This is a genomic window from Kribbella sp. ALI-6-A (assembly GCF_001984195.1).
GTDB lineage: Bacteria > Actinomycetota > Actinomycetes > Propionibacteriales > Kribbellaceae > Kribbella.
The window spans coordinates 960,773-1,409,155 of sequence record NZ_MTQN01000012.1 but is presented as its reverse complement, the minus strand read 5'-3'; the positions used below and the strand labels follow the sequence as shown (position 1 = coordinate 1,409,155).

Below are 448,383 nucleotides of genomic sequence, written 5' to 3'. Positions count from 1 at the left end.
GAGCTGGAACAGCCCGACCACCACGAGTGCCGCGACCGCGCCCAGACCGGCGATCCTCACCTTGCGCATCAGCTGGACTCCTCACCGCGCCCGGGGTGAGCGCGTCCTCACCTGTTCTTGCCTCTTCGGGCACGCGCCCTTCTCGGCGCCGTCCACCGCGGGGTGGAGATCGGAAATCCACCTGCCGGTTTTGATACGGGCGTGTTAGCTTCGCAGTGAAACAGCACGGATGTGTCAAATACGTGGGGAGTGGACATGAAGCGCTGGACGACAGCTCTGACGACGGCCGCGGTGCTGGTGGGGACGACGCCCGCGACGGTGGCTTGGGGAGCGGGTGCGCCGAGCCACGCGGGCCTGCGGGCCGACTTGCGCCCGGACGGGCGGGCCGGCGCGCACGCGGGCCTGCGGGCCGACTTGCGCCCGGACGGGCGGGCCGGCGCGCACGCGGGCCTGCGGGCCGACTTGCGAGCGGATGTGAACCGCGACGGGCTGGTGACGTGGGCGGACACCACCGGCGAGGACTCCTGGTCCACGCGGCGCGGGGCGATCTTTCTCGCGAATGTCGACGACGACGAGCGGCGGTGCACGGTCGACCCCGGTGAGCTCGAGCAGCCCGGCTCCGCCGTCGACGAAAAGCTTGCCGCATGCAACGACGCGGCGGACGAGCGGATCAACGGCCTCCGCGACCGAGTCGACCTGGCGCCGCTCGACGTCCCCGGCCACCGAGACCTGAGCCGATCGTCCACCGGCCGCCTGGACCTCGCCCCCGCGGACAAAGCCCGGATCTTCGACCTTTCCACCGGCCGCGCGGTCACCCAACTGACCGCCAACCAACTGAGTCGCGGAGTGCGACTGGGCCTGGAGGGCCGAGACGTGCTGCGCGACCGCTCCCGGTGGAACGGCACCGTCGCCGTCACGCTGACCGTCACCGATCGCGGCCGGACGGCGACCGACGTCGTGAAGCTCCGCGTCGCCCCGCTGATGCTGCAGAACGACCTGCAGCGCGCCGAGACCGTGCTCGCCGGGAAGCCCAACGAAGGCGTCGGCTGGCCGGGCGAGGCGCCGTACCCGCCGGGCGTGCCGGGTGAGTGGGAACCGTTCGGGAAGACGCTCGGCCAGGCGACCCGGTCGAGCGGCGCGAAGCTGCAGTTCGTGCAGGGTACGCCGGGCGGCTGGAAGGACATGTGGCTGCAGGACACCTTCGAGCCGGCCACCGCGAGCATGCCGGCGCCAGGCGGCAGCCACACGATGCGCGTGCTGATCCGCTCGGGCAACGTCTGGGACTTCGGCACCGCCGGGGATCCGCTGCCGACACCGCGCCCGGCCGGACGACTGCTCTACCGCGACCTGCGCGGCCCGGACGTCGGCATGGTCCAGGAACTCAGCCCGACGGCCTCGCCGGTGATCGACGACCTGCTCAACATGGGCGGCAACATCGAGACCCTCCCGCCGTATGCCGGCTACCCGAACGGGCGTGTCCTCTACGGCGCCGGCGAGCGCAAGCCCGATCCCGGCTTCCTCGAACTCGTCACCGGGCAGGGCTTCCAGGCCCCGCTGCGGATCGACACCTCCTGGCTCGCGATCGGGCACGCGGACGAGACCACGCACGTCGTCCGGGCGAACAACGCTCGCGGGTGGACCCTGGCTGTCGCCGATCCGCTCCTGGCCGAGCAGTTGCTGCGCGACGTCCAGCGCAAGGGTGCCGGTGCGCAGCGGTTGTTCGCCGGTACCAACTCGCCGCGCAAGCCGACTGTCGACCAGGTCCTTGCCGACAGCAAGCAGTTGGCGGCCAACCGGCAGGCGGCCGAACACATCGACGAGCAGCTCGCGGTCCTGCTGAGGGAAACCGGACTGCGCCGCGACGAGCTCGTTCGGCTGCCGGTGCTCTTCGAGTCGCACCCCGTGCTGCCCGGGCTGCGCGCGATGACGCCGGGGCTGGTGAACGGGCTCTCGCTGACCGATCGTCAGTTCGCGGCGCCGGATCCGCAGGGTCCGAAGGTGCACGGCGTTGATGTCTTCAAGGCGTCCGCGGAGCGCGCGTTACGGCGTACCGGCGTGCGGGTGCACTGGGTGGACAACTTCTTCTGGTCCCACCTCGGCGGCGGCGAGGTGCACTGCGCGACCAACGCGCTGCGCGACACCCGCAGCACCGACCGGTGGTGGTTGGATCAGGTGTGACCGCGACGATCAGTACGCCGGACGGGCGAACCGTGGCCTACAGCCTGTACGGCGAACCCGGCGGCGTACCGGTCGTCTTCCACGGCGGCTCCCCGAGCACGCGGTGGAAGCGGCCGGACGTCGTCCGGGCGACAGAGCAGTGCGGAATCCGGTTGCTGACGTTCGACCGCCCAGGGTACGGCGAATCGACTCGGCAGGTCGGCCGGAGCGTTGCCGACGTGGTCGCTGACGTGCGGCTGCTCGCTGAGGCGCAGGGGTGGGACCGGTTCGCTGTCGCCGGTGGCTCGGGCGGCGGACCGCATGCGTTGGCGTGTGCGGCGTTGCTGCCCGAGAGCGTGACGCGATGTGCCGTGGTGAGCGGCATCGCTCCCCCGCTGGTCGACGGGCCGGAGCCGAGCGAGGACGAGGAAGATCCGCGGCGCAACCGCACGTCCTGGCTCGCCGCTCATGGAGGTGAGGCGGCGCTGCGGCCGGAGGTCGAGGAGACGGCGCGGGAGATCATGGCCCTGATCGCCGCGGGTGGGCCGGAGTTTCCGCCGGACCCGCACTCCCCCGAGGGTGGTACGGCCGGGCCGCCGGCGCGCGACGACGCCGACGCGATGGCGCGGTTGCGGGCGACGTTCGTCGACAGCCATGACGGGTGGATCGACGACAATCTGGCGTTCGCCCGGGACTGGGGATTCGCACTCGGCGGGATCGAGGTGCCGGTGAGTCTCTGGTGCGGCTCGGCGGACGAACGAGGTGGTCGGCAGGCAGCACACCTGGCGTCCGCTATCCCTCATGCGAGCAGCTACCAATACGCCGGTGGGCACATGCTGAACGACGCCGCGTACCGGCGGGTGCTGACGTGGGTCAGCGAGTGATCAGCAGGCGCTGGGACGGGTAGTGGCTGTCGACGAAGCCGAGGGAGCGGTAGAGCTGGTCACCGTCCTGGGTGGCGTGCAGCTCGATCTGTCCGGCGTCGGTCTCGTCGCGGAACCAGTCGAGCAGCGCGACCACACAGGCGCGGGCCAGGCCGCGGCGGCGGAAGCCGTGCTCGGTACTGACGTTGTAGAGCGTGCCCCGGAGGGCCGACAGGTCCGTCGGGCTCGGCGGGTGCGGGTTCACGTGGCCGACGGCGTTGGCGACCACGCCGACCGCCGGGTCGTCGACGACGAACGCCGCGAATCGCTCCGGCGCCGCGAGCTGCTCGGTGAAGAAGCGCAGCGCCACCTCGCGCCAGGGTGCGTCCTCGCCGCCGACGTCCATTCCCATCGCCTCGAGCATCAGCCCGCGCAGGTGCACCAGCGCTGCGGCGTCGTCCGGCTTGGCCCGGCGTACCTCGATCTCGGTCACCCGGGAGATTGTGCCGAACTTTCCGGTGCCGGGCGGATTCGAACCAGCGGGAGCTGATCAGGGGCAGCGCCCACCGCCCTGCCGCCGAGCACCGAGTGGAGCCATGTCCCCGAGCGCATCGAGAGCCCGTCGAGCCAGACCCCGGACGAGTCGCCGGCGCCGTGCGGGAGCGGCGCTGGTGATCGCGGTTCTCGGTGTCCTCGTCCCCGGTACGGCGTACCTGGCGGCCGGGCGGAAGCGGCTCGGCGCGGTGATCACCACGCTGAGCGTCCTGCTGGCCGGCGGTGCGGCGTACGTCGTGCTGGTGCGTCGCGACGACGTGATCCAGTGGGCGCTCGACCCCGACGTGCTGCTCGGCATGATCGTCGGGCTCGCCGTCGTCGCGCTGTCGCTGGTCGTCGTGCTGGTGACGTCGTACAAGATGCTGCGGCCGTTGCAGACCGGCGTGCTCACTCGGCTCGGTGGAGCGCTGGTGATCGGGGTGGTGTGCTTCTCGATCGCGTCCGGATCGGCGCTGGGGGCGCAGAATCTGGTCGCCCAGCGCAGCCTGGTGACCAAGGTGTTCGCCGGCGAGAAGTCGAAGAGCGGGACCCGGCCGGCGATCGACCAGAAGGACCCGTGGGCGAACCTGCCCCGGCTCAACCTGCTGCTGCTCGGCGCGGACGACGGCGAGGGGCGCGACGGCACGCGGACCGACACGGTGATGGTCGCCAGCATCGACACCCACACCGGTGAGACCGCGCTGATCTCGATGACCCGGAACTTCATGCGGATGCCGTTCCCGAAGGACCATCCGCTGCACGACGAGTTCCCGACCGGCTACTGGGACCCGTCCAGGCCCGGCCAGGAGCAGCCGGACTACTACCTGGACGCGATGTACCGCAACATTCCACCGAAGTACCGCGAACTGCTCGGCGAGACGGACAATCCCGGCGCCGACGTGCTCAAGCTGTCGGTCGGCGAGGCGCTCGGGCTGAAGCTGCACTACTACGTGCAGATCAACCTGGCCGGGTTCGAGCAGATGGTGACCGCGCTCGGCGGGATCACGGTGAACATCAACTACCCGGTCCCGGTCGGGGGTGACGACGACAAGAACATCCCGCCGGGCCGCTGGCTGCAACCCGGCCCGAACCGGCAGCTCAACGGCTTCGACGCGCTCTGGTTCGCCCGCGGCCGGTACCGCGTGCCCGGCGCCGACCTGGCGCGGCAGGCCCGGCAGCGCTGCACGATCAAGGCGATCGTCGAGCGCGCGACCCCGCAGAACGTGCTGACCCACTACAAGGAGATCGCGGCGGCCGGCGAGCAGTTGATCCGCACCGACATCCCGCAGACCCTGCTCGGCGACCTGGCCGGTCTCGGCGCCAAGGTGAAAACCGCGAAGATCCGCAACATCGACCTGGACAAGAAGAAGAACTTCCCCAACGGCCGCGACCCGAACTACGCCGGCATGCGCACGATCGTCGCCAAGGCCCTGGCGGGTACGCCGTCCAAGCCGTCCAAGCCGGCCAAGCCGGCCGCGACGCCGCGACCGTCGAGCCCGGTCACCCCGACCACCAAGCCGAGCGCCGACCCGGCTGACCTGGCCGACTCGTGCGCCTACCACCCGAGCTAGGTCAGCCGAACTCGGTGGTCGGCCGAGTCGGGCGCCACGAACTTCAGCAGCTCGAGACCTTCTGACTCCACAGCCTGTGGATCCGGCACGGGCTCGAAGAGTTCGACGTCGAGAACGGCGCTGCCGCCGGTGTGCTCGACCTTCCAGATCCCGTGCACGAAGCCGTCGACGAGCAGAGTCGAGGCGATGTACGCACCGACGCAGACGCGGGCCTGCTGCTCCTTCGTCATCACGCGGGACCGGTCGTGGAAGCCGACCATCAGGTTGTCGTACTCCGGCAGGAACCGCACCGGCACCGGCGTCTCCGGGTCAGGTCGCGGCGCGTCCGGCAGGTCGAACAGCTCGACGCCCGACTCGGTCCGGAAGCTGACCAGGCGTGGCCGCAATGAGTCGACGACGTCCCCGAGCCGGCTCAGGCCGGACCAGGCGTGAATGTCGCGCAACGACGCCGGGCCGAAGGCCGCGAGGTAGATCAGGATCAGCCCGGCGGGATCGGGAGCTTGTGGCGGTACGCCGAGCCAGTCCTCCGCGAGGGCGAACGGAGTCGCGCCACCCTTGCGGCCCCACAACCCGTCCGGCGGCGGGTGCACGACCGGGGCGAGGTACTGGAAGGTCCAGCCGAGCGCCGTGGCCTCGTGGTCGGGCCAGCGCTCCTGGAGCTTCTTGCCGAGTTCCGGGCGGGTGAGCGTAGTGCCGCGGAGGGCCGCCGTACCGAGGTCGACCAGTTCGTCGAGGTCGACGCCTTCGGTGCGTTTGCCCCAGCCGCTGCGCTGGACCCGGGCGAGGATCGGGCCGAGGACCGGGCGGAAGACCTGGAAGTCGCCTGCGGTGACGAGGTGCTGGGTGTAGCGCATCAGGCAGGAGCGGACGACCTGCTTGCTGTGCAGGAGATCGGCCAGCTCGTCGGGGTGGAAGTCGGTGAGTCGGGCCCAGAGGCCGATGTACGGGTCCTTGGCACTCTGGGCGTTCAGGCCGGCCAGGGCGTGCACGGCCTCGACGGCCGGGATCCGGTGGCGGTCGAGCAGGAGTTGGCGGGCGAGAGTGGCCCGGTTGAGGGCACGCCGGTCCAGGACCTGTCCGTTCATGGGGACAGCATCGCCGGACCGGCGGGTCAGCGGTGGGTGATCGGCCGCTGGTCGGCGGCCGAGCCCGGTGGCCGATCCCGGCGGCCGAGCCCGGTGGCCGATCGCGGCGGCTGGTCAGGCGTAGCGGACGCCGAGGCCGCCGTCGACGGTCCAGTTCGCGCCGGTGACGAAGGCGGCCGCGGTGGAGGCGAGGAAGCAGACCACCTCGGCGACGTTCTCCGGCGTACCGATCCGGCCGAGCGGGTGCACCGCCAGGGCGGTGTCGCGGGCGCCGGGGATGGTGTCGAAGAACTCCTCGAGCAGGTCGGTGGCGATGAAGCCCGGGCTGACCGCGTTCACCCGGACGTCGTGCGGGGCGACGTCGAGGGCGAGGCTTCGGGTCATGCCGACCAGGCCGGACTTCGCCGCGGCGTACGGGAACATGCCGGCGGTGGTCAGGTTGCTGTGGATCGAGGCGATGTTGACGATCGCGCCGTGCCGGTGCGCGATCATCGCGGGCAGCACCTGGCGGGCCATCAGCCAGGCACCCTTGAGGTCGACGTCGAAGACGCTGTCCCACTCCTCGACGGTCATCGCGGTGGCGTCGGCGTACGCGTTCTTGCCGGCGTTGTTGACCAGGACGGTGATCGCGCCGAGCGTGCCGACGAGGTCGTCGACCGACGAGCGGACCGAGGCCTCGTTGGTGATGTCGCCGACCACGGCGGCGACCTTCGCGCCGGTGCCGGCGATCTCCTCGGCGGTCGCGGTGAGCTCGTCGGGCAGGATGTCGAGCAACCCGACCGCGGCGCCCTCCTCGGCGGCCTTGACGGCGATCGCTCGCCCGATCCCGCGCGCCGCTCCGGTCACCAGCACGACCTCGCCGCTCAGACGTCCAGCCACTCCAGCCTCCTTCATCGGTGTAGAGGCAGCCTAAGCCGATCCGGCGGGTGGCTGCAGGGCTGGAGTCAGGGAGGCGGTCGACGCCGGCCGCGGAGGGGTGGAGTCAGGTCCGGCGGTAGAGGCCGGCGGTAGCGGCTGCCGCGGTGGCGCGGGCCCAGTGATCGGCCTCGGCGAGGGTCATCGGCGCCCGGCGGAGGATGAACTGGTGGTAAAGAGGTGAGGTCGCGGCCATCAGGACGCGGTCGGCGTCGGTGTCGGCGGGAAGTTCGCCGCGGTCGATCGCGCGGGTGATGATCGTGCCGCTGCGGCGGTAGCGGTCTTCCCAGAAGCGGCTGAGTGCCTCGGCGGCGGCCGGCGAGCGGAACGAGGCGGCGATCACGGCGGTGGTCACCGTGGTCCCAGCCGGCGCGTCGGCCGAGTCAGCCCGCCCTTCCGCGGGCGACGCCGAACCGGTCAGTGCGGACCGGACTTCGCGGTTGAGCGCGACCAGATCGGTGAGCAGGCTGCCGGTGTCGGCCGGCGCCCAGGTGTCGTCGCGGCCGGCTTCGAGCAGGTCGACGAGCAGACCGTCGACGGTTTTCCAGCGGCGGTAGATCGTCGTCCGGTGGACGCCGGACCGCGCGGCGACGCCGTCGATCGTCAACGCGTCGTAGCCGTGCTCGGCCAACTCCTCCTCGACCGCGCTCAGCACCTCCGCTCGCACCCGCGCGGTCCGTCCGCCCGGGCGGCGAACGGCCGTCCCCGAGCCGTCGCCGGAGAAGGGGGTTGCGTCCGCGAGGCCGGTCATGGTTTCATCTTAATGCAACAGCCGTCGCATTTAGGAGTAGCCAGTGATCCTCTGACCCGCCGATGTTCCGGTGGCCGCATCCGGTCCACCGTGCGAACCCGCGCGTCAGGAGGACACGTATGTCTACCCAGCTGTCGGTGCACCACCTTTCCAAGTCCTACGACCACCGGCTCGTGCTCGACCAGGTCGACTGCGCGTTCCCGCCGGGGCGGATCAGTGGGCTCATCGGCGAGAACGGCTCCGGCAAGTCCACGCTGCTCCGGCTGCTCGCCGGCGTCGAACGTCCCGACGACGGGTCGGTCACGCTGGTCGCCGACGGCGGCTTCGGCTTTCTCGCGCAGGAGAATCCGCTGCCGCTCGACCTCGACGTCGCCGCGGTCGCGGACCATGCCCTCGCCGACCTCCGGGCGCTCGAGGCACGGCTGCGTGAGCTCGAGCATTCACTTGCCGAGGGCAACCTTTCCGTGCTGACCGAGTACGGCGAGGTGCAGCACGCCTTCGAGGCACGCGAGGGATACGACGCGGACGCCCGGCTCGCGAAGGCGATGCACGGCCTCGGACTGTCCGACCTGCCAGGCGATCGACGGCTGGCCGAGCTGTCCGGGGGCGAGCTCGCGCGGTTGCATCTGGCCGCCGTACTGGCTGCCTCACCGGAGGTGCTCCTGCTCGACGAGCCGACGAACCACCTGGATCTGTCGGCGACCGTGTGGCTGGAGGACCATCTACGGTCGCGCTCCGGTACGACGGTCGTGGTGTCGCACGACCGGGCGTTCCTGGAGCGGGTCGCGTCGACGTTGTTCGAGGTGGACGGCGACACGCACCGGATCACGCGGTACGGCAACGGCTATGCCGGATACCTGGCCGAGAAGGCGGCCGAGCGGGCACGCGCCGAGCAGACCCGGCAACTGTGGGAGGACGAGGTCGCCACGATGAAGGCGACCGTGCGGACGACCGCGGACCGGGTCGCGTACGGGCGGCCGATGAAGGACAACAACAAGGTCGCCTACGACCGGGCGACCGGTCGGGTGAACGAGGCCGAGCGCAGCAAGATCCGCAACGCCAAGGAGCGGCTGCGGCGGCTGGAGGCGGATCCGCCGCCGGTGCCGGCCAAGCCGCTGCACTTCACGGCGTCGCTGCGCACGGCGGGCGCTGCGGCCGGCGTACTGGTGGAGGCGGTGGAGGTCGCCGTCGAGGGCCGGCTGCGGCCGATGTCGCTGGAGGTTCCGGCGGGTGGACGGTTGCTGATCACCGGCGCGAACGGCGCGGGCAAGTCGACGCTGCTCGACGTACTGGCCGGGCGGTTGGCGCCGGACCGAGGTCAGGTCGAGCGGCGGGGGCGGCTCGGCTATCTGGCGCAGGAGGTGACCGAGGCCCGGCCGGACGAGACCTTGCGGACGGCGCTCGCGCGGCATCGCGGTGCGGCAGGGCTCGGCCTGTTTCGGCAGGACCAGTTGCAGACCAGGGTCGGCGCGCTGTCGACCGGGCAACGCCGCCGGCTCGCGCTCGCCCGCCTGCTGACGTCGCAGTACGACGGCATGCTGCTCGACGAGCCGACCAACCACCTGTCGCTGGTGCTGGTCGAGGAACTGGAGGCGGCGCTCGACGACTACCCGGGCGCGCTGGTGGTGGTCACCCACGACCGCCGCTTCATCTCCCGCTGGCGCGGCGAGATCCACACGATCGAGGAGGGCTCTCTTGTCAGTCACTGAATTCCAGGTCGGCGATCCCGGCGAAGGCCCGTACGGCGTGACGCTGCGCGGCGCGGAGGTGTGGACGACGCTGGTCCACGCCGGCGCCGTCGCGCGGCTCGCCGACGGGACGGTCGACCGCGTGGACCTCGGCGCGCCCGGCAGCCGCCCGAGCGTGATCGCCGCCGGGCCGGACGGCACGCTGTGGTTCACCCGCTCCGGTGACAACACGATCGGCCGGTACGACGGGGAAACCGGGTCGGCGATCGAGGTGCCGAGCGGTTCGCCGTACGGGGTGTGTGCCGGGCCGGACGGGGCGGTGTGGTTCACCGTGATGGATGCGGACGTGATCGGACGGATCGGCGCGGACGGGACCGTGAGTGAGTTCCCGATCGGGACGAGCGGCGGATTCCCGGCGATGATCACCAGCTACCGCGGCGAGTTGTGGTTCACGCTCAACGCCGCGAACGCGATCGGGCGGATGACGGTCGACGGTGTCGTGACGACCTACCCGTTGCCCACCGAAGGAGCCGGGCCGGTGGGCATCGGCGCCGGGCCGGACGGCGTGTGGTTCGTGGAGATCCTCGCGGGCCAGGTCGGGCGGATCGACTCGGACGGCGTGATCACCGAGATGCCGTTGCCCGATCGGGGCGCCAAGCCGCACGCGGTGGCCGCGACGGCGGACGGCGGATGCTGGGTGACGCTGTGGGGCGCGGGGTCGCTGGTGCGGCTCGACGCGTCGGGTGCGGTGCGGGAGACCGTTGCCCTCGGCGACGGTTCCGAGCCGCACGGGCTGGCGGTCGCGCCGGACGGATCGGTCTGGGTGGCGCTCGAGCGGGGTGTCGTTGCGCACGTTCACCCTGACGAGTGAGGTGATTCACCCGCTGGAGGGAGGTGCGAACTGGTGCCGAGGAGCAGTGTGGAGCTGTGACCACACTGGCGCCGGTTCGCCCTCGTCCCCGGCTGCGGGACGTGCTTCTGGTCGGCCGCCCGGCGTTCTGGATCGTGTCGGTCGTGCCGTACTACGTGGGAATCCTGCTGGCCACGCACCGGCTGGTACCACCGTTCGAGCTGTGGCCGCGGCTGGCGCTCGGCGCGGTGGTGATGGGCCCACTGCTCTGGCTCGCGGTGCTCGCGATCAACGACGCGCACGACCTGCCGGGTGACCTGCTCAACCCACGCAAGTCGAAGTCGCCGTTGCTCGACGGTCGGGTCACGGTCGCCGAGGCGAAGAAGCTGGCGGCGTACGCCGGAGTCGCGTCGCTGCTGGTCGGCGCGTTCGTCGGGTGGGTGTTCACCGCGGGAGTGTTGTTCGCGCTCCTGCTCGGCTGGGCGTACAGCGCGCCGCCGCTGCGGCTCAAGACCCGCGCGGGCTTCGACGTCGCGTCGAACTCCCTGGCCCTCGGCGCCTTCGGCCCGCTCGCGGGATGGGCTGCGGTGACCCCGGACCTCGGCGACTTCCCGTGGGTGATGGCGTTGCAGGGCACGCTCGCGGCGATCGGCCTCTACCTGCCGACGACGCTGGCCGACCTGCCCGCCGATCGCGCGGCAGGCTACCGGACGATCGCCGTCCGCCTCGGCGCCGGCACGACGTACCGGATCGGGTACGCGGCCTGGATCGCCGCCGCCACCCTGTCGGTCCTGCTCGCCGCCCTCGACCACGTCATCCCCCGCAGCATGCTGATCCTCGAGGTGGTGATGGTCCCGGTCCTCGTTGTCGCCTACCACCGGCTGATCGGCCCCGGCCAGACCTTCCGCCAGGTCATCGTGCTCGCCAGTCTGTTCTTGATCCCCTGCGCCACGTTCGCCCTCACCTACACCGGCGTCCTCACACTCTGACCGGCCGAACCGTTCTACCGGCATGGACTGGGACCAGCTGACCGAAGACCTCGACGACGTCGGCTGCGCGCTGACCCCGCCGCTGCTCACCGCGGAGCAGTGCCGGGAAATCAGCGGCTGGTACGACGAGTCCGAGCGCTTCCGCGCGACGATCGACATGGCGCGCTACCGCTTCGGCTCCGGGCAGTACCGGTACTTCGCGTATCCCCTGCCCGAGGTGATCGCCGAGCTGCGCGCGTCGTTCTTTCCCCACCTGCTGCCGATCGCACGCGCTTGGGCGGAGAAACTCGGGCAGCCCGCGCCTTGGCCCGACTCGTTCGAGCAGTGGCTGGACGACTGCCATCGCGCCGGGCAGGAGCGGCCGACGCCGATCCTGCTCAGATACCAGGCCGGCGACTGGAACGCCCTGCACCGCGACCTGTACGGCGACCTCGTGTTTCCACTGCAGGTCGTGATCGGGCTGGATCGGCCCGGAATCGACTACGACGGCGGGGAGTTCCTGCTGGTGGAGCAGCGCCCGCGGGCTCAGTCGCGCGGGACGGTGACGTCGCTGCCGCAAGGGCACGGGTTGATCTTAACGACCCGCGACCGGCCGGTGCGCTCGACCCGCGGGTGGTCGACGGCGCCGGTGCGGCACGGGGTGAGCACCGTGCGGTCAGGGCTTCGCCACACCCTCGGCCTGGTCTTTCACGACGCCGCCTGACAGGTCGCCCGCGTGCTCGGTGATGCGGGCGTGGAACGAGCGTCGCGTGAGGGCTGTCTGAAGTTCGGTCAGGAAGGTTTCGAGAGGGACGGGAAGTTCCTTGTCGAGCGTGGTGATGGCGGCGGTGGTGGCGGCCCACTCGGCTTCGATCAGGGGCAGCAGGGAGCGGGTGCGGTCGGTGAGGTGGACGACGCGTTGGCGGGCGTCGGCCGGACCGGGTTCCTGGGTGGCGAAGCCGGCCTTGGTGAGTTGGGCGACGGTCTGGCTGGCGGCGGAGTGGGTGACGCCGACCGCGTCGGCCAGTGCGCGCACCGAGAGCGGGCCCTGGGCAACCAGCGTGCGGACGATCGGCGAGAAGCGCGGCCGGTAGTCGGCCAGGTCGAGGTCGCGGTAGAGCTTCGCGACGTCGCCGTCGAGCTGGTCGAGCAGGTGCCGTAACCGGATGCCGATCGCGCCGTCCACGACTAGACTCTAACAGCACTGTTACATCTAGGAGGGACGGCCGCATGCTCGCGCACGGAAGGCTGGAGGTCGGAGACGGCCATCGGGTCCATTGGGAGGTCCACGGCAACCCGGACGGCAAGCCGGCGGTGGTCGTGCACGGCGGGCCGGGTTCCGGAGCCGGCGCGTCCTGGCTGAACTACTTCGACCTCGCCGAGTACAAGGTCGTCCTGTTCGACCAGCGCAACTGCGGCCGCAGTACGCCGGACGCGGGTGACGACGAGGTCGACCTGAGCGCGAACACGACCTGGCACCTGATCGCCGACATGGAGCTGCTGCGCCAGCACCTCGGCATCGACCGGTGGCTGCTGCTCGGTGCGTCGTGGGGAGCGACCCTGGGACTCGCGTACGCCGAGCAGCACCCGTCGGCGGTCTCGGAGATCGTGCTGTTCAGCGTCACCAACACGACCCGGCGGGAGGTTGAGTGGCTGACCCGGGAGATGGGACGGGTGTTCCCGGCGGAGTGGCGGCGCTTCCGCGACGGCGTACCGGAGGCGGAGCGGGACGGGAATCTGGCGCTGGCCTACAGCCAACTGCTGCACGACCCGGATCCGGCGGTGCGCGATCGCGCGGCGCGGAACTGGTGCGACTGGGAGGACACGCACGTCGCCACCCACGGCGCCGGCATCCAGCCGAGCCTGCGCTACCAGGATCCCCGGTTCCGGTTGCGGTTCGCCCGGCTGGTGACGCACTACTGGGGTCACGCCGCCTGGCTGGAGGAAGGGGCGCTGGTCCGCGACGCGGGCAAGCTCACGGGCATCCCCGGCGTGCTGATCGTCGGCCGGCTCGACTTCAGCAGCCCGGTCGAGACCGCCTGGCTGATGGCGCAGGCCTGGCCCGACGCCGAACTGAAGATCGTCGAGGACGCCGGCCACGGCGCGGGCAGCACGAACGTCGCCGACCTGGTCAAGCAGGCCCTCGCCGGGTACGCCGGCACGCCCTAGTCCAGCGTGCGCTTCTGCGGGTAGATCGTTTCGCCGCGGCTGAGCTGTTCGACGTACCGGGTGATCCACTTCGTGCGGGTCTCCGGGCGTTTGGCCGAGTACAGCCGGTACAGGATCGCGAACCTGTTCTGCTGGGTGAGGATCGCGAACATCGCCTCCGCTCGCGGCGACGCGGCCAGCGCCGCGGCCAGATCCGCGGGGGACCTCGCGCATCGTCGCCTCGCCGTACGCCGAGTCCCAGCGGCCGTCGGCCTGCGCGCGCTCGACCTCGGCGAGCCCGGCCGGTCGCATCCGGCCCTCGTCCCGCAGCCGCTGGATGATCCCGACATTGCGCAGCGACCAGTTGCTGCGCGGCCGCCGCGGCGTGAACCGCTGCTTGAAGGTGCGCTCGTCGCGGCCGACGCGCTGACCGTCGATCCAGCCGTGACACAACGCCTCCTCCAGCGCCTGGTCGTAGCTCAGGCTCGTCGGCTCGGTCGTGCCCTTTTTCGCCAGCACCAGCCAGACGCCGTCCGAGGTCTGGTGATGGTCGGTCAGCCAGTCGTGCCAGGCGGCGACATCGGCAACGGTGTGCTCTTCCATCGAGGAACTCCTCACGAGGCCGCGGCGGTGTAGCGGGCCGCCAGTTGGGTGGCGGCCGTCTTGAGTTCCTCCGGACCGACGAACTCCAGGTCGCACTCGAACATGCCGAAGTTCGCGGCCAGCCCGGTCCACGACCAGCCGGGCAGGATCAGCCGGCAGCTCGTCGGCGTGATCTCCTCGACGACGGCGTCGCGGCCGGCCCAGCGGGCGATGTCGGCCGCCTTCGCCTGCAGGATCGCCTCACCCCGGCACGGCCAGTCGCCTCGCCCGGAGAAGCGGGACGAGATGTACGTCGCGACGTCGGGCGCCGGGAGTTCGCGCGGCGTGAAGCGCGGACCGGTCGGCGTCTTCGGCTGCATCCGGTCCACGCGAAAGGTGCGCCAGTCGTTGCGGTCCAGATCCCAGCCGACCAGGTACCAGCGGCCTCCCCATGTCACCAGGTGATGCGGCTCGACCTTGCGCGGCGGCACCCACTCCTCGTCGGAGGCCCCCGGCGAGGCGTAGTCGAAGCGCAGGACCTCGCGCGCCCGGACCGCCGTACCGATCGCGATCAGCTGCTCCGAGTCGACCTTCGTTCGCTTCGAGTCGGCCCAGCGGTCGACGGTCGTCACATGCAATGCGTCGACGCGCTGCCGCAGCCGGGCCGGCATCACCTGGCGGACCGTGGCCAGCGCACGCAGCGCGCCCTCCTCGATGCCGGTCACCGTGGTGGTCGCCGTCTGCAGCGCGACCGCGACGGCGATCGCTTGGTCGTCGTCGAACAGCAACGGCGGCAGGTCGGCGCCGGCGTCGAGGCGGTAGCCGCCGTCCGGACCCTTGCTCGCACGGACCGGGTAGCCGAGGTCGCGCAGCCGGTCGACGTCTCGGCGCACGGTGCGCGGGCTCACCTCGAGTCGTTCGGCGAGCAGCGCACCCGGCCAGTCGCGGCGGGCCTGCAGGAGGGACAGCAGCGCGAGGAGTCGTGCGGAGGTCTCGGACATGACGTCAGATTGCCAGAAGTAACGGCCAGAACCTGTCCTCTTCTGCTGGAAATGTCGTGCTCAGCCACCCCGACGAAGGAGACAACCGTGATCAGCACCCGAGAGCTCACCAAGGACTTCGTGGTGAGCCGCACCGAGACCGTGCACGCGGTCCGCGGCATCAGCCTGGACGTCGAACCCGGCGAGCTCGTCGCGGTCCTCGGCCCGAACGGCGCCGGCAAGACCACCACGCTACGGATGCTCACCACCCTGATCGCCCCGACCTCCGGCACCGCGACGGTCGCCGGGTACGACGTGACCGCCGAGCCGGCGCGGGTTCGCCGGCAGATCGGGTACGTCGGCCAGGGCAACGGCGCCGGCCACTCGCACCGCGTCGGCGACGAACTCCACGGCCAGGGCGTCATCTACGGCATGGACCGGCGCGCCGCGAAGCGCCGGGCCTCGGAGCTGCTGGAAGGTCTGGAGCTGAAGGACCTCGCCGAACGCAAGGTGTCCGAGCTGTCCGGTGGTCAGCGCCGCCGGCTGGACGTCGCGATGGGCCTGGTGCACGCGCCCGGTCTGCTCTTCCTGGACGAGCCGTCGACCGGCCTCGACCCGCAGAACCGGGCCAACCTGTGGGACCACATCCTGCGGATGCGCGAGCAGTACGCGATGACGATCGTGCTCACCACGCACTACCTGGACGAGGCGGACTCGATGGCCGAGCGGGTGGTGGTCGTCGACCACGGCGAGGTGATCGCCGACGACACCGCCGAGGCGCTGAAGACCCGGCTCGCCGGTGACCGACTCGCGCTGGTAGTTGCTCCTGACAACCAAATCCGGATTCGTGAGCTGGCCGAGAAGTTGCCGGGGGCCAAGGAGTTCGAGACGTCCGGAGATCAAGTCAGCCTGCGGGTGACCGACGGGCCGGCCGCGCTGCCGATCCTGCTCGGCGCCGCGCAGCAGTACGGCGTACCGGTGGCTGCCGCGCAGGTCCACCGCCCGACGCTCGACGACGTGTTCCTCAATCTCACCGGTCGCAGCCTGCGCGACTCCAACGGAAAGGCCGCCGCATGACCACCCTCACTGCCTCCACCGTGAACTTGCCCACCGCCACGTCCCCGGACCGCAGCCTCTTTCGCGACATCCGGATCGTGATGGCTCGCGAGCTCAAACCGGTGCTGCGGGATCCGTTCTCGTTGCTGTTCGGGATGATCCAGCCGCTGATCTTCCTCGGCCTGTTCGGGCCATTGCTGGCGGGCTCGATGGGTGGGTCGCTGGACGGCGGGGTCTGGCAGTGGTTCGTGCCGGCGATCCTGGTGATGACCACCCTGTTCGGCACATCGGCGACCGGGTCGAACCTGCTCTTCGAGTTCCAGACCGGCGCGCACGAGCGGATGCTGGTGACGCCGCTGAGCCGCTCGTCGCTGCTGATCGGACGGGCGCTGAAGGAGATGGTGCCGCTGTTCGGGCAGGCGGTGATCGTGATCGCGGTGATGGTGCCGTTCGGGTTCGAGTTGCACCTGGACGGCGCGGTGGTCGGGCTGGCGCTGCTCGCGGCGTTCGGGATCGGGCTGGGCTCGTTCAGCTACGCGCTGGCGATCGCCGTCCGCAAGCAGGACTGGATGTTCTGGGTGGTGCAGCAGACGTTCCTGTTCCCGCTGATGATCCTGTCCGGCATGCTGCTGCCGCTGGAGACCGGGCCGGAGTGGATGCGGGTGGCGTCGAAGTTCAACCCGCTGTCCTACCTGGTCGATGCCGAGCGCACCTTGTTCGCCGGGGACGTGTGGGCGGCACCGGTGCTCTGGGGCTTCGTGGCCGCGATCGTCACCGCCGCCCTCGGCCTGACCGTCGGCATCCGCACAATGCTGCGGTCGGCCGACTGAACCTCTCGCACGTCCGAAGAACCGTGCGCTATAGCGCACGGTTCTTCGGACGTTCGGGCTTGCGGTCAGCGGAGGTGGGCGGCGGTGACCTGGTTGAGGTGGATCAGCACGTCGTACGACGCGGCGAGCGCGACCGGCGAGTCCGGGAACGGGTAGGCGGTGCCGATGTCCCTGGTCGGCCGCTTGGTCTGCAGCCAGGTCTTCGTCCCGCGCGGCAGTGTCCGCAGGTCGACGAAGTAGTCGCGGTAAACCACCTTGTCCAGCGTGTTCTCGTTGTTGCCGGCCGGGGCGGCGCCGATCGTGAACGCGCGGATCGCGCCGTTCGGGTCGTTGGTGTCGCGGGCGTTGAACGAGCCGTGGTCGAAGCTCAGGCCGATCGGCACGTACTTGCGGCCGAGCGCCTCACGCAGGAACTCGCCCTGGATCTTCGGGTACTGCGCCGGCATCGACGAGGTCAGCGCGATGTGACCGTTGTGGGCGCCCAGCACCGTCTTGGCGCCGGTCTGCTGGGTCCACCACAGCGTGTTCTCGGCCATCACCTGGTCGCGGAACCGCATCGCCGAGGGCAGCACCTTCGGGTCCTGGATGTCGTACGAGACGAACTTCGCCACCTGCCAGATCGCGCGGGCGTGCTGCACGGCCCACGTCTGCTCACTGCTCTTCGGCAGCGACTCGACCAGGGCCAGCGCCTCGCGGGTCGCCGCTTCGAGCTTCAGCCGCTCGGCGACCGGCTTCGCGACCAGACCGGTGAGGAAGTCGGCCGCGTTCGCGTCGGACCGGATTCCGGCGTACCGGGTGGTGAGCTGCGGGACCAGCGCCGGGCGGACCTTGCCGACGTACGACGTGACCAGGTCGAGCGTCGCGGGCGAGACGTAGCCGAGGTCGTCGCCGACGAAGTGCAGTTTGCGGGTGTGCGTCTGGTTGTACGAGCGCATCCACTCGATCAGGTCGAGGTACTCCTCGGCGTTCCAGAACTCGTACGACCCCTGGAACTCGTGCTGCATGATCGCCCGCGGATCGCCGATGCCGTCTACGACGTACCGGTCGAGCGCGACGCCGGTGCTCCAGCTCGCCTCCAGCGCGAAGGCGGTGAAGCCGCGCTGCTCGACGAGCGCGCGGAAGATCCGGTGCTTGAGCGTGAAGAACTCGCTGGAGTTGTGCGTCGCCTCACCGATCCCGACGACCTGGGCGTCACCGACCATGCGGACCAGCGGACGCAGGTCGTACAGCTGGCCGGTCGCCTTGGTGGACAGCAGCGGGTACGCCGCGCGGTTGAGCGCCGGGACCGGGTTCTGGGTGACGTGGTGCTGGGTCGCGGCGACCGCGCTGTGCGCCGGGGCACCCACTGCGGTTGCCGCGGGCAACGCGGCGGTGCCGAGCAGAGCGGCAGCCGTCAGGGCGGCGGCGACACGGCTGTTTCGCTTCATCGGAAGTCCTCCGGAGAGTCGGGTTCTGGTAGTCCCAACCCTTCCGGTTCGCGCCGTCCGGCCCCATCCCGTCCGTGCCCGGATCGAAGGTGGAGCCAGCTCTACCCCCGCAGTCAGCGCAGGTCAGCTCGCGGTGATCGCGAGGATGGCCGGCACGGCGATGTCCCAGACCGGGCGGGGCAGCTCGTGGCCGGCGCCGGGCAGCAGGACGAGGCGGGCGTCGGGGATCTCCCGGGCCAGGGCCTCGCCATGAGCCGGCGGAAAGAGCGGGTCCTCGGTGCCGTGCAGGACCAGGACCGGCATCGTCAGTTCGCCGAGGCGCGGACGCAGGGGTGGGGAGTCGTCGTCGGGCAGAACCCAGTGGTTGGTGACGGCCGACTCGAGGTTGGTGGTGCGGGCGATCATCGCGCGGAGCAGCTCGCGGCGGGCGGGTTCGTCGTACGGGAGGGTGCCGGCGTACAGCTTCTCGTCGGCGATCAGGGTGTCGATCGCGGCCTCGGCGTCGGACCAGTCGGTGGGCGGCTTCGCGCTGGTGAAGCTCGCCCGGATGCGGTCGGTCGGTGGCGGCAGGTCGTCGCCGAGCGGACTGGTCGCGATCAGCGTCAGGCTGCGGACCCGGTCGGCGTGGTCGAGACCGAGCTGCTGGGCGATGCCGCCGCCCATCGAGAGTCCGACCACGTGCGCCCGGTCGATGCCGAGCGCGTCCAGGATGCCGACCGGGTCACGGACGAGATCGATCCCGTCGTACGCCGGTTTGCCGGGCGGGTAGCTGACCGAGCGGCCGGTGTCGCGGTGGTCGTAGCGGATCACGTACCGCGGCCCGGCCGCGAGCAGCTCGCAGAACGGGGTCTCCCAGTAGTCCATCGACGCCGACCCGCCGTGGATCAGCAGCACCGGCGGAGCGGCCGGGTCGCCGAAGGTCTCGACGCAGAGCTCGACCCCGTTCACCTGCAGGAGTTGCTCGGTCATCACCGCTCCTCTACTCCACGCCGATCAGCGCGACGGCGAACGCGACGACGCTGAGCGCACCGGCGACCGCTCGCACGTTGTTCGCAGGGTTCCACCTGGCCAGGTACGTCGTCCAGTCCGTGGTGCCGGCGGCGAGTCCGTCGTTCAGCGGGATGTTGACCGCGAAGCTGAGCACGATCACGCCGGCCAGGTAGAGCACGGAGCCGGCCACGATCCACCACTTGCCGGGGGTGTCCTGGACCAACGCCAAGACGGGCAGGGCCAGGCAGATCAGCGCGGTGCCGCAGAAGACCAGCAGGAACAGCGGGTTCTGGATCCGGACGTTGATCAGGTTCATCGCGGCGGCACCCTGGCCGGACGGCATCCGCTGCAGCGAACTCATCACCGCCGTACCGAAGGCGAAGAACAGGCCGGCCATCAGGGCGCTGCCGAGCAGCGCCCCGACAGTCAGGATCTTGGTCATGCCGACCACACTCCCGTCCGCGCGGTCTCGCGCGCCCAGTCGGTGAAGTCCCGCGGGGCACGGCCGAGCAGCTCGCGGACGGCGTCGTCGGACAGGTACTCCGACCGGTGGTGCCGGATCACCGCGAACAGGTCGCGCACCGACTCGGCGTCCTCGCGATCCAGGCCGATGCCGACCAGTTCCTCGACGTGCTGCTCCGGCGGCAGGTCGACGTACCGGATGTCGCGCCCGGTCGCGGCGGACAGCTCGGTTGCGACCTCGTCCATCGTCAACGTACGGGGGCCGGACACCGAGTACGTCTGCCCGGTGTGCGCCTCGTCCAGCAGCACGGTCGCCATCACGTCACCGACGTCGTTGGTGTCGATCCACGCCTCGGCGCCGGTCCCGGCCGACACGCGCAGCTCCCCCGCCAGCACGTGCTCGCACAGGAAGTCCTCGCTGAACCCCTGCATGAACCACGCGGGCCGGACGATCGTCCAACCGGCGCCGCTGTCCCGTACGGCGTTCTCCAGCTCGACGCTGCTCTCGTACACCGCGAACTCGCGCTCGGGGCTGCCGACGCCGCGGCCCGAGAGCAGCACCACCCGGCGCAGCCCTTCGGTCGCCGCCTGCTTCACGAAGCGTCCGGCCTGGGCCAGCCCGGTCGGCCCGACCGGAGGCGCCAGGTACGCCGTGTCGATGCCGGCCACGGTCCCGGACCACGTGCTTTCGTCGTACCAGTCGAAGCGCTGCTCGCTGGACCGCGAGGCCAGCCGGACCGGTACGTCGCGCTGCGCGAGTCGCTCCACCACGCGCCGGCCGGTCTTGCCCAAACCACTCAGAATCAGAATCGGTGTGTTTGTCATGGGTGTAGTTCATCGTTGTCGAGTGAGACAAACCATGGTTGCCCGGCGCATTTCGATGTCTGAGAGTCTCAGCTAAGGTAGCCGCATGGATGTTCTGGACGATCTGCTGGCCGGCACCCGGGCGCGCGGAGGGGTGTTCAACCTGACCGTGCTCGACCCGCCGTGGGGCCTGCACATCGTCGACGAGGCACCGCTCGCGCTCGCCACGCTGGTGCGCGGCTCGGCCTGGATCCTGCGCGACGGGTCGGAGCCGGTCCGCTTGAACGAGCGGGACGTCGCGGTGCTGCGCGGCCCCGAGCCGTACGTCGTCGCGGACACCCCGCAGACCGAGCCGCAGCTGCGGATCCACCCGGGCGGGGTCTGCGAGCCGTTGCCTGGAGCACCGATCGACTACAGCGCGCGGCTCGGCGTCCGGACCCACGGCGGCCGGCCCGACGGTGAGGCGATGGTTGTCAGCGGCACCTATCAGCTGGAGGGCGATGTCAGCAGGCGGCTGCTCACCGCGCTGCCGCCGGTGCTGGTCGTGCCGGCCGAGGACGTCACCGGCCCGGTGATGGAGATGGTGCTCGGCGAGATCCAGCGCGACGAGCCCGGTCAGCAGAGCGTGCTGGACCGCTGGCTCGATCTTGCGCTGATCACCACGCTACGGGCGTGGTTCGCCCGGCCGGAGTCCCACGCGCCGGGCTGGTACCAGGCACAGGCCGATCCGGTGGTGGGTCTCGCGCTGCGACTGATGCACGAGGATCCCGCCCACGCGTGGTCGGTCGTCGAGCTCGCCAACCGCACCGGCGTCTCCCGCGCGAGCCTGGCCCGCCGCTTCACCGCGCTGGTCGGCGAAGCGCCGATGGCCTACCTGACCGGCTGGCGCATCACGCTCGCCGCCGACCTGCTGCGCGAGACCAACCACACCGTCGAGTCGATCGCCCGCCGCGTCGGATACGCGAACGCGTTCGCTCTCTCGGTGGCCTTCAAGCGTCTTCGCGGCACCAACCCGACGGCCCACCGCCGGGCCACGACCGCCGCCTGATCAGCCTGTCGCTGACGCCGTTGTGGTGTCGATGAACGTGAGCGCCTGAGGCCAGGCGAGCTGGAACGCCGCCGCGTTGGCGGGCTTGTCGTGGCGGTCGCGGTTGGTGAAGCCGTGGTCGGCGCCGGGGTGGAAGAGCGAGAAGGTGGCGCCGGACGGGCGCGAGTGCAGCGCGGTTTGCAGGGCCTCGAAGTCGGCGGCGGTGACCATGTGGTCGGCGCTGGGATAGCTGACCAGGACCGGAGCAGCGATCCCCGCAGCGTCGGCGATCGCGTCGTGGGTCTGGTTGGGGCGGAGCTGGGACGGGACGGTGGGGTGGAACGCGGTGACGCCGGCCAGACGGTGGTCGCGAGCGCCGAGCAGGAGGGCGAAGCGGCCGCCCATGCACCAGCCCATCACGCCGGCCTTCGAGCAGCCGAGGTCGCCGAGCAGGTGGTCCAGGAGCTGGGTTTGCTCGGCGAGGGCCGCGTCGTCGTCCAACTTGGCGAGCAGCTCGGACAGCTCGTCGACGGTGGAGTTGTCGGTACTGCGGCCGTGAAACGCGTCCCAGGTCAGCGCGGTCACCCCGCGGCCGGCGAGCTCGTCGGCCCCGTCGCGGACCTGCTCGCCGATGCCGGTGATCATCGGGAGCAGGAGCATGCCGGGGCCGTTGCTGCGGCCGGTTGCGAGGTAGGCGGTCAGGCTTCCGACGGAGACGTATTCACCCATGTGCGCAAGCTACCGTGCCTGCCTCGCCCTGACGCGAGGCAGGCACGGGGTTCAGCGGCGGTCGGCGGCCAGCATGCGGAGCCCGGCGGCGTTGACCATGACCAGGATGATCCCGGCGAACAGGACGAGAGCGAGCTCTGCGGGCAGCAGCGCGATGCCCAGACCGATCGCGAGGACCGGGAGCGCGAGGCCGGCGTACGCGACGAGGAAGAGGGCCGCGAGAACCTCACCGCGCGAGTCCGCGTCGGCGAGACCGGCCGCGGTGGCGACCGCGGCGCGGAAGACCAGGCCGACGCCCGCGCCGGCGATCACCCCGCCGACGACGAAGAGCGCCAGGCTCGGCGTGAGTCCGCCGACCGCGATCCCGGCCAGTCCGGCCGACATGAACGCCAGGCCGAGCTGCAGTTGCCGGGCCCGGGAGAGTCGGACGAAAACGACCTGGCTGGCCGCGCCGGCGCTGAAGACCGCGAAGGTCACCACCCCGGCCAGCAGCCGGGACGTGTGGTGCAGGGTGCCCGCCAGGAACGTCGGCGCCAGCGACGTGAACAGCCCGAAGATCGCGAACGCCGCGAAGGCACCGACCGCCGCCGCGAAGAACTGCGGCTTCGCGGCCGCCGGCAACGCCACCCGCTGCGGCCGGTACGCCGGCCGGGTCTCCCGCCGCTCGACCGTTTCCGGCACGAGCGCGACACCGAGCGCGCTGATCACGAGCAGCACCAGGAACACCTCGTACGGACGGTCGAGCGGCTGACCGACGTACTGGGCCAGCAGGCCGCCGACCAAGGGCCCGATCGCGAGACCGCCGAGGTTCACCACGGTGGAGATCAGCGCGGACCGGCTCGGGTCCTCGTCCGGCCGGGCGATCCTGCGCAGCTCGGACAAGTGAGCCGTCGCGGTCGCGGTGAGAATGCCGACCCCGACGCCGGTCACGAAGCGCGCGAGCAGCAGCCCGGGAACGTCGCGCCAGAACAGGAAGATCAGCGCCGCCACCACCTCGGCCAGTACGGCGACCAGCGCGACGCGACGCCGGCCGAGCCAGTCGCTGACGTGCCCGGCGAGGTAGAGGCTCGCCATCACGCCGACCGCGTACGCGGCGAAGATCACCGTGATCAGGAAGGTCGGGAAGCCGTCGCGCTGCTGGTAGAGCGCGTAGAGCGGCGTCGGCACGGTGGAGAACGCCATCGTGGTGAGGAAGGCGGCGGCGATCGCCCAGAACCCCGGGCCGTGGGCGAAACGGACCCGCGTCCCGACGGTGTCGATCGCCCGCGGTCCGGTCAGAGTTGTCATGTCTTCAGGTTCACCCCGCAGATCCATCGAAGCAAACGAATCTTCTTGCGCAGTCTTATCGACTGCCTCGATAATTACTGCCGTGGACTCACGCCAGCTGGAGTACTTCGTCGCGGTGGCCGAGGAGCTGAGCTTCACGCGCGCGGCGCAGCGGCTGTTCACCGTCCAGTCGACGGTGTCCGCGGCGGTGCGAAGCCTGGAGAGCGATCTGAAGACGACGCTGTTCGATCGGTCGACCCGGCGGGTGAGCCTGTCGGCCGCCGGGCAGGCGCTGCTGCCCGAAGCGAAGGTCGCACTGGAGGCGCTCGACCGTGCGCGGGCTGCCGTCGAGGAGGCGTCGACCGGGCTGCGCGGGTCGGTGCGGATCGGCACGATGACTCGGCTCGGGTTGGTCGATCTGGCCGACCTGCTCGGCGCGTTCTACCAGCGCTATCCGCTGGTCGATGTGCAGGTGACGACGTCACCGAGTGGATCGTCGGGGTTGGCGGACGACGTACGCCATGGCCGGCTGGACGTCGCGCTGGTCGGGCTGAAGCGGGCCGACCTCGCGGGGCTCGAGGCGCGTGAGCTGGCCACCGTGCCGTTCGTCGTCCTGGTGCCGTTGACGCACCGGTTGGCCGAGCGGTCCGTGGTGTCGCTGGAGGACCTGGCCGGGGAACGGTTCGTCGACATGTTGCCCGGCTTCGGCAACCGGACGAACGTCGACCGGGCCTTCGACGCCGCAGGGCTGCCGCGGCGGGTGCGGGTCGAGGTGCCGGACCTGACGACGGTGCCGGAGTACGTCCGGGCGGGGCTGGGCGTGGCCGTCGTACCGGATCTGGATCCGGGGCAGTTGCCCGGCATCGCGCGGCTGCGCCTGACCGGCGTCGAGCTGACCTGGACGCTGTCGGCGATCACGTTGCGTGGCCGTCCGCCGAGCCGCGCGGTGGCCGCGCTGCTGGATCTGATGGCGGACAGTGTCCGCCCCGGCGGCACCCGGTTCTAGGAATGCCGAACCGCCCGCCGGCGTTATCAGAATCACCTTGGTGATACATCATCAACAAGGCGCGGACACCCAGACCTGGGGGCCTTTGCGAAGGATCGTCCGGCACGTTCCTGCCGGCGAAGGAAGGAAGTGCGTGATGGCTACTGTCTCGTTCAAGGGCGCGACCCGGATCTACCCGGGCACCGATGCTCCCGCCGTGAACCAGCTCGACCTGGACATCCAGGACGGCGAGTTCATGGTCCTGGTCGGCCCGTCCGGCTCCGGTAAGTCGACCGCGCTGCGGATGCTGGCCGGCCTGGAAGAGGTGAACGAGGGGTCGATCTACATCGGCGACCGGGACGTCACCAACAGCCCGCCGAAGGAGCGCGACATCGCGATGGTCTTCCAGAACTACGCGCTCTACCCGCACATGAGCGTGGCCGACAACATGGGCTTCGCGCTGAAGATGCAGGGCATCCACAAGGAGGACCGCGCCAAGCGCGTCCTCGAAGCCGCCAAGCTGCTCGGCCTCGAGGAGTACCTCGACCGCAAGCCGAAGGCATTGTCCGGTGGTCAGCGCCAGCGCGTCGCGATGGGCCGCGCGATCGTCCGGAACCCGCAGGTCTTCCTGATGGACGAGCCGCTGTCGAACCTCGACGCCAAGCTCCGCGTCCAGACCCGCACCCAGATCGCCGAACTCCAGCACCGGCTGGGCGTCACGACGGTCTACGTCACCCACGACCAGATCGAGGCCATGACGATGGGCGATCGGGTCGCGGTCCTGAAGGACGGGCTGCTGCAGCAGGTCGACACCCCGCTGAACCTGTACGACGCCCCGAAGAACAAGTTCGTCGCGGGCTTCATGGGATCCCCGGCGATGAACCTGATCGACGCCGAGATCGTCGAGGGCGGCGCGAAGATCGGCGACTACGTCGTACCGATCGAGCGCGCGCTGCTGGCCAAGGCCGGTGACGACAAGACGCTGACCCTGGGCATCCGCCCGGAGGCCTTCCACGTCGCCGACGAGGGCCTGCCGGTCCGCGTCTCGGTGATCGAGGAACTCGGCTCGGACGCCTACCTGTACGGCAACGCGGAGCACACCGACGAGCGCCAGCACATCATCGCCCGGATCGGCACGCGGACCCGCGCGGAGCAGGGCGCGCTCATCCACCTCGCCCCGGAGCCCGGCAAGCTGCACCTGTTCTCCACGTCCACCGAGGAGCGGCTGACCGCCTGACCTCCTCCCACCAACCCGTAGTACGGCCTAGTGGCTCGACACGTACTACGCACTCGGCCCCGAAGCGGTTCACCGCTTCGGGGCCGCGGTGATTTCAGGGCCGGCGCTTGGCAGGGTGGAGCGAGCCAAGCAGTGCCAGCGAGTCCGCGTCCCTCGAGCCCGGTGCGGCCGTGCCGACCAGGAGGAACTGGCCGGGAGCATGCTGGACGTCGAACGTCTGGTAGGTCAGCGTGATCCGGCCGAGTTCCGGGTGGTCGAAGGTCTTGGTCTTGCTGCCCAGGCTGCTGACGCCGTGCTCGTTCCAGAGCGTGGCGAACTCATTGCTTGAGGCAAGCAGTTCGTCGACGACCGCGCGGACACCCGGGTCCTGGCCGTCGGCCAGCCGGAGCGCCTCGACCGAATCGCGGGCGACCTGCGGCCAGTCGGCGAACAGCTCACGGGCAGCCGGGTCGTGGAACAGGGTGTGCAGCATGTTGCGCCGGTCGACCAGGGAGGCCAGCAGCGCCTTGGCCGGCTCGCTCGAGGCGAGCACTTCGAGGCGGCGGTTGATGACGTAGGCAACGGCCGACGGGAACGCGTCCATCAGCTGCAGCAGTGCGGGATCGACCGCGTCACCTGGACCGTCCGAGGGCTTCGGCAACAATCCGGCGAGCCGGTACGCGTGCAGGCGCGCCTCGTCGGAGAGCCCGAGCGCCCGGGCGATCGCATCGACGACCTGGCCGGAGGGCTTGCGCTCGCGGCCTTGTTCCAGCCGCGTGTAGTAGTCGGCACTGACACCGGCGAGGACCGCAACCTCCTCGCGCCGAAGCCCGGGCACCCGGCGTACGCCGTACGTGGGCAGGCCGACGTCGGCCGGCTCCACCTGCGACCGGCGGACGCGGAGGAACTCGCCCAGTTCGGTGCTCACTTCTCGATCCTAGGTGCCGCGCACCCAGGGGATCGCGTCCTGGTTGCCGCGGCGCCGGGCGACGAGGGTGAACGGCATGCAGAAGAAGGTTGTTGTGATCACTGGCGCGAGCAGCGGCATCGGGGCGGCGACAGCTCGCCGGTTGGCACGGGCTGGGCACGAGGTGTGGCTCGGCGCACGCCGGGCGGATCGGATCGCGGAGCTCGGCGCGGAGATCGGGGCGGGGCACCACGTGCTCGACGTGACCTCGTTGGACAGCATGCGCGAGTTCGTGTCGGCGGCGCGGGCGGCGTACGGGCGGGTGGACGTGCTGGTGAACAACGCGGGCGTGATGCCGTTGTCGCCGCTGGCCGACCTGAAGGTGGACGAGTGGAACCAGATGATCGATGTGAACCTGCGCGGGGTGCTGCACGGGCTCGCGGTGGTGCTACCGGTGATGCGCGAGCAGGGCGGCGGGCACGTGGTGAATCTGTCGTCGGTGTCCGGGCTGCGGGTCGATCCGACGGCGGCCCGTGTACAGCGCGACGAAGTTCGCCGTCCGGGCGCTGTCGGAGGGGTTGCGGCAGGAGAGCCGGGACATCCGCGTCACGGTGGTGAGTCCGGGGCTGACGGCGAGCGAGCTGGGTGACGGGATCAGCGATCCGGCGGTGCGCGAAGGGGTGCGCGCCATGATGGCGGTCGCGATGCCGGCCGACGCGATCGCCGCCGCCATCGAGTACGCCATCAGCCAGCCCGCTGAGGTCGACGTCAACGAACTGGTCGTCCGGCCGACAGCGCAGGGCTGACTCCGCCGGATCTCCGGGCAACGCGGTGAAATCCGATTGACCCGGGTCCGGCGGTGCACTTGGCTGGGCTGGTGAGCATCGAGCGCAGCAATCCTCCGGCGCTGCATCCGACGCCGGGGTACCACCACGTGACGACTGTCGAGGCCGCGCGGCTGGTGTTTCTGGCCGGCCAGTGTCCGTTGGACCCGGCCGGTGAGCTGGCCGCGGGTGGGCTCGAAGGGCAGACGGCGCAGGTGATCAGCAACATTCTCACCGCGCTGGAGTCCGCGAACGCCCGGGCCGAGGACGTCGTTCGGACGGTGATCTACGTGGCCAGCGCGGACCGGGACGAGCTGGCGGCGGTGTGGACATGGCTCAACGAGTCGGCGTTGGCCCCGGCCTTCACCACCGCGAGCACGCTGCTCGGGGTGGCCCAGCTGGGCTTCCCCGGTCAGCGCGTCGAGATCGATGTCACCGCCGCGTTGGCGTGACTTTCAGATCGCGTGGTTCGGCTGGAGCAGGCCGGTGGGGTCGAGCTGCTGCCGGAGCTTCCTGAGTCGTTCGAAGTCGGTGGGTTCGTAGGCCTCGGCGATCTCGTCCGGGGTGAGCGGGCCGAAGCTGAAGTTGAGCTGCCGGCCGATCGACGTCCACGGCTCGAGAACGCTGCTGTGCAGAGCGGAGAAGTCCTCGTCACCAGGTGACAGCACGGTCAGCGCGTACTGCGCCTCGCGGCGGCCGACGGCGTTCGGGATCGCGGGCGGGCGGGACAGCGCGCCGCCGAGGTGGCGGATGCCGACGACACACATCGCGGGCGCCTTCGGTCCGGCCAGCTCCGGGACGGTCGAGAGCGCGACCGGGTCGAGCTCGGCGAGCAGGAGGTTGCGCCCGCGGTAGCCGTGCGGCTGCTCGGGTTCGGCGAAGATCCGGCTGGACTCGGCGTACGGGAGTTCTCCGAAGGTGTCCATCACCGGCTCGCCGAGAGCGCGAAGCGGCGCGATCAGTTGCTCCGCGGTGGCCAGGTCGGCGAGCACGCAGAGCTGCAGCTGCGCGATGTGCTTGCCACGCAACGGCTCCGGGACCATCGGCAGGTCGGGGATCACCAAGGCGGAGACCGCCGAGGTGATCTCCTCGGGCACGGTCGCGGTCCACTCGCGCCAGACCTGAAGTGCGTCGGGCGTGATCGCGAGGTCGTAGTACAGGCTGCCGCCGGCGATCGTGCTGACCTCGAACAGGCCGATCTCCAGCTCGGTGACGACGCCGAAGTTGCCGCCACCACCGCGCACGGCCCAGAACAGCTCCTCGTCGTCAGGCGTCACCGACCGCAGCTCGCCGTCGGGCGTGACCAGCTCGATCCGCCGGACGTGATCGGCGGCGAAGCCGTACTTGCGGGCCATCAGGCCGATGCCGCCGCCGAGCGTGTACGAGATCGCGCCGACGCCGGGGAAGCTGCCGGACAGCGGCGCCAGCCCGTACGGCGTGGTGGCGGCGACCACCTGTTGCCAAGTCGCACCTGCCTGGATGGTCGCGGTCTGCTGCGCCGGGTCGACCGTGACGCCGGCAAAGCCGCTGGTCGTCAGCAGCACACCTTCGGTCGGCGTGGTGTGGCCGTGCCCGCTCGCCTGGACCGCGAGGCGCAGGTTGTGGTCGCGGGCGTAGCGCACCGCTTTCTGGATGTCGTGCGCGTTGGTCGCGCCGAAAATCCGCGCGGGCCGGTGCGGATCGCGGCGCTGGAAGCCGGTGCGCTGGTCGTCGTAGCCGTCGGTTTCGGGGGTCCATGTCCTCATGGCGCCGACCGTAGAACGCCTTCCGGACAGAAGTTGTCCTCAAGCTGTGGATATCTTTGTGGATATGAACGACCTGCCGGGACGACTGCTGCGGCTGCTGTCGCTGTTGCAGAGCCGGCGGGAGTGGTCGGGCGCCGAACTGGCCGAGCGGCTGGGAGTGACCGACCGGACCATCCGCCGCGACGTCGACCGGTTGCGCTCGCTCGACTACCCGGTGGTCGGGACGACGGGGACCGCCGGTGGCTACCGCCTGGCGTCCGGGCGGGCGATGCCGCCGCTGGCGCTGTCGGACGACGAGGCGGTGGCCGTCGCGGTCGGCCTGGCCGGCGCGGGCAGTGGTGGGATCAGCGGGTTGCACGACAGTTCGATGAGCGCGCTGGCGAAGCTGTCCCAGGTGCTGCCGCCGCGGCTTCGTCCACAGGTGGCGGCGGTGGGCGCCGCGTCGGTGGTCGCGCGGGCCGATCTTCCACAGCTCGATCCCGGTCGGCTGGCCGTGCTCGCCGCCTGCTGCCGGGATCGCGAGATCGTTGCCTTCAGCTACGAATCACGCCAGGGTGAGACCACGGACCGGCGGGTCGAACCCCATCAGCTGGTGGCGTTGGTGGGGACCTGGTACCTGCTGGCCTTCGACCCGGACCGCGACGACTGGCGCAGCTTCCGGGTCGACCGGATCAGCGACGTACGGCCGAGCCGGCACCGGTTCACTCCGCGGGACATCCCCGCGGCCGATGCGGCGACGTACCTGGCGGAGTCGTTCGCGGCCGCGACGTACCGGCACTCGGCGGTTCTGCACGTTCGGCTGTCGGAAGAGGAGGTTCGCGAAGGTTTCTACGGCCGGTGGCTGCCGGGCACCGTCGTACCGACCGGGCCGGACTCGTGCACTGTCACACTGAGCGCCGACTCGCCCCAGCTGCTGATCCAGTACGTCGCCGGAGTGGTTGCCCTGGGCGCCGATTTCACGCTCGAGGCGCCGCCGGAGACCGCAGCGATCATCCACTCGGTGGGGAGCCGGCTGGCGTCGAGCTAGGCGGTGATCAGGCCGATTCCCAACGTCAGAACACCGACGGCGAGGGCGGCGGCGCCGAGCCAGAGCACCCAGAGGAACTGGTTCGGCTGGGTGCGGCCTGCGCCTGCCGACGACGCGAAGAACCCGCCGGACATCAGGATCGCCGCCACCGGCAGGGCGAGCCGGCCGATCCACAACCACGCGCCGCTCAGTCCGGTCGCGTCGACGTACAGCAGGCCTACCAGGCTGAGGATGACCAGGACGCCGGCGTGGGCGTGGCCGGCCCGGGCGAACGCCTTCTGGAAGTCGGTCATCGGCACCTGACCGCGCACGATCTTGGTCAGGAACCAGCCGCCGAACTCGATCGTGACGATGGTCAGCAGGACGACGCCGGCGATGATCCGGGACGGATCGGACATCAGGTGTGCTCCTTCACTGGTGGACGAGCTCGCGATCGGGGGTGGACGGCGTACGGGTGGAGCGGGCGGCCCAGACGGCGACCGCGAGGTAGACGACCTGCTCGGGGATGCGCTGCCACAGCGGCGACGCCTCGCCGCCGGCGAACGGGACCTGCTCGACGGCTGCGTAGATGTTGGCCGGGAGCAGCGCCACGAACAACGCCGCGAGCGACCAGCCCGCGGCTCGTCTAGTCGCTTTCAGCAACAATCCGAGAGCGCCGAGCAGTTCGAGGACGCCGGTCAGGTAGACCATCGCGCCGGCGTACGGGACGAACGGCGGGACCATCCGGACCAGGTCGGTGTGGTTGGGCATCACGGTCACCTCGGCGGGCACGAAGTGTGCGCTCGCCGTCAGCACCAGCATCACGGCCAGTCCATGCGCGGCGGCCACGGGCCAGCGGGCGAACCGGCGGACGCCGAGCGCTCCCAGCCCGCGGAACCCCAGCGTGGCGAGAACGAGAACAGCAACGGTCATCGAAGTCCCTCCTTGGTAGATAGTGCGACTATCCATTAATGGATACTGCTACTATCCATCACGACTCAAGGGAAGGCAAGGCGGTTATGCGGATCGCGGAGTTGAGCCGGCAGTCGGGTGTCCCGGTGCCGACGATCAAGTACTACCTACGGGAGGCGTTGCTCCCGCCGGGCGAACTGACCAGCCCGAACCAGGCGAGCTACGGCGAGGTGCACCTGCGCCGGCTGCGACTGATCCGCGCGCTCGTCGACCTCGGTCAGGTCCCGATCGCCAGGGTGAAGGAGATCCTCGAAGGCCTGGACTCGGACTCGATGACCCTGCACGAACAGATCGGCCGCGCACATCGCGCGATCACGCCGACCCGTACGCCGACCGCCACGACCGACGCGCGAACCGCCGCGACCCAGCAGGTCAACGACCTCATCGCCCGCCGCGACTGGACGGTCGAGCCCGACGCGCCCGCGCTCACGACCTTGATCGAAACCGTCGCCGCGCTGCGCAGCCTCGACCAGGACCACCTGGTCGCATTCCTCGACTCCTACGCCGACGCGATCGAGAAGTTCACCGCCCTGGAAGTGGCCGCGGTCACCGAACGCACCTCACCGGACCAGATCGCCGAATCGGTTGTCATCGGCACCATTCTCGGCGAGACGCTGATCTCGTCGCTTCGCTTGCTGGCCCAGGAATCCATCTCTGCCGCTCGCTGGCGGGGCTAGACAGCGCCTCGCGGCACGGCGCCAGCCTGGCTCACCGCGCGTCGGTCGGCCGCAGCCCTTTGAGTAGAACGTCGAGCAGCCGCGGGACGCGGTCGTCCCACTCCTCCGGCTTCACGTGCGCGAGGAACCACGACAGCAGGATCACGTCGCGCGGCTCGATGTCCGCCCGCAGCACGTCGGCCTCAGCGCCGGCGGTCAGCAGCGCGCCCAACGCCTGCCCGAGCTTGGTGTGGGTCTGAGCCGAGATCTCGGCCCACACCGAAGAGTCGACCGCCTCGATCACCCCGCGCTTGACCTGCGCGTACGCCGCCAACCGACCGAGCCAAACTTCCAGGGCCGGCAAGGGCTCGTGGTGCTCGAGCAGCCGGTTGGCCTCCACGACGAGCTCGTCGATCTCGCCGGTGTAGAGGGCGGCAACCAGTTCGTCGCGGGTGGTGAAGTGGCGGTACAGCGTGCCTTGCCCGACGCCGGCCTTCTTCGCCACCGCACTGAGCTTGAGCTCACCGGGCTCGGCGATCAGCACACGGGCCGCCTCGAGAATGGCGGTCCGGCTGCGGGACGCGTCGCTTCGCACGGTCGAGTGCCTCCTGGGTTGTAAACGGACAAAATGTCCGCTTCAATGAAATGGACACTTTGTCCGATTCACTGAAGGAGACTAGTCATGGCAACGCTCGACGACAAGGTCATCGCGATCACCGGCGCCAGCAGCGGAATCGGCGCCGCGACCGCGCGCCGGCTGGGCCGCGCCGGGGCGGCCGTCGTACTCGGCGCCCGGCGGAAAGACCGGCTCGAGGCCCTGGCCGAGGAGATCCGCGCCGCCGGCGGACGGGCCGCGACGGTGGCGATCGACGTCACCGACCCCGACGACGTACGCCGTCTCGTGCAGACCGCCGTCACGGACTTCGGCCGGCTCGACGTCCTGGTCAGCAGCGCGGGCATCGGCCCGATCTCACCGATGGCCGCGCGGCGCGCCGCCGACTGGGACGCGATGATCGACGTGAACCTGCGCGGCGTACTGCACGGCATCGACGCGGCCCTACCCATCTTCGAGGCCCAGGGCCGCGGCCACTTCGTCACGATCGTGTCGACCGCCGGCCTGAAGATCACGCCGACGATGGCCGTGTACGGCGCGACGAAAAACGCGGTCCGCACCGTGCTGGAGGACTGCGCCAGGAGTCGACCGACGGAACGATCAAGACCACCGCGATCTCCCCTGGCTACGTCCACACCGAGTTCGCCAACTCGGTCACCGACCCAACCATCCGCGCCGAAATCGGCCAAGGCATGGCGACCTTCGCCCTGAACCCCGACGCGGTCGCTCGCGCCGTCGAGTACACCATCGACCAGCCCTGGGAAGTAGAAATCGGCGAACTCACCATCCGCCCGACCGTCCAAGGCTGACCGCGGCGACGGTCGACAGCTCAGGTATCGGTAGAAGGCCAAGACGAGCAGCAACTCTTCCTGCTCTCACCGACCTGCAGCCAGGTGGCCGAGAGCCGAGTGGCCCCAGGGCGAGGCACCCGGGGGGCGGACCCGTGTCACCCCACGAATTCGACGTAGCGCTCCGACGTGGTGCATTCGGACGACCCGAACCTGATCGGCGCATTGTCGAAGTCGCAGTCCATCGTGCGAAGGCGAGCGTTGTTCTCCGGCCATTGGAAGTCACATCGCGCCCACGTCCCGGAGCCGTGCGCGTTCCTGCAGACGTAGATGTTGGCGACGGTGAAGCCGACCTGCCCGAGTGCTGATCTGCCGTCGCTGTCAGTGTCCCGCACGAAGACCACGTCCGCGTCCCGCTTGATGCACACCGCAGCGTTCGGATGACTGCCGCCGTTGTTGTCCCACAGACAAAAGTCAGTGCGTGCGCGAACCTGGTCAGAAGTGAGGTCGACCTGTACGGCGGTTCCACAGTGAAGCCAGTCGTATGAGCAGTCCTCGAAGTAGCTCCCATCAGCGTGAGCACGGGGAAGCTGCGCTGCCCCAGGAGCGACGATCAGCCCGAACCCCAACAAAACACTCGCCACCGCGATGGCAGCAACGCGACCTATGCCCTTGCGCAACATTCTCGAACCTCCTCGTCGAGGCGTGATGGTGCGACAGTGAAGCACACAGGGCCGGGTGGTGTGAACGGCCCGAGCCCGGTTGGACACCTGCGTCCGGCGTGTCCGGCCAGTCGGCGATCAGCTGACGTCGACGGTCACCGCGACGTCGACGGCTATCACGATGACCATGAACTCGTCGAGGGCAAGGCGCAACTGCCGGGCTCCAGGACCTCCAACGCTCCGCGGCTCCTCGGCGGCGTACCGAACGACGTCAGCCGTCGTGGGCCATGTCGACGAAGCGGGAGTAGTGGCCCTGGAAGGCGACGACCACGTCGGCGGTGGGGCCGTTGCGGTGTTTGGCGACGATGAAGTCGGCTTCGCCGGGGCGGGTGGACTCGCGCTCGTAGGCGTCCTCGCGGTGCAGCAGGATGACGACGTCGGCGTCCTGCTCCAGCGAGTTGTGCGTCGCGATGCCTTCGGCAACGAAGTTGTGGGTGCCGAGCACTGTTGCGTCGTACACCTCCTGCTCGCCGAGGCTCTCGATCGAGGTAACGGTGTCCCAGAAGATGTCGTTGGTGGCGAGCACTTCGAGGTCGGCGTCGCCGAGTACGTCAGCGACCTTGGCGAGGCGTTGCCGGCTCGGCGCGTGCTTCCACAGCGTCGAACCCGAGAACTGGGTGCCCATGGCCGCAGCGAACTCGCGGTGGGAAACCTGCTGTTCGGTCAGCACCGCGCGGACCCGCGTCCAGACCTCCTTCGGCACCGTGTCCAGGTTTGTGTTGCCGCGGATGTCGCGGAGCATCGTCGCGACCTCGAGCGCCTTCAGGCCACGTGCGCCGTGCACACCGATCTCGTCGCAGAAGCGGAGCTGGTTCTCGGCTCCGTAGATGTACAGGTGGTAGCCGTCGCGGTAGCCGTCCTTGCGGACCACCTTGATCCGGCTGAAGATGTTGAACCGGAGCAGCAGGCGGGCCAGGTCGTCGACCAGACGACGGCTCGTCGACGCGTAGTAGATCCGCGCCTGACCGGCCTTGCTGTCCCAGTGGACCGACCCGTCGGTCGCCCACAGGTGCCGAACGAAGTCTCCGACCTGCTCCTTCGGCAAGGCGAACACTCCGGCCGGAACGAACTTCTCGTGACTCCGCAGCCCGAACAGGCCCAGCTCGTCCAGCCAGGCGGCGATCGGGTTCCGCTTGCCGCGGGCCAGGCGGTACGGCGCCGGCAGGCGGAGGGTGGTCACTCGCGCCGCGGGGTACTCGTCCCGCACCGCGGTGATGCCGAACCGCCGCTTCGCCGCCGACGCCACGGCGTCGAGGTTGTGCTCGTCGATGCTGGCGTAACGGATCGGCTGCCGCCGGACGAACGACCCGTCACCGAGAAGGTGCGCGAGCAGCGTGACCTCGTCCTCGTCCCACGGCCGAACCTCGAGCGGAGGGGGCACGTGGCGCAGTGACCCGAGCCGCGCGCCGGGCGTGAGCTCACCCAGCGGCTTCCAGCCGTCATAGGTCAGGAACGGGTGATTGGCAGTCGCATTGATCTCCCGGCCGGAAGCGAGCCTGAGCCGGAAGACCTCTTTGACCCCGCTGGGGAACGCGTGGGTCAGCGTGCGAGGAACCAGCTTCAGCCGGTCGTCCAGCGACCACACCGGGATGTCCCGAGCGTCCGCGGCCAGCAATTCGCCGAGCGACACCTCGGCACCGTTGTCCGCCCGCATCAACCGGGTGTCGGCGGTCAGGCAACCCGATTCGCGCAGGTCGGAGGCCATTGGGCGTTTGTCGGAGCGTTGCTCGGAGCCTCGGTTGAGCTGGCAGATCGCGACGACGGGGAGCTCGAGCTCCTTGGCGAGCAGCTTGATCGAGCGGGAGAACTCGGAGACCTCGAGCTGGCGGGACTCGACCTTCTTGCCCGACGTCATCAGCTGGAGGTAGTCGATCACGATCAGGCGCAGGTCGTGGCGCTGCTTGAGGCGGCGGGCCTTGGCGCGGATCTCCATCATCGTCAGGTTCGGCGAGTCGTCGATGAACAGCGGGGCCTCGGAGACCTCGCCCATCTTGCGGGCCAGCCGGGCCCAGTCCTCGTCGGTCATCTTGCCGTTGCGCATGTGGTGCAGCGGGACCTTCGCCTCGGCCGAGAGCAGACGCATGGTGATCTCGTTGCGGCTCATCTCCAGCGAGAAGATGCACGAGGTCAGGCCGTGCTTGATCGAGGCGGAGCGGGCGAAGTCCAGGCCCAGGGTGGAGTTGTGGGTCGGGACCATCGTCTTGCCGGCCAGGTACAGGTGGTCGGGGTTGTCGACCTCGACACAACGCACCGGGACCGAGGCGACCGGCTCGACCCGCTCGATCCGGCGGTCGGGCTCGCCGAGCACGCCGGTGGTGACGCCGTGGCCGGCGATCTCGCGCGGCGCGGACTTGGGGATCGCCGGGGTGAAGCTCGGGTACGCCGACAGGGCGCTGTGCAGGTCGAGCGTCGTACAGACCACGGGCTGGCCGCCGTCCTCGACGACCCACTGGTGCTCGGCGTCGGCGACCAGGGTGGTGCCGTCGCTGAAGGTCAGCTGGTAGCACGGCCGGTCGTACATCACGTCGGTCGCGGCGACCACCCGGGTCGGGCGGCCGTCGGCGTCCAGCAGCACGTCGCCGGTGACGACCTCGCCCATCGTCGTCCAGCCGGACGGCGTCGGCAGCGGGGTGTCCAGCCCGAGCGCCTTGCCCATCGCGGGACGCGCGGCGACGATGATCATCTGGCCCGGGTGCAGACCGTTGGTCAGCTCGTCGAGGTCGGTGAACCCGGTCGGTACGCCGACCATCGCGTCACCGCGGGAGTCGATCGCCTCGATCTCGTCGAGGGCGCCCTCCATGATGTCCTTCAGCGGCGCGTAGTCCTCGGTGGTCCGCTTCTCGGTGACCTGGTAGATCTCGGCCTGCGCCTCGTCGACGACGTCGTCGACCTCGCCCTCGCCGGCGTAGCCGAGCTGGACGATCTTGGTGCCGGCCTCGACCAGGCGGCGCAGGATCGCCTTCTCCCGGACGATGTGCGCGTAGTAGCTGGCGTTGGCGGCCAGCGGGACCGACGCGACCAGGGTGTGCACGTACGGCGCACCGCCGATCCGGGCCATCTCGCCGCGCTTGGTCAGCTCGGCGGCGACGGTGATCGCGTCGGCCGGCTCGCCCCGGGCGTACAGGTCGGTGATCGCGTCGTAGACCGACTCGTGCGCCGGGCGGTAGAAGTCCGTGCCGCGCAGGGTCTCGATGCAGTCGGCGATCGCGTCCTTGCTCAGCATCATCGCGCCGAGCACGCACTGCTCGGCGGCGAGGTCCTGCGGCGGCGTACGGTCGAAGCCCATCGCCGGGTTGCGTTCCTCGTTCCCGCCGTCCGGCCCCCCGCGGAACTCCGCAACGCTCACTTCGCCCGTCCTCCTCGTCGCCCAACGACCCGCGCGGCCACGGATCGAACACGTGATCGAACCGTATCCGTCGTCGCCGACAGTTTTCCCGGCCGCACCAGGACCCCCGAGTCGGGCGGGCGTGGCCAGTCACGCGACGGTACGCCCGAACCGCCGCTGCCTGGTAGCCGAGTGTCCACAGGGGGTGTGGATCACCTGTGGGAAACCCCGCGACGGCCTGTGCACAGGTTGGGAACAACCCTGTGGATATCTGGGGGAAAACATCCACAACATCGCGCTGACCTGCGGTTTTGCCAACCCACAGGTGTGGAGGAGAAAAAGATTCGAGACAGTTCGGTCCGGTGCGTTGTGCACAGCCGCCGCCAGGCACAATGAGGCCCATGCGCCTTACCAGCAGCCAGGACCGGGAGATCCTCCGGCTGGCGGTGCCGGCCTTCTTCGCACTGGTCAGCGAACCGCTGATGCTGCTGGCCGACTCGGCCATCGTCGGCCACCTCGGCACTCCCCAACTGGCCGCGCTCGGCATCGCCGGCACGATCCTGCAGACGCTGGTCGGCATCTGCGTGTTCCTCGCCTACGGCACCACCTCGGCGGTGGCCCGGCGGATCGGCGCCGGCGACCACAAGGGCGCGCTTGCCCAGGGCATCGACGGACTGTGGCTCGCCCTGCTGCTCGGCCTCGCCCTGGCCGTCGCCGGCGTCCTGCTGGCTCCGGCCGCGATCGGCGCGTTCAACCCCTCGCCGGACGTCGCCGACCACGCCGTGGTCTACCTGCGGATCTCCTGCCTGGGCATCCCGTCGATGCTGCTGCTGCTCGCGGCCACCGGCGTACTGCGGGGTCTGCAGGACACGAAGACCCCGATGGTCGTCGCGATCGCCGCCAACCTGGTCAACATCGTGCTCAACCTGGTGCTGGTCTACGGCTTCGACCTGGACATCGCCGGCTCCGCACTCGGTACGGCGCTCGCCCAGACCGCCGCCGGGATCGCCCTGGTCGTCGTCGTGGTCCGCGGCGCCCGGCGCGACGGCGCCAAGCTGCGCCCGGACCGCCCGGGCATCCTCGCCTCGGCCCAGGCCGGCGTACCCCTGGTGGTCCGGACGCTCACGCTGCGCGTCGCGATCATCCTGGCCACCTTCGTCGCCACCTCACTCGGTACGACGTCCGTCGCCGCCCACCAGGTCGCCTTCACGCTCTGGTCGTTCCTGGCCCTCGCGCTCGACGCGATCGCGATCGCCGCGCAGGCGCTGACCGGCCGGTCGCTGGGCGCGGGTGACGTCGAGGGGACGCGGGCGATCACCCGGCGGATGATGTGGTGGGGACTTTGGTCCGGTGTGGTCGGCGGCCTCGCCCTGTGGGGGCTGCACACGATCTACGTGCCCTGGTTCACCGAGGACCCTGCCGTCCGGCACTCGCTCTCGGCGGTGCTGCTGGTCGCCGCGCTCTGGCAGCCGGTCAACGGGGTGGTGTTCGTGCTCGACGGCGTACTGATCGGCGCGGGCGACGGACCGTACCTGGCGGTCGCGGGCGTGATCGCGTTGGTGCTCTACGTCCCGCTCGCGCTGAGCGTCATCTGGTTCGACGGCGGAGTGGTGGCGCTGTGGTGGGCGTTCGGCGGGTTCATGCTGCTCCGCCTGCTGACGCTGGTCACTCGCGAACGCCGGGACGCGTGGCTGGTCACCGGTGCGGTCCGCTGACCGCACCGGCTACAGCAGAGATCAGACGATGCCGACGGCGTCGCGGACCCGGTCCAGCACGACCTTGGCCCGCGCACGAGCCCGCACCGCACCGGCAGCGAGCAGGTCGTCCAGCTCGCTGCCCGGCGCCATCAGCTCGTCGTACCGGGCGCGCAGCGGGCCGATCTGGGCGTTGATCACCTCGAACAGCTCGTTCTTCAGGTCGCCCCAGCCCATCCCGCCGGCCTCCAGCCGCTTGCGGGTGTCGGCCAGCTGCTCCGGCGTGGCGAACTGCTCGTAGATCAGGAACGCCGACGAGCTGTCCGGGTCCTTCGGCTCCTCCACCGGCGTGCTGTCGGTGGCGATCCGGCGGACCAGCTTCTTCAGCTGGTTCTCCGGCGCGAACAGCGGGATGGTGTTGCCGTAGCTCTTGCTCATCTTGCGGCCGTCGATGCCCGGCAGCGTCTTGGCCGCGTCGTCCTCGGGCAGCACCAGCCGCGGCACCTTCAGCTTGTGCTCGCCGAACAGGTGGTTGAACGTGCCGGCGATGTCCGCGGCGTACTCGACGTGCTGGGACTGGTCCTTGCCGACCGGGACGACGTCGGAGTCCATCAGCAGGATGTCGGCCGCCATCAGCACCGGGTAGTTGTACAGGCCCATGTTGACGCCCGCGTCCAGGTCGGACTTGCCGGCCTCCGCGTTCTTGTCGCGGGCCGCCTTGTACGCGTGCGCCCGGTTCATCAGGCCCTTCGCGGCCACGGTCGACAGCACCCAGTGCAGCTCGAACGTCTCCGGTACGTCGGACTGCCGGTACATCGTGATCCGGTCGGTGTCGAGACCCGCCGCGATCCACGTCGCCGCCACCGAGCGCGTGTAGTGCCGCAGCTGCTCGGCGTCCCGCAGAACGGTCAGCGCGTGGTAGTCGGCGATGAAGTACATCGCGTCGTAGGAGTCGGCGAGCTGCAGGGCCGGCCGGATCGCGCCGATCAGGTTGCCGAGGTGCGGGTCGCCGGTCGGCTTGATCCCGGTCAGCGACACCGGACGTGCGGATTCCATAGCCATGAGCCCATTCTCCCAGAGCCACGCACCCGGTCGTGCACCGAGGCTCCGGGGACGGGCGGTGCGACTAGATGCTGCGCAGGTGAGGCTCCCGCTGGTCGTAGAACAAGCCCTCCGGGGGCTTCACCGTCGCCAGCGGGCGGGCGGTGTACTCGCTGTGGGCTCCGCGGCAGCCCGCGAACGGACCGTCGGGGCTGAGCAGCACCGCCATGTGCGGATCGGCGTGGTCTCGCCACCAGATCGACATCCCGGTGGCCGGGTCCAGCCGCAGATGCTCCCAGGCGCGCCAGATCGAGTCGAGCCGGCTCAGCGCCTCGGCGTGCCGGAACCACTCCGGGCACCAGACGAACGTCTGCCCGAGCCGGCGGGCGTACAGGTACACCAGCCGGTCCTCGACGAACGCCGCGACGTGCGGGTAGTACAGCTCCATCGCGTCGTCGTCCATGACTCCACTCCTTGCCCAGGGCTACCAAACCGGCCGGACGGTGCGGCCACCGCGGTCGCACCGCCTTGTTCCGACCACATTGTCACCCGCGGCGGTCGTTCGGGTTGGGCGGGCTCCACTGCGCCTGACCCCACTGCTGCTGCGGCGGTTGCTGGGATTCCTGGGCGGCCGGCCAGGTCGCCTGGGCCGGACCGAGCGGGTTGTGCTTGGCCTTCTGCCCGGCGGCGATCCACGGGTTCGACGCGGCGCCGGCCGGGCCCGCGGTCGACGCGGCGCCCGGGTCGTACTGCGCCAGCGACGCGCGGACCGCGGCGGCGTCGGGACGGGCCATCCAGGGAATCGTCTTGATCATCGTGGCCGGCGTACCGGAGGCGAAGACGACCGCGCGGCCCGGCGGCATCGAGGTCAGGTCGGAGACCTCCATGATCGCGTGCCGCTGCACCTGACTGCTGTGCGAGCGCTTGCCGCCCTCGTACGAGACCGTGTTGGAGGCGATGTCGTACTCGCCGATCAGCTTGCTGAGCCGCTCCAGGAAGTTCGAGTCGGACACACCACCGCCGTACACGCGGATGTTGGCCGAGGACCAGAGCTTCTCGATGCCCTGCTCGCCCCAGCACTCCACGCCCTGCGCCCACGACTGCAGGATCGTCATCAGCACGATGCCGCGGGAGCCGAAGTGGCTGTAGAGGTCGGGCAGGTCCTTCCAGCGGCAGACGTTGGCGGCCTCGTCGAGTACGCCGACCATCGGGGTGGGCAGGCGACCCATCGGGCAGGTCTTGGCGTACTCCTCGGCGGCCTCGACGATCGCGACGGTGAGCGCGGCGACCAGCGGGCCCGCCGTACCGGTGCCCTCCTTGGAGAGGCTGTAGAGGGTGCCACCGCCGCGGATGAACTCGTGGGGGTTGAACTGCGGCCGGTTGTCGACCGGGCCGTTCGGGTTCACCCAGCGGGCGACCTGGCGGTTCAGCAGGAACTGCACGTTCGGCTGGGCGGTGCCGAAGACACCGGCGCGCTGTTTGTCCGGCAGGCTGTAGAGGCTGGCCATCTGCTGCGCGGCCAGCTCGTAGCCCGGAGTGTTGTCGAGGATGCGGGCGGGCTCGTCGTTCAGCTGGTCGCTGAGCCACAGGTAGACCTGGCTGATCGGCCGCTTGGCCAACGCGGCCGCGAGCAACAGGCCGGACAGCAGGTCGGTCGCCACGGTGTCGAAGTACGCGTCGGACCGGGCGCCCTCCCGGCGCTGGCTGTTGACGATGTGGTCGGCGAACTGCCGGGCCTTCACCTCGTCGGTGACGTAGCTGAGCGGGTTCCACCACCAGGTCGGTTCCTCGTCGGCGACGCCCTGCGGGTCGAACACCCAGACCGGGCCCTTCGCGCTGCGCGGCCCGCGGCTGGCGTCGACGATGTCGCGCTTGTTCGAGGTTGCGATCACCGCGCCAGGCGCGTCCAGGATGGCCGGCACCGCGCGGGTCGTGGTCTTACCGGTCCGCGGGCCCCAGATGTCGATGTGCATGTCCTCCCACGAGCCGAACAGCTCGAGGTCGTCGCGCACCGTCCGGCCGATGAAAACACCCGGACCGGCGTGCCCGGCGCCGAGCCGGTTCGCGGTCTCCTGGGCGCCCTCGCGCGAGATCTTGCGCAGGTCCTTGCGGCCGGACATCAGCAGCGCGTGCCGGTCGACCCGGGACTTGCTGCCGCCGCGCCGGCGCAGCAGCACGAACACCCCGGCGACGATCGCGGCCAGGACGACGACCTCCGCGATCAGTACGCCGGTCGCCGCGCCCGGCCACTCGTACTCGCCGGTGATCAGCTCGACCAGCACCGAGAACGGGTTGCCGCCCGGCTTCTTGCCGCCGCTGATCGCCGCGCCGACCGAGGCCGCGATCCAGGTCCCGAAGGAGGCCAGCGCGATCAGCCCGATGACGGCGAACAGCGCGACCGCCTCGGGGGAGATCGCCGCGCCGCCGGTGCTCTTGCGTCCCTGTGCCATCAGTCGTCAACTCCGCTTCGGGCGACCACCCGGGTGGTCGGGTCGGGCGGGGGCAGCTGGGCCGGGTCGTCGAAGGTGTACTCGGCCACCACCTCCTCGGTCCCGTCGTCGGCGATCTCCACCTTGAGCGGGCGGCCGTCGGCGCCGGTCTTCCAGAGCTTGTTGGTGTCGTTGATCTCGCGCTCGACGGAGGTCAGCCCGACGTGCACCGGGATGCCCGGCCGGCCACCGACCTTGACCAGGAAGTTGCCTCGGCCGGGCGGTGCGGCTTCCTCACCGGTGGCCGGGTCCCACGCGGGCGGGTCCTGCCAGCCGATCAGCATGTTCTGCTCTTCACCCGACAGCGGAACAACGGCGGTCAGGTTCTCCATCTCCGCCCGCGGCAGGCCACCGCAGATCACCATGCCGGATCGCTCGACGAAGCCCTTGGCCTTCATCCGGTCCTCGGGGTGCTCCAGGGCCAGCAGGTCGGACATGGTGTGCGAGATCATCGCCATCCCGACGCCACGCTGCCGGTTCAGCCGGGTCAGCGCGTCGACGCGGTCGACCAGGCCACGGCCGGCCCGCAGGACCCGCCACAGCTCGTCGAGAATGACGAAGTAGTGCCGCCGGGGCTCCAGGCCCGCGTCGGCCAGGGCCTGCGAGACCGCGACCGCGCCGAACCCGTACGACCAGCAGGCCAGCAGGGCGGCGGCCTGCAGGTTGGTCTCGGAGTCGTCGATGTTGGACACGTCGAAAACCACCGGCCGGTCCAGCTTCATCGGTTGGTCGGTCTGCTCGGAGAAGATCTCACCCAGCCGGCCACCACCGACCAGACCGATCAGCGACGCCTCCAGGCCTTCGGTGATCTGCCGGTAGCGGTCGAGGCTGCCGCGGTCGAGAGCGACGTTGCGGACCCGGTCCGGCGCGTCCTGCACGACCTTGAGCAGGTCGCGCAGCACCGGCGTCCCGTCGTGGCGCTCGTCCAGCACCTTGAGGGCCTCGTCGAGAATGGTCTCCTCGCGGTCGGTCGGCGGGGCCGAGCGCATGATCGAGATCAGCGCCGAGACCATCGTCTGCCGACGGCCGTGGGCGTCGGCCTCGATCGCCTGCCGGGCCGACCCGGTCAGCCGCAGCGCGGCCTTGCGGGACTCGCCCGGGTCGAGCACGTTCAGGTGGCCACGGCCGCGGCCGAGCTGGATCACCTGGCCGCCGAGGGCCTCGATCAGGTCCTTGTAGTCCGGCTTCAGGTCGCCCAGGACCAGCGGCATCACGCCGTACCCGGCCAAGCCGAGCGCCATCCGCCGGGTGATCGTCGACTTGCCCAGACCGGGCTTGCCGAGCACGAACATCGACGGGTTCGAGATCAGCTTGGCCCGCATGAACCAGCTGATCGGGTCGCAGCACATGGTCGCGCCGGACAGGATGTTGCGGCCGATCGGCACCCCGACCATCGGGCTGCCGGTGCCGGCCGAGAACGGCCACATGCCGCACACCTGGACCGTCGTACCGCGCCACTCGGCCGGGGCCTGCAAGTACGTCGAGTAGCCACCGCCCATGCCCGGCCAGCCGCGCGGCATCGGGCGGCGGCCGCCGCGGGTCGGGTCGACCGGCTTCTTCTTCTTGCTCACGAGCTCTCCCGTTGACTCACAGCGCTTCCCGCAGGCCGGCCGGAACCGACAGGTGGCTCTGCAGCACGATGCCGAGCGGCAGCCCGGCGACGAACGCCGAGTCCTGCGACCCGTACGCCGGCCGGAGCAGCACCCGCGCGGTGGCGCCCAGGTTGTCGATCGCTGCGACCATGTCCGGCAGCTGCTCGGCGGTCATCACCGTGCCGGTGACGACCATCCCGAAGTTGACCAGGCCGGCGCCGCGGGCTTCTTCCTGCGCGGTGCGGTCGGCCGCCCTCGCCTCGGCGATCGACCGGGCCGACGGACGGGCCGAGGCGGTGGCGCGGAACGACGCGTTGCGCTTGTCGGCCTCGACCATCCGGGCCGCGGTGGCGGCGTCCAGCGGGCGGTACAGCAGCGTGACGCGCTTGCGGTCGATGTCCGGGTGCGGTCCGACCAGCTGGGACAGCACCGACGAGAACACCTCGCCGCGCGGCGCCTGGGTCATCTGCCAGGTGATCGACCAGGCGCTGTCGTGCCGGTACTTGTCCCAGAACGCCTGCGCGGCGGCCGGGCCGACGTCGGTCCACTGCAGCTCCGGCGCGATGCCCTGGCTGCGGGCCTCGTCGATCAGCACCGCGGCGGCCGGGTCGTAGGCGATCCGGATCGTCTCGCACAACTCCTGCGCGGTCACCGGGCGGGCGGCCCCGGCACCGGTGGAGTTCAGGCTCTGGGTGAGCGCGGGCAACCGGGACGCCAGCTCGCGGCCCATGTCGTCTTCCTTGCGGCGTTTGCCGCTGCGGTCGGTGCCCTTGAAGGTCAGCGCGACTCGGGCCGACACCAAAGCAGAACCCTCCGGGTAGGTCTGGATCACCTCGGCGAGCATCGCGCGGGCGATCGCCGGCGTCCCGTCCTGCATGTTCTGCGAGACCTCGCGGCGCAGCCGGATCCCGGTGTCCGGCGCGGTCTCCACCGTCACCGAGGCGGCGACGATGCCCGGCTCGTGACCCAGCGACGCCAGCCACTGGCCCCAGTGCGCCACCCAGGCGTCGACCTGGTCCTCGTCGACCAGCGAGGCGCCGTCGGGCTCGGCGTTGATCATCACGGTGAAGTGCCGGGTGCTCGGGTAGAACAGCAACGCGAACGGCCGGCCGTAGGAGTCCTGGTACTCGCTCAGCTGGGACGCCGCGGCGAGGCCGGGCAGCTGGAACTTGCCCCACGGCGTACGGCCGAGAGGTCCGGATCGGTAGACGTTGTGCCTGGCCATCTTCGCTCGCTGCCATCCAATTCGGGTCGAGAGCCGCTGCAGGGCGGAGTGCCCGTGCTTGTCCTTGGTCATCAGCAACAGCAGGACGGAGCCGACGATCACCAGCGACACCAGCGCGCCGGTGATCCCGCCGGACAGGGTGGCGATCATCGTGATCACCAGCCCGAACATCATGATCGCGGTGCCGAGCGTGCCCATCCCGGCGATGCCCGCCGAGGCGGGCGCCCGCCAGTTGCCGTACGTCCTGGGAGCCGATCGAACGTTGTCAGCCGCTGCCACTTGGTCCCTCATCCATTGCGCTGTCGTCCCCGATCGCCTCGTTGCTCACGTCCTTGGCGGTGTCGATGCCCTTCTTCACCGCCGCCGCGGTGGCGACCACCGCGATACCGACCGGGCCGGCCGCGGCACCCGCACCGGCGGCCGCACCTCCGGCCGCGGCACCACCACCGGCGGCCGCACCACCGGCCGCCGCACCACCTGCCGCCGCACCGCCACCGGCCGCAGCGCCTCCTGCTGCCGCGCCACCACCGGCTGCCGCGCCGCCACCGGCCGCACCGCCTGATCCAGCCCCGGCCCCGGCACCTCCGCCGGCGCCTCCCCCGGCACCGCCGCCTGAGCCACCACCTGCACCGCCGCCACCGCGACCTCCACCGCCTGTGCGGCCACCTCCGGCGCCGCCGCTACCGCCGGCCGACCCGGAGTTCTGCGCGCCGCGCGGGCCGGAGCTCGGCGGGGGCGGCGGTGGGTTGCTGCTGGAGCGGCCCACGGTCCGGGCACCGCTCGGCCCGTCGCTCTCGCTGGAAGTGGTCGAGTTCGCCCGGCTGGTGATCTTGTCCGCGCCGATCAGCTTCGCCGCAATCCCGCCGGCCCCGGCCGAGCCCGCGGTCGCGGACACCATCGGTACGACGAACCGCATCAGCGCCGGCATCGCGAACAGCGCGAGCACCAGCATGGTGACGCCGGTGACCATGTTCATGATCTGCGTCCCGGGGTCCTGCTCCTTGAAGGCCAGCGGGCCCTGTTCGTGGCCCACTTCGAACGCCGCGCCGGTGAGCTTGATCGCGGTGGCGTAGATCAGCGCCGCCACCGGTTTGTAGAGCACGAAGGCCGCCAGCCAGCCGAGGATCCGCTTGAACCAGGCCTGGCCCATCTCGGTGTTGGTGGCCGACGCCGCGAGCGGCAGCACGCCCAGCAGCAGGATGAGCATCGCGTACCGGATCACCATCAGCACGACCTGGATCACCGACGCGAGCAGGGTGATGACCGCGATCGTGATCATCAGCCCGACGCCGCCGGTCAACGTCGAGAGCCCGAGCAGCGCGGTCATCGCCGTGCCGAAACTCGCCGGATTGACGTCTTCGGTGGGGTCGCAGGTCCAGCCGCTCCCTCCGGTGTTCAGCGAGGTCAAGATGATGCACTCGGAGAACCTGTCGCCGACGAAGATCAGCAGTTGCACGATGCCGACCGCCAACGTCGAGGCGACCGCCAGCGTGAGCAGGGATCTGAGCAGGTCACGGGCCGCGTCGCCGCGGTGTGACCAGGCCATCCGGGCCCCGCCGACGATCACGCCGATGGTCGCCGCGAAGATCGCCAGCCAACTCGTGTGCTCCCACAACCAGCCCACCGACGCGACCGCCGGCCGGCCCTGCGCGTCGCCCACCGGCGGGGTGGGAACGAACACCCAGAAGGTGCCGATCGTCGCCATCACCTTGCCGATGGCCGTGCTCAGCTCAGTGAAGATCGGATCGAAGATCAACTTAATCAACGCCTCGACTGCGGGGGTGAGGGCATCCAGCAGGAAGTCGCGGATGCAGGCGTCCCAACCGTCGTCGCACAGGAGCGCCAGCATGTCAGCCCCCGGTCTTCGGTGAGACGAAACGCAGGATGGCAGGCAGCGCGACGACGGCGAGCATCATCATCGCGATGCCGGTGATCACGGTCAGCGTCTGGTCGGCCGCGCCTGCCGGCGTACCCATCAGGGTGAACGCGGCCGCGTAGATGATCGCCGCGATCGGTTTGTAGAGGATGAACCCGGCCAGCCAGGCCACCGACCGTTTGAACCACATCATCCCGGCCTCGGTGTTGGTGGCCGCCGCGGTCAGCGGCAGCACCCCGACCAGCAGGATCAGCATGGCGTACCGGATCACCATCAACGCCAGCTGGATCAGCGAGGTGATCACCATCAGGATGCCGATCACGATCACCAGCATCAGTCCGACGCCGCCGTCCTTCAGCGGGTCGACCAGGATGTCGTTGATCCGGGTCTCGAAGGTCGCCGGCGGTGGCGGTGGCTCGCCGGGCACCAGCTCCGGCTGAGGGCCGGCCTTGATCGCCTGGTCGATGATCCACTTCGCGAACCAGTCGGCGATCTCGATCAGCGCTCCGGCGAAGGCGACCGCGCCGGCCGAGACCACCACCATCGTGAGCAGGCTCTTGATGATGTCGCGGACCGCCTCGCCGCGCTGAGAGATCGCCATCCGGACACCACCGACGATCATCGCGATGGTGCCGACGAAGACCAGGATCCACAGCGTGCGCTCCTGGAGGAACGCGATCGCGCTGTTCTCGCCCAGCTCCGGGGTCTTGACGTCGATCCAGAGGGTGCCGAGCGAGTCCATCACCAGCTCGACCGCCTTGACGATCACGAACTTGATCGCGTCGAAGATCAGCTCGAACAGGCTGCCGATCGCCCACTCGAGAGCGTCCCCGAGCTTCTCGGCGATACAGTCGCCCCAGTCCCACGGCGCCCAGGAACACCCCAGCGGGATCATCAGGCACCCCCGAACCGGACGTAGCCGTGCAGCGACTGCAGCACGTCCGGCGCGACCGCGCCGTTGAAGCTGCCGTCGGGCTGCAGGACCAGCTTCCAGTCGTTGTCGACCCACAGCAGGGTGACCGGCAGACCGGCCACCTTCTGGCTGTCGAGGCGGACCGCGATCGAGATGATCGCGCGGTTCGGCAGGTAGTCGATCACCTTGAAGCCGGTGAACTGCGAGGTCTGGCCGGTGTTGCGCGGGGTCGGCGAGGTGCGGACCGCCTTGAGCGCGAGGTTGCGCCCGGCGCCCGGCGCGATCCGCTTGCGCAGCACCGACTCGGTCAGCTCGGGGTTACGGATCTGGCCGAGCGTGACCATCGCGGCCAGCACGGCCCCGGTCGGCGAGTGGGCGAAACAGTGCCGCAAGCCGTTGGCGTCCTCGATCGCCGGTCCGCCCTGCGCCTGCAGGGGGATCAGCATGTTCGTTTCGAACTGCCAGCTGACGGCGGCCGGCGCCTCGCGCGGGACGCGCTGCGGCGGGTTCTTGGCCCGGCAGCCGCCGGTGCCGCTCGGCGTCACCGGCACGGTCGGGGCCGTGGTGGTCGTGGGGTCCGGGGTGGCCGGTGGTTCGGTGGCGTCGTCGGTCGGCTCGTCGGTGCCGCCGGTCGCGGTCGGCGTGGCCGACGGGGTCGGCTGGGTGGACGGGGAGCCGTTGCCGCCCCCGGCCACCAGCCAGACCACGAGGCACACGACGACCGCCCCGACGACGATCGCCGAAGCGACGAATCCGCGGCTCTCCCAGATCGAAGCCGCCGGGGCGTCGTCGTCGGAACCGGAGGAGTCGCCTCCACTGAACCAGGCCATCGTGGTTCAGCCCTTGGATGAACCGTGCGGGGCGGTGCGCGGCGTGGTGGTCATCCGACGATGGTGTTGACCAGCGCCGACGCCGTACCGATCACGATGCAGCCCGCGAGGACCCAGCCGAGGCGGGCCGCGTGCTCGCCGCCCTCACCACGCCGCTGGCCGATGGCCATCATGGCGCCGGCGACGATCACACCGAGGACACAGATCGCGATCGCGATCGTGGTGACCCAGCTGACCACCGTGTCGACCTTGCCGGTCACCTCGTCGGGCAGGTCTTCGACGAGCGGGACGAGGAGGTGGAGGTGCTTGACCAACATGAACAGAGCCTCTCAGTACGGGGCGGGGTAGTCCGCTGGATTTGACGCGCGCAGAGCGTAAATGGATTCGAGAACTTCGAAAACCTCGTCAGGGGTGTTGTCGGGCGTGGGATCCTCCCCCCTTCGCCACTCCTCGATCCAGGGGATGTCCCATACGCGGGGAACACCGCCGCCGACGATGTCGGCGAAGTCGTCCAGCACCCGGGGCAGCCGGCCGGGGGCGTCGGCGATCAGCACCAGGCCGAGCACCGCGACGCCCTGGACCACCCCGGAGGCCCACTCGATCGCCGCCCGCTGCGCCGCGCGCAGGCCCGATCCGTGCGTCCGCGCGACCAGCACGACCGGAGTCGGCACCGGCGGCGGCGGAATCGGCCAGCGGTGACCGGACGCGCGCGTGCCCGGCAGCAGCTGGGACATCGTCGACTCGCCGGATCCACCGTGCACGCCGACCCACCACAGGGTGTCGGCGGCGGGGATGGCGAACTTCGGCAGGCGCTGGTCCTCGGCCGGGGCGGGCACGCCGTGCTGAGGCGCCGACGGCCCGCGCGCGGACAGGTCGGGCAGCGGCGACGGGGGACCCGGCACCGGCTGCGGTCCCCCCGGTGGCAGTGGCTGCTGCGTCGTCCACGGGTTCTGCTGCGGTTGCGTCATGGCCCCTCCTCTCGCGGCGTGTCACGGGCTGTCGCCCACAGTATTGTCGCGCTATCCGGGTACGCGCGTTTGACCCATCCACAGGCGAGGATGTTTCTACCCCCTTGTCGGGGTCAGTCGAGCCGGACGGCTCGGGGCTTGGTATGCCTGGGCGGCAGCATCTGGTCCGGGCGGTCGCCATGCTAGAACGAGATCCCGTGAAGCCGACGATCGAGGGAGTTCCGTGGCGTGGATGAGTGGTGACCGTGGCTGACAAGGGCATCCCGTCCTGGCCGAAGGTCACGATTCGGCTGTACGACGACCACAACGCCGAGGTGAAGATCGCCGGGCGCAGCCACCCGGTGAACCACCACGACCCCCGGCAGGCCGCGATCGCGCTGGTCGCCGAACGGGCCAGTCAGCTCGGGCGCGCCGTGAAGGCGACGGCGGTCGACTCCGACGGCTCGTCGTGGCCGCTGGTGATCCACCCGGACGGCCAGGTCGAGGCGATCGAGGTGGCGCCGAAGCGCAAGCCGATCTGGCCGATCATCGCGGCCGCCGGGCTGGCGATCGTGCTGGTCGGCGGCACCGCGACGTACCTGCTGGTGGGGCGTGAGCCCAAGGCCCCCAAGCCCCCGGCGGCGAACAAACTGCCGGAACTGCCGGCGCCGAAGATCGTGCCGGACCAGTTCATCGCCCGGCCGGCCCCGCCGGGCTGGACCACGAACGCGAGCTGGACCATCGACATCGCCGAGAACTCCGCGCCGGTGGTGTCCCCCGACGGCAGCGAGGTCGCGGTGCTGACCGAGGACCAGAAGCTGGTCGTCCTGGACAGCAGCGGCAAGGTGCTCTGGCAGGACGAGGTGCCGAAAAACGCGAGCGATCCGGTCTACACCACGATCGACTCCAAGCCGGTGCTGGCGATCGCCACGCCGAAAAGCCTGCGGTACTACCCGGGCGACGGGATCGAGCCGACCGAGATCGAGCTGCCGGACGGGGCGGACGTGCAGTTCTTCGGCACCTCCCCGCTGATCACGTTCGGCAACACGGACGCGAGTGTGGTCAGCAACGGCGACCTGCACACGGTGGAGAAGCAGCCGCGGTTCTCCACCGTGTTGCTTGCCGAGGGCGACAAGGCCCTGATCGCCCGGTACGCCGGACCGCTGTACTGGAGCCAGCCCGGCAAGGACCTGCAGCAGCTGACCTTGAAGCCGCCGTCCGGCGCGACCGGGATCAACCACATCGCGATGGCCAGCCCGGGCCGCGCGATGGTCATCTGGAACACCAAGAAGGCCGACGAGGTGATCCCGACGGTCAGCTCCACCGCCGACGGCTCGGTCGCGGCGGCCTGCCCGGCGGTGAACCCGCGCCGGGTGGAGAGCTGGAAGTGGGTGCCCGACGCCGGCGGCAAGGTCGCGGCGTACGGCGAGTGCGTGATCGACTTCATCGGCCGCAAGACCACCCTGCTCGAGGACTTCGACCCGCTCTCGGTCACCGGGACGACGATCTACGCCAACAGCGGCGGCAACCTGTCCTCGATCGTGCCCGGCGGCGGCAAGGTCACGGCACTGCCCAAGAACGCCGCCCGTCCGTGGGGCATCGCCGGCAACCGCGCGATCGTTGTCCACGGCACCGTTCTCTACGCGCTGGACAAGAAGTGAGGCCGGCTGGGCGGTGGCTGCTGGCCGGGGCCGTTTCGATCACGATGGCGTGCCTGCCGGCGTTCGCGGGAGCAGCCGGCCGGGTCGACGAGCCGAAGCCGACGAACTGGCCGACGGTGGACAAGCCGACCGGCTCCCTCAGCCAGTCGGACCCCAAGCCGGTCAGCCTGCCGACGGTTGCCCCACCCGAGGCCGGGCAGGGCAGTGACCCGCGCCCGCTCAGCTGGCCGACTCCGAACAAGGAGTAACCGAACGCAGAACAGCACGGCCCGGGCTCTGGGAGCCCGGGCCGTGCTGGTGGTGCGAGTACTACGGGGTGGTGCGTCAGCTCGCGACGACCTCGAGGCGGACCGTGGCGGCCACCTCGGGGTGCAGCTGGATCGAGACCTGGTGCTTGCCCGTGGTCTTGATCGGCGAGCCGATCGTGATCGCGCGCTTCTCCACCAGCGGGCCACCGGCCGACTTGATCGCACCGGCGACGTCCGCCGGGGTGACCGAGCCGAACAGGCGGCCGGTCTCGCCGGCCTTCACGTTCAGCGTGACGCCGAGCTGCTCGAGCTGGTTCTTGACCTCGCTCGCGTGCTCCTTGCCCTGGATCGCCCGGGCGTCGCGCGCCCGCTTGATCGTCTGGATCTGCTTCTCGGCGCCCCGGGTCCAGCCGATGGCCAGACCACGCGGAACCAGGTAGTTGCGGCCGTAGCCGTCCTTCACCTCGACGATGTCGCCGGGGTTACCGAGGCCTTCGACCTCCTGCGCCAGGATGAGCTTCATGTCTCAGACCTCCCTCAGCGAGCCGTGCTCGTGTACGGCAGCAGGGCCACCTCACGAGCGTTCTTGATAGCGGTGGCCACGTCGCGCTGGTGCTGCACGCAGTTCCCGGTCACCCGGCGGGCGCGGATCTTGCCGCGGTCCGAGATGAACTTGCGCAGCAGCGCGGTGTCCTTGTAGTCGACGTAAGTCGCCTTGTCCTTGCAGAAGCCGCAGACCTTCTTCTTCGGCTTCCGGATAATTTTGGCCATTGTGGTGCTCTCCTCCTAGCAGAGCCCGGCACGAGTGCCGGAATGGTCGTCGGGTCAGTGCTGTGATCCTGGACGGATCAGAACGGGGGCTCTTCCATCGAGCCGCCGCCCTGGCTGGCCCAGGGGTCGTTCTGCGGAGCGGCGGCCGGGCCGCCACCTCCACCCTGCGGGGACGCCCAGGGGTCGTTCTGCGGGGCCTGATTGCCGCCACCGCCGAACCCACCGCCGGAGTTGCCACCACCGAAGTTGCCGCCGCCGCCTTCGCCGCCGGGCCCCGAGCGCGAGGCCCGGGTCACCTTGGCGGTGGCGCTGCGCAGGCTCGGACCGACCTCGTCGACGTCGATCTCGAAGACCGTGCGCTTCTGGCCCTCACGGTCGTCGTACGTGCGCGACTTGAGCCGGCCCTGCACGATCACGCGCATACCGCGCTGCAGCGACTCGGCCACGTTCTCGGCGGCCTGCCGCCAGACGGAGCAGCTCAGGAACAGCGACTCGCCGTCCTTCCACTCACCGGACTGCCGGTCGTACGTCCGCGGCGTCGACGCGACCCGGAAGTTCGCGACGGCGGCACCGGACGGGGTGAACCGCAGTTCAGGGTCGTCGACAAGATTGCCGACCAGTGTGACGACGGTTTCGCCTGCCATTACCGTTCCTCCTGCATTCGGGTGTGACTGTGTCCACAGCTATCAGTAGCGGCTTGCGCCGACAGTACCGATGCTGCTGACGACCCCAGGGGTCAGTGCTGGTCCGGCCGGATGACCTTGGTGCGCAGGATCGACTCGTTCAGCGTGAGCTGACGGTCGAGCTCCTTCACCACAGCCGGCTCGGCGGTCAGGTCGATGACGGCGTAGATGCCCTCGGCCTTCTTCTTCACGTCGTAAGCGAGCTTGCGACGGCCCCAGATGTCGAGCTTCTCGACCGTTCCACCTTCCTTGCGGACGATGTTCAGGTACTGGTCGAGGGACGGCTCAACGGTGCGCTCTTCGAGCTCAGGGTCGAGAATCACCATGACTTCGTAACGACGCATGCGCGAACTCCACCTCCTTCGGACTTGGCGGCCACGGTCTCTCCGTGGCAGGAGGGCGATGCGAAACACCCGGGATCGGCAATTGCCGCCGAACCCAAGCAAGCAGCCCGGTCGATGGACCGGGCCACGGCAGAAGAATACCAGCGTGCGGACCCTGCCCTGACCATCATCCACAGGCCTTCAGCCGCGCGCGCACTGGGCAGTCGCTGCGGCCGCAACCACCTTGGGTGTGCGCACCGTGACGAAGAGCAACGGCAGTGCGAGGACCGCGGACACCGCCGAGAGCAGCAGGAACCCGCCCTCGGCGAACAGCGCGGTCGAGCCCGCGGTCGCGACGGCGGACACCGCCCAGACCCACGCTTCCACCCGGCTCTCGAGCCTCGCCCGCGCCGCCTCGGAAGCCCGGGCGGCCTGAAGGAGGTACGCGCTGCCACCCAGGTAGCAGAGGTTCCAGCCGAAGCCGAGGAAGAACAGCGCCGGGGTGAACGACGCCCCGCTGGGCACCGCGACCACCAGCGCCGACACCACCAGGACCACCAGTCCGGCCAGCATCGCCGGCCGAGGACCCGATCGGTCGATCCACCAGCCGGTGACCGGCGACAGGGCGAACATGCCGAGCGTGTGGAACGACAGCATCAGTCCGAGTGCCCCCAGGCTCTGCCCGTGGTGGTGGGCGTGCACCGGCACCGAGGTCATCATCGCCACCATCACCAACTGCCCGACGAGCATCACCCCGGCCGCGACGACCGGCGTACGGCGTGACGTTGCCTGAGACTCCGAGTCGTTCGGTTGCTCCGGCCCCTCGACGGGTTGTGGGCGGATGCGGCTGGCGGCGACCAGAGCCGCGAACGCCGCGGCGACCGCGAGCAGAAACGGGCCGGCCAGCGCCGGCAGGCCGGTCGACGCGGCGAGGGCCTCGGACGGCTCGAAGAGGAACGGCCCTCCGACGGCGCCCGCCGTACTGGCCCAGACGACTGTTCCCATGGCTGCTGCTCTACGAGCTGGGGTGACGGCGTCGGCTGCGGCGTAGCGGGACAGGAGGCTGGCCGCGTTGCCCGCACCGAGCAGGAACATGCCCACGAACAGCAGGGCGACCGGTGCTCCAACAGCGGCCAGGACTGTCAGAGCACCGCCCGCTACCGCGACGCCGTAGCCGGACCTCAGTGCCTGAGCCCGGCCGAAGCGAGCACTCCAGCGCCCGACCGCGACAGCGCCCGCGGCCGTCCCCAGGACGCCCGCGGTGTTCGGCAGTCCGGCCAGCCCGGGCGACAGTTCCTCGGCGACCAGGATCGTGCTCACCGCGCTCGCGGCGACCATCGCGGCGTTCATCAGGGCCGCGGCGACGACGACAGGAATCAGCATGCCGTCAACGCTAGGAAGGCCGGCGCTCGCGAAGAATGGCCGATGAAAGGTGTTCGGCCTTGCCGGGCAGCGATCTCGAAGGTGTTCTGGGGAGATGACCTTTCAGGAGCGCACGCTGGACGCCACCGACTGGCAGATCCTGTCCGAGCTGCAGGCCGACGGGCGGCTGTCGTACAACCAGCTCGGCAAGCGGGTGAACCTCTCCCCGCCGGCGGTCGCCGACCGGGTCCGGCGGCTGGAGGAGTCCGGCGTCATCGTCGGCTATCGGGCCCAGGTCGACGCCGCCCGGGCGGGGCAGCCGCTGTCGGCGTTCGTGCAGATGCGCTGCACCACTGGGCGCTGTCTGCTGAAGACGACCCGGTCGGAGGATTATCCGGAGGTGCTCGAGGTGCACAAGCTCAGCGGCAACTCGTGCGCGATGCTGCGGGTCCGGGTGACCTCGATGCGCCACCTGGAAGGACTGTTCGAGCGGCTCGGCGAGCACGGTGAGATGAACACCCACGTGGTGCTGTCGACCGAGTTCGAGGGGCGGCCGGTGCAGCCGCCGCTCCCGGGGGCGCGGCCGGTGACCCGCTCGCAGGGCTGGTCCTGACGCCCGATCTGTCGGTGGCCGGTCTTAGGGTGAGGACATGAGCTTGAAGCTGGGTGCGCACGTCGATCAGGAAGACCCGCTGGCCGAGGCGGCCGACCGGGGCGCCGACCTGGTGCAGTTCTTCCTGGGCGATCCGCAGGACTACAAGGCGCCGAAGCTCGCGTACGCCGACGGCGAGGAGGCGTTGCGCGAGCGCGCCGCCGCCGCGGGCGTCGACCTGTACGTGCACGCGCCGTACCGGCTGAACGTGGCGAACACGAACAACCGGATCCGGATCCCGAGCCGCAAGCTGCTGCAGCAGACGCTCGACAAGTCCGCCGAGATCGGCGTCAAGGGCGTGATCGTGCACGGCGGCCACGTCGGTGACGACGACGATCCCGAGGCCGGCTTCGACAACTGGCGCAAGTGCATCGAGCGGGCCGAGCTGCCGGTGCCGCTGCTGATCGAGAACACGGCCGGCGGAGAGAACGCGATGGCCCGCCAGCTGGAGCGGATCGAGCGGCTGTGGGAAGCCGTGCAGGCGTCCGGCAACGACCGGCTGGACAACGTCGGGTTCTGCCTCGACACCTGCCACTTCCACGCGGCGGGCGAGGAGTTGCCGACGATCGTCGAGAAGGTGCTGGCGATCACCGGGCGGATCGACCTGGTGCACGCCAACGGCTCGCGGGACGAGTTCGGCTCGGGCGCCGACCGGCACAGCAACTTCGAGCAGGGGCACATCGACCCGGCCGACATCGTCGCGGTGGTCAAGGCCGCCGGAGCGCCGGTCGTCGTCGAGACTCCGAACGCGGACAACGGGCAGAAGGCCGACCTCGACTACCTGCGGGCGAATCTCAGCTGAGCCGGGAGACTACGGCTTGGGCTCGGCGGGCTTGAGGTTGTGCAGCCAGTAGGTGATGCCCCACGGCAGCAGCAGCGCCAGCGAGCCGGTGTCCCGCGCGGGGATCAGGATGTCGGCACCGACCGCGGCGACGACCGCGATGGTCGAGGCCTGGAAGAGCGTGAACCTGCCGATCACGACCTGCTCCATCGAGAGCTGCCCGCGGGCGCACCCGGCGTACACGACCGCCAGAGCCAGGATCAGCACCGCGGCCAGCACGACGCCGGTCCACGCGGTGGCGTTGTACCGGCTGTTCGAGTCGGCGATGTCCGCGGCGAGGAAGAGCCCGACCACCAGGGTCAGCGCAGAGCACACCCAGTAGAACGTCGCGGTGCGGTCGGTGCGCGGTTCGGCCATGCGCGGGACGGTACCGCAATCGATCAGACCGTTTCCGGCAGCGGCTCCGATCGGGCAGCGCTGCGCCAGGGCAGCACGACCGCGCTGAGCAGGCAGCAGCATCCCGCGATCAGGAACGATGTCCGCAGCCCGACCAGTCCGGCCAGCACCCCGCCGAGCGCCATGAACGCCGGCTGCACGGCGCGCGAGGTGATCGACCAGGCGGTGAAGACCCGCGCCATGTAGGCGTCCTCGGTCACCTCCATCCGGTACGTGGCGAACGACGGGTTGAACGCCCCGGCCGCAACGATCAGTCCGGTGTCTGCCGCGATCAGCAGGAGCAACCCATCGATGCCCGGTGTCGCCAGCGGGAACAACAGCAGCCAAGGCGCCCGCAGTACGCCGAAGATCAGCAGCATCCGGTGCAGCCCGAGCCGACGGGTCAGCCGCGGCGCGAACCACGCGCCCAGTACGCCGCCGGCACACGGCAGGCCGAGCACCAGCCCGTACTGCCAGGCCGGCATCCCGAGGTCGCGCAGCATGAAGACCGTGAGCAGCGGTGACGTCATCATCACCGGGCCGCCGAACAGCTGCGAGTTCAGGAAGAGCATCCGCAGCCCGCGCTGCCGCCAGATGTAGCGCCAGCCGGCGGTGATGTCGCGCTTGTCGGTCCGCTGCGCGGGCGCCGGCTCGGGACGGCGGATCCGGCTGATGCCGAACGCCGAGAGCAGGAAGGAGATCGCGTCGATCGCCAGCGTGAAGGTCGCACCGATCAGGCCGATCAGCGCGCCACCGATCGGCGGCCCGACGCTGAGCGTGATCCAGGTGGTCTGCTCGAACCGGCCGTTCGCCTCGGTCCGCTGCTCGGCCGGCACCAGCGCCTTCAGGTGCGCGCCGCTCGCCGCGGTGAAGGCGATCAGCGCGGCGGCGTGCAGGATGCCGACGAAACAGAGCTGGGCGTAGGTCAGAACGTCGAGCGCGGCGGTGACCGGGATGCTGATCAGCGCGGCGAACCGGACCAGGTCGGCGGCGATCATCACCGGCCGCTTGTGCCGCTGCTCGATGAAGTCGCCCATCGGCAGCGCGAGCGCCGCACCCGCGATCGCCGACAACGCGGCCAGCATCGCGACCTGGAAGGTGCTGACGTCGAGCACGAGCACCGCGATCAACGGCAGCGCGCCGAAGCCCACCGCGCTGCCCGCGGCACTCACCGTGTAGGCGAGCCAGAGACGACGGAAATCCGGACCCAGCGACGACCCCAGCAACGGCATCCCGCGATCGTAGAAGTGCCCACCGACACAACGTCAGCGCAGGTTGAGACCGCCGTCGAGCAGGATGACCTCGCCGGTCAGATAGCTGTTCGCGACGACCGCGGCGATCAGGTCGGCGACGTCCTCGGGCCGCGCGGCGCGTCCCATTGGGCTCCGGGTTTTCCACAGAGTGTGGGCATCGGTCCAGGTCGCCGTCAGCGGGGTGTCGACGAGCCCGGGAGCGACCGCGTTCACGCGGACGTCCGGTCCGAGCGCGGCGGCGAGCAGCTTGGTGACGTGGTTGAGCGCCGCCTTGCTCGCGGCGTACGCGATGGAGCTGCCTTTCGGCCGGACGCCGGCGTGGCTGGTCACGTTGACCACACAGCCACCGGTCTCCCGCAGCGCCGGGACTGCCGCCGTACACAGCAACCAGGGCGCGATCAGGTTCACGTCGAGCAGCTTGCGCCAGTCGGCCGCACTCAGCCCGTCGAGCTCGGCGTGCGGCACCGGCCAGCTGATCCCCGCGTTGTTCACCAGTACGTCGAGCCGCCCGTACTCCGCCAGTACGGCGGGGACGAGCCCAGCCGCTTGCTCGTCGTCACCCAGATCGGCCTGCAGGTAACTCCCACCGAGCTCGGCCGCGAGCGCCTCCCCGGCGTCCCGGCTGGTTCGCGAGTGCACGACCACCGTCATCCCGTCCGCCGCGAACCGCCGCGCGGTCGCGGCCCCGATCCCCGACGCGGACCCGGTCACCAAAGCCACTCTCATGCCCGCCACCCTAAGGAGAACCGACAGGCGGGTATTTATTGCCAGAGTTAAGTAATGATCGTAGGTTCGATCTCTCACGCATCTCGACGGAGGGAACGCCGCCCATGATCTCCCGACGTGCACTCAGCCTCGCGCTGCTCGCTCCGCTACTGGCGGTGCTGCCGCCCGCGGGCCCGGCGCCGGCCGAGGCGAAGTCACCGCACCCGCAGCCCTTCATGGGCTGGAGCAGCTGGAGCATCGGCTCCGCCAAGGCGCCCGGCTACGGCACCGACTGGCTGACCGAGGCCAACATCAAGAAGACCGCCGACACGATGGCCGCCAAGCTCAAACCGGCCGGTTACCGCTACATCAACCTCGACGCGGGCTGGAGCGCGACGATGGACTGGCAGTTCCACAGCGACGAGTACGGCATCCCCAGCGCCGATCCGGGCCGTTTTCCCAGCGGCATCAAGGGTGTCGCGGACTACGTCCACCGCAAGGGACTCAAGCTCGGCATCTACGGTGCGATCGGGCTGGAGAAGAAGATCTACGACCGCAACGTGCCGGTCAAGGGCACCAGTTGCACCGTCCAGGACATCACCGTCCAGCCGCTGACCCACGCGAACAAGTGGGACGACAACTGGATGATCGACTACACCAAGCCGTGCGCGCAGGCCTACATCGACTCGATCGTGGCCAAGTACGTCTCGTGGGACATCGACTTCCTCAAGATCGACGGCATCCTCGCCTCGAGCGTGCCGGAGATCCGGGCCTACTCGAAGGCGATCGACAAGACCGGCCGGAAGATCTGGCTGAGCGGCAGCGCCTGGCCGGTCGACATCGCGGCCGCCGACGGGCTGCGGCCGTGGCTGAACGGCGTCCGGATCGACACCGACGTCGAGTGCTACTGCGAGACGACGGCGACCTGGGAGAGCTCGGTCGACAACCGCTGGGAGGACCTGCCGAACTGGCTGCAGCACCTCCGCCCCGACTACCTGGCCGATCTGGATTCGATGCCGATCAACAACAACTCGGGCGCCGGGCTGCAGGACGGCATCAACGACGTCGAGCGGCAGTCGGTGATGACGTTCTGGTCGATGGCGTCCGCTCCCCTGTACGTCGGCGGTGACCTGCAGCACATCGACCAGCAGGCCGTCGACATCCTGACCAACCCTGAGCTGATCGCCCTCGACCAGTCGGCCGTCCTGCCGACCCGCGTCACCGGTGGCGACCTGCAGGTCTGGAAGAAGGTCGTGCACGGCAAGACGTACGCCGCGGTCTACAACCTCGGCTCCACGCCGGCCGACATCACGGTCGACTTCAAGGCGCTGGGGACCGGCCGTTTCCAGCGCGTGCGTGACCTGGTGGCGCGCAAGGACCTCGGCCGTTCCTGGAGCAGCTGGACCGCCGAGGACGTGCCCGCGCACGGCTCCCGGCTGATCCGTATCGGCTGAGGCGCCAGGCGCGAAGTTCACCCGGCGTACCGGGTGGGAGCGCTGCCGTAGTCGCGGACTCTCCGCTCGGCTACGGTCTGGCGCTCCCGCCCGGTAACCTGACCGACCGTGAGTGACTTCAGCATCCGGACCATCTCGGCCGACGAGCACGCCACCTACCTGGCGGCGCAGCCCTCGGCCAGCTTCCTGCAGACCCCGGGCTGGGCGGCGGTGAAGAGCGAGTGGAAGGCGGAGTCGCTCGGCTGGTTCGACCCGGCGAACCCGAGCGAGCTGGTCGGCGTGGCGCTGGTGCTCTACCGGCAGATGCCGAAGGTGAAGCGCTACCTGGCCTACCTGCCCGAGGGCCCGGTGATCGACTGGGACGCGATCGACCTCGGCCGCTACCTGCGGCCGCTCGCCGCGCACACGCACGAGCAGGGCGCGTTCGGGCTGCGGATGGGCCCGCCGGTCGCGACCCGGCGGTGGACCGCGAAGACGATCAAGGACGCCATCGCCGGTGGCCAGCAGCCGAAGCTCGGCGACGTCCGCCCGGACGTGATCGAGCCGTCCGGCGCCACCGTCGCGGCTCAGCTGCGCGCGCTCGGCTGGAAGGCTCCACGGGTCGGCGAGGGCTTCGCCGCCGGCCAGCCGCAGTACGTCTTCCAGGTGCCGCTGGCCGGCCGCACCCAGGACGACCTGCTCAAGGGCATGAACCAGCTCTGGCGGCGCAACATCAAGAAGGCCGACAAGCTCGGCGTCGAGGTGACCCTCGGTACGCCGGAGGACCTGAAGGCCTTCCACCAGCTGTACGTCGAGACGGCCGAGCGGGACCACTTCACCCCGCGGCCGCTGCCGTACTTCGTCAAGATGCAGGCGGCGATGGCCCACCAGCCGGCCGACGTCTGCGACTTCCGGCTCTACAACGCCTATCACGAGGGGGACCTGGTCGCGTCGACGATCTGGGTCCGGGTGGGCGGTCACTCCTGGTACTCCTACGGAGCCAGCTCGACCGCCAAGCGGGACGTCCGTGGATCGAACGCGATCCAGTGGCGGATGATGTCGGACGCGCTCGCCGCGGGCGCGTCCGTGTACGACCTACGGGGCATCACCGACACCTTGGACCCGAACGACCCGCACGTCGGGTTGATCCAGTTCAAGGTCGGCACCGGCGGCGAAGCCGTCGAGTACGTCGGTGAGTGGGATCTGCCGTTGAACAAGGCGCTCTACACCGCATTCGACCTCTACATGAGACGGCGTTGACACCATGCCCCTGATCCTGCACATCGACTCCGATCGATGGCGCGACCACCTGCGGTCGACCTGGAACCCCGACATCATTCCCGTGGCCAAGGGCAACGGGTACGGCGTGGGCAACCCGCGGCTGCTGGCCGAGTCGCGCGCGCTGGGCGCGAAGACGGTCGCGGTCGGCACCTACAACGAGGTCCCGCCGGACTACAAGGACGACGTCGTCGTGCTCTCGCCGTGGCGCTCGTTCCTGGAGGTCCCGCAGGGCAAGAACGTGATCCACACGGTCAGCCGGCTGGCCGACCTGGTCTCGATCCCGGCCGGCAGCCGGGTGCTGATCGAGGTGCAGACCTCGATGCGCCGGCACGGCATCGGTGCCCGCGAGTTGCGGCACACGATGCTGCTGAACGCGCTCGACCGGATCAAGTTCGAGGGCTGGTCCCTGCACTTCCCGATGGGCGCCGGCGGTACGTCGGCCAACATCCGCGAGGCCCAGGATCTCGGCAAGGCGGCCCGCGCGGTCCGGCAGGGACCGCTGTGGGTGTCGCACGTGCCGGCCCAGAAGCTGGCCGACATCGGCGAGAACGTGAAGCTGCGGATGGGCACCGGCCTGTGGCTGGGCGACCGGGGTGCGTTCAGCGTGCGGGCGACCGTGCTGGACGTGCACTCGGTCCGCCGGGGCGAGCGGGTCGGATACCGGCAGCGCCGGGTCAGCGGCGACGGCCACATCCTGGTGGTCTCGGGCGGCACCGCGCACGGCGTCGGGCTGGAGGCGCCGACGGCTGCCGCCAGCGTTCGGCAGCGTGCGATCGCGGTGGCCAAGGGCAGCCTCGACGCGGCCGGGATGGCGCTGTCGCCGTTCACCATCGAGGGCAAGCAGCGCTGGTTCGCCGAGCCGCCGCACATGCAGGCCAGCATGCTGTTCCTGCCGTCGTCGGTGGCCCCGCCGGCGGTCGGCGACGAGGTCGGTGTCGACGTCCGCTACACCACCACCGTGTTCGACAAGGTGTCGATGGACTGAGCCGCCCTTGACTTCAGGTGCACCTGAAGTTGGACCGTGAGGGAATGGCAGAGACAACGTTCCTGGATCGGATCGAACAGACCGAAGGGGCGGCCGAGCTGCGGGCCGCGTCGTACCGGCTGCTCAGGCTCGCGCCCGGCGATACCGTGGTCGACGTCGGCTGCGGTGCCGGGCACGCGGCCGCGGAGCTCGTCGAACAGCAACTGAAGACGATCGGGGTCGACGCCGACCCGGCCGCCGTCGCCGTCGCCGAAGCCCGTACGCCGGGCGCGGTCTTCCACACCGCGCCCTCGGACCGGCTGCCGCTCGAGGACGCTTCCGTCGACGGCTACCGCGCGGTCCGGCTGTTCCACCTGCTCGAGGACCCGCTGCCGACGCTGGCCGAGGCCTACCGGGTGCTCCGGCCCGGCGGCCGCGCGGTGCTTGCCGGCCAGGACTACGGGTTCCTGCTGATCGACAGCAGTGACCAGGACCTGACCGACGTGATCCTGCTCGGACTGGAGTCCCGATCCGTCGCGCCGCGGGCGGCCCGGAGCTTCCGCGACTGGCTGCTCGACACCGGCTTCCACGACCCGGAGGTGGTGGTCCACAACCGCGTCGTGACCGGCCACGACGTGATGGTCAAACAGCTGGAGCTGGCCGCCGACGCGGCGGTCGACAAGGCGCTGATCACTCGGGACGACGCCGACGGCTGGCTGGCCGAGCAGACCGACCGGGCCCGGCGCGACCGGTTCCTCGCCGTACTGCCGACGCTGCTGGTGGCCGCGACCCGCTGACCGGACCGGCAACTTCCGAACTGACTGCGACGAAGTCTTGACCGGGCGTGACGCGGTAGGGAGGATCACTGCGGAACGCGGGCTGACAACCTTGTCATCGGGGCCGCGTGACCATCAGGGTGCTCGCGTTCGGCGGGCACCTTCTGCCGTGCTAGGAGCCGAGATGAAACTCCGCCGCCCACTGGGGCTCGTCACGTCTCTGGGGCTTGTTGTGACAATGTCTGCCATGACGTCAGCGAGCGCCTCCGTTCCCACCTCCGCCCAGGCGAGCCCGCAGCCTGTGGTGAGTGGGGCTTCCTACTTCACCTCCTTCGAGCCGGGCCAGCCGCAGCCCGGCTACACCGACGCGGTCGAGACCGGGCCGGACGGGAAACCGCGCACCGACGGTGTCCGGGGACCGACGCCGACCGGGATCGGCGGCAGCGAGATGGACAAGGTCACCCAGGTGACCGCCAGCGGTGAGAACACCGGTGGTGGCGAGATCGCCACCAACGCCGCCGACGGGGACAAGTTCACCAAGTGGCTGGTCTTCGCGAAGACCGGCTGGCTGGTCTACCGGACGTCGGCACCGGTCACCTTGCGCAAGTACGCGCTGACCTCGGCCAACGACGCCGACGGCCGCGACCCGCAGAACTGGACCGTGTCCGGCTCCACCGACGGCACCACCTGGACCACGCTGGACACCCGCACCGGCGAGTCGTTCGAGAACCGCTTCCAGACCAAGGAGTACACCGTCGCGAACGAGACGGCGTACACCTACTTCAAGCTCGACGTCACGCTCAACCACGGCGAGAACATCGTCCAGCTCGCCGACTGGTACCTGTCCAACGGCGCTCCGCTGCCGCCTCCGGGCGAGGTCGCCGAGTCGCGGCTCGACTCCGGCCCGACCAGCGCCTACAACGCCCGGGCCCGGACCGGCTTCACCGGCGTCAAGTCCTTCCGGTACGCCGGCCACCAGACCGCCGAGGGCCGCGGCTACACCTGGAACAAGATCGCCGACGTCGACCTCAAGGTCGGCAAGAACACCCGGCTGTCGTACAAGATCTTCCCCGAGCACGTCGAGGGCGATCTCAGCTACCCGAGCACGTACGCCGCGCTCGACCTGGCGTTCTCCGACGGCACCTACCTGAGCGACCTGAAGGCCAAGGACCACCACGGCTTCGAGCTCAGTCCGCGGGGCCAGGGCGACGCGAAGGGCCTGTCCACCAACCAGTGGAACAACATCGAGGCGGACCTCGGCAAGTACGCCGCCGGCAAGACGATCCAGCGGATCCTGGTCGGCTACGACAAGCCCGAGGGCCCGGCCGACTTCCGTGGCTGGATCGACGACGTCCGGATCGCGAAGGCCGAGAACCCGGACGAGGCGGCGCGCAAGACCGCGGCCAAGCACCCGTCGGATCTGGCGCTGACCACCCGTGGCACCAACGCGACCGGTGGCTTCTCGCGGGGCAACAACATCCCGGCGACCGCCGTACCGCACGGCTTCAACTTCTGGACCCCGGTCACGAACGCCGGCTCGACGTCCTGGCTGTACGACTACGCCAAGGGCAACAACGAGCAGAACAAGCCGGAGATCCAGGCGCTGTCGATCAGCCACGAGCCGAGCCCGTGGATGGGTGACCGGCAGACCTTCCAGGTGATGCCGTCGACCGCCGCGACGCCGACCGCCGATCGCAAGAAGCGCGCCTGGGCGTTCAGCCACGACAACGAGATCGCCCGGCCGTACTACTACGGCGTCACCTTCGACAACGGCAACGCGCTCGAGGTGGCTCCGACCGACCACGCGGCGATGCTGCGGTTCAGCTTCCCTGACGGCAACGCCTCGCTGGTCTTCGACAACGCCAACAACAACGGCGGGCTGACGCTCGACCCGGAGACCGGAGTGGTGACCGGCTTCAGCGACGTGAAGAGCGGCCTGTCCACCGGCGCCGGCCGGCTGTTCGTGTACGGCGTGGTCGACCAGAAGGTGGATGCCTCCGGCAAGCTCGCGGACGGCGGCGGCGCGAACGTCGGCGGCTACTTCAGCTTCGGCAAGAACGTGCAGCAGGTCCAGTTGCGGATCGCCACTTCACTGATAGGCACCGCGCAGGCGAAGAAGAACCTGGAGCTCGAGCTCGGCGCCGACAGCAAGTTCGACAAGGTGAAGTCGGCGGCGCAGAAGCTCTGGGACGCCAAGCTGCGCACGATCGAGGTCGAGGGCGCCAGCGCGGACCAGCTGACCACGCTCTACTCGAACCTGTACCGTCTGTTCCTCTACCCGAACAACGGCTCGGAGAACACCGGTACGGCGAAGAAGCCGGTGATCACCTACGCCTCGCCGGTCTCGCCGAAGGTCGGCGCGGACACCCCGACCACGACCGGCTCGAAGCTGGTCGCCGGGCAGACCTACGTGAACAACGGGTTCTGGGACACCTACCGGACCGTCTGGCCGGCGTACAGCCTGTTCTCGCAGGACACCGCCGACGACCTGGTGAACGGTTTCGTCCAGCAGTACAAGGACGGCGGCTGGATCTCGCGCTGGTCCTCGCCGGGCTACGCGAACCTGATGGTCGGCACCAGCTCGGACGTCGCCTTCGCCGACGCCTACCTCAAGGGCATCAAGGGCATCGACGTGCAGGCGACGTACGACGCGGCGCTGAAGAACGCGGCCGTCCGCCCGCCGACCGAGAACGTCGGCCGCAAGGGCCTGGACCGGTCGACCTTCAACGGCTACACCGCGAACAGCACGGCCGAGGGCTTCAGCTGGTCGATGGACGGTTACATCAACGACTACGGCATCGCGAACATGTCGAAGGCGCTGTACGACGCGGCGAAGAAGAGCGACCCGCGCAAGCAGGAGTACCTGGACAACTACCACTACTACCTGAACCGGGCGCGCAACTACGTCACGCTGTTCGACCCGGCGATCGGCTTCTTCCAGGGCAAGGACGCCGACGGCGTCTGGGGCCACTCGCCGAGCACGTTCGACCCGCGCGACTGGGGTCACGACTACACCGAGACCAACGCCTGGAACATGGCCTTCTCCACCCCGCAGGACGGCGCCGGCCTGGCCGCCCTGTACGGCGGCCGCGACGGTCTGGCGAAGAAGCTCGACGAGTTCTTCTCCACCCCCGAGGACGCCACCCACGTCGGCGGGTACGGCGGCACGATCCACGAGATGCTCGAGGCGCGTGACGTCCGGATGGGCCAGTACGGCCACAGCAACCAGCCGTCGCACCACATCGCGTACATGTACAACTTCGCCGGTCAGCCGGCGAAGACGCAAGCGAAGGTGCGCGAGGTGCTGAGCCGGTTGTACCTCGGCTCGGAGATCGGGCAGGGCTACCCGGGCGACGAGGACAACGGCGAGATGTCGGCCTGGTACCTGTTCAGCATGCTCGGCTTCTACCCGCTGCAGGTGGGCTCGCCGTCGTACGCGATCGGGTCGCCGTTGTTCACCAAGGCGACGGTGAACCTGCCGGGCGGCAAGAAGCTGGTGGTCAGCGCGCCGAAGAACAGCGCGAAGAACGTCTACGTCAAGGGCGTCAAGGTCAACGGCAAGAAGTGGACCTCGACCGCGCTGCCGCACGACCTGATCGCGCACGGCGGCAAGATCGAGTTCGACATGACCGACCAGCCGGCGACCTGGGGCTCGGGCCGCAACGACGCGCCGCCGTCGATCACCACGCCTGGTGAGGACCCGAAGACCTGGCGGGACTCGACCGAGGACGAGGGTGCGGTCACCGCGGCCGGCGGGGTCGACGTGTCGGCCCTGACCGACAACGACTCCAAGCAGCAGGTCACGCTCACCGGCGCCGCGCCGACGGTGACCGTCACGCTGCAGCAGGGGCGTCCGGTGACGATGTACACGCTGACCAGTGGAGCCACCGGCGCCGCGCCCTCGGGCTGGACGCTGGAGGGATCGAACGACGGGACCAAGTGGACGACCGTCGACAAGCGGTCGGGCCAGACCTGGGCCTTCCCGTCGTACACACGGTCGTTCAGCGTGGCCCAGCCCAAGTCGTACACGCAGTACCGGCTGGTGCTGACGCCTGCGGCCGGGGCGACCGGGTTGACGCTGTCCGAGCTGGAGCTGCTCGGCACGCTGAAGGGCATCGAGGCGGGCAAGCACCCGAGCGAGCAGCGGGTCGCACAGTCCAAGCCGACCCCGACGCCGTCGGCCTCGATCGAGCGCAACTACGGCTGATCGGATCCGGCGGAGCCGCTGACCTGCGGCTCCGCCGGACACCGGCACGAGGCGGTGCGCCTCGCGACCAGCCGCGGCTCGGCCAGCAGTCCGGCGAGCGCAACGGCTGCGAGCGCACCGCCCACCAGCGCGACACTCGCGGTGCCCTGGTGGGTGATGAGCAGCCCGCCGAGCAGTGACCCCGCCGCGATGCCGACGTTGAAGGCCGAGCTGGTCCCTGCTGACGCCAGGTCGGTACTGCCCGGCGCGATCAGCAAGGTCCTGTGCCCCACCGCGGCCGCGAAGGCGCTGAACGCCAGGCCCATCATCGCGAGAAGAACGACAGCCGCCGGCTGGACCGAGCCCAGCAACGCCAGCCCGGCCAGTGCCGTGGTCATCAGTCCGACCGCGGCAACGAGCGCTGCGCGCGGAGAGCGGTCGAGGAATCTGCCGACCGCCAGCGTGCCGACGACGCCGGCCACCCCGATCACCGCCAGCAGCGGGCCGAGTGACTGCGGCCGGAAGCCGCTCACGTCGAGCAGGAACGGCGTCACGTAGGTGTAGGTGGTCATCGCTCCTGACACCGCCACCGCCGTGACCACGACGAGCAGCGCGTACCGCCGGCCGTCGGGCATCGAGCCGCGCGTGACCGCGTCGTCCTTGCGGGCGGTCGACGGCAGCAACGCCCCGAGCACGACCGCGGTGGCCAGGGTCAGGCCGGCCATCACCAGCATCGCCGTCCGCCAGCCGGCCTGCTGGCCGAGCCAGGTCCCCACCGGTACGCCGAGCACCGGGGCCAGCGCGTTGCCGATCCCCATGCGGGCGATGGCGCGGCCGCGAACCTCGGGTGGGAACAGTCCGGTCGCCGTCGAGGTGACCACCGACCAGAACAGCGACTGGGACAGCGCGGAGGTCAGGCGGGAGAGCAGCAGGACTTCGAAGTTCGGCGCCAGCGCGGCAGCGACCAGACCCAGGCCGAGCAGACCGAGGCTCGTGGTGATCAGGAACCGGCGCGGGACGCGCTGGGTGGCCCGGGTCATCGGCACCGACATCAGGACGACGACCGCGGCGTATCCGGTCACCAGCAGACCGATCTCCGACCGGGATCGGCCGAGGTCGTCGGCGATCACGGTGAGCAGGCCGATCGGCAGCACTTCGCTGGTGACGTAGACGAAGGCTCCGACCGCCAGCGCGGCCAGTGCCGAGTTCGCCCGCCGGGTGTCGTACTGCGTCGGCATGGCCGCCTCCTGGTCTCTGATTCCAGTATCGGTCTTTACACTGGTAGCATCGCAGGTATGACATCCCGGGACAATCCCCAGTTGCGGATCGTCGGAGGTCATCTGGCTCTCGACCTGGTCAACACCGTCGCCCCTCGGCGCCCGGCCGGCCCCGAGCAGCACGAGTACCTGGGCGAACCGGTGGAGCTGCTCGAGTGGGCCCAGCGGGTCGAGCTGGTCGATGCTGCCGAGGCGGCCGCCGTCGCGGCGGCTTGGCACGCTGCACCGGGCGCCGACCAGCAGGCGCTTCGGGTGGTGCGCGAGGTCCGGGAGGCGGCGTACGCGCTTCTTGCGGACCGAGTGCCGGCGGCGCAGAGCACGCTGGATTCGAGCGTGGCGATCGGGACGCTCAACCTGCATTGGGCGGCCGCTTCGGCTCGGTCGGTGCTGGTGCGGGACGGCGCCTCGGTCCGGCTCCAGGTGGGGACCACTCCGGCGCAGCTGATCGCGGACCGACTGACGCGGATCGTCGTGGATTTCCTGACCGCCGACTCCAGCCGGCTCAAGGAGTGCCCGGTCGAGCAGGGCGGCTGCGGATTCCTGTTCCTCGACCACAGCCGGAACGGGTCGCGGCGCTGGTGCGCCATGGCAGACTGCGGGACGAGCGTGAAGGTGCGACGCCTCACCGCCAACCGGCGGGCGCGGGCTACCGGTAAAGCTGAATAGAGTGGTAGCCGCTCTTGGCGCCGTGCCCACACAAAATTCCGGCGGAACCTGCCCCTGAGAGGTTCCGCCGGACGGCTGTGAAGGTGAAGGGAGGGGTGGCGTCCCCGCCCGGACTGCCACCCCTACCACTCGTACTGACGATCGAGCTGCCCGATAGGTTGCCCGGTCGGTGAAGAGTCCACATCGCGAGATGGAGGCGGGATGCCCCACGTGCCCCGGGAGCTGGCCGAGCTGCGGCTCCAGGCGGAGCAGTGCTTACGGGACGACCGCCACCAGGAGTTGCTGGAGCTGTTGCCGTCGCTCCGGAGTGACGTCGAGTGGTGGACCCACTTGTGGGCGCCCGGTGCCGCACTGGCCGCTCGCCACCTCGGCTCCTCGGAGGCGTGGCAGCTGCTCGAGGAGGCAGTGGCGGGTGGGTTCAGCCAGCCTGAGCTGTTCGACGGCGAGCTGGAGAAGGTGTTCGGAGCTGAGGCCGGCTGGCCGTCGCTGGAGCGCCGGATGCTCGGCAACGTCCCGCTGCCGCGGCTGGAGCTGACCGACTGGCCCGAGGCCGAGCCGATGCTCCCGCTGGAGCTCTACACGATCGCACCGGACCGGCTGGACGGACTGCTGGAGCGTCTGCCCGTGCCGGCCGGCTCCGCCTGGACTGCTGCCGTCCAGCTGCTCGAGTGGGTACACAGCTCCTGGCGGCATGCCAACGGCCATGTGGACGACCCGGACGCGCTGACGGTGCTCGAACGGGTCGACGCCGGCGAACGGTTCGCCTGCGTCGAGTACTCGATCGTGCTCAGCCAGGCGCTCAACGCCGTCCGGATCCCGGCGCGACGCGTCGACCTGCGGCAGAGCTCGCACCACGCGGGAGTCGGGCGCGGCCACGTCGTCAGCGAGGCCTGGATCGACGACCTCGACCGGTGGGTCGTGCTGGACGGCCAGAACGGCTCGTACTGGGTCGACGACTCCGGTACGCCGCTCGGCGTGCGAGAGCTCCAGGCGCTCGACAACCCTCCGCGCTTCGTCGGTCCCGGGGCGGTCAGTCCGGGACAGGCCGCCGCCTGGTTCACGTACTTCGCGTCGGCGACCACAACCGGCGTGACCTGGACGGGCGAGGCCTTCGCACCGGTGTTCCAGGGCTCACGGGTGATCGAGACGCCACGACTCGTCCGCGACGGCGAACCGGCGTACCCACGGCTGTCCGCGCTGGCGACCGGTCTCGGCGGGACGGTCGAGCGACCGGTGGTCCGGTTCCAGCACTTCCACCCGTACGGCGTGGGGATCCGGCTGCACGTCGACTCCGGCGCCGTCGACGCGGCCGAGTGGGCGCTGGACCTGACGCCGGGAGCGCACGAACTCGCCGTCGCCGTCGTCACGCCGTACGGGGAGACGGCGCCGCAGCGGTTCGCCTACTTGGTCAGGTAGGCCCGCGCGGTGGCGCTCCACTCGTCGGCCCGGCAGGTCTCCGAGCCGGGCGGGCACAGTGGGGCCTCGAGTACGACCAGGGCAGCCAGGGCGGTCAGACCCGCCAGACCGGCGGCCAGGACCTGGACGGCTCTGGAAATCGTCGGCTTCGCCATGGCCTCACGCTAAGCCGGGCCGGCACCGCAGTCCTGAGCAGAACTACTCAGCCCGACCAACGGCCGGTGAAGAAGGCCGCGGCCCAGATGGCGGCCAGTGGTATCGCGACCCCGAGGTAGACCCGGCCCAGCCACGGTCTCCGGTGCAGCAGCACTGCCAGCCCGATCCACAACGGCCACCAGAGCAGAGTCGCCCGGGTCAGCGAGTACACCCAGTACGACGTGACGAACGCGGCCACTGTCGCCCCGACCCAGGCCGCTTCGCCCCACGACCGGCGCCAGAGCAGCCAGACGAGCAGCAGCAGTCCGATCGCCAGCGCGACCAGCTCGGCGCGGAACATCCAGGTCCAGTCGGTCCGGTCGCCTGGGAAGTGGCCCTTGGTGGCGGCCTCGAAGGTGTGCACGATCGACGTCCACGGCCAGGTGAACTCGCGGGCCCAGCCCTTCTCCTGCGCGTCCTGCCAGGCGAACCAGGAGCCGTGGATCTGCTTCAGGTACGCCATGAAGCCGAGCACCGGCACGGCCGGCAGAGCCAGCCACGGTAGCGACCGCCAGTCGCGCTTCTTCGAGGTGATGAACTCGACTGCCAGCGCGAAGATCAAGAACAGGCCCGAGACCCGGACCGTCGACGCCAGCGCGACCAGCACCGCAGCCCGGGCCCACCGCCCCTGCCGGGCCGCCAGCCAGGCCGGGAAGGCGAACGCGCAGAACAACGCCTCGGTGTACGGCGCGGCCAGAAACACGCCGACCGGCGCGGCGAACCAGACCAGCGCGGCCGTCGGACCGAAGTCCCGCAGCTCGGGGAACTCGTACTGCGCGAGCTTGGCCAGCCAGACCCCCGCGACCGCGCTCGCGATCGCCGAGACGAGGATGCCGCCCCCGACGTACCCGATGCCGAGCCAGCTGGCGGCGCGCATCAGGACCGGAAGGCCGGGAAAGAACGCCGCGAGCGGCGCGCCCGACGGCTCGCCGTTCGCGTAGCCGAACTCCGCGATCGCCTTGAAGTGCCAGACGTCCCACTGCCACCAGGCCCGCCACACGTTCGGGTAGGTGTCGCCGCGGTTGAACAGCAGCGGCGCGGACAGCGCGAGCAGGAAGATGCCCGCCCGCGTCACCAACCACCAGCCGAGCGCCTCGCGACTCAGCTGGTCAGGCAACCACTGGCGGATCCCAGCCAGACCGGTCTCCCGAGCCCGCCGCCCCCGCTTCGGCCGCTCCCCAGCCGTTCGCTCGAACACACCCCCATCGTGCCCCATCCCGCCGAACCGGCTCCGCTCCGGTCGGCGGGCGCGTTGCCCGGGCTACTGCTCCTCGTTCCCGTTCCCGCCACCGTTGCCGCCGCCTTGCCCGCCACCAGGTGGGTCGTTCGGGTCGGTGGGGAAGGTGATCGGCGGCCGCGTCGGTTTGGTCGGATCGGTCGTCGGCGGGTCGCTCGGGGGATCCGACGGCGACTCGGTCGGCTTGGTCCTGGTCGGCTTCGTCGAGGTGGGCGAGGTCGGCGGGTCCGACGGGCTCTGGGTCGGCTTGGTCGTCGGCGGCGGGTCGCTGGGCGTGAACGTCGGCGACGGGGTGTACGTCGGGGTCGGGCTGTCCATCGAGTCGGGGTCCGGCTCCTCGAACGTCTTCTTTTCCGAGCTGCCCAGCGCCGGCTCCATGTAGGCCAGCCAGGTACGCAGCGGCCAGTTGCCGCCGAAGAAGGCCTGGTCGTCGCTGAACGGGTCGAGGTCGCCTTCACCGGTCTTGCCCGCGCGGTAGAGCACGGAGGTCGACAGTTGCGGGGTGTACCCGGTCCACCAGGACGTCAGTGTGTCGTCCCCGTCCAGGCAGCCGTCACACGCGGCGTTCTTGGCCCGGTGCTCCACGGCGACACCACCCGCCGTACCGGTCTTGCCGGCCACCTCACGGTCGAGCTTCTGGGCGCGCTCGCCGCTGCCGCCGTCCTCGGTCACGCTCATCAGCGCGAAGTTGACCTTGGCAGCGACCTCCTCGTCGAACTTCCGGACCGACTTGTACTTGTCCTCCTGCTTGAAGTTCTTGCCGTTGCCCGGCGAGGTGACCGACTTGATCGTGTGCACCGGCGTGTACATGCCGCCGGCGGCGAAGGTCGCATAGGCGTTGGCCATGTCGATCGGAGAGGCGTAGGCGTTCGGGCCCAGCACGGTCGAGGGGTTGTCCCGGTCGTTCTCCAGCGCCTGGGTCTTCGGGATTCCGGCGTCCTCGGCCGCGTCGACCACCTTGGCCGGGCCGTCCTCCATCTGCTTGTCGACCAGGTCGTAGAACGCGGTGTTGATCGACAGCTTGGTGGCCTTCAGCAACGTGACGTCGCCGTAGTCGTTGTCGAACTCGTTGTTCAGCTCTTTGCCCTGGACCTCGATCGGGCTGTTGCCCTGGAAGATGTCGTACAGGCTTCGATCGTCCCGCAGTGCGGCCGCGACGGCGAACGGCTTGAACGACGAGCCAGGACGAGCCCGCAGCCGGGCCCAGTTCAGCTCGCTCTTCACGAAGTCGACACCGCCGTACATGGCCACCAGCTCGCCGGTGCCGGGACGCACCGACGCGATGCCGACGTGCAGGTTGCCCCGGTTCTTCTTGGGCAACTCGGTGGTGCCCGCGCGAACGGCTTCGGTCTGCTTGCCGACCTCGAAGGTGGTGACCACCCGGAGGCCGCCGCCACTGATCTCCTCGGGCGTGTACCCCAGGGTCTCCAGCTCGTCCCGCGCCATCGCGAGCAGGTAGCCCTTCGTTCCCTTGAACCGCGGGCTCTTGACCTTCTTCTTGAGCGGGGGCACCTTCTTGCTCATCGTCGCGTACTGCGCGTCGGTGATCGTGCCACCCTGGCGCATTCCGTCCAGCACGTACCGGTAGCGGTCGAGGATCCGCTGCTGGGCCTCCGGCTTGTCCGGGTCGAAGTAGCTCGGGTTGTTCAGCACGGTGGCCAGGAAGGCGGCCTTCTCCGCCGACAGCTTCCTCGGATCCGGCTCACTGAAGTAGGCGTCGCCGGCGGCACTGATGCCGTAGGCACCTTCACCGAAGTAGATGGTGTTCAGGTAGCCCTCGAGGATTTCCTTCTTGTCCGTCTGGCGACTCAGCTTCGTGGCGATGAACAGCTCGGCGAACTTCCGGGAGAAGGTCCGCTCCTGGGTCAGATACATGATCTTCACGTACTGCTGAGTGATCGTCGAACCACCCTGGAGCTGCTTGCCCCGCGCGATGTTGAACGCCGCCCGCGCCATGCCGGACGGTGAGACCCCGGGGTTGGTCCAGAAGGTCCGGTCCTCGGCCGCGATCACCGCGTCCTGCACCGTCTTCGGGATCTGGCTCAGCGGCACCGACTTCCGGTTCTGGTCGTAGAACGCGCCCAGCACCGTGGTGTTGTCGGAGTAGTAGACCGTCGTCGTGTTGGTCTGGAACTCCTTGTTCGGGTCCGGGATGTCGGTCGTCTGGTACCCGATGAAGAAGGTCGCCGCCGCCCCGATCACCCCGAGGAAGAACAGTCCCAGCAACCATCCCGCCACCCGCAACGCCCAGTGCTTCTTCCGGTGCGCACGGGACGGGGCGGCCTTGCGACGAGCTTCACTCACTGTCCAGTCCTCGACGATCTCGCTGAAGTCATTGGCACCCAGACTAGAGGTGATGTGGTAACGGCCCCTAAATGGCCACTCCGAGTGATCATCCGGTGACGCGAGGCGCCAGCAGCGTCACAGCGAGCAACGCCGCGGGGAAACAGGCCAGGAACAGCGTGAACGTGTAGCCCATGATGTCGCGGGCCTTGAGGCCCAGGATGGCCAGCGTCGGGAGCATCCAGAACGGCTGCAGCAGGTTCGCGCTGGCCTCGCCGAGGTCGTAGACGACGACCATCCAGCCGGCGTCCACCTTCAGCTCGTTCGCTGCGGCCAGCACGTACGGCGCCTCGATCACCCACTTGCTGCCGCCGCTGGGCACGAAGACGCCGAGGATGCAGGAGTAGATCGCGACCAGCGGCGGGAAGAAGAACTGGGTGCTCGCCTGCACGAGCCAGCCGGCCAGGCGGGCCGAGATGCCGGTGTAGGCGATCATGCCGAAGATGCCGCCGTACAGCGGGAACTGCAGCAGTACGCCGGCCGCCGCCGGTGCGCCGTCCCGGACCGCCCGGGCCATCCGCCACGGCCGCCAGTGCAGCAGCAGCGCGAGCAGGAACAGGATCAGGTTGACCGTGTTCAGGTCGAGCGCGTTGAAGAAGCTCTTGCCGTCGAAGTACCGGACCAGGTAGACCGCGCCGAGCAGCACGATCAGCAGGGTGAACAGCGGCGAGTGCTCCAGCCAGTCCCCCGGCCTCCGCGTCTCGCCGTTCACCCGCTGCCCGTTGTACTGCGAACCGCGCCCGATCAGCGGCTTCAACTCGATCCCGAGGTGCTCCGCGGTCTTCGCGTTGTTCTCGCCGGGCGCGATGAACCAGGCCATCGCGACGCCCACGACGTACACGAACAACGTCGCGACGATCGCCTGCCAGGTGAAGATGGTGTCGCTGAGCGGGATCACCCCACTGGCGTGGCCGCCCGCCCGGATCACCTCCTGCACCGGCTCCGGGCTGCTGCTCGGGCTGGCGACCTGCAGCGCGGCCGAGCCGGACAGTCCCTGCGCCCAGACCGTGCCGAGCCCGAGGAACGCCATCGCGCCGAGCGCGCGGTAGTCCGCCTTCGGCACGTTCCGGGCGACCTCGCGGGCCAGGATCGCGGCGAAGATCAGGCTGAAGGCCCAGTTCAGGTACGACGCGAACATCGCGACGGCCGCGACGAAGGCCACCGCGCCGCGCGGCGTCTTCGGGATCCGGGCCAGCCGGGCGATCAGGCGGGCCACCGGGCCGCTGGTCGCCACGGCGTACCCGCCGATGATGATCATCGCCATCTGCAGCGTGAAGGTGATCAGGCTCCAGAAACCCAGGCCCCACGCGTCGACCAGGCCGTAGCCGTGCGTCGCGGCAGGATCGTCGGGGCGCTTCAGCAGCGGTTCACCGGTGACGAGCCCGAACAGCAGCACCACGAAGGTGCCGACCAGCACGAACCCGAACGCGTCCGGCAGCCACTTCTCGGTGAACGCGGTGAACCGCAGGGCGGTCCGGGCCAGCGGCCCCTCACCCTCGGTGCCGTGCCGGGCGTGCTTGCCCTGAGTCTCGGTCATGACCCTCCGCTCTTGACCCACGACGCTGTGTGTCACGTGATTAACGCAGATCAGCGCCTGACGTAACAGCTTTCCCGGCGCGCGTCGCCCGCGATGCTGACAAAGATCGACTTTGTCATGAGTTGTCGCGCCGTCAGCGAGCTGCTTACAGTGGCGGCACGATGTATCGAGTCGATACATCAGGTCATGACAAACTGGGTTGAGGGAGGTGGGTCATGGGAAACCGCAGTGGGGTCCTGGAGCTCGCCGTACTCGGCCTGCTGCACGAAGCGCCGATGCACGGCTACGAGCTCCGCAAGCGCGTCAACGCCCAGTTCGGGTGGGGACGGGTGCTGTCGTTCGGGTCGCTCTACCCGTGCCTGAAGGCGATGCTCCGCACCGGCCTGATCGCGACCGAAGCCGGTACGCCGGACGGCCGCCGGCCCAAGATCGTCTACTCGATCACCGCCGACGGGAAGGACCACTTCGCGCACGCCATGCACGACGCGGGTCCGTCGGCCTGGGACGACGACACCTTCGGGGTCCGGTTCTCGTTCTTCGGCCGGACCGATCCGGCCACCCGGTTGCGCATCCTCGAGGGCCGCCGGGCCCGGATGGAGGAGCGGCTGGCCAACTTCCGGGCGGCGATGAGCCGGACCGCGGAGCGGGTCGACGCCTACACCCTCGAGCTGCAACGGCACGGCCTGGAGTCGGCCGAGCGCGAGGTCCGCTGGCTGAACGAGTTGATCGACGGCGAGCGGCGCCAGCAGCGGCCCCCAGACCACACACCGCCTGTTCCACCCCCCAACTAAGGAGTTCCAGATGACTTCGATCCGCGTAGCGATCGTCGGTGTCGGCAACTGCGCCAGCTCGCTCGTGCAGGGCGTGCACTACTACCGTGACGCCAAGCCCGACGAGCGCGTCCCCGGTCTGATGCACGTCCAGTTCGGCGACTACCACGTCCGCGACGTCGAGTTCGTCGCCGCGTTCGACGTGGACGGCAAGAAGGTCGGCCTCGACCTCGCCGACGCGATCGGTGCCAGCGAGAACAACACGATCAAGATCTGCGACGTGCCGCCGACCGGCGTCACGGTGCAGCGGGGTCACACGCTGGACGGGCTGGGCAAGTACTACCGCGAGACCATCACCGAGTCCGACGCCGCGCCGGTCGACGTCGTCGCCGCGCTGCGTGAGGCGCAGGTCGACGTCCTGGTCTGCTACCTGCCGGTCGGTTCGGAGCAGGCGGCGAAGTTCTACGCCCAGTGCGCGATCGACGCGAAGGTCGCCTTCGTCAACGCGCTGCCGGTGTTCATCGCGGGCACCAAGGAGTGGGCCGACAAGTTCAAAGCGGCCGGCGTGCCGATCGTCGGCGACGACATCAAGTCGCAGATCGGCGCCACCATCACCCACCGCGTGCTGGCCAAGCTGTTCGAGGACCGCGGCGTCACCGTCGACCGGACCTACCAGCTGAACGTCGGCGGCAACATGGACTTCAAGAACATGCTGGAGCGCGACCGGCTGGAGTCCAAGAAGATCAGCAAGACCCAGTCGGTCACCTCGCAGCTGGTCGACGACATCGACCCGCGCAACGTGCACATCGGCCCGTCGGACTACGTGGCCTGGCTGGACGACCGCAAGTGGGCCTTCATCCGGCTCGAGGGCCGCAACTTCGGCGACGTGCCGCTGTCGCTGGAGTACAAGCTCGAGGTCTGGGACTCACCGAACTCGGCCGGCATCATCATCGACGCGATCCGCGCGGTGAAGATCGCCAAGGACCGCGGCATCGGCGGCCCGATCCTGTCCGCCTCGTCGTACTTCATGAAGTCGCCGCCGGAGCAGTACGCCGACGACGTCTGCCGCGACCTGGTGGAGAAGTTCATCAAGGGCGAGGTCGAGCGCTGATCGCGTCGTCCTGACCTGGCCGGGCCCTCACGATTTGTCGTGGGGGCCCGCGGGGGGTGTCTGATGATTCCGCGCCGTAGCGAGCAGGTGCTCGGTGCGGTGGCTCGGCGTGCTGGAGCGGAGGGTGCGATGCGGAGCATCGTGCCCTTCGCGCCAGTGCGGCGAGGTGCCGTGCCGAGTGCCGCGCAGTAGGCGGGGAATCATCAGACACCCCCTAAGGTTTTGTCCGTGCGACTTCATGTCGGCTGCGCGATGTGGACGCATGCGGCCTGGGACCTCGGATCCAAGGACCGCCTGCGCACGTACGCGACCTGGTGCACCGCGGTCGAGGGCAACACCACCTTCTACGCAACGCCGTCCCGCGGCTCGGTCGAGAACTGGGCCGCGCAGACCGCGCCGGACTTCCGCTTCGTGGTGAAGCTGCCGAAGACAATCACGCACGAACGCCGCCTGCGCAGCGCCGACGCCGAGCTGGCCGGTTTCCTCTCCGCCCTGGAACCGCTCGGCCCGCGGGCCCACGCCTTCTGGATCCAGCTCCCGGCGTCCTTCGGCCCGGGCGATCTCGGCGCGCTCGCGACATTCATGCACAAGCTCCCGCGCGATCACCGGTACGCCGTGGAGGTGCGGCACCGCGAGTTCTTCGACGACGAGCGGGCGGCGGGCAAGCTCGAGCAGGTGCTCGCGAGGACGGGATCGGAGTGGGTTCCGTTCGACACGACGACGCTGTTCGGCCGGCCGGCGACGAGCCTGGTGGAGCGCGAGGCGTGGATGAACAAGCCGCGCGTTCGCCGGCGTACGCGTGCTCTCACCGACCGCCCGATCGTGCGGTACATCGGGCGGGACGACCCGGAGGAGACCGCGGCGGGATGGCAGGGCTGGGCCGACCTGACCGCCGGGTGGCTGCGCGAGGGGCGTTCGCCGACGATCTTCATCCACACCCCGGACAACGCGCTGGCGCTCGGGCTGGCGCGGCGGTTCCACGACGACGTCCGGGCCCGGGTTCCGGAGCTCGAGCCGCTGCCCGAACCGGTGGAGACCACCCCGCCGACGCTGTTCTGATCCGTTTTCTTCGCCAGAGGTTCAACCAGGGCGACATTCGTGTCTCGCCGCGGACGCCCGTTGTGCCCTAGGTTTGTTCACTGTGAGGTACGACGAGTTCCGCTCTGCGTATGACGCCGTCCAGCAGGCGTGCCTCGACGCGCGGCTGGACGTGGACGGCCTGGCCGCCGAAGTGAGCCGTTTGGCGGTGCTGGCCGACCAGGTGGAGCTCCGCTCCGAGCGCGAGGACGCCGCTGCCGACCTGGCGTCGCTGACCGACTTGCTGGAGATCGTCCGCCGGAGCGCGCCGCCGCCGGCCTCACCGGCGTACGAGAAGGCGTTCCAGGAGGCGTCCGCGCTGACCGCGGAGGCGAAGGCCGCGCAGGGACCGGTCACCGAGCGGATCAAGCTGGCGCAGCGGGCGATCAAGAAGATCCGGACGCTGGCCGACCGGGTCGAGGATCCGGGCGAACGCTTCACGCTGCTGAAGATGACCGAACCGCTGGCCATGCTGGCCGACGGTCTCGAGCACTCGCGCTGAGCTTCCGGGGTTTTCCACAGCCTGCTGATCGACCTCTGATCCCGGGCCCTTTCTCCATACCTTCCCTGGCGAGACATCACTTCGCCTGGAAGGACCCCCATGGAGACCACCGAGCCGTACGGCGACCGCCTGGCCCGCACCGAGTGGCTGATCGCCGAGCTTCGCCAGCGCGCGGACAGCTGTGAGGATCCGCACGAGCGCACCAACCTGCACCGCTCCGCCGACGCCCTGGTCCGCCTCGCCACGTCCCTGCGCCCATGACGGTCGACCAGATCCAGTCGGCCCTGCAGCACCACAACGCCGGCCGCGTCATCCCCGCCGCTGCTCCGCACACCCTGCCCGAGCTGCTGACCCAGCACGCCCGAGCCGCTTTGTCGCTGTCGGGCGCCGACCAGTCCGCCTGGAACGGCCAGATCGTCGAGGCCGGCGACGGCATCCTCGGCCTGGCCCACTGGGACGGCACGCTCCATCTCGACCGCGAGTTCATCCTCGCCCCACTGCACGACCTGTACGCCCGCGCCGGCGAATCCCGCCCGACCACCACCCTCGCGCGCTACCGCGACGCCCTACTCACTCTGCTCCACGAGCAATCCCACTTCCTGGGCCCTCACGGCGCCACCCAGGAGGCGGCCCGCCAGGCCTTCCACACCCTGGGCGCTCAGGCCTTGGAGGAGGGCGTGGCCGAAGCCTGGTCCCACACCCACCTGGACGCCTATCTGCACCACCTCGCCATCCCCCACCACGCCCCAGGCATCGAACACGTCGCCACCCGCCCGTCGTACCAGTCGTACGTCCCGGCCACCCTCGCCCTCACCAACTACCTGGACCACCGCCGCTCCCAACCCCCAGGCAACACCCTGCATCTGCTCAATCGCCAAACCACAGAAGGCCAATGGCCGCTGGTCGTCGACCTCCTCTACCGCTCCACCACGCTCCCCCGCCGAGTCCCTCCCCTCCAGGAGCCCGAAGTCCGCCACCACCTCGAATCCCACCTGCGCACGGCGTTCCAGTCCCTCGAGGTCCTCCAGTTCCTTCCCCAAGACCTCGCCGCCCACCGCTCCCGGTCCACCCTCCACGCCGCCCTCACCACCCTCGACCAGGACCTGGCGCGCCTGACCAACGCCTTCCCGCGCGCACAGGAGCGCGCCCGCCATTCCCCCGACGACGAACTGGAGCTGACCCGATGACGCCCCCGGCTGATCGAGTGCTTGGTTGCGGTGTGGCGACAGGTCACAGCGGAGCGGCTACGACGCACTGTCCGGGTCAGCGATCTGCGGCTCGACCCGCCCCTTTCCACCGAGCCGGGGGAGGGCGTCCGCCGTCAGCCCGAGTCGGCGGGCACCGCTCCCCCGGGGTTCGGGCCGGCAGATCCGCTGCCGACCCGTCGACGGTTCACGCGAGTCGCGCGCACGAACCGCGCACGTACGAGCCACGTCCGGCGGCGACGTGGTCGGCACTCGCAGGACCCGAAGAAGGAAGCCTTGTGGCTGGCGGACTTACCGCCCGGCAGGAGTTCAGCGCTGGACCAGTTCCCGGGTCGGCCCGAGAGCTGGTGGTGGTGACGGTCAGGACGGCGTGCCGCACGTGTGTCACCTCAGGTGGCTCGATGTGCCGGCTTGTGCGGCTCGGCTGCTGGATGCTTCCTCGCCGTGGGCGTCGGTTGGTACCTCGTGCAGCCCGAGCTTGAGCGTCTCCGCTGAGGTCTTGCGCCGCCACCAGTACCTCTCCCGCGGCGGCTCGGCGAGCACCGCTGCCTCGGCCCGGCGCGACCGAGATGCACAGGTCGAAGGCCGCGGCGAGCAGTGCGATCCGCAGTGTGTTGTCCACCCAGGCAAAGAACCGTCCCCCGAGCACGGGCTCGGGGGACGGCGCCTGCGGGTGGCCGGCCCGCCAGAGGGCGGCCTGCCGCAGGGTTCAGGGGTGGGTGCTTCAGACGCCTGGCCGCGCCGCGGCCGCAGTCCCGATCAGGGAGGTTCAGCTGGGGGTCGTGGGTGGCGCCCAGGGAAGCGGGGCCGCCGCCTTCACCAGAGGAGGCGGCGGCCCGGGAGGTCAGCCGGCGGTGACGCGGACCGAGTACGCGCCGCGGCTGCCGTACGTCGAGTAGCCGGTGTTCAGCGGGCTGCCGTAGCCGACGTTGTCCACCCGCAGGTAATAGGTGCCTGCGGCAACCTCCTGGGTGATGCTCGCGCTCAGGCCGGTCGGCGTGCTCGCGCTGGTCTGGCCGGCGGCCGGGTCGGCGGTGGCGACGACGGTGCCGGCCGAGTTGAGCAGCTGGAGCTTGATGTCCAGGTCGGCGCCGCTGGCGGCGGCGTTCGCGGTGAACGTGTAGCGGCCGGCGGCCAGGTTGGCGACGCGGAACACGTCAACGTCGCTGTCGTTGGCGTAGACGCCGTTGGCGGTGGCGCCGAGGGCCAGCGTCGTCGCGTCGGTGGTCGAGTTGCCGTGGTCGTCGGCGCGCAGCGCGAGGCCGTTCTGGCCGGCGACGGCGAAGTCGTCTTCCTTGTTGTTCGCGCCGGTGTACTCGCCCTTGCTCCACTGGCTGATCGCCTTGGAGTAGCCGACGCCCATGATCGGGGCCCAGGCGCCGTGGCCCTGGTAGTACCCGACCGATGCCGTGCCGTCGTGGCTCAGGCCGATGTTGTGGCCGGCCTCGTGCGACGCCGCCTCGGCGATGTTCTTCGCGCCGGTACCGACGCCCTTGGTGAAGACCAGCGCCGGCTGGTAGTACGCGTGCCGGCTCGCCTCGTCGTACACACCGACGTACGCCACACCGCCACAGCCGCAGCCCGACTGGTACCAGGTGCCGGGATCGATCAGCACGCGCGTGCCGTACTGCTGGTCGGACGATCCGGACCGCGTGATCGCCGACTCCGCCGGCGCCTGCGTCGTCACGTCGACGTCGAACGGCGCGTAGTCCTCGGCGATCCGGGCCCACACGTCCCGTACGACGTCCTGCTCGGCCGTGCTCCAGTTGGCGGTGTTGCCGTCGGTGTCGTACGCCGCGACGTTGACCGTGCTCGGCCTGCCGCCGGAGTTCCAGGCGGTGCCGGTGATCGTGTGACCGTCGAAGTCCAGGTAGATCACCCGGTTCGCGCCGGGCTTGCTGTGCAGCTCGAACGCCGGTCCGGCCGCGACGGCGGAGCGGACGGGAGCAGCGGCCCAGCGCGGGGACGCGGCCGTCGCGGTCCGCTCGGCCTTGGTCGCCATCGGCTCGCGGAAGAAGAGCTTGCCGGTCTTGTCCAGCCAGCTGGTCTTGTCGGTGGCCAGGATCTGCTGGAGCTTCTGCTCGGCGATCCCGTTGCGCTCGGCCAGCTCGGCCAGGCGCGGCTGGAGCTTGCCCAGCGCGGCCTTGCCCTGGAGCTGTTCTCCGATCACCTGGTCCAGCGGGGTGGGGGCGGACTGCTGCGCGTCGGCCTGGTTGCCGGCCACGACGGCCAGCGCGCCGAAGACGACGGCACCGGCTCCGACGAGCGCGCCGGTACGACGGATCCTGCTCTGCATGGGGGGTCCTCCTCAGGGACTCCTCGGGAACCGTGCGTGCGCGGGCGGCGCTCGAACGGTCCCTGCCTCACGTGCGGTGGGCGTATCCGCACGGTGCGTAGCCTGCCCCAGAGGTTGCCGCGTTGTATACGGTCCTGACGCGGAATTTACCTTTCCCGACACGTTGGCAGGCGAGAGCAACTTCGGTCAGAGCACGAGGACCTGGCGGATCGAAGTACCGGCGGCCAGTTCGTCGAAGGCTTCGTTCAGCTGACCGAGCGCGACGGTGGAACTGAGCAGCCGATCGACCGGCAGGCGGCCGGCCTGGTACAGCGCGATGTAGCGGGGTATGTCCCGGCTGGGAACGGCTGATCCGAGGTAGGAGCCCTTGAGTGTGCGCTCCTCGGCGACCAGCGAGACCGCCGAAATGCTCAACGTTTGCGAGGGATGCGGCAGCCCGACCGTGACGGTCGTCCCGCCCCGGCGGGTCGCCGCGTACGCCTGCTCCAGGACCGCGGCGCTGCCGACCGTCTCGAACGCGTAGTACGCGCCGCCGGCGGTCGCCTCCCGTACGGCCTCGACCGGAGAGTTGCCGCGGGCATCGATTGCCACGGTGGCACCGAGCGACTCGGCCAGGCGCAACTTCTCCGGGACGACGTCCACGGCAACGATCGGGTGCGCGCCCACCAGCACCGCGCCGAGCAACGCCGACAACCCGACGCCGCCGAGACCGAAGACGACCGCGCTCTGCCCGGCCTGGACCCGGGCCGTGTTCACGACGGCGCCGACGCCGGTCATCACCGCGCACCCGAACAGCGCCGCGATCTCCGGCGGCAGCGACGGATCGATCTTCACCGCCGACCGGGCCGACACCACCGCGTGGTCGGCGAATCCGGAGACGCCGAGGTGATGGTGGACGCCGTCCAGCCGCCGCGGGCCGCCGAGCAACGTGCCGGCGGTGTTCGCGGCCGCGCCCGGTTCGCACAGGGCCGCGCGTCCTTCCGCACACGGCCCGCAGACGCCGCAGGCGGGGACGAACGCGAAGCCGACCGTGTCCCCCGGCGCGAACGCCGGCGACTCCGACCGGACCACCTCGCCGGTCGCCTCGTGCCCGAGCAGCATCGGCATCACCCGCGGCCGGGATCCGTCGATCACCGACAGGTCGGAGTGGCACAACCCGGCGGCGCGCACCCTGACCAGCAGCTCCCCCGGTCCGGGAGCGGCCAGTTCAACCTCCTCGATCCGCAGCGGCCGCGACTCGGCGTACGGCTGAGGCAGTCCCATCTCCCGCAGTACGGCACCCTGCACGATCATCCGGCGATTCCCTCCAGCGCGCTGCGCAACTCGTCGGGCAGCGGGACCGGCCGGCGGTTCTCCCGGTCCACGAACACGTGCACGAACCGCCCGAGCGCGGCCGGCGCGTCGCTGCCCGCGCGGAACAGCCCGATCTCGTAGGTCACGCTCGAGTTCCCCAGCTTGGTCACCCGCAACCCCGCGTCGACCGTGTCCGGGAACGCCAGCGACGCCTTGAACGTGCACTGCGACTCCACGCACAGCCCGATCACCGGCCCGCGGTGGATGTCGAGCCCGCCGGACCGGATCAGGAACTCGTTGATCACGGTGTCGAAGAAGCTGTAGTACTCGACGTTGTTGACGTGCCCGTACACGTCGTTGTCCTTCCACCGCGTCGTGATCGCGTGGAAGTGCGGAAAGACGGACCGGTCCACCGGCCCACCATAAGGTGCATCGCATGACGTACGTGCTGATTCCCGGCGCGGGCTGTACGCCGTACCACTGGCACCCGCTGACCGACGAACTGCGCCGGCGCGGGCACTCGGTGATCGCGGTCGACCTCCCGTGCGACCACCCGACCGCCGGCTTCGCCGAGTACGCCGAGGTGGTGATCGAGGCGATCGGCGACGCCGGCGACGTGACGCTGGTCGCGCACTCGCTCGGCGGAATGACCGCGCCGCTGGTCTGCGAGCGGATCGACGTGGACCTGCTGGTCCTGGTGGCCGGCATGGTGCCGCGGCCGGGCGAGTCGGCGGAGCAGTGGTGGGTGAACACGGACTATCCGTGGAGCGAGGACGAGACCATCGACGCCTTCTTCCACGATCTGCCGCCGGAGCTGGCGCAGGAGGCGCTGCGGGAACTGCGGCCGCAGTCGGGCGCGCCGATGGTCGAGCCGAGCCCGCTCCGCGCCTGGCCGAAGGTGCCGACGCGGGCAGTGATCGCACGCGACGACCGACTGTTCCCGCCGGACTTCCTCCGCCGAGTGACCGAGGAGCGGCTGGGGATCACACCTGACGAGGTGAGCGGCGGCCACTTCCCCATGCTCGGACACCCGGTCGAACTCGCCGACCTGCTGGAACGCTACAAAAAAGATAATCCAGCACAACCTACGGTCCCGTAACTTACGGTGCCGTAAGGTAGGGGGACGCCGACGAGAGGAACCCCTGGTGTCCGACAAGCTGGTCACGAACCTGCTGCACGAGCTCGAGCCTGTCGTCGAGGAGAACCTCGAGCGGCACCTGAGCATCACCAAGGACTGGAACCCGCACGACTACGTGCCGTGGAGCGAGGGCCGGGACTTCGCGTTCCTCGGGGGCGAGGACTGGGCGCCGGAGCAGTCGCGGCTGGACCCGGTGGCCAAGGTCGCGATGATCACGAACCTGCTGACCGAGGACAACCTGCCGTCGTACCACCGGGAGATCGCCACCCAGTTCGGGCTGGACGGCGCCTGGGGGACGTGGGTCGGCCGGTGGACCGCCGAGGAGGGCCGGCACGGGATCGCGCTGCGCGACTACCTGGTGGTGACCCGCGGCGTGGACCCGGTCGAGCTCGAGGTGGCCCGGATGGCGCACATGACCGCCGGGCACCAGGTCGACAAGAACATGCTGGAGGCCGTCGCGTACGTCAGCTTCCAGGAGCTGGCCACCCGCGTCTCGCACCGCAACACCGGCAAGGCGACCGGCTGCCCGATCGCGGACCAGCTGCTGGCCCGGATCGCCACCGACGAGAACCTGCACATGATCTTCTACCGCAACCTGGTCTCGGCCGCGTTCGAGATCGCGCCGAACGAGACCATGCGCGCGGTCACCAACGAGGTCGCGGACTTCTCGATGCCGGGCGCGACGATGGAGGGGTTCGCCCGCAACTCGGTGACGATCGCGAAGGCCGGCATCTACGATCTGCGGCTGCACCACGACGAGGTGGTCGCGCCGATCCTGCGGATGTGGAAGGTGTTCGAGCGCGACGACCTGAGCGGCGACGGCGCCAAGGCGCGCGACGAGCTGGCCGAGTTCATGACCGACCTGGACGCGCAGGCGTCGCGGTTCGTCGAGCAGCGCGACCGGCTGCGAGCCCGGCAGGCGGCCCGCGCGCAAGCGTGAGTACGGCGGACCACGGCGGGCCGGACACGGCGTACCGCGGCGGCCCGAGTACGGCGTACTAGGGTCGCGGCATGACCGATCGGCTGCCCGACCCCGTGATCCTCGACAAGCTGGCCGCGAAACTGGCGGCGGCTTCGGGGCGTGAGTGGCGCGTCGACGGCGACGTGGTGCGCGGCCCCGGCACGGTCGGCGTCACGCTCGGCGAGGACCACAGCGGCGACGCCGGCCATCTCGACCTGAACTTCGTGCTCAACCTGGACCGGCCCGAGACGACCACCTTGTCCGACTGCGTGGCCGGGTACGGCGACTCCGTCGAGGACTCGGTCGACCGCGCGATCGACCTCTGGCTCGGTACGACGGGCAGCGCGGTGTTCGAGCTGCTCATCCAGGACGGGTCCTTCGCCGGGCACTTCGGCGCCGACGACCCGGGCGGCTTCCCCGGCTGGCATCTGATCCACGGCGGCATCGTCGGATGGGGCACCGGCGCCGAGCACCAGGCAGCGCAACTGTGGGCGCGCGACCATCTGCTCGCCCCGGTCCTCGCACCGGTGCTGACCAAGGATCTCCAGCTCACCGGCGGGCAACTGGTCGGCATCAAGGTCTTCTTCGGCGGTCGCGAGGGCTCTGAGACGGCCGAGGTCCGGGTCAACGGCGAGATGCACGAGACGGCCAGTGCGGCGATCGCCGAGCTCGACTGGCCTCGTCCGGTGGACGACCTGACCTACGCGCGGACCTTCCTTCTCTTGGTGCAGACCTCAGCCGGGTAGGTGCGAGCTGCCGTAGCGCTTGGCGGAGGCGCTCTGCTGGGCCAGCCGCCGCAGGGCGAGCAGCACGGGTCCACCGAGGGCGGTGACCAGCACGGTGGCCTCCACCATGCTCTGCCGATCCCCTGACGGCAGATGCGCGACCTCCGCGTCGGCGATCTCGGCCGCAGCCTTGGCGTAGACCTGCAGCAGGTCGTCGTCCAGGTGGTAGCCGACCTTCTCCAGCGCGTCGAGCGCTCCGGCGAGCAGGATGCGGTCGGTCGACTCGGCGAAGACCAGCCAGCCGTGTTCCGCGATCAGTTCGTCGACGCGCAGCCGTGACTCGACCGTCGCGGTGAGGTCGTCCGGGATCAGCGCGCCGTGTGCCGCGCCGAGCACCTCGTGCACGTCACGGGACTCCTCGTCCACCTCGGCAAGCACGCTACGGACGCGCGCCAGCGACAGCCCGCCCGACTCGACCAGCGCCCGGATCAGCCGCAACCGACGCACATGCGACTCGTCGTACCGGCTGCGGGTGGCGCCGACGGCCTCACCCGGCGCGAGCAGGCCCTCGCGCAGGTAGTACTTGATCGTCGGCACCGGTACGTCGGTCCGCCGGGACAGTTCCGCGATCCACATTCGTCCTCCTGTTGACTTTTGGAGAGTACCACTCTCCAATATTGGGTATCGGAACTATCCAAGGGGTGCGATGATGATCGAAGGACGGCAAACGGCGGCGTACGACGGAGACCTGGTGGTCTTCCTGATCGGGATGCGGGTGAACAAACTGCGTGCCCTGCGCCGCTGGCTCCCGGTCGCCCGCGCGATGGGGCCGATGCTGCGCGAACTGAGCGCCGACCCGGACAGTGGTCTGCTCGGCTTCCGCACGTTCCCTGGGCTGCGCAGCGTGACGATGGTGCAGTACTGGGAATCGGCCGAGAAGCTGCAGGCGTTCGCCAACGACGCACAGCGCACGCATCGCCCGGCGTGGGTCGAGTTCTACAAGCAGTCCTACCAGGGCAGCGCCGTCGGCATCTGGCACGAGACGTTCGTGGTGCCGGCCGGTCACACCGAGACGATCTACGGCAACATGCCGCTGCTCGGCCTCGGCACGGTGGCCGGCGTCGTCCCGGTGAGCCGCCGCGGCGCCACTGCGGCCGAACGGCTCGCGCGCTGACCCGGTACGACGCTCAGAACGACTGCTCGAGCGCGGCCACCAGCCGGGGAACCTGAGTGGCGGCGTCGGCAGGCTTCCCGCTGATCCGGACCAGCGGCAGCACGTGGTGCGAGAGGCCGACCACCGGGTGGCCGAGATCCACCAGGGCCGCCTCCAGCGCCTTCACCAGACGATCGGGCTGCCGCCAGGTGGCGAACCACCAGACGATAGCGGTGCTCGGCCGCGCACCGTGACCGCTGAAGGTCCCGGCCGCGTCGACGTACTTGCGCCGTGCGACCGGACCGAACACCGCGACGAAGGCCACCCCGTTGAACGCCCAGATCGTGTTCCGGCCCGTGAAGAGCGAGGTCCGCGGCGTCAGCATGGCAGCCAGCTTCCACGCCGGTCGCACCGCCGTGATCGAGCCGACGGCGAACTGGGCGAACGGCACCACGTGAGGCCGCAGGAACGGCGCGAACGACCCGATCAGCAGCCCGCGGTCGAAGACGACGACCTTCTCCCCGCCGTAGTACCAGAGGATTCCCCCGCAGATCGCCAACCAGATCGGGAGCATGCCGAGCGCACCGGCCACCGTGGCGTTGCCGATGGCGGCCCCGATCACGCAGAAGGCGACGAAGCCGAGCGTGACCGCCCACGCCTTCGGCGACGGCGGATTGGCCTCGACGTGCCGCACTCGCCCGAGCTCCGGGAACTCCGCGGCGAGCCGCCGGACCTTCCGGGTCACCCGGTCACCGGTCACCGCTGGGGTGGCGTTCGTCTGCTGGCTCAACCGATCGGCCTTCCTGTGAGGTCAGTGGCTCGAGTGTCCCAAGAGCAGAGGTCCACCGGCGGCGAAAATCATTGTGGCTACAGTGCAGGCGTGCAGTTCATCCGGGATCTGGGCAGGCTGCTGCGGCGGGGTGACTTCCGGCGGCTGTTCGCCGTCCGGCTCAGCTCGCAGTTCGGCGACGGCGTGTTCCAGGTCGCGCTCGCGGCGTACGTGCTGTTCTCGCCCGAGCGGGCGCCGGACGCGGCCGCGATCGCGGGGCTGTTCGCCGTCGCCCTGCTGCCGTACTCGGTGCTCGGGCCGTTCACCGGCGTGCTGCTCGACCGGTGGTCGCGGCGGCAGATCCTCTTCGGTGCCAACGTCACCCGCGCCGTCCTGGTGCTGGTCGTCGCGGCGATCGTTGCTATCGGCAACGCTGGTCTCCCGTTCTACCTGGCTGTGCTGCTCACCCTCGGGGTGAACCGGTTCCTGCTCTCCGGCCTGTCTGCGGGGTTGCCGCACGTCGTCGACGCCGACGAACTGGTGATGGCCAACGCGGTCACGCCGACGTCGGGCACCGCCGCCTTCCTCGTCGGCGGCGGCGCCGGCGCGGGTGTGAAACTGCTGTCCGACTCCGATCTCGCCGTTCTCGGTACGACGTCCGCCGTCTACCTGGTCGCGGCCCTGCTCGCACTGCGTCTCGGCCGGCGGCAGCTCGGGCCCGACCTCACCGGCGACGAACCCGGTGTGGCCGAGGCGATCCGCGGGATCGCGAAGGGTCTCGTGGACGGCGGCCGGCATCTGCGCGCACGCCGTCAGGCCGCGCTCGGCCTGGCCGCGATCGGGTCGCTGCGGTTCTTCTTCGGCCTGATCACGGTCGCGATGATCCTGCTCTACCGCAACGAGTTCTACGGCCCGGACCAGCTCGACCAGGCGTTCGGCGCGCTCGCGCTGGCCACCGGCGCGGTCGGAGCGGGTCTTTTCCTCGCCGCGCTGGTCACTCCCTGGGCGACCCGGGCGCTGACGCTGCGGCGCTGGATCACGGTCCTGTTCGTGGCCGCCGCCGTCATCACCGCGTTCCCCGGCGGCCTCTACACCCAGCCGGCGGTGGTCGTCGCCGGGTTCCTCACCGGCTTCTGCGCCCAGGGCGTGAAGATCAGTGTCGACACCCTGGTCCAGACGCAGGTCGACGACGTCTACCGCGGCCGGGTGTTCTCGCTGTACGACATGATCTTCAACGTCGGGCAGGTCTCGGCGGCCGCGCTCGGCGCGCTGATCCTGCCCGACGACGGGAAGTCGTACCCGGTGCTCGCGTTCATCGTGCTCGGGTTCGCGGTGAGTGCCGTGGTCTACGCGCGGCTAAGTGCCCCGCAGCGCGGTGATCGGCTGGATGGCCGAGGCTTTCCAGGCCGGGTAGGTGCCGGCGAGCAGCCCGATCAGGGCGCCCAGTAGGGGCGAGCCGACCGCGAGACCGGTGTCGAGGATCGGCGTCCAGTCCCGGAACCACGACACCCCGATCGTGAGCAGCACGCCGACCGCCGTACCGAGCAGGCCGCCGAGGAACCCGACGATCACGCTCTCGACCAGGAACTGCACGGCGACGTGTCGTCGCGCGGCGCCGAGCGCCCGGCGCAGGCCGATCTCGGAGACGCGTTCGAGCACCGAGAGCAGCGTGACGTTCGCGATGCCGAGGCCGCCGACCAGCAGGGCGACCGCGCCGAGCAGCAGGAACAGGGCGTTCAGGTCGGACTCGACGCCCTTGCGGACACCGCCCTGGACCGGCGGGGCGTCGACCTTGAGCGCGCTCGGGTTGTTCGGGTCGATCGCGACCGGCGCCTGACCAGCGATCAGCTGAGCCGCTCCGACCTGGGTCCTGATCTCCAGCGCGTCCGGCGCCTCCAGCTCGTACGCCGTCTTGGCCGCGCCGTTCGGCATGATCACGCCGTCCAGCAGCTCGGCCCGGCCGGAGACGCCGTCCAGGATGCCGATCACCGTGTAGGCCTGGTCGCCGATGAACACGGCCGGCTGCGAGTCGACCCGGTTGATGCCGAGCTTCTCGGCGGCATGCTTGCCCAGGACAACAACTCGGTCGGTCCGGGTGTCGTGGCCGGCGTCGAAGAACCGCCCGGTCCGCAGTTGCGCACGCACCGCGTCGAACAGCCCGGCGGACCCGGCCATCACCTGCAGCGCGTAGCCGTCCTTCTGTCCACCGATCCCCGCGACACTCCGCACGCGGTCGTCGCCGACGTCCAGCAGACTGAAGGTCCCGGCAGCATCGACGCCGTTCAGCCGCTTGATCCGCTCCGGCGCGTCCCAGGGCAACTGCGTCGCCGCCTCGCCTTCGGCCTTGTCGTCCGGCTGGACGACGACCCGCGTGGCCGCGGCGAGGTCGAACCGCTGCGTGATCTGCCCGGCCGCGGTCTGCCCGAGCCCGACCGTCCCGACCAGCGCGGCGATCCCGAGCACGGTCCCGAGCGTGGTCAGCACCAACCGGGTCGGCCGGGCCGAAACCCCGGCCAACGCCTCGTCGAGCAGATCCCGCACAGCGGGTCCGCGGTTCACCCGCCTCCGGCGTGGACCGCGACGCGGGCCGGAGCTGCCCGGCGGATCATCGGCGGCGCGCCGGCGCGGACGCCAGGCGGCGAGGCGGCCGATCAGCCCGCCCGTCAGGAGCCGGCTGCGGGCCGACCAGGTCGGCCGGGCCGAGACCGGCGGAGTGCCGCCGGACGTGGACGGCTCGCCGGCGGGATCCGGGGAGCCGGTTCTGGGGGTCACCACTGGAGGGTCCCGTCGACGATGCGGACCTGGCGCTGGGCCCGGCGGCTGACGTGGTCGTCGTGGGTGATGACGGCCAGCGTCATGCCCTCGGCGTGCAGCTCGTCGAAGACCTCGAGGATCGCTTCCGCGTTGGCGCTGTCGAGATTGCCCGTCGGCTCGTCGGCCAGCAGCAGGCTCGGCTCGGCGACCAGCGCGCGGGCGATCGCGACGCGTTGCCGCTCACCACCCGACAGGGTCCGCGGTCCGAACTCCATCCGGTGCGCCAGCCCGACCCGCTCCAGCGCGACCCGGGCACGCGCCATCCGCTCGCGCCGCGGCACCCCGACGTACACCATCGAGAGCGCGACGTTCTCCAGCACCGTCCGGTGGTCGAGCAGGTGGAACGACTGGAAGACGAACCCGATCCGCTCCCCCCGCAGTACGGCGCGCCGCCGCTCGCGCAGGCTGGACGTGTCCACCCCGTCGAGCCGGTAGACGCCGTCGCTGGGGTTGTCGAGCAGCCCGAGCAGGTGCAGCAGCGTCGACTTGCCGGACCCGGACGGGCCGACGATCGACAGGTACTCCCCCTCCCGAATGGTCAGGTCGATGCCCTTGATCGCGCGCACCTCCGGCGGCCCGGGAAAAAACCGGCGGACGCCGATCATCTCCACCACCGGAGCCGGCAGCGCGACAGCCGTTGCCACACCGCCCAGACGCGCTGCGTCCGTCGTCATGTGCCCACCACCACTTGGTCGCCTTCGGTCAACTTGGCGTCGCCGGTCGCGGTGACCTCGGCGAACCCGTCCGCCGACAGCCCGACCTTGACCGGCACCAGCTCGACCTTGCCGTCGCGCAGCACCTCGACCCGCGACGAGCCGTCCGACCCCGCGGACAGCGCGGCGACCGGGACGGCGAGCACCTTGCCCTTGGTGCTCTTCACCGGGATCGTGACCCGGACGTTCGCCTCGCGCAGCCGTTCCAGCTGGGCGGCGGTCAGCGACTTCGGCGCGACCACGACGTCGTACTGGTCGGCGTTGCGGGTGATCCGCCGGACGGTCGCCGCGATGATCGTGCCGTCGCCGAGGTCGAAGCTCGCGGCCATGCCGGTCTTCAGCTGCTCCTTGGTCTGCGCGTCCACCTTGACGGTGACCACGAGCGAGGCGCCGCTGACCGACATCACCACGCCGTTGACGACACCGCCGCGCTCGACCTTGACGTCGTCGACGCGGCGGGGCAGCGACTTCACGAACACCACCTCGGAGACCGGCAACGGCGTACCGGCCTTGAACTCGGCCTCGTCGAGCTCGTCCTGCGCGTCGTTCAGGTTCTCGGTGGCGTCGTCCACCTGGCCCTGCTCGACGGTGAAGTCCTTCTTGCCCGGGGTCGCCTTGGCCTGCTTGAGCGCGGCCTTCGCCTGCCGCAGCGCGTTTTTCGCCTGGTCGACCGCCTTGTCGGCACCGTCGACCGCCTGAATCAGCTGCTCGTCGGCCTCCGGCGGCTCGTAGCCGGCCGCCTCGTAGAGCTGCTCGACCGCGGACGCCGTCCCGCCGTCGTACTTCGAGTCGACCGTGCCCGGGTCGAAGCCGAGCCGGTTCAGCGTCTGCTCCAGCTGGAGCACGTCCGGCCCGCGGCTGCCCGGGCTGAGCGACCGGTACATCGGCAGGACTCCGGCCAAGCCGATCACCGGTCGCCCGGCGATCTCCAGCAGCACCTTGCCCTCCTTGATCGACGACCCGACGGCCGGCACCTTGCCGGTCACCACCGCGGGCGTCTTGAGCCCGCTCGTCTCGACCCGGACGTTCACCGCGCCGTCGAACGACGTGTCACCACGGCTGACCACCTTGCTCGACAACGCCTTCTTCTCCACCGGCACGGTGATCTGGGACGCCTTCGGCGGCGCGGTCTTCGCGGCCGCGTCCTCCGGCGACTGGATCCGGCTGCCGGCCGCCACGCCGACCCCGAGCGACATCGCCGCCACCGTGGACACGCCGATCAGGACCCGCCGCCGCGACTTGGGTGACGCGTTCACCGCTCGGCCATCGTGTCGCGATACTGCTCGAGCTCGGCCTTGTGCTGCTCGACGAACTCCTTCTCGTGCTCGGTGCTCGCCTGCTTGTACGGCGCGTCGTAGGTCTTGGCCTTGCAGCCCTGGTCGGCCTTGGCCAGCTCGATCTCGGTCTTGCGCAGGTCGGCCAGCTTGGCCGCGTCGACCTTGTCCAGCGACGGAGCGGCGATCACGACCGACGGGCCGTCCTTCGTCGGCTTCTTCGTGCCGGTCAGCTCGTCCAGCTTGCTCGAGATCTGGTTGCGCGGGTCGTCGACCTTCGTGAACCCGGCGTGCCCGGCGTCGGCCATGCAGTCCGACCAGGCGCTGGTGGCCTCGACCACCCGCTGGTCGCTGTCGATCCGCTTGCGCAGCGCCTCCAGGTCCTTGAACAACGACTCGAACTTGCTGAAGTCGGCCAGCTTGTCCTCGGACTTGCCGTAGACCTCCTCGCCGGCCTTGCCACGGCAGCCCAGATCCTTGAGCGCCGGCCGCTTGCCGTCGGCCGGAGCGGCCTGGATCGCGCCGCCATTGGTTGCCAGCTCGCCGTTCAGGGCCTTGTCGTAGGCCTTCTGCGCGGTCGGCGAGAGCGCGCTGCGGATCTTGGCGTTCGGATCGGTGTCCTCGTCCGGCTTCGACCAGTCGATCGTGCTGATGCCGTAGCCGTACTGCTCGGCGAACTTGTCCGGCGGCAGGTCGAAGGCGTCGTTGAACTTGGACTTCGGGTTGGCCTCCGGCGGCACCGCGACGTACTCGAAACCGGCGGCCTTCATGCAGGCCGCGGTGGCGTCCTCCATCTTGCGCTGCTTGGCGAGCTGCTCCTCGCTCGACTCCGGGCCGCCGACGGCTCGGGTCGCCCGCATCATCCCGCCGTTGCCGCTGCTGAAGCCCTCGCCCATGTACTCCGCGAGCGGGCTCTTGTCGTCGTTCTCGACCGGCTTCTCGTCCGCACCCGGGGAGTTGACCGCTCCACAACCGGCCAGGGCCAGGACCGCGATCAGCGACAGTGCTTTGCGTGAGTTCTTCATGGCAGTGAGCGTGGCGGGGCGGCGGTGAAGAACCTGTGAAGGACCGATCAGCACCTGATGCTCTCAGCCGATCTTCATCGGATTCTCATGAAGATCAGTCATCGTCAGTGACATGCCAGCCCGGATTCTTGTCGCCGAGGACGACCGGAAGCAGGCGGAGCTGATCCGGCGCTACCTCGAGCGCGAGGGTCACCTGACGGTCGTGGTGCACGACGGGCGGGCGGCCATCGACGAGGCGCGCCGGCGCAGCCCCGACCTGCTGGTGCTCGACGTGATGATGCCGAAGGTCGACGGCCTGGACGTCTGCCGGGTGTTGCGCGCCGGCCAGGGCGAGGGCGCCGACGTGCCGATCATCATGCTGACCGCACGCTCGACCGAGGACGACCTGCTGCTCGGCCTCGATCTCGGCGCCGACGACTACCTGACCAAGCCGTACAACCCGCGCGAGCTGGTCGCCCGGGTGCGGACCGTGCTACGGCGGACGCGGATCCGGTCCGAGGGCGAGGTGTACCGGGTCGGTGATCTGGAGATCGACCCGGCCCGCCACGAGGTCCGGCTGGCCGGCGAGCTGATCGAGGCGACGCCGGCGGAGTTCAAGATCCTGGCCTGCCTGGCGGCGTCGCCGGGCCGGGCGTTCTCCCGGCAGCAGTTGCTGGAGCACGCCTTCGGCTTCGACCACTACGTGTTCGACCGGACGATCGACGTGCATGTGATGAACCTGCGCAAGAAGATCGAGGCCGCGCCGGGCAACCCGAAGTACCTGCGCACCGTGTACGGCGTGGGCTACAAGCTGGCCGACAAGGTGGTCTCCGATGCGTCGTAGTGTGCTGATCCGGTTCCTCGGCCTGTCGCTGGCGGTCGCGCTCGGCGCGGTGATCGCGACCGCGGTGATCGCCACCTACAGCACGTCCGAGCAGCTGCAGGGCGAGATCGACACGAACATCTCCCAGCTGGAGGTGGACACCCGCATCTTCGCCGACCTCAGCGACTACGCGAGCGACCACGCGTCCTGGAGCGGCGTCGACCCGCTGGTCAACCAGCTGGCCGACCAGACCGGGCGACGGGTCGCGCTGACCGCGCCCGACGGCTCGGTGATCGCGGACTCGGCCGAGCTGCTCGGTGCCGCGCCGGACCTACCATCGGTGCCGGCGGCAACGATCAACGCCCGGGAGCAGGGCGGCGCCGCGTTGCTCCGGACCCAGGCGGTGGCCGGCGTCTCGGTCCGGTCCACTACGGTCAGCAAACCGGTGGACCCCCTGCCCGTCGGCCTCGGCCGGTACAAGGCCTGGGGCCTGACCGACGAGGAGATCCACGAGCGCGAGCAGCTCGCCGAGCAGGCGGCCGAGTGCTACCGCGCCCAGGGCAAGAACGTGACCGTGACCGGCGGTGGCGGCCTGGCGCCGCAGCTGATGGTCGAGAAGAGCCGGACGCCGGACGGCGTGGCCGTGCTGGCGTTCGCACCGGGCGAGGCCGCCACGACCGACCCGTGCCTGCCACCAGGACTGTACGCGCCGAGCGCCAAAGCCCTTCAGGTCAACGCGGACGAGGTCCGGCGGGCCGAGAGCTGCCTGCGGGCGGCCGGCGAGCCGTACAAGCTGACCAAGCAGGACGGGCTGGGAACGGTCCTACCGCCGGGCGACGTACCGCTGACAAAACAATTCGCCGAGTGTGCGACGAACGCGCGGGCCGAGGCGCTCGCGCCGTACGTCGCTCCGGAGGCGCGGCTCTACCTCGGGTCGAAGAGCACGTTCAACGTGTTCTCCACCGAAGGACTCCTGCGTACGGCGGCGACGGCGCTCGGCGTACTACTGATCGCGGCGCTGGTGATGGTGTTCGCCGGACGCCGCCTGGTGCGGCCGATCCTCGCGCTCACCGGGGCCGCGCAGCGAATGACGAACGGCGATCACGCGGCCCGCGTCCCGGTCTCGGGCAAGGACGAGGTGGCCCGGCTCGGGCACGCGTTCAACGCGATGGCCGAGTCGATCCAGCAGCACGACCACCAGCGCAAGGCGATGGTCAGCGACGTCGCGCACGAGCTGCGCACTCCGCTGGCCAACATCAAGGGCTACCTGGTCGCCTCCGAGGACGGTGTCGTACCGCTCGATCGTGAGCTGGTCACCTCACTGCTGGAGGAGACCGGTCTGCTCGAGCGCCTGGTCGCCGACCTGCAGGACCTCGCGCTGGCCGACGCCGGCATGCTCCGGATGCACCCGGCGCCGCGCGATCTGTCCGAGCTGGCCGGTCAGGTCGTCGGAGCGCATCGCCCGGCCGCGGAGGCCGCGGGCGTCACGCTGACCGCGGCCACCGACGGGCCCACGCCGGCGGTCGTCGACAGCGCCCGGATCCGCCAAGCCCTCGGCAACCTGGTCTCCAACGCGATCCGCTTCACCCCCGACGGCGGCCGCGTCGTCGTCGGCGTGCGCCGCTCCGGCGACGACTACCTGCTCACCGTCACCGACAACGGCACGGGCATCGCCGCCGAGCACCTGCCCCACCTGTTCGACCGCTTCTACCGGGTCGAGCACTCCCGCTCGCGTGCCACGGGCGGCAGCGGCCTCGGCCTGGCCATCACCAAGCACCTCGTCGAAGCCCACCAGGGCACGATCACCGCCACCAGCCGGCCGGGCGACGGATCCACGTTCACCATCCGCCTGCCCGCCCGTCCACCCGAAGGACCTTCCGCTGACCGGGAGTCGCTGCGACACTGAGCCGTGAGCTACCCGCCGCCTCCGCCGCCGCTGCACTACACCCCGTACGGCGGGCCGCCGAAGAAGAACCGGGCCGGGCTGATCATCGCGCTGCTGATCGGCGTGGTGGTCGCGTGTGTGGGCGCGGCGGGCTACATCGCCTACGACCTGGTCAGTGATCGCGGGAACGCGCCGAAGGCAACCGAGCGGACCGACGGCATGCCGGTCAGCACGCCCTCCGCGAAGCCGACGCCGGTCAAGCCGAAGCCGACGGCGACCAAGCCGGTGGCCAAGCCGACGGCCAGGCCGACGGCCAGGCCGACGGCCAAGCCCACGACGGCCAGGCCGCCCGCGCCGGTGACGAAGCCGGCGCAGGCCGCGGCGCTGACCAAGACGTTCGTGGCGCATCTGAACGCCAACCGTCCCGCGGCCGCCGGCGCGCTGGCCTGCGTGGACACCAAGACCTTCGTGCCGTCACTGATCGGCAGAATGATCGGCCCACCGTCGCACCTGGTGGTCGCCCGGCAGTCCGGGTCCGAGCCCACGCTCGTCTACCACCTCAGCGGCACGACCAAGGGGAAGCAGGCTTTCGGTGTGGTCCTCGTCGACACCAGCGCGGCGCCCTGCGTCAGGGTGATCAACGTGGGGACGTCCTAGCCAGCGCCCGGGCGGTGTCGAGCAGGTCGGCGCCGGTGGGCAGCGTGGCGATGATCGGCGTGTCCAGGCCGTTGTCGACGTACGCCTGGATCTTGGCGCGGCAGTCGTCGGCCGAGCCGTGCACCACCAGGTCGTCGATCACCTGCACCGGTACGGCGGCCATCGCGGCGTTCCGGTCACCGGCGGCCCAGGCCGAGCGCATCGGAGCGAGCAGCTCGGCGCGCCCGAGCCAGTCGTGGAAGGCCGAATAGCCGGGCACGGTCAGGTACGTCGCGATCAGGAACCGGCCGATGTTGCGGGCCATCTCGGCGTCCTCGGTGACGCAGACGAAGATCCTCGCCGCCAGCTCCTTGGCGTCGCCGAGCTCGGCCCGCACCTGCTTGACGTCCTCGGCCGACAACCAGTTGGTGATCGCGCCGTCCGCCTCGCGCCGAGCCAGTCGCAGCATCTGCGGCCGCAGGGCCGCCAGCATGATCGCGGGCGGTACGTCGGGCGCCTTCTCCAGCCGGAACCGCTTGATCGTGAAGCTCTCGAACTCGCCGTCCACCTTCTCGCCGGCGAACGCCTGCCGCAGGAATCGCAGGACGTCGCGGGTCCGCGCCAGCGGCGGGTCGTAGGCGATCCCGTTCCACCCGGTCACGATGGTCTCCGAGGACGCCCCGATGCCGAGCACGAACCGCCCGGGCGCGAGATCGGCCAGCGCCGCCGCGCTCATCGCCAGCGCGGCCGGCCCGCGCGTGTGCACCGGTACGACGGCCGTCCCGAGCCGCAACTGCTCGTCCCACTGCGACGCCAGCACCAGCGGCGTGAACGCGTCCGCGCCGGCCACCTCCGCGGACCACAGGTCGGTGTACCCCAGCGAGGCCAGCTCGCCGACCAGCGCCTTGTGCTCGCGCAGCGGCACTCCGGTCAACGGAACGGTCAGTCCCCAACGCATCAGATCAACCTCTTCAGCAGCGGTAGCGGCGCGAACTTCATCACCCTTGCCAACGGCACCCACGGCCAGGTTGGCACGTAGGCGCGGGTTTTCTCCGCCTCGATCGCGGCCACCATCGCGCGCACGCCGACCTCGGTGCCCACGATCAACGGCGTCTTCGCGACGTGCTCGTTGAGCTCGGAGTGGATGTAGCCGGGGAAGATCGCGCTGACCTTGATCGGCTTGCCGAGCAGCTCCAGCTGCAGCCCCTCGGCCAGCGACCCGATCGCGGCCTTGGTGGCGGCGTACGTGGTGACCGCCTTGGGCAAGCCGCGGACTCCGGCGACCGACGACACCAGCACCAGGTGGCCGGCGTTGCGGGCGCGGAACAGCTCCATCGCCGCCTCGGCCTGGGCGAGAGCGGCGACGAAGTTGGTCTGGGCGGTCTGCAGGTTCGCGTCGAACCTGCCGGTGCCCAGCGGCGCGCCCTTGCCGATCCCGGCGTTGACGACGATCCGGTCCAGCCCACCGGGCAGCTCGGTGTCGATCGTGCGGAAGGTCGCGAACACCGCGTCGTGGTCGGTGACGTCGAGCCGGTGCGTGACCACCGTGATGCCGGGATGGGCGGCCAGCAACGCCTCCCGCAGCTCGACCAGCCGGTCCTCGCGCCGGGCGGTCAGCGCGAGGTTGCGGCCCTTCGCCGCGAACTGCCGGGCCATCTCCGCGCCGAGGCCGGAGCTCGCGCCGGTGATCAGGATGTTGCGTCGCATCGCCGCCCTATCTGTAGGTCAGTTCGTCGGTGCCGTCGAGGTGACCGTGCTCGTTGTAGCTGACCACGGTCAACCCGCTGCGGCCGGTGACGAGCTTGGTGATCGCGGTGTTGATCGTGACCGGGTTCAGGCGCAACCACAGGTCGTCCCCGCCGGACCACAGCCGCCCGGCCACCGCCGCGATCGGGCCGCCGGACGTGAACACCAGCGCTGTCTCGCCCTTACCCACCCGTTCGGCCGTACGCCGTACCGCCGACTCGGAGCGATCGCAGAAGGCGCTGAAGCTCTCGGTGTACCCGTCGCCGCCCAGTGTCCAGCGCTCGGTCGCGGCCGCGAACATCTCCTGGAACGCCCGCGCCGGATGCCCGATCCGGGCCAGGTCGGCCAGCAGCACCGCCCGCCGCTTGTACGCCGGCTTGTGCGCGACGATCACCTGATCGTGGTCGAACTCGTTGAACCCCTCGTCCACCTCGACGTCGGCCGGCAGCCCAGCGGCAGCCAGGGCGAGCGCCGCCGTCCGGTGATGCCGCTGCATCGCACCCGTGACGACGACATCGGGCTTCACGCCGCGGTCGGCCAGGGCTTCGCCGAGCCGGACGGCCTGTCGCTCGCCGAGCGGCGAGAGCCGGTCGTAGTCGCTCTTGCCGAACGACGCCTGCGCGTGCCGGATCAGGTAGATGGCGCCCATTCAGGCCTTCCGGATGAGGTGTCGGCAACGGCGTTCGAGCAGGTTGACCGGGAGCCAGAGGTTCTTGAACCGCGGGTTCCGGGTCTGGTGGTGGTGATAGCGGTAGTAGATCTGCTGGGCGATCACCGCGAGCCGGAACAGACCGAACACCTCGTAGAAGACCCAGTCGCCCCGGTCCAGGCCGGTCCGGTCACAGTAGTAGCGAACGATCTCGTCGCGGCCGATCATGCCCGGCGCGTCCGAGGGCTGCAGCCGGAACCGCCGGAACGCCCAGTCGTCGTCGGCCTGCACCCAATACGCGAGAGCACTGCCGAGATCCATCAGCGGGTCGCCGATCGTGGCCAGCTCCCAGTCCAGTACGCCGGCCACCCGCAGCGGGTCATCGGGATCGAGCACGACGTTGTCGAGCCGGAAGTCGTTGTGGATCACGCAGGTCCCGACGTCGGCCGGACGGTTCGCCTCCAGCCAGGCCATCACCTTCTCGGCGCCCGGCACGTTCCAGGTCTTCGCCTTGCGGTAGCGCTCCGACCAGCCGTGCACCTGGCGCTCGACGTAGCCGTCACCGCGGCCGAGATCGGCGAGGCCGGCCGCCTCGGGATCGACCCGGTGCAGGGCGATCAGCGTGTCGACCAAGGTGAAGCCGAGCTGCCGGGTCTGCTCGGGCGTCAGGTCCACGCCGAGCTCGGACCGGCGCGGGATCGTGCCGGCGATCCGGTGCATCACGTAGAAGTCCGAGCCGAGCACGTCCGGATCGGTGCAGTGGGCAACCATCTTCGGTACGTACGGGAACACCGGCGCGAGCCCGGCCTGGATCCGGTACTCGCGGCCCATATCGTGCGCGCTCTTCGCCTTGGTGCCGGCCGGTGGGCGGCGCAGGATCAGGTCGCGATCGGCGTACCGGAGCAGGTAGGTCAAGTTGGACGCGCCGCCGGAGAACTGGCGCACCTCCGGCAGTCCGGCCGGCAACTCAGTGTGCGTGCGCAACCAGGTGTCGACGGCAGGCACGTCGAAGGAGTCCTCGTCGCGGACGGCGCGAGCTCCCTCGACCGCGTCAGCGGCCACTACCGGTCTCCGCCGACGGCACCTGGTCTCCGCTCGCCGGGGTTTCCTCCGCGCGCCGGCGGGCGCGGGCGGCGATCTTGCGCATCTGCCGGTCGTACAGGGGCCGGGCGAACCGCTTGGTCCGGTACGCCAGCAGGGCCGGGCGATCCGGGATGATCAGGAACTGCCTCTTCTTGATCCCGGCGAGCACCGCCACCGCGATGTCGTCCGCGGTCCGCGGCGACTTCTCGATCAGCCGTCGCGCCGCTTCGCCCATCGCGGTGTCCGCGCCCTGCAGCGAGTCGGCCAGGTTGGTCTTGAAGAACGACGGGCAGACCACCGACACGCTCACGTCGTACGGGTGCAACTCGTGCGAGAGCGTCTCGGACAGCGCGACCACGGCGGCCTTGACCGTGTTGTACGAACTCATCATCGGCGGGTGGACGAGCCCGGCCGCGGACGCGGTGTTCACGATCTGGCCGGAGCGCTGCCGCTTGAACAGCGGAGTGAAGGCCCGGCAGCCGCGGACCACGCCCATCAGGTTGATGTCGACGACCCGGTCCCACTCGGCCAGCGTCTCGACGTCGATCCGGCCGCCGGTGGCGATCCCGGCGTTGTTCACCAGGATGTCCAGCCCGCCCCAGGTCTGCTCGACCCACTCGACCGTCGCGTCCCAGTCCTCGACACTGCGTACGTTGAGCTGCCGGTACGTCGCGCCGGCCGGCGGCGTCATCTCGTCCGCCACGTCGGTGCTCAGGACTTGGTGGCCCTCAGCAACGAACCGCTCGACCAGGGCCAGCCCGAGCCCGCTCGCTCCACCGGTGACCAGGACCCTGCTCATTCGGACTCCTTGTACTTGGCCAGTTCGATCCGCGCGACCACTCCACGGTGCACCTCGTCGGGCCCATCCGCCAGCCGGAGCGCGCGGGCAGCGGTCCAGGCCGCGGCCAGCGGGAAGTCGTCGGACAGTCCGCCACCACCGTGCAACTGGATCGCCATGTCGATCACGTCCTGCGCCATCCGGGGTACGGCGACCTTGATCTGGCTGACCTCGCTGAGCGCGCCGGCCAGTCCCTGGGTATCGAGCAGGTGCGCGGTCTGCAGGACGAGCAGCCGCGCCTGGTTGATCGCGATCCGCGCGTCGGCGATGCGCTCGCGGTTGCCGCCGAGGTTGACCAGCGGTTTGCCGAACGCCGTCCTGCTCATGCCACGGCGTACGGCGAGCTCGAGCGCGTGCTCGGCCAGGCCGATCAGCCGCATGCAGTGGTGCACCCGGCCCGGACCGAGCCGGCCCTGGGCGATCTCGAAGGCGCGGCCGGGGCCGACCAGGATGTTGGCCGCGGGGACCCGGACGTCGGTGAAGGAGACCTCGCCGTGGCCGTGCGGTTCGTCGTACCGGTGCATGGCGGGCAGCAGGCGCTCGACCTTCACGCCGGGGGTGTCCCGCGGGACCAGAACCATCGTGTGGCGGGCGTAGCGGTGCGCGTCGGGGTCGGTCAGGCCCATGAAGATCAGCAGTTCGCAGTCGGGGTGACCGACACCGGTGCTCCACCACTTGCGGCCGTTGATCACCACCTCGTCGCCGTCCGGGACGGCGGTCGCGGCCATGTTCGTGGCGTCGGAGGAGGCGACGTCCGGCTCGGTCATGCAGAACGCCGACCGGATCGTGCCGTCGAGCAGCGGTTCCAGCCAGCGCTTCTTCTGCTCGGCGGTGCCGTAGCGCAGCAGGACCTCCATGTTGCCGGTGTCCGGGGCGTTGCAGTTGAACACGTACGGCGCGAGGAAGGACCGGCCGGTCAGCTCGGCGATGGGTGCGTAGTCGAGATTGCTGAGGCCTTGGCCGTACTGCTCGTTGCCCGGCTCGGCCGGTGGCAGGAACAGGTTCCACAGTCCCTGCGCGCGGGCTTTGGCCTGCAGTTCCTTGAACACCGGCTGCGGCTGCCACGGATCGGCGGCGGCCTTCGTCGCCGCGTGCAACTCGGCCTCGACCGGCTCGATCTCGGTCCGCAGGAAGCGGTCGACCTGCTCGATCAGCTCCGACGCCCTGGCGGACGGTTCGAACCCCATCACCACTCCTCGTGCTGGACGATCGACGGTTCTTGACCGTAGCGCAGGTTCTAAGCAATGCTCAATAGCGTGGGTGTCGAGGGCGGATCCGAGGCGGCGGCAGCGCCGGCGCGGCGACGGCTGAGCGCGGACGACCGGCGCAAACAGCTGGTCGGAATCGGCCTGACGATGCTGCGCACCCAGCCGATCCACGACCTCTCGATCGACGCCGTGGCCGCGGAGGCAGGGATCTCCCGGGGGCTGCTGTTCCACTACTTCCCGACCAAGCGGGACTTCTACGTCGCGGTGATGCGCGCGGCCGGGCGCCGGCTCCTGCGGGTCACCACACCCGACGCGTCGCTGCCCCCTGAGGACCAACTGCGGCAGATGCTGCTCGCCTTCGTCGCCTTCGTCGCCCGGCGGCGCGACTCCTACATCTCCTTCGTCCGCGGCGCCGCCGGCGGTGACGTCTTCGTCGTCGAGGTCTACGCCGAGACCCGCGCGGCCCTGACTGCCCGGGTGCTCACCCTGCTCGACCAGCCCACGGAGGACCAGCCCGGCTCACCACTTCGCCTCACCGTGCACGCGTGGCTCGCGTACGTGGAGGATCTGGCCATCGAGTGGTCAGGCCTCCCGGCGGCCGAGCGACCGTACTCCGCGGAAGAGTTGGTGGACCAGTCGCTGGCGGGACTCAACTCTCTTCGGTAGCAGGGCCGGTGGATTCGCGGACGACCAGTTCCGTGGCGAGTTCGACGTGCAAAGCTTCGACCTCGTGGTGGTCGAGCAGGCGGATCAGCAGGCTGACGGCCATTCGGCCCATCTCCTGCAGGGGTTGGCGGACGGTGGTGAGCATGGGTGAGGTGGCTCGGCTCAGGTCGATGTCGTCGAAGCCCGCGATCGACAGGTCGTGCGGGACTCGTAGGCCGCGCTGCGCGGCGGCTTGCAGTGCGCCGACGGCTGCCTTGTCGTTGAACGCGACGAGTGCGGTCGGGCGGTGTGGAAGATCGAGCAGTTCGCCCGCGGCCCGGTAGCCCTCGTCGATGGTCGGTTCGACGTACCGGATCAGTGAGGGGTCGGGGAGGGATCCGGCGTCGGCGAGTGCCGCGGCGTGGCCGCTCAGTCGGGCGTCGCTGGCCAGCCATTCGCGCGGGCCCGCGATGACGCCGATCCGGCGGTGGCCGAGCTCGGTGAGATGCGCGCCGACCTGGCGGGCGCCGGAGAAGTGGGCGGCCGAGACGGAGGCGATGTCCCGGGGTAGCGGGGTGCGCGGATCGACGACCACGAACGGGAAGCGGCGCTCGCGCAGGCGGACCAGGTCGTCCGCCGACTCCGGGGGAAGGATGAGGATCGCCCCGCCGACACCTGGCCGGTTGCCGAGCGTCGCGTCGGCTGCGACGGCTTGGCCGGCGTTCAGGATCAGTTGGCGGGCGTGGCGGTCGAGGGACTCGGCGATCGAGGAGACGATCAGGCCGAAGTAGTCGGTCAGCAGGTACGGGCAGCGTACGTAGACCGCGCCCGCCGCCGGCTTCGGCGTACCGCCGCGGGGGCCTGGTGCGGCCGTGCCGAGCCGCTGGACCGCTTGTTCGACCAGCTCGCGCGTGCGCGGCGAGACGTTGCCCGCCTGGTTGAGCACCCGCGAGACGGTCGCGATCGAGACCCCGGTCTCCGCCGCGACGTCCCGGACGGTGACCCGCCTAGGCATTTGTTACACGGCTTTGTTTCACATCCGGACTCTATCTCCAGTCTTGACAGCTGGCCAGAGCGAGCGTTTTCTGTCCCCACGCGCGTTGTTCTTTGTTTCATTTGTTACATCCCGCCCGATGTAAGGAGCCCGTCCATGAGAAGGCACACGCTGGGCGCCGCCGTCACGGCCACCGCCCTGCTGGCGACCGGCCTGGTCCCGTCGGCCGAGGCGACCGGCGACGGTCGTGGCGGTGGATCGACCACCCAGGCCCGCGTCTGGGTGACCACCCCCGACCGCGCCGAACTGCTGCACGAGCGGGCGCCGGTCGCGTTCGCCCAGGGCTCGAGCCGGCAGACGACGATCACCGTCGACCCCGGTACGACGTACCAGACCATCGACGGCTTCGGCGCCTCGATCACCGACTCCTCGGCCGCCGTGCTCTACCAACTGTCGACCGCGGACCGCGAGAAGACGATGCGCAAGTTGTTCGACCCGAAGCAGGGCATCGGCGTCAGCTTCCTGCGCCAGGTCGTCGGCTCGTCCGACTTCACCGCCCAGACCGAGCACTACACGTACGACGACATGCCCGCCGGCCAGACCGACTTTGGCCTGCGGCACTTCAGCATCGCGCACGAGCACAAGCAGATCCTGCCGTTGCTGCGCCGGGCCAAGCAGCTCAACCCGGAACTCAAGGTGATGGCGACGCCGTGGAGTCCGCCGGCCTGGATGAAGACCGGCGACTCGCTCGTCGGCGGCCGGCTGAAGGACGACCCGGCGATCTACAACGCCTACGCGCGCTACCTGGTGAAGTTCGTCAAGGCGTACACCGCGGCCGGCGTACCGGTCGACTTCCTCTCGATCCAGAACGAGCCGCAGAACCGGACGCCGAGCGGCTACCCCGGCACCGACCTGCCGGTCCGCCAGGCGGCCGCGGTGATCGAGCAGCTCGGCCCGATGCTGCGCGTGGCCAGCCCGCGGACGAAGATCCTCGGCTACGACCACAACTGGACCACCCACCCGGGCGACGTCGCCAACACCCCGCCCGGTGAGGATCCCGAGACCGACTACCCCTACCAGCTGCTCAGCTCGCCGGCGGCGCGCTGGATCGCCGGTACGGCGTACCACTGCTACTCCGGTACGCCCGCGGCCCAGTCGGCGCTGCGGCAGGCGTTCCCGGACAAGGGGATCTGGTTCACCGAGTGCTCCGGCTCGCACGGACCGAACGACACCCCGCCGCAGATCTTCCGCGGCACGCTCACCTGGCACGCCCGCACGCTGATGCTCGGCACCACCCGGAACTGGGCGAAGTCGGTGGTCAACTGGAACATCGCGCTGAACGCCGACGGTGGTCCGCACAACGGCGGCTGCGACACCTGCACCGGTCTGGTCACCCGGCACCCGGACGGCTCGGTCAGCACCGACGCGGAGTACTACACGATCGGCCACCTGTCGAAGTTCGTGAAGCCCGGCGCGCAGCGGATCGCCTCCACGTCGTACGGGACGACCGGATGGAACGGGCAGCTGATGTCGTCCGCGTTCCGCAACCGGGACGGGTCGACGGCGCTGCTCGTGCACAACGAGAACGACGAGCCGCGCAGCTTCGCGGTCGCGGTCGGCGATCAGTCCTTCGAGTACACGCTGCCCGGTGGCGCGATCGGGACGTTCGTCTGGGCGCGGGAGCTTCCGTCGTCGTACAAGCCGGTGCCGCTTGCCGGGGCGATGGCCTCGGTCGGGGCGGAGCTGGCTCCGCTGGCGATCGACGCGGACGGTTCGACGCTGTGGCAGAGCAAGCAGGCGCTGACCTCCGGGCAGTACGTGCAGGTCGATCTCGGCACCGCGCGCACCGTCCGCCGGGTCGCGCTCGACAGCGGTGGCAACCTCGGGGACTACCCGGGCACTTGGCAACTGTCCTACAGCAACGACGGTACGACGTGGCGGCCGCTGAAGACCGGCACGTCCGACGGTCAGCTCACGAACGTCGACGTCACACCGACGCGGGCCCGCTACCTGCGGATCACCTCGACGAGTGCGAGCGACCACTGGTGGACCTTGGCCGACGTCCGGGTCTACAGCTGACGGACCGGTCGGCCCCCACTGCCCTGGGGGCCGGCCTCAGCCCTTCGCGGCCGCCAGCCGACCGGCGATCCAGCCGGCTGTGGCGGCCGCGGTTTCGTTGTCCTTGGCAATCACTTGCAGACCGACCGGCAGGCCGCGGACCGGCAACGGCAGGGTGATCGCGGGAAATCCGGTGAGGTTGGCCAGGCGTGTGTTGCGCATCAGCTGGGCCCGGACGGCGGTCGATCCGCTCAGGTCCGCCACGGCCGAGATGGGCGGCGCGACGAGCGGGACGGTCGGCAGCACGACGGCGTCGTGGCGATCCAGCACAGCCTTCACCTGGGCGCGGATCGTTTCGGTGTCCCGGCGGGCCTGGACGTACCGCCAGGCAGGGACTTCGGCCGCCTCCTTCAGGCGGAGCTGAACGTCGGGCTGGTACGTGTCGGTGCTGCGCCCGGCATGGTTCGCGACCGCCTCCGGGCCCTGCAGGTCGATCGCGGTCCGGGTGATGTCGTCGGGAAGGCTGACCGGCTCGGTCGTCGCTCCGGCCGTCTGCAACCGCCCGAGCCCGGCCGACCAGGCCTCGGCGACCTCGGCGTCGTACTCGCTCCGGCCGGCCACGATGCCGAGCCGCGGCGGCGCCGCCAACGGTGCCGTGGGCATCGAGTTCGTCAGCGCGGCCAGGGCGTAGGCGGCATCGGCGACGGTCTCGGTCAGAACGCCGACATGGTCGAGGCTCTGCGCGAGCGGGAACACCCCGTCGGTCGGCAACGTCCCGTACGCCGGCTTGAAGCCGACCACTCCGCACAGCGCTGCCGGGATTCGCACCGAGCCGGCCGTGTCGGTCCCGATCGCGAGCGGGACGACGCCGGCCGCGACAGCCGCTCCCGCGCCCGAACTGGAACCGCCGGTCATCCGCTCGGGGTCGTGCGGGTTGCGGCACGGGCCGGCGCGGTTCGACGTACCGGTGCAGCCGTAAGCGAATTCGTGCGAGTGACTGAGGCCGATCACGATCGCTCCCGCGGCGTGCAGCCGGCGAACGACGTCGGCGTCGTGCCGGCCGAGCTCGTCCATCGCCGCCGAGCCGCAGCGGTACGGAAGCCCCTCGACCTCGATGATCTCCTTCACCAGCACCGGGACGCCGGCCAACGGTCCTTTCCGGTCGTGCCAGGCCGCGGCGGCGCGGGCGCCGTTCTCGTCCAGGTGAACGACGGCGTTCAGCGCGGCCGCGGCGCGCGCCCGCGAGAGCGCCTCCTCAACCAGCTCGGCCGGTTCGAGCTGACCGGAACGGACGTGGGCAGCGATCTCCTCGAGCGAAAGCACCCGGCCAATCAGAGCATGCCGGCCGCCGTTCTGCCACGGCTGGTGAGCCTCAGGTAGTAACCATCGGCATCGAACAGGCGAAAGTCACGCAGTCCCCACTCCTGCGTCCGCGGCTCGCTCTCGACCGGCCACCCACTGGCGACGACCCGCGCGTATTCCGCATCCAGGTCGTCCACCTCGAGCACGAGCTCGGTTCCGGCCGGCACTCGCCGGGACGCCGGGTCGACCACCTCCGGCCGCTCGCCGATCCCGATCCGTGCCGTCCCCCGGCCCATCCACAGGTAGCCCGGCCGGCGGTTCAGCTCCTCGAAGCCGAGCACCCGGCGGTAGAACTCACCGGCCGCCTCCAGGTCCCACGCGAACACCTCGACCCGCAACGTCATCACCATGCCGAGGATCCTGGGCGCTCAAGCTCGCTTGAGGTCAAGGCGGACCGGAGCACCTCGACCTCACACCCACCCGTCGATGCCCGAGAGTTTCCGGAAACAACCCCGTCACGCCTACTTGCTAGCGTCCGCCGCATGATCGACGGCGCAGTTCTCCACCCGGTCGAGTCCACCGATCCGGCCCTGCTCGCCCTCACGACAGCCCAGCAGTCAGAGCTGGCCGCGCTCTACGGCGACGACCAGCCCCTGGTCACCCCGCACTCCGACACGTCCTTCACCCTGCTGCTCGTCGACAACACCCCCGTCGGCTGCATCGGCCTCCAGCCGGTCACCGCCGACACCGGCGAGATCAAACGCCTGTACATCGAACCGTCCTCCCGCGGCTGGGGCCTGTCCCGCCTGCTGCTCACCCACCTGGAAACCCAGGCCCGCGCGCAAGGCCTGACCACCCTGCGCCTCGAAACCGGCCCCGAACAGCACGCCGCCATTGCCCTCTACACCCGCCACGGCTACCACCCGATCCCCGCCTACCCACCCTTCGAACACGAACCCGCCTCGCTCTGCTTCGCCAAACACCTCAGTTGAGCGGGCGGTAGAGCTCGTCGAGGCCGATGGTGAGCACTGCGGGATCCAGGTCGGGTTCGAAGCCGGCGCCGCTGTAGCAAGCGAGGACCGTGCCGCTGGTGTCGTAGTCCTTAGAGAGCAACTCCCGGGCGCGTTCCAGGCGAGCGATGTGACGGCGGCCCATCACCTCGCCCCACTTGGCCTCACCGAGCGACAGGATTCGCCGTCGCTCTCCCGGCTGGGCCGGCGCGAGCACGACGACGTCGATCTCGATCTGGGACCGCCGGGAGCGATCGGCGACCACGCCCGCGCCGATCTCGCCCGGCAGGTCGCCGTACAGGTCGGGTGGTGCGGTGATCGCGTACTCGCGACAGAGCTGCTCGAAGTGTGGCCCGACGACCTGGGAGGCGAACCGCTGCCGGGCCGCCGACCAGACGTTCTCCGCGCGTCCGCTCTCCAGCAGACCCCACTGCGGGCGCATCACCACCTGGTAGAAGACGACCAGCGGCTCGGCCACCTGGTACACCGACCGGCCGGACCGGAAGAGATCCTGCTGCCGTCGGAGCAGCCCGCTGTCTTCCAGCACCAGCAGGTGATGACCGATGTCGGTTGCCTTCCGGCCGATGTAGTTGGCGATCCCACCCCGAGTGCCGTTGCCGTTGGCCACTGCTGCGAGCACGGAGTGGTAGAGGGCGGTGTCCCGGACGTCGGTCTCCTCCTCCAGCAGGTAGCGCGCCTCGCGGAAGAGCGGACTGGCCGGACTGAGCACGGTCCGCAGCAGCCAGTCGTCGAAGGTGTCCACCGACTGCGGACTGTCCTCGTCGACGAACCGCCGGTACGCCGGAGTGCCGCCGACGACCGAGTGCAGCAGGACCGCGAGCCGCGGATCCCCCACCTGCCAGAACTCGGCGGCGAGCAGGTGGTCGAACGGCTTGACGATCAACTCGAGGTTCGCCCGGCCGCGCAGCGGCGCCGTACCGGACAGCAGTCCGCCCATCACGGACATCGCCGACCCGCAGAGCAGCAGTTGCGTCGCGCGGCCCGCCGGCACGGCCCGGTCGAACTCCCGTTGCAGGATCGACGGCAGCGACGGCGACATCTTGCTCAGGTACGGGAACTCGTCGATCACCAGCGGACCGGTCGACGGCGGTAGCGCGAACAGGAACCGGACGGCGTCGTCCCAGCCGTCGAACCTCGGCGGGGAGGTGGCTCCAGTGTGTGCGGCGAGCGCAGCGGCGAACAGCGACAGCGACTCCGTCTCGGTCGCCTGCGTCGCTCCGAAGTAGAGCCCACCGGCCTGCTCGGCCAGGGCCTGGAGCAGGAACGTCTTGCCTTGCCGGCGACGGCCACTGACCACGCCCAGCCGCGGACGCTCAGGCGCTCCTGCGGCGAACCGCGCCAGATGCTGCCACTCGGCGTCGCGCGCGAAGATCCAGGAAGGCTTCTGCATGATATAGAAGTGTACTTATTATAAATGCAGTTCTACAACCTGCACATTCACACCAGGTCGAGCACCAGGTCCGCGCCCACGCGGTGGAAGCCGAGTTTGTTCAGGTAGGAGGCGGACTCGCGCATTCGGCGGGGAGCCAGGACCTGGCGGAAGCCGTGGTCGGTGAAGACGTCGCTGCGGCGGTAGACGAACTCGCCAGGGGTGAAGTCGCGGTACTCGGGCAGGACGTAGTCGAGGTCGATCTGGGCGCGGCCCTGGCCCGCGTCGTGGGCGAGGACGACGCCGACGGTGCGTTCGCCGCGCTGGACCAGGAAGGCGTACGGGCCGGTGGCGGTGGTGAAGCCGGGGTTGAAGCGGGCGATGTCCTTGGCGTGGGCGTCCAGCACGTGCCGCAGGTAGGTGTCGTCGGAGCCGACCTGCAGGACGGCGTACTCGGCGATGTCGTGGCGGTGCCGGAGCAGGCGGTAGAGCTGGACGACGTTGATCACCGCGAGCACCGCGTTCATGCCGACCATCGGCCAGACGCCGATCGCCAGGTTGAACGCGACCAGGACCACGCAGCCGACCAGGTTCAGCAGGCGCAGGCGCAGGATCCGGGTCTGCAGCAACGACACGACCACCAGGGCCGATCCGCCCCAGCCGATGATGCTCCAGAAGTCCACGGCCAGAGAGTAGACCAGCGATTCGTCTGGACTGCTGTTTGTTCCACGTGGAACGGTCGATCAGGTGTCGGTTCCGCCGTCGCGGTTCTTCTCGAAGCCGGTGAGCGGAACGTAGCTCGTCCACGGACCGAGCGCGAAGTACCCCTGCCCGTACGGCGTGACCGCGTCGCCGGCCTGCCAGTACGGCACCCGCCTGAGGCGGTACCGGACGTACCGCACCTCCGGATCGTCGCCGGCTCGCACGCGCGCGGCGTCCTGTGCACACGCCGGCACGGTCCGGGTCCCGTACTTCGGCTGGGTCCACACCACGTCGGTGGTCGACGGTCCGTGCTGCGGGTTGAAGAAGCACGGCACCCGCCGTTCGGGAATCGGCTCCCCCGCCACCCGGGCCTGGACGCAGACGATCGCGTACCGCCCGGTCGCCAGCGCGTCGGTCACCGCGCTGATCCCCTCCGCGGACCGGATTCCCTTGACCGCGCGCTGCGCCGCTTCGTAGGCGTCGAGCGCCACCTGGAAGTCGACCTGCGCGTCGGCGTCCAGCTCCCGGCCGGTCACCCGGGCGTCGAGCCGGCGCAGCTCCTCGCCGAGCAACGTGATGTCCTCGTTGGCCAGCCGGCGGATCTGGTCGAGCTCCTCGGCGTCGGTACGCCGCGCGGTGCGCCGGTCCCACACGTAGCGGCCCAGCAGCGCGACTCCACCACCACCCAGCGCGGCCAGCAACCACTCCATCCACAGAAGTTAACCCCCTGTGGACAGAGCTGTGTACAACTCAGGCGGAACCAGGTGGATTCCGTTCGGCCCACCACGCGAGCAACGCCTCCCGGGCCGCGTCGGCGCCGATCTCGCCCTGGTCCATCCGCAGCTCCATCAGGAACTTGTACGCCTCGCCGACCTCGCGGCCGGGACCGATGCCGAGGATCTCCATGATCTGGTTGCCGTCCAGGTCGGGGCGGATCGAGTCCAGCTCCTCCTGCTCCCGCAACCGGTCGATCCGCTCCTCCAGATCGTCGTACGCCGAGCGCAGCGCCTCGGCCTTGCGCTTGTTGCGCGTGGTCGAGTCGGCCCGGGTCAGCACGTGCAGGCGGCTGAGCAGCTTGCCGGCGTCGCGGACGTACCGGCGGACGGCGGAGTCGGTCCATTCGCCGGTCCCGTAGCCGTGGAACCGCAGGTGCAGCTCGACCAGCTTGCGGACGTCCTCGATCTGCTCGTTGCTGAACCGCAGCGCGTGCATCCGCTTCTTGGCCAGCTTCGCCCCGACCACGTCGTGGTGATGGAAGGTGACCTTGCCGTCGCCCTCGAACTTGCGGGTCTTCGGCTTGCCGATGTCGTGGATCAGCGCGGCGAATCGGACCACGAAGTCCGGCGCCTCGATGCCGTCCTTCTTCAGCCGCGGCTCCAGGTCGATCGCCTGGTCGAGCACGGTCAGCGAGTGCTGGTAGACGTCCTTGTGCCGGTGGTGCTCATCCAGCTCCAGCCGCAGCGCCGGCAGTTCGGGCAGCACGTGGTCGGCCAGCCCGGTCGACACCAGCAGGTCGAGCCCGATTCGCGGGTACGGCGCGCAGACCAGCTTCTCCAGCTCGTCGCGGACCCGCTCCGCCGACACGATCGTGATCCGCTCGGCCATCGCGGTCATCGCCGTCACCACCGCCGGGTCCGGCGTGAACGCCAGTTGCGCCGCGAACCGGGCCGCCCGCATCATCCGCAGCGGGTCGTCGGAGAACGAGTCCTCCGGGGTGCCCGGGGTCCGGATCACCTTGCCGGCGACGTCCTCGAGCCCGCCGTAGGGGTCGACGAACTTGTGCGACGGCAGCAGCACGGCCATCGCGTTCATCGCGAAGTCGCGGCGCGCCAGATCCTGCTCGAGGGTGTCGCCGTAGGCGACCTCCGGTTTGCGCGAGGTGGGATCGTAGGACTCCGAGCGATAGGTGGTGATCTCCAGGACCCAGTCGTCCTTGCGGCAGCCGATGGTGCCGAAGGCCTTGCCGATGTCCCAGACGTGATCGGCCCAGCCGGCCAGCAGCCGCTGGACGACGTCGGGCCGGGCCGAGGTGGCGAAGTCGAGATCCTTGCTCCCACGATCGAGGAGAATGTCGCGTACAGGACCTCCGACCAGCGCGATCTCATGGCCGGCCGCGTCGAAGCGGGCACCCAGCTCGTCGACCACCGGGGCGATCTTCAGCAACGCCTGGACCCCTTGCCGCTGGACGGCGGACAGTGATCCGGAGGAGCGCGACTGGTCGGGAGTAGGAGACACGGGGAACTAGGTTACGGTGACGGCGTGTTCAGACGGCGACTGAGGCTCTGCGCGAGCGTGGGCGCGAGCCTGGTGATCGCTGCGTCGGTGGCGGCCCAGCCGGGCCCGGACGCGGTCGCGAGCCCCTCGGCGGAGGACCCGGTGGTCGAGGTGGCCATCGACTCGTTCGCGCCGTCGGCCCCGAAACCCGGCGACCAGGTGGTGATCACCGGCCGGGTCACGAACACCAGCTCGGCGACGCTGACCAACACCCAGGCCGCGGTCTGCATCGACGACACCAGGCTGACCACCCGCGCCCAGCTGGCCTCGATCCCGACCGAGGCCGACGAGCCGGTCAACGGGCGCAACGACTGCGTCGGGCTGAACAACTCCGACTCCACCAGCTTCCAGGAGTACGCCGCCCCGCTGGTCCCGAAGGCCTCGGTGCCGTTCCGGCTGGTGGTGCCCTGGAAGGACTGGGGCGTCACCGGCCGCCCCGGCGTCTACACGGTCGGCGTCCGCTTCCGCGGCGACTACCGCAACGAGGACACCGGCACGACCGGCCGGATCTCGGCCGGACTGACCCGGACCCTGATGCCCGTCGTCTCCGGCAAGCCCACCGCCCGCAAGGTGACCACCGCGCTGGTGGTCCCGCTGCGGCACCGCCCGACTCTGCTCACCGGCGACCGGTTCACGAACGAGTCCCTGGCCGACGCGCTCGCGCCGACCGGTGAGCTCGGCCGGCTGCTGGAGATCGGCAAGAAGCGCAAGGTCACCTGGCTGGTCGACCCGGCGATGATCGACGAGGTCAAGCGGATGGCGGCCGGCTACCGGGTGATCGACGGCGGCCAGACCCGCGCCGGCAAGGGGCAGAAGCTCGCCGCCGCCTGGTACAGCGCCTTCACCGCCACCCGCGCCCGCAACCCCGTCGTCCTGCTCCCGTACGGCGACCCGGACGTCGGCAGCCTGATCGACGGCGGAAGCCCGCTGCGCGACCTGGTCGGCCAGGCCCGGACGGCGACCGAGCAGTACAACCTCGGCGGCTCGCAGTACTTCCAGTCCGGCCTCTGGCTGGAGAGCGGCGTCGCCAGCAGCCGCACCCTCGCCGCCGGCTCCACCGGGTACGCCGGGACGAAGCCCGACGACGTGAACCTGGTCCCCAGTTCCTCGTGGACGCCCGAGACCCGCCCGGCGCTGTCCCCGTCGCCGATGTACGACATCGTGACGCCCGAAGGCCCGGTGAAGAGCGTCCGCACGGTGATCGCCGACTCGGCGCTGACCGCCGGCGGCCCGGACCCGGCGACCGCGAACGATCCGATCCAGGTGCAGCAGCGGTTCGCGGCCGAGACCGCGTTGCTCGCCTCGACCGGCAAGACCCCGATCACCGTGGTCGCCCTGCCGCCGCGCGGCTGGGACGAGACCGGCCGGTCGACGACCGCGCTGGCCGGCAGCCTGTCGCTGCCGTGGATCACGCCGGTCGGGCTGGATGTGTTCTACCGCAACGACCCGAAGCACCCACAGCCCAAGCCGGTGCGGACCAAGGGCCCGACCGTGCCCCGGTCGACGCCCGGCCTGACCGGCAACCAGTTGCAGCAGATCAAGTCGCTGGCCACCGCGACCACGACGTTCGTCTCACTGCTGAGCGATCGCGAGCGCGCCGACGAGAACCTGCGCCGCGCCCTGCTGCGCAGTACGTCGACCAGTTGGCGCGGCTTCCCGGACGAGTCGCAGTGGTTCGCGAACGCCGAGCTGAACTCGGTCAACGGGCAGCTCGGCAAGGTCCACCTGGTGACGAACTCCGGCGGCACGAGCGGCGCGCACCGCGAGCTCAAGGTGAACCTGTCCGGCAGCAAGGGCACGTTCCCGCTGACGATCGCGAACGAGCTGAACGTCTCGGTCCGGGTCCGGGTCGTGGTCCGGTCGGTGAACCGGACCGACCTGCGGATCGAGCCGCTGCAGGTCAAGATCGTGCCGCCGGGGCAGAAGGCGACGTACCAGATCAACGCGAGCGCCGAGCAGAACGGCCTGATCCGGGCCGAGGCCCAGGTGATGTCGGTCGACGAGCTGCCGGTCGGCAATCCGCGCGAGCTGGTGATCCAGGCCGCGCAGTACGGCAGCGTCGGCTGGATCCTGGTCGGCTCCGCGGTCGCGCTGCTGTTCGGTACGTCGGCGGTCCGGATCTACCGGCGGGTGCGCTCGGAGCGGCGTAACCCGGCGCCGGAGCCCGGCGACGACCCGTTGCACCCCGCTCCGATCGACCCGTCCGCGCTGGCCGCCGACCTGCCGGCGGACGCGGCGACCGACGGTCCGCACCCCGACGAACCCAACCCGCTGGCGCCGGTCGAGCCGCTGCGCGTCACCCCCGAGAGTCTGAAAGAAGGAGTCGGGTCGAAGGATGGCTGACCGCACCCTGCGTTCCGCGGCGGTGATGGCAGCCGGAACGGTCCTGTCCCGCCTGCTCGGATTCGTCCGGATCGCCCTGCTCGCGGCCGCCATCGGCACCGCGCTGCGCGGCGACATCTTCACCGCCGCGAACACGATCCCGAACAGCCTCTACATCCTGCTGGCCGGTGGCGTCTTCAACACCGTGCTCGTGCCGCAGCTGGTCCGCGCGATCAAGAACCACGACGACGGCGGGCAGGACTTCACCAACCGGCTGCTGACCTTCGGCTTCGTCGTCCTGGCGGTGGTCACCGTCGGCTGCGTGCTGCTGGCGCCGGCGATCGCCGAGCTGTACCTGCCCAAGGAGCTGCACGACCCGTCGCGGGCGACCGAGAAGGCGAACATGATCATGTTCGTCCGGCTCTGCCTGCCCCAGATCTTCTTCTACGGCGCGTTCGTGCTGGTCGGCCAGGTACTGAACGCGAGGCGCCGGTTCGGCCCGATGATGTGGGCGCCGATCGCGAACAACATCGTCGCGTGCGCGTCGATCGTGGCCTTCCTGCTGATCTACCGCACCGGTGACAACCCGGCAACGTACAGCCACGGCGAAGAGCTGCTGCTCGGACTGGGCCACACCGTCGGCATTGCCGTGCAGCTGCTCGTGCTGCTGCCGTACTTGCGGGCCAGCGGCCACCACTACCGTCCGAAGTTCGGGCTGCGAGGCACCGGTCTGGGTCACACGGCGCGGCTGGGGATGTGGACGGTCCTGTTCGTCGCGGTGAACCAGGTGACGCTGGTGGTCGTCACGCAGCTCGCGATCGCCGGTAGCGCGAACAACGACCCGGGCGCGAAGGCGGGTCTGTTCGCGTACAGCACGGCGATGCTGATCATCCTGGTCCCGCACGGCATCGTCACGGTGTCGCTGGCGACGGCCGCGATGCCGCAGATGTCCTCGCTGGCCGCCGACGGCGACGTGACCGAGGTGGCCCGGCTGTCGGCGCGGTCGATCCGGCAGACACTGGCGATCGTCGTCCCGGCCGCGGCGGCGATGGTGGCCTTCGCGCAGCCGATCGTGACCGTGATCGCCGGCTACGGGTCCGGCAAGAACAACCTGACGCTGATGGCGTACACGCTGATGACGCTGGCGCTCGGCCTGGTGCCGTACACGGTGCAGTACTTCCAGCTGCGCACGTTCTACGCGTTCGAGGACACCCGGACGCCGTTCTTCCTGCAGGTCGCCATCGCCGCCACCAACATCACCGCCGCGGTGGTCGGTGTACGGGTGCTGCTGGACGAGAAGCACCTGCGCTACAGCGGTGTCGTACTCGGCGCGGCGTACGCGCTGTCCTACCTGGTCGCGGTGGTGCTGTCACGGCGGGTGCTGTCCCGCAAGGTGCCGCGGGTGCACGGCGCCGGGATCGGACTGCCGATGCTGGCGATGGTGATCGCCGCGGTGGTCGGCGCCGGGCTCGGCCGCGGCGTACTGGAGGTCGTGAACGCCCAGCTGGACTGGAGCGGCCCGCTGGCCGCCGTGCTCCAGCTCGGCATCGGCGCCGTCGTCATGCTGCCCGTCTACCTCGGGGTGGCCCGGCTGCTGCGGATCCACGAAGTGACCGACGTGGTGTCCATGGTCACATCGAAGCTGCCCGGAAGGGCCCGCCGCTCCTGACCCCCGGCCCGCTTGTGCACTCGTACCGCCAGTTGGGTGGGGGTGGGCACTAGCATGGGGGCTGCGATCGGACCGCCATCCGCTCGCGACCGCCTGTAGGGACCGGATCTGGCTGCCGCCCGACCGGAGCGGGAGACGCAGGCCGACCAGTGCATCGAGGAGGGCGAGAGACACCGTGTCGAACCAGACCGTCAGTCCTGGTGCCCTGCTCGCCGGCCGCTACCGGATCGCCGAGCTGCTCGCGGAGATCGACGGTGCGCGGGTGTGGCGGGCAGTGGACGAGGTGCTCAGCCGAGCGGTCGTCGTGGACGTCCTCCCGGTCGGGGACCCGCGGACCAACGTGCTCTTCGACGCGGCCCGGCGCGCCGCGGCCGCGAACGACCCCCGCTTTCTCCGGGTGCTCGACTGCGACGTCTTCGAAGGCGTCACCTACTGCGTGCGCGAGTGGGCGGGCGGTCGCCCACTGGAGCGGATGCTGAGCGCCGGACCGCTGACCGGCCAGCAGGCCGGCTGGCTGGCCCGCGAGGTCTCCGAAGCGCTGGAGAACCTGCACCGCACCGGTCACTCGCACGGATCGATCAGCCCCGCCACCGTGGTGGTCACCGACGCCGGAGCGATCAAGGTCGTCGGTCTGGCCACCGAGGCCGCACTGCGCTCCACCGGTCCCGGTACGCCGGAGCAGGACGTCCGTGCGCTCGGTGAGATCCTCTACGCCTCGCTGACCGGTCGCTGGCCCGGTCCGGGCCCGGCCTGGGGGCTGCAGCCCGCTCCGGTCGAGCACGGTCGGCTGCTGAGCCCGCGTCAGGTGCGTGCCGGTGTGCCGCGCTCGCTCGACGACATCGCGGACCGGCTGCTCGGCGACCCGCCCCGGCACCACGCCGCACCGATCACCAGCGCGGCGGGACTCTCGGCCGCCCTGTCCGGCGTCGTCGGCAGCTCGCACGAGCCGCCCAGCCAGATGGACGAGACGGTCGCGGTCGCCCGGCAGAACGGCAGCATCGACGACGCCACCCAGATCGTGCCGGCCTCGCCCCCGCCCGCGCTCGACCCGACTCCTCCCCGTGTTTCCAGCAACGGCCAGGTCCAGTCGACGTACGCGCAGGCCCAGGAGACTCAGCCGATCCGCCGCCAGCCGACGCAGAACGGCAACGGCCGGCGACGCCCGCCGGCCGACGAGCCGCGCCGGGGTGGCGGTTGGGGCGGCCGCATCCTGATTCTGCTGGCGGTCCTGGCTCTGCTCTCGGTGATCCTGATGGCGCAGTTCCTGGTCAAGGGCGCGATCAACAAGGAACAGAGCGGCGACGCGACGCCGGAGGTCCCGCAGACCACCGGCCCGGCCGCGCCGACCAACGAGGCCGTCACCATCACCGGCGCCAAGGACTTCGACCCGGAGCCGAAGGGCAACGGCGAGGAGCACCCGGAGGACGTGCCGAACACCTACGACAAGAAGGCCGGCACGACCTGGACGACGATGTCGTACAAGAACCGGCCCGACCTCGGCGGCACCAAGCCCGGCGTCGGGATCGTCTACGACCTCGGCGACGTGACCCCGGTCTCGCAGGTGACGGTCGACCTGGTCGGTGAGGGCACCGACCTCGAGCTGATGGTGCCGGAGTCCGACCCGGCCAAGTCGCCGGCCACCGTCGGTGGCTGGAAGTCGGTGGCCAAGGCCGAGGACGCGGGCGAGTCGGCGACGCTGAAGCCGCCCGCGCCGGTCGAGTCGCGGTACGTTCTGGTCTGGCTGACGAAGCTGCCGAAGGAAGGCAGCGGCTACCGCGGCGAGATCTCGGAGGTCAAGATCCAGAAATGACCTCCGACATCACCCGGATCGGTCCGCCCCCCAGCCCGGGCGCGGGTCCTGTGCCGCCGCAGGGCTACGAGGCGATGGACGACCACGAGCTGCTCCGGCTGCACGTGGCCGGCAATCCCGACACGTTCGGCTATCTGGTCAAACGGCATCGCGACCGGATGTGGGCGGTCGCGATCCGGACGCTGGGCGAGCCCGAGGAGGCCGCCGACGCGCTGCAGGAGGCGTTCATCTCGGCGTTCCGCCGGGCCGACTCGTTCCGCGGTGACGCGAAGGTGACCACCTGGCTGCACCGGATCGTGGTGAACGCCTGCCTGGACCGGATCCGCCGCCGGCAGGTCCGGGCCGCGGATCCGCTGCCGGAGGACGAGGACCGCGCCGCCGAGCTGGCCGGTCCGGCCGAGGACGACCCGGCCGAGGTGCGCGAGCGCCGGCTGGACGTACTGAACGCACTGAAGCAGATCAACGTGGACCAGCGCAGCGCGTTGGTCCTGGTCGACATGGAGGGGTACTCGATCGAGGAGGCGGCCGCGATCCTCGGCTGCGCTCCGGGCACCGTGAAGAGCCGCTGCGCGCGGGGACGGGCCAAGTTGCTGCCGCTGCTGCGGCACTGGCAGACCACCCGCGGCGGCAGCGCCGACGACGTACCGGCGAAGGCGCGGCAGACGGCTCCGACGGCCGCCGCAACGAGTTCGGGAACGGGGGGAACCGAATGACCGGGTCGCCCGTCGAAGCGGAGTCGCCCACCCGCGATCAGTCAGCGCATCCCGACCGGAGCACTCCACCGATGACCACACTGTGCACAACCACGGGCACGTCCCGCGAGGGGGCGGATCCCCGATGACCGACGCCGGTCTGCCGACCAGTGAGCACCTCGAGCACCTCGACACCGACACGATCGCCGACCTGATCGAGAACCTGCTGCCCGCTCCGGAGGCGCACCGCGCCCGGGAGCACGTGAAGGCCTGCCCGGACTGCCAGCAGACGTACGACGCCCTGCTGCAGCTGACCGAGGACCTGGCCGACGAGGGCCGCACCGACATCCCGATGCCGGCCGACGTGGCCGAGCACCTGAACGCCGTGATCGCGTCGGAGTCCGTGCTGCGTGCCTCGACGGTCGGCGTGCACTCGCTGGTCCAGCTCCGCGAGGAGCCCCACCGGCACCTGCCGAAGCTGCTGCTCGCGGCGGCCGCGGTGGTCGTCGTCGCCGGAGCCGGCGTGGTCGGCGTCGTGCTGGCCACGGCCGATCACAGCACCGACGGCGCCGCCGGCATCGGCAGCCCGACGTCCGTGCCCAGCATCACCACCGAGCAGGTCGGTCCGGACGCTCAGCGCTGGCTGGAGGGCGCCAAGGGCCCGATCCTGCACGGTGAAGCGGCCGAGATCGACTGTGCCCGGCAGTTCGCGACCACCCAGCCAGACTCGGAGCTACAGCTGGTCCAGCCCGCCACGGTCGACGGCAAGCGGTCGACGGTGATCGGGCTGCCGGGTGGCTCCGCCGGCGACGTGAAGGTGTTCGTGGTCACCGGTTGCAGCGGTTCCGGGGGTCCCGCGACGCCGTTCTACGACACGACTGTCACGCTGCGCAACCGCTGAGACCGCTCGGTGAGCCCCTGGCTTGCTGGGCGGGCGCGGTGGGTACCTTGGGAATGGTCGGCCTCTAGGATCCGTTGAGTACGACGTCCAGTCTCGACGACAACGAGGAACGCCTTCATGAGCGACGCAGTTCGCAACGTGATCATCATCGGCTCCGGCCCGGCGGGCTACACCGCCGCGGTGTACGCCGCGCGCGCGCAGCTGGAGCCGCTCGTGTTCGAGGGGTCGGTGACCGCCGGTGGCGCGCTGATGACGACCACCGAGGTGGAGAACTACCCCGGTTTCTCGCAGGGCATCATGGGCCCGAACCTGATGTCGGAGATGCGCGACCAGGCCGAGCGTTTCGGCGCCGAGCTGGTCCCGGACGACATCGTGAGCGTGGACCTGACCGGTGACCTCAAGGTCGTCACCGACTCGGCCGGCACCCAGTACCGGGCCAAGACCGTGATCCTGGCGATGGGGTCGGGCTACCGCAAGCTGGGCCTGCCGCGCGAGGAGCAGCTGTCCGGTCGTGGTGTGTCGTGGTGTGCGACCTGTGACGGGTTCTTCTTCAAGCAGCACGAGATCGCCGTGGTCGGTGGTGGCGACACCGCGATCGAGGAGGCGACCTTCCTGACCCGGTTCGCCGACAAGGTGACGATCGTGCACCGTCGTGACGAGCTGCGGGCCTCGAAGATCATGGCCGAGCGGGCGTTCGGCAACGACAAGATCGAGTTCGCCTGGAACTCCGCGGTCTCGGAGATCCACGGTGACGACAAGCTGACCGGCGTGACGCTGACCGACACCGTCACCGGTGCGACGCGTGAGCTGCCGGTGACCGGTCTGTTCATCGCGATCGGCCACGACCCGCGCTCGGAGCTGGTCAAGGGCCAGGTGCACCTGGACGAGGACGGCTACGTGCTGGTCCAGCCGGGCACCACCAACACCAACCTGCCGGGCGTTTTCGCGGCCGGCGACCTGGTCGACCACACCTACCGCCAGGCGATCACCGCGGCCGGCACCGGCTGTTCCGCGGCGCTGGACGCGGAGCGCTACCTGGCCACGCTGGACTTCGCCGACAGCCAATCCGCCGCGGCGGCCGCGGCCACCGAGCCTGTCTCCGTCTGACACCTACTCGAGAAACAACCGAAGGAGTTCGCCGTGGGCGAGAAGATGAACGCTGTCACCGATGCCGAGTTCGACCAGACCGTGCTGAAGAGCGACAAGCCGGTGCTGGTGGACTTCTGGGCCGAGTGGTGTGGCCCGTGCCGCCAGGTCTCCCCGATCCTGGAGGAGCTGGCGCAGGACCACAGCGACAAGCTGACCTTCCTGAAGATGAACGTGGACGAGAACCCGGTCACCCCGAGCAACTACCGCGTCACCGGTATCCCTACCATCAACGTCTACGTGAACGGTGAGCTGGCCAAGTCCATCGTCGGCGCGAAGCCGAAGGCGGCGCTGCTGAAGGAACTGGCCGACTTCACCGGCTGACACAGACTGCCTGGGCGCCCCCTCACCGGGGCGCCGACCGCCGCACGGCAAGGAGCATTGATGGAAGCCCCCAACGGCGCCCGGATCTACCGGATCGGTGACAGCGGCGAGGCCGTGGCCGAGATCATCGGCAAGTTGCAGCGCCTCGGCCTGCTGGACGCGGCCCCGCGCTCGGTGTACGACGAGGAGACCGCCCGCGCCGTGCGGGGCTTCCAGCAGCAGCGTGGGCTGATGATCGACGGCATCGTCGGCCCGCAGACGTACCGGGCGATCGACGACGCCCGCTGGCGGCTGGGCGACCGGCTGCTGACGTTCGTCGTGTCGCACCCGATGACCGGGGACGACGTGGTCGCGCTGCAGGCCAAGCTGCAGGAGCTCGGGTTCGCCGTGGCGCGGGTGGACGGGATCTTCGGAGCCGACACCCAGCGCGCGGTGACCGAGTTCCAGCGCAACATGGGCCTGCCCGCCGACGGCACGTGCGGCCCGTCCACCTTCAAGGCGCTGCAGCGGATCCGCCCGATGGCCACCGGCGGCCGGCCGGACGCGCTGCGGTCCGCGGAGGCGGTCCGGGCGGCGGGTCCGCGGCTGTCCGGCAAGACCGTGGTGATCGACCCCGGTCACGGCGGCTTCGACTACGGCTGGGAAGGCTTCGGCCTGCGCGAGTCCGACGTGGCCTACGACCTGGCGGCCCGGATCGAGGGCCGGCTGGGCGCGACCGGCGTACGGGCTTATCTGTCGCGGGGCCGGGACCAGGGTCCCGACGAGCTCGCCCGGGCGGCGTTCGCGAACGACACGGACGCGAACCTGTGCGTCTCGCTGCACACCGACGGCTCGATGAACCCCGAGGCCCAGGGCGTCGCGACGTACTACTACGGCACCGACCTGCACGGAGCCTCGTCCAGTGTCGGCGAGCAGTTCGCCGGGCTGGTCCAGCGCGAGATCGTCGCCCGGACCGACCTGCTGAACTGCCGCACCCACCAGAAGACCTGGGACCTGCTGCGCCGGACCAAGATGCCCGCCGTCCGGCTCGAGATCGGCTACGTGACCAACCCGCACGACGCGTCCCGGCTGGCCGACCCCGACTTCCGCGACGTGGTCGCCGAGGCGATCGTGGTCGCGATCCAGCGGGTCTACCTGCCGCCGGAGCAGGACGCCGCCACCGGCATGCTGCGCTTCGGCCAGTTGACTGTCTGACCCTTCAACGCACACCACCCACCCGCCTGCTCAGGCGGGTGGGTGGTTTAATTTCTGCCGGACTGATCAGTTTTCTGATCGGTGGTCGCGCTCCAGGGCGACCGTCGGGACGACCCGCTCGAGGCTTCGCGGCAGCCACCAGGCACGGTTGCCGAGCAGCCGCAGGACCGACGGGACGATGACGCACCGGATCAGCAACGCGTCGATCAGTACGGCGGTCGCCAGCCCGAGGCCGAACTGCTGCAGCATCCGATCCGGGCTGAGCAGGAACGCGCCGAACACGACGATCATGATCGCGGCCGCGGCGGTGATCACGCTGCCGGTGTTGGCCAGGCCCTCGCGCACCGCCTGGATCGGATCACCGGTCCGCCGCCACTCCTCGTGGATGCGGGAGATCAAGAACACCTCGTAGTCCATCGAGAGCCCGAAGACGATCGCGAAGATCATCACCGGCACGAACGCCTCGATCGGTCCCGGCTGCGCGCCGAACCAGCCCTGCTGGAAGACCAGTGTGATGACGCCGAGCGAGGCGCCGATGCTGAGCAGGTTGAGCACGGCCGCCTTGAGCGGGATCAGTACGGACCGGAAGACCACCAGCAGGAGCAGCGCCGACAGGCCGACGACCACCAGGACGAAGATCGGCAGCCGGCTGCTCACCGCCGCCGCGAAATCGTCCGCCGCCGCCGTCGATCCACCGACCAGGTACGTCGCCTTGGTGTCCGCGGCGACCGCCGGCAACGTCTCGTCGCGCAGGCGTTCGACGAGTTGGCTCGTCGCCTCGTCCTGCGGCGCCGACGTCGGGAAGACCAGCATGGTGGCGACCGCGCCGTTGGGGCTGACCTGCGGCGGGGTGACCGCGGCGATGCCGGAATCCGTGGCCAGCTCGCGGTTCAGCGCCTCGGCCGCCGCGCGATCGCCTTCGGACACGACGATCAGCGGACCGTTGAAGCCCGGGCCGAATCCCTGCGCCAGCAGATCGTACGCCTTGCGGGTGGTCTTCGCCGGGTCGTCGGTGCCCGCGTCCGCGAAGCCGAGCCGCAGATCCAGCGCGGGCAGGCAGAGGACGACGAGCGCGACCGTGCCGAGCAGCAGCGGCGTCCAGGGCCGGCGCTGCACGACTCCGGCGAGCTTGCGCCAGCCGTCGCCCGGCGTACGGCGGGCTTTGGCGGCGTGCTTGAGCACGCTGCGCTCGATCCGCTTGCCGAACAGGGTGAGTAGGGCGGGCAGGAGCGTCACGGCGGCGAGCATCGTCATCAGGACGGTCAGGGTGACCCCGAGCGCGACACCTTGCAGAGCTCCCAGTCCCAGAGCCAGCAGACCGAGCAGCGCGATGACCACCGTGCAGCCGGCGAACATCACCGAGCGGCCCGCGGTGTCCAGGGCGATCTCGGCCGCGCGGCGGCGTTCCACACCGTGCCGGAGTTCGCTGCGGTAGCGCGAGAAGATCAGCAGGGCGTAGTCGATACCGACGCCGAGCCCGACCAGCATCATCACCGGCGCGGTGTAGTTCGGCACGGTGAACACGTGCGAGGCCAGCACCAGCAGGCCGAGCGTGCTGCCCACGGCGAAGAGTGCGGTCAGCAGCGGAAGTGTTGCCGCTAGCAACGATCCGAAGAGGAAGACGAGAATCACCAGCGCGGCCAGGATTCCCGCCCCTTCGGCCGCACCGCCGCCGCTTTCGGCCGCCGCCCGGACCGCGTCGCCGCCGAGCTCGACCTGGAGTCCGTCGCCCGCGGCTGCCTGCGCCTCGGTGATGATCGCGCGAACCGCCTCCGGGTCCACGTCGGTCCCGTCCAGCGTCACCGTCGCGTACGCCGTCCGGCCGTCGTCGGAGAGGGTGGCTCGGCCGGCGTACGGGCTCTCGACCTGGGCGACGTGTGGCAGGTCGCCCACCTTCGCCAGCATCGCGTCGACGCGGGACTTGGTGGCCGGCCGGCTGAGGCCTTGCTGGTCGGCGACCACGATCTGCACCGTGTCGGCGGTGCCGCGGGGCTGGTGCTGGTCGAGCACCTCGATCACCCGCTGCGAGTCGGTGCCGGGGAGCGACGTGTCGTTCTTGTACGCGCTGCCCACCAGCGTCGAGGCCGCGGTCACGGCGATCAATGCCAGCAGCCACAGGGCGACCGCCGGTCCGGCGTGCCGCTGGGCCCAGCCGGCGATCCGCGCCAGCAGGCCGGGTGGGCTGCCGCCCGTGTGCGGCTTGGCGGGAGTTCGAACGCTCATCGGTTTCTGCCTCGCTTTGCTACATGTAGCCGTTCTACCTATCCACTGTCGACGGTAGCAGGTCTATGGGTAGACTGGCTACATGAAGGCGGATGCGCTGCGTGGACACCTCGACCCGATGATCCTGGCGGTCGTGGAGCACGAGCCCCTGCACGGCTACGCGATCATGGAGGCGCTGCAGGAGCGCAGCGGTGGCGCGGTGGACCTGCCGACCGGCACGCTTTACCCCGCGCTGCGGCGGCTCGAGCGCGCCGGCTACCTGGCGAGCGAGTGGAGCACGGTGAGCGGGCGCAAGCGCCGTACGTACCAGCTCACGTCGGCCGGGCAGAAGATGCTGGCGGACGGGCGCGGTGAGTGGGAGACGTTCCGCACGGTCATCGAGGGCGTGCTGCGCCCCCGGACGAGCTGACCGCGCCGCTCAGACGAGGCGGAGGCAGCGCTGCGCGGAGTACGAGACCAGCAGCATCGGGAGCAGCACGAACCCGCCGACGACGCTGAGACCCGCCAGGTTGGAGCCCTCGAGCTCGGTGCTGAACAGGCCCATACCGGTCGCGATCACCGCGACCGCTCCGGCGCTGACCAGGGCGAACAGGGCTGTCGCCCGTGCCACATGGTCCCGCAGCCACGGATAGCGCAGGCCCAGACCGGTGCCCACGACGGCCAGGACGGCGCCGGCGATGGCGAGCGAGCCGGTCACCATCACCGATCGGTTGAGCAACTCGAGCAGCGGTGTGGTCTCGTTCGGCTGCTGGGTCCAGGCCCAGGCGCCCTCCTGCCAGACGATCGGCTGGGCGATCATCACCAGGAACAGCAGGACGGCGGTCCGGCGGCTCTGGGCGATGCCCAGCTCGGCCCGGTAGCCGGGCACCACCACAACCAGATCGCCGAAATCGTCCACCGCGCGTCGTTCGGCCTCGAGCCGATCGAGGCCGTCCGCTTCGTACGCCTCGGTGGCGTCCTCGAGGCTGTCCCGCGCCTCGGCCATCAGGTCGGCCCGGCGCCGGCGCGGACCGCTGAGAGCGCGGTTCAGGTCGGCCATGTAGACGTCGACCGGACTCTGCGTGGTGATGGACACGGCTACCAGTATGGCGACTCGGCGCCCGGATCACGTCCGGGTGACCACTGATCCGTCCCTGGTTGTCCGGCGTTTGCGCAGGTGGCCGGTGACGAAGAAGCCGACGTACGAGATGATCAGCAGTGCGAACCCGACCTTCTCGGCGGTCGGCGTGGCGCCCTCGGGCCAGAGCGTGCCGTCCAGGTAGTGATTGATGTACCCGCCCTCGTAGGCCTGCTCGCCGCCCTGACGGCGGAAGTACTTCTCCGGCTCGGTCAGCGGGCAGGCGAAGTCCATGATCACGTTGAACAGGCTGTACAGGCCGACTGCCAGGTGCACCCAGATCAGCTTGCGCCAGCGCCAGGCCAGGAAGCCGCCGATCACGAAGAACAGCAGGAACGCGCCGTGAAAGACCATCACCGCGTCGGCGAGCCATCGGTACACCATCAGGGGCGGCCTTTCTCTGCTCAGGTCAGCTCGGCGCTGCGCCGTGCCGGAGGCGCTGCGGCTCGCGAGGCAGGACCTCGCGCACCGTGACCGGCCGGGGCGGTGAGTGTTCGGGCCGGATGACTCCCAGTACCCGCTCGACGGCGGCCTCCATCTCGCTGCGCCACGTCACCGTCGAGCGCAGATCCAGCCGCAACCGCGGATGACGCGGATGCTCTCGTACGACGCCGAAGCCGACCGCGCGCAGGAAGTCCGTCGGCCAGACACAGCCCGGCCCGTCCCAGCGGGAGTCGCCGAACGCCTCGACGGCCCGGAATCCCCGCTTCAGCACGTCCTTCGCGACGCCCTGGACCAGCACCTTGCCGAGTCCCATGCCGAGGTAGCGCGGCAGAATTCGCCCGGTCGCCATCACCACGGCGTCCGGGCTGACCGGCGCGGTCGGGAACGCCTGGATCCGCGGCAGGTTGGCGGCCGGGCCGTAGATCACGTAGCCGGCCGGCTGGTCGTCGACGTACAGCAGGAATCCGGCCGACCCCCAGTCGAGCAGCAGCTGGGACAGCCAGGCTTCCTTCTCCAGCTCGGTGTCGCCGGTCCGGGCCGCGTTCCGCGCGGCGACGGGGTCGAGCTCCCAGAACACACAGGCCCGGCAGGGCGCTGGGACCTCGTCCAGGTTGGCGAGCGTCAGCGGTTCCAGCCGGCGTGACATCAGCTGCTCCGGTGCCAGGTGCTCTCGGGGGTCATCGGGCCGCCGGCGCCGGGGTACGCGCGTCGGGGGTCTCGGCGGCCTGCGGTGCGACGTACCGCTGCTGCACCTTGCCGGCCGGTTGCCGTCTGAACAGCTCTCCGGCGAACCCGGCGAGCACGCCGAGAACCAGTCCGCCGAGTGCCAAGCCGAACGCCTTGCCCACGCTCATTCCGATCCTGCCTTCCGCGGTACCGCCAGGTCGCGCCAGGTGTGGTCAGGCCCGGCCGCCGTCTCAGCTGCCAGTCCGCGGCATGGTCGAACCTGCCCCTATAAGGCATGGTAGTGAGAGGAAGCGCCGATCGGCAGTCCGGGCACGGGAACACGCCCGGCGACGTCGGCGTAGCCTTGAGACTTCCCCCTCGAGTCCCTGGAGCCGCTCCGTGAGTGCTGACCTGCCCGACGTCCGGCAGACCCGTCTCGACAACTACGTCGACCGGTACGCGGCACGGACCAAGGGCATGACCGCATCGGAGATCCGCGCCCTCTTCTCGGTGGCCAGCCGGCCCGAGGTGGTCTCACTGGCCGGTGGCATGCCGAACATCGGCGGCCTGCCGCTCGACGTCGTCGGCTCCGCCGTCCGGGACCTGGTGATCGACCACGGCGCGACCGCGATGCAGTACGGCTCCGGCCAGGGCGATCCGACCCTGCGCGACCAGATCTGCGACGTGATGCGGCTGGAAGGCATCGACGCGCATCCTGACGACGTGGTGGTCACCGTCGGCAGTCAGCAGGCCGTCGACCTGGTCACCCGGGTGTTCTGCGACCCGGGCGACGTGGTGATCTGCGAAGCACCGTCGTACGTGGGGGCGCTCGGGGTGTTTCGCGCGTACCAGTGTGAGGTCGTGCATGTCGCGATGGACGACGACGGCGTGGTCCCGGAGGCGCTGGAGCAGGCGATCACCGCGGTCCGGGCGGCCGGCAAGCGGATCAAGTTCTTCTACACGATCCCGAACTTCCACAACCCGGCCGGTGTCTCGCTCGCGGACGAGCGGCGCAGCCGCGTGCTGGAGATCTGCCAGCGTTACGACCTGCTGGTGCTGGAGGACAACCCGTACGGGTTGCTCGGCTTCGACGGTGAGCCGCGCCGGGCGCTGCGCGCGGACGACCGCGAAGGCGTGATCTATCTCGGCTCGTTCTCGAAGACGTTCGCGCCGGGGTTCCGGGTCGGCTGGGCGGTCGCGCCGCACGCCGTCCGGGAGAAGCTCGTGCTGGCGCAGGAGTCGGCGACGCTGTGCCCGCCGGTGTTCAGCCAGCTGGCGATCTCGTCGTACCTGGCGCGGCACGACTGGCTCGGCCAGGTGAAGCAGTTCCAGGAGATGTACCGCGAACGCCGGGACGCGATGCTCGCGGCGCTGGCCGAGAAGATGCCCGCGGCAACGACGTGGACGAAGCCGGGCGGTGGGTTCTACGTCTGGCTGACGCTGCCCGAAGGCCTCGACGCGAAGGCGATGCTGCCGCGCGCGGTGACGGCCCGGGTGGCCTACGTGCCCGGAACGGCCTTTTTCTCCGACGGTTTCGGCTCGCAGTGCATGCGCTTGTCGTACTGTCATCCGACGCCGGAGCGAATCACCGAGGGAGTCGCCCGGCTCGCCGCGGTGATCAACGAGGAGCTCGAGCTGCGGCAGACCTTCGGGCCGCTGCAGCCCGGCGCCGGCCACGACTACGACGCTCCTGGTCCGGAGCTGAGCTGATGCGCGGCCGGACTGTCGCTTCGGGCGCGGCCGGTCGAGCGCAAAATTCGTGCAGGGATCGTCAGGCGGCCCGTGGGTCCGCGAGCGGGTAGCGGTACCGTTCCCATGGGCCTCGGGACCGGCGCCGAGCCGGAATCGCCCACGAGTGATCGGGAAAGTTCTATGAGTGATCTGGGTCGAGTGCTGGTACTGGCCGGTGGTCTGTCGCACGAGCGGGACGTCTCGCTGCGCTCCGGGCGGCGCGTGGCGGACGCCTTGCGCAGTGTCGCTGTCGAGGTCGAGCAGCGCGATGTCGACGCGAGCCTGGTCGACCGCCTGCGCAACGATCCGCCCGACGCGGTCTTCCCGGTGCTGCACGGCGTCACCGGTGAGGACGGCGCCCTGCGCCAGGTCCTCGACCTCTACGGCGTCCCGTACGTCGGCGCCGACGCGGCCGCGTGCCGGACGGCGTTCGACAAGCCGGTCGCCAGCACGATGGTCCAGTCGGCTGGACTGCACACTCCGGAGTCGGTCGTGCTCGGCCACGACACCTTCCGGGAGCTCGGCGCTGCGGCCTTGATGGAGGCGGTCGTCGGTCAGATCGGCCTGCCACTCGTGGTGAAGCCGGCGCGTGGCGGTTCGGCACTCGGTGCGTCGATCGTGCGCACGATCGACGAGCTGCCGTCGGCGATGGTCAACTGCTACGCGTACGGGCCGGTCGCGCTGATCGAGCGCTACGTGGACGGCACGGAGGTCGCCGTCACCGTGGTCGACACGGGCGACGGGCCGCGGGCGCTGCCGGCTGTGGAGATCCAGCCCGACTCGGGCTTCTACGACTACGAAGCTCGGTACACGGCGGGGGCGACGCAGTTCGTCGTACCGGCTCGGCTCGACGCCGCTGTGGCGGCTGCGTGCGCGGAGGCCGCGGTGACTGCCCACCGGGCGCTCGGGCTGCGCGACCTCTCGCGCTCCGACCTGGTCGTCGACGCCGACGGTGTGCCGTGGTTCCTCGAGGTCAATGTGGCGCCTGGGATGACCGAGACCTCGCTGGTCCCGCTCGCGGCGGAGGCCGCGGGGATCGAGCTAGGTGTGCTGTGCCGCGATCTGCTGGCCGCGGCCGCTGCCCGTTGAGTTTCTGATGCCCGTAGCACCGACCACCGAACCAGTGGCTTCACCTCCGCGGTCCGAGCGTCCTGTCTGGCGTACGGCGCTGACCCCTCGCTGGTCGGCGCTGTTTCTGCTGGCTTTGGCGATCGCGGCGGTGATGTCGGTGCTGGGGGTTTGGCAGCTCGACGTCTACCAGTCCAAGACCGCGGCGGCCACCGCGGGACGGGCGGCGATCCCGCCGGTACCTCTGCAGTCGCTCTTCCCGATCGACTCCGGTCTTCCGGCCTCGGCAGTAGCGCGACGCGTCACTGTCACCGGCACCTGGGCCTCGCCCAGCGACCAGATCTTCATCTCGGACCGTGCCCACAACGGCCGGGACGGTTTCTGGGTCGTCACTCCCCTGCTCCTGAAGGACACCGGCTCGTCGAACTCCGGCGGTGTCATGGTCGTCCGGGGCTGGGTGCCCTCCGTCAACGACCCGGCTGCCAAAGCGCCCACCGGCCCAGCCACCTTGACCGGCGGCATCGCCGCTTCCGAAGCTCAGGACTCCTCGGGCGACGTCAACCAGAGCCGCATCCTGAAGTCCCTGCGAATCCCCACCATCGTCCACATGGTCGACTACCGCATCTACGACGCTTTCGTAGTCCAGACCGCGTCGGACGCCAGCACTCCCGCGGCGGGCACCTCATCACCCGCGCTCACTCCCGTCGATCCCCCGGCCCCACCCACAGATCACGCCGGCCTGCGCAACGTGGCCTATGCCTTCCAGTGGTGGATCTTCGCCGCCTTCACCCTCTGGATGTGGGGCCGCATGGTGCTCGACGCCCACCGCTCGGGTGATCCCGACCACCAGCCCCCGGACGAAGAGGATCAAAGCGGTACCGTTTCTGCGTGACCTCCCCCGCAGACCCCGCCACGCCCTCACCCACGCCGACCCTGCCGGCATCGACCCGAGGCGCCCTCGTCCGCTACCGGATCATCGCCTACATCGTCGGCGTGATGCTCCTCCTGCTGGTCTTCGTCGCGATGCCCCTCAAGTACTTCGCGGACAACCCCGCGGTGATGAACGTAGTCGGCCCACTCCACGGCTTCCTCTACGTCGTCTACCTACTCTTCTCCTTCGACCTGGCCCGCCGCGTCCGCTGGCCCCTCACCCGCCTGGTCCTGGTCGCCCTCGCCGGCACGATTCCGTTCTTGTCCTTCTATGCCGAGCGCAAGGTCCACCACGACCTCACCCGCTAGGCCTTCCCGTTTCACGTGAAACAACCACCGCAAACAGCTATATAAATTTGTCGACATATCGCGACGTGCTCGGATTGGGTGGGGCAGGCCTCAAATAGTTCTGTGAGCGCGATCCTAAGCCGCCTTCGACTGACGGTCCGGCGCTGGTAACCGAGCAAAACCGCTCCCAGAAGCGCCTCCTCCTGAGCACGATCCCGGGTGCGCCCATCGGCCGGGCCGGCCACGACCGGACCGACGACACGCGATCGCGAGGCACCGAGGCCAGTGCCGCCCCAGCGGTCCGTCCTGGCGCGCATGGGCTCGCTGATCGCGGGAGCGGCGGTCCACGCGAAACTACGACGGCCGGCCGACGGACGAGGACCGATCGAGGTCCCTTCGCCGCCGCCACCTCAACGGGCAGTCAACCAGCCTGGCCCGCTGCCCCTCGCCGGCGCCGCCCGACCAGTCGAACGAGACCGGATCATGGTCGATGTTTCGGCCCTCAAAGAGTTCTGTGAGCGCGATCCTAAGCCGCCTCGCGCCGACGCTCTGGCGCTGCCGATCGAGCAAAACCGCTCCCAAAGCGCCCTCCTGAGCCCTCGATTTGGGTGGGCCGGTCCCCGGGGGCCGACGGGGACTCGGACGTGTTTCCGCTCGATCGCGAAGGCCAATGACCCCCAGCGTTCCGTCCCGGTGCGAACGCAGGAGAGGTCCCTGCTCACGGGAAGGCGGTCCGCGCGAAACGGCGACGGCCGGATGGCAGGCAGGTAGGCAGGCAAAGCCGATGCAGTCCCCTCCCCCCGCGGCCAACTTGTTAGGAGTAGGCCAGCCTGACCCACCGCTCGCCCGGCGCCGCGCGATCGCTTGCGCAAGACCAGTCCATGGTCGACATATCGACCTATGAATGTGTCTGCCACCCCCGAGGGGATGATGCGCCCGCCGACTCATCGCCACTCGCACCGGGGTCCAATCAGCTAGGGATCACCACTGTCGTTCGACTTGCGCCGGTTCCGACAGATGCCCGACCGCTCCGCGTGACTCCCGCTGGACCGCCCGAACTGGCGCAGAAGCTTGCCGAGATGAGGGTGACGCGGCAGTCCAACTCGGCACACCGTCGGCAGACGCCGCAGCGAGCGCGCACCCCGTGATCGTCAATGCGATCTGGGACGCGACCCGCTCCCGCCGTTCGACTCCCGTGGATAGGCCGGTATCTGGACTGGTTCGCAGCCAGCGTCGCCCCGTGCGATCGCCGGAGGTCGTGCACAGCAGTTGCGCGGCTCTCCCGCTGTTCCCCGAACGCCTCACTACGATCCGCGCACGTCCGCCAGTCATGTACTCAACGTCTCGCGCGTCGCACCTGCGCCCTGCAGCCCGCGGCCGCCCGGCGCTCGCCCTCGCCGCCCGCCCTCGCCGCCCACCCTCGCCGCTCACCCTCGCCGATCGCCCTCGCCCTCGCCGCTCGCCGCTCGCCGTCGTCGCACGGCGACGACGCGGGTCCGGACCGCCCGCAGTCGGACCAGGTCGCCGGCCTGACCCGTACCGCAGGTGGCGCAACGACCCCAGTGCAGCGCGACGCCGGTGTGACGCGACGACGCGCGGTGCGGTAGGCAGCCACACCGGTCGCACCGGGCACAAGACGTCCGGCCCGCCTTCGCGGTCGCGCCACAGTCGAGTGGCCCGACGTTCCTGGCAGCGAGACAAGCTGCCACCTGAGGTATCGCGTGTGCAGTACGCCCGCACGCGACCCTCCCCGGCGGCGCGTCGCCGCCGGCACTCTTCGGCACGCATGTACAGCTGCCTCCGGCCACCCGCGCCGAGTGAACGCGCCTCGTGCGACATCACGCCGGCGTCTGGCCCTTGCCGCGGACGGACGCCCGCGCCGGGTGTGACGACCTTCTGTTCGGCGCGATGGAGAGCAGAGCTGACGGCCGCAGCTCAGCCGGTCGGTCCGTCCAGGGCGGAGATGAGGCAACCCGCGTGGCTCTCGGAACAACACCGACGAGGCCGCATCCGCAGCGAGCCGTCCCGGTCGCCTATCGGCCTGACACCAATTGCTGCCTGCCGCAAACACCGCAGCGCTGCGGAGACGTCGACTGCCCGCCCGTAGGACATCGCGCGCCAATCACCCCAACCGGATCGGTGGCTTGCAGTCGGCGGACCTGCCGTCGGTATGCCGGCGTGCCCCGTCCAGGGCCTGAAGCGCCGACAAGGCCAGCCGCGACCAGCGCCTGGCAGCCACCGGGCGATCCGATCACGAGAACTGAATCCAGCGCCCACTCGGTAGTGCATGCTCCGCTGATGAGAGCCCGTGTCCCTCAGAGGGCTTGATGACTCGGCGGGCTCCTCAGCATCGCCGCCCGCCGCTGCACGTCCTGTTTCAGCTAGCTCGGCGGTGCCGTAGCGCAGCGGGTCCTCCGTCAGCTCCCGTAGAAGCCGGCCGTGCTCGAGCGGGGACGGCGCGGCGGCGATCCCGGCCGAACACGCGGTGCGCGGGTGGACGCAGCACGATGACCGAGGCCGCGCTCGAACCGACGGCCGTCGGCACTGCCAGTGGACGCCGGCTGCACCAACACACCTTCCGGAAAACAAGCGCTGCCACACCCGCCGGGCACGGCGAGCATGGCAGCGACGTACGGGAGGGGCCAGTTACTCCGACTTCTTGTTCGGGTCCATCAGAGACACGATTCGCTCGAGGTCGTCGATCGAGGCGAACTCGACGGTGATCTTGCCCTTGGTCTTGCCGAGGTCGACCTTGACCCTCGTCTCGAAGCGGTCGGACAGGCGATCGGCGAGATCGACCAGGCGCGGCGCCACCGGCTTGTTGCGGCGGCGGGCCGGCGTGGGGTCGTCGGCCGACATGTCCCCCATCGCGACGATCTCTTCGACGGTGCGGACGGAGAGACCTTCCGCGACGATGCGCTGGGCGAGGCGCTCGATCGCGTCGCCGCTGGGAAGACCGAGGAGAGCTCGGGCGTGCCCGGCGGAGAGAACGCCGGCGGCGACGCGGCGCTGAACCGAAGCCGGGAGCTTCAGCAGCCGCAGCGTGTTCGAGATCTGCGGGCGAGAGCGACCGATGCGGCTCGCCAGGTCTTCCTGGGTGCAGCCGAAGTCGTCGAGCATCTGCTGGTAGGCCGCCGCTTCTTCCAGCGGGTTCAGTTGGCTGCGGTGGAGGTTCTCCAGGAGCGCATCCCGCAGCATCACGTCGTCGGACGTGTCGCGGACGATCGCGGGGATCGTCTCCAGGCCGGCTTCCTGGGTCGCGCGCCAGCGGCGTTCGCCCATCACCAGTTCGTACTTGTCGTCCCCGAGGCGTCGGACGACGATCGGCTGCAGCAGACCGATCTCCTTGACCGAGTGCACCAGCTCGGCCATCGCGTCCTCGTCGAACACGCTGCGCGGCTGCTTGGGGTTCGGGCTGATCTTGCCGACCTCGATCTCGGCGAACTCCGCACCCGGCACTGCGGCCAGCTCCGAGCCCTTGCCCACCGGAGTCGCGGACATCTCCGGCGTGATCGGCGGTGCGCCCGGGATCGAGCTCGACTTGCTGCCGAGCGTCGAGCTGCCAGCGGCAGGGTTGCTCGGAATCAACGCACCGAGTCCACGTCCAAGCCTGGTGTTCATTCCGCTCCTCGTGTCAGCTGCCGCCGGATCGACCGGCCGGCGCGAGAGGAAATGCCCCTCCCCCCTCACGACTCGGCCAACGCAACGGTAACCGGTGACTGCGTCGCCAACATCTTCGACCCCACCTTGTCGGGTCGCCAATCTCGTCACGCGCGCATGTTTCACGTGGAACGAAGCTGAGGCGGATCGACCTGCGGAGCGTTTCACGTGGAACGGGCGACATCGGCGAGGCGTCCGGCCGCCGAGCGTTTCAGGTCGAGCACGTGACGGGCGGCGCCGACGACATATGTTTCACGTGGAACGAGGATCGTGATGGGTGCCGCCGATGGGCGTTTCACGTGGAACCGACAGGAAAGTCCGGAGGCCCGTTTCACGTGGACGCGACGCGCTCTCTCCGAGCGGCTTGGATGCACACTGCAACTCCGCCGGATGGAGCGATCCGGTCCGATGGCTCGTACCCTTCGCGACGGGTCGAGCAGCGAACCCAACGCCCGCGGCGCGACGCCCCGGGTCACCCGGCGGCAGCTGTGGCTTGAGCATCGACTCGACCACAAGGGAAGGGCGCCGGAGCGCGTTTCACGTGGAACGGCGCCGAGGGTTCGTCGTGAAACCACAGAAGGCCCGGACCGAGTGGTCCGGGCCTTCTGCTTTCGATCTACGATCAGGAGCTGTTGCGCATCGCGATCTCTCGCGAAGCCTCGAGGTACGACAGCGCGCCGGCGGATGCCGGGTCGTAGGCCAGGACGGTCTGCCCGTGGCTGGGAGCCTCGGAGATCCGTACCGAGCGCGGCACGGCGGTGCGCAGTACGGCGTCCTGGAAGTGACCCCGAACCTCCGCGGCGACCTCGCCCGCGAGCTTCGTGCGGGCGTCGTACATGGTGAGCAGGATGGTCGAGACGTCCAGTGTCGGGTTCAGGTGCGACTTCACCATGTCGATATGGCGCAGCAGCTGGGACAGACCTTCGAGGGCGTAGTACTCGCTCTGGATCGGGACGAGGACCTCGCGGGCCGCGGTCAACGCGTTCACCGTCAGCAGGCCGAGGGACGGCGGGCAGTCGATGAACACGTAGTCGTACTTCTCGCCGGCGGCCTCGGTCTCGGCCAGGTGGGCGTCGAGTGCGCGCTTCAGCCGGCTCTCTCGGGCCACGATGCTGACCAGTTCGATCTCCGCGCCGGCGAGGTCGATGGTCGCCGGTACGACGACGATGCCCGGGTGCTCCTCGCACGGCTGCAGCAGCTTGCTCAGCGGCTCGCCCTCGATGATCGCCTCGTAGACGCCGGGCGTTCCCTCCGAGTGCTCGATGCCCAGTGCCGTCGACGCGTTGCCCTGGGGGTCGAGGTCGATCACCAGGATCCGCGCGCCGTAGAGGGCGAGGCCGGCCGCCACGTTGACGGTGGTGGTCGTCTTGCCAACGCCACCCTTCTGGTTGGCAACGACGAATACCCGGGTCTCGGCGGGCAGCGGGAACTCGCGGCCCATCGTGCGTCCTTCGTTCACGAGCAGGGTCCGTTCGGTGGCGGCGGCGATCGGAGTTTCGAGGAGTCGTCGCTGAAGCTCGTCCGAGGTGGCCCGCGCGGCGATCTGTGCGGCAGTCATGGCGCCCATTCCAAGAGGTACGGGACGTGGCCCGAAAAGGATGTCGGTCGGGGAGGGAGCCGGCTTCTCCCCAGGTTCATCCACAGGGGTCTGTGGATGAATTCCCGCGTGGGAGGGGGTCTCCAGAGGGTAGTCATCCACAGGTCGTGGAGACTCGGGGAAATCTTCCTCAGGCGTCGGGGTCGGCTGTGTTTCACGTGAAACCGGCGCAGCCTGGGGCGTCGTCGAGGAGCCGCCGAAGTCGAGCGCGGCAGCGGCCTGCAGCATCGACGGGCGATCGCCCGAGTCGGTCCGATCGTTTTCCACAGCCGCCGTCATCGCGGGATCGGTCGACGGCGGGGGAACGTCGGCCGCTGAGTCGGCGTCGACGAGCTGAGCCGCCGAAGCAGCAGCGGGCGAGATCTCAGCCGAGTCCGGGCGCTGGTCCGACGTGGTGGACTCGACCGAACCGGCGGAGTCCACCGAACTGGCGGACTCCACCGCATCGGCGGGCTCGACAGAAGTCAACGGCTCGACCGACGGTGAGGGCTCGGCTGAAGTGGGATCAACTGCGATCGCGGACTCGGCCGGAGTGAAGGGCTGGGTGGGGACGACGGGCTCAGCCTGTGCGTGCAACTCAACCGGAGCGGAGGCTGCGGGCGTGGCTGGGGTCATGGGCTCGGACCAGGAGCCGTGGGCCTGCGTCAGTGCCTCGGGTCCCGTCGCTCCCGCCTCAGACACGGCCTCGGTGGGCGCAGCATCCACAGCGGGGTCCGCATCGCGAGGCGCTGCGGCCTCCGTGGACGCACTGGTGGACAACTCCGCAGGCGCACCGGTGGACGACTCTGCGGACTCGGCATCACGGGACGTCGGGCCAACTGCAGGCGCGGCGTCGGCCGCAGGCGGCATCGCGGCAGGGCTTTCATCAGCCGGCGAAGCGGGCTCCGCAGAGGGCACGTTTGCAGGCGGCACCACGTCGGCGGACGGGGCCAAGCTGGGTGTGGCGAGGTGAGTGATCTCGATCCGGACAACCGGCGTACCGGGATCTGTCGGCCAGCCGATTCCTTCGGTCGTCCGGGGTTCCCCGGTAGTCCTTACCGGCCATCCGACGGCGTGACTCACCAACCCGTTCACCTCCCGCGTCTTCTGTGCTGGGATCCCCGTGCAGCACGTCCGGCCACAATACTCACGACAGTCGTCGGCTGTGCCAGTTCTTCGACGCCGAGTTGATGAACGTGCCAAACTTCCGCGCCCAAAGCCTCCAACTCGCCCTCGGCACCGGCCAGTTCGTCCTCCGCCGACTCCCCCTTCATGGCCAGCATCAGGCCACCTTCGTCGAGCAGAGGGAGGCACCAGCCGGCGAGTTTGCCCAGTGGCGCGACCGCCCGCGACGTCACCACGTCGTACGTCGTACCGCGCAGATCCTCGGCCCGGCCCCGGACGACCTCGGCGTTGTCGAGGCCGAGCTTCTCGACGGCCTCCTCCAGGAAGGTGGTGCGCCGGAGCAGCGGCTCGACGAGCGACACCTGGAGGTCGGGCCGGACCAGAGCGAGCACGATCCCGGGCAGGCCGGCTCCGGTGCCGATGTCGGCGACCGTGGCCTCCTCCGGCACGAGGCGTTCGAGCACGGCGCAGTTCAGGAGGTGCCGGTCCCAGAGCCGGGGTACCTCCCGCGGGCCGATCAGGCCGCGCAGAGTTCCTTCGGTTGCGAGCAGCTCGGCGTACACCTCGAGCCGGCCCGCCGCCCGGGGGAAGAGCTCCTCCACGAGCGGCGGGGTTTCACGTGAAACGTCACCTGTCACGAGCAGAACACGACGTCAGGCCGGCTGGACGACGACCCGGCGGCGCGGCTCCTCGCCTTCGGACTCGCTGGTCAGACCCGCCGCGGCGACGACGTCGTGCACGACCTTGCGCTCGAACGGCGTCATCGGGTCCAGCCGCACCGGCTTGCCCGTCGCTTGCGCGTCCTCGACCGCCTTCTTGCCGACCTTCTCCAGTTCGGCCTTGCGGTTGGCGCGGTAGTTCGACACGTCGAGCATCAGCCGCGAGCGCTCGCCGGTCTCCCGGTAGACCGCCAGCCGGGTGAGCTCCTGCAGCGCCTCAAGCACCTTGCCGTTCTCGCCGACCAGGTTGCTGAGGTCCGCGCCGACGATCGACACCGCCGCGCGGTCGCCGTCGATGTCCATGTCGATGTCGCCGTCCAGGTCGGCGATGTCGAGCAGTTCCTCCAGGTAGTCGGCCGCGATGTCGCTCTCGGCCTCCAGCGCCTTCAGGCGCTCGTCCGCACCACTCGCGGCGGACTTCTCCGCCGACTCGGCGTTCTGCATGCCGTCGCTCACGGCCACTCCTTCACAGTTCGAGATCCGCCCCACGGGGACCCGGTGCGTACAAAAGCAGGGATGTCCAGCGGCCGAAGGCTCAGCTGTCGGTCTTGCGGGGCGCTCCGCCGCCGGACTTCTTCGGGCCGGCCTTCTGCTGCGCGGCCTTCTGCTGGGCCGTCCGCTGCGCACGGGACTTCGCGGCCGGCTGACGCTTGCCACCGGCTGCGGCCTTCTTCGCGGCGGGCGCCTTCTTGGCCGGGGTCGCGGGCTGCTGCCCGTTGCTCGACGGCTTCGGCTCGTCCTGCGCGCCGGCGGCACCGGCGGCACCGGCCGTCGGACCGCCGGTCTTCCGCGTACTGCGGGACTGACGCTTCGGCTGCTGCCGGTTGGCCGGACGACGGTCAGAACCGGCCTCACCGTCGTCTTCCGCGGTCGCCAGACCGGAGTCCTCCGGCTTGCCCGCGCGCCGGTTGTGCTCGCGCTTGCGGGCTTCCATCGCGTCGAAGGCCGGGGTGCCCGGGGCCGGGTTGCGGCGGATCACGTAGAACTGCTGGCCCATCGTCCACACGTTCGAGACGAACCAGTAGATGAGCACACCGATCGGGAAGTTGAAGCCACCGATCAGGAAGAAGATCGGGAAGACGTAGAGCATGATCTTCTGCATCTGCGCCGCCTGGCCCTCGAGGGCCTCCTTCGGCATGTTCTTGCGCATCAGCTGCAGCTGGGTGATGAACATCGTGGCGGTCATCAGGATGATCAGCACGACGGCAACGATCTTGACGTTCGTCGCGCCGTCACCGTTGGCCCGCAGGAAGGTCTGCGAGATCTCGGCACCGAAGATCTTCGCGTGCCGCAGCGAGTTCACGTGGGGCGCGATGATGCTGCTGTGCGCCTCACCCTTCGAGGCGCCGTCGAGCACCCGGAACAGCGCCAGGAACACGGGCGACTGGAGCAGCAGCGGCAAGCACGAGGAGAACGGGTTGGTGCCCGTCTCCTTGTACAGCTTCATCATTTCCTGACCGAGCTTCTCCCGGTCATGGCCGTACTTCTTCTGCAGCTCCTTCATCTTGGGCTGCAGCAGCTGCATGTTCCGGCTGGAGCGGATCTGCCGCACGAACAGCGGGATCAGCAGCGTCCGGATGACGATCGTCAGGCCGGCGATCGACAGCGCCCAGGCCCAGCCGCCGTTCGGGTCCAGCACCTGCGAGAGCAGCCAGTGCCACCCCACCAGCAGTGCCGAGACAGCCCAGTAGAGCGGAGTCATGACCGTGTTGAAGAGATCGACGATCCCGTCCCACAAGGCGAGCTCGGGGATGGCCAGGGGAATGATCACTCAGGCACCTCGCTGCACAGGCCCGGCGTCGGTCGACGATCCGGGCTGGTTGGCGGAGAGTGGCTCTCCGCGCTGGTCGACATCTGTGGGTGGAACGGGGTCGTAGCCGCCGGGGTTCCACGGGTGGCAGCGGGCGAGTCTCCTCGCCGCCAGCCAGCTACCGCGCACCGCGCCGTGCCGCTCGACCGCTTCCAGGGCGTACGCCGAACAACTGGGATAGAACCGGCAGACCTGCCCGTACATCGGGCTCACGAACTTCCGGTAGAGCTTGAGGAACCCGATCAGCCCGTACTTCACGGGCGCGAACTTCATCGGGAGTCCACCAGGACGCGTCGCAGCGCGCCGTCGACGTCCGCCACGAGCTCGGCGTACGACGCCGTGGCCGACGCGGGTAGTGCCCGGACGACGGTCAAGCTGCCGGTCGGCAGATCGGGCAGCCGCGATGCCATGACAGCACGCAGCCGGCGGTGGACCCGGTTGCGTACAACCGCGTTGCCCACCGCCTTGCTCACCACGAATCCGACACGAGCAGCGTCGTCCGAAGTCCCGGCCAGGCCGGTTCCGGACAGGTAGTGCACCACCAGGGCACGCCGACCGGCCCGCCGTCCCGATCGGACGGCGCGGCGGAAGTCGTCGGACCGGCGGAGCCGGTGCGACGGGGGCAGCACGAGGTGGTCACCGCGTCGGTCGGCGGACCTCAGGCTGCGAGGCGCTGACGGCCCTTGCTGCGACGGGAGGCGAGGATCGCGCGGCCCGCACGGGTGCGCATCCGAAGACGGAAGCCGTGCTTCTTGTGCCGGCGACGGTTGTTCGGCTGGAACGTCCGCTTGCTCACTGGAATGACTCCGGTTACTCGATCACGATTGTCGACAAATCCACTGGTAGATCTGTCCCTTGGTGCGGTCTGCTCACCGATCCAGAACCCAGTCAACTAGCTGAAGACAACCTGGTCCCGCTGGAGCGCAGCACGAAACAGCCGGCTCAACGCCGACCGATCCACGGTACGTGGCGGCCTGTGGACAGGTCAAACCAGCCGTCCCCAGAGTTTTCCACAGACATGTGGACGAAACCCTCTGTCAGTAGCCGGTGACGGGGTGGCGGGCCAGCTACTCACAGCGATGGACGCACCACAACACCGCCCCGGCGTCCACCCGACACGCCGCAGGTTGCCCCCAATTTGGCGTGCACAGCCTGTGGATGACGGCTTGAAGCAGCGGGACGGGACTTGTTAGCGTCAGCCCTTCACACCAGAGGTCCCACTTTCCCCAACCGGTAACCAACCTGCTCCGCGCTTCGTTCACAACTGTGGACAACCGTGTGGACAATGAGGAGAACCCGGTTGAGGAGACCAGCGATTGCGACGTGCGGCCACCGGGCGCACCCGCAGTGGCCGGTGATCGGGACGAGGTCGCACCGGCCGGGGCAGCACTGCCCGGACGGACCGGCCACCGCAGCAACGGATTCGGGGAGCAACGCGTGGTCGAGGACCAGTCCGCCAGTGCGGACGGCAGGGCAGAAGTGAAGGACTTGGACGAGGCCTGGACCAGGGTGCTCGCCGGACTGCCCCCGAACCAGCGGGCCTGGCTGACCAACAGCCGGCCCGTCACTCTGCACGAGAGCACCGCGATCGTCGCCGTACCGGACGACTTCACCCGCGGGCAGTTGGAGACCCGGCTCCGCCCGGACCTCGAGCGGATCCTGAGCGAGAGCTTCGGCCGCGACATCCGGATCGCCGTCACCGTCGACCCGTCGCTGGACCCCGAGCTCCGCGAGCCGGCGCCCCAGCCCGAGCCGGTCCGGCAGCAGAACCCGTTCCAGCAGCCGGCGCCGCAGTACCAGCCGCCGAACCACCTGCGGCCCGGCCAGCAGTCCGGTCATCAGCAGGGGCAGCAGTACGACCAGAGCCAGCCTGGGCAACTGCAGCACCAGCAACAGCACCCGCCGCAGATGCAGCCGAGCCCGCTGGGGCAGAACCAGTACCAGCGGAGCCAGTCCCAGCAGGCCGAGCAGCACACCCAGCAGCAGCCCCAGCACCAGCAGGCCCCGCAGCACAACCAGCACCAGCAAGGTCAGCACCAGCAGAGCCAGCCACTGCAGACCGACGGCTCCTACCAGCCGACCCTGCAGTCGGACCTGACCGCGCCGGACCAGATCGGCCAGCAGCACCAGGCGCCCGCACAGCAGCAGCACAACCAGCAGTTGGGTCAGCAGCACGAGCAGCAGAACACCCAGCCCCACGACCAGTACGCCCAGGGCACCGGCTACGGCATCGGTCACCAGCAGCCGCTCGGCTCGGTCGCCCCGCCCCCGAACGGCTCCGCACCGATCGGCTCGCCGACCGACGCGCAGGGCGAGGCGCGGCTGAACCCGAAGTACACCTTCGAGACGTTCGTCATCGGCAGCTCGAACCGTTTCGCGCACGCCGCCGCCGTCGCGGTCGCCGAGGCGCCGGGCAAGGCGTACAACCCGCAGCTGATCTACGGCGACTCCGGTCTGGGCAAGACCCACCTGCTGCACGCCATCGGGCACTACGTCCGCAGTCTCTACACCGGCGCGCGGGTCCGGTACGTGTCCAGCGAAGAGTTCACCAACGACTTCATCAACGCGATCCGCGACGACAAGGCGTCCCAGTTCCAGCGCCGGTACCGCGACGTCGACGTACTGCTGATCGACGACATCCAGTTCCTGGAAGGCAAGATCCAGACCCAGGAAGAGTTCTTCCACACCTTCAACACGCTGCACAACGCGAACAAGCAGATCGTGATCAGCTCCGACCGGGCGCCGAAGCGCCTGGAGGCGCTGGAGGACCGGCTGCGCAACCGGTTCGAGTGGGGGCTGATCACCGACATCCAGCCGCCCGACCTGGAGACCCGGATCGCGATCCTGCGCAAGAAGGCGGCCACCGAGCGGCTGACCGCGCCGCCGGAGGTACTGGAGTTCATCGCCAGCAAGGTGCAGACCAACATCCGTGAGCTCGAGGGCGCGCTGATCCGGGTCACGGCGTTCGCCAGCCTCAACCGCCAGCCGGTCGACCTGAGCCTCGCCGAGATCGTGCTCAAGGACCTGATCCCCGAAGGCAGCAAGCCCGAGGTGACGGCCAGCATGATCATGGGCCAGACGGCGTCGTACTTCGGCCTGTCGATCGACGACCTGTGCGGTTCGAGCCGCAGCCGGGTGCTGGTGACGGCCCGGCAGATCGCGATGTACCTGTGCCGCGAGCTGACCGACCTGTCGCTGCCGAAGATCGGCCAGCAGTTCGGCGGCCGGGACCACACCACCGTGATGCACGCCGAGCGGAAGATCCGGCAGCTGATGTCGGAACGGCGCAGCGTCTTCAACCAGGTCACCGAACTGACCAACCGGATCAAGCACCAGGCCAAGCAGCAATGACCACCGCGGACCGCGTCGTCCACAGCCTGCACAGGCACTCCGACGCGGTCCGGGGAAGCTCACAGGTTGGGGATACCACTGTGGATAACTGTGGGTATCCCGGTGGACGACGGGCACTTCGCTGTGGAAGCCCTGTGGGGACAGCCGGCGTCGTACCCAGGCGTCCCCAGGCAAGCCCGATTTCGTCCACACCCCACACACAGGGTGATTTGGCCTCTGACCTGCGGTTTTGCGGCTTTTCCACACTATCCACCGGTGCGAAGAACCCTATGGAATCCCTAGAGAGTTCCAAGTCCACAAATGGTTCGAGCGGCCCAACCTGGGGAAAACTCCACGTTCGGGCCCGATTCCGGCCCCGGGCCGGGCACACTTGTGCACACACTCCTGGGCACTGTCGACGGAACCTGTCAGGCTGTCCGTGGAAGGTGACGAACCGCCGCGTCAAGGGCGGTGGACACACATCACATCCGTCCGTGGCAGGATCTGCCTGGCACACAGCCGAATCAGGAGGCACCCAGCGGTGAAGTTCCGCGTCGAGCGCGACGTACTGGCCGAGTCGGTGGCCTGGGCCGCGCGCAGCTTGCCCAGTCGTCCCAGCGTCCCGATCCTCGCCGGACTCCTCGTCGAGGCCGAGGAAGGGCAGATCACCCTGTCCGGCTTCGACTACGAGACCTCCGTGCGGGTCACCGTGCCGGCCCAGGTGGCCGACACCGGCAAGTGCCTGATCTCCGGCCGGCTCGTGGCCGACATCTCCAAGAGCCTGCCCAACCAGCCCGTGGACATCGCTGTGGACGGCGCGAAGGCCCAGGTCACCTGTGGCAGCTCGCGGTTCACGCTCCAGACGCTTCCCACGGACGAATATCCGGCTCTGCCCGACCTCCCGGCGGCCAGCGGTACCGTCCGCAGCGACGTGTTCGCCCAGGCGGTCGCCCAGGTCGTCACCGCGGCCGGGCGTGAGGACACGCTTCCGGTGCTCACCGGCGTCCGGGTCGAGATCGAAGGATCCACGATCTCGCTGCTGGCGACCGACCGCTACCGGCTGGCGATCCGCGAGCTGGAGTGGAACCCGCAGTCCCCCGACGCCTCGGCCGCCGCGCTGATCCCGGCCCGGGTGCTGTCGGAGACCGCGAAGGCGATGACCGGCACCGACATCATCGTGTCGCTGGCGGCTCCCGGCAGTGGCGACGGCATCGTCGGCTTCGAGGGCCAGGTCTCCGGTGGCAACCGGCGGGCCACCACCCGGCTGCTCGACGGCGAGTTCCCGAAGGTCCGCGGCATCATCCCGACCGACTCCGCGATCGCCACCCGCGTCCGGCTCGACACGGCGACGCTGGTCGAGGCGGTCAAGCGCGTCGCCCTGGTCGCCGAGCGCAACGCGCCGGTCCGGCTGACCTTCTCCGAGGACTCGGTGACCTTGGACGCCGGCAGCGGCGACGAGGCCCAGGCGTCGGAGTCGATCGAGGCCCGCGTGGTCGGCGAGCCGGTCACCGTCGGCTTCAACCCGACGTACCTGCTGGACGGGCTGAACGCGATCGGAACACCGGTGGCCCATCTGGCGTTCACCCAAGCGACGAAGCCGGCCGAGCTGACCGGCGTCACCGACTTCGACGGCGACCCGATCAGCGAGTTCCGGTACGTGCTGATGCCGGTCCGCCTGAACAGCTGACCAGTAGCAGACCAACGGGAAAAGCCAACAGAACAAGGGGATTTCACGATGGAGCTCGGGCTTGTCGGTCTCGGCAAGATGGGCGGCAACATGCGCCAGCGGATCCGCAACGCGGGCCACACGGTGATCGGCCTGGATCACAACCAGGAGATCTCCGACGCCAAGGACACCGCCGACATGGTCGGCAAGCTGACCGCCGACGGTCAGCCGAAGGTGGTCTGGGTGATGGTCCCGGTGCAGGCGATCGACCCGGTGATCACCGAACTCGCCGAGCTGCTCTCACCCGGTGACATCGTGATCGACGGGGGCAACAGCCGCTGGACCGACGACACCCGCCGGGCCGCTCAGCTGGCCGAGAAGGGCATCAAGTTCGTCGACTGCGGTGTCTCCGGCGGCGTCTGGGGCCTGGAGAACGGCTACGCCCTGATGGTCGGCGGCGAGTCCGAGACGATCTCCACGCTGATGCCGATCTTCGAGGCGCTCAAGCCCGAGGGCGAGTTCGGCTTCGTGCACGCCGGCAAGGTCGGCGCCGGGCACTTCACCAAGATGGTCCACAACGGCATCGAGTACGCGATCATGCAGGCGTACGCCGAGGGCTTCGAGCTGCTCGAGGCCGCCGACATCGTCGACAGCGTGCCGGAGGCGTTCGAGTCCTGGCGCGAGGGCACCGTGATCCGGTCCTGGCTGCTCGACCTGATGGTGAACGCGCTCAAGGACGACACCCACCTGGACAAGATCCGCGGCTACGCCGAGGACTCCGGCGAGGGCCGCTGGACCGTCGAGGCCGCGATCGACCACGCCGTACCGGTGCCGGCGATCGCCGCGTCGCTGTTCGCCCGGTTCGCCTCCCGGCAGGAGGACTCGCCGGCGATGAAGGCGATCGCCGCGATGCGCAACCAGTTCGGCGGGCACGCGGTGAAGGGCGCCGAGGACCCGTCGTACGCGACGCCGCCCAGCAAGCACTGAGGTGTACGTCACCGCCCTGGGATTGCTCGACTTCCGGTCGTACCAGCAGGCGGAGGTCGAGCTCACCCCGGGCGTGACGGCCTTCGTCGGCCCCAACGGCCACGGCAAGACCAACCTGGTCGAGGCGATCCACTACACCGCGACACTCGGTTCGCACCGGGTCGCGACCGACGCACCGCTCGTGCGCGCCGGCGCGTCCCGCGCGATCGTGCGGACCGAGATCCGTGACGAGTACGAGCGCGACGTCGTCGTCGAGCTGGAAATCAATCCTGGCAAGGCAAATCGGGCCCGGATCAACCGGTCGCCGGTCCCCCGGCCGCGCGAAGTGCTCGGTCTGCTCCGGACGGTGCTGTTCGCGCCGGAGGATCTCGCGCTGGTGAAGGGCGATCCGTCCGAGCGGCGCCGGTTCCTGGACGAGCTGCTCACGCTGCGGACACCACGGATGGCCGGTGTCCGGCAGGACTACGACCGGGTCCTCAAGCAACGGAACTCGTTGCTGCGCAGCGCCCAGATGGCCCGCCGGCAGAACCGCTCGTCCGCGGCCGACGGTCAGCTCCGGACCCTCGAGGTGTGGGACTCCAACCTGGCCCGGACCGGCGCCGAGCTGCTCGCCACCCGGCTGGAACTGCTGGAATCCCTGCGTCCGTTGGTCTCCGGCGGGTACGACGCTGTTGCCCGAGGCAAGGGTGATGCGCGGCTGGAGTACAAGTCGTCGGTGCCGCTCGAGCCCGGGATGCGGTCGCGCGAGCAGTTGGCCGAAGCGCTGCTCGCCGCGGTCCGTGACAAGCGCCAGGACGAGCTCGACCGAGGCGTCTCGCTGGTCGGGCCGCACCGCGACGACGTTCTGCTCGGGCTCGGGGACTTGCCGGCGAAGGGGTATGCGAGTCACGGTGAGTCCTGGTCGTTCGCGCTCGCGCTGCGACTGGCGTCGTACGAACTGCTGCGGGCCGACGGAGGTGAACCGGTGCTGATCCTGGACGACGTGTTCGCCGAGCTCGACGCGCAGCGCCGGGACCGATTGGCCGAGCTGGTCGCGCCCGCGCGGCAGGTCCTGGTCACGGCCGCGGTCGGCGCCGACGTACCGGGTGAGCTGTCGGGGGTGCGGTTCGCGGTCGGGGACGGGCTGGTCAGTCGTGCCTGAACCCCGGAATTCCTCTGACAGCGGCAACGAGAGCGACGACGCCCCCACGCTGCCGGCGGACGAACCGGAACACGACAAGCACGGACTCGACCTGGCGAAGTCGCTGGCCGGCCGGCTCAAGGGCGCGGGCCCGGTCCAGCCGGTACGACGTACGCGGCGCCGCCGGACGACGAGCGACGGCTTCCAGGTCAGCGGCGCCCGCCCGGACGACCGGGACCCGCAGAAACTCACCGCGACCCTCGGCCGGCTGATGCGCGACCAGGGCTGGGAGGTCGACGTCGCCGTCCACGGCGTGATGGCCCGCTGGCCGTCGATCGTCGGCCCGGAAATGGCCGAACACTGCAAGCCGGAGAGCTACGAGGACACCCAGCTCACCGTCCGCACCAGTTCGACCGCGTGGGCGACCCAGCTGAAAATGCTCGCCCCCGACCTGATCCGCCGCCTCAACGCCGAACTCGGCGAGGGCACCGTCACCCACGTGAACGTCCAGGGCCCGCACGCGCCGAGCTGGCGCAAGGGCCCTCGCACGGTCCGCGGCGGCCGCGGGCCGCGCGACACGTACGGCTGAGCCGCCGATACGTCTGGCCGGTGACGCCGCCAGGACGCTCACAACGCCGCTCTCAGAGGAATTCCGGGGTCTCGCCGCCGGTGGCGTCTTGGCGCACGGCATCCGGCGAGCGTCGACTCCGGATCGGTTGCGGCCCCGACCCGGGCCTCCCCTAGGATCGGCGCGATGCGCACGCTCGTCGACGGCTTCCGCGAGATGGTCCACCTGATCGGAGACACCTTCCGGTTGTGGTGGCGCAACCTGCTGCCTCTGGCCACCTGGTTCCTGGCCGGTTATGTCGGGTTCCGGGCGAGCATCAACGGCGCCATCTGGCTCGGGCAGCACCAGCACAAGAGTCTCGGCGTCGGTCTGTTCGCCTTCGGGGTCCTGATCCAGATCGCCGCCTCGGTCGGCATGATCCGGACCTGCGCCACCTCGCTGTACCGCTGGCGGGACGCGGCGGCGAACAAGAACGAGGAGACCTCGGACCCGACCCAGCAGGGCCTGATGGAGCTGTTGTCGGTCACGCTGCTGCCGCTGGTCGCGGTCTGGTCGGCCTGGGGGTTCCTCGACCTGCGGCTGGCCGAGCTGTCGATCAGCAACACCGTCGAGCTCGGCCTCGGCCCGGGGGCCGCGTTTTTCGTCCTGACCGACGGCGGCTGGAAGGACTACCTGCCGGCGATCGTGATCCTGCTGGTGATCCGCCGCGTGGTCGAGGCGGTCGACGACCGCTGGCCGAGCCGGCCCGCCAAGTTCCTGCAGGTCTGGGCCGAGGCGTTTTTCGTGCTGCTCACCGTGGTGGTGATCCCGCACGCCCTGGGTGATCTGAAGGACTGGCTGTCCCTGCGCAACTTCTGGTTCGTCACGGTGGACTGGTGGGACGGCGTCAAGGAGTTCTTCGACAAGATCAACATCCCGGTCCCGGGCGGTCTGGAGTGGCTGTGGGGCTTCTTCTGGGAAACCCTGTGGCCGCTGTTCAAGGACGGCGTCGGCGAGCCGCTGACGTGGCTGGCCATCACGACGGTCGTCTTCGGTCATCGCGTGCTGTCCAGCGGTGGCGTCCTGCGCGGCACCCGGCTCGAGCGCCGGCTCGGCGGTCAGACCGTCGAGGCGCCCGCGCAGAGCCGACTGGTCAAGCTCACCAACCAGGCGCCGAATCTGGTGCTGGGTGGAATCCGGGAGAAGTTCTACCCGACGCTGAACGCGTTCCGCCTGCTGGTCCGGGTCGGACCGGTGTTCCTCGGCGTGGTGTGCCTCGTCTACACGTTCTGGGTGCTGGGCTCCGAATGGACCTTCATCGCCATTCAGCGGACGATCGGGATCCACGGCGACAAATGGGACCTGATGAACTTCGAGATCGCCAGCGGCCTGCGCGACGTCGTCTTCGAGACCCTGCGGATCGCCCTGCTCGCCGCGGCCTTCGACCTGTGCATCTCGGTCGGTGCCCAGCGCCGGGCCGAAGCAGCCGAAGCCCAGCCCGAGGTGCAGGACCAGACCGCGGGCGTCTGAACCTCCCTCAGAAGGTGATCAGGACCCGGCGGTACTCCGCCAGCGATCCGACCTCGACACCGACCAGGTGGGGAACGGCGGACGCCGGTACGACGAAGAGCTTGACCAGCTTGTTCGGCTGGTTGAGCTTCAGCGGGTGGTCGTCGTCGGAGCACGACGACGGGCCGAGCATCGTGTCGACGTTCTGGTTCTTCCAGACGTTGCCGCGGTCGTCCCGCAGTGCGGCGTCGCAGACGAAGCCGCCGTCGCTCAGCTGGTCGACCCCGTCCAGTGGGGTCACCGCGAGGTGGACGGCGACAACCACCGAGCCCGGCACGTTGTTCTCCAGGACGACCTTGCGCCGGTCCTCGTCGATCAACTGGGTGTAGAGCTGCATCGTCCCGAGCTGCCAGCGCACCTTTTCCATCGTGACCGGCCCTCGGGAGACGGTCTCGGAGACGGTGCCCTGGTTGTACAGGGTCTCGGGGTCGCCCAGATAGGTCCGGACCAGCAGGAAGGCACTGAGCGAGGCCAGCGCGATCAGCAGGGAGATCCTCGCTGTCAGCTGCAGCGCACGGTCGGACAGACGCATCAGGCCACCCGGGTGACGGAGTCGGGAATCACGTACTGGTCCTCGGCCTGCTCGATCGAGCGCTGGGCGATCTCCTCGTCCGGTACGCCGAGGTCGATGGCCAGGTCCTGGTTGAGCACGTTGAAGAACGACGTGGTGTGCACGTCCAGGGTCAGGCCGACGACGTCGCTCGGATTGACCTCGAACACCAGCGCGCCGCTGCGCGCGAACCCGGGCTCGGCGAACGTGATGGAGGCCTCGATGATCTCGGTGACCGGCTTGTAGACGGACCCGTCGTCGGCGGTCAGCGTGACGTCGTTGTTGCCCGGGTTCTTCGTGCCGCGGACCGCGTCGTACTCGACCGCGACGAACACCCCTTCGGTGTCGACCCGGGGACTGTCGTCCTTGTTCTCGGCGAACGACTTGGCGAACCGCATCCGGGTCACCGTCACGGTCGAGTCGAAGTAGCGCACGTCCTCACCGATCGCGCCCCGGGTGATGATCCGGGTCGGGTCCTCGTAGACCGAGTCGGGCTGCAGCAGCCGGGTCAGGCCGCCGAGCAGGACGAACAGCACGCCGACGGCGACGGTGACGGGCCGGTACAGCTTCATTCGTCCTTCTCCGTCTCGATGGTGGCCTTGAGCCGGACGACGCTGTGCGGGACACCGGCCGAGTGCCAGTACGGCTTCTCGTCGGCACCCATGGTCCCCTCGTCGGACTTGTACTCCTCGGCCAGCACGGCGATCTCGACCACGTCCTCGGCGTAGTCGGCCGGTACGTCGAACTTCGCGTAGCAGGGCTGCGAGGGCAGGCCGTAGACCACCACCACGTTGAGTTCGTCGTGGCAGGAGGCACCGTTGGACTCGATCAGCTCCGCGCCGCCGCCCGGCACCAGCCTGAGCAACCGGCCCTGCATCGAGGTGGCGGCCTTGGTCTCGGTGTCGATGTTCTTGAGGTCGAAGTAGACCTGCAGCCACGCCTCCGCCGCGCTGTAGTCCGTCTTCGGCCGGCGGATGATCTTGGCCTCGGTGAAGCCGTACTCGAACCGGCCGGCCTGCACGGTGGTCGGGGCGTCGAAGGTCGGGACCGCCCGGCCCTTGTGCTCCTTGAAACCGCCGGTGAGCAGCAGGACGACGATCAGGGCGATGACCAGGGCGAGCGCGATCAGCCATTTCCGCCGGTGCCGATGGATCACCCGGTCGGCGATCATGGCGTCGATGACGTCGTCGAGACTCTCCACGGCGACGATCCTAAGGGCCGCCGGGTGCGCGGGGTCCCGGCGTGCGGGGTCTCGGAAACCAGACGGCCGGGGGCGGTCCGGCCAAAAGGCACTGAGCGGCCGTGAGCGCTTTCCGGGCCCCCACCCGCGAGAGGGGACATGGTGACGAGGGAGAAAAGACGCCCTGACCCGAGTTTCGGCCGCCGCATGGCAGGTTCTGCTTCGCTCGACGGGTAGACTGGAGGGGTTGAGAGCGCCGCGCTTGCCGGATCTGCTCGGGACGGCCCTGAGGTTCACCTCAGTATCTCCCGCAACAGGCCCGTCAGGGGCGGCGTCCACTGTGCATCGATGCCCCGCTGACCCGGGGTCCGAGGAGGACAACAGCCGGTGACCGACGAGCCGACCGAGACCGACGCCATCCCGTCCGCCGACAGCACGGGCACCGAAGAGGCACCGCTGACAGAGATCCAGTCCAGCGCCGTCGAGCGGGAGTACGACGCCAGTGCGATCCAGGTCCTCGAGGGCCTCGACGCGGTCCGGAAACGGCCGGGCATGTACATCGGGTCCACCGGTGAGCGGGGCCTGCACCACCTGGTCTACGAGGTGGTGGACAACGCGGTCGACGAGGCGCTGGCCGGGTACTGCGACAAGATCGTCATCACCCTGCTGCCCGACGGCGGCGTGCGCGTCGTCGACAACGGCCGCGGCATCCCGGTCGGCATCGTCGAGTCCGAGGGCAAGCCGGCCGTCACCGTGGTGCTGACCGTGCTGCACGCCGGCGGCAAGTTCGGCGGCGGCGGGTACAAGGTGTCCGGTGGTCTGCACGGCGTGGGTGTGTCCGTCGTGAACGCGCTGTCCAGCCGGCTGCAGGTCGACGTCCGCACGGGTGGCAAGGCCTACACCCAGTCCTTCACGATCGGTGTCCCGGACGAGGACCTGGCCGAGGTCGGTCCGGCCGACTCCACCGGCACCACGATCACGTTCTGGCCCAGCCCGGACGTCTTCGAGACCACGACGTACTCGTTCGAGACGCTGTCCACCCGCTTCCGCGAGTACGCGTTCCTCAACAAGGGCCTCGAGCTGGTCATCCGCGACGAGCGCCCGGACCACACCGAGGACGGCAACCCGGTCGAGATGTCGTTCAAGTACGACGACGGCCTGGTCGACTACGTGAAGTACCTGACCGGCATCCGCGAGACCGTGCACCAGAACGTGATCGCCTTCGAGGCCGCGCAGGGCGACGACAGCCTGAGCCTCGAGGTCGCGATGCAGTGGAGCGGCTCGTTCCAGGAGTCGGTGCACACCTTCGCCAACGCGATCAACACCCACGAGGGCGGTACCCACGAAGAGGGCTTCCGGGCCGCGCTCACCTCGCTGGTCAACTCCTTCGGCGAGGACCAGGGCATGATCAAGAAGAAGGAGGACAGGCTCACCGGTGACGACATCCGCGAGGGCCTGACCGCGATCATCTCGGTCAAGCTGGGCAACCCGCAGTTCGAGGGCCAGACCAAGACCAAGCTCGGCAACACCGAGGTCAAGGGCTTCGTCCAGCGGGTGGTGAACGACCGGCTCGGCGCGTGGTTCGAGCAGAACCCGCAGGAGGGCCGCGAGATCATCCGCAAGGCCACCGCGGCCGCGAGTGCCCGCCTGGCCGCCCGCAAGGCGCGCGACCTGGCCCGCAACCGCAAGGGTCTGCTGGGCGGCGGCGGTCTGCCCGGCAAGCTGTCGGACTGCCAGTCGACCAACCCGGAGGAGTGCGAGGTCTACATCGTCGAGGGTGACTCGGCCGGTGGCTCCGCCAAGGGTGGTCGCGATCCGAAGTTCCAGGCGATCCTGCCGATCCGGGGCAAGATCCTGAACGTCGAGAAGGCCCGGATCGACAAGGTCCTGCAGAACAACGAGGTCCAGGCGATCATCTCCGCGCTCGGCACCGGGATCCACGAGGACTTCGACGAGGAGAAGCTGCGGTACCACAAGATCGTGATCATGGCCGACGCCGACGTCGACGGCCAGCACATCCGGACCCTGCTGCTCACCCTGCTGTTCCGCTTCATGCGGCCGCTGATCGAGCGCGGTCACGTGTACGCCGCGCAGCCGCCGCTGTACAAGCTGCGCTGGAGCAACTCCCCGCACGAGCTCGCCTACACCGAGCGCGAGAAGGACGGCCTGATCGCGGCCGGCCTCGAGGCGGGCAAGAAGTTCCCCAAGGAGAACGCGACCCAGCGGTACAAGGGTCTGGGTGAGATGAACCCGCAGGAGCTGTGGGAGACCACGATGGACCCGGCCAACCGGGTGCTGCTGCAGATCACCCTGGACGACGCCGCCCGCGCGGACGAGACGTTCGCGACGCTGATGGGCGACGACATCGAGGCGCGCCGGAACTTCATCCAGCGCAACGCCAAGGACGTCCGCTTCCTCGACATCTGAGCGTGCCGGCCCCGGTACGGCGTACCGGGGCCGCCCTCCAGCGCCGAACTCACCGACGTACGACGTCTGAACCGAACGGGACGACCTTCACATGACCGAGACCCCCATTTCCCCGGGCCACGACCGGATCGAGCCCCTCGATCTGCAGACGGAGATGCAGCAGTCGTACCTGGACTACGCGATGGCCGTCATCGTCGGCCGCGCGCTGCCCGAGGTCCGCGACGGCCTGAAGCCGGTGCACCGGCGGATCCTCTACGCGATGTACGACGGCGGCTACCGCCCGGATCGCGGCTTCTCCAAGTGCTCCCGCATCGTCGGTGACGTGATGGGTCAGTACCACCCGCACGGCGACTCCGCGATTTACGACACCCTGGTCCGGCTCGCGCAGCCTTGGGTGATGCGCGCACCGATGATCCAGAGCCAGGGCAACTTCGGCTCCCCGGGCAACGACCCGGCCGCCGCGATGCGGTACACCGAGTGCCGGCTGGCCCCGCTGGCGATGGAGATGGTGCGCGACATCGACCAGGAGACGGTCGACTTCCGCCCCAACTACGACGGCCGCTCGCAGGAGCCGGTGATCCTGCCCGCCCGCTTCCCGAACCTGCTGGTGAACGGCTCGGCCGGTATCGCCGTGGGTATGGCGACCCAGATCCCGCCGCACAACCTGCGCGAGGTCGCCGCCGCGGCGCAGTGGTGCCTGGAGCACCCGGACGCCACCCAGGAAGAGGTCCTGGCGGCGTGCATGGAGAACATCAAGGGTCCGGACTTCCCGAACGGCGCCCTGATCGTCGGCTACAAGGGCATCGACGACGCCTACCGCACCGGTCGTGGCTCGGTCACGATGCGCGCGGTGGTCGACATCGAGGAGGACGCCAAGGGGCGGACCAGCCTGGTCGTCAGCGAACTGCCGTACATGGTCAACCCGGACAACCTGGCGCAGAAGATCGCCGAGCTGGTGAACACCGGCAAGATGACCGGGATCGCCGACATCCGTGACGACACCTCGTCGCGGACCGGCCAGCGCCTGGTGATCGTGCTGAAGCGCGACGCCCAGCCGCGCGTCGTACTGAACAACCTGTACAAGCACACCCAGCTGCAGGACACCTTCGGCTGCAACATGCTCGCGCTGGTCGACGGCGTACCGCGCACGCTCAGCGTCGACCTGTTCATCACGCACTGGATCGACCACCAGATCGAGGTCATCCAGCGGCGGACCCGCTACCGGCTGCGCGAGGCGGAGAAGAACGCCCACATCTTCCGCGGCTACGTGAAGGCGCTGGACGCCCTCGACGAGGTGATCGCGCTGATCCGGCGCAGCCCCGACGTCGAGGAGGCGCGGCAGGGCCTGATCAACCTGCTGGACATCGACGAGACGCAGGCCCAGGCGATCCTGGACATGCAGCTGCGCCGGCTGGCCGCCCTGGAACGGCAGAAGATCATCGACCGGCTGAACGAGCTGGAAGCGATCATCGCCGACCTCGAGGACATCCTGGCCGACCCGGTCCGGCAGCGGCACATCGTGCGCGACGAGCTGGCCGAGATCGTCGAGAAGTTCGGTGACGAGCGACGGACCAAGATCATCGCGGCCGACGGCGACCTGTCCGTGCAGGACCTGGTGCCGGACGAGGACGTCGTGGTGACGATCACCCGCGGCGGCTACGCGAAGCGGACCAAGACCGACCTGTACCGGGTGCAGAACCGCGGCGGCAAGGGTGTGCGCGGCGCGACGATGCGGGCCGAGGACGAGATCGGGCACTTCTTCGCCACTACGAACCACCACTGGATGCTGTTCTTCACCACCAAGGGCCGGGTCTACCGGGCCAAGGTGTGGCAGCTGCCGGAGTCCGCGCGCGACGCCAAGGGCTCGCACGTGGCCGGCCTGCTGTCGTTCCAGCCGGACGAGGAGATCGCGCAGGTGCTGACCCTGCGCGACTACGACCAGGCCGACTACCTGGTGCTGGCGACCAAGAAGGGCCTGGTCAAGAAGACGCCGCTGCGCGACTACGACTCGGCCCGGCAGAGCGGCATCATCGCGGTGAACTTCCGCGAGGCCGACGACGAGCTGATCGGCGCCGACCTGGCCACCGCCGAGGACGACCTGCTGCTGGTCTCCCGTAAGGGCCAGTCGATCCGCTTCACCGCGAACGACGAGCAGCTGCGGCCGATGGGCCGGGCCACCTCCGGCGTCACCGGCATGAAGTTCCGCAGCGGCGACGAGCTGCTGTCGATGTCGGTGATCCGGGCCGGCGCGGACGAGGACGCGCAGTTCGTCTTCACCGTGACCGACGCCGGGTACGCCAAGCGCTCGCGGGTGTCGGAGTACCGGCAGCAGGGCCGTGGCGGTCTGGGCATCAAGGCGGTCAAGCTGAACGACGAGCGTGGCTCGCTGGTCGGTGCGCTGATCGTGGTCGAGACCGACCAGGTGCTGGCGATCAAGACCAGCGGCCAGGTCGTGCGCAGCCGGGTCGACAGCGTGCCGGTCAAGGGCCGCGACACGATGGGCGTCCGGTTCGCCGGGGTCGGCGCGTCCGACGCCGTGGTCGCGATCGCACGCAACACCGACCTGACCGTGGCCGACGAGCTGGACGCCGCGGCGGGCACCGACGCCGTCGTGGTCGACGGGGTCGTGCAGGACGAGGCGGGCTCGCTGGACGGCGTCGTGGTCGACAGCAGCGAGGTCGAGGGCACCGAGAGTGTTCAGGATGTGGACGCAGCGACAACCGAAAGCGCCCCTCAGAGCGTCCAGAATGATGACCAGCATTCGACTGACGTCGAGGGCACGGCTACCGTCGAAGACGACGACGCCGGCCAGGAGGGCATCTGATGACCAACCGCTCGAGGCCGAACTGGCCTGATGGGGCGGACAGCGCCAAATCCCAGCGGCCGCCGCAAGGCGGCAAAGGGAAGGCCGCGTCCACCCCACCGGCCACACCGGCCTCCAACGGTCGTGCCAACGGCGCGCAGCCGCGACCGGCGACCCCGAACGGCCCGGCCGACCCGCGATCGGCGGGCCGCCCGGCCGCCCAACCCGGTACGCCGTCCCGGCCGCCGCAGCAGCCCCCGGTTCGCCCGGTGGCGCAGCAGGCACCGGCGAATCGTCCGGTGCCCGCTCCGAGCACGCCTGGACGCCCGGAGCCGCGGGTGCCGAACACCCCGTCCACCGGCGCGACGGCTGCTACGCCGTCCGCCGGCGCCGCGGGGAAGGCGACCAGCTCGCCCGCTGCCCCGGCGTACGGGCAGACCGGGAAGGTGAGCACGCCGGCCAAGCAGGGCGAGAGCTTCGGCGACAAGGTCAACGCGGCGAAGGCGGCGGTGCTCGAGAAGGCAACCGCGGTCAAGGACGCGGCGGCCGAGAAGACCCGGCCCACGGACACCACCGAGCCGGTCGCCCGGCCGCGGGGTCAGGTCCGCAAGGCCCGGCTCCGGCTGTCCCGGCTCGACCCGTGGTCGGTGATGAAGACGGCGTTCCTGCTGTCGATCGCGTTCGGCATCGTGACCTGGGTCGCGGTGTTCATCGTGTGGTCCGCGATCGGTGCGGCCGGTGTGTTCGACAACATCAACAACACGGTCACCGAGGTGCTCGGCACCCCCGCGGCCGAGCCGTTCGACATCGAGAACTACGTCAACACCGGCAAGGTGATGGGATTCACCACCCTGCTGGCCTGCGCGGACGTGCTGATCATCACCGCGCTGGCGACGCTCGGATCGTTCCTCTACAACATCGCCGCCACGCTGCTCGGGGGCCTCGAAGTGACGCTCGCGTCCGAGGACTGACCGGCAGCCGGCCGCTGTCCGACCGCCTCCGATCGGGCCTGCCGAAGGCCCGATCGGAACCGGTTTGGGACTCGGGGCCGGAGTACGGTAATCTCTCCGGGGTTCGAGGGTTCGACCCCGCGAGTGCGGGCCTATAGCTCAGACGGTTAGAGCGCTGCCCTGATAAGGCAGAGGTCACTGGTTCAAGTCCAGTTAGGCCCACAACACCCTGATCGACGCCGATCCAAGGAGTCCCGGTGCTGAAGAAGATTCTGCTGGTACTGCTGGCGAGCGTCGGTGGATACTTCGTCTACAAGAAGTCCCAGCAGGCCCGCGCCGAGCAGGACCTCTGGGCCGAGGCCGTCGACCCGGTCACCCCGGGCCGCTGAACACCCCCACGGGGGCGTAGCTCAACTGGCAGAGCACTGCCTTTGCAAGGCAGGGGTTAGGGGTTCGAGTCCCCTCGTCTCCACCGCAACGTTTCCGCAGGTCAGAGCTACAGCGGCTGATTCCCAACGCCTGCAACCCGGCTAGCGATTTCCACGCGATCCCAACCGCCACAGACGGATGTGTCTGGCGTCTGACCGCCGGTTAGCCCCTTGTGGAGATCGAACTGACCGGACACACCGCGATCTGGCTAACCTCTCCGGGTGACGCCCATCGAGTGGCCAGTAAGCACCGAACGTCTATCTCTACGCGGCTACAAGCCAGACGATCTGGATGCCTTGTGGGCCTACGAACAGCTCCCCCAGGTCCAGCACTGGCTCGGCTGGGCACCGCGCACGCGCGACGAACTCCGCGACGCGATGGAGGACAAGTCGAGCAACACCAGGCACGTCATGGTTCGTCTTGCCTCCACGGTCATCGGTCACATCATGGTCATGCCGCGCGACAGTTGGGCGCAGATGGACGTCACGATCCACGCCAAGGGCTTGGAGGCCGAACTTGGATGGATGTTCGACCCGACATACGGAGGACAGGGCTACGCCACCGAAGCCGTCAGAGCCACCATTGGACTGTGCTTCGACCAGCTCAAGCTGCGGCGGATTCACGCCGGATGCTTCGCCGATAACACCGCGTCGTGGCGTCTCATGGAACGCCTTGGTCTGCGCCGTGAAGAACACAGCCGTTCCACTGCTCTGCACCGCGATGGCACTTGGCACGACGGCTTCACCTACGCATTGCTCCGCGAAGAATGGCCCACGAGCCCCTGACCCGGTCAGGACATCGCGTGCCCTCCGCGTGCCCTAACGAGAACGTGCCAGCGGGCTCAACCGGTCATTCATGGGGCGCAACCGGTCGAGCCCACGCTTGGTGTTTTCTTGGCACTTCGGCACGGGCAAGGAATCGATCCCCTGAAGGTCGAACCTGTGCGATCGGCCGTCAGCGGCTCACGGTGGTGAGTGCCGCGTATCCGCGACCTCATCTGGAGCGGCAGACGCTTCCCGATGAGGTCGCGGTCGATCGTCAGGCGGTGTTCGGCAAGCGCACGCCCGGTCTCACTCGGCCGGCAGCTGTCCGAAGCGGCGGACCTCGTGTGGCCAGCCGCAGCCTTCCGCGATCTTGCCCGCCCAGAACTTCGCGGTCTCGTCGTCCGGCACGGTCACCACTGTGAACCCGCCCAGGAACTCCTTGCTCTCGACGTACGGTCCGTCGGTGATCATGACGTCGTCGGCGGTGGGGTCGACGCTGTAGATCGGGCCGTCCACCTCGAGTCCCCCGGCGAAGACGTAGACGCCGGCGGCCTTCATCTCTTCCACGACCGCCGCCGCGAGTGGCGACCGGCTGCGGATCCACTCCTCGCTGTGGTCGCCCACCCACTGCTGGTTGAAGTAGAGAAGGTACTCGGGCATAACTGCTCCTTCGGCTCGAGCGGACCCGCTGTCCGCCTCCATCTACGCTACGAACGGCGGTCGGTGGATCCGACAAAGGTGGTTCGCCACGTGGCGGAGCGTACGCGGCGGTTGATGTCAGGCAGTCCGCCCGGATGGAGGAGTTGGCATGGCCCAAGCACCAATCCGTTTCACGATCGTTCCGGACGACTACCACGTGCCGTACGCCGGGACCGCCGGTGACGGGCGGAGGTTCTTCCTGAGCGACGAGCTGTTCGCCAAGGAGTCGGCGTTCGTCGGGCTGTTCCTGTGGAAGGCCGACGGGACGTTCGACGAGGTGCGGATCGACGAGGTCGGGCGTCCTGCGGGCCTGCCTCCGGGCCAGGCGGCGCCGGCCGATGACGACGGGCTGGTCGCTGCCCGGCTGGCGGAGCTCGGCGACTACGTCCTGGAGCCGATCGAGGTCGAGCCGTTCGCCGAGGACGTCGGCGGTGTGACCTTCGGCTGGGTGGTCCAGCAGTTCGAGGGTGAGTACTCGATCAACATCGAGCCCGGGGACTTCATCGCGTACTACGAGCCGTGGGACGGGCTCGAGTACGACACGTGAACCGCCGAGGCTCACGGGATGAGGTCGGGGAAATGGCGGAGTGCTTGGAGCACCAGCGGCGAGAACAGCGCCGAGTCGGCCGCGGTCGCGAGGACCGCGCCGCGCACGTCCTCTGCGGTGATGTCGTGGACGACGGGGCCCGAGACCTCCACGTGCGAGATGACGCCGGTGTGCGTGAAGTCGATCGGGCGGCCGGCGGAGTCCCTGTCGACGTGGAACTCGAAGGCAGTGCCGGCGAGGACTCGCGCGAGTTCCACCCCGCACTCCTCCCGCAGCTCACGGCGCAGCGTGACGAGTTCGGACTCGCCGCGCTCGGGTGAGCCGCCCGGGAGGTCGAGCAGGCCCGAGTACGGGCCGCGGGCCTTCCGGACCAGAACGATGCGCGCATCCTGCCGCCACAGCGCGTAGACGCCGAAGTGCTTGGTGGGTTTCACAGCGCCGCGTAAGTCAGCTCGAGGCGTGCCTTCCGGGGCCCGGTCGGTGTCGGTGGGCCAGTACGACGGCTGCGAGCCAGGTGAGGACGGCGAGGGCGAGGCCTGCGGCTGCGCCGGGGCCGGGGTGGGCGAGGAGGCTGCCGAGGAGGGTGCCGGTGGGGCCGAGCACGAGCATCGCGATGTACAGGAGGCCGAAGGCGTCGCCGCCGGTGCCGAGGTCTCGGAGGCGTTGGGAGAGAGTGCGACCGCGGTCCAGCATCACGGCGAGTTGGGCGCTGATGATCAGCGCGATCACGAGCACGATCGCGAACGCCGGTGGGCCCATGGCGTCAGTGTGACGGAGCAGCAGGGGCATCGACTCCCGCACACCACCTGCGGTGTGCGGGAATCACGTCGGCGCCGGCCCGGCGCGCGGCGGTCGCTCAGCCGCTCACGTAGTCCGCGAGGTGCTGCCCGGTCAGCGTCTTGCGGGACTTCACCAGCTCGGCGGGCGTGCCTTCGAAGACGATGTGGCCGCCGTCGTGGCCGGCGCCCGGGCCCAGATCGATGATCCAGTCGGCGTGCGCCATCACCGCCTGGTGGTGCTCGATGACGATGACGGACTTGCCGGCGTCGACGAGGCGGTCGAGCAGGGCCAGGAGTTGTTCGACGTCGGCGAGGTGGAGGCCGGTGGTGGGTTCGTCGAGGACGTAGATGCCGCCCTTTTCGCTCATGTGGGTGGCGAGCTTGAGGCGCTGGCGTTCGCCGCCGGACAGGGTGGTGAGGGGCTGGCCGAGGCTGAGGTAGCCGAGGCCTACCTCCGCGAGGTTTTGGAGGATCTTGTGGGCGGCGGGCGTCTTGGCGTCGCCGTCGGCGAAGAACTGCTCGGCCTCGGCGACCGGCATCGCGAGCACCTCGCTGATGTCCTTGCCGCCGAAGGTGTACTCCAGCACGTCGGCCGAGAAGCGCTTGCCCTCGCACACCTCGCAGGTGGTGGTGATGCCGGCCATCATGCCGAGGTCGGTGTAGATCACGCCGGCGCCGTTGCAGTTCGGGCAGGCGCCCTCGGAGTTCGCGCTGAACAAGGCCGGCTTCACGCCGTTGGCCTTCGCGAACGCCTTGCGGATCGGCTCGAGCAGCCCCGTGTACGTCGCCGGGTTGCTGCGCCGCGATCCCTTGATCGCGCCCTGGTCGACCGCGATCACGCCGTCCCGCTTGGCCACCGAGCCGTGGATCAGCGAGCTCTTGCCGGAGCCGGCCACGCCGGTGACGACGACCAGCGCGCCGAGCGGGATGTCGACGTCGACGTCCTGCAGGTTGTTCGTGTTCGCGCCGCGGATCTCCAACGTGCCGGACGGCGTACGTACCTCGGGCTTCAGCGAGGCCCGGTCGTCCAGGTGCCGCCCGGTCAGCGTGCCGGCAGACCGCAGACCCTCGAGCGTGCCTTCGTACACGACCTGGCCACCCGCCGTACCGGCGCCGGGGCCGAGGTCGACGACGTGGTCGGCGATCGCGATCGCCTCGGGCTTGTGCTCGACGACCAGGACCGTGTTGCCCTTGTCGCGCAGCTGCAGCAGCAGCTCGTTCATCCGCTGGATGTCGTGCGGGTGCAGCCCGATCGTCGGCTCGTCGAAGACGTAGGTGACGTCGGTCAGCGGCGATCCGAGGTGCCGGATCATCTTGGTGCGCTGGGCTTCACCGCCGGACAGCGTCCCGGCCGGGCGTTCGAGGCTGAGGTAGCCGAGCCCGATCTCCACGAACGAGTCGAGCGTGTCGCCGAGCGCGGCCAGCAACGGCGCGACCGACGGCTCCTCCAGCTTGCGGACCCACTCGGCCAGGTCGCTGATCTGCATCGCGCAGGCGTCGGCGATGCTGATGCCGTCGATCTTCGAGGCCCGGGCCTCCGGAGTGAGCCGCGTCCCGTCGCACTCCGGGCAGGTGGTGAAGGTGACCGCCCGCTCCACGAACGCGCGGATGTGCGGCTGCATCGCCTCGACGTCCTTGGACAGGAACGACTTCTGGATCTTCGGGATCAGTCCCTCGTAGGTGAGGTTGACGCCGTCGACCTTGACCTTGACCGGCTCCTTGTAGAGGAAGTCCTGCATCTCCTTCTTGGTGAACTTCTTGATCGGCTTGTTCGGGTCGACGAAGCCCGACTCGGCGTAGACCCGGACGGTCCAGAAGCTGTCCGACTTCCAGCCGGGGATCGTGAACGCGCCCTCGGCCAGCGACTTCGAGTCGTCGTACAGCTGAGTCAGGTCGATGTCGGAGACCGAGCCGCGCCCCTCGCAGCGCGGGCACATACCGCCGGTGATCGAGAAGCTGCGCCGCTCCTTGACGGTCTGGCCGTGCTTCTCGATCTTGACCGCGCCGGCGCCGCTGATCGAGGCGACGTTGAAGGAGAACGCCTGCGGCGACCCGACGTACGGCTTGCCGAGCCGGCTGAACAGGATCCGCAGCATCGCGTTGGCGTCGGTCGCGGTGCCGACGGTGGAGCGGGGGTTGGCGCCCATCCGCTCCTGGCCGACGATGATCGCGGTGGTCAGGCCGTCCAGTACGTCGACCTCGGGCCGGGCCAGCGTCGGCATGAAGCCCTGCACGAAGGTGCTGTAGGTCTCGTTGATCAGCCGCTGCGACTCGGCCGCGATCGTGCCGAACACCAGCGAGCTCTTGCCCGACCCGGAGACGCCGGTGAACACGGTCAGCCGCCGCTTCGGCAACTCGATGCTGACGTCCTTGAGGTTGTTCTCCCGGGCGCCGTGCACACGGATCATGTCGTGGCTGTCGGCGTCGTACGCCGGTCGCCCGGCGCTCTTCGCGGAGGTCTTCCCCGAGGTCTTCGCGGCGGTCTTGGTGGCCTTGGCCTTCGTGGTCATCGGTGCTCCGTCGGTCTGGTACGGCGGCTGGATCAGGCCTGGTTGATGCGGACGTGGTTGCCGGCCGGGTCGCGGAACGCGCAGTCGCGCACGCCGTACGGCTGGTCGGTCGGCTCCTGGATCACCTCGGCGCCGGTGGCCTGGACCTTGTCGAACAGCCCGTCGAGGTCCTTGGTGGCCAGCACGATCGTGGCGAAGGTGCCCTTGGCCATCATCTCGGTGATGGTCTTTCGTTCGTCGTCGGTGAGGCCGGGCTCGACCAGCGGCGGGTGCAGCACGATCGCGGTGTCCGGCTGGTTGGGCGGGCCGACCGTGATCCAGCGCATGGTGCCTTGGCCGACGTCCTTGCGGACCTCGAAGCCGAGCGCGTCGCGGTAGAAGGCGATCGCGGCCTCGGGGTCGTCCTGCGGCAGGAAGCTTGCGTCGATGGTGATGTCCATGGCCTTCACGCTAACGGCGGCCACGGCACCGGCGCTTCTCGATTCCTGATCGGTCTGCTGACCTGCTTGGTGATGCACGACGGCGGCTCGACCGGCGGCCGGACCTGCTGGCGGTAGACGCTCGGCGGCATGCCGACCAGCTCGGTGAAACGGGTGCTGAACGTCCCCAGCGAGGAGAACCCGACGGTGAAGCAGACGTCGGTCACGGACATGTCGCCACGCCGCAGCAGGGCCATCGCCCGCTCGATCCGCCGGGTCATCAGATACCCGTACGGCGCTTCGCCGTACGCGAGCTTGAACTGCCGGCTGAGGTGCCCGGCCGACATGTTCACCCCGCGAGCCAGCTTCTCGACGTCCAGCGGCTGCGCGTACTCCCGGTCGATCCGGTCGCGGACCTTGCGCAGCAGCTTGAGGTCCCGCAGCCGCTGCGTCTCGTCCGAGGTGGTCACGCCCGAAATCCTCCCATCACGGCAGTCCACGGTCGAGCGCCGAGCGTTCCAGGATTCGCGACCGCGGCGGCCGGCCGGATGGATGTTGCCTTGGGCCACGAATGGCGTGACGTTTCGGCCACGGATTGTCACGAGGCGACCTCCGTTTGCTTGCGGGTGCGTGCAGATGTCCGCAGGGGGCTGGCGAGCGGACGAGCCGTCCCCTGATCGTCTGATGAGGAAAGTTTCACAATGAACCACTGACGTTGTGAATCGCGCGGGGTCCGGTCGGGCGCGCGTGGGCCGTTCGACGACGGAGGATCGGTGCTCGAGACCTATCGCGGTATCCCGCACCTGCTGGACACGTGGCTCGTTCTCACCGGGATGGCGATTCCGATCGCCGTCTCGGCGGTACGGCGGCGCGCCGACCCGCCCGTTCCCCGGCTGGCATCGCTGTCGCTGCCGGCCGGGTTCGCGCTGGTGCTGGCGGCAACCCTGAGTCCGACGCCACACACTCTCGGCGGACTCGGCGCCTGCGGTACGCACCTGACCACGACCGGCGGGCTCACCTCGATCCAGGGGCTGCTGAACGTGGTGCTCTTCGTCCCGGCGGCGGGCCTGCTGACGCTGGCGAGCGGCCGTCCGGCCGACGGGATCGCGGCGGGCATCGGCCTGTCGGCCTCGGTCGAAGCCGTCCAGGCGCTGATCCCCCAGCTCGGCCGGTCCTGCCAGCTGCACGACCTGATCGCGAACACCTTCGGCGCCTTCGTCGGTGTCGGGCTCGTCGCAGGACTGCAAGCGCTCCTCCGGATCCAGCCGCTCAGCAGGCCGGAGTACGTCGTGGAGCACGCCGCGGTGCTGGCAGTTCGTGGCCGGCCGGCGGCGCGGCACCGTCGTACCGGTGTCAGCACCCGGCCCGCGAAGCTGCTGCGGTCGAATCGGCTCCGGCCGGTCGCTCGGCTGCGCTGAGTCACCGATCAGCGGTCCGCTTCCTCACCCCACCACGGAGAGTACAAAGTTATCCACAGGTTGTGGACGAATCGGGGGATAACTTTCGCATCGTCCACAGTCACGGCCGCACATCGAGCCCCAGCGACTGGGCGACGGCCATCGCCTGGGGCAGATCGATGATCGCACCACGGAGCTGGACGGTGAGCGGATCGAGCGACGAAAGGTCCGAGCCACGCAGATCGGCGCCGGTCAGATCGGCGCGCTGCAGCATCGCGCCGGACAGATCGACGTTGCGCAGGGTGGCCTTCGCGGCGCGCAGGCCGGTCAGGTCGGCCTCGCGCAACTTGGTGCCGGTCAACTCCACGCCGCGCAGGTCCGCGCCGGGCAGACCGGTGAACGACCAGTCGCCGCCTTCGGCCTTCAGCAGGTTGTAGGTGCAGTCGTCGAAGAAGCTGCCCATCAGCTTGCAGCGGGTCAGCGTGGTGTCGAAGAACGAGCAGCGCACGAACGTGCAGTTCACGAACGCCGCGTCGGTGTGGGTCGAGGCGTTGAACCGCACGCCGCGGAACGTGCACTCCTCGAACACACCGCCGACGTTCGCCATCTCGGTCATGTCACAGTCCAGGAACAGCACCCGGGTGAAGGTCCGGCCGGACGGGTCGGCGTCGTCCCAGTCCCGGACGGTGGACTCGGTCGCGGGCGCTCGGCGCCCGTGCAGGCGGTCGGCCACAGCAGTCTCCTCTCGGTCCCGCGGGGCGGGCCCTCGTACTCAGCATTGTGACGACCTCGACGGACAACGTTTCCGAGATCGACAAGCACAGCGGGCAAGATGAGTTCGGTGACCGGATCGGAGCGGGTGATGGTGTTCGGCGCCGGCGGCTTCCTCGGAACCCGAATCTGCGCGCTGCTGACCGAGCGCGGGATCGAGCACCGCGGGATGACTCGGAGCACGGGTGAGCCGCATCAGCGGTTCGACCTGGCCACCGGGCACTGCTATGCCCTCGACGCGCTGCTGTCGATGTACAAGCCGACGGTGATCGTGAACGCGGCCGCCACCACCGAGGGGGACCCGGTCGCGCTGACCCGCGGCAACGTGGTCGCGGTCGAGGCGCTGCTCTCCGCGATGCAGCGGACCGCGAACAACGCGCGCTTCGTCCAGATCGGCTCCGCCGCCGAGTACGGCGCCGCGCCGCGCGGTACCGGCCAGGACGAGCAGTTCGAGCCTCGGCCGGACACGGCGTACGGGTACACCAAGCTGGCAGGGTCGGAGTTGGTCCTGCGGACGCGGCGCAACGGCGCCGACGCGGTCGTGCTCCGGTCGTTCGACCTCAGTGGTCCGGGCTCGCCGGCGAGCACGCTGCTCGGACGGGTGGTGCGGGAGGTCCAGGCGACCGACACGCTGCAGCTGGGGTCCCTGGAGGCCTGGCGTGACTTCGTCGACGTCCGCGACGTCGCCGAGGCGGTGGTCGCGGTGGCAGTGACGGACGAGCAACTGCCTCCCGTCCTGAACGTCGGGTCGGGCCAGGCGGCGCAGGCGCGGGACGTGGTGCAGCGGCTGATCGAGCTCAGCGGCACCGGGGCGACGGTGGCCGAGGAGAAACGGCGGGCCGGATCGTCGGCGGACGCGGTCCCGTGGCAGCAGGCGGACACGCACCTGATCGAGGAGACGCTCGGCTGGAGCTGCCGGATTCCGCTCGACGAGTCGCTGGCCGACACCTGGGCCGGGCGCGAGCAGGAGCTGGCGACGTCCCAGCAGGCGCACGCGTAGCACACCCGGCCACCGCTTCGTGGCCGATGGCAACCGGTGCGGAGGGCGCGAACACCAGCCGGGTTGAATGGGCCTGTGGACATCTCGTCGGTGTGTGAGGGCGCTCCTGATCGGCTCGTGGGAGTGAACGAGGACCTGGTGGTCACAGGGCCGGATTTCGTGATCGTGCTCGATGGAGCGACGGCGCCGGCCGGGGTGGACTCGGGCTGCCGGCACGACGTGACCTGGTTGGTCAGGCAGCTCGGGACGCAGCTGGCCGCTCCGCTGATCGGGCGGTCCGGGGCGGCGCTGGCCGATCTGCTCGCGGAGGCGATCGTCGGTGTCGGCGCCGGGCACGGCGGGGGGTGCGATCTGACCAATCCGGACAGTCCTTCGTCCACAGTCGCGATGGTGCGCGTGGGTGCCGAGACGGTCGAGCACCTTGTGCTGGCGGACTCGCCGGTGGTGCTGCGGGCGCCGGACGGCCGGGTGACGACGATCGCCGACGACCGCATCGACTACCTGCCGGAGTACACGCTGGAGGCGGTCCGGAAGGCGCGGAACCAGCCGGGCGGGTTCTGGGTGGCGAGCACCGAGCCGAAGGCGGCGTACGAGGCGGTCTCCGGTACGACGGACCGCGGCGAGGTGGCGTCGCTCGCGGTGATGACCGACGGGGCGTCGCGGTTCTCCGAGCGGTACGGGCACTCCTGGGAGGAGCTGGTCGCGGTGCTCGAGGCGCACGGACCGCGCGGGCTGATCGATCGGGTCCGGGCGTACGACGTCGCGGCCGCGGACGGCAGCTTCCGGGGCAAACGGCACGACGACGCGACCGCCGTGCTCGGCCGCCTCCGCTGACCGCAGCCGCCGGTCCGTCGGCCGCCTCTCGCCCGGCCGGTCGCTCAGCCCGCCCGACAACCTCATCGGCGGCCTCCGGCCGTCAGCGCGAGCCGGCGGGGTACTCGGGTGGCCCGGACTCCCGGGTGGGCCAGGGCGACCTCGGCGGTTCCGCGCGAGGTGCCGGCGGAACCGTGTCGTTCGGACGCGTCGGGCCTGGGCCGTTGGGGCTCGAGCCGGTCGTCCCGCCGTAGCCGCCAGGACCGTACGGACCGGCCGGGCGTGGCGGCTGAGCACCGGAAGCCGGCGGCGCCTGATAGCCCCCAGGACCGTAGAAGCCCGGTCCCTGTCCGCCCGGTACACCCGCGCCGGGATATCCCGGACCAGCGCCGTCCTGAGGCCGAGGCCCGCCAGGAGCACCCGGAAGAGCCTGAGCCGGCCGCGGAGCGTACTGCGGCGTGCTGTCCCGCGGCGGCAGGTACGACGGTGAGTGCGCCGGCAGCGTCGGCCCGAGCGGTACGCCGGACTGCGGGCTGCGCTCGTCGTGCCAGCTGCTGATCTGGAGCAGCAGGAGCGTGAACGTGACGCCGGCCGCGATCAGCAGCACCGTCCCGACGGTGAAGGCGATGTTGACCCCGAGCGCCAGCCGGACCAGATAGTCCTGCAAGTCGTAGATGTCGACGTAGTCGCCGGTCGCGCGAGCCGCGTCGGCGCGGTCGACCAGCCTGACCACCCAGGTGACGAAGCTGATCCCCGCGAACAACCCGCCGCCGACCGCCACCACGCAGAAGCCGACCCAGGCCGCCCACCACCCGTAGAGCAGCCCACGGATCCTGCCGGAACGGGCGACGCCCGGCTGGTTCGGCGGTTCGCTCGCGCGGACGATGTCCTCGACGATCTGCAGCGGGTACCAGAACTGGACCACCGGGCACAGCCACGCCCCGACCGTCCAGCCCGAAGAATGCCGGTGCGCGCCGTGGCCGCCCTGGTACGTCGTGGCGATCGGCGGCTTGAGGATCTCGGTGTTCTCCCGGGCCTGCCAGAGCCAGATCACGACGACGATCCCGGCCGCGGCGAACAGGTAGCCGAGCATGTCGAGCAGCGGACCGGCCCCGATGACGGCCTCGGCGCCGCGCTCCAACTCGTCCTCGGACAGCAGCCCGTAGACCAGCCGCTTCACGTCCTCGTACGAGTTCCACAGCAGGATGGTCTGGACGACGCTGACCAGCGCGGCCCCGGCCATCAGCGCGACGGCGACCAGCGCGAGCCGGCGCAGCGGCCGGTACTTCGCCGGTGGACTCGGAGGCGCACCGGGGAACTGACCCACGTTCTGCGGGTGACTGCCGGGGTACGGACCCTGACCTGGATACGGCTGACTCACGATCCCCACCTCCCCAGGTCGCCGCTACCAACAAGCTATCGCAGCGCGGGGACCGTCCCACCGTTGTCCACAGGCCAACAGCCGATCAGACCGACGCGAACGCCGCCCGCACGGCCGGCAGCGCCAGCTCGCGATCGGCCGCCGACAACCCCAATCTGGTCCGCCGGTCGAGCACGTCCCCCTCGTCCAACGCCCCCTCATGCCGTACGGCGAACCGCAGCTCCGCGTGTGTCGTCGCCAACCCCGGCGCCACCGGCTCCAGCAACGCCGGATCCCCGGCGATCACGTCCGGCGCCTCCACGCCGTACCGCTGGACGAAGCGAGCCGGCGCCTCGACCGTCGCCAGCCGGGACCGGTCGGCCGCGCCGACCAGCGGGATCCGATGCGTCAGGCACGGCCGGCGGACCTCGACCGAAGCCTGTTTCAGCGCGGCGTCGAGCGCGTCCTGCGCCATCCTGCGGTACGTCGTCAGCTTGCCGCCCACGATCGTGACCAGCCCGTCCGGCGCGGTGATCACCGCGTGCCGCCGGGAGATGTCGGCCGTCTTGTCCTCGCCTCGGTGGTGTCCGGTGTCGAGCAGCGGCCGCAGACCGGCGTACGTGCCGATCAGGTCGGCCCGGGTGATCGGCTGGCGGACCGCTCCGCTGATCGTGTCCAGCAGGAAGTCGATTTCGGCGTCGCTGGCCCGCGGTACGTCGCTGACCGGGCCGGGCGCGTCCTCGTCGGTCAGGCCGACGTAGACCCGGCCGTCCGGAGCGGGGATGGCCATCACCACCCGGCGCGGCTCCCCCGGAACGGGCACCGTGAGCACCGCCGACAGGTCGCCGAAGACGGACTGCGGCAGCACCAGATGCGTGCCGCGACTCGGCCGCAGCTTTACGCCGGTCGCGACCTGGCCGGCCCAGATTCCCGCGGCGTTGATCACCATCCGCGCCGCCACGTCGATCCGGCGGCCGCTCAACTGGTCGACCACGACCGCGCCCTGGCCGGTCACCTGCTCGGCGGAGCAGCGGGTCAGCACGCGCGCGCCGTACAGGGCGGCGGTCCGGGCGATCGCGACGACCAGCCGGGCGTCGTCGTACAGCTGGCCGTCCCAGGTCAGGAAGCCGCCGCGCAGACCGTGCGGCCGGACGGTGGGTGCGTAGCGCAGGACCTCCGCCGAGCTGACCCGGCGGGAGTGTGGCAGGTAGTCGTCGCTGGTGTGCGCGGCGGTGCGCAGTACGTCCCCGCCCAGGAAGGCCGAGCGGATCAGCGCGGCCTGCATGAACCTTGCTTCAGGCAACCAAGGCGCGACCTGCGGGACCGGATGGACCAGATGTGGCGCGGTGGTCTTCATCAGGATGCCGCGCTCGACCGCGCTCTCGTAGGCGATGCCGACGTGGCCGGAGATCAGGTAACGGAGGCCGCCGTGCACCAGCTTCGAGCTCCAGCGGCTGGTGCCGAAGGCAAGGTCGTGCTTCTCCACCAGGGCGACGGTCAGACCGCGGGCGGCCGCGTCGAGCGCGACGCCGGCACCGGTCACCCCGCCGCCGACGACCAGGACGTCGACCTGCTGCCGGGTGTCGAGCCAGTCGAGCTCCTTGGTCCGGCGGGCGGCGTTCAGGCTGGAGTTGCCGACCGAGATCATGACGGTGGGTCCGGCACCAGGTAGCGGGTCAGCATCGCGCGCAGCTCCTCGTCGAGGCGGGGATACTCCTCGTGAGTGGCGAGCACCGGCCCGGAGACCGCCGAGGCCAGCGAGACCAGGATGATCTGGCGGGACAGCCAGTCGGGGTCGCCGGCCCGGATCGAACCGTCGGCCTGCCCGGCCTTGATGCCCTCGGCGACCAGCGCGAGATGCGCGACCGTGCTGCTGCCCCGGCGCTCCAGCAGGTACGGCGTGAGGAACTCGGGGTCGAGCTCGATGATCTTGCGCATCAACGGGTGCGTCCGGGTCTTGCCGACCACCTCGACCACACCTTCGACCAGCCGCGACCGTCCGTCCACGGCGTCGGGCTGGAAGGCGGACATCAGCGCGGTGGTCCACTCCCGGGTCATCAGCGCGGCCACCACGGCCTGCACGTTCGGCCAGCGGCGATACAGCGTCGCGCGGGAGACCTCGGCGTGCCGGGCGATGTCGGCCATCGTCATCCGGCGCATGCCGATCGCGAGCAGCAGCTCGTACGCCGCGTCGAGGATCCGCTCCTCCCCGATCGCGTTCGCCGGCGCGGGCCGGGCGGACGGGGTGGCCCCGAGATCACTGAGGTCGCTGCTACGCTGAGACATCACGCGTCAGAGTGTATCAGCGACTCGTGAGGTGCCGGAACAGTCGGACGGTACCTCCGATCATCACCTTTGGGGAGTTCCGCATGACCGAGTCCGACCTGCCGGTGGTGCAACTCACGCCCGGTCGCTGGGGTGACCCGGACCAGCCGGTCGACGTACCCGACGCCGCGCTCGCAGCGCTCCAGCACCTCGGCGTCCGGCGGCCGGTTAGAGCCGAGCAGAAAGATCTTCCCGCCGACGGAACTGTTCCGGAGGCTCTGGTCGACCTGCTCGGCGCCGAGTACGTGAAGGTCGACGGCGAGACCCGCTGGGCGCACACGCGCGGCTACTCCACCCCCGATCTCCTGCGCTTCCGGGCGGGCGACCGGTCGGACATGCCGGAGGCCGTGGTCTTCCCCGGATCGCACGACGACGTGCTGCGCCTGCTCGAGCTATGCACCGAGCTGGGCCTCGCCGTCGCCCCGTACGCCGGCGGAACGTCGGTCGTCGGAGGGTTGGCGCCGTCCACACCGTTCGTGACGGTGGATCTGCGCCGGCTCGACCAGTTGAGCGAACTCGACGAGATCTCCCGGACGGCACGGCTGCAGGCCGGGATGCGCGGGACCGCCGCGGAGGCGGCGCTGGCCGCGCGGGGTTACACCCTCGGCCACTTCCCCCAGTCCTACGAAGGCGCGTCGATCGGCGGGTACGCCGCGACGCGGTCGAGCGGGCAGTCGTCGGCGGGCTACGGCCGGTTCGACCAGATGGTGGTCGGCCTGACCGTGGCGACACCGCGCGGGACCGTCGAGCTGGGCCGGGCGCCGATGTCCGCCGCCGGGCCTGACCTGCGGCAGCTGTGGCTCGGATCGGAGGGCGCGCTCGGGATCATCACCTCGGTCGTGGTGCGGATCCGCCCGCGTCCGGTCGAGCGGTTCTTCGAGGGCTGGCGGTTCGGCAGCTTCGCGCAGGGACTCGACGCCGTGCGCCGGCTCGCGCAGGACGGACCGCTGCCGACCGTGCTGCGGCTGTCGGACGAGGCCGAGACGGCCGTCAACCTGGCCGACCCCGACGTGCTCGGCAGCGCGAGCGGCGTCCAGGTGATCGTCGGCTTCGAGGGCACGGCGACCGCCGTACGCCGAGCCGCTGTGGCCGAGGTGCTCTCGGCTGCGGGTGGCGAGTGCCTCGGCGAAGGTCCCGGCGAGACGTGGCGCAAGGGCCGGTACCGCGCGCCGTACCTGCGTGATCCGCTGCTCGACGAAGGTGCGCTGGTGGAGACGCTGGAGACCGCCGCGTTCTGGTCGAAGCTGCCGGCGCTCAAGACGGCTGTCACCGAAGCGCTGGCGAACTCGCTCGGCGGGCAAGGTACGCCGCCGTTGGTCCTGTGCCACGTGTCGCACGTCTACGAGACCGGCGCGTCGCTCTACTTCACCGTCGTCTGCGCCCAGGCGGCCGACCCGATTCACCAATGGCGGCAGGCGAAAGCAGCAGCCGGTACGGCGATCGCCGCGGCCGGCGGGACGATCACGCATCACCACGGGGTGGGCACCGACCACCGCGACGCGTACGCCGCCGAGGTCGGAGCGCTCGCGATCGGCAGTCTGCGCGCGGTCAAGCGAATCGTTGATCCAGGCAACATTCTCAGCCCGGGCATCCTGCTGCCCGAGGCCTGAGGCTCACTGCAGGGCGATGACCGCGTTCTCGCCCGACACCAGAACCTGGTTGCCGGCCGCGTGGACGCCGCGCCGGCAGACAATGCCCTCCGGCAGCGTGACCCGGCGCTGACCGGTCTGGCCGAGCACCATCAGATCGCACGCTCTGCCCGTCTCCTGGAGCCAGACGACCCGCGCGTCGGTGGTGACCGCGACGTCTTTGCCGACGAAGCCGGGAACTGTCTGCTGCCAGGCGAGTTCCCCGGTCCGGGCGTCGACGACCGTGGCGACAACCGCGGTCGACCTGCTCGCCGCGGAGGGACAGTTCAGCAGAACCACCTGCTGGCCGGCCGAGACCACTTTGCTGTTGCAGGTCCAGGCAGCGGGAAGCGGCCAGCGCCAGGCGACCTCGCCGCTGCGTGCCTCGAGAGCGACCAGCGTCCCGCGGGAGCCGGCGCGCGCTTCCACACCGATCACCAGATCGTCGACCGTCACCTCGGTGTCGCCGACCCAGTCCGCCGGCCGGGACCACAGCTGCTTGCCGGTCTCGAGATCCAGCGCGGTCATCTCGTCCGTCGCGTCACCGCAGCTGCGGTTGAGGAACGTGACCACCGTGTCCGCGGTGGCGGTGGCGGTGATGCTGGTGCACCGGCCGGGCTCGAACGTCCAGCGCGCCTCACCGTCGTCGTTCACGCCACGCAACTTGTCCGACCCCTTGGCGACCTGCTCTCCGGTCAGCAGCGGATCGGCGTTCTCCAGCGTGTGGTCCCGCGTGCCGCGCGGCCAGGCTGCCGCGCGGTGGCCAGTGGCCGCGTCGAGCAGGAGGTAGCCGATGTCGTCGAACTCCGCGAGCACGAACCGGCCGCCACCCGTGACGGACAGCTTGGGGCGGTCGTCGGAGTCGGCCCGGGAGTAGCGCCACAGCACGTCGCCGGTCCCCGGAGCGAGCAGCTCGACCGAGCCGGTCTGCCGGGCGATGGCGATGCCGTAGCGGGTCGGGACGCCGACGGCCTCGGCCCGCAGCGAACTGGCCGGGCTCTCCCAGGCGATTCGCCCGGTCAGTTCCGACCGCAGCTCCGCGGCTTCGGGCGCGGTCGTCCCGGTGACGCGCTCGTTCGCGCTCAGCACGTACTCACGACCGATCGGGGCCGCGACGAAGACGGTGGCGGCGACGACCAGTGCGGCCGCCGTGGCGCCGGCCAGGAGCTGACCCCGGTTGGGCGCCGGCAGCGGTCCGGTCAGCGACGCCGAGACGAACGCGGCGAGACCGCCGAGCAGCAGCAGGGCGAGTGAGACGACCACCAGCGGAACCCGTTCACCGGGCCCGTTCGAGGCGGTGTGGTCCGGGATCAGCACGATCGCGACCACCAGTCCCGCCGCTGCGGCGACAGTCACCAGGCCCGTACCGATCCTGGCCCACCGATCACTGCGCCGAGCGCCGGCGAAGAGCAGCGGGACCGCGACGAGGGCGAGCACACAGAGCAGTCCCGGCCGCCAGGCGGACTCCGCGCGGATCGAAGACTGCCACCGCGTGTCTGTCGCCACAAAGGCAGCGAACGCCGCGACGAGCGGGCTGACCGCCGCGACGCCGATCAGCGCCGCGCGGCGCCACCCACGCCAGGGCGCGGGGATCTCGGCGTCCAGGAGCTCGAGCTCGCGGGCGAGGTTGGCGCGCGCGGCCGCGTCGTACCGGTCGCGGCCGAGCTGAGTGCGGTAGATCGGCCCGTCGAGCAGTTCGCGGACCGCGGCGTGACGCTGTTTGACCGTCGTGACACGGTCGTCGCCGTCTCGGCGGAGCTCGGCGGCGTGCACCGCGTAGCTCGGGCCGGCCAGGGTCGCGTTGACGGCGTCGAGCAGGACGTCGGCGTTCGGGCCGGCGTCGGGAGACGCTGAGGTGACGGTCAGCCGGACCAGCCGTGCGACCTCGGCGGTCCGGGTCGAGGTCACGCCGTACGACGGCAGCTTCTGCTCAGCCAGTACGGCGGACGCTTCGGCGTCGGCGGCCGGTCGGCCTCCGGGCTCGTGGACCGCGCGGTGGAACCAGGCGGCGAGGTAGACCGCGGTCGGATCGGTGCTGAGCTGGTCCAGGACGCCGAGCGCGTCCAGGACTCCCTGCAGGTACTGCTCGCGGTAGGCGCGCCGATCGTCCACCCGGTAGCGCGCGACCAGGTCGTCCGCCAGCGCGGCCGCGTCCGGCAGGAGGTCGTTCCACCGCTCACGTAGCCCAGTCACGCACGTCATAGTGGCAGCACTCGACACCTGTCGCGAAGTTGCGCAAAGCAGTCGAACTATTGCAGAAAGATGTTCCCATCCTTAAGGTGTGGCGAAATTCCTCCCCTCCGCCCCCGAGGAAGGTGCCTCTTATGTCCGCCCCCAGAGATCCCGCCCCCAGGCGTCCCGGCCGCCGGATCACCGCGCTCGCCGTCACCGCGACCTCCGCCCTCGCAGCCATCGGCTTGTCCCCCGCCGTCGCCGCCCCCACAACGCCGGCCGCCGTCCAAGCCGTCGGTGCGTCGCTGCCCTTCACCATCGTCGAGGCCGAGCACTCGGCCACCAACGGCAGCAAGATCGGCCCCAGCTACACCCAGGGCACCCTCGCTGCCGAAGCCTCGAACCGCCAGGCCGTCACGCTCAACGGCGGCCAGTACGTCGAGTTCACCGCGCCGGCCACCACCAACGCGATCACCGTCGCGTACGCCGTTCCGGACGGCCGCTCCGGCACCCTGTCGGTCTACATCGACGGCCAGAAGCTGTCCCAGCAGCTCGCCGTCACCTCGAAGTACAGCTATCTCGACACCAGCTGGATCGCCGGGTCGCGCACCCACAAGCTCTACGACCACGCGCGGCTGCAACTCGGCCGGACCGTGAACGCCGGCGCGAAGATCAAGCTCCAGGTCGACGGCGAGAACACCGCCGGCCCGTACACCATCGACGACGTCGAGTTCGAGAACGTCGCCGGGCCGGCCGGTCAGCCGGCCGGATCGATCTCGATCACCAGTCGCGGCGCCGACCCGAACGGAGCCAACGACTCGACCGGCGCGATCCAGCAGGCGATCGACGCGGCCCGCGGTTCCGGCGGCGTGGTCTGGATTCCGCCGGGCCGGTACAAGGTCGGTGGCACGATCAACCCCGACGGCGTGACGATCCGCGGCGCCGGGCGCTGGCACTCGACGCTGCTCAGCCACCATCTGATCGATCGCCCGAACGGCGGCGGCAACGTGCGGCTGCACGACTTCGCCGTGATCGGCGAGGTGACCGAACGGAACGACTACTCGCCGGACAACTTCGTCAACGGCAGCCTCGGCCCCAACTCGGTGGTCTCCGGCCTGTGGCTGCAGCACCTCAAGGTAGGGCTCTGGCTGACCGGCAACAACGACAACCTGGTGGTCGAGAACAACCGCTTCTACGACCTCACCGCCGACGGCCTGAACCTGAACGGGACGGCGTACAACGCGCAGGTGCGGAACAACTACCTGCGCAACACCGGTGACGACGCGCTGGCCGCCTGGTCGCTGCACGCGGCCAACCGGAGCTCGGTGTTCGCCAACAACACGATCGTGCAGCCGAACCTGGCGAACGGCATCGCGATCTACGGCGGTACCGACATGACGGTGCGGGACAACCTCATCCAGGACACCAACCCGCTCGGCGGCGGCATCGCGATCTCGAACCAGTCGTTCGGGTCGCCGTTCTTCCCGCTGGCCGGGACGATCAACGTCTCCGGCAACACCCTGGTCCGGACCGGGTCGATGAACCCGAACTGGGGACAGAACCACCCGCACGGCGCGATCCGGGTGGACGCGTACGACAGCCCGATCAACGCCCAGGTCAGGCTGACGAACAACCGGTTGGTCGCCAGCCCGTGGTCGGCGTACCAGTTCGTCGACGGTGGCGGCGCCGGACGGGCGGTCCAGAACGTGATCGTGGACGGCGGGTCGATCGAAGGTGCCGGGACGTTCGCCTTCCAGGCCGAGACGACCGGATCGGCGACGGTCAGCAACGTCCGGGCCACTGGAGTCGGACGGGCCGGCGTCTACAACTGCGCCTATCCCAGCGGGACGTTCGCAGTGAACCGTGGAGCCGGCAACAGCGGCTGGGACTCGACGTGGAGTGGTTGCACCTGGGTCGAGCCCGGGACCGGCGGCGGCACCGATCCCGGTCAGCCGACCGGCAACCTCGCGGCAGGCAAGCCGGTCACCGCGACCAGCCAGGTGCAGAACTACACACCGGCCAACACCGTCGACGGAAACGCCAACAGCTATTGGGAAAGCGCGAACAACGCCTGGCCACAGTCGCTCACCGTCGACCTCGGCAGCACCCAGAACGTCAAGCGGCTGGTCCTGAAACTCCCACCGAGCGCGGCGTGGGCGACCCGCACGCAGACCATCGCGGTGCACGGCAGCACCACCGGATCGGCGTACACCCAGCTCGCCGGGGCGGCCGGTCGCACCTTCGACCCAGGAACCGGTAACACCGCCACGATCACGCTGCCCAGCGCTGTCGGCGCCCGCTACGTCCGCCTCACCTTCACCGGCAACACGGGCTGGCCCGCCGGTCAGCTCTCGGAGTACGAGATCTACACGTCCTGACCGAAGGGTTGACCTCAAGTCCACTTGAACGATGAGAGTGGCGGGCATGACTTCTTCACAGAATCGTCCCGTTGCTCTGGTCACCGGCGCCTCGGCCGGGCTCGGGCTGGCACTGGCCCAGGGCCTGGCCGAGCGCGGCTGGGCCCTGATCATCGACGCCCGCGGCGCCGACGCGCTCAAGGACGCGGCCGACACGTTGGCCGCGAACACCGATGTGGTTCCCCTGGCCGGCGATGTGACCGACGCCGAACACCGCGCTGATCTGGTCGAGGCGGTCGGCGAGCTCGGCCGGCTGGATCTGCTGGTGAACAACGCGAGTTACCTCGGGCCGAGCCCCTTGCAGCGGTTGGCCGGCGCCGACCTGCAGGAGCTGCGCCGGGTGTACGAAGTCGACGTGATCGCGCCGATCGCGTTGACCCAGGCGCTGATTCCCGAACTGAGCAAGGCCTCGGGCATCGTGCTCAACATCAGCTCCGACGCCGCCGTCGAGGCCTACGAAGGCTGGGGCGGCTACGGCTCGGCGAAGGCCGCGCTGGACCACGCGAGCGCGGTGCTCGGCGCGGAGCATCCCGAGCTCGCCGTGTACGCCGTCGATCCCGGCGACCTGCGGACCGCGATGCACCAGGCCGCCTTCCCTGGTGAGGACATCTCCGACCGGCCCGAGCCGGCGACCGTCGTACCGGCGTTGCTCGGGTTGCTGGACAGCCGGCCGGCGAGTGGTCGCTACCGGGCGGCCGAGTTCGCACCGGCGGTGACGTCGTGAAAGTCCATCCACAGACCCGATTCACGCTGCCCGACGAGCTGAACGCGGTCGAGCCGCCGGAGGCCCGCGGGCTGGCCCGGGATGAGGTGAAGCTTCTGGTCGCGGAGGGGTCGGCCGTGAAGCACACCCGATTCGACCGGATCGGCGAACACCTGCGGCCCGGCGATCTGTTGCTGGTGAACACGTCCGGCACCTTGGCCGCGGCTGTCGACGGCTCGTGGGTGAGCGGGGCCGGCGTGACACCGGTGGTCGTGCACTTCTCGACAGCGCTGGACGACGGCACCTGGGTGGTCGAGCTGCGCAGCGGGGGATCGCCGATGCTGGACGCGTCGACCGGTGACCAGGTGGAGCTGCCGGACGGCGTACTGACGCTGCTGGGGCCGTACCAGCCAGGCTTGACGCGGTTGTGGCGGGCGCAGCCCCCGGCGGCCGACGTGGTCGCGTACCTGCGCAAGCACGGGCGGCCGATCACCTACAAGTACGTCGACCGGCAGTGGCCGCTCGGGTTCTACGAAACCGTGTTCGCCAACCAGCCGGGTTCGGCGGAGATGCCGAGCGCGGGCAGGCCGTTCAGCTTCGAGCTGGTCAGTCAGCTGGCGGCGGCCGGCGTACTGATCGCGCCGATCCTGCTGCACTGCGGAGTGTCGTCACTGGAGAGCCACGAACCACCCTTGCCCGAGCGGTACGCCGTATCCGAACCCACCGCACGGCTGGTCAACTGGGTGAAGGCCAACGGCGGCAGGGTGATCGCCGTCGGCACGACAGCAGTACGCGCGATCGAGTCGGCAGCGCGACCGGACGGATCCGTCGCGGCGTCGAGCGGCTGGACCGAGCTGGTCCTCGGCCCCGACCGGCCGGCCGTGGTCGTGGACGGGCTGATCACCGGCATGCACGCGCCCGAGGCGTCCCACCTGCTCCTGCTCGAGTCCGTCGTCGGCGGTGCCGTCGTCCAGCAGGCGTACGACGCGGCGCTGGAGCAGCACTACCTTTGGCACGAGTTCGGCGACGTTTGCCTGATGCTGCGGGGCTGACCGGCCTTGGTCAGGTGTGGTCCGCCTCCACCGGGTCCCCGGCGGTGACGATCTCCTCCGCCTGACCGAACCCGGTCAGATCCGCAGCCGGTTCCGTCGCCGGCGTTCCACCTTCGTTGCCCGGCCGGGCCCGCTTGTCCACCGCCCGCGGACTCACCGGAACCACAGCCGCACGCTCGTAGCGCTCATCGCGAATGTCCTTCACTGCTGCAAGGTCCCCCGTCGGGACTTCACCTGTTTGACGAGTCACCAGTGCCCGGCGTCATGCGTCGAGGCACAACCGATTCCCAATTGTGGCCTAGGCCAATTAGTTCGATTTTGAACCGCTCTGGCCGGCGATCCACGCGCGCGTGGCGGGCAGCGCCTCGGCCAGCGGCGGAAGCTCGGCGTGCCACTTGCGCTCCCACTCCAGCGAGAGGCGATAGTCCGTCCCGTCCAGGGCGCGCAGCAGGTCGCCGATCGGATAGTCGCCGAGGCCGATCCGGACCGGCTTGAAGTCCTGCCGGGAGTCGTGGTCCTTGATCTGGACGAACTCCAGCCAGGGCCGCAGGAGTTCGAGCGACTCGGCCGGAGTCTCACCGGTCCGCCGGGTGTGCGCGGCGTCCCAGATCACCTTCGCGTTGTGGCCCGGGACTTCGCGGTCGAGCAGTGCGCAGAACGCGGCGATGCTGCGGCCGGACGAGTGCGTGTCGTGGGTCTCCAGCAGCACGCTGACCTCGGTGGAGGCTTGCTGGATCCGGTCCATCGCGCGAAACTCGCCCGGCGTCGGCGAGTCGGCGGGGGCGCCGTCGTCCTTCGGGTCGTCGCGCATGAACACTCGCACGCCGCGAGCGCCGAGGTCGTGCGCGAGCTCCAGGTGCTCGGTGAGGGGCTGCTCCTCGACGCCGCACAAGTGGACGTAGCTGTCGACCGCGAGGATCTCCAGCCCGGCGTCCTCGATCCGGCTCCGCAGCGTGCGGCGTTCGGCCGGGGTCAGCCCGACGTGGGTGAACTCGTCGTCGGCGGCGCGCAGTTCGAGGCCCGAGCAGTCGTTGGCCTTCGCGAGGTCGAGCACGGTCTCGAGCGGATCGCCGGCGCAGCCGAGCGTGGAGAAAGCCAGGGTCATGCTCACCCACCCTAACGTGCAAACGCTTTCCGCGCAGGATGGAAAAGAGGCCTGATCCCGGACGCGGGACCAGGCCTCTCGGGGAGGGCCGGGGGCTGGGTCAGACCCAGCGGCGGCGGGGATGGGTTCTCGGGGCGCTGTGCTCGCCGGTGTCCTCGGCGTCGGCCGGCGGCTCCGCGGGCTCGTACGAGTACGGCGTCTGCTGGTACGGCGACTCGGCCGGCTGCGAGTGCTCGGTCGAGCCGGAGTCCGGCGCGTACGACTCGGGCGCGTAGTTCGGGCTGTAGTCGTAGCTCGTGTCGGAGTAGCTGCTGCTCGCCGACGAACCCGCGCTGTAGGAGTCGTACGTCGAGCTGTACGACTCGTACGACGGCTCGGCCGGCGCGTAGGAGGAGCTGTAGTCGGAGTAGGTCGACTCCGTGTACGACGAGCTGTAGTCCGGGGTGTAGGCCGTCTCGTAGCTCGTCGGCACCGCCGGGGCGTCGTACGCCGCGTAGGTCGGCTCCGGGGCGTAGCTCGGCTCGCTCGGCTCCGGCCCGTACGACGGGACCGGCGGCAGCGGCTTCGACGGCGTGAGGTAGTCGTCGTCCGCGGCCGGCGACTGGAACGCCGGCTCCTGGAAGACCGGCGCCGCGGGCTGCACCGTCGACGGGCTGTCCACCGCGACCCGAGCGGCCCGGCGACCAGCGCGCGCAACGGGTGCGGGCTCCGGCTCGGGCGCGGGGATCGGCGCCGACGAGGTCAGGTAGTCGGACGTGGTCTCGTAGGAGTAGCCCTGCGCGTAGGTCGACGCCCAGGACGGCTGCTCCGGCTCGGGCGCCGGGGCGGGCTCGGGCTGGTACGAGTACGGGTCGGGCTGGGTCTCGGCCAGCGTCGGCGGAGCGACCGTCTCGGCCTGCCAGCTCGGCAGCGGAGTCGACAGCAGGTCGTCATCGGTCGAGCTGTAGCTCGTGGTGCTCGCCCAGCTCGGCAGCTCCAGACCGGACGCGGTCTGCTGGTACGACGGGGTGGCCTCTTCGACGCGGCCGGGCTCGTCCTGCCAGGTCTCGATCGGGCTGAACTGCTCGGTGGCCGGGCCGCCGTCCTGCCAGGTCTCCACGACCGGCGCGAACGGGCTCCAGGCCGGCGCCTCGTCCTCGGTGGGCGCACTCGCCGCGGGCGCCGCGAACGGGGTGGGCGCACTCGCTGCGGGCGCCGCGAACGGCGATCCGCCGGCCAGGCCGGGTCCGGCGCCGAGCGGGCTGCTCGCGGCCGGCGCGTCGTACTGGTTCGGGGGCTGCTGGTTGTAGCCGGTCTGCCGCTCCGGCGAGCGCTCCAGGCGCAGGGCCGGTGCCGCGATCGGCTCGGTGATCGGCGGCTGCTCGGAGGTGTCGTCGTCGGCGTACGTCGGGACGGCGGTCAGCTTCGGCTCGCGCTGGTCCCACCACGGGATCCACTCGCGGCTGGTCTGCATGGCGTTGATCTTGCGGATCACCAGCGTGCCGCCGACCGCGGCCGCCGCGGTGAGCAGCAGCGACGCCGTGCCGGCCAGCGCGATGCCGCGCAGCGTGCCGACGGTTGGGTCCATCCACATCAGGAACCGGCGCACCACCACGTCGAACGCGAGCGCGCCGACCCAGGTGATCCACCACACCTGGGTCAGCAGCGGTGGCCTGAATCGGCGCAGGTCGTCGGCGTACACGGGGGTCTTCGGATCGCTGGCCAGCCAGACGTCGTCCACGATCTGCTTGGGATAGATCAGGTTCGGTCCGGGGCAGAACCAGCTGGCCAGCACCCAGCCGTGGCTGCGGCGGTGGTCGGCCTGGCAGAACACCTCGGAGTTCACCCGGGCCCGCCACAGCCAGATCACGAAGACCACGGCGGCGGCGACCGAGACGATCACGTTCGGGATCGAGGTGAGCCGGGAGAGGGTGTCGGCCCGGTTCAGGTCCGCGTCGTCGACGTTCAGCCCGCCGCCCAGGTACTGGTTGACGACACCGTAGGTGTTCCAGTCCGACCAGGTGGACAGCAGATGAGTGAGGGTGGAGGCGCCGAGCAGACCGATCGCGATCTTGCCGACGGTGCCGACCTGCTGGAACTCCTCAGCAGCATGCGGCTGCCACTCGTCGTTGTTTTCGACAGCGGACAAGACCGCCGTTTGCGGGTGGCTCACGTCGTGCGTCCCTCGCGTTGCTGGAACTCCGTCTGTTCGGCGTTTCGGTCGAATCCTGCCCCCGCGTGACCGAGCCCCATTGATACCACGAAGTAAGTACCCGTGGGGAGCCGAGCCCAGCACGGAGGGTATCGACTTAACGAGTTCTTTTCCAACGGACATCACCACTTGTAACGACTCACTGGACGGTGCGTGACGGGTTGGTTTACGACGCAGGATTCCCAGCGCCGCCATGCGCCGGGCCGCTCGCCGGGTCGATCGCCCACCACGGGGTCCACGGCCGCTGGGTCTGCAGGTCGTTGATCCGCTGGATCAGCAGCATCGCGAGCACCGCCGCCGCCGTCGTGCTGACCGCCGAGACGGTCGCCATCCAGGCGTTCTGCCGCAGTTCGCCGAGCTGCGGTACGCCGTCCAGGACGCTGCGCTGGCCGACGTTGTCGAGCACCAGCCCGACCACCCAGGTCAGCCACCAGGCCCAGACCAGCCGGGTGCCGGGGATGCCGCGCAGGGTCGGGATGTGCGGGGGCGTGCGCGGATCGCTGGCCGCGACGATGTCGTCGACGACCTGTTTGGGGTACCAGAGGTTGACCACCGGGACGATCCAGCCGCCGAGCACCCAGCCGCGGGTGTAGCGGTGCTCGCCGCGGCAGAACATCTCCGCGTTCCAGCGGACCCGCCACAGCCAGACGATGAACACCGTGGCCGCGACGAACAGCGCCAGCGCGGCGATGATGCCGAACAGCCCGGAGATCAGGTCGGCGTCGTCCATCCGGCTCGGGTCGCCGCCGTACCGGCGCAGGGTGCGGTAGGAGTTCCAGTCCGACCAGGCGGTGGCCCAGCTCATCACCGTGACCACGCCGATCATGATCGAGGCCGCCAGGCCCATCGCGTGCTCGGAGGTGAACCACCGATCCTGCGGCGGCTGCGGCGGCCGCTTCGGCACCAGATGCGCGCCGCCGGCCTCCGGTACGCCGTACCGCGGGTCCGCCGGCGGGGTGCTGGAACGGTAGGTGCCGGGCAGGTAGCGGGGCAGATCGGAGCCAGGGGTCTGGTTGGACACGAACACCCCTCGCTGCCAGGTGGAAAGCGGGCGACCCAGAAATAGCACACACACTGTGACGACGCCAGGACATTGTGTGGCCGGCGTCACGCTCCGCGGTCCATTCTGCCGGGCGTCCAGCCGCTCGAGAACTGTCGGTGGCAGGGCGGAGGATGGAGCCATGCGCTGGTCCGTGATCGATTCGCCCATCGGTGACCTGTCCCTGGCCGTCGACGACACCGGAGTGTGCCGGGTGTCGTTCGGCGTGGTCGAGGGGATCGAGCCGGCCACCGTTCCCGATCCGCTGCTGACCGAGACCCAGGAGCAGCTCAAGGCCTACTTCGCCGGCGAGCGGACCGACTTCGACCTGCCGCTGTCGGTGCGCGGCGGCTCGGCCTTCGAGCGCGCGGTCTGGCAGCAGCTGACCCGCATCCCGTACGGCGAGATGCAGACCTACGGCGACGTCGCCAAGGCGGTCGGCGATCCGGGCGCGGCCCGCGCGGTCGGCGTCGCCTGCAACCGCAACCCGTTGCCGCTGGTCGTGCCCTGTCACCGGGTGGTCGGCGCGGGCGGCAAGATGGTCGGCTTCGGTGGCGGCATCCCCCGCAAGCGGCATCTGCTGGAGCTCGAGGCCCGGGTCGCCTTCGAGAACCTCTGGAGCTGAGCGCCCGGCCCGGCGCGACCTGACCGAACCCTTACTCAGGAGTACCGCCGGGCGGTGGCCGAACCACCCCTCGGAACGGCTAAGGTCGCTCGGAGCGACCGGACTGACACGCTTCAGACAACCGTTCCAGTGTGACCGGTCCGGACCCCGCCCCGACCTTCAGCCCGGAGACGAACGATGAGCCACTCCCCAGCCGATCGCCCGGTCACCACCGGCGACCCGCTCCACCCGGACCTGCACGCGTTGATGGACAAGAGCGCCGAGGAGTGGTCGGCGCCGGAGATCCAGAACGCCGCGCGGGAGGCGCTCCAGTTGCACGCTCCGGACCGGGAGCCGCTGACCAGGATGAAACGGTTCGGCGTCCTGCCGTGGCTGCACCGCAACGACGCCGTCTGTCTGCACTGCGGGGCGACCTATCCGTGCATCACCCACCGGTACGCGACGCAGCTGCTGTCGGCCGGCCGGATCTCCACCACCCGCGGCCCGAACGACGAGTACGACGACGTGGACGTCTTCGCGGACGACCCGCGCGACGATCCCATCAGCTGAGGCCCGGACAGCACGAAGGCCGCGAACCCGTCGGGGTCGCGGCCTTCGCCGTTGCGGAGCAGGTCAGGAGTTGGACGGCTTGCCGCTGTCCGGGCTCCCGCCACCGGCCGGCTTGCGGGCCGACGGGGTGGCCTTCTTGGCGGTGCCGTTCGACGCCGCCTTGGCCTCATCGGTCTTCGCGTCGTCGCTCTTGTCTGCCTCGGTCTCGGTCTTGCCGTTCGAGGTCGAGGTGCCGGTCGGGCCGCCGGCCGGCGTGGCGCCGGTCGTCGACGTACCGGTCGTCGAGGTACCGGTCGTCGTCGTGCTGGTCTTCGCGGCCTCGGGCTTGGCGGTCTCGGTCTTGTCCGCGGCCGGCTTGTCCGCGGACGGACGCGACGTCGTACCGGAAGGGGCCGAGCTGTAGTCGCGGCCGCTGGTCGGGGTCGACTGCCAGGCCGGCTCCGGCGGGGTCATCAGCTTGCGGACGGCGGCGGCGGCCAGCGCGCCGAAGCCCAGCAGCAGCGCGAAGTTGCGCAGCTTGTGGGTCTTCTTCGGGACCTGGAGCTCGCCCCGCAGCGCGGCCTTGGTCGCCTTGCCGCGGCGCGACGTCTCCTCGACCACCGGCTCCGCGGCCGCGGCCAGGGCGGCCAGCGCGGCGGTCACCTTCGGCAGCAGGTCGTCGTTGAACCGCTCACGCGCCTTCTCGGCGGCGTGCTCGGTGGCCGGTCCGACCTTGCTCAGCGCGTCGTCGATCACGGGTCCGGCCTTCTCCACCGCGGTGTGCGCGATCGAGGCGCCGCGCTCGACGGCCTTTTCGGCGTACGGCGACACCTTCTCCCGTGCGGTGCCCACGGCCGGCCCGAGGTGGTCGCGGACCTGGCCCGCCACCGGTCCGACCTTCTGCGACGCCGATTCGGCAAGCGGCCGGACCCGGTCCTTCGCGGTCTCGACCCGGCCCTTGGACTTCAACAAACCCACGGTTCCTCCTCGATGGTCGCCCGCGCCGCGGGCTCGGTCCGGCCCAGCGACGGAGTGGGACGACCTGTACGGCTTCTGGACAAATCCGGCTGCATCTGCATCGTACGACGTACCCAGCCGATAAACCGGCCGCCCCGGCGCGGGTTCACCCGCGATCGCGGCCGGGCCGGTGGGCAAACGTTGTCCCGGGCCGCCGGCCGGTCCGGCTGGGCTTTCCCGGCCGGTCGGTCGGTGCGAACTTGATCCGTCGTGACAGGATCGAGGGCGTCAGTTGCTATTCGATGAGGAGTACTCCCGTGGCCGAAGAACTGTTCGCGACCCTGCAGACGACGAAGGGCGACGTCGTGATCAGGCTGTTCCCCAACCAGGCGCCGAAGACGGTGAAGAACTTCGTCGGTCTCGCGGAGGGCACCCAGGAGTGGACCGACCCGGAGACGGGTGAGAAGAAGACCGAGCGGTTCTACGACGGCCTCGGCTTCCACCGGGTGATCGACGGCTTCATGATCCAGGGCGGCTGCCCGCTCGGCACCGGCACCGGCTCGCCGGGCTACGCCTTCGACGACGAGATCCACCCGGACCTGCAGTTCGACCGCCCGTACCTGCTGGCGATGGCGAACGCGGGCATCCAGTTCGGCCGCGGCACCAACGGTTCGCAGTTCTTCGTCACCGTGGTCCCGACCCCGCACCTGAACCGCAAGCACACGATCTTCGGCGAGGTCGCCGACGACGAGTCGAAGAAGGTCGTCGACGCGATCGCCACCGCGAAGACCGGTGCCGCCGACCGTCCGGTCGAGCCGATCGTGATCAACAGCGTGAAGATCGAGACCCGCACCAACTGACCTTCGGCACCACCCAGCACTTCTGCACTGTTCGTTGCCACGGCGGCCGATCTCCGGATCGGCCGTTCGTGACTTCGGCGATCTGTCAGCGATCCACCGAGAGGATCAGGCCGTGACCGAGACCGTCTGCTACCGGCACCCGGATCGGCCCACCGGCGTGCGCTGCCAGCGCTGCGAGAAGCCGATCTGCCCGGCCTGCATGAACACGGCGTCGGTCGGCTTCCAGTGCCCCTCCTGCTTCAACGAGGGCGTGAAGTCGGTGCCGAAGACCCGGACGTCGCTGGGCGGGGTCGCGCGGGGCAACACCCAGGTCGTCACGCTGACGCTGCTGGCGGTCAACGTGCTGGTCTTCATCGCGGTCCGCAGCAGCAACAGCCGGCTGGTGAACGACCTGGTCCTGGTCCCGGCGCTGGTGGACACCGAGCCATGGCGCCTGCTGACGTCGGCGTTCACCCACCTGCAGATCTTCCACATCTTCTCCAACCTGTTCATGCTCTACCAGGTCGGTCCCCCGCTCGAGCAGATGCTCGGCCGGCTGCGCTTCATCCTGCTGTACTTCCTGTCCGCCGTCGGCGGCGGTGTCGCCGTCTGGATGCTGAGCAACCCGATCGGCGCCACGCTCGGCGCGTCCGGTGCCGTGCTCGGACTGGTCGGAGCGCTGCTGGTGATCAGCAAGGCGCGCGGCATGGACGTGACCTGGATCCTCGTCTACGTGGCGATCACGGCGGTCATCTCGTTCACGTTCCCGAACATCTCCTGGCAGGGTCACCTCGGCGGCTTCGTCGTCGGCGCGGCGCTGGCCTGGCTGTTCCTCCAGGAAACCAAGAGCCGCCGCAAACGCGCCCGCACCTGACGTACCGGCTCCGAGCCTGCCGTCAGACCGTCGGATCGGGAGCGGTCAGGTAGCGCTCGACCGTCGGCGCGAGCCAGGCGACGACCGCTGCTCTCGGCATCTCCGCGAGCGGGCCGAGCTTCAGCACGTACCGGCACAGCCCGAGGCCGAGAGTCTGTGAGGCGACCAGACCGGCCCGGCGCTCTGCGTCGTCGGACAGGCCGGTGGCGGCGACCGCCAGCTGGCCGGTGAAGATCTGCCGCATCCGCTCGGCGGCGACCTCGTTGGTGACCGCCGCCCGGAGCAGCGCCTGCAGCGTGTCGTCCTCCTCCCAGCGTCGGAGGAAGTGGTCGACCAGAGCGGTGCCGAGCTTCTCCCTCGGCAGCGTCGACAGGTCCGGAAGGTGCAGGTCGAAGTCCGCGGCGGCGGCGAAGAGCTTCTCCTTGCTGCCGAAGTGCCGCATCACCAGCGCGGGGTCGGTCGCCGCGTCGGCCGCGATCGACCGGATGGTGGCCCGCTCGTAGCCGTCGGTCGCGAATCGCTCGCGGGCCGCGGTGAGGATCGCGGCCTTGGTTTCGTCGCCCGTGCGTCGCATGGGCGACACCCTAGTCAACAGGTGTTGACTTGGCCAGCGCAGCGCCGTACCGTCGGAGTCAACAAGCGTTGACTTGGGAGGCGGAGATGACGGATGTCGTGGTGGTCGGAGCCGGGCCGGTCGGTCTGGCGGTGGGTGTCGTGCTGGCGGGAGCGGGGCACGAGGTCGTGGTGCTCGACCGGCTGGCCGAGGGAGCGAACACGTCGCGGGCGGCCGTCGTGCACGCCCGGACGCTGGAGATGCTGGAGCGGATCGGCGTCAGCGACCGGTTGGTCGCGCTCGGCGTCCCGGCCGCGGGCTTCAGCATCCGGGACGGCGGCCGCGAACTGATCGGCGTCCCGTTCGACGGACTGCCGACCAAGTACCCGTACACGCTGATGATTCCGCAGCACCTCACCGAGAAGGTGCTGCTCGAGCGGCTCGAGGAGCTCGGCGGGACAGTGCGCCGCCCGTGCGCCGCCACCGGCATCACCCAGTACGACGACCACGCGGCCGTCACCCTCGACACCGGCGACACGCTCACCGCCCGGTACGTCGTGGCGGCCGACGGGATGCACAGCCGGATTCGCGACCTCGCCGGCCTCGGCGACGACACCACCGACACACTCCCGCTCTCCTTCAGCCTCGCCGACGTCCGGGTCGACGGCGGCCTGCGAAGCGAACAGGTCGAGCTCTACCTGGCGACCGAAGGCGTACTGGTCGTCGCCCCGCTCCCGGACGGCTCGTTCCGGCTGGTCGCCGAGGTGGAGGAGGCGCCCGAACAGCTCGATGTCGCCTACGCGCAAGACCTGCTCGACACCCGGGGCCCGACCCCCATCGGCCGCGCTCGGGCGGGTGGGCCCGGGGCCGGTGGGCACGGCTCATCGCGCCGCGGCGCCTCCGTCCGGGTGACCGAAGTGGTGTGGGGATCGCGGTTCCGAATCCACGAACGGGTCGCCGCGGCGTACCGGAACGGCCGAGTCGTGCTGGCCGGCGACTCCGCCCACACGCACAGCCCCGCGGGCGGTCAGGGCATGAACCTCGGCCTGCGCGACGCCCTCACCCTCGGCGAGGCCTTGTCCACCGCCCTGACCACGGGCGACGAGCGGGCCATCGACCAGTACGCCGTCCAGGCGCGCGCCGAGGCACTCGGCGTCGTCTCCCTCGCCCACCGCCTGACCCGGATCGCGACCGCCCCCAAGCTCCTGCGCCCGGCCCGCAACTTCGTCCTCCACCTGCTCGGGCACGTCCCCGCCGTCCGGCAGGGCTTGGCGCTGCGGCTGTCGGCGGTCAGGCCCGAGGGTGCACCGTCGCCTGAGGCGCGCGCATGACCGCCGACCTCACCACCCGCGCCACCATCTGCTAACCGCCCGTCGACTCACGGATCTTCAACGTGTGCGGAACGGTGAGGTCGCGGCGTTCGGCCGCACCGTGGCCGGCGATCCGGTCGAGCAGCAGCCCGACCGCGTTGTCGGCCAGCCACTCCATGTCCGGCGAGATCGTGCTCAGTGACGGCGAGTGGAAGCGGCCGTCCTCGATGTCGTCGAAGCCCACCACCGCGACGTCGTCCGGGACCGACAGCCCTGCCTCGGCGAGCGTCCGCAGCGCGCCGAGCGCGAGCAAGTCGTTGAAGCAGAACACCGCGTCCGGCGGCTTCGGCAGGGCGAGCAGCTCGCGCATCGAGGCCGCGCCGTCCTCGCGGTGGTACCCGGTACCGGCCAGCTCGAGCGCCGGGTCGTGCGCGAGCCCGGCCGCCTTCAGCGCCTGGCGGTAGCCGCGCCGGCGGACCGTTCCGGTGCCCGCGCCACCGCCGACGCCGATCGCGGCGATCCGGCGCCGGCCCAGCGAGACCAGGTGCGTGGTCGCGTCGTACGCCGCCTGAACCGAGTCGACGGCGACCCGGTCGAGCTTGCCGCCGGCGTCGCGCTCGCCGAGCAGCACGATCGGCTTGGCTGTTTCGGTCTCGCCGATCCGGGCCGGTGAGGTGGTGATCGGGGAGAAGATGATGCCGTCGATCAACTGGCCGCGCATCCCGTCCAGGACCAGTTTCTCGGCGGCCGCTTCACCCTCGGTCTGGTCGATCAGCACGGTGATGCCGCGCTTCTTGGCCGCCCGCGAGATCGCGGCGCCGAGCTCCGCGAAGTACGGCGAGGCCATCTCCGGGATGGCCAGCGCGATGAAGTCCGAGCGGCCCTTGCGCAGCGACCGGGCGCTGACGTTCGGCCGGTAGTCGAGCGCCTCGATCGCGGCCTGCACCTTGGCCCGGGTCTGCGAGGTGATGTGCGGGTAGTTGTTGATGACGTTGGACACCGTCTTCACCGAGACGCCGGCCCGTGCCGCCACGTCGCTCAGCCTCGTCACCATCCTGGCCCCCTTCCGATGCGTGCTCGCCGCAGTCTGCCACGGTGTGCGCAGTGGACCGGACCAGTTGCCGGGTGGTCAGGTCTTTACAGGCGATGTTAATCGATGTAGAAATCCCGGTAAACGTTGTAAAGAACTCTGGAGGGCCAGTGGCACGACTCGCCGTGGATCCCGCGTTCGTGGTCGGGAGCCTGGATCGGCGCCTGTTCGGCTCGTTCGTCGAGCACATGGGCCGCTGCGTCTACACCGGGATCTACGAACCGGACCACCCCGACGCCGACGTGGACGGCTTCCGTACCGACGTGCTGGCGCTGGTGCGTGAGCTCGGCGTGACCGCGGTCCGCTACCCCGGCGGCAACTTCGTCTCCAACTACAACTGGGAGGACGGCGTCGGACCGAAGGAGGACCGGCCGCGCAAGCTGGACCTGGCCTGGCGGGCGATCGAGCCGAACCAGTTCGGCACCGACGAGTTCGTCGCCTGGGCCCGCAAGGCCGGCGTGGACCCGATCTGGGCGGTCAACCTGGGCACCCGCGGGATCCAGGAGGCCGTCGAGCTGCTGTCGTACTGCAATCTCCCGGCCGGGACCGCGTTGCCGGACCGCCGGGTCGCCAACGGCAGCAAGGAACCGCACGACATCCGGGTCTGGTGCCTGGGCAACGAAATGGACGGCCCCTGGCAGATCGGCCACAAGACCGCCGACGAGTACGCCCGGCTGGCCGAGGAGACCGCGAACGCGATGCGCCGCGTCGACCCCGGGCTGGAACTGGTTGCCTGTGGCTCCAGCAACGCCGGGATGCCCACGTTCGGCGACTGGGAGCGCACGGTGCTGGAGCGCACCTACGACCTGGTCGACCACATCAGCCTGCACGCGTACTACGAGCCCAAGGACGGCGACCAGGCCAGCTTCCTGGCCGCGGCCGAGGAGATGGACCGGATGATCACCTCGGTGGTCGCGACCGCCGACCACGTCAAGGCGCTCAAGCGCAGCGACAAGGAGATCACGCTCTCCTTCGACGAGTGGAACGTCTGGTACCAGCAGCACTTCCCCGGCGAGCTCGGCCTGGACGTGCGCGAGGTGAGCCCGCTGATCGAGGACACCTACACCGTCGACGACGCGGTGGTGGTCGGCAGCCTGCTGATCACGCTGCTGCGGCACGCCGACCGGGTCAAGATCGCGTGCCTTGCGCAACTGGTCAACGTGATCGGCCCGATCCGGACCGAGCCCGGTGGCCGCGCCTGGCGGCAGACCACGTTCCACCCGTTCGCGCTGACCGCCCAGCACGCCGGTTCGACCGTGCTGCGCACCGAGGTCTCCGGCCCGACCGTGCAGACCGCGGCGTACGGCGAGGTCCCGGCTCTGTGGAGCACGGCGACGTACGAGGACAGCACGGGCGAGGTGGTGATCTTCGTGGTGAACCGCCACGAGACCGACGCGCTCGACCTGGAGGTTCCGCTGCATGCGTTCGGGAACTTGTTGGTTACGCAACATCTGAGTTTGTCCGACGACGACCGGGCCGCGGTGAACACAGCCGCCCAGCCGGACCGGGTCGTCCCTCGACCGGTCGACGGGACCGGAATCGACCACGGCATCTGCCGCGCCACGCTGCCTCCTGCTTCGTGGCACATGATCAGGCTCTCCCCTGGAGGTACACGGTGAACACCATCAACCGGCGACTCGTGCTGGGCGGTATCGGCGCACTTGGAGCGGCAGGCGTCCTGGCCGGCTGCGGCGAAGGCTCGGCGGGCAACCCCGGCGCGGCGCCCGCCACCGGCGACGGCGGCGCGAAGGGTTACGACGGCCCGGCTGTCGAGCTGGACTTCTGGAACGGCTTCACCGGTGGTGACGGCCCGTTCATGCGCAAGCTGGTGGACCAGTTCAACAGCGAGAACCCCAACATCAAGGTGAAGATGACCGTGATGCAGTGGGCCGACTACTACACGAAGCTGCCCACCGCGGTGAGCAGCGGCCGCGGTCCCGCGGTCGCGATCATGCACGTCGACTCGCTGGCCACCAACGCCGCACGCAACGTGATCGAGCCGCTCGACGACGTGGCCAAGGCGCTCGACCTCAAGCAGGAGGACTTCGCCGACGTCGTCTGGCAGGCCGGTGAGTACGAGGGCAAGCGCTACGGCATCCCGCTCGACGTGCACCCGCTCGGGTTCTTCTACAACAAGAAGCTGATGGAGCAGGCCGGTCTCGACCCGGCCAAGCCCCCGGCCACCGCCGAAGAGTACGCCGCGGCGCTGGACGCGCTGAAGGGCAAGGGCATCCAGGGTCACTGGGCCACGCCGTTCCCGTTCACCGGCGTACTGAGCGTGCAGGCGCTGCTGTGGCAGTACGGCGGCAACCTGTTCAACGAGGACTCCTCGAAGGCCGTGTGGCACGAGGAGCCCGGCGTGAAGGCACTGACCTGGTTCACCGACCTGGTGAAGAACGGCCACAGCCCGAAGAACGTCGCCCAGGACGCCGACAACATCGCGGTGATGAACGGCAAGAACGCCTTCGTCTGGAACGGCATCTGGAACATCAACACGTTCAAGGAGAAGAAGGGCCTGGAGTGGGGTGTCGCCCCGCTGCCGAACATCGGCGGGACCAAGGCGGCCTGGGCCGGCTCGCACCAGTTCGTGCTGCCGAAGCTGAAGACGCCGGACCAGAACAAGTCCACCGCCGCGCGGGTCTTCGTCAACTACGTCAGCCAGAAGTCGCTGGAGTGGGCCAAGGGCGGCCAGGTGCCGGCCCGTAAGCAGGTCCGCGACTCGGCCGAGTTCAAGGCGCTGCCGGAGCAGGCCGCGCTGGCCACCCAGATCGACGACCTGCACTTCCCGCCGCCGGTGCCGGGCATCGGTGACGCGCTGGCCGAGCTGAACAAGGCGGTCAACGAGTCCGTCCTGCTCAAGGCCGAGCCGGCCAAGGCGCTGGCCGACGCGTCCGCGCGGGCGGACAAGATCCTGGAGGCCAACCGCAAGAAGTACGGCGCCTGATCATGGCGGCCGAGGCCAGTGCGGGCACGCTGCGCAGGCGGCGTGCCCGTGCCTCCACGGGCGTGCGCGGGTACGGTCGCGCCACGCCGTACCTGTTTCTCGCGCCGTACCTGCTGCTGTTCGTGCTGTTCGTGATCGGGCCGGCCATTTTCGGCATCTGGATGAGCCTGCACGACTGGGACTTCCAGTTGCCGGGCAAGCCGTTCGTCGGACTGCAGAACTACAAGGACCTGTTCGACCCGCTGTCGGCGACCGCCGAGCCGTTCTGGCACGGCATGCGGGCGACCGGGATCTTCACGCTCGCGTCGGTGCCGTTCCTGGTGGTGGTACCGCTCGGTCTGGCCGTGCTGCTGAACCGCAAGTTCCCGGGCCGGACGTTCTTCCGGGCGGTGTACTTCGCGCCGTACGTGCTGGGCGTGGCGGTGATCGGCCTGATGTTCCGCTACATCCTGGACACCACCTTCGGCATCCTGAACGCGTTCCTCGGGGTGTTCGGCATCCCGGAGATCGGCTGGACCACGGAGCAGCCGTGGGCGTTCGTCGCGCTGGTCGCGGTGACGGTGTGGTGGACGGCCGGCTTCAACGCGATCATCTTCCTGGCCGGTCTGCAGGACATCCCGGCCGAGCAGTACGAGGCGGCCGAGCTGGACGGGGCCAACACCTGGCAGCAGTTCCGCAACGTCACGCTGCCGGGCCTGCGTCCGGTCACCGTCTTCATCGTCACGATCACCTTGCTGGCCAGCGCGAACATGTTCGGCCAGGCGCTGCTGATCACGCAGGGCGGACCGGGCGACACCACCAGGACGGCGCTGATGGTGATCACCGACACCGGGTTCAGCCAGTTCCGGATGGGTCAGGCGTCGGCGATGAGCTACCTGCTGGCGATCTGCCTGTCGATCGTCGCGCTGATCACGTTCGCACTGATGAGGGAGCGCAAATCATGAGGCGCCGACCGTCCGCCGCCTTCTGGGTGATGGTGGTGCTGCTGACCCTGCTGGTGATCGTCCCGCTGCTGTGGATGGTGATCACCTCGTTCAAGACCGTCGGTGAGTCGCAGGCCGACCCGCCGACGCTGATCCCGCAGGACCCGAGCGGGCGCGCGTTCGGAGAGGTGCTCACCACCGGCGGCCAGAACCCGGTGCTGCGGTGGGCGCTGAACAGCTTCGCCGCCGCCACGCTGCACGCGGCCCTGGTCGTCGTGGTGGCGTCGATGGCCGGCTACGCGCTGGCCCGGATGGAGTTCCGCGGAAAGAACTTCATCTTCAGCTTCATCCTGCTGACGCTGTTCATCCCCGGCTTCGTCTTCCTGATGCCGAACTACCTGCTGATGGACAACCTCGGCTGGCTGGACACGCTGTGGGCGCTGGTCGTCCCAGGGGCCGCCGGTGCGTTCGGGGTGTTCTTCATGCGGCAGTTCTTCCTGGCCATCCCGAAGGAGCTCGAGGAGGTCGCGCTGATCGACGGCGCGAACGCCTGGATCGTCTTCACCCGGATCATCCTGCCGAACGCCAAGCCGGCGCTGGCCACCTTGACGGTGCTGTCGTTCCTGGCGAACTGGAACGACTTCGTCTGGCCGCTGTTCGTGCTGTTCAGTCCCGAACGCCTCACCCTGCCGGCCGGCCTGAGCCTGCTGCAGGGCGCCTACACCACCGACTACCCGGTGATCATGGCCGGTGCGACCGTCGCCGCCGTACCGGTGCTGATCCTGTACGTGTTCGTCCAGCGCTACGTGATCGAAGGTGTCGCCCGCAGCGGCATCAAAGGCTGACCACCCTGCTCGCAAGCCCGTCCGAGAGGAACCGCCCGTGCCTCGAAGAATCCTTGCCGCCGCGCTCGCCGTGGCCGCCGTCGCCGCCGGAACCACGGCCGCGTCGGCGGCCCCGCCGCCGGCGCTCACCACCCAGAACGACATCTCGAAACCGTTCGCCGACACCTACGCCGATCCGGCGATCATCCAGGGCCGCGACGGCTACTGGTACGCCTACGCCACCTCCGACCCGCTGGTCTCCGGCGGTCCGTTCGGCCTGATGCACATGGCCCGGACCAAGGACTTCGGCTCCTGGGAGTACCTGGGCACCGTCTTCGACGACACCACCAAGCCGTCCTGGGCGGCGCCCGGCTCGTTCTTCTGGGCGCCCGACATCCGGTACTTCGGTGGCCGCTACGTCATGTACTTCACCGTCACCGACACCGCGGCCAACCCCGGCGGCGACCCGGCGATCGGCGTCGCGACCGCGCCGACCCCGGCCGGCCCGTGGACCGCCACCGGTGGCCCGGTCGTCACCCCGAAGCCGGACGGCAACGGTGGCTACTTCGGCACCATCGACCCGGCCCTGCTGACCGCCGCCGACGGCAAGCGCTACCTGTACTACGGCGGCTTCTACGGCGGCATCTCGGTCACCGAGGTCAGCCCGGACGGCCTGCAGGCGGTCGGCGAACCGACCCAGGTCACCATCGGCGACCGCTACGAGGGCTCGTACGTCGTCTACCGCGACGGCTGGTACTACCTGATGGCCTCGTCGATGAACTGCTGCGCCGGCCCGACCACCGGATACTCCGTCTTCGCCGGCCGGTCGAAGTCGCCCAAGGGGCCGTTCCTCGACGCCGACGGCGCGAGCATGAACGAGTCCCGGGTCGGTGGCACGACCGTGCTCACCCAGAACGGCAACAAGTGGATCGGCCCCGGCCACCACGCGTTCTTCACCGACGCGGCCGGCCAGGACCACATCCTGTACCACGCGATCGACCGCGCGAAGCCGTGGCTGACCGACCCGTTCGGCATCAACCGGCGGCCGATGCTGGTCGACCGGATCGACTGGATCGACGGCTGGCCGCGCACCCGCGCGGGTGCCGGTCCGTCGGAGACTCCGCAGCCCGCGCCGACCACCGGTTCCGGCGCCGGGATCATCTCGACCGACCCGGCCTCGGGGCTGCGGCTCGCGACCCGGCGTCCTGGTGACGCGCTGGGTGGACCGACCGCGCAGATCCGTGGCCTGGCAACCACTAAGCAGGCCGCGCCCGGTGGATCGCTGCGGGTCGAGGCCGACGTCCGGTTGGGCAGCAGCTTCACGACCGTGATCGGTGGCTCGGTGGTGGCGAGTGTCGGCAGCAGCAAGCTGACCGTCGTCGCCGGTGGCAAGACCGCCTCGGCGCCGTTGCCGGCCGGTTTCGACCGCACCCAGTGGAACAAGCTGAGCATCCAGGTCGCCGACGGTGTGGTGACCGCACGGCTCAGCGACGCCGGACTCGGTGACCTGTACGCCGAGGCGCGGCTGAGCGTGCCGAAGCTGCGGTTGAAGTCGGCGCCGGTCAGGTGGCTCGGTTCGGCCGAGTTGGACAACCTGACCGTCCGCCCGGTCGCCAAGCCGGTGCGGAAGCTCGCTCCCCAGCCGAAGACCGGGAAGCTGCTGGCCGGTGACGAGTTCGACGGCTCCGGCCTGGGCGGCGCCTGGTCCTGGGTCCGCCCGGACGCTTCGGCGGTAGTTGCTGGTGGCAAGCTTTCTTGGCCGCTGCAGAACGCCGACCTGGTCGGCGGTGGCAACAACGCCGGACTGCTGTTCCACCAGACGCCCGGCACCGACCGCTGGATCGCCGAGACCAAGCTCCACCTGGACCTCGGCGAGGGTGACATCCGCAACTACCAGCAGGCCGGGATGATTGCCTACCGCAACGACGACGACTTCGCCCGGCTGGGCAACGTCGCGATCTGGCGCACCCGGCAGACCGAGTACGGGCGGGAGCTCGTCGCCCGGGCCTCCGACGGCGCGACCAGCTACGGCGGTGCCGCGATCGGCCGGTCGGCGACCGACCTGTGGATGCGGCTCGCGTTCCACAAGAACGCCGCCGGCGAGCACGTCTACCAAGCCGGCACGAGTGTCGACGGCAAGAACTGGACCTGGGGCGCGGCGTGGGTGCTGCCGGCCGGCGAGACGCCGAGGCTGGGACTGTTCGCGCACGGCGAGTTCACGGGGGCGAACCCGAAGCCGGTGGCCACGTTCGACTACCTGCGGTTCTACGAGAGCAAGTGATGCTGCGCGGACTGGGGTTGTCGTTGCTGCTGCTCGTTCTGGCGGGGTGCGGCAGCGACGACGACCCCGGCCCGCCGTCCGAAGGAGCGAGTGTGGGATTCAGCAATCCGGTCTACGACAACAACTTCGCCGACCCGCAGGTGATCGCGGCCGGGGACACGTTCTACGCGTTCGCGACCAACGGACCGCTCGGCAACATCCAGACCCTGAAGTCGACCGACCTGGTCGAGTGGGAGCAGGTCGGCGACGCGCTGCCGGCGCTGCCGGGCTGGACCTCGGCCGGCAAGGTCTGGGCGCCCGAGGTCGCCGTGCACGGCGCTGACCGGTTCGTCATGTATTACACGAGCTCGAACGACAAGACCGGCCGGCAGTGCATCGGGGTCGCGGTCGCCTCACAGCCGGAAGGTCCATATGTCGACAAATCGAGTAATCCCCTGATCTGTCAGAGTGATGAGGGTGGTTCGATCGACGCCAGCCCGTTCCAGGACTCCAGCGGGCAGCGCTGGCTGTACTGGAAGAACGACGGCAACGCGGTCGGCCAGGACACCTGGATCTACGTCTCCAAGCTGTCGGCCGACGGACTCCAGCTGGTCGGCGAGACGACCAGGATGTTCAAGCAGGACCTGCCCTGGGAAGGCAACCTCGTCGAGGCGCCGTACATGGTCGAGCGGAACGGCAAGTTCCACATGTTCTACTCCGCCAACGCCTACGACAAGGCCGAGTACGCCGTCGGCCACGCGCTCTGCACGACACCAGCCGGGCCGTGCAAGAAGTCTGGCGACCCGATCCTCGCCACCTCGGACGACGCCGCCGGACCCGGCCACAACATGGTGCTGGAGAAGGACGGCCGCTACTGGTTCGTCTACCACGCCTGGGATCCCGCGCTGGTCGGCTCCGACCCGCCTGGCCGCACGATGTGGCTGTCGGAGCTCACCTGGAACGGTGACACCCCCGTCGTCCAGCCCCCGCTGCGCGACAACCCCACGCGTCCGTGAGCTGACCGTCGTGGTCTCATCGAGACCATGACCGAGATTCCCGCGGGGGTCGGCTGGACCTCGCTGCTGACCGCCTACGGACGTGCTCAGGAGAGCCGGGAGCCCGAGCCGTTGTTCGTCGAGCCGCTCGCGGCGGCCTTCGTGGCCGCCGCGCTGCGAGCTCCCGTGCCCGCGGGCGTGCAGCTGCCGCGGCTCGGTCCGGCGCGGGACGACGGCACGTCGCGAACGTGGAACGGGCTGCGGTACTACTTCACCCAGCGGACCCCGTTCTACGACCGGCACGTGGTCGACGCGGTCAGGTCGGGCATTCGCCAGGTGGCGGTGCTCGGTGCCGGGCTCGACACTCGTGCGTTCCGGCTGGACCTGCCGGCTGACGTCGTGCTGTTCGAGGTGGACACCGAGCCGGTGCTGAGTTTCAAGGCACAGGTGCTCGATCAGGAGGCTGCCGAGCCGACCTGCCGCCGGGTGCCGCTGGTGGCCGACCTGCGGGGTGACTGGACGTCCGCGCTGGTGGCCGGCGGGTTCGATCCGGCGCGGCCGACGTTCTGGCTGGTCGAGGGTCTGCAGATGTACCTCGCGCGCACCGAGGCGGATCAGTTGCTGGAGGCAATTACCGGGTTGTCCGCCGCGGGCAGCCGGACCGCCGGTGAGTACTTCAGCCGGCTGCCGACGCGGGCCGACGTCGAGTACGACACGCTCGACGCCGAGGAGCAGGCGACCTGGGACCTGTTGCTGACCGCCTTCCGGGACAACCAGCTCGGCCGGCCGGACGCCTGGGTCGCGCAGCACGGCTGGCAAGCGACCGAGGTGACCAGTGTGACCGAGGTCGGCGAACGGTCGGGACGACCGGTCCCGCCGTTGCTCGACGTCCTCAGGGATCGCGTGGTGATCTGGCTGTACGCCGCGGAGCTGGTCAGCTGAGCAGGTCGACCAGGATCTTCAGCGCTGTCACCAGATCCTCGTCGGTCGGAGTGGCGTAGCCGATCACCAGGCCGGGTAGGCCGCTGATGCCGCGGCGGTAGTCGGCGAGTGGGGCGACCGCGACGCCGGCGGTCCTGGCCCGCGCGGCCAGCGCGCGGTCGTCGACGTGGTCGGGCAGCAGCAGGGTGATGTGCAGCCCGGCGTCCTGGCCGACCACCCGCCCGTACGGCGCGAGCATCCGGCAGGTGAGGTTGCGGCGTTCGGCGTACAGGCGGCTGGAGCGGCGGACGAGCTGGTCGAGGTAGCCGTCGCGCAGCATCGCGAGCAGAGCGGCCTGCATCGGCCAGGCCGGCCAGTCGCTGGCGTCCTCGCGGTGCGCGGCGATCCGGTCGACAACCGGCGTGGAGGCGACCAGCCAGCCGAGCCGCAACGAGGGGCTGAGCATCTTCGACAGCGTGCCGAGATGCACGACCCGGTCGAGGTCGAGCTGGGCGAGCGCCGGCAGCGGCGCCACGTCGTACCGGAACTCGCTGTCGTAGTCGTCCTCGATCAGCGTCGCGCCGGTCCGCCGGGCCCAGCGGATCAACTCGTTGCGTCGGGCAACGGGAAGCCGGCCGCCCAGCGGGTACTGGTGGGACGGCGTGACGTAGACCGCGGCCAGGTCGTCGCCGAGCGTTTCCACCCGCAGCCCGTCGGCGTCGACGGGAACGTCGACCACCTCGAGCCGGTGCGACCGGGCTGCGTTGACCGCGTTGACGTAGCCGGGGTCCTCGATCGCAATCCGGTCTCCGGGTGAGCGGGTGGTGGTGAGCAGCAGGTGCAGACCGTGCACGGTGCCGTTGGTGATCACCAGGTTCTCCGGACCGCAGGCGATGCCGCGAACCCGGCCGACGTGCTCGGCGAGCGCGGTGCGCAGCTCGGGGAGGCCGGCGGGTTCGTCGTACCCGCGGGGCGGGCTCTGCGCGGAGACCTCACGCCAGGCCCGCCGCCAGCCGGGATCCGGTGTGCTCGCGATGAACGGGATGCCCGGGCGGAGGGTCAGCAGCTCCGGCTCGGGCTCCCCGCGTGGGCGGGTGGGTCGGCGAACGGCCGGTGTCAGCGGAACGACGTCGGCGACGTACGTGCCCGAGCCGGTCCGGCCGGTGATCCAGCCCTCCGCATGCAGTTGGTCGTACGCCGCCTGCGCGACCGCGCGGGACACCTCGACGTCGCGGGCGAGATCGCGGGTCGACGGAAGGCGAAAACCGGCCTGGAGCCGGCCGTCCCGGATCGCGGCCCGGAACTGCTCGGCGAGCTGGAGATGCAGCGCGATCCCGGCATTCCGGTCCACGGTCAGCGGTAGCGAGGTTCTCACAATGGACTACTCGAAACGTCGCGAAGTGGACCGTGAAGGCATGCCACTACTCTGCCACGCTGAACTTATGACCACGATTCCTTTGTCACCGACCGCCCGGACCCAGGTGCGCCGCTCGAAGGAACGCGCCGCCACCGACCGCCAGGTCCTGTACGACGTGCTGCAGGCCGGCATGTTCTGCCACCTCGGCGTGGTCGTCGACGGCGATCCGCTGGTGCTGCCCACGGCGTACGGCGTGGACCTCGACCGGGGGCCGGACGGGACGCTCTACCTGCACGGATCGGTGGCCGCCCGGAGTGTGGTCGCGGCGCCGGGGCAGACCATCTGCGTGACCGTGACACACATCGACGGGCTCGTGCTGGCCCGGTCCGCGTTCCACCACTCGGTGAACTACCGGTCGGCCGTCGTACTCGGCAGGCCGCGGCTGGTGACGGATCCGGACGAGAAGCTGCACGGGCTGACGACCATCGTCGACCACCTCGTGCCGGGCCGGTCCAGCGGGTCGCGCGCCCCGAACAAGAAGGAGCTGGCGAAGACCTCGGTGCTCGCGCTGGACCTGACCGAGGCTTCGGTGAAGACCCGCGTGGGTGAGGCGAACGACGAGCCGGAGGACCTCGACCTGCCGTTCTGGACCGGGGTGGTCCCGCTGCGTGTGGTCGCGGGTGAGCCGATCAGCAACAGCGACTGCGATCTGCTCGTGCCGGCCCACGTCCGCACTCGCGCCAACCAGCTGGGAGCGCCCGCGGCTACGGGTTGGTGAGCGCGTTCAGCTTCCGCTTCACCAGGCGGCTGGTGACCGGGCCGAGGTTGTCGAGCTCGGACAGCAGCGTCTCGGTCAGTACGGCGAGCTGCTCCAGCGACGCGAGCGCACGGGTCGCGCCCGCCGGATCGACGCCGTCGAGCAGCTCGATGCCAACGAAGCCGGCCGAGATCGCGCGGGCCAGACCACCGCGGTCGACGAGCGGGAGCAACGGACTGCCCGCCAGCACGCGGGCCAGCGTCTTCTCCACCTCGACGACCCAGAGGTTCAGCGCGTCCGCGACCGCCGCGCCGACCACCTCGTTGCCGCGAGCGCCGGCCAGCAGCTGAGCCAGGACGGCGACGTTGCCCTCGGCGTGCTCGGTGACGTGCACCTCACGCCCGACGGCGAGCAGCTCGGCGAACGTTGTGGCCTGGTCGAACCGGTCGCGGTAGAGCGCGACGCGTGACTCGGTACTCTCCCGGCAGGCGGCCGCGATCAGGTCGTTGACGGTGCCGAAGTGGTAGAACACCAGCGCCTGGTTCTGCCCGGCCGCGGTGGCGATGTGCCGAGCCGACGCCCCGGCGAAACCACGTTCGGCGATCGTCCGCAGGGCGGCATCGAGCAGATCGGCGCGGGTGGTCTTCGCCATCGGCAGTCCTTTCATGGTGACCGGGCCGGCAGGTCTCGCGCGCCGCCGCCCATACCGTCGAGCAAGAGCTGCAGCACCGGCCGGACGACAGGCAGCCCGAGCAGCCAGCCGACGTACGCCCAGCCCGGTCCGCTGTGCTGGAACGCCCGGGCGATCGCGCCCAGCCCGCTGACCCGCAAGCCGTCAGGTCCGACGTACAAGGCGCGGCGCAGCCCGACCACCGTATAGGTCTCGGCGGGGTTGATGGTGAGCCCCCGGGGTCCGGTCGACTCGATCAGAGCTCTGGTCTGCGTGCAGATCGTGCAGGTCTCACTCAGATAGAGCTCCGCCTGCGGTTGGTACGGCCGGCGCCGGACGATCCACGGCCGCACCTCGCGGTCGTAGGCTCGCCACTCCGGCTGCCGGGCGTTCAACTGCTCGCGCTCGTGCGGATCGGCGAGGAAGCGCGAGAACGAGACCACGCCGACGGTGGCCAGCGCGAGCGACCAGCTCTGCGTGCCGAGGGCGAGCAGGGCCAGCATGACGACGACCGACGCCTGCATCGGGTTCGACAGGTACGCGTACGGGCCGGTGGTGACCAGGCGCTCCGGCGGATCCCACGGGTACGGCGTACCGCGGCCGCGGACGGCGAACTCCACCACGGCGGCGAGCGCCGGCACCGACGCGAGAGCCATCAGCTGGACGATCAGCGACGTCCGCCAGACCGGTCCGTCGAGCAGGTGGCTCCACGATCCGTCGCCCTGATCCATCACCGCTGACGGCAGCAGCCAGAGCACGAGTCCGGTGAACGTCGTCAATTGGAGGATCACCCGGCCGTTCAGGCGGCGGCGTTCGAGGGTCCAGCGGGCGAGGAGGAGAGCTGGGACGAGCACGAGCAGCAGCGCGACGACTTCGCCGTACAGCCAGTGCGGGCCGAGCTGAACCAGACCGTCGAGGCGGGGCATCAGCAGCAGATCGAGCCAAGCGCAGGTCAGCACCCACAGCAGCAGGCGACCCGAGAGCAGGACGGGCAGTGCGCCCCAGCACAGCGCCCAGCCGATCCACAGGTCGAGCGGTACGCCGAGGAAGCTGCCAACCACCGGCGCGAAGCTCCACCACCCGACGCTCATCGCCAGTTGGTTGGTGACTCCGAGCGCGACGAAGGCGAACAGGAAGCCGAGCAGGGCCGCGCCCGCCCGCCGGTTGCCGTCGGCCCCCGCAGTTGCCGGCGGCGTCTGACGCCACTCCCACCCACGCTCCGGGGAGCGACGCCACAGGACGACGGTGAGGGCCACCGGGACCGCGAGGCAGAGCCAGCGGATCACGACGAGTTCGGTCATGGTGGCCGCTCAGTCGGTGGGCCGGGCGCCGGCGGTGAGGCCGAGGCTGTCGGCGAAGTGGTCGAGGCCGGCGCCGACCATCGCGGCCTCGATCGGGCCGAAGTACCAGCTCGGGTCGAGCCGGCGGGTGAACTCGACCGTGAGATCGACCTCGGTCGTGCCGTCGGCCCGCGGCGTGAGCTGGATCGAGCCGCCCTGCCAGTGCAACCAGCGCTGGGTCTTCGACTGGTCCTCGACGACCGCGAACGCGATCCGCCGCTGGTCGTGCGCGACCACTTCGGTGACGATCGGGTCGCCGGCCAGCAGGAACGACCACCGCGTGCCGACCTCCAGGCCGGTGCCACTCGCCGTCGTCGGCGTCGGGTAACCGGTCAGCCGGAGCAGGAACGGCCGCTCGGCCGAGAAGTCCGGGCCTCGCGCGAGCCGGGTGACCGTCTCGACCGGTGACATCGCGACCACCCGCTCCACGCTGACCTGCTGGATCGGATCCACCCGGTACGCCGTGCCTTCGAGCCCGGCGGCCAGGAGCGGGACGATCGCGAGCGCGGCCAGGTAGCGGTCACCCTCACGACGCAGACGGGACTGCCGGACGATCTCGGCGACGAAGTGCGCCACGCCGTACACGAGCGGTGCGGCCATCAGGACGCAGGCGGCCCCCTCGTGCAGGAACGCCGACGTGATCATCAGCGCGAACGTCACGACCCGGAAGGTCAGCCCGTGCAGGCTCTTGGCCGGCGGGGCGAGGGCGATCACGACAGCGATCGCGAGTGGTGCCCCGACGAAGAGCGCGGCGGTGTCGAGCCGGCCGGCCCGGACGAGCAGCAGCGGGGCGAGGACGGCGGTGGCCGTCACGATCAGCAGGGCAGGAATCCGCTTCGACCAGACGACCGGAGGCGGTGATTGCTCGGGAGTGGTCATGAACGCAGCATAGACCAGGTTTTGAGCGATCGCTCAAAACCTGGTCCATCGGCTGGGTTCGTGCAGGTCAGGCGGCGGTTCCGCGGTTGTACGAGCGGCGGGACCAGAGGTAGCCGCCGGCCGTGATCGCGACGCACCAGGCGGCGGCGAGCCAGCCGTCGGAGGCCTGATACGGCGTACCGATCAGCAGCCCGCGCAGGGTCTCGATGATCGGTGTGTAGGGCTGGTACTCGGCGAACCAGCGGATGCCGGACGGCATCGACTCGATCGGGACGAAGGTGCTGCTGAGGAAGGGCAGGATCAGGCTGAACGGCAGCACGACGTTGCTCGCGGCCTCCGGCGTCTTCGAGGTCAGGCCGAGCGCGACGGCCATCCAGGTCAGCGCGATCGACGTGCCGATGATCAGGGCGGTCGCCGGCAACCACTCGCCGAAGGTCGCCGTGGGGCGGAAGCCCATCAGCAGCGCGACCCCGATCAGCAGCGCGACACTGACCAGCGTCTGCAGCAGGCTGCCGATCACGTGCCCGGTGAGCACCGACGGGCGGAAGATCGCCATCGTCCGGAACCGGGCCACGATGCCCTCGGTCATGTCGGTGCAGACGGCCACCGCGGTCGAGACCGTGCCCGAGCCCATCGTGACCAGCAGCAGGCCGGGTACCAGGAAGTCGAGGTAGTCGAAGCCGCCACCGCCGATCCCGGCCTGGAACGTCTTGCCGAAGACGAAGCCGAACAGCAGCAGCATGATCACCGGGCTGATCAGCGTGCTCAGCGTCATCGACGGGTAGCGCTGCTGGTGCCGCAGGTTGCGGCGCAGCATGGTCGCGGTGTCGGCCAGCGGACGGATGGTCGGGGTCGTCGTGCTCATCGGGTGGTCGCTTTCTCGTCGAGGGTGGAGTGACCGGTGACGGCGAAGAAGACGTCGTCCAGGTCGGGGGTGTGCACGGTGAGCTCGTCGACCTCCAGCGAGGCGTCGTCGATCCGGGCGAGCAGTTCCCGCAGCGACTGCACGCGGCCGTCGTTCGGGACCTGCAGCACCAGAGCGCTCGCGTCGGGTACGCCGCTCGGCAGCACCCGGGCGGCCAGTTCGAGCTCGCCGGGTGAGGTGAACCGCAGCCGGACGTGCCCGCCCGGAACCAGCCGCTTCAGCTCCTCGGCGGTGCCCTGGGCCACCAGTCGGCCGTGGTCCAGGACGGCGATCCGGTCGGCGAGCTGATCGGCCTCTTCCAGGTACTGGGTGGTGAGGAAGACCGTCACGCCGCCGGAGACCAGCTGGCGGATGATCTGCCACATGCTGTGCCGGCTGCGCGGGTCGAGACCGGTGGTCGGCTCGTCCAGGAAGATGATCCGCGGATCGCCGACCAGCGTCATCGCCAGGTCGAGCCGGCGCTTCATGCCGCCGGAGTAGGTCATCACCGGTTTCTTCGCCGCCTCCACCAGGTCGAACTGCTCGAGCAGGGTGGCGGCCCGCTGCTGACCGGCGGCCCGGCCGAGGTGGTGCAGGTCGGCCATCAGCCGCAGGTTCTCCTCGCCGGTGAGCAGGCCGTCGACCGCGGAGAACTGGCCGGTGACCCCGATCGCGGCCCGGATCGTGTCCGGGGCGGCGGTCAGCTCGGTGCCGTCGATCCGGATCTCGCCGGAGTCGGCGGTGACCAGCGTGGACAGGATCTTCACCACGGTGGTCTTGCCGGCGCCGTTCGGGCCGAGCAGGGAGAAAATGGTGCCTTGGGCAACTGTCAGGTCGATGCCGTCGAGCACCAGCTGGTCGCCGAAGGACTTGCGCAGTCCGCGGACCTCGATCGCTGCTGTCATGGTTCCTCGCTTGTTTTCGGGCAGGCTCGCGCCGCCTCGGGACGATGGGGTGTTGGTGGGCAGGCTCGCGCCGAGCCAGTGGGGTGTGGGGACCGCGAAGTCAGAAGGAGGGTGTGCGGATCCAGCCGGACGGCCCGTGGCCGCCGGAGTGGGTGGTGCTGTTCAGTTGTCAGGCGGGGATCAGATGTCGAGATCCTCGACGGCGGGCTGGTTCGCCGCCTCCTCGACCAGGGCGTAGAGGTCGTCGGGGATCAGCTCGCGCAGCTCCTCGATCGTTTCGGCCACGTGCAGGGTGGCCTCGCCCTGCGCCATGCTCCAGGACTGGTCGCTGCTCCAGTTGCCGATCCAGCTGCGCCAGCCGTTCTCGTACGCCGGGTCGCTCTGCTGCTGCTTGAACTGGTTGCGGCGGTCGGCGTGCAGGACGAACTTGCCGGTCCGGCTGCGATAGACCTTGAAGGCCTCGTAACCGTCCTTGCTCGACCGGCCGCCCTCGGCCAGCAGGACGCCCGAGAACCGCTGCTTGCGACCGGTGCCCCGGCCGACCCGCACGGTGATCTCGTCGTACCCCTCCTGGCGGCCCTCCTCCATCTCGACGTAGCGCCGGAGCGCGATCGAGATCGCGGAGGACAGGTTGCCGGCGAGCTCCTGGGCGCGCTTGTAGAGCGCCAGGTCGTCGTCGGACACGTAGATCGTCTTGTTCGGCATGGTGTCTCCTTCTACGTAGAACTATACATATGCCGTACGTAGATGTCTACGTATATGTCTGCGTAGAAGTGGACCGGCCCTGCGAAGATCCCGGTGTGAAGACCGATGAAGACCGCTACGACGCTCTGACCGACGAAGTCGCCGCCCTGTACGACGCCGGCCGGCAGGCGGACGCGCTCGCCCTGCTGGACGCGGCCAGCGACCTCACGCCGTGGTCGGCCGAGCTGGCTCACCTGCGGGCGTGCCTGCTCGGCTCACTCGGCCAGACGCAGGAAGCGCTCGCGGTACTGCGGAGAGAGTCGGACGCGGGCGGGTGGTGGGCCGAGCCGATCCTCACCGAGGACGACGACCTCGCCGGGCTCCAGGGCCTGCCGGAGTTCCAGCAGGTGGTGGCGCTCAGTCGTCAGCGCCATGTCGCCGACCTGACGCCACCCTTGGTCCACCTCGGCGACCAGCCCACGCGTGTGGTGGTCGCACTCCACGGCGCCGGGCAGCGTGCGACTCACGCGGCCCGTGACTGGTCGGGCGTGCTCGAGCTCGGCTGCGCCCTGGTCTGTGTGGAGTCCTCGCAGCTGATGTCCCCGATGTACCGCACCTGGCCGGACCGCCAGGCCGCGCGCGACGACATCGCCCGCGCGCTCACTCAGCTCCCCGAGGAGCTGCGAGGCCTGCCGCTGATTGCCGCCGGCTTCTCCGCGGGCGGTCGCGCGGCCCTCGACTGGGCCCTGACCGGTCTGCCGCAGCGGGCCGACGGCGTACTGGCGCTCGCTCCCGCGCTCCGCGAACTGCCGCCGTCGGCCGCGAACTCGCTGTCCCCCGCGACCGTCCTGATCGGCACCGACGACGATCTGCTCGACGTGGTCACCAGCATGACCCCGGAGCTCACCGGCCTCGGCCTGGCCGTCCGTCACCTGCCGGGGGTCGCCCATCACCCACCGGCCCACTTCGGGTCCCTGCTGGCCGGCTACCTCAGCTGACCTGCGCCGGGAAGCCGTCTTCCCCAGTTGTGGACAACATGGTGATCAAACCTCAACAATCCACAGATTCAGCCGATTTCGGGGCTGAATCGGTGCACAACCTCGGGAAAACCTGGGGACAACTCGGCCGAAAGCTGTGCACAGCTGGGGATACGGGTGTGGATAACTCAGATCCACTGGGTCGAGACGACGAACCCCACGGCGATCAGGCCCATGCCGATCAGCAGGTTCCAGTTGCCCAGGTCGTTCATGAACGGGATGTCCTGACCGGCCACGTAGAAGACCACCAGCCAGATCAGCCCGAGCAGCCAGCAGCCCAGCATCAGCGGCGCCACCCAGGCGCGGCTGGAGGTACGGGGCTTCTTCGGAGTCTTCTGCGGCTTCTCCGCGGCCGACTTCTTCTTCTTTTCGCGACTGCTCGACTCGGGCACGGCTTGGGCTCCTTGTAGCGGACACTAAGGTGAGTGGTGGTCCCTCGGTTCGCGAGGCTGTCCACCAGCCACACCGACGGGTGGCCTCGGTTAGCGTAGTGCAGACGGGAGCATGGGAGTCACGAGTGAGCAGGCTGCGGCGTTTTTCGCTCTGGCGCGCGGGTGCGCCGGTGGCACTGCTGTGCGCCGGCCTGCTGTTCGCGACCAGCGCCACCAACGCTCGTGGCACCGACCTGCGTCCCAGTCGTAACACTACGCTCGCGGGCCTCGTGGAGGAACAGAGCCGCCGCAGCGCGACCCTGACCCGGCAGCACGCCGCCCTGAGCGGGGACATCGACAAGCTGCGCGCGCAGCAGGGCTCGTTCCCGCCGAAGCTGGCCAAGCAGCTCCAGGACCTGTCGGTCGCGGTCGGCACCACGCCGGTCACCGGGCCCGGACTGACCGTGACGCTCAAGGACGCGCCGCCCCAGGTGGTCAAGGACAATCCGGACGTCGACGCCGACTGGCTGGTGATCCACCAGCAGGACATCCAGGCGGTGGTGAACGCGCTGTGGGCCGGCGGCGCCGACGCAATCTCGATCCAGGACCACCGGGTGATCTCCACGACCGGCATCAAGTGCGTCGGCAACTCGGTCGTCCTGCACGGCGTTCCGTACCTGCCGCCGTACCGGATCACCGCGATCGGTGACCGGCGCAAGCTGCAGCAGTCGCTGGACGACTCGAAGTACATCGAGAACCTCCAGGACTACGTGGTGAAGTTCCAGCTCGGCTACGAGGTGAAGACCGAGTCGAACATCGCGATGCCGGCCTACGAGGGCACCCTGGACCTGCAGAGCGCGACGGTGCCGGGCTTCGCGAAGACGCCGACCGTGAGCCCGTCGAGCAGCGGTCGCTGAACACTTCGCGGAACAACTCTCCGGGCCGCTGCCCGGAGGCCCGTAAACTCGGCTCATGCCGCGCATCCTCGTCGTCGACAACTACGACTCCTTCGTCTACAACCTGGTGCAGTACCTGCAGCAGCTGCAGGCCGACACCACGGTCCTGCGCAACGACGAGGTGACGCCCGAGCAGGTCACCGCGTACGACGGCGTGCTGCTGTCGCCGGGACCGGGCACGCCCGAGGAGGCCGGCGCCTGCGTCGACATCGTCAAGCAGGCCGGTGGCCAGGTCCCGATCTTCGGTGTCTGCCTCGGCCTGCAGGCGATCGGCGTCGCGTACGGCGGCGTGGTCGGCCGCGCGGACGAGCTGCTGCACGGCAAGACCAGCCAGGTCTTCCACGAGGGCGCCGGAGTGCTGGACGGGCTGCCGTCGCCGTTCACCGCGACCCGCTACCACTCGCTGGCGATCGCCCAGGACAGCGTGCCCGACGTACTGCAGGTGACCGCGCGCACCGAGGCCGGAGTGATCATGGCCGCCCGCCACAAGGATCTGGCCGTCGAGGGGGTCCAGTTCCACCCGGAGTCCGTGCTGACCGAAGGCGGCCATCGCATGCTCGCCAACTGGCTGGCCACCTGCGGCGACCCCGACGCCGTGGCGCGCTCGGCCGGGATGGCTCCCGTCGTCAGCTGACAGCAACCAGAAGACCGCGGCACCCCCAAGGGGAGCCGCGGTCTTCTGCTGTTCGGTGCTACGGCTGCCGGCCGGTGAAGCCGCCTCCGCCACCGGGCAGTCCGATGGTCGGCGGCGGGCTGTCGGTCGGACTCGTCGGGTCACCCGACGGGTCGTCGGACGGCGACTCTGTGGGGGTGGTGGTCGGCGTGGGCGGCCCGGCGATCCGGATGATCACCTTGGTGCCCTTGTCGACCTTCTGCCCCGGCGCGACGCTCTGCGACACGACCGTGCCCTCGGGCTGGTTCGACCCGGGCGGCGCGTTCTCGTAGCCGACCTGCAGCCCGGCGCCCTTCAGCGTGTTCGCCGCGTCTTCCTGCTTCTGCTTGGTCACGTCCGGGACGGTGACCTTGACCGAGCCGCTGGACACCGTCAGCGTGAACTCCTGGCCGCTCGGGTACTTGCCGGTCTGGTCGGGGTCGACCTGCAGCACGGTCCCCTTGGCCGACTCGTCGTCCTCGGTCCTGACCTTGTCGGCGACCTTGAAGTTGCCCGGTGCGTCCTCGATCAGTTCCCGCGCGGCCTTCTCGCTCTTGCCGATCACGTCCGGCACCGAGAACGACGTGGGCCCGCTCGACACCACCACCGCGATCGTCGCGCCCTTGTCGGCCATCGCGCTGGCGGTCGGGTTCTGGCGGATGATCTGGTTCTTCGGCACGGTCGGGCTGGCCGCACCGGTCGACTGGATCTTGAAGCCCTGCGCGGTCAGCAGCGCGGTCGCCTCGGTCAGCGTCTTGCCCACGACGTCCGGCACCGCGACCTGGGTGACCTCAGGAGTCCCGCCGCCGCCCGCGGTGTCGTTCTTGTTCCCGTTGTCGATCAGCACGTAGACCAGGACGGCCACGGCGACGATCGCCAGGCCGAGCAGGAAGTACGCCAGTCCACGATTCCGCCGCTTCCGGGCCGCCTCGGCCTCGTCCAGGCCGTCGTCCGGCGGGAGCAGGTCGTTGGCCTGCGTCTGCCGGAACGCCTGGGTGGCCGCGGCCGGCGCCACCGCCGTACCGGCCATCGCGCGGGTCTCGGCCACGGCGGCCATCGGCGCGGTGACCTGCTGACCGGCGAGCACGCGGTGAATGTCCTGACGCATCTCGGCCGCGCTCTGGTAGCGCTCCTCGCGGCCCTTGGCCAGCGCCTTCAGCACGACCGCGTCGACCTCCGGCGGGATGTCGGGGTCGAACGACGACGGCGGGACCGGCTGCTCGCGGACGTGCTGGTAGGCCACCGAGACCGGCGACTCGCCGACGAACGGCGGCCGGCCGGTGAGCAGTTCGTACAGCAGGCAGCCGGTGGAGTAGAGGTCTGAGCGGGCGTCGACGGTCTCGCCGCGGGCCTGCTCGGGCGACAGGTACTGCGCGGTGCCGATCACGGCCGCGGTCTGGGTCATGTCCGAGGTGGTGTCGGCGACCGCGCGGGCGATGCCGAAGTCCATCACCTTGACCTGGCCCTGCGGGGTGAGCATCACGTTGCCGGGCTTGATGTCGCGGTGCACGATGCCGGCCCGGTGGCTGTAGTCGAGTGCCTCGAGTACGCCGGAGGTGATCTCCAGCGCGCGCTCCGGCATGATCTTGCGGCCCTCGCGGATCAGGTCGCGCAGCGTCTTGCCGGTCACCAGCTCCATCACGATGTAGGGAATCGTGATGCCGGAGCCGTTCGGGTCCGGTTCCTCGCCGGTGTCGTAGACCGACACGATGGTGGGGTGGTTCAGCGACGCCGCCGACTGCGCTTCACGCCGGAATCTGGCCTGGAAGGTGGAGTCACTGGCCAGGTCCACCCGCAGCCGCTTGATCGCGACGGCCCGGCCGAGCCGGTTGTCGACGCCCCGGCGGACGTCGGCCATGCCCCCTCGCCCCAGCGGTTCGCCTTCCTCGTAGCGCCCGCCGACGAGACGTGCCTGCGATGTCATTGCTCTGCCTTCCAACCTGCGCGGATCTTGCCTGGCCACAACACGTGCAATTCGCCCACCGTAGCCAAAGCCACGACTGGACCCCCGCTGGTTCGACACACCGTCACGGAATCATTCCGCATCGTCGTCACCGTCCGATCACCGCCTCCATCACGTCCTTGGCGATCGGCGCGGCGAGCCTGCCGCCCGCGATGTCGTCGCGCGGGACGTTGGCGTCCTCGATCATCACCGCGACCGCGATCTGCGGGTCGTTGGCCGGCGCGAACGCGGTGAACCAGGCGAACGGCGGCCGGTCCTTGGCCGTCTGCGCCGTCCCGGTCTTGCCGGCCACCTGGACGCCGCTGATCCGGCCCGGCTTGCCGGTGCCGTTCTCGACCACGTCGACCATCATCTGGGTCAGCTGCGAGGCGACCTCCGGGGTGACCGCCTGGTGCAGCGACTCCGGCTTGGTCTCCGAGACCGTCTTCAGGTCCGCGGTCCGCACGCTCTGCACCAGGTACGGCTTCATCACGTCGCCCTTGTTGGCGATGCCGGCCGCGACCATCGCCATCTGCAGCGGCGTGGCCTGGACGTCGAACTGGCCGATCGCCGACTGCGCGACCTGCGGCGGGTTCGGGTCGGCGGGGAACTGGCTGGCCACGGCACCGAGCTCGGGCAGCTGCCGCTCGCCGAAGCCGAACTTCTCCGCCTGCTCGCGGAGCGCGTCGGCGCCCAGCTCCAGGCCGACCGAGCCGAACGCGGTGTTGCACGACAGCCGCAGCGCGACGGTCAGCGTCGCGTTGTCACTGCCGCCGCAGTTGCTGCGGTTCTCGTTGATCAGCGGCACGGTGGTCTGCGGCAGCTCGAGCTGGGCGGGCGAGCGGACCTGCGACTGCGGGTTGTACTTGCCGCTGGACAGCGCCGCCGCCGCGGTCACCAGCTTGAACGTCGACCCCGGCGGATACAGCTCGCGGGCCGCCCGGTTCGACATCGGCTTGTTCTTGTCCTCGGTGAACTTCTTCCACGCCGCGCCGACCTTCTCCAGGTCGTGCCCGGCCAGCTCGTTCGGGTCGTACGACGGCCGCGACACCATCGCCAGGATCTTGCCGGTCTTCGGCTCGATCGCGACGACCGCGCCCTTCTTGCCGGCCAGGCCCTTGTACGCCTCCAGCTGGGCCCGGGCGTTCAGCGTCAGCGACACGCTCGCGCCCTGCTGCTTGCGGTTGGTGATCACGTCGACCACCCGGCGGAAGGCCAGCGACGGGTCGGAGCCGTTCAGCTGCGAGTTCTGGCTCAGCTCGATGCCGAGCCGGCCGTACAGGAACGAGTAGTACCCGGTCACCGGCGCGTACGCCGGCCCGACCGTGTAGGTGCGCTGGAACTCGAACCGGTCGTCGACCGGCTTGGACTGCGCGATCGGCGTACTGCCGATCAGGATCGGGCCGCGGTCGACCGAGAACTGCGCGTCGCGGACCCGCCGGTTGTCGTTGCGGCCGTTCAGTTCGCTGGCCCGGAAGGCCTGCAGGTAGGTGGAGTTGGCCATCAGCGCGAGCATCAGGATGATCGCGGCCACGGCCAGTCGTCGGATGGCTGAATTCACTGCTTCTGCACCGCCATGGCGATCGTCTCGTCGGACACCGGAGCCGCGGGGGTCTGCGGCCGGCGGGCCTGGTCGCTGATCCGCAGCAGCAGGGCGACGATCGCCCAGTTCGCCACCAGCGAGGTCCCGCCGAGCGCCATGAACGGCGTGGCCAGACCGGTCAGCGGGATCAGGCCGGTGACGCCGCCGACGATCACGAACACCTGCAGCGCGAACGACATCGCCAGACCGGTCGCCAGCAGCTTGCCGAAGACGTCCCGGCAGCCGAGCGCGGTCCGCAGGCCGCGCTCGATGATCAGCGTGTAGACCAGGATGATCGCGATCAGCCCGGTCAGGCCGAGCTCCTCGCCGAACGAGGAGATGATGAAGTCGCTCTGGGCGTAGAACTGGAGGATCTCCGGCCGGCCCTGGCCGAGGCCCCGGCCGAGCACGCCGCCCCAGGCCTGGCCGAACAGGGCGTTGGCGACCTGGCCGCCGACTTCGTTGAACGGGTTCTGCCAGTCCGTGACCCGCTTCTGCACGTGGCTGAAGGTCGAGAAGGCGAACAGGGCACCGCCGGCGAACAGCAGGCCACCGATCAGCAGCCAGCCGGCTCGCTCGGTCGCGACGTACAGCAGGAACAGGAACAGGCCGAAGAACAGCAGCGAGGAGCCGAGGTCCTTCTCGAAGATCAGGACGCCGAGGCTGACGCCCCAGGCGATCAGGATCGGGCCGAGGTCACGGGCCCGGGGCAGGTCCAGGCCGAGGAACCGGTGCCCGGCCAGCGTCAGCACGTCGCGCTTGACCACCAGGTACCCGGCGAAGAAGACCACCAGGCAGAGCTTGGCGAACTCGCCGGGCTGGAACGACATCCCGAGGAAGTGGACCCAGATCCGGGCGCCGTTGATGTCGACGCCGAGGCCCGGAACGAGCGGCAGCACCAGCAGGACCAGACCGGCCAGGCCGGCGGTATAGGTGAGCGCCTGCAGGCGGCGGTGGTCCCGGACGATCAGGATCACCACCAGGAACAGGACGATGCCGACCGCCGTCCAGGTGATCTGCTGCGGTGCCGCCGGGCCACGCGGCGTACGGCCGGCTGCCTCGGCGGCCGCCTTGAGGCCGAGGTCGACCCGGTGGATCATCGCCACGCCGAGCCCGTTCAGCAGCACGGCGCAGGGCAGGATCACCGGATCGGCGTACGGCGCGCGGTAGCGCAGCGCGAGGTGGGCGATCAGCGCGAGCAGGCCGATTCCGGCGGCGTAGTACCCGGTGCTGGCCGGGACCTTGCCCTGCACGGTCAGGCCGATGTTGACGTAGGCGGCGACCGAGACCGCGATCGCGATGATCAGCAGCATCAGCTCCACCCCGCGGCGGGTCCGCGGGATGATCTGGATGACCGAGGTGGACGCGTAACTCATCGCACCCCGTCGCAGTCGTCGGGGCCGACCGAACCGTTGGAGGGCGTGACGGATGGGGTGAGCGCCGGGGTGCTGGCCGGCGGCTTGGGCGGCGTCACCGGCTTGCCGCTGGCCGGCGGCGTACTCGGCCTCGGCGCCGTCGGGGTGGGGCTCGGCTTCGGGGGCGGCGCGGCGCACGCGTCCGCGGCGCGCTGCAGTTCCTCGACGATCTCCTGCGCCGCGGCCAGGTCGTCGGCCTGGATGTTGCCCTCGACCTGCTCACGGTTGTACGTCGGCAGCTTGTCGACCTGCAGCGTCTTCTGCTCGTACACCCGGGTCAGCGTGAGGCCGGGGATCTGCTCGTCGACGCCCTTGAAGATCGCCACGTAGTCGCCGTCGGTGCCGACGTAGTACTGGTTCTGGGTCCAGCTGTAGGCGAACCAGCCGCCGCCGATGATCAGCGCGAGCACGACCACCGCCAGGCCGAGCCGGCGCAGCCACAGGAACCGCTTCGGCGGGCGCGGGGCGTAGCGCAGCTCCTCGGGATCGAGGTCGCCCACTGCTCCACCGGCGCCGTCCCCGGAACCGGTCCCACCCCGTACGGCGATCGTCGGCTCGGTGCCGGTCCCGCCTTGGGCGAGCTCGGCCGCGGCACCGACCAGCTGCGCGCTGGACCCGCTGGCCGGCTCGGTCTCCACCACGTCGGCCACGACGCAGGTGACGTTGTCGTTGGAGCCGGCTTCGAGCGCGTGCGTGATCAGGTCGACGACGACGGAGTCCGGCGTACCGTCGGCCATCGCGGCCGCGATCACGTCGTCGCTGACGTAGTCGGGCAGCCCGTCGCTGCACAGCAGCAACCGGTCGCCGGCCTGTACGTCGAGGATCTGCAGGTCCGGGTCGGAGTCGGGCCGGCCGTCCAGCACCCGGAGGATCAGATTCCGGTGCGGGTGGGTGAAGGCCTCCTCCTGGGAGATCCGGCCCTCGTCGACCAGCGACTGCACGAACGTGTGGTCGTGGCTGAGCTGCTCCAGCCGGCCGTCGCGCATCCGGTAGGCGCGCGAGTCGCCGAGATGGGCCAGCCCGAGCTGCTGCCCGTCGAACATCAGCGCGGTCACGGTCGAACCCATGCCCTCGCGCTCGGGGTCCTCCTCGACCAGCTCCGACAGCCGCTCGTTGGCCCGGTGCACGGCGCCGGCCAGCGCCTCGATCATGTCCTCGCCGGTGATCGTCGCGGTGTCGAGGCGGCGGATCACCTGGACGGCGGCCGCGCTGGCCACCTCACCGGCCGCCGCGCCGCCCATGCCGTCGGCGAGCAGCAACAGGTGCGGACCGGCGTACGCGGAGTCCTCGTTGTTGCGGCGCACCCGTCCGACGTCGGACAGTGCTGCGTAGTCGAGCGACAAGGTCATGGACTCAGGCCTACTTCGCGATGTTCAACGTCGTGCGGCCGATCCGGATCGAACCGCCGATCTCGGCGGGCACCGGCCGGGTCACCCGCTGGCCGTCCAGGTAGGTGCCGTTGGTGGAGCCCAGGTCCTCGACCCACCACTGGCCCTCGGACAGGAACAGCCGGGAGTGCCGGGTGGAGGAGTAGTCGTCGTCGAGCCGGATCTGGCAGTCCGAGCCGCGGCCGATCACCACCGGGTCCTCGTGCAGGGTGGCGCCGACGCCGGCCTGCGGGCCGTCGGCGATCGTCACCGAACCCGGCAGGCCCTTCTTCTTCTTGGACGGCTTGGGCGGCTTCGGGGTCCGGCCGGCCGCCGCGGCCGCCGGCGCCAGCGCGCGGCTGTCCACCTTGGCGCCGAACAGGTCCGAGCGGATCACGGACAGCACCGCCAGGACGAACATCCACAGCAGGGCCAGGAACCCCAGTTTGATCAGGGTCAGCGTCAGTTCCGACATGGAAGGCCAGTCACCACCCGCTGCTCGGCGGCTGGGCGATCGGCTCGTCCGCCAGGCGCAGCGTCATCGTGGTGTTCCCGATTCTCACAGTGGATCCGTCGACCAGCTCGGCCTCGGCCGCGCGGCGGCCGTTGACCAGCGTGCCGTTGGTCGAGCCCAGGTCGACCAGCACGACCCGGACACCGCCCGGGCCTTCCGGCATCAGCCGGATCTCGGCGTGCCGGCGCGACACCCCGGGGTCGTTGATCTGGATGTCGGCGTCGGTGCCGCGGCCCAGCACGACGCCGGGCGGGTTCACCGGGCGACGGCGTCCGTTCACCTCGAGCATCACCTGCGGGTGGCCGCGGCGGATCGGCTGCGGCGCGGCCGGCGGTGGCGTCGGCGCGCTCTGCATCACGGTCTGCCCCTCGTCGGCGTACGGGTCCGGCGGCGGAGGCGGCTGGGGGCGGGAGCGCTGGGGCGTCCCGACCGTCTGGCTGACGACACGGAACTTGCCGGTCGGCAGGTCGTCCTGCTGGGTCAACTCGATCTCGATCGGTCCGGAGAAGGTGTAGCGCTGGATGTCCGCGTGGTCGCGGAGTTCGTTCGCGAGCTCGTGGTTCAGGGTGCGGCCGTAGGCGTTCAGCCGCTCGAAGTCCTCCGGGCCGAGCTCGATGGTGAAGTGGTTCGGCACCAGCCGGCGGTCGCGGGACAGGATCCGGGCGGTGTTGTCGATCTCACGCTTGAGCGCGGCGGCCAGTTCGATCGGCTCCACGTCACCCTTGAACGCGCGCGCGAAGACACCGCTCACGATGCCCTCCAGGCGTCGTTCGAAGCGCTGCAGCGGTCGCACGCGTCCTCCTCCACGTCGGTCGTCGGCCCGGCACCAACGATCGTGCTTGCCGTTCGGCGCCTTCGGCAGGCTCGCCGTACGTCGTGGCCTCCGAGTCGGCAGGGCCACACCGGTACGACGATCGATCGTATCGGGAGGTTCGACCCAACCCGCAATGCAAGAGTCGGTGAAAAGACATGCTAGTGTTTTCCCTCGGTTGGGGATGGCGCTTCGAGAGGCCGGAAACAGCCAGCGCGCGGGTGGCGGAATAGGCAGACGCGCACGGTTCAGGTCCGTGTGCCCGAAAGGGCGTGGGGGTTCAACTCCCCCCTCGCGCACAAGCAGCACCGAAGTCCCGGTCTCACCCGACCGGGACTTTTTCTTTTGGCCGGGCTCTCGGGTTGCGGTGAGAGAGCTCTGTCACATCGGCGGGATCAGCCCAGCCTGAGCAACAGCTCGGAGAGCTCGGCCGGCATGGTGATCATGCAGTCGTGGCCGGTGGGCAACTCCCAGATCTGCGCCGGGCTGCCGTTGGGTTGCACCGCGGGGACCGGGCGCCGTTCGAAGCCCTCCGGCGCGACGGTGCAGTGGATGTGCGTCCGGGCAATCTTGTGCACGTCCGGGTTGTCGAGTCGGACCGGCTGCTGGAGGCAGCGCACCGGCTGGTCCGACAGCAGCGTGCGCAGCCAGGCGACGTCCGCCGGGTCGGTGACCCCGAACAGCCCGAACGGTGGCGGCAGCTCGGGCATCGGCGGAACCCGCCAGCCGCTGTCGGACGCCGTGGCGAGGTCGATCAGCGTCTGGGTGACGGGCATGACGTCGACCGCGCTCTCGCCGTCGTTCGGGACCATCGCGTCGAGGTAGACCAACTGGGCGATCCGGTCGGGCACCTGGTTGGCCACGGAGGAGATGACCAGCCCCGCGTAGCTGTGTCCCACCAGCACCACCTCGGTGAGGTCCTGCTCGACGATCAGCCCGACGACGTCGTCGACGTGGGTATCGAGCCCGACCTCGGGTCCGAGCAGGTGCGCCTTGTCGCCGTAGCCGCTGAGCGACGGGGTGAACACCTGATGCCCGGCCGACACCAGCCAGGGCACAACCCGCTCCCAGCTCTGTCCGTTGTGCCAGGCGCCGTGCACCAGCAGGTAGGTCGTCATGCTTCTCGCTCCGTCCATCGCCGGATCCCGTTAAACGGGACGCTGTCCCGTTTAACGATATGGGACACTGTCCCGGTTAGCAATCACGGCAGAGGGCGGTGCGGTGAACGTCAGTGAAGCGGCGGGCAAGCAGGCCCGGCCCAAACGCGCGGACGCGCGACGCAACGAGCAGACCCTGCTGGACGCGGCCGCCGCGGTGTTCGTCCGCTCGGGCGTCGAAGCGCCGATCCGCGACATCGCGGCCGAGGCCGGCGTCGGGACGGCCACGATCTACCGCCACTTCCCGACGCGCGCGGATCTGATCGTCGCGGTCTACCGCCACCAGGTCGAGAGCCTCGCCGCGGCCGGTCCCGATCTGCTGGAGAAAAGCGCCACGCCGTACGCCGCGCTGGAGCGTTGGATCGACCAGTTCGTCGATTTCGTGATCACCAAGCAGGGCCTCGCCGCCGTGCTGCAGTCCGACGATCCCTGCTACGACCCGCTGCACTCCTACTTCCTCGAACGGCTGGTTCCCGTCTGCACGCAGCTGCTCGACGCCGCAGCCGACGCCGGCGAGATCCACGCCGGGCAGGACGCTTCCGAGCTCATGCGCGGAGTCGGAGGCCTGTGCGCGGGCGCCAGCAACAATCCCCGGTACGACGCCCGCCGGCTGGTCGGACTGCTGATCGCGGGGCTGCGGGCCTAGCGGAAGATCCGCTGCAGCCTGCCTCCCGAGGTCGCCCGGTGCCGGGCCGGGCGGGTGTCGGCGGTCGGGGTGGAGTGGCGCGGGTCGCCGCGGTGTGGGGTGGTGTGGGCGCCCATCAGCATCCAGGCACCGAGCAGGGCGGCGGCGATCAGGCCGAGGACTCCGAAGAAGTCGGTCACGGTCATTGGGGATCTCTCTCAACGGGCTCGGGCGGGAAGCGATTGGCGTTACACCGGGAGGGACGGTGCGGGCGCCCGAACGTGATGGCACTCTCGTGCCAGGAGTGCCAGGGCCTGCAGGTGGCCCAGCTGTGCCGGATGCTGGACCGCCCTGCTCGCCACTGCGCGTACGGCCTGATTAGGTGGTGCTTCGAGCACTGGAGGTGGGGCGGGATGCAGGACGGTGCGTTGCTGGATGCCCGGGAGGAGCAGGCGTACCGGTTGCTGGTCGGGCTGTCGGTCGCCAGGGCCGCCGAATTGGCCGAGGTCGCGGAGCTGCCGCAGCAGGAGGTCGTCGAGCTGCTGCAGCGGCTGCAGGCCAAGGGACTGGTCGCGGTGCTGCCGGGCGACGACGACCCGGTGTTCCGCCCGCTGCCACCCGACGTAGCCCTCGGTACGACGCTGCTGCGGCGCCAGGAGTCGCTGGAGTCGGCCCGGCAGACCGTGGCGTCGCTGAGCGAGGAGTTCCGGGCCAGCGCGAGCCGCCGGGACGCGCACCACCTGGTGGAGGTCATCGTCGGAGCCGGCGCGCTGCGGGATCGCCTGCGCGATCTGCAGGAGTCGGCGCGCGAGGAAATCCTCTGGTTCTGCCGGGCGAACCCATTGGCCATGCAGGGCGCCGAGAACACCGAGGAGTACGGCGCACTGAGTCGCGGCGTCCGCTACCGGGCCATCTACGAGCGGGCCCTACTGGAGACGCCTGGCGAGCTGGACACCATCGCCGAGGGCATCAGCTGGGGCGAGGAGGCCCGGACCCTGCCACACCTTCCGGTCCGGCTGGCCATCGTGGACCGGGCGACCGCTGTCTGCCCGCTGGTCCGCGACGACGAGGCGGGGATCGGGGAGCCGACCGCGGCGATCATCGGCCGCGGCCAGCTGCTGGACGCGTTGCTGGCGCTGTTCGAGAGCCACTGGGAGGCAGCCACACCGGTCAAACTCCAGCCGGACGAAGCCGAGGACGGCGAAGGGCTGGACGGATCTGAGCGGTTCCTGCTGTCGCTGATGGTGGCCGGCGTACCGGACAAGTCGATCGCGTCGCAGCTCGGCATCAGCCGCCGTACGGTGCAGCGGCGGCTCGACCGGATGATGGCGCTGGCGGGTGTCGACACCCGCACCGGGCTGGCCTACCAGGCCGCGATGCGCAAGTGGTTGTAGCGGTACGGCCCGGGCAGGTCGACTGCCCGGGCCGTACTGACCGACTACTTGAGCCCGTAGGCCCGGATCACCGTCTGGGTGACCTTGTTGCCGGCATTGTCCGCCGCGGAGACCCGCAGCGAGACCGTGCCCTTGCCGGCCGGGACGACCGCCACGTAGTGGCCGCGCGCACCGACGGCGATGATCCGCCGCCAGCTCTTGCCCTCGTCGAACGACACCTCCGCCTGCAGTGACGTCGACCGCGCCGCCGGAGCACCCGCCTGCTGCTGCACGGTGAAGCCGACAACGTGCCCCCGGCCCGGCGCCCGGCCAGTCAGGTCAACCGGTACGTCGTACCCGACCTGCAGCAGCGGCAGCGCCGCAGCCTTGTCCTCGGAGGTCTTCTTCGACCGGAAGTCCCACGCGGTCTGGGTCTTCGTCGCCCAGTTCCACTCGCCTTCCTCGTCCTGCCGCTCGGTCGCCAGCTCCAGCCGGTACGCCGCGTCGCCGCTGGTCGTGGTCACGTCCTGCCAGGCGTCCGGCAGCTCGGCGACAACCGCGCCGTTGCGCTTGAGCACCGCGGACGCGGACGTGGTCTCGCCGACCGTGAAGTGCCCGGCGGCGTCGACGAACGACGGCACCCGCAGCGAGAACCGGTCAGCGGTCCGCGTCGACACCACACCGGGTGCGGCCGCCGGACGGACCACCGGCTCGAACCAGCTCTCGCTCGACGAGCCCACCGAGTAGCTGCGCGGCACCGACGTCATGCCGCCCCGCAACGGGTTCATCGTGTCCCACGTGTAGAGGTGGTGCACCCGGTGCTGCCACAGGGAGTCGCCCGCGCTCACCCACTCCTCGCGCACCTTCGGGGCCTGGACGAAGCGCTGCGAGTCGTTCCAGGAGTAGTCCTGCCACGGCCGCCAGCCGAACCGCTGCTCCTTGGCCCAGCCGAAGCCGCCGTTGTCGGCGTACGAGGTGTTGATCCGGGCGCTGTTCGCCGCGGTGACCCGGTAGTCGATCTTGGCCGGGATCTGGCCCTTCGACACCTGGAACACGTCGTACAGGTAGGGGCTGGAGGTGGTCAGGGTCAGGTCGATCGTCGCGCGACCGGCCTTGGCCCGGTTGACCAGCTTGGCGCCGTCGGCGGCGGTGGTGACCATCGCCGGGATCGGCTCCCGGTCGCCGACCGGACGCCAGACCGTCCAGGCCGACCAGTCCGCCGGCCGGTACAGGATGACCCCGGCCGCGCCGGCCTTCGCCGCCGCCGCGATCTGGTCCTGCTCGCTGCCGTTGCCCCAGCCGTCCTCGCTGGAGGGCAGCACGGCGACAGCTCCCTTGACGCCCTTCAGGTCAGGGCCAGGAGCAACCAGGCTGAACCGCTTCCTGCCCTCGTACGACGGCGACTGGTGCAGCAGGTTGATGTCCATCGGACCGGAGATGCCCGGCACCGACGCCTGAACCAGCGGCGCGACCAGCTGCCAGCGGGACGCGAACTCGAAGCTGCCGCCCTGGACCGGCTTGGTCGGCGTGACCAGGACCTGGTCGACCGTGCTGAAGTGCATCACGCCGTGGGTGATCTTCCGGCCGTTCGGGTACTCGCGGTGCACGTAGTAGCTGAGCACCGCCTGCTGCTCCGACGGCTTCGGCGTGTGGATCGTGGTCGGCGCCGCCTTGCGGGCGTCGACGACGATCTCCCGGTCGCCGGTGACGACGATGTTCGGGTCGGTGATCAGGGCGGCCTTCTCGTTCTGCGGGTCGCCGTTGTCCACCAGCCCGTGCATCAGGTAGGTGCCCTCCTCGACCTCGGCCGTGAAGGTGCCGCCGTTGTCGAACCAGCCCAACGTGTCCGAGCGCGGGTTGTCGCCGTACAGGGAGACGACCGGGACGCCGGTCGGCTGACCGTTCAGGTCGATGCCGCGGAAGGTGACCTTGTGCTTCGGGCCCGACTTGAGCGCGCCGACCGCGGTGCGGACACTGACGCCGTTCGCGCCGGTGGCGACGACCCAGCCGCTGAACAGCCCGCGCTCGAGCTTGGCCGGGTCGAGCGCCAGCGGTACGTCGGCACTGCCGCCGGCCGGAACCGTCACGGTCGCCGGTACGCCGAACGCGTCGGTCTCCGGCTGGTGGGTGTCGAGGTTGTCGACGTCGACCGCGACGTTCAGCGTGATCGCCGCGGCGGTGTCGTTGCGGTAGGTGATCGTGCGCGAGGTCGGGGCGCTGCCGGTCACGGCCAGGCCGAAGTCGGCGACACCGGTCGCGTCGACCTTCTGCGCGACCGCGCGGGCGACGTCCACCCGGCCGGTGCCCTGGGCGTAGACGCTCAGGTCGGGCGTCGTCTTCGCCGTACTGGTCAGGGCGTCCTTGAGCCGGCCGGCCTTCCAGTCCGGGTGCTGCTGGGCCAGCAGGGCCGCGGCGCCGGCCACGTGCGGCGTGGCCATCGACGTACCGGAGGCCGCGGTGTAGAGGTCGTCCAGGGGCGCGCCCATGGCGGTGCCGCTCGCGCGGGCAGCGACGATGTCGACACCTGGGGCGGTGATCTCGGGCTTCAGGCCGGAGTCGCCGACCCGCGGGCCCCGGCTGGAGAAGTCCGCGAGCGCGTCGTTGCGGTCGACCGCGCCGACGGTGAGCGCCGCGGCGGCAGCGCCCGGCGAGCCGACCGACTCGTCCGCGCCCTCGTTGCCGGCGGCCACCACGAACAGTGCTCCGGACGCCGCGGTGATGTCGTTGATGGCCTGGCTCATCGGGTCGGTGCCGTCGGTCGGGCCACCGCCGAGGCTCATGTTGACCACCTTGGCGCCCTCAGCGACCGCCCACTCCATCCCGGCGATGATCCAGGACTCGAAGCCGGAGCCGTCGTCGCCGAGCACCTTGCCGACCAGCAGGTCGGCCTTCGGGGCGACACCCTTGCGGGTCCCGTTCGCGCCCGCACCGGTGCCGGCGATCGTCGCCGCGACGTGCGTGCCGTGGCCGAAGTGATCCTCGGTGCCGGTCGGGCTCTCGGAGAAGTCCTGGGCCTTCTGCACCTTGCCGGCCAGGTCCGGGTGGTTGCCGTCGACACCGGTGTCGAGGACGGCGACCTCGACGCCGCTGCCCTCGTATCCGGCCTGCCAGGCGGCCGGCGCGCCGATCTGCGGCACGCTCTTGTCGAGCACCGGCTTGACCTTGCCGTCCAGCCAGATCTTGGCGACGCCCTGGTCGAGGGTGCGGGCGGTGGTCGCCGCGGGCTTGAGCGACTCCCACAGGCTGGGCAGCTCCGCCTTCGCCGCGGTGAGCGCCGCGCCGCCGATCGAAGGCAGCGGGCGGGCGTCCGTCGTACCGGTGAGGGACTGGACGCGGGCTCCGTCGGCGTAGCGCACGATCAGGGGGAGGCCGGAACTGGCCGCGTCGCCGAAGCCGTCCGCGAGCAGCTCGTCGACGTCGAACAGGTCGGCGTCGACCATGCCCGACGAGACGTACGGGACGGCGTCGCTCGGCAGGACCCGCAGACCGCCGTCCACCTCGACGGTGTGGAACGCGATCCGCTCCCGGCCCGGCGCGGGCTGGACGGTGGCGGCCTTCTTGCCGGCACCGGCGTCGGTCACCTCGACGACGTCCCCGGTGATCAGGGTGACCTTCTGGGACTTGCCGGCCTGGACGGCGGCTGACGGCTCGGTCGCCGGGCCTGGTGGTGCCGCGGTGGCGGTCAGACTCGACGTACTGGCCAGAGCGAGTGCGGCCGCGAGGATGGCGGCGCGACGCTTGCTTGCAGACTGTGATGTCATCGGGCGGACTCCTTCAGAGGCTAGGGGCAGGCTCCTCTGCCTTGGAGTGTGCGGTCCGCCACCGCCTTTGCGCCCTGTCCATCTCTGCCCTTCCTGTGACATGGCGCATGGACGCCACGAACGTCGTAACGCAGCGTTCACGCGACATGTCCGATTCATGTGCTGTGCGCGACGACGTTCCAGGGCAGGATCTGCTCATGAATGGTCAGCAGGTCGTTCGCAGGTGGGCTTGGCTCGGCACGTTCGTGGTCGGTGCCGCGCTGTACCTGCTGGTGCTCGCCGTCCTCAGCGACACCGACAACCCGAACCTGTTCCCGACGATGATCCTGCTGGGCGCGCTGGTCGTGCCGCTGACCTTCGTGACGTTCGCGGCCGGCCGGTCCGGGCGCTGGCTGATCGACGGACCCACGCTGAGCGGCTCGCTGCTGTTCGGCGGCGTGGTCGGCGTCGTCGTCGCCGGACTGCTCGAGTACGACGCCATCCAGCGCCTCGGCACGCTCCCGATGGTCGGCGTCGGCCTGATCGAGGAGGCCGCCAAGCTGGTCGTCCCGATCGTCCTGGTCGTCTTCTTCGGCAGCCGCTACCGGCACTCCATCGGCGGCGGCATCGTGATCGGCGTCGCGGTCGGCACCGGGTTCGCCGTACTGGAGACGATGGGGTACGCGTTCGTCGCCCTGCTCCAGTCCGGCGGCAACGTCGGCGCCGCCGAGCAGACCCTCTTCATCCGCGGGCTGCTCTCCCCCGCCGGTCACGCCGCCTGGACCGGCCTCACCTGCTGGGGCCTGTGGCGCTTCGTCGTCGCCCCCACCGGCAAACACCTGCTCGGCTTCGTCGGCATGTACGCCGTTGCCGTCGCCCTGCACAGCACCTGGGACGGCCTCGGCGGCCGCGTCACGTACGCCGTCGTCGGGGTCATTTCCATCGGCCTGCTCCTGCTGGGACTGCGGCACGCCCAGAAGCAGGACAACCGCGTCCCCGCCTAGCCGCCCTCCCCGGGTTGCCCAAGTTTGAGGTCGAACTTATGCGGGGTACGAGATTGCCACACAGGTCCACTCCTGACTGCTGGTGGACTTGGCCACGAGCAGGTTGGGAGGACCCTGCTGTGTCGAAGGAGCATTCGTCGGCCGAAGCGTTCGGCCGGCTGGCAGCGGAGTTGCACGAAGCCGATGGAGTCGAGCAGACCGTCGAGACGGTGGTGCAGTTCGCCCTGCGAGCGGTGGTGTGCGAGCACGCCGCGGTGGTGCTGATCACGAAGGCGCGGCGCCCGCAGATCACGGCGCTGACCGATCCCCGGCTGGCCGAGCTGTACCGCGGCCAGATCGAGGCCGGCGAAGGGCCGCTGATCACCGCGGTCGAGCAGGCCACCGCCCAGGTGATCCCGGACATCGCGGGCGACACCCGCTGGTCGGCGCAGTGGAAGGAGCGGACGCTCGCCGCCGGCCTCCGGTCCGCGCTGCACCTGCCGATGCTGGTGGCGGGACGCGCCGAGGCCGTGCTGTCGCTGTACGGCGACCAGCCGAACGCGTTCACCGACGACGACCTGGCCGTGGCGCAGATTCTGGCCCAGCACGGCTCGCCCGCGATCGCGTCGGCGCGCAGCTCGGCGTCGATGACCGAAGCGATCAACGCGCGCCGGCTGGTCGGTCAGGCGATGGGCATGCTGATGGAGCGCTACGCCCTCGACGAGCCCCGCGCGTTCGAGGTGCTGCGCCGGTACTCGATGGACAGCAACCGCAAGCTGCGCGACGTGGCCCAGGAACTGCTCGCCACCCGCAAACTGCCCTCGGACTCGCGACGTCCGGTGTAGGGAGTCGTCCCGCGAGAACCGGAACCGCGGTGGATCAGGGCGACGAGCTGGTGTGAAGGGGTGACGCCCGCCGGCGACGGGTGCATCCTGAAACTCTCACCCGAGTGGGGGCGGTCACGCGCGCTGCTTGTCCCAACGCGCGTGACCTGGCGACCCATCTCCCGCGCGGGATCGTGGCCACGTGACCGGGCAGGTATCCGTTCGGCGCGCCGTCAAACACTGCCGGTCCCGCGCACCGGACCTCCGCGGGCCATGGGCTCCCGGCGACGCCGTCGATCAGCTGTCCAGGTCCGTGGCGTAGGCGAGATCCTTCTGCGCGTCCAGTTCGTCGAGCCGGGACTGCAGTGCGTCACGGACGTGGCGGTAGGCGTCGCTGCCCAGCGTGACCCGGCGCGGGGCCGGCTGCTGGCCGGCGGCGTCGATCATCGCCTGGACGAACTTCTCGGGATCGCCGCGGAGCTCGAACGAGCCGTCCACCAGCCCGCGGCGGACCTGGCCGGTCGGCGTCGCGTCGTACGTGTCGAGCGGGGTCGCGGTGACCAGTCCGGAGCCGAAGTCCGTCGCGGCCGGTCCGGGCTCGGCGAGGGTCAGCTCGATGCCGAAGCCGGCGACCTCCTGGGCGACGGCCTCGACGAAGCCCTCGATGCCCCACTTGGTCGCGTGGTAGGCGCCGAAGCCCGGGTAGGCGTACTGCCCGCCCTCCGACGAGACCTGCACGATCCGGCCGCCGCCCTGGGCCCGCAGGTGTGGCAGCGTCGCGCGGATCAGCTGCATCGAGCCGATCAGGTTGGTGTCGACCTGCTGCCGGATCTGCTCGTCGGTCAACTCCTCGGCGGCGCCGAACAGGCCGTAGCCGGCGTTGCTGACCACGACGTCGATCCGCTCGTGCGCGGCGAACGCGGCGTCGACGACCCGGCGTAGGGCGGCGGAGTCGGTGACGTCCAGCTCGACCACGTCCAGGCGGTCGGCGTACTGGGCCTGGAGGTCGGCGAGGGCTCCGGTCCGGCGGAGCGTGGCGACGACGGTGTCGCCGCGGGCGAGCAGCTTCTCGGTCATCAACCGGCCGAAGCCGGACGACGTACCGGTGATGAACCAGGTCTTGCTCATGGGGGTTTTCTCCTTCAGTCGGTGAGGCGCGCGAGGCCGGCGCGGGCGTAGTCGAGCACCCGATCGACCAGTGCGAGCAGTTGCTCGGGGTCGGGCGCGTGAGCGTCGCTCCGGCCGGTGGGTTGCGCTTCGGCCGTCTCGTACAGCTCGCGCAGACCGGTGATCACGGTGATGCCGGTCAGCCGGGGCGCGAGCGCGTCGGCCGGCAGACCGAGGTCGGCGCCGACTCCGGCGGCGACCGCTTGCTCGTACCGGTAGTACGCCGCGCGCGCCCGGCCCCGCAGATCCTCGTCGGCCACGATCAGCTGCGACCGCAACGCCCGCCGGCGCCAGACCTCGGCCGACGTGCCGGTGGCGTCGAGCTCGCGCATCGTCGTCGCCATCCAGTCGCGCAGCGCGTCGAGCGTCGGCGTACCGGCCGGCTTGGCGGCCAGCCACGCGCTCAACGATTCGTAGCTGAACGGGTCGTCGGCGAAGAGCAGGTCCTCCTTCGCGGGGAAGTGCAACGTGACCGTGCGGACGGCGACGTCGCAGCGATCGGCGATCGCGCTGATCGTCGTGTCCCGGTAGCCCTGGGTGGCGAACAGCTCGAGCGCGGTGTCCCGGATCAGCTCCCGGGTGCGCTCCTTCTTCCGCTGCCGCCGCGGCATCGTTTCTACCATGCTGGCAAAATTACCACGTAGGTAGTTTTGCATCAACGGTAGCGAAGTCGGTGCCGCCGTTTGAGGTGGTCGCGGCCTGGTTACTGCTGGCGGCGTGATGGGGTCGAAGACATTGCTGGCGGTGGTGGTCGCGTCCTTGGCCGACGCGGTCCATGGAGGCGGAAGTCGGAGCAGAGGGGGTCGCCCGGTCGACCGGCAACCGGGTGTTGCTGAACGCCCGGTGCCGGCGGCGGAACGGGTCTGCGTCGTGACCGGAGTCCATGGACCGCGTCGACGGCGTCCGCGGGTCCGCTGAGCTGACCGTCGAGCGCTAGGGCATCAGTACGACCTTGCCGTGCAGGTCGCCGGTGGCGTGGCGGCGGTGGACCGCGGGCAGCTCGCTCAGTGGCAGCCGCTCGGTGATTCCCGTGGTGACCGCGCCGGTGTCGACCCAGCGGGCGATCTCGGTCAGCTGCCCGATGTCGCTCCTCAGCTCGAAGGTGCTGCTCGTGACGTCGCGTCCGTTCACTGGCACCGGCGCGGTGATCGAGACGATGCTGCCGCCGGGCTTGATCAGCGCGACCAGGCGGTCGCTGCCGCCGCCGGCGGCCTGCAGGACTGCGTCAACCGGTTCCGTGTGCCATGGCCTGCTGTAGTCGTGCACCTCGTCGGCGCCCGCGGCGTGAGCGGTCGCGACGCTGCGCGGTCCGGCCACGGCGACGACAGTCGCGCCGGCGACCTTGGCGAACTGAACGGCGAGGCGGCCGACGCCGCCGCCCGCGCCGTTGACCAGGATGCGTTGCCCCGGTGCCAGGCGCAGTTGCTCGTGGATCGCCTGCCAGGCGGTGAGTCCGGCGACCGGCAGTGCGGCGGCGTCGGCGAGCGGGATCGACACCGGCGCCGGAGCCAGCGCCTCCACCGGGACGGCGACGTACTCGCCGTAGCCGCCGTTCGCCGGCCACGGCAGGAAGGAAATGACCTGGTCGCCGACCGTCGGAGCGTTCACGCCCGGGCCGAGTTCGACGACGGTGCCGGACAGGTCCATGCCGAGGATCTGCGGCATCGCGAACTCGTGCCGGTGACGCATACCGCCGGAGCGGACGAACGCGTCACCGGGATTGAAGGACGTGCCGGCGGCGCGGACCAGCACCTGGCCGGTGCTCGGGACGGGCCGCGGCGCGTCCTCGTAGCGCAGCACTTCGGGGCCGCCGTACGCGTACATGTGGATGGCTTTCATGGCCTTCTTTCTGACGAAGCCGCGCGGCGGCCGGAGGTGTACCGGCCACCGCGGGTGAGGGGGATGGTCAGCCCTGCAGCAGCGTGCGGCTGTACTCCGGGTTGGTGTAGTCGCGCCAGGCGGCGATCATGCCGTCGCGGATCTCGTACACGGCGACGTTCTTGATCGGAGCGAGGGGCCCGCCCGGGAGGCCGAGGCCGTGCACCTGCTCGGCCAGCACGACGTCGCCGTTGACCGCTTGGTGCAGCGTCTCGAACTCGACCTGTTCGAACGCGGCGAAGACGCTGGTCCAGACCTGCAGGACCGCGTCGCGGCCGGCGATCTCGGCGTCGCCATAGTTCTGGAAGACGACCTCGGGGTGCAGGTACTGCGCCAGGTTGCCGCTGTCCTTGGTGTTGAACGCCTCGACGAACTCGCGGACGAGGGTGTCGTTGTCGGTTGGCATGGTGACCTCTTCTGCTGTGTCTGGGTTGGACCGCTCGGTCCATTTCTGCTGTCGAATGGACCAACTGGTCCAGAAGAGGATCTATTCCACTGCTACCTATGTAGACATTTTGTCTTGAGTGGACATATCGTCCGAAGCGTGAACTCTGAGCTGAAGGCCGAGGTCGACCGGCTGGCGCCGGTGGGTGAGGCGATCGCGCGGCTGTTGTCGCCGCACGCCGAGGTGGTGCTGCACGATCCGGCGACCGACCGGGTCGTGGCGATCTGGAACCCGTTGTCGCGGCGGGAAGTCGGCGAGCCCTCGTTGCTCGGGGAGCTGGATGGGCTGACGGAGACCGGCCGGGACGTCTACGGGCCCTATCCGAAGTCGCTGCCGGACGGGCGACGGCTGTCGAGCGTGAGTGCCGTACTGCGGGACGCCGACGGCAAGGCCGGGTTGGTGCTGTGCGTCAACGTGGACCGGACGGCGTTCGAGGAGGCGGGGCGGATCCTGGCCGCCTTCGCCGCGCCGGTGGTCCAGCAGCCACGGGTGCTGTTCGAGCGGGACTGGACCGAGACGCTCAACGAGCTGGTCGGCGACTTCGTCCGCGACCGTGGCGTACCGGTCGATCGGTTGTCGCGGCGCGACCGGCTGGAACTGATCGGACGGCTGGAAGCGGCCGGCGTACTGAGTCAGCGGCGGTCGGTGCCGACGGTCGCGCGGGCGTTGAAGATCAGCCGGTCCGCGTTCTACCAACTGCTCGGCGATGCGCGGAAGGAAGCGACGAACCATGCCGACCCTGCCTGACTTCCGGCTGGAGACGTACTTCTCGCGCTGGGAGTTCAGCGCGCGGTACCACCTGACCGCGTCGGACGCGCAGTCGCTGCCGATGTCCGAGCTGCTCGCCCTCGCCGACGACGACGGGCGCCGCCGCTGGGAATCGCTGGAGCTGGGCTACACCGAAACGCGCGGTCTGCCCGCGTTGCGGGAGGAGATCGCCCGCACGTACGACGGCCTCGAGGCGGACGACGTGATGTGCTTCGCCGGTGCCGAGGAGGGCATCTACCTGGCGATGCGGGTGCTGCTCGAACCGGGCGACCACGTCGTCGTCCTGACACCCAACTACCAGGCCGCCGAGACGATCCCGCTCGACATCTGCGAGGTGACCGGCGTCGCGCTGCGGCCCGAGAACGGCTGGGCGCTGGACGTCGAAGCGATCGAGCGGGCGGTGCGGCCGACCACGCGGATGGTCTCGGTGAACTTCCCGAACAACCCGACGGGCGCGGTGCCGGATCCGGCCGCCTGGACGCGGCTGGTGCGGTTGTGCGACGAGCGGGGCATCAGGTTGTTCAGCGACGAGGTGTATCGCGGGCTGGAACTCGACCGGCAACCGTTGCCGCAAGCAACTGATTTGTCGGCGTCCGCGCTGTCCCTGAACGTGATGTCGAAGGCGTACGGCCTGCCCGGGCTGCGGATCGGCTGGATCGCCTGCCGCGACCGCGACGTCCTGGACCGGCTGGAACGGGCCAAGCACTACACCTCGATCTGCAACTCGGCGCCGAGCGAGATCCTCGCGCTGATCGCGCTGCGCGCGCGGGACCGCCTGCTGGAGCGCAACCGCGGGATCGTCGCGCGCAACCTGCCGGTGTTCGCGGAGTTCTTCGCGCGGTACCCGGAGCTGTTCGAGTTCGAGCCGCCGCAGGGTGGATGCGTCTGCTTCCCCCGGTACGCCGGTCCGGAGGGCGTCGAGGCGATGTGCACCGAGCTGGTCGAGCAGGCCGGCGTTCTGCTGCTACCGGCGGGGATCTACTCGTCGCGGCTGACTCCGACTCCGCCGGACCGGTTCCGGGTCGGGCTCGGCCGGCTCGATCCCGAACCGGCGATCGATGCCTGGGGCAACTGGTTGGAGCGGCGGCGGTGACGCTGCGCGTGGTCGGCCTGGAGGAGATCCGGTCCGTCGTGACGCCGGAGTTGGTGTTCGGCGCGGTGCGTACGGCGTTGATCGCGCATGCCGAGGGCCGGACGCAGGTCCCGCCGCCGATGGTGCTCGACTTCCCGGCGTCGTCCGGCGACTGCCACGTCAAAGCCGGCTACGTCGACGGCACGGCGCACTTCACGGTGAAGATCGCCAGCACCTTCGCCTCGGTCAACAACGGCCTGATGCTGGTGGTCGATGCCGCCACCGGCGAGCCCGCCGCCGTACTCGCCGACGAGGGCCGCCTCACCGCCTGGCGCACCGCGGCCGCCGGCGCCCTGATCACCGACGCGATGATCCCCGCCGACGTCGAAGAAGTCCTCATCCTCGGCACCGGCGACCAGGCCCGCCTGCAAGCCAAGTGGCTCCACCACCTCCGCCCTCACCTCACCTACCAAATCTGGGGCCGCCGCCCCGAAGCTGTCACCCACTTGATGGCCATACTGAAGGCGGAGGGCATCGAAGCCCGGCCTGCCCCGGAGCTCGGCGCCGCAGGCGCTGGGCGGGGAGCAGCCTGCGTAATCGCTACTACACCGGCGACTTCAGCTCTGCCGTTCGAGTTGTTCAGGGACGCCGTACACGTCACCGGTGTCGGCACCGACATGCCGGGCAAGGGCGAACTACCGCCCGAGATCTTCGCCGGCGCGACCGTTGTCACCGACGACCACGCGCAGTGTCTCGACCACGGCGACTTCGGCAACGCCGTCCGGGCGGCCGTGCTCGCCGCCGACGTGGATCTGTCCGTCGGAGCCGTGCTGCGCGACGGGTTCATCCCGACCGCGAAACGATCGATCGCCGACCTCACCGGCCTCGGTGTCCAGGACGCCGCGACCGCCTCCGCGGTGATCGCGGCCCTCGGTAGGTAACAGCAAGCGATTACCCGGAAACACCAACTGGTTCGTTCAGCGCAGGACCAGCGCACCCACTGGATCGTTGCGCCATTTGCAACGCCGACTGCAGACAGCGCTGTCAATCAAGCACTTTCTGACCATTTTGTGTCTGTGAACGCTCTCACGACTTAGTAACGGAAGCTCCTGAACTATTGACGGCAGACCGGACCTCCGCGATTCTCGACGCCACTGAACGACAGGTTCATACCAGTCAGCCGGGCGCCGGTCCGGCTACTCCGCCAGAGGTGATCCGATGAAGTTCCGTTCCCTTGCCGTTGCCGCCGTAGCGGCTCTCTCCCTGACCGCGGTGGCCGCCTGCGGCTCCTCCGACGGCGACAGCGACAACGCCGCGTCCGGCCCGACCACCATCGACGTCTGGCTGATGAAGGGCAGCGTCTCCGACGACTTCCTCAAGCGCTTCACCGACGACTTCGCCGCCAAGCACCCCGACATCAAGGCGAACGTCCAGATCCAGGAGTGGAACGGGATCGGCCCGAAGATCATCGGCGCGCTGGCCAGCAAGGACGCGCCGGACGTGATCGAGGTCGGCAACACCCAGGTCGCGCAATACGCGGCCTCCGGCGGCGTGAAGGACCTGACCGACAAGAAGGCCGACCTCAAGGGCGACGACTGGATCGAGGGTCTGGCCGGTCCGGGCAACTACGAGGGCAAGCAGTACGGCATCCCGTACTACGCCGCCAACCGGGTCGTGATCTACCGCAAGGACCTGTTCCAGGCGGCCGGCGTCACGCCGCCGAAGACCCGCGACGAGTGGCTGGCCACCAGCGCGAAGCTGAACACCGGCGGCAACCAGGGCATCTATCTGCCCGGCCAGAACTTCTACGTGCTGTCCGGCTTCATCTGGGACGAGGGCGGCGACCTGGCGGTCAAGGAGGGCGACGCCTGGAAGGGCGCGCTGTCCACCCCCGAGGCGCTCAAGGGCATGGACTTCTACAAGCAGATCCAGGCGCTCGGCAAGGGCCCGAAGGACTCCGACGAGGCCAAGCCGACCCAGACCGACGTCTTCGCGCAGGGCAAGGTCGCGCAGATGATCGCCGTACCGGGCGCGGCCGAGCTGATCGCCCAGGCGAACCCGGCGCTGAAGGACAAGCTGGGCTTCTTCCCGATCCCCGGCAAGACCGCCGACAAGCCGGGCGCGGTCTTCACCGGCGGCTCGGACCTGATCATCCCGGAGGCCTCGGACGGCCAGGACGCGGCGTACACGTTCATCAAGGAGCTGGCCGGCGAGCAGTGGCAGACCGACCTGGCCAAGACCATGAAGTACGTGCCGAACCGCAAGGCGCTGGCCGGCTCGGTCGGCTCCGACGAGGGCGTCGCGGCGATGGCGGCCGGTGCCGCCAACGGCAAGGCCACCCCGAACTCGCCGAACTGGGCCGCGGTCGAGGCGAAGAACCCGATCAAGGAGTACCAGACCAAGGTGCTGACCGGCGGTGACCCGGCGGCCGCCGCGAAGGCAGCCGACGAGATCATCACCCAGGCCCTGAACACGAAGTAGCGCCGTGGCCGTCACCCACGTCGAAACACCCGAGACCCCTGTCGCCCCGCACGCCGGTCCGCCGGCCGCGGGGCGGCGGGGGCCCGCGCTGCCGGTCCGGCTGCTGCCGTACCTGCTGATCGCGCCGACCGTGCTCGGTACGGCGTACCTGCTGGTCTATCCGCTGATCCGCAACCTGGTCATCTCGTTCCAGAAGTTCGGCATCGCCCAGCTGATCCGGGGCGGTGCCGATTTCGTCGGGTTCGACAACTACCGGCAGATCCTGTCCGACCGGATGTTCTGGTCGGTGGTGCTGCGCACCTTCGTCTTCACCGCGATCAACGTCACGCTGATCATGGTGCTGGCCACCCTGGTCGCGCTGCTGATCGGTGCCTTGGGCAAGGGAATGCGGCTGGCCGTGATGGGCGGCCTGGTGGTCGCCTGGGCGATCCCGGTGATCGCCGCGACCACGGTCTTCCAGTGGCTGTTCCAGTCCCAGCTCGGGGTGGTGAACTGGGTCCTGGTGGCGCTCGGCTTCGAGCAGTTCGACGGGTACGCCTGGTTCGCCAACGGCACCTCGACGTTCGCGATCATCGTCGTGCTGATCGTCTGGCAGTCGGTGCCGTTCGCGGCGCTGACCCTGTACGCCGCGATGACGACCGTGCCGAAGGAGTTGCACGAGTCGGCCCAGATCGACGGCGCCGGCGGGGTGAAGACGTTCACGCTGATCACCTTCCCGATCCTGCGGCCGATGTTCGGGCTGATCTTCTGCCTGGAGGTGATCTGGGTGTTCAAGTGCTTCGTGCAGATCTGGGCGATCAGCCAGGGCGGCCCGGGCAACGCGACGCTGACCCTGCCGGTCTACGCCTACCAGGTGGCCCAGTCGCTGAACCGCTACGACCTGGGCGCCGCGATCTCGATGGTGACCGTGCTGATCCTCGCGGTCGCGCTGCTGGCCTACTTCCGGCAGATGTTCAAGGAGGAGGGTGAGCTGTGAGGACCTCACTCGGGAGGAAGCTCTCGCTCAACACGCTGGCCCTGATCGTGTTCGCCTTCTCGGTGTTCCCGGTCTACTGGATGGTGCTGACGGCGTTCAAGCCGACCAAGGACATCCAGGCCGAGACGCCGTCGTTCTTCCCGACCAACATCACCTTCGCGCACTTCGGTACGGCGGTGAACGCCGACGGGTTCTGGCTGTTCTGGCGCAACAGCGCGCTGGTCGCGGTGACGGCGGTGCTGCTCTCGCTCGTGGTCGCCTGTCTGGCGGCGTACGCGGTGGCGCGGATGAAGTGGCGCGGCCGGCAGGCGTTCATCCTGATGGTGTTCATCGCCCAGATGACGCCGTGGGAGGCGCTGCTGATCCCGATGTACGTGATCGCCCGCGACACCGACATGCTCGACAAGCTGACCATGCTGACGCTGATCTACTTCATGGTCACGCTGCCGTTCACGATCGTGACGCTGCGCGGGTTCCTGAAGGCGATCCCGATCGAGCTCGAGGAAGCCGCGCAGGTCGACGGCTGCAACCAGTTCCAGGCGTTCCGGCGGATCGTCTTCCCGCTGCTCGCGCCGGGCCTGCTGTCGACGTCGCTGTTCGGTTTCATCACCGCGTGGAACGAGTTCGCCTTCGCGAACCTGCTGATCATCAAGAACCAGGACCAGCGCACGCTGCCGGTCTGGCTCTCGTCGTTCAGCAACACCTTCGGCACCGACTGGGGCGCCACGATGGCGGCGGCGACGCTGTTCATGCTGCCGGTGCTGCTGATCTTCCTGGTTCTGCAGGGCCGGGTCACGGCGGGCGTGGCGGCGGGAGCCGTCAAGGGCTAGCCAGTACGAAGGGCCGGTACGCCGTGAGCGACGTACCGGCCCTGCGGTCTGGCCTACTTCGGACCGACGATCAACCGGGTCTCGGTGTCGGTGACCAACATGCCCCCACGGACGATCCACTGGTCCGGGACCGTCGCACGGGTCTCGTTGCGATCGGCGGAACTCACCTCGTACTCGCGAACGGTCAGCCCGCGCTGCCGCAGCAGCTCCCGCACCTGCCCGACCTGCTGTCCCTGGTAGCGAACGCCCGCCAGCGGCTCGCCCTTGGCGCCGAGGTCGGCGTGGCTCATCGCCTCTTCCCCCGGCCGGAGCGGGCGGCCGATCACAAGCTCGCCCTCGCCGCGGTAGTCCTTGGCGACCGAGATCGTGACGTGGCAGGGCGCCGGACCGCCGACTTCGCAGCCCGCCGGCGTCTCGCCCACCGTCAGGTCACCCGGCTCGTTCTCGTCGCCGCCGAACTCCGCCGTGATCTGCCCGGCGATCGACGGCGTGACGGGCTGAAGTGCCAGCTTGAACTTGAGTCGGTGCTCCTGGAGTTCGCGGTTGAACCGGTCGGCGTCCGCCTGCAGATCGACGATCGTGATGGTCACCCTGCTGCCGTTGTCCGCGAACGCCAGTGCCGGACCGAGCGCCTCGGTCCGCGAGTTGCCGGAGCGCTCGTACGCCGTGATCGCGATCCCGCCGATCAAGCTCGCCGCCACCAGCGCCGGTATCACCCGGCGCGTCACCGTACGCCGCAGCCGGTGTCCGCTCCGCGTCCACTCGCCGCGAGCCGGCTGCGCGGCTGCCCCGGCGAAAGCCTCAGGCGACGCCGCGGCGGTGGGTTCGTGCGCAGTCCGGGCGAGCAGGTCCTGCCAGGCCTGCTCGCGGTTCGAGGTCGCCGAGCGGAGGTCGTCACACGTGACCGGGTCGAGTGCCCGGATCCTGTCCAGCGTCTTGTCGGTCATGCCGGTTCTCCTTCGTGAGCGGCGCCGAGGGATGGGGTGAGCGCCGGCTCCTCCGCTCTGAGCAACCGCTCGAAGCGGCGGCGGGGCCCGGTGCAGGCGGATCCGGACGGCGTTGCGGGAGCAGTCGAGGGCGATCGCCACCTGGTCCACCGCCAGGCCTTCCCACGCGATCAGGGACAGCAGCTCGCGGTCGGCTTCCGGCAGTTCGTCCCAGGCCGCGGCGGTCAGCGCGGCGGCTTCCGGACCGGTCGCGTACTGGCGGACGGCCGGAGCCGACCGCAACTGCTCGGTCAACGCCGCTCGCCGGTTCTCGCGGCGGCGGTGGTTGGCCAGGGTGTGGCGGGCGACGGCGTACAGCCACGGCAGCGCGTCGGGACCGGCCGGTACGTCGTCCAGCCGCCGCCACGCGACCAGGAAGGTCTCGGCGACCAGGTCGTCGACGTCGGCGCGGTTGCCGGCCCGCCTGAGGTAGTAGGCGACGAGGCGGTCGTAGCAGTCCGAGAACATGCCCTCGAACCGCTTCAGCCGGTCTCCCTCCGGTGGAGCGTGTCTGTTCTGCGTCATGCCCCTCTTATGTCGGTGAGAGGCCGATGATTTCAGTCCGGAAAGGTCAGCTTCGTCGTGATCCGGTAGCGGTCGCCGCGGTAGACCGAGCGGGTGTACTCGATCACCGCGCGGTCCGCCGTCCGCGTGGTGCGCTCGATCAGCAGGGCCGGCGAGTGCAGCGGTACGTCGAGCTGGGTGGACTCCTGGTGGTCGGTGACGGTCGGCTCGGTGACCTGGACGGCGTCCTTCGGGGCGACGCCGTACCGGTCGCGGAGCAGGGCGTAGAACGAGCCGGTCTCGAAGTCCCGGCCGGTGATGCCGGGGACCAGGGCGGCGGGGAGGTGGATCCGCTCGACGCACATCGGCAGGCCGTCGACGAGGCGGAGGCGGACGACGGAAATCAGCTCGGCGCCGGGTGAGACCTCCAGCCGCCGGCCCATCCGCGCGCCGGCCGGTTCCAGGGCGAAGGAGATCAGACGGCTCTGCCAGGGGCTGCCTTCGGCGGGCGGCAGGGCGAAGTCGCCGGTCTCGGTCGGCTCGAGCTCCTGGTGGATTTTCCGGGCGCTGACGAACGTGCCGCGACCGTGCTCGCGGACCACGACGCCCTCCCGGGCGAGATCGTCCAGCGCCGCCCGCAATGTCGGCCGGGAGACGCCGAGGGACTCGCTCAGGCTGCGCTCCGACGGCAGCACCTGACCGGGCCCGCTGGTCTCGATCAGGGCCAGCAGCTGGTCGCGTGCTTCGGTCCGGCGCATACACGAAGCTTACCAATGGTCTGACCAGTGAGAGCGATTCCACGGTTTAGCCAAGGTCTTGACTTAACCACTGGAACGCGTCAGATTGCCAGGAGTGACCCAGTGGTCACACCCTCTCCGCCCCGAGAAAGGTGTTCACCATGGCTCGATCCCGCCTCTTCCGGACCACCGCGGCCGTCGCCGTCCTGGCGTGTGCCGCCGCGACCGCCGGCGTACCGGCGTCGGCCCGGCCGGCGCCCGATAAGAAGGTCGCCGCGTGCGGAGCCTTCTTCGACGACTTCAGCTACAGCTCCCGCACCGACCCGGCGTTCACCGCGCACGACTGGAGCATTCGTACGTCGGCCGGCGGGCCCGGCGTCGGCGGTGCGACCTGGTCGGCGAGCAACATCAGCTTCCCGGTCGTCGACGGCCAGAAGTCGCTCCAGCTCCGGGCGACCACCAACGGCACCGCCGCCGGTACGACGCACGCCCAGGTGCAGCAGAACCGGCAGCGGTTCTTCGAGGGCACCTACGCGACCCGCTTCAAGTTCAGCGACACCCCGGTCAGCGGCAACGACGGCGACACGGTGAACCAGACCTTCTACACGATCTCGCCGCTGCGCTACGACTGGGACCCGATCTACAGCGAGCTCGACATCTCCGAGTACCTGCCGAACGGCGGCTGGGGCGAGACCTCGGCGACCAACTTCTTCACCAGCTGGAACACCTACCAGGCCGACCCGTTCGACGGCTGGCGGGCGACCACCGCCCGGCGGCAGAGCCACGCCGGCTGGCACACCCTGGTCGCGACGGTGGCCAACGGGCACGTGAAGTACTACGTCGACGGCGCGCTGGTCGCCGACCACACCACCGACAGCGCGGGCCGTACGGTCTACCCGCGGCAGGCGATGACGCTGAACTACAACCAGTGGTTCATCGACCTGACCGGCCACTCCGGCGGCACCAGCGTCTGGGCGCAGTCGGCCGACTGGGTGTACTACGCCAAGAACGAGGTGCTCAGCCCGTCGGCCGCGGCCGCGCGAGTGGCGTCGTACCGGTCGGCGGGCAGGGCACACGCCGACACGATCAGCTGCTGAAACAGTTAATGGTCAGTACCGTGAGACGGCCTCGCCGGACCCATGGACATTCCGTTCCCGACTGAGTACGGTCCGTTACGGCGTCCGCACCACGCCACCCACCGAGGAGGGCACGGATTCCTTCCTCCCACCGGTCGGTGAGGTGCTGCCCGCCAGTAGCGCCTCACTGGTGGCTGGGCAAGCAAACCCCGGTAGCAGCCGGGGTTTGATGGGGGCCCGGACACCTAGGTGGGGCGGAGCAGCGCGGTCATCCGACCATCGCGCTGTCCCGCCCCACCGACTCAACTCCGCCGCCCCGAAATTTCTCCCCGTTCCGCCCCCAACGCTCCGGTTCCGTTGCTCGTCTAGCTTGGCGACAGGGAAATCCGAAGGACGGTGCCGGTGGCTGACTGGAAGAGCACGTTCGACGAACTGGTCGCGGTCCGCGGCCCGGCGTTGCGCGGCTACGCCTACCTGCTCACCGGTGACGCGGCGAGTGCCGCCGACCTGGTCCAGGAGGCGCTGCTGCGGGTGTTCGGCCGGCTCCGGGTCGGCCGTGACATCGAGCAGCTCGAAGGTTATCTGCGCCGCGCGATCCTGAACCTGTACGTCGACGACCGGCGGCGGGCGAAGCGGTGGCGCGAGACCAGGCACCTGCTGGTCGAGCCCGATCCGCAGGGCGAGGACCTGGCCACCACGCACGCGGTCCGCCGGGCACTGTCCGACCTGTCACCCAAGCAGCGCGCCTGTGTGGTGCTGCGGTACTACGAGGACCTCACGGTCCCGGAGATCGCGGACCAGCTCGGGTGCGCCGAGGGCACGGTGAAACGTCATCTAGCCGATGCGAGATCCAGGTTGGCCGCGCAGCTCGGCGTGACAGAGGAGAGTGTGCAATGACGTCGAAGGACCTGAAGGATCTTCTCGGCGCGGTGGCCGACGAGGGCCGCGAGACCGTCGCCCTGGACGAGCAGCGGGTGGCCGGCCGGATCAAGGGCCGGCGCCGGCGCAACGCCGTGGTGATGGGCGCCGCGAGCGTGGGCACGGCCGCGGTGATCGCGCTCGCGGCGGTGGCCGTCGTACCGAATCTCGGGGGTGAGGACACGCCTGTCGCGGGATCTCGCCAGGCCACCGGGCTGACCCTCGGGTCGTGTGGCGAAACCGCTGGTGGTGAGCCGAGGACCGACACCCCGATCGAGCTGTCGGCGGCGCCGGGGGTTCGGCCGGTCAGCGGAAGGCCGGACCTCGCCACGGTCGAGGTCCGGCTGACCAACCGGACGGACACGGTGCTGAAGGACCTGGTCACCAGTGAGCGGCCGGAGGTCTCGGTGGCTCAGGACGGCAAGGTGGTGGCGACGCCGCTGCCGAGCCGGTCGATGGGAGTGCGGGTGACCCTGCAGCCCGGCGAGACGAAGACCCTGATCACGACGATCGGTCTGCGCCGCTGCACGCAAGCAGCGGCGCAGACCGGGGACAAGCTGGCGCCGGGCAGCTATCAGCTCTACGCGACGCAGAGCTTCAGCCCGACCGACGGAGGCCCGGAGCCGGCGATCGAGGCCCAGGGCGGACCCTGGACGGTCGAGCTGAAGTGATCACTTGATCGCGATGTTCGCCTTGAACACCGACCGGATGGTGGTCCACCGCTCGGCGTACTGATCGTCACCCGCGTGGGCGATGTGCATGCCACGGATCTGCACGGTGCCGTTGACGTACTGGAACAGCGGTGCGCCGGAGTCACCACCCTGGCCGGCCGGTCCGCGGTAGGCGATCAGTTCGACCGTGCAGCCCGCCTCGTCGCAGAACTGGGCGTGCAGGCTGGTGACGACCTGCGAGCACTGCTCGTACGTCGTCTGGCCGCTGCGGCAGTAAGCGGCTCCGACCGCGGGGTCGGAGGCGCCGCTGACCAGGATCGTCGACCCGGTCGCGCCGCCGCGGTAGATGACCGAGCCGTAGGTCCCGCCGCCGACCGCCTCGAAGTCGTAGTACGGGAAGCTCGGACGGTTCCGGACGGTGCCCCACAGCTGCCGGCCACCGGTCGAGAAGACCCGCTGGCCGAGCGAGAAGCAGTGCCCGGCGGTGACCATGTAGCGGGCCGTCGAGGTGATGGTGAAACCGCTGGTGCAGACCGACGAGCCGTTGGTGATCGACGCGCCACCGCGGTGCGGCGCCGGGTCGCTCTGCCGCGAGTCGCGGCCGACGTCGCCGTACTTGGCCTGCAGCACCGGTCCGTACTTGGCCTGCAGCGGCTGCATCGTCGCGGCCGGCGCGTTGGTCGTCACCGACATCGCGTCGCGCTGCGCGTCGTAGTAGAAGGCGTACCGGTACTTCTTCGCCTCGGCCTTCCACTGCCGGCGCTCCAGCACCGAACGGATCGCGGTCAGCTCGGCCTTGGTGGTGCGGCTCGGCTGGACCGTGGTCTCGGCCCCGGCGATCCGCACCGACCGGGCCGCCTGGGCCTTGGCCGTGCGGGGCATCCGGACGACGTACTTGCCGGTGCCCTGGTCGTAGTAGACGCCCAGACCGCCGGCCTTCGTGGCGTAGTCGTCGATCTGGCTGAACTGTTTCTCCTGCGCCGTCTGCGGCCCGTCGGGGGCCGTGGCGGCTGCCTGTTCCTTCTGTGCGCGGGCGGCGGCCAGCGCGGGGTCCTCCGCCGCGGGTGCCGTGGCGTCGGCCACGTCGAGCGGCTGGGCCACTGACGGCTGACCGGTGAGCGCGAGCCCACCGGCACCGACCGACACCGCGGCGATCGCCATCGACAGCGATCTCCTCGTCAAACGCATATCGCTCCTGTTCCCCAGACATGATCGGGCAAGGTGCTCGACCTGCAGTCTGCCGAACTCCGGGGGCGCTCGCCGCTCGAAGGCAACTTCCTGCAATGTCGCGGTCACCCTACGGCTCGCCAGACTTCGCCCGCAGGGACGTTCACCGACCGGTACGGCGGGGCAGACTGAGCTGCGACGCCGTTCCACACCGCCCCGTGGGAGACCCGCCGTGACAGTTCTTCGTTCCGCCCGCCCTGTCCTGCTGATCGGCGTACTGCTCGCGCTGCTCGGCTTCGGCATGACGCCGGCGCCGGCCGCGACCAACGCGACTCTGACCGTCGCGGCCGCGCTGCAGCAGCAGAACGGCTCCACCGGCACCGTCGAGGGATACGTCGTCGGCCAGCCGACCGCCACGAACACCGTGGTCCGCAGCAACTTCCCGAACGACTACGCCCTGGCGCTGGCGGACTCCGCCGGTCAGACCAGTACGGCGAGCATGCTGTACGTCCAGATTCCGAGCGGCTTCCGGGCGTCGTACGGGCTGCGGACGAACCCGGGGCTGGTCGGCCAGAAGATCACGGTGACCGGCACGCTGTCGGCGTACTTCTCGCACCCGGGGCTGACCGGGGCGACGGCGTTCGGCGGTGGGGGTGGCGCGGATCCGGGTGATCCCGGCGATCCGGCCGACTACTACGCGAACGCGATCGGCAAGACCGGTCCGGCGCTGAAGTCGGCGCTGCACACGATCATCTCGAACCAGACGAAGCTGAGCTACGACCAGGTCTGGACCGCGCTGAAGGACACCGACCAGGACCCGGCCAACCCGAACAACGTGATCCTGCTCTACTCCGGTCGCTCGCAGAGCAAGACCAGCAACGGTGGCGATCCGAACGACTGGAACCGCGAGCACGTCTGGGCCAAGTCGCACGGCGACTTCGGCACCGCGACCGGGCCCGGCACCGACGTGCACCACCTGCGCCCGGAGGACGTGTCGGTGAACGGCATCCGCGGCAACCTGGACTTCGACAACGGCGGCGGCACGGTCGCGGAGTGCTCCGGCTGCGCGGTGGACGGCGACTCGTTCTCGCCGCGGGCGGCGGTCCGCGGCGACGTCGCGCGAATGATCTTCTACATGGCGGTCCGGTACGACGGCGGCGACGGCTTCGCGGACCTCGAGCCGAACAACCTGGTGAACAACGGCTCCGCGCCGTACATCGGGAAGCTGTCGGTGCTGAAGGCGTGGAGCCAGGCCGACCCGCCGGACGCGTTCGAGAAGCGCCGCAACCAGGTGATCTTCGACAACTGGCAGCACAACCGCAACCCGTTCGTCGACCACCCCGAGTGGGTCGCCTCGATCTGGCCTTAGGTTGAAGGCATGACCGAAACCCTTCCTCGCTTCCACCTGGCCATGCCGGTCGACGACCTGGCCGCGGCAGCCGAGTTCTACGGCTCCGTCATCGGCTGCGACCGTGGCCGCTCCTCCGACACCTGGATCGACTGGAACCTGCGCGGCCACCAGTTCGTCACCCATCTGGCCCCCGGCCGCTCGCAGGGCATCCACAACCCGGTCGACGGCCACGACGTCCCGGTGCCGCACTTCGGGCTGATCCTGTCGATTCCGGACTTCCACGCGCTGGCCGACCGGTTCAAGGCGGCGGGCAAGACGTTCGTGATCGATCCGTACCTGCGCTTCGAGGGTCAGCCCGGTGAGCAGTGGACGATGTTCCTGCTCGACCCGGCCGGCAACGCCCTGGAGTTCAAGGCGTTCGCCGACGAGGCGCAGATCTTCGCCACCTGACCGGCTACCGGTTCACTGTGAAGGTGCTCTGACCGACCTGACGGGTGGCCGTCTGCGGACCCTCGGCGTGCCGGCCACGGGCTTGCGGGGTGATCGACGGCGCCGCCGAACCGGGCAGCGCGACGCCGGCGTGCGCGGCCGACTGGCCGACGCGGATCTCCACCCAGTCGCGCATCCCGGGGTCCGCGATGCTGATCCGGTTGCCGCTCGGGTTCTCCCGGACCAGTCCCCGCGCGACCAGCAACTGCCGCGCGGTGTCGACCTCCTGCCAGTTCCCCGGACCGGCCGCCTGGGTCTCGGCCGGCATCGACAGCCCGCGCGCACCGCGGCTCGCCGTCTTCGCCAGCAGGTCCTTCTCCGCGGCGGAGCAGGAGCTCCACTCGGCCTGGTAGACCACCCGCGACGCCGCGTTGACCTGGGCGATCGCCGCCTTGGAGACCTCCGCGGTGAGCCCGTCCGGCCGGTTCCCGATCAGCGCGACCGCCCGCTCGGACAGGTCGCGCAGCCGGCCGGGATGACCGCCCGCCGCGTGCAGCAACTCGTCGATCGCCTCCGGCTGGTGCGCGATCCCGGCCTGCCGCAACGGCTCGGTCAGGGTCGGCCGCAGCTCGTCGGACGAGAGCGGGCCGCACTCGCGGACGTCGTACCGGCTGGTGACGCCGGTGGCGACGCCGGAGTGGCCGGCGGACGCGGTCATCAGTCGCGTCATCGCCATCTCGCTGCCCGCGGCGATCAGGTAGACCCGCTGCCCGCTGCGCTCGAGGTGCGCCGACAGTTCGGTCAGCGCGGCCAGGTCGCGCTCTGACGCGACGTCCAGGTTGTCGACCATCAGCATCACCGGATGCCGTTTCTTCGCGGCCAGGTCGCCGAGCTCGGTCGCCAGTTGGTCGAGCGTCGAACCGACCCCGTCCCGCCCCGGCGCGTCCCACTGCTTCTTCGCGACCACTTGCACCGGCGCGACGCCGACCCGCACCTCCGCGCCGTTCTGCTGGCTGCGGGCCCGTTGGGTCAGGTCCTTGATCGTCTTCTTCAGCTTCCGCAGCCCGAGGAACCCGTACTGCTTTCGCAGCCCGCCGAGTTCACGAGTGGCTGCCCGGACGAACCGGTTTTCCAGCGGCTCCCGCGGTGAGGCGTCGACCCGCACACAAGGCCATCCTTGCTGCCGCGCGAGCTCTTGGGCCTTGCCGAGCTCGAGACTCTTGCCCATCCCCGGTGCGCCGGTGAACAGCACGGTGTTGCGCTCCGGCGGCCGCAGATCCAGCGAGATCGGACGCCCGGCCGCGTCGATCCGGGTGACCGGCATGGCGGGCCGCTGCGGCGTACCGAAGATCGGGTCCATACCGGCAGAATCGTCGCCGCAAGCGTGCCACCGGCAACGATCAGGTGAACAGCGGGCCGATCGCCGGTGCATCCGCGGGTGGTTGCCGGGTCGGCTATGGTGAGTTAGGTATACCTAACTCCGCCCGAGAGGAACCGTGGTCGCGTGAGCACCCCCGCCCCCCGAAGTCGCCGCGCCAAGCTCGGCGTCGTCCGCCGGACCGAGCGGATCACGCCGCACATGATCCGGGTCGTACTGAGCTGTGACGAGTTCACCGGCAACGGCAAGACCGACATGTACGTGAAGCTGCTGTTTCCCCAGCCGGGCGTCGAGTACCCGGATCCGCTGGACATGGGCGTGGTCCGCGAGCAGTTCCCGTCCGAGCAGTGGCCGACGATGCGGACCTACACCGTGCGCGCCTGGGACGAGGCGGCCCGCGAGCTGACCATCGACTTCGTCCACCACGGTGACGAGGGGACCGCCGGGCCGTGGGCCGCGAAGGCGCAGCCGGGCGACAAGCTGTGGTTCAACGGGCCGGGTGGGGGCTACGCGCCGGACGAGTCGGCCGGCTGGCACCTGCTGGTCGGTGACGAGAGCGCGTTGCCCGCGATCGGCGCCGCGGTGGAGGCACTGCCGGCCGGTGCGAAGGCGAAGGTCTTCGTCGAGGTGGAGGACGAGTCGGAGCAGCAGAAGTTCAGCGGCTCGGGCGACGTCGACGTGGTCTGGTTCCATCGCGCGGGCTCCACCGGCGGCCGCGGTGACCAGTTGGTCGAGGCGGTGACGGCGCTCGACTTCCCGTCGGACGACGTGCACGCCTTCGTGCACGGTGAGGCCGGGTTCGTGCTGCGGTTGCGGCGCTACCTGTTCACTGAGCGCGGTCTGCCGCGCGACCGGGTGTCGCTGTCCGGGTACTGGCGCCTGGGCAAGAACGAGGACGGCTGGCAGGCCGAGAAGGCCGAGATCGCCCGTCAGGAACGCGCGGCCGCCGGCGACTGAGCCGCTGTGCGGCGGTCGTCGCCGCGCGGCCCTCGTCGCCGTCCTCGCGCTCTGCCACGACCCGGCGTACGGCGTACCGCGGTCAGTCCGCCGGTCTGATCGGCGCGGGATCGAACAAAGTCCCGGCCGGCGCGCGTCGTACGGGTATGAGCGCAGCGGTGGATCCGGCCTTGTTCGACAGGTTCGCGGCGGACTACGACCGGTTCGTCGGTCTCCAGCCCGGCAAGGGCGTGACCTGGCTGCGAGGGCTCGGACTGAAAGGCGAACGCGCGATCGACGTCGGGTGCGGCTCAGGACACGCGGCCGAGGTGCTCGCGGACGACTTCCAGCAGGTGCTCGGCGTCGACCTGAGCGCGCCGATGATCGAGATCGCCCGCACGCGCCGGGCCCGGCCGAACATCGAGTACCGGGTCGGGGACGTGTTCGAGATCGGCGACGACGGGTTCGACCTGGTCTACAGCCACACGATGATGCACCACCTGCCCGACTACCGGGCCGGACTGGAGCAGCTGAAATCGCTGGTCCGGCCGGGCGGCACGGTCGCGGTGATCGACAACGTCTCCGACCGCTACCCGACGCCGCCGCGCTGGGTCTACACGGTCGGCGCCAAACTCGGGTTCCCGGCGTCGGTCCGGCGGCTCGGGCTGCGGGACGCGTGGTTCGAGCTGCGGTTCTGGCACAGCAAGCCGTGGCTGGAGCACCTGCTCAGCGACGTCTACCTCAGCCGGGCGGCGTTCCGCGCGCTGTACGTCAGCGTCTTCCCGGGTGCGCGGTACGACGATCTCGGGTTCGCGCTGGCGATGAGCTGGACCGATCAGCGCGCTGGATGATCGGCGGCCGGTCCGGTGTTGTGGTGGTTGAGAGGAGCAACTACCCATGAAGATCGGCATCATCGGAAGCGGCAACATCGGCGGCACGCTGACCCGGCGGCTGACCGCGCTCGGTCACGACGTGAAGGTGGCGAACTCGCGCGGACCGGAATCGCTGCGGGACCTGGAACAGGAGACCGGCGCGAGGGCCGTCAAGGTCGAGGAGGCGGTCCAGGACGCGGAGATCGTGGTCGTGACGATTCCGGAGAAGGCCGTCCCACAGCTGCCCGCGAACCTGTTCGCGAACGCGGCGGACGACGTCGTCGTGGTGGACACCGGCAACTACTACCCCCAGCGCGACGGCCGCATCGCCGCCATCGAGGACGACGGACTGACCGAGAGCGCCTGGGTCGCGCGGCAACTCGGCCGTCCGGTCGTGAAGGCGTTCAACAACATCCAGGCCCGGCACCTGCTCGAGAACGGTCTGCCCGCCGGCACCTCGGGCCGCATCGCACTCCCGGTCGCCGGCGACGACCCGGCAGGCAAGGCCAAGATCCTCCAGCTCGTCGACGACCTGGGCTTCGACCCGGTCGACGCCGGCCCGCTCGCCGAGTCCTGGCGCCAGCAGCCCGGTACGCCGATCTACGGCACGGACCTCACGGCGGCCGCCGCCCGCGAGGCCCTGGCCGCCGCGTCCCCGGAACGCCCGGACGAACTCCGCGGCTGACCGCCGGCCGCTGAGGCCGCCCGCCTGCTGAACCCCACCGCCGCAATCGGCGCCACCGCCCGCTCGCTGAGCTCCACCCTCACGGGCGTCCCGCACCGCCGGCCGTGGGGTCAGCTCGCGGCGTCGCCGACGCGGTGCTGGAGCAGTTGAGTGATAGTGGGGGCGAGGTTCGTGGGCAGCACCCAGTCGTCGCCCCCGGCCTGGAGGATGACGGCCGGGCCGGCGGTGTGCACCGCGGTGACAGGGATCGGGAAGCGCAGGCGCTCGGAGCCGGTCAGCGAGACCTCGTGGACACCGGTCACCTTGGTGAACGGGTAGCTGCGGCGCAGGTCCTCGGGGTTCGCGCCGCGCAGCTTGCGCGGGATGGTGTGGATGCTCACCGACTCGCTGCCGAGGACGAGCGTCGTACCCCACAGGCCACGCAGGCGGAAGGCCAGCTCGTACGGCGTACCGGCGAGCTCGGGGTCGACGGGCACCAGCAGCGTGCGTTCGGCGTACGCGGCCAGAACGACGCCGACGCCCGCGCCGATCCACCACGAGACGAGCAGGGCCAGCAGGATGAACAGCAGCCCGAAGTTGTCCGGGACGAGCGTCAGGTAGACACCGGCGATCGCGCCGAAGAGGGCGCCGGTCATCCGCCAGCGCTGGGGGCGGAAGCGTTGCCGGGTGAACAGCAAGGCCCCGAGAAGCAGCAGCGCGGCCGGCAGCACGGCCCCGGTCCAGGACGCGGTCCACAGACTGACGGCCAGTGTCAGTGCCGGGATGCCGAGGTAGATCAGCCCCACGACCAGTTGGACCTTGCGATGCCGTCGTGCCAGTTCGCCGCTCACGGGAAAACCCAAGCACACAAACCCCTGGCGACCTACTGTGCAGACCGATGGCCGACTTCGTGATCCCCCAGACCCTGCACGAGACCTACGCGGACGACGAGGACGCGCTGCGCTGGCTGCGGACTCTCCCCGAGATGGCGGCGCGCTATCTCGACCGCTGGCAGCTCACCGTCGACGGCACCCCGATGCACGGCGCCGCCTCCCTCGTCCTCCCGGTACGCCGGGCCGACGGTGTTCCCGCGATCCTCAAGCTCCAGCCGCGCAACGACGAGAACGCTGCCGAAGCCCTCGGCCTGCGGACCTGGAACGACGCCGACGTGGTCCGCGTGCTCGACGACCACGAGCCCGACGCCGCGCTCCTGCTCGAACGACTCCGGCCCCGGACCCTGAGCGCCGTCCCGGACGACGTCGAGGCCACCCGCATCCTCGCCGAGCTCCTCAGCCGCCTCGCCGTCGTCGAAGCGCCCCCGAAGCTCCGGACCCTGGCCGACATCGGCGCCGAGATGATCGACGAGGCCCCCGCGCTGATTCCGCGGCTGGCCGACCCGCACGAACAGTCCCTCGTACGCCGGTGCGTCGCGCGCCTGACCGAGTTGCTGCCCGAGTCGGGCGACCGGCTGCTGCACTGGGACTTGCACTACGACAACGTGCTCGCCGCCGACCGCGCGCCCTGGCTGGTGATCGACCCGAAGCCGCTCGCCGGCGATCCCTGCTTCGAGCTCTTCCCCGCGCTCAACAACCGCTGGGCCGACCTCGTCGCCACCGGCGACCTGCCCCGGGCGATCCGCCGCCGCTTCGCGCTGCTGACCGACACGCTGGCCCTTGACCGGGACCGGGCGGTCGGCTGGACCCTCGCCCGGATCCTGCAGAACGTGCTCTGGGACCTCGAGGGCGGCGAGCGCCGGGTCGATCCGGTCCAGGTCGCGATCGCGCAGGCCTTGCCGGATGCGCGCGATTGATTACATGATTACGTCATGACGACCCCCACGCTGTACGAGTGGGCCGGCGGCGCCGAGGCGTTCCGGCGGTTGACCGAGGTGTTCTACGACCGGGTGCTCGACGACGAGCTGCTCGCGCCCGTCTTCGCGCACATGAGCCCGCGGCACCGGGAGCACGTCGCGCTCTGGCTGGGTGAGGTCTTCGGTGGCCCGACCACCTACACCGACGAGCTCGGCGGGTATCCCGCGATGCTCGCGCACCACCTGAACCTCGGCCTGACCGAGCAGCAGCGCGCGCGGTGGGCGGCGCTCATCGCCGCCAGCGCCGATCAGGCGGGGCTGCCCGACGATCCGGAGTTCCGCTCGGCCTTCGTCGCGTACGTCGAGTGGGGCACGCGGCTCGCCCTGGCCAACTCCCAGCCCGGCGCGACCCCGCCGCCGAAGGCTCCGGTCCCGCGCTGGGGCTGGGGCGAGGCGCCGCCGTACCAGCCGGGCTGACCGGCGTTGCAGGTTCCTGCAACGTATTTGCCGGTCGGCTGCTTGCGCCGAGCGTTTCCCGCAGCGGACCCCGCCCCGAGGTCCCCCAGTGAGGAGAACGCCGATGAAGACCCGAATGCTCGCCCGCGCCGCCGCCGGCCTGGCCGCCACCGCCGCCCTGGTCACCGTCACCGCGACCAGCGCCAGCGCCGTCAACGTCAACTGGCTGTGGGAGACCAGTACCGGCAACAACATCGGCGTCGGCTCGTACACCGACACCGGCAACGTGATGCACGTCGACGACCAGGAGGTCGACGACCGCTCGGTGCTGCTGTTCGTTCGCCGGCCGGGCGCCTCGACCGGGCAGGCGTGCTGGGATCACGGCGGCGCCAGCGGCGGCGGGGTGAACTGCACGCTCGACGCGTACGCCGAGAACGTCACGCTCGAGGGCTTCCTCTGCAAGGGCGAGTGGGCCAGCAACCCGGACAACCGCCGCATCGTCAGCTGCAACTACAACCAGGTCAAGACCTTCACCAAGTGACCCGCGCCCCGGCCCGTCCGCCGTACGCCGGGGGCGGGTGGGCCGGTCGCTGTTTGGTCAGGATCCGGTGAATGTTTGCGCGGTCAGACACCCGGACCGGCGCTGCGGACTCGGGCATTCGATAAAGTCGCGGTTCACGACGAACCCGGCCGCCGGGGATGCGAGGGTGAATCACTGTGACCGCTCAGCTCGAGTACCCCGACCCACAGGAGTCAGAGGCACTGCTGTCGGTCCAGGGCCTGTGGAAGGTGTTCGGCCCGAAGGCCGGCCGCGTCCCCCGCCGTCCGGAGCTCGCCGAGCTCAACCGGGCCACCCTCTACGACCGCACCGGCTGTACGGCGGCCGTGCGCGACCTCAGCTTCGACGTCGCGCCCGGTGAGGTGTTCGTCGTGATGGGCCTGTCCGGCTCCGGCAAGTCGACGCTGGTCCGCTGCCTGACCCGGCTGGTCGAGCCGACCGCGGGCCGGCTGATCTTCGAGGGCGAGGACCTGCGGGCGGCCGACGAGAAGCGGCTGCGCACGCTGCGCCGGAGCAAGTTCTCGATGGTCTTCCAGCACTTCGGCCTGCTGCCGCACCGCAAGGTGATCGACAACGTCTCGTACGGGCTGGAGGTGCGCGGCGAGAGCAAGCCCGACCGCAAGCGCCGGGCCCAGGAAGTCATCGACCTGGTCGGCCTGTCCGGCAACGAGAACATGTACCCCGAGCAGCTGTCCGGTGGCATGCAGCAGCGGGTCGGCCTGGCGCGGGCGCTGGCAGGAGACCCCGACGTGCTGCTGTTCGACGAGCCGTTCTCCGCGCTCGACCCGCTGATCCGCCGCGAGATGCAGACCGAGGTCGTCCGGCTGCACCACGAGGTCGGCAAGACGATGGTGTTCGTCACCCACGACCTGTCCGAGGCGCTCAAGCTCGGCGACCGGATCCTGCTGATGCGCGACGGCGCCGCCGTCCAGCTCGGCACCGGCGACGAGCTGGTCGGCGCCCCGGCCGACGACTACGTGCGCGAGTTCGTCCGGGACATCCCGCGGGCCGACGTGCTCACGCTGCGCTGGATCGTCCGGCCGCCGCGCGACGGCGAGCAGCTCGACGGGCCCGAGCTCGGTCCCGACGTGCTGGTGCGCGAGGCGACGCGCCTGGTGCTGGAGTCGGACCGCCCGGTGAAGGTCGTCGCCGAAGGCCAGCTGCTCGGTGTGATCGGCGACGAGGAGATCCTTGCCGTCGTCGCGGACGCGGCTCCGTCCGGCGCGGCCTTCGCCCCGGGCCCCACCGGTTCCTCTTCCTCTCCGCAGTCCTGAAATGGCCTCCATCACCGGCTCTCTGGAGCTCCACGTGCGCAAGCCGCGGCGGATCGTGCTCGTCGGCGGCCTGCTCGTCGTCTGGCTCGCGCTCTGGTTCGTGCTGCGCGGCGTCCACACCCTGGCCCTCGGCGGGCAGGACACGACGCCGTTCCACCGCTGGCTGACCGAGCAGGCCGGCGTCGTCGGCAGCGGGAACGCGGTCTCGGACGCGATCCGGGTCGTCGTCGACCAGCTCGTCGTCCTGCTCCAGAACGGGATCGCCCAGCCGTCGTACGGGCGGCCGGTGCCGGTGATCGGGTGGCTCGGGGTGGTCGCGATCGCGGCGTTCCTGGCGTGGGCCTTCGGTAACTGGAAGGTCGCGCTGCTGACCGCCGCCGGGCTGACCTTCATCGGGATGCAGGGGCTGTGGCAGGAGAGCATGGACACGCTCTCGCTCACGATCGCGGCCGTCGTGCTCGCGCTGCTGGCCGGGATCCCGCTGGGGATCTGGGCCGGGCTGTCGGACCGGTTCTTCAAGGTCGCCACGTTGGTGCTCGACCTGATGCAGACGCTGCCGACCTTCGTGTACCTGGCGCCGCTGACGCTGTTCTTCGCGATCGGCCCGGCCGCGGCGACCATCGCCACGCTGATCTACGCCGCGCCGCCCGTCGTCCGCCTGACCGCCCACGCGATCCGCTCGGTGCCGGCCGAGAGCGTCGAAGCGGCCCGGTCGCTCGGCTCGACCCGCGCCCAGACCCTGGCCAAGGTGCTGCTGCCGATGTCGCGCAGCACGGTCGTGGTCGGCATCAACCAGACCATCATGGCCGCGCTGTCGATGGTCACCGTCGCCGCGCTGATCGACGCGCCCGGCCTCGGCCAGACCGTGCTCAAGGCGCTGCAGACGCTCGACGTCGGAGTCGCGTTCAACGCCGGCCTCGCGATCGTCGTGCTGGCGATCGTGCTCGACCGCGTGACGACCGCGGCGGGCGACCGGCCGTGGCGGACCGCGAGCGTGCGGCGCAAGGTGCTGCTCGGCGCCGGGGCGGTCGGCGTACTGGTCGCGATCTGGTTCTCCCGGACCTATCTGTGGGCCGCGGAGTTCCCGACCGGTGTGAACCTCGGCTCCCCGATCGCCGTCGCGACCGCCGACGCGACGACCTGGGTCCAGGACGTTTTCGGCGGTTTCACGTACGGCGTACGCGACGCGGTGACGCTCGGCGTGCTCAATCCGCTCGAGGCGCTGCTCACCGAGTCGCCCTGGTGGCTGGTGACCGCGGTCGTGGTCGCGCTGGCACTCGTGCTCGGGGGCTGGCGGGCCGCGCTGCCCGCCGCGGTCTGTCTGGTGCTCCTGGTCGGGACCGGGGTCTGGCACGACGCGATGGTCACGCTCGCCTCGACCCTGCTGGCCACCGTCGTGGTGGTTGCCGTTGGCATCGTTCTCGGCGTCTGGACCGGACGCAACCGCCGGGTCGACCAGTGGGTCCGGCCGGTGCTCGACGCGGGGCAGACGATGCCGCCGTTCGTGTACCTGGTGCCGTTCCTGGCCCTGTTCGGGACCAGCCGGTTCACCGCGATCGCGGCGGCGGTCGTGTTCGCCGTACCGGTAACCACGAAGATCGTGGCCGACGGCATCCGTGCGGTGCCGACGGCAACCGTCGAGGCGGCGAACTCGGTCGGCTCGAGCACCTGGCAGGTGATCAGCAAGGTCCAGCTGCCGGTGGCCCGCCGGGCGATCACGCTGGCGGTCAACCAGGGCCTGATCTACGTGCTGTCGATGGTCGTCGTCGGCGGCCTGGTCGGCGCGGGCGCCCTGGGGTACGACGTGGCGGCCGGCTTCGCGCAGAGCGAGCTGTACGGCAAGGGCCTGGCGGCCGGGCTGGCGATCGTGCTGCTCGGGGTGATGCTCGACCGGATCACCCAGGCCACGGCCCAGCGGATGACGCGGCGTACGAGGAAGTTCCGAGGAACAGTCAGAGGAGACAACCTGTGGTGACGAAGAAGCTCCGGACCGCCGGAGTGCTGAGCGCGCTGGCGCTGGCCCTGACCGCCTGTGGCGGGGCGAAGGTCGGCGAGGCGGACAAGCCGGCTGCCGGCGGTAAGGAGTGCGGCACCTTCAACCTCGCCGTCAGCCCGTGGGTCGGCTACGAGGCGAACGCCGCGGTGGTCGCCTACGTCGCGACCAAGGACCTCGGCTGCACGGTGAACAAGAAGAACCTCAAGGAAGAGATCTCCTGGCAGGGCTTCGGCACCGGTGAGGTCGACGCGGTGCTGGAGAACTGGGGTCACGAGGACCTGAAGAAGAAGTACGTCGAGCAGCAGAAGGTCGCCGTCGTGGTCGGCCCGTCGGGCAACAAGGGCGTGATCGGCTGGTACCTGCCGCCGTGGCTGGCCGCGCAGCACCCGGAGCTCAAGGACTGGAAGAACCTGAACAAGTACGCCTCGCTGTTCAAGACCTCCGAGTCCGGCGGCAAGGGCCAGCTTCTCGACGGCGACCCGTCGTTCGTCACCAACGACGAGGCCCTGGTGAAGAACCTGAAGCTGAACTTCAAGGTGGTCTACGCCGGCAGCGAGACCGCGCTGATCCAGGCGTTCCGGGACGCGGAGAAGAACAAGAAGCCGGTGATCGGCTACTTCTACGAGCCGCAGTGGTTCTTCAACGAGCTGAAGCTGGTCAAGGTCGACCTGCCGAAGTACACCCCCGGCTGCGACGCCGACCCGGCGAAGGTGGCCTGCGACTACCCGGCCTACGACCTGGACAAGATCGTGTCCAAGAAGTTCGCCGACTCCGGCAGCCCGGCGTACGAGCTGGTGAAGAACTTCAGCTGGACCAACGACGACCAGAACCAGGTCGCCAAGTACATCGCCGAGGACAAGCTGACCCCGGACGCCGCCGCCCAGAAGTGGGTCGACGCCAACCGCGCGAAGGTCGACGCCTGGCTCGGCAAGTAGTCCTGCGAACTACTCGGGTACGTCCTCCGGCAGCAGTCTCCGGAGGGCGTACTCGGTGAAGCGGGTGACGACCTCGCCGGGAACCGCGAGGTACGTCGTGGTGCTGACGACAGGAATACCCGTCGAGTCGTCGCGGAAGATCACCATCGCGAGCCCTCGTCCGGGCGCCGGCGCGACGTCTTCCAGCTCCACTCCGAGCCCGTCGCGTTTCGACACTTCGCTGAACACGGTCAACGCGTAGTACCTGCCCTCTGCGTACCACTCGTCGGTTGCTTCCACCTCAGCATCTTCCCGCCTGGTGGCGACAGGTGCGAGCGGGTTTCGCCTGCCGGTTGGACCGGTGGCCGGCCGAGCTGAAGGGCCGTTGAACCAGTTCGACGCCGTCGGCAACTATCACGACGCGATTCGGCAACGCCGACGACACGCCGGAAATCGGACGAAACCGGGTAGCGTCGGTTCCATGATCATCGTGACAGCTGCACTGAAGGGCGGGGTCGGCAAGACAACCACGTCGGTGTACCTCGCCGCGCTGGCATCGTCGAACCGCCGGACCGCCACCCTCGTCGACGCCGATCCGCAGGGTAGTGCCGCGGACTGGATCGAGACGTCGGACGACGACCACCTGGCCCGGATCGAGATCGCCGAGGCGCCGACGGAGCGGTTGCTGACCAAGGCGCTGGACAAGGTGCCACCGGAGGGCATCGGTGTGGTGGACATGCCGCCGTCGCACGAACGCCTGCTCAACAAGGCGCTGGAGCGGGCCCGGATCGTGGTCATCCCGACCCGCGTCGGCGGCGTCGAGACGCCCCGGGTGAAGGCCGTGCTCGAGCTGGTGCCGGAGGGCACGCCGGTCGGCCTGGTGATCTGCTCGGCGCGCACCTACACGCGCGCCTACCAGGAGACCATGCAGCAGTACGCCGAGGAGGACATCCCGGTCTGGGGTTCGATCCCCGAGCGCGTCTCGATCACCGCCGGCCCGACCGGCCCGCTGGCCGAGGACGGCCTGGAGTCGTACAAGAAGGTCTGGCGCAAGATCCTGGCCGCGGCCCGCAGCTGAGCCCGGCGATCGCACCACCTCTGCAGCTCAGCGCCGCAGAGGTGGTTCGCCACGCACATAAGAACGAATGACCGTGGCCGCGGCGCCGCGCGCCCAGTCGTCGAAGGTGTGCGAGCGCAGCATCAGCTGGCAGTCGCCCGCGGCACCGAACGCGTGGGCGGCGAAGGCCTCGCGCATCCGCTGCTCGTACAGGTCGTAGTCCGCGACGCCCTCGCCCGCGATCACGACCAACTCGGGCCCGACCAGGTTCACCATCGCGGCGAGCGCCGACCCGATCACGCCACCGGCCCGGTCGAACGCCTCGCGCGCGTGCTCGTCGCCAGCGTGCGCCAGCTCGATCGCGCCGGACAGATCCAGGTCCGGCTGCCCCGTCGTCTCCCGTGTCCGCGCGAGGATCGCGTCGGACGACGCGACCGTCTCCACGCATCCCCGCCGCCCACACGTGCAGACCAGCTCACCAGGGGCCAACGGCAAATGCCCGAGCTCGCCGGACACCCCGTGCGCACCGGACACCACCTCGCCGTTGATGTAGAGCCCGCACCCGACCCCGGACCCGATCGTCACCACCGCGAAGGAATCGGCGTTCACCCCGACCCCGAACCAGTGCTCCGCGACGGTCAGCGCCCGGACGTCGTTCGTCACCACGACCGGTACCTCGAGCTGCTCGGTCAGCGTGGCCGCGAGCGGCACGTCCCGCCATCCCATGAACGGCGAGTCACGCACCACTCCGTGCGCCGCGTCGACATCGCCCGACACGGCGACACCGATGCCGATCAGCGGCCCCACCAGGTTCGCCGGGTCGTCGACGATCTCCATCAGCTCGCGAATCAGGGCGACCAGCTTCTCCGTCACGGTCTCCGCCGAAGGATCCGGCAGCTGATGGTGCCGAACGGCGCGGATCCCCGCGGTGAGGTCGGTGGTCACGCCGATCAGGTCGGTCGGCGTCACCTTCACCCCGATCACCGAGACGGTGTCAGCGACGACCGTCAGCGGACTGACCGGCCGCCCGATCCCGAGCTGGCTCTCGACGGGCTCGTCCGGGCCGGCGACCGGCTGGTCGGTGACGAACCCGGCCTCGATCAGCGGCGCGACCGCCTTCGTCACCGCCGCCTGGGACAGCCCGGTCCGGCGCGCGATCTCGACCCGCGGGATCGGGCCCTGGGTGAGGATCTTGGTCAGCACCTCGACTCCGGCCGGCGTCGCCAGCGGCAGCGGTCGGTGCGGGCGTGGAGACATGAGAGCAAACTACCGGCGCGAAGGGCGTTTCAGCGCGCCGGTCGCGCGGACGTGCGCAGGAATGCGCATTCAATCCGGTCAGGCCGTAGCTTTGTCGACATTTCCCAGGATCGGTGAGGTCAGCGCCCAGCGAATCGTGCGCGTGAGCCCTTCTCCGGCTGCGCGGACCACTGTGCCTTCGGCCAGCGGCAGATAGGGCAGTCGCAACGGCCAGCGCGACCACCACGGCAGCAGGCCGATCGCAGCAGCCGTCAGTACGCCGTACGCCGGTCGCGCGGCCAACGGCACCGGCGGGTGGATCAGGATGAAGCGCGCTGCCTGCCGCGCCTCGGTGGTGCCGCGCAGCTCGGGCCGGTACCAATCCAGCATCTGCCGCAGCTCCAGCAGCGTCGTCGGTGGGTCGACGACGCCCAGTGCGCGCGCGACGCGAGCGGTGTCCTCGACGTACCCGTCCTGCTCGGCCGAGTCGAGCGGCGCCACGCCGTACTGCTGGTGGGCGGCCAGGAAGCTGTCGATCTCGGCCAGGTGCACCCACTTGAGCAGATGCGGATCACCGGCCCGGTACGGCGTACCGTCCGGGCTGGTGCCGCGGACACGCTCGTGCACCGCCTTCACCCTGGCGATCGCTTCCTCCGCGTCAGCCTCCGCGCCGTACGTGGTGATGGCGAGGAAGAAGCTGGTCCGCTGCAGCCGGCCCCACGGGTCGCCGCGGTAGCCGGAGTGCGCCGAAACGGCGGCCATCGCCAGCGGGTGCAGCGACTGGAGCAGCAGCGCGCGCAGCCCGCCGGCGAACATCGCCGCGTCGCCGTGCACCCGGCGGATCGGGCGGTCCGGCGCGAACCACCTAGGCCCGGGGGTGTTGTGGACCCGGTTCCGCTCGGCACGGGGATCCGGCCCGGCCACCTTCGTCATGATCATCCGGGCCAGGCCGTCCCTCACCGGATCGAGCAGTGCCTCTGAAAGGCTGGTCGGCAGCGTGGCGGTCATAACCCCAGTCTCCCCACCACTCCAAGCCCGCGACCATCGTCACCGGCCGACGTCGACGAAGATCGGGTTGGTGTAGAGCCAGGTGTCCAGCCACGGGTCGCCGTCGTTCACCGGGTGCTGGATCGGCCCGGACGGATCGATCGCCCGGCCCAGGTAGCCCGGACCGTTGCGGCGGCCGTCGCTGCCGCGCAGCCGCAGGTAGTGGCTGCGCTCGGCCCGGCCCAGCGGGATGTGCAGCGTGTAGGTGCCCGACTTGCGCCGTACGTCGAGCTGCTCGACCACTCTGGTGTCGGGTGCCTTCCAGCTGTCGCGGTCACGCACCGGGCCGGTCACCACGCCACGGATGACGTCCAGGTGGGCCAGGCGCGGCAGGACGCCGTGGAAGTTCGGTCTGGTCGCGCTGGTCACGGTGACGCGCAGCTCCAGGCGTTCGCCGCGCTGAGCCTTGAGCCGTCCGCCCAGAGTGACGCCGCGCTTCTTGGAGCCGGCCGTCGCTAGCCGGACGTCCAGACCGTCGACCAGCTGGCCGTGGTCCACCCAGACCCGGCCGGCACGTAGTCCGGCCATCACGTCCAGGTAGGAGTAGCGGGTGACGCCGACGTGGGTCCGGCTGAACTGGCCGGGCCAGAAGTCGCTCCCGGCCTGCGGTACGCCGGTGTCGGTCGGCGAGGGCTTCCAGCCGAGCGAGTCGAACGTCTGCCCGGGCGGGAACTCCCCGTCCTTCCACGTGTCCCAGATGGTGCGGTGGTTGTCGCTGTTCGACGTGATCGAGAACAGCCGGCCCTCGGCGAGCAGAGAGTCCCAGAGCCCGCCAACGGTCGCGGTCGCCCAGTCGAAGCCGCCGTACGTGCGGTACGCGTCGGCCGGGTAGCCGGGGTGGCTACCGGTGCCGGGTGCGTTCACATACTCGCCGCGCTGCGCGTTGGTGGCGCCGCGGTAGGCAACCCAGGCCGGTTCGGCGTCGCCCTGCGATCCGGGCGCGCCTTCCATGCCGATGCAGACGCCGGTGTCCCGCCAGGCGCGCAGCTCGTGCGGGGCGTCGATGCCGAGCCGGAGCGGATGGTTGGCGAGCACCAGGACGTCGTCGACGTACCCGCGCTTCTTCTGCTCGGCCAGCCACTGCAAGGCCTTCACCGCGTGCGCTTCGTTCTCCGCGGTGTCGGCCGAGCGGTTGGTGAGCTTGCCGTCGTACTCACGCTCGAAGGCCTGCAGCAGCGCTACGGCGTTGGGCCCCGGCGCGACCAGCACGGTGCCGTGCTCCGCGGCCGGGATGTACCACTCGAGCCCCTGGAAGATCAGCATCCGCGGGTTCTCCGCCCGCGCCTTCACCACCTCGGCCTGCTCGGCCACCGCACCCTTGTCGGCGTGCCCGAAGTTGCTGTGCTCGGTGAACGCCATCCAGTCCAGCCCGAACTGCGCTCCCCGCTGCGCCAGCTGACTGAAGTCGTACTTCGCGTCGTGGCTGTAGCGGCTGTGCACGTGGTGGTCCCCGACCAGCCAGACCAGCTCCGGGTCGCCCCCGGACACAGCCGCAGCCTCACCAGCGCCGGCAACTCCGAGCAACCCCGCCCCACCCACCAGCCCGGCTCCCCGCAGCAGCCCCCGCCGGGAAACCCCCTGCGAATCCAGCCGCTCCTCAGGCACCTCCGGATCAGCCCACTCCGGCACCTGTTGCGCTTCGGTCATCCCGCGAACCCTCCTTGTGCAGACAAGCCACTGTCAAGGAGTCCGATGACACGAACATGTGCACCAGATGAACCGTCCGGTGCCGCTGCGAGCTCAGCTCTGCTGGTCCGCCGGCGGTTTGCCCGACCACTCGTGCTCGAGGATCGAGTAGAGCAGTGAGTCGCGCCAGGCGCCGTTGGTGAAGACGTGGTGGCGGATGCGGCCTTCGTGGGTGAAGCCGAGGCGTTTGACGACGGCGACCGAGGCCAGGTTCTCCGGGCCGATCGCGGCGCTGACGCGGTGCAGGGACAGGTCGGTGAAGGCGAAGCGGAGCATCGTGCGGGCGGCGTCGGTGGCGAAGCCGCGACCCCAGTGGTCGAAACCGATCGCGTAACCGAGGTGAGCGGCCTGGACCCCGGTCGGGCCCAGCCGCGCGAAGCCGATCATCCGGTCGTCGTCCAGGCGGGTGACGGCGAACAGGTGGTCGGGGCGGTCCTCGCGGGCCGAGCGGTCGACGATCGACCTCACGGAGCGGGCGGCGCTGTCCCTGGTGTAGCTGTCGAACGACAGCCAGCTGGTGACCCGGTCGTCACCGGTGATCGCCAGGTAGTCGTCGAGATCGTCGAGCCGGACCTCGCGCAACCTGCAGCGCTCACCGATGAGCGGATCCATCAGCGCGGGAAGCTCTGAATGGGGGTCCGGGTGAACAGCTCGATCTCTTCCTGCAGCTCGCGGGCGTCGTCGGCGCGACCGGACTGCCGCAGGGCCTGGTGGACCCGGCGGGCCGAGTGCACCACGCCGTTGATCCGGCGCTCGGCCGGCAGACCCAGGACCGGGGCGATCGCGTCGGCGGCGCCGTCCAGCTCACCGCTCGCGATCCGGGTGATCGCCATCGCGGCGTGGCTGCCGGCGGCGTCGCCGAAGGCCCACTCCGGGTGCGACTGGTCGGTGTAGGCGTCCACGGCCTGGTTGGAGTACCGCTCGGCGGTCTCCATCTCCCCGGGCAGCCAGGCGAGCGCGTCGGCGGCGTAGTACAGCTGGCGGTTGCGCCCGAAGGTGCACAGGCCGCCCATCTCGTCGAGCTCGTCGTTGCGGACCGAGTTCCACGCGTTCTCCGCGCGCTCCAGGGCGGCGCGGGTGGCGTCGGAGTTGCCGAGCGCGGCCCAGGCGCGGGCCTCGCTGACCGGCAGCCAGACGCTGGTGGTGCTGTTGGCCTGCTCGGCGTAGCCGGCACCGAGCTGGGCGTACCGGACGGAGTCGTGCGGGTTGCCGGCCCAGTACGAGACCAGGGACTGCAGGCCGCGGACCCAGGCGCGCAGGCCGTGGTGGTCGGCGTTGTCGGCGCACAGGAACGCCGTCCGGGCCTGGGTCAGCGCGGCGTGCGGGTTGCCCAGGTCGTGCGAGGCCTTGGCCAGCAGGCCGCCGGTGACGCCACCGAGGAAGTACAGCTGCCGCAGGTGTTCCGGACGCTGCCGGCTCTCCAGCAACGCGAAGACCAGGTCCTGGGTCTCGACCAGCTGGCCGAGGATCTCCGGCAGCGGACGCTGCGGGTAGGCCTTCGCGACGTGACGCACGTCGTCGTACACCTGTTCCATGGCCTCGCTCCCGAGACCGGTCTGGGCCGCGAGGGCGAACGCCCGCGCACGGCTGGCAGCCATGTCGAGTACCTCCATCTCATTCCCTGTCGTGATCCGTCCACTCGCGGCAGGTGCCGGCACCACCTGGGCAGCCTGCTCGGGGACGTACGGGGCGAGGAGTTCCTCGACCGGCTTGCCGAACATGCGTTGCAGGGTGCGCCGGGTCTGAGGAGTGGTCCCTGCGCGCTCGCCCGATGCGAGGCGCCGCAGGTGCCGCTCGGTGATGGTTCCACCCAGCTCGACGAACTCGGCGACGATCTCGGAGTAGGTCTGGTTCCGGCGCTGGATCAGGTGCGCCAGGACCGTTCTTGGCGCATACCTACCCGCCATCGTTCCTCCCGTTCACGTCAGATCAGACGTTGTCTCGACTGATGCCCCACGACAAGGTGCAGTCACCCAGATGTCCGCGAGAGGTCCTGAAGAGGTCCGGCAAAGGTCCGCCTCAGGTCCTAGAGCGGTCACGCTCGGGTTGTGCACCATTACTGCCATGACAACCAGTAAGTCCAACTGGTTGCAAGGCCTGAGAGTTACGGGGTGAGCAAGTAGTGACAGTCGCGGAGATGACGTCGAGGCAGCACCGCCGCCGGGTGCGGGTCTGGTTCGGCGAGCACGTGATCGCGCAGTACGTCGCGGAAGCGCCGCTGGCAGCGCGGTACGAGCAGGCCATGAAGAGGCGGTTCGCCGGCCTTCGGGTCACCAACGACCTCCTCGGGCCGCAGGACGGTACGGACAGCTGATCTTGCTCGGGTCCTCCTCAGACCCGAGCGGCTGCGCCTGGAGTCTCCTCACGTCCAGGAGCAGTGCACCGAAAGGTCCGGGACACTCCTCAGTCCCCGGACACAACCCAGGTGCGGTCCGGAGCACTCCTCAGCTCCGGACCGCACCGCCCACCAGCCCGGCTGGGCAGGCGGTTGAATCCCTGTGTCGCCGCCGCCCAGCCGTTCCAACCACTCCTGACCGACACCTCGGGTCAGGAGCTGGGGTCAGTGCCCCACGCCGGGGATCGGGCGGATTTGTCGACAGAAGACCTCCGGCGCGGGACACCGACGGCTCGTGAACCTCACCATGAGCCGTCCCCCAGGTGGCCCGCTCCGCTGTGTGACCGCCGCGCCTGGGCGGTCACACAGCGGAGCTGTTTTGCGTCCGGACCCGAAGAACCCGCAGGTCAGAGCGTTTCAGGTCCGCTTCCGGTCCGGTTGTCGCCGGTCCGGACCTTCGCTGTCTCAGTCGCGCCCGGCGGGCTGCTGGTAGACCGCGAAAGCCGCGTCCGGCCGTACGCCGGTGCCGCCCTCGACCAGCCCCTCGGCGGTGATCTCGCCGGCGTACGTCATGCCCAGCCGTTCCATCACCGCTCGCGAGGCCCGGTTGTGCCGCTCGGTGTAGGCCACGACCGCCCGGGCGCCCAGCGTCCCGAAGGCGAAATCCAGCCCGGCCGAGCCGATTTCGGTCGCATAGCCCTTTCCGCGGGCCGTCGTCAGTAGCGCCCACCCCAGTTCCAGCCGGTCCGCCGCCCACTCCGGTCCGACCAGGGCGGCGATCTGCTCGGCGGTCCCCGAAGCGCCCATGCGAGACAGCCCACCGCGCCCGACGAGCGCGCCGCCAACCCGCTCGTACGCCATCCACTTGCTCACCCCGTCGCGCTCCCACGCCTCCTGCATCGTGGTCGCGCGCGTCACCGCCTGCTCGGCCGACAACGTCTCGGCGTACCACTCGGCAACCCACGGGTCCGCGTGCAACCGCTCGAGGTCCGCCGCATGTCCGGTCAGCGCCGGTCCAGGTCCCCGCACCGGCTCCAGCCGCAGCCGCTCGGTCAGCCGAATCCGTACGGCGTGCGCCACGATGTCCCGCAGCCTCCGGTCCCCGTCGGTCCGGCCGACCATCAGCAGCTCGACGTCGTCCGGCCCGACCCAGGCGCTCGCGTCGTGCTTGCCCTCCTCCAGCCGCGGCGCGGACAGGTCACCGTCGACCGCGACGAGGAAGTCCAGCTCCCGCCGTACGCGCCCCTCGTACTCCCACTCCCAGTCGGCCACCGGCGCCAGCACCTCGCGCACGGTCCACCCGGTCTCCTCCTCGACCTCGCGCGCCAGCGCCTCAACAGGCGTCTCCCCGGCCTCGAGGTGCCCACCGACGATGTCCCAGATCCCCGGCAGCAACCGCCGCTGAGCCGTCCGCCGGTGCACGTACACCCGCTGCCCGGCGTCGCGGATCAACGCCCCGACACAATCCACCTCGCGCATGCCCCCAACCTAGAGCGAAGCCCGGCGGTGACCTGCCCGCGCGGCAGACTCGGCGGATGCGAGCGGACCGGGCGATCCTCTTCAAGCTGGCGACCAACGAGCGATTCGAGCAGCTGGTGAAGGCGCTGCCGGGCGGCGAACAGGGCGCCTACCGCGCCGCCTCCCGGTACGTCGCCGGCCGGACCCGCGACGAGGCCTTGTCCAGAGCTGCCCAAGCACTCAGTCAGGGCCACGGCGTCAGCATCGACCTCTTCGGCGAGCTCTCCACCAGTACGACGGAAGCCCGCCGCGTCGCCGACGACTACCTCGAGCTGGTCGAGCGGCTCCCCGCACCGCCGGCCGACGTCTGGCTCTCGGTCGACCTCTCCCACTTCGCCCTCGACGTCGACCCCACCGGCGCCGCCGATCTGCTCGCCGAGATCGCCGCCGCTCTGCCGCCCGGCCGCCGGATCCAGGTCGGCGCCGAGGACGCGACCCGGACCGACAAGGTCCTCGGCTGCGTCCGAGATGTCGCCGCCCGCGGACTGGCCGACCGCCTGGGTGCAACCCTCCAGGCCAATCTCCTGCGCTCTCCGGCCGACGCCGACACCCTGATCGAAGCCGGCGTGCACATCCGCCTGGTCAAGGGCGCGTACGTCGAGCCCCGCGGCGCCCACCCGTACGGCGAACCCACCGACGTCGCCTTCCTCCGCCTGGCCCACCAGCTGGCGGCGGCCGGCACACCCTGGTCCCTGGCCACCCACGACGGACGCCTGCGCGAAGCCGTCCTGCTCAGCACCGGCCAGGTCTCCGTCGAGCAGCTCCTCGGCGTACGCCCGGAGGCCCTCGACGACCTCCACACCCGAGGCGTACCGACGCGTGTCTACCTGCCCTACGGCCCCGACTGGTTCCGCTACTGGCTCCGCCGCATCGCCGAGTCCCGAGGCGCCTGACCGGTCAGTCGCGCGGCTTCTCCTCCACCCGGTTGGGCATGAACACCACCGCGACGACCAGCAGTACGGCCGCGCCTGCCGCGCCCAGGTACACGTCGTGGATCGCGGGAGCCAGTACGTCGCCCGACAGGTGCTCCAGGTCCCCGTGGCTGCCGCCGAGCCGGGAGGCCACCACGGCGTTCGCGACCGCGCCGAACGCCGCGACCCCGACCGCGCTGCCCACCGACCGGGCGAACATGTTGGCGCCCGTCACCACCCCACGACTGCGCCAGTCCACCGACGACTGCGCCGCGACCACGCCCGGCGACGCCGCGAAGCCGAGCCCGAGGCCGATCACGAAGCAGGCCAGCGCCAGGTAGAGCACCGAGCTGTCCGACGACACCGTCAGCAGCAACCCCGACCCGATCACCACGATCACCGCGCCGAGCAGCATCGTCGTCCGGAAGCCGACGCGCAGGTAGACCTTGCCGGCCAGCGACGCGGCGATCGGCCAGCCGAGCGTCATCGCCGCCAGCGCGAACCCGGCGACCAGCGCGCTCGTCCCGAGCACACCCTGGGCGTACAGCGGCACGTAGGTGGACAGCCCGACCATCAGTACGCCGATCAGCAGCGCCGACGAGTTCGCCGAGTTCAGCACCCGGTGACCGAGCACCCACAGCGGCAGCACCGGCTCCGGCGCCCGCCGCTCGACCAGCACGAACGCGGCGAGCAGCACCACCGACACCGCCAGGATCACGATGCTCGCGACGGAGTCCCAGGACCACATCACGCCGCCCTCGAGCAGCCCGAGCAGCAGCAGCGAGCCGCCGACCGCGAGCAGGATCGTGCCCCAGTAGTCGATCTGCGGCTTGTCACCCCGGACGACGTTCTCCTTGAAGCGCCGGACCAGGACCCAGGCCGCGGCCAGGCCGAGTGGGATGTTCACGAAGAAGATCCAGCGCCACGAGATGTAGTCGGCGAAAACGCCACCGAGCGCGGGGCCGACGAACGACGAGATGCCCCAGACGCTGGCGATGTAGCCCTGCACCCGGGCGCGCTCGGCGACCGAGTAGATGTCGCCGATGATCGTCATCCCGATCGGCTGGATCGCCCCGGCGCCGAGGCCCTGGATCAGCCGGAACGCGATCAGCGCCGGCATGCTCCAGGCGACGCCGCACAGCACCGAGCCGAGCACGAACAGGCCCACGCCGAGCAGCATGATCGGCTTGCGCCCGCGCAGGTCGGCCAGCTTGCCGTAGATCGGGACCGAGATCGCCTGGGCCAGCAGGTAGATCGAGAACAGCCACGGGAACTGGGTGAACCCGCCGAGATCCTCGACGACGGCCGGTACGGCGGTGGCCAGGATGGTGGCGTCGATCGCGACCAGGCCGACGCTGAGCATCACCGACAGCAGGATGGGACCGCGTTCGGACCGAAGCCCGACGGCCGCCCGGTCGGTCTGCTCAGTAGTCATGACATAAGCAACCTAACTGAACGAACAACTTTTTCACGACGGCGGAACCACCCCGTGGAACGCACCGGCTGGGCGCGCGCGGGGACCGACCGATGGATACCCTCCGTGGGTGAGGATGCGCGGTGTGCTGAGGGTCGTCCTCGTGGTGCTCTCGGTCTCCCTCACGCTGGTACTGCTGCCGATCGCGATCAACGTCGGCACCGGTGGCACCGCCCCTACCTTCCTGCAGCCGTACGCCGACTGGTCCTGGCCCGTCATCGGCGTGCTCTGGCTGGTCGCGATCGTCACCGGCGTCTGGGAGCTGCGCAGCCGCCGGACCACCACCGTCTCGGCCCGGTTCGCCGACCAGCCGCGCAACCGGCCGAACGCTCTCGCCCACGTCGACCGTTACCTGTCCGAGCGCGTCGCCGGCTCGCTCGCGCAGTACACCCGGCTGTCGCTCGCGCTCGACGCCAGCCCGGACGCCGTCGTCCGCCCGTACGACCTGCTGGTCCAGCCGCTGCACAGCGCCGACCCCGAGGTCCGCGAGAACGCCGACATCGCCAAGGCCTTCGACGACCTCCAGGACTCGGTCCTGATCCTCGGCGCGCCCGGTGCCGGCAAGACGACCCTGCTGCTCGACCTGGCGCGCACGCTCGCCGCCAAGGCCCACCAGGACCCCGAGCAGCCGATCCCCGTCATGGTCGACCTGTCCGGCTGGACCGGTCCGATCACCACCCGCCACGAGGACGACGACCCCGGCGACAGCCCGGTGCTGGCCGGCTTCGTCCGCTGGCTGCTCCGCGAGCTGAACAACCGCTACCAGATCCCCGTCGCCGTCGGACGGGTCTGGCTCCGCAAGGGCCGCCTGGCTCTCCTGCTCGACGGCGTCGACGAGATAGCCCTCCAGCACCGGGTCCGACTCGCCCCTGCCCTCGAGGAGCTCCAGCAGCGCTACCTGATCGGCCAGCTCGCCGTCACCTGCCGCATCCATGACTACGAACAACTGCCGCAGCCCCTCAAGCTGTACGGCGCCGTCCGCATCCGCCCGCTCAACCGCCGCCAGGTCCTCGACTACTTCACCGCCGTCGGCCCGGAGCTGGCCGGCGCGCGGGTCGCGATGGAGCAGGACGACGATCTCTGGGACCTGATCACCTCACCGCTGATGCTCAACGTGATGGCGCTCGCCTATCAGGGCCGGGCCGCCGAGGAAATCGCAGCCGGCGCCATCTCCGACCACCGCCGCGCCCTGTTCGACACGTTCCTCGCCGAGGTGCTGTCGCGCCCCCGCCCAGCCAGCCGGCAGTACGACTCTCGCACAGCCCTCCGCTCGCTCTGGTGCCTGGCCTGGTGGACCCGCACCCGGGCCGGCGACCGCACCGCCGTACCGCGCTGGCTCACCCCCAACGGCTGGTACGGCCTGTCGCTCCCCAGCGTCGGCTACCTGGCCCACCGGGTCTGCCTGCCGGCCCTCTTCGCCGGTCTGGTCGGCGGAGCAGCTCTCGCCCTCACCGCCCTGTACGGCGTACTGGCGGGCGTCGCCGTGGGAGCGACCAGCCTGCTGCTCGTCCACATCCGTCCCCGCCCGTGGCAGCCGCTCCGCAAGATCCCCGGCCAGCCGAGCCGCCTGGTCGCCGCCGCGATGACCGCCGTCGGAGCCGTGGCCGGTTTCGGCTCCGCTCTGGCCGGTGCCACCGTCTTCGCAGCGCTCCCCAGGTGGCTGGCGCTGCTCGTACTGGCCGCAGCCGTCGTCGCGTCGTACGCGGTCGAGCTGCTTGTCTCCGACGGTCCGCGACGCCGGTTGCTGCTCCTGGTCCGGCTGGCCGTCGTCACGCTCGGCTCCACCCTGGTGCTGACCCAGCTCGACCAGCCCCAAGCCTTCCTGGCCGGAGCAACCGTCGGCCTGATCGTTGCTCAAGGCATCCGCCTGGTGAAGGCCCTGCCGATGGACCACCTGGTCCGCCAGTACGACGACGTCCGCGATCTGATGGACCTCTGGGTCGTCGCCGGCGTGGCCGGAGCCGTCGTCGTCGCGCTGGCCCTGGGCGTCGATCCCGCCTGGACCGAGCTGGAGGCGATCCTCGGAGTCATCGCGGGCGTCGTCGCCGCGAAGGCCTGGCGCCGGCGTCCGCCCCTGTTCGCCGGTCCGACGTCCCGGCTGATGCACGGCCTGCTCCTCCGCTGGACCGGCTACCTCCCGTGGCGCCGCCGCGCCTTCCTCCAGTACGCCGCCGACCGCTACGTCCTGACCCGCACCGGCCGTGGCGAGTACGCCTTCATCCACCTACTGGTCCGCGACCACTTGGCCGAGTGCGAGCCCGACCTGCTCGCCGAGAAGGTCGACCAACGCACAGCCAGCCGCAAACAGCGCTGAGAACAGAAGCTCGCTGTGTTGTGAATCTGCCGACTGGTGAACGTCGTTCCGGCGCACGATCGCGTGCTACCGGCCGGCCAGCTCGGTCACGACCGGCGCGAGGGTGTCGGCAAAGTCGGCGCCGATGACGAAGTAGGAGAACCCGATTTCCTCGCGACGTCGTTGGATCTCTTCGGCGGCTGCCGCGGGATCGCTCGGCAGGACGACGAGCGAGTCGGCCGCGTGTAGCGCCGCGGTGTCGAGGTCGGGCGGGGCCATGAACGGAGCGACACCGTCGCCGACAACGGCGACGTGCTGAGCGAGCTCGATGTCCCGGCTCCCGAGAAAGTCGTGGACCCGGTTCGTGGTCTCGACCCGGTCATCGTCCGGTGGGAGCACGAACGTGACCGCGTCGGCGACTTCGAGCGCCAGCGCCTGCGACTTCGATCCGCTCACCGCCATCACCACCGGCGTGTGCAGATCCGGTCCGTCGAACCGCCGCAGGGCGGCCACGGTCTCGCGCATCCTCTCGCGACGCTCGGCGAGGGAGACGGCGGGCAGCCCCAGTTCGACCTCGATCCCTGGTCGGCCGGCGCCGATGCCCATGTCGAAGCGGCCCTCCGTGAGGACCGAGAGTGAGTGGGCCTCCCACGCCGTGCTCCATGGGTCACGCAGCGCGGCGGCATAGACCCACGAGCCGATCCGCAAGTCGGTGAGCGCGGCCGCGGTCGCCAGCGTGGGGCCGAGGGCTGGTTGCCAGGTGGGAACGTCGGGCATCAGCAACGTCGAGTAGCCGCTGTCAGCGATGCGGCGGACGCGGTCCCGCCACGTCGGCAGGTCGGACGTGATCGGCGCGACGACCCCGAATCGGAACGGTCTGGTGACTTGGCTGGCCTGGTCGTTCATCGTGGTTCTCCTGTCGGGGAGCTTGTTCGGTCCGGTTGTCTTGTCCACGAACCCGCGACCCGGAATCCGACAACGCGCCCGAAGAACTCCAGCGCTCAGCCTGACAGCGCCTGGTCCAGGATCTTCGACCACTGCCGGACGATGCCCCGGCGGCGCTTGCTGTCGTCGGTCAGCAGGTCGGCCAGGCCGAGCCCGCGGGCCATGTCCAGAATCCCCTGCACGGTCTCACGCACGCCCGGCGTCTTCTCGCTCACGTCGAGCACCTCCAGCAGGGCCCGGTGTGCCTGCCGCCCGACGTGCGCCTCCAGCCGGACGATCTGCCGCCGCAGCGGCTCCTCGGTCGACGCCGCGACCCACAGGTGCAGCGCGGCGCGGAACAGCGGTCCCGTGTAGACGTCGGCCAGCATCGCCACGATCGCCTCGGTCCGCCCGGCTCCCACCGGCAGCGACGCGGCGTGCGACCGGATCTCCGCCAGCCGCACCTCGGTCATGTACTCGACCGCCGCCTCGAACAGGTCCGCCCGGGTCGGGAAGTGGTGCTGCGCGGCTCCCCGTGACACCCCGGCGCGTGCCGCGACGACGGCCACCGTCGTCGCGGCGTACCCGACCTGGGCCAGTGACTCGACCGAAGCCTCGAGCAGCTTCTGCCGAGTCGCCCGGCTCCGGTCCTGCTGCGGAGCGCGCAGGGGCTCAGCCACCCGAGGACTCCCGGGCCCGCAGTTCGCGGCGCAGGATCTTGCCCGACGCCGCCTTCGGCACCGCCTCGATGAACTCCACCTGCCGGATCTTCTTGTACGGCGCCACCCGCTCGGCCACGTAGTCCATCACGTCCTGCTCGGTCAGCCCGCTGCCCGGCATCGGGACGACAAACGCCTTCGGCACCTCGTTGCCCTCGGACTGCACCCCGATCACCGCGGCGTCCGCGACCCGGTCGTCGGTCAGCAGCACGGCCTCCAGCTCGGCCGGCGGCACCTGGTAGCCGTGGTACTTGATCAGCTCCTTGACCCGGTCGACGACGTACAGGTAGCCGCGCTCGTCCACCCGCCCGATGTCGCCCGTGTGCAGCCAGCCGTCCGGGTCGATCGTGGCGTCGGTCTCGGCCTGCCGCCCGAGGTAACCCTTCATCACCTGCGGACCGCGGATCCAGATCTCCCCGGTCTCGCCCTCGCCCACATCGTTGCCATCGGCACCGACCAGTCGCATCTCGGTGGACGGGAACAGCTTGCCCACGGCTCCGGCCGGCGGATCGACAGCGTCCTGCGGTACGGCGTGCGTGCCGGGCGACAGCTCGGTCATCCCGTACGCCTGCAGGACCGCGTGCAGCCCGAGCCGCTTCGCACACGCCTCAGCCAGCTCACCGTCGAGCGGCGCCGCGGCCGAAGTCACGTACCTCAGGGCGGACAGGTCGACCCCGTCCACGGCCGGGTGCTTGGCCAGCGCGAGCACGATCGGCGGCGCGACGAACGCCCGGGTGATCCGCTGCTGGTCCAGCGTGGTCAGGAACTGGTCCAGGTCGAACTTCGGCAGCACCACCACGGTCGCGCCGGCCCGCAGCGGCAGGTTCATCAGCACGCTCAGCCCGTAGATGTGGAAGAACGGCAGGATCGCGATGATCCGCTCGTCCTCGCCCATCGTGAAGGTCGCCTGGGCCTGGGCGATGTTGGTCGCGATGTTGCGGTGCGTCAGCATCACGCCCTTGGCCGCGCCCGTCGTCCCGCTGGAGTACGGCAGGACGGCGACATCCTCGGCAGCGTCGAAGGAGATCACCGGCTCGGGACCGGTCGAGGCGACCAGCTCCATCACCGAGCGGTAGCCCGCGGCCTGGTCGCAGACGAGGATCTCCCGGACGTCGGTGCCCTCGACGGCGGCGGTCGCCACCGGGAGGAACAGCGAGATCGTCACCAGCAGCGTCGCCTTCGAGTCGACGAGTTGCTTGTGCAGCTCTTCGGCGGTGTAGAGCGCGTTGACGGTGGTCACGGTCGCACCGGCGCGGGTCGCGCCGTAGAAGACGACCGGGTAGATGATCGTGTTCGGGCTGTGCAGCGCGATCACGTCACCCTTGGCGATGCCGAGCTCGGCGAAGCCGGCCGCGACCCGGCGGCTCATCGCGTCCAGCTGCGCGTAACTGATCTCCTTCCCGGTCACGCCGTCGACCAGGGCCGGCCGATCGCCGTACTCCTGGGCGCGGCCGAGCACGGCGTCGTGGATCGGCACGTCCAGCACCTCGACCGGCGGGAACTCGCTGTGAATCACCATGGGCGGTCCTTTCCGAAGCTGAGTGGCAAGACTGTGTCCGAATCAGTACGACTTGGGTAGACCCAAGGAGTGCTGGGCGACGAAGTTGAGGATCATCTCCCGGCTGACCGGGGCGATCCGGGTCGCGCGGGCCGCGGCGACCAGCGACGCGACGCCGTACTCGACCGTCATGCCGTTGCCGCCGAGCGACTGCACCGCCTGGTCGGTGGCCCGGACGCACGCCTCGCCGGCGGCGTACTTGGCCATGTTCGCGGCCTCGCCGGCGGCCAGGTCTTCGCCCGCGTCGTACAGGGCGGCCGCCTTCTGCATCATCAGCCGGGCCAGTTCGAGCTCGATCTTGACCTGGGCCAGCGGGTGCGAGATCCCCTGGTGGGCGCCGATCGGGGCCTTCCAGACCTGCCGGTCCTTGACATAGGCAACGGCTTTGCCGAGCGCGTGCCGGCCGATGCCGATCGCGAACGCCGAGGCCATGATCCGCTCGGGGTTCAGCCCGGCGAACAGCTGCAGCAGTGCGGCGTCCTCGGAACCGACCAGCGCCTCGGTGGGCAGCGCGACGTCGTCCAGGTACAGCGAGAACTGCTTGTCCGGGCTGATCAGGTCCATCTCGATCTGCCGGAACTCGACCCCCGGCGCGTCGGTCGGCACGATGAACAGCGCGGGCTTGAGCCGGCCGGTCTTCGCGTCCTCGGTCCGGCCGACGACCAGCACGGCCTGCGCGACGTCGAGGCCGGAGATGTAGACCTTCCGGCCGGACAGCGACCAGCCGTCAGCGGTCCGCCGCGCGGTGGTGGTGATGTTGTGCGAGTTCGACCCGGCGTCCGGTTCGGTGATCGCGAACGCCATCGTGGTCGAGCCGTCCGCGAGCCCCGGCAGCCAGCGCTGCTTCTGGCCGTCGGTGCCGAACCGGCTGATCACCGTGCCGCAGATCGCGGGCGAGACGACCATCATCAGCAGCGGGCAGCCGGCCGCGCCCAACTCCTCCAGCACGATCGACAGGTCGGCCATCCCGCCGCCGCCTCCGCCGTACTGCTCGGGCAGGTTGACGCCCAGATAGCCGAGCTTGCCGGCCTCCTGCCACAGCTCGGTGGTCTGCTCGCCCTTGCGCGCCCGCGCGGTGAACCACGCGTACCCGTACTCGTGCCCCAGCTCGCTCACCGCCGCCCGCAGCGCGCGGCGCTCTTCGGTCTCGACGAAGCTCATGCGTCCTCCCCTGCCCGTACGACGGCCAGAACGGCCCCGACCTCGACCTGCTCACCCTCGCCCACGGTGAGCTCGGCCACCACCCCGTCGGCCGGAGCAGAAATGGTGTGCTCCATCTTCATCGCCTCCAGCCAGAGCAGCGGCTGTCCCTGCTTCACCTCGTCGCCCACCGCCACCCCCACGCGGATCACCGATCCCGGCATCGGCGCCACCAACGAGCCGGCCGCCAGCTGCCGCGCCGGATCCGGGAACCGCTCGACCGGCGTCAAGGCCACCGGGCCCAGCGCCGAGTCCACACACACCAGCCCCGGGTACGCCGCCACGGCAAACCCGCGGCGTACTCCACCCAGGTCCAGCACCACCCGCTCCGCGGACGCCTCGACCAGCTTCACGTCGCCGTCGGTCACCAGCCCGTCCCGCGTCAGCCGGTAGGACACCTCGTACGTCGAATCGCCGACCGCGTAGCTCTTCCGCTGCGGCTGCGACGGCAGATTCCGCCACCCGCTCGGCAGCCTGCCTTGCACCTTCGCCGTCGCGCGATTCCGCGCCGCATCCGCCAGCGCCGCCGCCAGCGCCGACAACTCCTCGGCTTCCTTGTCCGCAAGGGGTTCGCCGACCCCGTACCGCTCGAAGAACCCGGTATCGGTGTCTCCGGCGCCAAACGCGGGATGCCGCAGGATCCACACCAGCAGATCCCGATTCGTCCGTACGCCGTGGATCTGCGCCGAAGCCAGCGCGGAAGCCAACCGCCGAGCAGCCGCGTCCCGAGTGGCGCCCCAGACGATCACCTTCGCCAGCATCGCGTCGTAGTACGGCGAAACCTCGGAGCCCGACACGACACCGGAATCCACGCGCACCCAAGGCGCACCACTTCGTGGTCCACCAGGCTCGAATTCGCACGCGGGAAGCGCGAAGCGGTGGAGGCGGCCGGTCTGCGGCTGCCAGTCCTGCGCCGGCTCCTCGGCGTACAACCGCACCTCGATGGAATGCCCCACCGGCTCCGGCGGCTGAGCCGGCAAGGCTTCACCCGCCGCGATCGACATCTGCAACGCCACCAGATCCAACCCGGTCACAGCCTCAGTCACCGGATGCTCCACCTGGAGCCGCGTGTTCATCTCCAGGAAGTAGAACCGCCCGGCCTCGTCCGCCAGGAACTCCACCGTCCCCGCCCCGACGTACCCGATCGCCTCAGCGGCCTTCCGCGCCGCCGCGAACAACTCCGCGCGCATCCCCGGCACCCGCTCCACCAGCGGCGACGGTGACTCCTCGACGACCTTCTGGTGCCGCCGCTGGATCGAGCACTCCCGCTCGCCGACCGCCCACACCGTCCCGTGCTGATCCGCCAGCACCTGCACCTCGATGTGCCGCCCGGTCGCCAGATACCGCTCGCAGAAGACCGTCCCGTCCCCGAACGCCGACAACGCCTCCGCCGACGCCGCCTCGATCTCCCCGGCCAGATCCTCCAGCCGATGCACCACCCGCATCCCGCGACCGCCGCCACCGGCGGAGGCCTTCACCAGCACCGGCAGGTCGTCGGCGTCCACCGACCCCAGCTCCGCCAGCACCGGTACGCCGGCCGCCGCCATCAGCTTCTTCGCCTCGACCTTCGACCCCATCGCCGCGATCGCCTCGACCGGCGGCCCGATCCACGTCAGGCCCGCGTCGATCACGTCGCGCGCGAACGACGCGTTCTCCGACAAGAACCCGTAGCCCGGATGCACCGCGTCGGCTCCCGCCGCGCGCGCCGCCGCGATCACCAGGTCGCCGCGCAGATACGTCTCACCCGGAGCGTTCCCCGGCAGCAGGACCGCCGCATCCGCCTCCCCGACGTACGGCGCCGACGCGTCGGCGGTCGAGTGCACCGCGACCGTGCCCAGCCCCAACGCCCGCGCCGTCCGGAACACCCGCCGCGCGATCTCCCCGCGGTTGGCCACCAGCACCGAGTTGATCATCGTCGTCACATCCTGAACACGCCGAAGGAGGACGTGCCCTCCACCGGCGCCGAGTGAATGGCGGACAGGCACAGCCCGAGCACGGTCCGGGTGTCGCGCGGATCGATCACGCCGTCGTCGTACAGCCGCCCGGACAGGAACATCGGCAGCGACTCCGCCTCGATCTGCCCCTCGACGTACGCGCGCATCGCGGCGTCCCCGTCCTCGTCGTACGGCTGGCCCTTCGCGGCAGCGGCGGCCCGCGCGACGATCGACAGCACCCCGGCGAGCTGCTGCGGCCCCGTCACCGCCGACTTCGCCGACGGCCAGGCGAACAGGAACCGCGGATCGAACGCCCGTCCGCACATCCCGTAGTGCCCGGCGCCGTACGACGCCCCCATCAGGATCGAGACGTGCGGCACCTTCGAGTTCGAGACCGCGTTGATCATCTGCGCGCCGTGCTTGATGATCCCGCCCTGCTCGTACTCCTGCCCGACCATGTAGCCGGTCGTGTTGTGCAGGAAGATCAACGGCACCGACGTGCGGTTCGCCAGCTGGATGAACTGCGCGGCCTTCTGCGACTCCTCGGAGAACAGCACGCCGCGCGCGTTCGCCAGGATCCCGACCGGATACCCGTGCACCGACGCCCATCCGGTCGCCAGCGACGACCCGTACAGCGGCTTGAACTCGTCGAACACCGACCCGTCCACCACCCGCGCGATCACGTCCCGCGGATCGAACGGGACCTTCAGGTCGCCCGGCACGATGCCGAGCAGCTCGTCCGCGTCGTACAACGGCTCCTCGTACGACGGCGCCGGCGGCGGGCCGAGCTTGTTCCAGTTCAGCCGCGAGACGATCTGCCGCCCGAGCCGGATCGCGTCGGGCTCGTCGACGGCGAAGTAGTCCGCGAGTCCCGAGACGCGCGCGTGCATCGCGGCGCCGCCGAGCGACTCGTCGTCGGCGTCCTCACCGGTCGCCATCTTCACCAGCGGCGGCCCGGCCAGAAAGACCTTCGCGCCCCCGTCGACCATCACCACGTAGTCGCTCATGCCGGGGATGTACGCGCCGCCCGCGGTCGAGTTTCCGAAGACCAGCGCGATCGTCGGAATGCCCTCGGCCGACAGCCGGGTCAGGTTGCGGAACATCGCCCCGCCGGGGATGAAGATCTCCTTCTGCGTGGGAAGATCCGCACCGCCGGACTCGACCAGGCTGATCACCGGCAGCCGGTTCGCCCGCGCGATCTCGTCGGCGCGCAACGCTTTCTTCAGCGTCCACGGGTTGCTCGCGCCGCCCTTGACCGTCGGATCGTTCGCGGTGATCAGGCACTCGACGCCCTCGACCACACCGATCCCGGTGACCAGGCTCGCGCCGACCGTGAAGTCGGAGCCCCAGCCGGCCAGCGGCGACAGCTCCAGGAATGCCGAGTCGGGGTCGAGCAGCAGCTCGATCCGCTCCCGCGCCAGCAGCTTGCCGCGCTTGTGGTGGCGCGCGACGTACTTCTCGCCGCCACCCGCCAGCGCCTTCGCGTGCTCGGCGTCCAGCGCGGCGAGCTTCTCCAGCATTGCCTCACGATTGCTCATCCGGTGAACCCCAGTCTCTTCGCGGCCAGGCCGGTCAAGATCTCCGTGGTGCCGCCGCCGATGGCGAGGATCTTCTGGTCGCGGTACTGCCGCTCGACCTCCGACTCGCGCATGTAGCCGAGGCCGCCGTGCAGTTGCAGCGCCTGGTCGCAGACCCACTGACCGGCTTCGACCGCGGTGTTCTTGGCGAAGCAGACCTCGGCGATCACGTCCTCGCCCGCTTCCGCGCGCCGTACGACGTCGTGCACGTAGACCCGCGCGACGTCGATCCGCCGTGCCATCTCGGTCAGCGTGAACTGCACCGTCTGCCGCGAGATCAGCGGCCGGTCGAACGTCTTGCGCGCCCGGCACCACTGCACGGTGAGATCGAGGGCCCGCTGCGCACCGGCGTACGCCTGCGCCGCCAGCGTCAACCGCTCGGCCACGAAGTTCTGCGCGAGCTGGACGAACCCGCTGCCCTCGACGCCCACCAGGTTCTCGACCGGCACCCGCGCTTCGGTGAACGACAGCTCGGCCGTGTCCGAGCACAGCCAGCCCATCTTCTCCAGCTTGCGGGACACCTCGAAGTCGCCGCGTTCGACCACCAGCAACGAGATCCCGTGGGCACCCGGGCCGCCGGTCCGCACAGCGACAGTGACGAAGTCGGCGCGACACCCCGACGTGATGTAGGTCTTGGACCCGTTCACGACGAAGTGATCGCCGTCGCGTCGAGCCGTCGTGCGCAACGACGCGACGTCCGACCCGCCGTCGGGCTCGGTGATCGCCAGCGACCCGATCAGCTCACCGGCCAGCGTCGGCCGCACCCACCGGTCGATCTGAGCTTGATTGCCTGCAGCAACAATATGCGGTACCGCGATTCCGCAGGTCAGCAGCGACGCGACCAGTCCGCCCGACCCGCCGCTGTAGTGCATCTCCTCGACCACCGCGATCGCGTCCGCCAGCGAACCGCCGCCGCCTCCGACCGCCTCGGGAAAGCCGACACCGAGAAGCCCCAGCTCGCCTGCCTTCTTGTGCAGCTCCCGCGGCAACTCACCCGCGCGCTCCCACTCGTCCAGCGACGGCAGCACCTCGGACGCCATGAACCGTCGTACGGAGTCCCGGAAGTCGTTCACAGCAACACCTCCGGCACGTCGACGTACCGCGAGCGCAGCCATTCGCCGACCGCCTTGGCCTGCGGATCGAAGCGTGCCTGGGACGCGACGCCCTCGCCCAGCAGCCCTTCGACCACGAAGTTCAACGCCCACAGGTTCGGCAGCACGTATCGAGTGACCCGCAGATCCTCGGTCTCCGGCAGCAGCTCCTTGAACAGCCCGATCGTCAGCGTGTGCGCGAGCCAGCGCCAGGCCGTCTCGTTGCGCACCCAGACTCCGACGTTCGCGTCGCCACCCTTGTCGCCGCTCCGTGCGCCGGCCACCCGCCCGAGCGGCACCTCCCGTGTCAGCGACCGCGCCGGCCGACCGGCCGCGACCAGCTGCGGCAGGGGCATCGGCAGCTCCGCTTCTTCGACCGGCTCCAGCTTCTGCGTCTCGGCGGCCGGCTCGATCACGCGGCGCGACCCGTCCGGCAGCACCACGACGTGCTCCACCTCGGTGATGTCGACGAAGCCCGCCGTGAACACCCCGTACGGCGAACCGTCCTCCGGCGGCCGGGTCACGTGGAAGCCCGGGTAGCTCGCGAGCGCCAGCTCGACCGCCGCGCTGGAGAACGCCCGGCCGACCACCTTCGGATCGGGGTCCTTCACCACGCACTTGAGCAGGACGCTGGCCAGCTCCTCGGTCTCCGCGTTCGGCTGCTCGGTCCAGTTCAGCGACCACTTCAGCTCGGCCGGCTTGCGCGGCAGGCTCTCTTCGAGCTGCCGCTGGACCAGCTCGGCCTTCGCCTCGAGCTCGAGCCCGGTGAGCACGAAGTCGACCTCGTTGCGGAACCCGCCGAGGCTGTTCAGCGACACCTTGTACGTCGGTGGCGGTGGCTCGCCCTGGACCCCGCTGATCCGGATCCGGTCGGGCCCGTCGTCGGCCAGCTCGATCGTGTCGAGCCGGGTGGTCACGTCGGGGCCGGCGTACCGGGCGCCGGTGATCTCGTAGAGCAGCTGGGCCTTGACCGTGTCGATCGTGACCGCGCCGCTGGTGCCGTCGTGTTTGGTGATCACGCTGGAGCCGTCGGCGTGGATCTCCGCGATCGGGAAGCCGGGGCGCTCGAGGTTGCGCAGCTCGTGGAAGAAGGCGTAGTTGCCGCCGGTCGCCTGGCAGCCGCACTCGATCACGTGCCCGGCGACGACGGCGCCGGCCAGTTCGTCGTACTGGTCGCGCTGCCAGCCGTGGTGGGCGGCGGCCGGGCCGACGATCACCGAGGCGTCGGTGACGCGCCCGGTGACCACGACATCGGCACCCGCACGCAACGCCTCGGCGATCCCCCAGGCCCCCAGGTAGGCATTCGCCGTCAACGGCGACCCCAACCCCAACTTCCCGGCCCGCGCCAACAAGTCGTCACCCTCGACGAACGCCACCTTCGCCGTGAGACCGAGCTTGTCGACAAGTCCATGGACGGCCTCGGCCAACCCGGCAGGATTCAACCCACCGGCGTTGCTGACCACCTTGACTCCGCGGTCGAGCGCCTCACCGAGTCCGGTCTCGAGCTGCTTGAGGAAGGTCCGGGCGTAGCCGAGCGAGGGGTCCTTCAGCCGGTCGCGCCCGAGGATCAGCATCGTCAGCTCGGCCAGGTAGTCGCCGGTGACGTAGTCGAGCGGCCCGCCGGTCACCATCTCGTGAAAGGCGCTGAACCGGTCGCCGTAGAACCCCGACGCGTTGCCGATCCGGACCGGTTCCGTCATCGCCGTCCCCTCAGCCGAACTGACCCGCGACGCGGCCCTTGCCCGGCAGTCCGGCGAAGGCCTGGATGATGTCCAGCCACTGCTCGGCGTCGGCGCCGACCGCCTCGACCGCGAGGTCGTCGCGATGCCGGCGCTGGGTCGCGAGCAGGCAGAAGTCGAGCGCCGGACCGGTCACCCGCTGGCTCGCGGCCGGGTCGCCGTACGTCCAGGTCTGGCCGTCGGGGCCGGACAGTTCCACGTGGAACGGCTCCGCGGGCGGCGTCCGGTCGTGCAGCCGGTAGGAGAAGTCCCGCGTCCGGACGGCGAGGTGCGCGACGTGCCGCAGCCGGCTCGACGGCTGCCGGGTCACACCGAGCCCGTCGTGAATGTCCTGGCCGTGCGCCCAGGTCTCCATCAGCCGCGCGGTCGCCATCGAGGTGGCGCTCATCGGCGGCCCGAACCAGGCGATCTTCTCGCCGTCCGGGACCTGCTTCAACGCCTCGGCCAGCTCGGTGCGCGACTCCCGCCAGTACGGCAGCAGCTGCTCGGCCGGCAGCGCGGCTCCCTCGGCGGCGCCCTCGTCGACGTAGCTCGCCGGGTTGGCAGCGGCCTTGCGCAGCGTCTCCTGGAACGCGTCCTGATCGGTGATCGCGCTCAGCGCGGCCTCGTCGGTCCAGGCCAGGTGCGCGATCTGGTGCGCCACCGTCCAGCCCTCGGCCGGCGTCGGTGTCGTCCAGGCGTCGGCGGCGAGGCCGGCGACGAGCATGTCGAGTTCGGCGTTCTCGGCCCAGAGATCGGCCAGTACCTCGTCCAGATCCACCCGCCGAGCGTCCCACCGACCCAGAAAAGAATCAAGGGTGCTTGTTTTCCGATCAGCAGGTTCTTGCGATGTCACGGAAAGTAGGCGATTGATCACAATAGTCACTAGGGTGACCGCACTATGGACTTCGGCCGACCGATCGCCACCGTCGTACCGTCGCTGGACGGGGCGGTGCTGCAGGTGCTCGCGGGCGCCGATCGAGGTCTGTCCGGTCGGCAGGTGCACGCGCTGGCGGGCGTGGGCAGCGTCGCCGGCGTACGGCTGGTGCTGCAGCGGCTCACCTCGACCGGTTTGGTGCACGTCGCCGAGGCGGGCAACTCGCTGCTCTACACCCTCAACCGCAAGCACCTCGCGGCTCAGGCGGTCGAACTGCTGGCCGACTTACGGACGACGTTCGTCACCAGCCTGCGTGCCGAGCTGGCGACCTGGTCGTTGCCGCCTGTGCACGCCAGCCTGTACGGCGCGGCCGCGCGGGGCGACGGTGACTTGGACAGTGATGTGGACATCCTGCTGATCCGCCCGGACGAGGTTGCCGCCGACAACGACCAGTGGGAGCGGCAAGCCGCGGACCTGCTCCGCACGATCGTCGACATGACCGGCAACGCCACCCAGTTCTACGAGCTGAACCTGACCGAACTGACCGTCCAGGTGACCGCGAACGAGCCCATCGTCGACCGCTGGTGCGACGAGTCGGTGACTGTTTACGGGCCGGATCTCACCACTGTGCTGAGTCGCCTGCACACGACTCGTGAGTTGCTCTACACAACGTCCCGGTGAGTCCGTGGACTGCTGATGACCCGGCCGTCGGGGACGGTGGATCCGACATGATCAGCCTTGCGGTCGACGGCGGCCAGTCCACCCTCCGCCTTCGGGTTCTGCCCGACGGCCGGACCGGTAGCGGCCCCGGCTACCAGCACGGACCGAACAGCCTGGCCGCAACCATCGACGCGATCCAAACCGCCGTCACCGACGCGGGCGCCGCCGACCTGCTGCGCGGAGCCGGTCCTCGCCGCGGGCTCATCGACACGATCTGCCTCGGCCTCGCCGGCTTCCCGCCCGACCCGGTCGTCGCCCGCCAACTGGCCAAGGCCGTCGCCGAGCTGCTCCCGGCCCGGGAAATCCGTCTCACCCAGGACGTCGTCACCGCCCACGCCGGCGCCCTGGCCGGCAGCCACGGCGTAGTAGTTGCCGCTGGCACCGGCCTGGTCTGCCTGGCGATCGGCCCGGACGGCCGCCGCCACAAGGTCGACGGCCACGGCTACCTCTTCGGCGACGCCGGCAGCGCCTTCGCCATCGGCCGGGCCGGCCTGGTCGCCGTCCAACGATCCCGCGACGGCCGAGGCCCAGCAACCGCCCTCGCAACCGCCGCCCTCGACCCGGTCACCCTGTACGCCTCACCCACGCTGGTGTCCGACGTAGCCGCCTTCGCCCCCACCGTCTTCAAGTACGCCGCCACCGGCGACCAGGTCGCCCGAGCGATCATCACCCAAGCCGCCGCCGACATCGCCGAAACCATCACCACAGCCGTCAACGCGCTCCCCGGCCGCGACGCCGTCCCGGTCGCCCTCGTCGGCGGCGTCTTCGAAGCCGCGGGAGACCAACTTCTCGAACCCCTCCGCGCCGCACTCCCGCCGCAGGCCCGGCTGACACCACCCGCCGGCAACCCACTCGACGGCGCCGCACGCCTGACCACCGGCCCGCTCGGCCCGTACGCCGACCTCGTCGTGATCCACCGCTGAGAGGAAGAGAGGAAGAGAGGAAGAGAGGAAGAGAGGAAGAGAGGAAGAGAGGAAGAGAGGAAGAGAGGAAGAGAGGATAGCGGCGGTCGGCAACGGAAAGCTGCTTCGCAGCCAACCTCGATCCCTCACGCTGCGCATCGTCCGCGGTGAGTACTTTCCGTACACGTCAATCGTTCGAAAGTGACCACTCAGCCTGGTCCTCGGCTACACAGAGTGTTACCCCGACGGGGGACGCTGTGCTCCGACGGCGTCTGGGGAGGAAGCTCGAACGTGAACGTGCGCATTACGCCAACGCGTTGGCTGCTCTCGAAGCCAAGGGCGATCTCGAGGCTGCCGACCGGTTGCGGGCGGAGATGGGTGAGATCGAGAAGGCCATCGAGGACGTCGACTATCGCGCGGCCAACATCCGCGCCGGATACGTGTACGTCATCTCGAACCTGGGTGCCTTCGGTGAACGGATGGTCAAGGTCGGAATGACTCGGCGGCTGGAGCCGCTGGATCGGATCCGCGAGCTCTCGGACGCTTCCGTGCCGTTCAACTTCGACGTGCACGCCATTCACTTCTCGAACGACGCGGTGGGTGTCGAGGCAGAGATGCACCGACGGCTGGCGGACCGGCGGGTCAACCGGGTGAATCTGCGCAGGGAGTTCTTCTACGCGACACCTGCCGAGGTGCGGTCACTGTTGTCCGCTGTCGCCGGCGATCTGCTGGAGTTCACCGAATCGGCCGAGGCGTTCGAGTACCACCAGTCGGTCAACGAGTCCGGCAGCGAGCCCGTCGCGCCCTGAGTCGAGGGGCCCACGAACCGCCGGAGTCACGGCAGTGGGGCGCGGATCCGTCGACTCGCGGGCCGCCGTACTGGCGGCAGTAGGTGGCGAGGACCAGTTCGACCCGCTCGACTCGCAACCTGTTGACAGATATCAGATATCTGACTAATTTCGCCTGCATTCCCCTGGTGATGGAGGCGCGTGATGGGTGTTCGCAGGCGGCTGGTGGCCGCGATCAGCGGGTTCGGACTGCTTGCCGGCGTGGTCGCCTGCGGTGGCGACAGCGACTCCGGTGAGGCCAGTGGTGGTGGCACGCTCACGCTCTGGCAGTACTACGGCGACCCGAGCAGCCCGACCGGCAAGCCGCTCTACGACCTGATCAAGAAGTACGACGACGCGAAGCCCGACGTCACCGTCGACGTCCGCTTCATCCCGTACGACGACTTCAACCGCACCCTGCTCCAGTCGGCCGCGGCCAAGGAGCTGCCCGACGTCGCGCTGATCGGGGCGTTCGACACCGCCACGATGGCCTCGGCCGGCATCATCAGCGACCTCGGCGACCGGGTCGGGCCGTGGGGACAGCAGGACAAGTACTTCAAGACCAGTTGGGCGACGACGCAGGTCGAGGGCAAGACCTACGGCATCCCGCACGTCGCCGACGCGTACGCCGTCTACTACAACAAGCAGCTCCTCCAGCAGGCCGGCGTGAAGCCGCCGACCACCTGGGCGGAGATGGAGGCCACGGCCAAGAAGCTGACCGGCCAGGGCCGTACCGGTCTCGCGATCAGCGGTATCGAGGGCCCCGAGGGCGCGACCGTTCCGATCATCCGGATGCTCGCCGCCGGCGCCTCGATCGACAAGGTCGACACCCCGGAGGCCCGGTCCGGTCTCGACCAACTGACCCGGATGATCAAGGCCGGCTCGATCTCGCCCGGTGCGCTGACCTGGAACGAGGAGGACGCGAAGAACCAGTTCGCGAACGGCAAGGCCGCGATGATGATCAACTCCGCGACCTACGTGAACATCCTGCGCAAGGAGAACCCGAAGCTGCAGTGGGACGTCGCGCTGCTGCCCAAGGACAAGACCGGCCAGACCTTCCTGTCCGCCGAGAACCTGGCGATCGGTGCCACCAGCAAGAACCCGGACGGCGCCTGGGACCTGATCACCTGGTTGCAGCAGCCGGCCGAGCTGCAGGCCTACCTGCCGGTCCGCAACAAGCTTGCCGCACGCAACGACGTACCGGACGCCTCGAACGACCCGGTGCGCAAGGTGTTCGCCCAGCAGTTGGAGGAGGCGTGGGCGCCGGACGAGAAGCTGGCGCCGAAGTCGTCCGAGGTGATGACCCATCTGCAGGCTGCGCTGCAGGCGTCGGCGAGCGGTTCGGCCAGTCCCGAGGACGCCTTGAAGACCGCGCAGAAGGCGATCGACGAGTCGTTGGCCAAGTAGATGGCGATCACCGTGCCCCAGCAACGGGTGCTGAGCTCGCGGGCGCCGATCCGGCGGACCACGGCGGCGGAGTACCTGTTCGTCGTACCGGCGGTGCTGTTCGTCGGCTTCACCGTGCTCTACCCGCTCGCCTACAACGTCGTGCAGAGCTTCCAGAAGGTCGGCATCGCGCAGATCGTCAACGGCAACGCGAAGTTCGTCGGACTGGACAACTACGCCGACCAGCTCGGCCGGGCGGAGTTCTGGAAGTCGTTCGGGATCTCGCTGATCTACACCGGCGGCACGGTGCTGGTCACGTTCGTCGCCGGCCTCGCGCTGGCGCTGTTCTTCCACCGCGACTTCCCGGGCCGCAACGTGCTGCGCGCCCTGCTCCTGCTGGCCTGGGTGCTGCCGACCGTGGTCAGCGCGAACGTCTGGCGCTGGCTGCTCGACGGCACGTACGGCCTGCTCAACACGGTGCTCGGCACGGAGATCTTCTGGCTCGGCAAACCCGGTACGGCGATGGCCGCGGTGACACTCGCGTCGGCGTGGAGCTTCGCGCCGTTCGCGATGGTGCTGCTGCTCGCCGGGCTGCAGGGCATCTCGGGCACGCTCTACGAGGCGGCCCGGATCGACGGCGCCGGGCCGTGGGCGCAGTTCCGCCGGATCACGCTGCCGCTGCTCAAGCCGGTCAGCCTGACGACCGTGCTGCTCTGCTTCATCTCCACCTTCAAGACCTTCGACACCGTCTTCCTGATGACCCAGGGCGGACCGGGCGGCGCGACCGAGGTGCTGCCGGTCTACGCGTACAAGCTGGCCTTCAGCTTCTACAAGTTCGACGTCGCGGCGGTGGCCACCACGATGCTGCTCGTCGTACCGGTGGTGCTGTCGGTGTTCTACTTCCGCTCGTTGCGCAAGGAGGAGACCGCATGAGGCGCCGCTGGCCGATGACGGTCGCGGGGGTGCTGATCACCTTCGTCTACCTGCTCCCGGTCTACTGGATGCTCAACACGTCGTTCAAGAAGCCGGCCGACATCTTCGCGACCCCGCCGCAACTGATCCCGCTGGCCCCGACCCTGCGCTCGTACGCCGATGCCGCCTTCGGCAACCCGGCGATCGCCAAGGGCCTGGCCAACTCGGCCGTGATCGCGATCGGCACCACGCTGCTGACGATCGCGATCGCCGTGCCCGCGGCGTACGGGCTGGCGCGGTTGCGGCTGCGGTTAGTGTCGGTGTTCCTGATGCTGTTCCTGGTCGTCCAGATGGTGCCGGCGGTGAATCTCGCGCTGCCGATGTTCGCGATCTTCAGCGACCTCGGACTGGTGAACAGCTACGCGGGGCTGATCCTGGCGAACGCGTCGCTGGCGATCCCGCTCGGCATCGTGCTGCTGCGCCCGTACTTCCTGTCCGTGCCCGGCGAGATCCTCGAGGCGGCCAAGGTCGACGGCTGTACGACGTTCGGCGCGTTCACCCGGATCGCGCTGCCGATCAGCCGGCCCGGCCTGATCACGCTGGCGGTGATCAGTTTCCTCGGAGCCTGGGGCGAGTTCGTCTTCGGGCTCGCGCTGGCCGCCGACGAGAACCTGCAGCCGATCACCGTCGTCCTGGCCGGCCTCACCAACGCCTTCGGCACCCGGTGGAACGACCTGATGGCGGTCTCCGCCGTGGTCGCGCTGCCGGTGATCGCCGCGTTCGTTTTCCTCCAGCGCTACATCGTCGCCGGACTCACCGAAGGAGCGACCAAGAGTTGACCAGCACATTGGAGATCTGGGCGGCGACGCCGACCCCGTTCGGCCCGGACGGCGAGCTGTTCCTGCCGGTCGTCGCCGACCAGGGCAAGCACCTGCTCGCGCACGGCGTGCACGGCGCGTTCGTCGGCGGGACGTCGGGGGAGTTTCCCGCCCTGACGACCGGCGAGCGCAAGGCGTTGGTCGACGCCTGGGCCGCGGCGCGACCGGACGGACTCGCGCTCGGGACCCACGTAGGGCACAGCACGCTGGCCGAGGCACGGGAGTTGGCCGCGCACGCGCAGTCGGCCGGGGTGGACCTGATCGCGTCGGTCACGCCGTACTTCGGAGTGGCGAACACGCTCGAGACGGCGGTCGACTTCCTGGCCGCGGTCGCCGCGGAGGCGCCGACGACGCCGTTCCTCTACTACCACTTTCCCGGGATGACGGGTTCGCCGTACCGGCCGAGCGAGCTGGTCGCGCTGGCGGTCGAGCGGATTCCGAACTTCGCGGGCGTGAAGTTCACCCACGAGGATCTGCTCGAGTTCGACCGGACGCGGGCGGTGTCCTCGAAGGTGCGGGTGTACTTCGGCCGGGACGAACTGCTGCCTGCCGCGCTCGCGTTCGGTGCGGACGCGGTGATCGGCAGTCTCTACAACGCCCTTGCTCCGCAGGCCCACCAGGTCGCGGCCGCAATGGCGGCCGGTCGGCTCGCGGACGCCCTGATGCTGCACGAGCCGTTCCGGCAGGTCGCCGCGGAAGCGGGACGGTATGGAGGAGTCGGCTTCGTCAAGGAGTGGCTGAACGCGTGCGGCCCGGACACCGGCGTCGCCCGTACGCCGTGGGGACCGCTGCCGCCCGCGGCGCATGACACGATTGAGCGGCTCGCCGCGTCCTGGCGAGCAGTCACTCCGGAGGGATGAGTCGTGAGCAGGAGCCCGATCTACCGCGAAGCCCAGGTCAAGTTGCGCGACTTCATCAAGTCCCGCGGCCTGGGCCCGGGAGACCGGCTGCCTGCCGAGGCGGTGCTCGCCGCCGAGCTCGGGGTCAGCCGACTTTCGTTGCGTGAGGCAACAAGAAGTCTGCAGACCCTGGGCGTGATCGAGGCCCAGCACGGCAACGGCCTGTTCGTCTCGTCGTTCTCCTTCCGGCCGCTGATCGAGCAGCTCCCGTACGGCCTGGCCGTGCCCGGCATGGCGCTGGAGGAGATCCTCACCGCCCGCGAGGCGATGGAGGTCGGGCTGATGCCCGCCGTCGCCCGCGGGGCCGGCACCGACGAGCTCGCCGAGTGCGCCCGCCTGGCCGGGAAGATGGCCGAGCTGGAAGCCGCCGGCCAGGAGATCACCGAGGTGGACCGCGCGTTCCACCTCACGCTCTACAAGGGTTTGCAGAACCCGCTGGTCGACAACCTGATCGAGCTGTTCTGGGAGATCTTCGTCCGCCTCGGCGACGCGATCCCCGCCCCGGTCGAAGGCGGCCGGGCCGCCGTCCACCTCCGCATCGTCGAAGCCCTCCAGTCGGGGGACCCGCTCGACGCCGTCCAGCGCATGCAAGAACACTTCAACGACGTCCGGACCCGGGCCGCCATGCTCCGGGACGGCTGAAGAGTGCTGTGCCTCTCGGCGGGCGGAGCTTTGTCCGACGAGAGATCAGATATCAGACCTACGTTGTGAGGACACGCCCATGCAGCTCTCCCGTACCGTGCTACCCCTCGCCCTGGCCCTGACCCTCGCCACCACGCTCACCGCCGGCGCCAACCCTGCGGCCAAGGACCGCTGCCAGGAATCCGTCCCCTTCCGCTCCGGCGTCGCCGGCTACGCGTCGTACCGGATCCCGGCGGTCGTGAAGGCGGCCGACAACACCCTGCTCGCCTTCGCCGAAGGACGCCGTGGCGGCTCCTCCGACACCGGTGACATCGACATCGTGCTCCGCCACTCCACCGACGGCGGTTGCACCTGGGGACCCCAGCACGTCGTCACCGACCAGGGCCCGAACACGATCGGCAACCCGGCCCCGGTCGTCGACCCCGCCACCGGCGACGTCGTCCTGCTGAGCGTGCGCAACGGTCCCGTCACCGAGGCCCAGATCCTCCGCGGCGAGGCGAGCGCCGAGGACACTCGCCGGGTCTTCCTGCAACGCAGCACCGACGACGGCCGGACCTTCTCCGCCCCGACCGAGATCACCTCGTCGACCAAGCTGCCCGACTGGCGCTGGTACGCGACCACTCCCGGCCACGCGATCGCCCTGCGCTCCGGCCGCCTGCTCGTCCCCGCCAACCACTCGATCGCGCCACCGGCGGGCTCGACCGACACCGGCGCCGAGGCGAAGTACTACGGCGGCCACAGCCTCTACTCCGACGACGGCGGCCGCACCTGGCAGATCGGGTACGTCGACGACAACCCGAACAACTACGTCAACGTCAACGAGACCACCGCCGCCGAACTCCCTGACGGCCGGGTGTACTTCAACACCCGCGAGCACAACGGCACCGCCCCCGGCACCCGCGCCGACGCCTACTCCTCCGACGGCGGCAAGACGCTCGACAAGCCCTTCCGCCCGCAGGCCACGCTCGTCGGTCCCGTCGTCCAGGCCAGCGTGCTCTCCGTCGGCTCACTGCTCCTGTACTCCGGTCCCGCCGACCCCGCGGCCCGCGCCGCGATGACGATCCGGGTCAGCAAGGACCAGGGCGTCACCTGGCAGCCGTCCCTCGCGATCTCCGGCCTGCCCGCCGCGTACTCCGATCTGGTCGCGCTGGATCGCACCACCCTCGGCCTGCTGTACGAAACCGGCGACTTCGGCGCCAACGAGACCATCACGTTCCGCCGGATCCCGCTGAAGGACCTGGACCGATGACCGTGCTCAGTTCCACCCCCGCCCGCCGGAGTCTGCTCGCAGCCGGGCTCGCCGCCGCCTCCACCCCGCTCGTCGCCTCGGCCGCCCACGCCACACCCCCCGGGAGCGAGGGGTCTGGTGGCCTCCGCTCCTGGACGCGCCTGCCCGACCTCCCACCGAACCGCGTCGACTGGCATCCGGCCGTCCCGGTCTCCAAGCCGTACTGGGCCCAACTCGGCCTGGCCGGCCCGATCGCCGGTTCCCACCGCGGCCACCTCCTGGTCGGCGGCGGCGCCAACTTCCCCGAGCCCGCCCTCACCTCGAACCGCCCGACCACCCTCGGCAAGGTCTACTGGAACGAGCTCTTCACGCTGAAACCCGGCGCCACCCGCTGGTCCGACCCGGTCGAGCTGCCCGACGCGATCGGCTACTCCGCCTGCGTCAGTACGCCGTACGGCGTGGTCGTGGTCGGCGGCGAAGGCTACCGCGGCGGTCCGAACGGCACCGCGCTCGAGCCGGCGGAGAAGTTCGCCGACGTCTTCGTCCTGGACGCCAACGGCAACCGCCGCGACCTCCCGTCCCTGCCACGCCCGATGTCGTACGCCGTCGCAGGCCTCGTCGGCACCACCCTCTTCGTTGCCGAGGGCCCCGACTTCCTGGCCCTCGACTTCAGCAACCTCTCCCGAGGCTGGATCGCCCTGCCACCCTGGCCCGGCCCACCCCGCACCGTCGCCGTCGGCACCGCCGCCCAGGGCCGCTTCCACCTGATCAGCGGCCGCTCCCAAGCCGCCGACAAGTCCTGGCGCTTCCACACCGACGCGTACGCCTACGACCCCCGCCGATCCACCTGGACCCGCCTCCCCGACCTCCCCTTCTGCGTCACCGCCGGCCAGGCCCACCCCACCCGCAACGGCCTGATGGTCCTCGGCGGGGACAAGGACCTCACCCGCTGGAACAAGATCCAGCACCACACGGCCCTCCGCGACGCCGCGCCGCCCGGTTCCCCCACCTGGACCGAGCACAACAACGTCATCACCTGGACCTACGACCACCACACCGGCTTCAACTCCGAGATCCTCCACTACGCCGCCAACCGATGGACCGTCACCGGGCACTTCCCCGGCCCGCCGCAGGTCACCACCCCAGCCGTCCCCCACGCCAACGGCCTGGTCATTCCCACAGGTGAAATCCGCCCGGGCGTCCGCACCTCGGCGGCGTGGCGCCTCCGCCTATGACCTGATGGGATGTGCTCTCCCAACCGCGCCCAACTGCCGGCTCACGGCAGTTGGGCGCGGATGCGGCCGGCCAGTTTGTGGGCGCCGAAGCAGCGGAGTTTGACGACGTGGGTCGGGGTGCCGAGGGCGATGATCTTGGTGAGCCAGCCGAACTCGACCTCGACCGACGTGATCATCGCCAGGGGCAGCTCGATGGCGTTGAGCTCCTCGTGAATGGAGCGGTTGAGGGCGTTCGGCGCGAGCGTGACTTCGGTGTCGGTGAGGGTCGCGCGGCCACCGACCCACAGGCCGTTGTAGTGCTGCCGGAAGGTGGCGAGGACCTGTTCGACCGGCTTGGTGGAGATGTCGAGCAGGTCGAAGGCCGGGCCGAGTGCTCCGTCGCGGAGGGCGGCGTCCTCGACCAGGTAGTTGGCTGCCTTCGAGGCGATGACTCGTCCGCTCATGGGTCTCAGGCTAAGTCGAACCGCTTCGCGCCGCCACGGTTCGGTGCGCATCCCGGACCCACCTCCCCGGCGATCGCCAATGGTTGTAGTCGGCAACGAAACAAACAGCTGACAGCCGCCGATGGCTAGCAGGCGGATCGCATTCGGACACCCTGTGTAGTTGTTGGCGGATCATTTCCCCCGTTCCGGGCCGAAGCCCTTGCACAGAGCGTGGCCGACTGCCACAGTCGGCCGTGAGGATCCGGGGGGCGGATCTTTCGGGTGGGTTCTCGGTCACTGGGGGGTGACGAGCTTTGTCGTGGTCGACGACGCCGTTGACGATCATCACGCGTGATACCGGCCGGCTCCGGCCGGTCGCGATCCGCAACGCCCGAAAGTCCAGCACGCCTCATCTCCACGGATTCACCGCAGCCTCGGCCGCAGGCCGGGCGCGTCCGATTATCCGAACACTGGTTGGTGAGTGACTGTGTCCCAGCTCTTCGATCGATCCGTCCGTGGCCGAAGCCGTGCTCTGCGCCTACTGCTGGTCGTCGTGGTCGCTCTTGTGCCTGTCCTGGGCGCGACGGTGGTCCTCGCGCCATCGGCCTCCGCGGCAGCGGGCGAGCTCTCGTACGTCGGCGGCGCCAGTACCAGCGGGGCCAGGACGAGTCACACCGTCCGAATTCCCGCGACCGTACAGGCCGGTGACGCGCTGGTGCTCCACCTCACCGTCAACGCGACGGTCGGCACGCTCACGGACAGCCTGGCCGGCTGGACCCTGCTCCAGTCGCGCGACGGCAACGGCGTCCGCGGGCGGCTGTGGACCAAGACGGCGACCGCGGCGGACATCAACGCGAACGTCACCGCCACCACCAGTGACACGCTGAAGTCGGTGATCGGCGTCGCGGCGTACCGCAGTACGGGCAACGCCACTGTCTCCGCCTCGGCGGTCGCGGGCAGCGACGCGTCCGGCAGCAGCCACACCACGCCGTCCGTTCCGGTCGCCGACCAGAACTCCTGGCTGGTGAACGTCTGGGCCGAGAAGTCCTCGATCGACCTCACCTGGACGCTGCCGGCCGGTTCCACCTCGCGGACGACCGCCGCCGCCATCGGGACGGGCAAGGTCAGCGCGGTGCTCGCCGACTCCGCGGCGGCGGTGCCGACCGGGACCGCGGCGGGCCGGACCGCGACCACGAGTTCGGCGACGTCCCGCTCGGTGATGTTCTCGCTGGTGATCAGCCCCGGCCAGGTCGCGGATCCGGTGAACCAGCCGCCCGTGGCGGCCTTCGTGTCCAGCTGCAACGGGCTGGTCTGCGGGTTCGACGCCTCGTCGTCGACCGACCCGGACGGCAACACCCTCACCTACGCGTGGAACTTCGGTGACGGCCAGACCGGAACCGGGGTCAACCCGAACCACACCTATGCCGCCGACGGCCCGCGCACAGTGACGCTGACCGTCAGCGACGGCACCCTGACCGACACCGAGACCGCGCAGATCAGTCCAGTCGGAGCGGTCTCCCAAGGCCAGGTCTCGTACGTCGGCGCTGCCAGTACGGCGGGCAACCGGTCCTCGCACTCGGTCCGGATCCCCACGAACGTGCAGGTCCAGGACCGGCTGTTGCTGTTCCTGGTGACGAACTCGACCACCGGCACCATCACCGACGCGGTCCCGGGCTGGACGCTGATCCAGACCCGTGACGGCAACGGAGTTCGCGGCCGCGCCTGGACGAAGGCGGCATCGGCTTCCGACGCCGGCACCGACGTGACCGTGACCGGCAGCGAGCTGTCGAAGTCGACGCTCAGCGTCACGGCGTACCGCAGTACCGGAGTCGCGACGGTGTCCGCCTCCGCGGTCCGCGGCGTCGACGTGTCGTCGAGCAGTCACGCCACCCCGGCCGCGCCGGTGGCCAAGGGCAACTCCTGGCTGGTGAACGTCTGGACCGAGAAGTCGTCGGTCGTGCAGACCTGGAACCTGCCCGCCGAGGTCACCTCGCGGACCACGGCCGCGAGCACCGGCACCGGCAAGGTGAGCTCGGTCGTTGCCGACTCCAACGCCGGCGTGCCGATCGGCACCGCGGCGGCCCGGACGGCCACCACCAGCTCGGCCGTGTCCCGCTCGGTGATGTTCTCGGTCGTGCTCGACCCGGGACCCGACGCGACCGCGACGAACGAGGCACCGATCCCGGACTTCGTCACCGGGTGCGCGTCGATGACGTGCGAGTTCGACGCGAACCGGTCGTTCGATCCCGACGGCGACCAGTTGACCTACAGCTGGAACTTCGGCGACGGGCAGACCGGAACCGGCGACAACCCGTCGCACACCTACGCCACCGTCGGCAGCCGGACGGTCACCCTGACGGTGAGCGACGGTACGCACAGCGTTCAGAAGACCGGTGTGGCCGTCGCGGCCGCCCAGCCGCCGGGCCCGGGCCACGGTGACCGGATCGTGCCCGACACCCCGCGGACCAACTTCCCGCTGATCAGTGCCGGTGAGATCTGGGACATCGAGGTCGTCGGCAACCGCGTGTACGTCGCGGGTGGCTTCACCTCCTTGCGCAACAACGCCTCCGGCAACACCACCACCGTCAACCAGGCCCAGATCGCGGCGTTCAGCCTGAGCACCGGCCTGATCGACACCACCTTCCGGCCGGTCATCGGCAACGGTGGCGTCGAGGCGGTCGAGGCGTCGCCGGACGGCACCAAGCTCTACATCGCCGGCAACTTCGGCACCGTCAACGGCCTGACCCGCAAGGGCATCGCGCGGATCGATCCCGTCACCGGCGCGCCGGTCACCGGCTTCGTGGCCGACGCGAACGCCAAGCCGCAGGAGCTCGCGGTGACCAACTCCACCGTGTACGTCGGTGGCCGCTTCACCGCGATCAACGGCGCCCCGCGCGGCGCGCTCGCCGCGCTCGACGGCAACACCGGTGCCGTGCGCACCGACTTCGTCAACGACGTCAGCGGTGGCATCGGCGCCAATGGTGACTTCACCGTGCAGCGCCTGAAGCTCAGCCCGGACCTCGGCCGCCTGCTGGTCGTGCACACCGGCCGGCAGATCAACGGCCAGGACCGGTACGGCGTCGCGCTGATCAACGCCCGGACGCAGAAGCTGCTGCCCTGGCGGACCCGGCTGTGGGACGACAACCTGCAGTTCGTCGGCGGCATCCAGCGGATCTACGGCGGCGACATCTCTCCCGACGGCACGTACTTCGCGGTCACCAGCGGTTCCGGTGGCGACCGCCCGCCGATCAACGACACGGTCGTCGCGTACCCGATGGAGGGCGGCGACAACGTCCAGCCGCTGTGGATCTCCCGGCTCTTCGACAGCGTCTACTCGATCGCCATCGCCGAGAAGGCGATCTACGTCGGTGGCCACTTCGCGTGGCACGAGTCCCCGACCTCACCGCAACCGTGGCCGGGTCTGACCGACCAGGGCTACGGGACCGGTCAGGGCCTGTCCGGCTACGGTCTCGGCGACGCCGTCGTCCGGCGTGAGCACCTCGGCGCGCTGAACCCGGTCGACGGTACGGCGATCGACGGGTTCAACCCGGGCTCGAACTCGTTCGAGGGCGACAAACACATCGAGCTGACCCCGCGCGGCCTGTTCGTCGGCGGTGACGGGCAGACCAAGGGCGAGTACAACGTCGGCCGGGTCGGGTTCTTCGACTTCAACTCGGTCGCCGCGCCGAACGGCGTGGAGACCGCGATCACGGACCCGATCGAGGGCCGGATCAAGCCGGTCGACGAGGAGTACCAGATCAACGGCACGGCCTCGGCCGCGAGCGGGGTGCAGCGGGTCCAGGTCGAGATCATGGACCGCAACAGCCGCCGGTACCTCAACGACGACCTGACCACCTGGGGAACCACCACTCCGAACACCATCAACGCCACGCTGGCGTCGCCGAACGCGACCTCGACCACCTGGTCGTTGCCTTTGACAATGACTCAGAACCGGGTACTGACCGTGATGGCGCGAACGGTGGCCGGCAACAACGTGCAGGACCCGACCAAGGCCACCAAGAAGTTCGAGACGTTCGGCCTCGCGGACGAGACTCCGAGCACCAACGTCACCGGGCCCAACCAGAGCGTGGTGAACTCGTTCACGTTCACGATCACCGGCTCGGCCACCGACGACCTCGGCGTCAACTCCGTCGGGCTGACCTTGCGGGACCTGAGCAACAACCGCTACCTGCAGAACGACGGCTCGGTGTCGGCGACCAGCAACACGTTCCGGATCACACCTGACGTCGTCGGCGCGACCAGTACCACCTGGTCGTACGAGGTGACGGTGCCGTACGAGGGCGAGTGGCAGGCACAGGCCAGAGCCAGCGACACGTCCGGTCAGTCCGATCTGGACACCGCCGACCGGACCTGGATCGTGACCGAGAGCGGGGTCGCGCCGACGGTCTCGATCAGCTCGCCGGTGACGATGATCCCGCCGACCACGGTGCAGACCGTGGTGGTCACGCCGGGACAGCCGCTGACCTTCGCCGGATCGGCGAACGACGAGCAGTCGCTGCAGAACGTCGAGATCCAGCTCCGGAACAGCACCACCCGGGAGAATCTGGCCGCCGACGGGACCTGGGGCGTGGACGCGATCGCCGGCTGGTACCGGGTCGCGCCGCAGAACCTCAACCAGGCCAGCTACAACTGGTCCTACACGACACCGTTCAATTTGAAGCCGGGCACGTACAGCTTCTCGGTCCGTGCCACCGACCACCTGGGCCTGACCACGTCGAACTCCAATCAGGGGCGGCTCACGCTCAGCGCCCAGGTGCCAGGCGACGCACCGCCGGACGGACGGTTGACGGTCACCGGCACGGTCACCGGCGGGCAGGTGCTGCACCTCGACCTGACCGGTACCGCGACCGACGACGTCGGCGTGGCCGAGGTACGAGTGGCCCTGGAGGATCAGGACACCAATCGCTACCTGCAGCCGAACGGATCGATGGCGGCCACCTTCGCCACGCTGCCGGCAACGCTGGCCACACCTGGGGGCACCAGCACGACCTGGTCGTTGCCCGTCGACCTGCCGACGCAGGGCGACTGGTCCGTGACGGCCTTCGCCTACGACACCGCGGGGCAGCAGGACACGTCGACCAGCGGCGCGACCGCGCGGTACCGGATCTACCCGGGGGACAATCCGCCGACGCTGAACGAGGCGCTGCTGACCCCGAACGAGGGCAACGAGTTCACCGACGGCAAGATCTTCGTCACCGGCCGGGCCGAGGACGACCAGGCGATGCAGCGGGTCGAGATCGGCATCGTGAACTCGCTCGGTCAGTACATGAGTTCCTCGGGCACCTTCACCAGTACGAACGCCAGTTGGCGGACAGCGTTCCTGACCAGCCCGGGCACGCCGGGGTCCAACTTCTCCTACACCACCCCAGTCATCCCGGCGGGGGCGTACACGGTCCGGGTGCGGGCCGTCGACCAGCACGACCAGGTCACCCCGGTGCCGTCCGAGCGGCACGTCACGGTGATCCACCCGCCGGGCAACCTCCCGCCGGTCCCGAGCTTCACGATCGCGTGCGAGCAGAACGTGTGCACGTACGACGCCCGCAGCTCGACCGACGAGAGCCCGACGACGCTGACGTACTCCTGGAACTTCGGCAACGGCACCGGGTCCGGCCCGCTGCCGACCAGGACCTACACCAGCGCCAACACCTACACGGTGGTGCTGACCGCCAGGGACGAGTGGGGTGCGACGGCGACCGCGACGCAGACGGTGACGATCACCGAACCGACCGGGAACGTGGCGCCGAACCCGGTGATCAACCCGCCGGCCTGCTCCGGCCTGACCTGCAACATCTCCGGGGTGGGGTCCGCCGATCCGAACACCGGCGACACCTTCACCTACCTGTGGAACTTCGGGGACGGAACGCCGACCAGCACCTCGTCGGCCATGTCCCACGCGTTCCCGGCAGCGGGCACTTACACGGTCACGCTGACCACCACCGACGGGTGGGGCAAGGCAGCGACGGTGACGCGGCAGATCACCGTCTGACCCACCAGTGAGCCGAGGGGCGAGGCCGAACGGTCTCGCCCCTCGGCTGTGCTCACAGCGCGATCTCCGGCTGGAGCTTCTTCGCGACCCAGACGCGCTGGTTGCGGGCCGCGAGGGTGGAGGCGAGCAGGGCGGCGGCCAGCCAGGTCGCCAGGACGAGCAGGTCCTTGCCGAGGGACAGGCCCGGGCCGCCGTACATGAGGTGCCGTACGCCGTCGATCGCGTAGCTCATCGGCAGGACGTGGTGGAACAAGTACAGCGGCGCCGGGATCGTCTGCCAGGGGAACGTGCCGCCGGCGCTGACCAGCTGGATCACCATCAGGACCAGGCCGAGGAACTTGCCGATGGCGCCGAACCACGCGGACAGGGCGTGCAGGATCGCGACGAAGGTGATCGAGGTGAGCATCAGGAAGCCGACGGTGAGCCACGGGTGCGTGGCGTCGATGCCGAGTCCGATGATCACCACGGTGAAGACCAGCGCGGCCTGGATCGCGCCGAACAGCGCGGGCGGGAGCCAGCCGCCGAGCGCGACCCGGAGCGGCGACTGCAGGGCGGCGAGGCCGCGCGGCGACAGCGGCCGGACCAGCAGGAACAGCACGTACGCACCGATCCAGCAGGACAGGCTGAGGAAGAACGGCGCCAGTCCGGCTCCGTAGCTGTCGGCGGTCGCCTGCGACGTGTTCTGCAGGCCGACCGGAGCACCGAGGGTCTCCGCGACGGCCTTGCGGGCCGCGGGCGACGGGTCGGGGATCTGCTTGGCGCCGTTGGTCAGCGCCGTGTTCAGTTGGGTCGCACCGGTCTTCAACTTGCTCACGCCGGTCGCCAGGCTGTTCACGCCGGTCAGCAGCTGCCCCTGACCAGTCACGGCCTGCCGCTCTCCGGCGGCCAACTGAGAGGCACCTGTCTGCAGCTGTCCGACACCGGTCTTCAACTGCTTCGCGCCGGTGTTCAGCTTCGAGGCCCCGGACGCGGCGCTGCTGATTCCCGACGTCAGCGCCGGAGTGGCCTTGGAGAGCGCGGCAGCGCCGTTGGACACCTGCCGTGCGCCGGTCGCCAGCTGGTTGAGCTGCTTCGAGGTCGACTGGATCTTGGTGTTCGCGGTGACGACGGGAGCCCGCAGCTTGGCGGTCTCGGCCAGCACATGGTTGACCTGCGCCTGGGTGAAGCCGCGCTGCCTGAGCCGCTGCGCGAGCCCCGCGTCGATCGTGCTCAGGTCGCTCAGCAGCGTGCTGGACGCCGTTGCCACCTGCCGGCCGACGCCCGCGATCTTCTCGTTGCCATCAGCAACTTGATCCGCGCCGTTGGCCAGCGCCCTGGTCTGCGCCGGTAGTCCGGCCGTTTTCGTCTTCAGCGTCCCGAGCCCACTGCTCAGCTGCCCGGCGCCGGTCGCCAGTTCGCCGGCGCCCTTGCTGGCCGAGTTCAGCCCGGTCGACAACTTGGTCGCCCCGGCCGACAACTGCTTCTGCGCTGAGTTGAGCTGCGTCGCGCCACTCTGCAGCTGTCCGACGCCGGTGTTCGCCGAAGTCAACCCGCTCTGCAGTTGCCCTGCTCCGGTCGCCGCCTTGCTGACCTGCCCGTGGATCGTGCTGAATCCCGCCAGCAGCTTGCTCGCCGCGGTTTCGCTCACCTGCGCCGCGACGGTCTTGGTCACCTGGGCGACGACTTGGTTGGCGATCGTGTGCGCGAGGTAGTTGTTCGCGTCGTTCGTGGTCAGCTCGAGCATCGCCTGTCGCGGCGTGAACTCCGCGCTCGATGCCAGATCCGCCGAGAACGTCTTCGGCAGCACGAGCGCGAACTCGTAGCGCCCGTCCGACACCCCCGCCGTCGCCTCGGCCCGGTCGACTCGGTGCCAGTCGAAGCTCTTCGAGTTCACCAGCTCGTCGGCGACCTGTGGGCCGACCGCGAGCTTCTCGCCGGTCGACAGCGTGGTGCCCTGGTCCTCGACCACGACCGCGGTCGGAACCTTGTCGAGCCGCCCATACGGGTCGTGGTTGGCGTACAGGTACAGCCCGCCGTACAGCATCGGGACGCAGAGCAGCGCGACCACCGCCAGCCTCGGCAACCGCCCGGCGGTCAGCCGTCGCAGTTCACTCAGCGCCATCCGGACGGCGGTCATACCTGCTCCTCCTCTTCCTTCGTCTCCTCGTCCAGGGCTTCCACGGGTTCAACGGGTTCGACCTTCACCGGCTCCGGCTGGTCGATCGCACCCATCCGCGCCGCCGGTACGCCGAGCAGCCGTGCCGACGCGTCCGCACAGGTGACGATCACCGCGTAGCCCCGCGACGCCAGCTCACGCCCCACGCCGTACCAGCTGTGCGGATCCCCGCCGAACCGGTCCGGCATCGTCAGAATCACCACCGCCACCTCGGGCCGTGCGACCGTCAGCTCGGCCAGCAACCGAGTCCGTACGTCGACCGGCAGGTGCTCGAACCGCTTGTCCGCGTGCTCGGCCGCCTCGTGCTCCTCCAGCCAGGCCTGGACCGCCTTGCCGCCCGCCTTGCGCCCGGCGATCGCCAGCTCCTCGCCGACGACCGCCTTCACCGGCAGCGCGTCGTCCGGCTCGGTGATGCCAGGCGCGTCGACCACCGCCACGCGGCGGCGCAGTACGGCGCCGTCGCTCTGACCATCGAGCTTCACCTCACCGCCGTCGGGCGCGAGCCGGCCGGACAGCGCGAGGGACGCGGCGACGTGGCCGGGTCCGGGGTAACCGGTCAGCAGCACGAGCTCGTGGTCGCGCACGTCGAGCGACGTCGCGTCCAGCAGTGGCGCGTGCGGACCGCGCACGCTGATCGCGTAAGCCCTGAGCTGCATTCCGACCCCGTCCTCAACTCAATACGTTTGTGTATCCAATACAGAACTGTATCCTACTCGGCATGGAAACCCCGAAGCGCCGCCGCTCCGCCACCCGGGCCCGCCTGCTCGAAGGCGCACTGGAGGTGTTCGCCGAGCGTGGGTTCCACGGCGCGTCGGTGGAGGACATCTGCGAGCGGGCCGGCTTCACCCGCGGCGCCTTCTACTCGAACTTCGGCTCCAAGGACGAGCTGGTCCTGGCCCTGTTCGAGGCGACCACCGACCGCCTGCTGGAGCAGATCGCCGCCCTGCTCCCGGAGCTCGCGACCCAGCCGGGCACCCTGCTGGACGCCGTACTGGGCCTGCTCGACGACGCCGCGCCCGATCAGCGGCAGTGGCACCTGATCTCCACGGAGTTCACTCTGCACGCGCTGCGCAGTCCCGAGGCGGCCGACGCGCTGGTGCGTCAGCGCACGGTCTTCCGGCAACGCCTGACCGAGCTGGTCGAGGAGATCACCCGGACCAGCGGTCTACAGCTGAGCGTGCCGGCCGAGCAGTTCGTCCGGCTGGTGATGGCCCTGCACGAAGGCGCCCGGTCGCAGAGCCTGCTCGAGCCGGACGCCGTACCGGCGGGATCGCTGGAGCACACGTTCCTGCCGATGGTGCTGGCGGCGGTCAGCCGACCTTGACGTCGACGCTGTGCAGGCCGGTCGAGCCGTTCGGCGCCGGCGGGGCCTGCGACTCGATCTGAGGGTTGCCCTTGGCATCGAACGCGCGGACCTGCAGCACGTGGTTGCCGCGCGGCGCGTTCCAGGTCCAGTGCCACTGCCGCCAGGTGTCGGTCGACGGGTCCGCGGCCAGCGTCGCCTCCTGCCAGGCGCCGCCGTCCACGCGGACCTCGACCTTCGAGACGCCGACGTGCTGGTCCCACGCGACCCCGGCGACGGTGACCTGCCCGGTCGGCGCCTTCGACCGCGGTACGTCGATCCGTGACGACAGCTTGATCGGACCCCGCTCGGACCAGCCCCGCGGCGTCCAGTACGCCTCGAACTGGTCGAACCGGGTCACCTCGATGTCGGTCAGCCACTTCGTCGCCGACACGTACCCGTACAGGCCCGGTACGACGATCCGCACCGGGAACCCGTGCTCCAGCGGCAACGGCTGCCCGTTCATCGCGAACGCGAGCATCGACTGCCGGTCGTCGGTCAGCGTGCTGATCGGCGTACCGGCGGTGAAGCCGTCCTTCGAGGTCGACTTGATCGCGTCCGCCTGAGGCGACGGCCCGGCCTCGGCGAGCAGGTCCTTCAGCAGTACGCCGGACCACAACGCGTTGCCGATCAGGTCGCCGCCGACCTCGTTGCTCACGCAGGTCAGCGTGACCCACTTGTGCACGACCGCGCGCTTCAGCAGGTCGTCGAAGCTCAGCTCGAGCTCGCGGTCGACCATGCCGTGGATGCGCAGCCGCCAGTCCGACGGAAGAATCAGCGGCACCGACAGCGCGGTGTCGATCCGGTAGAACTCGTCGTTCGGCGTCACCCACGGAACCGCCCCCGGAGCTTGTACGCCGGCCGGCGGCGCGAGGCTCGGCGGCGTCGGCAGGTTCAGCCCCTCCCGCGCGTCGGCGACCGCGGCCCGGTGACCGCCGACAACCTTGCCCAAGGCACCGATCGCGACAGTGCCGAGGGTCACGCCACCGGCGAGCTGGAGGAATCCGCGGCGACTCACGCCGTCGTCCGGGTCGGTGCGCAGGTCGGCAAGCCGCTTCGCGAACAGCCGGAGCAGCAGGAGCGCCGTGATCCCGGCGATCATCGACGGGACGAAGCCGGTCTGTCCGGAGTCGGGCCGGGTCGCCGCCGCGGCAACGGCGATGCCGGCCAGGACGACGACCACGGCCGCGCCGGCGGCGTACCGGCGGACGGCGAGAATCCCGCCGAGCGCGGCGAACGCGAGCAGCACGATCAGGATGCCGGCCCGGAGCGCGGTCTTGTCGTGGGTGCCGAACAGCGAGATCGCCAGGTCCTTGAGCCACGGCGGCACCCGGTCGATGAACGCCGAGCCGATCGCCACCACGGGGGTCTGGCGTGTACCGAGCAGGGCGGCGGCGACGCTACCGGCGGCGAGTCCGGCCAGGGCGGCGAGCACACCGCCGACAGCGGCACGGAAGTGGAGACCGCCGCGGCCGCGCGAAGCGAGCCGGGACGAACCGTTGCCGCCGGGACCGCCAGGGCGGTCGGAGGTCGCGAGAGGTGCGGGAGCCGGGACCTGGGGGTGGTTCACAGGTCAACTGTCCTGCTCGGTGGCGCCCGGCACCAGCCGGGCGCCACATCCGTTAGGAGCGGGTAATGCGGGTCAGTTGCGGTTGGAGGTGACGGGGCCGAGGCCAGGTCGGCCGTTCGGCCAGCGGCGGGCGTTGTCCCGGACCCGCCGGAGCCGGCCGAGCACGAGCTCGCGCTCGTCGGCCAGTTGGGACGTCCACAGGCTGTCGATCTCCAGGAGGTGGTCGGGCAGCGCTTCACGCAGCCGCCGCTTGCCCTCCTCCGTGAGAACCGCGAACGAACCGCGGGCGTCGTCGGGACAGGGCTCCCGGCGTACCAGACCGAGGTTCTCGGCGCGGTCGACCAGCCGGGTGATGCCGCCGGTGGTGACGGTCAGCTCCCGGGCGAGTGAGGTGAGACGCTGCTTCTCCCCGTGGCTGCGGGCAAGCCGCAGCAACAGTTCGAACATTGCCATTTGCAGACCACTGCGCTTCAGGGAATGGCGCATCAGATGATCGAGTTCGGCTGCTGCTTCACGCAGCAGGCCGTACGCGGTGATCACGTCGCTTTCCCAGGGTTCGGCGACGGGAGTGGGTTCTGCATCGGCGAGCGCTAGGGGCGAGCTAAGCGTAGGCGCGATGGTCATGCGCGGACTCTATTAGCTGACTAGGTCACTTCGCTACACGGGGTGACCTATCGGCTACAGGTCGAGACACGATCGAAGGATTTCCGAGCGTGACCAGGCGGCCGGTACGCCGTAACTTGCCCCGCCTGTGGATAACTTCCGCGGCGGTCCGGCGATCTTTGCCAGCCTAGATCCGTCACGTCCACCGTCGCAGATCGGGGTCCCCGGATGACCGACCAGGAAACCCAGCCGGCCCACACCCGCGCCACCATCGCCGCCGCCATCGTCCTGTCCGCCGTCCTCATCTGCGGCGCCCTGCTCCTGTTCACCAACCGCTCAACCCCGGCGGACGCCATTCCCGCAGGACACATCTCCGATCCTTCTGCTCCTGCGGTCTCGCCTTCCACAACCTCACCGGCCGCATCACCAGGGGCCTCAACCACAGATTCAGAAAATGACAGCAGTTGCGGACTCCCCACCGGCGACCAAAGCATCCCCACATCCGCCCCCACAGCAGACGGCTGGGAAGTGAACAACCGCGTAGTCGTCCCCCGCTCCACCACCCACGGCCCGGCCAAAACCGACCCCGACGGCTTCCGACGCTGCTTCGCCCACTCACCCACCGGCGCCCTCTTCGCCGCCTACAACGCCATCGCCGCCATCGGCGACCAGCACAAGGTCCTCGCCACCGTCCCCAAACTCATGCTCCCCGGCCCCAGCACCGACGCCCTGCTCAAAGAGCTCAACGACGAATCCCCAACAGACAGCGAAGCCGTCCAACTGGCCGGTTACCGCATCCTCGACGCCACCACCGACCGCGTCACCGTCGTCCTCGCCGTACCGGTCGAGTCGGAGTACATGAGCCTCAACCTCACCCTCGTCTGGCACCACGGCGACTGGCGCGTGGTCCCCCCGCCACCGGGTGAGCCGGTCGGCGCTCCGTTCTCCCAGCACCGCGACCTCGACGACTTCGTCACCTGGAAGGGACTCTGATGTGCAGCGTCACCGACCTCAGGTGCAGCATCAGCGAGGGCTTCGCCTCGGTCGTCAGCAACCAGTTCGAGACCCTGGCCGGGAAGATCGGTGAACTGGCCGGCTCCGGCCTCGCCGCGGTCTCCACGTTCTGGATCAAGAACGACGCGGTCCAGCCCGACCCGATCGCGACCCAGCACGGCAACAGCTGGACGGCCAGCGAGCCGGTCGCGTTCCTGCACGACCGCACGCTGGCTCTGGCGGCCGCGGTGTTCGTGATCGCGGTCGTCGTCGCCGGCCTGCGGACCGCGTGGGAGCAGCGCGGCGAACCGCTCCGCGAACTGCTCAAGGCCACCCTGACCCTGGTCCTGGTGGCCGGCGCCGGGTCGGCGTTCATCCAGCTGCTGGTGGAGATCTCGGACGAGATCGCGTACTCCGTGATCAACGACGCGCACCTGGACACCACCGCGACGGACCAGGCACTGGGCGAGGCACTGTTCCAGGGCATCACCCTGTCGCGGGCAACCGCCGACCTCCCGCTCGTCGCAGGCATGTTCTTCGGCGTCGCCATCTTCATGGCGTCGGTGGTCCAGGTGATCCTGCTGCTGATCCGCTCGGCGATGCTGGTGCTGCTGGCCGGCACGTTCCCGCTGGCGGCCGCCGCGACGAACACGGAGATCGGCAAGGCCTGGTTCCGCAAGTACTGCGGCTGGGTGCTCGCGTTCGTCGCCTACAAACCCGCCGCCGCGCTGGTCTACGCCGCGGCGATCAAGATGACCGACGCCGGGATTCGCCAGCCGTCCGGCAACACCCTGGTCAACGCGATGAGCGGCCTGATGATGATGCTGCTCGCGGTCTTCGCCCTGCCTGCGATGCTGCGCCTCGTCGTACCGGTCACTGCCGCGGTCGCCGGTGGCGCCGCGGGAAGCGGCGCCACCCTCGCCGATCCCGGCGGCCTGGCCTCCGGCGCGATCAACGCCGGCCGCGGCGCCCTCGGCAGCCGCCCAGGCGGCGGTGGAGGTGGCCTCAGCGGCGGTGGAGGTGGCCTCAGCGGCGCTGGAGGTGGTGGCGGTGGCGGTGGGCTGAAGGGCGCAGCCGCTGGCGCCATCGGTGTCGGCCTCGCCGCGGGCGGCGCCGCGCTGAGCCAGACCAAGAAGGCAGGCGGCGCGCTAGCCGGGGCAGCCGCCCACTCCGCCGGCGAACCCGGTGGCGGAGGCTCCTCGAGCCCGGGCGGCGGGAGCCGAGGCTGGAGCACCTCCCGCCGCCCACCCAAACCCAGCAAGACCTCCAGCACCCCCGCTGTTCCCGCACCCGCCGGCCCCACCGGCAGCAACCCCTGACCCGCCACGCGACCACCACCGGACCGCCACCACTCACCAAACCCCGCTGGCAGCGCCCTTTCACGCTCGGCCCGACGGTGACCGAGGCCCGATCCCGAGGTTGGTGAGTGGTGGACGTCCGCAGCCCAGGGCGGAATCCCGATCCGGTCCTCCCATCCCCGCCGTCCCGCGACCCCGACGAGCACGGAGGATGGTGCCATGCCTCTGGAACGCATCGCGCTGATCTCCGACGTCCACGGCAACCTGACCGCTCTCGAAGCGGTGCTCGCCGACATCGAGGCCCGGGGAATCCGGCGGATCTTCAACCTCGGCGACTACGTCGGCAAGGGCCCGCGCGGCCAAGCGGTCGTCGACCGGTGCCAGGAGGTCTGCGAGGTGAACCTCCTCGGCAACTGGGACGACTTCCTGCCCGATCCGGCCCGCACCATCGACAACGAAGGCATGCGGTGGTGGAAGAACGAGCTGCGCGAAGACCAGTGGACCTGGCTGCGTGCGCTGCCGTTCTGCCACGACTTCGTGCTCAGCGGCCGCCAGATCCGCCTCTTCCACGCCTCCGCCGACACGGTTCACCACCGAACGCGCTTCGACCATGACGAGAAGGAGTTCCTCGCCATGTTCGAGAACACCCCGGCCACCGGCGACGGCCCGATCCCCACCGTCGTCGGCTACGGCGACACCCACGACGCCTACTGCGAAACCGACCTCGGCCGCACCCTGTTCAACACCGGCAGCGTCGGAAACTCCCTGGGCGACATCACACCCGTCTACGTCATCCTCGAAGGCGTGCCCGACAGCCCCGACCCGGCCCCGTTCTCCATCCAGTTCGTCCGCGTCCCGTACGACGCCGCCGCGGAACTGGAGGTCGCCCGCGCTCTGGGCATGCCCGAACTGAACGGCTACGAGTCCGAAATCATCCACGGCGTCTACCGCGGCGACCTCTACTCCGGCGAGACCCCGACGTACCACCGTCCCCCGCACCGGCCCTGAGCCGGCGCTGGGTCAGCGGACCAGCAGCGCCTCCGAGCCGACCGGGACGTAGCCGGCAGCCAGGAACGTGCGGAGGGAAGCGGCGTTGCCCGGGGTGACTTGGGCCCAGATGTGGGTTCCCGGTGGGACGAGAGCGCGGGCTGTGCGGGCGAGCAGTCGGCCCTCGCCTTTGCCGCGCACCGAGTCCGGAACCTCCAGCGCGACCTCCTGCCGCCCGGCCAGCCCCAAGCCTGTGAGCACGATCGCGCCGGTGGCCGTCGCGTACGCGCGCACGTCGTCCCGGTAGCGCCGCGCCCGCCGGATCCGAGGGTGCGACTCGTCCGTGAACGGCGTGAGGCGCGCCAGCAGTTCGGCGCGTTCGGACTCGTCCGTGAGTGCCGGCGCGAGCAGCAGCGCGTCGATGCCGTTGACCTCGCGACCGGTCAGTTGCTCGAGCGCGTACAGGAACGGCGGGTTGAGCGGCGCCGCCAGATCCGACAGATCGAGATGCTTCGCGATCCACTCCGACGTGACGTCGGCGGCGACGACGAGGTGGCCGGTCAGGCCGATCACGCAGGTGTCGCGGGCCGACGGCGCCGGGACGACGGACGTGGTCAGATCGGGGGCCGGGAAGACGCCGTGCTCGATCCCGCGCAGAATGTCGGCCAGAGTTGTCATCACGGGCCATTCTGGAGGAGATCCCTCCGCGGCTCGCAGCGAGGACCGACGATCGAGGATCCGCCCACCGGCGGGCCGGGATGGAGGCACCATGCGCAAGCCGCAGCGGAGCAAGGCCGACGGACTGCCCGAGCAGGTGACGATCTACGAGGTCGGACCGCGGGACGGCCTGCAGAACGAGGACGCGATCGTCGATGTCGCCGTGAAGGCCGAGTTCGTCCGCCGGCTGGCCGACGCGGGCCTGACCACGATCGAGACCACCAGCTTCGTCCACCCCAAGTGGGTCCCGCAGCTGGCCGACGCCGCCGAGCTGCTCGCGACGCTCGACCTGCCGGACAGCGTCCGCGCACCCGTCCTGGTCCCGAACGAGCGCGGCCTCGACCGTGCCCTCGAAGCCGGCGTCCGGGAGATCGCGATCTTCGCCAGCGCCACCGAGACGTTCGCGAAGAAGAACCTGAACTCGACGCTGGACGAGCAGTTCGCGATGTTCACGCCGACCGTCGAGCGCGCGCTCGCGTCCGGGCTGGCGGTCCGCGGCTACGTCTCGATGTGTTACGGCGACCCGTGGGAGGGCGACGTACCGGTCGGCCAGGTCGTCGAGGTCACCCGGCGGCTCGCCGACCTCGGCTGCCACGAACTGTCCCTCGGCGACACCATCGGCGTCGCCACCCCCGGCCAGGTCATCGAGCTGATCGACGAGCTGCAGCAGGCCGGCGTCGACGTCGGCTCGCTCGCCGTCCACTTCCACGACACCTACGGCCAGGCGCTCGCCAACACCCTCACCGCCCTGCGCGAAGGCGTCACCACCGTCGACAGTTCGGCCGGCGGCCTGGGCGGTTGCCCGTACGCCGAATCCGCCACCGGCAACCTCGCCACCGAAGACCTCGTCTGGCAGCTCGACGGCCTCGGCATCACCACCGGCGTCGACCTGGAGAAGCTGGTCGCCACCAGCGTCTGGATGTCCCAGCAGCTCGGCAAACCCCCGGCCAGCCGAGTAGTCCAAGCCCTCGCCGGCTAGCGAGGACTCACCCGATGCCGGCAGTCCGGTCGCTCACCGGGCAGCCGGTGTCAGCCGGGTGAGCGGCAGGTTCTCCCGCGTGCGCTCGTCGGCCGGTGTCTCGACGAACATCACCAGGTCGGGATGCGCGGGCACGGCAAGCTCCGTCAGCGTGAACCGCAGCTCACCGGCCACCGGATGCAGAAAGTGCCGGGGCCGTGGCTCGCACTCGGCGACCTCGTGCCGCGACCACAACCCGTCGAACTCGGGGCTCAGCTTGCGCAGCCGGGCGATATCGGTCTCCCAGGCCGGGTCGCCGAGGTGTTCGGCGTACGCCGACCGCAGCCGGGCGACCAAGTACGGGACCTCGGTGTCGTAGTTCAGAAGCCGCTGGCGCGCGAGTGGCTCGGTGACGATGCACCAGAGCAGGTTGTTGTGGACGCACGGCAGCGTGTGCCAGTCGTGGAACAGATCGCCGAACGCGTCGTTCGCCCCGAGGATGTCGAACCGCCGGTTGGTGATCACCGCCGGCAGCGGGTCCAGCGCGGTCACGATCTCCGTCATCACCAACTCGTTCGCGCAGGCGGTCGTGCGCGGCTTGACCGGTGTCGCCTCGGCCAGCCGGTACAGATGCTCGCGCTCGGCGTCGCTCAGCCGCAGCGTCGTCGCCACCGCGTCGAGCACCTGGCCGCTGACGTTGATCGGCCGGCCCTGCTCGAGCCACGTGTACCAGGTGACTCCGACGCCAGCCAACTGCGCGAGCTCCTCCCGCCGCAGGCCCGGCGTACGACGGCGCCCGCCCGCGGGCAGCCCGACCGCCGCGGGGCTCACCTGGGCACGTCGTGCCTTCAGGAACTCGCCGAGTTCAGCCCGTCGGTTGCTCACCGGAAGATCGTCGCACCGACCGGCGACAGTTTCACCGGGAATTCAGCGACTCCGCCGGGCCGGACGGCGTCCCCCAGGTGGTCAGGCAGAACGGATGCCCGGCCGGGTCGAGGTAGACCCGGAAGACGTCCGGCGACGGCTGCAGCACGGTCTTCGTCGCACCGGCCGCCAGTACGGCGGTCTCGGTCGCGTCCAGGTCGGGCGTCTTGAAGTCCAGGTGGCACTGCTGCGGCACCCGGGGATCCGGCCAGGTCGGAGCCCGGTAGTTCAGGTCGCGCTGGAAGCCGAGGCTCGCGCCGTCCAGCCGAAGCTCCACGAAGGTCTCGCTCACCACCGCGAGCGACCCGCCGCAGATCGCCTGGTAGAACGTCGCCAGCTCCAGCGGCTCCGGGCAGTCCAGTGTCGGACCCCAGAACGCGGCGACCTCGCTCACGGCTCGATCGGCCGCTGGATCCGCCGTACCAGGCTCTTGTCGGCGTACTGGCCGATCCGGTACGTCGACCAGCCGTCGACGCCACCGCCGACCACCCCGCCGAGCAGCGGGACCCGCCGGGTCAACGTCACGGCCATCCGCTTGCCGCTGATCCGGGCGATCAGCTCGCCGACCACCTCGCCGGACACCAGCCGATCCAGCTCCGGGTCGAACACCGGCGCCGTCGCGATCGCCAGCGGCGACGTGGGCAAGCTCGCCTTCTTCAGCCGGTCGGTGACGCCGTCCTCACCCAGCAGGCAGGTGATCACCGCGGTCCGGACCCGGGGGTCGCCGAGGTCGTACCCGCGCAGGTGCGCGATCGCGGCGACCATCCGCGCCTGCACGATCGCCAGGCCGGTGAGATTGGCCGGCAGCGCGACCGGAAGCGTGACCAGTCCGCCGATGCTGGTGACGAACCCCTGCACCCCGGCGAGCCGGATGTGCTGGTCGATCACCGCCTCGATCGCGACCGCGACGTCGCCGCCGGACTTGGCCATCTTGTCCTCGGCGATCTTCTCCGCGCCCGGGAACCGCTGATACCCGTCGATCGCGATCTCCAGCACCTGCCGGAGGATCCCGGCGGCGGCCTGCGGCGCGAACCGCTGGGCGGCGGGCGCGAGACTGCTGGCGACGAACCTTGCTACTCCGGCCACGGTTCTCCTCGAGGCTTGGGTCGGACCCGTCACCCGGCCTCCGCGGGTGACGCACTCCCAAGACTACGTGCCGCCCGCGACCACGCCACTCGGGACGAACCCCGGCCTGTCCCCGATCCCCCGGCGCCGGGCGTGGAGCCGTGCGGGAGGATGGAGGGGTGCCTGTCGAACCGCCTGCTTCCGTCTGGGAGTTCCCGCCGGTCGCGGTGGCCGGGAGCGGGGACGTCGTCGCGGCCGGTGCCGATCTCGAGCCGGGGACCGTGCTGGCGGCGTACCGGCGGGGGTTGTTCCCGATGCCGGACAGCCACGGGCCGCTGCTGTGGTGGTCGCCGCTGGAGCGCGGGGTGATCGAGGTGGCCGGGTTCAGTCCGTCGCGCTCGTTGCGCCGGGCACGGCAGCGGTTCGAGATCCGGGTGAACACGGCGTTCGACCAGGTGATCCGTGCCTGCGCCGACCCGCGCCGGCCGGGCTCGTGGATCGACGCGGACATCATCGCGGCGTACACGCGGCTGCACCGGATGGGCTGGGTGCACTCCGTCGAGGCCTGGGACGGCGACGAACTGGCCGGCGGCCTGTACGGCGTGGCGATCGGCGGGCTGTTCGCCGGCGAGTCGATGTTCCACCACAAGACCGACGGCTCGAAGGCGGCGGTCGCGGGTCTGGTCGAGCTGCTCGACGACAAGTACGCCGCGGAGCGGGTGTTCGACATCCAGTGGGTCACCGACCACCTGGCGACGCTCGGCGCGATCTCGATTCCGCGCGAGCAGTACGTCCGGCGCGTCCGCCGAGCGCTGGAGCTACCGCTGCCGGACGCGTTCAGCTAGCCCGAGCGCGACCGTCTGCTCGGCGATCGCGACCTCGAACAGCTCGTCGGCCGGGTCGAAGCTGCCGACCAGCTGTCCGTAGAGCTCGAAGCTGACCAGCCCGAACAGCTGCGTCCAGGCGATCCCGGTTCGCAGCAGCACCGCCCCCGGTACGTCGGGCGCGGCCTGCGCGAGCACTTTCACCTGCTCGACCAAGGCGCCGGTGGGTTCCACCGCGTCGTCCGGCACGACCAGTACGCCGGACTCGTGCGCGCGCTGGAGCACCCCGAGCAGCGCGAACGGGACCCGCGATGCCGGCTGGATCGTGGTCTGCGGAGCGCTGTAGCCCGGCACCGGCGAGCCGTAGATCAACGCGTACTCGTGCGGGTGCTGCTTGGCCCAGGACCACACCGCCCGGCAGATCGCCAGCCAGGCCGCGCGCGGCTCCTGCTGACCGCGGGCCGCGTCCTCGGCCGCGGCGCCGAGTGCGTCGTACGCGTCGATGATCAGCGCGGTGAGCAGGTCGTCGCGGCTCGGGAAATACCGGTAGAGCGCAGACGAGACCATGCCCAGCTCCCGGGAGACCGCGCGCAGCGAGAGCCGCTCGGCGCCGTCGGTGGCGAGCTGGCGGCGGGCGGTGTCCTTGATCTCCCGGGTCAGCTCGGCCCGGGCCCTGTCGCGTGCGGTGCGGCCGGCGTTCATGGCTCGCAGTCTGCCATGACCAGTGCACTAAAGCGAGAGCACTGCTCTTGACTGTGCGGCGAGAGCAGTGTTCACTGATCACAACAGAGAGCGCCGCTCTCGCTTTCCGGAAGGCTGATCGCCATGAAGCAGCAGTACGACAAGAACCGCGTTGTCACCTCCGGCCACCGCAGCATGATGGTCTTCAACAAGCTGGTCGCCGGTCTGACCAATCGCGGCATCAGCCTGATGGGCAGCCGGGTCCTGTCGGTTCGCGGCCGCAAGTCCGGCGAGTGGCGCAGTACGCCGGTCAACCTGCTGACGCTCGACGGCCAGCCGTACCTGGTCGCCCCGCGTGGGCACGTCCAGTGGGTCCGCAACCTGCGCGCCAACCCCGAGGCCCGGCTGCGGCTCGGCCGGACCACCGAGGTGTTTCGCGCCGTCGAGCTGGCCGACGCCGACAAGCCCGAGATCCTCCGGCTCTACCTGAAGAAGTGGGCCTGGGAGGTCGGCGCGTTCTTCGAGGGCGACGTGGACAAGAACTCGTCCCTGGAGACCCTGCTGGCGGTCGCTCCAGGCGTACCGGTCTTCAAGATCACCAAGGCCTGACGGCGGGATGCCAAGATGGCCAGATGATCAGTTCCGAGCAGTTGACCGCGGCGCCGAAGGTGCTGCTGCACGATCACCTGGACGGCGGCCTGCGGCCCGCGACGATTGTCGAGCTGGCCCAGGAGATCGGGCACCGGTTGCCGCGGACCGACCCCGCCGAGCTCGGCGAGTGGTTCGTCGAGTCGGCCGACTCCGGGTCGCTGGAGCGGTACCTGGAGACCTTCGACCACACCGTCGCGGTGATGCAGAACGCCGAGGCGATCACTCGGGTCGCCAGTGAGTGCGTGCAAGACCTGGCGGCCGACGGCGTCGTGTACGCCGAGATCCGGTACGCGCCCGAGCAGCACCTGACCGCCGGACTGTCGCTGCAGCAGGTCGTCGACGCGGTCGGCGAAGGCTTCGAGCACGGCATGGCGAACGCCGAACGCCCGATCGTCGCTCGTCAGCTGCTGACCGCGATGCGGCACCAGGCCCGCTCGATGGAGATCGCCGAGCTGGCTGTCGCCTACCGAGACGCCGGAGTGGTCGGCTTCGACATCGCCGGCGCGGAGGCGGGCTACCCGCCCACCCGGCATCTGGACGCCTTCGAGTACCTGCAGCGCGAGAACGCGCACTTCACCATCCACGCCGGCGAAGCCTTCGGCCTGCCGTCGATCTGGCAGGCGATCCAGTGGTGCGGTGCCGACCGCCTCGGCCACGGCGTCCGGATCATCGACGACATCACCGAGAACGCGGATGGCAGCGTCGAGCTCGGCCGGCTGGCGGCGTACGTCCGCGACCGCCGGATCCCGCTGGAGATGTGCCCGAGCAGCAACCTGCAGACCGGCGCCGCGACCTCGATCGCCGAGCACCCGATCGGCCTGCTCACCAAGCTGCGCTTCCGGGTCACGGTCAACACCGACAACCGCCTGATGAGCGGCACCTCGATGTCGCGCGAACTGGCCCTGCTCGCCGACGCGTTCGGCTACGGCCTGGCCGACTTCCGCTGGTTCGCGATCAACGCGATGAAGTCCGCGTTCCTCCCGTTCGACGAGCGCCTGGCGATCATCGACTCGGTCATCAAGCCCTGGTACGCCGACCAGCACGAGGCCTGAGGGCCGCGTGAGATCCCGTCAGCCGCGGGAGCGCCTGGCGCTGAGGCCGGCCTGTCAGGTGGTCTGAAAGGTCCGGCGGTAGTTCTGCGGCGGGACTCCGACCACGCGCCGGAAGTGGTGGCGCAGCAGCGCGGCGGTGCCGAAGCCGGACTCGGCGGCGATCTGTTCGATGCCCAGCGAGGTCTGCTCGAGCAGCGTGCGGGCGTGCAGGACGCGCTGGGTGGTGACCCACTTGAGCGGGGTCGTGCCGGTCTCGGCGACGAAGCGGCGGGCGAAGGTGCGCTCCGACATCTGCGCGCGGCGGGCGAGGTCGGGCACGGTGTGCTCGACGGTCAGGTTGGCGACCATCCAGTCGAGCACCGGCTGCAGGCTCTCGCCGGACGACTCGGGCACCGGGACGTCGACGTACTGGCGCTGGCCGCCGTCGCGCTGCGGCGGGACGACCATCCGGCGGGCGATCCGGGTCGCGACCGCGCTGCCCAGCTCGCGGCGGACCAGGTGCAGGCAGGCGTCGATGCCGGCCGCCGTACCGGCGCTGGTGATGATGTTGCCGTCGTCGACGAACAGCACGTCCGGGTCGAGCTGGGCGCGGGGGTAGCGCTCCCGGAACAGCGAGGCGTAGCGCCAGTGGGTCGCGCACTTGCGCCCGTCGAGCAGTCCGGCCGCGCCGAGCACGAACGCGCCGGAGCAGACCGTCAGCAGGATCGCCCCGCGCGCCTCGGCCGCCCGCAGCGCGTTGAGGATGCGCTCGTCGTACGCCTCGCGCCAGGTCGTGGCCGGCAGCGCGACCAGGTCGGCGTCCTCTGTCTCCTCCAGCCCGTACGGCGCGACGACGGCGGAATGGCTGCTGGTCCGCAACGGTTCGCCCGGGCGGGTCGAGCAGACCTTGAAGTCGAAAGCAGGGACGCCGTCGTCGGTCCGGTCGATGCCGAACACCTCCGAGAGCACGCCGAACTCGAACACGGCGACGTCCTCCATCAGCACCACAGCGATCTTGCGCAGCATGCGAGCCAGTATGGCAGAAATTTGCCGAAGGAGGTCAGTAGTGCCAATTGTGGCGGAATCTACCTGATAGCAGGATTACTGCCATGACCGGAATCGTAGTTCTCGCAGTCCTCGCACTGGCCATCGTCGCCGCCCTCGAGGTCAGCAACCGGCGCCACTCCACCGCTCTCCGGAACGGTCCGAGCGGCAGCTGGGACGCTGACGACCGCGACCTGGCCAGGACCAAGCTCGACCTGCTCGCCCTCGGCGAGTCGGCCAAGCCCTTCACCCACAAGCCCGTCACCACCCCGACCGCGGCGGCCCACCTCCGCCGTGCGCAGCTGAACGCGTCTCACCGCCCGCACGCGGCCTGAGCCTGCCGTCCCCGCTGAAATTCGCAGCGGGGACGGCAGGTGTTGTGTCACAGTCACGAACCATGGACGACTACCGCGAGGTCAACAGGCAGAGCTGGGACGAGCGTGTCGCAGCGCATGCCGCGTCCCCGGACTACAAGCTGGCGCAGTTCGAGCAGGACCCGGAGTTCATCTCCGACGTGGTCCGGTTCGATCTGCCGCGGCTGGGCGACGTCCGCGGACTGCGGGGCGTGCACCTGCAGTGCCACATCGGGACCGACACCGTCTCCCTGGCGCGGCTGGGCGCGCGGATGAGCGGGCTCGACTTCTCCGGGCCGGCCGTCGCGCAGGCGCAGTCCTTCGCGGACAAGCTCGGGCTGGAGGTCGACTTCCACCAGGCCGACGTGTACGACGCGGTCGAGGTGCTCGGCGCGGCGTCGTACGACCTGGTCTTCACCGGCATCGGGGCGCTCGGCTGGTTGCCCAGCATCGACCGGTGGGCGCGGACGGTGAGTGGTTTGCTGAAGCCGGGTGGGCGGCTGTTCATCCGCGAAGGGCACCCGATGCTCTGGGCGCTCGGCACCGACGACGAGACCCGGCTGACCGTCGACTACCCCTACTTCGAGACCCAGGAACCGATGGTCTGGGACGAGGGTGGGACCTACGTGCAGACCGAGGTCGAGTTCCAGCACAACGTGACTCACGAGTGGAACCACGGCCTGGGGGAGATCGTGACCGCTCTGTTCGCGCACGGGTTGCAACTCACCGCGCTCGAGGAGCACGACAGCGCTCCCTGGGTGCCGCTGCCGGGCAAGATGACCAAGGACGCGGACTTCGACGAGTGGCGACTGACCGACCGGCCCGAGCGCCTGCCCTGCACCTACACGCTGCAGGCCGTCAAGCTCTGACTCGGAGCGCACGCCTGTGACCCGGCGAGGTCTTGCTGCTCGCCGGGCCGGGCGGAGCTCGTCACGGCCCTCAGCGTGCGTTGCGCCGCTGCTGGACCTTCTGGAACATCTCCTTGGCCTTGCGCTGGTTCTCCGGCTTGCTCAGTTCGCGCTGGGCGACCTGCGCCAGCTTCGCGACCACAGCGCCCTTGAACAGTGTCTTCACGAAACCCATCGGGGGCCTCCTTCTCTGCTTCCCTCGAAGGTAGCGGTTCAGGCCAAGAAACCCGCTCGGGTGAATGCCTGACCGACCCCCGGGTTTCCGCCGGGAGGTGCCCTGAAACCCCTACTGGCGAGTCTGGGAACTGTCGGTGCGGTACGGCACACTGGTCAGGTGCCCGAGTTGCCGGAAGTCGAGTCGCTGGCGGGGTTCCTGCGGGAACGTGCCGTCGGGCGGGCGATCGTGCGTGCCGACATCACCGCGATCAGCGCGCTGAAGACCTACGACCCGCCGATCTCCGCGCTGACCGGCCTGCTGATCGACGACGTCAGCCGGCACGGCAAGTTCCTCGACCTCGAGGCGTCCGGCATCCACCTGGTGATCCATCTGGCCCGGGCCGGCTGGCTGCGCTGGCGTGAGCAGCAGTCGACCGCGCTGGTCCGGCCGGGCAAGGGCCCGATCGCCTGCCGGGTGGTGCTCGACGACGAGTCCGGCTTCGACCTGACCGAGGCCGGCACGCAGAAGAAGCTCGCGGTGTACGTCGTGCGCGACGTCAACGAGGTGCCGGGCATCGCCAAGCTCGGCCCCGACCCGTTCACGCTGTCGCCCGAGGACTTCGCCGGCATCCTGCGGGACGCCGGCCGGGTCCAGCTCAAGGGTGTGTTGCGCAACCAGTCGGTGATCGCCGGGATCGGCAACGCCTACTCCGACGAGATCCTGCACGTGGCGAAGATGAGTCCGTTCAAGCCGGCGTCCAACCTGACCGACGACGAGCTGCACGTGCTCTACACGGCGATGCAGGAGACCCTGCGCGACGCGGTCGACCGGTCCAAGGGGCTGGCCGCGCAGGACCTGAAGTCGGAGAAGAAGAGCGGCTTGCGGGTGCACGGCCGCAAGGGCGAGAAGTGCCCGGTCTGCGGTGACATCGTCCGCGAGGTGAGCTTCGCCGACTCCTCCCTGCAGTACTGCGCGACCTGCCAGACCGGCGGCAAGCCGCTGGCCGACCGCCGCCTGTCGAAGCTGCTCAAGTAGTCGGGTGCGGCCGCGGCCGGTTGCAGTGCATGCCCGGGAGTGGACGAGGTCCGAGAGGCTGCAATGATCGGGGTATGACGCAGAACCCGATGATCCCCGCCGTCGTTGTCGCCGACGTGGACGACGACCTGCTGGCCGAGGCCTTTGTGCTCGACGTGCGGGAGCCGGACGAGTGGAACAGCGGTCACATCGAAGGTGCCACCCACATCCCGCTCGGTCAGCTGCAGCAGCGGGTCGGCGAGGTGCCGCTGGGGCAGAAGGTGCTGTGCGTGTGCGCGGTCGGCGGGCGTTCCGGCGTCGCGACCCAGTACCTGCTCTCCGAGGGCCGCGAGGCGATCAACCTGGACGGCGGCATGCACGCCTGGCAGTCCTTCGGCCGCCCGGTCGTCACCGACTGATCCCCCGCGTACCACCCCGGACCGCTGCGTAGTTGCAGCAATCTGGGTAGGAAATCTTCCGGTCGACCACCGGAGACGTTACTTTGTCACCGGTCGGTCGATCGGCGTACACCTGCGCCTCACGCGGCAGTAGGACACGCCCCATCGGATGGCCACGCCCGTCCATCTCCAGGAGGCTCCGTGTCCACGCCTGCCCCGCCCACCCCAGTACGACGCCGCGCGCTGACCACCGCTCTGGTCGCCGGCGGCCTGCTGCTCACCACCGCCGTTCCACCGGCCTTCGCCCAACCGGCCCCCGAACTGACCCAGGCGGTCGAGGCTCACCAAGGATCGTCCGCGGCCTCGTCCGACATCCCCGACGTCGCGCTCGCGCCGCCGGGGGAGGGCATCGTCACCCGGCGGTCCGACAGCCCGGTCGCGCCCGGCGTGGACTACACGAGTTTCGACCGGCTCGACGCGCGCGGCTGGCTGCGCGGCGACATCCTCGTCACCGACCTGGACAAGGGCGGCGTCACCGTCGACTACCTCAACCCGGGCACCGTCTCCGGCCGCGAAGTTCTCAGCCAGCAGGTCGCGCGCAAGCAGGCGATCGCCGGCGTCAACGGCGACTTCTTCGACATCAACGACACCGGCGCACCGCTCGGCATCGGGATCGAGCGGGACGCCGACGGCGGGGCCGGCCGGTTCGTCAACGGGCCGGCCGCCGGGCACAACGAGACCGCGGTGATCGGCAAGGACGGCCTCGGCCGGATCGCGCAGGTCTTCCTCGAGGGCACGGCGACCGACGACGACGCGAGCAAGGTCGCGCTGACCAACCTCAACTCCCCGAGCGTCAACGCCGGCGGCATCGGGCTCTACACCCCGCAGTGGGGCGAGGCCGCCCGCACCCGGACCGTCGACGGCCTGCCGACCGTGCGCGAGGTGATCCTCCGCGACGGCGTCGTGGTCTCCTCGGCGACCACTCCCGCGACCACCCCGCTGGCCGCGAACGAGCAGGCCCTGATCGGTCGCGAGGCCGGTGCGACCGCGCTGGCGGCGTTCGAGCCCGGCGACAAGGTCGAGGTGAAGTACGGCCCGCGGGCCGACGCCGCGGACGCGGCGGTCGCGCTGAGCGGCAACATCCAGCTCGCCCGCGACGGCCAGATCCTGAACGTCGACGACACCGCGCTGCACCCGCGCACCGCGATCGGTTTCTCCGCCGACGGCCGCCGGATGATCCTGCTCACCGTCGACGGCCGGATGGTCGACTCCCGCGGCCTGACCGAGAAGGAACTGGCCCGGCTGATGCTGGACCTCGGCGCCGACGACGTGCTCAACCTCGACGGCGGCGGTTCGTCGACGATGCTGAAGCGCTCGCCCGGCGAAGCCACGCCCGAGTTGGTCAACAAGCCGTCCGACGGCTCCGAGCGACTCACCCCGAACGGCCTGGGCCTGCTTCCGGTCAAGGGCTCCGGCCAGCTCAAGGGCTTCCGGATCGAAGCCGCCGGTACGACGGCCGAGCCGGCCGACGCCGACCTCACGCGCAGCGCCAGGGTGCTGACCGGCCTGAGTCGCGTCCTCACCGCCCGCGGCCACGACGAGACCTACGCGCCCGCCGCCGGTACGCCGTACTGGTCGGCCGGCAGCAACGCGCGAGTCACCAGCCAGGGCGTCGTCACCGGTCGCCGCGCGGGCGACGTGGTGATCACCGCCGCCAAGGGAATTGCGAACGGCCGCTTCCCGATGACGGTGCTCGGCGAACCGGCCCGGCTGGCGCCGTCGAGCAAGCAGGTGTCGTTGCCCAACGCCACCAGCCAGGGCTTCTTCAGCATCACCGGGTACGACGCCGACGGTTTCTCCACCTGGATCGAGCCGCGGGACGTCCAGCTGACCTATGACCCCGCACTCGTCAATGTAGTTGCCAAGGGCAATGGGTTCGAGGTGAACGCGGTCGGCACCGAGGCGGTCTCCACCGTCGTCACCGCGAAGGTCGGCAACCTGACCGCCCAGCTCAGCGTCACCGCCGGTCTGAGCAGCGAGGTGGTCGACGAGGTCGACGACCTCACCCGCTGGCAGGCGAACGCCGTACCGGCCGGTGCGGCGACGGCTTCTCGATCGGCCGCGGTGGGTCACGACGGCGGACAGGCGATCGCGCTCGACTACTCGCTGACCGGCAGCACCGCCACGCGCGCGGCGTACTTGTCGATGACTCCGCAGCAGACGCTTCCCGGGCAGCCGCAGAAGCTCGGCGCATGGGTCCACGGTGACGGCAAGGGCGCCTGGCTGCGGGCCAACGTGTACGACGGCGCCGGCGGGTCGGCGCAGACCCTGAACCTCGCGGCCGCGGTCGACTGGACCGGCTGGAAGTACGTCGAGGCGGACATCCCGCCGGGACTGACGATGCCGTTGCGGTTCTGGCGGATCTACGTGGTCGAGACCGTGCCCACCCGCCAGTACGCCGGCCGGATCGTCGTCGACGACCTGACCGTCCGGGGCGCTCCGCCGGTCACTGTCCAGCCGCCGGCCAAGGTGGTCGACCCGATGGTGGTTGCCGACGGCAAGCTCGACGGGAAGCGCTGGAAGTTCGCCGTGCTGTCGGACGCGCAGTTCACCGCCGACAACCCGGACTCCGACATCGTCCGGCAGGCCCGCCGGACGATTCGTGAGGCGCTCGCGCAGAGCCCTGAGTTCCTGGTGATCAACGGCGACTTCGTCGACCGCGGTTTCGCGAACGACATCGCGCTGGCCCGAAGGGTCATCGACGAGGAGGTCGCCGGCAAGGTGCCGGTGCACTACGTGCCGGGCAACCACGAGAGCTACGGTCCGGGTGACCTGTCGGAGTGGAGCAAGGTGTTCGGCGCACCGAGCAGCACCTTCGATCACAAGGGCACGCGGTTCGTGCTGCGGGACTCCTCGCTCGGATCGCTGCGGGCCGGCGGGTTCGCGCAGATCCTCGACCTGCGCCGCCAGCTCGACGACGCGGCGAAGAACCCGGCGATCCGCAACGTCGTGGTGATGGCGCACCACCCGATCGACGACCCGTCGCCGACCGCGAACTCCCAGCTCGGCGACCGCAAGGAGGCCGAGCTGCTGGTCCGCTGGCTGGCCGACTTCCGCGCGTCGACCGGCAAGGGTGCGGCGTACATGGCGGCGCACGCGGGGACTTTCGCGGCGACCCGGACGGACGGCGTCCTGCTGCCGCTGACGGGCAACTCCGGCAAGAGCCCGGCCGGCGCTCCCGACGCGGGTGGCTTCACCGGCTGGGCCCTGGCGGGCATCGACCCGGCAGCTCGCGCGGCTGACGCCGGCGTACGGCATTGGTCGGCTCCGGAGCGCTCCTGGTTCCAGGTCGAGCTTCGTCCGCACGTGGACGCGCTCGAGCTCACCGCTCCCGCCACCATCCGCCGAGGCCAAACCGCCCAGGCCACCGCGACGGTCGTCCAGGACGGCCGCCGCGTCCCGGTCGCCTTCCCGGTCTCCGCCGACTGGACCGGCTCGCCCTTCCTCGACATCGGCCCGGCCAAGTCCGCCCCCATCTGGGCCGCCGCCTCCTACGACCCGGCCACCGGCCAGTTCACCGCCATCCGCCCCGGCGTCGTCGACCTCGCAGTCACCGTCAACGGCACCACGAAGAGCACCCGCATCCGCATCGACTGGTAACCGGCTTCACCGCGTACGACCACCGGCCGGCCCTGTTCGAAGAGCAGCGCCGGCCGGCGGCGTGTGTGGCGCTTCGTCAACTCGCTTGTGGACCGCCCACAACGCAGTAGCCGCCGAGGTTCACCCCGCCGGGGACCGGCCGGACGCGGATCACCGAGCCCTTCCCGTGCACCACCGTGAGCTCGCGGTCCAGCAGCCCGGCGAGCACCATCGACGCGGATCCGCAGGCCTCGTCCTCGGGTTTGCCCTCGCTCGGGGCGAACATCCGCGCCCGAACCACCCCGCCCGGCTCGTCGAGCCAGGCCCAGACCTGGATCGGCTCGTCGGCGGGCGCTTCGGAGATGGCCTCGATCTCGGCCGGCGACTCGGCCTGCCGATGCCGCGCGTTCGGCGACCAGGCGGCGGGAGCGAACAGCCACTCGGCGCCGTCCTCCGACCAGACCGACACGTCCCCGGCCGGTGTCGTGAACACCGACGGCTCGTGCCCGAGCGACCGCAGTACGGCGGCGGTGCCGAGCAACGGATGCCCCGCGAATCGCCGTTCCAGCAGGTGGTTGTGGATCCGCACGGTCCGCAGGTCGCCGGCCACGAACACCGTCGCGGGCTCGGCGGCGGCGGTCGCCACCTGTTGCCGTTGTTGCACGGGCGGCAACTCGTCGGCCAGCACGACCAACACTTCGTTGCCGTAGGCCCCTTCCGGGGTGGTGAAGACCCGAGCCGTCCGACGCATCAGCCGTCGACGTCGTCGAAGTGCTCGACGTGCGGCGGATTGGCGAAGTGCGGACCGATCAGCCCACGCCACACCCCGAAGGCCTCACTGGCCCGGAAGGCCTCGTGCGCCTCGACCGAGTCCCACTCGACCAGCAGCACGAACCGGGTCGGGGTCTCGATCCCGCGAGTCATCCGGATGCTGCGCGCACCGGCCCCTTCGAGCTGCCGGCGAGCCTCCCGGTACGCCGCCTCGAAGTCGGCTTCCTGGCCGGCCACCACATCGATCAACGCAATCTCGAGAGCCATGCCGTCAGCTTTTCACAGCGGGTGTGACCTCATAGCCGGCGTCTGCCCAGCGGACAGCACGACCCCGGTGTGACATCTCGCCCGCACTCCGGATCAGCTCGCGACCTTGCGGACGAAGGCCTCCGACGGATCGAGCAGACGGCCTTTCGCGTCGGTGACCTCGAGCTTGCGGACCGGCTTGTTGTTCTTCGTGTCGAGCAGGACCGAGTGCGGTTCGGCGTCCTCGAACAGATGGTCCTCGCCCCACTGCCGAAGGCTGACCAGGATGACGAAGAGATCGCGGCCCTTCTGCGTCAGGGCGTACTCGTGGTACGCGCCGCCCTCGGCGGCGGGAACGATCTCGAGGATGCCGTGCGTGACGAGTTCCCGTAGCCGCGACGACAGGATGTTCTTCGCCAGGCCGAGGTTGCGCTGGAAGTCGTTGAACCGGCGGATCCCGTCGAAGGCGTCCCGGACGATGAGCAGCGACCAGCGGTCGCCGATCACGTCGACGGCCCGGGCGACCGGGCACTGCGCGGTCTCGTGGGTCACGCGCTGCGGCATCTGGATCTCCTCGATCGAAAAGCCCGGAGTCAAGTGGTTGCAAGTATAAACCAGCTGCTCTACGCTCCCGATCAAGCGGTTTCAAGTTGAAACCAGTTGGAGCGAGGAGGCCAGGTCATGACGGCAGCGGCAGATCACAGAGTGAGCCCGGTACGGGTTGCGGTGGCGCAGTTCGAGCCCCGGGTCGGAGTCGAGAACCTCAAGGCGAACGCGCTCGCCGTCGAGCAGCGGCTGATCGCGGCGGCGGACGCGGGAGCGAATCTGATCGTGCTCCCGGAGCTGGCGACCACCGGCTACGTGTTCGAGACCCGGGAGGAGGCCTTCGCCCACGCCGAGGCCGTACCGGACGGGCCGACGGTGGAGTCGTTCGCCCGCATCGCGGCCGCGCGGAACGTCTACCTCGTCGGCTGCGTGGCCGAACGCGACGGTCTGAAGCTCTACGACACCGCCGTGCTGGTCGGCCCGGAGGGCTACATCGGCCGGTACCGCAAGACCCACCTGTGGAACACCGAGAAGCTGTGGTTCACGCCGGGCGACGAGGGATTCTCGGTCTTCGACACCAAGATCGGCCGGATCGGCTTGCTGGTGTGCTGGGACATCTGGTTCCCCGAGACCGCGCGGATCGTCACGCAAATGGGTGCCGACATCATCTGCGTCCCCACCGGCTGGGTCTGGACCCCGCCACCCCTGTACGACGCGAGCGGCGTCTGCATGGCGGCGTACCTGACGATGACGGCGGCGCACGCCAACAACGTCTTCATCGCCACCGCGGACCGGATCGGCCAGGAGCGCGGCGCGGGTTTCATGGGCAACTCGCTGATCGCCGGCACGAACGGCTGGCCGATCGACCGGATCGCCGGCCCGGACGAGGACACGATCATCTACGCCGACATCGACCTGACGGCGGCGCGCACGGCTCCGATCTGGAACCAGCTCAACGACCTGCACCGGGACCGCCGGACCGACCTGTACGACCAGATGCTCGGCTACAACGACCGCGCTCCGCTCCCGAGGTGACGTCATGACGACAGTCCGCAGTACGGGTGTCGCCGGCCCGGGAAGGGCCGGAGTACTGGGCGCGGGATCGGTCGCCCTCGCGCTCCTGGCGCTCGCCGCCTGGACGTTCTCCCGAGTCGTCCGGGGCGCGACCTGGCAGCCGTGGGACGGCGACTACACCGACCTCGGCCGGCTCTCCTCGTGGCTGGTCGAGTCAATCAGCGAACCACAGTTCTACGCGGTGGCTCCGGCCGGTGCGTTGCTGCTTCTCGGCGGTCTGATCGGGCACGTCGCGCATCGACGGTCGTGGCGGTGGCAGGGGTTCGTCCAGGCCTGCGGCACCGGTCTGTGGCCGTGGGTGGCAGGCAGTGCACTGGCCGGTCTCCTGCTGGGCACTGTCGCCTGGGGGTGGACCCTCGGATCCGGCAGTTGGCAGCCGTTGTTCGTACCGCTGGTGTCGGTGGCGCCGGCGATCGTCGTGCTCTACGGACCTGGGTGGAGGATCGGTCTCACGGCTGCCGTTCTGGGTGCGCTGCTGACCCCACCGGCCTCGATCTTGGTTGTCGGGTACGTCTGCGGTCCTCTCGAACTCCCACCGGTCGTCGGCGCCACCACCGGCATGTGGCTCGCCGCGCTCGTGGCGTTCTGGGTCTGCACCCGCCTGAGTTGGATGCCGGCCCCAGGCGCCTGGCGCACCCGTGTGAAGCGTGATCCGGTCTCCCGCCAATCGTCGCTGCTGTGGGTGCCGCGTCGTGCGCTGGCCGACTTCTCCGAGGCGCAGTTCTTCGGCAACGAGTGGGCGAGCGCTGTGCTCATCCTGGGCGCCGTCGTCGCCCACCTGATGAGTCCGGCCAGTACGTCGTACGGATCCGGATTGTTCTACGCCGTGCTCGCCGGACAGGTCCTCACCGCGTTGACGGGTGTGATCATCTGGCGGAAGCGGTGGACCAGGCACGGCTTCTACCCCACGTTCGTGCCGGTCGTTTCGGTCGCGCCGGCCACCGTGCTGGCTTTCGGCGGGACCTTCGAGTCGATCGTGGCCGGTGCGCTGGCCGGCGCGCTGATCGCTCCGCCGGTGGCAGCGGCGATCTCGGCTCGGCTGCCGAAGACCGTCCATCCTTTCACCGGCAACGTCGCGTCGATGAGCGGCTGCACGGCCGTGATCGTGCCGTCGCTCGGTCTGCTGCCTGGATTCGCGTCGTGACGGCCGCTGAACTGGCCCGGGCCCTGCGCCGTCGGGAAACCTCGTCTCGTGCGCTGACCGACGCGGCCCTCCGGCGTACGCACGAGCTGAATCCCACCCTCAACGCGTTCGCGCTGATCGACGACGAGGGCGCGCGGGCAGCGGCCGAGCTGGCCGACGAAGAGCTTGCCGCAGGCATCGATCGCGGGCCGCTGCACGGAGTTCCGGTGGCGGTGAAGGACCTGATCGACGTGGCCGGTCTGCTCACCAGCTGTGGATCGGAGACGTCCTTCGGGGCGGTCGCGGCGGAGGATGCCGAGGTCGTTCGGCGATTGCGTGATGCCGGGGCGGTGATCATCGGCAAGACAACGCTGCACGAGTTCGCGTACGGCGCGACCGGCGATCGGTCGGTCCACGGCCCCTCCCGCAACCCGACCGATCCCCGCCGGATGTCCGGCGGCAGCAGCGGTGGCAGCGCGGTCGCGGTGGCCGCCGGTCTGGTGCCGATCGCACTGGGCACCGACACAGCGGGCTCGGTCCGGGTGCCGGCCGCGCTCTGCGGGGTGATCGGACTCAAGCCGGCGTACGACGTTGTCCCGAGCAACGGCGTGTATCCCCTCGCGCCAACCCTCGACCACGTCGGTCTCTTCGCCGCGACGACCGAGGACGCCCTCATCGGTTACCAGGTGATCAGCCACCGGTCGGTGGAGAAACGGTCCAGCCGCGTCTCGGTCGGCTGGATTCCACCCGGTTCGATCGCCGTCACCGATCCGCGCGTCGAGCACCTGACCTGGCAGGCCGTCGACTCGGCCGGGTTCGACGTCGACGTCGTCCAGGGTTTTCCCCGGTGGGAGCGACCCGAGAGCCTCTTCGAGATCTTCTCCGTTCTGCAAGGCAGGGAAGCGTTCCGCGTGCACGAGCACCACCTCGACGCGGACGCCGAACTCATCGATCCGGAGGTCCGGGCGCGACTGAACCAGGGTCGCGAGATCTCCCGCCGGAGCTATGCCCAGGCCGACGAGGCACGTCACGAACTGCGCGACGTGGTGGCCAAGTTGCTGTCGACGTACGACGTACTGGCGCTGCCGACCGTGCCGGTCGTGGCCCCGGCCATCGGCGAACGCAGCCTCTCGGTAGCCGGCACCGACCTCGAAGTGCGGGCCGCGCTCCTGTCACTGACCAGCCCCTGGAACCTGACCGGTTCGCCGGCGATCAGCGTTCCGGCCGGACGGATCGACGGACTGCCGATCGCCGTACAACTGATCACCGCGCCGGGCAACGAAGACCTGCTCTTCGCCGCCGCCCGCGCCCTCGAACTCACCCGGCAAGTCAGCCGGGACTGACGAAAGGAACCTCATGCCCTCGATCCAGGTCGACCTGCCGCTGACCGCGGACGAAGCCACCCGGCAAATGTTCGCGGAACGTGTCGGGCGCGTCTACGCAGAAATCATGCAGGTCGGCATGGATCTGCTCACGGTCTCCGTGCACGCCCTCGGCCCCGGCGCGGTCTGGCGGTGCCACGAGTCCGGTCCGCCCACGCCCTCGGGGCTGATCATGTGTGACATCCGCAAAGGCCGCCCGGTCGAGACGAGGGCCCGGCTGGCGCAGGCCCTGATCGACGCGTGCGTGGAGACGTTCGCGCTCGACGCCCTGTGGCTGAAGGTCGAGTTCACCCAGCACGACGGCGACGAGATGTACCACCCGCACCTCGGCGGCTTCAACACCGACTGGACCGGCGACGAGAGGAGCAGGAACTCGACGGCGTACGGCGTCCGATAGGTTTCGGGCGTGACGGATGTGAGGCGACCGCGGCGGCTCGCGGCTGGGGATCGGGTGGCAGTGGTGGCGCCGGCGGGACCGTTGAACGCGGCGCGGCTGGCGACGGGCACGGAGCGGCTGCGGGAGTGGGGGCTCGAGGTCGTGGTGATGCCGTCCGCGCTCGCCCGCGACGAGCGGCTGCCGTACCTGGCCGGTACTGACGCGGCCCGGGCCGACGACTTCACCAAGGCCTGGCTGGACGACAGCTACAGCGCGGTGTTCTGCGGACGCGGCGGGTACGGCGTCCAGCGGATGCTGCCGCTGCTCGACCTCGACGAGCTGGCCGCGGTGGAGAAGGTCTTCGTCGGGTTCAGCGACATCACCGCGCTGCACGAGGCGTTCAACGCGCGCGGTCTGGTGACCGTGCACGGCCCGATGGCGGCCGGCGTCGAGCAGCTCGCGGCGGGCGGCGCACGCCTGCGCGATCTTCTCTTCGAGCCCGAGTCCGTCACCGATCTGCTCGCCCCGCAGGGCGCCCAGACAGTCGTCCCCGGTACGGCGGAAGGCCGGCTCCTCGGCGGCAACCTGGCGCTGCTCTCCGCCAGCATCGGTACGCCGACGGCGGCGAAGCCGGACGGCATCGTCGTCCTGGAGGACGTCAGCGAGGACGGCTATCGCGTCGACCGGCTGGTGACCCAGCTGCTGCGATCCGGCTGGTTCGACCAAGTGACCGGACTGGTGATCGGCGACTTCAGCGACGCCGACGACAGCGGCCTCGTCGCCGACGTCGTCCGCGACCGGCTGGAACCGCTCGGGATCCCGATGGTCTCCGGAGCCGCGATCGGCCACGAGGACCTCAACCTCGCCGTACCGCTCGGTCTGCCGGTCCGGCTCGACGCGACCAACACGACGCTGCAGCCGCTGCAACCGGCCTTTCAGTAGCACCCCAGCCAGTCAGTAGCGCTCGGACAGCCACCGCCCGAAGTTCCGCAGCCGGTCGCTCAGCGCCGCCGGCTCGACGACGTCGAGGTCGAGGTTCAGGTACGCCAGCCAGCGCGCGGCCCAGTCGAGGTCGTCGGTGCCGAAGTGCAGCTCGCACTCGTCACCGTCCTCCACCACGGCCGCGACGCTCGGATCGACCAGCTCGCGGACCAGGTCGGCCGACGTGTGCACCCGGACCCGCACCTGGTGCCGCCACCGCCCGTGGGCCAGTGACCGGGCGACCAGCTGCGCGGCGTCGTCCGGTGGTTCCGGTGCGGGCAGGTGGATCCCGAGCGGTTGCGCCTGCGAGATCCGGTCGGCGGCGTACACCTTCCACTCGGTCTCGCCCCGCGGGCAGGCGACGAGGTACCAGAGCCGCCGCAGCGTCACCAGCCGGTACGGCTGCACCTCGACGGCGTGGGTGTCGCCGGCCGCGAGCCGCCGGTGACGGAACCGGATCGCCTCACCGGCCCGGCAGGCCAGCGCGAGCTGAACCAGTACGTCGCGATCGGCCCGCCGCGGGCTGCGGCCCTGATACGTCTGGACGTCGGTGAGTGCCGTCAGCCGGGTCTGCCACTGCGACGGCACCACCTGGGTCAGCTTCGCCAGTGCCGTGACGGCGGCGCTCTCCAGCCCTTCGACGCCCACCCCGGTCCGCAGGCTGAGCGCCACAGCGGCGACCTCGTCGGCGTCCAGCAGCAGTGGCGGCATGGCCCGTCCGTGCGCCAGCCGATAGCCGCCGGTCCTCCCGGCCTCGCCGTCGATCCGGTAGCCCAGCTCGCGCAGCTGGGCGATGTCCCGGCGGGCCGTGCGCTCGGTGACCCCGAGCCGGGCCGCGAGAGCGGGCGCCGAGATGCCCGGATGCGTCTGCAGCAGCGACAGCGTCTCGAGGCGGCGGTTGGTGGTGGTCACCCCGAAATTCTCTCCCCAAACCCGGACAGTATCCGACCGGGTGGTGGGTGATGCTGGCTCCATGACCACAACAACGCTGCTTCGCCCCGAAGGACTCGTGAACTCTCCGGCGTTCACCCACGTCGCCGTCGTCCCGCCCGGCGCGACCACGATCTACATCGGCGGGCAGAACGCCGTCGACGGCCAGGGCCGCCTGACCGGAGGTGACGACGCCGCCGCCCAGACCGAGCAGGTGATGAAGAACCTCAGGACGGCGCTCGCCGCAGCCGGCGCGACGGTCCACGATTTGGTGTCGGTCACGATCTACCTGGTCGAGGGCGTCGACATCACCGAGGCTTACCCGGTCGCGGCGGCCGGCCTCGAAGGTGCGGCGCCGACGGTTCAGGCCCTCGTGACCGCCGGACTGGGAGTGCCCGGCGCCCTGCTGGAGGTCAGCGCGATCGCCGCGGTGGTCCGATGAGCGGTCAGGTCGGCCGGACCAGGGACGTCGGCTGGCAGATCGGCGTCTCGAAGACCGTCGAGCGTCCGGTCGACGAGGTGTGGGACTTCGTCACCTCGCCGGCGGGCGTCGCGATCTGGCTTGGCGACGGTGTCACGCTCTACGAGGAGAAGGGCGCGGGCTACGAGACCAGAACCGGCACGCGCGGTGAGACCCGGAGCTTCCGCGACCTCGATCGGATCCGGCTCACCTGGCAACCGCCGGACTGGTCGCACGACACGACGCTGCAGCTGACGGTCAGTCCGGTGGCCCCGGGCCGCGCGCGACTGGTCATCCACCAGGAGCGGCTGGCCGACGCGAGCGAGCGGGAGCTGCAACGCAAGCACTGGCAGGCGGTGATCACCCGGTTGGCCGACGCGATCACAGCCGACTGATCGGCCGGCTCAGGCCCGGCCGAGGTGCTCGCGCAGGAACGCGAACGCCTTCGGATACGCGTCCAGCTTGTTCTTCCGCTTCGCCAGCCCGTGCCCCTCGTCGCCGTACACGAGCAGTTCGCACGGCACCTTCCGCTTCTTCAGCGCGGCCACGATCTGCTCGGCCTCCGACAGCGGCACCCGCGGATCGTTCGCGCCGTGGATGACGAACAGCGGCGCCTCGATCGCGTCCACCCGGCTGAGCGGGCTGGCCAGCTCCAGGAACTCCCGGTCGGTGGCGAGGTAGCCGTACTCGCGTTCCCGCACCACCCGCCGGTACGCCGACGTGTTCTCCAGGAACGTGACCAGCGAGGCGATCCCGACGATGTCCACACCAGCCGCCCACAGCTCCGGCTGGAAGGCCAGTCCGGCCAGCACCATGTAGCCGCCGTACGAGCCGCCCCACAGTGCGACGCGGGACTGGTCGACGCCGATGGTCGGCAGCCAGGCGTGCAGCGCGGCCAGGTCGCGGACCGAGTCCAGCCGCAGCTCCCGGTCGTCCAGCGAGTACCAGCGCTTGCCGTAGCCGGCTGAGCCGCGCACGTTCGGCACCAGCACGGTGTGGCCTTCGGCAACCAGTCCGGCGACCAGCGGCGCCCAGATCCGCCCGTGCTGCCACTCCGGCCCACCGTGCACGACCAGCACCGCCGAGCCGTCGCCACCACCCTCGGGCTGGAACACGTACACCGGCACCTGCTCACCGTCGAACGACTCGACCCGGTACGACGTCGGGTGGCTCAAGGCGGGAAGCTCGACAGGCTCCGGCGCACGCACCGCAGCGAGTTCACCCGTTTCCACCGAGTACCGGAACACGTACGGCGGCTCGACCGGACTGCTGTAGGTGATCACCAGCTGGCCTCCGTCGGCCGACCAGTGCGGCTCGGACTCGACCAGCACAGCGCCGCACCCACCCGGCGGCAGCGCGATCGGCGCGACCAGCCCGCCGTCCGGCGAGTGCAGCGCCAAGGTGACCTGGCCGTCGTCGCTGGAAGCCACCAGCACGTGCCGGCCGTCCGGACTCGCCCAGCCGATCAGATCCCGCGCGTCGTCGGACACCAGCGGGGTCAGCGCGCGCGTCGCCAGGTCGTAGCGGAACACCGCGAACCGGTCCCGGTCGGGATCGCCGGAGAGCAGTAAGCCGCTGGAATCGGGCAGCCAGGAGACCGCGGACAGGGAGGTCTCGTCGTCGTACGCCGTGACGTCGCTGACTTGGCCGGTCGCGGTCTCGACCAGCAGGAGCTGGACGGAGTTCGCCGGACCACCCGCGCGGCTCACCGCGACCCACCGGTCGTCCGGCGACGGGTCCACCGCGTAGACGTAGCCGCCGCCGTCGTACAGCGTGGTCTCCTCGCCAGTGGCGAGGTCTCGGGCGACCAGGTCGAAGTCGATCTCGTTGCGGCGGTTGGTGGTGAACAGGACCCGGCCGGGCCGCGCGGCGATCAGGTGATGGAAGTACGCCGGGTCGTGCACCAGCGGCTGCAGCTCAGCGGATCCGGCCAGGTCCAGCAGCGACAGCTGACCGCGCTCGTCGCCGCCGGTGTCGTGCTCGACGACCACGTGGCGACTTCCCGGCACGTACTTCGCGGCGACCACCCGCTCGTCGAGGTCGGTGAGGGTGCGCCACCCGCCGTCCGGTCCGACCTCGTGCAGCTGGCGGACGCCGCTGCCGTCGTACCCGATCAGCAACCGGCCGTCCTGGTCGATGTCGAAGGCAACGAGATACGGGAGGGCGAGCAGGGCGGGCAGCATGTTGCCGACCCTACCCACCCTGCCGCGTCAGCGATCCCCGTGCCAGGAGTGCCAGAGCGCCGCGTACGGGCCGTTCGCGTCGACCAGGTCGTCATGGCCGCCGAGCTCGACGATCCGGCCGTCCTCGACCACCGCGATCACGTCCGCGTCGTGCGCGGTGTGCAGCCGGTGCGCGATCGCCACCACCGTCCGGCCCTCCAGTACGCCGGCCAGCGAGCGCTCGAGGTTTCGCGCCGCACGCGGGTCCATCAGCGACGTCGCCTCGTCCAGCACCAGGGTGTGCGGGTCGGCCAGCACGAGACGGGCCAGTGCGACCTGCTGCGCCTGCGCCGGGGTGAGCGTCGTACCGCCTGAGCCCACCTCGGTGTCCAGGCCGTGCTCGAACCCGGCCACCCATGCGTGGGCGTCGACCGAGCGCAGCGCGTCCCACAGCTCGGCGTCGGTCGCCCCCGGCCGGGCCAGCAGCAGGTTGTCCCGCATGGTGCCGACGAAGACGTGGTGCTCCTGGTTCACCAGCGCGACGTGGGTGCGGACCTGCTCGGCGGACATCTTGCCGAGCGCGGCACCGCCCAGCGTGACGTCGCCGGCGCGTGGCGAGTAGATGCCGGCCAGCAGCCGTCCCAGCGTCGACTTGCCCGCTCCCGACGGCCCGACCAGGGCGACCCGGGCACCGGGCTCGACGGTGAGCGTGACGCCGTGCAGCACGTCGCGGCCCTCCAGGTAGCCGAAGCGGACCTCGTCGGCCAGCACGGTCCGGCCCTCCGGCTCGTCCTCGTCGCCGTTCGCGGCCGCCTCGATCTCGCGCACGCCGACCAGCCGGGCCAGCGAGACCTGCGCGACCTGCAGTTCGTCGTACCAGCGGATCATCATGTTCACCGGCTCGACCAGCATCTGGATGTAGAGCGCACCGGTGGTCAGCGCCCCGACCGTGATCCAGCCCTGGATGGACAGGGCGCCACCGACCATCAGCACCGCCGCCAGCGCGACCGCGTGGGTCATGTTGATCACCGGGAACAGGATCATCCGCAGGAACAGCGTGTACCGCTCCCAGGCGACCCATTGCCCGATCCGGGTGTCACCGAGCTTGATCCGGCGTGCGCCGAGCCGGTGCGACTCGACCGTGCGGCCCGCGTCCACGGTCTCGGCCAGCGCCGAGGCGACCGCGGCGTACCCGGCGGCCTCCGACCGGTACGCCGAGGGCGCGCGCCGGAAGTACCAGCGGCCGCCGATGATCAGGATCGGCGCGGCGATCACGATCGCGACCGCCAGCTCCGGCGCGGTCACCACCAGCGCACCGATCAGCAGCCCGGCCCAGACGACGGCGATGGTCAGCTGCGGTACGGCGTCGCGCATGGCGTGCGACAGCCGGTCGACGTCGGTGGTGATCCGCGACAGCAGGTCACCGGTCCCGGCCCGCTCCAGCACACCCGGCGGCAGGGCCACCGAGCGGACCAGGAAGTCCTCGCGCAGGTCGGCGAGCATCTCCTCGCCCAGTACGGCGCCGCGCAGCCGGGTGATCCGGACGAACACGGTCTGCACCGCGAGCGCGACCAGGAAGCCGAGCACGACGTACGGCAGGTTGACGTCGTGTTCGCCGACGGACAGCTTCTCGACCACGGTGCCGAGCAGCCAGGGGCCGACCATGCCGCTCAGTGCGGCGATCGCGTTGACGGCGGTCAGCCAGCCGAAGGCCGCGCGGTGCCGGCGGAACAGGGTCTTCAGGTAGCTCTTCACCGTGGCCGGACCGGCCACCGGAAGCCGCGCCGCCTCCTGCGGCGCGGCCGGGTCGTACTCGGGGCGCTTCACGCCGACTCCTCGAAGGTGGGCTCGTCTTCACGGGTGACGACCGCGCGGTAGTGGCGGTCGGTGTGCACCAGCTCGTGGTGGACGCCGACGGCGGCGACCCGGCCGTCCGGCACGAACACGACGCGGTCGGCGCGGTCCAGCATCAGCGGGCTCGACGTGAACACCACCGTGGTGCGACCGGCCCGCAGTGCCCGCAGGCCGTCCGCGATCCGGGCCTCGGTGTGCGCGTCGACTGCGCTGGTCGGCTCGTCCAGCACCAGCACAGCCGGGTCGACGTACAGGGAACGGGCCAACGCGACCCGCTGCCGCTGACCGCCGGACAGGGAACGCCCGCGCTCGGTCAGCACAGCGTCCATCGGGTCGTCAGGACCGCCCGCCGGCAGCGACTGCCGCAGCACGTCGAGGATGTCCGCGCACTGCGCCGCCTCCAGCGCTCGCTCGACGGTGACGGCTCCGCTCGACGGTACGTCGAACAGCTCCCGCACGGTCCCGGACAGCAGCACCGGGTCCTTGTCCTGCACCAGGACGGCCGTCCGCGCCGACTCCAGCGGCAGGTCGTCGAGCGCGACGCCGTCCAGCATTGCCGACGCGTCACCCGGCTCCGCCTCGGGGCTGTGACCACCCAGGTGGTCGGCCAGCCGGCCACCGGCGTCCGGGTTGCCGCAGACCACCGCGGTGAAGCTCCCGGCCGGAACCTCCAGCCCGGAGACCGGATCGACGAGATCGCCCTCGGGAACCTGTGCCGCGCCGGTGCCACGGGTCTCGTCCATCCGCTGCAGCGAGAGCACCCGGGCAGCGCGGCGGGCGGACACCTTCGAGAAGATGAACGCGCTGGCCGTCTCCTCGAACGTGTGCAGCGGTACCAGCATGAACGTGATGAACCCGTACGTCGTGACCAGCTCGCCGACCGAGATCCGGCCGGCCACGACCAGCCGGACACCGAGCCACACGACCACGACCAGGAACAGCCCGAAGAACAGCACCTGGAGCGCCGCGATCAGCGACCACATCCGGGCGCTGTGCACGGCGCTGGCCCGGTACTCCTGCGAGGCCGCGCGGTAGCGGTCCAGGAACAACTGCTCGCCGCCGATGCCGCGCAGCACGCGCAGCCCCGCGACGGTGTCCGCGGCCAGCTCGGTCGCCCGGCCGCCCTTGGCCCGCTGCGCGTCGGCGCGGCGCTCGGCCGGACCCATCAGCGGCAGGATCGAGAACGCCAGCACCGGCACTGCCACCGCGACCACCAGGCCGAGCTGCGGCTCGTAGAACAGCAGCCCGACGACGACCGTGAAACAGGTCAGCAGGGCGGCCGCGAACCGGCCCAGCACCTCGACGAACCAGCCGATCTTCTCGACGTCGCCGCTGCTCACGGCGACGACCTCGCCGGCCGCGATCCGGCGGGTCAGCAGCGACCCGAGCTCCGAAGCCTTCCGGAACAGCAACTGCTGCAGCCGGGACGCCGTACTGATCCAGTTCGTCACCACCGCGCGGTGGAAGTACGAGTCCGCGGCGGACTTGGCGGCGCCGAACACCAGCAGCAGCCCTCCGGCCAGCATCAGCCGGGACCAGGACTTGTCGATCACGGCCTGGACGGCCAGTCCGACCGCGACCGGGGAGGCGGCGATCCCGCCGAAGTAGAGCAGACCCCAGCCGACGGCGGCGAGCTGTCCGCGCAGCTGCTGGTGCTCGAGCCAGAGGATGAGTCGGAGACCGGACCGGGTGTCGGGTACCCCGGGATCGGCGAACGGGACAAGGCGCAACGACATGACGTCTCACAGGAGGCGTAGGAGGGATTCGGGACACCTGACCAGGCGAACCTGCCCAGACTAGGCGCTGCGGCGACGGCCCCTCAAACCGTTTTCACCTTGTGGCAGACCGCCGCGCGACCGGCGGCCGGCTGTGCGGAGACCGGTTGTACTGTCGTCGCGGGAACGTTTCAGTGATCGGAGGCCCATGCCGGAACCGGCCAGGCGACGACGGCTGCTGGTCCTCGGGATCTGCTGCCTGAGCCTGTTCATCGTCGGCCTCGACTCCACGATCGTGAATCTGGCGCTGCCCGCGATCCGGGCCGACCTGGACGCCTCGGTGTCCAAGCTGCAGTGGACGATCGACGCCTACACCCTGGTGCTGGCCAGCCTGCTGATGATCTCCGGCTCGACCGCGGACCGCGTCGGGCGGCGGCGGACCTTCCAGGTCGGGCTGGTGCTGTTCGGGCTCGGCTCGCTGCTGTGCGGCCTGGCGCCGACGGTCGAGCTCCTGATCGTGTTCCGGATGCTGCAGGCGGTCGGCGGCTCGATGCTCAACCCGGTGGCGATGTCGATCATCACCAACACGTTCACCGACCCGCGGGAGCGGGCGCAGGCGATCGGCGTCTGGGGCGGTGTGGTCGGGCTGAGCATGTCGGTCGGCCCGCTGGTCGGTGGAGCCCTGGTCGACTCGGCCGGCTGGCGGTACATCTTCTGGATCAACGTGCCGGTCGCGGTGCTCGCCGTCGTGCTGACCGCGCGGTTCGTGCCGGAGTCGCGGGCCGCGGTCGCGCGGCGGATCGACCCGGTCGGACAGGTGCTCGTCGTCCTGCTGCTGGTCGGCCTGACGTACGGGATCATCGAGGGCCGGGAGGCGGGCTGGACGTCGCCGCTGATCATCGGGTGCTTCACGGTCGCCGTCCTGGCGGTGGCCGGGCTGGTCTTCTACGAGCGGCGGCGGGACGAGCCGTTGCTGGAGCCGCGGTTCTTCCGCAGCGCGCCGTTCTCCGGGGCGACGCTGATCGCGGTCGCGGGCTTCGCCGCGCTGTCCGGGTTCCTGTTCCTCAACTCGCTCTACCTGCAGGAGGTCCGCGGGTTCACCGCGCTGCACGCCGGTCTGCTGACGCTGCCGATGGCGGCGATGACCGTGGTGTTCGCGCCGCTGTCCGGCTGGCTGGTCGGCAACCGCGGACCGCGGCTCCCGCTGATCGTTGCCGGAAGCATGCTCTGCGCGAGCGGACTGGTGCTCGCCCAGCTCACCACCCGTACGCCGACCCTGCTGCTGCTCGGCGGCTACCTGGTCTTCGGCATCGGCTTCGGCATGCTCAACTCCCCGATCACCAACGCGGCCGTCTCCGGCATGCCCCGAGCACAGGCGGGCGTCGCGGCGGCGATCGCCTCGACCAGCCGCCAGGTCGGCGCCTCGCTCGGCGTCGCGATCGTCGGCACCGTGCTGACCGCCCGGCTGGCCGGCCCGCTCGAGACCGGCTTCGTCCCGGCCGCTCAGCTCGCCTGGTACATCATCGCCGGCTGCGGTGTGCTCGTCCTGGTCCTCGGCCTGATCACCACCGGCCGCTGGGCCCGGCGGACGGCCGAATCCGTCGCGGAGGAGCTGGTCAGAGCTCGCTGAGGCCGGCGCGAGCCAGGGCCTTGAGGCGGCCGCGCAGGATCTTCTGGCGGCGCTCCTCCAACGGGAACAGGTCGACGTAGGCCTGCCCTTTCGCCGCGAGCAGGTCGTCGTCGAGCCGTCGTACGGTGCCGGCCGGGAAGCGGTGCGTCATCGCTGCCTGGACCGCCGCGCTGTCGATGCCCTGCAGCAGCTCGGTCAGCTGCTCCTCGGTGGTCACGCCGAGATCGGCCAGGATCCCGAGGATCCACGCGTAGTGGTTGGTCTTGGCGTGCGGGGCGTCGGGGTAGCGCCGGGTCAGGTACGTCGTCAGCGTCGCCGCGGTCAGGTCGCGCGGCGCCTCGTCGTCGCCGGCCGCCGCGAGCTCGCGGTACAGCCGGTCGATCTCGGTGAACTCGTTGTCGGCCAGCTCCATCAGCGCCGCCGCGAGCAGGAACCGCCGGTCGAACTCGGGCTTGCGGTCCGGCGGGATGTCCAGCTTGTAGCGGATGTCGTGCTCGAACTCGGCCCACGCGTGCTGGACCGCGGTGCGGACCTGGATCTCCATCACCAGGTTGCGTAGTACGGCGTACTCGGGCAGCTCGCGGCGGTGCGCGTTGAGCCGGACCAGGTAGTGCTTCGAGGCGTAGCCGAACACGCCCTGCGCGCGGGTGTGCGCGCCCATGTCGGTGTGCTCGACGATCTCGAACTCGGCCTCGATCACCTCGCAGACCCGGTCCACCGCCTCGACCAGGAAGGTGATGATCCGGGCGGCGACCAGGTCGGTGATCTGGTTCAGCGGGTCGTCGTACTTGGGCCGGTCGGGGTCGTCGGGCCGCGGCTTGGACGCCTTCGACAGGAACGACTCCGGATCCTTGGCCCGGGCGGTCGCGCTGAGGTAGTTGATGCCCTCTTCCTCGCCGATCAGCTCGTTGATCAGCGCTTCCAGCTTGCGCGCGCCGCCGACGTACTGCTGGTGCATCCGCTCGTACTGCGCCGCCGCCTGCTGGGCCCAGTCCCTGGCCTCGACCCCACCACCCATGCGCCGACCTTAGTGCCCGCGACGGCCCACCGGGTGCACCCGCTACCCGTCGATCACCGTGTCTAGCGCTGTCTAGCGAAACCCCTAGACAGGCTCAGAAAGCGGTCGAACCGAACCCGGGCGGGATAAGTTCGGCCGCATGACCCCGGTACGCCGTCCGGCCGGCGAGGCGATCTCGCGGGACACAGCGCGCCGGATCGCGCTCGCCGCGCAAGGCTTCGCCGAGCCGCGCCCGACCGGCCGGGTCGACGTCCGCCATCTCCGGCGGGCGATCGAGCGTATCGGCGTACTGCAGGTCGACTCGGTCAACGTGCTGTGCCGCTCGCACTACCTGCCGCTGTTCGCCCGGCTCGGACCATACTCACGGACGACGCTGGACCGGATGTGCTGGGGCGCAGACCGGGAGTTGTTCGAGTTTTTCTGGGGACACAAGGCGAGCCTGCTGCCGGTGAGCACCTACCCGCTGCTGCGCTGGCGGATGCGGGCGGCCGAGCGGCAGGACTGGAACGCCGACCTGGATCCCGACCTGTCGGTGCCGTGGTCGGTCGTCGTGGGAATGCGCCGGCTGAGCGCCGAACGGCCCGGCCTCGTCGCCGACGTACTGGCGAGGATTGTCGAGCGCGGATCGCTCACGGCCGGCGAGGCGAGTCCCGACGGTGAGCGCCGCAAGCCGACCGATCCGGACCCTGATCCGACCACCGGCCGGATGTGGAACTGGCAGGACGCGAAGATCGCCGTCGAGTATCTGTTCTGTTCGGGCCGGGTCACGATCGCCGGGCGGCGCAACTTCGAGCGGCTGTACGACCTGACCGAGCGGGTGCTGCCGGCCGGCGTACTGGAGGCTCCTGAGGTGGATGCCGACGAGGCGCGACGCGAGCTTCTCCGCAGCTCGGCGCGCTCGCTCGGGGTGGCCACCGCGCAGGAACTCTGCGGCACCACCCACGGCCATTTTCCCTTGCCCAAGGCAACGGCTCGCTCGGTGATCGACGACCTGGTGGAGTCCGGTGATCTGATCCCCGTCCGCGTGGAAGGCGTCAAACCGCAGAGCTACCGCTGGCGCGACGCCGACGACCGCCCGATCGACGCCCGCGCCCTGCTGTCGCCTTTCGACACGCTGATCTGGAACCGCGACCGCACCCACCGCCTGTTCGACTTCTTCTACCGGATCAGCATCTACACACCCCAGCCCAGCGCGTGCACGGCTACTACGTCCTCCCCTTCCTGCTCGGCGATCGCCTGGTCGCCCGCGTCGACCTCAAAGCCGACCGCCGCACCTCCAGCCTGCTCGTCCCCACCGTCACCGCCGAACCCGGCGCCTCCTCCTCCGGCATCGCCGAGCCCTTGGCCGCGGAACTCGACCTGATGGCCCGGTGGCTCGCCCTCGACCGAGTCGAAGTGACCGCCAACAGCGACCTCGGCCGCACCCTTGCCCGAGCCGTCACCTCGGCATGACGGGAACCACGAACGGCGCCGATCCGTCCATCCCGGCGTGGCTGACCGATGAGTGACGACAACGACGACCTGTACGGTCGCCAGCTCCTGCTCCTGCTGGCCTTCTTCACCTCGACAGCCGGCCTGCTCCTCCTGATCGCCTGGCTCACCCGCCCGAACTGGCTGTGGGACGGCCCGCTGGCGGCCTTCGCGGCAGCGGGCATCGCGTGCTACCCGGCACGCTTCCTGGTCGAACGATTCGACTGGTGGAAGCGTCTGGAAGAGCCGACAGCGTCGGCCAAGAGAAGGCGAGGGCGCATCCGCCGACGCAGCCCGTTCGGGGTGGTCAGGAATCCCATCGGCCGGCACAGCCGGAAATCCCTGGATGATTGACGGAACAGCGACACGCGCTCGGGTTCGCTAGCGAAATCTAAGGAAAACGCTAGACGCGCTCATAGAGTGAAAGGCATGGATCCGATTCGGAATCCCTATGCGCCCGGCGCCGGTCAGCGGCCGCCTGAGCTGGCCGGTCGCGACACCGAGGTGCGGCAGTTCGAGGTGGTGCTCGAACGGGTCGCGGCGGGGCGCCCGGAGCGGAGTCTGGTGCTGAGTGGACTCCGGGGCGTCGGCAAGACCGTGCTGCTCAACACACTGCGCAGTCAGGCGATCAAACGCGCCTGGGGCACCGGCAAGATCGAGGCCCGGCCGGACCAGAGCATCCGGCTGCCGATCGCGCAGGCGATGCACACCGCGATGCGCGAGCTGGGGCACCGGCACCGCGACGACGAGCGGGTCGACCAGTTCAGCGCCGTACTGAAGGCGTTCGCGCTGCGGACCGCGCAGAACGATCGCAAGGGCATCAAATGGCACCCGCCGGTCGACGTGGCCGCCGCGAAGGGCCGGGCCGACTCGGGCGACCTCGAGATGGACCTGATCGAGCTGTTCGCCGACGCGGCCGACCTTGCCGGGGACCTGTCGGTCGGGGTCGGGCTGTTCATCGACGAGATGCAGGACATCTCCGCCGACGACCTGTCCGCGCTGTGCGCCGCGTGCCACGAGATCTCCCAGCAGAGCGCGCCGCTGGTCGTCGTCGGCGCCGGGCTGCCGCACCTGCCCGCCGTACTGTCGGCGAGCAAGTCGTACTCCGAGCGCCTGTTCCGCTACATCCGGGTCGACCGGCTCGCCCGCGAGGCGTGCGACCGCGCGCTGATGATCCCGGCCGAGAGCGAGGACGTGTACTTCGAGGAGGAGGCGCTCGACGAGCTGTACGCGCAGACCGACGGCTACCCGTACTTCGTCCAGGCCTTCGCGCACGCCACCTGGGACCACGCGCCGGCCAGCCCGATCACGGTCAAGGACGTCGCCGTGGCCGGCCCGGAGGCCTCCGCCGAACTCACCGTCGGCTTCTTCGGCTCCCGCTACGAACGCGCCACCCCCGCCGAACGTGAGTACATGCGCGCGATGGCCGAGCTCGGCGTCGGTGTCGCCGACGGCGCCGTACCCACCGCCGAGGTGGCCGGCGCCCTCGGCCGCAAACCCCAGTCCCTGTCACCGGCCCGCGACGGCCTGATCAAGAAGGGCCTCGTCTTCTCCGCCGAACGCGGCACCGTCGCCTTCACCGTGCCCCACTTCGGCAAGTTCCTCCGCACCCGCACCGCCTAGACCTGGTCCCGGGCCCACCACAGGAACGACGACGCGTGCTGGGCCGTCCCGAACCCTTCGCCGGCCAGTTCGAGCAGCAGGTCGTTGCTCTCGACGATCCGCTCACCGATGGTCGACGGGGTGGAGTCGGGCAGGTCGAGCTGCCAGAGCTGCTGGGCGATGCCCTGCTTGCCCAGCCGGCCGGCGTACTTGAGCAGGGTGAGGAAGCGGTCGGGATACATCACGCACAGCACCTTGGTGAGCAACGCCTCGCGGAAGCCGTTGAGCCCGCGGCGGCCCCGGATCAGCTCGGTCAGCCGTTCCTCCAGTACGCCGGGGCCGGACAGCAGATAGTTCACGCTCTCCCGCACGGCGGCCGCCGCGGCCTCCGCGCCGAGCTCGTTCCACGCCTGGTTGAACACCGACATGTTTCCCGGACTCCCGCCGACCGGGGAGTTGGCGAAGTCCTTCAGGTCCTGCGCGTCACCACCACCGGCGAACACCTCCCGATACCTCTCCCAGTACTCCGTCACCCGCGGGTCCGGTTCCGGCCGGACCGAGGTGAGGAATTCCACTTTCAGGACTTCGGCGCGGGCGACGACAAGGGGATCGAGAAGGGTCACCCGGCCTCGGTACCCCGTCTTGACCTGAAGCTGACGTGAGTGGGCTTTCGGGAATTACCCGTGAGTCGCTAGGGTGAATGGACATGACCACCCGGCGGAACGACGAGCGGACGGGCACGCGTGTGTCCAGGTCCGCGCGCCGGCGCCGGGCCGGGCGGCACACCCGGAAGAAGTCGTACCGGGCGCAGTGGTTCTCGGTGACCGCGCTGGCCGTGCTCGGCACCGTGATGGTCGTGCACCCGGACGCCGGCCGGCAGAATCTCGCCGCCCAGTTCGGTGAGCAGACCGCCGTCGCCCAGCCCCCGGTGCTCCCGGTCGTCACCCCGAGCCAGCTGCCGTCGGCCTCACCGACGCTGACCAAGCCGCAGCGCCCGGCGCCGGCGCTGCCCCGGCCGCCCAAGGGCGCGAAGCCGAACGTGACGGTCTCGACCGGCAAGCTCAGCATCGTCCCGGGCTCGGCCAAGGCCACCCGGAACGTCGGCAAGCTGACGTACCGGATCGAGATCGAGCAGGGTCTGTCGCTGAACCCCACCGCGGTCGCCGCGGTGGTGCACCAGACGCTGACCGACCCGCGGGGCTGGCAGGCGGTGCACCCGGTCAGCTTCGAGCGGACCGACCAGGCCGACGTCGACCTGCGCATCATCGTCGCGACGCCGACCCTGACCGACAAGCTCTGCCTGCCGCTGAAGACCGGCGGCGAGGTCTCCTGCCGGGTCGAGGACCGCGTCGTGCTGAACGCCAAGCGCTGGATGTACGCCGTACCGGAGTACAAGGGCGACGTCGGGCTCTACCGCAACTACCTGGTCAACCACGAGGTCGGCCACGCGCTCGGCCACGGTCACTCCGGCTGCGACCAGCCGAACACCCCGGCGCCGGTGATGATGCAGCAGACCAAGGGCCTCGGCGGCTGCCTGCCCAACGCCTGGCCGACGACGAAAGCGACCTAGGTTCCTGCTCAGCTGCCCCTGCTCGTGAGAGTCTGACGAGAAGACCGAGCCGAGGGAGCCACGATGTCGTCACCCCAGTTCCCCACCTACGGCCGCGGCGACGACCCGGACGAGCCGGACCGCAGCCAGTACTACGCGAAGCCGGTCCCGTACGGCCACGACGCCCCCAGCTACACCCAGTCCCCGGACGCCACCGAGCAGCAGCAGTCGCCGGGCTACGGCTACGGCCAGCCGCCGAGCGACATGGAGTACGGCTACACCCAGCCGCCCAACTACCGCCCCGGCCACCCGTACGGCGCGCCCGCCAGCCCGCAATCCCACCAGCTCCCCAGCTACGGCCCTGAACCGCGCCGCGACCCCCGCCTCGCCCGCGTCGTCCTGCTGGCCGCGGTGATCGCCGCCGTCTACGGTCTGCTCGTCGTCTCGGTCCAGCGGGTCTCCCTGCGCGAGATCTCGCAGGCGCCCGGCTCCCCGCTCAACCACCCGCTCCGCACCGACGTGCTGGACACGATCGGCCAGCTCCTGGTCCTCGTCGTCGGGGTCGCCGCGCTGGCGATGTGGCTGCGCGACGTCCAGGTACGCCGTAAGGCGCGCCTGGAGCTCCAACCGATGGAGCTCGCCGCCCTCGGCCTGGTGGCGCTGTCGCTGATCCCGATCCTGATCTGGCTCGGCCTGGTCGTCAGCACCGGCATGGGCTCGATCGACGAGACGCTGCACCGCCTGCCGACGGCGTACGGGTGGGGCGGGTTCGGGCTGCTCGTGCTCGCGCTCGGTTTCGCACTGGGGTACCGCGAGTTGAGGCCGGAGGTGCCCAACCCGGTCGTGCAACCCGCTCCCGAAAGGCCGCCGTGGGAATGACCGCATCCGTCGTGCTGGTGCCCGGCCTCGGGCTCGGCCCGGAGGCCTACGGCCCGACCCGCAAACACCTCGAGATCCCGTCCGAGGTCGTCACCCTGCCCGGTTTCGGCGAGCCCACCAGCCCCGGCGACGACCTCCGCGTGCAAGCCCTCGCCGACCGGCTCGCCACGCAGCTGAAAGAGCCATCGGTTCTCGTCGGCCACTCGGCGAGCTGTCACGTCGTGGTCGAGGTCGCGGTCTCCCGTCCGGACCTCGTCTCCGGGCTCGTCCTGCTCGGCCCGACCGGCGACATCGAGGCCTCCGGCTGGCCGACCCTGGCCGGCCGCTGGGTCCGTTCCGCCGTCTGGGAGCGGCCGTACCTGATCCCGACCCTGACCAAGCAGTACTTCCGCACGACGTTTCGGGCGATGGCCCGCGCCGAGGCGGTCGTACGGCACTACGACCTCGCCGCCGCGATGCCGCACGTCGGCGTACCGACCGTTGTGCTGCGCTGTCCCCATGACAGCCTCTGCCCGTCGCAGTGGGCCCAGCGGGTCGCCGACCTGGCCGGAGGCGAGGCCTGGACGCTGCCGAGCGGCTCGCACATGCCGGTGCTGACCAACGGCCGGGACCTGGCCGCGTTCATCCACCGGGCAGCCGGTGTATACAAAGCTCGATGACGCGATATCGTTGACGCGATAACGACATACCTCCGCGGGAGCTCGCACCGGATTGCGGGCTGAGAGGGCGACAAGCATCAGCCGGGTCGCCGACCGCCTGAACCTGACCGGGTAATGCCGGCGTAGGGAGCAGGTCAGATGACCACGACTGCTGTCCGCAAACCCAGTACGACGACCGAGGCACCGCTCGTACTCACCACCGATGCGCCGAGAACACTGGGCTTCTTCGACCAGTTCACGCTCTGGGGCAACCTCGGCATCTCGCTGTTCGGCCCGGTCACCGGCGCGCTCGTCGCGGCGTACACCGGATCGCTGGTGAAGGGCCTGCTCGCCGTCGTCGTCGGCTGCGGGATCGGGGCTCTGGTGCTCGGCGGCGCGGCCGTCTTCGGCTCGCAGACCGGTGCGCCCGCGATGGCCAGCCTGCGGGGACTGTTCGGTCGCCGCGGTTCGATGGCGCCGACGGTGCTGAACATCGCCCAGAACATCGGCTGGGCGACGATGGAGATCATCGTGATCTCCCAGGCCGCGGTCGCGGTGACCAGCGAGCGCTGGCGCTGGCTGTTCGTGATCCTGGCCGGCGTGATCGCCACCGCGATGGCCGTTCGCCCGCTGGGCAGCGTGAAGCTGCTGCGCAAGTTCATGGTCTGGTTGGTGCTGCTGGCATCGATCTACCTGTTCGTCCAGGTGCTCAGCAAGCCGGTGCACGATCTGCCGCAGGACAGCGTGTTCGGCTTCTGGCCGGGCGTCGACCTGGCCGCGGCCGGAGTCGTCTCGTTCGCACCGCTGGCCGCCGACTACACCCGGCACTCGCGCACGAACAAGGCCGCCTTCGCCGGGTCGTCACTCGGCTACGGTCTGGCGGCGATCCTGTACTACGCGCTCGGCGTCCTGGCCGTCGCGACCCTGCAGACCAACAGCACCGACGTGATCACCGCGCTGGTCACCCTGCCGGCCGGCGCGATCGCGTTGTTCGTACTGCTGGTCGACGAGGTGGACGAGGCCTACGCGAACGTCTACTCGACCACGATGGCCGCGCACAACCTGGTCGGTCACCTGGACCGGCGCTGGCTGTCGGTCGGGATCGGCGTCCTCGCCACCGGCCTCGCGCTGTTCGTTGACCTGGGCAACTACACCCAGTTCCTCTACCTGATCGGCTCGGTCTTCATCCCGTTGTTCGCGGTCGCGATCGCGGACTTCTTCGTGGTCTGCCGGATGCGCTGGGACGTCAGCGACACCGCGCCGTTCCGCTGGCAGCCGGCGGTCGCCTGGGTGTTCGGGTTCGTCGCCTACCAGCTGGTGAACCCGGGCACGGTCAGCGGCTGGTCGCCGTTCTGGCTGGACGTGCAGGCGAAGCTGTTCGGCGGCGAACCGGTGCCGAGCTGGCTCGGTGCGACGTACACGTCGATCGTCGTCTCGATGGTCGCCGCGGTGGCCTTCGGATCGATCGGACGCTCGAGGAGACAGTGACCGGAGAAATCGCAATACTTGCGCAATGCTGAACTCCGCACTGCGCAGCCGGGCCGAGTACGCCGAACTCGGCGCCGAGGGTCTGGCCGCGCGTACCACGCCCGAGCGGGACGCAGCCGTCGTGAAAGCCGTCGAGGAACTGCTCGAGGGCCGCGAATCGGTGCTCGACCTGTGTTGCGGCTACGGCCGGATCGCGATTCCGTTGCGCAAGGCCGGCAAGGTCGTCCGTGCTCTCGACATCTCCCCGAACCTGGTCGAGGCCGGCCGGGCGAAGGCGGCCGAAGAGGAACTCCAGGTCGACTGGGCGATCGGTTCGATGACCGACCTGCCGTACCGCTCGGACTCCTTCGACGCGGTGATCTGCCTGTGGACGGCGTTCCACGAGCTGTTCGGTGAGGACGAGCAGCTGTCGGCGATCTGGGAGATCTCCCGCGTGCTCAAGCCCGGCGGCCTGGCCGTCATCGAGGGCCCGGTGTGGGGACCGGCGACCGCGTCGGAGATCGCGAACGGTCTGCGCCAGGGCCCCGAGCACCGGATCGTCACCACCGAGCACTTCGGCTCCAGCAGCATTCACTTCATTCACGACGAGGCGAGCTACGGCCGGCTCTGCGCGGCGGCCGGGATCAAGGACTACCAGGTCTACAAACGCGACTGGGACGGCCGGCGCCGGCTGATCCTGGAAATCCACCAACCACACAACTGACGCGTCAGGTAATGAAAGAAGCAGGTCCCCACTCCACAATGGGGACCTGCTTCTTTCTGGCTCGAGTGTAAATGTTTTCCGGAGCCCGTTGGAAAACTCAGCTTTTCGATTCAAGATTCAAAAGGAAACGCTTTGCGTCCAATCCACCGGCGTACCCGGTGAGGGCGCCGCTCGCGCCGATCACCCGGTGGCACGGAAGCACGACGCACAACGGGTTCGCGCCGAGCGCCGTGCCGACGGCCCGGGCCGCTTTCGGGCGCTCGATCTCACCCGCGAGTTCGCCGTACGTCGTGGTCCGGCCGTAGCTGGTGAGGTGCGGCAGGTCGGCCAGCACGAGCCGCTGGAAATCCGTCGCCAGCGTCAGGTCGATGGCCAGGTCGAAACTTTTTCGGTGGCCGGCAAGAAATTCGTCCAGCTGGCGCCGGACGTCGTCCAAGGGTGCCGACTGACGCAGCACTCGCGGCGAGATCGCGCGCGCCAGCCGATGCGTCATCGTCTCCTCGTCGCCGAACGAGCTGGCGACGACCTTGCCCGCGGCGGTGGCCAGCAGCATCCGGCCGATCGGGGTGTCGTGCAGGGTGTAGGAGACGTCGGCTTCCGGCAGGACCGGCGGCCGGGCCGGCGGTCCGTCGAGACCGCTCAGGCGGCGTTCGAGATCAGTCATCATCAACTCCGAGGGTGGCACGCAAGGTGGCCAGGGCGTCGCTGACCAGGCGACGCGACGCGGCCGGGGTGGTGTCGAGGGCGGCGGCCACTCCGTGGTGGTCGAGGTCGCCGACGTATTTCAGCGTGACGGCTTGCCGCTGCCGCTCGGGCAGCGCGCTCACCGCCTTCCAGAGCTCTGGATCGGGCCACTGCGTGGCGTCGGGTCCGTCGACCGTGAGTGGAGGTGCCTCGTCCAGCGGGCGCTGTGGTTTGCGGGCGCGGTGCAGATCGGTCGCGCAGCGGGCCGTGATCGTCAGCAACCAGCTGCGCAGATTGCGCGCCGAGGTGAGCTTCGGGTACGCCGCGAACGCCTTCTCCCAGGCGCGCTGGGCGACGTCGTCGCCGTCGACCGGACCGGCCAGGGCACGGGCCAGCCGGGCCACATCGCGCCAGTGCTCGTCGACGAGCAGCTGGAACGGCGGCAGGCCGGTCTTCTTCACAGGCATCACGTCAGTAGAACGCACGGCGGAACGGACGTGTGAGCCGGCTCGCTGCTGGACGGCCGTCCCGGATGGCGAGATTGTCTAGTTTTCCAGTCGACTTTGATGAGACAGTTGCTGACATGACGACGACCGGGCAGCACCACCAGAGCCGCGCAGGGGCCTTCCCCTTCGCGCTGCCGGTGCTGACCACCCGTCTGCTCACCCGCCGCCGCGTCATCGACCAGATGCGCACGGCCAGCGCGACCTGTCGCTGACAGCCGCTGTTCCGGCCCGCCGTTGCGGGCCGCCGCCTCGCGGGCCTCGACCGAGTTCACCGGGTCCGCTGAACCACCACCCACACCGGCCGCGGTAGTCGCAGAGGTCCGCGCCGGGTTCATCCCTGCCCCGAGGGAGTGCCGCCATGTCCGTCCATGCGTTCAACCCTGCCCAGAAGACCCGAGCCGGGCTCACCGTCGTGCCCGACCACCTCGACGAGCGGACCGTCGACGCCGACGTGTTCCGCAGCGTGTTCCGCCGGCACGCCGCCGGCGTCGTCGTGATCACCGCCGACGCGGGCCACGGCCCGGCCGGTTTCACCGCGACGTCGCTGGTCTCGGTCAGCTCGCTGCCGCCGCTGGTCTCGTTCTCGATCGCCACCACGGCGTCCGCCTGGCCGGCGATCCAGTCCACGCAGAGCGTGGTAATCAACTTCCTGGACGCTCGCCAGCGCGATCTGGCCGGCCGGTTCGCGACCAGTGGCATCGACCGGTTCGCCGAGCCGACCCGCTGGTCCCGGCTGCGGACCGGCGAGCCCGTGCTGGACGACGCCCCGAGCTACCTGCGCGCGCTGGTCGAGCACCGGTTCGCCGTCGGCAGCAACCACATCGTCGTCGCCCGCCTGGCCGTGCACGCCGAGCGGCGCGAGCACGACCCGCTGCTCTACCACGACGGCCAGTACGTGACGACCGCCTGACTGAAGAGGAAACCCTGATGCTGAAGAAGAAACTCGCCGTACTGGCCGGAGCCGCCGCGGCGATCACGCTGCTGGCCGGCTGCGGCGGTGCCGCCGAGGCCGGGGGCGGCCGCAAGCTCGCGCTCGACGCGCCGCTGCCGACGTCCGTGCCCGACGGCGTCAAGATCGTCGTCGGCGATCCCACCACGCAGAAGGCGCTCGAACTGTCCGGGCAGCTCGGCAAGGTCTCGCAGTTCGTCCAGTTCGCCAACCTGAGCGGCGGTCCGCAGACCACCGAGGCGTTCCGGGCCAAGGCGCTCGACCTCGGGTCGGTCGCCGAGATCCCGCCGATCCACGCCACCTGGACCGGGCTGCAGGTGAAGATCGTCGCCTCCAAGTTCCGCCAGGACCCGCTGAACCACCCGATCTACGAGCTGGGTGTCGCGCCCGGCGTCGCGGTGAAGACCCTGGCCGACCTGCGCGGCAAGAAGATCGCGTACAGCCCGGGCCAGGCGCAGGGTGCGCTGGTGCTCAAGGTGCTGAAGAAGGCCGGACTGACCAAGGAGGACGTCGAACTGGTCGAGCTGCCCAGCACCGGCGACATCTACCCGAACGCCCTGGCCGCCAAGCAGGTCGAGGTCGCCCCGATCGGTGGGGTCGCGATCAAGCGCTACCTGACCAAGTACGGCAAGGACGGCGCGACCACGATCCCGCACGGGATCCGCGACGACGCCGGTCACCTCTACACGCTGACCTCGTCGCTGGAGGACAGCGGCAAGGCCGCCGCGATCCGCGCGTACGTCGCCGCCTGGGGCGTCGCGCAGGAGTGGATCGACAAGCACCCGAAGCAATGGATCGAGGGCTACTACGTGAAGGACCAGGGCCTGACCACCGCCGACGGCCAGTGGCTGGTCGACAACGCCGGCCACCCAGAGATCACCGCCGACTGGAGCGCGGCGATCGCGCGGCAGCAAGAGACGATCGATCTGCTGTCCAAGGAGACCGGCAACAAGGACATCGTGGCCGCCGACCTCTACGACCTGCGCTTCCAGCCGGTCGCGGTCGACGCGATCAAGGCGGCGGCCAAGTGAGCGGCCAGGCGGCCACACTCAGCGGCGTACGGGCTGAGCGGGAGCAAGTCACCACCCGGCCCGTACGCCGCCGGCGCCGGCTCGGGCCGGGCAAGCCGATCAGGTTCGGTGCCTTCATCGGTCCGCTCCTGCTGCTGGCGATCTGGAGCATCGGGTCGGCCGCGGGCTGGCTCGACCCGCGGATCCTCTCCGCGCCGTGGACCGTGGTCACCACCACCAGCGACCTGATCGCCGACGGGCGGCTGCAGTCCAACCTGCTCACGTCGACCCAGCGCGCCTTCGTCGGCCTCGGCCTGGGCATCGTGCTCGGAACGGTGCTCGCCCTGCTGTCCGGCCTGAGCCGGATCGGCGAGGCGGTGCTGGACGGGCCGATCCAGATCAAGCGCGCGATCCCGTCGCTGGCCCTGCTGCCGCTGCTGATCCTCTGGCTCGGCATCGGCGAGACGATGAAGGTCACCACGATCACGCTCGGCGTGTTCGTCCCGATCTACATCCACACCCACAACGGCCTGCGCACGATCGACAGCCGGTACGTCGAACTGGCGCAGACGGTCGGCCTGTCCCGCTGGACCTTCATCCGCAAGGTGGTGCTGCCGGGCGCGCTGCCCGGCTTCCTGCTCGGCCTGCGGTTCGCGGTGACCGGCGCGTGGCTGTCGCTCGTGGTGGTCGAGCAGATCAACTCCACCAGCGGGATCGGCTACATGATGGAGCTGGCCCGCACCTACGGGCAGACCGACATCATCATCGTCGGCCTGGTCCTGTACGGCGTCCTCGGGCTGCTCTCCGACGGAGCCGTCCGGCTGATCCAGAGGAGGGCTTTGTCATGGCGACGCACGCTGGCGGACTGACACTCAGCAAGGCCGTCGAGGTCCGCGGACTGATCCGCTCGTACGGCGACCGCGCGGTGCTGGACGATCTCGACCTGAGCATCGCACCCGGCGAGTTCGTTGCCCTGCTGGGCAAATCGGGGTCCGGGAAGAGCACATTGCTGCGGGCACTGGCCGGCCTGGACCACGACGTCACCGGGACCGGTGAACTGGTCGTGCCGGAGAACGTGTCGGTGGTCTTCCAGGATTCGCGCTTGTTGCCCTGGGCCCGCGTTCTCGACAACGTCGTCCTGGGACTGCGTGATGCCGACGAGCGTGGCCGCAAGAGCCTGGAGGAAGTCGGCCTGGCGGGGCGTGAGAACGCCTGGCCGAACGAGTTGTCCGGGGGTGAGCAGCAGCGGGTCGCGCTGGCCCGCTCGCTGGTCCGGGAGCCCGCGCTGCTGCTCGCGGACGAACCGTTCGGCGCGCTGGACGCGCTGACCCGGATCAAGATGCACGTCCTGCTGCGCAAGCTCTGCGCCGCACACCAGCCCGCCGTTCTGCTGGTCACCCACGACGTCGACGAGGCGATCGTGCTCGCCGACCGGGTGATCGTGCTGGACGAGGGCCGGCTGGTCGCCGAGGAACGGATCGAGCTGGCCCCGCCGCGGAACGCCGCCGATCCGTTGTTCGCCGCCGTTCGTTCCCGACTACTGGATGCCCTGGGGGTCTCGCTGTGAGCAGGCAGTTGCACCTGAACGCGTTTTTGATGAGCACCGGCCACCACGAGGCGTCGTGGCGGCTGCCGGAGAGCAACCCGTTCGCGAACACCGACGTCGAGCACTACCGGGACCTGGCCCGGACCGCCGAGCGCGGCAAGTTCGACTCGATCTTTTTCGCCGACTCCCCGGTGCTGTTCAGCGACGTCGGCCGACGCCCGGCGGGTTCACTGGAGCCGACCGTGCTGCTCACGGCGATCGCCGCGGCGACGTCACGGATCGGGCTGATCGCCACCGCCAGTACGACGTACAACGATCCCTTCAACCTGGCGCGGCGGTTCGCCAGCGTCGACCACGTCAGCGCCGGCCGGGCCGGCTGGAACGTGGTCACCACGGCCGGCCCGGACGCGGCCAAGAACTTCAACCTGGCCGACCAGCCCGCGCACGCCGAACGCTACGACCGGGCGGCGGAGTTCCTCGAGGTCGCCTTCAAGCTGTGGGACTCCTGGCAGGACGACGCCACACTCGCCGACAAGGAGTCCGGCGTCTGGGGCGACAACACCAAGGTCCAGGCGATCGAGCACGTCGGCCGGCACTTCCAGGTCCGCGGTCCGCTCAACCTGCCGCGTTCGCCGCAGGGCTATCCGCTGATCGTCCAGGCCGGCTCGTCGGAGGACGGCAAGGGCCTGGCCGCCCGGTACGCCGAAGCCGTCTTCACCGCGCAGCAGACGCTGGAGGACGCACAGGCCTTTTATGCCGACCTCAAGTCCCGCACCGCCGCCCTGGGCCGGGACCCCGACGGCATCAAGATCCTGCCCGGCATCGTCCCGGTCATCGGTGCGACGGAGACCGAGGCCCAGGCGCTGGAGCGTGAGCTCGACGACCTGATCAAGCCCGAATACGCCCGCGAGCAGCTCGCCCGCACGCTACGGGTCGACCCCGAGGACCTGCCCTTCGATCAGCAACTCCCCGCCGACCTGCCCGACGAGGACGAGATCGAGGGCGCCAAGAGCCGCTACACGCTCATCGTCACGCTGGCCCGTCGTGAGAACCTCACGGTCCGCCAACTCATCGGCCGCCTCGGCGGCGGCCGCGGCCACCGAACCTTCACCGGCACCCCCGAGCAGGTCGCGGACGCCATCCAGCACTGGTTCGAGGCCGGCGCCGCCGACGGCTTCAACATCATGCCGCCGGTGTTGCCGTCGGGTCTGACCACGTTCACCGACCACGTCGTACCGATCCTGCAGCAGCGCGGACTGTTCCGCACGGAGTACACCGGGACCACGCTGCGCGAGCACTACGGCCTGCCCCGCCCGGCCGGCCGAACTCTCGCGGTCGAGGAGGCGACGGCTTAGAACCCTCCGGCGATCACTCGCAGGTCGTGGTACGTCTCCGACAGCAGCACGGGCGGTACGTCGCCCAGCCGGACGGCAGCGCGCCCGCCGTCCGGCTGGACCCGCCAAAAGCACAGGGCTCCCAGCCCGACCGTGCGGTTCACCTCCGGAATTCGTCCACCGGCCAGTGTCCGGGATTCCGCAATGGGCAACCGATTTCCCGCAAGGCGGCGTGGCTGATTGTGGACGGTCGCGGGGCACGTGCCAGAGTTGTGGCATGGCGAAACGCCCGAGCGTTGTTGCTCATCGCGGCGCGAGTGAGGTCAGCCCCGAGCACACGCTGGCGGCGTACCAGCGTGCGCTCACGGCAGGGGCCGACGGGCTCGAGTGCGACGTACGGCTCACCTCCGACGGTCATCTGGTCTGTGTGCACGACCGCCGGATCGACCGGACGTCGAACGGCCGCGGCGTGCTGTCCACGATGAGCCTGGAGGAGCTGGACGGGTTCGACTGGGGATCGTGGAAGAACCCCTGGGCCGATCTCGACGACGAGGCCGAGCTGCCGAGTCCGGACCTGACCAAGGTGCTCACGCTGGACACGCTGCTGGCGACCGTCCGTGACGCCGGCCGGCCGATCGAGCTGGCGATCGAGACCAAGCACCCGACCCGGTACGCCGGGCTGGTGGAGCGGCGGCTGATCGAGGCGCTGGACCGGTACGGCTGGGCGCACCCGAAGGTGGGCAGCGAGTCGCCGGCCCGGGTGATGTCGTTCTCCTGGCTGTCGCTGCGCCGGATGCGGGCGATGGCTCCCGGCGTACGGACGGTCCTGCTGATGGACCGGATTCCGCTGCGGTTCCGCGACGGGTCGCTGCCGACCGGTGTCTCGTTCACCGGTCCGAGCCTGGAGCTGGTCCTGGCCCACCCGGAGTACGTCGACCGGGCGCACAAGCACGGCCACCAGGTGCACGTCTGGACGGTGAACACCGCCGAGGACGTCCGGCACTGCCACGCGCTCGGCGTCGACGCGATCATCAGCGACCGGCCGGAGCTGGCGATGGCCACGCTGGCCGAGCACCCGGACCAGCCCCCGGCGCAGTCACCCCGGACCCGCCGCCGGCTGACGCGCCGGCGCTGAACAATCAGCGCCGAGTTTGTTCCGCGGTGGTGTGATCGAGTGAATGCGGTGCGTGATTTCGATGTTCATTCTTGTCGCTTTTGTCACGGTTTCCCCACAACGGCTGTGATCTTGCCCGTGACTGTGTAACGGAACTCTCTCCGGTGTTTTCAAGGTCGTGATCATGGGCAGATGTGCTAGTGCTGTGCTGAGACTGAGGAGACCCTGCTTGTCCTCTGCGACCTTGCCCGCCGACGTGAGCGTCGTCGACGTCGTCCTACCGCACGAAGTGTCTGCGGTAGCGGCTGCGCGCCGGCGCCTTCAGGAGTACCTGACGCGGGCCCGGGTCGCCGGGGGCACCTGCGACGACGCCCAGCTGGTGCTGTCGGAGCTGCTCTCCAACGCCATCCGGTACGCGCCCGCGCTGCCCACCGGCGACGTCCGCGCGGCCTGGTGGATCGACAAGGCCGGCGTGCACCTGGAGGTCACCGACGGCTGCGGCGAGACCGAGCCGCAGCGGATCACCGAGGCGCATCCCGAGTCGATCGGCGGCCGCGGCCTGGCGATCGTCGACGTGCTTACCTCCGACTGGGGTGTGCGCACCGCCGAGAAGCAGCGCACCGTGCACGCCGTCGTCCCGCTCTGATCCCCGCGGACTAACCCCGAGCGGGCAGATCCTGCAAGACTGCGGCCATGGGAAAGAAGTCGCGCAACCGCGCCAAGAACACGACGACCGTCGAACTCGACCCGGCCGACTTGGCCGACGTCGGACCGCGGGAGCCCTGCCCGTGCGGTTCGGGCAAGCGGTTCAAGCAGTGCCATGGCAAGGACCGGGCACAGGCCGCCGACGCGTTCGTGGTCCGGCCGTTCGAGGGCCTGCCGGCCGAGTGCGACCTGATCGCCTTCCGCGAGATCGTCCCCGCCGGTACGGCGGAGGTGACGCTGGCCGGTGAGCACAAGGGCAAGAAGATCAACCTGGTCACGCTGCTGCCGATGGCGATGCCGGGCCTGGTCCGCGACGACGAGTCGATCTGGATCGGCCTGCAGACGCACGCCTCGACCGGTGACCCGAGCCGCGACGTCGCGCACGCGATCACCGCGGCGCTGGCGACCGAGCCGGGCAACCCGATTCAGCTCGGCGACCTGCTCAAGGACGGCCCGCGCCTGCAGGACCTGATCGACACCACGCAGCCGATCGTCGCCAAGGTGCACGAGGGCTTCGACTTCTGGGTCGGCGAGAACGTCGAGGACCCGACCGGCGAGGTCGCCGCGGGGCTCGAGCGGGCGAACCAGGCCGCGGCCCCGACCGTCCGGCTGGAGTCCGTCGAGGCGGCGTACTGGACGCAGATCGGTGACCGCCGGTACCTGCGCTGGGTGATGCCGCACAGCGAGGACGACCTGCTGAACGCGCTGGCCCGGCTGCACGCGGCCGGATCGTCGGCGCTGGTCGACGGCAGCCGGCTGATCGGTTCGTTCCGGGCGCTCGGCGTACTCGCGCCGGTGTGGGAGCTGCCGGCCGACACCGAGGCCGCGGACCTGGAGAAGCCGGCCGCGGACTTCCAGACCGCGCTCGACAAGGCGCTGAAGACCAGCACCCTGCTCAGCACCGAGGAGCGCGCGGCCAAGGCCGGACTGGCCAGCCGCCAGCTCACCATCCGCTGACCTGCGCACAGCCGGGACCCCGGGCACGTCCGCGGGACTTCGGACCGGTTCGCGCAACTTCGTACACGCCGGCGGGACCTCGGACACGGTATTTCCTGTCCGAGGTCCCCGGACCCGGTCCGCACTCCCGCCGGACAAACGAAGGACCCCGCACCGAACGGTGCGGGGTCCTTCGTACGTGGACGGCCCAAGTCCTGCTGACGGGGGAGCAACAGGGCCTGGGCCTAGGCATGAAGAGTACTCACAACCGGGCCCCTCGACAACCCCCGATTTCACTCCGCGTGTCGCTGACCTTACTTGCGCCTTCAACCAACGATCGGGGCGCGCAGCACCGGGCAGGACATGCAGCGCGGGCCGCCGCGGCCGGAGCCCAGCTCGGAGCCGGAGATCCGGATCACCTCGATGCCGGACTCCTCCAGCCGGGCGTTGGTCTCGACGGTCCGCTCGTAGGCGATGCAGACCCGCGGCGCGAGCGCGAGGGTGTTGTTGCCGTCGTCCCACTGCTCGCGCTCGGCGGTGACCGGGTCCAGGCCGGTGTCGATCCGGCGCAGGGTGTCGATCCCGAGCGCCTTGGCCGCGGCGACCAGGAACGGCTCGGGCTCGGCCACGTGCAGGTGCTCCCCGTCGGCGGTGACCGCGAGCGCCCGCATCTCCTCGGCCATGTTCGGGTACATCAGGACCGCGTCGACGTCGACCATCGTGCAGACCGTGTCCAGGTGCATGGTGGCGCGCTGCTGAGCGATCGGTACGGCGAGCACCGTGTGCGCGAGGTCCTTGGCGAACACCCGGCGCGCGAGCCGCTCCACCCCGGCCGGCGTGGTCCGTTCCCCGACCCCCACCGCCAGTACGCCGGGGCCGAGTGCGAGCACGTCGCCACCCTCGACGTGCTCGAGCTGGTGGTCGTACACCTTGCCGGCGCCGGCGAAGCGCGGGTGGAAGCGGTAGATCAGCTCGGTCAGCTGGGTCTCGCGGACCCGCGCGGGCATCGCGAGCGAGGTGACCGCGACCGAGTCCCGGATCCAGACGCTGGAGTCGCGGGTGAACAGCAGGTTCGGCAGTGGGTCGATCAGGAAGTCCTCGTCGGCCAGCAACGACGTGACCAGTCCGCCGGCCCGGACCTCGTCGTTGCGGACACCGGCCATCAGGGCCTCGGCGAGCTGCTCGGAGTCGAGCGCCGTCAACGCAGCGCGCAGGTAGTCGCGCAGGGTGTCGCCCAGCCGGAGATCCTCGATGGCGCCGGAGACCGCGGTGGCCCGGGCCTCGGGATCGGCGAGCGCCTCGGTCAGCAGCTCGCCCAAATACAGCACCTCGACGTCCCGGTCGCGCAGCGCCTGGGCGAACGCGTCGTGCTCGTCCTGCGCGCGGCCGACCCAGGGGATGCCGTCGAAGAGCAGCTTGTCGTTGTTGCGTGGGGTCAGCCGGCGCAGCTCGTTGCCCGGCCGGTGCAGCATCACCGTGCGCAGCGGGCCGACCTCGCTGTCGACGCCATACGTCTCAGTCATGCCAGTCCCTCTCGTCGCAGTTCCCGGTGCCGTCCACGCTACGGCAGCCCGGTGCCCGCCGTACGGAAGAACGAATCTGTCTGATTGTCCGACAATCTGGCGCCGAACGCCAACCGGAGCCGATCCTTCGAAAGAACGAGATGTCCACAGCCGGTGGGTGCGGAGGGCGGCGATCGGCTCAGGAGCAATTAGGCTGCGGTGCTGTGTCCGGGAATGATCAGCCGTCGGTCGAGCAGCAGCGCGGTGTCGCCTGCGTGATTCCGGCGAAGGACGAGTCCGCGCGGATCGCGGCCACCGTGGACGCCGTCCGCAAGATCGTCGGTGTCGACCTGGTCGTCGTGGTCGACGACGGGTCCACCGACACCACCGCGCAGGAGGCCGAGCGGGCCGGTGCGGTGGTCGTCCGGCACGATCGCAACCGGGGCAAGGCCGCGGCGATGGAAACCGGCGCCGCGGAGGTCGCTCGGCGCGACGGGGCTCGCGCGCGGCACCTGCTGTTCCTGGACGCCGACCTGACCGACACGGCGACCGGTGCCGAGCCGCTGATCGAACCGGTGCAGGACGGACAGGCCGACATGACGATCGGGACGTTGCCGGCGCAGATCCGCGCCGACGGCAGCAAGGCCGGCGGGCGCGGGTTCGTCGTCCGGCTGGCGCGGGACGGGATCGCTCAGGCGACTGGATGGGCGCCGGAGCAGCCGTTGTCCGGTCAGCGATGTCTGACCCGCGCGGCCTTCGACGCGGCGCTGCCGCTGGCGAGCGGGTTCGGCGTGGAGACCGCGCTGAGCATCGATCTGGGACGCAAGGGTTTCCGCATCGTCGAGGTACCGATCGACGTCCGGCACCGGGCCACCGGGACCGATCTGCGCGGCCAGCTGCACCGGGGCCGCCAGTTCCTGCACGTCCGCCGGGCGCTGGCCGCCCGCAGCGCGCTGCCCGCGCGGAAGCCGGCCCGATGAGCACCGAACAGAGCACTTCAACAGACGACCAAGCGAAGGTTCGTGCTGATCGTGACGGCCGCCGTGCGGTCGGGCTCTACCTCGTCTCCACCGCGCTGATCGTCGCGGTCGGGTTGCTCGGACCGTCCGTGGTCGTGCTGACGCTGACCAACCGGCACGCCTGGCTGCCGTCGTACTGGTTCGACACCACGCCGAACGACTGGCTGGTGACGGTGATGATCTACGTCGCCATCCTGCTCGGCGGCTACGGCGTTTTCCTGGCCACCCGCGCGCTACGCCACGGCTGGGCCCCGCGGGTTCAGCGATTGGTTGCCCTAGGCATCGGTACGACGGCGGCGATCACGCTGGTCCCGCCGATGGCGTCCGGCGACGTGCTGATCTACGCGGCGTACGGACGGATCATGTCGCTCGGCGGCAATCCGTACACGACAGCGCCGGCCGACACGATCCGGCTCGGGTACGACCCGGTGATCGCGGCCACCGAGCGGCCCTGGCAGGGCGCGCGCAGCGTCTACGGCCCGATCGCCACCTGGATCCAGTGGTTCTCCTCCTGGGTCGGCGGCGACTCGATGCAGCTGACCGTCTGGATGCTGCAGTTGACGGTCGCGGTCAGCCTGGTCGTCTCCGGCCTGCTCCTGCTCAAGCTGGTCGGGCCCGACCTGGTGAACCGCCGCCGGGTCGCGATGCTCGCGCTGGCCAACCCGCTGCTGCTGTGGACGGTGCTGGCCGGCGCGCACAACGACGCGATCGCGGTCATGTTCGCGGTGATCGCGCTGGTGCTGTTCCGCCGGCACGTGTTCGCGGCCGGCATCATGCTCGGCGTCGCCGGGTGCACCAAACTCTCGATCGGCCTGGTCGGCGTCGCGATGCTCTGGTCGCTGCGGGCCGACCGGCGCCGCGCGCTGATGTTCTGCCTCGGCGGCGGCCTGGCGATGGCCGGCCTGTACGCCGTGGTCGGCCTGCAGGCCTTCCAGCAGGCTCGGTCCCAGACGTCGTTCATCTCGACCGGTACGCCGCACAAGGTGATCTTCAGCCTGTTCGACCTGTTCCTGCCCGGCGCGCTGGTCCGGACGGTGATCGGGATCCTCGCCTGGGTCGGGCTGGTGATCGTCGCGATCCTGCTGTCGCAGGTGTTCCCGAAGTCGCTGGTCCCGCAGACCCATCCGGACGACCCGACGCCGGCCGCGATCCGCTACACCGCTATCTATGCGGTCGCCTGGTTGCTGACCGCGATGTACACGCTGCCCTGGTACGACCTGATCGCGTGGACCGCACTGGCCGCGGTCGCGGCGTCGAAGGTCGACAAGCTGATGGTGATCCGGACGACGATGCTCGCGATCGCCTACGTACCCGGCCGCGATCCGAACGCGCGACAGGTCGCGGCCTCCCTGTCGGACTCGCTGGAGTGGTTCAGCACCCGGCTGCGCGACACCGTCACCCCGGCGGTCGAGCTCGCGGTGCTGATCGCGCTGATCGTGTGGGCCCGGCGCGGCGGCGCTCAGTGGTGGCCGTACGACTGGCCGAAGCGCAAGACGAAGGACGCGCAGAAGGCCTAGTGTCTGCCGGATGCAGAAGCTTGTGGGGGCAGGGCAGTACCAGAGCGCGCAGCCGAACCATTTCGCCGAGCACCTGCGGACCGAGTCGCTGTCGGTCGGCACGTACTCGATCCCGGCCGGCGGCGTCGACGACCAGGCGCCGCACCGCGAGGACGAGATCTACGTGGTGACGTCCGGCCGGGCCGCGATCGTGACGCCCGACGGGAAAGAGCCGGTCGGCCCCGGCGACGTGCTGTTCGTGGCGGCCGGGGAGCCGCACCACTTCGCCGACGTCACCGAGGACCTGGCCCTGCTCGTCTTTTTCGCCCCGCCGTACTCCGGCCGCTGACCACGCCCCGCCGCACCCCCCCGGGGTCATTTCGTGGGTGAACCCAGCAGTTGACCCGTTGGCCAACCGAAATCGGATGGGCCAACGGGCGATTTGGTGGGTTGACCCACCAAATCGCCCCGCCCACCAAATCGCCCGGGGAGGGCGATCAGCCCCAGAGGTCGTGGCCGGCGGCGATGGCCTGGGCCAGTACCGACTTGACCGGCTTGTCGAGCGCGGTGGCCGCGGTGACGACGTCCTCGTACTCGGGTTGCACGTTGACCACCTGACCGCCGTACCGGGCGATCTTGACGTGGATCCGCTGGCCGCCGACCTCGACGCTGGCGAACTCGCGGTCCGCGGCGTGCTTGAGGATCGGGAACTCGCGCAGCCCGATCGCGGACGTCTCGGTCAGGATGACCGACCGGACCACCTCGGCGTTCGGGCTGCTGACCAGCACCGACAGCGTGTGCGCCGGACGGCCCTTCTTCATCAGGATCGGGGTCAGCCAGGCATCCGCCGCTCCGGCCTGCAGCAGGCGCGCGAGCACCTGCGGCCAGATCCGCGGGTCGAGGTCGTCGACGTTGGTCTCGTAGACCAGCTCGGTCGCGGGCTGGGCAATCGACTCGCCGATCACCACGCGGACGATGTTCGGCACCTCGATCGGGTCGCGCCCGCCGGCGCCGACCCCGGTCTGCAGGATCCGCACCGGCGGCATCAGTCCGAACTCGTCGGCCAGCGTCGCCAGCAGGGCGGCGCCCGTCGGCGTGGTCATCTCGTACGGCGCGGAGCCGCCGACCACCGGCGCTTCGGCCTCCCGCAACAGGTGCAGCACCGCCGGGCCGGGAATCGGGATCCCGCCGTGCTGGCCGCGGACCTGCCGGCCGCCGCCCAGCGCGATCGTCGACACCACGATCCGGTCCAGCTCGAGCGACACCGAAGCGGCCGCGACGCCGACGATGTCCGCGATCGCGTCCAGCGCGCCGACCTCGTGGAAGTGCACGTCGTCCGGTTCCACCCCGTGCGCCGCGGCCTCGGCGCGCGCCAGCCGGGCGAAGGTGTCGAGCGCCCGGTCCCGGACGGCCGCGTCCAGCCCGGCGCCCTCGATCACCCGCCGGACCTCGGCCCAGCTCCGGGTCGGCTGACCCGGCGCGGCGTCGTGGCCGTGCCCGGCGCCGTCCGGCTCGGATTCGCCGTGCCCGTGTCCATGCCCGTGGCCGTGCCCGGTGCCGTCGTGCTCGGACTCGCCGTGCCCGTGCCCGTGCCCGTGCCCATGGCCCGCCTCGGCGGGCTCCGTCCCGGCGTCGCCCGCCGGAGCGATCTCCGCGTACGCCGCGTTCGGGTCGTTCTCCGGGTGCGGCTGCTCGTCGACGAAAACCGACGCCTTGGTCGCGGCGATCTGGTGCCGAAGCGCGGACTCCACCCGCACCGACAGCGACGGGTCGACCGCCGCCACGGCAGCGTTCACCGTCGCCAGGTCGGCGCCGGCGTCCAGGAACGCGCCGAGCAGCATGTCGCCGGACGCGCCGGCCGAGCAGTCGATCCAGGCGACTCTCACGGTGCCTTCACCTCCGCCGGGGCCGCGCGCCGCGCGACCCGGGCCGCGAACACCCCGGCTCCGAATCCGTTGTCGATGTTCACCACCGTCACCCCCGGAGCGCACGAGTTGAGCATGCCGAGCAGCGCCGCGACCCCACCGAAGGAGGCCCCGTAGCCCACCGACGTCGGTACGGCGACCAGCGGTACGCCGGTCAGCCCACCGACCACGCTCGGCAGCGCGCCTTCCATGCCCGCGACCACGATCAGGCAGTCGGCGTTCGCCAGCCGCTCGCGGACCCCGAGGATCCGGTGCAGCCCGGCCACGCCGACGTCGGTGATCAGGTCGACCCCGGCGCCGAACACCCGGGCCGTCGTCGCGGCTTCGGCGGCGACCGGCGCGTCCGACGTACCGGCGGAGACGACGGCGACCGTGCCGCTCGCGGGCGGCAGCGTGCCGAGCATCGCCGTACGGCCGACCGGGTCGACGACCGCGTCGGGCAGTTGGGAGCTGACGAGCTCCTGGGCTTCCGGCGACAGGCGGGTCGCGAGCGCCGCGCGGCCGTCGTGGGTGGCGTGCAGGGTGCGCAGCAGTTCGACGATCTGGGCCGGCGTCTTGCCCGCGCCGTACACCACCTCGGCGTCGCCGGTGCGCTCCAGTCGATCGGTGTCGAGCCGGGCGTAACCGAGATCGTGCACGCCGGGCAGAGGTCCGGGATCAGGCTGATGAGTCACGCTGCGAATCTACGTCGCCCCACCGCGTTCCGCCGATTCGAGGCCGCCGGTTGAGCCACGCGGACACGGAGAGCGTCCGGCACACCACTCAACCGTTAGGCTGCGAGCGTGTCCTCGACGTTAGCCGGTGTCTTCGCGATCGCCGCACTCTTCGTGGCGGTGCTCGCCCTCGTGTTCGCCGTCCAGGCGCTGCGTGGGCAGAGCAAGGACGCGGCGCCACTGGCGCCACCGCCGATGCCGGAGCCGCCCCCGCTGCCGGAGCCCAAGCCGGGCACGGTCGGCGCCGAGCTGCGCCGGCTGGGCAAGGAACTGCAGGACGCCCGCACCCAGCTACGGCAGAACCTGCAGCACCTGGCCGTCGTCCGGTACGACGCCTTCGGTGACATGGGCGGCCGCATGTCGTGGTCGGTGGCGCTGCTGGACGACAACGGCGACGGCGTCGTCCTGACCTCGATCAACAGCCGCAACGACGCCCGCTCCTACGCCAAGGAGGTCAAGGCGTTCGAGAGCGAGGTCAAGCTGTCGCCGGAGGAAGAGGAAGCCCTCGAGACGCTGCGCAAGCAGGCCGCGCCGGAGACGCCCGAGCCACAGGCCTGAGCCCGGCTGCACCGGCCCGGCGGTCTCAGCGCCGCTTCGGGACCCGTACGACGAGCGCTCCCGGCTCGACCTCGGCGGACAGCGAGCGGCCCGGCCCGATCCCGTCACCGTCGAGCTGCCGCTGCACGTCGACCGCGGCGGTGATCTCCACCTTCCGCCCGGTGAAGCGCTCCAGGTACATGTCGGTCCGCTTGGTCCGGGTCATCACCCGCCAGAACAGCACCGGCCACTGGGTCACCCGGCGCGGCGCGATCACGACGACGTCGATCAAGCCGTCGTCGGGCCGGGCGTCGGGCAGCAGCGGGATGTTCGCCTGCAGCATCCCGACGTTGCCGATCACCACGGTCCGGACCCGGCGCTCGATCGGCTCCTCGTCGTCCAGCGCGATCCGGACCTTCACCGACGGGTGGTTGATGTTCTTGGCCGCCGACACCAGGTACGCCGTCCAGCCGAGCTGCGCCTTCAGGATCGGCGGCGCCCCGGTGATGATCGCGGCGTCCAGGCCGAGCCCGGCCATCACCGCGAACCGGTCGGTGTCCAGCCCGTCGCCGTGCACCTTGACCAGGTCGATCCGGCGCTCCCGGCCGTCCAGGATCCGCTCCAGCGCGTCGTCCAGGTCGAGCGGGATGTGCAGGTTGCGGGCGAGCAGGTTGCCGGTGCCGGCCGGGATCACCCCGACCGGGGTCGCGGTGTAGGCGAGCGCGGCGGTGACCACCCGGACCGTGCCGTCGCCGCCGGCCACCAGGACCAGGTCGGACTCGTTCTCGATCGCGCGCTTGGCCATCGCGTTGCCCGCGTCGTCCTCGCGGGTCTCCAGCCACAGCGGGTCGTCGAAGCCCCGGATCGCCAGCGCGCGGTTCACCTTGCGCCGGAACGCGACGCCGTCGCCGACCTTGATCGGGTTCACGATCACGGCGGCCCGTGGCGGCGGCAGGCCGGGGTCGTCCGCCGTACTGGTGCGACGGCGGCGCCGGCGCAGTCCCGGGCGCAGGCCGAAGCCGATCGACGTCGCGGTCAGGATGGCCAGGCCGAGCGCCCATCCGCCGAGCACGTCGGACACGTAGTGCACGTTCAGGAAGATCCGGTCCGCCGAGGCGAGCAGGACGACCGCGATCGTCGGCAGCAGTACGAGGAACCGGAACCGGCGCCGCCAGCCGCGCACCGACGGCAGCACCACGCCGAGTGCCCCGGCCATCACGAAGGCGGCCGTGGCGTGGCCGGACACGTACGACCAGCTGTCGTTCTCGACCAGCCTCTCGAGCGGCCGGGAACGGTCGAAAGTGTGCTTGACCGCCTGGACCAGGCCCAGCTCGGCGCCCGCCGAGACGAGCAGCCAGACCGTCAGCAGGCGGGCCCGGCGGTGCCACAGGTAGAGCGCGACGCCGAGGACGATCGCCCGGCAGGTCCAGGGCAGGATCACCGCGCCCATCACCTGCCAGAAGTCCACCCAGGCCGGCCGCGTGGCGCCGTACGCCGCGGCGCGGGCCGCCACCGACTCGTCCCAGCGGCGCAGCGGAGGCCAGTCGCCGAAGACCAGCAGCGTGATCACGATGAACGGGACCGCACCCAGCACGACCGTGACCGCACGGCCGAGGTGACTGGGTGGATGGTGGTTCATCGCCCGCCCGTGACCCCCTCCGTAATCGACCGACCGTCCGGCTGGTGCAAGCTCATCATCCCGAATAAAATTCCGCGTTCATGACACGCCCCGACAAATGCCTCGTGTCCGGGACCAGGCGCACATCTCCGGCGCCCAGGCGGGCACCTCGCTGCGTTGTCGTCGGGTCACGATGCTCCGCATCGCTCCCCTCCTCCGCCTTGCGATGCACCCACCTGGACACCGGAGCTGCACACCTGCTCCCGGACACCAGGCATTAACCTGAGCGTGTGATCGATGCCAAAGTGCTCCGTGAGAACCCCGATGTCGTCCGTGCGGCCCTGACCAAGCGCGGCGAGAGTCCGGCCCGGGTCGACGAGATCCTGGTGGCCGACGGGGAGCGCCGATCGTCGATCGCCGCCTTCGAGGCGCTGCGGGCCGAGCAGAAGGGGCTCGGCAAGCAGGTCGCGCAGGCCAAGGGCGACGAGCGGACCGCGCTGCTGGAGCGGACCAAGGCGCTGGCCGCCGAGGTGAAGGCCCTGGAGGCGACGGCGAACGAGGCCGAGCGCCGCTTCGACCAGCTGTCCCGCGCGCTGCCCAACCTGGTCTCCGACGAGGCTCCGGTCGGCGGCGAGGACGACTACGTGGTGGTCGAGGAGATTGGCAAGCCGCGCGACTTCGCCGCGGAGGGCTTCGAGCCGCGCGACCACCTGGAGCTCGGTGAGCTGCTCGGCGCGATCGACATGGAGCGCGGCGCGAAGGTGTCCGGCGCCCGGTTCTACTTCCTCAAGGGCGTCGGCGCCCAGCTCCAGCTCGGCATGCTGCAGCTCGCGATCAACCAGGCGGTGGAGTACGGCTTCACCCCGATGATCACGCCGACGCTGGTCAAGCCCGAGGTGATGGACGGCACCGGCTACCTGAACGCCCACGACGACGTCTACCGCCTGGAGGAGCCCGAGCTCTACCTGGTCGGGACGTCGGAGGTGTCGCTGGCCGGGTACCACATGGACGAGATCATCGACCTGTCAGGCGGCCCGATGCGGTACGCCGGCTGGTCGTCCTGCTACCGCCGCGAGGCCGGCTCGTACGGGAAGGACACCCGCGGGATCATCCGCGTCCACCAGTTCGACAAGGTCGAGATGTTCTCCTACTGCAGCCTCGAGGACGCCGAGGCCGAGCACCAGCGGCTGCTGGGCTGGGAGAAGGAGATGCTCGACAAGATGGAACTGGCCTATCGGGTGATCGACACCGCGACCGGTGACCTGGGCGCTTCGGCGTACCGGAAGTTCGACTGCGAGGCGTGGGTGCCGACCCAGGGCGCCTACCGCGAGCTCACCTCGACGTCCAACACCACCGACTACCAGGCCCGCCGGCTGAACATCCGGCACCGCGACGCCGACGGCAAGACCCGTCACGTCGCGACGCTGAACGGCACGCTGGCCACCACCCGGTGGATCGTCGCGATCCTCGAGACGCACCAGCTGCCCGACGGCTCGGTCCGGGTCCCGGCGGCGCTGCGCCCGTACGTCGGCGGCCGCGAGGTCATCGAACCGGTTCGCGGATGACGTCGGCCGACGGCTGGCGGCCGCAGGCCGTCGCCCTCGACATCGACGGCACCCTGGTCGACCACGACGAACGGATCTCCGAAGCGGTGGTCGACGCCGTCGGCCGGGCCGCGGCACAGGTGCCGGTGATCCTGGCCACCGGCCGGTCGTGGATGTCCACCGTGCCGGTCGCCGAGGTGCTCGGGCTGCAGCGCGGATTTGTTGTCGTGAGCAACGGTGCGCGGACGATGAGCTATCCGGACGGCGAGGTCGTCGACGAGCGTACGTTCGATCCCGCGACGGTGATCGCCTCGGTCCGCGAGCACGCGCCGAACGCGCGGATGGCGGTCGAGGAGCACGACGGCGGCTACCGGGTGACCGAGCCGTTCCCGGACGGCGATCTGGGCGGCGACGCGATCCGGGTGGTGTCCGACGCCGAGCTGGCGCCGGAGCCGGTGACCCGGTTGATCATCCGCGACCCCGAGGCCTCGGAGGCCGACTTCGTCGAGCTCGCCGAACGCCTGGGCCTGCACGGGGTCAGCTACTTCGTCGGCTGGACCGCGTGGCTGGACATCGCACCCGAAGGCGTCGACAAGAGCACCGGCCTGAAGGTGGCGCTGACGAAGCTCGGCGTCGACCCGGCCGGCCTGCTCGCGGTCGGCGACGGCCGCAACGACATCGAGATGCTGACGTACGCCGGTCTCGGCGTCGCGATGGGTGCGGCGCCGGACGAGGTGAAGGCCGCGGCCGACGAGGTGACCAAGTCGGTCCAGGACGACGGCGTGGCCGCCCTGCTCAACCGGTGGTTCTGAGGCCGTCGAGCCTTTGCGGCTGGACGAAATAGTTCACCGCGGCAACCAAAAGGCCCGGAATCCCTGCAGTGGCGGGGTTTCCGGGCCTTTGCTGTGACCGGCAGTCCGCCGGCGGGCCGAAAGCCGGGTCAGGCGACGCGGGTGGTTCTGCGCGGTGCCGGGCAGGCCTGGTCCACCACGGCGTCGAACGCGTCCAGGACGGCGTCGACCTCCGGACGGGGTCGCGGTGCCTTGGTGGCCGGGCTCTGACCGCGCCGGGCCCTGCGCAGATGGCGTTTCACGGTCGACAGCGAGCATCCCAGGCGCATGGCCAGCGACTCGAGGCTGTCGTTGGGGTATTGGGTCCGCAGTCGCAGGACCTCTTCGTGGCTGACCGGCCGCCGGGTCCCGCGGGCCCCGGCGAGCTGGTCGAAGTCGTCGGGCTGGACCTCGACGTCCAGCAGGTTCCGCATGGAGCGGCGTTGTGCCGCGGTGGTTCCCGCGACGAAGCCGCTGACGTCGTGCTCGGCCACCGCGCTGTACAGGCAGTCGGTGAACAGCGGGCAGGAAGCGCAGACCGTCTTGGCTTCCCGGACCAGCTGGTCGTAGCGCTCCCTGGTCCGGCGGGTCGCCGACGCGGGCGGCGGCTCCTCCAGCAGGCGGTGCTGGAAAATATCCGTTCGTGCGATGCAGCCGGTCATGGCCCCTTCCATGATGGAAGATGTGTCGACAGCCGCACGGGCGGACCGGGTCCCCGGTGGGTTGGCGGTGTTGACAGTCATCGTGGCTCCCCAAGTTCCAGGACCCGTGTGAACGAGCGGTGAATCCCGATCGAACATCCGAGCCCACTAGCTGACGGACCGACACTCATTGCCGACCCACCCCTGTTTGTCCGGCGCTACGGCGCACCGATCCATAACTCTTGACGCCACCGATCCGGTTTTGGTTGCACCCAATTCCGCACCAGTTCTTCGACGTTCTTCCGGCGTGGGTCGGACCGGATCCGATGATCCGGAACAAGGCGTACGACGCGCGCGAACCGCCCCTGGTTCCCCGCCAGCCTCCGCATGAAATCATGCGCAAACCCTGCGGCGCAGGGGAACTCGCTGCCTTTGCAGCATCCTGCCGTAACGGTCTGGTGACGTTGTTCAATGGTGAACCAGATTGCCCGGAAAACGGTCTCCAGGTGGTTGCGCGATGAGACGGCGAGAGGGTAAAGGGCATTTCCGTGAACCGTTACGGTAGGCGGGTGTCAGACCGCAGAACACCCCGCCTGGTAGCCACCGATCTGGACGGCACGCTGGTCCGTAGTGACTCCACCATCTCCCCCCGCACCCAGCAGGCCGTGCTCGCGATCCAGGAGGCCGGTGCCGTCTTCGTGATGGTCACCGCCCGGCCGCCGCGCTGGCTGCACGACCTGTCCGACCTGGTCGGCGCGCACGGCGTCGCAATCGTTGCCAACGGCGCCATTTTGTACGACGTCGTACAGCGCAAGGCGATTCGGACCAGACTGATCGCGCCGGCCGTCGCGCTCGAGGTGGCGCAGGCGATCCGCGACGCGGTGCCGGAGGTCGAGTTCGCCATTGAGCGACCGAACCGCTACGGACAGGAACCGCACTACCTGAACCGCTGGCCCCGGCCGGACGACACCTTGATCGCCGCGCTCGACGAGTTGCTCGCCGAGCCGGCCGCGAAGCTGCTGGTCCGGCACCGGAGTCTGCACTCCGACGAGTTGCTGGCGCGGATCACGCCGATCGTGGGGGAGCGGGTGGCCGCCAGCCACAGCGGCGGAACCGGTCTGGTGGAGATCGCCGCGAGCGGGGTGTCGAAGGCCGCGATGCTGGCCGATTTCGCCGCCGAACAAGGAATTTCGGCCGCCGAGACGATCAGCTTCGGCGACTCGCTGAACGACCTGCCGATGCTCGCCTGGACCGGTACGTCGTACGGCGTGGCCAACGCGCACCCCGAGGTGCTCGCGGTCGTCGACCACGTCTGCCCGGCAAACGACGAGGACGGTGTCGCCACCGTCCTCGAGGAGTTGTTCAGTCTCTGACTTGCTACAGGTACATCCCGCCGCTGCCCGGGCCGTCGGTGTTGCCGTTGGCCTGCGGCGCACCCGGGAACTGGCCGCCCTCGGGCAGTTGCTGACCGCCCGGCAGCGCGCGGCGCATCTGCTCGAGCTGCTGACGGGCCGCCATCTGCTGGGCGAACAACGCCGTCTGGATGCCGTGGAACAGGCCCTCCAGCCAGCCCACCAGCTGAGCCTGCGCGATCCGCAGCTCGGCCTCGGTCGGCGTGCTGTCGTCGGCGAAGTCGAGGCTCAGCCGCTCGAGCTCCTCGACCAGCTCCGGCGCCAGGCCGCTCTCCAGCTCCTTGATCGAGGCCGCGTGGATCGCCTTCAGCCGCTGCCGGGACGCCTCGTCGAGCGGCGCAGCCTTCACCTCTTCGAGCAGCTGGCGGATCATGTTCCCGACTCGCATCACCTTGGCCGGCTGCTCGACCAGCTCGGTCACCGAGCGTGGTTCGTCGTTCGGCTCGTCGTTGTCGTCGTTCGCGTCGCGCGGCGGCCCTTCGACGGCCATCCCGTCCGGGCCGACGATCAGGATCTTGCCGTCCTCGGTCCGCGCCCCCGCCATCGGGACTTGCTGGCCCTCGTTGCTGCTCTCCTCGCTCATCTTCCCATCCTAGAAGGCGGGTGGGCGCGGTTCTCCAGGGAGCGGCCGAACGGACCGTCAGGCGGTCCGGGCGCGGTGCCGCCGGACGGCGTCGCGGTTGGAGCAGGCCGGGCTGCAGTACCGCTGACGACCGCCACGCGAGAGGTCGGCGTACACGTTGCCGCAGCCCTCGGTGGCGCAGCGGCCGAGCCGGGAGATGCCCCGGCCGGCCAGGTGCAGCGCCGTACCGGTGCTGATCAGGGTTGCGACCAGGCGGCCGACCGGGACCTCCTCGGGCCGGTAGTGCATGTGCCACCCGGTGCCGGCGTGGTTGGTCAGGCGCGGGTGCGCGGTGTACTTGGCGAGCATCTCGTTCACCAGGTCGACCCGCTTCTGCTCGTCGGTCGCGTCGACCACAGTGAGCCACTCGTCCAGCGCGACCCGGACGGCGGCGAGGTCGTCCTCGGTGACCAGACCGTCGCGGACGTGGCTGCTGTCGACCTTGTTCTCCACGCAGCGCGCGGCCAGCTCCTCCGGAGTGGAGGGCGGGTTCGTGGCCAGGTTCACGGCCAGCAGCACGGCGTCGGCGCCGTAAGGGTTGAGATGCATAATGCCATTACATCACGATGAGCCCATGACCACGAGACCAGAAGTCCACCGGCATCGCTGGCGGGTGGCGTCGTCCCACCGTGTCAGCACCGGCTTCGTCGTCTACCGCCGCTGCCTGTGCGGCCGGTGGGACGTCAGGACAGTAGATGTATAGGGCAACGTTTCAGGCGAAAAGTCTGCCCAGATGGGCATTCAGGGACTGCGTCACGAACGGCGCGCGCTGCTCGGCCGGCAGCGTGAGCCCCTGAACCACCAACCCGTCCAGTACGGCGAGCAGCAGGGCCGCCTCCGTCTCGGTGTCGGCCACCTCGGCCAGGTCGCCGTCCGCGATCGCGGCGTCGAGCAGTCGGGCGAAGGCGACCCGCAGCTCGGCGTCGGTCGCCGCGGCGATCGCCGCGAGGGCCGGTGAGGTGACCGACGCGGCGCTGAAGGCCAGCCAGACCCTGGCGTCCCAGGCGCGCTCGTCGTCCAGTGGCAGCCAGAGCTGGAGCGCTTCGCGCAGGACCTCGCGCGGCGGGCCGGACAGGTCGACCGTCGCCAGCTTCTCGTCGAACCGCTCGCTGACGTGCCGGAACGCGGACGCGACCAACTCGTCCTTGCTGCGGAAGTAGTACTGCACCTGCGCGAGCGACACCCCGGCCGCCGCCGCGACGGTTCGCATCGTCGCGGCTTCCAGGCCGCGCTCGGCGATCACGTCGAGCACCGCGTCCAGCACGTGGGCTCCGCGCCGTCGTTCCCCAGTCACACTCCTGACGGTAGCCCTTGGCAACGACATGTGGGCCGATCGGCGGAACGAACCACGGGAAGCATGTGGCGCGCAGGCTGGGTGGGCGCCGATCAATCCTTACGCGTCAGCCTTCGGACCAGCTGGGCGACCGCGCCGTCGACGTCGTACGGATGGCCGATGCCCGGAGTGAGGCGGTCGAGGACCAGGCCGTCGACCGCGAAGTGCAGCAGGCGGACCTCCTCCGCGCCGCCGGGCAGTCCGGCGTTCACGTGGAACGAGACGTCGGCGTCGAAGCCCTGCCGCAGCGTGCGGGTGAGGATCTCGTGCAGCTCCGGCCGGCGCGCGGCTTCCAGGCGCAGCTCGAACAGGGCGAGCGGGAGCTGGGGCTGCCCGAGCAGTCGCTCGACGATGTAGCGCACGTAGTCGACGACGAGCTCGACCGACGGCTCGCGCGCGGCCAGCGGTTCCAGCCGCTCCGCGGTGGGGGCGAGCCGCTCGAAGATCCGCTCGCCGAGCGCGCCGAGCAGGGCGTCGCGGGTGCGGAAGTAGTTGGACGCCGTGCCGGCGGGAAGGCCGGCGGCGGCGTCGACGGCACGGTGGGTCAGGCCGCGGGCGCCGGCCTCGGCCAGGACGGCGAGGCCGGCGTCGGTGAGCTGGGCGCGGCGTTCGGGATTCCGGGGCATGTTGACAAGCCTAGCAGTCGTCCACTACAAATGTCGTACTCAACCACAACAGCTGTAGTAGTCAGGAGAGCGTATGCAACCCGCCGCCTTCGGAGCCACTGTCGTCACCGCCCACCCCGCGAAGGTCGCCGCCTTCTACGCGGAGCACTTCGATCTGGACATCACCGTCGATCTCGGCTGGTTCGTCTGCCTGCGTCGGGGCGACGCGTCCTGGGAGCTGGCCATCTGCGAGCGCGGCCACTCCTCGGTCCCGGCCGCGGTTTCGGCCACCACCGAGAGCTCGAACGTCTTCGGCTTCGTCGTCGACGACGCGGACAAGCTGGCCGCGCGGCTGACCGAGGCCGGCGTCGAGCTGGCCTCCGAGGTGGTCACCGAGCCGTGGGGTCAGCGGCACTTCTACGTCCGCGATCCCGAGGGCACCTGGCTGCACGTCATCCAGCTGGTCGCGCCCGACCCGGAGTGGCTCGCCGCCCACACGCCGTCGTGAGCCGCCCCGCCGTACGGCAGCGTCCGAAGAACCCGAGGCTATAGCGCTCGGTTCTTCGGACGCTGCGGGAAAGGTGAGCCGCGTCAGAGCGTCAGCAGGATCTTGCCGCTCTGGGTGGACTGCTCGAGCGCCTCGTGCGCCTTCGCGACCTCCTCCAGCGGGTACGTCGCGTGCACGATCGGGCGGACCTTCTTCGCCTCGACCAGCGGCCAGACGTGCCCGACGACCTCGGCCACGATCCGGCCCTTGTCCTCGACCGAGCGGCTGCGCAGAGCGGTCGCGGTGATCGTGCCGCGCTTGGCCAGCAGCCGGCCGAGGTCCAGCTCGCCCTTCACGCCGCCCTGCATGCCGATCACGACGATCCGGCCGTCGACGGCGAGCGACTTCACGTTGTCGGTGAGGTACTTCGCGCCGATGATGTCGAGGATCACGTCGGCCCCGGCCTTGCCGGTCGCCTCGCGCACCACCGAAGCCCACTCGGCTTCCTTGTAGTTGATCGCGACGTCCGCGCCGAGCCGGGTGCAGAACTCCATCTTGTCCGCGCTGCCGACCGTGCAGAGCACCCGCGCGCCGTGCGCCACCGCGAGCTGGATCGCCATCGTGCCGATCCCGGACGCGCCGCCGTGCACCAGCAGGGTCTCGCCGTCCTTGAGGTGCGCGGTCATGAACACGTTGGACCAGACCGTCGCGACCACCTCGGGCAGGGCGGCGGCGCTGATCAGGTCGACACCGTCGGGCACCGGCATCACCTGCGGCGCGGGCACGACGACCTTCTCGGCGTAGCCACCGCCGGCCAGCAAGGCGCAGCACTCGTCGCCGACCGACCAGCCCTCGACCTCCGAACCGACCGCCGCGATGCGGCCGGAGACCTCGAGCCCGATCGTGCCGGGCGCGCCGGGCGGGGGCGGGTAGTGCCCCTGGCGCTGCAGCAGGTCTGCGCGGTTCACCCCGGCCGCGACGACGTCGATGACCACCTCGTCGACGTTCGGTGTCGGATCTTCGATCTGGCCGATCGTCAGGACCTCGACGCCACCGGCACCTTCACACACGACAGCTCGCATACGACTCACCGTACTGCGTCGGCTCCGGCCGTCCCCACGATGTCCGCCAGGTCGCCGGCGATCGACTCCAGCGGATCGATGACGCCTATCAGCTTGAACCAGTCCCATAGTTCGAGCGCGTGGTACAGGCGGTAGCCGGTGGCACGTTGCTCCCAGCCGGCCGGCAATTCGCCGTACCCGGTGAGCAGGCCTTCGAGCTTCGCGCCGTCGTCCTTGATCGAGTAGTACTGCACCTTCGCGAGATCGATCAGCGGGTCGGCGGCGATCGCGTTCTCGACGTCGATGATCCCGGTGAGCCGCCAGGTCTCCGGGTCGACCAGCAGATTGCCTTCGTGGAAGTCGTTGTGGCAGAGGACCGGGTGTGTGTCGGCCGGGAAGGGATGCTCGGCGACGTACCGGGTGATCCGCGCGTGCAGTGCGGGATCGCCGCCGAGCTCCTGGAACTCGTCGAGCTTCTTCGCGAACTGCCGCCGCATGTACAAGTCGTTGGACGGCAGCGGCTCGAGCACTTGATCGGTGAGATACCCGTACGCCGGCTGCCGGATCCGGTGGATTTTCGCGAGCAACGCCCCGGCCTGTTCGTAGATCGGCCGGTAATCCGGCGGCGTGATCTCCGACAACGGCACGCCGTCGACCATCGACAACACGGTGAACGCGTGCGTCTCACCAGCGGGCTCGGCGTGGATCACCGCCGGCACCAGGTCTTTCAGTGACGGCTCCAGCAGCCCGTAGACGTAGACCTCCTTGGCCTGCTTCCAGGCCCATTCCGGGGCGTAGACCTTGACGATCACCGCGGCGCCGTCGGCGCGGCGTACCTCGAAGACGGTCGCCAACTGACCACCCGATCGGGGCAGGATCTCCGCGATCGTCCACTCCGGCAAGGCTTTGCGCATCATTGCCGCCACGTCATGATCCATCGGGTCACGGTAGGTGCCGGCCGACTGATGAGCGACCGGTTTATTCGCCGGGGATGGGATCGTCGAGATCGGCCCACGTGTCGACATCTCGACCGGCCTGCGTCGGCTCGCTCCAGTGCATGGTCAATCCGGCCAACGTCGTGCGCAGCGGCTGGTCCCTGGGGTCTTGTCTTGCCTGGAACGCCGCCGTCAACGCTTCCCGACGGTACGCCGCGACAAGTGGTTGCTCTCGGCCCCCAAGATCGCGCAGGCCGTAGCCGTCGTACTCGCCGATGCCGTCGACCAGGGTCGTCACGTCGTCCTTCGTCAACCAGGGGAGATCGCACGACACCAGCACCACGACGGGCGCCGTACCGAATGCCAATCCTGCCGCGACTCCCGCTACCGGCCCGCCTGACGGTGGATCCTCCCGCGTCCAGTTCACCGCCCGGCTCGTCACTCGTCGCGGGCCGACCACCACCGTCGACTCCGCGGCGATAGTTGCCTCTAGCACCCGATCGAGCAGGGAAACCCCTTCGAGCACGAGCATCGCCTTGTCCACGCCGCCGAAGCGACGCGACGCCCCGCCCGCGAGCACGATGACATCGAACGGCGCGGCGCCGGTCATCAGCGCGGCGTCACCGTGAACCGCCGATTCGCCAGTGACGGGTTGCGCTTGCGCACCTCCGCGAGCCGCTCGGCCTTCAGCTCCGCCGTCGCGAATCCGTCGGCCTCACCGACCGCCGCGACCGCGACGCCCTGCGGGTCGATCACCTGGCTGAGCCCGCAGTACTTCCGCCCGTTCTGCGCCGCCGACGCGACGTAGCAGGTGTTCTCGATCGCGCGAGCGGTCAGCAGAGTCGTCCAGTGGTGTTCCTTCAACGGCCCCCGCACCCACGCGGCCGGTACGACGAGCACGTCCGCGCCGGCATCGACCAGCGCCCGCGACAACTCCGGGAACCGCAGGTCGTAACACGTCATCAGCCCGAACTTGAACTCGCCGATCCGCACCACCACCGGCGCGACGTCCCCCGGCGTCAGCTGGTCGGACTCCCGGTACCCGAAGGCGTCGTACAGGTGGATCTTGCGATAGGCGCCGAGCAGTTCGCCGTCCGCGCCGACCGCCAGCAAGGTGTTGTACGGCCGGTGCTCGTCGCAGCTCCGCTCGAACATCCCGGCCACGATCGCCGTCCCGTGCTCGAGCGCGCACTTGCGCAACGTGCTGACGAACTCGCCGTCCAGCGCCTCCGCCAGCGGGCCCACCGAGCCGCCCTCCACCGCGAAGTCGGCCATCATCGCCTCAGGCAACACGATCAGATCGGGCCCCGCCGCAGCCGCCTCCGCGACCAGCCGCACCACGGCGTCCCGGTTGGCAGCCTTGTCGTCGGAACTGGCGGCCTGCACCACGGCGATCTTCATACCTCCATGGTGCCGCATCCGGCGCCTGCTCGCGGGGGTCGCCGGATCGCTCGCTCCTTGGGCACGTGCCCGGGCGACGGCCGACGGCGGTTAGCCTCCTCGGGTGGCTGTGGACGGATTCGACCTGGACCATCACGGGGACCTCGAAGTCGGCGACGGGCTGGTGGATCTCGCCGTCAACGTGCGCGCCGGGACGCCGCCGCCGTGGCTGCTCGAGGAGATCACCGCCGGGCTCACCGACCTCGCGGCGTACCCGCGGACCGAGGCAGCGACCGCGGCCGTGGCCGCCCGGCACGACTGCGACGCCGGCAAGATCCTGCTGACTGCCGGGGCCGCCGAGGCGTTCGTGCTGATCGCCCGCGCATTCCGGCCACGCCACGCTGTTGTCGTGCATCCGCAGTTCACCGAGCCCGAGTCGGCGCTGCGCTCGGCCGGTCACCTCGTCGACCGGGTCGTCCTCAGCCCGGACACCGGCTTCACGCTCGACCCGTCGAGCGTCCCGCCGGACGCCGACCTCGTGGTGATCGGCAACCCGACCAACCCGACCTCGGTGCTGCACCCCGCCGACACCTTGCGCGAGCTGGCCCGCCCGGACCGCATCCTCGTCGTTGACGAAGCCTTCATGGACGCCGTACCGGGTGAGCCCGAGTCGCTCGTCGCCGCCTCGATTCCGGGGCTCGTCGTGATCCGCAGCCTCACCAAGACCTGGGGGCTGGCCGGGCTTCGCGTGGGCTACGTCGTCGCCGCCCCGCACCTGATCGAGCAGTTGGCCGCCGTACAGCCGCATTGGCCGGTCTCCAGCCCAGCCTTGGCCGCCGCGATCGCCTGCAGCACCCCGCGCGCCGGAGCCGAAGCGCACCAAGCCGCCGAGGACTTCGAGAGGCAACGCGCTCACCTTCTCTCCGGCCTGCTCACGCCGTACGGCGAGACGTCGGGCTCCACGCCGCTGTCGTACGGCGTCCCGCGGGCACCGTTTGTCCTCGTCCGTGTCGACGGCGCCGACCGTGTCCGCGAGGCGCTGCGGCAGCGCGGTTTCGCCGTCCGTCGCGGCGACACCTTTCCAGGCCTGGGCCCCGACTGGCTGCGCATCGCCGTACGCCCGGAGCCGGTGACCGACGCGTTCCTCAAGGTCTGGTGGGACGTGCTCGGCTGACCTCCGTCGCGGCATCGGCGAACCGCCGCCGAACTGCCGGGTGCTTGTGATCCGCCCAGGGGTTTACCCCTGCTGGACTTTGCGCACAGGGTGGGCACACAAGTACCCGCGAAAGGAGCAGCATCATGGGTCTCAACGACGATGACATGACCACCTCGTCCGGCGACGGTGAGGGCTTGGCCGATGGGGGCGCGACCCCTGGTGCGAACGACGGCGGTGCGGACGGCGGTGCCGGTAACCAGGCCACGCCGGGCGGTGGGTACGGCGGCTCGCAGGAGGGCCCGGCCGACGGCGGTGCCTCGGCGGGGGTGAGTGACGGCGGCGCTGACGGTGGCGCGGGCGGTGGCGAAGGCCCGGCCGACGGCGGGGCGGTGCCGGGTGGTACCGATGGTGGTGCCGACGGTGGCGCCGGTTCGGAAGGTCCCGCGGACGGCGGAGCCTCGCCGGGCGTCAGCGACGGCGGTGCTGACGGTGGCGCCGACAGCGGTGCCGGTGGCGGTAGCGGTGAGGGACCGATGGACGGCGGAGCCGACCCGAACGCGGTCGACGGTGGCGCGGACGGCGGTGCCGGCGAAAGCTCCGGAAGTCGGTGAGCGCGGTGCCGGAGACCGGGCCGCTGCCGGACAGCCGCCCGGCTCTCCGGCGCTGCGTCGCCGGAGACCTGGAAGAATTCGGGAGCCACTACTGGGGGCGCCGGGCGCTGCTCTCTCCCCGCGAAGAGCTGGCCGCTGACTCCTCGGCTGATGCCGACTTCGGCGACCTGTTCAGCCTCGCCGCGGTCGACGAGCTGCTGTCCCGCCGAGGACTCCGTACGCCGTTCCTGCGCATCGCCAAGAACGGCGCGGTGGTCGGCGACAACCAGTTCACCGGCTCCGGCGGGGTCGGTGCGGAGATCGGCGACCAGGTCCGCGACGACAAGGTCGCCGCGCTGTTCGCGAGCGGGCACACCGTCGTACTGCAGGCACTGCACCGCACCTGGCCCGCGCTGGTCGACTTCTCGACGCAGCTGTCGTCCGACGCCGGGCATCCGGTCCAGATCAACGCGTACGTCACGCCGCCGGAGTCGCAGGGCTTCTCGGCGCACTACGACGTGCACGACGTCTTCGTGCTGCAGGCCGCGGGTGAGAAGCACTGGACCGTTCACGAACCCGTTCATGTCGACCCGCTCCGCAACCAGCCCTGGACCGACCACTCCCAGGCCGTAGCGGCCGCAGCGCGCGAGCAGCAGCCGGTGGTCGACGCCGTACTGCGGCCCGGCGACGCGCTCTACGTGCCGCGCGGGTTCCTGCACTCGGCGAAGGCACTCGGCGGCGTCAGCGCTCACCTGACAGTCGGCCTGCACACGATGACGCGCTACCTGCTGATCCAGGAGCTCGCCGCGCTGGCCGCCAACGAGGTCGAGCTGCGCACAGCCCTGCCGCTCGGGTTCAACCCCGGCGACCCGGCTCAGCTCGCGCCCGAACTCGACAAGGTCGTGGCCCTCTTCGCCGAACACCTGAACACCGCCTCCGCCGAGGACCTGGCCGACCGCTTGCGTCGCCGTACTTGGTCCGGCAACCGCCCGGCGCCGCTCGCCCCGCTGGCCCACGCTGCGGCGATCGCCGATCTGAAAGTCGGTACGAGGCTCCGTGTGCGCCCGGGCCTCAAGCACCATTTGGTTGCGGGCAATCCGGTGCGCCTGCATCTGCCCGACCGCACGATCACGTTCCCGCCGGAGACCGAGGCCGCGGTCGCGGCGGCGTGCTCCGGTGCGCCGTTCGCCGTAGGTGACCTGCCGGGCCTGCCTCCTGAGGACCAGGTCGTCCTCACCCGACGCCTCATGACAGAAGCCGTGCTCGTCGAGAGCCCTACGTGACCCCACCCGAACCGCTCCGCCCGGAACGGACCGCGACTTCACCGCCCAGCCCGGCCGCCCCCCAGCGGTCGGGCTCGCCCGTCGAGCCCCGCTACCGCCCCGAAACCGGCTGCGCAGCCTCCGCCGAACGCCGAGGCGACGAGCTGTTCGCCTCCGCGCCACCGGCCGAACGCTGGCTACTCATCGAACTCAACGCCCCCTGGCCCCGTGTGGCCCTCACCGCCCTCCACCGCTCCAAGTCACCCGAGCGGGACCCGCGTAGCACCGCGCCGCCCCGCGCCATCCCGCCTCGCACCACGCCGCCCGACGCCCTCCCGCCATCCTCTCCTGACGACCTCCCCACCGAACTCGCCCAACTCTGCACCAAACTCCGCTGCCGCCCCGTCCTCATCCGCCGGCACGGCCGCGCGACGGCGGACACCCCCCGCCGCTGGTTCCTGGTCGACTCCCGCCCCGGCCAGGAATCCATCCGCACCGGCGAACTCCCCACCGACGAACACCTCCTGTCCGTCCTCACCGGCGCCGACCCCGGCACCCCCAGCACCGACCCGATCTACCTGATCTGCACCCACGGCCGCCACGACGCCTGCTGCGCCGTCCGAGGCCGCCCGGCCGCCGCGGCCCTCACCGCCGCCTACCCCGACCGAACCTGGGAATGCAGCCACATCGGCGGCGACCGCTTCGCCGCCAACCTCGTCTTCCTCCCCCACAGCCTCTTCTACGGCCACGTCCCCGCCGAGCAAGCGGTCCCGCTCGCCCAGGCCTACGACCAGCGCCTCATCAACCCGACGTACTACCGAGGCTCAGGCGCGCTACCCCCGCCGGTCCAGGCCGCCCAACACTTCGCCAGACAGACCGGCCACTCCTCGTCTCTGGACGCACTCCGCCCAATCGCAGTCCGCGAAGAATCCCCAGACCACTGGTCCATCACTCTCGCCACAGGCGCCGACGACCCCACGCCCGCCGCCCCCGAAACACCGTCCGCCAGCGATTCCGCCCAGCCCAGTGACGCCCCGGCACCCGACGCCGCCATCTCAACGCAACGTCGTGACCCTCCACTCACCAACGCCAGCTCATCTGCCGCCGGCACCTCGAAGCCGCCCGACCGCCCCCAAGCAAGCTCGACAGTGACCGTCAACGCGCGATCCGAGATGGTCACCGTCGACGGCCAGATGACCTGCGCCGCCCGCCCTCCCGGACGCTTTCGCCGCTTCCGGCTGGTGAGTGTCGTCGACGACTGACGAGCGTTCGCGCCCTCAGCGAGCTGTCGCCAACGACTCATCCGAGCCACTCAGACGGGTGGCCGGGGCCTCAGCTGCCGGACGGTCGACAGCCGGCCCTGGCCCAGCCCCGCGTGCCCCGGCCAAGTCCTCTCCGCAACGCCAGCGCCTGCTCCGATCGGTCGTACGCCGACTCGGCGCCAAGAGTGGACCTGCACAGCGAGGGCCTCTTCCCCGCCCGCGACCTGCGAGGAGAGGGCTTGGTCGACGCGGGCACGATCTCGGGAGCATCAGCAGTGCAGCCAGCCCAGACACGCCGCCCACGTCGCCCCCGGGAACGACAGAAGGGATGCAAGCGCCGCCCACCTCGCCCCCGGAAACGACGGAAGGGATGCAAGCGACCTACGGCGCGACGCGACGCCAAGACGCCCGCCTGTGCTGAGGCTCGTCCCCGACCTACATCGGCGTCGGCGACCGTGCCGTCTCGGGGGCCGGCGACGGCAGCACGGCGAAGGCCGCGCGGTACCGGGACGCGACCGAGGAGGTCAGCTGCTCGCCCAGGCCCGCCCGACGTAACCGCGGCACTCAACCCGCGATGGCGTTATGCGAACCACCGATCCGGAGCACAGCAGCAACTCGATGCACGCGGCGACTCGGCGCCTTGTGCCGCCGCTGATCACGGCAGGAGTCAACCGTATGACGTCGGTGCGGTGCCGAGTGCAGATCCCTTACAGAGCAGGGCTCTCGTGCACGCTCATGACCGAACCGGGAAGGCAGCGCGCGTAGCAGATCGGCGCATTAGCGCATCGCGGCGGGTCGCGGTGTTCGGGGCGAAGACGGCGGCCTCGGCCGCGGTGAGCGGAACCGACCCACCGGTCGGCGGCACCGCGACAGCGGCCCCGCGCTGCAGCAGTCAGTGCGACGCGACCGTTGGACAACTGGGTGCGCGCAACGGAAAACGGCGCTGGGGTGTTCCTGCGGACAGGATCGCCGCGAGCCTCGGTGTAGTTGGGCTGGTCGGCGACGGTCCCTTGCCGATCGACCCGCCGAGCGCGCCGGGACCGGTCAGCGACGCTTCGGACCAGGCACGATCCGCGGCGTTCCGGCGACGGAGCGGATCGGCGAAGCCCGACCACGTCGCCGTTCCAGCGCAGCGCACCGGCTCGGCTGGATCAACTGCCGGGCGACCAAGCATCGCCCGCGATGGGTCTAGTTGCTCGGGGAATCGTCGATCAAGCGGTCCTCCTGGTGGGATCCGTAGTACGCCGACTGGCGCGCCATGATTTCTCGCATCGGCGTGCCACGCGGTACGCCGTACACCGTGCCGGGGAAGTCCAGCGGTTCCTGGGCAGCCCAGAGTTCCTCGTGCCGGTCGGGCGGGAAGAGCTCGGCGGGGTTGCCGGCGGCGATCCAGCCGATCGGCAGGACCGTTCCGGCGGCCAGGTGGGAGTTGACGTGCAGGACGCTGTTGATCCGCAGTTCCGAGCCGGTGCCCGCGACGGAACCTGGGAACAGCGCGGCGCCCGTGGCGAGGAAGACCTCGTCCTCGACCGTGGCGCCGTTCACGTGCGCGTGGGGTCCGACCAGTACCGCGTCGCCGATCAGCGCGGGATGGTCGGCCCGGCCGCGGACCAGGGCGTTCTCCATCACCACGCAGTTCGTCCCGAGCCGGACTTCGCCGTTCTCGGCGGTCAGTACCGCGCCGTGCAGCACCCGGCAGCCCTCGCCGAGCACCACCGCACCACACAGCACCGCCGACGGCGCGACGTACGCCGACTCCGGCACGACCGGTCGCCGGCCGCGATGTTCCAGCAACATGGCTTGTCCTCTCTCGTGGATCACCACTTCCCTTCTACCCGACAGCCGCTGACGAAAGTCCCTCCAACGCCCGGGGACCTCACTTCCCCGGGCGGCCATCGCCGTACGGCCGTCCACGTCGGAGGTGGGAGGTTCGGCCGCTCGGACGAAGGTCTGAGTTGGAAAGAGGTACCGCGCGCTACCCGGAAAACATTAGAACACCTGTTCGAAGACACGCAACAAAAGCTGACACCTCAAACAGTCGTGTCGCAGGACATCGGTGACAGTTCGGCGGTGACACTTCCGTAGCCGCCCGCCCGGCTTGCCTCCTGTTGACCGACTCCCCAAACCGGGTTGACAGCGGACGGGCCGACCGCTCCGATGGGGCTCGTGAGTCCCCGCAAGGTCTACGCCGATCAGACCGACATCGACACGCGGCTCGTCCGCGAGTTGGTGGCCGCTCAGTTCCCGCAGTGGGCCGCCTTGCCGCTGGAGCGGGTCGACTCCGGTGGATTGGTGAACGCGATCTACCGCCTCGGTCCCGACCTGTCCGTACGGCTGCTGCTCCGCCCCTCGAACACAGACATAGTGCAACGGGAGCAAGCGAAACTCGCGGCACTCGCGCCGTTTCTGCCTGTGGCCATCCCTTCTGTCGAGGCGATCGGCTCACCCACCGACGCGTTCCCGGGCGAGTGGTCCGTCCACCACTGGCTCAGCGGTACGCACCCGTCCCCCGACGCGCTCGCCGACCCACACGGGCTGGCGACGGACCTCGCGGCGTTCGTCGACGCGTTCCGGCGGATCGACCTGCCAGACCGGCCGCCGGCGTATCCGGGCGAGCGCCGGACTCGCGCTCCGATGGCCTCGATGGACTCCTCGACGCGGAAGGCGATCGGCGAACTGGATGGCCTGATCGACACTCGCGCAGCGCTGGCGTCGTGGGAGGAGTCGCTCGCGGCGCCGTACGACGGGCGCGAGGTGTGGGTGCACTCGGACCTGACGCCTAGCAACTTGCTCGTGTCGGTGGAGGGTCGGCTGACCGCGGTGCTCGACTTCGAGACGTGCGGTGTCGGCGATCCGGCGTGCGACCTGTTCCCCGTGTGGTACCTACTGCCCGCGAACGTCCGCGACGAGTTCCGTGCGGTGCTGGACGTGGACGACGCGACGTGGCTCCGCGGACGCGGGCGCGTGCTGTCCCAGGCCCTGATCGTGTTGGCGTATCACAAGGACACCAACCCGGCGCTGGCGAACGATGCGCGGCACGCCATCGGCGAGGTGCTCGCAGCTCCTCAATGAGGTCTCTGAGCTGGCGACCGACGCGCCAACTCCCGAGTCTCACAGCCGGATAGGCGTTCCACCAGCTCGGTCAGCCGCGTCAGCCACCCGCTCGAATCGAGGTCAGCGGCGCTGGGCCGTGGCGTCCGGAAGTACCCGATCCAGCGCGACGAGCGTCGCCGCGGCGGCCAGCGCCAGCGCGGAGATCGCCAGCCACGGCAGCTCGTGCCCGACCACGAAGAGCTGGGCGAAGAACACCGGTACCAGCACGCTCGCGAAGGTGAAGGAGTACTGCCAGTACGACAGGTACTTGCCCTGCCCCCGCTCTGGCGCCACCGACGCCGCCAGCGCGTTCCCCGTCGCCGCGTGCAGCACGTCACCGGCGGCGAAGACCGCAGTCGCCAGCACGAGGCCCGGTACGACCAGTCCGGCGGGGATGTGCAGCAGACCGGCCATCAGCAACCCCCAGACTGTCCACAGCAGCCCGGCCAGCACCATCACGTTGATCTTCCGCCGCTTCTCCGTATGGCGAACCACCAGCGTCTGCCCGGTCGCCAGTACAACGGACACCGCCGCCAGCAGTACGCCGACCAGCCACTTCGGCGCGGGCAGGGCTTCGCTCACGTAGACCGGCAGCCCGACGCCCATCACCATCGTGCAGAGCGCCAGGATCGTGTTGGCTCCGATCAGCACCAGGAACGGCTTGTCGCGCCGCAGCAGCGGCGCCGGACCGGTGTCCTCAGTGGGCCGAGCAGTGTGGTCCGGGTGGATCCACAGCATCAGCACGCCGGCCACGAAGAACGTCACGGCATTCAGGGCGATGGCCAGCAGGAACGGCAGGTCCCCGTCGAGTGTCAGCAGCGCACCGGCCGCCAGTGCGCCAAGGCCGAACCCGCCGGCCTGCATCATCCCGCCCAGCCCGAACCAGCGGTCGCGGTCGCCCGGGTCGGACACATCCGCCAGCAGGCTGAACACCGACGACCAGAACACCCGCTGCCCGGTAGTGGTCAGCAGAGCGCACAGGAACAGCAGCCACTCCGACCGCCCGAAGAAGAACCCGACGAACGCCAGCCCCTGCGCGAACTGAGCTGCCGTCACCAGGTTGCGCGGTCCGACCCGGTCGATCACCAGTCCGACTGCTGCCGGCGCCGCCACGGAGAACAGCGTCGCCACGGTCAGCAGCACCCCCGCCGTACCGAGTGGGATGTCGGCGACCCGAACGAAGAACAGCAGCAGCAACGGGCCGGCGCAGCCCCCGCCGAAGGAGTCGATGGCCAGTCCGACCAGCAGTGGAACCCGGCCGCGAACATTGGGCAGTCCGAGGGACGTGGCTGTAGGCATGAGAAGGCACTCCGATCTCGGCCGCCGAGCCTAACAACCCGCCCCCGCCGAGCTCCACGCCTTTTACCGCCGCGCCGATCCAGAGCCTCACCGAGCGCACCTGACGGGCCCTGGACCCCCACGCGCTATCCTCGACCCTCGGCGGGCCCGTACTGCGGACCTCGCCTGGAGGGCTCGCATAGTGGCCGAGTGCGCTGGTCTTGAAAACCGGTATGGCGGGTGACCGTCATCGTGGGTTCGAATCCCACGCCCTCCGCCCAAGGCCCCCGAGAACCGCCTCTGACCTGCGAGAACACGCGTCTCCGACTCGCGAGATCAGCTGTCCGGCTGTGACCGATCGCGTCCGCGAGAACCGGCTGGTTTCGGCTACTCGTGCAGAATGCGTGCAATGCCCCGGCTGTTCCAGCCTCTTGCAAGTCGGGTCATATGGCTGGAACAGGCGGGGGTGGGCGACGATGTCCGCCGCGATCAGCCGCGCTAGGGGACAGTGGGTCTGGTGGTCTCACTCATCGATGTGAGCCGAGATCGCGCTGCAACCGGTAGGCGTTCTTCGACTTACGCTAGGTCGGGCCGGGTCCTGAGCTCGATGCTGTAGGTGACCGAACCTTGACACGCTACCGTACGGTGACCAGCACATACGCGTAGCATTGACTTGAGGGGCAGGTGGGCTGCATGACCGAACAAGCACCGTCATATACGCGGGCTTCAGACTTGCCGCTGTTTGAGCGCCCGCCAGTGACCGAAGTCAGCATGGGCGTGTCCTTTGAGGGCATCAAGGTGAGGGCGATCGACCTTGGCGAGCTGCGGCGACGGTTCGTCAAGACCCATCCCGTCGTCGAAGAGCACCCGCCTGTTCCGCTCCAGGTTGAGCGGTTCGGTCGCGCAGCCCGGCCCGGAATAGAATTCCAGTTCATGGACTTTCCACCGATACCAATGGTGGTTTTCTTGGCAGAGGATAGATCGAGTTTGATCCAGGTCCAAGGTGACCGTTTCCATTGCGCCTGGAGGCGCGTCCAGGATGAAACTCCGTATCCCAGGTACGAAAGCTTCCGAAGAGATTTTCTTGCGAATCTCCAGGCTTTCTGCGCGCAGATTGGTCATGACGAGCTACCAATCACTCAGGCCGAGATCAACTATGTCAACGACATGCCAACCGACGGCACGGAGCGGCCGGATACGTTGGCAAACTTGCTGCCCCTGAGTGGGCGTAATAGAGGAAATGCCGTCAGCGTTTTGCCGGAGATTTCCATGGTGAGCACTTCTCAGCACTTCACTATGAAGAGCGGGGAGGGGGTCGAGTATGCTCGCCTGCACATTGCTGGAGAGCCACTCGCTGCGAATCCCGACACGGTGCGCCTAACGTTTACTTACCGCGGAGAGCCGGGCGGGCGAACCTCGGGTGCATCCATGCTGGAGATGATTATGGGATTCCTAGACGAAGGTCACGATCAGATCGTTCGATCATTCGCGGTAAATACGACTGCAGAGGCGCAGAAGAACTGGGGGAGGGCTCAGTGACGATTGCGGCAGAATGGCAGCCTGTGGGCTGGGATTTAATCCGTGGCAGGCTGAGGTTTGCGCGGGACCTGTTCGCGGTGGCCATACGGCCGAAGGTCGATGTATGGTCGGACACCCAGATTCCGCATTGGGTTACGCAGGTCATTGAGCGGCTTAGGACCGTTCTTGCGTTGGAGAAGGGCTGGGATGGTGCCCAGGGGGAGCCGGTCAGCGCTGAAGCCTTTCAGATGGCGCTCACCGTCCTCTCGGAAACCATGTCGCCTGATTCGATTGCGCCGCATGTCGTCCCGACGGCGGATGGTGGGTTGCAGCTGGAGTGGCATTGTGCCGGCGTTGATCTAGAGGTCTATGTCGAGGCTGACGGACGTGTCTCGGCCTGGTGTCAAGAGGGCAGCCGGGAGTGGGAGGAAGACTTCTATCCCCGGGCCCGGCTCGCGAAGGAACTCAGCCTCCTAATCGGCAAGTTCTGCGACTGAATCCGTATGCCTGACGACGACGGGACCGTGGCGGATAGTGACGTCCTGTATCGGCGGATTCCTCCAAGTCAGGCACCGTTCGATGCGAACCGGAATCGCCGGTTTCCGTCATCGGCCGCCCTGCTCCCCTCCTCCGGGGACACTGAAGTCTCCGTCTATTCCGGCGCAAAGTTGACGGAGATCGGCTTGGTGCCTTTGGACGTCCTTGAGGCGCACGAGCAGCATGGGTTGTTCTGCTTCACCGCTTTGGCAGCGCGAGAGGCTGGATATGGGATTAAGAGTGACCCAGTGATCGACAGTGAGCGCCCCCTCAAGGTGGACAGTGCGCATGTAGTACTGACAGGAACACCAGCTGGCAGCAAGCAGAAGAGAAACTGGCCCGTGCGCTGCTGGGGAGTTCCACGGTAGAGATATTGAAGGATCCGCCCGAGGATGACGGCTAAGGCGCACGTCTGCCGGGTCCACGCCGGGGATCATCCCTATGGATGCCAGCGTCCGCGGCGCTGGCGGACACTGTTGAACAAGCTTTCACAGGCAGCGTTCGGGCCACGCTGTCAACCTTCGGGCGCCGGCGAGGTCCCCCTATGTTCCAGCGACGCTCGCAACCCGGAGGCTGGAACTTGCTGGGAACTCGCCCCCGGGCATCGAGGCGGTGAGCACCACGCTTGCTGTACCGGATGCCGAGGGTACGGGGGACAGCACACGCGGGCCCCTGTCCCCCTGAACCGGCTGCAAATTCGCAGGTCAGCGCGCTGAGGGGGACAGGGGGACAGCGGGGACAGTAACGTCCCCCAACCAGCATCGAACATCTGTTCGAAGATCTGAGCTACCGTAGAACCATGCTTGGACGCTTCTTCGTGCGGCCATCGGCAAACGGTGACGGCACCTTCGGGGTCTGGGATGGCGCCGTCAACGGCTGGCGCGGTAACGGTCTGACCGAGCATGCCGCTTCGCAGGTGAAGGCAGACCTTGACGTGCAGTTCAACGCGCACGGGCCCCGGCCGGCTCGCGACGTGCGGCAGATCGATCCTGCGAGACCGGTGCGGTGCTGAACCGCATCTACGCCAAGGTGCTCGACGGCATGGAAGGCCAAGCGATGGAGGCGATTGACGCCAAGTACGGCAACTGACCGACCGGGCGCACGCCGGCCCCCAACCCGTAGTTCCGGTTGGGGCCGGCGCTGGTTTGAAAGCCTGACGAGCGGCATCCTCAACCACTCGACCACCTGAGCGAGAATTGGGTGCGCACCTGCTGCCAGCTTGGAACCCCACGCTCCCAGCCGACGTCACAGCCCCGTCGGGTGCTGGAGCCCTGATCGGAACGGAGCGGCGCATGAGCCTGGCCGAAGAGTTGGTGAAGCAGATCCCCACCGCAGCTTTGGGAATTGCCGGCATCGCGGGAACCTACTTCGGCGGCAGAAGGACTCAGCGCGAGGCGCGGCAACACGCCCGACTCGAATCGATCTACGCCGAGTTCCTCCGCCTCTTCAATCAGCACAGCAACTGGGTGCGAGACGCCGCCCGATCTGAAAGGGCCCTCTGGATTGGGCCAGGGGCTACGAGGAGAAGATAGACAAGCTGTTTAGCGAGTTGCAGTTGTACGGGAGTAAGGACGTCACGGACGACGTCCTCGCCATCATGCGACTCCAGGCTGAAGCAACGAACCTGGTCCTGGCGTGGGTCTCTGAGGGGCGGACGGAGGAGGCAAGACTAGAAATGGCGTCCGCACTGGATGCCGTTGACGATCGAACCGCGAAGCTTGTTCGGACGATGCGCGCGGATCTTGCAGTGCCCCGTCTCCCCCTCAGCCGGCGTGTACTCCGGCGGCTCCGTCGCGGTACGAATGCCGCTGACTACGGTCGCCAGTTGCCACCTTGATATGTGGATGCGGACTGCCGATCTGCGGGCCACGGGGCCGTTGCAGTGGCGGCTGTGCTCTGTCCTGCGGTCCGTCGTTTTCGGCTCAACGTGCAAAATACGTGCAATGGCGGGCCCTCGATCCGGTTATCGGCGGGAGGTTTCCGCAGGTCAGACGCGTGTTGAAGTTGTAGGGCGCCGTGGTCTTGAAAACCGGTATGGCGGGTGACCGTCATCGTGGGTTCGAATCCCACGCCCTCCGCCGAAGGCATCTCGAAACGGCCTGTGACCTGCGAAGACACCGGGGGAAGCGACCGAAGCCGGCCGCCGCCTCGGCGGCCGGCTCACTGGTCAGTTCGAGCTCATTGCGGTCAGGGTCAGGGGTTGTCCGACCGGTAGACGCCCCAGTAGTGGATGCGCTTCTGGCTGGTCCCGCTCAGTGAGTAGAACTCGATCCGATATGTCCCCGACGGCAGATAGGAGAACTCGCGGGTGAAGTAGCTGCGGGTGGTGCTGCAGCTGATCGGCTCGGTGACGGTTTGTACGACCCAATTGGTCCCGATGCGCTCCTGCAGCCGGACGATGAACCTCCCCGTCGAGGTCGCGCACGACCGCTGGAGGTGGATCTTCAGGTAGCCGCTTCTGGAGTTGCTGAACGCGGGACTGTGGACGCTCTGCGTGAAGCTGTACGTCACGCCGTTGTTCGTCGCCAGATAGACCGACGCTGCCGCGGCGGGTTGTGCGTTCCCGGCCACGCCGGCCGACAACCCCAGCATGAGCGCCGGGATCACGAGAAACGATCGCAGGAGATTCTTCACCATTCGAGCTCCGTTGGTTGTGCGTGGTTGGCCGTGGGGCGGCTTTTCACTGCGCGACGTTACGAGCGGCCCTTGTCACCGCGCTGCCCGTACTCCGCCCGTACCGGCCAAGGATCGTTGCCGAGGGCGCGAAACGATCGACGTCACCGCGGGAACGACAGGTGCTGGTGGATCAACTGCCAGCCCTCGGGCCCGTGCCGGAAGACCCGGGTGGCTCTCGACTCCGACTCGACGCGGCCGTCATCAGTCTCCGCAGTGACGTGATCGATGCCCCAGGCAACGGCGAGATCGTTTCGGGCGATGATCGTGTGGTCCGGAGTGGTGAAGGTCGCCGGGGTTTTCAGGCCCTCGGCACAGACCTCACGCACGGCGTCGCGGCCCGCGTACTGGAGTGGGCCGGCGTGTTCGTAGGAGACGACGTCGGGGGCGATGGATCCCATCAGGCCGTCGAGGTCGCCGGCGGCCGTCTTCGTGGTCCAGTCGTCGAGCACCTCACGGACGGCGGACTCGCCGACCGGCGACGGGATCTCGTCGTGCGGGAACGAGTGGTGCTCGTGCGTGACGGTCCAGCGGCCGTCGAGCTTGCGCAGGCCGATGGTCAATCGCAGCCGGCGGTCGGCAGTCTCGTCCGGCATCCCGCACTTGAGCAGCGCGAAAGCAAAGGCGACATCCGAACCGGCGGTGATCTCCAGCGACACCAGCTCGAACGACGCGCCCGTGGCCTGCCACTCGAAGAAGCCCGGCCACGTCTCCTCGTACGCCGCCAGCCCCCGCACCCCGTCGTACGGCGGTGGCACGTCGAACATCACGATGTCCTCGGAGTGGTCGGCCAGCACCGTGGCCAGGTCGCCGGCGTGTACCGCGGCGACCCAGCGCTCGATCAGTTCGCGAATCTCGTCCATCTCGGGTCCTCTCGTACGGGGTTGTCAGCACTGGAACCCCGCCCGGACCCGAAACTCATCGCGGCAGCGAAGCCGGCAGCCCGTACGACGGGAAGTCGGCCTCCAGGAACGACACGACCTCCGTGATCGCCGAGCCGCGCAGCGTGACGACGTCCAGCCCGCACGGCTCGAACCGCCCGTCGACCAGCCGGTACGTGCCGAACGCGAGCTGCCCGTTCGCCCGCGCGGGTATGAACCGCCACTCCGACCGCAGCGGCCCGTCCAGCAGGAACCCGCGAATCCCGGCGTGCCCGGCGTACCACTCCGGCAGTGGTGGCATCGAGTACTTCGCGTCCTCGGTCAGCATCGCGACGATCGCGTCGACGTCACGCGCCTCCCACGCGGCCACGTACCGGCGGGCCACCTCGCGCTGCCCGTCCTCACCGAGCGACGCCAGGACCTGCTGCTGGGTAGCGCCGGCGCCGACCACCTGCCGCGCCCGCTGCAGCGCACTGTTGACCGCAGCAACCGTCGTGTCGAGCTGCTCGGCCACCTCCCGCGCCGCGAACGCCAGTACGTCGCGCAGCAGCAGCACTGCCCGCTGCAACGGCGACAGCTGCTGCAGCGACGCGACGAAGGCCAGCTCTACGCTCTCCAGTGCCACGACCCGCGCCTCCGGGTCCAGCGAAGCAGTCCAGGCCAGCCGGTGCTCCGGCAACGCCTCCTGTACGGCGTCCCCGGCCGGCACGTCCCGACGCCCTCGGCGCTCGATCAGCGTCAGGCACCGGTTGGTGGCGATCTTGTAGAGCCAGGGCCGCAACCCGCCGCGGTCCTCGAACCGGTCGATGGCGTTCCACGCGCGCAGCAGCGTCTCCTGCACCGCGTCCTCGGCGTCGTGGTCCGAACCGAGCATGCGGTAGCAATGCGCGTGCAGCTCGCCACGCAGCCGCCCGACGAGCTGCCCGAACGCCTCCTGATCCATCCGGTCAGGCTATGCCGACCCAGCGGTCGAGCGTCGCCGCAGCTGCTCCGCTGTCGATCGCAGCGGCGCACTGCTCCAGACAGGTCTCCAGCGATCGCCCGTCGGGCAGTGTGCTCAGCGCAGCCGCCGCATTGAGCAGTACGACGTCCCGTACGGCGCCAGGCTCACCCGCCAGCAGCCGCCGTACGACGGCCACCGGGTCCGGGTCGCACAGGTCCGCCGGGGCGCTCAGCGGGATACCGACCGAGCGCGGATCGAAGACGGCCGAGCTCACCGCGCCGTCCCGGACCGTCAGCACTCGCGACGGCCCGGTAGTGGTCAGCTTGTCGAGGCCGTCCGAGCCGCGCACGACCAGGACCGAGCAGCCGCGCTCGGCAAGCACCGAAGCGACCACCGGCAGCATCCGCTCGTCCGCCACCCCGATCAGCCCGTGCTTCGGGTCTGCGGGGTTGATCAGCGGCCCGAGCACGTTGAAGGCGGTCGGGACCGCCAGCTCACGGCGTACGGCGCCGACGTGACGCAGCGCCGGGTTGTACTGCGGTGCGTGCAGGAAGGCGATCCCGGCCAGCCGGACGGACTCCGCTGCGGGCAGGTCGAGCGGCACACCCAGTGCCTTCACCAGATCGGCCGAACCGCCAGTGCTCGACGACGCTGCCCTTCCGCCGTGCTTCACCACAGCCGCCCCGGTGGCGGCGACGACGATCGACGCCATTGTGGAGATGTTCACCGCACCCAGCCTGTCGCCGCCGGTGCCGACGATGTCGATCAGCGGTCCCGGGACCCGCACAGGAGTCGCGGCGGCTCGCAGCACCGCCGCCAGCCCAGCGATCTCGGCCGGTGTCTCGCCCTTGGCGCGCAGGGCGACCAGGAAGCCCGCCACCTGAGCTGACGACGCCTCGCCGGCCACCACGCGGTCCATGGCCCAGGCAGTGTCGTCCGGCGTCAGGTCGTGACCGGTGAGCAGGTCGGTGATCAGGCCGGACCAGGTACGTCGAGCGGTGAGCGCCATGGGGTTCCTCGGTGGGTGCGGGGTCGCCCCGACGAGGAGATACAGCAACGGCCGCCTCGACGAGACGGCCGGTGAGCGCGCAGCAGAAGGGGGCCGTCTAGGAGACGGGCCACCAGCTGCTCAGGCGCGCGGACATGCTCAGACTGTAGCAAGCAGCCGCTCGCCCAGGTCCCAGAGCCGGCTGGCGTTCGCCGGGTCGAGCGCGAAGGGTGCCACGCCGCCTCCGAACAGCGGCGGGCGCTCGGTCCGGAGCTCCGCTTCGGCGCAGTCCTCGAAGTACCGTCCGCCGATCCGCTCGACCAACGGAGAGGCCGCGGCGAACACAGAGGTCGCAGCGCCTTGCTCGACGGTCTTGCGGCGCTCTGCAGGTGTCCTGAGCCCACCGGTGTGCTGCTGCAGGTTGGTGGCGATCGCACCGGGATGCACGGCGTTCGCCCTGATCCCGTCGGTCGCCCAGCGTCGGTCCGCCTCGACGGCGAGCAGCGCAGTGGCGGTCTTGGACTCGCCGTACGCGGTGACCGGGTCGTACTGGCGGAACAGATAGTCGTAGTCGTCGAAGCTGAACGGTGCGAACAGGTGCGCGTTCGAGCTGAGCGAGACGATGCGGGATCGGCCGGAGTGGGCCAGCGCCGGGTACAGCCCGGTGGTGAGGGCGAAGTGGCCGAGGTAGTTCACAGCGAACTGCAGCTCGTGGCCCTCCGGCGTACGGGTGAGCTCCGGTGTCGCCATGATGCCCGCGTTGTTGATCAGCAGGTCCAGAGGCCCGTCCCACTCGGCAGTGAACGAGCGAACCGATCCAAGGTCCGACAGGTCGAGCCGGCCGACGGTGACGGAGCCGTTGCCGGTCGACTCCTTCAGCTGGGCCGCAATCCGCTCACCAGCCTCGACGTTCCGTACGCCGAGCACCACTGCGGCCCCGTGAGCGGCCAGGGCCCGAGCGGTCTCCACTCCGACACCGGAGGTCGCTCCGGTGACCAGTGCGCGCCGATCGGTGAGGTCTACGCCGGCCAGGACTTCGTCGGCGGTCGTGCTGAATCCAAAGGTGGTCATGCGTCGAGGCTGGCTCGCCGAAGGACGGCGGAGAAGGCCCTGCTCACACTGGTATCAGCAGGGACAGGATGAGCGGAGTACGGCGACCTACTCTGGTGCCATGAGCAATCTCGGCGAGTACCTGAAGGTGCGCCGTGAGCGTCTGCGGCCGCAGGACGTCGGACTCCCCGGCGGCAGCCGTCGACGGGTGCCCGGTCTGCGCCGTGAGGAAGTCGCGCTGCTTGCAGGGATCAGCGTCGAGTACTACCTGCGCCTCGAGCAGGGCCGTGACCAGCATCCGTCGGACCAGGTGGTGAGCTCGCTGGCTCGGGCGCTCCAGCTGGACGCGGATGCCGAGTCCTACTTGAAGAAGCTGGCCGAACCGGCCAGGCCGGCGAGGCGCCGGGCCCCAAAGCCGGAGAAGGTCGGTGCGGGAGTCCTGAGCCTGATCGACAGCTGGCCGACGACTCCGGCGCTGGTGCAGGGTCGCTATCTGACGACACTGGCCGCCAATCCGCTGGCTGTTGCCCTCAGCCCCTACTTCGCGCCGGGCGTGAACTCGTTGCGAGCGGCGTTCCTGGAGCCGGAGATGCGGGAGCTCTACCGCGACTGGGAGGGCATGACCGCCAAGGCTGTCGCCTACCTGCGCTCGGTGATCGCCGACTCGCTCGACGATCCGCGGCTGCTGGAGCTGATCGGAGAACTGAGCGTGCACAGCGAGCGGTTCCGAATGCTCTGGGCACGTCAGGACGTACGGCTCAAGACGAGCGGGCTGACACAGCTGAACCACCCACAGGTCGGTGCGCTCGACCTGCAGTACGAGAAGCTGGCTCTGCCCGGCACAGGCGGCCAGATGCTGATCACCTACCACGCTGCGCCCGGTACGCCGTCCCACGAGAAGCTGGAGCTGCTCGCTCACCTGGCAGCCGAGCAACCAAGCGTCAGCCCCGTACGTAGTCCACGGTGAAGCTGGGCACGAGGTGGTCGTCGGAGCCGGTCGACCAGTCGGGAAAATCGAAGACGGCGAGCATCAGCTGCAGCGGATAGGCGGGCGGCGCGGGGCAGCGGCGTACGGGCTGGTCGTCGACGAAGAACTCGGCCTGCTCGGCGGTCCACTCGACGGCGTAGGTGTGGAACTCGGCGACGTCGATCGGGAGCCGGACCGCCTCGAAGTCCTCGGGCACCGACGGGTCGCGGAAGCTGTGCAGACCCATGCCGACCGCGGCCGAACCCGGTTGCAGCGCGTTACCGAAGACCTCCATCACGCAGATCTCCGCGCAGCGCTCGGGCCGGTCCTCGAGGCCGACCATCCACAGCGACACCATCGAGCGTGGGGACAGGTCTGCCCGGGCGCGGAGCTCGATGCGGCCGAAGTGGGGCGTCCAGCCCCAGAAGGGGTCCTGCTGCTCGCGGACCACCAGTCCGTCGCGGTACGGCTGCTGGCCGACCGTGCTGCCGACCGGGCCCGAGTAGTTGCCCGACTGGATGCCGGAGACGCGCAGTGGTGGTTGGTGATCGTCGGCGCACCAGAGGCCCTGGTCCGGTGGGATGAACAGGCGCAGGTGAGAGCCGTCCAGCTCGTACTGGGCCGCCGAGGCGGCGCGGGAGCTCCAGTGCGGCAGGTAGTACGGCGACCACACGGTGGTGTCGAGCTCAGTGCCGTCGAACTGCATCACCCCATCATCGGTGCGGCTGTCACGCGTGTCACGGCCCGTACGTCGGACTGGTGGAACCTCGTGGACGGAGACTGTGGCGGTGGATCACCAGGACGAGCTGGCGCGCCGGTTCGAGCAGGACCGTGGACATCTGCGGTCGGTCGCGTACCGGATGCTCGGCTCGCTCAGTGAGGCGGACGACGCGGTCCAGGAGGCTTGGCTGCGGCTGAGCCGGTCGGACGTCAGCGAGGTGAGCAACCTGACCGGCTGGCTCACCACGGTGGTCTCCCGGGTCTGCCTGGACATGCTGCGCTCACGCAAGTCCCGGCGGGAGGACCCGATCGACACCTGGGTGCCGGACCCGATGGTGAGCCGGCTGGACCCGGAGGAGGAGGCGCTGCAGTCCGACGCGGTCGGGCTGGCGCTGCTGGTCGTCCTGGAGACGCTGTCGCCCGCGGAGCGGCTCGCGTTCGTGCTGCACGACCTGTTCGGGGTGAGCTTCGACGAGATCGCGTCGATCATCGACAAGAGCTCGGCGGCGACCCGTCAGCTGGCGAGCCGGGCACGCCGCCGCGTCCAGGGTGCGCGGACAGGTGACGGCGATGCCGGGCGGCAGCGTGAGGTGATCGAGGCGTTCCTCGCGGCCTCCCGCAGCGGCGACTTCGAGGGCCTGCTCGCCCTGCTGCACCCGGACGTCGTACTGCGTGCCGACGCGGGTGCCGTTCCCGCCGACGCGCTGGCGGCGTCCCGGCTGGTCCGCGGTGCCCGGGAGGTCGTCGAGCAGGCCCTGCTGTTCGCGCGGATGTCGCCGTACACGCAGGTGGCGACAGTCAACGGCGCACCCGGCGTGATCACTGTGCTGAACGGCGAACTCTTCGGCGTGATGGCGGTCGAGGTCCGCGACGGCCGCATCGTCGAGATCAACATCCTCGCCGACGCCGCCCGGCTGCGCGCCCTGGAAAACTAGCTCGCCTGCCCTGTCGATTTCGTTCTCCCTCGCTCGACGTACCGGTGAGACCAGGAGAACGGAGTGGGGCATGAGCGTGCAGGTGGAGCAGGCAGCGGGCACGGACGTCGTCGCGGGGCTGCTCGGCAACGGGTTCAACGGCGCGATCCACCGGCCGGGCGAGGCGGCGTACGACGAGCTGCGGCGGGCGATCGTGCCGACGTTCGACTCGCGGCCGCTGGTGGTGGCCGAGGCGTTCGGGCGGACCGACGTGCAGGCGGCGGTGCGCACGGCCCGCGAGTACGGGCTGCCGATCGCGGTCCAGGCGACCGGGCACGGGACGCGGGTGCCGGCCGACGGCGGAATCCTGCTGCGGACGTCCGCGATGACCTCGCTGCTGATCGACCCGGAACGCCGGATTGCGAAGGTCGGGCCGGGCGTGCGCTGGGGCGCTGTGCTCGACGCCGCGGCGGAGTTCGGGCTGGCCGGTCTGGCCGGCTCGTCGCGCGACGTCGGCGTCACCGGCTACACGCTCGGCGGCGGCATCGGCTGGCTGGCCCGCAAGTACGGGTACGCCGCCGACAGCGTGATCCGCGCCGAGGTGGTCACCGCCGACGGCCGAGTCGTCACCGCCACGGCTGACGAGCACTCCGACCTGTTCTGGGCGATCCGCGGCGGCACCGGCAACTTCGGCATCGTCACCTCGCTCGAGTTCCGCCTCTACCCGGTGCACGAGGTCTACGCCGGCATCGTCTACTTCGAGGCCGCCGCCGAGATCCTGAAGGCCTACCGCGACTGGACCGCGACGATCCCCAACGAGCTGAGCACCGCCGTCACCCTGACGACCCTCGACGGCCGCCGCGTGCTCGGCCTCAAGGTCCTGTACTGCGGAGACGCCGAGCTCGCCGAGCACCTGCTCAAGCCCCTCTACGCCGTGGCCGGCCCGGTCGTCGCCGGTGAGCTGCGCACGACCACCTTCGCCGAGACCGCGATGGGCGGTACGCCGGCCCGCTACCTCGACCTGGTCGACGAGTTGCCTGACGACCTGCTCGACGCGCTTGCGACGCTCGACGGCCCGACGGTCGAGATCCGGCACTGGGCCGGCGCGATGGCCAACCCGGGCCCCGGCGCGGGACCGGTCGCGCACCGCGAGGCGCCGTACTCGGTGATCATCGACCAGGAGGTGCCCGAGCTCGCCGAGGTCCTGCGCCCGACGGGCCGCACGTTCGTCAACTTCCTCGCCGACCCGGCCCGCGCCGCGACGGCGTACTCGAGCGCCGATCTCACCCGGCTGCGCGCGGTCAAGCGCCGCTACGACCCGGACAACCTGTTCCGCCTGAACCACAACGTCAGACCCTGAGAACGGCGAAAGGGCCCGGACGTGATGTCCGGGCCCTTGCGGCAGGGCGGTCGATGGCCCCGAGTGGTGACTAAGCCGTGCCCTGGTTGCCGTAGACGGTGACGTGCACGTGGTCGAAGTGGTTGGCGGTCGCGCCACCCCGGTCCTCCATGGCGCGCCAGCCGTCGCTGCTGCGCTGCACGGTCCAGATCCGCTGCTCCCAGATGACCTCGCTGACGCCGAGCTCCTTGGCGTGCGAGCGCACGTACGCCGCGATCTCGTCGCCGGTGGAGCCGGTGACCATGATGTCCAGCGCGCGGCCGGTGCCGTGCTCGCCGTCGTCGCCGGAGCGCACACCGCCGTATGACGAGACCGAGGGGAACAGCGCGCAGACCGCGCGGTGCACCCGGATCGCGTCGGCGGTCAGGCCGTCCTCGACGCCGGAGCCGGACTTGCAGGCCGCGGACGAGACGCCGTTGTCGGCGCTCTCGGGGTCCGTGCCGGCCTCGACGGCCTTCTCGACCGGCTTGGTGGCGGCCAGGAACTCGGCCTTGACCCAGCGGGACGCGCCGTTGCGGACGATCTCGGCCCAGATGCCCTTGACCTTGCCGGTGACCGAGACCTTGGTGCCCTTGGACAGCACGGTCAGCAGCGCGCCCTTGGACTCCGGAGCGGTCCAGACGTTCAGATCGGTGGTGGTGTACTTGCTGCCGATGATCTTCGGCGGCAGCGCCTGCACGGTCTCGGCGGCGCGGGTCTTCACCGACTTGGTCGGGATCGGCGCCTGCTTCTTCAGGTGCTTGGCGGCCGGCGGCGCCTTCGGCTTGGCCGTGGGCGGGGTGCTCGGCTTCAGATTGAGCGAGGGGCGGTAGGCGTCCCGGCTGGTCTGGGACTCACGCGCCAGCTGCAGGGGAGAGCTGGCGAGCGGGGTCTCGACCGTCGGGGCCTGGTCGGGGAAAGCACCTGCCGACCCGGTGGCCAACAGTGCCACCGCCGCACCGGGGACCGCGACCTTCACGATGCCGGGGCGGATCACCTTGCGGTGAGGTTGACGATGTCGTGCCTGTCTATGCCGTCCTTCAGCCACTGATATTCCCAATCTGCCGAGACCAAAACGTTATCGACCGGAGGAGTCAAGCACACAAACCGGCCTGTCGCACAACTCGGCACGAGTTTTAACGCATTACGTACGTCGTACCGCTCGAAAGCGCGGTCAGCGGATGTGACCTGGCAGGCGGCGGCAGCGCGTGTGCTCTGTTTGACTGCGAGTCATGAACCAGGGCTTCAGCATCGTGACCGGTGAGGTGTCCCGGTTGGTGATCGACCGGGTGGACAAGCGCAACGCCCTGACCCGCCAGATGTGGGAGGCGCTGCCCGGACTGCTCGAGCCGCTCGCCGCCGACCCCGCGGTCAAGGTGCTGGTGGTCTCCGGCGCCGGACCGACGTTCTCGGCGGGAGCGGACATCACCGAGCTGGTCGCCGGGACCGATCCGAACGACCCGATGGCCGAGATCCGGACCGCGAACCTGCGGGCGCAGGCGGCGCTGAGGCAGTTTCCGAAGCCGACGCTCGCAGTGATCCGCGGCCACTGCATCGGCGGCGGTCTGGAGATCGCGGTCAACTGCGACTTCCGGTTCGCGGCCCACGGCAGCACGCTCGGCGTCACGCCGGCGCGGATCGGAGTGGTCTATCCACCGGCCGCGATCAAGGTCCTGCTCGACCTGGTCGGGCCGGCGACCACGAAGTACCTGCTGTTCAGCGGAGAGCTGCTGTCGGCCGGTCAGGCGGAGCTGAAGGGACTGGTCGACCGGGTCGTGGCCGCCGACGACCTGGACGTGGAAGTGGACGCGTTCGCGGCCAAGCTGGTCGCCCGGTCACAGCTGACGATCCGCTCGGCCAAGGAGACGGTGACCTCGCTGCTGGCCGGTGAGGACGCCGAACCGGCCGCGGACAAGCGGTACCAGGAGACGATCGCGAGCGGCGAACTGACCGAAGGTGTCCGCGCGTTCACCGGGAAACGGACTCCCCGATTCCGCTGGAATTGATTCAAACGATTGTTGGACGTTTGATCGGTTCACACCCCGGGGCACTGGTCTGGAGGGCCGCTTCCCGCCTGGGCGGCGTACGGACAAAGGAGAATTCATGCTCATCCTCGGACTGATCCTGCTCGTGCTGGGTCTGGTGCTGAAGATCTCGATCCTGTGGACGCTCGGGGTCATCCTGCTCGTGGTCGGAGCGGTGCTCTTCCTCCTCGGATCGACCGGTCGTGCTGTCGGGGGACGCAAACACTGGTTCTGATCGACGGGCCCTTCAGGGCCCGTGAACGGTTGAGCGACCGGACCCCGCAAGCGAACTGGCTTGCGGGGTCCGGTCTGTTCGTTAGCATCCGGAGGATGAAGTACCTGGTACTCATCTTCGGCGACACCGACACCACCTGGACCGGCTCCGGCGAGGACGTCGCGACGATCCGCGCCCTCACCGAGCTCAAGCACGAGCTGGCCGCGTCCGGCGAACTGGTCAGCTCCGAAGGCCTCGACTTCCCCAGCGCCGGCAAGGTCGTCCAGATCCGCGACGGCGTCCGGGTGGTCACCGACGGGCCGTTCGGCGAGGCGAAGGAGCAGATCGCGGGCTTCTTCATGATCGACACGTCCGACGAGCGGGCCCAAGAGATCGCCGGGCAGGTCTCCGCCGTCGTCGGCGACCGCGTCGAGTTGCGGGAAACCCTGCTCTCCGCGCCCTAAACCGCGACCAGCGCTCGTTTGCGGGTCACCAGCAGTGCGGCTCCGACGAGTCCTACTGCCACGAACGCCCAGCACGCTGCGAAAGCCACCTGGTAGCCAGCGGTCAGTGCAGCCGGCGAGGAGCCGCTGGTGTGAGCCGTAGCGACAGCAGACAGTACGGCGATGCCGACCGCCCCGCCGATCTGGAAGCAGGCGTTCTGCAGCCCCGACGCGACACCGGAGTCGTCCCCGGCCACGTCCCCGAGTGCGGCGATGGCCCCGGCGACCGTACCGGCGCCCAGACCCGCGCCGAAGATCGCGAGCCCCCAGAAGGCCAGCTCGAAGTAGCCGGAGTCGATGGTCAGCCGGCTCATCCCAGTCGCGCCCACACCGGTCAGCAGCAGCGATCCAACGGCGACCGGACGGGTGCCGATCCGGGTCACCAGGTTCTGGCCGACCATCGAGCCGCAAACCGCTGCGGCCGCCAGAACCGACGACATCAGCCCGTACCGGATCGCCGAGAGACCGAGTGCGAGCTGGGCGTACTGGGTGTAGACGAAGTTCAGGCCGAAGGCGCCGAGGCCGAAGGCGATCGTGATCAGATTCCCGCCGACCAGTGCGCGCGATCGGAACAGCCGCAGCGGTAGCAGTGGAGCGGACGATCGCTGCTCCACCAGTACGAACAGGGCGAACAGAGCCGCCGAGACGAGAGCCAGCAGCGTGGTGCGACCAGCGGACGACTCGGGCGCCTGGATCACGGCGTACACGAGCACTATGAGTCCAGCGGTCACGGTGAGCGCGCCGGTGAAGTCGAAGCCGCGCTTGCCGGGACCACGGCTGTCCTGCAGCAGCACAGGCGCCAGTGCGATCACCAGCAGGCAGACGGGCACGTTGATGAAGAAGATCCACTGCCAGCCGAGTCCATCCGTCACTGGACCGCCGATCAGCGATCCGGCCGTGCCACCGACACCACTGGTCGCTCCCCAGATGCCCAGCGCCTTGTTGCGCTCCGGGCCGTCCGGGAACGTGGTCATCACGATGGACAGCGCACTGGGAGCCAGTACGGCGGCCGCGATGCCCTGCAGGCCACGAGCCAGGACCAGCGCATCACCACTCCAGGCGAAGCCACACAGCAGGGACGAGCCGGCGAAGACGGCCAGTCCAGCGATCAGGACTCGCCGCCGGCCCAGCAGGTCGGACACCCGGCCGCCGAGCAGCAGCAGACCGCCGAACATCAGGGCGTAGCCGCTCGGCACCCACTGCACCCCGCCGGTCGAGAAGGTCAGGTCGCGTTCCATCGACGGCACGGCGACCAGCACGATCGAAGCGTCGAGAATGATCATGAAACCGGTCAGGCAGAGCAGGGCCAGCGCTGCCCAGCGCCTCGGATCAGGTGCGTTCTGCATGGGTCCTCCAGTACGGCGCGACGCCCGGGCCGGGCGTCGCTCTCACCGGGGACGTCGGGGCCGTAGGGGGTCACCTCGACATGACCGCCGTTGTCGAATCGGCGGCGCCCGTTCCGACGTACCGGGTGAGAGGGGGTCACAGAGACCTCGCTGACCGTCAGGATGGTGACCGTGAAGTACATGCTGCTGATCTACTCCAACCCGGAGAGCTGGGCGGGGCTGTCCGCCGAGCAGCGGGAGGACCTGTCCCGCTCCCACCAGGAGCTGACGCGTGAACTCACCGAGCAGGGCCTGCTGGTCAGTGCGGCCGGTCTGGCCGACCCGATCACCAGCCGGACGATCTGGGTGGACGCCGACAACACCCGCAGCACCACCGACGGCCCGTACGCCGAGGCCAAGGAGCACCTGGCCGGCTTCTACCTGGTGGAGTGCGAAAACATCGACCAGGCGATCGAGTACGCCGCGCGCATGCCGGACGCCGAGTACGTCGCGGTGGAGGTGCGCCCGGTGATGGACGCGTCCGGGCTGGAGATGTGAGCAGGACGGCGCTCGATCGCGCCGCGGCGGAGCGAAGCGAGGTGAGCGGGTGAGCGACTTCGAGATGCTGCTGCGGGAGCAGGCACCGCAGGTGCTCAGCGCGCTGGTCCGGCACTACGGGCACTTCGACCTGGCCGAGGAAGCGGTTCAGGAGGCGTTGCTCGCCGCGTCCCAGCAGTGGCCGGGCGAGGGAGTGCCGGACAACCCGCGGGGCTGGCTGATCCGGGTCGGGTCGCGGCGGCTGACCGACCTGCTCCGCAGCGAGTCGGCGCGGCGCAAACGCGAGGAGAACGCGGCGACGATGGCGTCGCCGGAGGAGTTCGTCGCTCCCAGTCCGGAGATCGACGACCTGGGCGGGCGGGACGACACGCTGACCCTGCTGTTCCTGTGCTGCCACCCGTCGCTGTCGCCCGCCTCGCAGATCGCGCTGACGCTGCGCGCCGTCGGCGGTCTCACCACCGCGCAGATCGCGGCGGCGTTTTTGGTGCCTGAGGCAACAATGGCGCAGCGGATCAGCCGCGCCAAGCGGAGCATCAAGCAGGCCGGTTCGACGTTCGAGATGCCGCCGGAGGCCGAGCGGGACGCGCGGATGGGCGCGGTGCTGCACGTGCTCTACCTGATCTTCAACGAGGGCTACACCGCCTCGTCCGGCGACGACCTGCACAGCGCCGAGCTGACCACCGAGGCGATCCGGCTGGCCCGCGGCGTACGGCGCCTGCTGCCGGACGACGGGGAGGTGGCCGGCCTGCTCGCGCTGATGCTGCTCACCGACGCCCGGCGGCCGGCCCGGACCGCGCCCGACGGTTCGCTGATCCCGTTGGCCGAGCAGGACCGGTCGAAGTGGAACGAGGCGGCCATCGCCGAGGGGGAGCAGCTGGTCTCGGACGCGCTGGCCCGGACGCAGCTCGGGCCGTACCAGGTGCAGGCGGCGATCGCAGCCGTGCACGGAACGGCCAAGCGGGCCGAGGACACCGACTGGCGGCAGATCGTCGCGCTCTACCAGGTGCTGGAGCAGATCTCGGACAACCCGATGGTCCGGCTCAATCACGCGGTCGCGGTCGGCATGGCCGTCGGCCCGAAGGAGGGCCTGGCGCTGCTCGAGCCGCTGGACACGGACGGCCGGATGAAGGACCACCACCGACTGGAGGCGGTCCGGGCCCACCTGCTGGAGATGTCCGGCGACTTGGACGGCGCTCGGGCGAGCTACCTGCTGGCGGCCCGGCGTACGACGTCGATGCCGGAGCGCGACTACCTGCAGAAACGGGCCGACCAGATCAGCTCCTGAGCGTGGTCGGTTTGTCCCCGGCCACCTCTAGGGTCGGCCGGGTGACTGACTACCTCGCCGACATCGCCTGGTCCTACGACAACGTCGCGGTCTCGTACGCCGAACGCGTCGTCGACCCCGCCGACGGCGAACCGGACGCCTTCGACCTGCTGGCGTCGCTGTCCGGCGCCGGCCCGGTTCTCGACGCCGGCTGCGGTCCGGGCCGCACCACCGCTTCGCTGGCCGAGCGCGGCCTGGACGTGATCGGCGTCGACCTGTCCCCCGGCATGATCGAGGTCGCCCGCCGCGACCACCCGTCGCTCGACTTCCGGGTCGGCTCGATGACAGCCCTCGACCTACCGGACGCCGCCCTCGGCGCGATCGTGTCCTGGTGGTCGATCATCCACCTGCCCCGCGACGTCGTCCCGACCGCCTTCGCCGAGTTCCACCGAGTGCTCACTCCCGGCGGGGTTCTCATGCTCGGGTTCCACGCGGGCTCGGAGTCGACCCACAAGACCTCCGGCTACGGCGGCCACCCGATGAACATCCACGTCCACCGCTGGACCGCCCCCGCGCTGACCGAACTCGCCGTCGCCGCGGGCTTCACGCCGTACCCGCTGGACTTCGCTGCCGAGGACCGTCTGCTGTTCCGGCGGTAGCGTCGACCGGAGGCTCGGCCGCTGAAGGCCAGTTCTGCATGGCGGGATCGTGCTGGCCGGGAGCGGGTGTCTCGGTCGACGGCCGGTTCAGCTTCGAAGCGCTCGTGTGACGGGAGTTGCCCCGTGCTCTGGCTATAACTCTGGCATGCGCAACTACCTGACGGCGAAAGCTCCTTGGTGGCTTCTCGTGCTGATCCATGGCGGTACTTTCTGGATCGTCACCATGATCGGCAAAGCGCTGGCGCCCTCGTGGTGGCCGGCTGGCTACATGTGGGGTGCGCTCGCCGCTGCCTTCTTCGGCCTCTTCACGGCCACGCTGACCGTCGGGTCACGCAACCGCGGGGCTGAGAAAGACTGACAGCTGACGTCCTGATGAACTCCCGACAGTTGAGCAGTCTCGTGCCCCCGTCCGAGGCCAGTTAGAGGGTTGTCTGCCGATGGTCTATACCTTGCTCGCCACCACCATGTAGTTCTCGGCCTCAGGGTCGTACGTGCTCGTTTCCGGCCGGAGTCCGACCTGGCGCAACTCGGCTGCGAGTGCGTCGTACGGGTAGGGCCAGCACGACAGCAGTTCCGAGCGGACAAGAACCGACCCAGCCGCATCAACTTCCGCGATCGCAATCTCGATGTGGTGCTCCTCCTCCCACTGTGACGCAATTTCCCAGCGGTAGACCACGACGGCATTGCGCCCGTTGCGGCGGACAAGACGGTTACTGATGTCCAGGCGGGAACCTCTGGCCCTCACCAGTTCCCAGGTGCGGGAGGTGAGTACCAAGCGCCCGCCACGGCGCAGGAGCCGTGACATCGACTCCAGAGCAGCAACCCTGCCTGTCGCGCCCTCGGCATGGTGCAGCGAGTTGCCCACGCAGAACACCATGTCGAAGGTGTCGTCCTCGAAATGGTCGGGCAACTCTTGCCAGTCCGCCCGCACTGTCCGGACAGGTGCCCTGAATTCGTCGGACAGCTCCGCGGTCCGACGAACCATCGCTTCGCTGGCGTCAGTTGCGACCACCTGCATGCCACGACCGGCGAGGCCGACCGCCAACTGTCCGGTTCCGCACGAACAATCGAGGACGTGAGCGTTCGGCGGCAGGAGACTGAGGACGTCGTCGAACGACGCAGCGAACTCGGCCGGAGTCAGCTTTGCATCCGAGATGAGCCACTCGTACACCTCGGCAAGCGCGTTGTAGCTCGTCACAACTACTACCTCCGACACGGGGCAACTCACGGTCGCACATCAGTAGATCAGCGGAACAAGTCGGTTCACCAATGGTTTTGCAACATCCAGGCCGAATCCCCAGCGGCGTCGGATGCGAACCAATGGAACTCGGCCCTGGCCAGCAGAACGTCACGAACCGTGGGGCGGCCGGGTCGCCCGGCTGGACTGCTAGCGGCGTTGTCGGGCTCGCCGGCTGTGGATTCCCAGCGCGGTCAGGAGCAGAAGGCTGCCTATCAACAGGGGTGTGGCGATGGCGACGTACAGGCGTCCTTCACGGGCTTGGGAGGGCGACCGGGGGCCGGTTCGTTCGCCGTGGCTGCGGCGGAGGTCGTCCACGATCGCTTCGATCTGGGTGCGGTCGGATTCGTCCAAGGAGCCGTCCGCAGCCAAGGCGGTGGCCTTGGAAACGATCAGGTTGACGTCGGCTTCCTTGAACGGCCCGACCGCTCCGCCCTTGGCCGCCAGCCACGGCGATGGCGTTGCGAGCTTGACCGTGCAGGCCATCTGCGAGCCCTGGAACTTGTTGAGGTACAGGGTGTTCTCGCTACAGTCGTCGTTCTGGTCGCCATAGCCGACCTGGTAGGCGCTCTTCGGTGTCGCGCTCCCCGCCACCCAGCCGATGGAGCCCCAGACGACGGCCGCCGCCGAGATCACCGCCAAGTAGAACGCCGCCCGGACCACGGTCACACGCATATCTTCAATTACAGCAGAAAGTTCCTCCGCAGGCGCCGCTCGTCACGAGCCAGGAAGCTGCTACCGCCGCGGTACTGGATCCGCAACCAGGATCCGACCCGGATCGCGATCGCTCGGTGCTCGTGCAACGAAGGAGCCGCGGTTCACTCCGACCTGGCCTGGCTGGACTCTGTGTGGGAAGGCGTTGATCATCGCGAGCACTGGTTCCTTGCCGACCAGTTGGACAGCGCGCAGGTACGGGCGCAGTACGGGCAGTGCGACGACAGCCGCGGTTCGTAGCCTGGGTCGTCCGAGACCCGTCGAAGGAGCGTTCGTGAAGTTGCCCGTACGAAGTGTGTCGATGCCGAACCGAGCGGCGTCGATGGTCCTGCTGCTCACCGCGGTGAGCCTGTCCCTGACGGTCGGCACCACCACCGCGGCCGAGGCTCGCGAGCCGTCCCCGCCGACCAACTGCAGCTCAGGCGTCGACCGCCGCGTCAAAGCGTGGGCGCAGTGCACGTCCGGCTACGGGACCTACCGGGTCTGGGCCCGCTGCAACTGGAGCGCCTCGACGCTGTACGGCCAGTGGAAGGCACCGAGCAGACTCGGGGAGTCGTCCGTGTTCTGCGTGACCCCCACCAACCAGGCCGGCATCGTCATGGCCTACGGCATTCAGAAGCGCGACGGCTGAGTCGGTCGGCCGTACAGACCACGCGGCGCTGCGCGCTCCCTTACAGGCCGCTGCTGGACAGCCTCCGGGTAGTCGACACGCCGCTTCGGAGCACGAGTTTCAGTTCCGCTATCTCGGCGGGTTCGGTCGGTGCGCGCACCGCCGTCCTGCTGGTCGACGTTGGACTCATCGAAATGCGGCAAGGTGTTGGCGCCTTCGTCCTGCGTACCGAGGCGGCCGCTCGGGCGGCCGACGTTCTGGCCGAGCTGCGATCAGCGCCCGCAGCGCTCAGCAGAGCGATCGCTGCCCTCGAGAAGGCAGGGGTCAGCATTGCCCCCGCGTCCCATGGCGCATCTCCGCCTGGCGCCCGATCCGTGGCATCCGGCGAGAGTCGGTAGACACGGGAGTAGATAGCTCGGAAAGCCCGGGCGTCGTGCGTCGAAAACTTCAAGGTGAGCGAGCCCAGATCCGGACCGCCCGCCTGGTCTCCTTGAGGGCGTACGGGCCGGTCTCCGGCCAGCTCTACCGCGACACTCATGGACGGAGGTTACGGCTGTGCAGCTGATTGCCCTTTGCTGTCGCCTGATGGTTACAGCGCAGTCATGAGTCAGCACGTGCTCGCACGGAACGGCCGTGCGTGCTCTTTCAGTACCAATGTCGTGGTGTCGAAGCCCGATCGGTGGCTGCACCCCTCGAAGGTTGTCACCTCGATGGCGCGCGCATCGACGAACCGGAACGTCGGAACGACGGTTCCGCTGTCGAGGCCGTTGGGGCTGCCTCCGTCGTCGTACCAGACAACGGTTTCCTGCGACAGCAAACCGCGGTCACGTCGCAGCCGCACCTCGGATCCGGTGACGCCCCTGACGCGCACGAGTTCGTAGCGGCCGTCCGGTGACGCCGTCCGGTCTTGATCCGGCCCACGCGGCGACAGCTCGGCGGACACCCACGCGGTGCCCCCGGCGATCACCAATCCCAAAGAGCCGAGCACGACCGCGGCGATCGTGACGGCACGGCGTCGCCAGACAAGGACTGCCAAGGTCGCGGCGGCCGCTGCCGTCAGGCCGGTCGACGCGGCGGTCAGGAACCCCGCGTACCGAAGGTTGAACGGGTCCCACCGGGTCAGCACGCACGCCGGTACGAGGATCGCGACGGCCACCGCCAGCAACACGATCACCCGTCTACGGGACACGAATCACTCCTCCATGCGGCATTCCGCAAGCACCGATGGTAGTGAGCGATCGGGTCGCTGCCCGACAACCGCCTGCGGAACCGGCGCCGTACCGCCAGGTCGCGGTGGTCGGTGGGATGTGTCAGGTTTGGAGAGTGGACCTCACCAAGGCGTCGCTGCTGCGCGAGATGCTGACCGGCACCGAGCTCGGCACGCGGACCACGTCGTTCGCCCACTCGCTGCGGCGCTACACCACGCGTCGGGGCGGCCTGCTGCTGTTCGGGCCGCCCGAGGACGAGCCGTGGCACCTGACCGCGCACCTGGACGACGAGCTGCACCGGGCCGGGGTGGAGGACGTCCGGCCGTCGCTGGTCCGCTGGGCGCCGCCGCCGGACGCTCCGCCCCACCTGGCGATCGGACTGGACCGCCTGCGCGACTCGGGCAAGGGCGAGTCGCTGCTGGTGGTCTCCGAGGACACCCCGGCGGACACCCTGCTGGAGCGCATCGAGGACGTCCGCCGCCGTGGTACGACGATCTTCAGCATCGACAACGGCAACCGGGACCTGGCCTCGCTGTCGCACGAGTCGCTGGTCCCGGAGCTGCTCGTCCCCAGCGGCCTCGGCGGCTGGACGACCCACCAGGTGCTGCCCGACCGCGGCGACGAAGTGCTGGGCAGCACCGAGGACCAACTGCCCGACGAGACCCTCACAGCGCTGCGCGAGGCAGTCGCCGGTTTCGAGATGACCCAGCACCTGGTCAGCCTCGCCGCTGCCGACCCCGACGCCGGACAGGCCGGCTGGCGCCGCTCGCTGCGCACGTTCATCGAGCGCCTCGGCGGCGAACCGGCTCAGCCGTAGGGCCGGTCAGTCCTCCAGGTAGAGCGCCGCCAGCCGCGGGAACCGGACCGCGAGCTCGCCCTTGTCGTCGAAGTCGAACTCCTCACCGCCCGGCACGTCCGGCGAGTCCGGCGTACCGGCGTCGACCGCGGCCCAGTACGCCTTCTCCGACCCGGCGACCGCGCTGTAGGCCTCCGCCCCGACCGCGAGCATCGCCTCGCCGTCGAACAGGTCGCTGGTGTCGTCCAGGTCCTCGTCGATCACGTCGGCCAGCGAGTCCGGGTCGGCCAGCGCGGCCTCCCACGTCTCCCGCCCCTGCGCGATCAACCATCCACGGAAGTGGTCGAACCCGTCGTCACCCATCCCACCGTTGAGCAGGTACGCCGCACCCCACAGATCCCACCGGTACGCCTGGCCCATCAACAGCTCCAGCCGTACTCCGAACCCGGCGATCTCCTCGGCCGGCAACCCGCTCAACTCTTTGACCAACGCATCCGCGACGCCGTCCGGATCCGCGACCGTGTCGTCAACCTGCTCCCGGGCCGCATCCACCAGCCCCCAGAACCCATCGCTGTCCACCCCCAAAGCGTGTCACGAACCCGAGCTCAGGAGGATGCCTCATCTCGAATTCCGGCAGAGCTCGGCACGAGAATCTCGGCCGGACCGGTGGACGCGGGCGGCGTCGCACCCTCATGAGTAGCGCTCAACTCCGGCTGAGCAGCCACGGCGGAAGCGCCCGGATGAGTTCGGGCGCTACGCCTCCCGTCACGCAACGTGAAGACCTGAGCGCCGTCTCAACCGACGGCGAACACGGTCGGCCCTCACCACGCCTCGTCCAGGCGGGTGCGCAGCTCGGCAGGGAGAACCAGCCGGACCCCGGACAGGGCCTTCTCGAGCTGGGCAGGGGTGCTGACGCCGACCACGGGGGTGACGGCGGGAGAACCGCCGGTGAGCCAGGCGAGGACGACCTCGCTGCGGGTGACGCCGAGTTCGTCGGCTGCCTCGGTGAGAACCTCCAGGCGCCGGGTGGTGCCGGGGTGGTCGAAGGCCTCCTGGAACGGGCGGTCGGAGCGTTCGAAGCTGCCGGACATCAGCGGGCTGTAGGCGAACAGCTCCTGCTCGGGGTTCCGGTCGGCGTAGTCGAGCATCTCGTCGGTGATCCAGCCGAAGCGATGGTCGTGCGCCTTGTTGCGTACGAACGGGCGGGGCTGCAGGTACGAGTAGCGCATCTGCAGCGCGGTCGGGCCGGTGACGCCCAGACGCTCGGCGATACCGCGGGCCCGCTCCACCCGCCAGAGGGCGTAGTTGGACAGGCCGATCCGGCCCACCGTGCCGGCCGCGGCGTGCTTGCTGAAGGCGGCGACGGTCTCCTCCAGCGGCGTCTGCAGGTCGTCCCGGTGCGCCAGGTAGAGGTCGACGTGGTCGATGCCCATCCGCCGCAGCGAGGTCTCCAGTGCGTCGTCGATCACCTTCGCGGAGAGCCCCTGCGAGTGCTCGGGGAAGCTGCCGGGCCAGAGCGGCTCGCAGCCGACCTTGGTGGTCACCTTCACCCGCTCCCGTACGCCGGGCCGCTGGGCGAACCACCGGCCGAGCAGCTCCTCGCTCTGTCCGCCGTGCCCGCTCGGGTCCACCCAGAACGCGTAGCAGTCGGCGGTGTCGATCCACTCGCCCCCCGCGTCGACGTACTGGTCCAGCAGAGCGAACGACGTCCGCTCGTCGATCGACGTTCCGAACAGCATTGCGCCCAGCGACATCTTCAGATCAGTCATGCCCTCGACGATCTGATCCGGAGTGCACTCCAGGTCAAGATTGGCAATCAATAGTCGAGACGAACGGTTTCGCATGATGGACGCGCTCTGTCAGACTCCAAGCTGTGAACGACTTCCTGGCCTCGGACGAAGTCATCGACGCGACCCATCCGGACGTCACCGCCACCGCCGCCCGCCTCCGCCGCGACCACCCCGGTACGACGGACTTCGCGCGCGCCGCCTTCGAGTTCGCCCGCGACGAGGTGAAGCACTCGATGGACGTCGGCGATCCGCGCCCGACCGTCGCGGCGTCCGAGGTGCTCGGCCACGGCGCCGGCTTGTGCCATGGCAAGGCCCATCTGCTGACCGCTCTGCTGCGGGCCGAGGGCGTGCCGGCCGGCATCTGCTACCAGCGCCTGGCCGACGGCAAGGGCGGCTTCTTCCTGCACGGCCTGACCGCCGTACAGCTCGACGGGACCTGGTACCGGCAGGACCCGCGCGGCGACAAGCCCGGTGTGACCACCGAGTTCTCCATGACCGAGGAGCGGCTGGCCTACCAACCCGACGCGGCCCAGGGCGAAGCCGACCTCCCCGGCGTGTTCGCCACCGCGGATCCCGGACTTGTCGCAGCGCTCCGATCGACCGACGACGTCATCGAGCTCGTGGCGACCGGCGGTCTGCCCGGCGACCTCAGCTGACGGTCAGCGCGGGGTGTCGCCGCCGGAGTTCGCATCCGGGCGGCGGCCCTTGCCGCGCGTCGACGTCCGGACGACGAGCTCGGGCGTGAAGGTGACTCGCTGGTGCTCGTGGTCGGGATTGGACGACTCGTCGAGCAGCAACTCGGCGGCGGTCTTGCCCAGCAGCTGGCGTGGCTGCCGAACCGACGTCAGCGGTACGGCGGCCGCCGCGGCGAACTCGATGTCGTCGTAGCCGACGATCGCCAGGTCCTCCGGCACGCGCAGGCCGAGGCTGACGCATTGCTGCAGGAGTCCCAGCGCCAGCAGGTCGTTCGCGCAGAACGCGGCGGTCGGCCTGCGGTCTGCGGGAAGCCCGGCCAGTCGCTGACCGGCTCCGCGTCCCTCGGCCACGGTCAGCGCGGCAGTGGTGAGCTCGATCAGGTTCTCCGCGGGTAGTCCCGCTTCGGCCAGTGCGTTCCGGGCGCCCTCGCGGCGGTCGGTGACCTGGCCGATCGTGTTCGGGCCGCCGACGAAGGCGATCCGTTCGTGGCCGAGCTCGATCAGGTGGGTCAGCGCGACCTCGCCACCCAGGACGTCGTCCACCGCGACCGAGCAGTGCAGACCTTCGTCGAGCGCCCGGTCGACGACAACGACCGGCGTACCGCGCAGGGGCAGGGTCGTGATCCGGGGTGAGTGCGGGTCGATCGGCGTGATCAGCACGCCCTGGACGCGTTGCTGCTCGAGCAGATCGAGATAGTCCGCCTCGCGGGCCGCGTCCTCGTTGCTGTTGCAGAGGAAGACCGACAGCCCGGCCTCGCGCGCCGCCTCCTCCACGCCCTTGGCGACGTCGGTGAAGAACGGGTTGCCGGCGTCGAGCATCAGGTACGCCAGGATCCGGCTGCTGCCCGCGCGAAGCTGACGGGCCGACTCGTTGCGGACGAAGCCGAGCGACTCCATCGCCGCCTCGACCTTGGCTCTGGTGGCGGGGCTGACCATCTCCGGACGGTTGAGCACGTTCGAGACGGTCCCGAGCGAGACTCCGGCCGCCGCGGCCACGTCCTTCACTCCGGCTGCACCTCGCCCGCGGCCGCGCCCGGCAACCCGAGCGCCGGGGGCCGCGGTCTCACCCGGTACGGCGGTGCGCGACGCGGTGGCCGGCACGCGTTTGACCGGGATTCGCGGCGTCCTGCCGGTACGCGGCGTCGGCGCTCCGCCTCGAGAGGGCGATGTACTGGTCCGTGGGGCAGTCGCTCCACCACGCGGCGCTGCGGTGTTGCGTGGTGCGGCTGCGGCACCTCGCGTCGAGGCCGCTCCGGCCCGTCCGGCGGCGGAGCTTCCCCGCGTCGTACCGGCTGCGGTCCGTGGCGTTCCGGCGGGCGAGGCCTTCCGCGGCGTACCTGCACCAGCGCGCGGAGACGCACCGCCCGACCCGCTGCTCCCGCGGTCGGGGGCAGGGTCCGGCGCACCGGCGCGCCCTGCTGCGCTGGATGATGCCACGGCAGCCTCCCCGCTTGAAACGTGATAGCCCACGAAGCGTACCTGGCGCACCTGTGGATGTCCGCAGGCCTCGGCTGTGGTTGTCCACAGACTTCCCATCAGCCTCTTGACGCCCGCCCTGGACTTCGGGCAACCTTCTTGAAACCTTTCAGCAACACTCGGCCGCGACCCCCGGAGGTGGAGATGGCGACGGACACTCCGGTGCTACGGATGCGTGACGTTTCGAAGTCGTTCGGCGCGGTCGCCGCCGTCCAGAACGTGTCCTTCGACCTCTACGGCGGTGAGGCGCACGCGCTGGTCGGGGAGAACGGCGCCGGCAAGTCCACCCTGGTGAAGATGCTGGCCGGCGTGCACCGGCCGGACTCCGGCAGCATCGAGCTGGACGGGACGCCGATCGAGCTGGCCACACCGGCCGACGCCAAGGCCGCCGGGATCGCCGTGATCTACCAGGAGCCGACGTTGTTCCCGGATCTGTCCGTCGCGGAGAACATCGCGATGGGCCGCCAGCCACTGGGTCGTTTCAAAACCATCGACCGGGCCGCGATGCACGCGCAGGCCGAGCAGCTGTTCGCGCGGCTGGGCGTCTCGATCGCGCCGAACCGGCCGGCCCGCGGCCTGTCGATCGCCGACCAGCAGTTGGTGGAGATCGCCAAGGCGCTGTCGGCCGACGCCCGGGTGGTGGTGATGGACGAGCCGACCGCCGCGCTGACCGGCGTGGAGGTCGAGCGGCTGTTCGCGGTCGCCCGGTCGCTGCGCGACGACGGCGCGGCGCTGGTGTTCATCTCGCACCGGTTCGAGGAGATCACCGCGTTGTGCGAGAAGGTCACGATCCTGCGCGACGGCAAGCATGTCTCCACCGATCCGCTGGCCGACCTGAGCGTCGACGAGATGGTCCGGCGGATGGTCGGGCGCGATCTCGACGCGCTGTTCCCCAAGCAGGACGTCACGCCGGGCGCGGTGGTGCTCTCGGTCCGCGGGTTGCGCCGCGACCCGGTGTTCGCCGACATCGACTTCGAGGTCCGGGCCGGTGAGATCGTCGCGCTGGCCGGCCTGGTCGGGTCGGGCCGGTCCGAGGTCGTGCAGTCGATCTTCGGGGTCGACCCGCGCGACGGCGGCACGGTCGAGGTCGGTGGGCGCAAGCTCAAGCCGGGGTCGCCGCGGGCCGCGATGGCCGCCGGTGTCGCGCTGGTCCCGGAGGACCGCCGCCAGCAGGGCCTGCTGATGGAGCTGTCGATCGAGCGCAACGTGACGCTGCCCCGGTCCAGAGCCCTGTCCCAGTTGGGATTCCTGACCGGCAGCAGCGAGCGCCGGTCGGCCAAGGAGTGGACCACCCGCCTGAAGACGAAATACGGCCGGCTCAGCGACGAGGTCGGCACATTGTCCGGCGGCAACCAGCAGAAGGTCGTGCTGGCGAAATGGTTGTCCATGGCCCCTAAGTTGCTGATCGTCGACGAACCCACCCGCGGCATCGACGTCGGCACCAAGGCCGAGGTGCACCGGTTGATGTCCAATCTCGCCGCGGAGGGAGTCGCCGTTCTGATGGTCTCGTCGGAGCTGCCCGAGGTGCTCGGGATGGCCGATCGCGTGCTGGTGATGCGCGAGGGCCGCCTGGTCGCCACGCTCGACCGCAGCGAAGCCACCGAGCAGTCCGTGATGTTCGCCGCCACCGGTCAGGAGGTGACGGTATGACGGCCGTCGGTCTGCCGGGCGTGACCGCGCGCCGGTCGTCGCTGGATCTCGTGCTGCGGGCCCGGGAGCTGGGCATCGTGCTCGCGCTGGCTCTGCTGGTCGCGGTGACCGCGATCTCGAACCCGCGGTTCCTGTCCGCCCAGAGCATCCGCGACATCCTGCTCGGCACCGCGATCCTGGCCGTTCTGGCGGTCGGCCAGGCCGTGGTGGTGATCACCCGCAACATCGATCTCTCGGTGGGCTCGGTGCTCGGCCTGAGTGCCTTCACCGTCGGCACGCTGCTGCGGGACAACCCGGGCCTTCCGGTCGTGGTCGCCCTGCTCGTGGGCGCAGGCGTCGGCGGAGTCTGCGGCGCGCTGAACGGAGTCCTCGTCCGCTACGGCAACGTCCCTGCCCTCGTCGTCACCCTCGGCACGCTGTACGTCGTCCGTGGCATCACGTACTTCTGGGCCGGGGGCCAGCAGATCAACGCCGACGAGCTGCCCGCCGGGTTCCTCGACTTCGGCAACGCGACCCTGCTGTCGGTGCCGTATCTGGTGCTGATCGCGCTGCTGGTCCTGGTCGTCACCGGCCTCGTCCTGCGGAACTACCGGGCCGGCCGTGAGCTCTACGCGATGGGCTCCAGCCCGCAGGCGGCCAAACTCGCCGGCATCGCGGTCGGTCGTCGTACGGTCGTGGCGTTCCTGGTCAGCGGGGCGCTGGCCGGGCTGGCCGGCGTGCTGTTCGCGGCGCGCTTCGGCACGATCGACGCGGCGGCGGGCACGGGATACGAGCTGAACGTGGTCGCCGCGGTGGTCGTCGGCGGCGTGGCCGTCTTCGGCGGCAGCGGCTCGGTCTGGGGCGCGGCGCTCGGGGCGTTGCTGCTGACGACCATCGGCAGCGCGCTGGCGGTGCTCGAGATCAACCAGTTCTGGCAGCAGGCGATCGTCGGCGGTCTGATCCTGCTGGCGATCGGCGCCGACCGGCTGGTCGCGGCGCGGGTCGCCGCGTCGTTGAAGAAGCGAGGCTCCCATGTCAGCTGAGACCGCGTCGGTGACCGAGCGCCCGAGCCCTCTGGCCGGCCGGTTCGCCAACTGGAACGTGGCGATCATCGCCCTCACCGTGCTGGTGCTGATCGTCGCCTCGGCGAGCGTCGCCAACTTCGGCACCTCGCAGAACTTCGGCTTCCTGGTCCTCGACCTGCTGCCCATCGCGCTGGTCGCGCTGCCGATGACGCTGGTGATCGTGACCGGCGAGATCGACCTGTCGGTGGCCAGCACGCTCGGCCTGTCCAGCGCCGTCATGGGCTACCTGTGGAACGCGAACCAGCCGATCGAGACGATCATCCCGCTCTGCCTGCTGCTGGGCGCGGTGCTCGGCGCGGTGAACGGCTTCTTCGTCACGGTGCTCGGCCTGCCCTCGCTGGCGGTGACGATCGGGACGCTGGCGCTCTACCGCGGCCTGGCCTTCGTCGTGCTCGGCGACGGCGCGGTCGCCGACTTCCCCGCGCTCTACACCGACTGGGTCACCGGCACCATCGGCGGCACCCCGATCCCGAACGTGCTGATCATCGTGGTCGCGCTGGCCGTGGTGTTCGGCGTGGTCCTGCACGCGACACCGATCGGCCGCGCGGTGTTCGCGGTCGGCGCGAGCGAGCAGGCGGCCCGGTTCGCCGGTGTCCGGCCCGGCCGGCTGAAGTTCTGGCTGTACGTCGTGAGCGGTCTGGTCGCGGGTCTGGCCGGAGTGCTCTGGACCCTGCGCTACTCCAGCGCCCGCGCCGACAACGGCGCCGGCCTGGAGCTCGCGGTGGTCGCCGCGGTCCTGCTCGGCGGGGTGTCGATCTTCGGTGGCAAGGGCGCGCTGCCCGGCGTGATCGCCGGCGTCGTCCTGCTCGCCTCCCTGCAGAACGCGCTCCGCCTGTCCGACGTGTCCAACGAGGCGCTGAACGTCGTCACCGGCGTGCTGCTGATCGCTTCCGTCCTGGCTCCGAACCTCGCGAACGCCGTTCGCGCCGCGGTGTCCCGCCGCCGGCACCGCACCGAGTCCCTGCACCGGTCATCGTCCAGAAAGGACCTCTCATGACCTTCCGCCTGTCCCGCCGTACGACGGCGATCCCGCTCTCGGCGGTGGCCGTCCTGTCCCTCGCGCTGACCGCCTGCGGTGGTGGCACGACCAAGGAGAGCACCGCAGGGGACGCGACCGCCGCGCCGAGCACGTCCAGCTCGGCCGCCGCCGACCCGAACGCGCCGCTGAAGGAAGGCCTGAAGATCGCCTACCTGCCCAAGCAGCTGAACAACCCCTACACCGACGTCGAGGTCGGCGGCGGAAAGGTCGCGGTCGGCGAGATCAAGGGCGAGTACAAGCTGGTCGGCCCGAACGACGCGAGCGCCTCGTCGCAGGTCAGCTACATCAACACGCTGATCCAGCAGCAGCAGGACGTGATCGTGGTCGCCGCCAACGACCCGAACGCGGTCTGCCCCTCGCTGAACCAGGCGCGCAAGGCCGGCATCAAGGTGGTCACCTTCGACTCCGACGCGGCCAAGACCTGCCGGGACGCGTTCATCAACCAGGCCACCACGCAGGGCATCGGCCAGAGCCTGGTGAAGATGGCCAGCGAACTGGCCGGCGGCTCCGGTGAGATCGCCGTCCTGTCCGCGACGCCGAACGCCACCAACCAGAACTCCTGGATCGAGGTGATGAAGACCGAGCTGGCCAAGCCGGAGAACGCGAAGCTGAAGCTGGTCAAGATCGCCTACGGCAACGACGACGACCAGAAGTCGTTCACCGAGGCCCAGGGCCTGCTGCAGACCTACCCGAACCTCAAGGTGATCGTGTCCCCGACCACGGTCGGCATCGCCGCCGCGTCGCGCTACGTCAGCTCGTCCAGCTACAAGGGCAAGGTGGCCATCACCGGTCTCGGTCTGCCGAACCAGATGCGCCAGTTCGTCAAGGACGGCACGGTGAAGAAGTTCGCGCTGTGGAACCCGGCCGACATCGGCTACCTGGCCGCGTACGCCGGTGGCGCACTGGCGTCCGGCCAGATCACCGGCGCCCAGGGTGAGAAGTTCAAGGCCGGCAAGCTCGGCGAGTACACCGTCGGCGCGAGCGGCGAGATCGTGCTCGGCCCACCGACCGAGTTCACCGCGGCCAACATCGACCAGTTCGACTTCTGAGCTGGAGCACCTGTGAACCGCTACTGCTTCTGCCTCCAGGTCAAGCCGGACCGGCTGGACGAGTACGTCGAGCGGCATCGTGACGTGTGGCCCGACATGCAGGCCGCGCTGCGCGACTCCGGCTGGCACAACTACTCACTCTTCCTCCGCGACGACGGCCTGCTGATCGGGTACGTCGAGGCCGAGGACCTGGCCGCGGCCCAGCAGGCGATGGCGGCGACCGAGGTGAACACCCGCTGGCAGGCCGAGATGACCGAGTTCTTCACCGGCATCGACGGTAGGCCCCCGGACGAGTCGTTCCTGTTGCTCCGCGAGATCTTCCACCTCCCACCCGCGAAGGATTGACCTATGACGACCGAAGCCGTGAAATCCGCCCTGCGTCGGCAGGAGATCGAGCTGCCCTCCTGGGCGTTCGGCAACTCCGGCACCCGGTTCAAGGTGTTCAGCCAGCCGGGCGTGCCGCGGTCGCCGGAGGAGAAGATCGCCGACGCGGCGGTCGTGCACAAGTACACCGGGGTCGCGCCGAGCGTCGCCCTGCACATCCCCTGGGACAAGGTCGACGACTACGCCGCGCTCGCGGCGTACGCCAAGGAGCAGGGGGTCAGGCTCGGCGCGATCAACAGCAACGTGTTCCAGGACGACGACTACAAGCTGGGCAGCGTGACCAACCCCGACCCGCGGGTCCGGCGCAAGGCCACCGACCACCTGCTGGAGTGCGTCGACATCATGGACGCGACCGGCTCCCGGGATCTGAAGCTGTGGTTCTCCGACGGGACGAACTACCCCGGCCAAGACGACATCCAGGACCGGCAGGACCGGTTGGCGACCGCACTGAAGGAGGTCTACGACCGGCTCGGCGCCGACCAGCGTTTGCTGCTGGAGTACAAGCTGTTCGAGCCGGCCTTCTACACCACCGACGTACCGGACTGGGGTACGTCGTACGCGCACTGCCTGGAACTGGGGCCGAAGGCAACGGTCTGCATCGACACCGGGCACCACGCGCCGGGCACGAACATCGAGTTCATCGTCGCGTTCCTGCTCCGGGTGGGCAAGCTCGGCGCCTTCGACTTCAACAGCCGCTTCTACGCCGACGACGACCTGATGGTGGGCGCGGCCGACCCGTTCCAGCTGTTCCGGATCATGAACGAGATCGTCCGCGGCGACGCGCTCGACCCGGACCGCGGCATCGCCTTCATGCTCGACCAGTGCCACAACATCGAGGCGAAGATCCCGGCCATCATCCGCTCGGTGATGAACGTCCAGGAGGCCACCGCGAAGGCGCTGCTGGTCGACCGGGACGCGCTGCGCAAGGCCCAGCAGGACGGTGACGTGCTCGGCGCCAACGCCGCCCTGATGGACGCCTACAACACCGACGTCCGCCCGCTGCTGGCGGAGCTGCGGACCGAGCAGGGGCTCGACCCCGACCCGGTCGCGGCGTACCAGCGCAGCGGCTACTTCGAGCAGATCAGCAAGGACCGAGCCGACGGCCAGCAGGCCGGATGGGGAGCCTGAACCGTGACCGACACCCCGGACGTCAGTGCCGAACTCGTCGCCCGCAGCAACAGATTGGGTGCTGACCCGCGCAACACGAACTACGCCGGCGGCAACACCTCCGCCAAGGGCACCGCGATCGACCCGGTCACCCAGCAGCCCGTGGACCTGGTCTGGGTGAAGGGCTCCGGCGGTGACCTGGGCACACTGACCGCGGCCGGACTGGCCGTCCTGCGGCAGGACCGTCTGAACGCGCTGGTCGAGGTCTACCCCGGCGTCGACCGCGAGGACGAGATGGTCGCCGCCTTCGACTACTGCCTGCACGGCAAGGGCGGCGCGGCGCCGTCGATCGACACCGCGATGCACGGACTGGTCGAGGCCCCGCACGTCGACCACCTGCACCCCGACTCGGGGATCGCGCTGGCGACGGCGGCCGACGGCGAGAAGCTGACCGCCGAGTGCTTCGGTGATCGGGTGGTCTGGGTGCCGTGGCGGCGGCCCGGGTTCCAGCTCGGCCTGGACATCGCGGCGACGAAGCGGGACAACCCGCAGGCGATCGGCGTGATTCTCGGTGGGCACGGCATCACGGCCTGGGGCGACACCTCGGCCGAGTGTGAGGCGAACTCGCTGGAGATCATCCGCACGGCCGAGCGATTCCTGGCCGAGCGCGGCCAGGCGGAGCCGTTCGGAGCCGTCGTACCGGGGTTCGAGGCGCTGCCGGCCGAGCAGCGGCGGCAGCGGGCCGCGGCGCTCGCGCCGGTGATCCGCGGGCTGGCGTCGACCGACAACCCGCAGGTCGGCCACTTCAACGATGCGGACGTCGTTCTGGAGTTCACTGCTCGCGAGAAGCTGGGTGAGCTGGCGGCGCTCGGCACGTCCTGCCCGGATCACTTCCTCCGCACGAAGGTGCGGCCGCTGGTGCTCGACCTCCCACCGAGCGCCCCGCTCGAGGATGCGGTGATCCGGCTCAGGGAGCTCCACCTGCAGTACCGCGAGGACTACGCGGCCTACTACGACCGGCACAAAGAGCCGGACAGCCCGCCGATGCGCGGTGCGGATCCGGCGATCGTGCTGGTGCCCGGGGTCGGCATGTTCAGCTTCGGTAAGGACAAGCAGACCGCGCGGGTCGCGGGCGAGTTCTACGTCAACGCGGTCAACGTGATGCGCGGAGCCGAAGCGGTTTCGACGTACGCGCCGATCGACGAGCGGGAGAAGTTCCGGATCGAGTACTGGGCGCTGGAGGAGGCGAAGCTGCAGCGGATGCCGAAGCCGAAGCCGTTGGCGACCCGGGTCGCGTTCGTCACCGGCGGTGGCTCCGGCATCGGCAAGGCGATCGCACAGCGGCTCGCGGCCGAAGGCGCGTGCGTGGTCGTCGCCGATCTGGACACCGCGGCGGCCGAGGCGGTGGCCAAGGAGATCGGTACGACGGACCAGGCGATCGCGGTCGGGGCCGACGTGTCGAGCGAGGCGGCAGTGGAGGCGGCGTTCGAGCAGGCGGTGCTGGCCTTCGGTGGTGTCGACCTGATCGTCAACAATGCCGGATTGTCGATCTCGAAGCCCCTGCTGGAGACCACCGAGAAGGACTGGGACCTGCAGCACGACGTGATGGCCAAGGGATCCTTCCTGGTCTCCCGGGTCGGAGCGAAGGTGCTGATCGACCAGGGCATCGGTGGCGACATCGTCTACATCTCCAGCAAGAACGCCGTGTTCGCCGGACCGAACAACGTGGCCTACGGCGCGGCGAAGGCGGACCAGGCCCACCAGGTCCGGCTGCTCGCGGCCGAGCTCGGCGAGCACGGGATCCGGGTCAACGGCGTCAACCCCGACGGCGTGGTCCGCGGTTCGGGCATCTTCGCGAAGGGCTGGGGTGCGCAGCGCGCCGCGGTGTACGGCGTACCGGAGTCGGAACTGGGGGCGTTCTACGCGCAGCGGACGTTGCTGAAGCGTGAGGTGCTGCCCGAACACGTCGCGGCGGCGGTGTTTGCGCTGACGGCCGGCGAGCTCTCGCACACCACTGGACTGCACGTGCCGGTGGACGCCGGCGTGGCCGCCGCGTTCCTGCGCTGAGGCAACTGCTGATGACCGAGGAGGTTCACCATGTGGAGCACTGATCCCGCGCGGTCCGTCGACGGCGGCGGCCTGCTGCCGCGGGTCGAGCCGCGCAAGACGCGGATCGGGCTGGTCGCGGGTGGACTCGGTGCGTACTGGCCGCAGTTCCCGGAGCTGCTGCCGCAGTTGCAGGCGTCGGCGCGGCGGGTGGCCGAGCGGTTCGGGGAGTTCGACTGCGAGGTCGTGGACGTCGGGTTCATCTCCGACGCCCAGGAAGGAGCTGCGGCGGCCGAGAAGCTGCGGCTCGCCGACTGCGACCTGATCGTCGGGTTCCTGACCACCTACATGACCGCGTCGATGCTGGTGCCGGTCGCCCAGCGCAGTGGTGCCCCGGTGCTGTTGCTCAACCTGCAGCCCACCGAGGCGATGGACCACGCGAGTTTCGACACCGGTGCCTGGCTCGCCTACTGCGGAGCCTGCCCGTTGCCGGAGATGGCGAACGCGTTCGAGCGGTGCGGCATCGACTTCCGGTCGGTGTCCGGCTATCTCGAGGACGAACGCGCCTGGGCCAGGATCCACCGCTGGCTGAAGGCGGCCGGCGTCCGCGCCGCCTTCCGGCACGGACGGCACGGCCTGCTCGGGCATCTCTACCCCGGCATGATGGACGTCGTCACCGACCCGACGCTGGTCTCCGCACAGCTCGGCGGGCACGTCGAGGTCCTGGAGATCGACGACCTGCGGGTCCGGGTCGAGAAGGTGACCGCGGCCGAGACCGAGGCCCGGATGAAGGTGGCCCAGGACGTCTTCACACTGGACGACTCGGTGGTCGAGGACGACTTCCGCTGGGGTGCGACGGTGTCGGTCGCGCTCGACCGGCTGGTCGAGGACTTCCAGCTCGACACCCTGGCCTACTACCACCGCGGCCTCGACGGCGAGATGCACGAACGCGTCGCGGCCGGCATGATCCTCGGTGCATCGTTGCTCACAGCAAGGGGTGTGCCGGCGGCGGGGGAGTACGAGCTGCGCACGTCGCTGGCGATGCTGCTGATGGACAAGCTCGGTGCGGGTGGTTCGTTCACCGAGCTGCAGGCACTGAACTTCCACGACAACGTGGTGGAGATGGGGCACGACGGACCGGCACATCTCGCGATCAGTTCCACGAAACCCTTGCTGCGTGGGCTCGGGGTCTACCACGGCAAACGTGGCTGGGGCGTGTCGGTCGAGTTCGACGTGGCCCACGGTCCTGTCACCGCGGTGGGGCTGGGGCAGTTGCGCGACGGCTCCTTCAAGCTGATCGCCTCCGAGGGCACGGTCGTGCCCGGCCCGTTGCTGCAGATCGGCAACACGACCAGCCGCGTCGACTTCGGCTGCGACCCCGGCGAGTGGACCGACGCCTGGTCCGCCTCCGGCATCGCCCACCACTGGGCCCTCGGCACCGGCCACCGGGTCGCGGACCTGAAGGCAGTCGCGAGCCTGCTCCATCTCCCCCTGGAGGTCGTCAACCCGGCCTGAGCTCACCGCACCGATACAGCCCGTCCCATCAGTCCGAGAAGGAGCTTCGTCCCATGAGTCTTCGGTTGGCCGCGGTGGACCTTGGTGCGTCCAGTGGGCGGGTGATGGTGGCCGACGTCGCCGCGGGAAACCTCGAGCTGACCGAGGTGCACCGGTTCTGGAACGGTGGGGTCCAGGTCCAGGGCACGCTGCACTGGGACATCCTGCACCTGTACCGCGAAACCCTCGCTGGGCTGCGCAAGGCCGCGCTTGGTGGACCGCTCGACGGTATCGGCATCGACTCCTGGGCGGTCGACTACGGCCTGCTCGACGGCGACGGCCGCTTGATCGGCAACCCGGTGCACTACCGCGACTCGCGGACCGAGGGCGTGATGGACGAGGTCCTGCGCAAGGTGCCCGCCGAGGACCTCTACGCCGTGACCGGGCTGCAGCAGCTGCCGTTCAACACGATCTACCAGCTCGCCGCCGAGCGATCCCTCGACCGCGCCGAGCGCCTGCTGCTCATCCCGGACCTGCTCGCGTACTGGCTGACGGGCGTCGTGGGCGCGGAGGCGACCAATGCGTCCACCACCCAGCTGTACGACGTCACCACGCGGTCGTGGAGCGAAGATTTCGCGCGGCGCGTTGGGATCCCCGTCGAGCTCTTGCCCGAGCTGCGGGAGCCGGGACAGGTGATCGGTCCGGTTCTGCCGGAAGTTGCGGAGGAGCTTGGATTTGGTTCGTCCGCGGAGGGACAGGACGCGCGGCGGGTTCCGGTGATCGCGGTGGGGTCGCACGACACGGCGTCGTCGGTGGTCGCAGTACCGGCCGAGGACGGGGCGAACTTCGCGTACATCTCGTCCGGGACCTGGTCGCTGGCCGGTTTGGAGCTGCCCGCGCCGGTCCTGACCGAGGAGGCGCGCCGGGCGAACTTCACCAACGAGGGTGGGGTCGACGGGCGGACCCGGTTCCTCAAGAACGTGATGGGGCTGTGGATCCTGCAGGAGTGCCTGCGGGTCTGGGGGAGCGACGACCTGCAGCAGTTGCTGAAGGAGGCCGCCGACGTGCCCGCGTTCGGCGTACTGATCGATCCGGACGATCCGGTGTTCCTTGCTCCGGGCAACATGCCGGCCCGGATCGACGAGTTCTGCGCACGGACCGGTCAGGACAAGCCGGCGACCCGTGCGGCGACTGTCCGATGCGTGCTGGAAAGCCTCGCGCTGGCCTACCGCAGGACGCTGCGCAGTGCGCGGGAGATCGTCGGCCGTGAGATCGACGTCGTGCACGTGATCGGCGGAGGCTCGCAGAACGAGCTGCTCTGCCAATTGACCGCGGACGCCTGCGGAGTTCCGGTGCTCGCCGGGCCCGTCGAGGCGTCCGCACTGGGCAACGTGCTGGTCCAGGCACGCGCCCTGAGGGAACCGTTGCCGGACTTGAGCGCGATGCGCGCGCTGGTCCGTGCGACCCATCGTCTGCGGCGGTACCCGCCGCAGGGTAGACCGGCCGACTGGGACGCCGCCGAGTCCCGGGTGTTCGGAACCAGGTGATCAGATGACCGCCCTGCACAACGAAACCCTCGACCGCCACGAGCTGAGGAGCCACGACCTCCTTCCGCCCCACGCCGCGCCGCACGCCGCGCCGCACGCCGCGCCCCGCGCCGCGACGTCGTGCGGGCGGCATTGTGAGACCGCGCCGGTGGTCCTGCCGCGGGGAATGAGCGCCGAGGACCTGCGGCTGTTCCGCCTGATCGCCACCGGCCTGCCGATCGAGGCGGTGGCGCGTCGACTCGACCTGTCCGAACGCACCGTCCGCCGCCGAACCCGCGCCGCCTGCGACCGGCTCGGCGTCGGCACCGCCATCGAAGCCGTCGTCTGGGCAGCCCACCGCGGCCTGCTCTGATCCAGCCCGCACGGTAGCCGCCGACTCGCGTCAGCACGCGCGGCTCGCCCCTCCATGTCCGCTCGACCTCCCAAGTCCCTACAACCCGCGCCACCTCCCCTGTAGATCGCCCCGTCTCTGTGAGGAGTCCGCCCCATGTCGTTCCGTTCCCGTCTCGGTTGCCTGCTGGTGGCCGTTGCCCTGCTCACCCCACTCGCCCCCGCGACCGGCTCACCACCGGACCCGAAAGGCGGCGCGGTCCAGGTCCTCAACCTGAAGACCAACAACCTCACCAACCCCCTCGGCATCCCCGGTACGCCGCCCCGCCTCAGCTGGCAGCTCGATGGTCAGCGCCGCGGCATCACCCAGACCCGGTACGAGATCCACATCGCGACCACCGCGGCCAAAACCTCCCGCCCGGACGTCTGGGACAGCGGCGTGATCCGGTCCGGCCAGTCCGTCGAGATCCCGTACGGCGGACCCGCGCTGACCGCGTACACGGCGTACCACTGGACCGTCCGCGTCTGGGACGACCTGGGGCGGGCCTCCGACTGGTCGCCGGTCGCCACGTTCGAGACCGGCCCGCTGAGTCCCGCGGACTGGCAGGGCGACTGGATCGGTGCCGACAACCAGCCGGGCGCCGAGTGGACCGACACGACGATCGACGCGGACGTGACCCTGGTGAAGGACGCGCTCGGCGTCTTCTTCCGCGGCCGCGGCGGAGTCGGCTACATGTGGCAACTCAACCAGCTCACCGGCGAACCCCTGCTCCGCCCACACGTCCGCCAACCCGGCGGCGGTTACGTCCTGCTCGGCGAGATCCCGCTTCCGGCCGGTACCGACCTGACGCAGCGGCACCACCTCCGCATCACCACTGCCGGCCAGACGATCACCACCTGGCTCGACGACGTCCACGTCGACACACGCCACCGCGCGGATCACAACGCTCCGGGTGTCGTCGGCTTCCGCACCAACGGTGAGGAGAGCGGCATCGTCCACAGCCTCACGGTGACCGGCGCGAGCGGCGAGGTGCTGGTCGACACGGCGTTCCCGGCCGGCGACCAGACCTTCCCGGACGGGACGGTCCTCCCGCAAGGCGGTCTCCAGGTCAAGGGCAACACCGACCTCTGGCTGCCCGGCAAGCCGCTCCCGGTGTTCCGCAAGCATATCTCCTTGCCCAAGGCAAAGAAAGTACGGACCGCTCGCATCCACGCGGCGGCCCAAGGGATCTACGAGCTCAGCCTGAACGGCCGCAAGGTCGGCGACCACGAGCTGGCTCCGGGCTGGACGGACTACAACCGCCGGATCCAGGCCCAGAGCTACGACGTCACCAAGCTGCTGAAGTCCGGCGCGAACACCTTCGGTGCCGAGCTCGCCCCCGGTTGGTACGCGGGCAACCTGGCGATGTTCGGCGCGAACAAGTACGGCACCGACACCGCGTTCGTCGCCCAGCTGCGGGTCATCTACACCGACGGGTCGAGCGATGTCTTCGCGACCGACTCCAGCTGGCAGACCGCCCCCGGCGCCGTACGGGTCGCGGATCTGCTCAACGGGGAGAGCTACGACGCGCGACGTACGGCGTCCGAGTGGACGCCGGTCCAGGTCCGGCCGAGCGCGACGAGCAAGCTGGTCCCGCAGACGGATCCGCCGGTGCGGGTGACCGAGGAGCTCGAGGCGCGGGCGATCCCGTCGCCGACGGCCGGGGTGTACCTGTACGACCTTGGGCAGAACATGGTCGGCGTCTCCCGCCTGACATTGCGTGGCAGTCCCGGCCAGACCGTCAAGATCCGGTACGGCGAGGTGCTCAACCCCGACGGCACGCTCTACACCGACAACCTGCGATCGGCGAAGGCAACCGACCACTACACGTTCGCGACCGACCAGCCGGAGACGTACCAGCCACGCTTCACCTTCCACGGCTTCCGGTACATCGAGGTGAGCGGCCTGGCGACAGCACCGCCGGCCAGCGCCATCCGCGGTGTCGTCCTGGGCACCGACGCCGAGCAGACCAACCGGTTCCGGACCAACTCGGCGCTGGTGAACCAGCTGCACAGCAACATCGTCTGGGGCCAGCGCGGCAACTTCCTCTCCATCCCCACCGACACCCCGGCGCGGGACGAGCGGATGGGCTGGACCGGCGACATCAACGTGTTCGCCCGGACGGCCGTCTACAACCTCGACTCACAAGCGTTCCTGACGAAGTGGCTGCAGGACCTGCGGGACACCCAGCGCGCGGACGGTGCCTACGCGAGCGTCGCCCCGACCGTGCCGAACTCGTTCGACGGTGGCATGGGCAACGCGGGCTGGGCCGACGCCGGGGTCAACGTTCCGTGGACGCTCTGGCAGGCGTACGGCGACACGTCGGTGATCCGGCAGCACTACGACTCGATGGTCCGGTACGTCGACTACCTCGTCGCCAGCTCGAACGGATTAATCCGCGGCGGCGGTGACTACGGCGACTGGCTGAACCTGGATGACCCGACGCCAGGCGACTTGATCGGTACGTCGTTCGTCGCGAAGGGTGCTCGGCAGCTCAGTCAGATGGCGGCGGCGATCGGGAAGCCGGCGGACGCGGCGAAGTACCAGCAGGTGTACGAGGATGTGCGGGCGGCGTTCGCGACCCGGTTCGTCGCGGCCGACGGCAAGGTCGGGTCGGACAGCCAGACCGGGTACATCCTCGCGTTCACCAGCGACCTGGTGCCGGCCGACCGGATCGACGCGGCCGGGCAGCACTTCGCCGCCACGATCCTGCGCCGCGACACTCACCTGTCGACCGGCTTCCTCGGCGTTGACGGCCTGCTGCCGGTGCTCACCAAGATCGGGCGCTCGGACCTGGCGTACCGGTTGCTGCAGAACACGTCATACCCGTCGTGGGGCTACGAGATCGGCAAGGGCGCGACGACGATCTGGGAACGCTGGAACTCGATCAATCCGGACGGCACCTTCAACGACGTCGGGATGAACTCGTTCAACCACTACGCGTACGGCGCGGTCGGGGAGTGGATGTATCGCACGCTCGCCGGGGTGTCGGCGGCCGAGCCGGGCTATCGCAAGGTGCTGATCGCGCCGGTGCCCGGTGACGGGATCACCTCGGCGGAGCTCGACCATCGCACGCCGTACGGGGTGGTCGGGAGTCGGTGGGCCAAGGACGCTGAGGGCCGGTTCGCGCTGGAGGTGGAGGTTCCGGCGAACACGACGGCCACGGTGCGGATTCCGGCGCAGGGTGTCCAGCAGGTCGCGGAGAGCGGCCGGGCCTTGGATCGCGCGGTGGGAGTCAGTGGAGTGGTCGACGAGGGAGCATCTGTCGCGATGACGGTCGCCTCCGGAAAGTACCGCTTCACCGTGCGTCCCTAGGCGCGTCGGCACGGCCCGGCCGAGCGTGGCCGGGCCGTGCCAGGTTTAGTCGGGAGCGGGCCTCGGGTACCGGAGGTGGCGGACATCGAGCCCGAGGAGGAAAGATGGACGGAACAACCGTCCTGTGGATCGTCGTGGCCGTGGTGGTCGTGCTGATCCTGCTGGCGCTGGTGATGGCTGCTGCCAAGAAGTCCAAGCAGCGCCGGATCGAGCACGACCGGCAGGAGGCGCAGGAGCACCAGCAGCGCGCCAAGGTCTCGGCGGCCCACGCGGACAAGCAGCAGGCCGCGGCCGACGAGGTCGAAGCCCGGGCGCGCAAGGCGCAGGCCATCGCCGATGAGAAGGCAGCCGAAGCGCGCCGCCTCTCCGCCGGTGCCACCGAACGCCAGGAGGCCGCGAACCAGGCCCGAGCCGAATCGGCCGACCACGAACAGCGGGCCCGAGCGATTCACCCGGACCTCGACGCGGACGCCGACGCCTCGCCCGACACGGCGAGCTGGGGCACCGACACCGCCCACGCCCGCCACGCCGACCGGGATCGACGCGAGACCCAGGCGTCGTCCGAGGGCACGGGCGAGCCGATGCAGGGAGCGACCGCCGACCAGGTGAACCCCGATGCTGTCGGTCAGCGCCCGGCCGGGAACGACGGCCTCCGGGACGGTACGACGTCCGGTCGCACGAGCGGCTCCACTTCGAGCGGGCAGGTTGCCGGCGAGGACTCCGTTGCAGGGGACCGCGACCGGGACGTCCTCGGACGGGATCAGGACGGCAGCTCCGCCTCGCGGGATCGCGACGGGATCTCCGGCGGGCAGGATCGCGACGGGATCTCTGGCGGGCGGGATCGCGACGGAATCTCGGGTGTGCGGGATCGCGACGGGGACTCCGCGATCCCGGACCGAGACGGCAGCTCCGCCGTACGGGATGACAGCCCCCGGGGGAACCAGCCTGGGCAGGGTTCGCCGCCGGATCAGGACCCCCGGCACGCCGCACCGCGCGGCTGATTCACCACTCGGCCGCCTACCGCTGTTGTCGCGGTAGGCGGCCGATGGCTGTCCGGGCGGGAAGATCTTCACTGCTCCCAAGCGGCTCGGGGGATCGGCGCCGCGTCGGCATCGCCGTCGGGGTTACGCCTCCGCCGCGGGTGCGCTGGTTCTTGCGATGCGGCGAGCCGAGCGATCTGATCAGGCCGGCGCGACCTCCAGCCGCTCGATGGCGTCGGCCAGGGTGAAACGGAAGGCGAACGGCAACGGGCCGCCCGGGAAGTCTCCGTCCGCGTTCGCGGTCAGCGTTGAGGTCGACTGGTCGTAGTCGACGACGGTCAGCGTGATCTTCGGGCCGATCTGGTGCTCCTGGATCCACCCGGCGATCTGCGCCGCGCCGCGGTACTCGGTGTTGTCGTCGATCACCACCGACTCCGGCGCGAACAGGCCCGCCAGCGCCTCGGCGTCGTGGCGATTGGTGGCCTCGACGAACGAGGTGACCAGGGATTCGGTGACAGCTGCAGTCATGATGTTCCTTCCGATGGATCGCGAGATTATGTCCGTATGGACAGTAAAACGTGTCGCGAGGGACAAGAAATTTCCGCTCGCGCACAGAAAGTTCGGTACGCTGCGGGGATGGTCGCACCCGTCGAGTCGTCGTCGCGCAGGCCCCGCGAGGCGCGGGATTTTCCGTACCGGTCGGAGTTGCTGGCGAGCTTGAGCGCGCTGATCCTGCTGTGGGAGTCGCCCGGTCTGCAAAGCGAGATCCTCACCTCGAGCGGTGAGCCGATCGACCAGCCCGCGCACTCGGCCCTGCGGCATCTGGCCGCCGGCCAGCCGCTGCGACCGAGCGATCTCGCGCAGGCCATGGGAACCGGGCCGTCGAACATCAGCAAGATCCTCAAACGCCTCGAGACCGCCGGTCTCGTCGAGCGGGGCCGCGATCTCGACGACACCCGCTCGACCTTGATCACCCTCACCCCGGAGGGGCGGGAAGCCGCGCGCCACATCTACGACCTCGGCGACGCGATGATCGCCCAGGTGCTCGCCAACTGGTCGCCGCGCGACATCGCCCGGTACACCGAGCTGACCAAACGGTTCACCGCGGACGCGATCGCCGCCGCCGAGGTCATGCGACGCGAAGGCCTCACCCACCGCACGCGCTGACCGGCTTATCGCCACGCGCGCTGACCGGCTCAGCAACCACACGCGCTGACCGGATTCAACTCGGGAAATCGGCGCTGCGCGAGAGCGCTTCGCCGGCGCGGATGTCGGTGAGGTTCGACTCCAGGGTGCTGACGGCGGCGTCGAAGCCGCCGCTGCCGAGCACCAGGCGGTGCGGCGGGGATTCGAGGTCCATCGCCTGCAGTACGGCCTGGACCCCTCGCTCCGGATCGCCGGGCTGGTTGCCGTGCTGGTCGATCATCGCTTTGCGAATGTCGTCGAGTCGCGGCAGGTAGGCGTCCACGGTCTCCCGCAGTGGCTCGTCGGCGAAGTTCGAGTACGCGCGGGTGCGGAAGGCGCCCGGCTCGACGGCCAGCACCTTGATGCCGAACTCGGCGACCTCCGTGCGCAGTACCTCGGTGACCGCTTCGAGGGCGAACTTCGCCGCCGAGTAGTACCCGAACCCTTCGATGCCCCGCAGGCCGGCCACCGACGACATGTTCACGACCCAGCCGGCGCCGCGGGCGCGCATTCCCGGCAGGACTGCGCGGGTGACCTCCAGTACGGCGAAGAAGTTGAGCTCCATCACGCGCCGGACATCCTCGGCCGGCATGCCCTCGATCGATCCGTACCAGCCCCGGCCGGCGTTGTTCACCAGGACATCGATCGCGCCGAACTGCTGCTCGGCCGCGGCGACGCCGGCTCGGACCTGATCGGTGTCCGTCACGTCGACCTCGACCACGAGGGCTTTCTCGCCGTGTGGAGCAGCCCAGTCGGCCAGCTCCGCCGGGCGGCGGGAGGTGATCGCCACCCGGTCGCCCCGCGCCAGCACGGCGTCCGCGAAGACCAGCCTGAATCCGCCAGGGGTGCCGCCGGTGATGAACCAAGTCCGCATGTCTCGCTCCTGATCGATTGGCCGAACTAGTCAGATACTGTCCTTTAAGACACTATAACGTGTCCTTTAGGACAGTAAATTCCCAGCGTCGGCGACCAGTCGGAGAGCAGGCCGTCTCGCTCACATCGCGGGTTCCGGCCGGCTCGGTACGCCCGGGGTTGTCGCAGCCGTTCAGCGCAGATCGTCGTCAACGCGGCGCCACACAACGGCGAGGTGGCTGCTACGTCGCAGCCGTTCAGCGGCTGTTGTCGGCCAGTCCGCCCAGCCAGGACCGCCAGCGAGTCGCTTCGGCTGGTTCGTGGTCGCCGAGCCATTCCGCGCACAGCATCAGATCCGACAGCGCGAGATCGACTGCTGCCAAGTCCCTCGTCTCTCCCGCTGACCGGCTCCGCCCGGAGCAGCGACCCAACCCCCGGACCACCTGAGCAAGCAGCTCCAGGTGCGCGCCGGAACCCGGCGGCTCGGACGACGCGTGCGGATGCCCGAGTGCGCCGGCGAGAAAGTGCAGGTCCCACGACAACGCGCCGGTCGCCACGCACGAGAAGTCCCAGAGACCAGTCACCTCTCCACACGGCGCGGCGAGCACCATGTTGCCGAGATGGAAGTCGCCATGCAGGACCACGGGCCCGACGGCAGCGAGCTCCTGGTCGAAGAGTTCGGCGTACCGGTTGAGCAGGGCAACGATCCCGGGACGGACCGCCGACGGGAAGCCGGCCAGGGTCGACGACAACTGACCCAGGTACGGCGGTCCGCCCATCGGCCGGATTCCCAGTCGTTCGACGTCGTCGGCCGAGAACGCCTCGCGCCAAGCGATCAACAGCTCGGCGAGCGAGTCGCTGAGTGCTTCGCGATCGCGCGCGCTGCCGGTGTGCCAGGCGGCGGGGGTGAAGCTCGTTCCGATGATCTTCGGGTAGACCATGCACCGGGTTCGCGCTCCGACCCAGGCGACCTCGGGAGTCCGCACCGGCAAGCGTCCGCGGACGTGCTCCAAAACGGAGATCTCGGTGGCGAAGTCGATGTCCTCGCGCCTGGGGAATCGGACGATCCAGTCCGGTGTTTCCAGCACGGTGCTTTCCCAGCCCTGCCGGAACACGCGGCTCCGCAGGTCCATGCCCGCCGCTTGAGGCTCGTCCGCAACGGCCGCAAGCATGCCGTCCAGCGACTGGTCGGTCAGCACCGGCGGTAGATCCATGCGGTCATCCTGTTCGGGGCGGCCACGGACGGCAAGCGAGTTCCCGGCCGACCGGCCGCACCGCGGATCAGTCCGTGCGCAGCCGATACCCCATGCCCCGAATCGTCTGAATCCGATCGGCCCCCAGCTTCTTCCGCAGATACCGGATGTACACATCGACCACGTTCGAACCGGGATCGAAATCGAACCCCCACACCTGCGACAGCAACTGCTCCCGCGACAACACCTGATCCGGATGCCGGCAGAAAACCTCCGCCAGCAAGAACTCGCGGGCCGTCAGATCAACAGTCCGCCCGTCGATCGAGGCCCGACGGGTACGAAGGTCAAGACTCAAACCCCCGACCTGCAGGATCGTCGCGTCAGCGGTTCCAGACCCGTCGCTCCGCAGCCGAAGACGCACGCGCGCCAGCAGTTCCTCGAAAGCGAAAGGCTTCGCGATGTAGTCGTCCGCCCCACCTTCCAGACCGGCCACAGTGTCGCGCACGCTGTCGCGCGCAGTGAGAATGACGACCGGCATACTGACGCGCGCCTCACGCAGTCGCCGCAGGACGGTGAACCCGTCGACCTTCGGCAGTCCGATGTCGAGCAGCAGCAGGTCGTAGCCACCACTGACCGCTTCCTGGTACGCCGCTTCGCCGTCCGCGACCACGGTGGTGACGAAGCCGTTGCTGCGCAGGCCGCGTTCGACGAACGAGGCGATGCGCTGCTCGTCCTCGGCGATCAGGATGCGGTTCATCAGGAGGTCCCCTCGTGCGCCGGATGTGCGGTGGGTGTCAGGGGCAGGACCAGCTCGAAGCGGGCGCCGGGACGGCCGTCGTCGACCAGCCGGACGTCACCGCCGTGTGCCTGCGCGGTCGAACGCACGATCGCCAGGCCGAGCCCGGCACCGTCGGTCCGCCCCTGATCGTTGCCTCGGGCAAATCGTTCGAAGATCCGTTCCCGATCGCCCGCAGCCACGCCGGGACCGGAGTCGGACACCCAGAGATGAACGTGAGCACCGGCCGGGCAGTCACCGCCGGCGTCGCCAGGAGCCGCGTCGCGCGTGCCAGGCTCCGCAAAACTACTACGGGAGGGGACATGTTGTTCAGCGAACGAGTCGTGAACCCGCGCACCCACCGCGATCCGATCGTCCGGTCCGGTATGCCGAACAGCGTTGGAGACCAGCTGCATGAGCGCCTGCGTAAGCCGCTGCCCGTCAGCGACGATGGTGGTGTCGGTCGTCTCGTCGACGCGCCAGGTGCGATCGGCCAGCGGGCGGGCCTTCGCGATCACCTCGACGACGAGCTCGGTCAGATTGACTTCCTCGAGCTTCAGGAAGTCCGGGCGGCCGCTCTTGGCCAGCACCAGCAGATCGTCGACCATCCGGTTCATCCGGGCCAGCTCGTCGAGCACCAGCGCGCGGGTCTCCGCGCGATCCCGCGGATCGTCGCTCATCAGCTCCAGGTGACCGCGGATCACCGTGATCGGCGTCCGCAGCTCGTGCCCGGCGTTGTCGACAAACTCCCGCTGGGTGACGAACGCGACCTCCAGCCGGTCCAGCATCGTGTTGAACGTCCGGGCCAGCTGCGCGACATCATCGTTGCCCACGACATCGATCCGCCGGCGCAGGTCGGACGCCCCGATCTGCTCGGCGGTGGTGCGGACCGCACGGATCGGCGCGAGCACCCGTCCCGCGACGATCCAGCACGCGCCGGCCGCCATCGCGAGCGTGACGACGCCGATCAACGCGAGCGCCTTGGTCGCGTCCTCGAGCGGCTGGGCCAGCAGATCCCGGAACTCCAGCACCACCAGCTGCGCACGGACCGGCTGCGTGCCGATCTGCACCGGCATCACGCCGTACCGGACCTTGCCGGCGGTGCTGTCGACCCACCCGTACTGCGGAGTGGTGGCCGAGCCGATTCGTTGCACGAACGCGACGTCCGTGTCGAGGCGGGCCGGCGGTGAGCCGCGGTCGCGGTGATAGGCCTTGCCGTCGACGATCGTGAAGAACGCCTCGGAGGTGTCCGGCAGATTGGTCTGCAGCCAGTAGTCCAGCATCCGCTCCGGCGTACCGAGGCGTGCGGCGGTGTCCGAGCCCGCGTACGCGCGGAACTTGATCGCCTCGTGGGTGAGCTCGGAGTCCGCCGCGGCGTCGGAGCGGGCGGACAGCACCTGCCAGGTGAGAAAGACGACCGCGGTGACGGCGAGCGCGAGCACGCCGAGCATCCACCCGATGATCCGCACCCGCGCGCTGACGCCGCCCCGGCGACCAGCCCTTCCGGTCGCGGGCCGCCTCAGCAAGGGCACCGGGGCTCAGTCATCGCCGTCCACGGCGTCGTCCAGGTCGTCGTCGATACCGTCGTCGTCCTTGTCGTCGTCATCGCCGGCCGGGCGCGGGCTGCCCGGCGTCACCGGATCCGCCCCCGGCGTGCCCGGCGGCGTCACGGTCGGCGAAGGCGACGGCGAAGGCGACGCCGAGGGAGACGGCGGCACCGCCGTACCGGAGCCGGCCGGGACGACCACGACCGTGTCGCCGAGTCCGGGCGACGAGCGGTCGGCCAGGTACTGGGTCAGCGCGAATCCGGCCACGGCCAGCACCACGGCAACAGCCAGGTAGATCAGGCGTGGAGATCGCATGCTCACAGCTTGCGATCCCTCCCGAAGAACCGCATGAGCCGAACATTACAGATTTCTCATCCGGCGGTCGGCCGAAAGACCTTCAGATCAGGTACCGGAACTCCGACGATCCCGGGTCGATCCGCTCGATCGTCAGCGGTGCCGCGTCCATCCGCTCCAGCAACCCGGACAGGTCACCGGGCCGCCCGATCTCGATGCCGACCAGCGCGACGCCGGTCTCCCGGTTGTTGCGCTTCACGTACTCGAACAGCGTGATGTCGTCGTCCGGCCCGAGCACCTGGTCGAGGAACTGCCGCAGCGCGCCGGGCTCCTGCGGGAACGTCACCAGGAAGTAGTGCTTCAGCCCTTCGTGCACGAGCGACCGCTCGAGGATCTCGCCGTACCGGCTGACGTCGTTGTTGCCACCGGACAACAGGCACACGACCGTCTCGCCCGGCTTCACCTCGACGCCGTTGCCCAGGGCAGCGGCGGCCAGGGCTCCGGCGGGCTCAGCGATCAGGCCGTCGGTTTGGTAGAGCTCGAGCATCTCCGAGCAGACCAGGCCCTCGGGCACCGACGTCATCTCGACACCGGCTGCGGCCACCAGCGGCAGAGTCACCGCACCGACCCGCCGTACGGCGGCACCGTCGACGAAGCTGTCCAGCTGCGGCAAGGTCACCGGCTCGCCGGCCTCCAGCGCCGCAGCCATGCTCGCTGCACCGGCCGGCTCCACACCCACGATCCGTACGCCGGGATGCCGCTCCGCCAGGTACGTCGCGACGCCGGCGATCAGGCCACCGCCACCGACCGGAACCACCAGTACGTCGGGCGCATGACCGAGCTGCTCGACGAGCTCGACCGCCAGCGTTCCCTGGCCCGCGACGGTCCGCGGATCGTCGAACGCCGGGACCAGCGTCGCGCCGGTCGCGGCGGCCTCGGCCAGTGCGGCGGCGGCCGCGTCGTCGTACGAGTCGCCGGTGATGATCACCTCGACCTGGTCGCCGCCCAGCGCGGCGATCCGGTCGCGCTTCTGGCGCGGGGTGGTGCGCGGAACGTAGACGCGTCCGTGCACGCCGAGCGTGTGGCACGAGTAGGCGAGGCCTTGGCCGTGGTTGCCCGCGGACGCGCAGACCACGCCGGCCTTCTTCTCCACGTCACCGAGCTGGGCGATCAGGTTGTAGGCACCGCGCAGCTTGTACGACCGGCCGATCTGCAGGTCCTCGCGCTTCAGCCAGACGTCGGCGCCGATGCGTGCGGAGAGTCGCGGATTGCGTTGCAGGGGCGTCCGGACCGCGACCCCGTCGAGCCGGCCGACGGCCTGCTCCACCGCTGCCGCGCCGACCGTCGTCCGAGCGACTGTTTCACTGCCCTGCATGACGTTCCTTCCCGTGCATCTGCACGTGATTCGCCGGTTTTCCCGCAGCACAAGACACGCTGGGTCCACAGTACGGACGAGCGGACACCGTTGGGCAACGGGTCCATTTTCCATGCGTGAAAAGGGCTTCGGCTGGGCAGTCTAGTTCTCATACGCTCACTCGGTGTAACGGCCAGGGCCACCTGGACGGGATGAGCCGAGTCACCGGTCAACGGGGACTGGAGGGCAACTGATGGAACTGATTCCGTTCAGTCTGTGGGGAGACGCCCTGTGGTGCGGTCAGGAAGTGGTGCGGGAAGCCCCGCACGAGCAGGCGATTCGTAGCCTGTTTCCCGACCCGATCCCAGCGCGAGGAGCAGACCTGGACACCACCGCGGACCTCGTCCCGGAACCGCACAACCGCTTCGACCCGCGCTCGATCGCCGTTCGGGTGCAGGGCAAGGTGGTCGGCTACCTGCCGAGGGACGACGCGCACCGGTACCACCCTGTGCTGTCGGAACTGGTGGCCCAAGGCCTGCAACCGCAGGTGCCGTGCCACCTGTGGGTCAGTGAATGGGAGCCGGCCGACTGGGAAGGCCGGGGCAACCAGGGCACCGAGTTCCACGCCAGCGTGGCGGTCGCGCTGGGCCAGCCCCACATGCTGGTCCCGATCAACCTGCCACCACCCGGGAGCTATCACGTGCTGCCGCCCGGCAGCGGCATCGTGGTCCCGGGCAGCGAGGTGCACCCGGACGTGCTGGCGCCGTTCTTCCGGCCGGAAGGCGAGTGCTGGGCCTACGCGACCATGCACGCGGTCGAGGAGGACGACGGCATCAACGACCGGCACCGGATGGTGGTCGAGATCCGGCTGGACGACGAACCGGTGGGCCGGCTCAGCCCGCGGCTCAGCGCGGAGTTCCTGCCGGCCATCCACTATCTCGCCGACATGCGAGCGGAAACGGCCGCCCGGGTCGCCGTACGCGGTGACCGTTTCGCCTCGGAGGTGATCCTGTACGCGGCCCGGAGTCACGACCTGCCGGCCACCTGGCCGGACGGTCTGACCCGCTCCCCAGTCGCATCCCCCACTTGGCACTACTGGGCGGGCAAAGAAGCGAACTAACGCCCACGGCGGACGCGCAGCACTCACCAATCAGTCAGGTGGTGGCGGGTGCTGCGGGACTACCAGGGGCTGAGGATCTGACCGACCTGCGCAGCGACCGTCGGGCCGCCGAACACCTTGGCGGCCCGCGCGGTAGCTGATTCGGGCGACAGCGACGGGCCGACGTGGGTCACGAACAGCCGCCTCACACCGGTACGCCGGGCGAGACCTCCGGCCTGCTCGGGCGTGTGGTGCACCGGGCTCTCCTCACCAGAGTCCGCCTCGCACAGCAGCAGGTCCACGCCCGTGGCCAGCTCGTCCAGCGCCGGGCAGGGCGCGCAGTCACCGGAGTACGCCAAGCTCCTGCCTTCGGCGGTGGCCCGTAGTCCGTACGCGTCGCACCCGTGCTCGACAGGCCGACTGACCAACTCCAACCCGTTCAGCTCGACCGTCAGACCATCGGAAAGCTCCCGCAACCCCAGCACGTCGCTGACGAAGCCCACATCGGCCTGCTCGAAGAAGCCGACCAGCCGCTTCCCCAGCGCTGCCGGTGCGTACACCGGGATCGGCCGCGCCAGTGGGGGAAGCAGCCCGTACGCCAACGCGTAGTAGGCGTTGAGCAGATCACCGACATGGTCCAAATGCAGGTGCGACACCCAGATCGCGTCGAGCTCCGCCAGCGAGGTGTGCCGAAGCAGCTCGGCCAGCGATCCGGGGCCTGCGTCGACCCAGACCTGAGCGTCGCCGCCCTGCAACAGGTAGCCTGAGCACGGGCGATCCGGCAGCGGGTAAGGGGCAGCGGTGCCGAGAACGGTCAGGCTGGTCATCGCCGGCCGGCTCAGAGCTTGGCGCCGATCAGCTGGAAGATGTCGTCGTGCGCGCCGGGCAGGTCGTCGTGGCCGAGGTCCGGGTAGGTGCGCAGTTCCTTGGCGGAGGTGAGCTTGTTGTAGATCGCGTACTGCGTGGACGGCGGGCAGACCTGGTCCTCGAGGCCGACGAACAGCGTGACCTCGGCCTGGATCCGCGGCGCCAGGTGGTGCACGTCGATGTAGCCCAGCGTCGTGAAGACCTCCTGCTCGCGCAGGTGCCGGGGGTCGCGCTTCTTGAACCACGTGGTGATCTCGTCGTACGGCGCGCGCTCCAGGTTGAGCTCCCAGGCGCGCTGGTAGTCGGTCAGGAACGGGTACACGCTGGCGGCGTACTTGATCTCCGGGGTGAGCGCGGCGCAGACCAGCGTCAGGCCGCCGCCCTGGCTCCAGCCGGTGGCGGCGACGCGGTCCGCGTCGACCTCGGGCAGGCCGCGGATGATGTCGGCCAGCCGGCGGGTGTCGAGGAAGACGTGCTTGTAGAGCAAGCTGTCGGGGCCGTCGTCGAGCCCGTGCACCAGGTGGTTGTGCAGGCTGAAGCTGTTCGGCTCTTGGGACTCGGTGCGGAAGCCGACCTGCTCCCGCACGTCCAGCGCCGCCACGGTGAACCCGCGCGCCGCGTACGGCAGCAGGTCGACCCAGCGCGGCTGCTCACCGCCGTACCCGTGGAACATCAGGACGGCGGGCCCGGTCGGCTCCTGCGGCCGGATCACCTTGGCGTGCACCCGGTAGCCGCCGGTGCCGTTGAAGTACAGGTGCTGGGCGGTCGCGGTGGTCAGCGGGAAGTCGGTCGCGTCGACGAACGACTCCTCGGCATCGATCCCGGCCAGCTCGGCCAGCGCCTTGTCCCAGAACTGGTCGAAGTCGTCCGGTCGCGGGTTGGTGCCCTGGTAGACGCTCAGTTCCTCGGCAGACATCTCGAACGACAGCACGCGCGGCTCCCTCGCTCAGATCCGGACAGGTTCGAACAAACCTGGATCATTCTGCGCGATCGGCGTCCTCACCGGCAGTGCCGTCCCAGATGGTGTAGCCGTGCGCCGTGTTCAGCCGGTCCCGCAGCTCGGTCGCGAGCTGCACGTCGCGGCCCGGCGCCAGCCAGCGCACCGGGATCAGGATCGAGCCGTCCTTGTGCTTGGTCCGCAGGACGACGGCCTCGCCGTGCGTGGTCTCGACCCGGCCGACCTCGGTGATGTCGGTCCAGTCGGTCTTCACGCCCCGGACCTCGATCTGGTCCTCACCGAGCTTGAGCAGCACCGGCGGCCGGAACAGGATCCACAGCCCGGCCAGCACGACCAGACCGCCGAGCGCGAGAAACACGGCCACCACCGCATCGGGCAGGTTGATCGCCCAGGCGATCGCGGCCACGCCGAGCAGGATCAACCCGGCGGCCAGGACTCCGAGGAACCGCCCTGCCCGCATCCGGTACGTCGTACGCATCGGCCCAGGATCTCACCCGGTCCCGACCCGGCGGCTCAGGGGTTGGCCGGGTGGTACGCGCAGGCGTCGCTGAGGTCCTCGACGCCTCCGGCCGGCGGCTTCGCCGGCGTGACCGGCTTGCCGCTCGAGGGCTTCTTGGTCGGCGTCGCGGTGGTCGTGGTGGCCGGCTTCTTGGGCGAGATCGCGTTCTGCACGATCTTGGCCATCGCCTCGTAGTCGGGGTTCTTGCCGGTCGGGAAATTCTTCTTCTTGTCCAGGTCGATGTTGGTGACCTTGGCGCCCTTCACCTTCATCGCGAGCTCGACGAAGGCCGGCAGGATCTCCTGCGGGATGTCGGTCTGCAGCAGCTTCTTGCTGGCCGAGGCGATCTGCTGGTACTTCGTCACCAGCGTGCGCGGATTGGCGCTGCTGACGATCGCATGGATCGTGCAGCGCTGGCGCTCCTGCCGGGACGCGTCGTCCAGGCCGTAGCGGCCGCGGGCGAACCAGAGCGCGTCGTGGCCGTTCAGCTTCTGGTCCGGGCCGGGCTCCAGGTAGTCCTTCGGCAGCACGTCGTCGGACGACCCGGGACCCTTGTAGTCGCCGCCGATCGGGACCCGGTAGTTGATGTTCACGGTGATCCCGCCGAGCGCGTCGACGATCGACTCGAAGCCCTTGAGGTTGACCTGCATGTAGTAGTCGATGTCCAGGCCCAGCGCCGCGCCGGCCGACACCTTGAGTACGTCGGCGCCCTCGTTGTCGGACGGACCGAGCACGCCGGGGTGGGCGGCCGGGAGGTTGCGGTACATCGCGTCGAGGTAGTACTCGGGCTGCTCGACGTTGCCGAGGCTGGGGTCGTAGAAGCCGTCGGGGTAGAACTTGTGCAGCGGCGAGTCCTCCGGGAACGGCATCCGCATCCAGTTCCGGCTGAGCGAGATCAGCTTGGTGTCGCCGGTCTTGGTGTCGATGCTGGCCACCATCACGGTGTCGGTCCGGGTGCCCTCACGACCGGCGCCGTCGTCCGCGCCGAGCAGCAGCAGGTTCAGCCGGGGGGTGTGCTCCCAGGGGTCCTTCTGGTTCTCGACGTCCGGCCGGGTCGCGCTCTTGGAGTTGCCCTCGGAGGCGAACACGCTGCCGACGAGGTCGCGCTGGGCGAGCACGGTTTGCGCCGTCACCGTGGTGGGCACCGCGATGCCGAAGCACAGCAGGCCGACGAACGCCGAGCCGGCGAGCCGACCGACGGCGGTCAGACTGACCGGACGGAGCAACTTGTGCGAGGCGACCACGATCCAGATCCAGAGCAGACCGAGCACGACCACCGCGGAGGTCGCGATCAGCAGTTGGCTCGGGTCGACGGCCATCGCCAGCACCGCGTCACGCTTGGTCAGACCGACGAAGGCCGCCAGGCCGAGCAGACCGACGCTGAGCGTCATCACGAACGCGCCGAGCTTGGTCCGGCCGCCCATGAGGAAGCCGGACCCGGGGACCAGGGCGCTGACGAGGGTGAGACCGATCGCCTTCGAGACGGTCCGGGCCCGGTAGGCGCGGTGACGTGACCGGTTGCCCTTGGGCGCAGACCTGCGACCGGCAGCGCGAGTGCTCCGCGACATGGCTCCGTTCCCTGGTATCGACGACGTGGCGGCGATGCGGACCCCGCCCAGGCGGTCCTGAGGGCTGGCTGACGACCCGATCGGTCAGCTTCCCGGTAGTACAGACGCCGTCACGGCCTCCTCGGTTGACTTGACAGGCGACCCCCGTCGATTCGGCCAGATTACAGGGGCCCGGGACGACACTCCCAAGCCGTCCGGTCGAGGCGGTCGGGCGCCGTCCGGCGCCCGCTTTGCTCCGACGGCGTCCGGCCGGATAGTCTTGGCCGTCGTCGTGTCCCGCAAGGGGCCGTCGGAGGAGGCGTCGCCTAGTCCGGTCGATGGCGCCCGCCTGCTAAGCGGGTTGAGGGTAATCCCCTCTCGCGGGTTCAAATCCCGCCGCCTCCGCAGTACGCAAGAGCCGCCAGCGAGTCGCTGGCGGCTCTTGTCGTTTCACTCGAAGGCGAGTGTCTTGGCCTGCGCGACGCGCTCGACCGAGCGCGGGGTGACCGGATCGAGGCCGACGACCAGGTGCTCGACGCCGAGGTCGGCGTACGCCGTGAACGCGGTGGCGAGCTCCTCGACCGGGCCGGCCAGGGCGTTGCCCTCGCCCTCCGGCTTCTGCTCCGGGTCCCGGACGGTGATCCCGACCGTCCGGCTCACCTCACCGGACGGCCGGTCGTTGCGGACCAGCGCCTCGTCGAGCTCGGCCAGCCGGGCGCGGACGTCGTCGCCGACCGCCCCGAACCAGGCGGTGTTCCACTGGTCGGCCCACTGCGCGGTCAGGTCGAGCATCCGGGGCCGCCGGGCCGCGACCAGGATCGGGATCCGCCGCTGCGGCATCGGCACGAGCGTCGCCTCGTCGACCTGGTGGTACGTGCCCTTCGCGGTGACCGTCTCGCCCCGGAGCAGCCGCGCGAGGATCTCGAGCCACTCGGCGAACCGCCCCACCCGGTGATCCGTCGGCAGCCCGAACGCCTCGTACTCCGGGTCGTGCCAGCCCGCGCCGACGCCGAGAATCACGCGTCCGCCGGAGACCTCGTCCAGGGTCGTGGCCATCTGCGCGACCAGCCCCGGGTCCCGGAACGACGCGCACAGCACCATCGTGCCCAGCTCGACGCGGCTCGTGATCGCCCCGACCGCGCTGAGCAGCGTCCAGGCCTCGTGCATTCCGTACGTCGTACCGGCCGGGTCGCGGTAGAAGAAGTGGTCGGCCAGCCAGACCGAGTCCAGCCCGTTCTGCTCCACCGCGAGGGCGATGTCGCGGGTGTCGGCCCACCGGGGCATCTGTCCGTCCGGCCCGTCGTCGCCGCCGACCGGGAGCATCACTCCGATTTTCATCCGCCCAACATAGGCGAGATCTCACCCCTGCCGACCGGTCGCCGGTGGCGGTTTCCAGCCATTTTCCGGCGGTTGTCCGTCGGATTCGTGACAGCCGGCGTTGCGGGGTGTGGCGAAGGTTCGCCGTGGGTAACTGGGGAAGTGCCCGGCGGGTGAGGCCGTTGTGAGGAGCGGGCTGAGAAGAGCCTTTGTACCTCACGAAAGGGCGTGGTGGCGGTGACGGATTCAGCGATCCGACCGCAGGTTTACGATCTCCGTTTGTTCCTCCAGCTGTCGCTCCCGGCGCACGTCGCCTGCTGGGCCGACGGCGCCTGGCGAGCGGCCTGGCTGATCAGCCGGCTGCACTGCGGAGACGGCTGGATCGGCCTCGTCCAGTACGACGGCCCGAACGGCCAGGAGCTCACCGCACGACTCCCGCTGGACCGCATCGCGCCACCAGGGTTCTGAACGGCGAAGCGCCCCACCCCCGCAGTGGGGGCGAGGCGCTTCGCGCGATCCGGCGTACTGGCTTCCGGTCAGCCGCCGGCGTACGGGGGGATCAGGCGCCGAGCCTGCTTCGCAGACCGTCCAGCTCGAGCCGCAGCTCGGCCGGTACGGTGTCACCGAGCTTGGCGAACCACTCCTCGATCAGCGGCAGTTCGGCCTTCCACTCCTCGGCGTCGACGTCGAGGGCGATCCGCAGCGCCTCCGGCGTCAGGTCCAGTCCGCTCACGTCGAGCGCGTCGGCGGTCGGCACCGCGCCGATCGGGGTCTCGTCGGCCGCGGCCTGACCCTCGATCCGGTCGATGATCCACTTCAGCACCCGGCTGTTCTCCGAGAAGCCCGGCCAGACGAACTTGCCCGCCTCGTCCTTGCGGAACCAGTTCACGTAGAAGATCTTCGGCAGCTTCGCCGCGTCGTGCTGCTTGCCGACGGTCAGCCAGTGGTCCAGGTACTTGCCGGCGTCGTAGCCGAGGAACGGCAGCATCGCCATCGGGTCCCGCCGGACGACGCCGACCTCGCCGACCGCGGCCGCGGTGGTCTCCGACGACAGCGTCGCGCCCATGAACACGCCGTGCTGCCAGTTCCGGGCCTCGGTGACCAGCGGCACGGTGGTCGCCCGGCGGCCGCCGAAGATGATCGCCGAGATCGGCACGCCGTTCGGGTCGTCGTACTCGTCGGCGATGATCGGGCACTGCTTGATCGGCGTGCAGAACCGGCTGTTCGGGTGGCTGGACAGCTCGCCGTTGTCCGGCGTCCACTCGCGGCCCTTCCAGTCGGTCAGGCGGTCCGGCGGGGTCTCGGAGTAGCCCTCCCACCAGACGTCGCCGTCGTCGGTCAGCGCGACGTTGGTGAAGACCGAGTTGCCCTGCTCGATCGTGCGCATCGCGTTCGGGTTGGTCTTCCAGCCGGTGCCGGGGGCGACGCCGAACAGGCCGAACTCCGGGTTCACGGCGTACAGGCGGCCGTCCTCGCCGAAGCGCATCCAGGCGATGTCGTCGCCGAGCGTCTCGACCTCCCAGCCGTCCAGCGTCGGGTCGAGCATCGCCAGGTTGGTCTTGCCGCAGGCGCTCGGGAAGGCCGCCGCGACGTAGTGCACCTTCTTCTCCGGCGAGATCAGCTTGAGGATCAGCATGTGCTCGGCCAGCCAGCCCTCGTCGCGGGCCATCGCGCTCGCGATCCGCAGCGAGTAGCACTTCTTGCCGAGCAGCGAGTTGCCGCCGTACCCGGAGCCGTAGGACCAGATCGTCCGCTCCTCGGGGAACTGGACGATGTACTTCTCCTCGTTGCACGGCCAGCTGACGTCCTTCTGGCCCGGCGCCAGCGGCGCGCCGACCGAGTGCAGGCACGGCACGTACGGCGCGTCGGCGCCCATCTTCGCGAGCACCTCGGCGCCGGTGCGGGCCATAATCCGCATCGACGCGACGACGTAGGCCGAGTCGGTGATCTCGACGCCGAACATCGGCTTGTCGGCCGTCAGCGGTCCCATGCAGAACGGGACGACGTACATCGTCCGGCCCTTCATGCTGCCCCGGTACAGCTCGGTCATCAGGGCCTTCATCTCGGCCGGGTCCATCCAGTTGTTGGTCGGACCGGCGTCGGCCTCGTCGACCGAACAGATGAACGTGCGCTGCTCGACCCGGGCCACGTCCGAGGGGTCGGTGCGGGCCCAGAAGGAGTTCGGCTTCTTCTCGTCGTTCAGGCGGACCAGCGTGCCGGCCGCGATCAACTCGTCGGTGAGTTGCGTGTACTCCGCGTCGCTGCCGTCGACCCAGTGGATCCGGTCCGGCTGGGTCAGGGCGGCGACCTCGGCGACCCAGGCCCGCAAGCCCTCGTGCTCAGTCGGGGCGTCGGTCAGGTCGAACGTCTTCGCGGCGGCGGAGCTCTCGACGCTGAGCGCTTCCTCGGTGTGGGCAGGGCTGGCGGTGGTCGTCATCGGCGGCTCATTCCCCTGTTCGGCGGTGTGATCGGTCGCATACCAGTAACTCTGGTGGGCGTATACCAGTGTGCAAGTGGTACTAACCGTACGCGACCCCACGGCGTGTTGAGAACCCGTAGTACGTGAGCCCGATCACAAACTTCCGCCGACAACCGCTTTCCGCGGGAAAAACCTTCGTGTGCGGGAGTTCGGGCGTCCTGACGGCGACGGCCGGGCACCGACCTGACACCATGCCGCCATGCCGAGCGACTACGGAGAACCGATCGGGCAGGTCCTGGGCGACAGCTTCCGGGTCCCGCCGCTGCTGCCGGCCTGGACCGCCTTGGAGGGCATCGTCCTGGTCAAGTGCCTGGACGACGAGGGCCACCCGAGCTGGGCCTTCCGGGAGACCGAGGGGATGAACGTCGAGGAGGTCATCGGGGTGCTGACCATTCAGCTCGACATGCTGCGCGAGCGGGCGCTGGACTCGTTCCGGGCGGAGGACGACGACTAGCTTGCTGTACAGCGGGTCAGCGCCGGCCGCCGAAGCGCCAGGGGTGGATCTCGGTGGTGGGGTTGGCCTGGGTCAAGCTCGCGGCGGTCTCGCGGTCGGGGGCGTCGACGGCGGCGACCCAGCCGATCGGGGTCTCGTCGTCGAGCAGTTCGCCGTACACGATCAGGTGCTCGGGCGACGCCGGCTCAGGGGTGGGTTCGCCGAGGCCGATCAGCAGGAAGCGGTCGGTGCCGTCGTACGGGCCTGTGAAGTCCCACATCGTGCGGCCGAGCAGGTTGCGGAAGCGGTGCAGCAGCACCGACTCGAAGACTCCGGCCTGGTAGTACGGCTCGTCGTACGCGAAGGTCTCGGCCGCCGCGAGGTCCGGCAGGTCGACGATGTGCAGGCTGCCAGTGGTCGCGGTGTCGTCGTCGTTCACCGTCGGGCCGCGGGCGATCAACTGTTCGGCGTACTGGTCCACGAAGGTCCAGTGCTGCTCGGTCAACCGCTGCTTCAAACCGAACGAGCCCGGCCGGTCGCGCCCGTAGACGAAGTACTCCACGCCCGCCACCCTAGGCCGTCCGCCGGGCCAGCAACCGGACCAGCCCGAGCAGCTCCCCGCCGTCCTCACGCAGCATCTTCGCGTCGGGTTCGAACCCCTTGCCGACGAGTTCGCAGGCTTCCAGCCAGCGCAGCCAATCGGCCCAGCCGTCCGGGACGAGGTCGGCGACGTCGACGGTGATCAGCCCGGTCCGTTCCCAGTGCCGGCGCCACCACGCCGGATCGAGCCAGGTGAAGAAGTCCGGCGTCCACCGCTCGGCTAGGTACTGCGGGAGCTCCGGCCCAGGATCGCGTCGCATGCCGGGCACGATCACGCCGAGCTGCCCGCCGGGCCGGAGGAAGTCGGTGCAGTAGGCGACGTAGCGCGCCTCGGTCCCGAAGTAGTGGTACGCCCCGACGCTCACGATCGCGCCGAAGAACCCGTGCGCGAACGGCAGTTCGTGAGCCTCCGCCCGCAGCGGATGAACTCGGTCCGAGACCCCGGCGTCCTGGATCCGCTGCCAGTTATCGGTCGGGTCGATCCAGAGGTCGGCGGCCCACACTCGTACGTCGTACTCGCGGGCCAGGAAGATCGATGTCAGCGCGGCGCCGCAGCCGAGATCCAGCACCCGCATCCCGGGCTCGACGCGCATCACCTGCATCAGCGCCTCGACCGACCACAGCGGATGCGGGCCCATCGGCGCGCTGACCACCCAGTCGGCGTCGTACGCGGACGAGCGCGGATACCGCTCCTGGGTGAGCGCCTCGCGCAACCCCGCCGCCGTCATGCGTCCGACGATCCCACCGCCCTCGACCCGCGGACAACGGGGTTTTGCGGTCAGGTGGTGCGGAGGTCGGCGAGCAGCTTCTCGATCCGGACGCGGATCTCGTCGCGGACTTGGCGGACGACCTCGATCGGCTGGCCGGCGGGGTCGGTGAGTTCCCAGTCCTCGTAGCGCTTACCGGGAAAGACCGGGCAGGCGTCGCCGCAGCCCATCGTCACGATGACGTCGCTGGTCCGGGCGGTGTCGTACTCGAGGAGCTGCGGGGTGTTCCCGGTGATGTCGATGCCGACTTCGCGCATGGCCTCGACGGCGGTCGGGTTGATCTGGTCGCGGGGTTCCGATCCGGCCGACCGGACCTCGACGGTGTCGCCCGCGAGGTGGCGGAGCCATCCCGCGGCCATCTGGGAACGACCGGCGTTGTGGACGCAGACGAAAAGAACGACGGGTTTGCTCACGAGGAGGCTCCTGCGGTGGTGTCGGTGGATGGGGTGACGACATCGCCGGCGGCCTGCCCGGCGCGGGGATAGAGCACGGCGAGCAGCCCGACCCCGACCGCGGCGCCGGCGAGCTGCGCGACGACGAAGCCGGGCACGGAACCGGGAGCGATCCCGGCGAAGGTGTCGCTGAAGGCGCGGCCGATGCTGACGGCAGGGTTGGCGAACGAGGTCGACGAGGTGAACCAGTACGCCGAACCGATATAGGCGCCCACGGCAACGGGTGCGACGGCGGCGCGCCCCGACCAGGCCAGCGCGAAGATCAGGACGACGAGCCCGGCGGTCGCGACCACCTCGCCGAGCCAGAGGGGCCCGGAGCTGCGGTCCTTGGTCGACCAGGAGACGGCGGCTTCGGCGTACATGAGGTTGGCGAGCACGGCTCCGGAGATCGCGCCGACGACCTGGGCGGGGAGGTAGGCGGCCAGGTCACGCGGTGTCAGACCGGTGCCGGTACGACGTCCGAGCCACCAGTCGACGACCGAGACGACGGGGTTGAAGTGCGCCCCGGACACCGGTCCCAGCATGAGGATCAGTACGGCGAGGCCGAGTGCGGTGGCGAACGCGTTCTCGAGCAGCTGCAAGCCGATGTCGTCGGGGGACAGGGATGAGGCTGCGATCCCCGAGCCCACGACGACGGTGACGAGCAGCCCGGTGCCGAGGCCCTCGGCGAACGCTCGGCGCCAGAGCGGGGCACTCACTGGCGGTCCTGGTCTGAGAGAACGGGAGCCAGCCGGTCGATGCGGCCGGCGAGCTCGGCGAAGGCGGCTTCGAACGCCGCGTCGGTGTCAACGGCCGCGGGATCAGCGACCGACCAGTGCAGCCGCGGCCGGGCATCGGCCGGAAGACCTTCGTACGCGATGTCGCAGACCGCGATCACCAGGTCGTCGGCCTCGACGACGTCGCCGACCCGAGCGGTGCGCCACGAATCCGGATCCAGCCCATGCTTCCGAGCGACCCGTACTGCGCGCGGATGCGGCCGCTCGGCCGGCTCGGTGCCGGCCGACAACGCCGGGATGTGGCTCCGCCGGGCCCAGATCGAAGCAGCCAACTGCGAGCGCGCCGAGTTCCGCGTACAGACGAACACAACTCGCGGCGCCGCCAGTGACGGCGTCGCCACCGACTCCAATGCCTCCGTCACCAGGCGTACGTACGTGCGCCGCCGGTCACCTTCGGACCGCGACCGCGCGACCAGCCCCGCGTCCTCCAGCACCTTCAGATGATGCGCGAGCAGGTTCGTGGGCAGCTCCAGGACAGCGCTCAACTCTCCCGGCGCTGCGTCGCCGGCGATCAGGGTGTCCACGATCGCCAGCCGAGCCGGCTCACCCAACGCAGCATGAATCCGCGCCCGCGCGGCTAAGTTGGATCGCTCAGTCTTCATTGACTCAATCATCACTGAGCAACTAGCTGCCCGTCAACAAGTCTCCTCAACAACGAGCAACGAGCGATGCCGATCATCCTTGAACTCCGCCACGGTGAAGTCGGTGTAGCCGTCCGTCTCCTCCGCCTTGCCCTTCAGATAGGGACGAATTGTTGCCAACAGCCCGCTTCGGTCGTCGGCGGCGATGTCACTGACGTCGTCCCGATCCACCTTCAGAACCCGAACGCCGGCGTCGCTCATCAGCCGCTCGATCCGGTTCCACCGCAGCTCCCCACGCCGCATCCGCCAACGAACACCCTGCTCGTCGACGTACTCGCGATCGCGGATCAGCGACGGGTAGATCACCGGCTCACCGGACGCGGCGCCGTCAGCTTGCTCCGCTGGAGTGGTGGAGCTGTCGTCCTGCCCGGTGGTTCGCTTCCAGCTCATGCCGACATCATCCCGCCGCGAGCGCTAACGCAACTGCTTGCGCAGCTGGGCGCAGATGGTCTCGTACCGCCTGACCGAGCCGTCATCCGCTTGCTCGTCCCACGATTCGAGCTTCTCGTCGTACGCGACATAGCCCAGCCGCTCGTACAGCGCCCGCGCCCGCGGGTTGCTCAGCTCGACACTCAACTCGGCCCGGTCAAGCCCTCGGTCGAGGATCCGCTGCTCGGCAGCTCCGACGAGCACCGTCCCGATCCCGCACGACTGCAACGCCGGGTGGACCGCCAACTGCCACAACGAACCCGCCCCGGGGTACGGCGAATAGTCCACCCCGCCGATCGCCACCGGCAGGTCGGCCTTGGTGCAGACGGCGAGGTAGTCGACCTGCCCGGCCCGTGCTCGGCCGAGCTGCTCGGCAACCTGCGTCAGGTGAAGTTCGCCGCCGGCAAAACCACACGCCGGGAGATCGGCGTCAGTCAGATCTCGCACGGTCAACTCGAGTACGACGGCGGTCGTGCTCATCCCTGCCCCCTGTCCTGAGGCGCGCGCCTCACGGTCGCTCGTCGTCCCGGGGAGCCCGGACGTACCGCAGCATCTTCTCCGACGAAGCGCCGAAGTCGTGGAAGTTGCGCCGCGCCTGCGACAGACTCAACGCCCCGTTGGGCCCGCCACGCACCACATCGGCGTCGTGCGCGTCCTGCCCGTCGTCCTCCCAGTAGCACACCGAGCAGATCTCGTACCCGCCCCGACTGTCCAGCGTGAGGAATCCGCAGCATGGACACCCGTACGGGCGCTCGCCGGGCGGTTCGGTCACGTTGAAGAATGAGCTCACAGCCGCCATGGTGCCACCGGCGTAGGGTTCGGGCATGGTCTCGCCCGAACGCTATCGCCGTCGCAACTGGTGGGCGGTGATCGGTGCGGTCGTTCTGATGATCGCGAATGCGGCATGGGCACGAGCAGCGGGCGGCTCCGAATGGGCCGACCCGGCGGTCGTTTTGGCACCCATCGCGGCGATGATCGGGGCACTGGCCGGGTACGGCGTAGCAGTGCTCTTGGAACGGCGGTAGCCCGCAGCCACAAGCTTTGATCGACCCAGCGGGCGGTGCCGGCTCAATCGAGCGGCGGCCGGTACAGCACCTCGACGAACGCGATGCGTTCGTCGACGACGTCGAGAATCAGATAGCCGTCCCACCCCGGCTCGTCATCCTCGGGGAACCAGTTGCGGTGCCGGTCCATCGGGTAACTCTTCTCGGGCCGCGGGGCGGTGTAGAAGCTCTGACAGAAGTCGTCGCCACAGGCGCACATCTCGAGGACGCGCAGCTCGTCGACCTGGCCCGCCAGTTCGGTCTCGTCGTCGCGAATCAGCGCAGCTCGGATCTGGCCGGCGAGTACCGGCCACCGATCGATGAGCCTCGGCGCATCCAGTTCCACAGGACGAGAGGCTACGACCCACAGCCCGCCCGAAGGCACTCGGCGAGTGATCCTGTCGTCCGACGGGCACCTGATGGACGGCGGACACCGCATCGCAAAGGCCTGGCTCAGCGGCGCGACGACCATCAACGCGGTCCGGTTCGCATCGACCCGGAGCCCGACTACGTCGAGCCAGACCCCACCAGCTGAGCCCGCTCACCCGACCCGGGAATGACAAACCCCCTAGGTCATCCACCTGCAAGACCATCCGCGGCCGTTGTCAGCAAGGGTGTTAGCAGGGTTTGTTCCGCCGGCAGGCGATCGGACCTGACGCCGCCCGACAGCGCGCCACGGTCCGCAGAACCGGAGAAAGGACGGCGCTCACGCAGCCCTGCGGCCAATTCGCCTGGTAATCTCAACGTCGCAGGCGCGGGTGCAACCCGGTCGTAGGGCGCAGCGGCACAGCATGCCGAAAGGGCAAGGCCCACCTACTTCAAGACCGAAGAGGGAGCGCCATGCCCAAGCTCGAAACCTACAAGAAGCAGGCGAAACTGCTCGTCCGCTGGCACCGCGAAGGAAACTTCTCGATCGGCGGTCGCATCCGACAGCTCGCGCGCTATCGCACGTTGTCCGACCGCGAAGCACTCGCGCTGAAGTTTCCCCTCACTGAAGCCCAAGAGATCATCGCCCTCGAAGCGGGCTGCGCCAGCTGGGCCGAACTCAAGGCGAGCACGGAAGCGGACCCGCCCACCAGCGAGCAGCCGAAGACTCAGGACACGGCAGTCGCGAGCGCCAAACCGGTGCTGTTCGTCGCCGACGTCGATGCCGCGGCCACGTTCTATCGGGACCAGCTCGGCTTCCGGATCGACTTCTTGCACGGCAACCCGCCGTTCTACGCATCGGTGTCGCGCGACGGCGCGACCTTGCACCTGAAGCTCGTCCACGAGCAGGTGTTCGCGGCCGGTGCCGCGGAACGAGAAGGACTCATCATGGCGTTCGTCGATACGCCGAACGTACGCGACCTTTACGCGGAATATCTGGCCGCTGACGCCGAGATCGTCCAGAAGCTGACCAAACAAGCGTGGGGTGGCACCGACTTCATCGTGCGCGACCCGGACGGCAACGCGATCACGTTCGTCGGCTGACTCGACATCCGCCCGGCCTCAGCCAAAATGAGGAGCTCGTCGGCCAGCTCCGGTGATGAGCTGGTCGTTCTCACTGGCCGGCGGGGAGGAGGGGTGGCCGCAGTACCAGGTGCCGTCATGACGGATCCAGCCGTGGCTGCTGAGCCATCGGGTGACCGCGCTG

General features: G+C 69.9%; 439 protein-coding genes, 5 tRNA genes, 1 pseudogene and 1 riboswitch (2 of these 446 only partly in view). Of the genes and pseudogenes, 226 read left to right on the top strand and 219 right to left on the bottom strand.

Going from position 1 to position 448,383, the window contains the following annotated elements; translation table 11 throughout:
- Positions 1 to 69: the start of a DUF3152 domain-containing protein gene (locus tag BWI15_RS33195; RefSeq protein ID WP_083751154.1), read on the bottom strand. Its footprint begins 825 nt before the window's first position; only the first 69 of its 894 coding nucleotides appear in the window; the start codon lies at positions 67 to 69; the stop codon falls past the left edge of the window.
- Between the two features lie 186 nt (positions 70 to 255).
- On the opposite strand from BWI15_RS33195, the gene BWI15_RS33190 reads away from it, so the two are divergent.
- Positions 256 to 2,178 (top strand): protein-arginine deiminase family protein, encoded by a 1,923-nt coding sequence (locus tag BWI15_RS33190; protein WP_077018450.1) that lies wholly within the window; start codon positions 256 to 258, stop codon positions 2,176 to 2,178.
- The gene (locus BWI15_RS33185) at positions 2,175 to 3,041 is read left to right on the top strand and encodes an alpha/beta fold hydrolase (RefSeq protein ID WP_077018449.1); all 867 of its coding nucleotides are present in this window, start codon (positions 2,175 to 2,177) and stop codon (positions 3,039 to 3,041) included. Before BWI15_RS33190 ends, BWI15_RS33185 begins: the two co-directional genes overlap by 4 nt.
- On the opposite strand, the gene BWI15_RS33180 is transcribed toward BWI15_RS33185, so the two are convergent.
- Entirely contained in the window at positions 3,031 to 3,513 is a 483-nt protein-coding gene (locus tag BWI15_RS33180) for a GNAT family N-acetyltransferase (protein ID WP_077018448.1), read from the bottom strand. The genes BWI15_RS33185 and BWI15_RS33180 overlap by 11 nt on opposite strands.
- Positions 3,514 to 3,691: 178 nt before the next feature.
- Here BWI15_RS33180 and BWI15_RS33175 point away from each other — a divergent pair, with 178 nt between their 5' ends.
- The gene (locus BWI15_RS33175) at positions 3,692 to 5,125 is read left to right on the top strand and encodes an LCP family protein (protein WP_237771564.1); all 1,434 of its coding nucleotides are present in this window, start codon (positions 3,692 to 3,694) and stop codon (positions 5,123 to 5,125) included.
- On the opposite strand, the gene BWI15_RS33170 is transcribed toward BWI15_RS33175, so the two are convergent.
- The 3 genes from BWI15_RS33170 to BWI15_RS33160 form a co-directional block, all read right to left on the bottom strand.
- Positions 5,122 to 6,210, bottom strand: coding sequence for a winged helix DNA-binding domain-containing protein (locus tag BWI15_RS33170; protein WP_077018446.1), 1,089 nt, complete (start codon positions 6,208 to 6,210; stop codon positions 5,122 to 5,124). The genes BWI15_RS33175 and BWI15_RS33170 overlap by 4 nt on opposite strands.
- 114 nt (positions 6,211 to 6,324) lie before the next feature.
- A complete protein-coding gene (locus BWI15_RS33165; protein ID WP_083751153.1) occupies positions 6,325 to 7,089 on the bottom strand; it encodes an SDR family NAD(P)-dependent oxidoreductase in 765 nt (254 codons plus the stop codon).
- Between the two features lie 103 nt (positions 7,090 to 7,192).
- Entirely contained in the window at positions 7,193 to 7,876 is a 684-nt protein-coding gene (locus BWI15_RS33160) for a TetR/AcrR family transcriptional regulator (RefSeq protein ID WP_077018444.1), read from the bottom strand.
- A gap of 119 nt (positions 7,877 to 7,995) precedes the next feature.
- Between BWI15_RS33160 and BWI15_RS33155 the strand changes: the two genes are divergently transcribed.
- The 4 genes from BWI15_RS33155 to BWI15_RS33140 are packed head-to-tail and all read left to right on the top strand — an operon-like array spanning position 7,996 to position 12,106.
- Entirely contained in the window at positions 7,996 to 9,585 is a 1,590-nt protein-coding gene (locus tag BWI15_RS33155; protein ID WP_077018443.1) for an ABC-F family ATP-binding cassette domain-containing protein, read from the top strand.
- Positions 9,572 to 10,435: a Vgb family protein gene (locus tag BWI15_RS33150; protein ID WP_077018442.1), complete on the top strand. Its 864-nt coding sequence runs from the start codon at positions 9,572 to 9,574 to the stop codon at positions 10,433 to 10,435. The genes BWI15_RS33155 and BWI15_RS33150 overlap by 14 nt, the downstream gene beginning before the upstream one ends.
- Before the next feature lie 56 nt (positions 10,436 to 10,491).
- The gene (locus tag BWI15_RS33145) at positions 10,492 to 11,403 is read left to right on the top strand and encodes a UbiA prenyltransferase family protein (RefSeq protein WP_077018441.1); all 912 of its coding nucleotides are present in this window, start codon (positions 10,492 to 10,494) and stop codon (positions 11,401 to 11,403) included.
- Positions 11,404 to 11,425: 22 nt separating this feature from the next.
- Complete coding sequence (locus BWI15_RS33140; protein WP_077018440.1) at positions 11,426 to 12,106, top strand: 2OG-Fe(II) oxygenase; 681 nt, start codon at positions 11,426 to 11,428, stop codon at positions 12,104 to 12,106.
- Here the strand turns inward: BWI15_RS33140 and BWI15_RS33135 are convergent.
- Positions 12,059 to 12,568: a MarR family winged helix-turn-helix transcriptional regulator gene (locus tag BWI15_RS33135; protein WP_077018439.1), complete on the bottom strand. Its 510-nt coding sequence runs from the start codon at positions 12,566 to 12,568 to the stop codon at positions 12,059 to 12,061. The two genes, BWI15_RS33140 and BWI15_RS33135, sit on opposite strands and share 48 nt — an antisense overlap.
- Before the next feature lie 44 nt (positions 12,569 to 12,612).
- Between BWI15_RS33135 and pip the strand changes: the two genes are divergently transcribed.
- Positions 12,613 to 13,551, top strand: coding sequence for a prolyl aminopeptidase (gene pip / locus BWI15_RS33130; protein WP_077018438.1), 939 nt, complete (start codon positions 12,613 to 12,615; stop codon positions 13,549 to 13,551).
- On the opposite strand, the gene BWI15_RS40345 is transcribed toward pip, so the two are convergent.
- Both BWI15_RS40345 and BWI15_RS33120 read right to left on the bottom strand, forming a co-directional pair.
- Entirely contained in the window at positions 13,548 to 13,703 is a 156-nt protein-coding gene (locus tag BWI15_RS40345) for a YdeI/OmpD-associated family protein (protein WP_237771563.1), read from the bottom strand. The two genes, pip and BWI15_RS40345, sit on opposite strands and share 4 nt — an antisense overlap.
- Before the next feature lie 441 nt (positions 13,704 to 14,144).
- Positions 14,145 to 15,113 carry a helix-turn-helix transcriptional regulator gene (locus BWI15_RS33120; protein WP_077018437.1) on the bottom strand — a complete coding sequence of 323 codons (969 nt, stop codon included), beginning with the start codon at positions 15,111 to 15,113 and terminating at the stop codon, positions 14,145 to 14,147.
- Between the two features lie 87 nt (positions 15,114 to 15,200).
- Between BWI15_RS33120 and BWI15_RS33115 the strand changes: the two genes are divergently transcribed.
- Both BWI15_RS33115 and BWI15_RS33110 read left to right on the top strand, forming a co-directional pair.
- Entirely contained in the window at positions 15,201 to 16,169 is a 969-nt protein-coding gene (locus BWI15_RS33115) for an ATP-binding cassette domain-containing protein (RefSeq protein WP_083751152.1), read from the top strand.
- Positions 16,166 to 16,978, top strand: a complete 813-nt coding sequence (locus BWI15_RS33110; RefSeq protein WP_077018435.1) for an ABC transporter permease — start codon at positions 16,166 to 16,168, stop codon at positions 16,976 to 16,978. The genes BWI15_RS33115 and BWI15_RS33110 overlap by 4 nt, the downstream gene beginning before the upstream one ends.
- Positions 16,979 to 17,043: 65 nt before the next feature.
- On the opposite strand, the gene BWI15_RS33105 is transcribed toward BWI15_RS33110, so the two are convergent.
- From BWI15_RS33105 to BWI15_RS33090, 4 genes are all read right to left on the bottom strand, one after another.
- Positions 17,044 to 18,405 carry an erythromycin esterase family protein gene (locus BWI15_RS33105; protein WP_077018434.1) on the bottom strand — a complete coding sequence of 454 codons (1,362 nt, stop codon included), beginning with the start codon at positions 18,403 to 18,405 and terminating at the stop codon, positions 17,044 to 17,046.
- A 123-nt stretch (positions 18,406 to 18,528) separates the two neighbouring features.
- Positions 18,529 to 19,374: an alpha/beta fold hydrolase gene (locus tag BWI15_RS33100; RefSeq protein WP_077018433.1), complete on the bottom strand. Its 846-nt coding sequence runs from the start codon at positions 19,372 to 19,374 to the stop codon at positions 18,529 to 18,531.
- A 10-nt stretch (positions 19,375 to 19,384) separates the two neighbouring features.
- A complete protein-coding gene (locus BWI15_RS33095) occupies positions 19,385 to 19,837 on the bottom strand; it encodes an anthrone oxygenase family protein (protein WP_077019461.1) in 453 nt (150 codons plus the stop codon).
- Positions 19,834 to 20,682, bottom strand: a complete 849-nt coding sequence (locus BWI15_RS33090; RefSeq protein ID WP_077018432.1) for an NAD(P)H-binding protein — start codon at positions 20,680 to 20,682, stop codon at positions 19,834 to 19,836. The genes BWI15_RS33095 and BWI15_RS33090 overlap by 4 nt, the downstream gene beginning before the upstream one ends.
- A gap of 85 nt (positions 20,683 to 20,767) precedes the next feature.
- On the opposite strand from BWI15_RS33090, the gene BWI15_RS33085 reads away from it, so the two are divergent.
- A complete protein-coding gene (locus BWI15_RS33085; protein ID WP_077018431.1) occupies positions 20,768 to 21,709 on the top strand; it encodes an AraC family transcriptional regulator in 942 nt (313 codons plus the stop codon).
- On the opposite strand, the gene BWI15_RS33080 is transcribed toward BWI15_RS33085, so the two are convergent.
- Positions 21,710 to 22,417, bottom strand: a complete 708-nt coding sequence (locus BWI15_RS33080) for a dienelactone hydrolase family protein (RefSeq protein ID WP_077018430.1) — start codon at positions 22,415 to 22,417, stop codon at positions 21,710 to 21,712.
- 51 nt (positions 22,418 to 22,468) lie between these two features.
- Positions 22,469 to 23,704 (bottom strand): MFS transporter, encoded by a 1,236-nt coding sequence (locus BWI15_RS33075; RefSeq protein WP_077018429.1) that lies wholly within the window; start codon positions 23,702 to 23,704, stop codon positions 22,469 to 22,471.
- A gap of 82 nt (positions 23,705 to 23,786) precedes the next feature.
- Here BWI15_RS33075 and BWI15_RS33070 point away from each other — a divergent pair, with 82 nt between their 5' ends.
- Entirely contained in the window at positions 23,787 to 24,689 is a 903-nt protein-coding gene (locus BWI15_RS33070) for a LysR family transcriptional regulator (RefSeq protein ID WP_077018428.1), read from the top strand.
- 136 nt (positions 24,690 to 24,825) lie between these two features.
- Positions 24,826 to 25,905, top strand: coding sequence for an ABC transporter ATP-binding protein (locus BWI15_RS33065; RefSeq protein ID WP_077018427.1), 1,080 nt, complete (start codon positions 24,826 to 24,828; stop codon positions 25,903 to 25,905).
- Positions 25,906 to 25,999: 94 nt separating this feature from the next.
- Here BWI15_RS33065 and BWI15_RS33060 read toward each other — a convergent pair whose 3' ends face one another.
- Positions 26,000 to 26,812, bottom strand: coding sequence for a helix-turn-helix transcriptional regulator (locus BWI15_RS33060; protein ID WP_083751151.1), 813 nt, complete (start codon positions 26,810 to 26,812; stop codon positions 26,000 to 26,002).
- Between the two features lie 76 nt (positions 26,813 to 26,888).
- Between BWI15_RS33060 and BWI15_RS33055 the strand changes: the two genes are divergently transcribed.
- The 3 genes from BWI15_RS33055 to BWI15_RS33050 all read left to right on the top strand — a co-directional run bounded on the left by BWI15_RS33055 (position 26,889) and on the right by BWI15_RS33050 (position 28,067).
- Positions 26,889 to 27,440, top strand: coding sequence for an SDR family oxidoreductase (locus tag BWI15_RS33055; RefSeq protein WP_237771562.1), 552 nt, complete (start codon positions 26,889 to 26,891; stop codon positions 27,438 to 27,440).
- Positions 27,325 to 27,597, top strand: a complete 273-nt coding sequence (locus BWI15_RS40775) for an SDR family NAD(P)-dependent oxidoreductase (RefSeq protein WP_269087198.1) — start codon at positions 27,325 to 27,327, stop codon at positions 27,595 to 27,597. Before BWI15_RS33055 ends, BWI15_RS40775 begins: the two co-directional genes overlap by 116 nt.
- Positions 27,598 to 27,668: 71 nt before the next feature.
- Positions 27,669 to 28,067, top strand: a complete 399-nt coding sequence (locus tag BWI15_RS33050) for a RidA family protein (RefSeq protein WP_077018426.1) — start codon at positions 27,669 to 27,671, stop codon at positions 28,065 to 28,067.
- A 3-nt stretch (positions 28,068 to 28,070) separates the two neighbouring features.
- On the opposite strand, the gene BWI15_RS33045 is transcribed toward BWI15_RS33050, so the two are convergent.
- Entirely contained in the window at positions 28,071 to 29,360 is a 1,290-nt protein-coding gene (locus BWI15_RS33045; protein WP_083751150.1) for an FAD-binding oxidoreductase, read from the bottom strand.
- Positions 29,361 to 29,424: 64 nt separating this feature from the next.
- On the opposite strand from BWI15_RS33045, the gene BWI15_RS33040 reads away from it, so the two are divergent.
- Entirely contained in the window at positions 29,425 to 30,387 is a 963-nt protein-coding gene (locus BWI15_RS33040; RefSeq protein ID WP_077018424.1) for a helix-turn-helix transcriptional regulator, read from the top strand.
- Here BWI15_RS33040 and BWI15_RS33035 read toward each other — a convergent pair.
- Both BWI15_RS33035 and BWI15_RS33030 read right to left on the bottom strand, forming a co-directional pair.
- A complete protein-coding gene (locus tag BWI15_RS33035) occupies positions 30,384 to 30,785 on the bottom strand; it encodes a hypothetical protein (protein WP_077018423.1) in 402 nt (133 codons plus the stop codon). The genes BWI15_RS33040 and BWI15_RS33035 overlap by 4 nt on opposite strands.
- A 13-nt stretch (positions 30,786 to 30,798) precedes the next feature.
- Entirely contained in the window at positions 30,799 to 31,299 is a 501-nt protein-coding gene (locus tag BWI15_RS33030) for a DoxX family protein (protein ID WP_077018422.1), read from the bottom strand.
- 86 nt (positions 31,300 to 31,385) lie between these two features.
- Between BWI15_RS33030 and BWI15_RS33025 the strand changes: the two genes are divergently transcribed.
- Positions 31,386 to 32,015 (top strand): MerR family transcriptional regulator, encoded by a 630-nt coding sequence (locus BWI15_RS33025; RefSeq protein ID WP_077018421.1) that lies wholly within the window; start codon positions 31,386 to 31,388, stop codon positions 32,013 to 32,015.
- 31 nt (positions 32,016 to 32,046) lie between these two features.
- Here BWI15_RS33025 and BWI15_RS33020 read toward each other — a convergent pair whose 3' ends face one another.
- Positions 32,047 to 32,589, bottom strand: coding sequence for a TetR/AcrR family transcriptional regulator (locus BWI15_RS33020; RefSeq protein ID WP_077018420.1), 543 nt, complete (start codon positions 32,587 to 32,589; stop codon positions 32,047 to 32,049).
- Positions 32,590 to 32,676: 87 nt separating this feature from the next.
- Here BWI15_RS33020 and BWI15_RS33015 point away from each other — a divergent pair, with 87 nt between their 5' ends.
- Entirely contained in the window at positions 32,677 to 33,318 is a 642-nt protein-coding gene (locus BWI15_RS33015) for an SDR family oxidoreductase (protein WP_237771560.1), read from the top strand.
- Positions 33,319 to 33,553: 235 nt separating this feature from the next.
- Here BWI15_RS33015 and BWI15_RS33010 read toward each other — a convergent pair whose 3' ends face one another.
- Entirely contained in the window at positions 33,554 to 34,078 is a 525-nt protein-coding gene (locus BWI15_RS33010) for a hypothetical protein (RefSeq protein WP_077018419.1), read from the bottom strand.
- Between the two features lie 250 nt (positions 34,079 to 34,328).
- Positions 34,329 to 37,463, bottom strand: a complete 3,135-nt coding sequence (locus BWI15_RS33005; RefSeq protein ID WP_077018418.1) for a replicative DNA helicase — start codon at positions 37,461 to 37,463, stop codon at positions 34,329 to 34,331.
- A gap of 380 nt (positions 37,464 to 37,843) precedes the next feature.
- Here BWI15_RS33005 and BWI15_RS33000 point away from each other — a divergent pair, with 380 nt between their 5' ends.
- On the top strand, positions 37,844 to 39,157 hold the full coding sequence (locus BWI15_RS33000; RefSeq protein ID WP_077018417.1) for an MATE family efflux transporter: 1,314 nt from the start codon (positions 37,844 to 37,846) through the stop codon (positions 39,155 to 39,157).
- A gap of 21 nt (positions 39,158 to 39,178) precedes the next feature.
- Here BWI15_RS33000 and BWI15_RS32995 read toward each other — a convergent pair whose 3' ends face one another.
- The 10 genes from BWI15_RS32995 to BWI15_RS32950 form a co-directional block, all read right to left on the bottom strand.
- The gene (locus BWI15_RS32995; RefSeq protein ID WP_077018416.1) at positions 39,179 to 40,198 is read right to left on the bottom strand and encodes a tryptophan--tRNA ligase; all 1,020 of its coding nucleotides are present in this window, start codon (positions 40,196 to 40,198) and stop codon (positions 39,179 to 39,181) included.
- Positions 40,199 to 40,262: 64 nt separating this feature from the next.
- The gene (locus BWI15_RS32990) at positions 40,263 to 40,640 is read right to left on the bottom strand and encodes a DUF4913 domain-containing protein (RefSeq protein ID WP_077018415.1); all 378 of its coding nucleotides are present in this window, start codon (positions 40,638 to 40,640) and stop codon (positions 40,263 to 40,265) included.
- An 82-nt stretch (positions 40,641 to 40,722) separates the two neighbouring features.
- Positions 40,723 to 42,627 (bottom strand): type IV secretory system conjugative DNA transfer family protein, encoded by a 1,905-nt coding sequence (locus tag BWI15_RS32985; protein ID WP_077018414.1) that lies wholly within the window; start codon positions 42,625 to 42,627, stop codon positions 40,723 to 40,725.
- Positions 42,627 to 44,237: an ATP/GTP-binding protein gene (locus BWI15_RS32980; protein WP_077018413.1), complete on the bottom strand. Its 1,611-nt coding sequence runs from the start codon at positions 44,235 to 44,237 to the stop codon at positions 42,627 to 42,629. Before BWI15_RS32980 ends, BWI15_RS32985 begins: the two co-directional genes overlap by 1 nt.
- A gap of 16 nt (positions 44,238 to 44,253) precedes the next feature.
- On the bottom strand, positions 44,254 to 45,762 hold the full coding sequence (locus BWI15_RS32975; RefSeq protein WP_202817785.1) for an SCO6880 family protein: 1,509 nt from the start codon (positions 45,760 to 45,762) through the stop codon (positions 44,254 to 44,256).
- Positions 45,749 to 47,332 (bottom strand): hypothetical protein, encoded by a 1,584-nt coding sequence (locus tag BWI15_RS32970; RefSeq protein ID WP_077018412.1) that lies wholly within the window; start codon positions 47,330 to 47,332, stop codon positions 45,749 to 45,751. Before BWI15_RS32970 ends, BWI15_RS32975 begins: the two co-directional genes overlap by 14 nt.
- 1 nt (position 47,333) lies before the next feature.
- Positions 47,334 to 48,254, bottom strand: a complete 921-nt coding sequence (locus BWI15_RS32965) for a hypothetical protein (RefSeq protein ID WP_077018411.1) — start codon at positions 48,252 to 48,254, stop codon at positions 47,334 to 47,336.
- Positions 48,254 to 49,102, bottom strand: coding sequence for a hypothetical protein (locus tag BWI15_RS32960; protein WP_077018410.1), 849 nt, complete (start codon positions 49,100 to 49,102; stop codon positions 48,254 to 48,256). The genes BWI15_RS32965 and BWI15_RS32960 overlap by 1 nt, the downstream gene beginning before the upstream one ends.
- A 50-nt stretch (positions 49,103 to 49,152) precedes the next feature.
- Positions 49,153 to 49,419 carry a TrbC/VirB2 family protein gene (locus BWI15_RS32955; RefSeq protein WP_077018409.1) on the bottom strand — a complete coding sequence of 89 codons (267 nt, stop codon included), beginning with the start codon at positions 49,417 to 49,419 and terminating at the stop codon, positions 49,153 to 49,155.
- A gap of 12 nt (positions 49,420 to 49,431) precedes the next feature.
- A complete protein-coding gene (locus BWI15_RS32950) occupies positions 49,432 to 50,070 on the bottom strand; it encodes a DUF6668 family protein (RefSeq protein ID WP_077018408.1) in 639 nt (212 codons plus the stop codon).
- Positions 50,071 to 50,309: 239 nt separating this feature from the next.
- On the opposite strand from BWI15_RS32950, the gene BWI15_RS32945 reads away from it, so the two are divergent.
- The gene (locus BWI15_RS32945; RefSeq protein ID WP_077018407.1) at positions 50,310 to 51,710 is read left to right on the top strand and encodes a hypothetical protein; all 1,401 of its coding nucleotides are present in this window, start codon (positions 50,310 to 50,312) and stop codon (positions 51,708 to 51,710) included.
- Entirely contained in the window at positions 51,707 to 51,958 is a 252-nt protein-coding gene (locus BWI15_RS32940) for a hypothetical protein (RefSeq protein WP_077018406.1), read from the top strand. The genes BWI15_RS32945 and BWI15_RS32940 overlap by 4 nt, the downstream gene beginning before the upstream one ends.
- A gap of 76 nt (positions 51,959 to 52,034) precedes the next feature.
- Here the strand turns inward: BWI15_RS32940 and rplI are convergent, their stop codons facing one another.
- From rplI to BWI15_RS32915, 5 genes are all read right to left on the bottom strand, one after another.
- Positions 52,035 to 52,481 carry a 50S ribosomal protein L9 gene (gene rplI / locus BWI15_RS32935; RefSeq protein WP_077018405.1) on the bottom strand — a complete coding sequence of 149 codons (447 nt, stop codon included), beginning with the start codon at positions 52,479 to 52,481 and terminating at the stop codon, positions 52,035 to 52,037.
- A gap of 14 nt (positions 52,482 to 52,495) precedes the next feature.
- Positions 52,496 to 52,729 carry a 30S ribosomal protein S18 gene (rpsR, locus tag BWI15_RS32930; protein WP_012924539.1) on the bottom strand — a complete coding sequence of 78 codons (234 nt, stop codon included), beginning with the start codon at positions 52,727 to 52,729 and terminating at the stop codon, positions 52,496 to 52,498.
- A gap of 77 nt (positions 52,730 to 52,806) precedes the next feature.
- The gene (locus BWI15_RS32925; RefSeq protein WP_077018404.1) at positions 52,807 to 53,373 is read right to left on the bottom strand and encodes a single-stranded DNA-binding protein; all 567 of its coding nucleotides are present in this window, start codon (positions 53,371 to 53,373) and stop codon (positions 52,807 to 52,809) included.
- A 92-nt stretch (positions 53,374 to 53,465) separates the two neighbouring features.
- Complete coding sequence (rpsF, locus tag BWI15_RS32920) at positions 53,466 to 53,756, bottom strand: 30S ribosomal protein S6 (protein ID WP_012924541.1); 291 nt, start codon at positions 53,754 to 53,756, stop codon at positions 53,466 to 53,468.
- Positions 53,757 to 53,936: 180 nt separating this feature from the next.
- Positions 53,937 to 55,118: an MFS transporter gene (locus BWI15_RS32915; RefSeq protein ID WP_077018403.1), complete on the bottom strand. Its 1,182-nt coding sequence runs from the start codon at positions 55,116 to 55,118 to the stop codon at positions 53,937 to 53,939.
- A 94-nt stretch (positions 55,119 to 55,212) separates the two neighbouring features.
- On the opposite strand from BWI15_RS32915, the gene BWI15_RS32910 reads away from it, so the two are divergent.
- Positions 55,213 to 55,710, top strand: a complete 498-nt coding sequence (locus BWI15_RS32910) for an Lrp/AsnC family transcriptional regulator (RefSeq protein ID WP_077018402.1) — start codon at positions 55,213 to 55,215, stop codon at positions 55,708 to 55,710.
- A gap of 37 nt (positions 55,711 to 55,747) precedes the next feature.
- Positions 55,748 to 56,551 carry a deoxyribonuclease IV gene (locus BWI15_RS32905; RefSeq protein WP_077018401.1) on the top strand — a complete coding sequence of 268 codons (804 nt, stop codon included), beginning with the start codon at positions 55,748 to 55,750 and terminating at the stop codon, positions 56,549 to 56,551.
- Between the two features lie 9 nt (positions 56,552 to 56,560).
- On the opposite strand, the gene BWI15_RS32900 is transcribed toward BWI15_RS32905, so the two are convergent.
- Genes BWI15_RS32900 through BWI15_RS32890 form a run of 3 tightly spaced genes read right to left on the bottom strand, consistent with a single transcriptional unit; the run spans position 56,561 to position 58,944 of the window.
- The gene (locus BWI15_RS32900; protein ID WP_077018400.1) at positions 56,561 to 56,947 is read right to left on the bottom strand and encodes a hypothetical protein; all 387 of its coding nucleotides are present in this window, start codon (positions 56,945 to 56,947) and stop codon (positions 56,561 to 56,563) included.
- A gap of 23 nt (positions 56,948 to 56,970) precedes the next feature.
- A complete protein-coding gene (locus BWI15_RS32895) occupies positions 56,971 to 58,197 on the bottom strand; it encodes an MFS transporter (protein ID WP_077018399.1) in 1,227 nt (408 codons plus the stop codon).
- A gap of 33 nt (positions 58,198 to 58,230) precedes the next feature.
- Positions 58,231 to 58,944 (bottom strand): SDR family NAD(P)-dependent oxidoreductase, encoded by a 714-nt coding sequence (locus tag BWI15_RS32890; protein WP_077018398.1) that lies wholly within the window; start codon positions 58,942 to 58,944, stop codon positions 58,231 to 58,233.
- Positions 58,945 to 59,048: 104 nt separating this feature from the next.
- Here BWI15_RS32890 and BWI15_RS32885 point away from each other — a divergent pair, with 104 nt between their 5' ends.
- From BWI15_RS32885 to BWI15_RS32865, 5 genes are all read left to right on the top strand, one after another.
- Positions 59,049 to 60,377 (top strand): glycoside hydrolase family 27 protein, encoded by a 1,329-nt coding sequence (locus BWI15_RS32885; protein WP_083751148.1) that lies wholly within the window; start codon positions 59,049 to 59,051, stop codon positions 60,375 to 60,377.
- Between the two features lie 108 nt (positions 60,378 to 60,485).
- Positions 60,486 to 61,616 carry a lipid II:glycine glycyltransferase FemX gene (locus BWI15_RS32880; protein WP_077018397.1) on the top strand — a complete coding sequence of 377 codons (1,131 nt, stop codon included), beginning with the start codon at positions 60,486 to 60,488 and terminating at the stop codon, positions 61,614 to 61,616.
- A 4-nt stretch (positions 61,617 to 61,620) separates the two neighbouring features.
- A complete protein-coding gene (locus BWI15_RS32875) occupies positions 61,621 to 62,622 on the top strand; it encodes an alanine racemase (RefSeq protein WP_077018396.1) in 1,002 nt (333 codons plus the stop codon).
- A gap of 44 nt (positions 62,623 to 62,666) precedes the next feature.
- The gene (locus BWI15_RS32870; RefSeq protein WP_077019457.1) at positions 62,667 to 63,398 is read left to right on the top strand and encodes a methyltransferase domain-containing protein; all 732 of its coding nucleotides are present in this window, start codon (positions 62,667 to 62,669) and stop codon (positions 63,396 to 63,398) included.
- A gap of 226 nt (positions 63,399 to 63,624) precedes the next feature.
- Complete coding sequence (locus BWI15_RS32865; RefSeq protein WP_237771559.1) at positions 63,625 to 67,584, top strand: GH92 family glycosyl hydrolase; 3,960 nt, start codon at positions 63,625 to 63,627, stop codon at positions 67,582 to 67,584.
- On the opposite strand, the gene BWI15_RS32860 is transcribed toward BWI15_RS32865, so the two are convergent.
- Entirely contained in the window at positions 67,575 to 68,801 is a 1,227-nt protein-coding gene (locus tag BWI15_RS32860; RefSeq protein WP_077018394.1) for an MFS transporter, read from the bottom strand. The two genes, BWI15_RS32865 and BWI15_RS32860, sit on opposite strands and share 10 nt — an antisense overlap.
- Before the next feature lie 57 nt (positions 68,802 to 68,858).
- On the opposite strand from BWI15_RS32860, the gene BWI15_RS40335 reads away from it, so the two are divergent.
- A complete protein-coding gene (locus BWI15_RS40335) occupies positions 68,859 to 69,506 on the top strand; it encodes a CGNR zinc finger domain-containing protein (RefSeq protein ID WP_083751147.1) in 648 nt (215 codons plus the stop codon).
- 201 nt (positions 69,507 to 69,707) lie between these two features.
- The gene (locus tag BWI15_RS32850; protein WP_077018392.1) at positions 69,708 to 70,922 is read left to right on the top strand and encodes a transglutaminase domain-containing protein; all 1,215 of its coding nucleotides are present in this window, start codon (positions 69,708 to 69,710) and stop codon (positions 70,920 to 70,922) included.
- Here BWI15_RS32850 and BWI15_RS39630 read toward each other — a convergent pair.
- From BWI15_RS39630 to BWI15_RS32835, 4 genes are all read right to left on the bottom strand, one after another.
- Positions 70,907 to 71,077, bottom strand: coding sequence for a hypothetical protein (locus BWI15_RS39630; RefSeq protein ID WP_168197413.1), 171 nt, complete (start codon positions 71,075 to 71,077; stop codon positions 70,907 to 70,909). The two genes, BWI15_RS32850 and BWI15_RS39630, sit on opposite strands and share 16 nt — an antisense overlap.
- 47 nt (positions 71,078 to 71,124) lie before the next feature.
- Positions 71,125 to 72,315, bottom strand: a complete 1,191-nt coding sequence (locus BWI15_RS32845) for a mannosyltransferase family protein (protein ID WP_083751146.1) — start codon at positions 72,313 to 72,315, stop codon at positions 71,125 to 71,127.
- 63 nt (positions 72,316 to 72,378) lie between these two features.
- Positions 72,379 to 74,658, bottom strand: a complete 2,280-nt coding sequence (locus BWI15_RS32840; protein ID WP_083751145.1) for a transglycosylase domain-containing protein — start codon at positions 74,656 to 74,658, stop codon at positions 72,379 to 72,381.
- 88 nt (positions 74,659 to 74,746) lie between these two features.
- Positions 74,747 to 76,234 carry a short-chain fatty acid transporter gene (locus tag BWI15_RS32835; protein WP_077018390.1) on the bottom strand — a complete coding sequence of 496 codons (1,488 nt, stop codon included), beginning with the start codon at positions 76,232 to 76,234 and terminating at the stop codon, positions 74,747 to 74,749.
- A gap of 215 nt (positions 76,235 to 76,449) precedes the next feature.
- On the opposite strand from BWI15_RS32835, the gene BWI15_RS32830 reads away from it, so the two are divergent.
- The 6 genes from BWI15_RS32830 to BWI15_RS32810 all read left to right on the top strand — a co-directional run bounded on the left by BWI15_RS32830 (position 76,450) and on the right by BWI15_RS32810 (position 80,881).
- Complete coding sequence (locus tag BWI15_RS32830; protein ID WP_077018389.1) at positions 76,450 to 77,025, top strand: PadR family transcriptional regulator; 576 nt, start codon at positions 76,450 to 76,452, stop codon at positions 77,023 to 77,025.
- Between the two features lie 10 nt (positions 77,026 to 77,035).
- Positions 77,036 to 78,115, top strand: coding sequence for an inositol-3-phosphate synthase (locus BWI15_RS32825; protein WP_077018388.1), 1,080 nt, complete (start codon positions 77,036 to 77,038; stop codon positions 78,113 to 78,115).
- 228 nt (positions 78,116 to 78,343) lie between these two features.
- Positions 78,344 to 79,174, top strand: coding sequence for a DUF72 domain-containing protein (locus BWI15_RS32820; RefSeq protein WP_077018387.1), 831 nt, complete (start codon positions 78,344 to 78,346; stop codon positions 79,172 to 79,174).
- An 82-nt stretch (positions 79,175 to 79,256) separates the two neighbouring features.
- Positions 79,257 to 79,694 carry a hypothetical protein gene (locus tag BWI15_RS32815; RefSeq protein WP_077018386.1) on the top strand — a complete coding sequence of 146 codons (438 nt, stop codon included), beginning with the start codon at positions 79,257 to 79,259 and terminating at the stop codon, positions 79,692 to 79,694.
- A 99-nt stretch (positions 79,695 to 79,793) separates the two neighbouring features.
- The gene (locus tag BWI15_RS39625; RefSeq protein ID WP_168197412.1) at positions 79,794 to 79,955 is read left to right on the top strand and encodes a hypothetical protein; all 162 of its coding nucleotides are present in this window, start codon (positions 79,794 to 79,796) and stop codon (positions 79,953 to 79,955) included.
- Entirely contained in the window at positions 79,952 to 80,881 is a 930-nt protein-coding gene (locus BWI15_RS32810; protein ID WP_193432207.1) for a hypothetical protein, read from the top strand. Before BWI15_RS39625 ends, BWI15_RS32810 begins: the two co-directional genes overlap by 4 nt.
- Positions 80,882 to 81,743: 862 nt before the next feature.
- On the opposite strand, the gene BWI15_RS32805 is transcribed toward BWI15_RS32810, so the two are convergent.
- The 3 genes from BWI15_RS32805 to BWI15_RS32795 form a co-directional block, all read right to left on the bottom strand.
- Positions 81,744 to 83,195: a zinc-dependent metalloprotease family protein gene (locus BWI15_RS32805; RefSeq protein ID WP_077018385.1), complete on the bottom strand. Its 1,452-nt coding sequence runs from the start codon at positions 83,193 to 83,195 to the stop codon at positions 81,744 to 81,746.
- Positions 83,196 to 83,381: 186 nt separating this feature from the next.
- Complete coding sequence (locus tag BWI15_RS32800) at positions 83,382 to 84,488, bottom strand: zinc-dependent alcohol dehydrogenase family protein (protein ID WP_077018384.1); 1,107 nt, start codon at positions 84,486 to 84,488, stop codon at positions 83,382 to 83,384.
- Positions 84,485 to 84,901 (bottom strand): acyl-CoA thioesterase, encoded by a 417-nt coding sequence (locus BWI15_RS32795; RefSeq protein WP_077018383.1) that lies wholly within the window; start codon positions 84,899 to 84,901, stop codon positions 84,485 to 84,487. The genes BWI15_RS32800 and BWI15_RS32795 overlap by 4 nt, the downstream gene beginning before the upstream one ends.
- A gap of 23 nt (positions 84,902 to 84,924) precedes the next feature.
- On the opposite strand from BWI15_RS32795, the gene BWI15_RS32790 reads away from it, so the two are divergent.
- From BWI15_RS32790 to BWI15_RS32780, 3 genes are all read left to right on the top strand, one after another.
- Positions 84,925 to 85,587: an alpha/beta fold hydrolase gene (locus BWI15_RS32790; protein ID WP_077018382.1), complete on the top strand. Its 663-nt coding sequence runs from the start codon at positions 84,925 to 84,927 to the stop codon at positions 85,585 to 85,587.
- Between the two features lie 46 nt (positions 85,588 to 85,633).
- Positions 85,634 to 86,566, top strand: a complete 933-nt coding sequence (locus BWI15_RS32785) for an acyl-ACP desaturase (RefSeq protein ID WP_077018381.1) — start codon at positions 85,634 to 85,636, stop codon at positions 86,564 to 86,566.
- A gap of 71 nt (positions 86,567 to 86,637) precedes the next feature.
- Positions 86,638 to 87,333 carry a DUF6348 family protein gene (locus BWI15_RS32780; RefSeq protein ID WP_077018380.1) on the top strand — a complete coding sequence of 232 codons (696 nt, stop codon included), beginning with the start codon at positions 86,638 to 86,640 and terminating at the stop codon, positions 87,331 to 87,333.
- Here the strand turns inward: BWI15_RS32780 and BWI15_RS32775 are convergent.
- A complete protein-coding gene (locus tag BWI15_RS32775; RefSeq protein ID WP_077018379.1) occupies positions 87,322 to 87,948 on the bottom strand; it encodes a MerR family transcriptional regulator in 627 nt (208 codons plus the stop codon). The two genes, BWI15_RS32780 and BWI15_RS32775, sit on opposite strands and share 12 nt — an antisense overlap.
- Before the next feature lie 70 nt (positions 87,949 to 88,018).
- On the opposite strand from BWI15_RS32775, the gene BWI15_RS32770 reads away from it, so the two are divergent.
- Positions 88,019 to 88,486: a DUF4188 domain-containing protein gene (locus tag BWI15_RS32770; RefSeq protein WP_077018378.1), complete on the top strand. Its 468-nt coding sequence runs from the start codon at positions 88,019 to 88,021 to the stop codon at positions 88,484 to 88,486.
- Between the two features lie 13 nt (positions 88,487 to 88,499).
- Here the strand turns inward: BWI15_RS32770 and BWI15_RS32765 are convergent, their stop codons facing one another.
- Positions 88,500 to 89,255, bottom strand: a complete 756-nt coding sequence (locus BWI15_RS32765) for a hypothetical protein (RefSeq protein WP_077018377.1) — start codon at positions 89,253 to 89,255, stop codon at positions 88,500 to 88,502.
- Positions 89,256 to 89,345: 90 nt separating this feature from the next.
- Between BWI15_RS32765 and BWI15_RS32760 the strand changes: the two genes are divergently transcribed.
- Positions 89,346 to 90,683 (top strand): MFS transporter, encoded by a 1,338-nt coding sequence (locus BWI15_RS32760; RefSeq protein ID WP_077018376.1) that lies wholly within the window; start codon positions 89,346 to 89,348, stop codon positions 90,681 to 90,683.
- Here the strand turns inward: BWI15_RS32760 and BWI15_RS32755 are convergent.
- Genes BWI15_RS32755 through BWI15_RS32740 form a run of 4 tightly spaced genes read right to left on the bottom strand, consistent with a single transcriptional unit; the run spans position 90,591 to position 95,060 of the window.
- Positions 90,591 to 92,006 (bottom strand): ABC transporter permease, encoded by a 1,416-nt coding sequence (locus tag BWI15_RS32755; RefSeq protein WP_237771558.1) that lies wholly within the window; start codon positions 92,004 to 92,006, stop codon positions 90,591 to 90,593. The genes BWI15_RS32760 and BWI15_RS32755 overlap by 93 nt on opposite strands.
- Positions 92,003 to 92,722 (bottom strand): ABC transporter ATP-binding protein, encoded by a 720-nt coding sequence (locus BWI15_RS32750; protein ID WP_077018375.1) that lies wholly within the window; start codon positions 92,720 to 92,722, stop codon positions 92,003 to 92,005. The genes BWI15_RS32755 and BWI15_RS32750 overlap by 4 nt, the downstream gene beginning before the upstream one ends.
- Positions 92,719 to 94,017 carry a peptidoglycan-binding protein gene (locus BWI15_RS32745; protein ID WP_077018374.1) on the bottom strand — a complete coding sequence of 433 codons (1,299 nt, stop codon included), beginning with the start codon at positions 94,015 to 94,017 and terminating at the stop codon, positions 92,719 to 92,721. The genes BWI15_RS32750 and BWI15_RS32745 overlap by 4 nt, the downstream gene beginning before the upstream one ends.
- Positions 94,014 to 95,060, bottom strand: coding sequence for a hypothetical protein (locus BWI15_RS32740; RefSeq protein ID WP_077018373.1), 1,047 nt, complete (start codon positions 95,058 to 95,060; stop codon positions 94,014 to 94,016). Before BWI15_RS32740 ends, BWI15_RS32745 begins: the two co-directional genes overlap by 4 nt.
- Positions 95,061 to 95,172: 112 nt before the next feature.
- Here BWI15_RS32740 and BWI15_RS32735 point away from each other — a divergent pair, with 112 nt between their 5' ends.
- Genes BWI15_RS32735 through BWI15_RS39100 form a run of 3 tightly spaced genes read left to right on the top strand, consistent with a single transcriptional unit; the run spans position 95,173 to position 98,404 of the window.
- On the top strand, positions 95,173 to 95,883 hold the full coding sequence (locus BWI15_RS32735; RefSeq protein WP_077018372.1) for a response regulator transcription factor: 711 nt from the start codon (positions 95,173 to 95,175) through the stop codon (positions 95,881 to 95,883).
- The gene (locus tag BWI15_RS32730; protein ID WP_077018371.1) at positions 95,873 to 97,768 is read left to right on the top strand and encodes a sensor histidine kinase; all 1,896 of its coding nucleotides are present in this window, start codon (positions 95,873 to 95,875) and stop codon (positions 97,766 to 97,768) included. Before BWI15_RS32735 ends, BWI15_RS32730 begins: the two co-directional genes overlap by 11 nt.
- A gap of 3 nt (positions 97,769 to 97,771) precedes the next feature.
- Complete coding sequence (locus tag BWI15_RS39100) at positions 97,772 to 98,404, top strand: hypothetical protein (RefSeq protein WP_077018370.1); 633 nt, start codon at positions 97,772 to 97,774, stop codon at positions 98,402 to 98,404.
- On the opposite strand, the gene BWI15_RS32720 is transcribed toward BWI15_RS39100, so the two are convergent.
- From BWI15_RS32720 to BWI15_RS32695, 6 genes are read right to left on the bottom strand one after another with little or no spacing between them, the layout of a single operon-like run.
- Positions 98,385 to 99,341, bottom strand: a complete 957-nt coding sequence (locus BWI15_RS32720) for an LLM class F420-dependent oxidoreductase (protein WP_143466052.1) — start codon at positions 99,339 to 99,341, stop codon at positions 98,385 to 98,387. The two genes, BWI15_RS39100 and BWI15_RS32720, sit on opposite strands and share 20 nt — an antisense overlap.
- The gene (locus tag BWI15_RS32715; protein ID WP_077018369.1) at positions 99,341 to 100,090 is read right to left on the bottom strand and encodes an SDR family oxidoreductase; all 750 of its coding nucleotides are present in this window, start codon (positions 100,088 to 100,090) and stop codon (positions 99,341 to 99,343) included. Before BWI15_RS32715 ends, BWI15_RS32720 begins: the two co-directional genes overlap by 1 nt.
- A gap of 7 nt (positions 100,091 to 100,097) precedes the next feature.
- Positions 100,098 to 100,778: a histidine phosphatase family protein gene (locus BWI15_RS32710; RefSeq protein ID WP_077018368.1), complete on the bottom strand. Its 681-nt coding sequence runs from the start codon at positions 100,776 to 100,778 to the stop codon at positions 100,098 to 100,100.
- Positions 100,779 to 101,840, bottom strand: a complete 1,062-nt coding sequence (locus tag BWI15_RS32705) for a phosphotransferase family protein (protein WP_077018367.1) — start codon at positions 101,838 to 101,840, stop codon at positions 100,779 to 100,781. It lies immediately after the preceding gene.
- Complete coding sequence (locus BWI15_RS32700) at positions 101,830 to 102,660, bottom strand: SDR family NAD(P)-dependent oxidoreductase (protein ID WP_077018366.1); 831 nt, start codon at positions 102,658 to 102,660, stop codon at positions 101,830 to 101,832. Before BWI15_RS32700 ends, BWI15_RS32705 begins: the two co-directional genes overlap by 11 nt.
- Complete coding sequence (locus tag BWI15_RS32695; protein ID WP_077018365.1) at positions 102,657 to 103,886, bottom strand: acyl-CoA dehydrogenase family protein; 1,230 nt, start codon at positions 103,884 to 103,886, stop codon at positions 102,657 to 102,659. Before BWI15_RS32695 ends, BWI15_RS32700 begins: the two co-directional genes overlap by 4 nt.
- 57 nt (positions 103,887 to 103,943) lie before the next feature.
- Here BWI15_RS32695 and BWI15_RS32690 point away from each other — a divergent pair, with 57 nt between their 5' ends.
- A complete protein-coding gene (locus BWI15_RS32690) occupies positions 103,944 to 104,573 on the top strand; it encodes a TetR/AcrR family transcriptional regulator (protein ID WP_077018364.1) in 630 nt (209 codons plus the stop codon).
- Here the strand turns inward: BWI15_RS32690 and BWI15_RS32685 are convergent.
- Entirely contained in the window at positions 104,557 to 105,567 is a 1,011-nt protein-coding gene (locus BWI15_RS32685) for a LacI family DNA-binding transcriptional regulator (protein ID WP_077018363.1), read from the bottom strand. The two genes, BWI15_RS32690 and BWI15_RS32685, sit on opposite strands and share 17 nt — an antisense overlap.
- Positions 105,568 to 105,702: 135 nt before the next feature.
- Between BWI15_RS32685 and BWI15_RS32680 the strand changes: the two genes are divergently transcribed.
- Positions 105,703 to 107,625, top strand: coding sequence for a discoidin domain-containing protein (locus tag BWI15_RS32680; protein ID WP_077018362.1), 1,923 nt, complete (start codon positions 105,703 to 105,705; stop codon positions 107,623 to 107,625).
- A gap of 36 nt (positions 107,626 to 107,661) precedes the next feature.
- Here the strand turns inward: BWI15_RS32680 and BWI15_RS32675 are convergent, their stop codons facing one another.
- On the bottom strand, positions 107,662 to 108,927 hold the full coding sequence (locus BWI15_RS32675) for an amidase (RefSeq protein ID WP_083751144.1): 1,266 nt from the start codon (positions 108,925 to 108,927) through the stop codon (positions 107,662 to 107,664).
- Between the two features lie 8 nt (positions 108,928 to 108,935).
- Positions 108,936 to 109,316 carry a VOC family protein gene (locus BWI15_RS32670; RefSeq protein WP_083751143.1) on the bottom strand — a complete coding sequence of 127 codons (381 nt, stop codon included), beginning with the start codon at positions 109,314 to 109,316 and terminating at the stop codon, positions 108,936 to 108,938.
- A gap of 132 nt (positions 109,317 to 109,448) precedes the next feature.
- Here BWI15_RS32670 and BWI15_RS32665 point away from each other — a divergent pair, with 132 nt between their 5' ends.
- Positions 109,449 to 109,898: a GNAT family N-acetyltransferase gene (locus BWI15_RS32665; protein WP_077018360.1), complete on the top strand. Its 450-nt coding sequence runs from the start codon at positions 109,449 to 109,451 to the stop codon at positions 109,896 to 109,898.
- Here BWI15_RS32665 and BWI15_RS32660 read toward each other — a convergent pair.
- From BWI15_RS32660 to BWI15_RS32645, 4 genes are read right to left on the bottom strand one after another with little or no spacing between them, the layout of a single operon-like run.
- Positions 109,891 to 111,327 carry an ATP-binding protein gene (locus BWI15_RS32660; protein ID WP_077018359.1) on the bottom strand — a complete coding sequence of 479 codons (1,437 nt, stop codon included), beginning with the start codon at positions 111,325 to 111,327 and terminating at the stop codon, positions 109,891 to 109,893. The genes BWI15_RS32665 and BWI15_RS32660 overlap by 8 nt on opposite strands.
- Before the next feature lie 47 nt (positions 111,328 to 111,374).
- A complete protein-coding gene (locus BWI15_RS32655) occupies positions 111,375 to 111,989 on the bottom strand; it encodes a YgjV family protein (protein ID WP_077018358.1) in 615 nt (204 codons plus the stop codon).
- Positions 111,990 to 112,049: 60 nt separating this feature from the next.
- Complete coding sequence (locus BWI15_RS32650; protein ID WP_237771557.1) at positions 112,050 to 112,718, bottom strand: hypothetical protein; 669 nt, start codon at positions 112,716 to 112,718, stop codon at positions 112,050 to 112,052.
- 40 nt (positions 112,719 to 112,758) lie between these two features.
- Positions 112,759 to 114,243, bottom strand: coding sequence for a CCA tRNA nucleotidyltransferase (locus BWI15_RS32645; RefSeq protein WP_077018357.1), 1,485 nt, complete (start codon positions 114,241 to 114,243; stop codon positions 112,759 to 112,761).
- Positions 114,244 to 114,267: 24 nt separating this feature from the next.
- On the opposite strand from BWI15_RS32645, the gene BWI15_RS32640 reads away from it, so the two are divergent.
- The 8 genes from BWI15_RS32640 (at position 114,268) to BWI15_RS32605 (ending at position 124,340) form a co-directional block, all read left to right on the top strand.
- Complete coding sequence (locus BWI15_RS32640; protein ID WP_237771556.1) at positions 114,268 to 116,625, top strand: DUF6049 family protein; 2,358 nt, start codon at positions 114,268 to 114,270, stop codon at positions 116,623 to 116,625.
- Positions 116,618 to 118,273 (top strand): murein biosynthesis integral membrane protein MurJ, encoded by a 1,656-nt coding sequence (gene murJ / locus BWI15_RS32635; RefSeq protein ID WP_077018355.1) that lies wholly within the window; start codon positions 116,618 to 116,620, stop codon positions 118,271 to 118,273. Before BWI15_RS32640 ends, murJ begins: the two co-directional genes overlap by 8 nt.
- 175 nt (positions 118,274 to 118,448) lie before the next feature.
- Positions 118,449 to 120,083 carry a protein kinase family protein gene (locus BWI15_RS32630; protein WP_077018354.1) on the top strand — a complete coding sequence of 545 codons (1,635 nt, stop codon included), beginning with the start codon at positions 118,449 to 118,451 and terminating at the stop codon, positions 120,081 to 120,083.
- On the top strand, positions 120,080 to 120,796 hold the full coding sequence (sigM, locus tag BWI15_RS32625) for an RNA polymerase sigma factor SigM (protein WP_202817783.1): 717 nt from the start codon (positions 120,080 to 120,082) through the stop codon (positions 120,794 to 120,796). Before BWI15_RS32630 ends, sigM begins: the two co-directional genes overlap by 4 nt.
- Before the next feature lie 124 nt (positions 120,797 to 120,920).
- Entirely contained in the window at positions 120,921 to 121,676 is a 756-nt protein-coding gene (locus tag BWI15_RS32620; RefSeq protein ID WP_077018353.1) for an anti-sigma factor family protein, read from the top strand.
- A gap of 117 nt (positions 121,677 to 121,793) precedes the next feature.
- Positions 121,794 to 122,783 (top strand): thioredoxin-disulfide reductase, encoded by a 990-nt coding sequence (trxB, locus tag BWI15_RS32615; RefSeq protein ID WP_077018352.1) that lies wholly within the window; start codon positions 121,794 to 121,796, stop codon positions 122,781 to 122,783.
- A 45-nt stretch (positions 122,784 to 122,828) separates the two neighbouring features.
- Positions 122,829 to 123,146 carry a thioredoxin gene (gene trxA, locus BWI15_RS32610; RefSeq protein ID WP_041290800.1) on the top strand — a complete coding sequence of 106 codons (318 nt, stop codon included), beginning with the start codon at positions 122,829 to 122,831 and terminating at the stop codon, positions 123,144 to 123,146.
- 60 nt (positions 123,147 to 123,206) lie between these two features.
- Entirely contained in the window at positions 123,207 to 124,340 is a 1,134-nt protein-coding gene (locus BWI15_RS32605) for an N-acetylmuramoyl-L-alanine amidase (RefSeq protein WP_077018350.1), read from the top strand.
- A 66-nt stretch (positions 124,341 to 124,406) separates the two neighbouring features.
- On the opposite strand, the gene BWI15_RS32600 is transcribed toward BWI15_RS32605, so the two are convergent.
- On the bottom strand, positions 124,407 to 126,563 hold the full coding sequence (locus tag BWI15_RS32600; protein WP_077018349.1) for an MMPL family transporter: 2,157 nt from the start codon (positions 126,561 to 126,563) through the stop codon (positions 124,407 to 124,409).
- Between the two features lie 82 nt (positions 126,564 to 126,645).
- Between BWI15_RS32600 and BWI15_RS32595 the strand changes: the two genes are divergently transcribed.
- Positions 126,646 to 126,972 carry a PadR family transcriptional regulator gene (locus BWI15_RS32595; RefSeq protein WP_077018348.1) on the top strand — a complete coding sequence of 109 codons (327 nt, stop codon included), beginning with the start codon at positions 126,646 to 126,648 and terminating at the stop codon, positions 126,970 to 126,972.
- Between the two features lie 9 nt (positions 126,973 to 126,981).
- On the opposite strand, the gene BWI15_RS32590 is transcribed toward BWI15_RS32595, so the two are convergent.
- Genes BWI15_RS32590 through BWI15_RS39620 form a run of 4 tightly spaced genes read right to left on the bottom strand, consistent with a single transcriptional unit; the run spans position 126,982 to position 128,978 of the window.
- Complete coding sequence (locus BWI15_RS32590; RefSeq protein WP_237771555.1) at positions 126,982 to 127,638, bottom strand: permease prefix domain 1-containing protein; 657 nt, start codon at positions 127,636 to 127,638, stop codon at positions 126,982 to 126,984.
- Between the two features lie 30 nt (positions 127,639 to 127,668).
- Entirely contained in the window at positions 127,669 to 128,064 is a 396-nt protein-coding gene (locus BWI15_RS32585) for a DUF2784 domain-containing protein (protein WP_077018347.1), read from the bottom strand.
- Positions 128,065 to 128,089: 25 nt separating this feature from the next.
- A complete protein-coding gene (locus BWI15_RS32580) occupies positions 128,090 to 128,770 on the bottom strand; it encodes a GNAT family N-acetyltransferase (RefSeq protein ID WP_077018346.1) in 681 nt (226 codons plus the stop codon).
- Between the two features lie 31 nt (positions 128,771 to 128,801).
- Positions 128,802 to 128,978, bottom strand: coding sequence for a hypothetical protein (locus BWI15_RS39620; protein WP_168197411.1), 177 nt, complete (start codon positions 128,976 to 128,978; stop codon positions 128,802 to 128,804).
- Positions 128,979 to 129,189: 211 nt separating this feature from the next.
- Here BWI15_RS39620 and BWI15_RS32575 point away from each other — a divergent pair, with 211 nt between their 5' ends.
- The 4 genes from BWI15_RS32575 to BWI15_RS32560 all read left to right on the top strand — a co-directional run bounded on the left by BWI15_RS32575 (position 129,190) and on the right by BWI15_RS32560 (position 132,828).
- Positions 129,190 to 130,500: an aminotransferase-like domain-containing protein gene (locus tag BWI15_RS32575; RefSeq protein ID WP_077018345.1), complete on the top strand. Its 1,311-nt coding sequence runs from the start codon at positions 129,190 to 129,192 to the stop codon at positions 130,498 to 130,500.
- Positions 130,501 to 130,662: 162 nt separating this feature from the next.
- Positions 130,663 to 131,610 carry a D-alanine--D-alanine ligase family protein gene (locus BWI15_RS32570; RefSeq protein WP_077018344.1) on the top strand — a complete coding sequence of 316 codons (948 nt, stop codon included), beginning with the start codon at positions 130,663 to 130,665 and terminating at the stop codon, positions 131,608 to 131,610.
- A gap of 115 nt (positions 131,611 to 131,725) precedes the next feature.
- Complete coding sequence (locus tag BWI15_RS32565; protein ID WP_237771554.1) at positions 131,726 to 132,481, top strand: SURF1 family protein; 756 nt, start codon at positions 131,726 to 131,728, stop codon at positions 132,479 to 132,481.
- Positions 132,478 to 132,828 (top strand): DUF3817 domain-containing protein, encoded by a 351-nt coding sequence (locus BWI15_RS32560; RefSeq protein WP_077018343.1) that lies wholly within the window; start codon positions 132,478 to 132,480, stop codon positions 132,826 to 132,828. The genes BWI15_RS32565 and BWI15_RS32560 overlap by 4 nt, the downstream gene beginning before the upstream one ends.
- Before the next feature lie 2,625 nt (positions 132,829 to 135,453).
- Here the strand turns inward: BWI15_RS32560 and BWI15_RS32550 are convergent.
- From BWI15_RS32550 to rpmH, 8 genes and pseudogenes are all read right to left on the bottom strand, one after another.
- Positions 135,454 to 136,428, bottom strand: a complete 975-nt coding sequence (locus BWI15_RS32550) for a ParB/RepB/Spo0J family partition protein (protein ID WP_077018341.1) — start codon at positions 136,426 to 136,428, stop codon at positions 135,454 to 135,456.
- Positions 136,429 to 137,089: 661 nt separating this feature from the next.
- Complete coding sequence (locus tag BWI15_RS39095; RefSeq protein ID WP_077018340.1) at positions 137,090 to 138,025, bottom strand: ParA family protein; 936 nt, start codon at positions 138,023 to 138,025, stop codon at positions 137,090 to 137,092.
- Positions 138,026 to 139,134: 1,109 nt separating this feature from the next.
- Complete coding sequence (gene rsmG / locus BWI15_RS32540) at positions 139,135 to 139,770, bottom strand: 16S rRNA (guanine(527)-N(7))-methyltransferase RsmG (RefSeq protein WP_143466048.1); 636 nt, start codon at positions 139,768 to 139,770, stop codon at positions 139,135 to 139,137.
- Between the two features lie 51 nt (positions 139,771 to 139,821).
- Positions 139,822 to 140,343: a protein jag gene (locus tag BWI15_RS32535; RefSeq protein WP_432943410.1), complete on the bottom strand. Its 522-nt coding sequence runs from the start codon at positions 140,341 to 140,343 to the stop codon at positions 139,822 to 139,824.
- Positions 140,344 to 140,671: 328 nt separating this feature from the next.
- Positions 140,672 to 141,658 (bottom strand): annotated as a pseudogene (yidC, locus tag BWI15_RS32530) (membrane protein insertase YidC); the annotation flags it as partial.
- Positions 141,659 to 141,970 (bottom strand): membrane protein insertion efficiency factor YidD, encoded by a 312-nt coding sequence (gene yidD / locus BWI15_RS32525; protein WP_077018338.1) that lies wholly within the window; start codon positions 141,968 to 141,970, stop codon positions 141,659 to 141,661.
- Complete coding sequence (rnpA, locus tag BWI15_RS32520; protein ID WP_077018337.1) at positions 141,967 to 142,326, bottom strand: ribonuclease P protein component; 360 nt, start codon at positions 142,324 to 142,326, stop codon at positions 141,967 to 141,969. The genes yidD and rnpA overlap by 4 nt, the downstream gene beginning before the upstream one ends.
- A gap of 29 nt (positions 142,327 to 142,355) precedes the next feature.
- The gene (rpmH, locus tag BWI15_RS32515) at positions 142,356 to 142,493 is read right to left on the bottom strand and encodes a 50S ribosomal protein L34 (RefSeq protein WP_077018336.1); all 138 of its coding nucleotides are present in this window, start codon (positions 142,491 to 142,493) and stop codon (positions 142,356 to 142,358) included.
- Between the two features lie 470 nt (positions 142,494 to 142,963).
- On the opposite strand from rpmH, the gene dnaA reads away from it, so the two are divergent.
- The 6 genes from dnaA to BWI15_RS32485 all read left to right on the top strand — a co-directional run bounded on the left by dnaA (position 142,964) and on the right by BWI15_RS32485 (position 150,877).
- A complete protein-coding gene (gene dnaA, locus BWI15_RS32510) occupies positions 142,964 to 145,048 on the top strand; it encodes a chromosomal replication initiator protein DnaA (protein ID WP_330359544.1) in 2,085 nt (694 codons plus the stop codon).
- Positions 145,049 to 145,568: 520 nt separating this feature from the next.
- Complete coding sequence (dnaN, locus tag BWI15_RS32505) at positions 145,569 to 146,714, top strand: DNA polymerase III subunit beta (protein WP_077018335.1); 1,146 nt, start codon at positions 145,569 to 145,571, stop codon at positions 146,712 to 146,714.
- A gap of 48 nt (positions 146,715 to 146,762) precedes the next feature.
- Positions 146,763 to 147,680: a phosphogluconate dehydrogenase (NAD(+)-dependent, decarboxylating) gene (gene gnd, locus BWI15_RS32500; protein WP_077018334.1), complete on the top strand. Its 918-nt coding sequence runs from the start codon at positions 146,763 to 146,765 to the stop codon at positions 147,678 to 147,680.
- Between the two features lies 1 nt (position 147,681).
- A complete protein-coding gene (gene recF, locus BWI15_RS32495; protein WP_077018333.1) occupies positions 147,682 to 148,821 on the top strand; it encodes a DNA replication/repair protein RecF in 1,140 nt (379 codons plus the stop codon).
- Positions 148,814 to 149,389 (top strand): DUF721 domain-containing protein, encoded by a 576-nt coding sequence (locus BWI15_RS32490; protein ID WP_077018332.1) that lies wholly within the window; start codon positions 148,814 to 148,816, stop codon positions 149,387 to 149,389. The genes recF and BWI15_RS32490 overlap by 8 nt, the downstream gene beginning before the upstream one ends.
- 165 nt (positions 149,390 to 149,554) lie before the next feature.
- On the top strand, positions 149,555 to 150,877 hold the full coding sequence (locus BWI15_RS32485; RefSeq protein WP_077018331.1) for a hypothetical protein: 1,323 nt from the start codon (positions 149,555 to 149,557) through the stop codon (positions 150,875 to 150,877).
- 7 nt (positions 150,878 to 150,884) lie between these two features.
- On the opposite strand, the gene BWI15_RS32480 is transcribed toward BWI15_RS32485, so the two are convergent.
- From BWI15_RS32480 to BWI15_RS32470, 3 genes are read right to left on the bottom strand one after another with little or no spacing between them, the layout of a single operon-like run.
- Positions 150,885 to 151,448 (bottom strand): hypothetical protein, encoded by a 564-nt coding sequence (locus BWI15_RS32480; protein ID WP_077018330.1) that lies wholly within the window; start codon positions 151,446 to 151,448, stop codon positions 150,885 to 150,887.
- Positions 151,448 to 152,038 carry a hypothetical protein gene (locus BWI15_RS32475; protein ID WP_077018329.1) on the bottom strand — a complete coding sequence of 197 codons (591 nt, stop codon included), beginning with the start codon at positions 152,036 to 152,038 and terminating at the stop codon, positions 151,448 to 151,450. Before BWI15_RS32475 ends, BWI15_RS32480 begins: the two co-directional genes overlap by 1 nt.
- Entirely contained in the window at positions 152,035 to 152,667 is a 633-nt protein-coding gene (locus BWI15_RS32470) for a hypothetical protein (protein WP_077018328.1), read from the bottom strand. Before BWI15_RS32470 ends, BWI15_RS32475 begins: the two co-directional genes overlap by 4 nt.
- A 366-nt stretch (positions 152,668 to 153,033) precedes the next feature.
- Here BWI15_RS32470 and gyrB point away from each other — a divergent pair, with 366 nt between their 5' ends.
- From gyrB to BWI15_RS32440, 7 genes are all read left to right on the top strand, one after another.
- Complete coding sequence (gene gyrB / locus BWI15_RS32465; RefSeq protein ID WP_077018327.1) at positions 153,034 to 155,073, top strand: DNA topoisomerase (ATP-hydrolyzing) subunit B; 2,040 nt, start codon at positions 153,034 to 153,036, stop codon at positions 155,071 to 155,073.
- Between the two features lie 154 nt (positions 155,074 to 155,227).
- Complete coding sequence (gyrA, locus tag BWI15_RS32460; RefSeq protein ID WP_441327750.1) at positions 155,228 to 157,897, top strand: DNA gyrase subunit A; 2,670 nt, start codon at positions 155,228 to 155,230, stop codon at positions 157,895 to 157,897.
- A gap of 317 nt (positions 157,898 to 158,214) precedes the next feature.
- Positions 158,215 to 158,847, top strand: a complete 633-nt coding sequence (locus BWI15_RS32455; protein WP_077018325.1) for a DUF3566 domain-containing protein — start codon at positions 158,215 to 158,217, stop codon at positions 158,845 to 158,847.
- Positions 158,848 to 158,974: 127 nt separating this feature from the next.
- A tRNA-Ile gene (locus BWI15_RS32450) sits at positions 158,975 to 159,048 on the top strand.
- A gap of 35 nt (positions 159,049 to 159,083) precedes the next feature.
- The gene (locus BWI15_RS40330) at positions 159,084 to 159,215 is read left to right on the top strand and encodes a DLW-39 family protein (RefSeq protein ID WP_237771553.1); all 132 of its coding nucleotides are present in this window, start codon (positions 159,084 to 159,086) and stop codon (positions 159,213 to 159,215) included.
- A 10-nt stretch (positions 159,216 to 159,225) separates the two neighbouring features.
- Positions 159,226 to 159,298: transfer RNA gene (locus BWI15_RS32445), tRNA-Ala, on the top strand.
- A 178-nt stretch (positions 159,299 to 159,476) separates the two neighbouring features.
- The gene (locus BWI15_RS32440; protein ID WP_083751139.1) at positions 159,477 to 160,040 is read left to right on the top strand and encodes a GNAT family N-acetyltransferase; all 564 of its coding nucleotides are present in this window, start codon (positions 159,477 to 159,479) and stop codon (positions 160,038 to 160,040) included.
- A 285-nt stretch (positions 160,041 to 160,325) separates the two neighbouring features.
- Here BWI15_RS32440 and BWI15_RS32435 read toward each other — a convergent pair whose 3' ends face one another.
- Complete coding sequence (locus tag BWI15_RS32435) at positions 160,326 to 160,679, bottom strand: YciI family protein (RefSeq protein ID WP_077018324.1); 354 nt, start codon at positions 160,677 to 160,679, stop codon at positions 160,326 to 160,328.
- Between the two features lie 148 nt (positions 160,680 to 160,827).
- On the opposite strand from BWI15_RS32435, the gene BWI15_RS32430 reads away from it, so the two are divergent.
- Positions 160,828 to 161,265, top strand: coding sequence for a hypothetical protein (locus tag BWI15_RS32430; RefSeq protein ID WP_077018323.1), 438 nt, complete (start codon positions 160,828 to 160,830; stop codon positions 161,263 to 161,265).
- An 11-nt stretch (positions 161,266 to 161,276) separates the two neighbouring features.
- Here BWI15_RS32430 and BWI15_RS32425 read toward each other — a convergent pair whose 3' ends face one another.
- The 5 genes from BWI15_RS32425 to BWI15_RS32405 form a co-directional block, all read right to left on the bottom strand.
- Positions 161,277 to 161,699 carry an NUDIX domain-containing protein gene (locus BWI15_RS32425; RefSeq protein ID WP_077018322.1) on the bottom strand — a complete coding sequence of 141 codons (423 nt, stop codon included), beginning with the start codon at positions 161,697 to 161,699 and terminating at the stop codon, positions 161,277 to 161,279.
- A gap of 13 nt (positions 161,700 to 161,712) precedes the next feature.
- Positions 161,713 to 162,024 carry a hypothetical protein gene (locus BWI15_RS32420; protein WP_143466044.1) on the bottom strand — a complete coding sequence of 104 codons (312 nt, stop codon included), beginning with the start codon at positions 162,022 to 162,024 and terminating at the stop codon, positions 161,713 to 161,715.
- A 97-nt stretch (positions 162,025 to 162,121) separates the two neighbouring features.
- On the bottom strand, positions 162,122 to 164,452 hold the full coding sequence (locus tag BWI15_RS32415) for an ATP-binding cassette domain-containing protein (protein WP_441327749.1): 2,331 nt from the start codon (positions 164,450 to 164,452) through the stop codon (positions 162,122 to 162,124).
- Positions 164,453 to 164,586: 134 nt separating this feature from the next.
- Positions 164,587 to 164,994, bottom strand: coding sequence for a VOC family protein (locus tag BWI15_RS32410; RefSeq protein WP_077019445.1), 408 nt, complete (start codon positions 164,992 to 164,994; stop codon positions 164,587 to 164,589).
- A gap of 5 nt (positions 164,995 to 164,999) precedes the next feature.
- Entirely contained in the window at positions 165,000 to 165,443 is a 444-nt protein-coding gene (locus BWI15_RS32405) for a helix-turn-helix transcriptional regulator (protein ID WP_077018319.1), read from the bottom strand.
- A gap of 303 nt (positions 165,444 to 165,746) precedes the next feature.
- On the opposite strand from BWI15_RS32405, the gene BWI15_RS32400 reads away from it, so the two are divergent.
- On the top strand, positions 165,747 to 166,391 hold the full coding sequence (locus BWI15_RS32400; RefSeq protein ID WP_077018318.1) for a VanZ family protein: 645 nt from the start codon (positions 165,747 to 165,749) through the stop codon (positions 166,389 to 166,391).
- Positions 166,392 to 166,491: 100 nt separating this feature from the next.
- Here the strand turns inward: BWI15_RS32400 and BWI15_RS32395 are convergent, their stop codons facing one another.
- Positions 166,492 to 167,103, bottom strand: coding sequence for a pentapeptide repeat-containing protein (locus tag BWI15_RS32395; protein ID WP_077018317.1), 612 nt, complete (start codon positions 167,101 to 167,103; stop codon positions 166,492 to 166,494).
- A gap of 108 nt (positions 167,104 to 167,211) precedes the next feature.
- Here BWI15_RS32395 and BWI15_RS32390 point away from each other — a divergent pair, with 108 nt between their 5' ends.
- Together BWI15_RS32390 and BWI15_RS32385 are read left to right on the top strand one after the other, a co-directional pair.
- Positions 167,212 to 168,141, top strand: a complete 930-nt coding sequence (locus BWI15_RS32390) for an NAD-dependent epimerase/dehydratase family protein (RefSeq protein WP_237771552.1) — start codon at positions 167,212 to 167,214, stop codon at positions 168,139 to 168,141.
- A 75-nt stretch (positions 168,142 to 168,216) separates the two neighbouring features.
- Positions 168,217 to 168,975 (top strand): protein phosphatase 2C domain-containing protein, encoded by a 759-nt coding sequence (locus BWI15_RS32385; protein WP_077018315.1) that lies wholly within the window; start codon positions 168,217 to 168,219, stop codon positions 168,973 to 168,975.
- A gap of 82 nt (positions 168,976 to 169,057) precedes the next feature.
- Here the strand turns inward: BWI15_RS32385 and BWI15_RS40525 are convergent, their stop codons facing one another.
- The 3 genes from BWI15_RS40525 to BWI15_RS32370 form a co-directional block, all read right to left on the bottom strand.
- Positions 169,058 to 170,335 (bottom strand): DUF4328 domain-containing protein, encoded by a 1,278-nt coding sequence (locus BWI15_RS40525; RefSeq protein ID WP_143466042.1) that lies wholly within the window; start codon positions 170,333 to 170,335, stop codon positions 169,058 to 169,060.
- Between the two features lie 85 nt (positions 170,336 to 170,420).
- Positions 170,421 to 171,962: a glycerol-3-phosphate dehydrogenase/oxidase gene (locus BWI15_RS32375; protein WP_077018313.1), complete on the bottom strand. Its 1,542-nt coding sequence runs from the start codon at positions 171,960 to 171,962 to the stop codon at positions 170,421 to 170,423.
- Positions 171,959 to 172,600 (bottom strand): TetR/AcrR family transcriptional regulator, encoded by a 642-nt coding sequence (locus BWI15_RS32370; protein WP_083751138.1) that lies wholly within the window; start codon positions 172,598 to 172,600, stop codon positions 171,959 to 171,961. Before BWI15_RS32370 ends, BWI15_RS32375 begins: the two co-directional genes overlap by 4 nt.
- Positions 172,601 to 172,683: 83 nt before the next feature.
- Here BWI15_RS32370 and BWI15_RS32365 point away from each other — a divergent pair, with 83 nt between their 5' ends.
- Positions 172,684 to 174,249 carry an FAD-binding oxidoreductase gene (locus tag BWI15_RS32365; RefSeq protein WP_143466039.1) on the top strand — a complete coding sequence of 522 codons (1,566 nt, stop codon included), beginning with the start codon at positions 172,684 to 172,686 and terminating at the stop codon, positions 174,247 to 174,249.
- Between the two features lie 3 nt (positions 174,250 to 174,252).
- Here BWI15_RS32365 and BWI15_RS32360 read toward each other — a convergent pair whose 3' ends face one another.
- On the bottom strand, positions 174,253 to 176,469 hold the full coding sequence (locus tag BWI15_RS32360; RefSeq protein ID WP_077018311.1) for an outer membrane protein assembly factor BamB family protein: 2,217 nt from the start codon (positions 176,467 to 176,469) through the stop codon (positions 174,253 to 174,255).
- 122 nt (positions 176,470 to 176,591) lie between these two features.
- Between BWI15_RS32360 and BWI15_RS32355 the strand changes: the two genes are divergently transcribed.
- From BWI15_RS32355 to BWI15_RS32345, 3 genes are read left to right on the top strand one after another with little or no spacing between them, the layout of a single operon-like run.
- On the top strand, positions 176,592 to 178,817 hold the full coding sequence (locus BWI15_RS32355; RefSeq protein ID WP_083751137.1) for a discoidin domain-containing protein: 2,226 nt from the start codon (positions 176,592 to 176,594) through the stop codon (positions 178,815 to 178,817).
- A 46-nt stretch (positions 178,818 to 178,863) separates the two neighbouring features.
- Positions 178,864 to 179,580, top strand: coding sequence for an SDR family NAD(P)-dependent oxidoreductase (locus BWI15_RS32350; protein ID WP_077018310.1), 717 nt, complete (start codon positions 178,864 to 178,866; stop codon positions 179,578 to 179,580).
- Positions 179,577 to 180,611 (top strand): S-adenosylmethionine:tRNA ribosyltransferase-isomerase, encoded by a 1,035-nt coding sequence (locus BWI15_RS32345; protein ID WP_077018309.1) that lies wholly within the window; start codon positions 179,577 to 179,579, stop codon positions 180,609 to 180,611. The genes BWI15_RS32350 and BWI15_RS32345 overlap by 4 nt, the downstream gene beginning before the upstream one ends.
- 10 nt (positions 180,612 to 180,621) lie before the next feature.
- Here BWI15_RS32345 and BWI15_RS39090 read toward each other — a convergent pair whose 3' ends face one another.
- From BWI15_RS39090 to BWI15_RS32330, 4 genes are all read right to left on the bottom strand, one after another.
- Positions 180,622 to 180,816 (bottom strand): hypothetical protein, encoded by a 195-nt coding sequence (locus tag BWI15_RS39090; RefSeq protein ID WP_143466037.1) that lies wholly within the window; start codon positions 180,814 to 180,816, stop codon positions 180,622 to 180,624.
- 102 nt (positions 180,817 to 180,918) lie between these two features.
- Positions 180,919 to 181,716, bottom strand: coding sequence for a sugar phosphate isomerase/epimerase family protein (locus BWI15_RS32340; RefSeq protein ID WP_077018308.1), 798 nt, complete (start codon positions 181,714 to 181,716; stop codon positions 180,919 to 180,921).
- A 100-nt stretch (positions 181,717 to 181,816) separates the two neighbouring features.
- A complete protein-coding gene (locus BWI15_RS32335) occupies positions 181,817 to 183,844 on the bottom strand; it encodes a DUF4328 domain-containing protein (RefSeq protein ID WP_237771550.1) in 2,028 nt (675 codons plus the stop codon).
- 229 nt (positions 183,845 to 184,073) lie between these two features.
- A complete protein-coding gene (locus BWI15_RS32330) occupies positions 184,074 to 184,928 on the bottom strand; it encodes a DUF4328 domain-containing protein (protein WP_237771549.1) in 855 nt (284 codons plus the stop codon).
- A gap of 160 nt (positions 184,929 to 185,088) precedes the next feature.
- On the opposite strand from BWI15_RS32330, the gene BWI15_RS32325 reads away from it, so the two are divergent.
- A complete protein-coding gene (locus tag BWI15_RS32325; RefSeq protein ID WP_077018306.1) occupies positions 185,089 to 185,571 on the top strand; it encodes a methylated-DNA--[protein]-cysteine S-methyltransferase in 483 nt (160 codons plus the stop codon).
- 177 nt (positions 185,572 to 185,748) lie between these two features.
- Positions 185,749 to 186,120 carry a hypothetical protein gene (locus BWI15_RS32320; RefSeq protein WP_077018305.1) on the top strand — a complete coding sequence of 124 codons (372 nt, stop codon included), beginning with the start codon at positions 185,749 to 185,751 and terminating at the stop codon, positions 186,118 to 186,120.
- A 63-nt stretch (positions 186,121 to 186,183) separates the two neighbouring features.
- Here BWI15_RS32320 and BWI15_RS32315 read toward each other — a convergent pair whose 3' ends face one another.
- Positions 186,184 to 187,077: a DUF5324 family protein gene (locus BWI15_RS32315; protein ID WP_077018304.1), complete on the bottom strand. Its 894-nt coding sequence runs from the start codon at positions 187,075 to 187,077 to the stop codon at positions 186,184 to 186,186.
- A gap of 296 nt (positions 187,078 to 187,373) precedes the next feature.
- On the opposite strand from BWI15_RS32315, the gene BWI15_RS32310 reads away from it, so the two are divergent.
- Positions 187,374 to 187,916 carry a peptidylprolyl isomerase gene (locus BWI15_RS32310; protein WP_441327745.1) on the top strand — a complete coding sequence of 181 codons (543 nt, stop codon included), beginning with the start codon at positions 187,374 to 187,376 and terminating at the stop codon, positions 187,914 to 187,916.
- A 112-nt stretch (positions 187,917 to 188,028) separates the two neighbouring features.
- Positions 188,029 to 188,769, top strand: coding sequence for a rhomboid family intramembrane serine protease (locus BWI15_RS32305; RefSeq protein WP_077018302.1), 741 nt, complete (start codon positions 188,029 to 188,031; stop codon positions 188,767 to 188,769).
- Between the two features lie 22 nt (positions 188,770 to 188,791).
- On the opposite strand, the gene BWI15_RS32300 is transcribed toward BWI15_RS32305, so the two are convergent.
- Positions 188,792 to 189,343, bottom strand: coding sequence for a TetR/AcrR family transcriptional regulator (locus BWI15_RS32300; RefSeq protein ID WP_077018301.1), 552 nt, complete (start codon positions 189,341 to 189,343; stop codon positions 188,792 to 188,794).
- Between the two features lie 86 nt (positions 189,344 to 189,429).
- On the opposite strand from BWI15_RS32300, the gene BWI15_RS32295 reads away from it, so the two are divergent.
- Positions 189,430 to 190,653 carry an FAD-dependent oxidoreductase gene (locus BWI15_RS32295; protein WP_077018300.1) on the top strand — a complete coding sequence of 408 codons (1,224 nt, stop codon included), beginning with the start codon at positions 189,430 to 189,432 and terminating at the stop codon, positions 190,651 to 190,653.
- Positions 190,654 to 190,684: 31 nt separating this feature from the next.
- Here BWI15_RS32295 and BWI15_RS32290 read toward each other — a convergent pair whose 3' ends face one another.
- The gene (locus BWI15_RS32290) at positions 190,685 to 191,686 is read right to left on the bottom strand and encodes a LacI family DNA-binding transcriptional regulator (RefSeq protein ID WP_077018299.1); all 1,002 of its coding nucleotides are present in this window, start codon (positions 191,684 to 191,686) and stop codon (positions 190,685 to 190,687) included.
- A 146-nt stretch (positions 191,687 to 191,832) separates the two neighbouring features.
- On the opposite strand from BWI15_RS32290, the gene arfA reads away from it, so the two are divergent.
- From arfA to BWI15_RS32255, 7 genes are read left to right on the top strand one after another with little or no spacing between them, the layout of a single operon-like run.
- A complete protein-coding gene (gene arfA, locus BWI15_RS32285) occupies positions 191,833 to 193,341 on the top strand; it encodes an arabinosylfuranosidase ArfA (RefSeq protein WP_202817782.1) in 1,509 nt (502 codons plus the stop codon).
- Entirely contained in the window at positions 193,338 to 194,666 is a 1,329-nt protein-coding gene (locus tag BWI15_RS32280; RefSeq protein ID WP_077018297.1) for an ABC transporter substrate-binding protein, read from the top strand. Before arfA ends, BWI15_RS32280 begins: the two co-directional genes overlap by 4 nt.
- Before the next feature lie 2 nt (positions 194,667 to 194,668).
- On the top strand, positions 194,669 to 195,610 hold the full coding sequence (locus BWI15_RS32275; RefSeq protein ID WP_077018296.1) for a carbohydrate ABC transporter permease: 942 nt from the start codon (positions 194,669 to 194,671) through the stop codon (positions 195,608 to 195,610).
- Positions 195,607 to 196,434 (top strand): carbohydrate ABC transporter permease, encoded by an 828-nt coding sequence (locus BWI15_RS32270; protein ID WP_077018295.1) that lies wholly within the window; start codon positions 195,607 to 195,609, stop codon positions 196,432 to 196,434. Before BWI15_RS32275 ends, BWI15_RS32270 begins: the two co-directional genes overlap by 4 nt.
- A 37-nt stretch (positions 196,435 to 196,471) precedes the next feature.
- Positions 196,472 to 198,694 (top strand): family 43 glycosylhydrolase, encoded by a 2,223-nt coding sequence (locus BWI15_RS32265; protein ID WP_077018294.1) that lies wholly within the window; start codon positions 196,472 to 196,474, stop codon positions 198,692 to 198,694.
- The gene (locus BWI15_RS32260) at positions 198,694 to 199,689 is read left to right on the top strand and encodes a glycoside hydrolase family 43 protein (RefSeq protein WP_077018293.1); all 996 of its coding nucleotides are present in this window, start codon (positions 198,694 to 198,696) and stop codon (positions 199,687 to 199,689) included. The genes BWI15_RS32265 and BWI15_RS32260 overlap by 1 nt, the downstream gene beginning before the upstream one ends.
- Positions 199,690 to 199,716: 27 nt before the next feature.
- The gene (locus tag BWI15_RS32255) at positions 199,717 to 200,610 is read left to right on the top strand and encodes an SAM-dependent methyltransferase (RefSeq protein ID WP_077018292.1); all 894 of its coding nucleotides are present in this window, start codon (positions 199,717 to 199,719) and stop codon (positions 200,608 to 200,610) included.
- On the opposite strand, the gene pdxR is transcribed toward BWI15_RS32255, so the two are convergent.
- Positions 200,603 to 201,964, bottom strand: coding sequence for a MocR-like pyridoxine biosynthesis transcription factor PdxR (gene pdxR / locus BWI15_RS32250; RefSeq protein WP_077018291.1), 1,362 nt, complete (start codon positions 201,962 to 201,964; stop codon positions 200,603 to 200,605). The two genes, BWI15_RS32255 and pdxR, sit on opposite strands and share 8 nt — an antisense overlap.
- Positions 201,965 to 202,031: 67 nt before the next feature.
- Between pdxR and BWI15_RS32245 the strand changes: the two genes are divergently transcribed.
- A complete protein-coding gene (locus BWI15_RS32245) occupies positions 202,032 to 202,724 on the top strand; it encodes a pyridoxamine 5'-phosphate oxidase family protein (RefSeq protein WP_077018290.1) in 693 nt (230 codons plus the stop codon).
- On the opposite strand, the gene BWI15_RS32240 is transcribed toward BWI15_RS32245, so the two are convergent.
- The 6 genes from BWI15_RS32240 to BWI15_RS32215 all read right to left on the bottom strand — a co-directional run bounded on the left by BWI15_RS32240 (position 202,711) and on the right by BWI15_RS32215 (position 208,106).
- Positions 202,711 to 203,355 carry a TetR/AcrR family transcriptional regulator gene (locus BWI15_RS32240; protein WP_077018289.1) on the bottom strand — a complete coding sequence of 215 codons (645 nt, stop codon included), beginning with the start codon at positions 203,353 to 203,355 and terminating at the stop codon, positions 202,711 to 202,713. The genes BWI15_RS32245 and BWI15_RS32240 overlap by 14 nt on opposite strands.
- An 11-nt stretch (positions 203,356 to 203,366) precedes the next feature.
- Positions 203,367 to 204,674 carry a methyltransferase family protein gene (locus tag BWI15_RS32235; RefSeq protein ID WP_077018288.1) on the bottom strand — a complete coding sequence of 436 codons (1,308 nt, stop codon included), beginning with the start codon at positions 204,672 to 204,674 and terminating at the stop codon, positions 203,367 to 203,369.
- A gap of 9 nt (positions 204,675 to 204,683) precedes the next feature.
- On the bottom strand, positions 204,684 to 205,592 hold the full coding sequence (locus tag BWI15_RS32230) for an SRPBCC family protein (protein ID WP_083751136.1): 909 nt from the start codon (positions 205,590 to 205,592) through the stop codon (positions 204,684 to 204,686).
- Positions 205,593 to 205,659: 67 nt separating this feature from the next.
- Positions 205,660 to 206,457, bottom strand: coding sequence for an ABC transporter permease (locus tag BWI15_RS32225; RefSeq protein WP_077018287.1), 798 nt, complete (start codon positions 206,455 to 206,457; stop codon positions 205,660 to 205,662).
- The gene (locus BWI15_RS32220; protein WP_077018286.1) at positions 206,454 to 207,401 is read right to left on the bottom strand and encodes an ATP-binding cassette domain-containing protein; all 948 of its coding nucleotides are present in this window, start codon (positions 207,399 to 207,401) and stop codon (positions 206,454 to 206,456) included. The genes BWI15_RS32225 and BWI15_RS32220 overlap by 4 nt, the downstream gene beginning before the upstream one ends.
- Positions 207,402 to 207,581: 180 nt before the next feature.
- Positions 207,582 to 208,106 (bottom strand): EXLDI protein, encoded by a 525-nt coding sequence (locus BWI15_RS32215; RefSeq protein WP_077018285.1) that lies wholly within the window; start codon positions 208,104 to 208,106, stop codon positions 207,582 to 207,584.
- 95 nt (positions 208,107 to 208,201) lie between these two features.
- Here BWI15_RS32215 and BWI15_RS32210 point away from each other — a divergent pair, with 95 nt between their 5' ends.
- Entirely contained in the window at positions 208,202 to 209,083 is an 882-nt protein-coding gene (locus BWI15_RS32210) for an alpha/beta hydrolase (protein ID WP_077018284.1), read from the top strand.
- Positions 209,084 to 209,250: 167 nt separating this feature from the next.
- Here BWI15_RS32210 and BWI15_RS32205 read toward each other — a convergent pair whose 3' ends face one another.
- A complete protein-coding gene (locus BWI15_RS32205; protein ID WP_077018283.1) occupies positions 209,251 to 209,514 on the bottom strand; it encodes a cell division protein CrgA in 264 nt (87 codons plus the stop codon).
- 125 nt (positions 209,515 to 209,639) lie between these two features.
- Between BWI15_RS32205 and BWI15_RS32200 the strand changes: the two genes are divergently transcribed.
- Complete coding sequence (locus tag BWI15_RS32200; RefSeq protein ID WP_077018282.1) at positions 209,640 to 210,410, top strand: DUF881 domain-containing protein; 771 nt, start codon at positions 209,640 to 209,642, stop codon at positions 210,408 to 210,410.
- Between the two features lie 55 nt (positions 210,411 to 210,465).
- A complete protein-coding gene (locus BWI15_RS32195; protein WP_077018281.1) occupies positions 210,466 to 211,083 on the top strand; it encodes an aminodeoxychorismate/anthranilate synthase component II in 618 nt (205 codons plus the stop codon).
- Positions 211,084 to 211,141: 58 nt separating this feature from the next.
- Here the strand turns inward: BWI15_RS32195 and pknB are convergent, their stop codons facing one another.
- From pknB to BWI15_RS32165, 6 genes are all read right to left on the bottom strand, one after another.
- Complete coding sequence (gene pknB, locus BWI15_RS32190; RefSeq protein ID WP_077018280.1) at positions 211,142 to 213,025, bottom strand: Stk1 family PASTA domain-containing Ser/Thr kinase; 1,884 nt, start codon at positions 213,023 to 213,025, stop codon at positions 211,142 to 211,144.
- Positions 213,026 to 213,152: 127 nt separating this feature from the next.
- Positions 213,153 to 214,604, bottom strand: coding sequence for a peptidoglycan D,D-transpeptidase FtsI family protein (locus BWI15_RS32185; RefSeq protein WP_077018279.1), 1,452 nt, complete (start codon positions 214,602 to 214,604; stop codon positions 213,153 to 213,155).
- The gene (locus tag BWI15_RS32180; RefSeq protein ID WP_077018278.1) at positions 214,601 to 216,001 is read right to left on the bottom strand and encodes an FtsW/RodA/SpoVE family cell cycle protein; all 1,401 of its coding nucleotides are present in this window, start codon (positions 215,999 to 216,001) and stop codon (positions 214,601 to 214,603) included. Before BWI15_RS32180 ends, BWI15_RS32185 begins: the two co-directional genes overlap by 4 nt.
- Positions 215,998 to 217,389: a protein phosphatase 2C domain-containing protein gene (locus BWI15_RS32175; RefSeq protein ID WP_077018277.1), complete on the bottom strand. Its 1,392-nt coding sequence runs from the start codon at positions 217,387 to 217,389 to the stop codon at positions 215,998 to 216,000. The genes BWI15_RS32180 and BWI15_RS32175 overlap by 4 nt, the downstream gene beginning before the upstream one ends.
- Positions 217,390 to 217,399: 10 nt before the next feature.
- On the bottom strand, positions 217,400 to 217,882 hold the full coding sequence (locus BWI15_RS32170; RefSeq protein ID WP_077018276.1) for an FHA domain-containing protein FhaB/FipA: 483 nt from the start codon (positions 217,880 to 217,882) through the stop codon (positions 217,400 to 217,402).
- A 10-nt stretch (positions 217,883 to 217,892) separates the two neighbouring features.
- The gene (locus BWI15_RS32165; protein ID WP_077018275.1) at positions 217,893 to 218,714 is read right to left on the bottom strand and encodes an FhaA domain-containing protein; all 822 of its coding nucleotides are present in this window, start codon (positions 218,712 to 218,714) and stop codon (positions 217,893 to 217,895) included.
- Positions 218,715 to 218,947: 233 nt separating this feature from the next.
- Between BWI15_RS32165 and BWI15_RS32160 the strand changes: the two genes are divergently transcribed.
- Positions 218,948 to 219,031 (top strand) — tRNA-Leu (locus BWI15_RS32160).
- 96 nt (positions 219,032 to 219,127) lie between these two features.
- On the opposite strand, the gene BWI15_RS32155 is transcribed toward BWI15_RS32160, so the two are convergent.
- Positions 219,128 to 219,850, bottom strand: a complete 723-nt coding sequence (locus tag BWI15_RS32155) for an alpha/beta hydrolase (RefSeq protein ID WP_077018274.1) — start codon at positions 219,848 to 219,850, stop codon at positions 219,128 to 219,130.
- 103 nt (positions 219,851 to 219,953) lie between these two features.
- On the opposite strand from BWI15_RS32155, the gene BWI15_RS32150 reads away from it, so the two are divergent.
- Complete coding sequence (locus tag BWI15_RS32150; RefSeq protein ID WP_077018273.1) at positions 219,954 to 220,535, top strand: TetR/AcrR family transcriptional regulator; 582 nt, start codon at positions 219,954 to 219,956, stop codon at positions 220,533 to 220,535.
- Here the strand turns inward: BWI15_RS32150 and BWI15_RS32145 are convergent.
- Positions 220,532 to 220,720, bottom strand: coding sequence for a hypothetical protein (locus BWI15_RS32145; protein WP_077018272.1), 189 nt, complete (start codon positions 220,718 to 220,720; stop codon positions 220,532 to 220,534). The two genes, BWI15_RS32150 and BWI15_RS32145, sit on opposite strands and share 4 nt — an antisense overlap.
- Positions 220,721 to 220,927: 207 nt before the next feature.
- Between BWI15_RS32145 and BWI15_RS32140 the strand changes: the two genes are divergently transcribed.
- On the top strand, positions 220,928 to 221,908 hold the full coding sequence (locus tag BWI15_RS32140; protein WP_077018271.1) for a helix-turn-helix domain-containing protein: 981 nt from the start codon (positions 220,928 to 220,930) through the stop codon (positions 221,906 to 221,908).
- Positions 221,909 to 221,952: 44 nt separating this feature from the next.
- On the opposite strand, the gene BWI15_RS32135 is transcribed toward BWI15_RS32140, so the two are convergent.
- Positions 221,953 to 225,648: a S8 family serine peptidase gene (locus BWI15_RS32135; RefSeq protein ID WP_077018270.1), complete on the bottom strand. Its 3,696-nt coding sequence runs from the start codon at positions 225,646 to 225,648 to the stop codon at positions 221,953 to 221,955.
- Between the two features lie 197 nt (positions 225,649 to 225,845).
- On the opposite strand from BWI15_RS32135, the gene BWI15_RS32130 reads away from it, so the two are divergent.
- Together BWI15_RS32130 and BWI15_RS32125 are read left to right on the top strand one after the other, a co-directional pair.
- On the top strand, positions 225,846 to 226,631 hold the full coding sequence (locus BWI15_RS32130; protein ID WP_077018269.1) for a PrsW family intramembrane metalloprotease: 786 nt from the start codon (positions 225,846 to 225,848) through the stop codon (positions 226,629 to 226,631).
- Positions 226,632 to 226,750: 119 nt separating this feature from the next.
- The gene (locus tag BWI15_RS32125; protein WP_077018268.1) at positions 226,751 to 227,455 is read left to right on the top strand and encodes a GAF and ANTAR domain-containing protein; all 705 of its coding nucleotides are present in this window, start codon (positions 226,751 to 226,753) and stop codon (positions 227,453 to 227,455) included.
- A gap of 276 nt (positions 227,456 to 227,731) precedes the next feature.
- On the opposite strand, the gene BWI15_RS32120 is transcribed toward BWI15_RS32125, so the two are convergent.
- The 4 genes from BWI15_RS32120 to BWI15_RS32105 all read right to left on the bottom strand — a co-directional run bounded on the left by BWI15_RS32120 (position 227,732) and on the right by BWI15_RS32105 (position 230,885).
- Positions 227,732 to 228,562 (bottom strand): SDR family oxidoreductase, encoded by an 831-nt coding sequence (locus BWI15_RS32120; protein ID WP_077018267.1) that lies wholly within the window; start codon positions 228,560 to 228,562, stop codon positions 227,732 to 227,734.
- Positions 228,563 to 228,576: 14 nt separating this feature from the next.
- Positions 228,577 to 229,224 carry a TetR/AcrR family transcriptional regulator gene (locus BWI15_RS32115; protein WP_077018266.1) on the bottom strand — a complete coding sequence of 216 codons (648 nt, stop codon included), beginning with the start codon at positions 229,222 to 229,224 and terminating at the stop codon, positions 228,577 to 228,579.
- Between the two features lie 310 nt (positions 229,225 to 229,534).
- On the bottom strand, positions 229,535 to 230,440 hold the full coding sequence (locus tag BWI15_RS32110; RefSeq protein WP_077018265.1) for an NADP-dependent oxidoreductase: 906 nt from the start codon (positions 230,438 to 230,440) through the stop codon (positions 229,535 to 229,537).
- 67 nt (positions 230,441 to 230,507) lie between these two features.
- Complete coding sequence (locus BWI15_RS32105) at positions 230,508 to 230,885, bottom strand: nuclear transport factor 2 family protein (RefSeq protein WP_077018264.1); 378 nt, start codon at positions 230,883 to 230,885, stop codon at positions 230,508 to 230,510.
- 138 nt (positions 230,886 to 231,023) lie between these two features.
- Here BWI15_RS32105 and BWI15_RS32100 point away from each other — a divergent pair, with 138 nt between their 5' ends.
- The 6 genes from BWI15_RS32100 (at position 231,024) to BWI15_RS32075 (ending at position 237,051) form a co-directional block, all read left to right on the top strand.
- Entirely contained in the window at positions 231,024 to 231,671 is a 648-nt protein-coding gene (locus BWI15_RS32100) for a helix-turn-helix transcriptional regulator (protein WP_077018263.1), read from the top strand.
- The gene (locus BWI15_RS32095; RefSeq protein WP_077018262.1) at positions 231,655 to 232,785 is read left to right on the top strand and encodes an aminotransferase class I/II-fold pyridoxal phosphate-dependent enzyme; all 1,131 of its coding nucleotides are present in this window, start codon (positions 231,655 to 231,657) and stop codon (positions 232,783 to 232,785) included. The genes BWI15_RS32100 and BWI15_RS32095 overlap by 17 nt, the downstream gene beginning before the upstream one ends.
- Positions 232,782 to 233,705, top strand: coding sequence for an ornithine cyclodeaminase family protein (locus tag BWI15_RS32090; protein WP_077018261.1), 924 nt, complete (start codon positions 232,782 to 232,784; stop codon positions 233,703 to 233,705). Before BWI15_RS32095 ends, BWI15_RS32090 begins: the two co-directional genes overlap by 4 nt.
- A gap of 277 nt (positions 233,706 to 233,982) precedes the next feature.
- Positions 233,983 to 235,245: an extracellular solute-binding protein gene (locus tag BWI15_RS32085; RefSeq protein ID WP_077018260.1), complete on the top strand. Its 1,263-nt coding sequence runs from the start codon at positions 233,983 to 233,985 to the stop codon at positions 235,243 to 235,245.
- Between the two features lie 4 nt (positions 235,246 to 235,249).
- Positions 235,250 to 236,221 (top strand): carbohydrate ABC transporter permease, encoded by a 972-nt coding sequence (locus BWI15_RS32080; RefSeq protein WP_202817780.1) that lies wholly within the window; start codon positions 235,250 to 235,252, stop codon positions 236,219 to 236,221.
- Entirely contained in the window at positions 236,218 to 237,051 is an 834-nt protein-coding gene (locus tag BWI15_RS32075; RefSeq protein ID WP_077018259.1) for a carbohydrate ABC transporter permease, read from the top strand. The genes BWI15_RS32080 and BWI15_RS32075 overlap by 4 nt, the downstream gene beginning before the upstream one ends.
- Positions 237,052 to 237,104: 53 nt before the next feature.
- Here BWI15_RS32075 and BWI15_RS39085 read toward each other — a convergent pair whose 3' ends face one another.
- Positions 237,105 to 238,562, bottom strand: a complete 1,458-nt coding sequence (locus tag BWI15_RS39085; RefSeq protein WP_077018258.1) for an RNA polymerase sigma factor — start codon at positions 238,560 to 238,562, stop codon at positions 237,105 to 237,107.
- Positions 238,563 to 238,594: 32 nt separating this feature from the next.
- On the bottom strand, positions 238,595 to 239,299 hold the full coding sequence (locus tag BWI15_RS32065; protein ID WP_077018257.1) for a GntR family transcriptional regulator: 705 nt from the start codon (positions 239,297 to 239,299) through the stop codon (positions 238,595 to 238,597).
- A gap of 140 nt (positions 239,300 to 239,439) precedes the next feature.
- On the opposite strand from BWI15_RS32065, the gene BWI15_RS32060 reads away from it, so the two are divergent.
- The 3 genes from BWI15_RS32060 to BWI15_RS32050 all read left to right on the top strand — a co-directional run bounded on the left by BWI15_RS32060 (position 239,440) and on the right by BWI15_RS32050 (position 241,943).
- Complete coding sequence (locus tag BWI15_RS32060; protein ID WP_077018256.1) at positions 239,440 to 240,375, top strand: glycoside hydrolase family 16 protein; 936 nt, start codon at positions 239,440 to 239,442, stop codon at positions 240,373 to 240,375.
- A gap of 381 nt (positions 240,376 to 240,756) precedes the next feature.
- Positions 240,757 to 241,251 carry an RNA polymerase sigma factor gene (locus tag BWI15_RS32055; RefSeq protein WP_077018255.1) on the top strand — a complete coding sequence of 165 codons (495 nt, stop codon included), beginning with the start codon at positions 240,757 to 240,759 and terminating at the stop codon, positions 241,249 to 241,251.
- Positions 241,248 to 241,943, top strand: coding sequence for a hypothetical protein (locus BWI15_RS32050; RefSeq protein WP_077018254.1), 696 nt, complete (start codon positions 241,248 to 241,250; stop codon positions 241,941 to 241,943). The genes BWI15_RS32055 and BWI15_RS32050 overlap by 4 nt, the downstream gene beginning before the upstream one ends.
- Here BWI15_RS32050 and BWI15_RS32045 read toward each other — a convergent pair whose 3' ends face one another.
- Complete coding sequence (locus tag BWI15_RS32045) at positions 241,944 to 243,104, bottom strand: hypothetical protein (RefSeq protein WP_077018253.1); 1,161 nt, start codon at positions 243,102 to 243,104, stop codon at positions 241,944 to 241,946.
- A gap of 238 nt (positions 243,105 to 243,342) precedes the next feature.
- Between BWI15_RS32045 and BWI15_RS32040 the strand changes: the two genes are divergently transcribed.
- Positions 243,343 to 244,479, top strand: a complete 1,137-nt coding sequence (locus BWI15_RS32040; RefSeq protein WP_237771548.1) for an endonuclease — start codon at positions 243,343 to 243,345, stop codon at positions 244,477 to 244,479.
- Between the two features lie 9 nt (positions 244,480 to 244,488).
- The gene (locus BWI15_RS32035; RefSeq protein ID WP_077018252.1) at positions 244,489 to 244,911 is read left to right on the top strand and encodes a VOC family protein; all 423 of its coding nucleotides are present in this window, start codon (positions 244,489 to 244,491) and stop codon (positions 244,909 to 244,911) included.
- A gap of 4 nt (positions 244,912 to 244,915) precedes the next feature.
- On the opposite strand, the gene BWI15_RS32030 is transcribed toward BWI15_RS32035, so the two are convergent.
- A complete protein-coding gene (locus BWI15_RS32030) occupies positions 244,916 to 246,250 on the bottom strand; it encodes an ATP-binding protein (RefSeq protein WP_077018251.1) in 1,335 nt (444 codons plus the stop codon).
- A gap of 144 nt (positions 246,251 to 246,394) precedes the next feature.
- Between BWI15_RS32030 and BWI15_RS32025 the strand changes: the two genes are divergently transcribed.
- The 3 genes from BWI15_RS32025 (at position 246,395) to BWI15_RS32015 (ending at position 248,761) form a co-directional block, all read left to right on the top strand.
- Positions 246,395 to 247,225 carry a siderophore-interacting protein gene (locus tag BWI15_RS32025; protein ID WP_077018250.1) on the top strand — a complete coding sequence of 277 codons (831 nt, stop codon included), beginning with the start codon at positions 246,395 to 246,397 and terminating at the stop codon, positions 247,223 to 247,225.
- 146 nt (positions 247,226 to 247,371) lie between these two features.
- Entirely contained in the window at positions 247,372 to 248,055 is a 684-nt protein-coding gene (locus BWI15_RS32020) for a class I SAM-dependent methyltransferase (protein WP_077018249.1), read from the top strand.
- A gap of 46 nt (positions 248,056 to 248,101) precedes the next feature.
- Positions 248,102 to 248,761 (top strand): NADPH-dependent F420 reductase, encoded by a 660-nt coding sequence (locus tag BWI15_RS32015; protein WP_077018248.1) that lies wholly within the window; start codon positions 248,102 to 248,104, stop codon positions 248,759 to 248,761.
- Between the two features lie 110 nt (positions 248,762 to 248,871).
- On the opposite strand, the gene BWI15_RS32010 is transcribed toward BWI15_RS32015, so the two are convergent.
- Complete coding sequence (locus BWI15_RS32010; RefSeq protein WP_077018247.1) at positions 248,872 to 249,591, bottom strand: hypothetical protein; 720 nt, start codon at positions 249,589 to 249,591, stop codon at positions 248,872 to 248,874.
- 47 nt (positions 249,592 to 249,638) lie between these two features.
- Between BWI15_RS32010 and BWI15_RS32005 the strand changes: the two genes are divergently transcribed.
- The 6 genes from BWI15_RS32005 (at position 249,639) to BWI15_RS31980 (ending at position 255,770) form a co-directional block, all read left to right on the top strand.
- Positions 249,639 to 250,550 (top strand): aminoglycoside phosphotransferase family protein, encoded by a 912-nt coding sequence (locus tag BWI15_RS32005; protein ID WP_077018246.1) that lies wholly within the window; start codon positions 249,639 to 249,641, stop codon positions 250,548 to 250,550.
- Positions 250,551 to 250,565: 15 nt separating this feature from the next.
- Entirely contained in the window at positions 250,566 to 251,027 is a 462-nt protein-coding gene (locus tag BWI15_RS32000; RefSeq protein WP_077018245.1) for a group II truncated hemoglobin, read from the top strand.
- Between the two features lie 103 nt (positions 251,028 to 251,130).
- Entirely contained in the window at positions 251,131 to 251,547 is a 417-nt protein-coding gene (locus BWI15_RS31995) for a hypothetical protein (protein ID WP_077018244.1), read from the top strand.
- A 176-nt stretch (positions 251,548 to 251,723) separates the two neighbouring features.
- Positions 251,724 to 252,839, top strand: coding sequence for a quaternary amine ABC transporter ATP-binding protein (locus BWI15_RS31990; RefSeq protein WP_083751133.1), 1,116 nt, complete (start codon positions 251,724 to 251,726; stop codon positions 252,837 to 252,839).
- A 34-nt stretch (positions 252,840 to 252,873) separates the two neighbouring features.
- Positions 252,874 to 254,814, top strand: a complete 1,941-nt coding sequence (locus BWI15_RS31985) for an ABC transporter permease subunit (RefSeq protein WP_237771547.1) — start codon at positions 252,874 to 252,876, stop codon at positions 254,812 to 254,814.
- Positions 254,811 to 255,770 carry an ABC transporter substrate-binding protein gene (locus BWI15_RS31980; protein ID WP_077019438.1) on the top strand — a complete coding sequence of 320 codons (960 nt, stop codon included), beginning with the start codon at positions 254,811 to 254,813 and terminating at the stop codon, positions 255,768 to 255,770. The genes BWI15_RS31985 and BWI15_RS31980 overlap by 4 nt, the downstream gene beginning before the upstream one ends.
- 9 nt (positions 255,771 to 255,779) lie before the next feature.
- Here BWI15_RS31980 and BWI15_RS31975 read toward each other — a convergent pair whose 3' ends face one another.
- Positions 255,780 to 256,049: a hypothetical protein gene (locus BWI15_RS31975; protein WP_077018241.1), complete on the bottom strand. Its 270-nt coding sequence runs from the start codon at positions 256,047 to 256,049 to the stop codon at positions 255,780 to 255,782.
- Positions 256,050 to 256,230: 181 nt separating this feature from the next.
- Between BWI15_RS31975 and BWI15_RS31970 the strand changes: the two genes are divergently transcribed.
- The gene (locus tag BWI15_RS31970; protein ID WP_077018240.1) at positions 256,231 to 256,827 is read left to right on the top strand and encodes a ParA family protein; all 597 of its coding nucleotides are present in this window, start codon (positions 256,231 to 256,233) and stop codon (positions 256,825 to 256,827) included.
- A gap of 27 nt (positions 256,828 to 256,854) precedes the next feature.
- Here BWI15_RS31970 and BWI15_RS31965 read toward each other — a convergent pair whose 3' ends face one another.
- The 5 genes from BWI15_RS31965 to BWI15_RS31945 form a co-directional block, all read right to left on the bottom strand.
- Entirely contained in the window at positions 256,855 to 258,063 is a 1,209-nt protein-coding gene (locus BWI15_RS31965) for an ROK family transcriptional regulator (protein ID WP_077018239.1), read from the bottom strand.
- A 78-nt stretch (positions 258,064 to 258,141) separates the two neighbouring features.
- Entirely contained in the window at positions 258,142 to 259,050 is a 909-nt protein-coding gene (locus BWI15_RS31960; protein WP_077018238.1) for an oxygenase MpaB family protein, read from the bottom strand.
- Between the two features lie 39 nt (positions 259,051 to 259,089).
- Entirely contained in the window at positions 259,090 to 260,736 is a 1,647-nt protein-coding gene (locus BWI15_RS31955; RefSeq protein WP_077018237.1) for a PHP domain-containing protein, read from the bottom strand.
- Between the two features lie 93 nt (positions 260,737 to 260,829).
- Positions 260,830 to 261,387: a GNAT family N-acetyltransferase gene (locus BWI15_RS31950; protein WP_077018236.1), complete on the bottom strand. Its 558-nt coding sequence runs from the start codon at positions 261,385 to 261,387 to the stop codon at positions 260,830 to 260,832.
- On the bottom strand, positions 261,387 to 262,682 hold the full coding sequence (locus BWI15_RS31945) for a transcriptional regulator (protein ID WP_077018235.1): 1,296 nt from the start codon (positions 262,680 to 262,682) through the stop codon (positions 261,387 to 261,389). Before BWI15_RS31945 ends, BWI15_RS31950 begins: the two co-directional genes overlap by 1 nt.
- A gap of 230 nt (positions 262,683 to 262,912) precedes the next feature.
- Between BWI15_RS31945 and BWI15_RS39615 the strand changes: the two genes are divergently transcribed.
- Positions 262,913 to 263,089, top strand: coding sequence for a hypothetical protein (locus BWI15_RS39615; RefSeq protein WP_168197410.1), 177 nt, complete (start codon positions 262,913 to 262,915; stop codon positions 263,087 to 263,089).
- Between the two features lie 486 nt (positions 263,090 to 263,575).
- On the opposite strand, the gene BWI15_RS31935 is transcribed toward BWI15_RS39615, so the two are convergent.
- Positions 263,576 to 264,589 (bottom strand): GNAT family N-acetyltransferase, encoded by a 1,014-nt coding sequence (locus tag BWI15_RS31935; protein ID WP_077018233.1) that lies wholly within the window; start codon positions 264,587 to 264,589, stop codon positions 263,576 to 263,578.
- A 56-nt stretch (positions 264,590 to 264,645) separates the two neighbouring features.
- Between BWI15_RS31935 and BWI15_RS31930 the strand changes: the two genes are divergently transcribed.
- Entirely contained in the window at positions 264,646 to 265,521 is an 876-nt protein-coding gene (locus BWI15_RS31930) for a proline dehydrogenase family protein (RefSeq protein ID WP_077018232.1), read from the top strand.
- A gap of 4 nt (positions 265,522 to 265,525) precedes the next feature.
- Here the strand turns inward: BWI15_RS31930 and BWI15_RS31925 are convergent, their stop codons facing one another.
- A complete protein-coding gene (locus tag BWI15_RS31925; RefSeq protein ID WP_077018231.1) occupies positions 265,526 to 266,974 on the bottom strand; it encodes an MDR family MFS transporter in 1,449 nt (482 codons plus the stop codon).
- Positions 266,975 to 267,098: 124 nt separating this feature from the next.
- Between BWI15_RS31925 and BWI15_RS31920 the strand changes: the two genes are divergently transcribed.
- Positions 267,099 to 269,327, top strand: coding sequence for an NACHT domain-containing protein (locus BWI15_RS31920; RefSeq protein ID WP_077019437.1), 2,229 nt, complete (start codon positions 267,099 to 267,101; stop codon positions 269,325 to 269,327).
- Between the two features lie 66 nt (positions 269,328 to 269,393).
- Here the strand turns inward: BWI15_RS31920 and BWI15_RS31915 are convergent, their stop codons facing one another.
- The 9 genes from BWI15_RS31915 to BWI15_RS31875 all read right to left on the bottom strand — a co-directional run bounded on the left by BWI15_RS31915 (position 269,394) and on the right by BWI15_RS31875 (position 280,808).
- A complete protein-coding gene (locus tag BWI15_RS31915) occupies positions 269,394 to 270,212 on the bottom strand; it encodes an LLM class flavin-dependent oxidoreductase (RefSeq protein ID WP_077018230.1) in 819 nt (272 codons plus the stop codon).
- A gap of 95 nt (positions 270,213 to 270,307) precedes the next feature.
- Positions 270,308 to 270,910, bottom strand: a complete 603-nt coding sequence (locus tag BWI15_RS31910; protein WP_077018229.1) for a TetR/AcrR family transcriptional regulator — start codon at positions 270,908 to 270,910, stop codon at positions 270,308 to 270,310.
- On the bottom strand, positions 270,903 to 272,468 hold the full coding sequence (locus tag BWI15_RS31905; protein WP_077018228.1) for an AMP-binding protein: 1,566 nt from the start codon (positions 272,466 to 272,468) through the stop codon (positions 270,903 to 270,905). Before BWI15_RS31905 ends, BWI15_RS31910 begins: the two co-directional genes overlap by 8 nt.
- Positions 272,469 to 272,510: 42 nt before the next feature.
- Positions 272,511 to 273,668: an acyl-CoA dehydrogenase family protein gene (locus tag BWI15_RS31900; RefSeq protein ID WP_077018227.1), complete on the bottom strand. Its 1,158-nt coding sequence runs from the start codon at positions 273,666 to 273,668 to the stop codon at positions 272,511 to 272,513.
- The gene (locus tag BWI15_RS31895; protein ID WP_077019436.1) at positions 273,665 to 275,620 is read right to left on the bottom strand and encodes an acetyl/propionyl/methylcrotonyl-CoA carboxylase subunit alpha; all 1,956 of its coding nucleotides are present in this window, start codon (positions 275,618 to 275,620) and stop codon (positions 273,665 to 273,667) included. Before BWI15_RS31895 ends, BWI15_RS31900 begins: the two co-directional genes overlap by 4 nt.
- A 5-nt stretch (positions 275,621 to 275,625) precedes the next feature.
- The gene (locus BWI15_RS31890) at positions 275,626 to 277,179 is read right to left on the bottom strand and encodes an acyl-CoA carboxylase subunit beta (protein WP_077018226.1); all 1,554 of its coding nucleotides are present in this window, start codon (positions 277,177 to 277,179) and stop codon (positions 275,626 to 275,628) included.
- Positions 277,176 to 278,291, bottom strand: a complete 1,116-nt coding sequence (locus BWI15_RS31885) for an acyl-CoA dehydrogenase family protein (RefSeq protein WP_202817778.1) — start codon at positions 278,289 to 278,291, stop codon at positions 277,176 to 277,178. Before BWI15_RS31885 ends, BWI15_RS31890 begins: the two co-directional genes overlap by 4 nt.
- Positions 278,288 to 280,009, bottom strand: coding sequence for an acyclic terpene utilization AtuA family protein (locus tag BWI15_RS31880; protein WP_077018224.1), 1,722 nt, complete (start codon positions 280,007 to 280,009; stop codon positions 278,288 to 278,290). Before BWI15_RS31880 ends, BWI15_RS31885 begins: the two co-directional genes overlap by 4 nt.
- 10 nt (positions 280,010 to 280,019) lie before the next feature.
- Positions 280,020 to 280,808 (bottom strand): TIGR03084 family metal-binding protein, encoded by a 789-nt coding sequence (locus BWI15_RS31875; protein ID WP_077018223.1) that lies wholly within the window; start codon positions 280,806 to 280,808, stop codon positions 280,020 to 280,022.
- A gap of 120 nt (positions 280,809 to 280,928) precedes the next feature.
- Between BWI15_RS31875 and BWI15_RS31870 the strand changes: the two genes are divergently transcribed.
- The 10 genes from BWI15_RS31870 (at position 280,929) to BWI15_RS31825 (ending at position 290,533) form a co-directional block, all read left to right on the top strand.
- Complete coding sequence (locus BWI15_RS31870; RefSeq protein WP_077018222.1) at positions 280,929 to 281,585, top strand: nucleotidyltransferase domain-containing protein; 657 nt, start codon at positions 280,929 to 280,931, stop codon at positions 281,583 to 281,585.
- Between the two features lie 47 nt (positions 281,586 to 281,632).
- Complete coding sequence (locus BWI15_RS31865; RefSeq protein WP_077018221.1) at positions 281,633 to 282,547, top strand: N-acetylglucosamine kinase; 915 nt, start codon at positions 281,633 to 281,635, stop codon at positions 282,545 to 282,547.
- 296 nt (positions 282,548 to 282,843) lie between these two features.
- Entirely contained in the window at positions 282,844 to 283,335 is a 492-nt protein-coding gene (locus BWI15_RS31860) for a GIY-YIG nuclease family protein (protein ID WP_237771546.1), read from the top strand.
- Positions 283,336 to 283,518: 183 nt separating this feature from the next.
- Positions 283,519 to 284,760 (top strand): ABC transporter substrate-binding protein, encoded by a 1,242-nt coding sequence (locus tag BWI15_RS31855; protein ID WP_077018220.1) that lies wholly within the window; start codon positions 283,519 to 283,521, stop codon positions 284,758 to 284,760.
- The gene (locus tag BWI15_RS31850; protein ID WP_077018219.1) at positions 284,761 to 285,672 is read left to right on the top strand and encodes a carbohydrate ABC transporter permease; all 912 of its coding nucleotides are present in this window, start codon (positions 284,761 to 284,763) and stop codon (positions 285,670 to 285,672) included.
- A complete protein-coding gene (locus tag BWI15_RS31845) occupies positions 285,669 to 286,490 on the top strand; it encodes a carbohydrate ABC transporter permease (protein ID WP_077018218.1) in 822 nt (273 codons plus the stop codon). Before BWI15_RS31850 ends, BWI15_RS31845 begins: the two co-directional genes overlap by 4 nt.
- The gene (locus BWI15_RS31840) at positions 286,487 to 287,389 is read left to right on the top strand and encodes a dihydrodipicolinate synthase family protein (protein ID WP_168197409.1); all 903 of its coding nucleotides are present in this window, start codon (positions 286,487 to 286,489) and stop codon (positions 287,387 to 287,389) included. The genes BWI15_RS31845 and BWI15_RS31840 overlap by 4 nt, the downstream gene beginning before the upstream one ends.
- A gap of 3 nt (positions 287,390 to 287,392) precedes the next feature.
- Positions 287,393 to 288,070, top strand: a complete 678-nt coding sequence (locus BWI15_RS31835; RefSeq protein WP_077018216.1) for a FadR/GntR family transcriptional regulator — start codon at positions 287,393 to 287,395, stop codon at positions 288,068 to 288,070.
- Between the two features lie 79 nt (positions 288,071 to 288,149).
- The gene (locus BWI15_RS31830; RefSeq protein WP_083751130.1) at positions 288,150 to 289,319 is read left to right on the top strand and encodes a sialidase family protein; all 1,170 of its coding nucleotides are present in this window, start codon (positions 288,150 to 288,152) and stop codon (positions 289,317 to 289,319) included.
- Positions 289,316 to 290,533 carry a galactose oxidase gene (locus BWI15_RS31825; protein WP_077018215.1) on the top strand — a complete coding sequence of 406 codons (1,218 nt, stop codon included), beginning with the start codon at positions 289,316 to 289,318 and terminating at the stop codon, positions 290,531 to 290,533. The genes BWI15_RS31830 and BWI15_RS31825 overlap by 4 nt, the downstream gene beginning before the upstream one ends.
- A gap of 41 nt (positions 290,534 to 290,574) precedes the next feature.
- Here BWI15_RS31825 and BWI15_RS31820 read toward each other — a convergent pair whose 3' ends face one another.
- Positions 290,575 to 290,976, bottom strand: a complete 402-nt coding sequence (locus BWI15_RS31820; protein WP_077018214.1) for a hypothetical protein — start codon at positions 290,974 to 290,976, stop codon at positions 290,575 to 290,577.
- A gap of 544 nt (positions 290,977 to 291,520) precedes the next feature.
- On the opposite strand from BWI15_RS31820, the gene BWI15_RS40315 reads away from it, so the two are divergent.
- Positions 291,521 to 296,962 (top strand): PKD domain-containing protein, encoded by a 5,442-nt coding sequence (locus tag BWI15_RS40315; RefSeq protein ID WP_143466035.1) that lies wholly within the window; start codon positions 291,521 to 291,523, stop codon positions 296,960 to 296,962.
- 52 nt (positions 296,963 to 297,014) lie between these two features.
- On the opposite strand, the gene BWI15_RS31810 is transcribed toward BWI15_RS40315, so the two are convergent.
- Both BWI15_RS31810 and BWI15_RS31805 read right to left on the bottom strand, forming a co-directional pair.
- Positions 297,015 to 299,078 (bottom strand): YhgE/Pip domain-containing protein, encoded by a 2,064-nt coding sequence (locus BWI15_RS31810; RefSeq protein ID WP_077018212.1) that lies wholly within the window; start codon positions 299,076 to 299,078, stop codon positions 297,015 to 297,017.
- A complete protein-coding gene (locus BWI15_RS31805; protein WP_077018211.1) occupies positions 299,075 to 299,773 on the bottom strand; it encodes a hypothetical protein in 699 nt (232 codons plus the stop codon). Before BWI15_RS31805 ends, BWI15_RS31810 begins: the two co-directional genes overlap by 4 nt.
- A gap of 62 nt (positions 299,774 to 299,835) precedes the next feature.
- On the opposite strand from BWI15_RS31805, the gene BWI15_RS31800 reads away from it, so the two are divergent.
- On the top strand, positions 299,836 to 300,441 hold the full coding sequence (locus BWI15_RS31800) for a TetR/AcrR family transcriptional regulator (protein WP_077018210.1): 606 nt from the start codon (positions 299,836 to 299,838) through the stop codon (positions 300,439 to 300,441).
- Here the strand turns inward: BWI15_RS31800 and BWI15_RS31795 are convergent.
- The gene (locus tag BWI15_RS31795) at positions 300,428 to 302,029 is read right to left on the bottom strand and encodes a molybdopterin-dependent oxidoreductase (protein WP_083751129.1); all 1,602 of its coding nucleotides are present in this window, start codon (positions 302,027 to 302,029) and stop codon (positions 300,428 to 300,430) included. The two genes, BWI15_RS31800 and BWI15_RS31795, sit on opposite strands and share 14 nt — an antisense overlap.
- 72 nt (positions 302,030 to 302,101) lie before the next feature.
- Positions 302,102 to 302,653: a MarR family winged helix-turn-helix transcriptional regulator gene (locus BWI15_RS31790; RefSeq protein WP_237771545.1), complete on the bottom strand. Its 552-nt coding sequence runs from the start codon at positions 302,651 to 302,653 to the stop codon at positions 302,102 to 302,104.
- Positions 302,654 to 302,860: 207 nt separating this feature from the next.
- On the opposite strand from BWI15_RS31790, the gene BWI15_RS31785 reads away from it, so the two are divergent.
- The 3 genes from BWI15_RS31785 to BWI15_RS31775 all read left to right on the top strand — a co-directional run bounded on the left by BWI15_RS31785 (position 302,861) and on the right by BWI15_RS31775 (position 305,931).
- The gene (locus BWI15_RS31785) at positions 302,861 to 303,625 is read left to right on the top strand and encodes a hypothetical protein (RefSeq protein ID WP_077018208.1); all 765 of its coding nucleotides are present in this window, start codon (positions 302,861 to 302,863) and stop codon (positions 303,623 to 303,625) included.
- The gene (locus BWI15_RS40520) at positions 303,625 to 304,944 is read left to right on the top strand and encodes a type IV secretion system protein (RefSeq protein ID WP_077018207.1); all 1,320 of its coding nucleotides are present in this window, start codon (positions 303,625 to 303,627) and stop codon (positions 304,942 to 304,944) included. The genes BWI15_RS31785 and BWI15_RS40520 overlap by 1 nt, the downstream gene beginning before the upstream one ends.
- A gap of 198 nt (positions 304,945 to 305,142) precedes the next feature.
- Entirely contained in the window at positions 305,143 to 305,931 is a 789-nt protein-coding gene (locus tag BWI15_RS31775) for a metallophosphoesterase family protein (RefSeq protein ID WP_077018206.1), read from the top strand.
- A gap of 12 nt (positions 305,932 to 305,943) precedes the next feature.
- Here the strand turns inward: BWI15_RS31775 and BWI15_RS31770 are convergent, their stop codons facing one another.
- Positions 305,944 to 306,588: a GNAT family N-acetyltransferase gene (locus BWI15_RS31770; RefSeq protein WP_077018205.1), complete on the bottom strand. Its 645-nt coding sequence runs from the start codon at positions 306,586 to 306,588 to the stop codon at positions 305,944 to 305,946.
- A 91-nt stretch (positions 306,589 to 306,679) separates the two neighbouring features.
- Between BWI15_RS31770 and BWI15_RS31765 the strand changes: the two genes are divergently transcribed.
- On the top strand, positions 306,680 to 307,606 hold the full coding sequence (locus tag BWI15_RS31765; RefSeq protein WP_077018204.1) for a hydroxymethylglutaryl-CoA lyase: 927 nt from the start codon (positions 306,680 to 306,682) through the stop codon (positions 307,604 to 307,606).
- Between the two features lie 33 nt (positions 307,607 to 307,639).
- Here the strand turns inward: BWI15_RS31765 and BWI15_RS31760 are convergent, their stop codons facing one another.
- The 3 genes from BWI15_RS31760 to BWI15_RS31750 are packed head-to-tail and all read right to left on the bottom strand — an operon-like array spanning position 307,640 to position 309,595.
- On the bottom strand, positions 307,640 to 308,470 hold the full coding sequence (locus BWI15_RS31760; RefSeq protein ID WP_077018203.1) for a helix-turn-helix transcriptional regulator: 831 nt from the start codon (positions 308,468 to 308,470) through the stop codon (positions 307,640 to 307,642).
- 31 nt (positions 308,471 to 308,501) lie between these two features.
- Entirely contained in the window at positions 308,502 to 308,903 is a 402-nt protein-coding gene (locus BWI15_RS31755; protein ID WP_077018202.1) for a VOC family protein, read from the bottom strand.
- Complete coding sequence (locus BWI15_RS31750; protein WP_077018201.1) at positions 308,900 to 309,595, bottom strand: EcsC family protein; 696 nt, start codon at positions 309,593 to 309,595, stop codon at positions 308,900 to 308,902. Before BWI15_RS31750 ends, BWI15_RS31755 begins: the two co-directional genes overlap by 4 nt.
- 158 nt (positions 309,596 to 309,753) lie before the next feature.
- Between BWI15_RS31750 and aat the strand changes: the two genes are divergently transcribed.
- Positions 309,754 to 310,419: a leucyl/phenylalanyl-tRNA--protein transferase gene (aat, locus tag BWI15_RS31745; RefSeq protein ID WP_077018200.1), complete on the top strand. Its 666-nt coding sequence runs from the start codon at positions 309,754 to 309,756 to the stop codon at positions 310,417 to 310,419.
- Here the strand turns inward: aat and BWI15_RS31740 are convergent.
- Positions 310,393 to 311,100, bottom strand: coding sequence for a TetR/AcrR family transcriptional regulator (locus BWI15_RS31740; protein ID WP_077018199.1), 708 nt, complete (start codon positions 311,098 to 311,100; stop codon positions 310,393 to 310,395). The genes aat and BWI15_RS31740 overlap by 27 nt on opposite strands.
- Before the next feature lie 123 nt (positions 311,101 to 311,223).
- Between BWI15_RS31740 and BWI15_RS31735 the strand changes: the two genes are divergently transcribed.
- Complete coding sequence (locus tag BWI15_RS31735) at positions 311,224 to 311,688, top strand: nitroreductase family deazaflavin-dependent oxidoreductase (protein WP_077018198.1); 465 nt, start codon at positions 311,224 to 311,226, stop codon at positions 311,686 to 311,688.
- A 23-nt stretch (positions 311,689 to 311,711) separates the two neighbouring features.
- Positions 311,712 to 312,782, top strand: a complete 1,071-nt coding sequence (locus BWI15_RS31730) for an adenosine deaminase (protein WP_077018197.1) — start codon at positions 311,712 to 311,714, stop codon at positions 312,780 to 312,782.
- A gap of 54 nt (positions 312,783 to 312,836) precedes the next feature.
- Here the strand turns inward: BWI15_RS31730 and BWI15_RS31725 are convergent, their stop codons facing one another.
- Entirely contained in the window at positions 312,837 to 313,787 is a 951-nt protein-coding gene (locus BWI15_RS31725; protein WP_077018196.1) for a helix-turn-helix domain-containing protein, read from the bottom strand.
- A gap of 83 nt (positions 313,788 to 313,870) precedes the next feature.
- On the opposite strand from BWI15_RS31725, the gene BWI15_RS31720 reads away from it, so the two are divergent.
- Complete coding sequence (locus tag BWI15_RS31720; RefSeq protein WP_077018195.1) at positions 313,871 to 314,140, top strand: hypothetical protein; 270 nt, start codon at positions 313,871 to 313,873, stop codon at positions 314,138 to 314,140.
- 62 nt (positions 314,141 to 314,202) lie between these two features.
- On the top strand, positions 314,203 to 315,027 hold the full coding sequence (locus BWI15_RS31715; RefSeq protein WP_077018194.1) for a class I SAM-dependent methyltransferase: 825 nt from the start codon (positions 314,203 to 314,205) through the stop codon (positions 315,025 to 315,027).
- A 70-nt stretch (positions 315,028 to 315,097) separates the two neighbouring features.
- Here the strand turns inward: BWI15_RS31715 and BWI15_RS39610 are convergent, their stop codons facing one another.
- Positions 315,098 to 315,241: a hypothetical protein gene (locus BWI15_RS39610; RefSeq protein WP_168197408.1), complete on the bottom strand. Its 144-nt coding sequence runs from the start codon at positions 315,239 to 315,241 to the stop codon at positions 315,098 to 315,100.
- A 159-nt stretch (positions 315,242 to 315,400) separates the two neighbouring features.
- On the opposite strand from BWI15_RS39610, the gene BWI15_RS31710 reads away from it, so the two are divergent.
- The 3 genes from BWI15_RS31710 (at position 315,401) to BWI15_RS31700 (ending at position 320,295) form a co-directional block, all read left to right on the top strand.
- Complete coding sequence (locus BWI15_RS31710; protein ID WP_077018193.1) at positions 315,401 to 316,258, top strand: Fpg/Nei family DNA glycosylase; 858 nt, start codon at positions 315,401 to 315,403, stop codon at positions 316,256 to 316,258.
- 74 nt (positions 316,259 to 316,332) lie between these two features.
- The gene (locus BWI15_RS31705; protein WP_077018192.1) at positions 316,333 to 316,656 is read left to right on the top strand and encodes a rhodanese-like domain-containing protein; all 324 of its coding nucleotides are present in this window, start codon (positions 316,333 to 316,335) and stop codon (positions 316,654 to 316,656) included.
- Between the two features lie 180 nt (positions 316,657 to 316,836).
- Positions 316,837 to 320,295 (top strand): phosphodiester glycosidase family protein, encoded by a 3,459-nt coding sequence (locus tag BWI15_RS31700; RefSeq protein ID WP_143466033.1) that lies wholly within the window; start codon positions 316,837 to 316,839, stop codon positions 320,293 to 320,295.
- 76 nt (positions 320,296 to 320,371) lie between these two features.
- Here the strand turns inward: BWI15_RS31700 and BWI15_RS31695 are convergent, their stop codons facing one another.
- The 3 genes from BWI15_RS31695 to BWI15_RS31685 all read right to left on the bottom strand — a co-directional run bounded on the left by BWI15_RS31695 (position 320,372) and on the right by BWI15_RS31685 (position 321,855).
- A complete protein-coding gene (locus tag BWI15_RS31695; protein ID WP_077018191.1) occupies positions 320,372 to 321,025 on the bottom strand; it encodes a PhzF family phenazine biosynthesis protein in 654 nt (217 codons plus the stop codon).
- Entirely contained in the window at positions 321,025 to 321,312 is a 288-nt protein-coding gene (locus BWI15_RS31690) for an antibiotic biosynthesis monooxygenase family protein (protein WP_077018190.1), read from the bottom strand. Before BWI15_RS31690 ends, BWI15_RS31695 begins: the two co-directional genes overlap by 1 nt.
- A gap of 93 nt (positions 321,313 to 321,405) precedes the next feature.
- Positions 321,406 to 321,855 carry a winged helix-turn-helix transcriptional regulator gene (locus BWI15_RS31685; RefSeq protein WP_077018189.1) on the bottom strand — a complete coding sequence of 150 codons (450 nt, stop codon included), beginning with the start codon at positions 321,853 to 321,855 and terminating at the stop codon, positions 321,406 to 321,408.
- Between the two features lie 117 nt (positions 321,856 to 321,972).
- Here BWI15_RS31685 and BWI15_RS31680 point away from each other — a divergent pair, with 117 nt between their 5' ends.
- Genes BWI15_RS31680 through BWI15_RS31660 form a run of 5 tightly spaced genes read left to right on the top strand, consistent with a single transcriptional unit; the run spans position 321,973 to position 326,734 of the window.
- A complete protein-coding gene (locus tag BWI15_RS31680; protein WP_077018188.1) occupies positions 321,973 to 322,872 on the top strand; it encodes a nitrilase family protein in 900 nt (299 codons plus the stop codon).
- A gap of 4 nt (positions 322,873 to 322,876) precedes the next feature.
- Positions 322,877 to 324,055, top strand: coding sequence for a hypothetical protein (locus BWI15_RS31675; RefSeq protein WP_077018187.1), 1,179 nt, complete (start codon positions 322,877 to 322,879; stop codon positions 324,053 to 324,055).
- Positions 324,052 to 325,377 carry an amidase gene (locus tag BWI15_RS31670; RefSeq protein ID WP_168197407.1) on the top strand — a complete coding sequence of 442 codons (1,326 nt, stop codon included), beginning with the start codon at positions 324,052 to 324,054 and terminating at the stop codon, positions 325,375 to 325,377. The genes BWI15_RS31675 and BWI15_RS31670 overlap by 4 nt, the downstream gene beginning before the upstream one ends.
- A gap of 13 nt (positions 325,378 to 325,390) precedes the next feature.
- A complete protein-coding gene (locus BWI15_RS31665) occupies positions 325,391 to 325,813 on the top strand; it encodes a tautomerase (RefSeq protein WP_077018186.1) in 423 nt (140 codons plus the stop codon).
- Between the two features lie 9 nt (positions 325,814 to 325,822).
- Positions 325,823 to 326,734 (top strand): S66 peptidase family protein, encoded by a 912-nt coding sequence (locus tag BWI15_RS31660; protein ID WP_077018185.1) that lies wholly within the window; start codon positions 325,823 to 325,825, stop codon positions 326,732 to 326,734.
- A 12-nt stretch (positions 326,735 to 326,746) separates the two neighbouring features.
- On the opposite strand, the gene BWI15_RS31655 is transcribed toward BWI15_RS31660, so the two are convergent.
- Entirely contained in the window at positions 326,747 to 327,685 is a 939-nt protein-coding gene (locus BWI15_RS31655; RefSeq protein WP_077018184.1) for a helix-turn-helix transcriptional regulator, read from the bottom strand.
- Positions 327,686 to 327,746: 61 nt separating this feature from the next.
- Between BWI15_RS31655 and BWI15_RS31650 the strand changes: the two genes are divergently transcribed.
- Together BWI15_RS31650 and BWI15_RS31645 are read left to right on the top strand one after the other, a co-directional pair.
- Entirely contained in the window at positions 327,747 to 328,145 is a 399-nt protein-coding gene (locus tag BWI15_RS31650) for a RidA family protein (protein WP_077018183.1), read from the top strand.
- Complete coding sequence (locus BWI15_RS31645) at positions 328,142 to 328,558, top strand: SRPBCC domain-containing protein (protein WP_077018182.1); 417 nt, start codon at positions 328,142 to 328,144, stop codon at positions 328,556 to 328,558. The genes BWI15_RS31650 and BWI15_RS31645 overlap by 4 nt, the downstream gene beginning before the upstream one ends.
- 9 nt (positions 328,559 to 328,567) lie before the next feature.
- Here BWI15_RS31645 and BWI15_RS31640 read toward each other — a convergent pair whose 3' ends face one another.
- From BWI15_RS31640 to BWI15_RS31630, 3 genes are read right to left on the bottom strand one after another with little or no spacing between them, the layout of a single operon-like run.
- Complete coding sequence (locus tag BWI15_RS31640; protein ID WP_077018181.1) at positions 328,568 to 330,346, bottom strand: S9 family peptidase; 1,779 nt, start codon at positions 330,344 to 330,346, stop codon at positions 328,568 to 328,570.
- Positions 330,347 to 330,373: 27 nt separating this feature from the next.
- On the bottom strand, positions 330,374 to 332,152 hold the full coding sequence (locus tag BWI15_RS31635) for an ABC transporter ATP-binding protein (protein ID WP_077018180.1): 1,779 nt from the start codon (positions 332,150 to 332,152) through the stop codon (positions 330,374 to 330,376).
- Positions 332,149 to 333,915, bottom strand: a complete 1,767-nt coding sequence (locus tag BWI15_RS31630) for an ABC transporter transmembrane domain-containing protein (protein WP_077018179.1) — start codon at positions 333,913 to 333,915, stop codon at positions 332,149 to 332,151. Before BWI15_RS31630 ends, BWI15_RS31635 begins: the two co-directional genes overlap by 4 nt.
- A 187-nt stretch (positions 333,916 to 334,102) precedes the next feature.
- Between BWI15_RS31630 and BWI15_RS31625 the strand changes: the two genes are divergently transcribed.
- Positions 334,103 to 335,524 (top strand): MFS transporter, encoded by a 1,422-nt coding sequence (locus tag BWI15_RS31625; protein ID WP_077018178.1) that lies wholly within the window; start codon positions 334,103 to 334,105, stop codon positions 335,522 to 335,524.
- Here BWI15_RS31625 and BWI15_RS31620 read toward each other — a convergent pair.
- Positions 335,511 to 336,542 carry a GTP pyrophosphokinase gene (locus BWI15_RS31620; RefSeq protein WP_077018177.1) on the bottom strand — a complete coding sequence of 344 codons (1,032 nt, stop codon included), beginning with the start codon at positions 336,540 to 336,542 and terminating at the stop codon, positions 335,511 to 335,513. The genes BWI15_RS31625 and BWI15_RS31620 overlap by 14 nt on opposite strands.
- A 139-nt stretch (positions 336,543 to 336,681) precedes the next feature.
- Between BWI15_RS31620 and BWI15_RS31615 the strand changes: the two genes are divergently transcribed.
- From BWI15_RS31615 to BWI15_RS31605, 3 genes are all read left to right on the top strand, one after another.
- On the top strand, positions 336,682 to 337,905 hold the full coding sequence (locus tag BWI15_RS31615) for a winged helix-turn-helix domain-containing protein (RefSeq protein ID WP_441327744.1): 1,224 nt from the start codon (positions 336,682 to 336,684) through the stop codon (positions 337,903 to 337,905).
- Between the two features lie 137 nt (positions 337,906 to 338,042).
- Positions 338,043 to 338,366, top strand: a complete 324-nt coding sequence (locus tag BWI15_RS31610; RefSeq protein WP_077018176.1) for a hypothetical protein — start codon at positions 338,043 to 338,045, stop codon at positions 338,364 to 338,366.
- A gap of 75 nt (positions 338,367 to 338,441) precedes the next feature.
- The gene (locus tag BWI15_RS31605; RefSeq protein WP_077018175.1) at positions 338,442 to 339,635 is read left to right on the top strand and encodes an ATP-binding protein; all 1,194 of its coding nucleotides are present in this window, start codon (positions 338,442 to 338,444) and stop codon (positions 339,633 to 339,635) included.
- Here the strand turns inward: BWI15_RS31605 and BWI15_RS31600 are convergent.
- On the bottom strand, positions 339,632 to 340,237 hold the full coding sequence (locus tag BWI15_RS31600; RefSeq protein WP_077018174.1) for a hypothetical protein: 606 nt from the start codon (positions 340,235 to 340,237) through the stop codon (positions 339,632 to 339,634). The two genes, BWI15_RS31605 and BWI15_RS31600, sit on opposite strands and share 4 nt — an antisense overlap.
- An 83-nt stretch (positions 340,238 to 340,320) precedes the next feature.
- Between BWI15_RS31600 and BWI15_RS31595 the strand changes: the two genes are divergently transcribed.
- The 5 genes from BWI15_RS31595 (at position 340,321) to BWI15_RS31575 (ending at position 344,871) form a co-directional block, all read left to right on the top strand.
- Positions 340,321 to 341,184, top strand: coding sequence for a DUF3152 domain-containing protein (locus BWI15_RS31595; RefSeq protein WP_077019431.1), 864 nt, complete (start codon positions 340,321 to 340,323; stop codon positions 341,182 to 341,184).
- A 63-nt stretch (positions 341,185 to 341,247) separates the two neighbouring features.
- On the top strand, positions 341,248 to 342,042 hold the full coding sequence (locus BWI15_RS31590) for a hypothetical protein (protein WP_077018173.1): 795 nt from the start codon (positions 341,248 to 341,250) through the stop codon (positions 342,040 to 342,042).
- Positions 342,039 to 342,701: an alpha/beta fold hydrolase gene (locus tag BWI15_RS31585; protein WP_077018172.1), complete on the top strand. Its 663-nt coding sequence runs from the start codon at positions 342,039 to 342,041 to the stop codon at positions 342,699 to 342,701. Before BWI15_RS31590 ends, BWI15_RS31585 begins: the two co-directional genes overlap by 4 nt.
- Before the next feature lie 24 nt (positions 342,702 to 342,725).
- A riboswitch (TPP riboswitch) is annotated at positions 342,726 to 342,847 on the top strand.
- Positions 342,840 to 344,168: a purine-cytosine permease family protein gene (locus tag BWI15_RS31580; protein WP_077018171.1), complete on the top strand. Its 1,329-nt coding sequence runs from the start codon at positions 342,840 to 342,842 to the stop codon at positions 344,166 to 344,168. Its footprint overlaps the riboswitch before it by 8 nt.
- 25 nt (positions 344,169 to 344,193) lie before the next feature.
- Positions 344,194 to 344,871 carry a class I SAM-dependent methyltransferase gene (locus tag BWI15_RS31575; RefSeq protein WP_077018170.1) on the top strand — a complete coding sequence of 226 codons (678 nt, stop codon included), beginning with the start codon at positions 344,194 to 344,196 and terminating at the stop codon, positions 344,869 to 344,871.
- Positions 344,872 to 344,968: 97 nt separating this feature from the next.
- On the opposite strand, the gene BWI15_RS31570 is transcribed toward BWI15_RS31575, so the two are convergent.
- Positions 344,969 to 345,538 carry a methylated-DNA--[protein]-cysteine S-methyltransferase gene (locus BWI15_RS31570; RefSeq protein WP_237771543.1) on the bottom strand — a complete coding sequence of 190 codons (570 nt, stop codon included), beginning with the start codon at positions 345,536 to 345,538 and terminating at the stop codon, positions 344,969 to 344,971.
- Positions 345,528 to 346,022, bottom strand: coding sequence for an RNA polymerase sigma factor (locus BWI15_RS31565; protein WP_077018168.1), 495 nt, complete (start codon positions 346,020 to 346,022; stop codon positions 345,528 to 345,530). The genes BWI15_RS31570 and BWI15_RS31565 overlap by 11 nt, the downstream gene beginning before the upstream one ends.
- A gap of 116 nt (positions 346,023 to 346,138) precedes the next feature.
- Here BWI15_RS31565 and BWI15_RS40515 point away from each other — a divergent pair, with 116 nt between their 5' ends.
- The 6 genes from BWI15_RS40515 (at position 346,139) to BWI15_RS31540 (ending at position 350,921) form a co-directional block, all read left to right on the top strand.
- Positions 346,139 to 346,273: a hypothetical protein gene (locus tag BWI15_RS40515; protein WP_269087197.1), complete on the top strand. Its 135-nt coding sequence runs from the start codon at positions 346,139 to 346,141 to the stop codon at positions 346,271 to 346,273.
- A 146-nt stretch (positions 346,274 to 346,419) separates the two neighbouring features.
- Positions 346,420 to 346,971, top strand: a complete 552-nt coding sequence (locus BWI15_RS31560; protein ID WP_077018167.1) for a flavin reductase family protein — start codon at positions 346,420 to 346,422, stop codon at positions 346,969 to 346,971.
- A gap of 17 nt (positions 346,972 to 346,988) precedes the next feature.
- On the top strand, positions 346,989 to 348,041 hold the full coding sequence (locus tag BWI15_RS31555; RefSeq protein WP_077018166.1) for an ABC transporter substrate-binding protein: 1,053 nt from the start codon (positions 346,989 to 346,991) through the stop codon (positions 348,039 to 348,041).
- A complete protein-coding gene (locus BWI15_RS31550; RefSeq protein ID WP_077018165.1) occupies positions 348,038 to 348,889 on the top strand; it encodes an ABC transporter permease in 852 nt (283 codons plus the stop codon). Before BWI15_RS31555 ends, BWI15_RS31550 begins: the two co-directional genes overlap by 4 nt.
- Positions 348,865 to 349,587 carry an ABC transporter ATP-binding protein gene (locus tag BWI15_RS31545; protein WP_077018164.1) on the top strand — a complete coding sequence of 241 codons (723 nt, stop codon included), beginning with the start codon at positions 348,865 to 348,867 and terminating at the stop codon, positions 349,585 to 349,587. Before BWI15_RS31550 ends, BWI15_RS31545 begins: the two co-directional genes overlap by 25 nt.
- Positions 349,584 to 350,921, top strand: a complete 1,338-nt coding sequence (locus BWI15_RS31540) for an LLM class flavin-dependent oxidoreductase (RefSeq protein ID WP_202817777.1) — start codon at positions 349,584 to 349,586, stop codon at positions 350,919 to 350,921. The genes BWI15_RS31545 and BWI15_RS31540 overlap by 4 nt, the downstream gene beginning before the upstream one ends.
- Here BWI15_RS31540 and BWI15_RS39605 read toward each other — a convergent pair.
- The gene (locus BWI15_RS39605; protein WP_168197406.1) at positions 350,918 to 351,064 is read right to left on the bottom strand and encodes a hypothetical protein; all 147 of its coding nucleotides are present in this window, start codon (positions 351,062 to 351,064) and stop codon (positions 350,918 to 350,920) included. The genes BWI15_RS31540 and BWI15_RS39605 overlap by 4 nt on opposite strands.
- A 113-nt stretch (positions 351,065 to 351,177) precedes the next feature.
- On the opposite strand from BWI15_RS39605, the gene BWI15_RS31535 reads away from it, so the two are divergent.
- The 3 genes from BWI15_RS31535 (at position 351,178) to BWI15_RS31525 (ending at position 353,676) form a co-directional block, all read left to right on the top strand.
- Positions 351,178 to 352,035: a glycerophosphodiester phosphodiesterase gene (locus tag BWI15_RS31535; protein WP_077018163.1), complete on the top strand. Its 858-nt coding sequence runs from the start codon at positions 351,178 to 351,180 to the stop codon at positions 352,033 to 352,035.
- A gap of 208 nt (positions 352,036 to 352,243) precedes the next feature.
- Complete coding sequence (locus BWI15_RS31530) at positions 352,244 to 352,660, top strand: ATP-binding protein (protein WP_077018162.1); 417 nt, start codon at positions 352,244 to 352,246, stop codon at positions 352,658 to 352,660.
- 47 nt (positions 352,661 to 352,707) lie between these two features.
- The gene (locus BWI15_RS31525; protein ID WP_077018161.1) at positions 352,708 to 353,676 is read left to right on the top strand and encodes a DUF5926 family protein; all 969 of its coding nucleotides are present in this window, start codon (positions 352,708 to 352,710) and stop codon (positions 353,674 to 353,676) included.
- Positions 353,677 to 353,981: 305 nt separating this feature from the next.
- On the opposite strand, the gene BWI15_RS31520 is transcribed toward BWI15_RS31525, so the two are convergent.
- Positions 353,982 to 355,178, bottom strand: a complete 1,197-nt coding sequence (locus BWI15_RS31520) for an arginine deiminase (RefSeq protein ID WP_077018160.1) — start codon at positions 355,176 to 355,178, stop codon at positions 353,982 to 353,984.
- A 203-nt stretch (positions 355,179 to 355,381) separates the two neighbouring features.
- Between BWI15_RS31520 and BWI15_RS31515 the strand changes: the two genes are divergently transcribed.
- From BWI15_RS31515 to BWI15_RS31505, 3 genes are read left to right on the top strand one after another with little or no spacing between them, the layout of a single operon-like run.
- Positions 355,382 to 356,137 carry a glycosyltransferase family 2 protein gene (locus BWI15_RS31515; RefSeq protein ID WP_077018159.1) on the top strand — a complete coding sequence of 252 codons (756 nt, stop codon included), beginning with the start codon at positions 355,382 to 355,384 and terminating at the stop codon, positions 356,135 to 356,137.
- Positions 356,134 to 357,693, top strand: a complete 1,560-nt coding sequence (locus BWI15_RS31510) for a DUF2029 domain-containing protein (protein WP_077018158.1) — start codon at positions 356,134 to 356,136, stop codon at positions 357,691 to 357,693. The genes BWI15_RS31515 and BWI15_RS31510 overlap by 4 nt, the downstream gene beginning before the upstream one ends.
- Positions 357,694 to 357,703: 10 nt before the next feature.
- Positions 357,704 to 358,021: a cupin domain-containing protein gene (locus BWI15_RS31505; protein ID WP_077018157.1), complete on the top strand. Its 318-nt coding sequence runs from the start codon at positions 357,704 to 357,706 to the stop codon at positions 358,019 to 358,021.
- Positions 358,022 to 358,169: 148 nt separating this feature from the next.
- On the opposite strand, the gene larC is transcribed toward BWI15_RS31505, so the two are convergent.
- Positions 358,170 to 359,558: a nickel pincer cofactor biosynthesis protein LarC gene (gene larC, locus BWI15_RS31500; RefSeq protein ID WP_077018156.1), complete on the bottom strand. Its 1,389-nt coding sequence runs from the start codon at positions 359,556 to 359,558 to the stop codon at positions 358,170 to 358,172.
- The gene (larB, locus tag BWI15_RS31495; protein ID WP_077018155.1) at positions 359,555 to 360,271 is read right to left on the bottom strand and encodes a nickel pincer cofactor biosynthesis protein LarB; all 717 of its coding nucleotides are present in this window, start codon (positions 360,269 to 360,271) and stop codon (positions 359,555 to 359,557) included. The genes larC and larB overlap by 4 nt, the downstream gene beginning before the upstream one ends.
- A 108-nt stretch (positions 360,272 to 360,379) precedes the next feature.
- Here larB and BWI15_RS31490 point away from each other — a divergent pair, with 108 nt between their 5' ends.
- On the top strand, positions 360,380 to 360,868 hold the full coding sequence (locus tag BWI15_RS31490; RefSeq protein WP_077018154.1) for a DUF4446 family protein: 489 nt from the start codon (positions 360,380 to 360,382) through the stop codon (positions 360,866 to 360,868).
- A 25-nt stretch (positions 360,869 to 360,893) separates the two neighbouring features.
- Here the strand turns inward: BWI15_RS31490 and BWI15_RS31485 are convergent, their stop codons facing one another.
- On the bottom strand, positions 360,894 to 362,486 hold the full coding sequence (locus tag BWI15_RS31485) for a diacylglycerol kinase family protein (RefSeq protein ID WP_077018153.1): 1,593 nt from the start codon (positions 362,484 to 362,486) through the stop codon (positions 360,894 to 360,896).
- A gap of 269 nt (positions 362,487 to 362,755) precedes the next feature.
- Between BWI15_RS31485 and serS the strand changes: the two genes are divergently transcribed.
- Both serS and BWI15_RS31475 read left to right on the top strand, forming a co-directional pair.
- The gene (gene serS, locus BWI15_RS31480; protein ID WP_077018152.1) at positions 362,756 to 364,030 is read left to right on the top strand and encodes a serine--tRNA ligase; all 1,275 of its coding nucleotides are present in this window, start codon (positions 362,756 to 362,758) and stop codon (positions 364,028 to 364,030) included.
- Positions 364,027 to 364,821 carry an HAD family hydrolase gene (locus BWI15_RS31475; RefSeq protein ID WP_077018151.1) on the top strand — a complete coding sequence of 265 codons (795 nt, stop codon included), beginning with the start codon at positions 364,027 to 364,029 and terminating at the stop codon, positions 364,819 to 364,821. The genes serS and BWI15_RS31475 overlap by 4 nt, the downstream gene beginning before the upstream one ends.
- 128 nt (positions 364,822 to 364,949) lie before the next feature.
- Here the strand turns inward: BWI15_RS31475 and BWI15_RS31470 are convergent, their stop codons facing one another.
- Positions 364,950 to 365,501, bottom strand: coding sequence for a WhiB family transcriptional regulator (locus BWI15_RS31470; RefSeq protein ID WP_237771542.1), 552 nt, complete (start codon positions 365,499 to 365,501; stop codon positions 364,950 to 364,952).
- 548 nt (positions 365,502 to 366,049) lie between these two features.
- Between BWI15_RS31470 and BWI15_RS31465 the strand changes: the two genes are divergently transcribed.
- Positions 366,050 to 366,853, top strand: a complete 804-nt coding sequence (locus BWI15_RS31465; protein WP_077018149.1) for an HAD family hydrolase — start codon at positions 366,050 to 366,052, stop codon at positions 366,851 to 366,853.
- Positions 366,854 to 366,857: 4 nt separating this feature from the next.
- On the opposite strand, the gene BWI15_RS31460 is transcribed toward BWI15_RS31465, so the two are convergent.
- The 4 genes from BWI15_RS31460 to BWI15_RS31445 form a co-directional block, all read right to left on the bottom strand.
- On the bottom strand, positions 366,858 to 367,475 hold the full coding sequence (locus BWI15_RS31460; RefSeq protein WP_193432206.1) for a bacterial proteasome activator family protein: 618 nt from the start codon (positions 367,473 to 367,475) through the stop codon (positions 366,858 to 366,860).
- A 57-nt stretch (positions 367,476 to 367,532) separates the two neighbouring features.
- Positions 367,533 to 368,063, bottom strand: coding sequence for a CGNR zinc finger domain-containing protein (locus tag BWI15_RS31455; RefSeq protein WP_077018148.1), 531 nt, complete (start codon positions 368,061 to 368,063; stop codon positions 367,533 to 367,535).
- A 163-nt stretch (positions 368,064 to 368,226) separates the two neighbouring features.
- Entirely contained in the window at positions 368,227 to 368,808 is a 582-nt protein-coding gene (locus tag BWI15_RS31450; protein WP_077018147.1) for a TetR/AcrR family transcriptional regulator, read from the bottom strand.
- 92 nt (positions 368,809 to 368,900) lie between these two features.
- The gene (locus BWI15_RS31445) at positions 368,901 to 369,473 is read right to left on the bottom strand and encodes a TetR/AcrR family transcriptional regulator (protein WP_077018146.1); all 573 of its coding nucleotides are present in this window, start codon (positions 369,471 to 369,473) and stop codon (positions 368,901 to 368,903) included.
- 73 nt (positions 369,474 to 369,546) lie between these two features.
- On the opposite strand from BWI15_RS31445, the gene BWI15_RS31440 reads away from it, so the two are divergent.
- On the top strand, positions 369,547 to 369,960 hold the full coding sequence (locus BWI15_RS31440; RefSeq protein ID WP_077018145.1) for a VOC family protein: 414 nt from the start codon (positions 369,547 to 369,549) through the stop codon (positions 369,958 to 369,960).
- Between the two features lie 83 nt (positions 369,961 to 370,043).
- Here BWI15_RS31440 and BWI15_RS31435 read toward each other — a convergent pair whose 3' ends face one another.
- Genes BWI15_RS31435 through BWI15_RS31420 form a run of 4 tightly spaced genes read right to left on the bottom strand, consistent with a single transcriptional unit; the run spans position 370,044 to position 373,336 of the window.
- A complete protein-coding gene (locus BWI15_RS31435) occupies positions 370,044 to 371,021 on the bottom strand; it encodes an NAD(P)H-quinone oxidoreductase (RefSeq protein WP_077018144.1) in 978 nt (325 codons plus the stop codon).
- Positions 371,022 to 371,026: 5 nt separating this feature from the next.
- The gene (locus BWI15_RS31430; RefSeq protein ID WP_077018143.1) at positions 371,027 to 371,938 is read right to left on the bottom strand and encodes a phosphotransferase family protein; all 912 of its coding nucleotides are present in this window, start codon (positions 371,936 to 371,938) and stop codon (positions 371,027 to 371,029) included.
- 40 nt (positions 371,939 to 371,978) lie between these two features.
- The gene (mobA, locus tag BWI15_RS31425) at positions 371,979 to 372,545 is read right to left on the bottom strand and encodes a molybdenum cofactor guanylyltransferase (RefSeq protein ID WP_077018142.1); all 567 of its coding nucleotides are present in this window, start codon (positions 372,543 to 372,545) and stop codon (positions 371,979 to 371,981) included.
- Positions 372,545 to 373,336: a carbon-nitrogen hydrolase family protein gene (locus tag BWI15_RS31420; RefSeq protein WP_077018141.1), complete on the bottom strand. Its 792-nt coding sequence runs from the start codon at positions 373,334 to 373,336 to the stop codon at positions 372,545 to 372,547. The genes mobA and BWI15_RS31420 overlap by 1 nt, the downstream gene beginning before the upstream one ends.
- A 103-nt stretch (positions 373,337 to 373,439) precedes the next feature.
- On the opposite strand from BWI15_RS31420, the gene cobC reads away from it, so the two are divergent.
- The 4 genes from cobC (at position 373,440) to BWI15_RS31400 (ending at position 377,585) form a co-directional block, all read left to right on the top strand.
- Entirely contained in the window at positions 373,440 to 374,489 is a 1,050-nt protein-coding gene (gene cobC, locus BWI15_RS31415; protein ID WP_077018140.1) for an Rv2231c family pyridoxal phosphate-dependent protein CobC, read from the top strand.
- 125 nt (positions 374,490 to 374,614) lie between these two features.
- Positions 374,615 to 375,082, top strand: coding sequence for a BatC protein (locus BWI15_RS31410; protein WP_077018139.1), 468 nt, complete (start codon positions 374,615 to 374,617; stop codon positions 375,080 to 375,082).
- 5 nt (positions 375,083 to 375,087) lie between these two features.
- Positions 375,088 to 376,344 carry a cupin domain-containing protein gene (locus BWI15_RS31405; protein ID WP_237771541.1) on the top strand — a complete coding sequence of 419 codons (1,257 nt, stop codon included), beginning with the start codon at positions 375,088 to 375,090 and terminating at the stop codon, positions 376,342 to 376,344.
- Entirely contained in the window at positions 376,341 to 377,585 is a 1,245-nt protein-coding gene (locus tag BWI15_RS31400) for a sucrase ferredoxin (protein ID WP_083751124.1), read from the top strand. Before BWI15_RS31405 ends, BWI15_RS31400 begins: the two co-directional genes overlap by 4 nt.
- A 1,188-nt stretch (positions 377,586 to 378,773) precedes the next feature.
- On the opposite strand, the gene BWI15_RS31395 is transcribed toward BWI15_RS31400, so the two are convergent.
- Positions 378,774 to 379,382, bottom strand: coding sequence for a gamma carbonic anhydrase family protein (locus BWI15_RS31395; RefSeq protein WP_077018136.1), 609 nt, complete (start codon positions 379,380 to 379,382; stop codon positions 378,774 to 378,776).
- Positions 379,383 to 379,751: 369 nt separating this feature from the next.
- On the opposite strand from BWI15_RS31395, the gene BWI15_RS31390 reads away from it, so the two are divergent.
- On the top strand, positions 379,752 to 380,657 hold the full coding sequence (locus BWI15_RS31390; RefSeq protein ID WP_202817776.1) for an aminoglycoside phosphotransferase family protein: 906 nt from the start codon (positions 379,752 to 379,754) through the stop codon (positions 380,655 to 380,657).
- 102 nt (positions 380,658 to 380,759) lie between these two features.
- Here BWI15_RS31390 and BWI15_RS31385 read toward each other — a convergent pair whose 3' ends face one another.
- The gene (locus BWI15_RS31385; protein WP_077018134.1) at positions 380,760 to 381,977 is read right to left on the bottom strand and encodes an MFS transporter; all 1,218 of its coding nucleotides are present in this window, start codon (positions 381,975 to 381,977) and stop codon (positions 380,760 to 380,762) included.
- A 167-nt stretch (positions 381,978 to 382,144) separates the two neighbouring features.
- Here BWI15_RS31385 and BWI15_RS31380 point away from each other — a divergent pair.
- From BWI15_RS31380 to BWI15_RS39080, 5 genes are all read left to right on the top strand, one after another.
- Positions 382,145 to 382,233, top strand: a tRNA-Ser gene (locus tag BWI15_RS31380).
- A gap of 416 nt (positions 382,234 to 382,649) precedes the next feature.
- Positions 382,650 to 383,495, top strand: a complete 846-nt coding sequence (locus BWI15_RS31375; protein ID WP_083751123.1) for a TIGR04255 family protein — start codon at positions 382,650 to 382,652, stop codon at positions 383,493 to 383,495.
- Complete coding sequence (locus tag BWI15_RS31370; protein ID WP_077018132.1) at positions 383,492 to 383,971, top strand: hypothetical protein; 480 nt, start codon at positions 383,492 to 383,494, stop codon at positions 383,969 to 383,971. Before BWI15_RS31375 ends, BWI15_RS31370 begins: the two co-directional genes overlap by 4 nt.
- An 839-nt stretch (positions 383,972 to 384,810) precedes the next feature.
- Positions 384,811 to 385,023 carry a hypothetical protein gene (locus BWI15_RS31365; protein WP_077018131.1) on the top strand — a complete coding sequence of 71 codons (213 nt, stop codon included), beginning with the start codon at positions 384,811 to 384,813 and terminating at the stop codon, positions 385,021 to 385,023.
- Between the two features lie 280 nt (positions 385,024 to 385,303).
- Positions 385,304 to 385,543 (top strand): hypothetical protein, encoded by a 240-nt coding sequence (locus BWI15_RS39080; RefSeq protein WP_143466031.1) that lies wholly within the window; start codon positions 385,304 to 385,306, stop codon positions 385,541 to 385,543.
- 661 nt (positions 385,544 to 386,204) lie between these two features.
- Here the strand turns inward: BWI15_RS39080 and BWI15_RS31360 are convergent.
- The 5 genes from BWI15_RS31360 to BWI15_RS31340 form a co-directional block, all read right to left on the bottom strand.
- On the bottom strand, positions 386,205 to 386,648 hold the full coding sequence (locus tag BWI15_RS31360; RefSeq protein ID WP_077018130.1) for a hypothetical protein: 444 nt from the start codon (positions 386,646 to 386,648) through the stop codon (positions 386,205 to 386,207).
- Positions 386,649 to 386,788: 140 nt separating this feature from the next.
- On the bottom strand, positions 386,789 to 387,547 hold the full coding sequence (locus tag BWI15_RS31355; RefSeq protein ID WP_077018129.1) for a nuclear transport factor 2 family protein: 759 nt from the start codon (positions 387,545 to 387,547) through the stop codon (positions 386,789 to 386,791).
- Positions 387,548 to 387,602: 55 nt separating this feature from the next.
- On the bottom strand, positions 387,603 to 388,508 hold the full coding sequence (locus BWI15_RS31350) for an RNA polymerase subunit sigma-70 (protein WP_077018128.1): 906 nt from the start codon (positions 388,506 to 388,508) through the stop codon (positions 387,603 to 387,605).
- Positions 388,509 to 388,512: 4 nt separating this feature from the next.
- Positions 388,513 to 389,517, bottom strand: a complete 1,005-nt coding sequence (gene trpD, locus BWI15_RS31345; protein WP_077018127.1) for an anthranilate phosphoribosyltransferase — start codon at positions 389,515 to 389,517, stop codon at positions 388,513 to 388,515.
- Between the two features lie 138 nt (positions 389,518 to 389,655).
- Entirely contained in the window at positions 389,656 to 390,567 is a 912-nt protein-coding gene (locus BWI15_RS31340; protein ID WP_077018126.1) for an SDR family NAD(P)-dependent oxidoreductase, read from the bottom strand.
- 100 nt (positions 390,568 to 390,667) lie between these two features.
- On the opposite strand from BWI15_RS31340, the gene BWI15_RS31335 reads away from it, so the two are divergent.
- The gene (locus BWI15_RS31335) at positions 390,668 to 391,513 is read left to right on the top strand and encodes a helix-turn-helix transcriptional regulator (protein ID WP_077018125.1); all 846 of its coding nucleotides are present in this window, start codon (positions 390,668 to 390,670) and stop codon (positions 391,511 to 391,513) included.
- Here the strand turns inward: BWI15_RS31335 and BWI15_RS31330 are convergent.
- Entirely contained in the window at positions 391,488 to 392,219 is a 732-nt protein-coding gene (locus BWI15_RS31330; RefSeq protein ID WP_077018124.1) for a glycoside hydrolase family 16 protein, read from the bottom strand. The genes BWI15_RS31335 and BWI15_RS31330 overlap by 26 nt on opposite strands.
- Before the next feature lie 82 nt (positions 392,220 to 392,301).
- On the opposite strand from BWI15_RS31330, the gene sigJ reads away from it, so the two are divergent.
- Positions 392,302 to 393,168: an RNA polymerase sigma factor SigJ gene (gene sigJ, locus BWI15_RS31325; RefSeq protein WP_077019428.1), complete on the top strand. Its 867-nt coding sequence runs from the start codon at positions 392,302 to 392,304 to the stop codon at positions 393,166 to 393,168.
- A gap of 70 nt (positions 393,169 to 393,238) precedes the next feature.
- Positions 393,239 to 394,507: an FAD-binding oxidoreductase gene (locus BWI15_RS31320; protein WP_077018123.1), complete on the top strand. Its 1,269-nt coding sequence runs from the start codon at positions 393,239 to 393,241 to the stop codon at positions 394,505 to 394,507.
- 70 nt (positions 394,508 to 394,577) lie between these two features.
- Here the strand turns inward: BWI15_RS31320 and BWI15_RS31315 are convergent, their stop codons facing one another.
- Positions 394,578 to 395,522, bottom strand: a complete 945-nt coding sequence (locus tag BWI15_RS31315) for an SH3 domain-containing protein (RefSeq protein ID WP_077018122.1) — start codon at positions 395,520 to 395,522, stop codon at positions 394,578 to 394,580.
- Between the two features lie 235 nt (positions 395,523 to 395,757).
- Here BWI15_RS31315 and BWI15_RS31310 point away from each other — a divergent pair, with 235 nt between their 5' ends.
- The 3 genes from BWI15_RS31310 to BWI15_RS31305 all read left to right on the top strand — a co-directional run bounded on the left by BWI15_RS31310 (position 395,758) and on the right by BWI15_RS31305 (position 397,227).
- Positions 395,758 to 396,531 carry an enoyl-CoA hydratase/isomerase family protein gene (locus BWI15_RS31310; protein WP_077018121.1) on the top strand — a complete coding sequence of 258 codons (774 nt, stop codon included), beginning with the start codon at positions 395,758 to 395,760 and terminating at the stop codon, positions 396,529 to 396,531.
- 97 nt (positions 396,532 to 396,628) lie between these two features.
- Positions 396,629 to 396,784: a DUF6131 family protein gene (locus tag BWI15_RS39600; RefSeq protein WP_168197405.1), complete on the top strand. Its 156-nt coding sequence runs from the start codon at positions 396,629 to 396,631 to the stop codon at positions 396,782 to 396,784.
- Between the two features lie 95 nt (positions 396,785 to 396,879).
- Positions 396,880 to 397,227, top strand: coding sequence for a YciI family protein (locus BWI15_RS31305; protein ID WP_077018120.1), 348 nt, complete (start codon positions 396,880 to 396,882; stop codon positions 397,225 to 397,227).
- Here the strand turns inward: BWI15_RS31305 and BWI15_RS31300 are convergent.
- On the bottom strand, positions 397,224 to 398,612 hold the full coding sequence (locus BWI15_RS31300; RefSeq protein ID WP_077018119.1) for an MFS transporter: 1,389 nt from the start codon (positions 398,610 to 398,612) through the stop codon (positions 397,224 to 397,226). The two genes, BWI15_RS31305 and BWI15_RS31300, sit on opposite strands and share 4 nt — an antisense overlap.
- A gap of 180 nt (positions 398,613 to 398,792) precedes the next feature.
- On the opposite strand from BWI15_RS31300, the gene BWI15_RS31295 reads away from it, so the two are divergent.
- The 4 genes from BWI15_RS31295 to BWI15_RS31280 all read left to right on the top strand — a co-directional run bounded on the left by BWI15_RS31295 (position 398,793) and on the right by BWI15_RS31280 (position 401,430).
- Positions 398,793 to 399,149, top strand: a complete 357-nt coding sequence (locus BWI15_RS31295) for a YciI family protein (RefSeq protein ID WP_237771642.1) — start codon at positions 398,793 to 398,795, stop codon at positions 399,147 to 399,149.
- 49 nt (positions 399,150 to 399,198) lie between these two features.
- Complete coding sequence (locus tag BWI15_RS31290; protein WP_083751121.1) at positions 399,199 to 400,434, top strand: RNA polymerase sigma factor; 1,236 nt, start codon at positions 399,199 to 399,201, stop codon at positions 400,432 to 400,434.
- A gap of 41 nt (positions 400,435 to 400,475) precedes the next feature.
- On the top strand, positions 400,476 to 401,072 hold the full coding sequence (locus BWI15_RS31285; RefSeq protein WP_077018118.1) for a class I SAM-dependent methyltransferase: 597 nt from the start codon (positions 400,476 to 400,478) through the stop codon (positions 401,070 to 401,072).
- A gap of 145 nt (positions 401,073 to 401,217) precedes the next feature.
- Positions 401,218 to 401,430: a hypothetical protein gene (locus BWI15_RS31280; RefSeq protein ID WP_077018117.1), complete on the top strand. Its 213-nt coding sequence runs from the start codon at positions 401,218 to 401,220 to the stop codon at positions 401,428 to 401,430.
- Between the two features lie 84 nt (positions 401,431 to 401,514).
- Here BWI15_RS31280 and BWI15_RS31275 read toward each other — a convergent pair whose 3' ends face one another.
- The gene (locus BWI15_RS31275) at positions 401,515 to 402,270 is read right to left on the bottom strand and encodes a class I SAM-dependent methyltransferase (protein ID WP_077018116.1); all 756 of its coding nucleotides are present in this window, start codon (positions 402,268 to 402,270) and stop codon (positions 401,515 to 401,517) included.
- Between the two features lie 189 nt (positions 402,271 to 402,459).
- Entirely contained in the window at positions 402,460 to 402,984 is a 525-nt protein-coding gene (locus BWI15_RS31270; protein ID WP_077018115.1) for a hypothetical protein, read from the bottom strand.
- A 313-nt stretch (positions 402,985 to 403,297) separates the two neighbouring features.
- On the opposite strand from BWI15_RS31270, the gene BWI15_RS31265 reads away from it, so the two are divergent.
- Complete coding sequence (locus BWI15_RS31265) at positions 403,298 to 403,654, top strand: hypothetical protein (protein ID WP_143466027.1); 357 nt, start codon at positions 403,298 to 403,300, stop codon at positions 403,652 to 403,654.
- A 586-nt stretch (positions 403,655 to 404,240) separates the two neighbouring features.
- Here BWI15_RS31265 and BWI15_RS31260 read toward each other — a convergent pair.
- Positions 404,241 to 404,822, bottom strand: a complete 582-nt coding sequence (locus BWI15_RS31260; protein ID WP_143466025.1) for a hypothetical protein — start codon at positions 404,820 to 404,822, stop codon at positions 404,241 to 404,243.
- Between the two features lie 134 nt (positions 404,823 to 404,956).
- Here BWI15_RS31260 and BWI15_RS31255 point away from each other — a divergent pair, with 134 nt between their 5' ends.
- Entirely contained in the window at positions 404,957 to 405,658 is a 702-nt protein-coding gene (locus BWI15_RS31255; RefSeq protein ID WP_077018112.1) for a hypothetical protein, read from the top strand.
- Positions 405,659 to 405,664: 6 nt separating this feature from the next.
- Here the strand turns inward: BWI15_RS31255 and BWI15_RS31250 are convergent, their stop codons facing one another.
- On the bottom strand, positions 405,665 to 406,216 hold the full coding sequence (locus tag BWI15_RS31250) for a DUF4240 domain-containing protein (RefSeq protein ID WP_077018111.1): 552 nt from the start codon (positions 406,214 to 406,216) through the stop codon (positions 405,665 to 405,667).
- Positions 406,217 to 406,458: 242 nt separating this feature from the next.
- Positions 406,459 to 407,406, bottom strand: coding sequence for an aldo/keto reductase (locus BWI15_RS31245; protein WP_077018110.1), 948 nt, complete (start codon positions 407,404 to 407,406; stop codon positions 406,459 to 406,461).
- A 104-nt stretch (positions 407,407 to 407,510) separates the two neighbouring features.
- On the opposite strand from BWI15_RS31245, the gene BWI15_RS31240 reads away from it, so the two are divergent.
- Positions 407,511 to 408,083, top strand: coding sequence for a transglutaminase-like domain-containing protein (locus BWI15_RS31240; protein WP_077018109.1), 573 nt, complete (start codon positions 407,511 to 407,513; stop codon positions 408,081 to 408,083).
- Positions 408,084 to 408,086: 3 nt separating this feature from the next.
- Here BWI15_RS31240 and BWI15_RS31235 read toward each other — a convergent pair whose 3' ends face one another.
- Positions 408,087 to 409,127, bottom strand: a complete 1,041-nt coding sequence (locus tag BWI15_RS31235) for a LacI family DNA-binding transcriptional regulator (RefSeq protein WP_077018108.1) — start codon at positions 409,125 to 409,127, stop codon at positions 408,087 to 408,089.
- A gap of 642 nt (positions 409,128 to 409,769) precedes the next feature.
- Here BWI15_RS31235 and BWI15_RS31230 point away from each other — a divergent pair.
- The 12 genes from BWI15_RS31230 to BWI15_RS31175 all read left to right on the top strand — a co-directional run bounded on the left by BWI15_RS31230 (position 409,770) and on the right by BWI15_RS31175 (position 425,664).
- A complete protein-coding gene (locus tag BWI15_RS31230; RefSeq protein WP_237771540.1) occupies positions 409,770 to 411,248 on the top strand; it encodes a sugar ABC transporter ATP-binding protein in 1,479 nt (492 codons plus the stop codon).
- Positions 411,245 to 412,270 (top strand): ABC transporter permease, encoded by a 1,026-nt coding sequence (locus tag BWI15_RS31225; protein ID WP_077018106.1) that lies wholly within the window; start codon positions 411,245 to 411,247, stop codon positions 412,268 to 412,270. The genes BWI15_RS31230 and BWI15_RS31225 overlap by 4 nt, the downstream gene beginning before the upstream one ends.
- Entirely contained in the window at positions 412,260 to 413,309 is a 1,050-nt protein-coding gene (locus tag BWI15_RS31220) for an ABC transporter permease (protein WP_077018105.1), read from the top strand. The genes BWI15_RS31225 and BWI15_RS31220 overlap by 11 nt, the downstream gene beginning before the upstream one ends.
- A complete protein-coding gene (gene rhaS / locus BWI15_RS31215) occupies positions 413,306 to 414,400 on the top strand; it encodes a rhamnose ABC transporter substrate-binding protein (protein WP_077018104.1) in 1,095 nt (364 codons plus the stop codon). The genes BWI15_RS31220 and rhaS overlap by 4 nt, the downstream gene beginning before the upstream one ends.
- Positions 414,401 to 414,412: 12 nt before the next feature.
- Positions 414,413 to 414,745: an L-rhamnose mutarotase gene (locus tag BWI15_RS31210; RefSeq protein WP_077018103.1), complete on the top strand. Its 333-nt coding sequence runs from the start codon at positions 414,413 to 414,415 to the stop codon at positions 414,743 to 414,745.
- Between the two features lie 3 nt (positions 414,746 to 414,748).
- Positions 414,749 to 415,912 carry an L-rhamnose isomerase gene (gene rhaI, locus BWI15_RS31205; RefSeq protein WP_077018102.1) on the top strand — a complete coding sequence of 388 codons (1,164 nt, stop codon included), beginning with the start codon at positions 414,749 to 414,751 and terminating at the stop codon, positions 415,910 to 415,912.
- 3 nt (positions 415,913 to 415,915) lie between these two features.
- A complete protein-coding gene (locus BWI15_RS31200) occupies positions 415,916 to 417,958 on the top strand; it encodes a bifunctional rhamnulose-1-phosphate aldolase/short-chain dehydrogenase (protein WP_077018101.1) in 2,043 nt (680 codons plus the stop codon).
- Positions 417,959 to 417,988: 30 nt separating this feature from the next.
- On the top strand, positions 417,989 to 419,452 hold the full coding sequence (locus BWI15_RS31195; protein WP_077018100.1) for an L-fucose/L-arabinose isomerase family protein: 1,464 nt from the start codon (positions 417,989 to 417,991) through the stop codon (positions 419,450 to 419,452).
- A gap of 53 nt (positions 419,453 to 419,505) precedes the next feature.
- Positions 419,506 to 420,978: a rhamnulokinase gene (locus BWI15_RS31190; protein ID WP_143466023.1), complete on the top strand. Its 1,473-nt coding sequence runs from the start codon at positions 419,506 to 419,508 to the stop codon at positions 420,976 to 420,978.
- Between the two features lie 4 nt (positions 420,979 to 420,982).
- Positions 420,983 to 421,330, top strand: coding sequence for a helix-turn-helix domain-containing protein (locus BWI15_RS39890; protein WP_202817775.1), 348 nt, complete (start codon positions 420,983 to 420,985; stop codon positions 421,328 to 421,330).
- A gap of 135 nt (positions 421,331 to 421,465) precedes the next feature.
- Positions 421,466 to 424,663, top strand: a complete 3,198-nt coding sequence (locus BWI15_RS31180) for an alpha-L-rhamnosidase (protein WP_077018099.1) — start codon at positions 421,466 to 421,468, stop codon at positions 424,661 to 424,663.
- Positions 424,664 to 424,767: 104 nt separating this feature from the next.
- The gene (locus BWI15_RS31175) at positions 424,768 to 425,664 is read left to right on the top strand and encodes a hypothetical protein (protein WP_077018098.1); all 897 of its coding nucleotides are present in this window, start codon (positions 424,768 to 424,770) and stop codon (positions 425,662 to 425,664) included.
- A gap of 180 nt (positions 425,665 to 425,844) precedes the next feature.
- On the opposite strand, the gene BWI15_RS39595 is transcribed toward BWI15_RS31175, so the two are convergent.
- Positions 425,845 to 426,171 carry a YybH family protein gene (locus tag BWI15_RS39595; RefSeq protein WP_077018097.1) on the bottom strand — a complete coding sequence of 109 codons (327 nt, stop codon included), beginning with the start codon at positions 426,169 to 426,171 and terminating at the stop codon, positions 425,845 to 425,847.
- A 108-nt stretch (positions 426,172 to 426,279) separates the two neighbouring features.
- Here BWI15_RS39595 and BWI15_RS31165 point away from each other — a divergent pair, with 108 nt between their 5' ends.
- Positions 426,280 to 426,810, top strand: coding sequence for a MarR family winged helix-turn-helix transcriptional regulator (locus BWI15_RS31165; RefSeq protein WP_077018096.1), 531 nt, complete (start codon positions 426,280 to 426,282; stop codon positions 426,808 to 426,810).
- Positions 426,811 to 426,865: 55 nt separating this feature from the next.
- On the opposite strand, the gene BWI15_RS31160 is transcribed toward BWI15_RS31165, so the two are convergent.
- The 6 genes from BWI15_RS31160 to ilvA all read right to left on the bottom strand — a co-directional run bounded on the left by BWI15_RS31160 (position 426,866) and on the right by ilvA (position 432,864).
- Positions 426,866 to 427,702, bottom strand: a complete 837-nt coding sequence (locus BWI15_RS31160) for an SDR family NAD(P)-dependent oxidoreductase (RefSeq protein WP_077018095.1) — start codon at positions 427,700 to 427,702, stop codon at positions 426,866 to 426,868.
- A gap of 235 nt (positions 427,703 to 427,937) precedes the next feature.
- Positions 427,938 to 428,894, bottom strand: a complete 957-nt coding sequence (locus tag BWI15_RS31155) for a phosphotransferase family protein (protein ID WP_077018094.1) — start codon at positions 428,892 to 428,894, stop codon at positions 427,938 to 427,940.
- Positions 428,895 to 428,961: 67 nt separating this feature from the next.
- Complete coding sequence (locus BWI15_RS31150) at positions 428,962 to 429,630, bottom strand: response regulator transcription factor (protein ID WP_077018093.1); 669 nt, start codon at positions 429,628 to 429,630, stop codon at positions 428,962 to 428,964.
- Positions 429,630 to 431,180: a sensor histidine kinase gene (locus BWI15_RS31145; protein ID WP_237771539.1), complete on the bottom strand. Its 1,551-nt coding sequence runs from the start codon at positions 431,178 to 431,180 to the stop codon at positions 429,630 to 429,632. Before BWI15_RS31145 ends, BWI15_RS31150 begins: the two co-directional genes overlap by 1 nt.
- 6 nt (positions 431,181 to 431,186) lie before the next feature.
- Complete coding sequence (locus BWI15_RS31140; RefSeq protein WP_077019422.1) at positions 431,187 to 431,510, bottom strand: hypothetical protein; 324 nt, start codon at positions 431,508 to 431,510, stop codon at positions 431,187 to 431,189.
- 82 nt (positions 431,511 to 431,592) lie between these two features.
- Positions 431,593 to 432,864, bottom strand: coding sequence for a threonine ammonia-lyase IlvA (ilvA, locus tag BWI15_RS31135; protein ID WP_077018092.1), 1,272 nt, complete (start codon positions 432,862 to 432,864; stop codon positions 431,593 to 431,595).
- 232 nt (positions 432,865 to 433,096) lie between these two features.
- On the opposite strand from ilvA, the gene BWI15_RS31130 reads away from it, so the two are divergent.
- Entirely contained in the window at positions 433,097 to 433,963 is an 867-nt protein-coding gene (locus tag BWI15_RS31130) for an HIRAN domain-containing protein (RefSeq protein ID WP_077018091.1), read from the top strand.
- Between the two features lie 59 nt (positions 433,964 to 434,022).
- On the opposite strand, the gene BWI15_RS31125 is transcribed toward BWI15_RS31130, so the two are convergent.
- Genes BWI15_RS31125 through BWI15_RS31110 form a run of 4 tightly spaced genes read right to left on the bottom strand, consistent with a single transcriptional unit; the run spans position 434,023 to position 437,834 of the window.
- On the bottom strand, positions 434,023 to 434,769 hold the full coding sequence (locus BWI15_RS31125; protein ID WP_077018090.1) for an MBL fold metallo-hydrolase: 747 nt from the start codon (positions 434,767 to 434,769) through the stop codon (positions 434,023 to 434,025).
- Positions 434,770 to 434,780: 11 nt separating this feature from the next.
- Complete coding sequence (locus BWI15_RS31120) at positions 434,781 to 435,740, bottom strand: acetylxylan esterase (RefSeq protein WP_083751118.1); 960 nt, start codon at positions 435,738 to 435,740, stop codon at positions 434,781 to 434,783.
- A 46-nt stretch (positions 435,741 to 435,786) separates the two neighbouring features.
- Positions 435,787 to 436,245 (bottom strand): hypothetical protein, encoded by a 459-nt coding sequence (locus BWI15_RS31115; RefSeq protein WP_077018089.1) that lies wholly within the window; start codon positions 436,243 to 436,245, stop codon positions 435,787 to 435,789.
- Positions 436,246 to 436,280: 35 nt separating this feature from the next.
- Positions 436,281 to 437,834 (bottom strand): LCP family protein, encoded by a 1,554-nt coding sequence (locus BWI15_RS31110; protein WP_077018088.1) that lies wholly within the window; start codon positions 437,832 to 437,834, stop codon positions 436,281 to 436,283.
- Between the two features lie 294 nt (positions 437,835 to 438,128).
- On the opposite strand from BWI15_RS31110, the gene BWI15_RS31105 reads away from it, so the two are divergent.
- Positions 438,129 to 438,218 (top strand) — tRNA-Ser (locus BWI15_RS31105).
- 45 nt (positions 438,219 to 438,263) lie between these two features.
- On the opposite strand, the gene BWI15_RS31100 is transcribed toward BWI15_RS31105, so the two are convergent.
- A complete protein-coding gene (locus tag BWI15_RS31100; RefSeq protein ID WP_077018087.1) occupies positions 438,264 to 439,151 on the bottom strand; it encodes an LLM class flavin-dependent oxidoreductase in 888 nt (295 codons plus the stop codon).
- Positions 439,152 to 439,409: 258 nt separating this feature from the next.
- Between BWI15_RS31100 and BWI15_RS31095 the strand changes: the two genes are divergently transcribed.
- Positions 439,410 to 439,598 (top strand): hypothetical protein, encoded by a 189-nt coding sequence (locus BWI15_RS31095; RefSeq protein WP_237771538.1) that lies wholly within the window; start codon positions 439,410 to 439,412, stop codon positions 439,596 to 439,598.
- A gap of 91 nt (positions 439,599 to 439,689) precedes the next feature.
- Here BWI15_RS31095 and BWI15_RS31090 read toward each other — a convergent pair whose 3' ends face one another.
- Positions 439,690 to 441,567, bottom strand: coding sequence for a phosphoenolpyruvate carboxykinase (GTP) (locus BWI15_RS31090; protein ID WP_077018086.1), 1,878 nt, complete (start codon positions 441,565 to 441,567; stop codon positions 439,690 to 439,692).
- 241 nt (positions 441,568 to 441,808) lie between these two features.
- Here BWI15_RS31090 and BWI15_RS31085 point away from each other — a divergent pair, with 241 nt between their 5' ends.
- Entirely contained in the window at positions 441,809 to 442,063 is a 255-nt protein-coding gene (locus BWI15_RS31085; RefSeq protein WP_077018085.1) for a hypothetical protein, read from the top strand.
- 16 nt (positions 442,064 to 442,079) lie between these two features.
- Here BWI15_RS31085 and BWI15_RS31080 read toward each other — a convergent pair whose 3' ends face one another.
- The 8 genes from BWI15_RS31080 to BWI15_RS31045 are packed head-to-tail and all read right to left on the bottom strand — an operon-like array spanning position 442,080 to position 446,497.
- Positions 442,080 to 442,604 carry a YciI family protein gene (locus tag BWI15_RS31080; RefSeq protein ID WP_077019419.1) on the bottom strand — a complete coding sequence of 175 codons (525 nt, stop codon included), beginning with the start codon at positions 442,602 to 442,604 and terminating at the stop codon, positions 442,080 to 442,082.
- Between the two features lie 10 nt (positions 442,605 to 442,614).
- A complete protein-coding gene (locus tag BWI15_RS31075) occupies positions 442,615 to 443,370 on the bottom strand; it encodes an SAM-dependent methyltransferase (protein ID WP_077018084.1) in 756 nt (251 codons plus the stop codon).
- A gap of 50 nt (positions 443,371 to 443,420) precedes the next feature.
- Positions 443,421 to 443,822: an arsenate reductase ArsC gene (locus BWI15_RS31070; protein WP_077018083.1), complete on the bottom strand. Its 402-nt coding sequence runs from the start codon at positions 443,820 to 443,822 to the stop codon at positions 443,421 to 443,423.
- Complete coding sequence (locus BWI15_RS31065) at positions 443,819 to 444,559, bottom strand: aquaporin (protein ID WP_077018082.1); 741 nt, start codon at positions 444,557 to 444,559, stop codon at positions 443,819 to 443,821. Before BWI15_RS31065 ends, BWI15_RS31070 begins: the two co-directional genes overlap by 4 nt.
- Entirely contained in the window at positions 444,556 to 445,239 is a 684-nt protein-coding gene (locus BWI15_RS31060) for an arsenate reductase/protein-tyrosine-phosphatase family protein (RefSeq protein WP_077018081.1), read from the bottom strand. The genes BWI15_RS31065 and BWI15_RS31060 overlap by 4 nt, the downstream gene beginning before the upstream one ends.
- Before the next feature lie 33 nt (positions 445,240 to 445,272).
- Positions 445,273 to 445,668 (bottom strand): hypothetical protein, encoded by a 396-nt coding sequence (locus BWI15_RS31055; protein ID WP_077018080.1) that lies wholly within the window; start codon positions 445,666 to 445,668, stop codon positions 445,273 to 445,275.
- A 24-nt stretch (positions 445,669 to 445,692) separates the two neighbouring features.
- Positions 445,693 to 446,187 carry a GNAT family N-acetyltransferase gene (locus tag BWI15_RS31050; RefSeq protein ID WP_077018079.1) on the bottom strand — a complete coding sequence of 165 codons (495 nt, stop codon included), beginning with the start codon at positions 446,185 to 446,187 and terminating at the stop codon, positions 445,693 to 445,695.
- Positions 446,188 to 446,215: 28 nt separating this feature from the next.
- Positions 446,216 to 446,497 carry a CPCC family cysteine-rich protein gene (locus tag BWI15_RS31045; protein WP_202817774.1) on the bottom strand — a complete coding sequence of 94 codons (282 nt, stop codon included), beginning with the start codon at positions 446,495 to 446,497 and terminating at the stop codon, positions 446,216 to 446,218.
- A gap of 34 nt (positions 446,498 to 446,531) precedes the next feature.
- Here BWI15_RS31045 and BWI15_RS39070 point away from each other — a divergent pair, with 34 nt between their 5' ends.
- Positions 446,532 to 446,732, top strand: coding sequence for a hypothetical protein (locus BWI15_RS39070; protein ID WP_143466018.1), 201 nt, complete (start codon positions 446,532 to 446,534; stop codon positions 446,730 to 446,732).
- A 43-nt stretch (positions 446,733 to 446,775) separates the two neighbouring features.
- Here BWI15_RS39070 and BWI15_RS31040 read toward each other — a convergent pair whose 3' ends face one another.
- Positions 446,776 to 447,096 (bottom strand): hypothetical protein, encoded by a 321-nt coding sequence (locus BWI15_RS31040; protein ID WP_237771537.1) that lies wholly within the window; start codon positions 447,094 to 447,096, stop codon positions 446,776 to 446,778.
- Positions 447,097 to 447,590: 494 nt separating this feature from the next.
- Here BWI15_RS31040 and BWI15_RS31035 point away from each other — a divergent pair, with 494 nt between their 5' ends.
- Complete coding sequence (locus BWI15_RS31035; RefSeq protein WP_077018078.1) at positions 447,591 to 448,220, top strand: bleomycin resistance protein; 630 nt, start codon at positions 447,591 to 447,593, stop codon at positions 448,218 to 448,220.
- Between the two features lie 18 nt (positions 448,221 to 448,238).
- Here BWI15_RS31035 and BWI15_RS39885 read toward each other — a convergent pair whose 3' ends face one another.
- A protein-coding gene (locus BWI15_RS39885; RefSeq protein ID WP_237771641.1) for a recombinase family protein crosses the window boundary here: on the bottom strand, positions 448,239 to 448,383 show its 3' portion. Its footprint extends 872 nt past the window's final position; only the last 145 of its 1,017 coding nucleotides appear in the window; its start codon lies beyond the right edge, outside the window; the stop codon is at positions 448,239 to 448,241.

Bases quoted from the DNA above. Each gene is read 5' to 3' on its own strand.
- BWI15_RS32685 (WP_077018363.1), bottom strand. From the start codon at position 105,567: ATGCCTAGGCGGGTCACCGTCCGGGACGTCGCGGCGGAGACCGGGGTC.
- BWI15_RS31735 (WP_077018198.1), top strand. From the start codon at position 311,224: ATGAAGCAGCAGTACGACAAGAACCGCGTTGTCACCTCCGGCCACCGC.
- BWI15_RS31165 (WP_077018096.1), top strand. From the start codon at position 426,280: ATGGTCGCACCCGTCGAGTCGTCGTCGCGCAGGCCCCGCGAGGCGCGG.
- BWI15_RS39630 (WP_168197413.1), bottom strand. From the start codon at position 71,077: ATGGCGAAGCCGACGATTTCCAGAGCCGTCCAGGTCCTGGCCGCCGGT.
- BWI15_RS31330 (WP_077018124.1), bottom strand. From the start codon at position 392,219: ATGCAGTTCGACGGCACTGAGCTCGACACCACCGTGTGGTCGCCGTAC.
- BWI15_RS31305 (WP_077018120.1), top strand. From the start codon at position 396,880: ATGAAGTACCTGGTACTCATCTTCGGCGACACCGACACCACCTGGACC.
- rhaI (WP_077018102.1), top strand. From the start codon at position 414,749: ATGACGACCGAAGCCGTGAAATCCGCCCTGCGTCGGCAGGAGATCGAG.
- BWI15_RS40345 (WP_237771563.1), bottom strand. From the start codon at position 13,703: ATGTTCGCGATCCTCACCCAGCAGAACAGGTTCGCGATCCTGTACCGG.
- trpD (WP_077018127.1), bottom strand. From the start codon at position 389,517: ATGGCGCTCACCGCTCGACGTACCTGGTCCGGCCTGATCACCGACCTG.
- BWI15_RS31850 (WP_077018219.1), top strand. From the start codon at position 284,761: ATGGCGATCACCGTGCCCCAGCAACGGGTGCTGAGCTCGCGGGCGCCG.
- BWI15_RS33120 (WP_077018437.1), bottom strand. From the start codon at position 15,113: ATGTCCGAGACCTCCGCACGACTCCTCGCGCTGCTGTCCCTCCTGCAG.
- BWI15_RS33190 (WP_077018450.1), top strand. From the start codon at position 256: ATGAAGCGCTGGACGACAGCTCTGACGACGGCCGCGGTGCTGGTGGGG.
- BWI15_RS39070 (WP_143466018.1), top strand. From the start codon at position 446,532: ATGGTCTCGCCCGAACGCTATCGCCGTCGCAACTGGTGGGCGGTGATC.
- BWI15_RS31090 (WP_077018086.1), bottom strand. From the start codon at position 441,567: ATGACGACCACCGCCAGCCCTGCCCACACCGAGGAAGCGCTCAGCGTC.
- BWI15_RS31650 (WP_077018183.1), top strand. From the start codon at position 327,747: ATGACCACAACAACGCTGCTTCGCCCCGAAGGACTCGTGAACTCTCCG.
- BWI15_RS31565 (WP_077018168.1), bottom strand. From the start codon at position 346,022: ATGCCTGTGAAGAAGACCGGCCTGCCGCCGTTCCAGCTGCTCGTCGAC.
- BWI15_RS31555 (WP_077018166.1), top strand. From the start codon at position 346,989: ATGCTGAAGAAGAAACTCGCCGTACTGGCCGGAGCCGCCGCGGCGATC.
- BWI15_RS32370 (WP_083751138.1), bottom strand. From the start codon at position 172,600: ATGTCTCAGCGTAGCAGCGACCTCAGTGATCTCGGGGCCACCCCGTCC.
- BWI15_RS40520 (WP_077018207.1), top strand. From the start codon at position 303,625: ATGTGCAGCGTCACCGACCTCAGGTGCAGCATCAGCGAGGGCTTCGCC.
- BWI15_RS31245 (WP_077018110.1), bottom strand. From the start codon at position 407,406: ATGACTGATCTGAAGATGTCGCTGGGCGCAATGCTGTTCGGAACGTCG.
- sigM (WP_202817783.1), top strand. From the start codon at position 120,080: ATGACCTCCGACATCACCCGGATCGGTCCGCCCCCCAGCCCGGGCGCG.
- BWI15_RS32585 (WP_077018347.1), bottom strand. From the start codon at position 128,064: ATGGTGTACCGATGGCTCGCCGACGCGGTGATGGTCTTTCACGGCGCG.
- BWI15_RS32695 (WP_077018365.1), bottom strand. From the start codon at position 103,886: ATGGGGTTCGAACCGTCCGCCAGGGCGTCGGAGCTGATCGAGCAGGTC.
- BWI15_RS31705 (WP_077018192.1), top strand. From the start codon at position 316,333: ATGACGCAGAACCCGATGATCCCCGCCGTCGTTGTCGCCGACGTGGAC.
- BWI15_RS32050 (WP_077018254.1), top strand. From the start codon at position 241,248: ATGACGTCGAAGGACCTGAAGGATCTTCTCGGCGCGGTGGCCGACGAG.
- BWI15_RS32800 (WP_077018384.1), bottom strand. From the start codon at position 84,488: ATGATCGTGCAGGGTGCCGTACTGCGGGAGATGGGACTGCCTCAGCCG.
- BWI15_RS31805 (WP_077018211.1), bottom strand. From the start codon at position 299,773: ATGCAGCTCAGGGCTTACGCGATCAGCGTGCGCGGTCCGCACGCGCCA.
- BWI15_RS31855 (WP_077018220.1), top strand. From the start codon at position 283,519: ATGGGTGTTCGCAGGCGGCTGGTGGCCGCGATCAGCGGGTTCGGACTG.
- BWI15_RS33080 (WP_077018430.1), bottom strand. From the start codon at position 22,417: ATGGGTGAATACGTCTCCGTCGGAAGCCTGACCGCCTACCTCGCAACC.
- BWI15_RS31520 (WP_077018160.1), bottom strand. From the start codon at position 355,178: ATGACTGAGACGTATGGCGTCGACAGCGAGGTCGGCCCGCTGCGCACG.
- BWI15_RS32985 (WP_077018414.1), bottom strand. From the start codon at position 42,627: ATGGCACAGGGACGCAAGAGCACCGGCGGCGCGGCGATCTCCCCCGAG.
- BWI15_RS32620 (WP_077018353.1), top strand. From the start codon at position 120,921: ATGACCGACGCCGGTCTGCCGACCAGTGAGCACCTCGAGCACCTCGAC.
- BWI15_RS32970 (WP_077018412.1), bottom strand. From the start codon at position 47,332: ATGCTGGCGCTCCTGTGCGACGACGGTTGGGACGCCTGCATCCGCGAC.
- BWI15_RS32355 (WP_083751137.1), top strand. From the start codon at position 176,592: ATGTCCGCCCCCAGAGATCCCGCCCCCAGGCGTCCCGGCCGCCGGATC.
- BWI15_RS32850 (WP_077018392.1), top strand. From the start codon at position 69,708: ATGCCCCACGTGCCCCGGGAGCTGGCCGAGCTGCGGCTCCAGGCGGAG.
- BWI15_RS32135 (WP_077018270.1), bottom strand. From the start codon at position 225,648: ATGACATCACAGTCTGCAAGCAAGCGTCGCGCCGCCATCCTCGCGGCC.
- BWI15_RS31445 (WP_077018146.1), bottom strand. From the start codon at position 369,473: ATGCCCCGGAATCCCGAACGCCGCGCCCAGCTCACCGACGCCGGCCTC.
- BWI15_RS39095 (WP_077018340.1), bottom strand. From the start codon at position 138,025: ATGACTGCCGCACAGATCGCCGCGCGGGCCACCTCGGACGAGCTTCAG.
- BWI15_RS32995 (WP_077018416.1), bottom strand. From the start codon at position 40,198: ATGGCTATGGAATCCGCACGTCCGGTGTCGCTGACCGGGATCAAGCCG.
- BWI15_RS31060 (WP_077018081.1), bottom strand. From the start codon at position 445,239: ATGAAGACTGAGCGATCCAACTTAGCCGCGCGGGCGCGGATTCATGCT.
- BWI15_RS33055 (WP_237771562.1), top strand. From the start codon at position 26,889: ATGCAGAAGAAGGTTGTTGTGATCACTGGCGCGAGCAGCGGCATCGGG.
- BWI15_RS32195 (WP_077018281.1), top strand. From the start codon at position 210,466: ATGCCGCGCATCCTCGTCGTCGACAACTACGACTCCTTCGTCTACAAC.
- BWI15_RS33140 (WP_077018440.1), top strand. From the start codon at position 11,426: ATGGACTGGGACCAGCTGACCGAAGACCTCGACGACGTCGGCTGCGCG.
- BWI15_RS31820 (WP_077018214.1), bottom strand. From the start codon at position 290,976: ATGAGCGGACGAGTCATCGCCTCGAAGGCAGCCAACTACCTGGTCGAG.
- BWI15_RS31640 (WP_077018181.1), bottom strand. From the start codon at position 330,346: ATGCTGCCCGCCCTGCTCGCCCTCCCGTATCTCGTTGCCTTCGACATC.
- BWI15_RS33010 (WP_077018419.1), bottom strand. From the start codon at position 34,078: ATGTTGCGCAAGGGCATAGGTCGCGTTGCTGCCATCGCGGTGGCGAGT.
- BWI15_RS31320 (WP_077018123.1), top strand. From the start codon at position 393,239: ATGAGCGTGCAGGTGGAGCAGGCAGCGGGCACGGACGTCGTCGCGGGG.
- BWI15_RS32950 (WP_077018408.1), bottom strand. From the start codon at position 50,070: ATGACGCAACCGCAGCAGAACCCGTGGACGACGCAGCAGCCACTGCCA.
- BWI15_RS32115 (WP_077018266.1), bottom strand. From the start codon at position 229,224: ATGGTAGAAACGATGCCGCGGCGGCAGCGGAAGAAGGAGCGCACCCGG.
- BWI15_RS33095 (WP_077019461.1), bottom strand. From the start codon at position 19,837: ATGACCAAGATCCTGACTGTCGGGGCGCTGCTCGGCAGCGCCCTGATG.
- BWI15_RS32715 (WP_077018369.1), bottom strand. From the start codon at position 100,090: ATGCGACGCAACATCCTGATCACCGGCGCGAGCTCCGGCCTCGGCGCG.
- yidD (WP_077018338.1), bottom strand. From the start codon at position 141,970: ATGAAGTTCGCGCCCGTGAAGTACGGGCTGATCGGGTTCCTCAAGCTC.
- BWI15_RS40515 (WP_269087197.1), top strand. From the start codon at position 346,139: ATGACGACGACCGGGCAGCACCACCAGAGCCGCGCAGGGGCCTTCCCC.
- BWI15_RS32230 (WP_083751136.1), bottom strand. From the start codon at position 205,592: ATGACCACTCCCGAGCAATCACCGCCTCCGGTCGTCTGGTCGAAGCGG.
- BWI15_RS39890 (WP_202817775.1), top strand. From the start codon at position 420,983: ATGACCGCCCTGCACAACGAAACCCTCGACCGCCACGAGCTGAGGAGC.
- BWI15_RS31430 (WP_077018143.1), bottom strand. From the start codon at position 371,938: ATGGATCATGACGTGGCGGCAATGATGCGCAAAGCCTTGCCGGAGTGG.
- BWI15_RS32825 (WP_077018388.1), top strand. From the start codon at position 77,036: ATGACTTCGATCCGCGTAGCGATCGTCGGTGTCGGCAACTGCGCCAGC.
- BWI15_RS31510 (WP_077018158.1), top strand. From the start codon at position 356,134: ATGAGCACCGAACAGAGCACTTCAACAGACGACCAAGCGAAGGTTCGT.
- BWI15_RS32020 (WP_077018249.1), top strand. From the start codon at position 247,372: ATGAGCGCAGCGGTGGATCCGGCCTTGTTCGACAGGTTCGCGGCGGAC.
- BWI15_RS32875 (WP_077018396.1), top strand. From the start codon at position 61,621: ATGCCCCTGATCCTGCACATCGACTCCGATCGATGGCGCGACCACCTG.
- BWI15_RS33045 (WP_083751150.1), bottom strand. From the start codon at position 29,360: ATGAGGACATGGACCCCCGAAACCGACGGCTACGACGACCAGCGCACC.
- BWI15_RS32220 (WP_077018286.1), bottom strand. From the start codon at position 207,401: ATGACAGCAGCGATCGAGGTCCGCGGACTGCGCAAGTCCTTCGGCGAC.
- BWI15_RS32485 (WP_077018331.1), top strand. From the start codon at position 149,555: ATGCGCACGCTCGTCGACGGCTTCCGCGAGATGGTCCACCTGATCGGA.
- BWI15_RS31035 (WP_077018078.1), top strand. From the start codon at position 447,591: ATGCCCAAGCTCGAAACCTACAAGAAGCAGGCGAAACTGCTCGTCCGC.
- BWI15_RS31685 (WP_077018189.1), bottom strand. From the start codon at position 321,855: ATGCCGCAGCGCGTGACCCACGAGACCGCGCAGTGCCCGGTCGCCCGG.
- BWI15_RS32130 (WP_077018269.1), top strand. From the start codon at position 225,846: ATGAATGGTCAGCAGGTCGTTCGCAGGTGGGCTTGGCTCGGCACGTTC.
- BWI15_RS33065 (WP_077018427.1), top strand. From the start codon at position 24,826: ATGGCTACTGTCTCGTTCAAGGGCGCGACCCGGATCTACCCGGGCACC.
- BWI15_RS33100 (WP_077018433.1), bottom strand. From the start codon at position 19,374: ATGACCGAGCAACTCCTGCAGGTGAACGGGGTCGAGCTCTGCGTCGAG.
- BWI15_RS32775 (WP_077018379.1), bottom strand. From the start codon at position 87,948: ATGTGGATCGCGGAACTGTCCCGGCGGACCGACGTACCGGTGCCGACG.
- BWI15_RS32320 (WP_077018305.1), top strand. From the start codon at position 185,749: ATGAGCCACTCCCCAGCCGATCGCCCGGTCACCACCGGCGACCCGCTC.
- BWI15_RS32790 (WP_077018382.1), top strand. From the start codon at position 84,925: ATGACGTACGTGCTGATTCCCGGCGCGGGCTGTACGCCGTACCACTGG.
- BWI15_RS31680 (WP_077018188.1), top strand. From the start codon at position 321,973: ATGACGGCAGCGGCAGATCACAGAGTGAGCCCGGTACGGGTTGCGGTG.
- BWI15_RS31730 (WP_077018197.1), top strand. From the start codon at position 311,712: ATGATCAGTTCCGAGCAGTTGACCGCGGCGCCGAAGGTGCTGCTGCAC.
- BWI15_RS31675 (WP_077018187.1), top strand. From the start codon at position 322,877: ATGACGACAGTCCGCAGTACGGGTGTCGCCGGCCCGGGAAGGGCCGGA.
- BWI15_RS32600 (WP_077018349.1), bottom strand. From the start codon at position 126,563: ATGAGCGTTCGAACTCCCGCCAAGCCGCACACGGGCGGCAGCCCACCC.
- BWI15_RS32340 (WP_077018308.1), bottom strand. From the start codon at position 181,716: ATGACCCTGGCTTTCTCCACGCTCGGCTGCGCCGGCGATCCGCTCGAG.
- mobA (WP_077018142.1), bottom strand. From the start codon at position 372,545: ATGACCGGCGCCGCGCCGTTCGATGTCATCGTGCTCGCGGGCGGGGCG.
- BWI15_RS31220 (WP_077018105.1), top strand. From the start codon at position 412,260: ATGTCAGCTGAGACCGCGTCGGTGACCGAGCGCCCGAGCCCTCTGGCC.
- BWI15_RS31475 (WP_077018151.1), top strand. From the start codon at position 364,027: ATGACGTCGGCCGACGGCTGGCGGCCGCAGGCCGTCGCCCTCGACATC.
- BWI15_RS32000 (WP_077018245.1), top strand. From the start codon at position 250,566: ATGACGACCCCCACGCTGTACGAGTGGGCCGGCGGCGCCGAGGCGTTC.
- BWI15_RS31150 (WP_077018093.1), bottom strand. From the start codon at position 429,630: ATGAACCGCATCCTGATCGCCGAGGACGAGCAGCGCATCGCCTCGTTC.
- BWI15_RS32730 (WP_077018371.1), top strand. From the start codon at position 95,873: ATGCGTCGTAGTGTGCTGATCCGGTTCCTCGGCCTGTCGCTGGCGGTC.
- BWI15_RS32665 (WP_077018360.1), top strand. From the start codon at position 109,449: ATGATCGACGGCGCAGTTCTCCACCCGGTCGAGTCCACCGATCCGGCC.
- BWI15_RS31365 (WP_077018131.1), top strand. From the start codon at position 384,811: ATGCTTGGACGCTTCTTCGTGCGGCCATCGGCAAACGGTGACGGCACC.
- BWI15_RS32810 (WP_193432207.1), top strand. From the start codon at position 79,952: ATGACGGTCGACCAGATCCAGTCGGCCCTGCAGCACCACAACGCCGGC.
- BWI15_RS32030 (WP_077018251.1), bottom strand. From the start codon at position 246,250: ATGGACCCGATCTTCGGTACGCCGCAGCGGCCCGCCATGCCGGTCACC.
- BWI15_RS32410 (WP_077019445.1), bottom strand. From the start codon at position 164,994: ATGGACATCACCATCGACGCAAGCTTCCTGCCGCAGGACGACCCCGAG.
- BWI15_RS32240 (WP_077018289.1), bottom strand. From the start codon at position 203,355: ATGGCGAAGACCACCCGCGCCGATCTGCTCGATGCCGCCCTGCGGACG.
- BWI15_RS31950 (WP_077018236.1), bottom strand. From the start codon at position 261,387: ATGGATCCGCTCATCGGTGAGCGCTGCAGGTTGCGCGAGGTCCGGCTC.
- BWI15_RS32885 (WP_083751148.1), top strand. From the start codon at position 59,049: ATGATCTCCCGACGTGCACTCAGCCTCGCGCTGCTCGCTCCGCTACTG.
- BWI15_RS31580 (WP_077018171.1), top strand. From the start codon at position 342,840: ATGACCACGACTGCTGTCCGCAAACCCAGTACGACGACCGAGGCACCG.
- BWI15_RS31545 (WP_077018164.1), top strand. From the start codon at position 348,865: ATGGCGACGCACGCTGGCGGACTGACACTCAGCAAGGCCGTCGAGGTC.
- BWI15_RS32105 (WP_077018264.1), bottom strand. From the start codon at position 230,885: ATGCCAACCGACAACGACACCCTCGTCCGCGAGTTCGTCGAGGCGTTC.
- BWI15_RS31505 (WP_077018157.1), top strand. From the start codon at position 357,704: ATGCAGAAGCTTGTGGGGGCAGGGCAGTACCAGAGCGCGCAGCCGAAC.
- BWI15_RS31175 (WP_077018098.1), top strand. From the start codon at position 424,768: ATGGACGGAACAACCGTCCTGTGGATCGTCGTGGCCGTGGTGGTCGTG.
- BWI15_RS33110 (WP_077018435.1), top strand. From the start codon at position 16,166: ATGACCACCCTCACTGCCTCCACCGTGAACTTGCCCACCGCCACGTCC.
- BWI15_RS32140 (WP_077018271.1), top strand. From the start codon at position 220,928: ATGCAGGACGGTGCGTTGCTGGATGCCCGGGAGGAGCAGGCGTACCGG.
- BWI15_RS32245 (WP_077018290.1), top strand. From the start codon at position 202,032: ATGACCACGATTCCTTTGTCACCGACCGCCCGGACCCAGGTGCGCCGC.
- BWI15_RS32735 (WP_077018372.1), top strand. From the start codon at position 95,173: ATGCCAGCCCGGATTCTTGTCGCCGAGGACGACCGGAAGCAGGCGGAG.
- BWI15_RS33090 (WP_077018432.1), bottom strand. From the start codon at position 20,682: ATGACAAACACACCGATTCTGATTCTGAGTGGTTTGGGCAAGACCGGC.
- BWI15_RS32740 (WP_077018373.1), bottom strand. From the start codon at position 95,060: ATGAAGAACTCACGCAAAGCACTGTCGCTGATCGCGGTCCTGGCCCTG.
- BWI15_RS32475 (WP_077018329.1), bottom strand. From the start codon at position 152,038: ATGAAGCTGTACCGGCCCGTCACCGTCGCCGTCGGCGTGCTGTTCGTC.
- BWI15_RS31295 (WP_237771642.1), top strand. From the start codon at position 398,793: ATGCTGCTGATCTACTCCAACCCGGAGAGCTGGGCGGGGCTGTCCGCC.
- BWI15_RS32780 (WP_077018380.1), top strand. From the start codon at position 86,638: ATGACCGATCGGCTGCCCGACCCCGTGATCCTCGACAAGCTGGCCGCG.
- BWI15_RS32275 (WP_077018296.1), top strand. From the start codon at position 194,669: ATGGCGGCCGAGGCCAGTGCGGGCACGCTGCGCAGGCGGCGTGCCCGT.
- BWI15_RS31100 (WP_077018087.1), bottom strand. From the start codon at position 439,151: ATGAAAATCGGAGTGATGCTCCCGGTCGGCGGCGACGACGGGCCGGAC.
- BWI15_RS32650 (WP_237771557.1), bottom strand. From the start codon at position 112,718: ATGGAGTGGTTGCTGGCCGCGCTGGGTGGTGGTGGAGTCGCGCTGCTG.
- BWI15_RS32110 (WP_077018265.1), bottom strand. From the start codon at position 230,440: ATGAAAGCCATCCACATGTACGCGTACGGCGGCCCCGAAGTGCTGCGC.
- BWI15_RS32035 (WP_077018252.1), top strand. From the start codon at position 244,489: ATGACCGAAACCCTTCCTCGCTTCCACCTGGCCATGCCGGTCGACGAC.
- BWI15_RS31995 (WP_077018244.1), top strand. From the start codon at position 251,131: ATGAAGACCCGAATGCTCGCCCGCGCCGCCGCCGGCCTGGCCGCCACC.
- BWI15_RS31225 (WP_077018106.1), top strand. From the start codon at position 411,245: ATGACGGCCGTCGGTCTGCCGGGCGTGACCGCGCGCCGGTCGTCGCTG.
- BWI15_RS31280 (WP_077018117.1), top strand. From the start codon at position 401,218: ATGCGCAACTACCTGACGGCGAAAGCTCCTTGGTGGCTTCTCGTGCTG.
- BWI15_RS33155 (WP_077018443.1), top strand. From the start codon at position 7,996: ATGTCTACCCAGCTGTCGGTGCACCACCTTTCCAAGTCCTACGACCAC.
- BWI15_RS31375 (WP_083751123.1), top strand. From the start codon at position 382,650: ATGACCGAACAAGCACCGTCATATACGCGGGCTTCAGACTTGCCGCTG.
- BWI15_RS31310 (WP_077018121.1), top strand. From the start codon at position 395,758: ATGAACCAGGGCTTCAGCATCGTGACCGGTGAGGTGTCCCGGTTGGTG.
- BWI15_RS32155 (WP_077018274.1), bottom strand. From the start codon at position 219,850: ATGACGACCTACCTGCTGGTGCACGGCGCCTGGCACAACGGACAGAGC.
- BWI15_RS32435 (WP_077018324.1), bottom strand. From the start codon at position 160,679: ATGCCCGAGTACCTTCTCTACTTCAACCAGCAGTGGGTGGGCGACCAC.
- BWI15_RS31695 (WP_077018191.1), bottom strand. From the start codon at position 321,025: ATGCGTCGGACGGCTCGGGTCTTCACCACCCCGGAAGGGGCCTACGGC.
- BWI15_RS32375 (WP_077018313.1), bottom strand. From the start codon at position 171,962: ATGATCTCGGTCGGCAACTCCAGCCTGAACGCCGCCCGCCGGACCAAG.
- BWI15_RS31645 (WP_077018182.1), top strand. From the start codon at position 328,142: ATGAGCGGTCAGGTCGGCCGGACCAGGGACGTCGGCTGGCAGATCGGC.
- BWI15_RS31725 (WP_077018196.1), bottom strand. From the start codon at position 313,787: ATGCTGCGCAAGATCGCTGTGGTGCTGATGGAGGACGTCGCCGTGTTC.
- BWI15_RS32770 (WP_077018378.1), top strand. From the start codon at position 88,019: ATGATGATCGAAGGACGGCAAACGGCGGCGTACGACGGAGACCTGGTG.
- BWI15_RS32290 (WP_077018299.1), bottom strand. From the start codon at position 191,686: ATGGTGACGAGGCTGAGCGACGTGGCGGCACGGGCCGGCGTCTCGGTG.
- BWI15_RS31605 (WP_077018175.1), top strand. From the start codon at position 338,442: ATGGATCCGATTCGGAATCCCTATGCGCCCGGCGCCGGTCAGCGGCCG.
- BWI15_RS32700 (WP_077018366.1), bottom strand. From the start codon at position 102,660: ATGAGCAGGGTCCTGGTCACCGGTGGAGCGAGCGGGCTCGGGCTGGCC.
- BWI15_RS31925 (WP_077018231.1), bottom strand. From the start codon at position 266,974: ATGACTACTGAGCAGACCGACCGGGCGGCCGTCGGGCTTCGGTCCGAA.
- BWI15_RS31230 (WP_237771540.1), top strand. From the start codon at position 409,770: ATGCGTGACGTTTCGAAGTCGTTCGGCGCGGTCGCCGCCGTCCAGAAC.
- BWI15_RS33075 (WP_077018429.1), bottom strand. From the start codon at position 23,704: ATGACAACTCTGACCGGACCGCGGGCGATCGACACCGTCGGGACGCGG.
- BWI15_RS39625 (WP_168197412.1), top strand. From the start codon at position 79,794: ATGGAGACCACCGAGCCGTACGGCGACCGCCTGGCCCGCACCGAGTGG.
- BWI15_RS32015 (WP_077018248.1), top strand. From the start codon at position 248,102: ATGAAGATCGGCATCATCGGAAGCGGCAACATCGGCGGCACGCTGACC.
- BWI15_RS31125 (WP_077018090.1), bottom strand. From the start codon at position 434,769: ATGACCAGCCTGACCGTTCTCGGCACCGCTGCCCCTTACCCGCTGCCG.
- BWI15_RS32175 (WP_077018277.1), bottom strand. From the start codon at position 217,389: ATGACCTTGTCGCTCGACTACGCAGCACTGTCCGACGTCGGACGGGTG.
- BWI15_RS32900 (WP_077018400.1), bottom strand. From the start codon at position 56,947: ATGGCCGAACCGCGCACCGACCGCACCGCGACGTTCTACTGGGTGTGC.
- rhaS (WP_077018104.1), top strand. From the start codon at position 413,306: ATGACCTTCCGCCTGTCCCGCCGTACGACGGCGATCCCGCTCTCGGCG.
- BWI15_RS31625 (WP_077018178.1), top strand. From the start codon at position 334,103: ATGCCGGAACCGGCCAGGCGACGACGGCTGCTGGTCCTCGGGATCTGC.
- BWI15_RS31180 (WP_077018099.1), top strand. From the start codon at position 421,466: ATGTCGTTCCGTTCCCGTCTCGGTTGCCTGCTGGTGGCCGTTGCCCTG.
- BWI15_RS32925 (WP_077018404.1), bottom strand. From the start codon at position 53,373: ATGGCAGGCGAAACCGTCGTCACACTGGTCGGCAATCTTGTCGACGAC.
- BWI15_RS32085 (WP_077018260.1), top strand. From the start codon at position 233,983: ATGAAGTTCCGTTCCCTTGCCGTTGCCGCCGTAGCGGCTCTCTCCCTG.
- BWI15_RS31485 (WP_077018153.1), bottom strand. From the start codon at position 362,486: ATGAACCACCATCCACCCAGTCACCTCGGCCGTGCGGTCACGGTCGTG.
- BWI15_RS33000 (WP_077018417.1), top strand. From the start codon at position 37,844: ATGCGCCTTACCAGCAGCCAGGACCGGGAGATCCTCCGGCTGGCGGTG.
- BWI15_RS31350 (WP_077018128.1), bottom strand. From the start codon at position 388,508: ATGGATCAGGAGGCGTTCGGGCAGCTCGTCGGGCGGCTGCGTGGCGAG.
- BWI15_RS31395 (WP_077018136.1), bottom strand. From the start codon at position 379,382: ATGTTGCTGGAACATCGCGGCCGGCGACCGGTCGTGCCGGAGTCGGCG.
- BWI15_RS32750 (WP_077018375.1), bottom strand. From the start codon at position 92,722: ATGACGACGGACGCAGCGCGTCTGGGCGGTGTGGCAACGGCTGTCGCG.
- BWI15_RS31140 (WP_077019422.1), bottom strand. From the start codon at position 431,510: ATGCGATCTCCACGCCTGATCTACCTGGCTGTTGCCGTGGTGCTGGCC.
- BWI15_RS39600 (WP_168197405.1), top strand. From the start codon at position 396,629: ATGCTCATCCTCGGACTGATCCTGCTCGTGCTGGGTCTGGTGCTGAAG.
- BWI15_RS31085 (WP_077018085.1), top strand. From the start codon at position 441,809: ATGCCGAGCGACTACGGAGAACCGATCGGGCAGGTCCTGGGCGACAGC.
- BWI15_RS32550 (WP_077018341.1), bottom strand. From the start codon at position 136,428: ATGAACACCAGGCTTGGACGTGGACTCGGTGCGTTGATTCCGAGCAAC.
- BWI15_RS31720 (WP_077018195.1), top strand. From the start codon at position 313,871: ATGACCGGAATCGTAGTTCTCGCAGTCCTCGCACTGGCCATCGTCGCC.
- BWI15_RS31770 (WP_077018205.1), bottom strand. From the start codon at position 306,588: ATGACAACTCTGGCCGACATTCTGCGCGGGATCGAGCACGGCGTCTTC.
- BWI15_RS32595 (WP_077018348.1), top strand. From the start codon at position 126,646: ATGAAGGCGGATGCGCTGCGTGGACACCTCGACCCGATGATCCTGGCG.
- BWI15_RS31335 (WP_077018125.1), top strand. From the start codon at position 390,668: ATGAGCAATCTCGGCGAGTACCTGAAGGTGCGCCGTGAGCGTCTGCGG.
- BWI15_RS31360 (WP_077018130.1), bottom strand. From the start codon at position 386,648: ATGGTGAAGAATCTCCTGCGATCGTTTCTCGTGATCCCGGCGCTCATG.
- BWI15_RS33040 (WP_077018424.1), top strand. From the start codon at position 29,425: ATGAACGACCTGCCGGGACGACTGCTGCGGCTGCTGTCGCTGTTGCAG.
- BWI15_RS31385 (WP_077018134.1), bottom strand. From the start codon at position 381,977: ATGCCTACAGCCACGTCCCTCGGACTGCCCAATGTTCGCGGCCGGGTT.
- BWI15_RS31470 (WP_237771542.1), bottom strand. From the start codon at position 365,501: ATGACCGGCTGCATCGCACGAACGGATATTTTCCAGCACCGCCTGCTG.
- BWI15_RS32120 (WP_077018267.1), bottom strand. From the start codon at position 228,562: ATGAGCAAGACCTGGTTCATCACCGGTACGTCGTCCGGCTTCGGCCGG.
- trxB (WP_077018352.1), top strand. From the start codon at position 121,794: ATGAGCGACGCAGTTCGCAACGTGATCATCATCGGCTCCGGCCCGGCG.
- BWI15_RS31420 (WP_077018141.1), bottom strand. From the start codon at position 373,336: ATGAAGATCGCCGTGGTGCAGGCCGCCAGTTCCGACGACAAGGCTGCC.
- rpsF (WP_012924541.1), bottom strand. From the start codon at position 53,756: ATGCGTCGTTACGAAGTCATGGTGATTCTCGACCCTGAGCTCGAAGAG.
- BWI15_RS31525 (WP_077018161.1), top strand. From the start codon at position 352,708: ATGGGAAAGAAGTCGCGCAACCGCGCCAAGAACACGACGACCGTCGAA.
- BWI15_RS32065 (WP_077018257.1), bottom strand. From the start codon at position 239,299: ATGCGCCGGACCGAAGCACGCGACCAGCTGCTGGCCCTGATCGAGACC.
- BWI15_RS32170 (WP_077018276.1), bottom strand. From the start codon at position 217,882: ATGTCGGAACTGACGCTGACCCTGATCAAACTGGGGTTCCTGGCCCTG.
- BWI15_RS32910 (WP_077018402.1), top strand. From the start codon at position 55,213: ATGACCTTTCAGGAGCGCACGCTGGACGCCACCGACTGGCAGATCCTG.
- BWI15_RS32670 (WP_083751143.1), bottom strand. From the start codon at position 109,316: ATGGTGATGACGTTGCGGGTCGAGGTGTTCGCGTGGGACCTGGAGGCG.
- BWI15_RS32225 (WP_077018287.1), bottom strand. From the start codon at position 206,457: ATGAGCACGACGACCCCGACCATCCGTCCGCTGGCCGACACCGCGACC.
- BWI15_RS32295 (WP_077018300.1), top strand. From the start codon at position 189,430: ATGACGGATGTCGTGGTGGTCGGAGCCGGGCCGGTCGGTCTGGCGGTG.
- BWI15_RS32350 (WP_077018310.1), top strand. From the start codon at position 178,864: ATGACTTCTTCACAGAATCGTCCCGTTGCTCTGGTCACCGGCGCCTCG.
- BWI15_RS31050 (WP_077018079.1), bottom strand. From the start codon at position 446,187: ATGAGCACGACCGCCGTCGTACTCGAGTTGACCGTGCGAGATCTGACT.
- BWI15_RS32720 (WP_143466052.1), bottom strand. From the start codon at position 99,341: ATGCGTTGGGGACTGACCGTTCCGTTGACCGGAGTGCCGCTGCGCGAG.
- gnd (WP_077018334.1), top strand. From the start codon at position 146,763: ATGGAGCTCGGGCTTGTCGGTCTCGGCAAGATGGGCGGCAACATGCGC.
- gyrA (WP_441327750.1), top strand. From the start codon at position 155,228: ATGCAGCAGTCGTACCTGGACTACGCGATGGCCGTCATCGTCGGCCGC.
- BWI15_RS31890 (WP_077018226.1), bottom strand. From the start codon at position 277,179: ATGAGCAATCGTGAGGCAATGCTGGAGAAGCTCGCCGCGCTGGACGCC.
- BWI15_RS31160 (WP_077018095.1), bottom strand. From the start codon at position 427,702: ATGCGGACTTGGTTCATCACCGGCGGCACCCCTGGCGGATTCAGGCTG.
- BWI15_RS31895 (WP_077019436.1), bottom strand. From the start codon at position 275,620: ATGATCAACTCGGTGCTGGTGGCCAACCGCGGGGAGATCGCGCGGCGG.
- BWI15_RS32365 (WP_143466039.1), top strand. From the start codon at position 172,684: ATGACCGAGTCCGACCTGCCGGTGGTGCAACTCACGCCCGGTCGCTGG.
- BWI15_RS33160 (WP_077018444.1), bottom strand. From the start codon at position 7,876: ATGACCGGCCTCGCGGACGCAACCCCCTTCTCCGGCGACGGCTCGGGG.
- BWI15_RS31590 (WP_077018173.1), top strand. From the start codon at position 341,248: ATGTCGTCACCCCAGTTCCCCACCTACGGCCGCGGCGACGACCCGGAC.
- BWI15_RS31110 (WP_077018088.1), bottom strand. From the start codon at position 437,834: ATGTCGCGGAGCACTCGCGCTGCCGGTCGCAGGTCTGCGCCCAAGGGC.
- BWI15_RS32325 (WP_077018306.1), top strand. From the start codon at position 185,089: ATGCGCTGGTCCGTGATCGATTCGCCCATCGGTGACCTGTCCCTGGCC.
- BWI15_RS31865 (WP_077018221.1), top strand. From the start codon at position 281,633: ATGATCAGCCTTGCGGTCGACGGCGGCCAGTCCACCCTCCGCCTTCGG.
- BWI15_RS33025 (WP_077018421.1), top strand. From the start codon at position 31,386: ATGCGGATCGCGGAGTTGAGCCGGCAGTCGGGTGTCCCGGTGCCGACG.
- BWI15_RS32835 (WP_077018390.1), bottom strand. From the start codon at position 76,234: ATGACCGAGACTCAGGGCAAGCACGCCCGGCACGGCACCGAGGGTGAG.
- BWI15_RS40335 (WP_083751147.1), top strand. From the start codon at position 68,859: ATGACATCCCGGGACAATCCCCAGTTGCGGATCGTCGGAGGTCATCTG.
- BWI15_RS31845 (WP_077018218.1), top strand. From the start codon at position 285,669: ATGAGGCGCCGCTGGCCGATGACGGTCGCGGGGGTGCTGATCACCTTC.
- BWI15_RS31585 (WP_077018172.1), top strand. From the start codon at position 342,039: ATGACCGCATCCGTCGTGCTGGTGCCCGGCCTCGGGCTCGGCCCGGAG.
- BWI15_RS32060 (WP_077018256.1), top strand. From the start codon at position 239,440: ATGGCTCGATCCCGCCTCTTCCGGACCACCGCGGCCGTCGCCGTCCTG.
- BWI15_RS33085 (WP_077018431.1), top strand. From the start codon at position 20,768: ATGGATGTTCTGGACGATCTGCTGGCCGGCACCCGGGCGCGCGGAGGG.
- BWI15_RS32890 (WP_077018398.1), bottom strand. From the start codon at position 58,944: ATGAGAGTGGCTTTGGTGACCGGGTCCGCGTCGGGGATCGGGGCCGCG.
- BWI15_RS32580 (WP_077018346.1), bottom strand. From the start codon at position 128,770: ATGTCACGCCGGCTGGAACCGCTGACGCTCGCCAACCTGGACGAGGTC.
- BWI15_RS39080 (WP_143466031.1), top strand. From the start codon at position 385,304: ATGAGCCTGGCCGAAGAGTTGGTGAAGCAGATCCCCACCGCAGCTTTG.
- BWI15_RS33170 (WP_077018446.1), bottom strand. From the start codon at position 6,210: ATGAACGGACAGGTCCTGGACCGGCGTGCCCTCAACCGGGCCACTCTC.
- BWI15_RS39610 (WP_168197408.1), bottom strand. From the start codon at position 315,241: ATGGGTTTCGTGAAGACACTGTTCAAGGGCGCTGTGGTCGCGAAGCTG.
- BWI15_RS31790 (WP_237771545.1), bottom strand. From the start codon at position 302,653: ATGACCATCGCGCCTACGCTTAGCTCGCCCCTAGCGCTCGCCGATGCA.
- BWI15_RS31570 (WP_237771543.1), bottom strand. From the start codon at position 345,538: ATGATGACTGATCTCGAACGCCGCCTGAGCGGTCTCGACGGACCGCCG.
- BWI15_RS32095 (WP_077018262.1), top strand. From the start codon at position 231,655: ATGCCGACCCTGCCTGACTTCCGGCTGGAGACGTACTTCTCGCGCTGG.
- BWI15_RS31935 (WP_077018233.1), bottom strand. From the start codon at position 264,589: ATGCGCGAGGTGGATTGTGTCGGGGCGTTGATCCGCGACGCCGGGCAG.
- BWI15_RS31945 (WP_077018235.1), bottom strand. From the start codon at position 262,682: ATGGCGGGTAGGTATGCGCCAAGAACGGTCCTGGCGCACCTGATCCAG.
- BWI15_RS31340 (WP_077018126.1), bottom strand. From the start codon at position 390,567: ATGACCACCTTTGGATTCAGCACGACCGCCGACGAAGTCCTGGCCGGC.
- BWI15_RS32830 (WP_077018389.1), top strand. From the start codon at position 76,450: ATGGGAAACCGCAGTGGGGTCCTGGAGCTCGCCGTACTCGGCCTGCTG.
- BWI15_RS31665 (WP_077018186.1), top strand. From the start codon at position 325,391: ATGCCCTCGATCCAGGTCGACCTGCCGCTGACCGCGGACGAAGCCACC.
- BWI15_RS31460 (WP_193432206.1), bottom strand. From the start codon at position 367,475: ATGAGCGAGGAGAGCAGCAACGAGGGCCAGCAAGTCCCGATGGCGGGG.
- BWI15_RS32260 (WP_077018293.1), top strand. From the start codon at position 198,694: ATGCTGCGCGGACTGGGGTTGTCGTTGCTGCTGCTCGTTCTGGCGGGG.
- BWI15_RS32965 (WP_077018411.1), bottom strand. From the start codon at position 48,254: ATGATCCCGCTGGGGTGTTCCTGGGCGCCGTGGGACTGGGGCGACTGT.
- BWI15_RS32990 (WP_077018415.1), bottom strand. From the start codon at position 40,640: ATGGACGACGACGCGATGGAGCTGTACTACCCGCACGTCGCGGCGTTC.
- BWI15_RS31870 (WP_077018222.1), top strand. From the start codon at position 280,929: ATGGACTTCGGCCGACCGATCGCCACCGTCGTACCGTCGCTGGACGGG.
- BWI15_RS31955 (WP_077018237.1), bottom strand. From the start codon at position 260,736: ATGACCGAAGCGCAACAGGTGCCGGAGTGGGCTGATCCGGAGGTGCCT.
- BWI15_RS31880 (WP_077018224.1), bottom strand. From the start codon at position 280,009: ATGACGGAACCGGTCCGGATCGGCAACGCGTCGGGGTTCTACGGCGAC.
- BWI15_RS31915 (WP_077018230.1), bottom strand. From the start codon at position 270,212: ATGAACGACCAGGCCAGCCAAGTCACCAGACCGTTCCGATTCGGGGTC.
- BWI15_RS31830 (WP_083751130.1), top strand. From the start codon at position 288,150: ATGCAGCTCTCCCGTACCGTGCTACCCCTCGCCCTGGCCCTGACCCTC.
- BWI15_RS31190 (WP_143466023.1), top strand. From the start codon at position 419,506: ATGAGTCTTCGGTTGGCCGCGGTGGACCTTGGTGCGTCCAGTGGGCGG.
- pip (WP_077018438.1), top strand. From the start codon at position 12,613: ATGCTCGCGCACGGAAGGCTGGAGGTCGGAGACGGCCATCGGGTCCAT.
- BWI15_RS31455 (WP_077018148.1), bottom strand. From the start codon at position 368,063: ATGCATCTCAACCCTTACGGCGCCGACGCCGTGCTGCTGGCCGTGAAC.
- BWI15_RS39085 (WP_077018258.1), bottom strand. From the start codon at position 238,562: ATGACGCAGAACAGACACGCTCCACCGGAGGGAGACCGGCTGAAGCGG.
- BWI15_RS31630 (WP_077018179.1), bottom strand. From the start codon at position 333,915: ATGTCGTTGCGCCTTGTCCCGTTCGCCGATCCCGGGGTACCCGACACC.
- BWI15_RS31115 (WP_077018089.1), bottom strand. From the start codon at position 436,245: ATGCGTACGACGTACCGGATGCGGGCAGGGCGGTTCCTCGGAGTCCTG.
- BWI15_RS32870 (WP_077019457.1), top strand. From the start codon at position 62,667: ATGGCAGAGACAACGTTCCTGGATCGGATCGAACAGACCGAAGGGGCG.
- BWI15_RS31960 (WP_077018238.1), bottom strand. From the start codon at position 259,050: ATGACCGCCACGCTGCCGACCAGCCTTTCAGAGGCACTGCTCGATCCG.
- BWI15_RS32300 (WP_077018301.1), bottom strand. From the start codon at position 189,343: ATGCGACGCACGGGCGACGAAACCAAGGCCGCGATCCTCACCGCGGCC.
- BWI15_RS39620 (WP_168197411.1), bottom strand. From the start codon at position 128,978: ATGAGCGTGGGCAAGGCGTTCGGCTTGGCACTCGGCGGACTGGTTCTC.
- pknB (WP_077018280.1), bottom strand. From the start codon at position 213,025: ATGACATCGCAGGCACGTCTCGTCGGCGGGCGCTACGAGGAAGGCGAA.
- BWI15_RS39595 (WP_077018097.1), bottom strand. From the start codon at position 426,171: ATGACTGCAGCTGTCACCGAATCCCTGGTCACCTCGTTCGTCGAGGCC.
- BWI15_RS31155 (WP_077018094.1), bottom strand. From the start codon at position 428,894: ATGGATCTACCGCCGGTGCTGACCGACCAGTCGCTGGACGGCATGCTT.
- BWI15_RS31075 (WP_077018084.1), bottom strand. From the start codon at position 443,370: ATGACGGCGGCGGGGTTGCGCGAGGCGCTCACCCAGGAGCGGTATCCG.
- BWI15_RS31300 (WP_077018119.1), bottom strand. From the start codon at position 398,612: ATGCAGAACGCACCTGATCCGAGGCGCTGGGCAGCGCTGGCCCTGCTC.
- BWI15_RS31900 (WP_077018227.1), bottom strand. From the start codon at position 273,668: ATGAGCTTCGTCGAGACCGAAGAGCGCCGCGCGCTGCGGGCGGCGGTG.
- BWI15_RS32215 (WP_077018285.1), bottom strand. From the start codon at position 208,106: ATGCCGAACAAGACGATCTACGTGTCCGACGACGACCTGGCGCTCTAC.
- BWI15_RS32905 (WP_077018401.1), top strand. From the start codon at position 55,748: ATGAGCTTGAAGCTGGGTGCGCACGTCGATCAGGAAGACCCGCTGGCC.
- BWI15_RS32005 (WP_077018246.1), top strand. From the start codon at position 249,639: ATGGCCGACTTCGTGATCCCCCAGACCCTGCACGAGACCTACGCGGAC.
- BWI15_RS31825 (WP_077018215.1), top strand. From the start codon at position 289,316: ATGACCGTGCTCAGTTCCACCCCCGCCCGCCGGAGTCTGCTCGCAGCC.
- BWI15_RS31610 (WP_077018176.1), top strand. From the start codon at position 338,043: ATGAGTGACGACAACGACGACCTGTACGGTCGCCAGCTCCTGCTCCTG.
- BWI15_RS32605 (WP_077018350.1), top strand. From the start codon at position 123,207: ATGGAAGCCCCCAACGGCGCCCGGATCTACCGGATCGGTGACAGCGGC.
- rpsR (WP_012924539.1), bottom strand. From the start codon at position 52,729: ATGGCCAAAATTATCCGGAAGCCGAAGAAGAAGGTCTGCGGCTTCTGC.
- BWI15_RS31690 (WP_077018190.1), bottom strand. From the start codon at position 321,312: ATGGCTCTCGAGATTGCGTTGATCGATGTGGTGGCCGGCCAGGAAGCC.
- BWI15_RS33030 (WP_077018422.1), bottom strand. From the start codon at position 31,299: ATGACCGTTGCTGTTCTCGTTCTCGCCACGCTGGGGTTCCGCGGGCTG.
- BWI15_RS31575 (WP_077018170.1), top strand. From the start codon at position 344,194: ATGCTGAACTCCGCACTGCGCAGCCGGGCCGAGTACGCCGAACTCGGC.
- BWI15_RS32860 (WP_077018394.1), bottom strand. From the start codon at position 68,801: ATGCCGACGCAGTACGACACCCGGCGGGCGAACTCGGCACTGGCCGCG.
- rplI (WP_077018405.1), bottom strand. From the start codon at position 52,481: ATGAAGCTCATCCTGGCGCAGGAGGTCGAAGGCCTCGGTAACCCCGGC.
- BWI15_RS32255 (WP_077018292.1), top strand. From the start codon at position 199,717: ATGACCGAGATTCCCGCGGGGGTCGGCTGGACCTCGCTGCTGACCGCC.
- BWI15_RS32865 (WP_237771559.1), top strand. From the start codon at position 63,625: ATGACGTCAGCGAGCGCCTCCGTTCCCACCTCCGCCCAGGCGAGCCCG.
- BWI15_RS31765 (WP_077018204.1), top strand. From the start codon at position 306,680: ATGCGCAAGCCGCAGCGGAGCAAGGCCGACGGACTGCCCGAGCAGGTG.
- BWI15_RS31785 (WP_077018208.1), top strand. From the start codon at position 302,861: ATGACCGACCAGGAAACCCAGCCGGCCCACACCCGCGCCACCATCGCC.
- BWI15_RS31930 (WP_077018232.1), top strand. From the start codon at position 264,646: ATGCGAGCGGACCGGGCGATCCTCTTCAAGCTGGCGACCAACGAGCGA.
- BWI15_RS31560 (WP_077018167.1), top strand. From the start codon at position 346,420: ATGTCCGTCCATGCGTTCAACCCTGCCCAGAAGACCCGAGCCGGGCTC.
- BWI15_RS31435 (WP_077018144.1), bottom strand. From the start codon at position 371,021: ATGCGAGCTGTCGTGTGTGAAGGTGCCGGTGGCGTCGAGGTCCTGACG.
- BWI15_RS31535 (WP_077018163.1), top strand. From the start codon at position 351,178: ATGGCGAAACGCCCGAGCGTTGTTGCTCATCGCGGCGCGAGTGAGGTC.
- BWI15_RS32180 (WP_077018278.1), bottom strand. From the start codon at position 216,001: ATGAGTTACGCGTCCACCTCGGTCATCCAGATCATCCCGCGGACCCGC.
- BWI15_RS32360 (WP_077018311.1), bottom strand. From the start codon at position 176,469: ATGACGTGCGTGACTGGGCTACGTGAGCGGTGGAACGACCTCCTGCCG.
- BWI15_RS33015 (WP_237771560.1), top strand. From the start codon at position 32,677: ATGGCAACGCTCGACGACAAGGTCATCGCGATCACCGGCGCCAGCAGC.
- BWI15_RS32145 (WP_077018272.1), bottom strand. From the start codon at position 220,720: ATGACCGTGACCGACTTCTTCGGAGTCCTCGGCCTGATCGCCGCCGCC.
- BWI15_RS31270 (WP_077018115.1), bottom strand. From the start codon at position 402,984: ATGCGTGTGACCGTGGTCCGGGCGGCGTTCTACTTGGCGGTGATCTCG.
- BWI15_RS32960 (WP_077018410.1), bottom strand. From the start codon at position 49,102: ATGGCCTGGTTCAGTGGAGGCGACTCCTCCGGTTCCGACGACGACGCC.
- BWI15_RS32915 (WP_077018403.1), bottom strand. From the start codon at position 55,118: ATGCTGATTCCTGTCGTCGTCGCCGCGGCCCTGATGAACGCCGCGATG.
- BWI15_RS31775 (WP_077018206.1), top strand. From the start codon at position 305,143: ATGCCTCTGGAACGCATCGCGCTGATCTCCGACGTCCACGGCAACCTG.
- BWI15_RS33105 (WP_077018434.1), bottom strand. From the start codon at position 18,405: ATGAAGCGAAACAGCCGTGTCGCCGCCGCCCTGACGGCTGCCGCTCTG.
- BWI15_RS31965 (WP_077018239.1), bottom strand. From the start codon at position 258,063: ATGTCTCCACGCCCGCACCGACCGCTGCCGCTGGCGACGCCGGCCGGA.
- BWI15_RS32895 (WP_077018399.1), bottom strand. From the start codon at position 58,197: ATGCCGTTGCTGGGGTCGTCGCTGGGTCCGGATTTCCGTCGTCTCTGG.
- BWI15_RS32430 (WP_077018323.1), top strand. From the start codon at position 160,828: ATGGCCCAAGCACCAATCCGTTTCACGATCGTTCCGGACGACTACCAC.
- BWI15_RS32955 (WP_077018409.1), bottom strand. From the start codon at position 49,419: ATGTTGGTCAAGCACCTCCACCTCCTCGTCCCGCTCGTCGAAGACCTG.
- BWI15_RS32660 (WP_077018359.1), bottom strand. From the start codon at position 111,327: ATGCAGAAGCCTTCCTGGATCTTCGCGCGCGACGCCGAGTGGCAGCAT.
- BWI15_RS33035 (WP_077018423.1), bottom strand. From the start codon at position 30,785: ATGTCCGATCCGTCCCGGATCATCGCCGGCGTCGTCCTGCTGACCATC.
- BWI15_RS31410 (WP_077018139.1), top strand. From the start codon at position 374,615: ATGGGTCTCAACGACGATGACATGACCACCTCGTCCGGCGACGGTGAG.
- BWI15_RS32415 (WP_441327749.1), bottom strand. From the start codon at position 164,452: ATGATCCGTGTGCACGGCGCCCGGGAGAACAACCTCAAGGACGTCAGC.
- BWI15_RS32235 (WP_077018288.1), bottom strand. From the start codon at position 204,674: ATGACCGAACTCGTCGTGATCCGCTGGCTCTGCCTCGCGGTCCCGGTG.
- BWI15_RS31615 (WP_441327744.1), top strand. From the start codon at position 336,682: ATGACCCCGGTACGCCGTCCGGCCGGCGAGGCGATCTCGCGGGACACA.
- BWI15_RS31620 (WP_077018177.1), bottom strand. From the start codon at position 336,542: ATGGGTGGTGGGGTCGAGGCCAGGGACTGGGCCCAGCAGGCGGCGGCG.
- BWI15_RS31810 (WP_077018212.1), bottom strand. From the start codon at position 299,078: ATGACCGCCGTCCGGATGGCGCTGAGTGAACTGCGACGGCTGACCGCC.
- trxA (WP_041290800.1), top strand. From the start codon at position 122,829: ATGAACGCTGTCACCGATGCCGAGTTCGACCAGACCGTGCTGAAGAGC.
- BWI15_RS31800 (WP_077018210.1), top strand. From the start codon at position 299,836: ATGGAAACCCCGAAGCGCCGCCGCTCCGCCACCCGGGCCCGCCTGCTC.
- BWI15_RS32690 (WP_077018364.1), top strand. From the start codon at position 103,944: ATGCTCAATAGCGTGGGTGTCGAGGGCGGATCCGAGGCGGCGGCAGCG.
- BWI15_RS32805 (WP_077018385.1), bottom strand. From the start codon at position 83,195: ATGCAGAGCAGGATCCGTCGTACCGGCGCGCTCGTCGGAGCCGGTGCC.
- BWI15_RS31715 (WP_077018194.1), top strand. From the start codon at position 314,203: ATGGACGACTACCGCGAGGTCAACAGGCAGAGCTGGGACGAGCGTGTC.
- BWI15_RS31055 (WP_077018080.1), bottom strand. From the start codon at position 445,668: ATGAGCTGGAAGCGAACCACCGGGCAGGACGACAGCTCCACCACTCCA.
- BWI15_RS31440 (WP_077018145.1), top strand. From the start codon at position 369,547: ATGCAACCCGCCGCCTTCGGAGCCACTGTCGTCACCGCCCACCCCGCG.
- ilvA (WP_077018092.1), bottom strand. From the start codon at position 432,864: ATGCAGGGCAGTGAAACAGTCGCTCGGACGACGGTCGGCGCGGCAGCG.
- murJ (WP_077018355.1), top strand. From the start codon at position 116,618: ATGGCTGACCGCACCCTGCGTTCCGCGGCGGTGATGGCAGCCGGAACG.
- BWI15_RS31355 (WP_077018129.1), bottom strand. From the start codon at position 387,547: ATGGACGAGATTCGCGAACTGATCGAGCGCTGGGTCGCCGCGGTACAC.
- BWI15_RS32420 (WP_143466044.1), bottom strand. From the start codon at position 162,024: ATGGGCCCACCGGCGTTCGCGATCGTGCTCGTGATCGCGCTGATCATC.
- BWI15_RS32680 (WP_077018362.1), top strand. From the start codon at position 105,703: ATGAGAAGGCACACGCTGGGCGCCGCCGTCACGGCCACCGCCCTGCTG.
- BWI15_RS31595 (WP_077019431.1), top strand. From the start codon at position 340,321: ATGACCACCCGGCGGAACGACGAGCGGACGGGCACGCGTGTGTCCAGG.
- BWI15_RS31970 (WP_077018240.1), top strand. From the start codon at position 256,231: ATGATCATCGTGACAGCTGCACTGAAGGGCGGGGTCGGCAAGACAACC.
- BWI15_RS32570 (WP_077018344.1), top strand. From the start codon at position 130,663: ATGAGTGATCTGGGTCGAGTGCTGGTACTGGCCGGTGGTCTGTCGCAC.
- BWI15_RS32480 (WP_077018330.1), bottom strand. From the start codon at position 151,448: ATGCGTCTGTCCGACCGTGCGCTGCAGCTGACAGCGAGGATCTCCCTG.
- BWI15_RS31195 (WP_077018100.1), top strand. From the start codon at position 417,989: ATGTGGAGCACTGATCCCGCGCGGTCCGTCGACGGCGGCGGCCTGCTG.
- BWI15_RS31905 (WP_077018228.1), bottom strand. From the start codon at position 272,468: ATGGTGATTCACAGCGAGTTCCCGCCGGTCGAGGTGCTGGACGTGCCG.
- BWI15_RS31130 (WP_077018091.1), top strand. From the start codon at position 433,097: ATGGAACTGATTCCGTTCAGTCTGTGGGGAGACGCCCTGTGGTGCGGT.
- BWI15_RS32045 (WP_077018253.1), bottom strand. From the start codon at position 243,104: ATGGCGATCGCCGCGGTGTCGGTCGGTGCCGGTGGGCTCGCGCTCACC.
- BWI15_RS39615 (WP_168197410.1), top strand. From the start codon at position 262,913: ATGACGTCGAGGCAGCACCGCCGCCGGGTGCGGGTCTGGTTCGGCGAG.
- BWI15_RS32710 (WP_077018368.1), bottom strand. From the start codon at position 100,778: ATGGGCGCCATCTACCTGATCCGGCACGCGCAGGCGTCGTTCGGCAAG.
- BWI15_RS31740 (WP_077018199.1), bottom strand. From the start codon at position 311,100: ATGAACGCCGGCCGCACCGCACGCGACAGGGCCCGGGCCGAGCTGACC.
- BWI15_RS32270 (WP_077018295.1), top strand. From the start codon at position 195,607: ATGAGGCGCCGACCGTCCGCCGCCTTCTGGGTGATGGTGGTGCTGCTG.